Genomic DNA, 451644 nt, shown 5'->3' on the forward strand with positions numbered 1-451644 from the left:
CGCTGGACGTCGCTCTCCTCCTCGGCCGCATCGGGTGCCCGCGGAAGCCTGTGTCGGCAGCGGGACGGACGGCACGAGACGCGGGACGCGGCCCTTTGAGGCAGCGACACGAAGCACGTCACGGACCTGCTCCGGCCCACACGGCCGTAGCCGACCTCCTGCCCGACCGCACCGCCGACGCCGAGGAGGTTCCGGCGCCGGAGCTGCCGGTTACCCTCGACATGCCGGGCAAGGTCGCCGACTCCCTCCGCTCCACCGAGCTGGACCCCGTCGAGCGGGCCGCGCTCAACCAGGGGGTGACCGTACGGCGCGGCCAGCGCCACACCCTGCGCGTCACCGCCGTCCCCTCCGTGCACCGCCAGATCCTCGCCCGCTGCCAGCCGCTCGACGGCGGCCACGGCTGCCGCTGCCCCGCGACCCCGGCTCAGCGCAAGGCCCGCCGCGAGTACGAGAACAGGGTCAGCGCACTCGCGCCCTGACCATGATCGTTCTCACTGATAGCCGCTGTACCGACGTTCCCCGAGGCCGGTCATCCCGCCACGAACGACCCCGCCCGTCAACACCCGGCAACGGCGGTGCCATCCGCTCCCACGCCGCATCCGTCAGCTACCACGACCCACCACAAGATCAAATATCGGACAGGAGCTGATACTCCAGTCAGGCTTCTTGTCCTGAGCTGGTTCTTCTCCGGTAGTGACATCGTCGGGCGGTGGCTTCGTGGCGTCGTCGCCACCAGGACAGGGTCGCCGGGGCCACTGAGCCCTGGCCCATTGCCCATCGCCCCGTCACATCTGCACTGCCATATGCCGGTGCCCGGGCAAGCTTCCCCTTCTCTTCTCCTGCATGAAGCCGGCCGGTCGCGCGCCGCCGCCACTGCGGCGGGCAATCGGCCGGCACGCTCAGGGCGCCGGCGGTGGCCGGTGCGGACTACAGGATGTTGGTGAACACCTCGGCACCGATGCTTTGTGCCTGCTTCAGGCCGCCGGGGCTCAGGCAGGCGGTGGGGGTGGCGAGGAGGCTGGTGGCCAGGACGTTGAGGAAGGCGACCGTGTTGCCCTGGAAGAGGCCGGACTGGACCGTGCCGACCACGGGGCGTGGCCCCGTTCCACGTAGAGGCGCCCAGGCAGAGACCGGCTCGACCGCCCGCCGGTGGATGGTGTCCCGTGAAGTGGCGCAGCCGATCGTTGCGGGGGCCACTGCTGTTCAGGATCGGTTCTCTTCGGCGAGCCGCACCAGGACATCCAGGTCCGGGACGTCGAGCGCTGGTATCCGCAGCCAGGCGAACGGGAATCCGTGCGCGCTGCCGTCGACCTCGTACTCCATGCGGAGCATCGCGCCCAGTTCCTTCTCGTCCTCGGAGAAGATGACGACGCTGTAGCGGCATGAGGTGATGGTGTGCCAGGGGATCTTCTTGCCGTCATGGTGCAGCCCGTCCGCCGTGGCGGTCAGTGGGCCGAAATTCACCTGGCCTCCGGCCGCGAGTGTCGCCCTGGCCCTGGCGAGATGCAGTTCGGTCACCGGAGCGTTGACGCGCTGCATCAGCGGCGCGATGCTGGAGGGCGGCGAGGACGACAACCGGCCGGTGCGGAAGGCGGGCTCCGGCGTGACGACGGGCGGGTCGGCCAGCAGTGAGCCCACGACCGTGCCGTCGGTGAACTCAAGCAGCAGTTCATGCAGCCACTTCGTGATCACCACACCGTCGGCCGCTTCGCCGTCCATGTCGTTGGCGTGCCACACGTGGGCGACCTCCGACCACTGGTAGGCGCGGCGCTCATCGCCGTCGGTCAGCACCACGCCGTCATCGTGCACGGCGAGCGTCACCGCCCGCCGCCCGCCAGGTCCGTCGATATGCGCAGGCAGCGTCCCGCGCGCCGACCCGGCCGAGAACTCCGGCTCGCCCGTCACCGGCACGTCCTTCTCCGGCGGGGACTTCTTTCGCCACCAACCAGCCATGAGCTCTCCCCGGCGTCGCCATGCAACACCGGTGCTGTTCACCGGAGTCAGCCAACTTCGCTCCGGCGAGCACACTATCCGGCGGACAGGATCCGGGGCCAGAGCATCACAACAGGGGCCTCAGTCCGAGTGGACCGGGAGGACCTGACATCTCCCTGCATCGCGCCGAGCGTCCAACTGCCGACTTGGGAGACCGGCGCGGCAGACGTGGTTCCTTCCTCGGCTGCTGCTTCGAGGTGCTCGATCGGTCCAGCGAAGGTCAGATGCATGCAGCCCACGCACCCAACGGCTCACAAGAGGCGCACATCCCCGCGAAGATCGCCTACACCACCCACAGGGAGATGACCTACCGACGGCCGCGATGGTGGAACGGCGGTGCGGCCAGGTGCTCGGACGGGCCACAACAGGCGGCGGGGTTACCCCGAAACCTCCGGCGGCGCGGGAGCCATGCCATTCGGACGTGTCCGGTTCTGGCCGTTGCGAAATGTACGGCTGGCCGGATGCTGTCTTGGCCCCGTCGGTCACTTTCCACCACACTGGCCCTCCCCCCACAGTGCACCCCGCCCGTCGGTGTGCCGCGTCTTGAAGGTGCAGGATGCCGCCAGAGACGATGCCGGAGGACGACGGCTCCCGTTCTCCGTCCGGCCGAGGTGCCGGAGAGCAGCCCGCACCCGCAGGAAGCGGAGTGAGCGCCGAAGCGGCCGTGGTGGCCGGCGCCGCCGCCGGGAGTTGGGCCACCGTCGCGGCGCCGGACACCGGCTGGAACCGGCGGAGCCGGACCCGGAAGCTGTCTCCACATGTCCGGCAGACCGGGTAGCGGCCTTCGGCGGCCCGTCGGAGGGCTGCTCCACGCCGGTGCGTCGCTCCTGTTCGGCGCGGCGGGGCACGCTGCGGCCGGGGGAGTACTGCCCGGCGCGGGCGTGATGGCGGCCGCGCTCGTCGTGTCGACGGCAGTGAGCTGTCTGTTCACGCTTCGGGTCCGGGACCGGTTCAGGTCCGCGGTGGTCGGCTCGGGGGTGCAGCAGGTGTTGCTGCACCTGGCGTTCCAGTCGGTTGCCGGGTACTCCGGTCACCCGTCCTCCCACTCCGGTAGCGGGTCGGCCCGGCACCTGACCCACGCCCCGGCAGGTGCGCACGAACACGCCGGGCCCGACGTCGTGACCGTGATGGGCGCCGCCCATCTGCTGGCCACGGTCGGCGGCGTCCTGGTCCTGTTGCACGGCGAGCAGCTGTTGGGGCGCCTGGTGCGGCTGCTGGCCAGGAGACTGCCGCCACCGGCGTTCAGGTCCGCGCCGCATGTGGCGGTCGCCCGGATTCCGGTGCCCTCCGGTCCTCCGCCCCTGTCCTTCGGCATCCGCCTGGCCCGCGCCCGTTCCAGGCGCGGGCCCCCTGTGGTGATCCCGGCCGCCCGCACCGCGCGGGTCCGGCCGACACGTCCCCGTCCGGACCGGGTCCGGACGGGAGTTCGTCCTGTCCACCCACAGCAGCACGCCGTGCCACGGCGTGCCGGACGAGGGATCACCCATGACCACAACGGAAACCGGCCCGGTCGCGGAACCGGGCCCGGCGGGCACGCCCGACGAGGGCCGCCCGTCCCGCTCCCGCCAGGGCTTACGCGGACTGATCGTGCGCCTGCACTTCTACGCCGGCGTGTTCGTCGCGCCGTTCCTGTTCGTCGCCGCCCTCACCGGGCTGCTCTACGCCTTCACCCCCCAGCTGGACCAGGTCGTCTACGGTGACTGGCTCACTGTCGAGCAGGTCGGGGACGCGCCGCGTCCCCTGGCTGAGCAGGTCGAGGCCGCCCGTGTCTCCCACCCCGAGGGCGCGCTCGCGTCGGTGGTCACCCTGCCGGGTCCGGAGGACACCACCCGTGTCGTGTTCTCGTCGCCGGAGTGGGGGGAGAACCAGCACACGGTGTTCGTCAACCCCTACACGGCCGAGGTGAAGGGTGAGCTGACCACCTGGTGGGGAGCCACACCGGTCACCGCCTGGCTGGACGAGTTCCACCGGAGTCTGCACCTCGGGGAGTACGGCACGCTGTACTCCGAACTCGCGGCGAGCTGGCTGTGGGTCGTCGTGGCCGGGGGCCTGGTGCTGTGGGTCGGGCGGAGCCGGGGACAACGCGCCGCGTCGGCCCGCGGTGTTCTGCTGCCGGACCGCTCGGCGGGAGGCGTCCGCCGGACGCGGAGCCTGCACGCCGCCACCGGCGTCTGGCTGGCGCTCGGCCTGTTCTTCCTCAGTGCCACCGGCTTGACGTGGTCCGACCACGCGGGTGCCCGGTTCGACCAGGCCGTCGACGCCGTCCGGGGCCAGGCCCCGGTGCTCGACACCAGCCTCCCCGGCTCCACGGGGGCCGGCGGCGACGTCGGCGGGCACTCGGGTCACGGCGGCGGTGGCGGTGAGGCACTCGAGGCCGATCCGGCGGACTTCGGCACGGCGTTGCGGGCGGCCCGGGACGCGGGCCTGGGCGGCACCGTCGTCCTCACTCCGCCCGCCGAGGCGGGCGCCGCCTGGACGGTGGCCCAGAGCGACAACGTCTGGCCGGTCCACTACGACAGCGTCGCCGTCGACGTGATGGAGGGTGAGGTCACCGACCGCACCCGCTGGGCCGACTACCCCCTCGTGTCGAAGCTCAGCAAGCTCGGTGTCCAGGGGCACATGGGTGTGCTCTTCGGGATCGTCAACCAGCTCGTGCTGGCGGCGGTCGCGGTCGGCCTGATGTGCGTGATGGTCTGGGGCTACCGCATGTGGTGGCAGCGGCGGCCCACCCGGGACGGCCGGCGGGCCGCCTTCGGGAAGCCGCCGGCCCGGGGCGCCTGGCGGAGTCTGCCGCTGCCGGTCCTCCTCGTCGGTGTCCCGGTCGTGGCGGCCGTCGGCTGGGCGATGCCGCTGCTCGGCATCACCCTGCTGGCGTTCCTTCTCGTGGACGTCACGGTCGGCGCGTTCCGGAAGCAGCGTTCCTGACGGGGTGAGGGGCACGGAGGCCATGGCCTCCGTGCCCCTCACGGGGACGGGGTCAGAAGTCCCAGTCGTCGTCCGCGGTGTCCTCGGCCTTGCCCATCACGTAGGAGGAACCCGACCCGGAGAAGAAGTCGTGGTTCTCGTCCGCACCGGGCGACAGGGCGGCCAGGATCTCCGGGTTGACCGCGGTCTCCTCCGCACCGAAACGGGCAGGGTATCCCAGGTTCATCAGTGCCTTGTCGGCGTTGTACCGGACGAAGACGGCGACGTCGTCCATCAGGCCGAGCGGTTCGTACAGCTCGCCGGAGTACTGGAGTTCCAGCTCGTACAGCTCCTCGAGCAGCTCGTGCGTGAACACGCGCATCTCGTCCTGCCGGGCCGCGTCCAGCTTCTCGAGGCCGCGCTGGTACTTGTAGCCGGAGTAGTAGCCGTGCACCGCCTTGTCGCGCAGGATCAGGCGGATCATGTCGGCGGTGTTGGTGAGCATGGCGTGCGTGGAGAAGTGCAGCGGGAGGTAGAAGCCCGCGTACAGGAGCAGGGACGACAGGAGCGTGGAGGCGACCTTGCGCTTGAGCGGGTCGTCCCCGTAGTAGTGCTGGAGCACCGTCTTGCAGCGCTGCTGGAGAACGTCGTTGGCGACGGCCCACTGGTAGGCGTCGTCGATCTCCGGGGTGCCGGCGAGGGTGGAGAACACCGAGGAGTAGCTGCGGGCGTGCACCGCCTGCATGAAGGCGATGTTGGTGTACACGGCCTCCTCGTGCTCGGTGCGCGCGTCCTGGATCTGCACGATCTCGCCGACCGTGGCCTGCACGGTGTCCAGCATGGTCAGGCCGGTGAACACCCTCATGGTGAGGGTGCGTTCCTCGTCGGTGAGCCGCTGCCGCCAGACGTTGATGTCGTTGGACAGCGGCACCTTCTCGGGCAGCCAGAAGTTGGCGGTGAGCCGGTTCCAGACCTCCAGGTCCTTCTCGTCGGTGACCCGGTTCCAGTTGACCGGGCGGAGCCGGGCGGCCGGGTCGTGACGGTAGGAGGGAGGGGTGACCGAGATCTCGGTCAGCGGGGCGGGGGTGGTGGTCATCGTGCGTGCCTCGGGAGTTCGGGGGAGGACGGGAAGGGTCACAGGGTGCAGGACAGGCAGTTCTCGATCTCGGTGCCTTCCAGGGCCTCCTGGCGCAGCCGGATGTAGTACAGCGTCTTGATGCCCTTGCGCCAGGCGTGGATCTGCGCCTTGTTGAGGTCGCGGGTGGTGGCCGTGTCGCGGAAGAAGAGGGTGCAGCTCAGACCCTGGTCGACGTGCTGGGTGGCGGCCGCGTAGGTGTCGATGATCTTCTCGTAGCCGATCTCGTACGCGTCCTGGAAGTACTCCAGGTTGTCGTTGTCCATGTGCGGCGCCGGGTAGTAGACCCGGCCGAGCTTCCCCTCCTTGCGGATCTCCACCTTGGAGGCGATCGGGTGGATGGACGCGGTGGAGTCGTTGATGTAACTGATGGAGCCGGTGGGCGGGACGGCCTGGAGGTACTGGTTGTAGATGCCGTGCTCGCGTACTGAGTTCTTCAGCTCGCGCCAGTCGGCCTGGGTGGGCAGGACGATCCCCGCGTCGGCGAACAGGGCGCGCACCCGCTCGGTGGCCGGCTCCCAGACCCGCTCGGTGTACTTGTCGAAGTACGAGCCGTCGGCGTACGCGCTCTCTTCGAAGCCGTCGAAGGCGCGGGCGCGTTCGATCGCGATGCGGTTCGAGGCGCGAAGCGCGTGGAAGGCGACCGCGTAGAAGTACATGTTCGTGAAGTCGACGCCCTCCTCGCTGCCGTAGTGGATCCGCTGCGAGGCGAGGTAACCGTGCAGGTTCATCTGGCCGAGGCCGATGGAGTGCGACAGCCCGTTGCCGTGTGCCACGGACGGCACGGCGTCGATGTCCGACTGGTCGGAGACGGACGTCAGACCGCGCACCGCCGTCTCCACCGTCGCACCGAGGTCCGGCGAGGCCATCGCGGCCGCAATGTTCAGCGAGCCGAGGTTGCAGGAGATGTCCTTGCCGACCGTCTCGTAGCCGAGCGAGGCGTCGTAGGTGCTGGGCGTGTTGACCTGGAGGATCTCCGAGCACAGGTTGGACATGTTGATCCAGCCGGGAATCGGGTTGGCCCGGTTCACGGTGTCCTCGAAGAGCAGGTACGGGTAGCCGGATTCGAACTGCAGCTCCGCGACGGTCTTGAAGAACTCGCGCGCGCTCAGCGCCGTCTTGCGGATGCGCGGGTTGGCGACCATCTCGTCGTAGTGCTCGCTGACCGACAGGTCCGACAGCGGCCTGCCGTACTCGCGCTCCACGTCGTACGGCGAGAACAGGTGCATGTCCTCGTTGCGCTTGGCCAGTTCGAAGGTGATGTCCGGCACGACCACGCCGAGCGAGAGGGTCTTGATGCGGATCTTCTCGTCGGCGTTCTCCCGCTTGGTGTCCAGGAAGCGCATGATGTCCGGGTGGTGGGCGTGCAGGTAGACCGCACCCGCGCCCTGCCGGGCGCCCAGCTGGTTGGCGTAGGAGAACGAGTCCTCCAGCAGCTTCATCACCGGCACCACACCGGACGACTGGTTCTCGATCTTCTTGATCGGTGCGCCCTGCTCCCGCAGGTTCGTCAGCAGCAGCGCCACCCCGCCGCCCCGCTTGGACAGCTGCAGGGCGGAGTTGATGCCACGGCCGATGGACTCGAGGTTGTCCTCCACCCGGAGCAGGAAGCAGGAGACCAGTTCGCCGCGCTGCGCCTTGCCGGCGTTGAGGAAGGTGGGGGTGGCAGGCTGGAAGCGGCCGGTCATCATCTCGTCGACCAGGCGGGAGGCCAGAGCCTCGTCACCGGCACCGAGGTAAAGGGCGGTGGCGACGACGCGGTCCTCGTACCGCTCCAGGTACCGGGAGCCGTCGAAGGTCTTCAGCGTGTACGACGTGTAGTACTTGAACGCGCCGAGGAAGGTGCGGAAACGGTGCTCGTGGGCGTACGCCTGCTGGTACAGCCCTTCGACGAACCCCCAGTCGTAGGCCCGGATCGGGGCTTCTTCGTAGTAGTCCTGCTCGATCAGGTAGTCGATCTTTTCGCGCAGGCTCGCGAACTCCACCGTGTTCGGGTTCACATGCTGGAGGAAGTACTGCCGGACGGCTTCCCGGTCCTGGCCGAACTGGATGTTGCCGTAGCAGTCGTACATGTTCAGCATCGCGTTCAGCGCGTGGTAGTCCTTGCGCGTGCCGATGCCGTCGCGGCCCTCCGGCGCGGTCGTGGTGCTCATGCCGCCGGTGCCTCCGTCGAGGAGTGTCGTGTCCAAAACCGGTGAAGCCCTTCTCTCACGGTACGGACGTCGTGGTCCGTGCCCAGCAGTTCGAAGCGGTACAGCTCAGGGACCCCGCACTTCGCGGAGATCACCCGGCCCGCCATGCAGTAGTCGGCGCCGAAATTGGTGTTGCCGGACGAGATGACCCCGCGCAGCAGCGCGCGGTTGGCCGGGTCGTTGAGGAAGCGGACCACCTGCTTCGGGACCGCGTTGCGGGGGTCGCCGCCCCCGTACGTCGGCACGACCAGCACATACGGTTCGGTGGCCCGCGGCACGCCCTCGCGGCGCGGGTGCAGGGGAATGCGTGTGGCCGGCAGACCCAGCCGTTCGACGAAGCGCCTGGTGTTCTCCGAGACGCTGGAGAAGTACACGAGTCCGCTCAACAGCCCGCCGCCTTCGTTCACTCGTTCCCGTCCGTGCCTCGAGGGCGGGGGAAGGAGGAGCGGCGTGTGGGCCGGTGCCGGGGAACGGCGGCGCGAAGGGCACGCCGGACCCGGGTCCGTACGACAGCCACGCGGCCCTCCCTCGGGGCCCTCGAAGCGCATACGCCGCCGATCGGCGTACGCACCAGTGGCAGGTCTTCGGACTTGCGGGCGCGTCCCTCCTCGTTCGCACAAGGAGGACACCTACTGGCCGTCGCTTCCCGGGCCGTTCGATCAGGCCCAGTGCTTGGATGACGGCGGTCGTTCCCACTCACCGCTGCGGGGCAGTCCCGGAATTCCACCAGGTTCCCTCTTGCCTCGCCGGGCACCGAGGTGCCTGGCGAACCACCAGCGGACGTAAGACTACATGTTGGTGGGGATGCTCACGTCCATCCCACATCTTGTGTCCAAGGTCGCCGCGTGCGCCCTTCCGGAACTCGTGGGGGCGCCTTCGGCAGGCGCTGAAGGGTGGTGCGGGAGAGGGCGACGGTGCCGGGTGAGCGATGATGGCGGTGACAGGGCGACGGCGGTACGAGGAAGCCGGTGCGAATCCGGCGCGGTCCCGCCACTGTGATCGGCGAGCGGATCCCATGAAGGCCACTGCCCCCGAAGGGCGGGAAGGCCGGGACGAGCGACGACCCGAGAGCCAGGAGACTCACGCGGTCGCCTCCTCGACGGAACCCCGGGGCGGATCTCCCCGGAGAGAGGAAGGCTCGGCCATGCCCGAGAAGCCCCGCGGAGACGACCGGCACTGCTCGTCGCCGGATCCGGTGCCCTGCCGGGTGGTCGTGTGCCGCGACTGCTGCTGCGGCACCACCAAGGTGACCGGTGTCGACCACGCGGCGCAGACCGAACGACTGCGCACGGCTGCGCCGGTGCGAATATCGGACTGCCTCGACGTGTGCGACCAGGCCAACGTGGTGGTCGTGCAGCCTTCGGCGGCCGGCCGCGCGGCCGGTGCTCGGCCGGTGTGGCTGGGCCTGGTGAACGATCCGGACGCCACCGAGGACATCGCCGCCTGGGTGCGCGCCGGAGGACCCGGCGTGGCCCCCCTCCCGGACATCCTCGACCTGTACGTCCTCACGCCGCCGCGTAGCCGACTGCGCGGCACGACGCAGTCACCGCCGTATCCGGCCCCCGGCACCCGGTAGGACAGGCGACGCCCGTCACAGGGGACGAGGAGCGAGGGCCCGGGCGGGGTGACGAGGGCCGAGGAAGGCCACGTGCCCGCTTCCGGAGGGCGCGGGATGGGTGGCGGCGGTCCAGCCGGCCCGTTGGTAGAAGGTGACGGCGGACCGGGCGCGCACCGCTGTCAGCAGCCAGCAGCGGCCGTCCGCCCGGCCCGCCGTGACGGCGTCGAGCAGCATGCCGCCCAGGCCGAGGCCACGGGCTGCTGTTCTGACGGCCAGTTCGTCGAGCTCCCGGGCCCCGCACAGCCACTCGTCCGTGCGCCTCGCTCCCAGCGCGGCGGATATCTGGGGGTAGCACCGCGTCCTCGGGAACGGGCGCGGGGTGGTCCATGCGGTCGCCCAGCCGAGGACCGTACGGCCGTCGAGGGCGAGGGCGGCGACGAAGCCCGGCCTCGCGACGTCGGAGGCCAGTCGGTTCAGGTAGGCGTCGGCCTGCTCGGGCCCCTCACCCCAGGGCGGGGCGCCGAAGGCGTCGGCGTACACCGCGCGCACCCCCTCCCCGTAGGTCAACAGGCCGGGCCCGTCGACGAGTCGCACCTGGGGCGGCATTACGCGACCCGTGCGGCGGAGGTGGGCAGCGGCGTCAGGGACGCGTACTCCAGCGGCGCCGACGGGTCGACCGACACGTCCAGCGGTGCGGGCTCCGTCCCGGCGCGGACCAGGAGGTCGCCGACGGCGGCGATCACCGCAGCCCGGCCTCGGCGAGGGCCTGTCGCACGACCGGAGTAAACGCCTGCAGATGGGCCCGGGAGGCGATCTCGGGCACCACGCCGCCGAAGCGGGCGTGCTCGTCCATGCTCGACGCCACCACGTGGGCCAGCAGTTTTCCGTCCCGCACGACGCCCGCGCCGGTCTCGTCGCACGACGACTCGATCCCCAGCACCACCGGTCCGCCCACCACGGCCTCCTTCTGCATACAACTTCTACTTGCATATATGTGCAATAAGCCCGCCGATGCGGATCGACTGCTCGGCCCACCAGGAAAGCGAGGGACCCGCCCATGCCCGCCACCACCGCAGCCATCGACAGCGACCGGACCGTGGCGACGTTGATCAACGTGTTCACCGTCGCCCCCGAACGCCAGCAGGAGCTCGTCGCCCTGCTGAGGCACGCCACCGAGGAGACGATGAAGCACCTGCCGGGCTTCATCTGCGCCAACTTCCACGCCAGTCACGACGGGCAGCGCGTCGTCAACTACGCCCAGTGGGAGAGCGAGAGCCACTACTGGGCCATGCGCGAGAACCCCGACGCGCAGATCCACATGGACCTGGCCGCCTCCATCGCCACCGACGTGCAGCCGCGCCTGTTCCGCGTGGAATCCCACCACTCGACAGGGTGATCCACGGCCCCGGCCCGTGTGCGGAGGTCAGTCGGGCCGGTCTGCGCAGGCGCCGCAGAATCCGTGGAAGAGCAGGGACCCGGACGCGTCGGGGCACGGTGCAGGGGGAACGCGAGGCTGAGCGGCGCGCCCCCGTAGACGGCGAGGCCCGCCAGGGCGGTACGGCCGGGGGAGCGCGAGCGCCACCGGGCGACGAGCACTGTCCCGTGGGCACGGTCCGCTCCCGGGTGTTCCGCTCCCGTCCGACCCTGGAACGGCTGCTCCGGGAGGCCGACACGGAAGGCGCCCTCGCGGCGACCTGACGTCCGGCGCTTCTCGGTGAGGAGCGCGGATGTCCGCCTGGTGGCACAGACCTGGCCGAGAGCCGTGCCACCAGGAACCGGACGGCGGGGGCGTACGGGGTCTGCGCCTTGGCGTCCCGCGCAGCGGACAGGTCGCCTTCGCCAGCTCCGACATTACTGTCGGTTACTACGCGCTCTTCATGCCTGAGGCCGGGAGCAAGGGTCGCGCCGTTTCCGATGGGCTGCTGGGAGTCGGCCCGTAGCCGATTCTCCCCAGAGCCTCCCCAGGAGTGACTCTGTTGCTCTCCGGGGCCGATTCGGCGGCCGGCTGGGGGAGGGCGAGGCCAGGGGGCAACGGATGGCAGGGCGCCGGGACGGGTTGTTAGCCTCCCCGGATGAACATTCCGTCGCCCGAAGAGATCCGCGCCCTGCACGAGAAGTGGGCGCCCACGCCGGAGGCGTTCCGGTCGGTCCACACCCACTGCGAGATCGTGTGGCGGATCGCCGAGCATCTGATCGGGTCGTCGGGGCTCGACGTGGACTTTGAGCTGGTCAGGGCGGGTTGCCTGCTCCACGACATCGGTGTCTACCGGCTCTACTCGGACGACGGGGGGCTGGACCACAAGAACTACATCCGGCACGGCGTGCTCGGGCACGAGCTGCTCGAGCAGGCCGGTCTGCCGGAGACACTGCGGCGGTTCTGCTCCCACCACACCGGGGTCGGCGTCACCCGGGAAGACATCGAGCGGCAGGGGCTGCCGCTGCCGCCCGGGGACTACGTGGCGGTGTCGCTGGAGGAACAATTGGTGATGTACGCGGACAAATTCCACAGCAAGTCCCGGCCCACGTCCCTGCTGACGCCCGACGAGTACGCCGCCCATGTCCGCCGGTTCGGCAAGGAGAAGGTCGCCGCGTTCCAGGGGCTCCGCGAGGCCTTCGGCGACCCGGACCTCGGCCTGCTGACCGCTTCCATGGACGCGCTGGAGGGCCGGGCGGCGTGACGTACGAGCCCCCGGCCACCGCGACGGACCCGTTGGGCGCCCTGCCCTGGCCGCTCGCCACCGAGCGGCTCAGCCTGCGCCGGGTCACCCCGCCGGACGCGGAGGCCATGTGGAGCTACCGGCGGCTGCCGGAAGTCACCCACTGGCTGACCTTCCTGCCTCGGGATCTCGACGACTGGCGGGAGCTGCTGGCGGCCCCGCAGCGGCTGGCCACCACGCTGGTGGCGGAGCACGACGGCCGGATCGTCGGTGACTTCTACCTGCGGGTGGAGGACTCCTGGGCGCAGCGGGAGGTCACCGACCAGGCCCGCGGCGTCCAGGCAGAGCTGGGGTGGGTGCTCGACCCGGCCTTCGGCGGCCGCGGATACGCCACCGAGGGCTGCCGCGCACTGCTGAGGGTGTGCTTCGAGGAGCTGAAGCTGCGGCGGGTGTGCGCCAACGCCTTCGCCGGCAACGAGGCCTCCTGGCGGCTGATGGAACGGCTGGGCATGCGCCGCGAGCAGTACACGGTACGGGAGTCCCTGCACCGGGAACTGGGCTGGGTCGACGGGGTCGGGTACGCGCTGCTGGCGGACGAGTGGGCGCGAGGGACGGACCCGGCCTGAGACGAGGCGGCGACGTCGAGCGGCGCAACGAACCGGCTCGCACGGGTGAATACCGGGTCCGGGACGGCCATGAGGCTCCGGCCCGTGGAATTCGTCCGACGCGGCCGGAATTCGACCGGTCGCTCTCTCGTCTGTCCATCTGGAGGAATCGATGCGCGTACGCCGCGTCACCGCCACCGTCCTGGCCACCTTCGTCCTCACCGCCGCGCTCGGTGCGGGCTCGGCCTCGGCGGTGGACAACCCGCCGCACGAGCAGAACCACACCCACGAATACAGCCGTGACCACCAGGGCCATGAGGACCAGGGCCGCGAGCACAAGGACGACCAGGACAAGGGCCGCGAGCACAAGAGCGACCAGGACAAGGGCCGCGAGCACAAGGGTCAGAAGGATCAGGAGCACAAGGACAAGGCCCAGAAGGACCAGAAGGACAAGGGCCACGAGCACAAGGACCACAAGGACAAGGGCCAGAAGGACCAGAAGCACAAGGACAAGGCCCAGAAGGACCAGAAGCACAAGGACCACAAGGACAAGGCTCAGAAGGACCAGGGCTACGAGCACAAGGACCACAAGGACAAGGGCCAGCAGAACCAGAAGGAGCAGGAGCACAAGGACAAGGGCCAGAAGGATCACAAGGACCAGGGCCGCGAGCACAAGGACCACAAGGACCAGGGTCGCGAGCACGAGGGCCAGAAGGACCAGAAGGACCAGGGCCACGAGCACGAGGGCCAGAAGGACCAGGGTCGCGAGCACAATGACGACGGCAAGGCGCGTGACAATGACCGTCACTACAACGGCCGTGACAACGACCGCGACCACGGCCGTGACCACAACGGCCGTGACCACCACGGCCGTGGCAACGACAGGCACGACTGCCACGGTGGTGTGATCGCCGCCGGCACGCACTGGAACTCCTGGCACGGCAACTACTCCACCTACGCCGTGGTGTGCTCGTCGGTGGACTTCGACGACTGACGGCACCGGTAGACGCCGCTTCCGCCCTCGGCGGGTTCCTCAGAGGTTGCGCAGGCCGTCCAGTACGGCCTCCAGCAGCGAGGGGTCGCTGCCGTCGGCGGAGCGGTCCGGCATGGCGTGGATCAGGAATCCGCCGGCGAGCAGGTCGGCGACCACCACCTTCGCCACCTGGAGCGGCAGCTGGAGGAGGGCCGCGAGCTCGGCCACGGAGAGGGCCTGGCCGGCACAGAGCCGGACCGCGGCCAGCCCCTCCGGGGAGACCGCGTCGTACGGCGGCCGGGCGGCTGCCCGGACCAGTGAGGCCGGCTCCACCGGCACGGCGGGACGGGTCCGGCCCAGCGTCACGGCGTAGGCGCGCACCGTCGCCGTCTCCTCGGTCACCCAGGCACGGTCGTATCCCTGCCCGGCAGCGGCAGCGGCAGCGGCAGCGGCAGCGGCGGCGGAGGCACGGGGCGGCCGGGCCACCTCAGCGCCCGCCCGCGCGGCCGTCGTCGGCGCGCCAGGCGACGCCGGGATACGGGCCGAACAACTCGTCCTCGGCCTCTGCCACCGGCTCCGGTGCGGGCACGGACCCCACGGCCCGGCCGGTGTGGACCGCGCGCCGCCCCCAGCGGGACCGGTCGACGGCGGCCGACGACAGGCCGGTGGGCGGGGCGGGAGTGAACTCCCGGCGGCCGACGCGCACCTGGGCCAGCGGAAGGGTGTCCGCCGGATACGCCGCGGGAGACGGGGCACGCTGGTGGTCCGGCTGCTCGTGGGCGGCCGGCCCGTCCTCCTCGGCCAGGTGGAGCAGCGTGGAGGGAAGGCGGACCAGCGCCTGCACCCCGCCGTAGAGATTGGTCTGGAAGCGCACCGCCAGCCGCAGCCGCTGGGCGACCCGGGCCACCACCGCCAGACCGGTCCGGCCGTCCTCGCCGTCCGGCTCGCGGGTCAGGGAGACCAACTGGTTCATCACCTCCAGCTGATCGCCGGTGAGGCCGGGGCCCTGGTCGTCGATCTCCACCACCAGTCCCTCGCGGGCCAGCGCGGCGCGCACCGTCACCTTCGTGTCGGCGGGGGAGAACCGGGCGCCGTTCTCGGCGAGTTCGGCGATCAGATGGATCACCTCGGCGGCCGCGGGGCCGGCGACCGCGTAACCGGCGGGCGGCGGGGCGACCTGGATGCGGGTGTACTCCTCGGTCTCCGCGGCGGCCTGCCGCAGCACCGTGGTCAACGGCACCGGGCGGCGGACGGCGCGGGGCAGCCGGCCGTCGAGGACGGCGACGCTCTCCACGGCGCGCTGGGTGCGGGTCACCAGGTGGTCGATCCGGAACAGCACGTCCAGCAGTTCGGGGTCCTCGGTGCGGTCGTGGGCGTCGTCGAGCAACTCCAGCGCGCGCAGGACCAGTGCCTGGATCTTCCGCACCATGGCCAGGGAGGCATCGGTCTGCCGGCCGGACCCGGCCGTCAGCACCGCCGTGTGCGCCTCGGTCAGCGTCCGGCGGACCGCTTCCGTCAGGTCGCCGGCGGGACCGGACGGCGCCCCGGCGACGACTCCGTCGCCGGGCTGCCGGGCGGCGGGGAACTCCAGCGGCTCGGCCGTCTCCCCGCGCCGGACCCGGCGGGCTGCCGCGGTGATCTGCCGCATGCCCTCGTCGAGGAGTTCCGGCAGCAGGCGGAGTTCCTGCGCGACGGCTCGCTCGCGGACGGCGGTGCGGGCGGCGGCGCGGCGGGACGCGACGGTGGCCGCGGTGGTCACGGCCGCGCAGCCGATCGCCGCGCAGATCCCCGCGCCCACCGCGGCCGAGGTCGGCAGCGGGGAGAGGGCGGCGGCGTAGGCGGCACCCGCCAGCAGGGTGGCCGAGGCGGCGGGCAGGGCGCCGAGCGCGGTCGCCGAACGCCGTGCCGTCCGGTTCCGGTCCTCCGCCGGGGGATCCGACGGGGGCGCGGCGGACGTCGACCGGTGCCGCTGCGGGCGCGTTGTCATGCGGAGCCCTCCTCCCCGCTGCCGGGTCGCACGGGTTGCGTGCGAGCAGGCGTGCGGGCGGCGTCAAGCTGGAGTGGTGGAACGATGGGACCAGACCAAGCCGGATTATGCCCATGGAATGTCGGTGATGACCCGGTAACCCGCAAGGTGCGCGGTTCGGGTGGGCGGTGTTGGCCGACTTCCGCCGGGTCGGTGACGGACGCCGGGGGAGGGGACCCGGAGGGGTTTGCCCACCTCGGGGCCGGGAGGCGTGTCCGCCCCCGTCGCGCGGTCGCGGCGGCGGGCACGCGTCCCCGTTCGCACACATTGGCCGAATCGTTCCTGCTGATCTGGCCCCCGCGCCGCACGTCGCCCGAAGGCCCGCGTCGCCCGCGCGCCCGCGCCGTCCACGGGGTCCAAGCCGTCCGCCCCGCCCCCCGAGCCCCCCGCCGTCCGAGCGCCCGTGCCGCGGCGGGGCCCGCGGTCAGTCGGGGAGCCGCCGCAGGGCGAACCAGAGCTCCATCCGGACGTCCGGGTCGTCGAGGTCGGCCTCCAGCAGCGCGGCGCACCGGGCGATCCGCTGCCGCACGGTGTTGCGGTGGACCGAGAGCGCCACGGCGGTGCGGTCCCAGCTGCCGTGCAGGGACAGCCAGGCACGCAGGGTCCGCGGCAGCGCGGGCGTGCCCGCGATGGGCGCCAGCAGCGCGCGGGCGTGCTCCTCCGCCTCGCGGCGGGGGACCAGATCGGTGATCCGCCCGCCCGAGCCGTGCCGGACCAGGGCGGCGCGGGTGGCGCGGGCGCGGCCGAGGGCACGGGCGGCCTGGGCGTCGGCGGCGGGCCAGCCCTCCGGTCCGACGACGGCACTGACCCCCAGGGTCCAGCCGGCCAGCCGCTCCACCGGCCGGTCCGCGGGCACCAGTACCCGCACCAGCCCCTCCGCCCCTCCGGCGGGGTCCACCAGCTCGGACCCCAGCGCCGCGCCCAGCGCCGCCGCGGCCGCCGCGTCCGGGAGTCCGCCGTCCGGGCAGCCGTGGACCAGCGTCCACCGGTCACCGCCGACTAGCTCGGCCACGTCGCGAGGCGCGGCGCCCAGCAGCAGCCGCACCAGGGCGGCGGACCGTGCCGTGTCGTCCGGCCCGCCGCCCCGCTCCGCGGTGAGCAGGGCGAGCAGCACCGAGGCCGCCGAGGCGATGGTGTGGTCGCCCGGCTCCCGGCGGGCGGTGGCGAGCCCCAGCGCGTACCCCGTCCCGCTTCCCAGCGCGTACACGGTCAGGTGAGTGCCGTCCACGGTGTCGGTGGCTGACGATGGCCCCGGCGCCGCCGCACAGGCGCCGGGCGGCGCCCCGCCCGGACCGGCGGACCGCACCACGCGTGCCAGCTCGGCCAGCGCCGCCCGGGCCCGGAGGCCCGGTTCCCTCCCCGCGGCGGCGCCCACCGTGCCGTCCGGCCCGAGCAGCACGGCCAGTCCCCCCAGCGCCCCGGCCAGCTGCCGCAGCACGGAAGGCACCGGGTCCGGCCGGGAGGCGGCCGACGCCAGGCTGCGCTGTGCCTCCGCCACCCGCCGGAGCTCGGCCAGCCGGGCACGGGCCACCAGCTCCCCGACCGCGCGGGCCACCGCGGAGAACGTGGTCCGCCGCGGCACCTCCAGCAGCGGCAGCCCCCGCGCCTCGCAGGCCGCGACGAGGGCCGCGGGCACCGTGTCGTGCACCGGCGCCACCCCGAAGCCCAGTGCCGCGCCGCCCGCCGCCACGATCCGCTCCACATAGGCGTCGAAGTACCCGGCGCCCGCCTCGGGCGGGACATGGACGCCCGCCGTCAGCAGCAGCTCACCGCCCAGCAGATACGGAAGGGGATCGGCCAGCTCCGAGGCATGCGCCCAGTGCACGTCGCCGTCGGTCGGCCCGGCGAGACGGGTCAGCCCCAGATCGGTCCGTGCCAGCAGCGCGGAGAGCGGCACCGAGGGAGTGGGCGGCACCGGGGGAGTGGGCGGCATGGGGGGAGTGGGCGGCGGCGCCGGTTCGGACGGCCCGGGCGGGGGCGAGGCGGACGCCATGGTGGATGATTCCTCCCTTTCTCACCACTGGATTGGAGGAAACGTACACTTCGCAGCCGCCCGGGGGCCATCTAGTGTCGGTCCCCGGTGCGCTCCGCGCGGTGACCCCGGCGCCACGTACCCTCGGAACCGGAGAAAGAAGGGCATCACCTCCATGACCTCCATGAACAACGGCGCGACGCCCCGCGGCCCCGTCGACTCCTCGCGGATCCCGCGGTACGCGGGCCCGGCGACCTTCGCCCGGCTGCCGCGCCTGGACGAGGTGGGAACGGCCGACGTGGCGGTGATCGGCGTCCCCTTCGACTCGGGCGTCTCCTACCGGCCCGGCGCCCGCTTCGGCGGCAACGCCATCCGGGAGGCGTCCCGGCTGCTGCGCCCCTACAACCCGGCCCAGGACGCGTCGCCCTTCGCGCTGGCGCAAGTCGCGGACGGCGGGGACATCGCGGTCAACCCGTTCAACATCGACGAGGCGGTCGAGACGGTCGAGGCCGCGGCGGACGACCTGCTGAGCACCGGGGCCCGCCTGATGACGCTCGGCGGCGACCACACCATCGCGCTGCCGCTGCTGCGGTCGGTGGCGAGGAAGCACGGCCCCGTCGCGCTGCTGCACTTCGACGCCCACCTGGACACCTGGGACACCTACTTCGGCGCCGAGTACACGCACGGCACGCCGTTCCGCCGGGCGGTGGAGGAGGGCATCCTCGACACCTCGGCCCTCTCCCACGTCGGCACCCGCGGCCCGCTGTACGGCAAGCAGGACCTGAAGGACGACGAGAAGATGGGCTTCGGCATCGTCACCTCGGCGGACGTCTACCGCCGGGGGGCCGACGAGGTGGCCGACCAGCTGCGGCAGCGCATCGGGGACCGGCCGCTGTACATCTCCATCGACATCGACTGCCTGGACCCGGCCCACGCCCCCGGCACCGGCACCCCCGAGGCGGGCGGGATGACCTCCAGGGAACTGCTGGAGATCCTGCGCGGCCTGGCCGACTGCAACCTGGTCTCCGCGGACGTGGTCGAGGTCGCCCCGGCGTACGACCACGCGGAGATCACCTCCGTCGCCGCCTCCCACACCGCCTACGAACTCACCACCCTCATGTCCCGTCAGATCGCGAAGGCCCGAACGCAGTGACCCACGACCACGACCTGGTGCTCCGCCCGACCGCCGCGCAGACGGAGGCGGCGCTCAACCCCCCTGCCGGCCGCCACGGCGGAGACCTGGTCGTGGAGACGCTCGCGGGGCTCGGCGCCACCACCGTCTTCGGCGTGCCCGGACAGCACGTCCTGCCCGTCCTCGACGCGCTGCGCCGCTCCGGCCTGCGGTACGTCGGCCTGCGCGTGGAGAACAACGCGGGGTTCGCGGCGGACGCCTACGGGCGGATCACCGGCGAGGCGGCCACCCTGCTGCTGTCTACCGGACCCGGCGCGCTGACCTCGCTGGCCGCGCTCCAGGAGGCGGCCGCCGCCTCCGCGCCGGTGCTGGCCATCAGCGGCCAGATCGCGTCCACCGGGCTCGGCGGCCGCCGCCGCGGCCATCTCCACGAGCTGGAGGACCAGGCCGCCTCGTTCCGAGGGGTCGTCAAGTCGGTGCACACCGCGCGCACCCCGTCGCAGATCCCGTCGGCGATCGCGGAGGCGTGGCGTTCGGCGCTGACCGTCCCATTCGGGCCGGTGTGGGTGGAGATCCCGCAGGACGTGCTGGCGGCACCGGCACGCCTTCCCCAGGTCACCGCCGTGGACGCCACGCCGGAGGAACTGCCGCCGCGGCCGGAACTGACCGCCGTCGCCGCGGACCTGCTGGCGCGCGCCGAACGCCCGGTGATCGTCGCGGGCGGCGGGGTGATCCGTTCGGACGCCTCGGGCAAACTGCGCAAGCTCGCGGAGAAGCTGGCGGTCCCGGTCGTCACCACCTTCGGAGGCAAGGGCGCGTTCCCCTGGAACCACCCGCTGTCGCTGCGGTCGTGGCTGGAGGACCGGCACACCACCGACTTCCTGGAGGACGCCGACGTCCTCCTGGTCGTCGGCTCCGGGCTGGGTGAACTCTCCTCCAACTACCACACCTTCCGTCCCCGCGGCACCATCGTGCAGATCGACGCGGACGCCGGGAAGCTGGAGGCCAACCACCCCGCGCTCGGCATCCACGCGGACGCGCGGCTCGCCCTCCAAGCGCTGCTGGAGACGCTGGAGCCGGTCCCGGCCGCGGCACCGGAGAGGACCGAGAACGCGGCCGGGCGGGCGCGTGCGCTCCTCGACCGGGTCGGCGCGCGGATCGCGGAGCAGGGACTCGAGCTGGAGCAGGAGCTGCTGGCGTCGGTACGGGCGGCGCTGCCGGCCGCTTCACCGTCGTTCTGGGACATGACCGTCCTGTCCTACTGGGCGTGGTCGGCCTTCGATGCCCGGCGCCCCAACACCCTGCACTCGGCGCAGGGCGCCGGGGGCCTCGGATACGCCCTGCCCGCCGCGCTGGGCGCCGCGGTCGCCGAGCCCGGGCAGCCGGTGCTGGCGGTCTCCGGCGACGGGGGCGCGCTCTACTCCGTCGCCGAACTGGCGACGGCGCGTCAGCACGGGCTCGACGTCACCTGGCTGATCGTCGACGACGGCGGGTACGGGATCCTCAACGAGTACATGACCGGCGCGTACGGGCAGGCGCACGGGACGGAACTGGCGGGGCCGGACTTCGTGGCGCTGGCCGAGTCCTTCGGCGTCCCCGGCGTCCGCACGTCCCCCAAGGGCCTGCGGGCCGACCTGGCCGAGGCGCTGTCCACGCCGGGGCCGTCGGTGGTCGTCCTCCCCGTCACGCTCCGGATGTTCGCCCCCACCCACCTGGGCGACACCGCCGCGGGCTGACCCCTCGTCGCGGGAGTCCGTGCGCAGGCCCCGGGCCCGCTCGCACGCGCGCCTGGGCCGCCGACAGGCGCCGCGCCTCTCACAGCAGTGCCGCCGCGTCCACGGCCTCCGGTGCGGGAGGCGGCGGCGGTGCGGGCAGCGCGACGCCCGTGACGACCGCCAGTTCACCGGCGTCCATCCCCAGCAGGGCGGCGAAGTCGGTCACCAGGCGAGGCGTCAGCTCCGCGCGGCCCCTGCCGATCAGCCCGTAGGTGGCCGGCGAGAGGTAGGTGGGCGTCACGACCGCGAGGGTCCTGGCCAGGCCCGACCGGTCCAGGTTGCGGTGGCGGAACAGACCGACGACCCGGCCGCCCGGGACGTCCGCGTGGGGCGCCGGCTCCCGCGGGGCGAAGCCGGGACGGCGGTCCCGCCGCGGCGGCGAGCGGACGTGTGCGAGGAACTCCTGCCGCCGCGCCGCGGGGAGGTGGACCGCGTGCACGACGAGGTACGGCACCCACTCCGCCGCCGCGGTGTCTGCCGGCGCCAGGTCGTCCGGGACCGGCAGCCCCGCGAGGGCGAACAGGTCGGCGGCGTGCATGCCGAGGACGTCCGCGAGGCGCCGGAGCAGCCGCTCGTCGGTGTGCCGTCCCGCGAGAACGGCCCGGACCTCCCCGGCGGTCGACCCGGCCCGGCGGGCCACCTCCCGGGCGCCGAGTCCCCGGTGGTCCAGCAGCCGTTCCGGCGTCGCGCCCGCGCCCGGATCGTCCGCGCCCGTGCCCGGATCCCTCGCGCCCGTGCCCGGATCGCCCGCAGCCTACGGTGGCCCGCCCGGTGGCCGTAGGGTCACCGAGGGTTATCCCTCGACGGCGCGCGTGGGGGGCTCCAGGCATGACATGGCCGGGTCAAGCTGTCATCGTCGCCCCTGACCCGCATCCCGCAGGCCACCACCCGTGGCCGCGAACGGACAGGACACCGCGTGAGACAGAGAACCCTCCGCCGACGCGCCGCCGCCACAGGCCTGGTGGCCGCCGCCGCGCTGATCGCCGTCGGCATGCCCGCGCTGCCCGCCGCCGCCCAGCCGGACGCCGCACCCAAGGCCGCCCCGCTGCGCGCCGGCGCGCTCGCCGCCGACATCACGGCCACCGAGCGCACCACGCTGATCGAGAACGCCGAGTCGAAGGCGGGCGGCCACGCCAAGAAGCTCAAGCTCGGCGGCAAGGAGAAGCTCTTGGTCAAGGACGTCGTCCGGGACAACGACGGGACGGTGCACACCCGTTACGAGCGGACCTACGCCGGTCTGCCGGTCCTCGGCGGCGACCTGGTCGTCCACACCGCGCCGGACACCGGCAAGGGCGAAGGGCTGAGCGCCACCTTCAACACCCGGCGCACCATAGCCGTGGATTCCACCACCGGGAAGCTGGCGAAGGCCGACGCCGAGGCGAAGGCGGTCAAGGCCGCCGTGGCGCACGTGGCCGGGGCCGACGAGGCCGCGGCGGCCCCGCGGGCGGACAGCACCCGCAAGGTCGTCTGGGCGGGCCAGGGAACGCCCCGCCTCGCCTGGGAGACCCTCGTCGAGGGCGTCCAGCACGACGGCACCCCCAGCCGCCTGCGCGTCGTCACCGACGCCCTGACGGGCGAGAAGCTGCACGAGTCCGAGGACATCAAGACCGGCACCGGCAAGAGCCTCTACAGCGGCACGGTCACCCTCGGGACCACCCTGTCCGGGTCCACGTACCAGCTGACGGACACCACCCGCGGCAGCCACAAGACGTACAACCTGGCCCGCTCCACCTCCGGCACCGGCACCCTCTTCACCGACGCCGACGACACCTGGGGCACCGGCACCGCCTCCAGTTCGTCGACCGACCAGACCGCCGCCGTGGACGCCGCCTACGGAGCCCAGGTCACCTGGGACTTCTACAAGAACACCTTCAACCGCAGCGGCATCGAGAACAACGGCCAGGGTGCCTACTCCCGGGTCCACTACGGCAACGCGTACGTCAACGCGTTCTGGGACGACAGCTGCTTCTGCATGACCTACGGCGACGGCTCGGGCAACACCCACCCGCTGACCTCGCTGGACGTGGCCGCCCACGAGATGAGCCACGGCGTCACCTCGGTCACCGCCAACCTCACCTACAGCGGCGAGTCCGGCGGCCTCAACGAGGCCACCTCCGACATCTTCGCGGCCGGCGCGGAGTTCGCCGCGGGCAACGCCGCCGACGTGGGCGACTACCTGGTCGGCGAGAAGATCGACATCAACGGCGACGGCACCCCGCTGCGCTACATGGACAAGCCGAGCAAGGACGGCGGCTCCAAGGACTACTGGTACTCGGGCATCGGAGGCATCGACGTCCACTACTCGTCCGGCCCCGCCAACCACATGTTCTACCTGCTCGCCGAGGGCAGTGGCACCAAGACGATCAACGGCGTCACCTACAACAGCCCCACCACGGACGGCATCGCCGTCCAGGGCATCGGCCGCGCGGCCGCCCTGCAGATCTGGTACAAGGCGCTGACGACCTACATGACGTCCAGCACCAACTACGCGGGCGCCCGTACCGCCGCGCTCAACGCCGCCTCCGCGCTCTACGGCGCGAGCTCCGCCCAGTACGCGGGCGTCGGCAACGCCTTCGCGGCCATCGGGGTCGGCGCGCACCTCCCCGTGCCCGGCACCGGCGTCACCGTCACCAACCCGGGCAACCGCACCGCCACCGTCGGCACCGCCGTCAGCCTCCAGATCAGCGCGTCCAGCGGCAACGCGGGCGCCCTGACCTACAGCGCGACCGGACTGCCGGCCGGGCTGGGCATCAACTCCTCCACCGGCCTGATCTCCGGCACGCCGACCACGGCGGGGACCTCCAGCACCACCGTCACCGTCCAGGACAGCGCCGGCCAGACCGGCACGGCCTCCTTCACCTGGACCGTCTCCGCGCCCGGCAGCGGCTGCACCGCCCAGCAGCTGCTCGGCAACGCGGGCTTCGAGTCGGGCAGCTCCTCCTGGACCGCCACCAGCGGTGTGATCACCACCGACAGCGGCCAGGCGGCGCGCACCGGCTCGTACAAGGCATGGCTCGACGGCTACGGCAGCAGCCACACGGACACGCTGTCGCAGTCGGTGACCATTCCCAGCGGCTGCAAGGCGACCTTCTCCTTCTGGCTGCACATCGACACCGACGAGACGACCTCCAGCACCCAGTACGACAAGCTGACGGTCACCGCCGGGTCGACCACGCTGGCCACCTACAGCAACCTCAACGCGGCCACCGGATACGTCCAGAAGTCCTTCGACCTGTCCGCGCTGGCCGGACAGACGGTCACCCTGAAGTTCAACGGGGTGGAGGACTCCTCCCTGCAGACCAGCTTCGTGATCGACGACACCGCCGTGTCGGTGAGCTAGTCCGGTCCTGACCGCGGGCCGTCCCTCCCGAGGGGCGGTCCGCGGTTCCCCGACCGGCCGTGACGGAGCCGTGCGGCGATCCCGTGCTCCCGTCCGGCCGGCTCAGGTGCGCCCGGCCCGTGACCGGCCCGGGCGCACGGGATCCCCCGCGGCCTTCGCGGCACCGCCGGGGCGCTCCCCGCGGGTGCCCCGGTCCCGCCGCCAGTCGGCCACGGCCAGACAGAACGCCGCGGTCATACCGACGAGCGCCGCGCCCAGCGAGATCGCCAGCGCGTTGCGGAAGTTGTCGTCGTCCCCGGCCAGGATCAGGTAGAAGAGGCCCGGCAGCGCGGCCGTGCCCACCGCCGCGCCGAGCCGCTGCCCTGTCTGCAGCGCTCCGCCCGCCGCTCCGGCCATCCGTACCGGGACGTCGCGCAGGGTCATGGTGATGTTGGGGGAGATGACGGAGCCGCTGCCGACCCCCGCCACGAACAGGGCCGGCGCGGCGAGCCAGGTCGCCGCGGACTCCGGCGCGAAGCGCAGCACCAGCGCGGTGGCGCTCATGCCGATGATCACCCCGCTCAGCCCGCACACCGTCAGCAGCCGCCCCAGCCGGTCCACCAGCCGCCCCGACACCACGGCCGCGGCCGCCGAACCGACGGCGAACGGGGTGACGGCCAGGCCGGAACGGAGCGGGGAGTAGCCCAGCCCGTGCTGGAAGAAGAGGGCGAAGACCAGCCAGACGCCGCTGAAGCCGACGAAATAGAGGGTGCCGACGCCCGCGCCGACGGCGTAGCCGCGGGTCTGCGTGAACAGCCGCAGGTCCAGCAGCGGCTGCCGCCCGCGGGCCAGGACCCGGCGCTGCCAGAGGGTGAACACGCCGAGCAGCACGGCGCCGACCAGGAAAAGCCACCACAGCCGGCCCAGGCCGCCGGCCTCCGCCTGCACCAGCGGCAGCATCAGCGCCAGCACGCCCGCGCCGAGCAGCAGCACGCCGGGGACGTCGACCTCGCCCTTGCCGCTGGGCCGGGTGCGGGGGAGCAGCCGGCGGCCCAGCAGCACGGCGAGCACACCGATGGGGACGTTGACGTAGAAGACCCAGCGCCAGCCCTCGTCCCCCGACGCCAGCGCCAGGATCAGACCGCCGGTGATCGGGCCGACCGCGCTGGAGATGCCGACGGTCGCGCCGAAGAAGCCGAAGGCGCGGCCGCGCTCCGGCCCACGGAACATCTGCTGGATCAGCGCCGAGTTCTGCGGCGCCATGCAGCCCGCCGCGAGGCCCTGGGCGAGTCGCGCCACCACCAGCCAGGTGCTGCTCGGGGCGGCCCCGGCGAGGGCGCTGCAGAGCACGAAGGCGCTCAGCGCCAGCAGGAAGATCCGCCGCCGATTGAGCGCGTCGCCCAGCCGGCCGGCCGTCACCAGCGCGAGGGCGAAGGTGAGGGCGTAGCCGGAGACCACCCACTGCACCTCGGCCGGACTCGCGCCGAGGTCGCGCTGGATGGTGGGCAGAGCCACGGCGACGATCGTCACGTCGAGCAGGCTCATGAACCCGGCGACCAGTGTCACCCACAGCGCGCGCCACCGGTTGGGGTCCCGCCCGTCCCCGGCCGTGTCCCCGGGGTTCCCGGGGCTCCCGGCCGGGGGCCGTCCACCGGACGCCGACGTCGACGATGTCACGTGAAGCTCCTCTCACCGGTGGTGCGGGCGCCGGGTGCGGGCGCCGGGGCGGGACCGGGGGACCGGCGGGGCGCCCGGCCGCCCGGGGCGCGGCGCCGCCCGCCCGGACAGCCTTCCCCGCGACGCCGTGCGGATCACCGCACGGCGCCGAACCCCACGCCCGGCTCCCCGCCGCGGGTCGCGGGCCGTCACCCGGGCCGGCCGCCGGAGCCCACCGCGGCGACCGCCGCGTCGATGCGGTCGGCCAGCTCCAGGTCGGTGGAGGTCACGGCGTCCACCGACCGGGTGCGCACGGTGAAGGTGATCCCGTCGTCCGACACCGAGTGGCCTACCCCGCGGTGCAGTTCCCGTGCGTCGTTCTCCACCTGATGGAGCAGCGGCGGAACGCGGTCCCGGGGCAGTCCGACGGTGCGGGTGAGCCGGTGCGTGTCGCCGCTCCACTGCGGACGCCGGCCCAGGGCGGCGCGCACCTCCTCCTCGGTGAGCGGGGCGTCCTCGCCCGGCAGGCGCTCCGGGTGGGCGTCGGGCGCGGTGAACGCCTCCGCGAAGTCGGGGGGCAGGTCCTCGGTGAGACGGAGCGCCAGGCCGGGGTCGTCGCGGGCGACCAGCGACAGCACCGTGCGGGCCACGTGCCGGCCCCGTTCCGGCGGGGCGGGCAGGCGGGCCGCGACCGCGCCGTAGAAGTCGGTCACCGTGCCGGTGGACCGCGGCACGGTGGAATGGACGGCGTCACGGTCGGGGCCCGGCACTGCCTGCCGCAGCAGCCGCCGTGCCGGCACGTCCAGGTGGAGCGCGAGGACCGCCAGTGTCACCTTGACGGCGCGGGCCGCCCACTGCGAGGGCAGGCGGGTGCGCGCGGCGGCGTCCTCGACCAGGCGTCGATGGGTGATCATGTTCGTCTCCCGCTGCGGATCCGGTGGGGCGGGTCGGCGGCCGAGTACCCAGCGGTGACCCGGGGGATGCGCGTCGCCCGGGCGCGGGGAGAGGCGGTGTAGGGAGCCCCTCGGCGGGTACCTCGGGCTGGGTCCGGCACGGCTCCGGACACGATGGCCGGCCGGGCCGGACGCACCGCACGCACGAGCACCGCAGAGGGAGAGTCACCGACGTGAGCCAGCCCCAGCACCCGGGTGAGAAGCACCCGACCCCGGAGTTCTCCTCCCAGGACCAGCCGCACCCCGGCCGGACCGCCGCCATGGACCCGCGGCCCGACCACGGTGAGGGGTCCTACCGGGGCAGCGGGAAACTGGAGGGCCGCAAGGCGGTGATCACCGGCGGTGACTCGGGCATCGGCCGGGCCGTGGCGCTGGCCTTCGCCCGCGAGGGGGCCGACGTGGTCTTCACCCACCTCGAGGAGGAGAAGGAGGACGCCCGGGAGACCGCCCGCCTGGTCGAGGAGGCCGGACGCCGGGCGGTCGCCGTCTCCTGCGACATCCGGGAGGAGGCCAACTGCCGGGCGCTGATCGACCGTGCGGTGGAGGAGTTCGGCCGGATCGACGTGCTGGTCAACAACGCCGCCTACCAGATGTCCCAGCCGGACGGCATCGAGGCGATCCCCACCGAGCAGTTCGACCGGGTGATGCGCACCAACCTCTACGGCATGTTCTGGCTGTCGAAGTTCGCCCTCCCGCACATCCCGGCGGGCGGCTCGATCGTCAACACCACCTCCGTGCAGGGCTACCAGCCCAGCCCGCACCTGCTCGACTACGCGATGAGCAAGGCGGCCATCGTCAACTTCACCCACGGCATGGCGCAGATGCTGGCCGAGCGGGGAGTGCGCGTCAACGCGGTCGCGCCCGGCCCCGTGTGGACCCCGCTGATCCCGGCGACCATGCCGGACACCAGCGAGTTCGGCAAGCAGTCGCCGCTCGGGCGTCCCGCCCAGCCCGCCGAGATGGCGCCCGCCTACGTCTTCCTCGCCTCCGAGCAGGCGTCGTTCATCACCGGCGAGATCGTCAACGCCACCGGCGGCACCCCGCTGCCGTGACCCGCGCCGCCCGCGCCGCCCGCGCCGCCCGCTCCGCAGGCGTGCCGGCGGGGCGGGCGGGCACAGGTACCGGCGAGGCGGACGCCCGGTCGGGCGGACGCCGGGACGGTGGACGACGGCACGGACCGCCTTCCGGCTCAGCCGGCTGCTCACAAGGCCTCCGTGACCAGCCCGCCGCGCGCCCCGTTCACCCGGTACGTCGGCCCGGAAGGCCACGCCGAACTCCACGAGGAGGCCCGCCCGGAGAGCGGCCGGGAAACCATGGGCGAGCTGATGACCTGCCCCTTCCGCACCGGCGTCCGGGTGACCTCCACCCTGACCGCCGGTCTCCTCCTGGCCCCCCGCGCCACCCGCACCGCCATGGGGGCCCTGACCGCGCCGGCCGGGGGCCGACGCGCTCCAGCTGGGCTACGCGGCCCTGGTCCGCAAGGCCACCGGCGACGAGTGACGCGCCGGGCCCCGCGTCCGGCCGCGTCACTCCGCCGGCGTCACCAGGCCCGTCTCGTAAGCGATGATCACCAGCTGCACCCGGTCACGGGCGTCGAGCTTGGAGAGCAGGCGGGTCAGGTAGGTCTTGGCGGTGGCCACGCTGATGTGCAGCCGGTCGGCGATCTCCGTGTTGGTCAGCCCCCGGCCGACCAGCGTCAGCACCTCCGTCTCCCGGCCGGTGATGCGGTCCGGCGCCACACGGGGCCTCGGCGCACGGGCACCGGGCCGCGCGGCGAACTCCTTGATCAGCCGGCCGGTGACGGTGGGCGCGATCAGCGCGTCCCCCGCCGCGACCACCCGGACCGCGGCGAGGATGTCGTCGAGGTCCATGTCCTTGACGAGGAACCCCGACGCCCCGGCCCGCAGAGCCCCGTACACGGACTCGTCGTCGTCGAACGTGGTCAGGACCAGGACGCGTGACGTACCGGACCCGCCGGTGATCCGGCGGGTGGCCTCGATCCCGTCCGTGCCGGGCATCCGCAGATCCATCACCACGACGTCCGGGGCGAGTTCGGCGGCCAGCCGGACCGCCTCCGCGCCGTCCGCCGCCTCTCCGACCACCTCGAGGTCCGGCGCCCCGGCGGCAACCATGCGCAGCGCGGCACGGATCAGCGGCTGGTCGTCGGCCAGCAGGACACGGACGGTCACCGGTGTTCCCCCGCCCTCTCGCCCAGGGCGCGTCCGGCCGCTCCCGTGCCCAGGGGCACCCGGGCGGCGACCCGGAAGCCGCCGCCGGGACACGGTCCGGCGTCCAGGTCCCCGCCGAGCAGCGTGGCTCTCTCCCGCAGGCCGGTCAGACCGAAGCCCGGGCCCGGACGGGGTACGCCACCACGGCCCCGGTCACGCACCTCCACCCTGAGCTCGTCCTCGCGGTGGTCGACGCGGACCTGGCAGGAGCGCGTACCCGAGTGGCGGAGCACGTTGGTCACCGCCTCCTGGACGATGCGGAAGGCAGCGGCGCCCACCTCCTGGGGCAGGCCGTCGCGGGCGCCCCGCCAGTCGACCTCCACCCGCACCCCGGCCGCGGTGGTGACCTCGGCGAGCCTCTCCAGCTCGACGGCCCAGTCACCCGACGCCGAGGCGGACGGGGAGGACGTCGAGGAGGCAGACGCCGAGGACGCCGGGGAGGCAGACGCCGAGGACGCCGAGGAGGCAGACGGGAAGGACGCCGGGGAGGACGCACCGCCCGAGGCCGCCGGCCCCGCGGCGCCGTCCGGCGCGTCGTCGGCCGCGCGCAGCGCGCCCAGGATCCGGCGCAGCCCGCCCAGGGTCTCGCGGCCCGCGCGTTCCACCGCCACCATCGCCTCCCGTGCCAGCTCGGGCCGGGTGTCCATGACCCGGGCCGCCGCGCCCGCCTGGAGCGCGATGATGCCGAGACTGTGCGCCACGGTGTCGTGCATCTCCCGCGCGATCCGCAGCCGTTCGGCGGTCACCGCCTCCGCCGCGGACCTCTCGCGCAACTCGGCCGCGTGGGCCCGTGACTGGTGCGCCGCGTGGCCGGCCAGCCAGGCGACGGCCACCGTCAGCGCGACGAAGGGCTCGCCCGCCGTGCCGGACTCCCCGCCGGTGAGCATCCGCACCGACCAGAACCCGCCCAGCACACCCAGCGCCGCCCCGGCCGCGTACAGCGAGTCCCGGCGCGGCCGCACGGCCGCCACCCCGGCCAGCGCGACGTCCACGCCGAGGAACTGCAGCGGCGGGATCTCGCTCTGCCGCCAGGCCGCCGCCAGCACCACCGTCCCGAGGAGAACCAGGCCGTAGGCGGCGACCGGCCGCCGGCGGAAGAACGCGCAGCCCGCCAGGACCGACGCGAAGGCGAGGACCATCAGGACCCGCGCCGCGGGCCCGGACAGACCGTCACGGGGGTAACTGGCCGAGTGGCCCGGCCCCGTCGGCAGCAGGACGAACACCACGACGGGATGCAGCGCGGCCGCACACCACGTCAGCGCGGGCCACACACCGGGCGGAACACGTTCGAGCGGCGCGGGCGTGGAGGAGGCGGACATGCCCCCGATGGTGGCACGGCTCCGTCCGCCCAGCCATCGGCCGGTGGCTGTACGACCGGGGTCGACACGACGCGCGCGGGAATGCCGACCCGGGCCGGACGACCGGCGCCCCCGCCGGACGCCATCGTGGTCCCATGATCGAAGTCGCGAACCTGACCAAACGCTACGGCGGCGTCACGGCCGTCAAGGACCTGACCTTCACCGTCCGCCCAGGACGGGTCACCGGATTCCTCGGACCCAACGGCGCCGGCAAGAGCACCACCCTGCGCGTCCTCCTCGGCCTCCACCGGCCCTCGGCCGGCACGGCCACCGTCGACGGCCGCCCCTTCGGCGGGCGGCCCCGGGGGCTGCGGCAGGTGGGCGCGCTCCTCGACGCCCAGGACGTGCACGGCGGACGGACCGCCCGGGCCCACCTGACCGCCCTCGCCCGCAGCAACCGGATACCGCCGACCCGGGTCGAGGAGGTGCTGGAGGACGCCGGACTGACCGGCGCCGCCCGCCGCCGGATCGCCGGCTTTTCGCTCGGCATGAAACAACGCCTCGGCATCGCCGCCGCACTGCTGGGCGGGGCGCCGGTGCTGGTCTTCGACGAACCGCTCAACGGACTCGACCCGGAAGGGGTGCGCTGGGTGCGCGGGCTGTTCCGGCGCCTGGCCGCCGAGGGCCGCACCGTCCTGGTCTCCAGCCATCTCATGTCCGAGATGGAGCACACCGCCGACGACCTCGTCGTCGTCGGCCGTGGCGAACTGATCGCGGCGGAGAGCCTCGCCGAGTTCACGGCCCGCGGCTGCCGGCAGCGGGTCACCGTGGCCACACCGGCCGCCGACGCGCTCCTCAGTCTGCTCACCGCCGAGGGCGCGAGCGTGCGGACGGAGGGCGGTCTGCTCGTCGCGACCGGCATGGACGCGGGACGCGTCGGCGCGATCGCCCAGCGGCACGGCATCCCGCTCTCCCGGCTCCAGGAGGAACGGCCCTCGCTGGAGGAGGCGTTCATGCGCCTGACCGCCGACGCCGTCCAGTACCCGACGGGAGACGCCCGATGACCACCGCACCGCACGCCTCGCCCCGGACCGCACAGCCCGCCGTGCCGCAGGAGGAGCCCCGGCCCCGCTTCGCGGACCTGGTGGCAGCCGAGTGGATCAAGCTGCGGTCCCTGCGCTCCACCTGGATCGCCCACGGTGCCGCGGCCCTGGCGGTGACCGGCCTCAACGCCGGTACCGCCTACGACACCTACGCGCACTGGGAGGAGCGGACACCCGCGGACCGGGCCGCGTTCGTGCGGGCCGGCCTTCCGCTCCAGGAGGCGTTCACCGTCAACGCCGCCGTCGTGACGACGGTGGCCCTGTGCGTCCTCGGAGCGCTGCCGCTCCTCGGCGAGTTCGCCACCGGCGCCCTGCGCACCACGTTCACGGCCGTCCCGGCCCGGTCCGCGGTGACGGGGGCGAAGGCCGTGGTGGTCGCGGGCTTCGCCACCGCGTGGGGCGCGCTGGTGACGGTGGTCTCCTTCCTCCTCACCCAGGCGATCCTCGACGGCCGTGGCGTGGGCATCGCCCTGGACGGTCCTGGCGTCCCGCGGGTGCTCCTGGCGTCCACGCTGCTCGCTCCCGTCTGCGCGCTGACCGGACTCGCCCTGGCCGCCGCGCTCCGCCGTACGGCCGCCACCGTCCTCGCCTCGGTGACCGCGGTGATGGTGCTGCCGCTGCTGCTCGGCGAGGACCGGTACTGGACGGCGCTCGCGCGGCACGCGCTGCTCCTCGCGGCCTGGCTCCGGCTGACCGCCCCCGGAGGGTCGGCGCCGCCCCCCTACCCCTGGACGGAGGCCGGAGCCTGGACCGTCTACGCGGTGTGGGCGACCGCGGCGGTCTCGGTCACGGTGCTCGCCGTTCGCCGGCGGGACGTGTGAGCGGCTTTGCGCCACCCTCCCCGGCGGCGCGGAAGAGCCGCAGTTCGGGGTCGGTCACGGCGTCGGAGCGGAGCAGTTTCACGTCGGAGTGGTAGCTCATCGACGTCAGCCACGGCATCCGGTCGCCCTGGCGCGGGAGCTGGTCCACCGCTCTGCGGATGTAGCCGGCGGCGAAGTCCAGGAAGGGACGCGTCGGCATGTCCGCGTCGCTCACCTCAGGGCAGGCCGCGTCGTACCCGTGGGCGTCCAGGTGGGACAGCAGACGGCAGAAGTGCTCGCACAGCAGGCCGATCTTCAGCGTCCACGAGGAGTTGGTGTAACCGATGGCGATCACGAAGTTCGGCACCCCGGAGAGCATCATGCCCTTGTAGGCGACGGTGTCCGCGAGCCGTACGGGCTCGCCATCGACGGTGAGAGCGATGCCGCCGACCGCCTGCACGGTCAGACCGGTGGCGGTGACCACGAGGTCCGCCTCCAGCTCCCGGCCCGACTCCAGCAGGATTCCCCGCTCGGTGAACCGGGCGACGCGGTCGGTGACCACCTCGGCCGTACCCCTGCGGATCGCTTCGAACAGGTCGCCGTCCGGGACCGCGCACAGCCGCTGGTCCCAGGGGTCGTACGGCGGGTTGAAGTGCTCGTCGACCGGATAACCCTCCGGCAGATGACGGGTGTTGACCCAGCGGATCAGCTTCCGCGCGGTCTTCGGGAACCGTTGGGCGAACGACCAGAGGGCACGCTGCTGGAGGATGTTCTTGTGCCGCGTCAGGGTGTAACCGCGTTCCTCGCCGAACCACTTGCGCAGGGCGACGGCCACCGCGTCCTCACGGGGCACCGGCATGATGTACGTGGGCGTGCGCTGGAGCATGGTGACGTGCGACGCCGTCCCGGCCAGCGCGGGGACCAGGGTGACGGCGGTGGCCCCGCTGCCGATCACCACCACCTGCTTCCCGGCGTGGTCCAGGTCCTCGGGCCACTGCTGGGGGTGGACGACGGTGCCGCGGAAGTCCTCCCGGCCCTCGAAGTGCGGGGTGTGGCCCTGGTCGTAGCGGTAGTAGCCGCCGGCGCAGAACACCCAGCGCGCGCCGATCCGCAGCCGCTCGCCGGTGTCGGTGCGCTCCACCTCGGCCAGCCAGCGGGCCTCCCCGCTCGACCAGGAGAGGGCGACGACACGGTGGTGGTACCGGATGTGGGCGTCGAGCCCGTTCTCCTCCACCGTCTCGCGCAGGTACGCCAGGATCCGGGGCGCGTCGGCGATGGCCTGCCGGTCCCGCCACGGCTTGAACTCGTACCCGAAGGTGTGCAGGTCGGAGTCGGAGCGGATGCCCGGGTAGCGGAAGAGGTCCCAGGTGCCGCCCGAGGCGCCACGTCCCTCGAGGACGGCGAAGGACTTCGCCGGATGCTCGGTCTTCAGATACCGTCCGGCGCCGATCCCGGACACGCCGGCTCCGACGACAAGGACGTCCAACTGCTCGACAGGCGTCTCGGTGGGGCTCACTGCGTCACTCCCGCTTCGTCACTCCCGCTTCGTCACTCCCGCTGGCCGGGGGTCATCCGACTATGCGCCATGCGCGCCGTCACAACCAGCCGTTGCGCTTGAAACCCCGGTGGATGAAGAAGCAGGCGACCACGATCAGGCCGAGGGCATAGGCGTACCCGTACCGCCAGCCCAGCTCGGGCATGTGCTCGAAGTTCATCCCGTAGACGCCGCACACCATGGTGGGGACGGCGATGATCGCCGCCCATGCGGTGATCTTCCGCATGTCCTCGTTCTGAGCGACCGTCACCTGGGCCAGATGCGCCTGCAGCACGGAGTCCAGCAGGGCGTCGAAGGCGGTGATCTGCTCGGTGACCCGCGCCAGATGGTCGGCCACGTCGCGGAAGTAGGCCCGTATCTCCTCGGTGACCGGCGCCGCCGGATCGGCCGCCAGCCGGGCCAGCGGCTGCGCGAGCGGAACGGCCGCCCGCTTGAACTCCAGGAGTTCGCGTTTGAGCTGGTAGATCCGGCCGGGGTCGGCGGTGCGGTTGTCGGGGGAGAAGACCTGGGTCTCGACGGCCTCCATGTCGTCCTGGAGGGCCGCCGCCACCGTGAGGTACTCGTCGACGACATGGTCGGCGACCGCGTGCAGCACCGCCGAGGGGCCCTCGGCCAACTGCCTCGGGACCGACTCGAGTTCCTCACGCAGCGGGCCCAGGGAGCCGTGGCTGCCGTGGCGGACGGTGACCACGAAGCGGGGGCCGGTGAAGACCATGATCTCGCCGGTGTCCACGACCTCGCTGGTGGCGGTCAGTTCGGCGTGCTCGACGAAGGTGACGGTCTTGAACACCGAGAACAGGACGTCGCCGTACTGCTCCACCTTGGGCCGCTGATGGGCGTTGACCGCGTCCTCCACCGCCAGCGGGTGGAGCCCGAACAACTCGGCGACGTCGGCGAACTGCTCGGCGGTGGGCTCGTGCAGGCCCAGCCAGACGAAGCCGTCGCGGTGCCTGCGCGCGAGGCGGACCGCCTCGTCGACGCTGCCGGGACCGTCCTGCCGGACGCCGTCGCGGTAGACGACGCAGTTCACCACCGTGGAACCGAGGGGCGAACGCGCGGGGTGGTTGAGGTCCACCCGCCGGCTGCGCCGCGCCAGCCGCGCCACCTTGCGCAGGTTGCCGACCATGGACATGTGGGGGCACGCTCCTTCGCCCGACTCGGCCTGTACGGCTGCCCATTGTGCCTGCTGACGCGGCCGGCGCGGCGTCTCGCATGGCGGCCACGCGTTGACGTCCGTGAAACCGCCGTGTTTGCATCGATGCATGCCGCGACCGATGCTCACCTGCCGCCGCTGCGTCGACCTGGTCCGTGTCGCCGCAGCGCTCTGTCGCGTGGCCTGACACCGGTTTCCCCACCGGTCGCTCCTTCCTCTCCGCCGCTCCGGCGGGCCCCGGCACCGCCGCCGAGCGGTGACCCCACGGCCACCGGAGGGTAGCCGGGCCGCCGCCGGCCCGGTCGAGGCACGCGGGTCCCGATCCCGCCCGCCGCCCTGCCGCCCTGCCGCGCGTCACGGTGAGGACAGGTCCCTTCTTCTCCCCGTCCCGGGGCTCTGCCGACCCACGTCCGGTCCGAGCCGTCCCGTCCGGTCCCTGCCGGTCCGTCCGGTCCGTGCCGCCGCTGCGCCCGCCCGGCGAGCAGTGCGCGGGACCACGCGGCGGAGCCGTGCTCGCCGACCCGTCCTGAAGACCACCGCCCCACTCCCAGGAGGCACACCTCATGGCCACCATCCTCTCCCTCTCCGGCAGCCCGTCCCCGACCTCCCGCACCGCGCGCCTGCTGCGCCACCTCGACGCCCGGCTCGCCGGCCAGGGCCACCGGGTGGTCCCCCTGGACGTCCGCACCCTGCCCGCCGAGGCTCTGCTGGGCGCCGACTTCACGCATCCCGCGATCGTCTCCGCCACCTCCCTGGTGGCCGAGGCGGACGGCGTGGTGATCGGCACCCCCGTCTACAAGGCGGCCTACTCGGGTCTGCTGAAGTCGTTCCTGGACCTGCTTCCGCAGTACGCGCTGACGGACAAGACGGTGCTGCCCCTGGCCACCGGCGGGTCTACCGCACACGTGCTCGCCATCGACTACGCGCTCCGTCCGGTGCTGAGCTCCATGGGCGCCGGCCACATCGTGCAGGGCTGGTTCACCCTCGACAAGGACATCACCGTGGCCGAGGACGGCACGGTGACCGTCGCCGAGCACACCGCCAGGGCGCTGGAGGGAGTGGTCGACCAGTTCTCCGCCGCCCTCGAGGACCGCACCCGCCGCACGGTCGTGCGCGCGGTCGCCGCATGAGCGAAGGGCGTCCCGTCCGCCGCACGGGCGCGGGGCGTCCCGGCCCGGAGGCGGCCTTCACCGGGGCGCCCGTCACGGGCGCGCACGTCACCCTCCCCGTGTCCGCCGCCCGTTCCGTGTCCACCGCACCCACCGAAAGGCGAACCCTCCGGTGAACCTCACCTTCCACTGGTTCCTGCCCACCAGCGGCGACAGCCGCCATGTCGTCGGCGGCGGCCACGGTGTCCGCCCCGGCGCGGCCGGAGGCGACCGGCCGCCCACCGTCGGCTACCTCTCCCAGATCGCCCGCGCGGCCGAGGACCTCGGCTTCACCGGCGCGCTCACCCCCACCGGCGCCTGGTGCGAGGACGCCTGGCTGACCACCGCCATGGTGAGTCAGCGCACCGAGCGGCTGAAGTTCCTGGTCGCCTTCCGGCCCGACGCGGTCTCACCCACCCTCGCCGCCCAGATGGCCTCCACCTATCAGCGGCACACCGGCGGACGGCTGCTGATCAACGTGGTGACCGGCGGTGAGAGCCGGGAACAGCGCGCCTACGGCGACTTCCTGGACAAGGACGGGCGCTACGAACGCACCGACGAGTTCCTGGACATCGTCCGCGGGCTCTGGGCGGGGGAGCGGGTCACCCGGACCGGGAAGCACCTGCGGGTGGAGGAGGCCGAGCTGAACCGGCTGCCCGGGACGGTGCCGCCCGTCTACTTCGGCGGATCCTCGCCGCTCGCCCTGGAGGTCGCCGCACGGCACGTCGACGTCTACCTCACCTGGGGCGAACCGCCCGCCGCGGTCGCCGACAAGATCGCCCGGGTCCGCGCGCTCGCCGAGGCGCGGGGCCGCCGGGTCCGGTTCGGCATCCGGCTGCACGTCATCACCCGCGACACCTCGGAACTGGCCTGGGCCGAGGCGCGCAGGCTGCTGGAGGGGTTCGCCCCGGAGACGGTCCGGGCGGTGCAGGAGGGGCTCGCCCGCAGCGAGTCGGAAGGGCAGCGCCGCATGCTGGAACTGCACGGCGGCGGCACCGACGGCCTGGAGATCCACCCGAACCTCTGGGCCGGCATCGGCCTGGTCCGCGGCGGCGCCGGCACCGCGCTGGTGGGCAGCCACGAGGAGGTCGCCGACCGGATCGAGGAGTACCACGCCCTCGGCGTCGAGGAGTTCGTCCTCTCCGGATACCCGCACCTGGAGGAGGCCTACTGGTTCGGCGAGGGCGTCCTGCCCCGTCTCGCCTCCCGCGGACTGTGGACGCACCCGGCCGGCGACGTGACCGCCGGGCGGCCGGCCCTGGAGATCCCCTTCGCGGGGGCCGCCCGCTGACCCCACGGCGGCCCGCCCGCCGAACATCCCGGCGGCCCGCCGGACCGACACCCCGGCGGCCGCCACCGGACGCGCCGGTGCGCCGGGCGGGGACCTCCTCCCGCCCGGCGCACCGGGAACCGTGGTGCCGTCCGGCGACTACCCCTGGTCCGCCGCGAACGACGCCATCCAGGCGAGGGCCGCGTTCCAGTTGATCGTCAGCTCGTTGGTGGACCACGACTGGATGTCGTCCACGTAGCAGAACTGACCCGTGCAGCCCCGCAGCAGGCTCTGCGCCACCGGGTCCTGGATGCTGGAGTTCGGGCCACCGGAGAGCGTGCCCGCCGGCGGGTTGGGCAGGCTCGGCTCCAGCTGGTGGGCGTACCACCGGCTGTGCTGGTTCACCGAGGTGACGTCGCCGTAGCCGGTCACGTACGAGATGTTCAGCGCGTTGCGGCCCAGGATGTAGTCCAGGCTCTGCAGCGCCCCGTCCCGGTACCGCCGGTCACCGGTCAGGTCGTAGGCGGTGGCGATCACATGGGCGTTGTTGAGGATCTGGGCGTTGGAGCCCCAGTCGTAGACGTTGTCCTTCGGGGCGTACGGCATGCCGTAGGGGTGCTCGCGCAGGGTGGTCAGGTACTTCTCGGCGCCCTTGACCACGGACGCGCGCACGGACCGCAGGCCGGGGAGCCGGTTCGGCACGGTGGCCAGGTCCAGCCGGCCGGCCGCCGCGGTGCGCTGCCAGTCGAAACCGAGCGGGTTCCAGATGTCCGCCGTGTGGACGGGGGACTTGAGGATGAACCGCTCGAACTCGGCGTCACCCGTGGTCAGGTAGAGCTGCGCGGCCGCCCAGTAGAACTCGTCGGAGGCGTCGGTGTCCGGGTAGGCGCCGCCGCCGATGCCGTCGTCGGGGTCCGGCAGGACGTCCGGGTGGGCGAGGGCGGCCCGCCAGGCGGTGCGGGCGGAGTCCAGGGCCTTCTGCGCGAACGCCCGGTCGTACGGCTTGTAGAGGCGGGCCGCCTGCGCCGCGGTGGCCGCCAGGTTCAGGGTGGCCGTGGTGGTCGGCGGGTGCAGCTCACGCTTCTTCGGGTCGAGGTGCGGCAGCAGCGGCAGCCCGGTCCACTCCGAGTCGTGGATCTTGTGGTGCGCCATGCCGGCCAGCGGCTGCCCGTCCGGCACCTGCATCTTCAGCAGGAAATCCAGCTCCCAGCGCGCCTCGTCCAGGACGTCCGGCACCCTGTTGCCGGACTCGGGGACGCGCAGGGTCCCGTCGCGCAGGGCGCCCGGGCTGCCGGTCGGCGCGTACAGCGAGCGCTCGTAGGTGCGCAGCAGCTCCCAGGTGGAGATGCCGCCGTTGACGACGTACTTGCCGTGGTCGCCGGCGTCGTACCAGCCGCCGGTGACGTCCAGGGAGTAGTCGCACACGTCCGGCTGGCAGGGCACGGCGGTGTCGCCCTGGTTGGGCGCCTCGCCGACGTGGCCCGCCGGGCGTCCGTAGCCCGGGCGCAGGTCGTCGCGGATCTCCTGGCCGCTGCGCTGGGTGTAGTAGAACTTGAGGGAGTCCAGCCGGAGCCGCTCGTAGGCCTCGGCGGAGATGTCGAAGGGGCGGCTGGTCTCGCCGTCGGCGACCAGTACGAAGCCCTTGCCGGCGCCGCGGTAGGAGCCGAAGTCCACCGAGTGGACGTTCTGCCCCGAGGAGGTGTCGGTGCCGCGCGGCACGGTCCTGCCGCGGGCCACCGTGGTGCCGTCGGCCTTCCGCAGCTCCCACGGCAGAGCGCCGGCCGCCTCGGTGACCAGCGTCGCGTTCTTCGGCCCCCTGGGCAGGTAGGCGACCTGGTTCACCCGGACCCGCGGCCCGGTGTCCGGCTCGTACTGCTCGGGCGGCACGCCTCCGACGAGCGAGATGTCGTCCAGGCACATCCGCCACGCGTCGGCGCTGCCGCCGGCCTGGAAGGCGACCTGGGCCTGCGACGTGTCGGCCGGGGCGGTGAAGGTGTACGTGTAGGCGTTGCCCGAGACGCTCAGCTGCGGGCTGACCTCGAAGTAGGTGTCGTACGGATCCACGGCCAGTCCCACCACGGCCCGTACCACGTGGTCGGCCGGGGTGCCGGTGGCCGAGAAGGACAGCCGGTAGGTCTGGCCCGCCTGGAGGGTCAGGTCGTTGTGGCCGACGATGGCGTCCCAGCGGTTGGCGGTGCCGCCGGGTATCGCGGCACACAGCTCACCGTCCTCGAGGGCGGTGGTGACCCCCGCGCTGCTCCACCAGGGATCGGTGGAGGAGTCGAAGGTGCCGTTCCTGATCAGCTCGACCTCGTCGGCGCCCGCCGGGCCGGCGGGCAGGGCCAGGGCGGCCGCCAACAGGGCCGTCACACCGAGCAAGGTGGTTCTGCGTCGTTTCACGTCCGGGGCTCCTCGGTCGCGGTGCGGGTGGTCACGGGTGTGCCCAACCGGAGTGGGAGCGCTCCCAACGCCGGTAGCCGGTCATGGTCATGCACGATCTGACCCAGCGTCAATGGGGCGGACGTGACGGATGTTCGCCGCGGTCCGAAACGCGTCGTGAGGGCCCTGGAAGTTAACGGCGGGAACGGGGAGGCCGGCGGCCCGGGGCCCGCCCGCGCGGGTGGCGCGCGGGCAGGCCCGGCCCCGACGACGGCCCGCGCGGGCCGCGGAGGGCGCGGCCCGGACTCAGGCGATCGACGCGGAGACGATCGCGGCCACCGCCAGGTTGCAGGAGGCGGTCACCCACACGGCGGGGTGCGGCTCGGGCTCCACCAGGGTGGCGCCCAGCTTGCCCGGGGTGACCAGGTCCACCACCAGGAAGGCCACGGCCATCATCACCAGCCCCAGCAGGCCGAAGACCGCGGTCGACACCAGGCCCTTGCCGAAGTCGTCGTAGGTGGTCCAGATCGACGTGAAGACGATTCCGCCTATGCCCAGGAGGGCCGAGCTGAGCAGCACGGCGGCGTTGCGGTTGCGCTGCTGCCAGATCTGCTGTCCCAGCTTGCCCGGCGTCAGCGCGTCGATCAGGAAGATGCCGAGGATCAGCAGGACCACGCCCAGGGCGCCGTAGGCGGTGGCCCGGCCGAGGCCGTCGAGGATGTCGTTCATGGAGGTCGGCTCCAGGGGTGAATGATCAGCGGTCAAGGAGAGGCAAAATCTAGCGCAGATGTTCGGCCATGGGTCCGGGAAGAGTGCGGTCCGGTCTGGTCATCCGATGTTCGCCGGGTCTTTGCCGTGGCGTCCGCCGCCGTGCACCCGCCCCCTTGTACGGTCCGGCCATGCCGACCGACCCCTCGGTGATCCGGCTCATGGCCGTGCTCGCCGTCCTCGTGACCGCGCCGCTCTCGCTGGCGCTGGGCCTGCGCGCCCTGGAGCTGGCCGGGCTGCTGCGCGGCGCCCGGGCGCAGGTCGCGCCGGTCGTCCGGCTCGCCCCCGGCCGGGGCCGGGGCCGGGAGCGGCTCCGCGGGGACGGCCTTCGCGGGATCGCCGGCTGCGTCCTCGGGGCACTCGCCCTGGCGGCCTGCGCCGCGCTGGCCGCGGTGGCGGCGGTACGCGGGCAGGCGTGAGCGGAGGGCGCGTCAGCGGGTCGCGCCCTCGGGCCACAGGACGGTGACGGGGACTCGGACGCCCAGCGCGTAGGCGACCGTGTCGGCGGTGCCGCCGTGGCCGCGGGCGGGGAGTCCGTCCCAGACGGCGAGCAGTTCGTCGCTCAGCCCGACCAGGATCTCGCCCGCCGCCTGCCGGGCCTGGGGCGTCATCGAGGGCATCCCCGTCGTGTGCACGGCACGCGCCTGCTTGAGCAGGTCGTCGTAGTCGCCCAGGTGCTCCGAGGGCAGGGTGCCGCGGAAGTCGGCGGCGGGGACGACGATCTCCAGGGCCGCACCCGCGTCGAGGGCGAGCCTGGCCAGCGCGCTCTCCGGCCCGTCGCCGGCGCAGGTGACCACCGTCAGGGTTCGCGGGTCGTGACGCCGCAGTCGTCCGGTGAGCGCCTCCTGGGCCTGGGAGACGATCTGGTGGCTCAGGCCGCGGTGCCCGGTGATACCCACGCGCATGGTGCGATTCCTCTACACGAACGAAAGGGGAACGTGATGTCGAACGCCCGCACCATAGCGCCGAGTCGGCCGGCGGGAACCCCGCTGTCCGGGAATCGCCGGGGGACACCGCGCGGTACCGGACCGGCTCCGCCGCCCGCTCGCCCCCGCCGGAGGACCTCACCCCCCGGTGCCCCACGCCGCCTTCCGCGGTCCGCGGGGCGGCTCCCCGCCCTCCGCCGCGGTGGCCGGACGCCTGTCGACGGGCCCCGGACGCCTGTCGAGGAGTCCGCCGGACGCCTGTCGACGGCCGCCGGACGCCGGTTCCGGGCCCCGGGATTGACACCGAACGCCAGGCGGTCGAGTCTGCCGGTCGGCAACGGAGCCACCGGACAGAGGGGTTGGGGAACGATGGGGAAGAGCCGCCGAAGAGCACTCTCCGGGCTGGCCGCGCTGGGCGCGGCGGCGCTGATGGTCGGCGGGGGAGCGGCGCCCAGCCCGGCGACGCCCGCCGAACGCTACGTCGCGCTGGGGGACTCGTACACCTCGGCCCCCGGCGTCCCCCGGCAGGTCGACGCCGACTGCGCGCGCTCCGACCGCAACTACCCGTCGCTCACGGCGCGGTCGATCGGCGCCGCCTCGTTCCGGGACGTGAGCTGCGGTGGCGCGACCACCGTCGAGATGTGGCGGTCGCAGCGCGGCAATCCGCCGCAGCTGACCGCGGTGACCAAGGACACGACGATGGTCACCGTGCAGATCGGCGGCAACGACATCGGCTTCGGCGAGATCATGTCCACCTGCGGCAGCCTCGGCGCCACCGACCCGGGCGGCGCGCCCTGCACGGCGCATTACACCGGCGGCGGCACCGACGTGCTGGCGGACCGCATAGCCGGGGCCGCGCCGCTGGTCGAGAAGGTCCTGGACGCCGTCCACGCCCGCTCGCCGCGGGCCCGGGTGTACGTGCTGGGATACCCGCCGATCCTGCCGGAGAGCGGCCCCGGCTGCTGGCCGGCGGTGGCGGCCGCCGCCGGTGACCTGCCGTACATGCGGGCCACGGCGAAGCGGCTCAACGCGATGCTGCGCGAGGTCGCCGGGAGTTCGCGCGCCCGCTACGTCGACACCTACACCCCGGCCATCGGTCACGACGCGTGCCGGCCGCCGGCCGAGCGCTGGATGGAGCCGCTGGTCCCGGCCTCCCCGGCCGCGCCCTACCACCCCAACGCGGAGGGCGAACAGGCCATGGCCGACGCGCTGCTGGCCCGCCTGGCGGAGCCGGGCCGCGGCCGCTGACCCCCGCCCCCGCGGGCCGGCGGCGCCCCTCCGCGCCCCGCGCCCGCACAGCCGCGGCACCGGTTCGCCGCCCGCGCCGCCGAGGGTGGCGGGCCGCTGCGGGTGACCGGCCGCCGCCCGCGCCCGTGGGGCTGGCTCGGCGTGTCGTCGGGCTTGCGCGCGCGGCTGCGGTGGCGGTGCGCCGACCGCGCCGCTGCGGATGACGGGCAGCGGCCCGCGCGCGGGGTTGCCTCGGCGTGTCGTCGGCCCGTTCGCGGGGTTGCGGCGGCGTGCCGGCCGTGTGGGCGGGGTTGACGGTGCCCGGGCATCGACCGCCGGGCGGTGCCGCGCCGGTGGGGGACGATCGCGCGGGTGGCGGTCATGTCGCGTCGTCGTCCCGGCCCGCGGGCCGCTGAACCCGCCCGCGCCGCGGCGAGGGCCCGGGGCGCGGACGCCGTCGTCCCGGCGACCGCACCGCCCGCCGGGCCGCCGTGCGGGCGGGGCCGCGGGATCAGCGGCCGTCCACCTCGGTCATGAAGGACAGCATTCGCGCGTTGGTCTCCTCGGCCCGGTCGATCCAGGGACCGTGTCCGGTGCCGTCGAGGACCACCGTCCGGGCGCCGGGGACCAGGCGCGGGACCCGCTCCGCCTGCACCCGGGAGTGCAGCAGCGGACTGCGCCTGCCGAGCACCACGTGCAGGGGAACCCGGACGGAGGCCAGCTCGCCGTCGGTGAGCGGCAGCGGTGCGGGCCTGCGGTTGCGCCAGGCGCGGGCGCCGGTCCGCGCCATGGCGCGCAGCTCGGGGACGACGAGCACCGGCTGGTCCAGCCACGTCGCCAGTCGCGGACGGAGCCGGCGGGGCGCGAAGCTCGCGAAGAGACCGGCGAAGATCCACACGAAGAAGCGCGCCCCCACCTTCTCCAGGCCGCCCGGATCGAGCGCGGTCACCGAGGCAAGACGCCCCGGCCGCAGACGGGCGTGGTTCAGGGCCAGCCAGCCGCCGTAGGAGGCGCCGACCAGGTGCACACGGTCCAGCCCCAGACCGGCCAGGGTCTCGTCCAGCCACCGGGCCGAGCGCTCCGGCTGGTGGATGTGCTCGCGCTGCACGCTGCGGCCGGCGTCCCCCGGGGTGTCGACGGCGTACACCGGGCGCTCCGCGCTCAGCGCCGGGGTGACCGTGTACCACATGGCGGAACACGAGCCCGCGCCGTGCAGCAGGACCACCGGGGTCCGCCGAGCCGCCTCCCCGTCGGCGGGACCGTGGCGGTGGACGCGGGTCGTCGCGAACGAGGTCTCGACGTCCAGCTCCTCCAGAACCGGAGCGCCGAGCGCGAAGGCGGCGTCGCAGGCGGCGAAGTAGCGCTCCCGCAGACGCTCGTCGACGTAGTGACCCAGCTCGGGGCGGGTGCGGACGGTGCTCTCGGGCACGACGGCCTCCGGAGGTTGTGCGGAGTTTCGTGATACGAACGTATCACGAACATGGTACGGCTGTACCATCACGTCGACCGGCAGACCGAGGAGCGGGAGCAGCCGATGCCCAGGCGCGTGGATCACGACCGGAGGCGCACCGAGATCACCGAGGCGCTGCTGCGCGCCGCGCACCGGCGGGGTCTGCACGCCGTCGGGATGCGTGACGTGGCGGCCGAGGCCGGCGTCTCCCTGCGGCTGGTCCAGTACTACTTCGACACCAAGGAGAAGCTGCTGCTGCACGGGCTGCGGCTGCTCACCGAACGGTTCACCGCCCGCACGGCGGCCCGCCTCGCCGCCCTGCCGGGAGAGCCCGGGCCGCGGGAGACCGTCGAGGCGCTGCTGCTGGCCGCCCTTCCCTCGGACGAGGAGGGCCGCGTCTTCCATCACGTCTACACCGCGTACGCGGTCCTGGCGATGGCCGACGAGACGCTGGCCGAACAGCCGTTCCTCGGTGACCCGGACGCCGCGGAGGAGGCGGTCGCCCGGCTCCTGGCCCGGGGGCAGGCGGACGGCCGGATCCCCGCGGAGGTGGACGCGCGGCTGGAGGCGGTGAGCCTGCTGGCCATGTCGGCCGGACTGGGCACGAGCGTGCTGGCGGGTCAGCGGGACGTGGCCTCCGCGGAGGCGGCCGTCCGGTACCGCCTGGACCGCGTGTTCACCGGCCGGACCGGGTAGCGCGACCGCCGCGTGCGCTCCGGGCGGCGCGACCGCCGCGCCGCGCACCGCTCCGGCGGAAACGGCCGGGACGGACCTCTCCCCGACAGGCGTACCGGTCGGTATGCTCGCCGGGTCGTCGTCGCTACGGGAGGAACGTCATGTCCGAGGCCGTCAACTCCCGTACCGCATTGCGGATATGCCCGCTCTGCGAGGCCACCTGCGGACTGGTGCTCACCGTGGAGGGGACCCGGGTCACCGGCGCCCGGGGCGACCGGGACGACGTGTTCAGCCAGGGCTTCGTCTGTCCCAAGGGCGCCGCCTTCGGACAGCTCGACGCCGATCCCGACCGGCTGCGGGCACCCCTGGTCCGCACGGGGGGCGTACTGCGCGAGGCCACCTGGGAGGAGGCGTTCGCCGCCGTCGCCGAGGGTCTGGCGCCGGTGCTCGGGCGGCACGGCGGCGACGGTGTCGGCGTGGTCCTCGGCAACCCCAACGTGCACACCGTGGCCGGCGCCCTCCACCCGCGCCTGCTGATCGGCGCGCTCGGCACCGGGAACCTGTTCACCGCCTCCACCCTCGACCAGATGCCCAAGCACGTCTCCTGCGGCCTGCTCTACGGAGACCCCAACGCCATCCCGGTGCCCGACCTCGACCGCACCGACCACCTGCTGATCGTCGGCGCCAACCCGATGGAGTCCAACGGCAGCCTCTGCACCGCCCCCGACTTCCCCGGCCGCCTCAAGGCGCTGCGCCGCCGGGGCGGCACCCTCACCGTGATCGACCCGCGCCGCACCCGCACCGCCGCGCTCGCCGACCGCCACGTGGCCGTCCGCCCCGGCACCGACGCCCTGCTGCTCGCCGCGATGGCACACGTCCTGCTCGAGGAGGACCTGGTCGGCCTCGGCGACCTCGCCCCGCGCGTGGAGGGCCTCGACCGGCTCCCCGGCGCCCTGCGCGAGTTCACCCCCGAGGCGGTCGCCCCCGCCTGCGACGTGGAGCCCGAGGTGGTGCGCGCCCTCGCCCGCGAACTGGCCGCCGCGCCGACCGCCGCCGTGTACGGGCGCATCGGCAGCTGCACCGTGCCGCACGGCACGCTGGCCAGCTGGCTGGTGGACGTGCTCACCGTCCTCACCGGCAACCTCGACCGCCCCGGCGGCGCCCTCTTCCCGCAGGCCGCCACCGCCCGGGCGCCGCGACCCGCCGGACCGGGCCGCGGCTTCACCCTGGGCCGCCGCCACTCCCGGGTCTCTCGCCACCCCGAGGTCAAGGGCGAACTGCCCCTGGCCGCGCTCGCCGAGGAGATCGACACCGGGACCGACGAGGGCGAGCCGATCCGCGCCCTGGTCGTCCTGGGCGCCAACCCGGTCCTCTCCGCGCCCGACGGTGACCGCCTGGACCGCGCGCTCGCCTCACTCGACTTCATGGTGAGCGTCGACCCCTACCTCAACGAGACCTCCCGCCACGCCCACGTCGTGCTGCCACCGCCCCCTCCCGCGCAGAGCCCGCACCACGACTTCGCCCTCAACTCCCTCGCGGTGCGCAACCAGGCCCGCTACACCCGCCCCGCCGTACCGCTCGAGCCCGGCCGCATGGCGGAGACCGAGATCCTCGCCCGGCTGATCCTCGCCGCGAGCGGCGCGCCGGACGCCGACCCGGGAACCGTCGACGCCACCGTGATCTCCCGGACCCTCGGCCAGGCCGTCCAGGACCCGCACTCCCCGGTGCACGGCCGCGACCCCGGAGAACTCGCCGCCGCGCTCACCGGCGCGGACGGTCCCGAACGCCGCCTCGACCTCATGCTCCGCCTCGGCCCCTACGGCGACGGCTTCGGCGCCCGCCCCGGCGGGCTCTCCCTGCGCGAGCTGCTCGACCACCCGCACGGCATCGACCTCGGCCCGCTGCGGCCGAGGCTCGACGAGGTGCTGCGGACCCGCAGCGGGCTGATCGAACTGCTGCCCGATCCCATCGCTGACGACCTGCCGCGCCTGCGCCGGGCGCTGCGCGACCGCCCCGACGGCATGCTGCTCGTCGGACGCCGGCACCTGCGCTCCAACAACAGCTGGATGCACAACCTCCCCGCCCTCACCGGCGGCTCCAACCGCTGCACCCTGCACCTGCACCCCGAGGACGCCGCCCTGCACGGCATCGCCGACGGCGACCCGGTCCGCGTCAAGGGAGCCGGCGGAGAGGTCACCGCCCCCGCCGAGATCACCGAGGCCGTGCGCCGCGGAGTGGTCAGCCTGCCGCACGGCTGGGGCCACGACCGGCCCGGAACCCGCACCGGGCACGCCTCCGCCGACCCCGGGGCCAACGTCAACCAGCTCCTCGACGGCACCCTCCTCGACCCGCTCTCCGGCACCGCCGTGCTCAACGGCGTCCCGGTCACCCTCACCCCCGCCGGCTGAGCCGCCCCGCACCGCCCGGCCGCGTTCGGCGCAACCGGCCGCGCCGTCCGCGGCGCCCCGTGCCAGGGTGGAGGCGACGCGACCACGGTCGGGACGGGAGGCGGGGTGCACCGCGCGAGGCAGAGGCAGCTCCTGCGGGCACACCGGCCGGCCGCGTCCGCCGGAAGGCGGGCACGATGAGCGAGCAGCCGTCCGCCGAGGCGGAGCCCTTCGGGGACCTGCGCAAGCGGCTGGACTCCGAGATGGACCAGATCGCCCAGCAGCTGCGGGCCCTCGCCTCCACCAAGGACCGCCTCCAGGGCCTCCTCGACGCGGTGCTCACCATCACCGCCGAACTCGAGCTCCACGAGGTGCTGCGACGCATCGTCGCCACCGCCATGCAGCTCTGCGACGCCCGCTACGGGGCGCTCGGAGTGCTGGACGAGGAGGGCGAGGCCCTCGAGGAGTTCATCACCGTGGGGCTGAGCGAGGAGGAGTACCGGGCGCTGGCCGGCATCGAGTTCCCGCACGGCGACGGCGTCCTCGGACTCCTCATCAAGAACCCCGAGCCGCTGCGGCTGGAAGACATCTCCGGGCATCCCGCCTCCGTCGGCTATCCGCCCGGCCACCCCCACATGCGGTCCCTGCTCGGCGTCGCCATCAGCGTCCGCGGCGAGATCTACGGAGACCTCTACCTCTCCGAACGACGCGACGGCCGGCCCTTCGACCGGGGCGACCAGGAGGTCCTGGTCGCCCTGGCCAGCGCCGCCGGCATCGCCATCGAGAGCGCCCGCCTCTTCGAGCAGGTCCGCGACAGCGCCGAGACCTTCCAGCGCCTGCTGCTCCCCACCCTGCCCGACCTCAGCCCCTACGCCGCCGCCACCGTCTACCGGCCGGCCGCCGAGCCCAACCACCTCGGCGGCGACTGGTACGACGCGCTGCGGCTGCCCGACGGCGCGCTGGGCATCGTCATCGGCGACGTCTACGGTCACGACCTGCCCGCGGCCGCCGTCATGTCGCAGGTGCGCAACATGCTGCTGGCGCTGTTCTACGACCGCCGCACCCCGCCCAGCGACGTCCTGCGGCAGCTCGACGTCACCGTGGCCGCCGGCCCCGGCTCCGCGGTGACCACCGTGCTGGTGGCCCGGGTGGAGCCCCGCGAGGACGACTGGATCCTGCACTGGTCCTCCGCCGGCCACTTCCCGCCGCTGGTGATCATGCCGGACGGGCAGGCCGAGTACCTGCTGCACGAGCCCGGCGTGCCGCTGGGCGTCGACCCGGAGCTGCCCCGCCCGGACCACCGCAGGCGACTGCCGCCGCAGGCCACGGTGGTCTTCTTCACCGACGGCGTCGTCGAGCACCCCGACCACGCCATCGACGAGGGCATGGACGCCCTGCTCGAACTGGCACTGACGCACGCCGATCTGCCGGTGGAGGACCTGGTGCACGCACTGGCCGACCACCACCCCAGCGACGGCCGCGACGACATGGCCATCCTCGCGCTGCGCCTTCCGGACGAGACCTGAGCCACCTGGGGCGCACGGCGCGCCGGACCCGGTGTGCCGCGCGTCCGTCCGCGCCCCGCCGCGGCGGCGGACGCCGCCCCGAGCCGCGCCGCCGCGACGCGTTTTCCCGCTGGACCCCGCGGCCCGGTCGGCGCGATGCTGGGCCCGCCCGGTCAGGATGGCCGGCGTGCCGGGAGGGGCGGGTTCCATGGACGTGTTCAGGACGACGAGCGGGGCGGTCCGAGGGTTCCGGGCCCGTGCCGACATCGTCGCGGCCCTCGGCATCCCCTACGCCGCACCGCCCTTCGGCGCCGCCCGCTTCCGGGAACCGCTCCCGCCGGTGTGGACCGGGGTGCGCGACGGCACGGAGTTCGGCCCGGTGGCCCCGCAGTCGGCGCGGCTGCCCGGCGCCCCCGTGTGGTCGCCCGGCGACGAGGACATCCTCACCGTCAACGTCTGGACACCCGCACCGGACGGAGGCCGCCTCCCCGTCCTGGTGTGGATCCACGGCGGCGCCTACACCTTCGGGTCGTCGGCCCAGCCCGACTTCGACGGAACCGCCTTGGCCCGCGCCGGACTCGTCGTGGTCACCCTCAACCACCGCATCGGGTTCGAGGGCTTCGGCCACGTGCCGGGCGGGAACGCGACGGGGCATCCGGACAATCGAGGTCTGCTCGACCAGGTCGCGGCCCTGCGCTGGGTGCGCGAGAACATCGCCGCGTTCGGCGGCGACCCCCGCAACGTCACCGTCGCCGGCCAGTCCTCCGGGGCCGCGTCGGTGGCCTGCCTGATGGTGATGGACCGCGCCCGCGGCCTGTTCCGCCGCGCCATCGCCCACAGCCCCGCCAGCCCCTGCTACCCGCCGGGCGTCGCCGCGGCGACCACGCGCGAAGTGGCCGCGGCGGCGGGCTGCCCCGCCACACGGGAAGGCCTGGCGGCCACGGCTCCCCAGGAGCTGGTCACCGCCTCCGACCGGGTGGTCGAGCGCTACCGGCGGGACCCCGCCTCCGGGTCACGTCACTACGACCCCTCGCTCTACGCGCCGGTCCTCGACGGCGACGTCCTGACGACCGACCCCCTCACGGGCATCGGCGCCGGTGCCGCCCGGGACGTGGACCTGCTGGTGTGCCACACCACCGAGGAGTACCGGCTGCTCGACGCCGTCGGCAGCAGCGCCAAGGTCACCACCGAGGAGCGACTGGCGCTCTTCGCGGAGGACTTCGGCCTGCCCGGCGGACTGGTGGACGGCTATCGCGCCGCGATGCCCCACGCCCCGGTGCTCGACGTCTACCTCGCCGTCTTCGGTGACCTGCTGTTCGGCGAGTACGCCAACCGCCTCGCCGAACTCCACAGCCGGGCCGGGGGCCGGACCCACCTGTCGCGCTTCGACCGCCGGCGCGCCGGAGCGGACGGGGGCGTACGGGCCTGGCACTGCGCGGACATCCCCTTCGCCTTCGGCAACCTCGGCGACGACCGTCTGGCGTTCCTCGTCGGAGGCCCGCCCACCCCCGCGGACCACCGACTGGCACGCCGCATGGTGCGCGCGTGGGCCGATTTCGCCGCGACCGGCGACCCTGGCTGGCCGGCGGTCGACGGCGGCTCCGCCCACGCGCGGGTGTGGACCACCGACGACCACACGGGCGCCGGCCTGCCCGCCGTGCCGCGCGCCCTGTGGGCCGGGGTCGGCTTCCCGGTCCTGAGGGCGTGAGCGGGGCGCCGTCGGCCCGGCACGCACACCGGCCGGCCGCCGGGGAGCTCTCCCGGGAGCCGCGTGGAGAAGCCGCCCGGGGAAGCCGCCGGTGCGTCCGCCCGGTCGGGGAAGTCCGCCCCGGCCGCGGCGGGATCAGCTCTCCCCGACCAGCTGTACGGCCCCCGTGGGACAGGTCGCCGCCGCCTCCCGGACCGCGGCGGCGTGCCGTGCGCCGGGCTCCGGGTCGAGGAGGACGACCAGCCCGTCCTCGTCCTGCTGGTCGAACACCTCCGGCGCCAGCAGCACGCACTGACCGGCGCCGCAGCACAGGCCCTGGTCGACCGCCACCTTCACGCCCGGCGCGTCCTCCTTCCCCGGCGTCACCAGCGCACCGGCAGTTCGGTCAGGGCGGTGACGATCAGGCCGTCGTCGAGCTTCAGATCGCTCACCGGCACGGCCAGTTCGAGCCCGGGGAGGCGGCGCAGCATCACCTCGAGCACCACCTGCATCTCGGTGCGGGCGAGCGCCTGGCCGACGCAGGAGTGCGGCCCGACGCCGAAGGCGATGTGCGGGTTCGGGCTGCGGTCCAGCACCATCTCGTCGGCCCGTTCGAAGACCGTGGTGTCCCGGTTGGCGGCCGCCATGCTCAGCATCACCGTGGTCCCGGCGGGCAGCACGCCGTCGCCGACCGCCACGTCCTCGCTGATGAACCGCGGCAGTCCGAGGCCCAGCTGGGCGTCGAACCGCAGCGCCTCCTCGACCGTCGTGCGGATCAGCGAGGGGTCGGCGAGCAGGGCCTCCCAGCGGGAGCGGTCGGCGAGCAGGGACGCCGTCATCTTGCCGATGCTGTTCGCGGTGGTCTCGTGGCCGGCGGCGAGCAGCGCCTTGGCGGTCTCCAGCAGTTCGGCGCCTCCCATGCGGTAGCCGGCGCCGCTGGTCTGCACGATCAGGTTGCTGATGATGTCGTCCTGGGGATCGCGCCGCTTGGCCTCGATGTGGCCGAGCATGTAGGCGTCGAACTCCCCGGTCGAGACGGCGGTCTCCTCCCTGGAGAACCGGCTGTAGTTCATCATCACGTGGGACCAGTGGGCGAACCTCTCCCGGTCCTGGTCCGGGACGCCGAGCATGGAGCAGATCACCCGCACCGGCAGCGGGAACGCCAGCTGTGCGCCGAGGTCGGCCGGCGGCCCGTGCTCGACCATCGCGTCGATGAGTTCCTCGGCCATCCGCTCGATCGCGGGCCGCAGCGCCGTCATCCGCTTGGCCGTGAACCAGCGGCTCACCATGCGCCGCCACTGCTCGTGGGCCTCACCGGCCGCCGCCATGCTCTTGGCGTCGCTCTGGCTGTACAGGTCGGTGCCGTCCGCGCTGAGGCTCACCGCCCCCTCGGCCGACAGGTCCCGGGAGAAGCGCGGATCACCCGTGACCGCCCGGACGTCCGCGTAGCGGGTCAGCAGCGTCATCTCGCCGCCGCCCACCGCGATCCGTGCGTGCGGGCACTTCTCCCGCAATTCCGCGAACTCGGCCGGCGGTTCCAGCGCGGACTGCCAGGCGAACGGGTAACTCAGCGGTGCGGCGGCGGCGTCGTCGACCGACATGGCTGGCCTCCGGAGGCGGTCGGGGAGTGGGATGTCGCGTCACCCTAGGAACGCCTCCGCGCCGCCACCAGAGCGCCCTTCCGGCCGCGCGGCCGGTTCCCGGCGGCCGACCGGCCCCGCGCCGCACGGCGGAACCGCCCGGTCCGCAGGCGTCCGGCGGCCCTGACCGGCCGGTGCCGCGGGCGTGGCGGGCTACGCCCCGCCGGTGCCCACCCGGCGCCACAATGGCGGGAACCGGCGCTCCGGGCTTCCGGGCTCCCGGGCTCCCGGGGCTCAGCCCTTGTCCGCCCCGCCGGCCAGGCCCTCCGTGAGCAGGCGCTCGGCGGCGAAGAAGAGGATCACCACCGGGATCGTCAGCACCACCGAGCCGGCCATCAGCACCGTCTTGGGCACCTCCACCCCGTTGGCGAGCTGCGCCAGGCCGAGCGAGACGGTCCACCGCTCCGGATCCGCCGCGAGGAAGAGCAGGGCGAACAGGAACTCGTTCCAGGCGATCATGAAGACGTACAGGCCGGTGGCCATCAGTGAGGGGACCGCCAGCGGCAGCACGACCTTGCGCACCGCCTGCAGCCGGGTGCAGCCGTCCAGCGCCGCGGCCTCCTCCACCGACACCGGCACCGTCACCAGGTAGTTCTTCAGCATGTAGACCGAGACCGGCACCGTCTGCGCCACGTAGACCACGGCCAGCCCCACCAGGCTGGACGACAGCCCCAGCCGCGCGAAGATCACGAACAGCGGCACCGCCAGCAGGGTGGCCGGAAACAGGTACACCGCCAGGAACAGCGCGCTCACCTGGCGCCGTCCGAAGAACCGCAGCCGGCTCACCGCGTACGCGCCCGGGACCGACGCCAGCAGCGTCAGCGCCACCGTCCCCAGCGACACCAGCGCCGAGTTGAGCAGGAACCGCAGGAAGCCCTGTCCGCCCGCGTCGGAGGAGCGCAGCACGTCGCGGTAGGTGGACACCGTGAAGTCCTTCGCCGAGATCCACAGTGCCCCGGGCTCCAGGAGCAGCGCGTCGATCGGCTTCACCGACAGCAGCACCATGTAGAGGAACGGCACCAGGGTGATCAGCGCCAGCAGCAGGATCACCAGCGGCCGCACCACAGCGAACAGCCGCTCCTCGAACCGGGCCCGGGACACGCTCACGACCGCTCCTCCTGAGCCCTGTCGCCGAAGAACCGGAAGTAGAGCCCCAGCAGCACCATCAGCGAGGCCGCCAGCACCAGCGCCTGCGCCGCCGCGGCGCCCACGTCGTACCGCGCGGTCAGGAAGTCGTAGACCCGCACGGCGGCCACGTCGGTGCCCGCTCCGCCGCCCGTCAGCAGGTAGACGTCGTCGAACTTGTTGAACGTCATGATGAACCGCAGCACGCACAGCAGCGCGAGCACCGGCGCCAGCTGGGGGAGCAGGACGTACCGGAACCGCTGGGTGGGGGTCGCCCCGTCGACCGTGGCCGCCTCCTCCAGGGTGGCCGGGACGGCCTGGAGCCGGGCCAGGACGAAGAGGAACGCGAACGGGAAGTACCGCCAGCACTCGAAGGCGATCACCGTCAGCAGTGCCAGCGGGAGGTCGACATGGACGCCGGACAGGCCGACCTCGTACCGGCGGGAGGAGAGGAAGGCCACCGGGTCGTCCCAGCCGAGCAGACGCCGCCCCCAGTCGTTGACGATGCCGTACTGCGGGGAGAGGGCCACCTGCCAGACGAACGCCACCGCGACCACCGGGGCGACGTACGGCAGCAGCATCGCCGCACGCAGCAGCCCTCTTCCACGGAAGCGCCGCCGCAGGGCCAGCGCGGCGACCAGACCCAGCAGGAGGGAACCGGCCGTGCCGCCCACCGTGTAGACCAGGGTGACCAGCAGGCTCTCCCAGAAGCCGCCGGAGCCGAACACCTCCGAGAAGTTCTCCAGCGTCCAGTCGCCCAGCAGGCCCATGCCCTGGATGTCGACCAGCCGGGCGTCCTGGAAGGCGAGCAGCACCGTCCACAGGATCGGCAGCGCGACGACCACCAGCACCACGAGGAAGGTGGGGGAGACGAAGGCGAGGCCGGCCCGGTTGGCGCGGCGGCTCGCGGTCATCGGCCGGCCGCGCCGCGGTGCGCGCGGTCGCCGCGGCGGTCCGGGCGGCGGCTCCGGCGGTGGCGCGGTGGTCGCTGTGCTCATGGCGACCTCGTGGTCCCGGAGGAGCGGCCGAGCGACCTCTGGAGCGAGGCGACCTCCTCGTCCGCCTGGGCGGCCGCGCCGGCGGGGGAGAGCTGACCGCCCGTCATCGCGCCGATGGCCTTGGACACGGGCAGCTCGCCCCCCGCGGCCCCGACCAGCGCGCCGTGGCCCTGCGCGATGCCCCAGCGGCGCATCCGGTGCACCCCGTCCACCAGGCGGTCCAGCAGTTCCGGCGGGTACACCTCGTCGATCGGCCGGCGCGTGTCCACCCCGAGGTCGCTGCTCCGCCAGGCCCGCAGGTAGCGGTCAGGCTCCCCGGCGGTGCCCCGGCGGACGGGGATCTTGCCCTCCGGCGCCATCCCGAACCAGCCCTCGTAGCCCGGCCCCATCATGTACTCCACGAACCGGCGGGAGGCCTCCTCCTCGGCGGTCCGGGTGACCGCCCAGGACGTCACCTCCCCGAACTGGGCCGGTCCCCTCGCGTCCGGGCCCTCGAGCGAGGTGACCACCCCGCTGTTCGCCGCCAGGAACCGCGGGTCGTCCTCGCACTCCGGGCAGCTGGGCAGGGCGTCCGAACGCAGCCCGGCCATCTCGTCCAGGACGAAGGACGACCAGATCACCATGGAGCTGCGGCCCGCGAAGTAGGTGGCGCGGGTGGAGTCCACGGTCTGGGTGCCGGGAGCCCCGTAGTCCCGGGCGAGACGGTCGTAGACGGCGAACGCGCGTTCGCAGGGCGGCGACTCCAGGGCGACCCGTCCGGCCTCGACCAGCCGGCAGTCGTTGGCCAGGGCCAGGTTCTCGAAGCTCTGGGAGGTGAAGACGTCGGCGGGGTCGGTGGCCACGGACGCGCCGTCCAGGCCGCCCCCGGTCAGCCGCTTCGCGGCGTCCAGCATCCGGGCGTAGGTGTCGGGCGGCGGCAGGCGCCGCTCCTCGAAACGGTCCTTGCGGTACACCAGCAGCTGCAGCCAGGCGTCGGAGGGGACCGCGAGCCGGGTGGATCCCTCGGAGGCAAGCGCGAGGGCGTTAGCGTCGAAGGTCCGGGACCCCAGTGCCTCCACGACGCGGCCCGGGACCCGGGTGTTCAGGAGCTCGTTGCCGTACATCTGCCAGATCTGGCCCAGGGTGGCCGCGCCGATGACGTCCGGCAGGGTCCCGGAGGCGGCCGCGGACATGATCAGCTGCGGCATCTGCGCCTCGGTCACGCCCACCAGTTCGACCTGGACGCCGGTGTCGCGCCGGAACCGGTCGATCACCTTCTCGGTGGCGGCGATCCGGTCCGGCAGGCTCTCCTGGGACCACACGGTGATCCTGCCGTCCGCGGGGCCCGGCCCCGTCTCCCCCGAGCAGCCGGAGACCGTCCCGAGCAGCAGGGCCGCCGTGGCGCCGAGCGCGGCCTTCCTGGACCGCCGGGCCTCACGCATGGGGGACCTCATCGCCTTCCGCCACACCGGGCCGGGTCGCCCGGCGTCACCTTCCGGTCCCTCAGGAGTAGGCGGAACCGGCCGCTCCCGTCAACCGGAGGGCGGTGAACGGGCGGTGGCGCCGGGCACGGCGGCCGTTCGGCCCCGCACCGGTTGCGGGTGGCCCGGCGCCCGGTTCGGATGGGCGGACGGACGGATGCGGTACACCGGCGGCGGGAGGCGGAATGCGAGGCAGGCGGCAGGGTCGCGCGGCCGTGCGGGGCGTGGTGCTCCTCCTGGCGGTGGCCGGAGCCGGCGCCTGCGGCGCGGTGCAGGAGCGGCGCGACGCGGCGGAGGCCGAGGCCACCCGGTTCGTCCTCGACCGGGAGGCGGGACGGCACGCCCTGCTGTGCGCCGCGCTCGCTCCGGGCACCCGCGACGAGCTGGAGGAGACCGCGAAGAGCGGATGCCGTGAGGCGATCCGGCAGGCCATCGAGGAGGACGACCTCCCACCCGCCGGCGCGGTGCGCGCCGTGGACGTCTGGGGCGACCGGGCGCGGGTGGTGCTGGAGGGCGACACTCTCTTCCTGTCGCAGTTCCCCGGCGGCTGGAAGGTGACCGCCGCCGGCTGCGAGCCACGCCGGGACCAGCCCTACCGCTGCGGCATCAAGGGCGGGTGAGGGACGTGCGGCTGATGTTCACCGCGACCCTCCTCATCATCTTCGCGGGGCTGGCCTACTTCACGGCGCTGGGGCTGACGCACCGATGAGACGCCGGTGAGAGACGCCGGTGAGACGCCGATGACGTCGGCCGGCCGCGCGGGGCGCTTCCTGCGTGAGAACAGCCTCGGTCTGGCGTTCCTGGCCGGCTTCCTGCTGACCCTGGCCGGCCAGCTGCTGGCCGGCCGCGCCGAGATGAACAACGACCTGGTCGCCGCCGGGCTGCCCGCGGTGGGCCTCCTCGCCTACGCCTCGTCCTCGGACTTCGCGGTGGACGTCACGGAGAACTGGCAGTCGGAGTACCTGCAGTTCTTCTTGTACATCTTCGGCACGGTGTGGCTGCTGCAGCGGGGCTCGCCCGAGTCCAAGGAACTCGGGCGGGCCGGCACCGAGTCGGACCACGACCAGCGGACCGGTGCGCATGCCCGCGAGGACTCCCCCCGCTGGGCGTCCGCCCGGGGCTGGCGGGGGCTGGTGTTCTCGCGCTCGCTGGGGCTGGTGATGGGCGGCATCTTCGTGCTCTCCTGGCTGGCACAGTCGATCACCGGCACGGCCGCCTACAACGAGGAACGGCTGCGTGACCTGGACGGACCGGTCGGCTGGAGCGGCTACGTCACCTCCGCCGACTTCTGGAGCCGCACCCTGCAGAACTGGCAGTCCGAACTCCTCGCCGTCGCGTCGATGGCGGTCCTCTCCATCTACCTCCGCCAGCGCGGCAGCCCGGAGTCCAAGCCCGTGGGCGCCCCGCACACGGCGACCGGCGTCGAGGGCTGAGCGGGGCCGCGAGGTGAGTTCCGCCGCGGGGGTTTCGCCGCCGCGGAGCGCCGCCCGCTCGCGGGGACGGACCCCCGTTTTTCCCTGTTAAAACTGGTTCTGACCAGGTGTTGTGCTGACTTGGTGCTGGCAGTCGCGGAAGCCAGCGGCGGGGTGAACGAGAAGGTCCGAATCGTTCGCATCCGAGAATCCCCGCAGGTCAGATGTCGCGGAAGAGACCAGCCAGCGTGGTGACCTGCCACGATGAGGGTGCCTTGCTGGCTGACCTGGGCAAATAGCCTTTCGGTTGTTTCACGCTCATGCCCGTTGATGGGGTTGGAAGTCCCAGAGAAGTCCCAGAGGACTCCCATGACTGACGGTGCCCTTTCGGTTCTACTCGACGTAGGACGGAGCGTGGACGCCGAGACCTGAGCGCCGGCGGTCGCCTTGACCGAACGACAGCGCGGCCTCCCTGGATCGCCTGCCCGTCGGCTACGTCGGCGTGATGGGTTCCCGCGAGGAACGCCTACTCCTACTGCGAGAGGCCGTTGTACGAGATGCCGGCGGCGGCTCATCTCCCCTCGCGCGGAGAGGACAACGCCCCGCGAAAGTTCCACCACCCTGGCTACTTCCTGCGCGCCCCGGGCGACATCAAGGTCACCAAGCTGGGAAACGATCCCATAGCGGGATCCTCGCGGTCCCACGCTGCTCTGTGCTCGTCGCCCTCGACGCGCCAGGCGGCGCGGGCGCGGGTACCGGTCGGCGGGGAGCTGTGTTCGAAGTGAGCGGCATTCGCTGGCCGCCGCAGGTTCGGATCATGGCCGGGTTCCGGCGACGAGCGTCATCACAGATGGCCCAGCCAGAACAGGTGGTCGTCCAAAAGTTCGGGCAGGTGGCTGAATGGTCCGCCGTCGTAGCCGGGTGTCCGAGCCGGGTGGGTCTCCGGGATGTTCGTCACGGAGACCATCATCCGCCAGCGGTCACAACAGCGCCGGGGCGGGCGGCGCCGGAGCTCCTTTGCGGGACAGCCCTGCAGTCGCGCCGACGAATTTATAAGACTTCTTTTGAAATGCCCCGAGTGCTTGTTTCACGGCTTGATTCAAGCCGAAGTATCAGCGGGGCAAATATCAGCCATGGGCTTTATGTCGCGAAACGCGTCTCGCTCCGGGCAGGGTGCGCGCCGCGCCCCATCGTGAACTGACGTCCGAAAAAGCCCAGTTCAAAGGCGGTGTCGACGAATGGCGAGGGGTAGCGTCGCACCAGAGCGTGACCGGTGGCCGAATTCGCACGCCATTGACACGCGAATATACACGCGCTTGAATCCGGCTCGGCCCAGGAATGCAAGATTTCCCGGTGCGTAGCCGCGTTGCCGAACAGAAAGGCTGGTCGCCCCGTAATGAGGAGAGTTCTCGCGCTGAACGCCGGACTGCGCAGGTTCGTCGTAGCCCGCGCGCTCTCCAGGGCCGGCGACGCGGTGTTTCCTATCGGCCTGGCCGCTGCCATGGTCGAGCGGTCGTTCGGGGTCGCCGACGTCGGCTTCGTCATGGGGGCCTCCTTGGCGCCCGTGGTCCTGCTGATGCCCATCGGCGGAGTGGTCCTGGACCACTTCAACGCCCGGATCCCGATGGTCGCCGCTGACACCGTCCGCACGGTCCTCCAAGGATTGCTGGCGTTCTCGCTGCTAGCTGGCCGCCCGCCCCTCTGGTTCATCCTGATGCTTTCCCTGGCCTCCGGGGCGGCGCAGGCGTTCTACCAGCCTGGAGTGGCCGGCATTTTGCGGCAGCTGGCACCGGAACGGCTCCGTGAGGCGAACGCGACCATCCGCACGCTGGAGTCGGTCATCTCGCTCACCGCGCCCGCTCTCGCCGGGGTTGTCATCGCCGTGTCGGACGCGGCGCTCGTCATCGCGCTGGACGCCTGTACCTTTGCCGCGAGTGCCTGGCTGCTGGCCGGCATCCGCCTCGGCGACGTGGCCCCCGTTAAGTCCCCGCCCAAGATCTGGCGCGAGCTGCGGGAAGGCTGGCAAGAGTTCACGGCCCAGCCGTGGTTGTGGTCCGTGGTTTCGGTATTCTCGCTGTTCGGCTTGGTGGTCTTCGGCCCCTTCGACGTGCTGAAGGCCGTCCTGCTCATCGACCGGTTCGGAGCCTCGTCCTACGCGTGGCTGATGTCGGCCTTCAGTCTGGGGGCCGTACTCGGCGGACTCATCGCCCTGTGGACCACACCCGTTCGGCCGCTACGCGCGGGCCTGCTGGCGCTGTTCGGCTTCGCACCGCTGCCCGTCGTCATCAGTTTCGATCTGCCCGTGCTGCTGGTTGCGGTGGCCATGGTGGCGGGCGGTGCCGCCAACGCCTACTGGGCGGTGGCCTGGGCGACCTCCGTGCAGTCCCACGCGCCGCCGCACGCTCTGAGCCGCATCCACGCCTACGACGTCATCGGCTCCATTGGCCTCATGCCGGCGGGACGAGCCCTGACCGGCGTGGCGACGGCGTGGACAAGTGCGACCGCCGTCCTGTTCACCTCCTCCGCGGCCCTCCTCGTGGGCTGTGCGGCGCTGCTGCTCGTGCCCGCGGTACGCAGACTTCCGGCCGCCCGGCCGGCCCAGGAACCGAAAACCCCGGCCGGCCAGGCCTCCGACACACGCCATGCCCGAGATCACTAGGAGCGGAATGCGACACCCCCGGACAAGCCGTACCCTGACCGCCAAGGAGTTCGCCGACATCAAGCACACGGTGTCGATCCGCTCCCAGTCGCGAGCACGGCTGCGGCAGGACACCGGCTATGCCTCGGACGTCCCCCGCGAGGTCAGTCTGCAACTCACCTACAAGTGCAATCTGCGCTGCACCCACTGCTACCAGTGGAATGAGCAGGGCTTCTTCCGCGACTGGGGAATCGAAAAGCAGCGCACCGAACTCGACCTGTCCGTCGTCGAGGACGTGCTGCAGGCCACCGCGCCGGTGCGCGGGAAGCTGTTCCTATGGGGTGGCGAACCGCTTATGCACAGAGGGTTCGCCGAGGTGGCACGCCTGATCGAGCGCTATCCCCGCACTGTGAACATGTGCACCAACGGCCTGCTGTTCCAGCGCCGGATGGACGACCTGCTGCGGATCGGTCGGGACCTCAACCTGCTGGTCAGCCTGGATGGTCTAGGCGCGGACCACGAGGAGCTGCGCGGCAAGGGCACCTTCGCACGCACCACACGGAACATCGAGACGATGCTCGACCTGAAGCGCAAGGGTGAGTTCCAGGGCGAGCTGTCGCTGTCCTGCATGGTCTCGCACGTGACGGTCCACCGCATGTACGAGTTCATGGAGTGGGCGGAGCAACTGGACGTCAACACGGTCTACTTTCAGTTTCCTTGGTACATCAGCCCCGAGGTCGCGCAGGCGATGGACTCCGTCTACAGCGAGCACTTCGCATGGCTGTCACCGGAGACCGGCACCGCGCGTCCCACCTGGCACTCCTATACCTACCAGTTGCCTCCCGACCTGCTGCCGGTGCTGCGTGACTCCATGGCGCGGCTGGCCGGCCGCGTCTGGCGCCCCCGGGTCCGCTACCAGCCCCAACTGGAACCGGACGAGGTCGAGTCGTTCATTCTCGGCACGTCCCGCCCGGCGCAGCGGCGCACCCGCTGCCTCGCGGTCACCAACCGGATGGAGGTGCACGCGGACGGCAACGTCAGCTCGTGCAAGTTCTTTCCGGAGTTCGTCGTGGGCAACCTCTACGAATCCTCGACGACGCAGCTATGGCAGAGCGAGCGGTTCCGTCGTGTCCGCTCCATCCTCGCCGAGACCGGCATGATGCCGGTCTGCTCCAAGTGCATCCTTCTCTATCTGAACGGAGTGTGACACCTCATGAGCAACGCGACCGAGATCACCGAGACGGAGACCCGCGTACGGAACGTGCTCGCGGAGGTGCTGGAGGGCAGGATTCCAGTGGAGGAGATCACCGTGGACGCCGACATGGTCCAAGATCTCGGCCTGGACTCGCTGCAGGCCATCCAGTTCCTGCTGCGCGTCGAAGACGAGTTCGACGTGGAGCTCGACTACGAGAGCCTCAGCCTGGACCATCTCCGCTCGGTGCGGTTCTTCACCACCGAGGTCCTCAGGCGGTCGGCGCGCGAACAGTGAGCGAACCGCGTCAGGCCCGCACCGGGGCCGTCCTTTTCGGATCCTTCGACGCCGAACGACGTTGGCGTCCGGAGGGCCTCGCCTCGCTGCCACAGCTCGCCGACCCAGGCGCCGACCGGCTGGTGGCGTGCATGGACGAGGCCCTGTTCGCCGCCGCCGAACCGGGCGACCTGCTGATCACCAGGGAACCGGTCGCCCCGGCGCTCGTCGCCGCACGGGAAGCCGCAGGCTACACGTGCGAGCACCACCACACGGGCGAGCCGCACCCCGGCCCCGATGCGGACGCCGATGTGGAGCACCGGCTGCTCGCGAATGCCGGACTCCTGTGTCGGATCGGCGGGTCCGCCCGGCTGCACCCGTATGCCGTCCTCCCCGCGACCGGCGTACTGGCCGACCTCACCGGCCACGCCGCCGACGTACCCGGTGGCGAGCAGGTGGCCCGGGTCAACGGCAAGGCTTGGTCCAGCCTGCTGGCCGCGCGACACGGCTTGCCCGGTGCCGGCCGTGTCGTCAGGTCGGCGGCCGAACTCGCCGACGCGGTACGGTCCTACGTCGAGCCAGGACATCCGGTGGTCCTCGTCAAGGACAGCTACGGAGTGGCCGGACGGGGAACCTTCGAGGTGACCTCGGAACGGCGGCTCACCAGGCTGGTAGCCCATCTACGCCGCCAGGAGGACCGCGGTCTCGCCGTCGAGTTCGTGATACAGCCGCGCTACGACCGCGTCGCGGACTTCTCCAGCCACCTGCGGATCAACCCCGACGGCTCCTGGCTCCTCCTCGGTATTCAGCACCTGGCCAACTCCGGCTACCGCCACGAGATGTCCGGGCCTGTCCCCCAGGCTCTCGTCGGCGACCTGCGCCGTCCCGCCCACCCGGAGGCCATGGAACTGGTGGCCCGCTCACTCGCCGAGGAGGGCTACCACGGACCCGTCTGCGTTGACTCCATGGTGCTCCGGGACGGCACCTGGATCCCGGTCCTGGAGGTGAACGCCCGCATGTCGATGGGAGGGCTGAACCTCCGGCTCGACGACCGGGCGCGCGAGCACGGCCTGCGCAGTCATCTCTGGCAGGAAGACGTGACCATTCCAGACGGCTTCGATGTGGACCACCTCCTGAAGCTGCTGCACGAGGAAGGGTTGCTCTACGAGGGCGGGACCGGCGCGGGTGTGCTCCTCCTCGTGGGCGGCGCCCTCGTTGCGCCGCGAGGGCGCCTGATCTGCGCGGCGCTCTGCCCGCCGGACGAGTTCCCGCGCCTGCGAGCGGCCACTCGCGCTGTCGCCGCCTCGGCCGGCATTGTCCTGGCGAGGGCGGCATGAACTGGCGCATCGGACTGATCGGCGCCACTGGTATCGCTGCGCGCGCCATGATCGCACCGAGCCGCGACAGGCACGACTTGGTTGTGCACGCGGTGGCGGCGTCCGACAGGGACCGGGCGGCCGCGTTCGGCCGACGGCACGGCGTCACGGTGCTGCCGAGCTACGAGGACGTGGTCACGGCACCGGACGTCGACGTCGTCTATATCTCGCTCCATAACTCGGCGCACCTCCAGTGGGCTCGGCGGGCGTGCGCGGAGGGCAGGACGGTACTCGTGGAGAAGCCGCTGTGCCTGTCCCTCACCGAGCACGACCTGCTGCGGGAGGCCGAGCAGCGGGGGGGCGGGCAGGTCCTCGAAGCACTTCCCACCCTCGGCCACCCCTGGCACGACGTCGTGCGGCGCGTGCTGCGCCAGGGCAGGTTCGGCCGCCTGCGGGACGTGCAAAGCCGATTTGCCTTCCGGACGCCCGAGCCCGGGGGCTACCGGCTCCGGCCCGACCTGGGCGGCGGCATTTTCTACGACGTGGCGAGTTACTGGCTCCAGGCCCTGCAGGAGACGGTCGGGCTGCCGTCATACGGCGGTGCCGGCACCGCGTGGTGTGCGGAGCCGCACGGCGTCGACCACGCCTTCGAGGCCGTTCTGCCCCTGCCGGATGGGGCGACCGCCACCCTGACCTGCTCGTTTGCCGCACAGCACACCGCCGAGCACCTCTTCCACCTCGACGAGGCGCGTGTGCGGGTTCGAGGAGTCTTGCTGCCCGCTGCGGGCGCCGTCGCGCTGAACGTGGCGATCCGCACCACGACCGGCCACACGGAGATCACACGTACCGAGCCGGTGTCCTACTACCCACGTCAACTCGAGCGTCTCGCGCAGCTGTTGAGCGGCCGGGCCGGGCACTGGGGCGCCGAGTCGGCGGCGGCGCGCGACCGGATCCGGATCATGGAGCACATTCACCGTACGGCGCGGCGGGAGATCCGCGCCGCCGCCCTCGACGAGGAGCACAGATGAGCCCTGAGGACTTCGACCCGGCGGTCACCGCCTTGCTCGCGGCGGTCCAGGTCACGCCGGCGGAGGTAGCAGCATGCACGCCGATGACCGGCGGTACATACAACTCCCTGCTGCGGCTGGTACTGCGGGACGGGCGGCGCTGGGTGGTCAAACAGCCACCGGCCGCAGGAAGCGGGTCGGCGCTGCGGTACGAGCACGATCTCCTGCGAGGCGAGGCGGAGTTCTTCCGGGCGGCGCGGGACGTATCGGGTGTACCGGTACCGCAGCTGGTGCATGTGGAGGATGGTGGCAGCCCGCCCGTGGTGTCAGGCATCGTGATGACCGAATGTCCCGGCGTGGCCTGGAGTGAGGTCGACGCCTCCCTCACGGCAGGAGAACGGACGACCCTGCGGCAGGAGTTGGGCCGCGTCGTCGCACGGCTGCACTCCCTCACTGGTCCGGAGTACGGCTATCCCGCCCGCCCCTTCGGACCGCCCGCGGCCGACTGGCGGAGCGCCTTCACCGCCATGACCGGTGCCGTCCTGGACGACGCCGAGCACCACGGCATCGAACTTCCCCGCCCCACGGCACAGGTGCGGGAGCTGCTTGCGGAAGCGGGAGAGGTGCTGACCGCTGTCACCCGGCCCGCCCTGGTCCACTTCGATCTCTGGCAGGGCAACCTGCTTCTTGACGGCGACGTGGGCGCCAGGACCCTCTCCGGAGTGATCGACGCGGAGCGGATGTTCTGGGGCGACCCTGTAGCCGAGTTCGTCTCCCTCGCGCTCTTCGACGACATCGAACGCGACGACGCTTTCCTGACCGGCTACGCCGAGGCTGGCGGCGAGGTGGCGTTCACGGACACCGTGCGCCTGCGGCTCGACCTGTACCGTTGCTACCTGTACCTCATCATGCTCGTCGAGGCGGTACCCCGCCGCTACTCTCCCGAGCAGCTCGCCTGGACCCGCCGCACCGTGGGGAAGCACCTGACGGCGAGCCTCGACGCGGTGGCCTCAGCCCTGGCCGGCCAACCGTGATCGCCGTCCTCACTTCAGGCGTGGCGCTCGGCGTCCATGTGCCCGGCCTGCTGCTCGCCTCACGACTGCGTGAGCGCGGAGCCGAAGTCGTCGTGGAGGTGGTCGAGAGGCTCCTCCCCGCCGACCGGCTGCGCAGCATCGAGGCATCCCGGACCATGTTCCACCGGGACTTCCGCGTGGCCCGGGCCGGCCAGCAGCTCGCCGCCGACCCTTCCTCCGCAGTCGACGACGCCGCGCTGGAGGAGCTGCACCGGCGCTGGACGACCCTCGGGGTCCAGCGTGCGGTGGTGTTCTCCGGCTTCTGGACGGGCCCGCTCGCACGGCTGTCCGGCATGGGCCTGCCGCTGCCGCGGGTGACCGTCTGCCATGTCGACTCCGTGGAGTCGCCGTCGTTCCGCCGCACCGGTCCCGTGACCGCCGACGCGCAGGTGGTGAGGCTCGCCTCGTGGGCCACGGGCAATCTGCCCTGCACCATCCCGGTCACCCGCCGGGCACCCGTGCCGTGGGCGGAACGCAGCGGGCGGCTCCTCGTCCACGGCGGAGGCTGGGGCATGGGCACCTACCGGGAACGCGCCGCCGACCTCGCCGCCGCCGGTCACACCCTCGACCTCGTCGTCCACGAGCCGGATGAGGCACTGACCGCGCCACAGGACAGCCACGCGTACCTGATGGACCCGTCCTGGCACCCGTGGCACGACGACGGCTACCCGCCCCTCGGCCGCCTCCACCCAGGTGAAGACCCCGGCTCAGTACAGTACCGGCGGGGCACCGCGCACCACGCCTCCTTCGACATGGCCCGCCAAGCGGCAGCCATGGTCAGCAAACCAGGCGGCGGCACCCTCCTGGACTCCCTCTGGTCCGCCACCCCCCTCGTCCTGCTCGAACCCGCCGGCCAGCACGAGGAGCACAACGCCCGGCTGTGGTGTCAACTCGGCTTCGGGGTCCGCTACGAGCAGTGGCAGGCAGCGGGCTTCGACCCCGAGTTTCTACGGCCGTCCCACGAGGCCCTGCTCGCCGCCGGGCGAGGACCGACATGCCCACCCGACCTGGCCGACATGCTCGCCACGCAGGAAGGACTGTCGTGTACGCGATGAAGATGGTCGAGGCCGACCGGGATGCCGCCCTGCACGCCTCCTTCACCCAGGAAGAACGACTGGCCACCGGGCGACACGTGCATCTCCAGAACAACGTGCTGACGTTCGGCTGCCTCGTGGAGGGCGCGCTGGACCCGGGACGGCTGCGGCATGCCTTCCTGATCCTGCAGCAGCGGCACGAGAGCCTCCGCCTCGTCTTTCCGGAGCAACCCAATGGCACCGGCGGCACAGCGGCGCTGCGCCCACCTCAGGACACCAGCTTTCACGTCGAGCAGGTCACGTCCGCCACTCCAGAGGCAGGGCTGCGGCAGGCCCAAGCTCTGGTCGCCGAGGCCGCCGCAGCGCCGTTCGACCTGGCGACCGGGCCGCTGGTGCGGCTGTTGTGCGTGCGGATCACCCCGGTGTTGCACCTCGTCGGATGCGTGGTCGACCACATCGTCGTCGACGGCGAGTCCTGCACCGTCATGGCCGAGGAACTGTTCAGGCTGTACTCGGCGGACGGCCCCGACGCCACAAACCTGCCCGCCGTCCGCACTCAGTTCCCCGACTTCGCCCATTCAGAACGACTCCACCTCCAGGGGCGGACGCTCGACACACTCCTCGCGTACTGGCGCCGCAAACTCGACGGCGTCGGAGCGATCCCGCCGTCCCACCTGCGCGACCTCGCGACCGATGACGGGCACAGGCCCGCAACAGAGCGTCGGCTCCTGGTGCGCAGGGCCGTGATCGAGGAGCCCCGGACCACCCGCCTGCGGGATGCGACACGCCTCCGGCGCGCCACGCTGACAGCCGTCTTTGCCGCGGCGCTCAAGGACGTCGTCCGCCAACGCCGACTGAGCCTCGGCATGACCGCAGAGCAGGCCGGAGACGTGGCCGTGATGGGCTCCATCAGCAACCGCCACCGCCGCGACATCCGGCACTGCGTGGGCTACTTCGCCACACCGTGTGTGCTGCGCACCGATCTCCGGGACGCACCGCCCTTCACCGAAGCCGTCCGTAGGGAGACCGGAACACTCCTCGGCACACTGCGCCACCAGGAGGTGCCGCACGCACTGATGACGAGGGAGCTCGACCCGGAGCGCTACGGCGTGCGTCACCGGGACGATCCGGCGGCGGTGCCGGGCTACGTGAACTTCGACGTCTCGGAGGCCGGAGCCGCCTGGGCGTTCACCGACGGTGCCCTGCAGGTGACCATGATCCGCATCCCCCGCGACGAAGTGCCGCGCGGGGGAGTACGGCTGCTCGTACGTGACGAGGGGGCGCGCGTCGTGGTCGAGCTGCGCACCGACGCCTCACGGTTCGGACCGCGATGGGCTGAGGCGTTTCTGGCCGACTACATGTCCCTGGTCGAAACGTTCACGGAGCAGTCCGTGCCGTAGGCCTTCGGCCGCCCATGCGACCTATCCAGCCCATGCCCCCGGCGGGCCTCCGCCGCCACGTGCGCGGCAAGGGACAGCGCCGCCGGCGCATGTTGCTTCGAGCGCCCTGCCACGCCGGGGAGACGGGACCGCCCTCTCGCCGGTGCGAGGTAGGAAGTGGCGGAGAGCGAAGACGTCCCTGAATGCGTTGTCGCGTCAGGTGTACTGATTGGTGACAGTTGATGACACGCCTGGAGATCTTTAGCCTCACGCTTTCACGAGGTGGGCTGCCCGAGGCTTGATCAAATAAGCGGAGAGCGCCCCTGACCTGCAACGATGGGTGTCTAGGGTCCATGTCGCAGCAACGAAAGAAGCACTCTCCAGGTGAAGAAGCGTATCGGGTCCTACCCGCGTGTCCGCACCGAGGGCGGCGGCCAGGCGGTGGTCTCGCAGGCCGGGAGCGTGCTGCTGGTCGAGACCGTCCGCAAGTCCGGCCTTGACCAGGCGATATCCGCGGCGCTGACGCCGTGGCGGAAGGCCCGGGCGGTGCACGACCCGGGCAAGATCCTGCTGGACATCGCGTTGGCGGTCGCGTCGGGTGGGGACTGCCTAGCTGTATTGACCCACAGCGTTGTTGACACGGCTGATGGGCGGGTGTCCGCCGAGTGCGGTGTGGCAGCGGTGGTGGTTGTAGGTGTGGAGGAAGTCTGCCAGCGCGTCGGTCCGTTCCCTGTTCGAGGTGTAGGGCTTCAGGTAGGCCCATTCGTCGAGCAGGGTGCGGTTGAAGCGTTCGACCTTGCCGTTGGTCTGCGGCCGGTAGGCCGGATCTTCTTGTGGGCGATGCCGGCCGTGGTCAGCTTCTGGGTGAACAGCCTGGATTTGTAGCAGGAGCCGTTGTCGGTGAGGGCCCGTTCGACGGTGATGCCGTGGGCGGCGAAGAAGGAGTTCGCCCGTTGCCAGAAGCCGGCCGCGGTTTCCTGGCGTTCGTCGGTGAGGACTTCGCTGTAGGCCAGGAGGGAGTGGTCGTCGACGGCTGAGTGGATGTAGCTGTAGCCGATCACCGGCTTGCAGCTCTTGCGCTCGGTGGTGGTGGCCTGGCGGTTGCCCTCACCGGCCTGCCTGCCGACGATCCGCCAGCCGCCGCCGTCGGGGATGTTGCCGAGTTTCTTGATGTCGACGTGGACCAGCTCGCCCGGTCGGTCGCGTTTCTCGCGGGACGTCGATCTCCACCGGTCCGACCTCGGTCGTCACCGTCTTCGACCGGTGTCCGTTGCGGTAGTTCCCGCTGCGGCCGTCGTCCGTCCGCTCACCGTTCTCCCGGCCCAGATGGTCGGTGAGCTCGCCTTCCAACGCTCCCTCCAGCACCAGCTTCGTCAGCTGGCCGAGAAGTCCTCCTTCTCCGGTCAGGCTGACGCCGTCAGCCTTCGCCTGAGCCATCAGCTGGGCCACCAAGGTCCTGTCCACAGACGGCGCAGCCGTCTTCTGGTCCACCTCAGTGGTCGAACGCGTACTCTGCTTCACGGTCTTGCTCCCATCAGTCACAGCAGCCCTAACTGCCGCGACGTATGGGGGAGTTACACCGTTCACGCTATAGACCCGTTCTAGGTCGACGATGCCGTTCACGAGACGTTGCTGCGCGGAGCCTGCGAGGGTGCCGCAGCTGGACAAGAGTGCCTGATAGCGGCGGGTGAGGACGAGGTGCTCAATGTCCCTGTTGCTGATCTGGCGGCGCAGACGGTCGGCTTAGTCCGTCGCCCACTCCAGGTATCGCAGGAGCCTGTCGTAGGCACTGTTGTAGCCAGAGCCGCGGAGGTTCTGAGCGTTGAGCTGGACGCCCCTGAGCTGCTGTTGGATGGTGTCCCGGTCGGCTCCCGGGCGAGGTGTTATCAGCATCCTCGGATCATGCAGTGCGGGTCTGGTCTGACAACGGCGCTTCACAGAATCGGTGAGGTCGCAGAGTCGCCCGATGGGCGACGGGCCGAGCTGCGTCCCGTGCCGCTCTTGACTGCGCTCTGTCATCGATTGCCGACCAGTCTCGAGCCCTCGACTCGGAAGGTGACAGGGCACTCGTCAACGAAGGTGATGGTGACCCCGAACGCTCTGGTGAAGGGCTTTGCGTCGGCAGTGTCAGGGAGGCGGAAATGAGAGGTGAATCATGACGCTCGTTTGACGCTGCGATCTTGGAAGCGGTCTTCTGACGCTCGCGAAATAGCCTCTGACCTGCGCTTTCTATGCGAGTGGGAAGTTTCGACGTGACCCCGATGACGAATCACGTGGGTGTTCGCCATGGCCAACACCCGGAAGGTCCACCGTGCACCAGCCAGTCTTGCTGAGGAGGTACCGAGGCGGTTGGAAGTACTGTGGGAAGACGAACGGGCGCCCCGGTGGAACGTCCGTTGACGGGGCGTCTGGCCTGCGGCACCAGGAGGTCGACACGTGTTAACAGTAAGAAGCGCGGACCGTTCTCGCGAGTGGCCCTGGTAGCCGTGGAACGAGCTCCTGCAGCGCGAAAACTGCGGGCGGTTCGCGCTATTGCTTGGCAGGTGGGCCGTACTCCACGGCCGGGGATGAGAGCCGGTCAGCGGTTGATGCGAGCCAGGCGGCGGGAGTGTAGGGGGCGGGTGGGTCGACCTCCATCCCGAGCTCTGCGAGACCCAGAGCCATGTCGGTGTCATCGAGGTTCAGTGCAAGTAGTTCGGTGATCTCGCCCACGAGCCTGGCGACCAGCTGGCTGTCGGTGGTGCGCTGGTAGTCATCTGTCGCCTCGTCATGACTGCCGAACTCGTCGGGCATGTCCTGCGAGTACCAACCGCCCAGGAACTGGCCGAGTTCGGGGAAGCGGGCATGCCATTCCCAGTGAGTTGTCGGGTTGCTCGGAGGGGGGACCTTGCCTTCCTTGAGGCTTCGCTTGAGGTGGTCGGCGAGGTGGTACAGCCACTGCTGGAGGTCCGTCTCGGGCAGTCCCACGTCGGGTACGGCGTAGAACTCGCCGAGACGCATGCGGAGGCGGCCGGGCGGGTTGTCGGCGTATTCGCGCAGTTGTCGCTCGGCGGCGGCGATGGCCCACGGGCGGTTGTGCCACGTGTGCCTGAGGTAGGCGGTGAGCGCATGGCTGGGTTCGTCCGTGGTGTCGTCAGCGGGTTGGCCGAGGTAGGCGCGTATCACCTGGTCCAGTTCACCGTAGCGTCGATCGTGGTCGAAAGGATCGAGGGGCATGGGAGGTACAGCTTTCAGGTCGGTGTGGTTACAGGTAGAACGGGAAAGTCGAGTGCACGGTGAAACCGTGCGGCCGGCTCTCGTCCCGCTTGAGGATGACGCGTGCCGCCCGGACCTCGATGGGTTCGCGGCCCGCCAGCATCATTGCTTGGAGCAGGACCCTGCCTACCGGCTCGGGCCGCGACGGCCAGGATGCCTCGATCGTCAGGCGTGAGCGCGCGGATTGTGCGAGCCAGCGGTGGATGACCTGTTCGTTGGCGGTCACGACCTGCTGCGTGGCCCACTGGGCGGTTTCGCGATCGGGGTAGGTGGCGGAGCGGGTGCGCACGGCGTGCCTTTCTGAAGCGGCTGTCGACTGGGGCCTGTGGGGGTCAGTCTTCCTCGAACCGCCATAGGACGAGGAGCCTTTGGTCCGTCACACCGATGAGGCAGATGTCCATGGTCGGCCCGGCGATGGCATCGGCGAAGAACGCCGTTGCCAGGAAGTCGGCGTCCTTCCCCTCTTCAGCCCCGCCGTGGTTGGTGAAGTACCGAGCTCCCTCTCCCAGGCATTCGAAAACCTGCCGCAGGCACTGTTCTCGACTGGGATCCGGCGTTCGAAGGGAGACGGTGCCGGCGCGAGGGGAGAGGAGAGATCCTGCCGAGATGAGGGTTGCCAGCTCGAGGGCTCCGGACGGCGACAGTACTTCCTGGGTGTGGTCGGCCAGGACTTCCGGTTCGACATTCTGAAGGAGGGGGTGCCCCCGGACGATTTCCGTCACCGCGTGGGGCCAGTCGCCGCCGCTCCAGGACGCCAACGCGGCGAAGCAATGGCGGGCATCGAAGCGTTCGTCGGCGCAGGGTGGCAGGGGCAGCGTCTTCGGCCTCAGCGGCATAGGGGTCTCCGTGAGTGTCAGGGCATTTCCGGCATGGAGGTGTAGACGACGTAGGGAGGCTCGAGGCCGTTCTTGTACTTGAGGACGACCCGTACGTGGTGTGTGTCCTGAGCGGCGCCCGCACGAGGGTCGCCGGCGTCAACAGTACGTCCCGTCGCACCGGTGAACTCGACAGCGTCCAGCCGCAGGATTGAGGAGTCGGAACGAGGCCGGGACAGCCATTGCTCGATTTTCGCCTGGTTGTCCACGCCTGCGTTCATCTGGCCGGAGCCCGCAGGGGGCCCCTTGAACTCCATGGCCTCCTGCGTCAGTTTCTGTGCGGAGGCCAGGTCCGTGAATGTGGAGGCGGCGTTGATGCCTGGTTGGTCGCGGAGCCGCTGCGCCAGCTGTTCGTCCGTCTTGCCCACGTGCTTGTCGATGACGTGGCTGTTGTGTATCCCTTCTTGGTTGGCCAGGTCGATCGGAAAGCGGTGGTTGTCCTCGCTGTCCCCGGGCACGGTGTACAGGGGGTTGCCCTTGAACTCGGTCAGGGCGCGTGCCCCGAAGGCTTCGGCCCGGGCCTCCTCGGCGTTGTAGGAGGGGGCACTCAGGTATGCCTCGTCCAGCGGGTCCAGAAGGGCCTGCACGCGTACGGCCTGTCGGCGTACGCGGTTCTCGTACTCGTCGACCGCCTGGTTCATGGCCTCTTCGTCCAAGTGGAGAACGATGCCGACAGACAGGTCCCTGAAGAACCCTGCCGAGGTCCCACATGCCCTTACCCATGTTCTTGAAGTCTTTGAGGTCCACTCCGTCCTTGAGGTCGATCGCCTTGAGGGCGTCCGGGATGCTGTCCAGGACCGCCTTCCGGTAAATGCGGTGGAGGTCGGAACGGACGTCCTGTGCGGCGAGCGCGAAATGGTACACCGCGTCGACCATCACTTCGCATGTGTCGAAGAGGACGGCGAACACTGGATGGTTGGCACCCTGCGGCGACCTCGCGGAGTCGTTCTCCCAGTTGTAGCCATGGTGGTTCTGCCCCCAAGCGCTGGTACCCCACAGCGTGCTGCAGTAGGTACGCATGGCGTGGTACCACTCGCCGTTCTGCTGGTCCGTGATGCTGCTCAGAAGCCCGGTCAGACCATCGCCAGCCATGGTGAGGGTGAACTGGGGCATCCGCCACGTCTCGGAGACCGAGTTGAGACGATGATGGTTCGGGAGCGGCAGAATCTCCGCGGCCCTGCCGTAACGGCATGCGTGTTCCAGGAGTGGACGTAAGACGTCGAGGACCACGTCCTCGACGTCCTCGAGCGCCTTCTGGATGAAGCTCTGGGCGTCGTCGTTGTCGCCCCACTTGAAATCGGTGATGGGCCCGTAGTCCGGTGGATTGTCGATGACGACCGGCGGGGGCTGGGTCGCCGGCTGGTGGGACGGGTCCGGATGGGTCGCGGCGTCCGCCTTGGAATAATTGTTCGCCGTGACGGTGAAACCCACAGCGGCGCCGCCCACGCTGACCACGGACTTGGCCCACACATCGTGGAATCGCTCGCCAACCCGTTTGTAGGTTCTGGTGAATTCAGCTACGGCGGTTCCGTTGCCGCCGCCGTCCGGGTAACGCCCCAGTTCGTCGAGGAAGTCCTTGATCCCCCGGTGCATGACGTCCTGCTGGCCGGCGGTTCCGGAGGACACACTCCAGAGCATGGCAGGGGTCACGTCGATGGTGCCGTCCTGCGTTGGGGACGGGGGTGTGGACATCAGCCCGCCCCCCAGCCTCGCAGCACTGCCTGATGCGCGAGCGTGTAGTTGGTCCGCCCGGTCACGACGAGGTCGTGCAACCACTTCTGGGCAGCCTCGAGGTCCTGGGCGGAACGGTCCCAGTCATCGAGCTTGTCGACGAAGACCTCTCGCGCCTCACCCTCCCAGGAGAGGACGACGGGCGCGACGCGTTCGTACAGTTCTCCGAGCTTGCTGTTGAGCTGGCGGAGGATGTCGTCCAACTCCCCAGCCAGTTCCTCGAGCGACGAAAAGGCAACGGATATCCGGTCCCCGGACTCGGCTCCGGTCGGCACAATAACCTCCACACGGTGGCGAGAGGGCGGGCGCTTCCTGCGGTTGGCTGTTCAGTACGAGTCGAGGGAGCTGCGAGGGACCGAGGACGGACTCTCCACCACAGCGGGGGTGGACAACTTGCCTACCTCGCTGCCGACATCCACCTGGATCTGCCGCATCTGCTCCAACACGTCGAGGTCCCGCTGGGAGAACCCGTCGCGACTCATGCGCACCGCCTGCTCCAGATGCCTGAGTACCTCACGGATCCGGACGGCATCCTCGGCAGCGGCCCGATGGAATCTCCGGTATGCCGTTGCCGCCGGCCCTTGCCAGCGCCTCTCGATCCGATCGACCACGGCGTCCATGCGCCTCACCTGCTTGTCCAGGTGATCCTGCATGTCGTCCAGATCGCCCGCCAGCTTGGTTAAGTGCTCAGCGGACACGCGGACATCGGCACCTCCTGAGGACCTTGCCCCGGCCGCAGTCGCCTCGCTCGCTTCCATGCTGATTCCCCCAGTTGCAGGCATCGAGTGAGCCTGTCACGCAACGTTTCGATCATATGTAGGCAAGATGTGGGCTTGCGTAAGCCGTTGACGGAGTTGGCCGAATGGCAACCCTGAGAACATCGATGCGCGGCGGAGGTCTTGAGATCTGCAGGTGTCGGCGTAGGGCGAGTCCACGGACTTCCGGTCGATGATGGCCGGAACCGAGGGGTCCAGGCGATGGCGACGTCGCGGGTGGATGCCGAGCTCGAAAACTTGAAACTGCGTGGTAGCGCCCTGACGGTGCCGATGAGCGCTTGTCCCGTGAGCTGCTCGGCCAGGCAGTCCGGCAGCGGCGTGTCCTCCCGGATCAGGGTGCACAGGGCCCTCGCCGCAAGCCGTCGACCGCAACCGCACGGCGCCGGGGCTGCTCCGTGTAATTCAGGCAGCCCATTGGGGCCCATCGAGATGTCCCACGCTGGCATTGGGAGGGTCTCCGAATTCCACATTCACCAGTTCGGGAGGTGAAACCAGCACTCGGCTGCCGGGTGGGTGGGCGAAGGGTCATTCCACGACCAGCTCGCAGGTGTGCCATTGAGGTCAAGCCTCGGCTTCGATATGTCGCCCAAGCGCCTCCGCGGTAATCGCCGACGGCAGAAGAGAAGATGCGCGAAATGACTGGAACTAGCTTCCCGGGCATGTCAACGTAGATCGTTCCGAACTTGAGTCGCTCGGGGGTTCGTTGAGGGTGCGTGAAGCTCTGGCCGGTGTCCTGCGGGTGCGAGGAAATGTGCAACATAGTCGATGATCGCCATGCACCCAAAGAGGGGATCGCCTAGACCATGAGCGGCAGCGGCCTCAGGTGGGCGGTGAGCGTGATCTGGCGGAGCTGTCCAGAGGGCAGGGCTGGCAGTGTGCTCTGCGTGACCTTCGAGTGCTACGTGGACTGCTCGAAGATGATTGCCGAGTTGGCGCTAACGCGATCCGTCTGGCCTTGGGATTCTGGATTGAGGGAGTGACATGTCGGCGGGTGGAAGCAACCGTCTCCTGACCCCGGAGGAGACGGCTAGATACCTGAGCGTCTCGAAGCGAGTCCTCATGGACTCGTACAAGCGCTGGGGAATCCCCTGTGACAGTTGGGAAACATATCCGCTTTCGAGTTCGAGCTCTCGAGGCATGGATTGAGTCGCAAAGTCGGGTCATTTAAGGTTATTTGGATCAGGTTGGCTGGTCAAGCCAACCCCTGACTGTCGGTGTAAAAATTTAACGAAGGGAAACTATCTTTGGCCAAGATATGGAAGGTCGATTGCGCTTGTCCGAAGGCGAAAAAATCAATCTGCCGGCACAAGCCCTGGAAGGTCCGATACAGGGATCCGGGTGGCCGGGTCGGTAAGCAGCTCGAAGTTTCATTCAAGCTGAAGAATCAGGCGGAGGATTTCGCCGGGAAGGTCGAGCGGGAAAAAGCGGTCGGCACCTACATCGACCCGAAGCAGTCGGGCCGACTGATGGAGGATGTCTGGAACGAATGGCTTTCCATCGGCAACCGAGAGCCGTCGACCCTGGCCTCCTACAGGGGCGTGTACCGCAAGCACATCGAGCCCGTCTTCGGCGGTCGGACCATCGGCTCCATCACGTCGCAGGACATCGCCGAGTGGCGGGCCGGCCAGGAAGCCGCAGGATTGGCCCCCGCCACGGTCCATCGCCACTACGTGGTCCTGAAGGCCGCCTTCATCTAAGCCCACGAGATGGAGATCATTCCGCGCAACCCGACCCTGGCGACGAAGCGCCGGGGCCGTGCCCCCTCCCTGATCAAGCCTGTCCGCGGCCGGGACATCCCCTCCACGAAGGAGGTGCAGGACATCTTCGAGGCCATGTGGGGTCCGCTGAAGGCATCCGTGTGGCTGATGGCCGGCACCGGTGCCAGGCCGGGCGAGTCCCTGGCCGTCAGCCGCTCCAGCCTCGAAGCCCCCGATGGGCTGCTGAAGCTGTGGCAGCAGGTGACCAGCTTCTCCGACAACGAGACCAAGGGCCGCGCAACGGGTTTCAAGAACGAGCTCAAGTGGTCTCGAGAGCCGAGGTCCGTCCCCTACTCGTACACCGTCCAGCAGGCCGTGGAGCGGCACATGGCGGAGTTCGGGACCTGGGGAGAGCACGGGTGGTTCTTCGAGAGCCCGAAGTACAAGGACCAGCCCTTCAGCCCGAAGGGGTACGACACCCGCTGGAAGCGGGCGCTGAGGGATGCCGGCCTGGAGCACACGGGGTACACCCCGAAGTCCCTGCGGCACTACTTCGCCTCGGTCTGCATCGCGGGCGGCGTCCCCGTCTTCGAGGTGGCCAAGTGGCTGGGCCACAAGGGGACTCGGGTCACCGAAGCGACCTACGTGCATCTGCTTGCAGACGCACACTCGCGGTCCATGGACGCCATCGAGCTGGCCATCGTGGAGAACGCCCAGCACGCCCAGGAAGCACGCTGGTCGTGATGACGGTCGGGACCGGTTCTGGCTTGGTGCTGAGAGCCGACGTGTAGCGATCGCATCAGCCCAGGTCAGAGCAGGTGTGGGGGAGTACCTCCAGTTCTTTTTGTACATCTTCGGCACGGTGTGGCTGCTGCAGCGGGGCTCGCCGGAGTCGAAGGAGATCGGCCGGGCGGGCACCGAGTCCGACCGCGAGCAGCGGATCGGCGAGCACGCCGGTGAGGGATCGCCGCGCTGGGCGTCCGCCCCGGGCTGGCGGGGGCTGGTGTTCTCCCGCTTGCTGGGGCTGGTGATGGGCGGCATCTTCGCGCTCTCCTGGCTGGCCCGGTCGATCACCGGCACCGCCGCGTACAACGAGGAGCGGCTGCGTTCCCTGGAGGGGCCGGTCGGCTGGGGCGGCTACGTCACGTCAGCCGACTTCTGGGGCCGCACGCTGCAGAACTGGCAGTCCGAACTGCTGGCGGTGGCGTCGATGGCGGTGCTCTCCATCCACCTGCGCCAGCGCGTCAGCCCGGAGTCCAAGCCGGTGGGCGCCCCGCACTCGGCCACGGGGGGCGAGGGCTGAGGCGCCCACCGAGGGCGACAGCGGGCGGGGTTCGGAACCGTCAGTCCACGTACCGCAGGCCGGCGGCCTTCAGGGTACGCACGACATCGAACTCGTTGCCCTCGGGGTCCGCCATGACGACCCAGCTCCGGGCAGGTCCCTGGCCCACGTCCACCTTCGTGGCGCCGAGGCCGATCAGCCTGGCGGCCTCCTCCTCGGTGTCGGCGTCGACGGGGCTCACGTCGAGGTGGAGTCGGTTCTTCACGGTCTTCGCTTCGGGCACCTGGATGAACATCACCGTCGGTGGCATCTGGCCGGCCCGGACCGCCTCGACGGTCGGCTCCCAGGAGCCGATCTCGACCTTTCCCTCGCTTCGGTCGATCACTGTGAAATCCAGGACCTCGCACCAGAAGGCTGCGAGCCTTTCCGGATCGCGGCAATCGACGACCAACTCGGTGAACCTACTGGTCATGACTTCTCCAGGTCGGTGATGGTGGAGATGGGAGTGCTGAGGATTCCGTCGAACGCGTCGAGGACACGGGTGTGAAGGTGGACGCTCTGCATCCGCATGCGATCGGGGCTGCTGAGGCCGCCGGCCCGGGCCGGACGCAGATCGGCGAAGGCGAGTCCGAGGCCGGCGGCGGCGAAGGCCGCCTCGATGCTCCCGGGCGGCGGTGGCTCCAGCGGGGTCTCGTGGACGCCGAATCCGAACGGTGCCTTCTCGTCGCGGCGCATCTCGGCCGTGTGCCCCGTGACGCTGGTCAGACCGAGGGCGAAGTAGGAGTCACCGAGGGCGTGATGCAGGTGCTGTCCCATGGGAAGCCCTGTGAGTCGGCCGTCGAAGGAGATCGGTGTTCGCTGGATGTGGGCGTTGTGCGCCACCAGGACGACGCGGGCCGTGGTCTCGAGTCGGTCCAGGTGCCACAGAAGTGACTCGGCCATGTAGAGATCGCGGGCCGAGGTGTCGGCGGTGAGGCCGCCTCCTGCGAAGAGGGCGGCCATGGCGCGGAACGTGTAGTCGGCGTGGCAGGCAGCTTCCAGGCAGCGCAGGGCGGTGTCGTAGTCGTGCTGGTCCCCACGGGCGAGGTACAGCGGTTTCAGGGCACGGAAGCGGACGTGCAGTCGAGCCAGGAGAGCGCTGAGGGTGTCCTGGTCCGTGGTGGCCAGGCGTGCCCACGCGGGTGCGGCCACGGCCGCGGAGTCACCGGCGAAGGACGCCGCGATCGTGATCGCGGCCAGCGCCATCGGCAGCGTTTCCGGGTCGGTCAGGCGGAGGTAGTCGGCGACGGGGGTCAGGGCGGGGATCAGCGATCCACCGGCGGCCGGGATGTCGATTCCTGCGAAACGGACCGGTGTTGTGGCTGTGCGATTGTGCCGGCGGACGAAGCGCACCGGCTCCTGGAGTCCGATGGGAACCGCTGTTGCCAGGAGCGCGGAGAGGTCGTCGTCCGCTCCCTGGCCCTGGGCCCAGGCGTTGAGGGGGATGGCTTCGCAGAAGCCGTACTCGAAGGCCAGGACGGTGAATCCGCAGCGTTCGACGAGAAACCGCAGGATGCGCTGACGCATCGCGGCGAACTCGGCGATGAAGTGCGAGTGTTCGCCCAGGGCCACCACGCGGACACCGTCGAGGATGCCGCGCAGTGGTTCCAGGTCGTCCAGGGGTGCCGCCGGGTCGAGCGGGCCGAACGGGGTGGCGTGGCCGTGGAGCCAGTCGGCGAAGGGCGTTTGGTCCTTTGCGGTGGGCATGCCGGGTCTTCCGTGAGAGGGAACGGTGAGGGCGCGGACTCCCGGTTGCATCACGGGTGCGGGAGGGTCGGTGAAGCCTGCTGCAACTGGTCGAGGTTGCCGGACATGATGGTCCGTACGTGGTCGGTGATGTGCTGCACGGGCCAGTCCCACCAGGCCACCGCGAGCAGCCGGGCGACGTCCTCCTCGCTGTACCGGGTGCGGATGAGTCGCGCCGGGTTGCCGCCGACGATCCCGTAGTCGGGAACGTCGGCGGTGACCACGGCGCCGGCGGCGATGATCGCGCCGTGCCCGATCCGCACACCCGGCATCACGGTGGTGCCGTGGCCGAACCAGACGTCGTTGCCGACGACGGTGTCCCCGCGGGCGGGCAGACCGGTGAGCAGGTCGAAGTGGTCCGACCACGAACCTCCCATGGTGGGGAAGGGGAACGTCGAGGGGCCGTCCATACGGTGGTTGGCGCCGTTCATGATGAACCGCGTCCCCGTCCCCAGCGCGCAGAACCTGCCGATGACCAGCTTCTCCGGGCCGTAGTGGTAGAGCACGTTGCGGGTCTCGAAGGCGGTCGGGTCGTCCGGGTCGTCGTAGTAGGAGTACTCCCCGACCTCGATCAGCGGGGACTTCACCAGCGGCTTCAGCAGCACCACCCGGGGCTGCCCGGGCATCGGGTGGAGGACGGTGGGATCGGCGGGTACGGGCATGGTCGGAATTCCTCATCAAGAGCGAGTGGTCGGCACGTCCGCGCTTTGATCGGGGACGCGTCGAGAACGCTATGGAACGGCACGTGCCGTGCCGTTCTGTGCTCGGAAGCGTGCCGGGATCCCGGGCTCCTGTCAAGAACGGCACGTGCCGTGCCGCTACTGTGGAGGCATGACCACTGCCCGCCGTAGCGGATCCGCTCTGACCGAAGCCATCAAGCGCGCCGCGCTTGAACTGGGTCAGGAGTCCGGCTATGCCAAGCTCAGCATCGAAGCGATCGCCGCCAGGGCCGGTGTCGGCAAGCACACCGTCTATCGCCGGTGGTCCTCCAAGGGCGCCCTGATGCTCGACTCGTTGCTCTCGCTCGACGAGTCGGCTCTGGACTATTCCGAAACGGGCGACGTGGTCGAGGACTTGCGCAGGCAGATCTACGAGGCGGTCGACCTCCTGGCGGGAGAACCGTTCCGTCCTCTTTTCCAGTCCCTGGTCGGCGAGGCCCAGCACGACCCCGTCGTGGCTGCCGCGCTCACCGAGCGTTTCATCACGCCGCAGGCGGACAAGACCGTCGCACGTCTGAAGGCGGCACGAGAACAGGGTCAACTGTCGCCGGATTTCGACCTGGATCTGGCGATGGCGATCCTCTCCGGGCCGCTGTACTTCCGTCTGCTGATCACCCAGGAACCACTGACCCACGAGTACGTCGACCGGATTCTCGAAGCGCTCTTCGCGGGGATGAGGCCGCGGAGGTGAGGTAACAGGTCACCATCCCTGCGTGGGGCCGTATCCTCAAGGCCGTTCTCCGCAGCCCGGTGGCCTCCAGGGCGCCGCGCATCCCGTACATGACCAGCCTCAGCTACCCGAAGTCGAGGGCCTCGGATGGATGCAAGTCCGGTGCAGAGGCCCTCTCGGTGAATCCGGAGCCAGGCCACGTCGCCGATGAGTTCGACATGTTTCGATATTTGGAGGTGTCGAACCGGCTGCGCGATGGGCCCAGGTTCAGCCGGTGCCGCCGGAGGTGAGGAGGCGGCCGATCTCCGCCAGAGCGCCGGGCTCGAGGCGGTAGTAGACCCAGGTGCCGCGCCGCTCCGAGGCGAGGAGCCCCGCCTCCTTGAGGCGCTTCAGGTGGTGCGAGACGGTCGGCTGGGAGACGCCGACGTCGGAGATGTCGCACACGCAGGCTTCGCCCCCCGGGTGCGAGGCGACCGCCGAGAACAGGCGCAGCCGCACCGGGTCGCCGAGTGCCTTGAACATGCGAGCGGCTGTCTCCGCCTCCTGTGCGCTCAGCGGGCGCTCGGTGAGCGGTGGGCAGCACAGCGTCTCGGCCTCGGCAGGGGGGCCGGCGGGTGAGGGCATTTCGAGATTCGACACATGTCTATGTTGGCACATTTCGAAACAACCTGACCAGGATTCGGTCCAGCCGGCGCCCGTTCGGCGATTGTTCGATAGGTGTCTATGTTGACGTCTGTCGAAGTAAGCTGGCATGGTGGGTGGCGCAAGAGCCCGGTGCGCCGCGGAGGCCGTCAGGGGCCATTGGCTGCTTTGCCTGTCATTTGCCTCTCCGTTAACAGGAGTTAACCGTCATGAGTGAGCAGCAGCTTCCCGTCGTCGTCATCGGAGCAGGGCCCGTCGGACTGGCCGCCGCCGCCCAGTTGGCGGACCGCGGCCTGGATGCGGTGGTGTTCGAGGCCGGACCCGCGGCGGGCAAGGCGGTGCGGGAATGGGCGCATGTGCGCCTGTTCTCGACCTGGAGCGAGCTGGTGGATCCGGTCGCGGAGAAGCTGCTCGCCCCGACCGGCTGGCTGCGACCCGACCCCAAGGCGTATCCGACCGGTGCAGACTGGGTGGCGGAGTACCTCCAGCCGCTCGCGGACGCCCTCGGCGACCGGGTCCGGTGGGCCGCCCGGGTCACCGGCGTGTCCCGGGCGGGGCGGGACCGCGTGGTCGACACCGACCGCGAAGCGCAGCCGTTCACGGTGCAGGTCGCGCACCCGGACGGCCGGGAGGAACGGGTGCTGGCGCGGGCCGTGATCGATGCCTCGGGCAGCTGGTCGCTTCCGGGACCGGCGGGCGGCAACGGTCTGCGGGCACTCGGGGAACACGCCGTCGCCGATCGCGTCACCTACCGTGTGCCCGACCTGCGCGACCCGGCCGTCCGCGCTCGCCACGCCGGGCGGCGCACGGCGGTGATCGGCTCCGGCGCCTCGGCGTTCACGGCCCTCGCGGAACTCGCGGAGCTCGCCCGGGCGGCCGACGGCGCCGGCACGCACGCGGCGTGGATCCTGCGCCGGGGGATCTCCGGCTCCACGTTCGGCGGCGGAACCGCCGACCAGCTCCCGGCCCGCGGCGCGCTCGGCCTCGCGGCCAAGGCCGCGGTGGACCAGGGGCACGCCGACGCCGTGACCGGCTTCCGTACCGGAGCGATGGAACGCGACGCCGACGGCCGGATCGTCCTGATCGCCGACGACGGCCGCCGACTCGACCCGGTCGACGAGGTCGTCGTCCTCACCGGCCTGCGCCCCGACCTGTCCTTCCTTTCCGAGGTCCGCCTCCGACTCGACGAGCGACTCCAGGCTCCCCTCGAGCTGGCACCGCTGATCGACCCCAACCAGCACTCCTGCGGCACGGTCTATCCGCACGGCCACCGTGAACTCGCGCACCCCGAGCAGGACTTCTACCTTGCCGGAGCCAAGTCCTACGGTCGCGCGCCCACCTTCCTCGCCCTCACCGGCTACGAGCAGGCTCGGTCGGTTGTCGCAGCGCTGGCAGGAGACACTGCCGCGGCCGACCGTGTCGAACTCGTCCTGCCGGAGGCGGGGGTCTGCGGTGGCGCGGGAGTCTTCGAGGACCCCGCAGGCCCGTCGGACGACTCCGGCTGCTGCGCTGCGCCGGCTCCCCAGCTGGTGCAGTTCGGTGTCCGCCCGGACCCTGACGGGGATGCGGCGGGCTTGCAGGGCAACTGCTGACAGGCCGATGTGAGGGTAGCTCGCCATCGCCGGGAGTCGACACGGCCCCACGAGTGGGGCAAGGGGGCGATTTCCGGGGTCGATCGCGGTCGTGCCGTGGCGTCCACATACCGCCAGGCGGTCGCGGTGGAGACCCCGAACCCCGCCGCGGGCTGAGGCAGCGTCTCGTTCTCGGGACATCGAGCGTGGCCCGGTACGGGACCGAGCGAGGCTCCTCCGACCAAGCGTGGTGCGTAGAGAACACCACCGCAACGACCAGGAGCCTCGCCTCGTCACACCACCTCGCCGGCCTGCACCATCACCCCTGCAGTACGGGATGAAAACGGTTCGGTGAGTGGGTGCCGATTCCTCTGGCCGGCCGTTGTCGACCTCGTCCGTTCTGCCTGGTGTCGTTGAGCACGACATTGTCGCCGCTTCTGCGGAGGGGCATCGCGGCCCCGGTGACCGTCCGGGGGGTGCCTTGGACAGCGAGCGTCAGTTGCTGTCGAGGAGCTGCAGATGGTTGCCTCTGGGACTGGGTTGGAGTGGGAGCGATCGAGGGACGAGGAGAAGTCATGCGGTGTGCGTACTGCCGGCGTGAGGTCGTGTGCCGGCCGCCGGCGTTCGGCGGCCCGCCCTGCCTGGGGCAGATCCACGTGCACAGCAACGAGGAGGCATGCTTCCCCGAGCAGGGGGCGGCGAGTTCACGCGCCTGGCCGCCCGGCGGGTGCGGCTGTAAGGCCAGGGAACTGAAGGGATCCATCTCTGACTTGACTCCCCCGCCCCCACCCCCGTCGCACAGAGCCGGTACGGAACAACTGGCCGGGGCCGGCAAGGCGTTTCTCGGCCTGGCGCCGGGCGCGGGGGTGAACGTCGTCGAGCTGGTGGACGGCGCGGGCGTGTGCGTCATACAGGCCGGGCGTGGTGGCGGCAAGGTGTACGTCGCACCGGACCGGTCCCTCCTGTTCGTCCCGTCCGCCGTGGACTTCGACACCGGGCTTGCGGCCTTCCTCGGCGGCGCGCGCACCCCCGCCAGGTGACGTGGGGTGGGCCGGTTGTTCTTACGGGCTGCCGGCAGCCGGGCGGGACGAAGCTGGGTGCAGGCGGTGAGGACGGGCCAGGTCCAGCGGTCCGCCGCCGTCCGCGTCCGCCCCTGGCAGGAGATGTGCGAGCACCCCGGAACGGTAACCCGTCCCGGAGTGCTGCGGTGAGCCCGGTTTGCATCGCGCTCGCCCAATTTGCGGCGGATCAGGGGTGGGCCTGATCCGCGCGCCTGGCGACGCGCCGCCCGGCCCTGTGGCAGGACGAGGACCCGCCCGGGCGACAAGGCCGGGCGGAGGCGGTCCTCGTCTCACCGCGTACTGTCACCGCCCGTCGCGGAACGCCACGGCGCGCAACACGCCATCACGGGTGAACTCGGCCTTCGCCGGGCATCGTTGCGCGGCGTCGTTGTTGCTCGGCGACGTTGCCCGTCCCGGTGTCCGCTTCGAGCCGTACGACGGGAGGGCGCGCGAACAGGTGGTCGCCGGGGAGGCGCTGCGCGGCGGTGCCGGGCGTGCCGCCGCTGAACATGCCGGCCGGTACCTCAGAAGATCTGAATGGATGTGATGTTCGGCGGCTGGTTGGGGTAGGTCACGATGTTCCAGCGACTGATCCTGACGGTGGAGCCGTTGGCGTCGTTCATCTGGATGTCGTTGTTCCCGGTGGAGATCTTGTCCACCCAGGCGCCGGCTCCGAGTCCCATGGTTCCGGCGTTGGCGGCGCAGAATTCGAAGGGCCCGGAAGGGCCGACAATGGGCGGACGACTGTAATGTCCCCAAATGTGCAGCAGGTCGCCAGTGCTGCAAGGTGTCTGATTCATGGCGTGCGCGGCATTCACCGGAGTTGCAACGCTGAAGCCCGCGGCCAGTAACGCTACGGCGAACAGGCTCCGGGCGGTCTTCCTGATGGTGGGCACGATGTGATGTCTCCGTGAGGGTTGGGGCCACGCTGCGTGGGCCAGGGGTTGCTGACGAACGATGAGGCGACTGCCCGGTCGGGCGGGGCAGCCGGCCCTTCTGCGGTTCGATCCTGGCGCAGCGCTCTGGCGGCCAGGAACGGCGCACGGGGTTTGTTGCCTTCCCGTTACACGGACTTTTGTCCAGGGCGCGCGGAGGGCGCCGCCCGGACGCCTCAGTCCACGTACCGCAGGCCGGCGGCCTCCAGCGGGCCGCGCATCGCGTACATGTCCAGTCCCAGCTCCCCGGAGGCCAGCCGCTCCCGCTTGCGGGCCTCGTTCTCCTCGCGCCCGCGCGCCGCCTCGGCGGTGCTCCCCACCCGGTCCACCGGGACCACGACCACGCCGTCGGCGTCGGCGACCACCACGTCGCCCGGCCGCACCTGGGCGTTGGCGCAGACCACCGGCACGTTGACGGAGCCCAGGGTGGCCTTGACCGTGCCCCTGGCGTTGACCGCCCGGCTGAAGACGGGGAAGTCCATCTCCCGGAGGTCCGCCACGTCGCGGACGCCGCCGTCGATCACCAGCCCGGCGCACCCGCGGGCCCGTGCCGAGGTGGCCAGCAGGTCGCCGAAGAAGCCGTCCTCGCACTCGGTGGTGCAGGCCGCCACCAGCACGTCGCCGGGGCGCAGCTGCTCGATCGCCACGTGCATCATCCAGTTGTCGCCGGGCTGGAGCAGCACGGTCACCGCGGGACCGATCAGCCGGGCGCCCGGGTACACCGGCCGCATGTACGGCCGCATCAGGCCGGTGCGGCCCATCGCCTCGTGGACGGTGGCCACCCCGTACGGCGCCAGGGCCTCGAGCTCCTCGGGCGCGGGGCGCGGCACGGAGCGGTGGACGACTCCGAGTTCGTGCATGACGGGCTTCCTCTCGATACGTGTGCGGCTCGATGCGTGTGCGCGTCGCTACGTGTCCGGGCGGGGACGGCGTCGCGCGGGTCAGCGCCCCTGGCGCTTCAGCAGGGCCTCCAGCCGCGGGTAGACGCGGCGGGCGTTGTGCTCCTGGACGGCGGCCAGGTCCTCGGCGGACAGCCGGGCCGCCTGCGCGTAGCGGCGGGTGTCGTCGAAGTGGTGACCGGTGCACGGGTCGATGTCGCGGACCGCGCCGATCATCTCCGAGGCGAACAGGATGTTCTTCGCCGGGATCACCTCGTACAGCAGGTCCGAGCCCGGCTGGTGGTAGACGCAGGTGTCGAAGTACACGTTGTTCAGGACGTGTTCCTCGAGCTCCGGCTTGCCGAGCGCCATGGCGAGCCCGCGGAAGCGGCCCCAGTGGTAGGGCACCGCGCCGCCGCCGTGCGGGATGATCAGGCGCAGCGTCGGGAAGTCCTTGAACAGGTCGCCCTGCACCAGCTGCATGAACGCCGTGGTGTCGGCGTTGAGGTAGTGCGCGCCGGTGGTGTGGAAGGCGGGGTTGACGCTGGTCGAGACGTGGATCATCGCCGGGACGTCGTACTCGGCCATCTTCTCGTAGACGGGGTACCAGGAGCGGTCCGTGAGCGGCGGGGCGGTCCAGTGGCCGCCCGACGGGTCCGGGTTGAGGTTGATCGCGACGGCGCCCAGTTCCTCGACGGCGCGCACCAGTTCCGGCACGCAGGTGGCGGGATCGACGCCCGGCGACTGGGGGAGCATGGCGGCCGGCGCGAAGCGGCCGGGGTGGAGCGCGGCGACCCGGTGCACCAGGTCGTTGCAGACCGCGGCCCAGGCGGCGGACGTCGCGAAGTCGCCTATGTGGTGGGCCATGAACGAGGCGCGGGGCGAGAAGACGGTGAGGTCGATGCCGCGCTCGTCCATCAGCCGCAGCTGGTGGGGCTCCACGGTGGCACGCAGGTCGTCGTCCCCGATCCGCAGCTCGTCGCGGGAGGGCGCGGCCGACGGATCGCCGGCGGCGGCGATCTGCCGCTTGCGCCACTCCTCGAGGGCGGGCGGCGCGGTGGTGTAGTGCCCATGGCAGTCGATGATCATCCGAGTCCTCTCCGGGTGCCTCACGCGACCACACAGTAACCGCTGACGAAATTGTTGACAATGTGTGCGAGCGGTCCGGCAGCGTTCGCGCGCGTGTCCGTGCGGGCGTTCGCGCGCGTGTCCGTGCGCGCGGGGAGGAACCACCGGCGCGGAGGGCGGGGACCGGTCACAAGGGCCGGTCGCCAGGAAACAGCCGGGGGAGAACAGGGGCGGACAGCCGGGACGGACAGCCGGGACGGACAGCCGGGGCGGACAGCCCGGAGGGTCAGTCGGTCAGGGTGCGGGACAGCACCTCGCGCTGCAGCGGTCGGACCAGGGCGTACAGCTCACGGCCGCGCACGGTGGGCGCCACCCACACACCGCGCCGGTCCTCGCGGCACACCGTCCGCTCCAGCAGACCCTCGCGCTCCAGCCGCCCCAGCAGCCGGGAGAGCGCGCTCTGACTGAGGTGGACCCGCTCCGCGATGTCCTGCACGCGACAGGGGACGCCCGGCCCGTCCGGTGTCCCGGACACCAGGACGTCCAGCACCTCGAAGTCGCTGGCGCACAGTCCGTGGGGATGCAGTACCCGGTCGATCTCACAGACCGTCCGGGAATGGACCGCGAGAATGCCGCGCCACCGTTGCTCCAGCCGCGCACCGGCCGTGTCCGCTGCCATGGCGCCCATGGTAGGGCGGCGCGGTCCGGCGGGGGAGACCCCGGGAGCGCCCTGTCGGACGGAGTGTCAGACCGGTGCAGGCCCCCTGCCCGGAGGGTCCTGGACCAGGCCGACGACATTGCCGTCCGCGTCCCGGACGGTCGCCACCAGCTTCCCGCCGCCGACGTCGCGCACGTCGCGCACCGCCTCCGCCCCCGCGGAGAGCAGCGCGGCCAGCGTCGCCGGCAGGTCGTCGACGTGCCAGTAGGGGACCGGGCCGCGGAGCCCGGCGTCGTGACCGTGCGGATCGAGCCCGACCTCCTGGCCGTCGGCCGTGCGGAACCCGGCCCAGTGCGCCTCGTCGACATGCGGCTCGACACCGAGCAGGGCGCGGAACAGCGCCTTGGCACCGTCGAGATCGCCGACCGGGTAGACGATGGTCCTCAGATGGGCCTCCATGGCCCCATGCTCGTCGCACCCGGTCCGCCCCGCATCCGGCGCCCGCATCCGCCCGCCCCCGCCCGTCCGTCGTCACCGCGGCGGAGCGACGGACCTCACCCCGGGACGACCGCCACCGCGGTCGCGCAGTGCCGCAGCACCGTCCGGGCGACGCCGCCGATGCGTCCCCGCTCGCCGCCGCGGCCCACGACCAGCAGGGATGCCTCGGCGGACTCGTCCACCAGCCGCGCCGCCGCGCCGCCGAACCCCGTCCGCACCGTGACCGGCACCGAGGGGTGACGCTCCCGCCACGGCTCCAGCGCGTCCCGCAACGCCTGACGCGCGTCCCGGTCCAGCGCGCGGTCCTGCCCCGGGTCCACGCCGGGCGGCCGCCGCCAGGCGCCGACGACCTTGAGCCGCGCCTGACGCCGCGCCGCCTCACCGAAGGCGAAGGCCAGGGCGCCGGCCGCCGGCCGCCCGGCGTCCAGCCCCAGCACCACGTCCTGGTACGGGGCGCCGCCCCACGACGGCCCGACCGTCCCCGTCGGCGGGTCCTCCTCCGGTGCCGGGGCGCCCGAGCGGACCAGCACCACCGGACCGGTCGCCTCCGCGACCACCGCGAGCGCGACCGGGCCCACCATCCAGAGGCCCTCGTGGCCGTTGACGCTCGCGACGGTCCGCGACCCGAGCACCAGCGGACAGCCGTGCGACGCGGCGTCCAGCAGGGCGGGCGCCGGCGCCTCACGGACCTGCTCGAAGGTGACGCTCAGCCGGGGACGTGCCGTGGTCAGCCGCTCGGCGGTCTCCCGCAGCACCTTCTGCGCCCACTGCCGCCGCGCCGCCTCGGCCTCGCCGCTCCCGCGCCGCCCTCCGGGCGCCGACGAGAACGGCTGCCACGACCCCGCGTGCACCAGCCGTACCGGACGGCCCCACAACTCGGCCTCCCGCGCGGCCCAGTCGGCGGCCGCGAGGCTTTCGGACGAACCGTCCACGCCGACGGTGACGGTAGCGGGCATGATGCGTGCTCCTGGGCTCCTCGCGGGGACATGGGCGTCCTGGTCCGACAGGGGACGGTGCGATCACGTTGTCAGGGCGGACACCGCCGGCGTAGGGCCGACCGGCCCCTTTCCCGTCCCCGGCGACGGCTACGCTGGCCGACCGACATGAGTGACACACCCGCACCCGGCCCGGCCGTCCCCCAGGACCCCGTCCCGGACACCCGGGCCCCCGGCCCTCCCCGCTTTCCCCGGGCCTGGCGCGCCGACGCCCCCGTCGTCGCCGCGGTCGCGCTGGGCGGGGCGCTCGGCGCGAGCGCCCGGTACGCGGCCGTCCTGCTCCGGCCCGCCGCCGCGGACGCCTTCCCGTGGACGGTGTTCTGGGTCAACGTGGCCGGCTGCGCCGTGATCGGCGCCTTCACCGTCCTGGTGACCGAGGGGGCCCGGACGCCGCATCCGCTGCTGCGCCCGTTCTTCGGCACCGGGGTGCTCGGAGGGTTCACCACCTTCTCCGCCTACGCGCTGGACATCCACCGGCTGCACGAGTCCGGCGAGCCGCTGCTCGCGCTCCTGTACCTCGCCGGAACCCTGGCCGCCGCTCTGGCCGCCGTCCTGCTCGGCGCGGCGTCCGCCCGCCTCGCCCTGCGCGGCAGGAGGTCCCGGTGAACTGGCTGCTGGTGATCGCCGGAGCCCTGGTGGGCGCCCCGCTGCGCTACCTCACCGACCGGGCGGTGCGGCTGCGCCTGAGGCCGGGGTCCGTCCTCCCGTGGGGCACCTTCACCGTCAACGTCGCGGGATCGCTGGCCCTCGGACTGCTCACCGGCGCCGCGGTCGCCGGGCCGGCGGGGGAGCGGCTGGACCTGCTGCTCGGCACCGGTCTGTGCGGGGCGCTCACCACCTACTCGACCTTCTCCTGGGAGACGCTGCGCCTCGCCGAGGACGGCTCGCCCCTCCTCGCGGCGTGCAACGTCCTGGGCACCCTCCTGGCGGGCCTGGCGGCGATGTACGCGGGCGTGGCGCTGGGGGGAGCGCTCCAGGGCTGAGCGGCCCCGGAGCGCCCCGCCACGGCCGGAGTACCGTGGACAGGGGGCCGAGGAGGTGCGGCATGACCACGGCCACCACTGTCTCCGCCCGGGACATCCCCCGGACCCCGGGGATACGCGCGCGAACCGTGAACGACGCCGAGGTGCGCGCCTCGCTCGACGTACTGGGCTCACTGCCTGCCGACGCCTGGTCGCGGCCGACCGCGTGCACCGGCTGGGCCGTCCGGGACATGGCCGCGCACGAGATCGGCCAGTGCGAGGAACTCGCCAAGCCGTGGCTGATGTTCAGCCGGATCAGGCGGGCGCGGACCCGGCATCCGGAACTCGGCGCCCTGGACGGGCACAACGAGAGCCAGATCGAGGACCGCGCGGACCTGCCCCCGGAGCGCCTCGTCCACGAGCTGGCGAAGCACGGTCCGCGGGGGCTGCACAGCCTCGCCCGCGCGCCTCGGCCGCTGCGCCGCCGCCTGCGCACCAGCCTGGTCTTCCCGCAGGAGGGCCGGGCGCTGCCCGAGGACTCTATGGAGTACCTGAACAGCGTTCTCGTCGCCCGTGACCTGTGGATGCACCGGATCGACATCAGCGACGCGACGGGCGCCGAGCTGGTCCTCAACGGCCACGACCGGGAGATCCTGCACCAGGTCCTGCTCGACCTGGCCCTGGGCTGGAGCGGCCCGCCCTGCCTGCTGGAGCTCTCGGGGCCGATCGGCGGCCGGTACCGCATCGGCGGCGACGGCCCTCCGGCGGTCACGCTGCGGGCGGACGCCGTCGTCCTCGCCCGACACCTGTCCGGCCGGCCGGCGCGCGGCGAACTGCGCTTCGAGGGCGACGAGAAGACGGCGTCGGCCCTCGCGGACGCCCGGGTCGTCTTCTGAACCGGTCATGGGGACCAGGAGCGGCGGCGCGCCCGCGCCCGCCCCCACCGCGGTCGCCTCACTCCCGCGCACCGGACCCGCGCCGCCCGCGCCGGGTGGCGAACGCCGTGGCCGCCGCCGCGAGCGCCGCGGCTCCTCCGGCCAGGGTGAGTGTCCTCCAGGCCGTGCCGCCGTCCCCGCCGTGGCCGGTGACCTCCGCCGCCGCGTGCTCCGCGGACGGGCGAGGACGGGGCGAGGACGGGGGCCCCGCCGCGACGGGCGGTTCCAGCGAGCCGACCGGCCTGACTCTTCCCGCCGCCCGGAACCCCCAGTCCAGGAGCGACCTCGCCTCCTCGTAGACGGTGGAGGACCCGCCGTCCTGGGGGTTGAGCACCGTCACCACCAGGGTCCGTCCGCCCCGCCGGGCCGCCGCGACCAGCGTGTGGCCCGCCTTGCTGGTGTACCCGTTCTTCACGCCGATCGCCCCGGAGTAGCGCTCCACGCCCTGTGCCCCGGTCAGCAGCCGGTTGGTGTTGTGGATGTCGTAGGCGCCCTTGCGGCCCGGGAACTCGGCGAACGCCGTCCGGCAGTACTCGGCGAACCGGGGGTCGCGCAGCCCGGTCCGCCCGAACACCGCCAGGTCGTAGGCGGAGGAGACCTGGCCCGGGGCGTCGTATCCGTCCGGCGAGACCACCCGCGTGTCACGCGCGCCCAGCTTGCGGGCGGTGTCCTGCATCCGGGCCACCGCGGCCCGGGTGCCGCCCGCCATGGCGGACAGGACGTGCACCGCGTCGTTGCCGGAACTCAGGAAGACGCCCCGCCACAGGTCGTCCACCGAGTAGGCGCGGCCGGCCTCCACACCGACCAGGCTGCTGCCCTCACCGACGTCGGCCAGCTCCGCGTCCGTCGCCCGGTGACGCCCCTCGGGCACCCGGGGGAGGAGGGCGAGCGCGAACAGCGTCTTGAGGGTGCTGGCCGGGGGGAGCCTGCGGTGGGCGTCGTGCGCGGCGAGCACGTCACCGCTGCGGGCGTCCGCCACCACCCAGGAGAGCGCGGACACCTCCGGCACCTCCGGCGCGCCGCCGGCGAGCCGCACCTGCGTGCCCGAGGCCAGCAGCGGATCCGGCGCGTCGGCCGTGGGCGAGGGCGTCCCCGCCGCCCCCACCGCGAGGAGGGCGCACCCGGCGACGGCGAGGCGGACGGCCCGGCCGGAGCCGGGACCTCGTGAGAAAAGTGCGATTTTCATACGAGAAACGTAGGAATGGCGGACGGTGACACGCCGGACGCCACGACCGGACCGGCCCGAGCGGCACCCGGATGCCGTACGGCCGCCGTTATCCTCCGAGGATGTCCGGTCCCAAGACGCACGGCCCCGGAAGGCGCGACCTCAGCAGGTACGGCCCCAGGAGGTACGGTCCGCAGGGTCCCACCCTGGGCGGGCTCGCCGTGCAGGCGCTGTCGTCCGTCGAGCGCGGCTACGACCTGCTCGCCCCGGACTTCGACCACACCCCGTTCCGGACCCCCGACGGCTTCCTGCGCGCCACCCGCGACGGTCTGGCCCCGCTCGGACCCTTCGAGGACGGCCTCGACCTGTGCTGCGGCACCGGAGCCGGACTCGACGTGACTGCCGCACTGTGCCGACGGTCCGTCACCGGCGTCGACGTCAGCGCCGGAATGCTGGAGCGCGCCCGCCGCGCCGCCCCCCGGGCGGCCCTGGTCCGCGCGGACGCGCGCGCCCTGCCCTTCGCCCCGGCCTCCTTCGACCTGGCCGTCACCTTCGGCGCGCTGGGCCACTTCCTGCCCCGTGACCTGCCGGCCCTCTTCGGGCAGGCCCACCGGGTGCTGCGCCCGGGCGGACGCCTCGCCTTCCCCCTGCCCGGACCGCCCCGCCCGGGCTCCAGGGCCGCGCTGGGCCTGCTGGCCTTCGACACGGCGATGCGGGTCCGCAACGCGGTGTGGCGCCCGCCGTTCGTCATGTACTACCGCGTCCTGACCTTCGGTGTGCTCCGGTCGGTTCTCGTCCGCACCGGCTTCACGGTGGAGACCTACGCCATGGCGGAGTTCGGCCGGCGGGAGGACGGCAGCCCGCGCTGCCGCCTGGTCGTCGCGACCCGGCCCACCCGGGCCGCTCAGGCGTCGGGCGCGGCGGGGACGTCGCCGGGACCGCCGGCGTTGTAACGCCGCAGGTAGGAGGCGAACCGGGCCAGGTCCTCCTCGCTCCAGCCGGAGAGCCGCTCGCCCACGGCCGCGCGGCGCCGGTCGGTCACCCGGCCGAGTATCCGGCGGCCCGCGTCGGTGAGCTGGAGCACCTGCACCCGCTGGTCCGCCGTGTCCTGACGGCGCTCCACCAGCCCCTCGCGCTCCAGCACCGCCACCTGGCGGCTGACCGTGGACTTGTCGAGTGCGTAGTGGTCCGCCAGGTCCGTGGCCCGGCAGCCGCCGCTCTCCTCCAGGTGACCCAGCAGCGTGTACGAGACCAGGGACAGTTCCGGATGGAGCCGTCCGGCCAGAGCCCGCGCCCGGCGCGCGAACGACGTCATCTCGCGCTGGATCGTCTCGATCGCCTGGTCGGCGGCTGAGTTCACGGGGAACCTCCTCACGTTCTGGTTGCAGAATACAACCACGAGCGCGAATGGCGGTAACCCGGGTGCGCCCGCCGCCTGTTATTCACGTGCCTCGCCCGGGGGCCCTGGGTAGGGTGGCCGCCGGTCGAGCAGGGTACCGGCCGTCCGACCGCGACAGCGACAACCAGCACGCAGCACGCAGCACGCAGCACGCACAGCGCAGCAGGCGGGCGCAGCACGCGGAACGCCGCCCTCACCGACGCCGACCCCGGACAGCGAGGCCGATGACGACTCCCCGGACCCGACCCACCGTCCCGCCCGAGGCGCCGGCCGCCGTCGTCGCGGCGCTGCGCGCGGCGGGCTGCGTGTTCGCCGAGGAGGAGGCCGCGCTCCTCGCCCGAGCCGCCGGCGGCGCGCCGGAACGGCTCGCGGCCCTGGTGGCCCGGCGGGTGGCCGGAGAGCCGCTGGAGCACGTGGTCGGCTGGGCCGAGTTCCGCGGCCTGCGCATCCGTGTCGCCCCGGGCGTCTTCGTGCCGCGCCGCCGCACCGAGTTCCTGGTCGAACGCGCCCTCGCCCTGGCCCCGAGGGCGCGCACGGTCGTCGACCTGTGCTGCGGTTCGGGCGCCCTGGGCGCGGCCCTCGCCCGCGCGCTGCCCGGCGCCGAGCTGCACGCCGCCGACATCGACCCCGCCGCCGTGGAGTGCGCCGCGCGCAACCTCGGGCCCTACGGGGGCCGCGTCCATCACGGCGACCTGTTCGCGGCGCTCCCGGCGGCCCTGCGCGGGAGGGTCGAGATCCTCGCGGCCAACGTTCCCTACGTGCCCACCGCCGACATCCGGCTGCTGCCCGCCGAGGCCCGCGAGCACGAACCGCCGACCGCCCTGGACGGAGGGCCCGACGGCCTCGCCGTCCTGCGGCGGGTGGCCGAGGACGCCCCCGGATGGCTGGCGCCGGGCGGCTGTCTGCTCGCCGAGACGAGCGGGCGCCAGGCCCCCGCCGCCGAGCGCGCGTTCGCCGGGGCGGGACTGGTGGCCGAGGTGGCGGTCTGCGAGGAGAGCGACGCCCATGTGATCACCGGCGTGCTCCGCCCCTGACGGGCCGTCCGGCGCCGTCCGGCGACACGCCGTGGGTGCCGTCCGGTGACATGCCTCGGCCGCCGCCTGGCGTCATGGCCGGGCGGCGGCCGAGTGACCGCGCGGGTGGTGCTCAGAACCGGTGCGGCCTGGCCTTGCGCCGCAGGTACCAGGCGGCGCCGCCCACACCGGCCGCGACCAGGGTGCCACCCGCGACCAGGGTGAGGGTGGTGTGGTCCTTCACCGCGCCGCCGAGGCCACCCATCACTCCGCGCGAGGGCGAGGTGGTGGGCGACGCCGTCGCAGTGGCGGTCGCGGTCGCGGTGGCGGTCGAGGTGGGTGATGCCGTGGCGGTCGGTGTCGCGCCGGACACGATGACGGACTGGGTGCCCGCCGTGCTGTTGTCCGAGCACCGCACGATCACCGTGTAGGTGCCGGGCGTGACGCTCGACCAGGCCGCCGACTGGCTGGTGGCCGAGCCCGACAGGGCGACCTGACGGCCCTCTGCGAAGGTGTTCTGTGTGCTGTTGAGCAGCGAGGCGGAGCCCCAACTGCCGTTCGCCTGCGAGCAGGCGCTGGTGGTGACCGCGACGGTGGTGCCGCTGGTGCTCACGGAGATGCCCGGGCCGGCGGCGGCCGACCCCGCGAAGGCGAGCGGCAGGGCGGCGGCAGCCACGGTCAGGCCTGATCTGACGATGACACGAGGTGTACGCATGGGTCTGACCTCCGGCGGCACGGCTGGCGGACATCCCTAGCGCCGCCGAGGATCGGGAGTGCCCGTACCGCCCTCGGGGACAGCCAATGTCCACGGCGCGCCCGGCGCACCCGGAGAGCACCCGGACAGGTGACGCCGGCCGCCGCGGCCCCGTCCCCCGCGGCCTCACCGACCGCGGCTCACCGACCGCAGCTCACGGCCCGTGGCCCCGTGGCCCGCGGCCTCACCGGCCGGTGGTCACCGTCCGCTCCGGGGAGAAGCCGCCCCAGGTGCCGTCCGGCAGCTTGGCGCGGATCCGGACCCGGTACGTCTCGCCGGTCCCGCCGCCGACGAAGAAGCGGTGGACCGACCGGCCGCCGGGCGCCTTCCCGCCCCACACCAGCGTGGTGGCCGGACGGCCGCCGAGGTGGATCTGGTACTCGGTGACCATCCCGTCGACGCCGGGCGGCTCCCAGGAGATCTCCAGGTGCCAGGCCCCCTCCGCCTTCACCGCCGCCGCCCGGAAGTCCCCGGGCGCCGTCCCGCGCCCGTCGTCCTCCCCGGCGCCGGCGGTGGTGACGCGGACCGGGTCGCCGGCGGGGGAGAGGTTGTCGGCGGCGTCCCTGGCACGCACCGTGAAGGAGTAACGGGCCCCGGGCCGCAGGCCGGTGACCACCGCCTCGGTCAGGTCGCCCCCCACACCGTGGATCTTCGTCGAGCCCTGGTAGATGTCGTAGGAGACCACCTTCCGGTCGTCGGTGGAGGCCTTCCAGGTGAGCTTCGCCGCCCGGCTCCCGACGGCGCGGGCCTCGAGGCCCTCCGGGCGCGACGGCGGACGGGTGTCGGCGGCGGCCGCGGCCGGGGTGGTGGCCCGCACCTCGGCGCTCTCCGGGCCCAGCCGTCCGTCGGTCGAACGGGCCCGCACACGGAACGTGTAGGCGGTGCCCGGCTTCAGCCTGGTGACGTCCACCATGTGCTCCGACGCCGGGACCTCCTTCACCTTGGTGGGGCCCCGGTACACCTCGTAGGCCTCCACCCGGGAGCCGTTCTCGGTGACCCGGTTCCACATGACGTGCACGCTGGTCGCGCTGCCCGCCACCGCCGTGACCCCGGCGGGTGCCGCGGGGAGCCGCCCGCCGTCCTCGTCCCCGGCCGACGCGTCCGTGCCGCAGGAGGCCAGGAGCGCCGCGGCCAGCAGCGCGCCGCAGCACCGGGCCGTCGCCCGGGAAGCACGTGTCGCACGAGCCATGGCCCAACCTCCGCGGAGCGGCACCGGAATGGTCCGTACCAATATGCCTGTGCTGGCGCGTGCACATCAAGTGGTGGTCGTTGACCGGGCGGGGACCGCTGTACGTATGCTGAACCCCCTCGCGGCCGGGCGGACCTGACGACGGGTCGGCCCACGGCCGTCGGCGCGGAACCGCTGTCGTCGCTGCTCACGCGCCGGACGGGCGGCGGGGGCCGGACCGGGGCGCGGGTCCGTCCGGCCCCCGCTCGCGTCGCCCGCGGACGCCCGCGTCCCCTCGGCGGCCCTCGCCCCGTCTCCTTCCCCGTACGGTCTCCGCTCCGCCGCGCCGGGCGCCGGAGGGTTCACCTCCGGCTGCCGGGGTGATGGGATGTCGGAACCATCGCCGATCCGGCCGGCCCGACCGGCCGCCGGTCCACCGTACGGAGGAGCGAGAACGATGCGGGTGCCAATGACCATCGCGGACTTCCTCGACCGGGCGGAGGCCGGCTTCGCCGGCGGCCCCGGAGTGGTGGACGAGCCGGATCAGCCCGCCCTGCCCGTCCCGGAGAGCACCTACGGCCGCTTCGCCGAGCGGGTCCGCGCCTGGCAGGCGGGGTTCGACGCCCTCGGCGTGGCGGAGGGTGAGCGGATCGCCGTGGTCAGCCACAACTCGGCCCGGCTGCTGGAACTGCTCTTCGCCGTGCCGATGAGCGGGCGGATCTGCGTTCCGGTCAACTTCCGCCTGAGGCCGGAGGAGGTCGACTACATCGTCGGCCAGAGCGGAGCCTCGGTGCTCCTCGTCGACCCCGAACTGGACGCCGCCCTCAGCGGGGTGACCGCACGCCACCGCTTCGTCCTCGGTGAGGAGACCGACCGTGCGCTGATGCGGTTCGGGGTCGAACCGCGGCCCTGGTCCCGGCCCGACGAGGACGCCACCGCCACCGTCAACTACACCTCCGGCACCACCGCGCGCCCCAAGGGCGTCCAGCTCACCCATCGCAACATCTGGGTGGACGCGGTCACCTTCGGCCTGCACACACGGGCCTGGGAACGCGACGTCTACCTCCACGTGCTCCCCATGTTCCACTGCAACGGCTGGGGAATGCCGTTCCTCATGGCGGGCCTCGGCGTGCCGCAGATCGTCCTCCGCAAGGTCGACGGCGCGGAGATCCTGCGCCGCGTCGAGCGGCACGGCGTCACCCTGATGTGCGGAGCCCCGGCCGTCTGGAACGCGGTGCTGGACGCCGCCGCCGACCGGGAGGGCGAGATCCCCGGCCGTGGCCGGGTGCGCATCGTCTGCGCGGGCGCGCCGCCGCCCAGCCGCACCATCCAGCGGGTGGGCGAGGAACTCGGCTGGGAGTTCCTGCAGATCTACGGCCTCACCGAGACCGCTCCGCTGCTCACCTTCAACCGCTCCCTGCCCCGCGACGACGCCCTGCCCGCGGAGCGGCGCGCCCACCGGCTGTCCCGCGCGGGCCTGCCCACCCTGGGCACCCGGCTGAAGATCTCCGAGTCCGGCGAGGTGCTGGCCCGCTCCAACACCGTGATGGAGGGCTACTGGGAGAAGCCGGAGGCCACCGCGGACGCGCTCGGCGACGGCTGGTTCCGCACCGGTGACGGCGGCACCCTCGACCCCGACGACGGCCACCTCACCATCTCCGACCGCAAGAAGGACGTCATCATCACCGGCGGCGAGAACGTCTCGTCGATCGAGGTCGAGGACGTGATCTTCAGCCATCCCGCGGTCGCCGAGGTGGCGGTGATCGGCGTGCCGCACGAGCGGTGGGGCGAGACGGTCAAGGCGCTGGTGGTGCCGGCCGAGGGCGCCGAGCCCGGCGAGGACGAGATCATCGCGCACTGCAAGGAGCGGATGGCCGGCTACAAGGCGCCGACCAGTGTGGAGTTCCGCGACTCCATCCCGCGCACCGCCACCGGGAAGATCCAGAAGTTCAAGCTGCGGCAGCCCTACTGGCGCGAATCCGACCGCGGCGTCAACTGACCCGGTAGCCTGCGGGACATGAGTACTCTCGACGCCCTGGCCACCGCCCCGTACGTATCGGTGACGACGTTCCGCAAGGACGGCCGGGCGGTCGCCACCCCCGTCTGGGTGGTGCCGGACGGTGAGGGCACGCTGGCCGTCTGGACCCGCGTGGACAGCGGCAAGGTCAAGCGGATACGCCGCGACGGGCGGGTGACGGTGGCCCCCTGCGACTTCCGGGGCAACCTCAAGGGCGAGGCCGTGGAGGCCCGCGCACGGCTCGGCACGCCCGAGGACGTGGCGCGCGTCCGCCGGGGCATCATCCGCAAGTACGGTCTGTCCGGCCGCCTGACCCTGCTCGGCAGCCGGCTGCGCGGCGGCCACACCTCCACGGTGGCGGTTCTGATCACCCCGGCCGACTGAGACCGCTCCGGCGGCGGCGGAGCCGTCCGGCCCCGCTGCCGCCGGCCCCGCCGTGTCGGTGCCGTGCGGCAGGATCGTCGCCATGAGCCCCTTGCTGCTGACCGACATCGAGCAGGCGATCCGCGCCGGCTGGAGCGCCGAGACCTGCACCCCCGAGTACCGGCCGCGCTGGCGCCCCGACAACCCGGCCCGCGACCAGTGCGGCGTCACGGCGCTGGTCCTGCACGACCTCCTCGGCGGCGACCTGGTCCGCGGGGAGGTCCATGTCGACGGCAGGTGGACCGACTACCACTGGTGGAACCGTCTCGGCGCCGGGGTCGAGATCGACCTCACCCGGGAGCAGTTCGGCCCCGAGGAGACCGTCACCGGAGGCCAGGTGATCGTCCGCCCCGCCGAGATCCGCCGCTGCCGGGAGGAGTACGAACTCCTGCGCGCCCGCGTGCTGCGCAAGCTCGGCGTCGCCGGCCCGGCCTGACGCCGCCGCCCGTGGAGCTGGCGGGCCCGTGCCCGGTGCCTGCCGGACCGCTCCACCGCCCTCCCGCCGTCCCCGCGGGCCCCCGGCCGGCCGCTCCGGTCCCACGGGGCGCTCTTCGCGCACGACCGCGCCGTTCGGGAGCCGGGGGACGGCGGGGCGGCTACCGTGTGAGACCAGGACCGCGTGGAGCGGAGGGAGCCGGGATGCGGAGGCAGTCGGAGATGCCGTACCGGAAACGAGGGGGCGGCCCGGCTCTGCTGGCCGCCGCGTGCCTGCTGCTCGCCGCCTGCGGATCGGTGGAGGCGTCCCAGCCGGACGGTCCGGCCCGCTCGCCGGGGCAGGGCCGGCCGTCGACGGAGGGCTCCGGGCCGCCGCAGGGGCCCGGGGAGCATGGCGGGGCGAGCGCGACGCCGACGGACCAGCCCGAGAGCGTCCGCCTCACCGTCACCGGCGGCATCGCCGGCGTCCACCGCTCCATCCTCGCGTCCACCGACGGCACGGTCGAGGTCAGCGAACGGAAGAAGGGCTACTGGGAGGCCGACCCCCTCTCCGGTGCCGACCGCGACCGGCTGAAGACCCTGCTGAAGAAGATCGACTTCGCCGCGCTCCCGCCCCGCAGCGTCGACGAGGACGCCCGCGACATGTTCGTCTACGCACTGGAGCACGACGGCCACGCCGTCGTCACCGACCGCAGCGTTTCCCTGGGCGCGGCCGACGATCTGATCGGCCAGCTCGAACGCCACCTCGAGGAGCGGCTCTGAGCGTCCTGGACCTCTGGCGCCGGCACCTCGGCGCCGTCCCGGAGTCCGTCTGGGACCGGCGTGAACTGCGCGTGCTGATCCTCGCCGACAACGACCTGACCGCCCTGTCGCCCGCGGTCGGCCGGCTCCGGCGGCTCACCACCCTCGACCTCGGCCACAACGCGCTCACCGGACTGCCGCCCGAGATCGGCGCCCTGACCGGCCTCACCGGCTGCCTCTACCTCCACGACAACCGGCTGACCCGGCTGCCGGACGAACTCGGCTCGCTCACGCGACTGCGGCTCCTCAACGTCGGCGACAACCGCCTCACCGCGCTCCCCGACACCCTCACCCGGCTGGCCTCCCTGGTCGAACTGCGCTCCCAGCACAACGAGTTGACGAATCTCCCCGAGCGGATCGGAGACCTCGGCCGCCTCCGGGAACTGTGGCTCAAGGGCAATCGCCTCACCCGCCTCCCGGACTCCTTCTCCCACCTCCGCGCACTGCGCCACCTCGAACTCCGCGACAACCTGCTCCCCGAGGTCCCCGGCCAACTCGCCGGACTGCCCCTGCTGCGCGTCCTCGACCTGCGGGGCAACCGGATCCGCGGGCTGCCGCCGTGGCTTTCGGACATGCCCTCCCTGGAGAAGCTCGACCTGCGGTGGAACGACCTCGCCGTCGACCCCGCGGACGACCCGGTGGCCCTCGCCCTCGAGCGGCGCGGATGCGTGGTGGTGGCGTGAACACGCTCCGGGGCCCCCACCCCCGTTGACTTCCGGCGGACTCCAGGCGTGAAGCTGTCCCGGTGACCGCACCCAGAACCGGCCGGACCAGGCTCCCCAAGCTCCCCCCGGCCTACCGTCCCCTGTTCGCGCACCGCCCGTTCCGGCGCCTGCTGCCCGCGTTCGTCGCCTCCGACTTCGGCGACGGGACGGCCGTCGTGACCGTGCCGTGGCTCGCCGTGCTGCTGGCCCCGCAGGAGAGCCCCGGCCTGTACGTCGGGGCCGCGGTCGCCGCGTACGCGCTGCCGGGCGCCGTCGGGGCGCTGCTGCTGGGGCGGTGGATGCGGCGCTTCCCCGCCCGCCGGCTGCTGCTCACCGACGCCGCGCTGCGGGCCGTCATGCTCGCCTGCGTGCCGCTGGCCTGGGCCCTCGGCGTGCTGACCCCCTGGCTGTACGTGATCCTGCTGGCCGCCTCCTCACTGCTGCACGCGTGGGGCAGTGCCGGCAAGTACGCGCTGCTCGCCTCCCTCCTGCCGCCCGAGCGCCGGCTCGCCGCCAACGCCCTGGTCAGCTCGAGCGCCTCGGCGGCGATGGTGTTCGGGCCCGCCCTCGCCGGGGCGCTGATCACCGTGGTGAGCCCCGCCTGGATCGTCGGCCTCGACGCCCTCACCTTCGCCGTCCTCGCCGTCGGCGCCGCCCGCGTCCGCCCCGGCGCCGCCGAGCGGCCGGATGCCGCCGCCGACCCGGCGGGCGGCACGGCCGGCACCTCCTCCGCCGCCCTCGCCCTCTTCCGGCAGCGGCCCGAACTGCTGGGCATCCTGGCCCTCACCTGGTTCTTCTTCTTCCTCTACGGCCCGGTCGAGGTGGCCCTGCCGCTGCACGTCACCGAGGACCTGCGCCAGGGCTCCGCGCTGCTAGGCCTCTACTGGACGCTGTTCAGCGTGGGAGCCGTCCTCGGCGGGCTCGCCGCCGGGATGCTGCGGCGACTGCCGCTGTGGCCGGCGGCGCTCGGCATCGTCGCCGGCTGGGGAGCCGTCCTGCTCCCCTTCGGTTTCGGCGCGCCGCCCTCCGTCACCGTCGCCTGTTTCGCCCTCGGCGGCCTGATCTACGGCCCGTTCACCGCGCTGTCCTTCACCCTGTTCCAGGACCGCACCCCCGAGGAATGGCTGACCACCGTGCTCGCGGTGCGCGGTGCCGCGCTGCTCGCCTCCTCCCCGCTGGGCACCGCCCTCGGCGGCCCCCTCACCGCCGCCTTCGGCCCCCGCGCCGTGCTCGCCTCGTCCGGCGCGGCCACCCTCGCCCTGGTCGCCGCCGCCGCGGCCCTCGGTCTCGTGGCCCGGGCCCGAGACCGCGGCAAGGCGGTCCCGGCCCCCGACGACGGGCGTGACCTGGCGGAACCCGCCTGAAGGGGCCAGGCACGGACATGCCGAAGGGCCCCGGGCGGCACCCGCCCGGGGCCCTTCGTGAGGGGGTACGAGCCGATCAGAACCGGTCGCCCTTCGGCTTGCCCCGCTGGTCGGGGGTGCCGTGCGGCGGCGGGTTGTGCGGCTGAGCGGACGTCCTCGGCGACACCGGGGACCCACCCGCCGCGTGACCCTGTTCCGGGCGGAGCCCCGACGGATCGCCCGCGGTCGGCTCGGCGCCGTTGCGCAGCTGGTCCAGGCGGGCGGAGAGGACCTGGGTGGCCGGCACCCGGCGCCCGTGGTCCTTCTCGTGCTCCAGGAGCGTCTCCACCTGGTCGGAGGTCAGCGAGCGGACCCGGCTCTCCAGCGAGCCGAGCGGCAACTGGTCGTAGTCCGGGAGCGGCAGGTCGTCGCGGCGGGGATGGGACATGGTCACTCACTTCCTGCGAGATGCGTCGGATCGTGCGGCGGCCGCGGCCCACCGGTCAGCGGTGGCCGCCGCCTCCGCTGCCGAAGCCTCCGCTGCTGCCCTCGTTCCATCGCGGGCGCGGCGGCTCCTCCTCGGTCGGCAGGGTTCCCTGGGGGTCGAGCTGGTACGGCGTGAGGCGGTCGTGGTCCTGCTTCGGCACGTCGTCGGTGTCCCGGGTCGTCCGGTCCTCACGCACCGGACCGCCCGGCGGCATCTTGGGCTGCTCCTGCGGCGTCGGCCTGCGCGGCTCCCGCTGACGCACCCGCCAGCCGAAGAACACCGCGCCGATCAGCGCGGCCGCCACGATCGCACCGAGGATGAACGGAGCGAGCCCGCCGATCTGTCCTTCTTCCAGGGCGAAATCCACCCATTCATAGCTCATGGTATGCATCTACCCCTAACCGGTTGATATGAACCGATGATCAGTTCATGCCCTGGTCGTCCTCACGGGCGGCTCGGGTCCGCGAGCGGTTGGCCTTGCGGATCGCGTCCAGCAGCTGCGATCTGGACATCCGCGACCGGCCGGTGACGTCCAGCCGCCGGGCCAGCTCGTACAGGTGCTGCCGGGAGGCGTCCTCGTCCACGCCCTCCCCGCTGCGGCCGCCCTGCTGCCGGGGCCGGGCCGACCGCGGGTCGGACGGCCCCTTGCGGCCGCCCTCCTTGCGCTCCCAGTGGTCGCCGACCTTCTCGTGCGTGTGCTTCAGCGCGCCGTACGCCACCCGATGGGCTCGCTCGCCCTCGCCGTACTGGTCGACAGCCGAGTCGTGCGCCTTGATCCAGGTGCGGCGCGCCTCCTCGGAGGAGCGCTCCAGGGTGGACGGCAGTTCCTCGCGGCCGGGCAATCGGATCACCCCTTCCGTCCGTCGGCCTCCCGACGCCGGGTGCCCGGGAGCAGGCGTTTGACACCGCCGGACGGGGCAACTCGGCCCCCGTGACGAGCGCATCCCAGGATGAGCTGTACCGGTTCCTGGAGGACCGGTTCGCCTGCGCGCAGGCCTGCACCGAATGTGCGAGAGCCTGCGCCCTGCGCGCCGGATTCATGGACCCGGACGGCACCGAGGCGCAGGACCGGGCCCGGCGCAAGGGCATCATGTGCGCCGAGGTGTGCGACGCGACCTGCCGGGTGCTGTCCGAACAGACCGGACTGGACGAAGCCGGGCTGCGGATGCAGGTGGAATGGTGCCGCACCGTGTGCCTGGAGTGTGCGGAGGTCTTCGACGCCTGCCCCGGAGCGGAGGAGGCGGCCAAGTCGTGCCGCCGCTGCGCCGAGGCCTGCACCGAGTTCCTCGCGACGCTCGCCGCGTAGCGCAGCCCCCGTCCCCCCGCACCGCCCCCGAGGAGGCACGACCATGGCCGGCCCGAACCCGATCGAACTGCAGAAGGCGCTCAGCGGCATGGACTACCCCACGGACAAGAAGTCCCTGGTCGAGCGCGCCCGCAGCAACCACGCCGACGGCAAGCTCGTCGAGAAGCTCGAGAACCTCCGCCAGGACAGCTTCGACGGCCCCAACGAGGTGCAGAAGGCGGTGTTCAAGGGCTGACCCACACGCACGGTTCACGGGCCGCACCGCCGGCCCCACCTCGCCGGTGCGGTTCCCTCCCGCGACGGAACCGCACCGGCAGACGTCTTGACCTGCGCCGCGAGGCGGACGCAGGATCGGCGCCATGAGACCGACCGCCGCCGGCAACGGCAACGCCAGTACCGTCGACGCCGTGCTGCGCCGCAGCGCGCGCCGCACCCCCGGCCGGGTCGCGGTCGACTACGCGGACCGGTCGTGGACCTACGCCGAACTCGACGACGCCGTCTCACGCGCCGCCGCCGTGCTGCGCTCCGAGGGCCTGGAACCCGGCGACCGGGTGGCCTCCTACGGCCACAACTCCGACGCCTACCTGATCGGTTACCTCGCCTGCGCCCGTGCCGGCCTGGTCCACGTGCCGGTCAACCAGAACCTCACCGGCGACGACCTGACGTACCTGATCGGCCAGTCCGGCAGCACACTGGTGCTCGCCGACCCCGCCGTCGCCGGCCGCCTCCCGCAGGGCGTGCGCACCCTCGCCCTGCGCGACGCCGAGGACTCCCTGCTCGCCCGCCTCGCCTCCGCCGTCCCCTTCGACGGACCGGGACCGGACGCCGAGGACCTGGCGCAACTGCTCTACACCTCGGGCACCACCGCGCTCCCCAAGGGCGCCATGATGACGCACCGTGCCCTGGTCCACGAGTACGTGAGCGCCGTCACCGCGCTCGGCCTGAGCGCCGACGACCGGCCGGTGCACGCGCTGCCGCTCTACCACTCGGCGCAGATGCACGTCTTCCTGCTGCCCTACCTCGCGGTGGGCGCGCGGAACACCATCCTCGACGCACCCGACGGCGACCGCCTCCTCGACCTCGTCGAAACCGGCCGCGCCGACAGCGTGTTCGCGCCGCCCACCGTGTGGATCGCCCTCGCCAACCGCCCCGACTTCGCGACGCGCGACCTGAGTTCGCTGCGCAAGGCCTTCTACGGCGCCTCCATCATGCCCGTGCCCGTCCTGGACAGGCTGCGCGAACACCTGCCGGACCTCGCCTTCCACAACTGCTTCGGCCAGAGCGAGATCGGGCCGCTCGCCATGGTGCTCGGACCCGACGAGCACGAGGGCCGGATGGACTCCTGCGGCCGCCCGGTCCTCTTCGTCGAGGCCCGGGTCGTCGACGAGAACGGCAAGGACGTCCCCGACGGCACCCCCGGCGAGATCGTCTACCGCTCCCCGCAGCTGTGCGAGGGCTACTGGGAGAAGCCCGAGGAGACCCAGGAGGCCTTCCGCGACGGCTGGTTCCACTCCGGCGACCTCGCCGTCCGCGACGCCGACGGCTACCACACCATCGTCGACCGGGTGAAGGACGTGATCAACTCCGGTGGTGTGCTGGTCGCCTCGCGCCAGGTCGAGGACGCGCTCTACACCCACCCCGAGGTCGCCGAGACCGCCGTGGTCGGCCTGCCCGACGAACGCTGGATCGAGGCGGTCACCGCGTTCGTGGTGCGGCGGGGGGAGGTCACCGAGGAGGAACTCGTCGCCCACGCCAAGGAGCGGCTGGCCTCCTTCAAGGCACCCAAGCGCGTCGTCTTCGTCGACGGGCTGCCGCGCAACGCCAGCGGGAAGATCCTCAAGCGCGAACTGCGCGACCGGTTCGGCACCACCGCCGGGGCGTGAAGCACGGGGCCTGTCGGCGGGCCCGACCGGTCGGTAGGCTGGCCGCCGACCGTCAACGGGAGGAGCACGTCCGTGGCCGAGAGCACCACCCAGCAGCAGCGGCGCACCGGCTGGGACAAGCCGGACCACCTGGACCTCAGCGGCGCCGAGTGGCGCTCCAGCAGCCGCGGCCGCGGCGACGTCCAGATCGCCTTCGTCGAGGGGTTCGTCGCGATGCGCAACAGCCACAGCCCGGAAAGCCCGTCCCTGATCTTCACCCCGGACGAGTGGGGCGCCTTCGTCTCCGACGCCCGCAAGGGCGAGTTCGACCTCACCTGAGCCACCTCGCCTGAGCCACCTCACTGAGCCGGCCGCGCCCCGCGGCGACGCCCCGACGGGGCCGCGCGAGGGTTTCCTCCCCGATTTGGGGACACTCGGCCACCGCTTCCCGCACCGGCCCGCCCCCTGGGCGAGGCTGGGCGGGAACAAGCGGAATGCCGAACTCCGGAGGTGAGGAACCCCATGACCCTGCCGGTCATCGCGGCGGTCGACGGATCGGAAGACAGCCTGCGCTCCCTGGACTGGGCGGTGCGGACGGCGTTGATGCGGGGCGCGCCCGTGCGCGTGGTGCACGTGCGCCAGTACCCGGCCTGGGCGCCTCCCGAGTTCGTCGCGGTCGGCACCGCCGACGACCCCGTGCTCGACCAGGTGCGCGCCCGGATCGAGGCGGGCGGAGGCGCCCGGCCGGACGTCGAGTACCTGAGCAGGGTCGGCGCGCCCGGCACCGTGCTGGCCGAGCTCAGCACCGAGGGCTCCCTCCTGGTGGTCGGCTCCCGCGGCCGCGGCGGCTTCGCCAGCCTGCTGCTCGGATCCACCAGCATCGCCGTCGCCCGCGACTCCCACTGCCCCGTGGTGGTCGTCCCCCGGAGCGCCCGCCAGGTCCCGGACGACCTCGCCGGCGCCTCCACCGGCCCCCGCGTCGTCGTCGGCCTCGGCGTCGACCACGCCGGCGACGCCGCCCTGGAGTTCGCCTTCGCCGAGGCCGAGATGCGCCGGGTGCGGGTCCAGGCCGTGTGCGCCTACCCGTGGCCCCCGCAGATCTGGGCCGTGCCCGGGGAGTTCACGCTGCCGATGATCGACGAGGCCGACGTCGCCGCCGAGACCCGGGAGCTCGCCGGGGAAAGGCTCGCCCCCCTGCGGGAACGCCACCCCCGCGTCGCCGTCGAGATCGCGGTGGAGGGCGGCGACGCGGCCGGCCGGCTCGTCGCCCACTCCAAGGACGCCGAGCTGGTCGTCGTCGGCCGCCATCAGCGGCGGCTGCTGGTGCCGACCCGGATGGTCGGCTCCGTCACCCAGGCGGTGCTGCTGCACGCCGCCGCCCCGGTGGCCGTGGTCGCCCCGCACCCGCACGGCGACGCCGGCGACACCGACGGCACCGGGCCCGCCGGGGAGTGAACGCCCGCACACCGTGAAGCCCGGCGGGCCACGTACCATGGCGGCATGTCGTTCCTCCGCCGCCGCAGCGCCACGCCCGCCGGGCCCGACTTCGACGTCCTGGCCATGGACCCGGGCGACTGGCCCGGCAACCTCGGCGCCGGCCTGCTCCCCGCCCCCGACGGCAGCTGCCAGGGTGTCTTCCTCCGCTACGACCTGTTCGGCAACCGCGGCCCCGCGATGATCATCGGCAACCTCCCCGAGGGCTCGCCGGCCCGCGACGTCCCCGAGGGTGAGGTGCCGTTCGAGGTCGCACAGCTGCTGCTGGCGCTGGAGAACGACGAGGAGGTCACCGTCACCGGCGCCGAGGACGTGCCGGTGCTCCAGGGCGACAACCTGCTGGTGGTCCGCCGCCTCAAGCTCTCCGAGAACCGGATCTCCTGCGTCCAGTTCGACCGCAGCGACAACGTGCTGGTCACCATCGCCTCCTGGGACCGCCCGATCACCGAGGACCTCTACGCGCTCCTCAAGCCGCTGCCCGCCGAACTCTTCCGCCAGGGCTGAATCGGCGCGACCCGGCACACGCGACGGGGCCGGACCACCTCGGTGGTCCGGCCCCATCGCGTGTCCTCCCGCGGATCAGGACCTGACGACGTCCACGTCGGAGGCCTTCACGAAGGCCACCCGGTGACCCAGCTGGATCTGGTAGTAGTCCTCCTGACCGCGCACCACGGTGCCCCTGCCGCCGAACGTCGTGTTCCAGAAGTACTCCGGGTGGAACCGGTCGCCGGCCACGTACCGCTGCCCGGCCTCGAACCGGTACGGCAGCGGAGCCAGCGACTGCACCGGGACCCCCGGCGGATAGGCCGACGCCTCCGGGTACGCCCGCCCGTACACCGGCACGGACTCACGCCCCGCCTTCGGCGTCACCACCAGGCCCTTCGTCGGCACCGCGGCCGGCCGGTCCGCGGGGTTGCGGAACCAGGCCTTCTGCCCCAGGTACCAGATCGCCGTCCAGTCCCCGGCCCGTTCCGCGACCACGAACTGCTGGCCGGTCGAGGCACGGGCGCCGACGTCGTTGACCCCGATCGTGGTCCGGCCCTCGTTCTTCGGGTACAGGCCGAGGTCCTTCACCAGCGCGGCGTCCTCGGACGGCGCCGCGTACAGCCGCACCTCGCTGGAGCCGTGCGGCGCGCAGGCCACCCCGGCGCTCACGCAGCCGGTGTAGACGGGCTGGTGGGACGCGTAGTCCGGGCGGACGGTCACCACGTCGCCGTGCGGGTTGGCGTTCCGGTGGAACGGCGCCCCCATCAGCTGGAAGTAGTGCGCCCAGTCCCAGTAGGGCCCGGGGTCGGTGTGCATGCCGGGAATGTTGGCCGGGGTCACGCCGGGGATCGCGTCATGGCTGAGGATGTGCTGCCGGTCCAGCGGCACGTCGTGCCGCTTCGCCAGGTACTTCACCAGGCGGGCCGACGAGCGGTACAGCGACTCCGTGAACCAGGCGTCCGGCTGGGCCAGGAACGCCTCCTGCTCGACGCCGATCGAGTGCGCGTTCACGTACCAGTTGCCGGCGTGCCAGCCGACGTCACGGGCCTTGACGTGCTGGGCGACGTGGCCGTCGGAGGAACGGATGGAGTAGTGCCACGCCAGGTAGCTCGGGCGCTGCACCAGCATCAGGGTGGTGTCCCAGGTCGCCTCGGTGGAGTGCACCACGATGTAGTCCACCGACTGGTCCGCGGGGCGGTCCGCCAGGTCGTGGTTGCCGTAGTTGCCCGGATCGTCGCCGCCCAGGTGCTCGTACGGCGCCGGGATCCACTCGCAGGCCAGGGTCGGCGGGCACTCGGTGCCGTCCTGGTCGAGCTCGCGCAGCCCGGCCCGCTCCAGCTGCGCCGGGTCCGCCTCCGCCCGCGGATCCGCCGCCAGCACGATCCGCTCGCCGGTGTCGGTCACCCGCTCCTGGCCGGCCGCGATCACCGAGAACACGTCCTGGGCGAACATCGCGGCCGTGGCGCTGTCGTCCGCACCGGAGTAGCGGGCGATCGCCGCGTACCAGTCGGCCGGATTCTCGCTCAGCGGCTGCCCCAGCTCGCGCTGGGTCCGTGCCAGCAGGGCCGCACCGCCCTCCACATTGGCCGCCGGGTCGGTGCGCAGCTCCTCGGCGGGCAGACCGGTCAGCGCGGACGCCGCCCCCAGGGTGCGCAGGTGCGCCGGGAGCTCCGACGCCTCGGGAACCTCCGGCGCCCCGGCCGGCCCCGCCTCCGGGACCGCCATCGGCCGGGCCTCGTCGCCCCGCGGATCCTCCTCGCCGTGGCTGTGGTGCGGAGCCTCGGCCAGGGCGGAGGACAGATCGGTCAGGTGCATTGGGCCGTAACCGCCGGCGACGCTGGGCAGACCGGCGTGCGCGTCCCACCGGGACTCCAGGTACGACACGCCGAGCAGCACGCTCCGCGGCACGTCGTACTCGGCGGCGGCCCGGGTGAACGCCTCACCCAGCGGACCGCCGCCCGCCGGGTCACCGGGCGCGGCGCCCAGCAGGGGAAGCATCAGGGCGGCCGCGGCGACGGCGCCCGCGGCGCGTCTGCGCAACGGGCGCCCGGCCCCCGGCGGGGGAGTGGGGGCGGTGACGGTTCCTCGCAATGCATCCTCCCGGGGACGGCTGGGCGCGCGTGGGGCAGATGGGGCGTGCGTCAGGGATATCGGTATCCCGCCGCCCCGTCAATGACGCGTGCATGCAAGTAAGTTGGGCCGTCCGGAAACGCCTCAGGGCCCGGGAGGACCGGGCCCTGAGGCGAGGGGGTGATGGGGCGGGGCCGGGGGAACGGTCAGCGCGTGCCGACCGCCGCCCGCACCGCCCGACGCGCCATCTGCGCGTCGTCGTGCAACCGCCGCAGCAGCAGCCGCTGCTCCTCTCCCGTCGGGATCGCCCCGGCCGGAGCGGCCACCGGTGCCGGCGCGACGTCCTGCATCGTGCGCTGCACCGCTGTCTCGTAGGTGCGGATCTCCCGGGTCAGGATCAGCATCAGGTTGACCAGGAAGGCGTCCCGGGCGGCCGGCCCCTGGGACTGGGCGAGCTGACTGATCTGCCGCCGCACGTCCGGTGCGTCTCCCAGCACCGACCAGAGCGTCGCCAGGTCGTACCCCGGCAGGTACCAGCCCGCGTGCTCCCAGTCCACCAGCACCGGACCGGTCGGTGTGACGAGGATGTTGGAGAGCAGCGCGTCACCGTGACAGAACTGCCCCATCCCCTGCCTGCCCGACGAGTGCGCGATGCCGTGCAGCAGCTTCTGCAGGTCCCCCAGGTCCCTGTCGGTGAGCAGCCCCAGCGCGTGGTACCGGTTGATCCGCGCCGCGTAGTCCAGGGGCGCGGAGAAGGTGCCCGCCGGAGGGCGCCAGGCGTTGAGCCGGCAGATCGCGCCCAGCGCCGCCCGGATGTCGGCCCGCGGCGGAGCCTCCACGGGGTGCCGGTGGAGCGCCGCGGCCCGCCCCGGCACGCGCTCGATGACCAGCGTGCAGTTGTCCGGGTCCGCCGCGATCAGCCGCGGCACCCTGACGGGGGGCCGATGCCGGACGAAGGACCGGTAGGCAGCTATTTCGTGCCGGATGCGCTCGGCCCAGGCCGGCGAGTCGTCCAGTAAAACCTTGGCCACGGCGTTGTTCCGTCCCATCGCCCCCACCAGCAGCACGGACCGGCCGGTGCGCCGCAGGACCTGCACGGGCGCGAACTCGGGGCAGATCCGGTGGACGGAGGCGATGGCGGTCCGCAGCTGCGCTCCCTGCGGACCGGACAGGTCGAGCCGTCCGCTGAGCGTCCCGGCCCCTTGAGGGGGCATCCGCCGCAGCCTCGGGCCCGGTGGCTGCACCGCGGGGCGGGTCGGATCGAGGAAGGGACCGACGCCCGGGCGGGTCTGCGGCCGGAGCGGGGCGGACACGGAGGACGACACTGCGTACATGGGAGACGGATCCCTTCGTGTGCCGGAAGAGTTACCGCGCCATCCGCCCCGGCCCCGGAGGGCACCCTGGGGAGAGCCCCCGTGACCGGGGCGGGATGGCGCACTTCTACTCCACATCACGCGGGGGCGTGGCTGACAACTGGCGACCCCTGGCGAACCCTGGCGAATAGTCGCTTGGCACTTTGGCCCGCGTTAGTGTCAAGTCAGCCGAGAACCTGGGGGCTTGACGTGAGCGGACAACCCAACACCCGCCTATCGGACCTGTTCGGCCTGGCCGGCTGGACCAAGGGCGAACTCGCGAGGCTGGTCAACCGGCAGGCGGCGGCCATGGGCCATCCGCAGCTGGCGACCGACACCTCCCGGGTGCGGCGTTGGATCGACATGGGGGAGATCCCGCGCGATCCGGTGCCCAGGGTGCTGGCGGAGCTGTTCACCGAGCGTCTCGGCCGTGTCGTGACCATCGAGGATCTCGGACTGGTCCGGCAAGGGCGAACGGGGAAACGGCAGCGCGGCGAGGAGAACCCCGACGGACTGCCGTGGGCGCCCGAGCGGACGGCTGCGGTCCTCACCGAATTCACGGGAATGGACCTCATGCTCAACCGACGCGGCTTGGTGGGCGCGGGCGTCGCGCTCACCGCAGGATCGGCGCTGCACAGCGCCATGCATCAGTGGCTGAACGCGGACCCGGCCCTCGCGGCCGACGCCACGCGTACCGACGAACTCCCGCACGCGGACCCGGCAGGGTTCGACCGATACGAGGCGGCCCCGGTGGGCTCCGAGGAGGTCGAGGAGCTGGAGCGCTCCGTCGAGGTGTTCCGGGCCTGGGACGCCTCCCGCGGCGGAGGCCTCCAACGCAAGGCGGTGGTCGGCCAGTTGAACGAGGTGGGCGGCATGCTCGCCTACCGTCACCCCGACCACCTCCAGCGGCGTCTGTGGGGCGTGGCCGCCAACCTGGCGGTGCTGGCCGGGTGGATGTCGCACGACGTGGGCCTGGAGCCCACGGCCCAGAAGTACTTCGTCATCGCGGCACACGCCGCGCGTGAGGGCGGGGACCGGCCCCGGGCCGGCGAGGCGCTCTCCCGGGCCGCGCGGCAGATGGTCCATCTGGGCCGTCCCGACGACGCCCTGGACCTGATGAAGCTCGCCAAGTCCGGCGCCGGGGAGGAGGTACTGCCGCGGACCAGGGCGATGCTCCACACCATCGAGGCGTGGGCGCAGGCGGCCATGGGCAAGAGCCAGGCCATGCGCCGCACGCTGGGGCAGGCGGAGGACCTCTTCGTCTCCGACAAGGGGGACGTCTCCCCGCCCAGCTGGATGCAGCTGTTCGACGAGGCCGACCTGCACGGCATGGAGGCGCTCGCCTACCGCACCCTCGCCGAGCACGATCCGTCGGCGGCGGCCCTGGCGCAGAACCACGCCAAGCAGGCGCTCCACCTCCGGGAGAACGGCCGGGAGCGGTCCAAGATCTTCGACTGGCTTTCCATGGCGTCGGCCTGCTTCATCGCCGACGACCCCGAGCAGGCCGACCGCTACGCCCGCCTGGCGCTGCTGTCGATGGGCAGCAACTCCTCGCACCGTACCTGGGACCGGCTCCGGCAGATGTACCGCCTGACGGGCCAGTACGCGAGTTACCCGAAGATCGAGGAACTGCGCGAGGAGATCCAGCTCGCCCTGCCCAAGCCCAAGCGGCCGGGGAGCGGCGCGGCGGTGTGAAAGGGGTGGGGCTCCGCCGTCGAGGCGGATCGCTCGCATCCCTGTGCGCGGCGGTGGCGGACGGCCGCCCTGACGTCGTGGTGAGGTGTGCCCGGCCTGACGGCCGACGGGCGCCCCCTCGGGGGCGGCGGCGGGCCCGGACCGTTCAGCCGTGTCAGCGCTGTGTCAGTCGTGCACGCGGGCGACCAGGAAGGAGCCGGTGCCGCGGCCCCGGTCGTCGCCGAACTCGTCCGCCAGCACCTGTGCCGCGCCCTGCGCGGACGGTTCGCCCTGGAGGCTTCCGGCCAGGGCGGTCAGCCGGTGCTCGCCCTCCGCGCCGATGACCAGCCCCGCGGTGTGGAGGACCAGAAGGTCGCCGGCCTCCAGCCGTTGCTCCGCCTCGGCCTGTCCGCCGGGGGAGTGGAGCGTCCGGCCCGTCCCGTCCCGGAACAGCACCGGGGCGGGACAGCCGGACCACCGCAACGTCATGGTCCCGGTCCGGTACCGGCAGCACAGCGCCGGGCCGGAGACCGGCAGGGCGCTGCCGCGCAGCAGATCGTCCAGCCAGACCGCCGCCCGCCCCGGCGGGGCGCCGGCCATGGCCATACCGCGCAGGGCCCCGATCAGCATCGTCGTGCCCGAGGCCACAGCGGACGGCTCGCCGGCCAGGGTGCCGAACGCGATCAGCGTCTCCCCGTCGGGGAGTTCGCAGGCGTCGTACCAGTCGCCGCCCGCGGGCCCACCGGGCTCGGAGGACGGCAGCCGGCGCGCCGCCAGCTCCAGTGACCCGGGCCCGCCCTGCCGCGGGAGCCGCAGGGAGCCGTGCCACGGGGGGAGCACGGCTTCCTGCGGCTCGACCACGAGCCCCTGCCCGGACCGGGCCGGCCGGCCGCGACGGAGCGAGTCACGGGTCTCGCTCACCGCCCGCCGGTGACGGCGCAGTTCGCTGACGTCACGCAGCACCGCCCACATGGAGGCGGTGTTGCCGTCGGCGTCGAGCACGGGCTCGCCCTTCATGTGCACAGTCCGCACCCTGCCGTCGTCCGGACGCGTGATCCGGAACTCGCCGTCGATCGGCCGGCCGTCGACCAGGCAGTCCGTCACCATGACGGTGAGCCGGGGCCGGTCCTCGTCGAGCACCAGGGAGGGCAGCTCGTCGAGGGTGAGGGCGTGGGCGGTGGGATCCATGCCGAGGATCTCGTAGAACTCGGCGGACCAGCGGACCTCGTCGGTCAGCAGTTCCCACTCCGCGCTGCCGATCCGGCCGGGGGCCGGAGCCGGTCCGGCGCCGGGCGCGGCCGGCGAGGCGGGCAGCGCCTCGGGGGAACCGGCCGCGGGGGGAGGGCCTTCGCGGAGCTGCGCCAGGTGTTCGTCGAGGTCCTCCAGGTGGTGCAGCGCGAGGTCGTACAGAGCACGCTGCCACCGGTCCTGGGGGTCCGTGCCGTTGCTCTCCGTGTCGCGGCGGACCGCGTCCATGTCCGTCCTCAGCTGCCGCGTCCGCGCGATGAGGGCCTCGACCGGGCTGTCGCCGGAGGGCGAGCGGCCGGCGGGGCGATCCGCGGACAGGTGGGACGGCATGACGAACTCCGGTGTCGAAGAGACGGTACGGCCGGGGCCGGTCGGTGAACCGGATACGACTCTCGCACAGCTCGCCACCGCCTGTAAGGGATTCGGCAACACTCGATCCGGTGGTGCTTCTGGCATATGCCAGAGTCTTTCGGGACCTACGGCCCCGGAGATCCGGGACCAACGTCACTTGCACGCAGGGAAGTTGGCAGCTAGCCCATGACCTGACGGCGGAGGGTCACGCGCCGGGACCGGGCTCCTCGGCGGGGCAGGAACCGCCCTTCAGTTCGCCCAGAAGCAGGAACGCCTCCACGGTCCGTTGTACGCAGCGTGACGAACCATAGCCCGTGTGCCCCTCGCCCTTGTTGTCCAGGACCACCGCCGAGGAGCCCAGCCGCCGGGCCGTCTCCACCGTCCAGCGGTACGGAGTGGCGGGGTCGCCCCGGGTGCCGACCAGCAGCATCCTGGGCGACCTGAGGTCGTGGACCTCCTCGCGCACGAAGTCGGTTCCGCGGGGCCGCCCGTAGCACATCAGCGCCTCGGCCAGCCGGTACCGGCCGAAGACCGGGGACGCCTTCTCGTAGGAGGCCCGCATCGCCCCCAGTTCCGCCGCGATGCGCCGCGCGGAGGGACGTTCGGGCGAGTCGGCGCAGTTGACGGCCAGCAGCGCGGCCGGGGCGTTGTCCAGCGGGACGGGCTGCCGGGACCGGCGCGGCCCGTCCCGGCGCGGCCCGTCCCGGCGGAACACCGGCGGGGAGAAGGCGCCCGGGGTGAGGCCCTGCAGGCCGCGCGGGTCGCCGTACTCCACCAGATCGGCCACCGCCCGCTCCATCTGCGGCCACAGCGCCCGGCTGTACAGCGCCTGACCGAGGGCGGCCACCAGGTCCTGGCCGGTGAAACCGCGGCCGGCCCCCGTGGGCGCCGGGTGGGCGTCCAGCATGTCGACCAGGCGTTCCACATGCCGCGGCGCGGTGCGGGCGTCGCGGCCGAAGGGGCAGCCGATGTCCTGGACGCACCAGGCCAGGAAACGCTCCAGCGCGGCCTGCTGGCCCGCGGCGCCGGCCCGGGCCTGTTCGACGGGGGAGGCGGTGAGGGTGTCCACGCCGTCCAGGACGAACCGGCCGACCCGGTGCGGGAACCGGGCGGCGTAGACGGCGCCGAGGCGGGTGCCGTAGGAGAACCCGAGGTAGTTCAGCCGGCGGTCGCCGAGGGCGTGACGGATGACGTCCATGTCGCGAGCCGCGTCCACGGTGCCCATGTGCTCCAGCACCGGGCCGGAGGCGGCGGCGCAGGCCTCGGCGATCTCCCGCAGTCTGCGCAGGTAGGGCTGCGGATCACCGTCGGCCACCCGGTCCGGGGAGGCGCTCTCGCGTCGGCCGTCGTCCGGATCGTCGGGCGCGTCGTCCCGGCCCTGCCCGGGGGAGCCGGAGTACGCGGCCTCGCCGCAGGTCACGGGGGAGGAGAGGCCGACGCCGCGGGGGTCGAAGCTGACCACGTCGTAGCCTTCGGCGAGGGGCATGAAGGCCTTGCCGGCCATGGCCAGCCGGCCGACGCCCTCACCGCCGGGGCCGCCGAAGTTGAGGACGAGCGAGCCGCGGGGCCGGTCTCCGGTGGACCGCAGGCGGGCCAGCGCCAGCCTCAGGGAGCCGCGCTTGGGGTGCGCGTAGTCCAGCGGGACGGTCACGACACCGCACTGGAGGTCGCGCGGGGCGGCCTCGGAGTCGCAGGGGTGCCAGGTGACCCGCTGGTCGTAGAAGCGCCTCAGGCGGGGCGGCGGCTCCGCCGGGCCGCCCTCCGCCACCGACGGGACGGCGGGCAGCGCCGCGCAGAGCGCGGCCAGTGCGGCCGTGCCGGCCGCGACGCGTAGGGAACACGGACCCTGCATGCGAGCCTCCGGGGGTGGACGGCCGCAGCCCACGTTAGGCGTGTGCCGCCCGCCGCGCCCGCCCACGCGGTCCGCCCGGGGGACCGGGGCCCGGGGCCCGGAGGGCCGGGCATGCCGGCGGGGGCGGGGAGGAACCCGTCCTCCCCGCCCCCGCCGGCGTGTGTCCCGCCGTGGGCGCCGTCCGCGCCTTCCGCCTCGCAGGCCGTGTCAGCGCGTCGACCGGCTGCGGTCCAGCGCCGCGACGCCCAGGGCGGCCAGCGCGATCTGGATCAGCCACTCCAGCCAGTCGGGCCCGTTGGTGTCCGAGATGCCGAACGCCCCGGCGAGCGCCGAACCGATCAGCGCCGCCGCGATGCCGACCACGATTGTCCACAGCACTCCGATGTGCTGGCGTCCGGGCACGACGAGGCGTCCCAGCACGCCGATCACGATGCCGATGACAATCGCGCTGATGATGCCCGAGATCTCCATCTTTCCGCCCGTCCCTTCGCATGCGTCCTGCGGTCCTTCTGCCCCCGGCGGGCGGTCGCACGCTCCCCGGCCGCCGGGACCGTGGGTGTCGTGCGCGGTTCGGCAGGACCGGCGCGACGACGTGACGCGCGTGAAGGCCCGGGGCGCCGGAACGCGCGGAAGCGGGGCCGGACCGGGGTGACCCGGTCCGGCCCCGCCCTTGTGCGCAGGGGTACGGGCGCCGTCAGAACCTCGATGACGCCTTACCGGCCTTGGCCTTCCTCATTCCCAGGGCCGCGCATGCCGCTCCGAGGCAGATCGCCAGGGCGCCGACGCAGATGCTGCTGATGATCACGCCGGCGTCGGGGTTGGTGCCCACCACCCAGGGGGCGATGATCATCCACACGCCGAGACCGGCGGCGGCCCAGCCGAGCCCGCTCATCCGTGTCGGGTTGGCGGCCGCGCAGATCGCCAGGGCGGCTATCGCCGCGCCGACGATCACGTTGTGCGCGACCATCGGGGGCTGGCTTCCGGTGAAGTGCAGGATCCACGGCGAGGCGGCACAGTACACGCCGACCAGACACAGCGGCGCGGCGAGCATTCCCAGATTCGGACCCTGCTGGGAGCGGGCGTACTGCTCCCTCATTTCGAGCACGTCGGGGTGACTCGCCATGTCACCACGCGGGTGCGAGACATTGGCCATGACTCGTCTCCTTCGAGATCTCAGGCCTGACCGCGAGTGCGGCGGAAGGAATCGAATGCGGGGCGGTTGACCCGCACCTGTTCCATTCTGCCCCGATTCACCCGTTATGTGTAATGCAGGTCACGGAAACATTCCGCCACGGCTCATCCGGCGCGCTCGAGCAACCCCCGGACGTAGGCCGCCTGCCCCACGTGCTGGAGATCGTCGGAAAGCACGCTGACCAGCCGGACGCCCAGGGTCACCGGGGGGTCCCACCGCTCGTCGACGATCCGCTCCAGCTCGGCGGCGGTCAGCGCGCGCAGGAAGCGCAGCGTCTGCTCGTGCACCGCGTCGTAGTAGCCGGTCAGCAGATCGGGGGAGCCGACCCGCACCGCCGCCACCTTCGCCGGGTCGTGCCCGAAACCGGTGTCGGAGGCCGGCAGGGACAGCCCGAAGCGGCCGTGCCAGTCCTGTGCCGTCCAGACCTGCTCCAGGCCCGCGACGTCCGAGACGTGGTCGTCCTGCACCCGCGTCAGGTGCCACACCAGCCAGGCCACCGGGTTCGCCCCCGGGGCGGGGGGCGTGGCGAGCCGCTCCGCGTCCAGGCCGTGGACCGCCGCGTGCACCTCCTCGCGGATCCTGCCGTATCCCTCGATCAGAATGTCCTTTGCGTGCATGTCTCCAGCCTCCGCCGGATCGCGTCACCCCGCTCGGCGGTTGGACCGGGAGAGGGTCGGTGAGGAAGAGTGATCGCGCACCACCGGACACGCCGAACCCCAGGAGTCGCGTTGTACACCGCCCATCCCGGCCGCTACGAGCAGATGCCCTACCGGCGCACCGGACGCAGCGGCCTGAAGCTTCCCGCGCTGTCGCTCGGCCTGTGGCACAACTTCGGTCCCGACCGCCCCGTCGAGACCCAGCGGGCCATCCTGCGGCGCGCCTTCGACCTCGGGATCACCCACTTCGACCTCGCCAACAACTACGGCCCGCCCCCGGGCGCCGCCGAGGCCGCCTTCGGCGAGGCGCTCAAGGCCGAACTGCGGCCCTACCGTGACGAGATGGTCATCTCCACCAAGGCCGGCTACCTGATGTGGGACGGGCCGTACGGCGAGTGGGGCTCGCGCAAGTACCTGCTCTCCTCGCTGGACCGGAGCCTGTCCCGGATGGGGCTCGAGTACGTGGACGTCTTCTACTCGCACCGCCCCGATCCGGACACCCCGCTCGAGGAGACCATGGGGGCGCTGCACTCCGCCGTGCAGCAGGGCAAGGCGCTCTACGTGGGCGTCTCCAACTACTCGCCGGAGCAGACCCGCGAGGCGGCCCGCATCCTCGCCGGCCTCGGCACGCCCCTGCTGATCCACCAGCCCCGGTACTCGATGCTCGACCGCCGTCCCGAGGAGACCGGCCTGCTCGACACGCTGGACGAACTCCAGGTCGGCTCCATCGTCTACTCGCCGCTCGAGCAGGGCCTGCTCACCTCCCGCTACCTCGACGGCATCCCGGAGGGCTCCCGCGCCGCGAGCGACAGCCCCTTCCTGACCGCCGAGAAGGTGACCACGGAGCTCGTCGGGCACCTGCGCGCGCTGAACGGCATCGCCGCCGCGCGCGGCCAGTCGCTGGCCCAGATGGCACTCGCCTGGGTGCTGCGGGGCGGCCGCGTCACCTCCGCACTGGTCGGCGCCAGCAGCCCGCAGCAGCTGGAGGACTCGGTCGCCGCCATCGGCAACCTGGACTTCTCCGACGACGAGCTGTCCCGGATCGACGCGATCGTCCGCGCCGCCGGCTGACGCACGGCCGACCCGGTGTACGGGCCCCGCGGGGGTGTTCCCCTCCCCGCGGGGCCCACGCACCGTGAACGGGGGGTCACAGGTCATCCGAATCGGGGGGAGTGACAGGGCCGCACCCGGGTAGAAGGAGAGGCGCATCAGTATCCGGCCGGGCCGGCAGCCGAGAGAGACACGCATGATCGAGCACCTGGACGGGGCCGTGGCGACAACGGGTTTCGACGTGCCCGTGGAGCCCCTGCGGCGTGCGACGCACTTCACCGGTGAGCCGGGATGCATCGCCGAGGCGCGGGAGTTCGCGGGGCAGTTCCTCGAGCAGCTGAGGAACGAGTGGTGCGCCACCGCCGACGAGCGCTACGGCGGCGAACTGCTCCTGGTCGTCAGCGAGCTGGTCACCAACGCGGACCGGCACAGCCACGGTCCGTACATCCTCGAACTCGAGGGCTCGGACAACTCCGTGACCGTGACGGTCTACGACAGCAGCGTCGCCCTGCCGCAGATCTTCCCCCGCGACCCCGAGCGCGTCGGCCGGCACGGCCTGGAGATCGTCCACGCGGTCGCCGACGAGGTCGTGGTGGAGCGCGTCCCGGTCGGCAAGCGGATACGCGCCACCCTTCGTCTGGGTGGCTGAGCCGCCCCGCCGCGGTCCCCCGGCCGCGGCCGGCCCCGGCTTGCCGCCGGGGGATTCACCTCTGAGCGGAACCTCGACCGGCCGTCTTGCCGGGGCCGGGGAGCGGCCTAGGGTGAGAGGGGTGAGCGACCACGCGACCTCCCCGGCCCCCGTCCCCCTCCGCCGCCCGGCCCGTGCCAGGGAGCCGCTGTGGCGCGACCTCGTCGGCGAGGTGCTGCGCCGCGAGCGGCTCGCCCAGGGGCGCACCCTCAAGGAGGTCGCCGAGGCCGCGCGGATCTCCATGCCCTATCTGTCGGAGCTGGAACGGGGCCGCAAGGAGGCCTCCTCGGAGGTGCTCGCGGCCGCCGCCCGGGCGCTGGGGCTCGGTCTGGGGGACCTCCTCATCCGTGTCCACAGCCTCCTCGCGGCCCGCTCGGGCGCCGTGCCCGGCGCCCTGTCGGCCGCGGTGCCGCACCGCGGCGGCCTCTGCCTGGCCGCCTGACGCGCGCCCGGTGACGCGGGCGCGCCCCGGCGGCGCCGGCCGAAGCCCGCGGGCCGTGGGCCCCGGCCCAGGGCCCGGAGGCCGGGCCCCACGGTCGGGGCACCACGGTCGGGGTCCCAAGGCGGGGCCCGTGGTCGGGGCCCGAGGCCCGGCCTCAAGACCGAGGCCCGCGGCCCCTGGGCCGGGGCCCGTGGTCAGGGTCCCGACGCCGGTCCCGAAGCCCGCGGCCGGGCCCTCGGGCCGGGGTTCTCGGTCGGGGTCCCATGGCGGGGCCCGTGGTCGGGGCCCGAGGCCCGGCCTCAGGACCGAGGCCCGCGGCCCCTGGGCCGGGGCCCGTGGTTCCGTGTTCCGGGGTCCCAACGCCGGGCCCGATGGCCGGAGCCCGCGGTCGGGGCCCCCGGGTCGGGCCTCAAGGCGCCGAAGCCCTCTGCCTGGCCCCGAGACCGAAGCCCCTGGCCGGGGCCCGCGGTCGGGGGCCCCGGGGCCGGGCCCGCCGACGGGGCCTTGGGGGTCGCGGCCCGGGTCGGGGTCAGCGACGCTCGGTCAGCACCTCGTCCGCCAGGCCGTAGGCCACCGCCTCCTCGGCGGTGAACACCTTGTCCCGGTCCATGTCCGCCCGCAGCGCCGCCGTGTCGTGACCGGTGTGCCGGGCGAGCACCTCCTCCACCTGGGCCCGGATCCGGCCGATCTCCCGCGCCCGCAGGGCGAGGTCGGCCACCGTCCCCTGGCTGCCCGCGCTGGCCGGTTGACCCAGCAGCACCCGCGAGTGCTCGAGCACGAACCGCCGTCCCGGGTCGCCGCCCGCCAGCAGCACCGCCGCCGTCGACGCCGCCTGCCCCACGCAGAAGGTGGCGATCGGCGCGCGTACGAAGCGCAGCGTGTCGTAGATCGCCATCAGCGAAGTGACGGAGCCACCGGGGGAGTTGAGGTACAGCGCGATCTCGTGGTCGGGGGCCTCGGACTCCAGGTGGAGCAACTGGGCGATGACCACGTTCGCCACCCCGTCGTCGATCTCGGTGCCCAGGAAGACGATCCGCTCCGACAGCAGGCGGCTGAACACGTCGGAGGACCGCTCGCCCCGAGCCGTGCGCTCGGTCACGTACGGAACCGTGTAGCTTCCCATGATCACAGCCCCGTCCGGCGTCGGGAGGCGCTGGGACGCACCTCGTCGAAGGAGTCCACCAGGCGGTCGACCATCCCGTACTCCCGGGCCTGTCCGGCGGTGAACCAGCGGTCCCGGTCGGAGTCCCGGGCGATGGTGTCCTCGCTCTGCCCGGTGTGCTCGGAGAGGATCCGCTCGATCTGCCGCCGGGTGTACTGGAGGTTCTCCGCCTGGATCTCCACGTCGGCCGCCGTGCCGCCGATGCCGGCCGACGGCTGGTGCATCATGATCCGCGCGTTGGGCAGCGCGTACCGCTTGCCCGGCGCGCCCACGGTCAGCAGGAACTGGCCCATGCTGGCCGCGAACCCCATCACCAGGGTCGAGACGTCGTTCGGGATCGCCCGCATCGTGTCGTAGACGGCGAGACCGGCGGTCACCGAGCCGCCCGGGCTGTTGATGTAGAGGCCGATGTCGGTCCGCGGGTCCTCCGCGGAGAGCACGAGCAGCTGGGCGCAGACCCGGTTGGCGGACACCTCGTCCACCTGGGTGCCGAGCACCACGATCCGCTGCGCCAGGAGCGCCGACGCCAGGTGGTCGTCGAAGCGCGTGTACGGGGTGTCGCCGTCCTGCGCCCGGGGGGCGTACTGCGGTGGAAGCATCCGAGGTCCTCCTGAAGACTCGTTCCCGAAGCGGTGTGCTGCCTCGAATGTGCCCCGCCGCGCCCCTCACCAGGGCGTTTCTCTGCCTGCGGCAGATCTGCCGAGGGCAGAGGAGCACGTCGCCCGGCCACGTCCGATGAGTTTTCACCGCCCCGCCGGTCGACAGTGATGAACGACGGACAATCGGGAGGAACCGATGGACAGCAACGGATTCATCACCTGCCTCTGGTTCGACAACCAGGCGGAGGAAGCGGCCAACTACTACGTCTCGGTCTTCCCGGACTCCCGCATCGAGCGGGTGGACCGGTTCTCCGAGAACGGCCCGGAGAAGATCGTCCCGGACGACTCCGGGTCGTCCGCCGAGGTCCAGTTCACCATGAACGGCCAGCGGTTCTCCGCCCTCGACGGCGGGCCGCTCTTCCACTTCGACGAGGCGATCTCGTTCCAGATCATGTGCGACAGCCAGGAGGAGGCCGACCACTACTGGAACACCCTGATCGGCGACGGCGGCCAGGAGAGCCAGTGCGGCTGGCTCAAGGACAAGTACGGGCTGTCCTGGCAGGTGATCCCCAAGGAGGCCCTGGAGATCATGCGCGACCCCGACCGCGAGAAGGCCGCCCGGGCCATGGCCGCGATGCTCACGATGCGGCGGCTCGACGTCGAGGAACTGCGCGCGGCCCGCGACGCCGCCTGAGCGTCCCGCCACCCGTCCGCCCCGCTGCCCGGCGCCCGCCGGCGACGCTTCCGGCGACGCGCGGCGTGGCCGCGACCCGGGCAGCATGGAAACCGAACCATCCACGAACGGAGGCCGCACCATGGCCGCACAACCCGAGGGCACCCCGATCTGGGCGGACGCGATGTTCGCCGACCTGGAAGGGGCCAAGAAGTTCTACGGAGAGGTCCTCGGCTGGACCTTCGGCGAGTCCAGCACCGAGTTCGGCAACTACACGGAGGCCTACGCGGACGGCAAGGCGGTCGCCGCCGTCGTCCCGCCGATGCCCGGGGCGGAGGAGCAATCCGCCTGGTGTCTCTACCTCGCCACCCCCGACGCCGCGGCCACCGCCGCGCGGATCCGGGAGAGCGGCGGGGAGATCGTCCTCGAGCCGATGCAGGTCGCCGACTTCGGCACCATGTGCATCGCACGCGACCCCGGCGGCGTGGTCTTCGGCCTCTGGCAGCCGGGCAAGCACACGGGCTTCGACGCCGTCGGCACGCCGGGCGCCTTCTGCTGGGCCGAGATCTACACCCGCGACGCCGAGAAGTCGGACGGGTTCTTCCCCGCCGTCTTCTCCTACAGCCAGAAGAGCATGCCCGACGACAAGATCGACTTCAGGGTGTACGAGCTGAACGGCGCCCCGCTGCTCGGCCGGATGAGGATGACGGAGGACTTCCCGCCGGAGGTGCCCCCGCACATCAACGTCTACTTCGCCGTCGCCGACTGCGACGAGGCCGTCGCCAAGGCGAAGAAGCTCGGCGCTCAGGTCCGGTTCGGGCCGGAGACCAGTCCCTTCGGCCGGTTCGCCACCCTCACCGACCCGCACGGCGCGCCCTTCTCGGTCCTCGACCCCGACACGACGGAGGGCGAGATGCCGCCGCTCGACGAGGTCGGCTGACGCCTCCCGGTTCCACGCGGTCCCGTTCCCCTCGGGGCGGGGCCGCGTGGCGTGCGTGGGATGATCGTGTCCATGCGTGCTGAACGACTGGTCGCCGCCTGCGACGGCGCCTGCAAGGGAAACCCCGGTCCCGCCGCCTGGGCCTGGGTCCTGGCCGGGAGCGCGACCGCTCCGGAGACCCCCACCCGCTGGGAGGCCGGCCCCCTCGGCACCGCGACCAACAACATCGCCGAGCTGACGGCCCTGGAGCGGCTGCTCGCCGCCACCGACCCCGAGGTGCCGCTCGAGGTCCGGATGGACTCCCAGTACGCCATGAAGGCCGTCACCACCTGGCTGCCCGGCTGGAAGCGCAACGGCTGGAGGACGGCCGCCGGCAAGCCCGTCGCCAACCGCGACCTGGTCGTCCGGATCGACGAGCTGCTGGCCGGCCGCACCGTGGAGTTCCGGTACGTCGCCGCGCACCAGGTCGACGGCGACCCGCTCAACGACTTCGCGGACCGGGCCGCCAGCCAGGCCGCGACCGCCCAGGAACCCGCGGGCAGCGGCCTCGGTTCCCCCGAGCCCCCGCCGTCGCCGACGCCCGCCGCGAAGAAGACGCCCGCCCGTACGCGTGCGTCGCGTACGGGCGGGCGGGCCGCCTCGGCCGGGGCGTCGGCACGGACCATCAAGGCCAAGTTCCCGGGCAGGTGCGGGGTCTGCGGTCGCGGCTACCCGGCGGGCGAGCCCATCGCCAAGAACGGGCAGGGCTGGGGGCACCCGGAGTGCCGCGCGGCCGGCTGAGGCCGGCCTCACCGGCGCGGCGGCGTCAGAGCACGGTGCCGCGCCACTCACCGGTCTCGGTGCCGCGCTCCTCGATGAACTTCTTGAAGCGCTGCAGATCGGCCTTGGCGTTGCGCTCCACGAAGCCCAGCTTGTCGCCGATCTTCTCGGCCGCGCCCTCCGGCCGGAGCCGCATGCGGAGGTTCACCTTGGTGGCGCCCGGGGCGACCGGCTGGAAGGTCACCCGGCCCTCCTGCGAGGTTTCCCCGCCGACGGTGGTCCAGCTGACGCACTCGTCGGGGATCTGCTCGGTGATCTCCGCGTCGAACTCGCGCTTGACGCCGTCGACCTTGGTCACCCAGTGCGTGAGGGTGTCGGTGCGCTGCTCGATCCGCTCGACCCCGCTCATGAACTCGGGGAAGGTCTCGAACTGCGTCCACTGGTTGTACGCGGTGTGCACAGGAACGCGGACCTCGATGGATTCCTCGATCACGGACACGTGATGTCCTCCTTCGCGTAGGTTGCGTGCCGTGCGTCTTGCCGCCCGCCCGGGAGGCAAACGGGGTTCGGCGAAGAAGCGGAAGGACTCTTTCCGTAAAGCTCCGGGGGGCGCGGCCCGGCGACGGGGACGGTGACCGGGCGTGACAGACTGATCCGCATGGAACAGCGAGTAATCGGCAGGTCGGGCCGGAGTCTCTCGGCCATCGGACTCGGCACCTGGCAGCTGGGCGCCGACTGGGGCGACGTCGAGGAGAAGGACGCGCTGGCCGTCCTCGAGGCGGCGGCGGAGGCCGGCGTCACCTTCTTCGACACCGCGGACGTCTACGGGGACGGACGCAGCGAACAGACCATCGCCGCGTTCCTGCGCGGCCGCCCGGACCTGGACATCACCGTCGCCACGAAGATGGGGCGCCGCGTCGACCAGATCCCGGAGAACTACGTCCTGGAGAACTTCCGGGCGTGGAACGACCGCTCCCGCCGCAACCTCGGAGTGGAGCGGCTGGACCTGGTCCAGCTGCACTGCCCGCCCACGGCCGTCTACTCCTCCGACGAGGTGTTCGACGCCCTGGACACCATGGTCGAGGAGGGCCGCACGGCCGCCTACGGCGTCAGCGTCGAGACCTGCGCCGAGGCCCTCACCGCGATCGCCCGGCCGCACGTGGCCAGCGTGCAGATCATCCTCAACCCGTTCCGGATGAAGCCCCTGCTCGAGGTGCTGCCGGCCGCGGCGGAGGCCGGCGTCGGCATCATCGCCCGCGTCCCGCTCGCCTCCGGGCTGCTGTCCGGCAAGTACACCAAGGACACCGTCTTCGCCGCCAACGACCACCGGACCTTCAACCGGCACGGCGAGGCCTTCGACCAGGGCGAGACCTTCTCCGGGGTGGACTATGGGAGCGGCGTCGAGGCCGCCGCGGAGTTCTCCGGGCTGGTGCCCGTGGGCTTCACCCCGGCCCAGGCCGCACTGCGCTGGATCATGCAGCAGCCCGGAGTCACCACCGTGATCCCCGGCGCCCGCAACCCCGAGCAGGCCCGCACCAACGCCGCCGCGGCCGGCCTGCCGCCGCTCTCCGAGGAGACGCTGGCGTCCATCCGCGACCTCTACGACCGCCGGATCAAGGAGCAGGTCGAGAACCGCTGGTAGTCCGCCTGTCGGCCTCCGGCGCGCCGAAGACGGAGGGCGGGGCCGTTCCCAGGGGAACGGCCCCGCCCTCCGTGCGTCCGCCTGTCCGGGTCACGCCTCGATGAGCAGTTCCCGCTCCTGTTCCTGGTCCCCGGAGACGGTCCCCCGGTCGCGTACCGTGAACGTCGCCGCCAGCGTCTCGCCGGCCTTGTGGACCGCCTCGGGAGTGCCCTGCAGGGTCACCGTCATCGGGTCGGCGACCCCGGTGCGGCCGGAGGTGTCGGGCGGGGTGGGAGCGGAACTCTCCGTCTCTCCGAAGATCGCGGTGTGCACCGTGGCGTGCTCGTCCTTGGGCTGCGAGTCCGGAGGCCCGAAGACGGGCTCCAGGGTGCGCAGGACCGCCTGGGCGTCGGAGCAGTGCCCTCCGGTGAGGGTGATGGTGAGCTGTGTGCCGGTCATGTTCCGCGGGTCCCCTCGGCCGAGATCGCCTGGCTTCTTGCAGCCTGACGGGTAACCGTGCGGGCGGTCCCCGAAACCGCCGCCACCGCCTCCGTGCTCCCTGCGGTCCCCGCGGTCCTTCCGGTCCTTCCGGTCCTTCCGGTCCTTCCGGTTCTTCCGGTTCTTCCGGTCAGGTGGACGACAACCCGCCGGTCCTCCCATATGCCGGTTGACCCGGGGAACTCCGGGCAGAAGGGGCTGTCGTACAAGGCCCCCGCGGACAGGAGGAAGGGTGACCGGTAACCGACCCGGCGACACGGCCGGAGACGACGACGGCCTCGGCGACGGCATAGGCCGGCGGCTCAACAAGGGCCGCAACGAGACCGAGGAGGAGGCGGCCGACCGGAAGTGGGGCGAGCTGATCCAGGAGGTCAGGGTCGCCCAGACCGGCGTGCAGATCCTCTTCGGCTTCCTGCTCACCGTCGTCTTCCAGCCCGGGTACCAGGAACTGGGCGAGACCGACCGGGGGATCTACCTCGTCACCGTGGTGCTCGGCGCGATGACGACCGGCGCGCTGATCGCGCCCGTCGCCCTGCACCGCATCGTCTCCGGCCGCCGGGTCAAGCCGCAGGCCGTCCAGTGGGCGGCCCGGGTGACCTTCACCGGACTGGTGCTCCTGCTGGCGACCATGACCTCGGCGCTGCTGCTCATCCTCCGCGTCGCCACCCACGACGGTTTCGTGCCGTACCTGGTCGCCGGGGTGCTGGCCTGGTACGTCCTGTGCTGGTTCGTGCTGCCCCTGTGGACCCGCTACCGCTACACCTCGAAGTAGCCGCGCCGACCGCCGTCGCGGCACGACGAAGGCCCGGCCCGCTTCCGCGGGACCGGGCCTTCGTCCGCTCGTCCGGCATCCCCGTGCGCGCCGAGGGCGCCTCACCCGTTGGCCAGCAGCTCCGAGAGGAAGCCGTCCACCTCGACGTGCTCGTCGCCGGGAGCCACCACCCGGTAGCTCTCCTCCAGGAACCGCTCCACGGCCGGAGCCCAGGCGTGGACGACGGCGTGGTGGCGCTCGCCGTCGCCCTTGTGCTCCCCGTAGAAGTCCATGCGCAGCTCGTGCCAGCCGCGGGCGTAGCGGGGGGAGAACCGCACGTCGCCCTCGCCGACCGGACGGCGCAGGCCCTCCGCGAGCATCTCGCGGGCCAGTCGCCAGCGGGCCAGCACCCGGCCGTCGTGGCTGAAGGTCGCGGTGACCGCGAACGGGTCCTCCATGTCGTAGCTCAGGTGCGCGAGCACCGCGAAACGGTTGGCGTCGCTGCCGCTCCCGCCCGACTGGAGCTGCATCACAACGGCCCTGTGCACGAACGCGCTCGACTTCATCGAGACCTCCGGGGGAGTGGACGAGATGTACTACCGTGCACACCCTGTTACCCCCGCTCCCCGCACCCATGACCACCGACTTCCGGCATGGGGGAGGTCATCCGAAGGCGTTGCGCAACTCCGGCAGCAGGATGCGCTCGGACCACTCCAGGAACGTGTGCTGGGACTCCCCGCCGATCTGCACCAGGGCGACCTCGGTGAACCCGGCCTCGGCGTAGGGCCGCACCGCCTCGACGAAGGCCTCCGGATCGTCACCGCAGGGGATCGAGGCGGCCACGTCGTCCGGCCGCACGAACTGCGTGGCGGAGGAGAACGAGTCCGGGTGGGGGAGCTCGGCGTTGACCTTCCAGCCCAGCCCGAACCACCGGAACTGCTCGTGCGCACGCCGGACCGCGGTCTCCCGGTCGGGGTCGAAGGAGACCGGGAGCTGCCCGACGCGCGGCTTGCCCTCACCGCCGTGCTGGTCGAACAGGTCCAGCAGCTCCTTCTTCGGCTCGGTGGCGATCACCAGGTCGGCGTAATGCCCGGCCAGCGCGCAGGACTGCTCGCCGGAGACCGCGATCCCGATCTGCGGCGGTCGCTCGGGCAGGTCCCACAGCTTGGCGGAGTCCACCTGGAAGTGCTCCCCGTGGTAGGTCAGGTGTCCGCCCTCCAGGAGCGCCGTGATGATCTCCACGGCCTCCTCGAACCGTTCGTGCCGCACGTCCACCGTGGGCCAGCCCTCGCCGGTGACGTGCTCGTTGAGGCTCTCGCCGGACCCCAGCCCCAGCCGGAAGCGGCCCTGCGACAGCAGCTGCAGGGTCGCCGCCTTCTGCGCCACCACGGCGGGGTGGTAGCGGAACGTCGGGCAGGTCACGTACGTCATCAGCGGGATCCGCGTGGTCGCCTGCGCCGCCGCGCCCAGCACCGCCCAGGCGTACGGGGCGTGCCCCTGTTCGCGCAGCCACGGGAAGTAGTGGTCGGAGGTCACCGAGAAGTCGAAACCGGCCTCCTCGGCCCGCACCACATGCTCGACCAGTTCCCGCGGACCGGCCTGCTCGGTCATCATCGTGTATCCGATTTGCACCATGACCGCCGCGTTCCCGGCACAACGGACGAAAAACTGGACCGTCGGTGCGCTGTGGGAGGCTGGACGGGTGATGCTCGAGGATCTGGTCCGGCTGCGCCGGGCGCGCGACACGATGGACCGCGACTACGCACAGCCGCTCGACGTACCCGCACTCGCCGGCGTCGCCCTGATGTCACCGGGGCACTTCTCGCGCAGCTTCCGCGCCGCCTTCGGCGAGACGCCGTACAGCTATCTGATGACGCGCCGCGTCGAGCGGGCCAAGGCCCTGCTGCGCCGGGGCGACATGTCGGTCACCGAGGTCTGCTTCGCGGTCGGGTGCACCTCCCTCGGGTCGTTCAGCTCGCGCTTCACCGAACTGGTCGGCGAGACCCCGAGCGCCTACCGGGCCCGCGACCACTCGGCGGACGCAGCCGTCCCGCCCTGCGTCGCCAAGCTCTACACGCGACCGGTCAGGAACGGAGAAGCGCGCACCGGGCCCGGCGCCTAGCGTGGTGCCCATGGACATCACGCTCTCGCAGTGCTTCATCGCCGTCGACGACCACGACAAGGCGCTCGCCTTCTACCGCGACGCCCTCGGGCTGGAGGTGCGCAACGACGTCGGGTTCGAGAACATGCGCTGGGTGACCCTGGGCGCCCCGTCCCAGCCGGACGTCTCCGTGGTGCTGGAGCCGCCGCTCGCCGACCCGAACGCCTCGCCCGCCGACCAGCGGGCCATGGCCGAGCTGCTCGCCAAGGGGCTGCTCCGCGCCGTCATCTTCGCCACCGAGGACGTTGACGCCACCTTCGAGCGCATCCGCTCCAGCGGCACCGGCGAGGTCCTGCAGGAGCCGACCGACCAGCACTACGGCGTGCGCGACTGCGCCTTCCGTGACCCCGCCGGGAACATGGTCCGCTTCCAGCAGCAGCGGAAGGGCTGACCCGGCCCGCCGGGTGAGGCGGCCGGCGGCCGGCGGGCCCACGCCCTCCTCGGCCGCCGGACGGCCCGGCGCGCCCGGCGTGCCCGGCGTGCCCGAAACCTTGTGCCCTGGTCGACTGGTCGCACGATCGTCGTGCGAGGGAGGCACAGGTGAGGGACCGGCTGGGGCACGCCGTGTGGGCGGTGGGGGTCGCGCAGTTCTTCGCGGTCCACTCGATCGTCGAGTCCGCGTGGAACCGCCCGTACAGCTGGGCGGCGCACAACATCAGCGACCTGGGCAACGTCACCTGCGGCCCGCAGGGCCGCGAGCCGGCGCCACGCTACGTCTGCTCGCCCGAACACGCCCTGATGAACGCCTCGTTCGTCGCCCTGGGCGTGCTGTTCCTGGCCGGGGTGGTGCTGGCCGGTGGTCTCTGGCGGGGCGGGCCCGCCGGCACCGCGGCCCGGGTGGCACTCGGGACGGCGGCCGCCGGCTTCGCGCTGGTCGGCCTCGCCCCCGCCGACGTCGACGAACGCCTGCACGTGCTGGGCGCCCTGCTGGGGATAGGGGTCGGGAACGTGGGGCTGCTCCTGTCGGCGGCAGGTCTGTCGGACCGGGTCGCCGGGGTGTGGCGGTGGGGTGCGGCGGCGCTGGGCGTCGTCGCGTCCACCGCCTGCGTGCTGCTGCTGCTCCATCAGGACCTCGGTCTGGGCATGGGCGGGATGGAGCGCGTCGCCGCCTACCCGATCCTGCTGTGGGCCTTCGCGCTCGGGGTGGCCGGCCTGTTCGGACGGACCGGTAGGGTGGCGCGGTCCACGCCGGAGCGCCGGCCGCAGGAGGGGGAGCGCCGTGTCTGAGCCGGAAACGTCAGGGCTGTACCCGCAGGTGGAGCCCTACGCGAGCGGGCTGCTCGACGTGGGCGACGGCAACCGGGTGTACTGGGAGGTCTGCGGCAACCCCGAAGGCAGACCCGCCGTGGTGGTGCACGGCGGCCCGGGCTCGGGGTGCTCGCCCAGGGCCCGGCGGGTCTTCGACCCCGAGCGGTACCGGGTCGTCCTGTTCGACCAGCGCAACTGCGGCCGCAGCACCCCGCACGCGAGCGACCCGTCGGCCCCCATGGAGCACAACACCACCGGCCACCTGATCGCGGACATGGAGCTGCTGCGCGAGACGCTGGGGATCGACCGCTGGCTGCTGTACGGCGGTTCCTGGGGCTCCACGCTGCTCCTGGCCTACGCCGAGACGCATCCCGAACGGGTCTTGGAGATCGTCGTCGCGGGGGTCACCACCACCCGGCGCTCGGAGATCGACTGGCTCTACCGCGGGGTGGGGCGCTTCTTCCCGCGGGACTGGGAACGCTTCCTCGCCGGAGTGCCGGGCACCGCGCCGGACGGCGACGTCGTCGGGGCGTACGCGCGGCTGATGGCAGACCCCGACCCCGAGGTGCGGTCCCGGGCCGCCGCCGACTGGTGCGCGTGGGAGGACGCCGTGCTCTCCGCGGAGGGCGGCAAGGAGGCCAAGCCGTACAGCGGGCGGCCGTCGGAGGCGATGCTGGCGATGGTGCGCATCTGCTCGCACTACTTCGCCCACGGCGCCTGGCTGGAGGAGGGGCAGCTCATCCGCGACGCCCACCGGCTGGCCGGCATCCCCGGCGTCCTGGTGCACGGCGCGATCGACCTGAGCTCCCCGCTGGACACCGCGTGGCAGCTGTGCCGCAACTGGCCGGACGCCGAGCTGATCACCGTGGGGCGGGAGGGACACCTCGGCGGAGGGACCACGCGCCGCCACGTCCTGGCCGCGCTGGACCGGTTCGCGGGGCACTGACGTCAGGCGCGGCGAAGAGCGGCGAAACGTGCCCTCGGGTTCCCGCGGAACCGGGCCGTCACGACCCACGCGGGCACCGCCCGCCGCACGGCGCGACCCCCTCGGCGAGGGGTCCCGGCATGACGCGCGCGGTCCGCCGACGGGCCGTACGCGGGCTCCGCGTCATCGCTGTGACCTGGGCCGACTCCCTTGTGGAGCCTAGGATCCGGGCATGGACCACACCTCACGGAGCATGCGCAGCGTACGCACGGCCGACGACGTCTTCCGGCTGCTGGACGGGCTCTTCGGGCCCGCCGCCGACCGGTGGACGGACGGTGCCGCCGACTGGTGGGACCGCTTCTACTCCGACCGCACACGGGGCGTTCCCTTCTTCGCGTCCCGGCCCGACGAGAGCCTGGCGTCCTGGCTCGACCGCGGCCTCGTCACCCCCGGCCTGCGCGGCCGCGCCCTGGACCTGGGGTGCGGGCCCGGCCGCAACACCGTTCACCTGGCGCGTCACGGATTCGCCGTCGACGCGGTGGACCTCTCCCCGACGGCGTTGAGGTGGGCCCGGGAGCGGGCCGAGGAGGCCGGCGTCGAGGCGGCCTTCCACCGCGCCGACGCCTTCACCCTGACCGAGTCGGACCTCGACGGGCCGTACGACCTGATCTACGACTCGGGCTGCTTCCACCACCTGCCGCCCCACCGCCGCGTCGGCTACCTGGCCTTCCTCGACCGCTTCCTCGCCCCCGGCGGCACCTTCGGCCTCAGCTGCTTCGCCACGGGAGCGGAGAACTCCGGGACCGAGCTCTCCGACCTCGACCTCTACCGGGACGCCCGCGCGCACGGGGGAGTGGCGTACGGCGACGACGACCTGCGGTGGATCTTCTCCGACCTGACCGAGGTGGAGCTCCGCCGGATGCGGCGGCCGGACCCCGACGATGAGACGTTCGGCGAAGCGTTTCTCTGGGCCGGTCTCTTCCGCAGGCCGCTGCAGCGGGCCTGAGGCGCGCCGCGCGGATGCCGTGATGCCGCCCGCGGTGCCTGGTGTCGGAGTGGCCTGGCACCATGCCGACCATGGAAATCGCACACGCTCTCGACGGCCTGGACGACCGTCCCTGGTCCGCCGTCTCCCACGCCTACGGAGCCGCCGACGGCCTCCCCGACCTGCTGCGCGCCCTGGCGGGGCCGGACGACGACGCGGCCGACGAGGCGCTGTCCGAGCTGTACGGGTGCGTGCTGCACCAGGGCACGGTGTACGCCGCGACCGTCGAGACCGTGCCCTTCCTGGCCCGCATCGCGGCGGCCGGACACCGGACCGCCGACGTGCTGGCGCTCCTCGGCGGCATGGCCGAGAGCGAGGACGACCACGCGGTGGCGCCGGGCGCGGTCCGGGAGGCCGTGGCACGCCAGGTCCCGCTGCTGCTGCCCCTGCTGGACGCCGACGAGCGGGACGTCCGGCGGTGGGCTGCCTGGGCCGTCGCGCACAGCCGGGCGTCCGCGCTCGTGCTGCCCGCCCTCCGCGCCCGGTGGGAGAGGGAGCACGACCCGGCCGTGCGGGCCGAGGTGCTGACCGCGATCGCCCGCCTCGACCCCGCGCTCGGCGCGGAGACGGCCGCCGGTGTCCTGGACGTCGGCCGGCCCGCCGAGCTGCGCCTGGCCGCCGTCTTCGCCGCCCTGGACGCGGGAGTGCCGTGGAGCGGCGCGCACCACACCGTCATGCTGTCCGTCCTGCCGGCCGACCCGCTGATGTCGGCCGGCACCCAGCCGGAACGCGGCGAGCCGCTGTGCGCGGTCGTCGAGGCACTGCTCGGCCGGGGTGGTGAGGCCGAGCGTGAGGCGGCGTTCGCGCTGCTCGACGAGGCCCTGCGCGACGTGCGGGAGGAGGTGCGCTCGGAGGCGCGGTGGGCGGCGGACCGCGCCTGCATGCTCTCCCGCAGCGCACCGCGGCGGCTGCTTCCCGGGCTGCTGGCCTCGGTCGGCGCCGGTGCGGGGGGCACCCCCGACGAGCGGGGTCTGCTCGGTCTCGCCTCGCTGTTCGAACGCCTGGGCCCCGCCGCCGCGCAGGCCGCGCCGGCGCTGGCCCCGCTCGCCGGCCGGAACCCGGACCGGAAGGACGACCACGCGGACCGTGTGCTCGCCGCCCTCGTGCTGGTCGCTCCCGCCGACGCCGTGCCGCTGCTGGCGCGCGCGCTCGGGCGACGGCCGCGCGCCCTGAACGCCGCGGCTGGACTCCACGCTCCGGGCGACGGCGTCGTCCTCCCGTACGACGACGGCCTCCTCGACGCCGTGCGGCGCCGCCTGCGGTGCCCGGACGACCTGGTGGGCAACGAACCCTGGCAGCTCACCCGCCTGCTGACGGCATGGGGCGTCCGGTCCGCCGCGGCGCTCCCGGAACTCCGGGCGGTCCTGACGCGCTTCCCCACCCAGGTGGCTCCGGCCGTCGCCGCGATCGCCGCGGTCCGCCCGCCCGGCGAGCGCGCCGCGGCGGCCGAGGCGCTGCGCCCCGTCGCCGAGGCCGAACCCGGAGGCGACGGCGCGCTGATCGCCGCAAAGGCGCTGCACGCCCTCACCGGTGACGACGGGCCCCTGCTGCGCTGCCTGGCCCGGCGGCTCTCGGAGGGGCCCAGGGAGGTGGCGGAGGCCGCCTCGGCGGCGGCGGAACTGGGGCCCCGGGCCGTGCCGCTCGCCCCCGCGCTGCGAGCCGCCCTCAGCGGCCCGGACGACCCGCTCATCCACCCCGTCCTCGACGCCGACACGGCGATCGCGGGGGCGCTGTGCGCCGTCGAGGGCGACACCGCCACGGCCGTCGCGGTCCTGGACTCCGTCCTGGCCCGGACCGCGGACGACCCCTGGGCGTGCTGGACGGCGGGACGCGCGGCCCGCGCGGCGGCCCGGACAGGGCCGGCCGGACGCCCGCTGACGGCCCGTCTGGAAGCCCTTCTCACCGACCCGGGCCGGACACCGGCCGCGGTCCTCGCCCTCTGCGCCGTCGCCGACCCGGCGACCCTCGACCGCCCCGCCCTCGCCTCCGCCGTGCTGGAGGCGGCCGAGCAGGACGCCGACCCGACGGGCGCGCTCGACGTCCTGGAGGTCATGGGCATCGGCGCCCTCCCCGCCGACTGCCTGCGCCGCCTCGAGCGCCTCGCCGAGGGCGACGCGCGGATCGTCCGCTCCGGGCTGGAGAACCGGATCATCCGCCAGGACGAGGCATTCCGGCTCCGCGCCCGCGCGCTGCTCGCCTCCGCGGGGGCGGGCCAGGGCTGACACGGGACGGCACGAGGCGGGGCGCCTCCGGGGCGGTGCCCCCGGCCGGACCGCCCCGGCGCCGGGGCGGACCTGCCCGGCACCGGGCGGTCCGGCCCGCGACGCGGCGGAGCGCTACGGGCCGCCCGGGGGCGCCCCGTGCTCCAGCCGCTCCCGCTGGCCGGACGTCAGACGCAGGGCGCCCGCCGCGACGTTCTCCTCCAGGTGCGCCGCCGACGCCGTGCCCGGGATCGGCAGCATCACCGGTGAACGGGCCAGCAGCCAGGCCAGCAGCACCTGTTGCGGCGTGGCGCCGGTCTCCGCGGCCACGGCCGCCACCTCGGCGGAGTCGCCCGCCGCGACCGGACGCCACGGCAGGAAGGCGATGTCCGCGGCCTCACAGGCGTCCAGCACCCGTTCGTGGTCACGGCTGAACAGGCTGTACCGGTTCTGCACGCTCGCGACCGGGGCCGTCCGTCGTGCCTCGGTGAGCTGCTCCGCCGTGACCTCGGAGAGCCCGATGCGGTGCACCAGGCCCGCGGCGCGCAGCTCCCCGAGGGCCCCGACCTGTTCGGCGACCGGCACGGCGGGGTCGAGCCGGTGGAGCTGGAGCAGTTCGATCCGGTCCAGGCGCAGTCTCCGCAGGGCCTGTTCGGCCTGGCGGCGCAGACTTCCGGGGCGGCCGTCGTGGGCCCATCCCTCGGGGCCGTCGGACCGCGCGATGCCGACCTTGGTGGCGATCAGCAGGCCCTCGGGATAGGGATGGAGGGCGTCGGCCAGCAACTCCTCGTTGGCGCCCCAGCCGTACATGAAGGCCGTGTCGACGAGCGTCACCCCGAGTTCGGCGGCCCGGCGCGCGACGCCGAGGGCCCGTTCCCGCTCCGGTCCCGGGGCCGTGGGCAGTCGCATGGCGCCGAAGCCCACCCGGCCCACCGGAAGCCCGCTCGCGCGGTCCGCCCTGTCCGCGGCGGTCACCAGGGGATCACCGCGTACGCCTCGACCTCCAGCAGGAGTTCGGGACGGATCAGCGCCGACACCTCCACCGCCGTGCTCGCCGGCGGGCGGGCGACGTCGATGTAGGTGTCGCGGACCACCCGTACCTGGGGGAGGTCGGCGATCCGGGTGACGTAGAAGCCGAGCTTGACCACGTCGGCGAAGGAGGCGCCGGCCGCCTTGAGGCACCGCTCGAGGTTGCCGAAGACCTGATGCGCCTGCGCGGTGACGTCCCCCTCGCCGACCACACGTCCCGCGGCGTCCAGGGCGACCTGACCGGAGATCACCACCAGGCGGCCCTCCGCCACGACCAGCGGGCTGTATCCGCTGCCGGGCGCCAGGCCGTCGACCGCCGGGTGCTCGAGCATCGTGTCCTTCTCAGACATGCGTTCCCCTCCCCGGTCACCTCCGTGACCAGGCGTCACACCCTACAAAGGCGGGTGGCGCCGCGCGCCCGGTTTCCGCCGCCCGCCGCGCGCCCGGCTTCACCTGCCCTCCTCGTCGTCGGGGCGGCCGCCGATCCAGTCCTGCGCCGCGCGGAGCCGGCCCGACCACCGCCGGTCGTGCCGCAGCGCCCGCCGCTCGGCGCGGGCCAGGGCCCGCGGACGGCCGCGGTAGAGGCGGCGCGCCCAGGGGGACCCGGGGCGGGCGAGACGCACGGCGCCGACCAGGGCGACGAAAGGGACCACCAGCCCGAACACGGCCAGCCGCGCCTTGCCCTTGGCCAGGGCGGTCAGGACGATGAGGAAATGGACGACGACGGTGACCGCCACGGTCCCGCGGCCCTCCCGGGCGTCCTCGTTCAGGCCGTCCACCCCGAAGGGCAGGAAGCCGGCGAGCAGCAGCCCGGCCAGCGCGGCGGTGATCACCACCACCTCCACGCTCTTGCGGCCCGCCTCCGACCAGTAGACGTCGGCCAGGTGGAGGATCAGCGCGAACTCGTCCAGCACCAGCCCCGCGCCCACGCCGAAGACGACCGCGGCGGCCCAGGAGCCGAAGCCGTGCGTGCCGCTCGCCACCGCGCCGAAGCCGCCCGCCACGGTGAGTACCACTCCCGGCACCACGTGGTGGACGTGCACGCCGCCGCTCTCCACGTTGCGGAACGGCCCCCGCCCGGCACGGATCGCCCGGGTCACCAGCCGGGTGACCGCGAAGGTGACGAGGAAGGACGCGAGGGCGAGGAGCAGGGGGAGCTTGCCGGGCTCGACGATGTTCCGGTACAGCCAGTGACCCATGGCGGGACTCTATGCGGGACTCCATGCCGATATATCTGTTACCTCCCGGTTCGCCGGGCGCGTCGGCCTTGCTCCAGCACGCCGTATGATGATCGCGCCGACGACTTCCGGAGGAACCCATGGCCGGCCGACCACTGAGCATCGCCGTCGCGCAGCCCCGCTGCGCCGCCCACGACGTGGCGGGCAACGCCCTGGCCCACGCCGAGGCGGTACGGGCCGCCGACGCCCGGGTGGTGGTGTTCCCCGAGATGTCCCTCACCGGCTACGAACTGGACGCCGCCCCGGTCGCCCCCGACGACGAGCGGCTGGCCCCGATCGTCGCCGCCTGCGCCGAGACGGGATCGCTCGCCCTGGTGGGCGCGCCCGTCCCCGGACCGCACATCGGGGTGCTCGCCGTGGACGGTGACGGCGCCCGCGTGGTCTACGGCAAGACGCACCTTTACGGCGCCGAGGCGGACCACTTCCGTCCCGGCGAGCCGACGGTGATCGAGGTGGACGGAGTGCGCCTGGGGCTCGCGGTCTGCCGGGACACCGGTCTGCCCGAGCACGCGGCCGCCACCGCCGCCCTCGGCATGGACGGCTACGTGGCCGGCGTGGTGCACTCCGACACCGAGGCCGAGGTGCACGGCGAGCGGGCCCGCAGGGCCGCCGCCGACCACGGTGTCTGGGTCGCCACCGCCGCCTTCGCCGGCCCCACCGGCGGCGGTTTCGACCGCACCTCGGGACGCTCGGGCATCTGGGCGGCCGACGGCTCCCTCGTCGCCGAGGCGAGCGATCTCCCCGGCGACTTCGCCCGGGCGGTCATGCCCGCGCCCGGCAACGGCTAAAGTCCGCCGGAGCGCCCGGCCGTCCGGCGGGCAGGACGGGGGAGGACCGTGGCCAAGGTCGGCATCAGCCTGGACGCCGAGCTCGTCGTGGAGGTGATGGTCCTCTCCGGGACCAACTCGCCGCAGGACGCCGTCGAACTCGTGATCCGCGACTACATCGCCCGCGGCCACCGCACCGAGGCGCGCACGGAGCTCACGGACCAGCGGCTGCGGGAGATCGACGCCAAGCCGCAGGACCCGCAGGGCGGCTGACCGCCGCGGGCCCCGGTCACCCCTCAGCCCGGCGCGACGAACCCGGACTCGTAGGCGGCGATCACCGCCTGCGTGCGGTCCCGCACCCCCAGCTTGGCGAGCACCGAGCTGACGTGGGACTTCACCGTCTCGGTGCCCACGACCAGCCGCTCGGCGATCTCCGCGTTGGACAGACCGCGGGACACCAGCCGCAGCACCTCCGCCTCCCGGTCGGTCAGCTCCGCGCGCTCCAGCCGGGCCCGGGCCCCGGCGTTGCCGCGCGTCTCACCGTAGGAGGCGGCCAGCTGCCGCACCGCGGCGGGGAACAGCAGCGAGTCGCCCTCCGCCACCAGCCGCACCGCGTTCACGATCTCGGCGGGCCGGGCCCGCTTGAGCAGGAACCCGTCGGCGCCGGCCCGCAGCGCGCCGTACACGTACTCGTCGTTCTCGAAGGTGGTGACCACCAGGATCTTCGGCGGGTCCGCGACGGTCCGCAGCACCGCACGGGTGGCCTCGATGCCGTCCATCAGCGGCATCCGCACGTCCATCATCACGACGTCCGGACGCAGCTGTCGCACCAGCGGGACGACGGCCGCCCCGTCGGCGGCCTCCCCGGCCACCGAGATGCCGGGCTGCGCCTCCAGCACGGCGCGAAGACCGACGCGCACCAGCGGTTCGTCGTCGACCAGGAGAACGGTGAGGGGCATCGGCACAGCCTAGACCAGGGGTGAACGGGGCGGGTCAGCCGAGCGGCAGGTCCACGCGCAGCCGCCAGATCCCCTCCTCCGGACCGGCGGAGGCCTCTCCGCCGAGCAGGGCGGCCCGCTCGCGGATCCCCCGCACACCGGTCCCCCCGCCGCGCAGCCCGGTCTCCCTCCCCGCCTCGGGGAGCGGGTTGCGCACCTCGATCCGCAGCCGGGCGTCCTCCACGCCGATCCGCACGCCCACCGGCAGCGGACCGGCGTGACGCACCGCGTTGGTGAGCGCCTCCTGGAGCATGCGGTAGCCCTCCCGGGAGATTGGACCCGGCACCTTCTCCAGCGGCCCCGACAGCTCGGCGTCGACCCGGGCGCCGGAGGACCGCGCCGACTCCAGCAGCCGGTCGGCCTCCCTCAGGTCCGGCCGGGCCCCGGCGGGCCGGGCGGGGTCGCGCAGCACCACCAGTACCCTTTCCAGGTCCTCGAGCGCGGCCCGTCCGGTGTCCTCGATGGCTTCGAGCGCCTGCTCGGTGAAGCGCGGGTCGCCCGCCGCCCGCGCCGCGCCCGCCTGCACCACCGCGAGGGTCAGGGCGTGCCCGATGGAGTCGTGCAGCTCCCGGGCCATCCGGTTGCGTTCCAGCAGCCGCTCGGTCCGCTCCTCCAGACGGGCGAGGCGCTCCTTGGCCGACGGCCCCAGCAGCGCCGAGGCGGCCCGCGCCATCAGCACGCCGACGACCGTGACGAAGGCGAGCAGCACCGCCAGGTCCGCCACCGCCAGCAGCCCGTACCACCAGCCGGTGCCGGGCAGCGGGTAGGCGGCGGAGACGCCCGGGTCGCCGAAGGCCGCGCCGATCAGGGCCAGACAGAGACCGGCCATCAGATTGGAGACCGCCGCGACGGCGCAGCCCACCTCCAGCCGCAGCACCAGCCAGACCCCGGTGCGCAGCCGGTCGTTCCACGAGGCGGACGGGGCGGCGGAGACGCCGTGGTCGTCGCCCGGCGCGCCCGCCCCGTCCCTGGCGTGCGCGCCCGGGAAGAGCATCAGCCGGGCCTGCAGCCCCTCGGCCGTGCGCGCGGCCGGGACCAGGACGGCGAGCAGCACCAGCAGCGGCACGGGCTGGACGGCGATCAGCAGCCACTCGGCGGGGGAGGCGTCCGTCAGCCCCGGGAAGACCATGGCCATGACGAGCGGCAGGATCACCGTGACCACCAGGTGCAGCCATCTGGTGTAGGTGACGGCGCGGGTCAGCGGCGTGAGGAGGCGAGGCACCCGGTCATGCTGCCAGAGCCGCCGGGGGCGGCCCTCCCCCGCGCGGGGGAGACGAACCCCTCGGCCAAGGGATGTCCCGGCCGCCCGGCTCCGACAGGCTGTGGACATGACGAAGATCGAGCTCACGGCACTCACCAAGGAGTACGGCGGAACCCGCGCGGTGGACCACCTCACCTGCACCGTCGAGCCCGGCCGGGTCACCGGCTTCCTCGGCCCCAACGGCGCCGGCAAGTCCACCACCATGCGGCTGGTCCTCGGCCTCGACCGGCCCACCTCCGGCACCGCCACCGTCGGCGGCCGGGACTGCACCACCCTGGACACCCCGCTGCGCACCGTCGGCGCCCTGCTGGACGCCCACGCGGCCCATCCCTCCCGCACCGCCCGCGACCACCTGCGCTTCCTGGCGGCGAGCAACAGGATCCCGGCCGCCCGGGTCGACGAGGTGCTGGAGGAGGCGGGGCTCGCCCCGGTGGCCCGGCGCCGGGTGAGGACCTTCTCGCTCGGCATGCGCCAGCGCCTCGGCGTCGCCGCCGCGCTGCTCGGCGACCCGCCGGTGCTGATGCTGGACGAGCCGGCCAACGGACTCGACCCCGAGGGCTTCGTGTGGATGCGGCAGCTGCTGCGCAGGCTCGCCGGGGAAGGGCGCACGGTGCTGATGTCCAGCCACCTGATGAACGAGACCTCCGCGGTCGCCGACCACCTGGTGGTGCTGGGCCGCGGACGGCTGCTCGCCGACGTCGGGACGGCCGAGTTCATCGACGCCAACTCCACCCCGTGCGTCCAGGTCCGCACCAGCGATCCGGTGCGCCTGCGGGCGAGCATGGCCCTCAAGGGCCACCGGATGCGGGAGGGCGAGGGCGGCCGGTGGCTGGTCGACGGCGCCACGGCCGAGGAGGTGGGCGCGGTGAGCGCCCGGGAGGGCATCCCCGTCCTCGAGCTCACCGACCTCCGCGTGTCGCTGGAGGACGCCTACCTCTCGCTCACCGCCGAGGCCGCCGAGTTCACCGCCGCGTCCCCGCGCACCGTCACCACGTCCCAGGAGGTCTGACCATGTCCCCCGCAACTGCCGCGGCCGCCGCGGCCGTAGTACCCGCCGCGCCCTTCGTACCCGTGCTCCGCTCCGAGTGGATCAAGATCCGGTCGGTGCGGGCGAGCTGGGGCTCGCTGCTGGCGATCCTGCTCGTCACCACGGCCCTCACCGTCCTGGCCTACGCCACCATCGGCGAGTCGGAGGCGGCGAACGGGGGGAACCGGGTGAAGGAGGCCTTCTACACGATGAACTTCGCCCAGGTGGCGGCCCTCGCCTACGGGGCCACCGCGGTGTCCTCGGAGTACCGCGAGGGCGCCCTGCGCGTCTCCCTGGCGGCCGTGCCGCGCCGCGGACTGCTCTACTGCTGCAAGACCGCGGTGATCGCGGTCACCGCCCTGCTGGTGTCCGTCCCGACCACCTTCGCGGCCTTCCTGGTCGGCCAGGCCTTCCTCGGCGAGTACGCCATCGGGCTCGGCCACCCGGGAGTGCTGCAGGCCTGCGTCGGCGGAGCGGTCTACCTGGTGCTGATGACGCTGTTCGCCGCCGGCCTCACCTTCCTGCTGCGCAGCGCCGTCGGCGCGCTGAGCGTCCTGGTCCCGTTCGTCCTGGTGGGGTCGTTCGTGCTCGGCGACGGGGCCGGAGGGATCGGCGCCTACCTGCCCGACCGGGCCGGCAGCCACTTCTTCCGGGAGACCTCGCCGGGACCGCTCGGGCCCTGGGAAGGGCTCGCCGTGACCGCCCTGTGGGCGGCCGCCGCGCTGGCCGTCGGCTGGTGGGCGATGCGCCGCCGGGACGCCTGACCGGCCGTCCCGGCGGCGGCCGCCGGACCTCAGTGCAGGAACTTCAGCCCGACCACCCCGCCCACGATCAGGGCCAGGCAGATCAGACGGGCGGCGGTGGCGGGCTCGTGCAGGAAGAGCATCCCGTAGAGAGCCGTGCCGACGGCCCCGATGCCGACCCAGACCGCGTAACCGGTGCCGATCGGGATCGAGCGCATCGCGTAGGCCAGCCCGCCCATGCTGAGCACGAGGGCGGCGGCGAAGAGCAGGGTGGGAACCAGGCGGGTGAAACCCCGCGAGGCGTTCAGGGCGACGGCCCAGACGGTTTCGAGCAGTCCGGACACGATCAGTACGAGCCAGGCCGACATGGCGGCGGAACCCCTTCGGAAGAGACGGCAGTCGGTACGCCGTCTTGTCCTCACCGGGTACGACGCGCTCGTCCGGGGCCGCGCCGGGCGACCACGTCCGAGGCTAACACGCCCGGACCGGCCGGTGCCGGGGCCCGCTTCCGGGGGTGAGGGGCGGCACCCGGCGAGGGCCCGAAGCGCCGGCGGGCCGCTCCCGCACGCCCTCGGGGAACCGGGCCCGACCTGCGCCGCAGCCCGCCGGGCCGGGCGCCCGACGGGCGGGAACGGCCGGGGAACCGGCTCCCGGCGGTGATGCGGGCGTGGTTCCCGAGCGCCCGTGTGACGTGGTACACACGGCTGATCACACTCCTGTCCGCCAGCAGGAAGGTCGCCCATGTCCGCAACACGACGTCAGATGATCGCCCGCTCCGGTGCACTCGGAGCGGGCGTCGTGGTCTCCGGGGCCGTCGCGGAGCTCTTCTCCGTGTCCGCCGCCTCCGCGCTGCCGCTCACCGAGGCGGGATACGGTCCGCTGACGCCCGACCCCCACGGCCTGCTCGACCTGCCGAAAGGTTTCAGCTACCGGGTGCTCTCCCGCGAGGGCGAGGCCCTCCGCTCCGGCGAGGGACAGGTGCCCTCCCACTGCGACGGCATGACCGCGCTGCCCGGCAGGAAGGGCCGCGTCCACCTCGTCCGCAACCACGAGAACCGCACGACCGCCGCGCTCGGCGTCCCCACCGTCGAGGGGCTCACCTATGACCCCGCGGCCAAGGGCGGCTGCACCCTGATCACCCTGGACGGCCCCGACGGCGCGGTCGTCGACGAACGCGTGGCCGTCGCGGGCACCGCGGTCAACTGCAGCGGAGGACCCACCCCTTGGGGCACCTGGCTGACCTGCGAGGAGACCGAGGACAAGGCCGGAGTCGCCGGCTACGCCAAGGACCACGGCTTCATCTTCGAGGTCGACCCCGCCGACCCCCGGCGCAGCGGCGCGGTGCCGCTCACCGCGATGGGCCGGTTCCAGCACGAGGCGGTCGCCGTCGACCCCGTCCACGGCCTCGTCTACGAGACCGAGGACGCCTTCGTCGCCCCCTTCGGCCTGTTCTACCGCTTCCTGCCCGACCGGCCGGAGGGCCGCCTGGGTTCGCTCCGCGCGGGCGGACGGCTCCAGGCGATGCGGGTGCCGGACCTGCCCGACCTGTCCGTCGTCGACGAACCCGGCGCGAGCTTCGGCGGCGTGCGGTGGGTGGACGTTCCCGACCCGCTGGCCGCCCGGACTCCGACCCGTCTCCAGGACTACGGCCCGGGCGGCGTCACCCGGGGGCAGAAACTCGAGGGCTGCTACTGGGGCGGGCGCTCCGTCTACTTCGTCTCCTCCTACGCCCGCACCGGCGAGGGATCCGGTGCCGACCACCACGGCCAGGTCTGGCGCTACGACCCCGGTGCCCGCCGCCTCACCCTGGTGATCGTCTTCGGCCCCGGCTCGGACGTCCAGCTGCCGGGCGAGTCCCCGGACAACATCTGCCTGGCACCCGGGGGCTCGCTGATGGTCTGCGAGGACGGCAGCGGCGCCCAGCACGTCCACGGGGTCACCCGCCGCGGCGAGGTCTACACCCTGGCCCGCAACGCCCAGAACATCGGCACCGAAGAGGCCCCGGAATGGGGCGAGTTCGCCGGCGTCGCCTTCTCGCCCGACGGCGGGACCATGTACGTCAACTGCTACGACCCGGGCACCACCTTCGCCGTCACGGGTCCCTGGCGGAGGTAGCGCGTGGGGGCGGCCCGCCCGCCGCGGGCCGCCCCGTGCGCCGGAGGCCGGGGACGCCGGTCCTCAGAACCGGAAGCCGACGACCCCGAAGCCGGGCCGCGCCGCCGCGCGCCGCATCCACCCGACGCACTGCATGACGGCGTCCGCCACCTCCGGCTCCAGCGGCGGCGCCTCGCCGGAGGCGTCCACCTCACGCCGGGTGGCCTCGAACTGCTCCAGCGCCTCCGCGATCGCCCCGGGCGTCCATTCGCCGTAGTCCGGGGTGTCCGCCCGGGGCAGCGGCGCGGGGAGCCCGCCGAAACCGAACTCCTCGACCGAGACGGCGGTGACGCCCAGGGTCTTCAGCCCGTTGTCGACCACCGTGAGCCAGTCGCCCCGGTGCGGGGTGAAGCAGCCGTTGTCCAGGGGGACCCCCGTGAGTCCGCACAGCCGCTCGTAGGCGTAGCCGTACCGGAACCCGTGGTCCTCGTTCCGGCTGAACGGGCCGCCGTGCACCACCGCGCGCAGCGCCTCGAAGGCCGTGGGCGCGCCCTCCTCGATGGCGTGCGCGAACCACCGGTCGTCGCGGTCGAGGGCGTCCCCGAACCGGTCGCGGACGACTTCCAGCAACTGCTCGTCCTTCGATCCCACCAGCGCGCGGGTGGCGGCCACTTCGAGCAGGTACACGTTCAGGGAGGAACTCATGGCCGAAGGCTACCGAGCCCCACCGACACCGGGACGCGCCGCGGTACCCGCAACCGCGTGGTCCAGACTGGTCCCGTGCGACTGAGTCATGACACGACCGCGGCCACCGGCCGTGAGCAGGGAGGCAGCTGATGACCCGTCCGATCGCCGTAGGAGTGGACGGAACCCCGGAGAGCCTGGCGGCGCTGGAATGGGCGGCCCTCGAGGCCGGCCGGCGCGGGGCCGGGCTGCGGGTGGCCCACGTCTGGGAGCCGCGCCGGGTGAGCGGCGCGGAGGAGCGCAGCGGCACCACACAGGAGCAGGAGCGCTGGGTCCGGCAGGGCGTGGAGGACTCCGTCCGCGGCCTGACCGAGCGCCACCCGGGGCTGGACGTGCGCACCCACATCCTGCGGGGCGAGGCGGCGGAAGGCCTCGCGCAGTGCGCCGACGGCGCCGGCATGCTGGTCCTCGGCTCCCGCGGACGGGGCATCCTGCTCGGCTTCCTGCTCGGCTCCGTCGGCCGGCAGGTGATCGGCGGGGCGAGCCTCCCGGTGGTCCTGGTCCGCGCGGACGTCAAGGACGGGCCCGAGGCGGCCGGTGAGGTCGTCGTCGGACAGCACGGCGAGCCGGAGGACAGCGCCGAGACGCTGCGCTTCGCCTTCGAGACGGCCGCCGCGGCCGGCGCCCCGCTGCGCGCGGTGCGCGCCTGGTCGCTGCCCCCGGTCTTCGCCTACAGCCCCGGCTCGCTCCAGCTGCTGGACGAGGCCGGCGGCCCGGTGCCGTTCGAGCGCAAGGCACTGGCCGCCGCCCTGGCGCCCTGGCGGGAGCGGTTCCCCGGCGTCCGGGTGACGGAGCAGGTGGAGATGGGCAGCGCCGGGGAGGTGCTGCTGTCGCTGTCCGGCGGGGCCCGCCTGATGGTCGTCGGGCGCCGCGCCCACCGCTCCGCGATCGGCAGCCGGCTCGGCTCGGTGGCCGACGCGATGGTCCACCACGCCGCCTGCCCGGTGGCCGTCGTCCCCCCGGCGCCCGCCGCATAGGTTCCCCGCGGCGCAGGTCACGGGTTAGATTGCCGCGCGCCCACCGCACCGCTCGGCGGGCGCGCGGCCGGCCCCGCGGATCTGGCGCGGGGGCCGCAGAACCGAGCAAGAGCTGATCAGAGGGGACACCGTCATGGACGCGGACGTCATCGTCGTCGGAGCCGGCCTGGCGGGCCTGGTCGCCGCCCATGAGATCACCCGCCAGGGGCGGCGGGTCCTGCTGCTGGACCAGGAGAACCCCGCCAACCTCGGCGGCCAGGCGTTCTGGTCCTTCGGCGGTCTCTTCCTGGTCGACTCCCCGGAGCAGCGGCGGCTGCGCGTCAAGGACTCCTTCGAACTGGCGTGGAGCGACTGGCAGGGCAGCGCCGCCTTCGACCGCACCGACGACGAGGACGCCTGGGCCGTCCGCTGGGCCCGCGCCTACGTCGAATGGGCGGCGGGGGAGAAGCGTTCCTGGCTCGACGGCCACGGCATCACCTTCCTGCCGACCGTCGGCTGGGCCGAGCGCGGCGACCTGACGGCGGGCGGCCACGGGAACTCGGTCCCGCGCTTCCACGTCGCCTGGGGCACCGGCACCGGCGTCGTCGCGCCCTTCGTCCGGTACGCCCAGCAGGCCTTCCAGGACGGGCTGCTGTCCTTCCGCCACCGGCACCGGGTCGACGAGCTCGTCGTGGAGCGGGGCGCCGTCCGCGGGGTGCGCGGCACGCTGCTCGCCGACGACGACTCCCCGCGCGGCGTCGCCTCCAACCGCGACGCGGTCGGCGAGTTCGAACTCACCGCCCAGGCCGTGGTGGTGACCAGCGGCGGCATCGGCGCCGACCACGACATCGTCCGCCGGTACTGGCCCGAGCGGCTCGGCACCGCACCGTCGAGCATGGTCACCGGGGTCCCCGCGTACGTGGACGGCAGGATGCTGGGCATCACCGAGAGCGCCGGGGCGCGGCTGGTCAACCGCGACCGCATGTGGCACTACACCGAGGGCGTGCGCAACTGGGACCCGATATGGGCGGGCCACGGCATCCGCATCCTGCCCGGCCCGTCGTCGGTCTGGCTGGACGCGCTCGGCCGCCGCCTGCCCGCGCCCTGCCTCCCCGGCTACGACACCCTGGGCACGCTGCGCCACCTGCGCACCACCGAGGACATCGCCGCGTACGACCACTCGTGGTTCGTCCTCACCCAGAAGATGATCGAGAAGGAGTTCGCGCTCTCCGGCTCCGAGCAGAACCCCGACATCACCGCCAAGGACCGCAAGGCCTTCCTCCGGGAGCGCATCCTCGGCAAGGGCGCCCCCGCGCCGGTCGAGGCGTTCAAGCGGCACGGAGCCGACTTCGTGGTCGCGGACACCGTCGAGGAACTCGTCGGGAAGATGAACGCCCTCACCGACAAGCCGCTGCTCGACGCGGCCGAGGTCCGCCGGCAGATCGAGGAGCGCGACCGCCAGCTGGCCAACCCGTACAGCAAGGACGCCCAGATCCAGGGCATCCACAACGCCCGGCGCTACCTCGGCGACCGGCTCGGCCGGGTGGCCACCCCGCACCGTGTCCTCGACCCCGGGGCCGGACCGCTGATCGGCGTCAAGCTGCACGTCCTCACCCGCAAGACGCTCGGCGGCATCCAGACGGACCTGGACTCGCGCGCCCTCGGCCCGGACGGCACCCCCGTCGAGGGCCTCTACGCGGCCGGCGAGGTAGCCGGCTTCGGCGGAGGCGGCGTCCACGGGTACAACGCCCTGGAGGGGACCTTCCTCGGCGGCTGCCTGTTCTCCGGCCGCGCCGCCGGCCGCGCGGCCGCCCGCGCCGTGGCCTGACCCGCGCCGTGGCCTGACCCGCGGCACGGCCTGGCCCCAGTCACGGCTGCCTGCCCCCGGTACGGCCCGACCAGCCGGAAGGAGGGATTCCACGCGCGGCCGCCGGGTACCCCGGAGTTCGACCGGGAGGTGATCACGCGTGGAATCCGCCGAACGGGACGGCCTGCCCGTCCTGCACACGCTCGACGCGCTCGCGGCACTCCTCGAGCGGCACGACGGGCTCTACCTGCGCTGGTCGAAGGGGCCGGACGTCGATGCGGCGAGGTCGTCCAGCAAGGACGACCTCACAGGCATCCCCATGCCCGGGCTCTCCGCCAACCCGCTGGACGTGGAGAGGTGGTGGGAGGACCGCCCGCTCCTCCTCTGGGCGGCACGGAGGGTCTACGACTACGAGCACCTCCCCCGGGAGAAGGGCCCGCAGGTCCGCCCCTGGGTCCTCAAGGGCACCGAGGCGGGCCGCGGCCCGGACAACGAACCGCTGGTCGTGGACGTCGAACCGCTGTGCTGGGTGGGCGACGAGGTGATCGAGGCGTCCCGCGCCGAGGTGGCCCGCCACCGCGAGGAGTGGGGCCCGCTGAAACGCGGCCGGTGAGTCCACGGCGCCACCCGGACCGGTCCCGAGTGGCGAAAGATCCCGGAACGCGGTGGGATCAAAGGGTCCTTCGGGGGCATCCGGACCGTGTCGTTCCGACGATGCCGTGACGTACGGGCACGGCCGATCAGCCGACCAGGAGCCGCAGAAAGGTGGCCATCGTGACACGACCCAGGATCCTGGTGGTGGGCGCGGGCTTCGCGGGAGTGGAGTGCGTCCGCCGCCTCGAGAGGAAACTCGGGCCCGACGAGGCGGACGTGACCCTGGTGGCGCCCTTCTCCTACCAGCTCTACCTGCCGCTGCTTCCCCAGGTGGCCTCCGGAGTGCTGACCCCCCAGTCGATCGCGGTGTCGCTGCGGCGCAGCAGCCGCTACCGCACCCGCATCATCCCCGGCGGCGCCATCGGAGTCGACAGCAAGGCGAAGGTCTGCGTCATCCGTACGGTCACCGACGAGCTGATCGACGAGCCGTACGACATCCTGGTGCTCACCCCCGGCAGCGTCACCCGCACCTTCGACATCCCCGGGCTGACCGACAACGCCCGGGGCATGAAGACGCTCGCCGAGGCCGCCTACGTCCGCGACCACGTCATCCAGCAGCTCGATCTCGCCGACGCCAGCCAGGACCCGGCGGAGCGGGCCGCCCGGCTCCAGTTCGTCGTCGTGGGCGGCGGATACGCGGGCACCGAGACCGCCGCCTGCCTGCAGCGGCTCACCCACAACGCGGTCAAGCGCTACCCGCGGCTGGACCCCGGCCTGATCAAGTGGCACCTGATCGACATCGCTCCGAGGCTGATGCCCGAGCTGGGCGAGAAGCTCGGCGAGACCGCGCTGGGCATCCTGCGCAGGCGCGGCATCGAGGTCTCCCTCGGCGTATCGGTGGCCAAGGCGGCGCCCACCGAGGTCACGTTCACCGACGGTCGCGTGGTCCCCAGCCACACCCTGATCTGGACCGCCGGCGTGGCCGCCAGCCCGCTGATGGCCACCCTCGGCTGCGAGACCTCCCGGGGACGGATGGTCGTCGACGCGGAGATGAAGGCGCCCGGCTGCCCGGAGGTCTTCGCCCTGGGCGACGCCGCCGCCGTGCCGGACCTCGCCAAGGGCGACGAGGGCGCGGTCTGCCCGCCCACCGCCCAGCACGCCATGCGGCAGGGCAAGGTCGTCGCCGACAACGTCATCGCCAGGATCCGCAACCAGCCGCTGCGGCCCTACGTCCACAAGGACCTCGGCCTGGTCGTCGACCTGGGCGGCCTCGACGCGGTCTCCAAGCCGCTCGGCGTCGAGCTGAAGGGCCTGCCCGCCCTGGCCGTCGCCCGCGGCTACCACTGGATGGCGCTGCGCACCGGCGTCGCCAAGGCCCGGGTGGCGACCAACTGGGCGCTCAACGCGGTGGCCGGCGACGACTTCGTGCGCACCGGCTTCCAGGCGCGCAAGCCCGCCACCCTGAAGGACTTCGAGTACACCGACGCCTACCTGTCGCCGGAGCAGATCCGGGAGCGCGTCGAGCGTCACAAGCTGCGCGAGGCGTGACGGGGGCGGCACGGGCGCGAGCGGGCTGGGCGGCCTTCCGCGACCGGGTCGCCGCGTCCGACCCGGGACTGCTGCGGCTGACGGCGGGGCTGCGCACGGTCAGCTCGCTCGCCCTCACCCTGGGCGTGGTCGGCGTGTTCGGCGCCCAGGTGGAGCAACTGGTCGCCGGCGCGATGGCCGCCATGGTGGCCACCTTCGCGGTCCGCGAGAAGGAGTGGCGGGGGCAGGCCCTGAGCCTGACGGCGGGCCTGCCCGTCGCCTGGCTGGCGCTGACCCTGGGGACCCTGCTCAGCGGGACCTTCGTCGGTGTGGCCGTCTTCGTCGTGCTGATCTTCGGCGCGGTCTACTGCCGCCGCTTCGGCGACCGGGGCTTCGCCCTCGGCATGATCGCCTTCCAGTCGTACTTCCTCTCCCAGTTCCTGGGCGTCGGCACCGACGGCCTGGTCGGCCTGTACTGGCCCGTCGGCGCCGGCTTCGCCTGCAGCGCGCTGATCCGGTTCGGCGTCGTCCAGGCCGGTCCGGAACAGGTCCTCGGACGGCTCCGTGCCGCGTTCCGGGCCCGCTTCGCCCAGCTGGTGAGCGCCCAGATCGACCTGCTGGACGCCGGACCCGACCAGATCGAGAAGGCCCTCGACCACGTCCGCGGCCGCACCGCCCGGCTCCACGAGACGGCCATGATGATCCAGGGCCGGCTCACCGAGGGAACCCCCGACGACCGGGCCGCCTCCCTCGTGCAGCGCCGCATCGCGGACGCCGAGATCGCCGCCGAACGGCTCGGCCTGCTCATCCTCACCGCGCGCAGCGCCGAACGCGCCGACACCCTCACCCTGCACCTGCCGGGCGCCGTCCTGCCGGAGAGCGGCCTGCAGCCCGTCCGCGACCGCGCGGTCGAAGCCCTCCACCGCGACCTGCGGGCCCTGCGCACCCTGGTGCTGCGCTCCACCGGAGAGCACCGGAGCACCGGGCTCAACCAGGTGCGCAACCGCCTCCTCGGCTACCGCGACGACGACAAACTCCCCGCCCAGGCGTCCGCCGCCGTCCGCGACGTCTTCCGGGGCGTCGGCGAGGCGGCCCGCGCCGTGATGGGACTGCGGATCGCGCTGGGCGGGAGTCCCGCCGACGAGACCGACGACAGCCCGGAGACCGCCCGCTCCCGTGAGGAGATCGAGGCTGAGGACGCCGCCATCGCCGGCGCCGAGACCGTGGAGGACGAGCGGGAAGCGGAACGGACCGGCCTCGACCGCCCCACCACCCGGACCGCCGTCCAGGTCACCGTCGGCTCGGTCCTCGCCATCGCCGGCGGCGACCTGCTCTCACAGGAACGCTGGTACTGGGCCGTCCTCGCCTGCTGGATCGTCTTCGTCAACACCAGCTCCACGGGCGAGATCCTGGTCAAGGCGTACCGCCGTCTGCTGGGCACCATGCTCGGCGTCGTGGCCGGCATCGTGCTGGCCGGCCTGGTGGGGCAGCGGGTGGAGCTCGCCTTCGCCCTGGTGCTGGTCCTGGTCTTCCTCACGCACTACCTGGCGCGCCTGTCCTACACGCTGATGTCGTTCTTCGTCACGGCGATGCTCGGGCTGCTGTACACGCTGCTCAACACCTACAGCTTCGACGTGCTGGTGCTGCGCCTGGGGGAGACCGCGCTGGGGGCCGCCTGCGGACTGGCCGCCGCGGTCCTGATCCTGCCGGTGCGCACCGCGCGCCGCACCGACGAACTCCTGGTGACGGTGCTGGAGCGGCTCGCCGACGTGACCCGGTCCGCCGTCCACCAGCTCAGCGGCGGGCCCCCGGCCGACCTGCTGGACCAGGCCCGCGAGCTCGACGAGGCGCTGGGCGACCTGCGCTCGTCGACCCAGCCGCTCACCCACCCGATCACCCCGATGCGGGGCCGGCGGAACACCGCCCGGTACGTGGTGGCCCAGCTGGAGACCTGCGCCTACCATGCGCGGTCGCTGGCGGCGACGGCCGAGCTGCTGCCGAGCCAGACGGCCATCGCGGCGGACCCGAGGCTGGCCGGGGCGGGGGAGCGGATCGTGCGCAACATCGAGACGATCGCCGCGCACGTCGAGGAACGCAAGGACGCGGGCGAGCTGGAGTCCGGCGCCAGCATCGCCTCGCTGCTCGAGCCGGGCTCCTACGCCTCCCCGCGCTACGGCCGCGTCACCGACCGGGTGCTGCGGCACCTCGGGCGGCTGGACGACGCCGTCACCGGCCTCGCGCGCCCGTTGCAGGTCCCCCTGCGGTCCCGGGCGAGGCAGGACCACAAGACGGCGTGAGGCACCGGGACCCGGTCCGCGGGGGCGGCACGCAACGGGGCCCCGGCGGTTGCACGCAACCGGGCCCCGGCGTGCGGCCGGGGCCCGGTGCGGTGGTCACGCCGCTCAGAAGTCGGTGGGCAGGTCGCTCACCTCGGCGATGCCGCGCAGCTCCTCGTCCTCGCGCCGACGGCGCAACAGGGAGTCCGCGATCTCGCGGCGGCGGTCCGGGTCGGCGGCGCTGGCCGCATCGGTGACGACCCGGATGGGACCGGTGTCCTCGTAGTCGAGTTCGATCAGGACGTTGTCGAGACGGCCGGTGACCGCTGCCGCGATCACCAGGGCGGCCTCGTCGCGGATCTCCTGCGGCACCGGGCCCTCGTCGGGGCAGTCGCCGTCCGGGCCGAGATCGGCCAGGTCGACGTCCTCACCGAGCGCCCGCAGCGCGGGCCGGACCAGACGGAGCAGGAGGTCGTATTCCTCGGGACTCAGGCGGAGACGCAGCAGGTCGAGGTAGAGCTCGACCGGTTCGCCGTCCGGCAGATGCGGTTCGCTCATCGGCCCCGGGTTCCCCGAGTGCGACGGCGATCACATCTCGGCGGCGGATTCGCCCGAAGGGGTCAAGGTGGTTTAAGCTTCATACATACGACGCGTACTCGTCGTACCCTGTGCGGCCCCGACCGGTCTCCCCCGTCCGGTCGGGGTCTTTTTCTCTTCCACGCCCCGCGCGGTCCTGCTCCACGACGCCCGCGGCTCGCCCGGCGTCGCCCCTTCCCCGGTTTCCCCGGGCCTTCACCAGCTTTGCCGACCCTTCACCCGTTCGAAGTGCTCTCCTCGGGGGGACCCGCTGACAATGGAGGGGTGGGGGAGGGGTGTCCGTGTCCGCCCGGCCGGCAGGAGCGCCGTGATGACCAAGCCGATCAAGTTGCTGACCGCGCTGACTCCGGAACGCAGGGAACGGCTGATGACCCTGGCGCGCGAGGTCTCGTTCCCCGAGGACGCCCCGATCTTCGAGGAGGGCGGGGTCGCCGACCGCTTCTGGGTGGTGCGTTCCGGGCGTGTCGACCTGTACCAGCAGGTCACGCAGTTGCGCCGGGTGACGGTGGCGAGCCTCGGGGCGGGGGACCTGCTGGGGTGGTCCTGGCTGTTCCCGCCCCACGAGTGGGACTTCGGGGCGGTGGCCTTCAGCCCGGTCCGCGCCTACGAGTTCGAGGCGGCCTCCGTGCTGGAGCTCTCCGAGGAGGACGTGGGCCTCGGTCTCTCCCTGATGCGGATCGTCGCCGAGATCCTCGCCTTCCGTCTCGAATCAACCCGTGGCCAGCTCCTCGAGTCCTTCCAGCACGCCCGCCACTGACCCCGTGACGCCGCCGCCGGAGGCCCGCCCGCGCGGGCGGCGGGTCCCGGCGGGCTCCGGGCCGCCCGGCGGCGTCAGACGCGGTAACGGCGCAGCGCAGGCGTGACCACGGCGAGTCCCAGCGTCAGAAGGACCACGAGCGCCCCGCCCCCCACGACGGCCCACCGGGTCCCGGCCCCGGCCGCCGCCGTGCCGTGCAGGACGTCCGCGAGCCGGGGCCCGCCGGCCACGACCACCGTGAAGACCCCCTGCATCCGCCCGCGCATCTCGTCCGTCGCGGCCGACAGCAGGATCGCCCCCCGGAAGACCATGGACACCATGTCCGCGACCCCGCCCGCCGCGAGGCAGGCGACGGCCACCCAGAGATTGGAGGTGAGCCCGAAACCGATCACGGCGAGGCCCCAGCCCACGACCGAGCCGATCACCATCCACCCGTGCCGCCGCGCGCGTGAGAACGTGCCGGAGAACAGGCCGCCGATCACCGCCCCGACCGGGATCGCGGCGAACAGCAGCCCCAGGGCGTAGTCCGGGCCGTAGGACCCGAAGGTCTCCTGCGCCATCTGCGGGAACAGTGCCCGCGGCATGCCGAAGACCATGGCGATGATGTCGGCGACGAAGGACAGCAGCAGCACCTGCTGCATGCCGATGTACCGGAAACCGTCCACGACCTCCCGCACCCCGGCCCGCCGGGGCGCCCGCCCGTTGGCCGGCGGAGGCAGGGCCGGAAGCCGCCACACCGCCCACACCGTCGCACACAGCGCCAGCGCGTCGATCAGGTACAGCTCGGGCAGGCCGACGACGGGTATCAGCGCCCCCGCCATCAGGGGCCCGGCGATGAGGCCCGTCTGCATCACCGTGGAGCCCAGCGCGTTGGCCGCCGGCAGTTCCGCGGCGGGCACCAGCCGGGCGATGGAGGCGGTCCGCGCCGGCGCGTTCAGCCCGAAGAAGGCCTGCTGGAGGGCGAGCAGCACCATCAGCACGGCGACCGAACCCAGCCCGGCCGCGGCCTGGGCCCAGAACAGCACAGAGGTGACAGCGATGCCGGCGTTGGTGACCAGCAGCAGCTTGCGCCGGTCCACGCTGTCGGCGACCGCGCCGCCCCACAGCGCGAAGACCACCATCGGCACCAGTCCGGCCAGGCTGGCGTACCCGACCCAGGCGGACGAGCCGGTGATGTCGTAGATCTGCTTGGGGACCGCCACGGCGGTGAGCTGACTGCCCACCGAGGTCACGATCGTGGACGACCACAGCCTTCGGTAGGCGGGCCGGCGCAGCGGGCGGGTGTCCATGGCGAACCGGCGCCACCCGCGGTCCGCGGCGGCCGGCGCCGGGTGCTCACCCGGTGGTTCGGCGGCCGCCCGCTTCGTCCCCTCCGCCGGCGGCGCCCCGTCCGCCAGGGTGCTGTCCGCTTCGTCGCGATCCTCGACGCCGCTTCGACTGCTCGTGTCCACGTACTACCGCGCACTCTCTCGATGCTTCGTACAACTATCGGTACGACGCAATCCTGCCTCATCCGCGGACCGCTGCGTACGCCGGTCCGCGGATGAGGCAGGTGAGGGGAGAGCCGTGCGGTGGGGGCTCAGGCCACCGAGGGGTCGAGCAGGCCCTTGCGGAGCTTCTTGATGATCCGGCTCAGCAGCCGGGAGACGTGCATCTGCGAGATGCCCAGCTCCTCGCCGATCTGCGCCTGGGTGCGCTCCTCGACGAAGCGCATGTGGATGATCTGGCGGTCGCGCTCGTCCAGCTCGGCGATGAGCGGGGCGAGCGAGTGGAAGTCCTCCACCAGCTCCAGCGAGGCGTCCTCGGCGCCGATGAAGTCGGCCAGCACCGCCTCGCCGTCGTTGCCGCCGTCGCGGGTGAGCGCGGCGTCCAGGGAGGAGGAGGTGTAGCAGTTGGACGCCTTCTGGGCCTCCACGACCTCGGACTCCGGGAGCGACATCAGCTCCGAGAGCTCCCGGGTGGTCGGGGTGCGGCCCAGCCGGCTGCGCAGTTCCTCGGTCGCCCGGGCCAGCTCCACACGCGCCTCCTGCAGGCGGCGCGGGACATGGACGGCCCAGCTCGTGTCGCGGAAGAAGCGCTTGATCTCCCCCACGATGTAGGGGACCGCGAAGGAGGTGAACTCGACCTCGCGGGTCAGCTCGAACCGGTCGATCGCCTTGATCAGGCCGATGGTGCCGACCTGGACGATGTCCTCCATCGAGTCGTCGCGGCCGCGGAAGCGGGACGCGGCGTACCGGACGAGCGACAGGTTCATCTCGATGAGCGTGTTCCTGGCGTACTGGTACTCCGGCGTGCCCTCCTCCAGCACGGCGAGGCGGTTCAGGAACTCACGCGACAGTTCCCGGGCGTCCCGGGGGGCCACGGCCGACGGGTCCTCGATGTACGGGAGTCCCGCGGTCGTCTCCTCGGTCCGGACCTCCCACTGCGCCGTGGTCGTTGCCTCTCCCGCGGTCACGGCTGCCATGCTGTTCCTCTCTGATCGTCTGCAGTCTTCGAACACGCCGTACAGGTCGTCGTCGAACAGATCCTGGTACACGCCGTATTCGTCCTCGTAGCTGCGTGCCACCCCTGTGCTCGGTGACAACGCTCGCCTGCCCCGAGCTTCGCTTCCTACTCCACCCGAAGGAAAACTTTTCTGTGAAGCGGATCTCATCAAGGGCTGACCAGCGCTTTCGCTCGAAGTGACCGCAAGTCGGCAGGGGGCCGACGCCGCGCGGGAGCCGCCCGCGTGCGCGGTGAGGTGGCGACAGTCACAATATTGGAGATCGAGGCGTTTGCCGTTCGACCCCTGGGGCAGGTGGGGTTTCGTGCTTCGGGCCGGATAAACGCGCCGCGGAACGGCGCCACCGCCCGGCATCCGAAACCTTCCCGGCGACCGTGGGCAGCGTTTCCGCGGCAGTTCCCTGACCCCCCACTGCTCAGGAGCTCAATCGCATGGTCATCGATATGTCGACAAGTCGCTCCGAAACTTCGCACACCACGGCACAGCGGGCCTCAGGCCGAAGGTCGCACGACGACGCGCCGGACACCGCGGCCGCCTTCGCCCGGCTCGCCGGACTCGGGGACGGGCCGGAGCGGGACGCCGTGCGGGAGGAGCTGACCGAGGCGTGGCTGCCGATGGCCCACCGCATCGCCAGCCGGTTCCGCGACCGCGGTGAATCCGTCGAGGACCTCAGGCAGGTCGCGGCGCTCGGACTCGTCAAGGCCATCGACCGGTTCGACCCCTCCCGCGGCGCGTTCGAGAGCTACGCCGTCCCCACCATCACGGGCGAGATCAAGCGCCACTTCCGCGACCGGATGTGGGCCCTGCGGGTCCCGCGGCGGGTGCAGGAACTGCGCAACAAGGTGCGGGTGGCGCGGCGCGAACTCACCCAGAGCCCCGGCAGCCCGGAACCGAGCACCGCGCGGATCGCCGAGTACGCCGGGCTCACCGAGGACGAGGTCGCGACCGGCATGGAGGCGCTGGAGAGCTTCAGCACCCTCTCCCTGGACGCCGAACTCTCCTCCGACGACGACGGCTACAGCCTCGCCGACACCCTCGGCTCCTCCGACTCCGCGTACGACGTGGTGGTCGACCGGGAGGCGGCGAAGGAAGGGCTGCGCCGGCTGCCGGAACGGGAGCGGGCCATCCTCTACATGCGGTTCTTCGAGGACATGACACAGAACCGGATCGCCGACCGGCTGGGCATCTCCCAGATGCACGTCTCGCGGCTGATCAGCCGCAGCTGTGCGCGGGTACGGGAGGAAGCCCTCGGCCAGGGCCTGCGAACCGCCTTCGCGAAGGAGTAGGCCGATGCTGACGCCCCACCCCGCGACCCTGCGCAAGCTCGTCGACGAGTATCACGCGCTGCTCGCCGAGGAGGCCGAGCGGGGCGGTCCGCGCACCGGCAGGCGGTCCGAGGACCTGGCCTACACCCTGTGTGTCTCCACCGGTACCCGTGACGTCCGCGCGGCGCTGGCCGCCGCGCGGCGCATGCTCGCCGGCCCGGGCCCCGGCCCGGCGGCCGGCGGGCTGCCCGCCGGCGCGGTGCCCAAGGCGGGACTGCCTGCCTCGGCACAACTGCCCGCCTCGGCACTGCCCGCCTCGGGACTGCCGTCGTCGGGGCTGCCGGCCTCAGGGATGCCCCAGAGCGGCGCCGGGCGGGTGGCCGCGGGCCGGATCCGGGGCGGAGGCCGCCGTCTCGTCGCCGAGGGCGGCGAGCCCGTGGCGTCATGAGCGGCGTGGTGAGGGCGCGGTGAACGGCCGCCGGAACGGCGCCCACCCCGTCCGCGAGCGGCCGCGGGCCGCCGTGGCCAGTGCCTCGGCGGCCCGCGCCTACGCCGTCGCGGTGGTCCGGGAGGAGTGGGAGACACCGTTCCGCAGGGCACCCGAGGGAGCCCTGGTCGATCTGCGCCTGGTCGTCTCCGAGCTGGTGTCCAACGCGGTCCGGCACGGCGGCGGCCTGACCGGTTTCGAGGCGCGGCCCGAGGCCGTGGGCGTGCGGGTGGTGGTCCGGGACGCCAGTGACCGGGTACCGGACGCCGTGACCTCCCCCGGACCCTTCCCCGAGGGGGAGGCGCATCTGGAGCGGGCCGCTCCGGGTGGCTACGGGTGGCCGCTGATCCACCGGCTGGCACGCGACATCCATGTCGAGCGGCTGCCGGAGGGCGGCAAGGCCGTCAGCGCGCTGATCCCGCTGACCTCGGCGCGCGAGGACTGACGCGACGCTTCCCACGGTCCTGCGGGACCGGCCCCGCCAGGTGCCTCCGGGTGCCTCGGGGTGAGGGTGCCTCGGGGTGTGTGGCTCCGGGGGTGTCGGGTGTCTCACCAGGGCAGGAACACGTGGATGTCCTTGCCGTCCTCCCGCCGCACCACGCTGACCTGGTCGGACAGCGTGTGCACCAGGTGCCAGCCGATCCCGCCTCCGCCCCGGCTGGGCTGGAAGGGCCGGGGGGCCGGCGGTTCCGGGTTGGTGTCGCTCAGGATGGCGTGGACACCGTCGAAGGTGCGGCGCATCCGCAGCTCGAACCGGCCGGGCGCGTACTGGATCGCGTTGGCGGCCAGCTCGGTCACCACCAGCAGGATGTCGTCCCAGTGCTCGGGCGCCGACGGAGGGGAGGACCGGGTCAGCACCCGGAGGAACTCCTCGGCGGCGAGCCTGGCGTCCGTCACGTCCGGCAGTTCGCCGGGGAAGGCGGCCGTCAGGCGGTGTACCTCTTCGTCGTGGTGGGCAAGCGCGTCGTCCCCGCGCGGCTCGGATGCCATGTCGCCTTCCCCAGCCCGTCGGGCGCGGTGCTGTCGCGCAGTCTTCCTCTTCCTTCGTTGCTTGTTCCCGGAGGGGAGGAGGCTACGCGCACCGGTGAGGTGTGGGATGCGTCCCGCGACGGGTGCGCGGGGGATGAACGCCGGACGGCGCGGGAGGCGGCGTGCGAGTGAAGCGGAGGGGACGGTTCCGGTACGATGGGCCGGGGAACCCGGCGCCCATGAGTTACTCGAATCCCGATCCGGACCCGTCCCGTACCACCGGCCTGGAGCCCGGCGGGGGAGTCCCGCCGGGCGAGACGCCGCCCGCGGAGAGCAGCATGCCCGAGGCCGGACCGCAGGAGACCACCCACAACCCGCCCAAGGGGTGGGCCAAGGGGCCCCTCGCGCTGATCCTGTTCGTCGTCCTGCTGGTGGCGGTCGGCCTGATCGGCTACGCCGTGGGCGTGTGGAACTGAGCGGCGAACCCGTCTCCCGAAGCGGGGCCGGGCGGCGGAGGGGCCGGGCGGCGTCCGACCGCCCGGCCCTTCCGGGCGAGGGTCAGACCGGCCGCAGCCAGACGGTGGCCAGCGGCGGCACCGTCATGCGCAGGAAGCCGTCCTGCTGCCGCTCCACCGTCCCCTCGTTGCGGACGTCACTGCCGCCGAAGCGCAGGTCGTCGGTATTGAGCGTCTCCCGCCAGGAGCCGCCGGCCTCCTCGGGCACCCACAGCGCGTAGTCGTGACGGACCACCGGGGAGAAGTTGCTGACCGACAGCAACGGCGCGCCGTCGTGGCCGTACCGGACGAAGGCCAGCAGGTTGTCGTCGGCGCTGTCGCAGGCCACCCACCGGAATCCGGCCGGGTCGGTGTCCCGCTGCCACAGCGCGGGCGTGCCCAGGTACCGGGCGTTGAGTTCGCGCACCAGGTCCCGTACGCCCTCGTGGTCGGCCCGGGCCCCGTACGCCGCGTCGAGCAGCCACCACTCGGGACCGTTCTCCAGCTTCCACTCGTCGCCCTGCGCGAACTCCTGCCCCATGAACAGCAGCTGCTTGCCCGGATGGGCCCACATGAATCCCAGGTAGGCGCGGTGGTTGGCGCGCCGCTGCCACCAGTCGCCCGGCATCTTGGAGACCAGCGAGCGCTTGCCGTGCACCACCTCGTCGTGGGAGATGGGGAGCACGTAGTTCTCGCTGTAGGCGTAGATCATCGAGAAGGTCATCTCATGGTGGTGGTACTTGCGGTGCACGGGCTCGTGGCCGATGTACTCCAGCGAATCGTGCATCCAGCCCATGTTCCATTTGAGGCCGAAGCCGAGGCCGCCGCTCTCGGTGGGCCGGGTGACGCCCTCCCACGCGGTGGACTCCTCGGCGATCGTCACCACGCCCGGGTTGCGGCGGTACACGGTGGCGTTCATCTCCTGCAGGAAGCGGACCGCCGCCCAGTCCTCCCGCCCGCCGTGCTCGTTGGCCTGCCACTGCCCGTCCTCGCGGGAGTAGTCCAGGTAGAGCATGGAGGCGACGGCGTCGACCCGCAGGCCGTCGATGTGGAACTCCTCGCACCAGTAGACCGCGTTGGCCACCAGGAAGTTGCGCACCTCGGTACGGCCGAAGTCGAACTCGAAGGTGCCCCAGTCCGGGTGCTCGGCCCGCATCTCGTTGCCGGGCTCGTACAGGGGGAAGCCGTCGAACCGGGCCAGCGCCCAGTCGTCCTTCGGGAAGTGCGCGGGCACCCAGTCCATGATCACGCCGATGCCGGCCCGGTGCAGGCTGTCGACCAGGTACTTGAAGTCGTCCGGCGTGCCCAGGCGGGCGGTCGGGGCGTAGAAGCCGGTGACCTGGTAGCCCCAGGACGGGGCGAACGGGTGCTCGGCGACCGGCATCAGCTCGACATGGGTGAATCCGAGTTCCTTGACATAGGCGGGCAGCTGCTCGGCGAGCTGCCGGTAGGTGAGCCCAGGCCGCCAGGAGGCCAGGTGCACCTCGTACACCGAGAACGGCGCCTCGTGCACCGGGACGTCGCCGCGGTGCGCCATCCACTCCCGGTCGCCCCACTCGTAGTGCGAGGCGGTCACCACCGAGGCGGTGGCGGGCGGGCACTCGGTGCGACGGGCCATCGGGTCGGCCTTCAGCAGCCGGGTGCCGTAGCTGGTGGCGATCTCGAACTTGTAGAGGGCGCCCTCGCCGACGCCGGGCAGGAACAGCTCCCACACACCGGACGCGCCCAGCGAACGCATCGGGAAGGCCGAGCCGTCCCAGAAGGTGGAGTCCATCGCGACCCGGACCCCGGAGGCGTTCGGCGCCCAGACCGAGAACCGGGTGCCGGTCACCCCCTGGTGGACCATGGGCTCCGCGCCCAGGGCCTTCCACAGCTGCTCGTGCCGGCCCTCGCGGATCAGGTGGAGGTCGAACTCGCCCAGCGCCGGCAGGAACCGGTACGGGTCCTCGGTCTCGACCTCGGTCTCCGGGTACACCAGGTGCAGCCGGTACCCGGGAATCGCCTCCAGCGCGAGCAGGCCGCCGAAGAGGCCGTCGCCCTCGTCGTTCAGCGGCACGTGCCGTCCGCCGTCGAGGACCAGACTGACCCCCCGCGCCCCGGGCCGCAGGGCACGGAAGCGCACGCCCTCCGCCACCGGATGGGCGCCGAGCAGGGCGTGCGGGTCGTGGTGGCAGCCGGAGAGCAGCCGGTGGCGGTCGCCCGGGTCCATCGGCGGCGCGGGCGGCGCCCCCGGGACGACGGGCCTGCGCACCACCGGGGCCGAGGCCCGTCGCCGCTTGGTCCGGGCGGCGGGGGCCCGGCCGGCGCCGGCCGGGCCCCCGCCACCGCCTGCCTCGGCGGGGGCGGCGGCCGCGGCGGTGGCGCCGGGCCGGGGGGCGGACGGCTCGGGGGGAGCGGTCTCACGCAGTGCCATGGTCGGGTTCAGCCTCCTAGAACGGCGAGACGCCGGATTGCTGCCATCGGAACGGGGAGCCAGTCGGGACGGTGCCGGGCCTCGTAGAGCACCTCGTACACCGCCCGGTCCGTCTCATAGGCGCGCAGTACGCCGGGCTCGTCGCGGGGGTCCCACCCCGAGCCGCGCGCGTACCCCGCGCAGTAGGCGTCACGGCAGTGCCGGGCCCACTCGGGGTGCCACGGCCGGCGGGTGCGGGCCGCGTAGTCGAAGGAGCGGAGCATGCCCGCCACGTCCCGCACCGGGGACTGGGCGCTGCGTCGCTCCGCCAGGGGCCGGGAGGGCTCGCCCTCGAAGTCGATCACGAACCAGTCGCTGCCGGCCCGCAGCACCTGGCCCAGGTGCAGGTCGCCGTGGACGCGCTGGGCCGGGCGGTCCGCCTCCAGAGAGGCGAACGCCGCCGACAGCCCCGGCACGTAGGGCCGCAGGTCGGGGACGGCACGCGCGGTGGCGTGCAGCCGCTCGGTCATCTCCTGCGCCAGCCGTCCCTTCTGCGGGGCCGCCTCCGGACCGAGCGGCCCGCGCGGGAAGGCGGCCGCCAGCGCCTGGTGCACCTCGGCGGTGGCCCGGCCCAGGGCGTAGGCGTCACGGGTGAAGTCGTTCTCGGCGGCCAGCGCGTTGAGACCGAGCGTCCAGCCGTCCGTCGCGGAGGGCAGGAACGGCTGGAGGACGCCGAGGGTCGCCTCGAAGGGCTGCGAGGTGCGGAACCAGGCGGTCGGCGCCGGAACCCGGGTGCAGCCCGTGCGCGCCAGCGCCCACGGCACCTCCCAGTCGGGGTTGATGCCGGGCTGGATGCGGCGGAACACCTTCAGGATGTACTGGTCGCCGTAGACCAGCGAGGTGTTGGACTGCTCGGCCGCGAGCAGCCGGGGGGCGAGACCGGCCGGCAGGCAGACGCTGGTGTCCCGCTCGAAGCTGAGCGGCCCGGTGGTGCCCGGGTGGCGCAGCCGGTCGAGCAGCAGGGCCGCGGAGCGCGGTTCGCGCAGCGCGTCGTAGACGGCCAGGCCGGCCAGCGGGCCGGAGCCGGCCCGGCCGATGAACGCCTCCGCCAGCCGGGGCGGCAGCTCCCGCCGGGCCCCCAGCAGCAGCTGGTAGCAGTCGCCGGGACGGGAGACGCCCGGGGTGGGAGGGCCGGTGTGCTCGGCGTGCACCAGCAGGTGCAGGCAGCCCGGGTGCAGCTCCGTCATGGACAGCAGCTTCAGATCCGTCACGGGCCGGTCCTTGCCCGCGAACCAGCGCTGCTGGGGCAGCCACTCGAGCAACAGCCCCTTGAGGGAGGCCATGGGCTCGGCGGCGACCGGGCGGGCGGTGCGGAGCGGTGCTGTCTTCGTCATGGCGTGTCCTTTCGCGGGCTCAGGCTCACAGTCGTCGGCTGGCGCGGGGTGCGACTCGGACGAGCCGGAACCAGTAGAAGCCGTGGCCTGCCAGGGTCAGCAGGTACGGCAGTTCGCCGATGGCCGGGAAGCGGACTCCGCCGAACAGCTCGACCGGATGGCGTCCTTCGAAGGCGCTCAGGTCGAGTTCGGTGGGCTGGGCGAAGCGGGAGAAGTTGTGCACGCACACGACGGTGTCGTCCTCGTACTCGCGGAGGAAGGCGAGCACCGCGGGGTTGGAGGAGGGGAGTTCGGTGTAGGTGCCGAGTCCGAAGGCGGGGTTCTGCTTGCGGATCTCGATCATCCGGCGGGTCCAGTGGAGCAGCGACGAGGGGGAGCTCATCGAGGCTTCCACGTTGGTGACCTGGTAGCCGAAGACCGGGTCCATGATGGTCGGCAGGTACAGGCGGCCCGGGTCGCAGGGCGAGAATCCGGCGTTGCGGTCCGGGGTCCACTGCATGGGGGTGCGCACGGCGTCGCGGTCGCCGAGCCAGATGTTGTCGCCCATGCCGATCTCGTCGCCGTAGTACAGGACGGGCGATCCGGGCAGGGAGAGCAGCAGCGCGGTGAAGAGCTCGATCTGGTTGCGGTCGTTGTCGAGGAGCGGCGCGAGACGGCGGCGGATGCCGATGTTGGCCCGCATCCGCGGGTCCTTGGCGTACTCCGCGTACATGTAGTCGCGTTCCTCGTCGGTGACCATCTCCAGGGTCAGCTCGTCGTGGTTGCGCAGGAAGATGCCCCACTGGCACTTCTCGGGGATCGCGGGGGTCTTGGCGAGGATCTCGGAGACCGGGTAGCGCGATTCCCGCCGGACGGCCATGAAGATGCGGGGCATGACCGGGAAGTGGAAGGCCATGTGGCATTCGTCGCCGCCGGCGGAGTAGTCGCCGAAGTAGTCGACGACGTCCTCCGGCCACTGGTTGGCCTCGGCGAGCAGCACGGTGTCCGGGTAGTGCGCGTCGATCTCCTTGCGCACCCGCTTGAGGAACTGGTGGGTGGCCGGCAGGTTCTCGCAGTTGGTGCCGTCCTGCGCGTAGAGATAGGGGACGGCGTCCAGGCGGTAGCCGTCCACGCCGAGGTCGAGCCAGAAGCGCAGGGCCGCCAGGATCTCCTCCTGCACGGCCGGGTTCTCGTAGTTGAGGTCCGGCTGGTGGGCGAAGAACCGGTGCCAGTAGTACTGGCCGCGGACCGGGTCGTAGGTCCAGTTGGAGGTCTCGGTGTCGACGAAGATGATGCGCGCGTCGGCGTAGCGGGTGTCGTCGTCGGCCCAGACGTAGTAGTCGCCGTAGGGGCCGTCGGGGTCCTTGCGGGACTCCTGGAACCACGGGTGCTGGTCGCTGGTGTGGTTCATGACGAAGTCGATGATCACGCGCATGCCCCGCTGGTGGGCGGCGTCGACGAACTCCACGAAGTCGGCGAGGTCGCCGAACTCCGGCAGTACGGAGGTGTAGTCGGAGACGTCGTAACCGCCGTCACGCAGCGGGGACTTGAAGAAGGGCGGGATCCACAGGCAGTCCACGCCGAGCCACTGGAGGTAGTCCAGCTTGGCGGTGATGCCCTTCAGGTCGCCGACGCCGTCGCCGTTGGAGTCCTGGAAGGAGCGGACCAGCACCTCGTAGAAGACGGCGCGTTTGAACCAGTCCGGGTCCCGGTCGCGGGCGGGGGTGTCCTCGAACGTGTCCGGTACGGGGTCGTTGACGGTCATGGCGCTGCGGTCCCTCCGGCCTGGACGTGGAGGCCTTCCACGTGGAAGACATGGGCCGGCCGGACGCCGGGCTCCAGACGGACGTAGTTCGCGCCGCCCCACCGGAACGTCTCGCCCGTCAGCTCGTCCCGGACGGACACCGACTCGTGCCACTCCCGTCCCAGCCGCGGCAGGTCCGGGCGCACCGTCGCCTCCTGCGCGTGATGCGGGTCGAGGTTGGCGACCACCAGGACCGTGTCGTCGCCCTCCCGCTTGCTGAACGCGATGACGGCGTCGTTGTCGGTCGGATGGAAATGGAGATTGCGCAGCCGGTGCAGCGCGGGATGGCGGCGCCGGATGGCGTTGAGCTCGGCGATCAGCGGGGCGATGGTGCGGCCCTCGCGCTCGGCGGCCTCCCAGTCGCGCGGCCGGAGCTGGTACTTCTCGGAGTCCAGGTACTCCTCGCTGCCCTCCCGCACGGGCGTGTCCTCGCAGAGTTCGAAGCCGGCGTAGACGCCCCAGGCGGGGGAGAGGGTGGCGGCCAGCACCGCGCGCACCTCGAAGGCGGGTCGGCCGCCGTGCTGGAGGTAGGCGTTCAGGATGTCCGGGGTGTTCACGAACAGGTTCGGCCGCAGGAAGGCCGCCGACTCACCCGACAACTGGCTCAGATAATCGGTAAGTTCCCGCTTGGAGTTGCGCCAGGTGAAATAGGTGTACGACTGCTGGAAGCCGATCTGGGCGAGCGTCTCCATCATCGCCGGGCGGGTGAAGGCCTCCGCCAGGAAGATCACGTCCGGGTCGGCGGCGTTGATCTCGCCGATCACCTTCTCCCAGAAGACCACGGGTTTGGTGTGCGGGTTGTCCACGCGGAAGATGCGGACGCCGTGCTCCATCCAGAACCGCAGGACGCGGACCGTCTCGTCGACCAGGCCCGGCATGTCCTGGTCGAAGGCGACCGGGTAGATGTCCTGGTACTTCTTCGGCGGGTTCTCCGCGTACGCGATCGACCCGTCGGGACGGTGGTGGAACCATTCCGGGTGCTTCTCCACCCACGGATGGTCCGGCGAGCACTGGAGGGCGAAGTCCAGGGCGATCTCCAGACCGTGCTCCGAGGCCTTCGCCACGAACGCGTCGAAGTCCTCGATCGTCCCGAGGTCCGGGTGGACCGCGTCGTGACCGCCCTCCTGCGAACCGATCGCCCACGGAACGCCGACGTCCCACTCGCCGGCCGTCAGCGTGTTGTTCGGGCCCTTGCGATGCGTTCTCCCGATCGGGTGAATGGGCGGCAGGTAGACGACGTCGAAGCCCATCGCGGCGATCGCGGGCAGCCGCTCGGCCGCCGTCGCGAAGGTGCCGCTCACCGGCGGACCGTCCTGGTCCCGGGGCACGACCGCGCCCTCGGAGCGGGGGAAGAACTCGTACCAGGCCCCGTACAGGGCCCGCTCCCGCTCCACCAGCAGCGGCATCGGCCGCGAGGCCGACACCAGCTCGCGCAGCGGATGCCGCTCCAGCGCCTCCTCGGCCGCCGGGTCGAAGGCGGCCGCGAACCGCTCGTCCACCGGCAGCCGGTCGTCGCCCAGCGCCCGGGCCGCGGCCCGCACCGCGTCCCGGGCAGGCCCCTTGGGCACCCGGCGCGCGGCGCGCGCGTACAGCTCGGCGCCCTCCTCCAGCACCAGCCCCACGTCGATACGTGCCGGGATCTTGATACGGGCGTGCCGCCGCCAGGTCGTGACCGGGTCGCTCCACGCCTCCACGGCGTACGTCCACAGGCCCGTCCGGTCCGGAGTGACCAGGGCGCCCCACCGGTCGGTCCCCGGGGCCAGTTCCCGCATCGGGGTCCAGGCGCCCGGTCGTCCGTCGGGGTCCCTCAGCACGACATTGGCACCGACCGCGTCATGGCCCTCGCGGAACACCGTCGCCGTGACCTCGAAGGTCTCGCCGGCCACTGCCTTCGCCGGACGTCTGCCGCACTCGACCGCCGGACGGACGTCGCGGACGGGAATGCGGCCGATGGCCTGGGGTCGCTTCATGGTTCTGCCTTCGACGTGATCGGAATGCCGGAGAGGAATCGGGGCGGGGCCGGTGGTGCCTAGCGGCCCGCGGGCGAACGGCGCCCGCCCGGCGGGCCGCGCCGGCCCGTCCGGCCGGAGGCCCGCCGCCCGCGGAGCAGGGGTGGCGCCTCGCGCCGCTCCTCCCGCAGGTAGGAGACAAGACCGGAGCGCAGATACCGGTCGGCGGCGTCGGCCGCCTCGCGCGCACAGCGCTTGCCCATCAGGGCGCACAAGCTGTAGCCCGAGTCCTCGAAGCGGTGGCGCACCACCGGGTCGGCGGGAGATGCGAGCATCACCCGTTCCCAGGCCCGGTACCGGCTGAGATGCCGGACCACTTCGGCCTTGGCCGGGAGCAGCATGGGGCGGGCCCCCTCTCGATGCTTCGGACGATTCCTGGGCAGGCTTGTCACCCATGGTGCACATGGGACCACGCAGCGTCTTGTTGGGGCTTCAACGACCGCAGGAGTCGCCCCGGGTTGCACGAACGGCGTAAGACTCTCACTCTGAAGATGACTCTGAAGCGAACAACACTCACGCTTCGTGTTCGGGGGCTCGTGTCCGCCAAGTGGCACGAGGAGGCGAGGAGCTTCGCCCGTGAGGAGCCAACGACGATGAAGACAGCGGTGCCCTGCTACTACCACCTCGACGTGGAGGTCGGTCCGCAACGGGTCGACCAGGTCGGCCGCATCCTGGCCGCACACCTCCGGTTCTGGAGCCTCGACAACCTCGTCGATCCCGTCCGCCGCGGCGCCGAGGTGCTGCTGCGCGCCATCGACGAGCACGCCACCGACAAGCAGACCTCCATCGAGATGTGGTGGAACGGTCAGCACCTGATCACCGCGGTCGGCCAGAACGACCGCAATCTCCGTCCCGACCTGGAACTGCGCCCCTGCCTGACCCACATCGCCGCGCACAGCGACGGCTGGGGCTGGTGCGACACGGGCGCCGGCCGGATCATCTGGTTCACCCGGCGCGCCCGCTCCGGGGAACGGGTGCCGCTGGTGCCGGTCGGCCCCGACCCGCTGGTCACCGAGGCCCTCGACCTGCCGCGGGAGACCGAGCCGGTGCCGGCCCTCAGGGGCTGCGCGCCGCCCGAAGTGGCCGCCGCCGTGCACGAGAGCGTGGTGACGCGGTGACGGCGCGCGGGACCGAGAGCGCTGGGGCGCCCGTGTGGAGCGGGCGCCCCAGTCCGCTGGGCGCGACCTACGACGGCCAGGGCACCAACTTCGCGCTCTTCAGCGAGGTCGCCGAGCGCGTGGACCTGGTCCTGGTGGACGACGACGGCTCGCACCGCACGGTGACCCTCCACGAGGTCGACGGCTTCGTCTGGCACTGCTACCTGCCCGGTGTGGGACCGGGCCAGCGCTACGGCTACCGGGTGCACGGCCCCTGGGACCCCTCCCTCGGGCACCGCTGCAATCCGCGGAAGCTGCTCCTGGACCCCTACGCCCGGGCCGTCGACGGCATGCCCGACGACCACCCCTCGCTCTACGAGCGGGCCCCGCGCGGCCGGTCGTCGTCCGACAGCGGCGGTCACACCATGCTCGGCGTGGTCACCGACCCCTACTTCGACTGGGGCGACGACCGTTCACCCGGACGGCCGTACGCGGACTCCGTCATCTACGAGACCCACGTCCGCGGCCTCACCCGCACCCACCCCAAGGTGCCGCCCCGGCTGCGCGGCACCTACGCCGGCCTCGCCCACCCCGCGGTGATCGAACACCTCACCACCCTCGGGGTGACGGCGGTCGAACTGATGCCGGTGCACCAGTTCGTGCAGGACGGCGTCCTGCAGGGCAGGGGACTCACCAACTACTGGGGCTACAACACGATCGGCTTCTTCGCCCCGCACAACGAGTACGCCGCCCGCGGCACCCGCGGTGAACAGGTGAACGAGTTCAAGGCGATGGTGAAGGCGCTCCACGAGGCCGGACTCGAGGTCATCCTCGACGTGGTCTACAACCACACGGCGGAAGGCAACGAGAAGGGACCCACCCTGTCCTTCCGCGGCATCGACAACGCCTCCTACTACCGCCTGGTCGACGGTGACTGGGCGCATTACTACGACACCACCGGCACCGGCAACAGCCTGCTGATGCGTCACCCCTACGTGCTGCAGCTCATCATGGACTCGCTGCGGTACTGGGTGACCGAGATGCACGTCGACGGCTTCCGCTTCGACCTGGCGGCCACCCTGGCCCGGCAGTTCCACGAGGTGGACCGGCTGTCGGCGTTCTTCGACCTCATCCAGCAGGACCCGGTGATCAGCCGCGTCAAGCTGATCGCCGAACCGTGGGACCTCGGCGACGGCGGCTACCAGGTGGGCAACTTCCCGCCCCTGTGGTCGGAGTGGAACGGCCTCTACCGCGACGCGGTGCGCGACTTCTGGCGGGCCGAGGACGACAGCCTGGCCGACTTCGCCTCCCGGCTGACCGGCTCCTCCGACCTCTACGAGCGCGACCGCCGCCGGCCGCGCGCCAGCATCAACTTCGTCACCGCCCACGACGGTTTCACCCTGCGCGACCTGGTGTCGTACAACGACAAGCACAACGAGGCGAACGGCGAGGACAACCGCGACGGCGAGAGCCACAACCGCTCCTGGAACTGCGGCGTCGAGGGCGGGACCGACGACGAGGGCATCCTCGAACTCCGCGCCCGCCAGCAGCGCAACCTCCTGGCCACCCTGCTGCTCTCCCAGGGCATCCCGATGATCTGCCACGGCGACGAACTGGGCCGCACCCAGCGCGGCAACAACAACGCCTACTGTCAGGACAACGAGATCTCCTGGATCGACTGGCGCGGCCTCGGCCCGGAGCAGCGTGAGCTGACCGCCTACACCCGCCGCCTGATCTCGCTGCGCCGCGAACACCCCGTGCTGCGGCGGCGCCGCTTCTTCCGCGGCGAGACCCCGGTCCGCGAGGGACGGCCGCTGCCCGACCTGGTGTGGCTGCTGCCGGACGCCGCCGAGATGGCCGACGAGGACTGGCACCGCTGCGGCGCGCACGCGCTCGGGGTCTTCCTCAACGGCGACGCCATCGCCGAACGGGACTCCTACGGACAGCGGGTGGTGGACGACTCCTTCCTGCTGCTCTTCAACAGCCACTGGGAGCCGACGGCCTTCCGGCTGCCGTCGGCCGCCTACGGCGAGCGGTGGACGGCGCTGGTCGACACGGCGGACCCGCAGGGCATGCCGGACGAGTCCGAGCACAAGGCCGGCACCGAACTCGTCGTCGAGTCGCGCAGCCTGGTGGTGCTGTCGCGGCCCCCGGCGACGGATTCCGCGGCGGGCTGACGGGCCGGCGGGCCGGCGGGCCGGCGGATCCCGGACGGAAGCGGCGGCGGCGCCCCGGGTCGGGGGCGCCGCCGCGCCGAACGCCGCCGTCGCCCCGGTCAGGACCGGGCGCCGGGGGGCCGCATGCCGCCGAGCGGTCCGGTGGGCCGGTGGTAGACGGTGAACAGGGCGCCCTCCGGGTCGCGCAGCACTGCCTCGCGGTCCGTCGAGCGCAGCACCGAGCCGCCGTGCGCCTGGGTGGCGCGGGTGCAGCCGAGGACGTCCTCGACCGCGAAGTGGACCTGCCAGTGCGGCCGGATCGTCGGGTCGGGCGCGGCGCCGAGGGCACCGGACTCGATCCGGGCCACCTCCTCACCGCTGCTGACCACGACCACCTCCTCGCCGTCGTACTGGACCTCGCAGCCCCCGGGGCGGCCGGAGGCCCACTCCAGGACCTCGCCGTAGAAGATCGCGGAGTCGAAGGCGTCCCGGGTGTGCAGGCGGATGAGGACCGGTGAGGCCTTGCGCCAGGCCTCCCAGGCCCCGAAGATCTCGCCCTCCCAGATGCCGAAGGTGGCGCCGTCCCGGTCGGCGAGCAGGGCGGCGCGGCCGGGCGGCAGCGAGAGCGGGCCGACGGCCAGCGTGCCGCCGCGCTCCTGGACCCGGGAGGCCGTCTGGTCGGCGCTCTCCACCGCGAAGTACGCCGTCCAGCTGACCGCCATCTGCCACATGCCCGCCACGGCGGCGACCCCGGCGACGGGAACGCCGTCGACCTGGGCCACCCGGAAGGGGTCGCCCAGTCGCATCGAGCGCCACTCCCACCCCAGGACGGCGGTGTAGAACTTCTGGGTCGCGGCGAGATCGTGGCTGGTCAGGCTCACCCAGCCGGGAGCACCGGAGATGGTGCGGGTGGAGCGCGGCCGCCCGGCGAGGGTGCCGGGGGGCGTGCTGTCGTCGTTCATGGCAGTCATGGCAGTCCCACGTCCTGGAGTAAGGGGCGCCTGGGGCGAGGGGCCGGCGCGCGCACGTCCGACACCAGTGTCCGGCCGGACCTCGCGCCGGTGCCTGTCGAGTACCCGGGCCGTTCGGCCGAAACGGTGGCCGCCGTGGGAGCGCCCGCCGGCGGAGTGCCCGCCGGCGGTCAGAGGCCCTCCCGCCGACGGAGGCCCCTGCGGTGGCAGGCGGCGGGACGAATGGCGACGATGTAGAGGAGCCCGAGGATCCCGCGGGAGCCTACGACGGACGCCGGAGGTCACTATGCGTACGGAGGGCCGTCCGGGTGACAGCGAACGGGACGGGACGCGGGCGGTTCCCCCGCCGGCGAACGTACCCGGGGCCGAGACCGACCGCGTCTTCGCCCTCGAGGTGGAGGTCGCCCAGCTCAAGGAGGCGGTCACCTCCCACGCGGTGGTGGACCAGGCGATCGGCAGCGTGGTCGCCCTCGGACGGGTGACACCCGACCAGGGCTGGACGGTGCTCAGGGAGGTCTCCCAGCACACCAACGTCAAGCTGCGCCAGGTCGCCGAGATGATCCTGCTCTGGGCCCGGACCGGCGACCTCCCGGCGGAGGTGCGGGCCGCCCTCGAGGAGGCCCTGCGCCGCCACGCCCCGCCCGGCCGTCCCGCGGCCCGGCCGCGTTTCAACGCCGCCGGGCCCGGTCACTCCGGTCACTGAGCTCGCTTTCGAACGGCTCCCGGGACGGTTCGGCAGTGAGCCCGTCCCAGCCGCCCGGCCGCCAGGCCGGGCGGCTGCCGTTCGCCGGGACGCGCCCCGGCCGGTGGCCGGAGGCGTCCGCCGGACGGTGCTCACCACCCTTCCTCCCCGGTCGCGTCCAGCTCCTCGCGCAGCCGGTCGAAACAGCCGCTGAGCAGCCGTGACACGTGCATCTGGGAGATGCCCAGCTGCTGGGCGATCCGGCTCTGCGTCATTCCGCGGAAGAACCGCAGGTAGAGGATGACCCGGTCCCGCTCGGACAGCGCCTCCAGGCAGGGCCGCACCGCCACCCGGTCCACCACCAGGTCGTAACCGGTCTCCACGGTCCCCAGCGCGTCCTCCAGCGCGTACCCCTCGGTGCCGGGCAGCTCCGCCTCCAGCGAGAGGGCGTGGAAGCACTCCAGCGCCTCCATGCCGGTGCGCACCTCGTCCTCCGTCAGTCCGGTGTACGCGGCGATCTCGGGGACGGTGGGCGAGCGGCCCTGGGTGGTCTGGGACAGCTCCTTCGCCGCCCGCCGGACCCGGTTGCGCAGGTCCTGGACCCTTCGGGGCACGTGCAGCGTCCACAGATGGTCACGGAAGTGGCGTTTGATCTCACCGGTGACGGTGGGCACCGCGTACGACTCGAAGGCGCAGCCGCGGGCCGGGTCGTAGTGGTCGACGGCCTTGACGAGGCCGAGCGCCGCCACCTGGTAGAGGTCTTCCAGGGCCTCACCGCGTCCCCTGAAGTTGACGGCGATCCGCTCGGCCATGGGGAGCCAGGCGCGGACCAGGTCGTCACGCAGGGCGCGGTGCTCGGGACCCTCGGGGAGGGACGCCAGGCGGGCGAAGGCCGCCGCGGTGTCCGGGGCGTCGTCGTGCGGATGACCACGGGACCGGGTGGTCCTGGTGCGAGTGGTGCTGGTGGTGCTGGTGGCCGGCATACGGGCACCTCCCTCGGCTGGGCCGGCAGGGCGGTCACCGCGGGAGAGGCGCGCTCACGGACAGGTCCGGGACGCCGGGAGGGCCGTGCAGACCCGTCTCCCGCGGCCGTGCCTCCTGTCCGAAGCACTGGAGGAGGAATTCCCTCTAACGGAGGAACCCAAACAAATCAGACGCATCGTCCGTGACGTGAGGCGCGCGGGTGGCGCCGGGGCCGGGGCGTCGAGGCCGGGGCGCCCGGAGGCGGCCGTCGTCGGTCGACGACGGCCGGCCGAGGACGGTCGTCAGTGGTCGATCGAGTCGATCAGTTCCCGGGCGCCCTGGCGGAGCAGGGTGACGGCGACCGAGGTGCCCAGCGTCGCGGGGTCCAGCGGCCCGGCCCACTCGTGGGCGTTGAGCCGTGTCTTGCCGTCCGGGGTGAAGACGCACGCCCGCAGTGAGAGCTCGCCGGTGCGGTCGACCCGGGCGAAACCGGCGATCGGGCTGTTGCAGTGCCCCTGCAGGACGTGCAGGAACATCCGCTCCGCGGCGGCCTCCCGGTGGGTGTCCGGGTCGCCGAGCGGGGCGACCGCCTCGATCAGCCGGGTGTCCTCCTCACGGCACTGGAGGGCCAGGATGCCCGCGCCGATCGGCGGCATCATCGTCTCGGTGGAGAGCACCTCGCCGACCACGTCGGTCCGGCCGATCCGCTCCAGCCCCGACACCGCCAGGATCAGCGCGTCCGCCTCGCCCGCCGCCAGTTTCTCCAGCCGCCGGTTGGCGTTGCCCCGCATCGGCACACAGGTCAGGTGCGGGTGCGAGGCCGCCAGCTGGGCCACCCGGCGCACCGAGGAGGTGCCGATCCGGGTACCGGGCGGGAGCTCGTCGAGGGTGAGGCCGCCGGGGTGGACCAGCGCGTCGCGGACGTCGTCCCGGCGCAGGAAGGCGGCGAAGACGGTACCGGCGGGCAGCGGGCGGTCGGCGGGGATGTCCTTCACGCAGTGGACCGCGAGGTCCGCCTCGCCGGCCAGCAGCGCCGCGTCCACCTCCTTGGTGAACGCACCCTTGCCCTCCACCTGGGACAGCTCGCCCATCCACTTGTCACCGGTCGTCTTCACCGGGACCACCTCGGTGCGCGTCGACGGGTGGTGCAGGGCCAGTTCGGCGCGGACCCGTTCCACCTGGGCGAGGGCCATGGGGGAGTCGCGGGAGACGATGCGGACGATCTCAGGAGCCGACATGGGGCCACGATAGCCGTCAACAAGGGCCCCGTGGACCCCACGGACGCCCGTGGCGTGGGTGCGTGCTGCGGTGTCCCCGGGTGCACGGGGACACCGGGGACACCGGCGTATCCGGGACCACGGGGGACACCGGACGGCCCGAGCCGTCCGTGCCGTCCGCTCCGTCCGCGCCTCACGCGCCGGGAGGGGGCTCCGTGCCGGCGGGGAGGTCGGCCGAGGACTCCTCCGGGGCGAGGTCCGGCCGCAGGCGCAGCCAGGAGGGCTGGCGCAGCAGGCCCGCACGGGTCCGGGTGCTGTGGCGGACCTCGCCGACCAGCCTCGGGACCACCCAGTGGGCCCCCGGCGCCTTGGGGGCCGGGGTGAACGGGCAGACGCCGGTCGCCGCGGCGGCCAGCAGGCGGGCCAGGTCGGCGCGTTCCCCCTCGCTCCAGCCGGTGCCGACACTGCCCACGTACCGCAGCAGGCCCTCCTCGTCGCGCTGGCCCATCAGCACGGCGCCCGGCAGCCCGGTGAGCCGCCCCCTGCCGGGCAGCCAGCCGCCCACCACCACGTCCACCCCGGTCATGTGCCGGATCTTGATCCACGCACGGGAGCGCACCCCCGGCTCGTACCGCGAGTCCAGCCGCTTGCAGACCAGTCCCTCCAGCCCGTGCTCCCGGGTGAGGGCCAGCGCCTGCTCCCCGTGGCCGACGACCGCCGCGGGCGTCGACCAGTACGGCCCGGCCAGGTCCAGCGCCTCCAGCTCCCGGCGGCGGTGCGCGTAGGGGAGCCGCAGCAGGGAGCGGCCGTCCAGGTGCATCACGTCGAACAGCACCAGGTGCGCGGGAGCGGTCGCCGCGCGGCGGGCCGCCAGGGCGGGGGAGCGGGCCAGTCCCATGCGCGACTGGAGCCCCTGGAAGTCGGCGCGGCCCCGGTCGTCGAGGACCAGGATCTCGCCGTCGAGCACCGCCGCGGATCCGCCGAGGGCGGGGCCCAGCGGGGCCAGCTCCGGGTAGGCGGCGGTGATGTCCTCGCCGGAGCGGGCGCGCACGGTCAGGGTGCCGTCACCCTCGGTGTAGACCACGGCGCGCTGGCCGTCCTGCTTCGTCTCGTAGGCCCACCGGTCGTCCTGCGCCGCGGGGGGCAGCCGGCCGGGGGTGGCGAGCATGGGGGAGATCCGTGGCAGCGTCACGGCAGAGTTCTCCACCGCGGGCGGCGCGGCCAAGCGGAGGCCCGGCCCGCTTCCCCCGGCCGGCCCATGCCCCACCGGCCCGTGCTCCACCGGCCCGTGCGCGGCCGTACCGGTGCCGCGCGGGCCGCCGTCCCGCTCAGGCGAGCCGCTGCACCGCGTAGGCGGCCATGGCGTCGCACAGGAAGTCCGCCAGCCGCGGGTGCTTGGCGTCGTAGCGCGCCCGGAACTCCGGCGAGTCCGCGTACATCCGGCCCAGACCGGTGAACGACGCCCGGTTCGGCGTCCAGAAGGCCGACACCGCCCGGTACTGCCGGTCCATGAGCTCCACGGACCGCGGGTCGTCCGGGGCGACGCCCGCCCCGATCAGCTCCACCGCCGCGTCCTCCACCGCCTCGTACTCGGCGACGGCCTCGCCGGCCCGCGTCCGGTCCCAGCCGGCCGTGCGGCGGCGGCTCTCCTCGATGTGCCGCCGGGCGTCGTCGCCGAACCGGTCCACCAGCTCGGCCTCGTGGACCGCCTGCCGTGCCGGGTCGAACCCCTCGAACAGGTCCTCGAGTGCCATGTCCCTCTCCCCTTCCAGATGCGCGATGGTCGCCGCCACGGTCTCCACCAGCCGGTTCACCCTCCGGCGCTCGGCGAGCAGCCCGGTGAGGTGGGCGCGGAGGGCCTCGGCGGCGTCCTTCTCCTCGTCGACGACCGCGGCGATCCCGGACAGACCGAGTCCGAGACCACGCAGCAGCAGGATCCGCTGCAGCCGCAGGGCGGAGGCGGTCGTGTAGTGCCGGACCCCGCCCGCGCCGATGCGGTCCGCGGGCAGCAGGCCCACGGCGTCGTAGTGCCGCAGGGTCCGCACCGTCACCCCGGAGGCCTTCGCCAGCCGGGTGATCGACCACTCCTCGTCCATGGCCGCGGCGTCGCCTTTCGTCGTTCCCGTCGCCGCACGTCGCGGCGACGGGTACGACGCTAGGCGCTGACGCTGCGGCAGCGGCAAGCGGCGCCCGGGCGCCCGCGTCAGGCCGCGCCGTGCGGGCAGGGGCAGGGGCAGGAGCTGGGGGCAGTGGGCCCGGGTTAGGCCCGGGTGGGGACGGCGACGGCGTCGTGGGCACCGTCGAGGGGCGCGGGCATCAGCGGGACCGCCGCGGGTGCCGCCGGGCGGCGTGCCGCCCCGGCCGTAGCGGAGACCACGGCCGCGGAGACCACGGCCGCGGAGGCCACGGCCGCGCCGGCTTCGGCCGGGGAGACGGCCGCCGGGGAGGCCACGGCGGGGGAGGCGGCGGCCGGGGAGCGGCGGCCGTGCAGGGCCGCTCCCGCGCCGACCACGCCGGCGATGAGAACGCCGCCGATCACCAGTGCGCCGCGCGCCCCCGCCCACTCCATCAGCAGTCCCAGCAGCGGCGGGCCCACCAGCCCCCACCCGGTGCTCACGCTGCGCCACACCCCGAGGACCCGCCCCCGCATCCGCGGCGGCGGATCCGTCTGCAGCACGGTCGTCCCGGCGGTGTCCGAGACCGACTCCACGATCGCCATCGGCACGATCAGGGCCATCAGCACCGCCAGGCTCGGCGAGAGCCCCGCCGCGACCTGCAGCAGACCCCCGACCGCCGCCATCGTGCCGACCAGCCGCACCGTCGGGGCGGTGAGCCGCCCCGCCAGCACCGCGCCCACCACGCCGCCGACCGCCAGCACCGTGGAGACCGCGCCGAACTCGGCCGCACCGCCGGCCAGCGGCCCGGTCACCAGGACGGCCAGGGTCAGTGTGTAGTTGCGGCCGAAGACGCTGCTCATCGCCGTGATCACGGCGAGCGCCACCAGACGCGGCCGCCGGAAGAAGAAGACCAGCCCCTCGCGCGCCCCCGTCCCGCGCCGTCGCTCGGCGGCCGGCGTCTTACCGGGGGACGCCTTCCCGGCAGGGGCTTTTCCGGCCGGGGCGGCGACCGGTTCCACCGGCACGGCGCCCGGCGCCGGACGCAGGAAGGGGATCACGGTGGCGACGAACAGGAAGGAGAGGCCGTTCGCCGCGTAGGCAGCGCCCGCGCCCCACCAGCTGACCAGCACGCCCGCCGCCGCGGCACCGCCGAGCCGGCCGACACCGTGCACCAGCGAGCCGACGGCGATCGCCGAGGGGACGTCGCGCGGTGGCACCAGGTCGTTGCCCAGCAGGGCGCAGGCCGGGGCGTCGACGGTGGCGATCAGCCCGGTGACCACGGCGAGGGCCATCAGCACGCCCACGTTCAGCTGGCCGAGGGCGATGAGCACCGCGGTGACGACCGCGATCACGCCCAGGAGCGCCTGGCTGACCGCGGCGGTCAGCTTGCGCGGCCACGCGTCGACGGCGGCGCCTCCGGCCAGGCCCAGCAGCAGGCCGGGTGCGGCCTGCAGGGACACCGACAGCCCGGTGAGGGCCGCCGACCCGGTGAGCTCGAGCACCAGCAGGTTCTGCGCGGTGAGCTGCATCCAGGTGCCGACGTTGGAGACCAGGTTGGCCAGGGACCACCAGCGCATGGACCGGTGGCGCAGCGAGCGCCAGGGGCCCCGGCGGCCGTCCGGGCGGCCGGCGGGACGGGCGGAGCGGAGGCGGGCGGTCAGGGACCGGCCGGCCGGAGAGGAGGAGAGCAAGGGGAAGACGCCTTCAGGACGGGGCAGGGGAACGGCCCGAGCAGAGGCCCGACCGTCATGATGGCCCGGCGGACCCCACAGTGCTTTCCGAACGGGTGTCCAATAGTCACCCTTTCGGGGTAACTCCCCGTCGTGGAACGGGAGTCGGAGCCCGGGTGGGGTTTCTCACAAGGGTGCTCCCGGACCCGGATGAGGGCTCCGACCTCGGGCGGGGGACGATACTGGGGCACCCCCCGCACGCCGCAGCACAGCACGGAAGGTCTTCGCGCACCCATCCCATGAGCGAATCCGCCACCGCCCACCCCGCACCCCCGAGCAGCGGCCCGGCCCCCACCGCCGTCTGGTACGCCCGAGGCCGCTGCACGCTCCCGCTCGCCGACGCCGTCGTGCGGCGGCACCTGCGCCAGATGCAGGACGCCGCCGTCGTCGACGCCCACCTGGAACTGGACCCCGCGGAGATCCCGTACCTGACGCACCCGGCGGCCCCCTCGCCGGCGTCCGCCCCCGCGCAGCAGGCTCCCTCCCCGGACGGGGACGCCGGCGGGGCGGGCGGCGTGGACCACGGCGTGCAGTCGTTCGAGGCCCGCTGGCGCGCCCCGGACGGCACGACCGTCCGTGCCCGGCTCACCGTCGGCCCGGAGGGCGGCTTCCTGCCGGGGGCCGCCCCCGGACTCACCCTCGCCCCCGCCGGTCTGGCGCACGCCCTCGGACGTGCCCCCGAGGGCCGGGAGTGGCTGCTGGTCGCCGAGGCGGAGAGCGTGTGGGACCCGCGGTGGCCCTCGCCGGCCGATATGTTCTGGCCCCGGGAGGCCGCGGACGGCTGGGACTGCGTCCACGTGGGGGGCATGCGCGGCGCTGACCTGCGGACCCTGGAGATCAACCGGCTGCCCGACGACAAGGAGCTGCGCAAGCTCCTGAAGGACTGCGCCCGCGACGGCTGGAACATCCACGTGGTCGTGCACGAGGCGATGACCCCGGACGCCCGGGGCCTGCGCCCCCTGGTGCGCAGGCTCCCGGCCGGGCTGCGGCACCGGGTGATCGAGCACCGGGCCGCCCCCGACCAGTACCGCGCGGTGAACTGGGCGCTCAAGGACCACGGCATCGAGGTGCCCCGCGGCGGCGCCGTGGTCCTGCCCGGCGAGCCGGCCCGCCCCGGCTACGACCGCCCCGGCTTCACGGTGCGCTCCGTCTTCCTCGACGGCTCGGAGCCCACCGCGCTCATCGACGCGCTGCACCGGTTCGCGGGCCTGCCCGCCCCGCTCCCCGAGGGGGCCGCCGAGGGCGTGCGGGTGATGCGCGAGCAGTGGCACCTGGTGACCCTCCAGGAGCGGCTGGCGCACGCCGAGCGGCTGGTCGTGATGTACAAGGAGGCACTGGAGGCGATGACCCGCTCCCGGGACCTCTACCGGGAGGCGGCCGAGCAGGCCCACGAGGCGCTGACCGCGCTCCGCGCCTCGGCGGGGCCGGCCGCGCTGCCCGCCCCGCGCCCGGAGGACCCGGCGGAGGGGGAGAGGACCCCGTCGCAGGGCTCCGGCTTCTCGCTGCGCCAGTTGACACGGTCGCTGGAACGGATGAAGGACGCCGGGAAGGCGCGTCGCGAACGCCCGTAGACCCCCGAACCGGTCCCCCGCCCCGGGGGACCGGCCCTAAGCTCGTCGAATGGCCAAGTACTACGACGTTCACCCCGACAATCCCCAGCCGCGCACGATCGCCCAGGTGGCGCAGAGCCTCCGGGAGGACGCGCTGATCGTCTACCCCACCGACTCCTGCTTCGCGCTGGGATGCCGGACGGGCAGCAAGGACGGCGTCGACCGGATCCGGGCGATCCGCCAGCTGGACGACCGGCATCACTTCACGCTGGTCTGCCGCGACTTCGCGCAGCTCGGCCAGTACGCGCAGATCGACAACGACGTGTTCCGGACGGTGAAGGCGACGACACCGGGCCAGTACACCTTCATCCTCCCGGCCACCCGCGAGGTGCCCAGGAAGCTGGCCCACCCCAAGAAGCGGACCGTGGGCGTGCGGATCCCCGAACACCCGGTGGTCCGGGCGCTGCTGGAGGAGCTGGGCGAACCGCTGCTCTCCAGCACGCTGCTCCTGCCGGGGGACGAGGAGCCGATGACCATCGGCTGGGAGATCAAGGAGCGGCTCGACCACGTGGTCGACGCGGTCCTGGACTCCGGCGAGTGCGGGACGACGCCGACCACGGTGGTCGACTTCTCGGAGGGAGTGCCCGAGATCGTCCGCCGGGGCGCGGGCGACCCGACGCCGTTCGAGTAGGAGGGGGCCCGGCCGACCGCCGGGCTCCGGCGTGCCGCCTCCTTCGCAGGCGGCACGCCGGCGGCGCGAGACCTCTCACCACACGCCCGGCCGGCTCCCCGTCAGCGGTTCGGAGGCGCGGCCGTCGACGCCCACCGGGACCTCCCCGGCCAGCATCACCCGGTGCATGATCCGCGGCGCGCCCGACACCGTGTGGTCGCTCGGCGCGAGGTGGATCGTCGAGCGGTTGTCCCAGAAGGCCACGCTGCCCGGCTCCCAGCGGAACCGGACCGTGTACTCGGGGCGGACGGCCTGCTCCAGCAGCATCTCCAGGACGCGGGTGCTCTCCGCCCGGGACAGCTCCTGGATCCGCTCCAGGTAGTAGCCGTTGACGAACAGCGACCGCTCGCCGGACTCCGGATGGACCCGGACCAGCGGGTGCACCGTCGCCACCTGGCGGCCGAGAAGATGGCGGACGTAGGCGTCCTCACCGGGGCGGGGCTGGTAGCCCACGCCGAGCCGGTGCTCGGCGCGCAGCCCGTCGGCGAACGCCCGCACCGGCGCCGACAGGCCGGCGTAGGCGGCCGCCAGGTTCGACCAGGTGGTGTCACCGCCGTACGGGGGCACCTCCTCCGCCCGCAGGATCGTCGCGGCGGGCGGGTCGACGCGGGCCCCGTGGTCGCAGTGCCAGCCGCGGAGCAGGCTGTGACGGCGCCGCTCCAGCCACTCCTCGTGGTCCATGCCGAACCGGCCGCCCAGCTCCAGGCGGTCGGCGGTGGTCTCCACCTCCGGGAACCCGGACGGGGACGCCCCGCCGCGGCGGGGCAGCACCACCGGCTCGCCGAAACGCCGGGCGAGCGCGACGTGGGCGGCGTGATCGAGGCGCTGGCCGCGGAAGAACAGCACCTTCCAGCGCAGCAGCGCCGCGCGGATCGCGGTCACCGCGGCCTGCGGCAGATCGCCGGCGAGGTCGACGCCGCCGACCTCGGCGCCGATGTGACCGGCGACCGGGGTGATCTCCAGGGTCTGCCGGGGGCCGGCTGCCGTACGTGTCGTCACCATGCCCTCAGCCTCGGCCGTGGGGGAAAGCGGGCGCAAGAGGGCCTCGGGGCCAGGGCGTCCCCAGCCCGCCCGCCCCCTCGCCGCCTTGCCCTCTCGGCCCGGAGGAGCCGAAGAGCGGGTGGTACGACGGGTGATCGGACCTTCCGTCGTGCCGCCAGGTGCCGCCCCGGCAGCGTACGGTGCTGCCGAACGGCCGACGAAGGGTGAGGGTGTGGACGACGACGTCTTCGGCTCCGTCGTCGCGCTGGCGCGTGAGCTGGTCCGCACGCCCAGCAGGGGCGGGATCGACGACTACGGGCCGGTGCTCGGCGTCCTGGAACGGTGGCTGACGGGGCGTGGACTTCCCCACCGCCGGCTGCGGGGTCCCGACGGGACCACGGCCGGGCTGCTGGTGGAGATCGCCGGTGGCCGGCCGGGGCAGTGGTGGACGCTCGACGCCTGCGCGGACACCGCGCCCTTCGGGGACGAGAGCGCCTGGTCGTTCCCGCCCACCGCCGGGGACGTGGTGGACGGGTGGCTGCGGGGGCGCGGGGCGGCGGACTCCAAGACGGCGGCGGCGATGTTCTGCCACCTGGCCGCCGAGATCGCCCCGCGCGCCGACGAGTCGGCCGGAGGCCTGGCGGTCCTGCTCGACGTGGACGAACACACCGGGCGCTTCGGCGGCGCGCGGGCCTACCTCGCGGACCCGCGGGCCCGGCGGCCGGCGGGCGTCATGATCGGGTACCCGGGGATCGGTGACGTGGTGGTCGGCGGGCGGGGGTTGTGGCGCTGCGTGCTCACCGTGCACGCCCCGTCCGGACATTCGGGCGCGCGGCGGGAGGTGGTGGGCGCGGTCTCCCGGGCGGCACGACTGGTGCGGATGCTCGACGCGGCCGAACTGCCCCGCGACTCCTTCCCGTTGCCGCCACGGCTGACGGTCACCGCGATCGGCGGCGGCGAGGGCTTCTCCGTCGTGCCGGACCGGTGCGACGTCAACGTCGATGTGCGCACCACGGTGGAGTTCGGGCCGCGGGCCGCCGAGCGACTGGTGCGGGCGGTCGTCGCCGCGTTCGACGCCGAGGGGTTCGGGACCGGGGCGTTCGACGCCGAGGGGCTTGAGGCCGGGGCCCCGCGCCCGCGGCCCACCGACGTGGCACCGGTGGCCTCCTGGCCCGCCTACCGGCTGGCCGGGGACCGGCAGCCGGCCGCCGCCCTGCTGCAGGCCGCCGCCGAGGCCGGACTGGAGGTCGGGGCGAAGGTCGCGGGGCCCTCCAACATCGGCAACCTGCTGGCCGGGGAGGGAGTGCCGGCCACAGCCGGCTTCGGCCTCCCCCACCAGGGGCTGCACGGAACCGACGAGCGGGTCCACCTGGCCGAACTGCCCCGCGTGTACGGGGTGTACCGGCGCGCCGTCGGCCTGCTCCTGGGCGGGTCATGAGCTTCGCCGACGACTATCCACGGCTGACGGCCCTGCGGATCGCCTCACTCGTCCGGGCCGGGGAGGTGCGCGCCGCGGAGGTCGTGGAGGCGGCGCTCGCCCGGATCGAGCGGGAGGAACCACGCACCAGGGCCTTCACGGAGGTGTGGCCCGGGCTCGCCGCCGGGACCGCGGCCGAGGTGGACCGCAGACTCGCGGCGGGCGAGGCGCTGCCCCTGGCCGGGGTGCCGATCGGGGTGAAGGCCACCGAGGGGACGACGTCCTTCCAGACCCTCCGCCTGCTCGCCGCGGGCTGCGTGCCGGTCGGCGCCACGGCCACCCCGGGACCGGGCACGGCCTGGCAGACCTGGGGCGCCACACCGCACGGTCCCACCCTGAACCCGCACGACGCCGGACGCAGCCCCGGCGGCTCCTCCGCCGGGTCCGCGGCGGCCGTCGCCCGGGGCATGGTTCCGCTCGCCACCGGCAGCGACGGCGCCGGATCGGTCCGCATCCCCGCCGCCTGGTGCTCCGTGGTGGGGCTCAAACCCACCAACGGCCGGCTGCCCGCCCGGGACCGGGCGGGGCTCAACACCCCCGGCCCGCTGACACGTTGCGTGGCGGACGCCGCCGCCGCGCTGGACGTCCTCACGGGCACCACGACGGCGGCGCAAGCGGGCACACCCCGGGCTCCGCGGACCGTGCTGTGGTCGGCCACCCTCGGCCTCGCGGACACCGACCCCGCCGTGGCCGCCACCGCCCGGACGGCACTCGCGCGCCTCGCCGCGGCCGAAGCGGTGCGGGTGCGCGAGGACGCGGTGCGCCTGCCGGCCCCCGCGCCCTGCTGGAGCGCGCTGCGCGGCGGGGACACGGCGAGGGCCGAGCCGCTCCGCCGCGCGCTGACCCGCGCCGTGGACGCCCTCTTCGCCGGGCACGACCTGCTGGCCACACCCACCACCCCGAACCCGCCCCACGGGCACCAAGGTCCCGGCGAGGTGATGAGCGTCGCCCTGACCTGGGCGTTCAACATCACCGGCCATCCCGCCCTCAGCGTGCCGGCGGGGCTGACGGCGGCCGGCGATCCCGTGGGCCTCCAGCTGGTGGCCCGTCACGGCCGGGAGGTGGACCTGCTGTCCGTCGCCGCGGCGGCCCGGCCCGTCCGGGAGACGGCGGGCGTGACGGTGTGAAGAATGGGGCCCATGCTGAAGATCGGATCGCTCGTGCTGGGCGTCGACGACATGGAACGGGCCCTGCACTTCTGGACGGAGGCGCTGGGCTACGTGCCACGGGAGGAACCCGAGGACCGCTGGGCGGTGCTGGTGCCCGCCGAGGGCGCCGCCGCGCCCCAGCTCGCGCTGATGCTCAGCGGGACGCCTGTCCAGCGGCACCCCCGGGTCCACCTCGACCTCTACGCCGACGACGCCGCGGACCAGGCCGCCCAGATCGAGCGGCTGCTGGCCCTCGGCGCCCGGCGGACCGACTGGGACCTCTACCCCGAGGACGCCGACTTCGTGGTGCTGGAGGACCCGGACGGCAACAGGTTCTGCGTCATCGACACGTCATGGGGCGCCTGAGCGAACACACCTCGCCCCCGTCCAGCTCCAGCCGCGTGCCGGTGAACCGCTCCCGCATCCGCCGGTCGTGGGTCACCAGGACGACCGCTCCGGCGTAGTCCGCCAGAGCGGTCTCCAACTCCTCGACCAGGGCGGGGGAGAGGTGGTTGGTGGGCTCGTCCAGCAGCAGCAGGTCGAACGGTTCCACGACCAGCCGGGCCAGCTCGATCCGCCGCCGCTGCCCGTAGGACAGTTCCCCCACGCGCAGCCGCAGCGAGGCGGGCTCGAAGAGACCGAGCGACAGCAGCCGGTCGGCGTGCTCGTCCCGGGCGCCCTGCCGTCCGTCCGCGAAAGCCTCCAGGACGGTGGCGGAGCGGGGCCACGGAGTCTCCTCCTGCCGCAGGTGTCCGACCCTCCCGGGCGTCAGCACGGTGCCCGAGTCCGGCGTCAGCTCACCGGCGAGCACCCGCAGCAGGGTGCTCTTGCCCGCGCCGTTGGGCCCGGTGACCAGCAGCCGTTCACCCGGATCGAGCCGCAGCTCCGGGACGCGCAGGCGCGAGCCCACCGCCACCTCGGACAGTTCGGCGGCAGGCCGGGAACCTGCCTCCGCTCCGGCCGCCGTGACGAGGGCCGCACGGAAGGACAACGGGTCCGGGGGCGGCGCCACGGGCGAGGCGGTGAGCCGCTCCATCCGTTCCTTGGCGTTCCGGATCCGGCCCATCGCCCCGTGGGAGCGGCCCCGGGCGCGGAAGGCGGCCGCGCCGAAGATGGCCTTCTCCATCCGCCTGGGGATCGCCTCCAGCCGCGCCGCGCCCGCCTCGGCCAGCCGCCGCGAACGGGCCAGTTCCTCCCGCCACTCGTCGTGGCGCTGCCGCCGCCGCCGGCGCTCGGCCGCCTTGGCGGTCAGGTAACCGGCGTACCCGTGGCCGTGGCGGGTGACCCGGCCCTCCTCCACCTCCAGCACGGTCGAGGTCAGGCGTTCCAGGAAGACCCGGTCATGGGTGACCGCCACCACCGTGCCGCGATGGCGGCGCAGCCGCTCCTCCAGGCGGGCCACCGCCCGGTCGTCCAGGTCGTTGGTCGGCTCGTCGAGCAGCAGCAGCTCCGGCTGCGACGCCAGCGTCGCGGCCAGCGCCAGCCGCGACCGCTCGCCGCCGGACAGGGTGTCCAGCGGACGCGACCGGTCCAGTCCGGGCAGCCCGAGGTCGCTCAGCGCCATGTCCACCCGCACGTCGGCGCCGTAGCCCTCGCGCGCCTCGTACCGGGCCCGGAGCGCGGCGTAGGAGGCCAGCGCCGTGTCCAGGCCGGGGCCGGGTGAAAGTTCGGTCAGTGCGTTCTCCTTCTGCCGCAACAGGGCTTCCATGGACCGGAGTTCACCGAGCGCAAGGTCGACCGCGTCCTGGACGGTCGCCCCGGGCGGCAGCGCGAGGTGCTGCGGGAGGTACCCGACGCCGCCCGGGGCGACGACCGTGACCTCCCCGGAGACCGGGCGCTCCACCCCCGCCAGCAGGCGCAGCAGGGTGGACTTGCCGGCGCCGTTGTCGCCGACGACACCGGCCTTCTCGCCGGGGGCGAGGGAGAGCGAGACCTGTTCGAACACGGTGCGGTCGTCGTACCGCTGGGAGACACCGTGCAGGGAAAGCTGGGATGTGACTGACGCGCGCATGAGCAGCCCCTCGCCTCTCGGCATGCCGAGACGGGAAGTACGGAAAGTGGAGGCGGGCAGCACCGGTCAACGGCGGAGCCGTGCTCGACGCCGGAGCGGTGCGGGGGCTGTCACAGAGATCCCATGGGCGAGAAGGTACCCGGGTCCGGCAGGGCGTGCCATCGTTTTTCCGGCCGGGAGGCCCGGGAGGCCCGGGAGGCCCGGGAGGCCCGGGAGGCCCGGCAGGTCCGGCAGGCGCGGCGGGTCCGGCCGCCCGTCAGCCCAGGAGCCGGGCCAGGTGGTACTCCAGCACCGCACGGGCGTCGGCGAGGCGGCGGCGGCCGTGCAGCACGTCCATGCCGAGGCCGGTGGCGCCGGCCACCAGCAGATCGGCCTCGTGGGCCGGGTCCACGCCGGGCGCCAGGTGGCCGACGGACCGTGCCGCCTCCAGGAGGGACGCGACCAGTTCCTCCAACGGGTGCTGGTCCGGCAGGAAGACCGCGGCGAGGGCGGCATCGGTGAGGCTGCGCGCGTAATAGGCGTTCAACACCCGCAGCGACAGGACGCGTTGGCCGTCCACGGGAAGGAACTCGTGCAGCACGGCGGTCAGCAGGGACCGGGGATCCGTGGTGTCCGCCGGAATCCGCCGCCTGGCCTGCCGTTCGTTCTCCGCGTGCAGCCTGCGCAGCGCGTCCAGCAGCAGGTCCTGCTTGGAGGCGTACTGGTACTGCACCATCCGCAGCGACATCCCCGCCGTGCCGGCGATCCTGCGCATGGTCGCCGCCTCCAGCCCGTGCTCCGCCGCGATGCGCCACACCGCCTCGGCGACGCGCCGCCGCTTGGCGGACCGGTCGCCGGTCTCCCCCGCGGCCGCGGCCGCGGCCGGGGCCTGGGCCGCCTCCGCCGCCGTCCTGCGCCGCCGGTAGGCCCGCGCCTGACAACTGCGCGAGCAGTACAGCGGGGGCCGTCCGCGCCCGGTCGCCGCCACCGGTGCGCCGCACACCCGGCAGGAGCGCTGGATTTCGTCACGCACGCGGGCACTCTCCGGAGGCGGAAATGTGTGAGGAAAGGACTGTTCGACCGGGAGGGCGACGCGGTCCCATGGATACGTCCGTAACGCACGCGACGTATCAAGAGACCACCCGACCCGTAGGAGAAGCGGTCCGTGAAGTACGACCTTCTGCAAGTCGCCGGCATGATCCTGCTCGCCGTCGCCGGCCAGGGGCTGGTCCGGCTGCTGCTGGATCACCAGGACCTCGGCCTGCTGCGCAACCTCCCCGGTGGCTTCGCCGCCACGCTCACCGTCCACGCCGTGGTCACGGTGGCCGGAGCGCTCCTGGCCGGCTGGTCCCACGGACGCGCCAAGGCTCTCGGGCGCCGCCGCTGAGCCCCTGCCACCCGCGGGAGGAGGGGCGCGGGAGACCGGGTTCCTCACTCGTCGGGGGTGAAGACGCAGAACTCGTTGCCCTCCGGGTCGGCGAGGACGTGCCAGTGGACGTCCTCGTCCGGACGGCGCAGCAGCGTCGCGCCGAGGGCGATCAGGCGCACCGGGTCGCCGGAGACGTCGAGGTGCATGCGGTTCTTCACCGTCTTCGGCTCCGGGACCAGGTTGACCCAGATCAGCGGACCCGCACCGGCCGGGTCGACGATCGGGACCGGCCACTGCGGCTCGGGCTCCGCACCGTCCGGCGACTCGCGCCGGACGTAGCCGAGCGCCGCGCACCACCAGTCGGCGAGCGCCTGATGGTCCACGGCGTCCAGGCAGAGGTCCTTGAAACGGGCGGGGGCGTTCCGGACAGCGGTCATGCACACATCCAAGCAGGCCGGACGGCCCGGAGGGCTCACACCGTGGCGTCGAGGTCCCCGGCGTAGAACTCGATCGCCCGCCGGTACGCCCGCACGCCGGGGTCGTCACTGGTGGCGGCGAGGAGCCGGAGCAGCAGGGCCGTCGCCTCGTGGTGCTCCCCGGTGTTGTGGAGAGCCATGGCGAGGAACGCCCGCAGGCCGCCGTCGTCCGGGAACTCCTCGACCCCCGCGCGCAGGGTGCGGACGGCGTCGGCGTAGCGCCCCAGCACCCGGTAGGTGCTGCCCAGTCCGAGCAGCGCGCCGCGCCGGTCCTCCTCCGGGAGGCCGGGGAGGGCGACGGCCCGCTCGTAGAACGGCACGGCCTCCGCCTCCAGCCCGAGGACGTCGTGCGCCCAGGCGGTCTGGTAGGCGATCCGGGCGTCTCCCGGGAACTCGGCGGCCAGGGACAGCAGCAGCCGCCTGGCCCGCTCCGGCTCGCCCGCCTCCCGGAGCCGGACCGCCTCCGCGAGCCGCCCGTCGCCGGACGGCGTCGCGCCGGACGGTGCCGTGCCGGACGGCGTCGCGCCGGCCGTCACCGCCTTCCGCATGGCGACGCGTGGCCACGCGTCGAGGCCGTGCGCGGCCTCCTGGCGCCGGACCTCCCGCAGTCCCGGGCCCCAGGCCGCCGCGGGCAGCGGGACGAAACCGACGCGGGACCAGTAGGGCGCGTTCCAGGGCACCTCGGCGAACGTGGTGAGGGTCAGGGCCGGCACGCCCTCGGCCGCGGCGTGCCGTTCCAGGTGGTCGACGAGGGCGCGGCCGACACCGCGGCGCGCCTGGCCGGGGTGGACGGTCACCTGCTCGACGTGGAGGGCGTCGTCCACCGGTTCGGCCACCAGGTAGCCGACCGGCGTGTCCGCCGCGTCCACGGCCACCCAGGCGAGCCCGGCCTTCCGGTACCGCTCGAGCCGGTCGAGGGACAGCGGTTCGTCGTCGGCCACGGCCCGCATGCCGATCCCGGCGAACAGGCGGCCCGCGGCGCGCTCGATCTCCTGGAGCAGGGGCAGCTCGTGCGGATGTACGGATCGGATCGTCACGCCCCGGATTGTCGCCGACGAACGGTGCGGAGCCCAGCGGATTCCGGGCGCCGGTGATTCGGCCGATGCGGACCAGGAGTCGTCCGGTCATGCTGCGGAGCAAGGACGGGCGTCGGCGGGGGCGGCCGCCCGCCTCCCGATCCGCCCCGTGGGACGGGGGCCGAGGCTCACCTCCGCCCCACGGGGCTCCACCGCACCTCGGACCCCGCCGCGCCCCCGGCTACGCTGCCGCCATGGACCGGAGGGAGCGCGCCGTGGGCGCCGTGCTGGGGGCGGCGGTGGGGGACGCGTTGGGCGCCCGTTCGAGTTCGGACCGCCGGGGGCCTTCAGCGCCCGGTTCTCCGGGCCCGGCGTCGGCGGGGAGATGTGCGGCGGAGGCGGCTGGGACCCGGGCGAGGCCACCGACGACACGCAGATGGCCGTCCTGATCGGCCAGTCCCTGCTCGAACGCGGCGCACTCGACCTGCCGGACGTCTTCGGCCGCTTCCAGCGCTGGGCACGCGCCGACCCCAAGGACATCGGCCTGCAGACCGAGGACGTGCTCACCAACGGCCTGCCCTGGGACCAGGCCGCCGCCTTCCACTTCCAGGTCAACATCCGTGCCGCCGGGAACGGTGCACTGATGCGTGCCTCCGTGCCCGCCGTCGCCTTCGCCGCCCGGGGACGCCGGGCCACCATGGACGCCGCCCGCCGGATCGCCGCCCTCACGCACGGCGACCGCGCCGCCTGGGAGGGCACCGCCATCCTCCACGAGCTGGTGCGGGTGGCGCTCGAGGGCGACGACCCGCTCGACGCCGTCGACGGCGTTCTCGCCGAGGTGCCCCCACCCCACCGCGAGCGGTACGCCACCGTCCTCGCACCGGACTGGCACCCCGACCTGGCCACCGAGTTCAACGGTGCCGTCTGGCCCTGCCTCGGCTCCGCCGTGTGGGCGCTGCGCACCACCTCGGGCTACGAGGAAGCGGTACGGGCCGCCGTCGACCTGGGCGGCGACACGGAGACCGTCGCGGCGGTCACCGGAACGCTCGCCGGCGCGCGCCACGGCGCCGCCGCCGTCCCGGCCCGCTGGACCGAGCCGCTGCACGTGCCGTTGCCCGGTTCCGGCGGACGGGTGCTGCGGTCCGCCGAACTGACGGCCCTGGCCGAGGAACTGGCCGCCCGCGGAACGGCGTGACGGCGGCGCGGTGCCGCTAGGGCCCGGCGGGGCCGTCGGCGAGTTCCCGGACGATGTCCAGGTGCCCCGCGTGCCGGGCGTACTCCTGGAGCACGTGGAAGGCGATCCAGGACAGGGTCGGCGCGGGCGCCGTGGTGAACCGGCCGCCGACCGCCCCGCGGGCGTCCAGGGGATGTGCGGCCAGGATCGTGCGGGTGCGGTCCCCGCCGGCGTGCAGCCGCGCGATCAGGCCGTCGGCCGTGACGCCCTCCGGCACCGCCCAGCGACCGCCCTTCACGCCGCCCTCGTGGTCGCCCCAGGGCTCCTCGACGGGTTCGCCGAGAAACCCCCAGACGAACCAGCGCCGCTCCATGTGGACCAGATGCGAGAGCAGTTCCAGCGGTGACCAGCCGGAGGGCACCAGCGAGGTCCGCAGCCGCGCCTCGGTCAGACCCCCGGTCGTCCGCGCCACGGTGGCGCGGTAGTGGTCGAGGTACGCGACGAACTGCGCGGACGGGTCGGGCGTGTCGAGCCGGGGCTCGGTGTCGGAGTCGGGCACGCCGACACGCTACGGCAACGGCGCCACGCCGCCCCGGGCGGGCGTCCTCCGGCGGCCGCGCTTGACCTCAACCTCGCTCGAGGTCGCACGCTCGTCGCATGAACACCGACACCGCACAGGCGCACCCGCGCGGCCACGCCGAGCTGCCCCGGCTGATGGGCCTGATGACCGGCGACGAGAAGCACGGCCCCGCCGCCACCTCCACCCTCGACGTCCTGTGGGTCCTGTACGACCGGGTCCTGCGGATCTCGCCCGAACGGGCGGACGACCCGGAGCGGGACCGGTTCCTGCTGTCCAAGGGCCACGGCCCGATGGCCTACTACGCGGTCCTCGCCGCCAAGGGCTTCCTCCCCGCCGACCTGCTGCCCGGCTTCGGCTCGTGGGACTCGCCGCTCGGCCACCACCCCGACCGCACCCTGCTGCCGGGCGTCGAGATCGGCAGCGGATCGCTCGGACACGGCCTGCCGATCGCCGTCGGCGAGGCTCTCGGTCTGCGCGCCCAGGGCCGCACGGAACCCGCCGTCTGGGTACTGGCCGGCGACGCCGAACTCGACGAGGGGAGCAACCACGAGGCCCTCGACCTCGCGGGCCACGCGGCACTGGACCGGCTGCACCTCGTCGTGGTGGACAACGCCTCGGCGACCCACGCCCGCCCCGGCGGCCTCGCGGCACGCCTCGACGCGGCGGGCTGGTCCGTCCTCACGGTGGACGGCCACGACCACGAGGCGCTGCACGCCGCCTTCACCCACCCCCACCCCGGACGCCCGCACGCCGTCGTGGCGCGGACCCGGGCCAAGAACGCCTGAGTGACGAGACGCGGAGAGACAGGAACGGGAGAACCCTGATGGACACCATGCGCGACCGCTTCGCCCCGGTGATGACCAGGCTGCTCGACGAGGACCCGCGGGTCGCCGTCGTCCTCGCCGAGATCGGCCGGGACGGCTTCGCCGAGGCGGCCCGCCGCCACCCCGACCGGGTGGTCAACGTGGGCATCCGCGAGCAGCTGCTGATCGGCGCGGGAGCGGGTCTGGCCCTCACCGGCATGCGGCCCGTCCTGCACACCTTCGGCAGCTTCCTGGTGGAGCGCCCCTTCGAGCAGATCAAGCTGGACCTGGGCCACCAGGACGCCGGCGCCGTCCTGGTGAGCGGCCTGGGCTCGTACGACTGGCCCGCCGGCGGGTTCACCCACATGGCGCCCGGCGACGTGGCGCTCCTCGACACCCTCGACGGCTGGACCGTGCACGTCCCCGGGCACCCCGACGAGGCCGAGACGCTGCTGCGGCACGCGGTCGGGGCGGGCGACGACAAGGTGTACGTCCGGCTCTCCGCCCAGACCAACACCGAGGCCCGCCCGGTGGAGGGCCCGGGCTTCCGCACCGTCCGCCGCGGCGGCCCGGGTGTGGTCGTCGCCGTCGGACCGATGCTCACCCCGGTGCTCGACGCCACCGCGCAACTGGACGTCACCGTCCTGTACGCCACCACCGTGCGCCCCTTCGACGGCGAGGCACTGCGCCGGGCGGCCGGCGTGGCGGGCACCGACGTCGTCCTGGTCGAGCCCTACCTGGCCGGAACCTCCACGGCCGCCGCCAACGACGCCCTCGCCGGCGTCCCCCACCGGGTCCTCGGCCTCGGCGTCGCCCGTCGCGAACTGCGGCGCTACGGCACGATGGCGGAGCACATCGCCGCCCACGGACTCGACCCGCGCGGGCTGCGCGAGCGCATCACCCGGTTCCTCGGCGGGACCGGCACGGCCGAGGGCTGACGACGGCGCCCGGCCCCCGGCCCCGGTCTCCGGCCCCACCCCCGGTCTCCGGTCCGCGGCCGCGGCCCGGTGCCGACGTCCCGCCGAGCGCGCCGAACGCCGTGCATCGCGCGCCGGGCGCCCGGCGTCCCGCGCCCGGAGCCCGGCGCACGCGGCGTGTCAGCCGGCGGCGCCCAGCGCCGCCAGCAACTCCCGCTCGCGGGCCGCGCCGAGGCCTGCCCGCCGGGGGCGGTCCAGGCCCGCCCCGCGTTCCCAGGCGAGGGTGTCGGCCAGGGTCCCGGCGTAGGGCCGGTGGCGCAGTCCGGCCGCGCGGGCCGCCGAGCCGGTCCGCGCCATCCAGCCCTCCCAGCCCTCCTCGACCAGCCACAGCGGCAGCGAGTCCTCGCCCGCCCACTCGGCGACGCCCTGCTCCACAAGCCACTTCGACGGGGCGGTCACCACCGGCCCGGTATGGCCGCCCGCCCGCCGTGACAGGTCGATCCACTCGGCGAACGGGATCACCGGGCCCACCGTGTCGAACACCCCCGTGACGGCCCGCCCCGCGCACTCCACCAGCCAGGCCGCCAGATCCCGCACGTCGACGACCTGCACCGGGGCCCCGGGGACGTCCGGCACCAGCAGCGGCTCGCGCGGGGCCCGGGCGGCGCGTGCCACCCAGTAGCCGGCGCGGTCGCTGGGGTCGCCGGGGCCGCCGATCAGCCCCGCCCGCGCCACCAGCAGGCGGTCCCCGACGGCCTCCCGGCAGGCCGCCTCGGAGGCCGCCTTGGCCTCGCCGTACAGCTCACGGCCAACCTCGTCCAGCTCGGTGGGCGCCAGCAGTGCGGCCGACTCGTCCGCCCCCGGCGTCGCGTGCGAGGCGTACACGTTGCCCGACGAGACGTAACTCCAGTGGCGGGCGCGCCCGCCCAGCGCCGTCAGGGCCCCGCGCACGAAGCCGGGCTGCCAGGACACCTCGAACACCGCGTCCCACTCCCGGTCGAGCAGCGCGTCGTAGGCCGACGCCTCCCGCCGGTCGGCGGCCACCAGCCGTGCGCCCCCGGCGACCTCGCCGCTCTCGCCGCGGGCCAGGCAGGTCACCCGGTGGCCCCGTTCCAGGGCCCGCCGCGAGATCTCGCGGCCCAGCCACGCCGTACCGCCCAGAACCAGAATCTCCATGCCGCCGAGCCAACCAGCAAGCCGGCGGCGTGTCCCGGGAATCTGCCCAGGGCAGAGGGCGCCGGCGGCGCGGTCAGCCCGGCGACGTCCAGGTGGTGGCCTGGCGCACCAGACGCCGGACCGGACGGCGCAGCTGGGAGGGCAGACGCCGTACCAGCGCGCCCCCGCCGCGGCGGACCAGCGGATGGGTCGCCGCCTGCCACATCACCCTGCGGTGGGCCCCCGGTCCAGGCGGCCGGCCGACCAGCAGCCGGAGCTGCCCGCCGGGCCCCGTCCAGGCGGTGGTCGCGGCACGCGACGGGGAGCCCACGAGCGCCGGGGGCAGGGCCGGTGCGAAGCCGTCGGAGGCGGCGAACCGGGGTCGCCGTCCGACGCCCAGCAACTGCCCGTAGGCCCACACCTCGTAGGTCCCGTCCCGCAGGCAGGGCTCGGTGGACAGCGTCCGCGGGTCGACGGCGGTCTCCCCGGACACGAGCACCCGGTGCCGTCCGCCGCCGAGCGGCTCGGTGCGCGGGGCCATGTCGGCGTCGGGGAACCACCACTGGTCCCGGCCGGTGTCGTGCACCAGCAGCTCGCCGCGCGCGTAGGCCAGCGGGTGGGGGACCTCCCAGCCCTCGGCCCCCTCGATGCCGTCGAGCAGCACCGGGTCCAGCAGCAGCCGTCCGTGCCGCTCCACCAGGGTCAGCGGTCCGCCGTCCGGACGCACCATGCCGATGGTGGCGGAGATCAGCAGCCGGCCGTCCCGCCACCGCATGCCGTCCACCGTGACCTGCGGCCTCACCGCCCGCACCCGGCGGGCGAGTTCGACCAGCGATTCCAGCCGGCCGTCCTCCAGGAGTGTCGCCCGGAGCCGGGTGAGGGCCGGCAGGCCCTCGCGCACGCCCGGCGGGTAGCACTCGACGGCCATCTTGCGTACCACCTCGAAGTGACGCTCCAGATCCGCCCCGGTGCGCTGGAGGACCCGGGGCTCGGTCACCGGCCTGAGCAGTTCCACGCGGTAGGAGCGGCGCAGCAGGAAGTCCTGGAGCGGTCCCGGCTCGGTGCCCTCCCTGACGGCCTCGACCACCGACCGGAGATGGCCGTAGTACGCCTCCGGTGTGGTCGCGCCCCCGCTGTTGTTGCCGCCGTCCTCGCGCCGGTTCCACACGTAGCAGGGATGCGAGCCGAGGATGGAGACCGTTTTCGCCCGGACGTAGGCGCGCGCCATGAACAGCTGGTCCTCCAGACGGACCCGGCCCTCGGGGAACTCGATGCCGTGTTCCAGCAGGAAGGCGCGCCGGAACATCTTGTGCGGCGTCAGGCTCTCCATCAGCGGTGTGTCCTCGACGGAGCAGCGTTCGACGTCGCGCTTGTAGAGGCTGTGCGGACCCTGCATGGTGCCGACGGTCCGGCCCATCACGATGTCCGAGCCGTTGCGGACGGCCATGCGGTACAGCCGGTCCAGCGCGCCGGGCGTCAGCTCGTCGTCCTGGTCGACGAACTGGACGTACTCACCGCGCGCCGCGCGCACGCCGACGTTGCGCGGCTTGCCGGGCCAGCCGGAGTTCTCCTGGTGGATCACCCTGACGTGGGCGTACTTGGAGGCCAGCCGCTCCAGCCGCTCGGCCGACCCGTCGGTCGACCCGTCGTTCACGTAGACGACCTCGTACGCCTGCGGACCGAGGCTCTGGTGGAGGAGGCTGGGTGCGGAGCGTTCGAGGTACGGCCCCGCGTTGTAGACGGGGACCACGACGCTGACCTTGATCATGTGATGTACATCCGGGGTGCTGGGAGCCTTGGGCGGCGTCATCGTAGGGCCCTTCCGGGCGAGATGCCCGCTTCCTCCGGTGCGTCCGGGCGTGTCGGATGTGGTCCGGATCGTCCTCGGGCCGCCCTCGGGTGTCCTCGGTGGCCGCCGATTTCCGTTTGCCCGGGAGCGCCGGCCCGCCTACGGTGCGCGCCATGATCTACGAGGACGTTCCCGCCGCTCTGCTCGCCTACCGCAGCGTCAACGAGGAGGTGTTCCGCTGCTACGAACAGGGGCGCCTGGAGGACGGCATCCGTCTCCTGACCGCCCCGCGCCCCGAACTGCTGCCCTGGCGTGCGGAACTGGCCTACCTGCTCGCCTGCCTCCAGGGCGCCGCCGGGCGCCCCGGCGAGGCGCTCGGGACGCTGCGCGCAGCCCTCGCGGAGGGAGGCTGGTGGGATCCGGCGGTGCTGGAGGGGGAGGAGGACCTCGCGGAGGCGCACGGGCTTCCCGGATTCCCCCCGCTGCTCGAGGAGTCGGCGCGGCGCTGGGAGGACGGGCGGCGGACGACCCGTGAACACGACCTCCTGGTGCGGCCGTCGGTGCTGCCCGCGCGCGGTGTGCTGCTGGCGCTGCACGGGGCGGAGGAGTCGGAGCGGGACGCGGTGCGCGCGTGGCAGCCGGCGCTCCGGGCCGGGTTCGCGGTGCTCGCGGTGCGGTCGTCCTGGCGCACCTCGCCCCGGTACCGCACCTGGCCCCGCGGTGCGCACGCGTCGCAGGCCCTGGACGAGGTCGACGCCGCGGTGGCCGCGCACGCCGCCGAGACGGAGGGGCTTCCGCTGTACCTCGCCGGATTCTCGGCCGGCGGGCGGGTCGCCCTGCGGTGGGCCCTCTCCCGCGAGCCGGGCACGGTCGCGGGCGTCGTCGCGGTGGCCCCCGCGGTCTCCGTGGAGGAACTGCCGGAGATCTGGGACGTCCCGGCCCCGGTGCACCTGGTCGTCGGGACCGACGACGACCTCCTGGACGACGTGCGCGCGCTGGCCGGCCACCTCCAGGGCTGCCGGCTGGACGAGGTCGAGGGAGCGGGCCACGAGGTTCCCGCCGAGGCGGTCCGCCGCGTTCTCGACGGCTGGACGGACGCGACGGCAGCCGGTCCGGAGCGGGCGGCCGCGGCCCGCCCCTGACATCCCCTTGACCTCAAGCCGGCTCGAGGTCGCACGCTCTTCCTGCCGTCCGGGCCCCGCTCGCCCGGCGCCCGCCCACCGCCCCGCGCACAGACCGGCGCGGGGCCGCAGGAAGGACACGCACATGCCCGAGACACCGGTCCTCGACTCCGTCATGCACCACGAGGAGACGGGCGGCGGCGGCACGCCGTTCGTCTTCCTGCACGGCAACCCCGGCTCCTCGCACCTGTGGCGGAACGTCCTGCCGCGGACGGGCGACGGCAGGGCCCTGGCCCCCGACCTCATCGGCATGGGCCGCTCGGGCAAGCCCCGCATCGCCTACCGGTTCGACGACCACGCCCGCTACCTCGACGCCTGGTTCGACGCGCTGGGGCTGGACCGGGTGGTCCTGATCGGTCACGACTGGGGTGGCGCGCTCGCCTTCGACATGGCGGCCCGACGGCCGGAGCGCGTCGCCGGGATCGCCTTCCTGGAGACCTTCGTCAAGCCCCTCGCCCCCGAGGACCTGTCCCCGCAGGCGCGACGCCGCTCGGAGACGATCCGCACCCCCGGGCCGGGCGAGGAGATGGTCCTCGCGAAGGACCTCTTCGTCCGGTCGGCCTTCACCGGCGGCGTCCTCACGCCCGTCGCGGACGAGGACATGGAGGTCTACCTGGCGCCCTTCCCGACACCGGAGAGCCGGCGGCCGGTGCTGGCCTGGGCGCGTCAGGTGCCGTTGGGAGGCGAGCCGGCCGACCTGGTCGCCCGGATCGAGTCCTACGGCGCCTGGCTCGCGAAGAGCGCCGGAGTACCCAAACTGCTGATGACCTTCGAAGGATCGCCCACGCTGCTCATCGACTCCGCCATGGCCGCATGGTGCGCCGACAACATCGCGGACCTGGAGATCACGGCGTGCGGGCCCGCGGGCCACCACGCCCCCGAGGACCGCCCCGCCGAGGTGGCCGCCGCGCTGTCGGCCTGGGCCGGCCGGCACGGCCTCCGCGGCTGAGACGCGTACGACGGCCGGACGCGGACGGGCGTCCGGCCGCGCGGCGGGTCATCCGGCCACGGCCTCCGCGAAGGCGCCGGGCGCGTCGAACATGACGTTGTGCCCGGCCCCGGGCACCGTGACCACGCGCACCCCCGCCGCCTCCAGGGCGGCCCGGCCCTCGAGTTCGCCGCTGAGCGCGCCCTGGAGGTACACCCGGCCGACGGTCAGCCCCTCCAGCATCCGGCGCATCGTCGGACGCGATCCGCGCACCAGGCCCACCGCCGACCGGTGCAGCGCGCGCGGGTCCGCCAGCCGCATGGTCGCCGCCCACGTCGGGCCCACCCGCTCCAGCGTTCGCCGGTAGCCCTCGGTGACGAATTCCTCCTCGCCGTAGGAGGCGATCGAACTGCTGCCCGCCGTCGCCGGCGGGTGCGGGTCGAGGTTCGCCTCGGTGAGGACCAGCCGGGCCACCAGCTCCGGCCGCCGGTGGGCCAGCACGATCGCCACCGAACCGCCCATGCTGTGCGCGACCAGCTCCGCCCCGCGCACGCCGGCCGCGTCCAGCGCGGTCGCCAGGGCGTCCGCGTGGTCCTCCAGCGTGTAGCCGAAGTCCGCGGGCCGGTCGCTGATCCCGTGACCGGGCAGATCGACGAAGAGACTGCGCCGCCCGGCCAGTTCGCCGCGGGCCGCGACATGCGCGTGGTACACGGCCGACGCGGCGCCCAGCCCGTGGACGTACACCCGGGCCGGCTCCACGCCGGGCGTCTCCGTCCACCGGATCCGGCTGCCCCGGCCGTCGAAGTCCGTCTGGCGCATCGCCGTCACCCCTTCCGCGGCGTGCCCCCGCGGACCGCCGTCGACATCCTGACGCGGTGAGGATACCTCGATGTCGAGGTACTACGTTCACGATGTAGGCGAGAATGCCTTCATGCTCGAACTGGCCATCCTCGGATTCCTCCGCGACTCCCCGCTGCACGGTTACGGCCTGCGCAAGCGCCTGACCGCCCTGATCGGCCACGTGCGGCCGGTCCCCGAGAGCACGCTCTACCCGGCCCTCAAGCGGATGGAGAAGGCGGGGCTGCTGGTGCGGGCCACCGAACCGGGGGCAGCGGCGGCCCCGCGGCACGTCCTGACGCTCACCGGGGAAGGGGAGCGGGAACTGCGCCGCAGGCTCGCCACGCCCGAGCGGCTGGACGTCACCGACGAGAACCGCTGGTTCACCCTGCTCGCCTTCCTCCGCCACCTGGAGGAACCGGCCGCGCAGGCCGCCGTGCTGCGGCAGCGGCTGACGTTCCTGGAGGAACCCTCCAGCTTCTTCCTCGACGGCGACCGGCCGCTGCGCGCCGAGGAACTGGACGACCCGTTCCGCCGCGGCGTCCTCACCGTCGCACGGGCCACCGGACGCGCCGAGACGGCGTGGCTGCGGGAGACCGTCGCCGCGCTGGAGGCCGGGGGAGCGCGTCCGGGACGTGACGCCCCGCCCGGTGACGCACCGCCCGGTGACACCCGGGACGTGATCCCCGGGACGTGACGCCCGGGACGGCAGGGCCCGCCCAGGAGGCGCGGACCGTGTCGTGGGGGCCTACTCCGGTGCGGAGGGCGGGCTCCCCGGGGCGGCGGGGCCGAAGCGGCGCCGGTACTCGGACGGGGAGAGGCCGGTCTCGCGCCGCATCAGCGCGCGCAGATGGGTGGCGGTCCCCAGGCCGCTGCGCCGGGCCACCACCTCCAGTCGTGACTCGCCCCGCTCCAGCAGGCGGCACGCCAGGGCCAGCCGCTGCCGGGTGAGCCAGGCGAGCGGGGTGGTGCCGAGCTGCGCGCGGAAGCGGCGGTGCAGGGTGGCCGTGCTCACCGCGGCCCTCGCCGCGAGGTCCGCGACGCCCAGCGGCGCTTCCAGCCGTTCCTCGGCCCACACGAGCAGCGGGCCGAGCGACTCGTCCGGGATCGCGGGCATGGGGCGCCGGACGAACTGCCGCTGCCCGCCCGCGCGGTGGGCCGCGAAGACCAGCCTCCGGCTGACCGCGTCGGCCACCTCCGCGCCGTGGTCCCGGCGGACGATGTGCAGCCCCAGGTCCAGCGCGGCGGCACTGCCGGCGGCGGTGAGGATCTGACCGTCGTCGACGAAGAGCACGTCCTCCTGCAGCCGCACCGCGGGGAAACGCTCCCGGAACCGGTCGGCCCACTGCCAGTGCGCGGTGGCCCGCCGCCCGTCCAGCACCCCGGCCTCGGCCAGGGTGAACGCCCCGCTGCAGAAACCCACCAGCCGCGCCCCGCGCGCGTGCGCCCGCCGGACCGAGTCCAGCACCTCGGGACGGCGCGGCACCTCCACGTCGGGCCGGTTGGGGACGATCAGGGTGTCCGCGGACTCGGCGGCCTCCAGCCCCGCCACCTTGGCCAGGGTGAAGAACCCGTCCCGCATCAGGGTCTCCGGCCCCGGGGAGCAGAGCCCGAAGTCGTAGAGCTCGCGCCCCAGTTCCGGCCTGCGTAGGCCGAACACCTCGGTGGCGCAGCCCAGTTCGAAGGGATTGGAGTTCTCGTCGACGATCACCACGACCCGGTGCGAGGATCCTTGCGGCATGTGCGCATTCTGGCACTCACGCCGTGCCGCGGCGGGCGGACAGCATGACCGTCATGACCAACGACACATCGCACCGCCCCGTACCCGTCGACCTCTCCCGCGCCCTGGCCTCCTTCGACTCCCTGTGGAGCCCCCGCATCGTCACCCGCGTCAACGACTACGACGTGCGCGTCGCCAAGGTCCGCGGCGACCACGTCTGGCACGTCCACGAGGACACCGACGAGTTCTTCCTGGTCCTCGACGGCGAACTCTTCATCGCCCTGCGCGAACCGGACGGAGAGCGCACCGTCCGGCTGCCCCGGGGAACCGTGTTCACCGTCCCGCGCGGCGTCGAGCACCGGCCGTCCGCGCCCGACGGCGCCCGGCTGCTGCTCCTCGAGCCGTCGGGGACGTCGACCGTCGGCGACCGGCACGAGGAGATTCCCGCACACGTGGACGCGACGACCGGACACCCCCTCGCACTCTGAGGCTGCCGCGCGAGCCGCCGGGTCAGTCGGCGGCCGGCCCGTCGGGGAGCTCGATCCGCAGGGTGAGCTGTCGGAGCAGCGCCGCCAGACAGGCACGGTCCTCCGCGCGCAGGGAGTCGAACATCCGGCTCTCCGCCCGGCCGCGCAGGACCGTCGCCCGGCGCCAGATTTGCTCGCCGGCCTCGGTGATCACGACGTCCACCCGTCGGCGGTCGCCGGTGGCCGGGGTGCGCCGGACCCACCCGGCCCTCTCCAGCGCGTCGAGGCGACCCGTCATGCCGGCGCCGCTGACCCCCAGGTCGGCGGCGAGCGCGGAGGGCGTGGCCCGGCCGGGGGTGTCCCGGATCATCAGCAGGTGCAGCGTCTCGTAGGCGCAGTTCTGCAGGCCGACCTCGTCGAGGGCGTGGCGCACGGACTGCCGGAGGTGGCGGAGGACGCGTTCGAGCCGGACCGTGATCGCCTCCACCTCGTCGTCAAGGGGGAGGCATGCCGCGTGGTCCCGCCGCCGGGAGAGGTGCCGGTCGGCCCAGTCGCCGAGGTGGTCGTCGCTTTCCGTCTCCGCCGTGGCCATGGCGCGATCCTAGGCGCAGGTCCTCGGTTGGCCTGATAGTTGATTGACCAATAATTAGCTGGCGAACTAGCTTCCCGGCGTGAACAGCAGACAAGTCCTTCGGCACCGCGACTTCCGGCTCCTGGTGACCGGAGCCTCGGTGAGCTCCCTCGGCAACGCCATCACCCCCGTGGCGCTCGCCTTCGCCGTGCTCGACCTCGGTGGCTCGCTGACCGACCTCGGCCTGGTGGAGGCCGTCTTCGCGATATGCCAGGTCGTCACCATGCTCGCCGGCGGAGTCCTGGGTGACCGGTTCTCGCGCAAGCTGATGATGGAGGGCTCCTCCGCGGTCAGCGCCGTGGTGATGGCGCTCATGGCGACCGCGGTGGTGCTCGACGCGGCCACGATATGGCTGATCGCGGTGCTCGGCGGCATCGGGGGAGTGGTCACGGCCCTCAGCCGGCCCTCCTCCAAGGCGATGACCCGCGTGGTCGTCCCGGAGTCCGACCTCTCCGACGCGGTGGCGCTGCGCTCCCTGCTGGACAGTGTGTGCCGGACCCTCGGCTACGCGGTCGCGGGCCTCCTGGTCGCCGCGGTGGGCCCGGGATGGGCCGTCGCGGTCGACGCCGGGACCTTCGCCGTGGCGGCCGTCGCCTTCGGCCGCATGGGCGTGGCCGACGCCCGCGCGCCGCGCACGACGTCGCCCCTGACGGACCTCGGCGAAGGGTTCCGGGAGGTCGCGCGACGCACCTGGCTGTGGCTGCTGATCCTCCAGGCGCTGCTCTACCACCTCTTCTACGGGGGAGCGCAGGCCGTGCTCGGCCCGGTCGTCGTGGGGGAGGAGCTCGGGCGTTCCGCCTGGGGCTTCGCCCTCTCCGCCCTGATGGCGGGCTTCGTCGTCGGCGGCCTGCTCGCCCTGCGGGTCAGGCCCCGGCGGCCGCTGGGCCAGGGCGTCGTGCTGCTGGCCCTCACCGGGATCTTCCCCCTCGCCATGGCGCTGTCGGACACCCTGTGGCCGGTGATGCTGGGGGCCTTCGTGCACGGCGTCGGCCTGCAGATGTTCAGCGTGTACTGGGACCAGGCCATCCAGAGCCAGGTGCCGGACGACAAGCTGGCGCGGGTGTACGCCTTCGACTCGGTCGGCTCGTTCGTGGCCCGGCCCCTCGGCCTCGCCCTGACCGGTCCGGTCGCCGCGGCGGTGGGGGTCGACACCTGGCTGCTGGTGGTCGCCGCCGTGATCTCCGGCTCCTCGCTGGCGGTCCTGTCCTTCCGCGAGGTGCGGGCGCTCGAGCGGGTGGAAGCGGTACGGGTGGGCTGACGCGACCGGTGGGGAGGCCGCGCGCACGCCGCACGCCGCACGCATGCCGCGGCCTCCCGTCCGGTCGCCGGACCGGGCAGGAGGCCACGGGGTGGGAGCGGCTTAGCCCATCGGGTCGGTCGTGTCCCGCAGCAGTTCCAGGGCCGGGGCGTACATCCGCGACTTGATGGTGCCGAGCGTCTCGCTCGCCTTGCCGGCCAGCGACGCCGCCAGTTCCACCGCGGTCGTGCGGACAGCGTCCTCGGGGACCGCCCGGTCCACGACGCCCGCGGCCAGCGCCTCCCCGCCCCCGAAGCGGCGGGCGGTCACCATCGCCTCGTGCGCCGCCTGCGGCGTCAGCCGGGACTGGATCAGGGCCGACATGCCCGGGGTGAACGGGATGTGGATGTCCGCCTCCGGCAGGCACCAGAAGCCGCGGTCGGCGCGCATCACCCGGAAGTCGTGCGCCAGCGACAGCATGGCCCCCGCGGCGAAGGTGTGCCCCTGGAGCGCTGCCACCGTGATCACCGGGAGCGACAGCACGCGGGCGAACAGGGCGTGGACGGAGACCACGTACTCCTGGTGCTGGTCGGCGTGGGCGAAGAGCCAGTCCAGGTCGAGGCCGTTCGACCAGAACTTGCCCGTGGCGGCGGTCACCAGGGCGCGCGGGCCCTCCGCCTTCTCCACCTCGTCCAGGGCGCTGTTCACCGAGGCGATCCAGTCCGGGTGGAAGCGGTTCTCGCCGTCTCCGAGATCCAGAACGAAGACGTCGCCGTGACGGTCGAGAGTGGGCATGGCTGCTCCTTTGCACACGGGTCGAGGCGGTGACACCAACCTACTAGTCAGTAACTTATGGCGCGCCGGGCATGCCTGGCAAGCGGCGTGCGGATCCTCGCGGGTACGCGGAAGCCGCGCAGCGGAAGTCCGAGCAGCGGAAATCCGATGGTGCGACCGACGGGCGGCCTGATAGTCATACGCACGGCCCGTTTCGCACCGGGCCGCGTCCACTCCCGCCGCTGAGAGGAGGGGTAAGTCATGTCCACGCCCCGTATGCCCACCACGCTCGTCCTCCCCGGAACCCCGCACACGGCCTGACGCCGGGTCCGGACGGCCGAGCGCTCCTCACCAGAGAGTCCCGACCGTGAACACAGCTCTTCCGACCGTGCGTCCGCTCGCCGGACGCGACGAACTCGACCTCTTCCTCGGCCTGTCCTACGCACTCGACGCGGAACTCGCCGCCGACCTCGACGAAGGCCGCCGCCGTCCCGACCGGATGTGGATCGCCCACGACGGTGACAGGCTCCTCGCCAGGCTCGCCTGGTGGAACCGCCCCGGCGCCGACCGGCCGCTGCTGCTCGACGTCCTCGACGTCGACGACACCCTGCCCGCCGCGGACCGCCTGGACATCGGCGAGCACCTGCTGCGCACCGCCATGTCCACGGTGCTCGACCCAGCGGCGCCGGTCCCGGAGTACACGCGCTTCGTGCCGCCCGGCTGGCGGGACGTCCCCGCCGTCCGGCGCGCCGTCGAGGACCGCATGGCGATCGCCGAACGCACCGGAGCCCGCCTCTTCGTCGAACGGCTCCGTCTCAACCGCTCCCCGGGCCTGCCCGTTCCCCCTCCCACGGGCCGCCTGGTCTTCCGCACGCCCCGCGACGAGCGTGAGCTGACCGGCCTGATGGCGCGTGTGCTGGAGGGGACCCTGGACGCCCACAGCCTGCACGACCTGACCACCATGTCGCCCCAGGAGGCGGCCGAGGCGCAGTACGCCGACGAACTGGCCCTGTACCGCAGCCCGCGCGACTGGTGGCGGGTCGCCGAACTGCCCGACGGGGGGCCGGTGGGCTTCGTCGTCCCCGCCCACAACGGCTACAACCCGATCATCGCCTACCTCGCCGTGCTGCCCGAGCACCGCGGCAAGGGATACGTGGACGAGATCCTCGCCGAGGGCACCCGCGTCCTCACGGCCCAGGACGTGCCCCGCATCCGCGCGTCGACGGACCTGGGCAACGTCCCCATGGCCGAGGCGTTCGCCCGCGCCGGGTACGTGGACTTCGAGCGGGAGATCAACATGACCTGGAGCTGAGCCAGGTCAGGCTCCCGGTGCCGCCCGGTCCCGCGGGGCCGGGCGGCCGCCCTCCGGCGCCGCCCGGTGCCGGAAAACGTGGCGGTACGCCTGCGGGGAGACCGTGGTCGGCCGGCCGGGGTGACGCCGCGGATCGGCCGCGTCGCCGAAGCCGGTCCGGCGGGCCACCGACTTCAGCACGCTGGTCGAGGCCCGCCCCGCAAGTCACTTGCAAGGGACGCCTGTTGATCCATTTCGTCCCCTCAAATCGGTTGACATCCAGGGGCGGAATGTCGGACGTTCAGCCGTGACCGACCGATGCGCCGCAGGGACGGAGGGATGGCACACAGATGACTTCCGGAGGAGGGAACCCGAAGCAGGTGCGCAAGAGGCGCCCGGCGGTGCCCGCCGCGATGGACGCGGGCTCGCGGTACGAGCTGAGGCAACTGGTCCCCGTGAAGAGCGTCTCGGAGCAGGTGCACACCGCAGGGCGGGTCAAGGACCTGGGGAAGACGGTGCAGTTCAGCTGGCCCGGGGTGTACTTCGAGGGCCGCTTCCGCGGGACCGGCCTCGGGGTGGTACTCGACTGCGCGGCCGCGGACTACGACGTCCAGGTCGACGGGGCCACTGTCGCCACCCTCGTCACACCCGGCGACACCACGCACTGGATCAACGGCCTGCGGGACGGCGAGCACACGGTCCGGGTCGCCAAACGCAACGACACCCCGGGAGACATCAGCACGTTCGGAGGCTTCGTCGCCGCGCCCGGGGGCGCCGTACTGGGCAAGCCGGCGCCCCGGGACCGCCAGATCGAGTTCATCGGGGACTCCATCACGGTGGGCTACGGCAATGTCTCGGGCACCCGCGACTGCAATCCCGAGCAGCTCAAGCGGAACACCAACACCGACGTGAGCCACGGTGCCCTCACGGCCCGGCAGCTGGACGCCGATTACCAGATCAACGGCTTCTCCGGCCTCGGCATGGTGCGCAACGTCGCCGGTATCTGCCCGGACATCACCTACCGGACCTACTACGACCGTGCCCTGCTGAACGTGGACGGCGACGTCTGGCGGAACCCGGGAACCTGGCGCCCTCAGATCGTGGTGGTCAACCTCGGCTCCAACGACTTCACCGACCTCACCCCCGGTGAACCGTGGACGCTCGACAGCCTCGCGTCCGCCTTCCGCACCGCCTACGGCGAGTTCCTCGGAGAACTGCGGACACGCTACGGTGCCGGCTCCGCCCTCGTGGCCGTCGGCTTCGACAGAAACGCCGAGCATGTGCGGCAGGTGGTCGAGGCGCGCAACGACGCCGGCGACAGTGGGGTCCACTACTGGTTCCTCGATCAGACGGGCCTGGACTTCCTCGGATGCGACGGGCACACCTCCGCTCACGACGACCGGGTGATCGCCGACCGGCTTGCCCCGTTCCTCAGCAGCCTGCCGACGGGATGGTGAGGGAGGCTTGATCACCTGGGCCGAGGGCACCCTGGTCGAAGGCTACGGGGGTCCGCTGTGGGACAGGGCTCACCGCGGCAGCGGCCCCCCTGCCCCTGCCCCGGCCCCGTTGTCGGGTCTAACCACCGGGCCAGGAGATGATCTCGTAACCGACCTGGACGTCGCCTTACGCGGCGCACATGGCCGCTGTCTTTCCTCGATCCGCTGACCTGATCGAGGGAACGGCGTCAGTTGCTCGGGAGCGCCTTCCGCAGCGCCGTCACGCACGCGGCGATGCCCCGCGCGCCGAAGTCGTCGTGGACGACCACCCCGTGCGGGGACGGGCACTTCATGAACCGGCCGTGCAGGAAGCGGAAGCGGGACGTCGGCGGACGCACGTCCTCGCCGCCGTCCGGTGTGTGCCGTTCCGGCGTCACGTCGTCCGGCGTGGGAATGTGCGACACATGCTGCAAGCCTGTTTGAACGGAACACGCCGCCCCGACGAGAGCCGCTGGGTGGCCGTCACGGCCGCGGAGCTGGCGGCCGAGGCGCGCCGGGCCGTCGACGCGGGAGCCGAGGACATCCACCTGCATCCCCGGGACCACCACGGCCACGACACCCTGGACGCGGTGGTCGTCCACGACGTGCTCCAGGCCGTGCGCGAGGCCGTCGGCCCGGGCGTCCGCGTCGGCGTCACGACGGGGGAGTGGATCGAACGCGACCCGGCCCGCCGCGCGCGCCTCGTCGAGTCCTGGACGACCCTGCCCGACCACGCGTCGGTCAACTGGCACGAGGAGGGTGCAGACCGCATCGCCCGCGCCCTGACGGAACGCGGTATCGGTATCGAGGCCGGGCTGTTCTCCGGTACCGGCGGACCGGACGCCTACCTGTCCTCCCCGTTCGCCGACCGGGTCCTGCGGGTGCTCGTCGAGATCACCCGCACACCCGCCGCGCGGGCGGCCCGGGAGGCCCGCGGCATGGCCGGGCGGCTGTCGGCGGCGACGTCGGCCCCCGTCCTGCTGCACGGGGACGAGGACAGTGCCTGGACGGTGCTGGAGACGGCCGCGGAACTGGGCCTCGACACGCGCATCGGCCTCGAGGACGCGCTGACCCTGCCGGACGGCACCCCGGCCGAGGGCAACGCCGCACTGGTGACGGCCGCCCTGGAGATCCTGCGCCGGGACCGGAACCCGGCCGGCGGCTGACGGGGCCGTCGCCGCTGGTGCGCGGCCGGCCCCGTCGGCGGGGCACCGCGCACACGACCGCGGCCGGGCCGGCGCCCCGTGGACGCCCGCCCGGCCGCGTGCCTTCCGGTCGCATGCCTTCCGGCCGGCCGACACCGGTTGCCCGGCCGACACCGGCCGCACGGCCGCCCGGTCAGCCGGTGCGGCGCGTGAGCCTGCCGACGAACCGCTCGCGGTCGATGAGGGCACGCGTGTGCCGGCCGCGCAGCACCACCGCCTCCGCGTTCCGCGCCTCGACCTCGAAGACCGGCTTGCGGCCGTCGACGCCGGTCAGGGTGGCCGAGAGCGTGACATCCTCGCCGACGGGCGTGGGCGCGGGATGGCCTGAGCCGTGCGCAGGGCCAACGGTCCGGTCGAGCCGACGAGGGAGGACGGGTCCGTCGAGTTGCGGGTCGTGGGCGTCCGCGCGGTCGCCCGCGGCAGGATCGGCTGAGGGTCCGGGCTGCCAGGCACCGGGCCACCGGGGAAAACGGCCACCACCTCCACCGGGGCGCGGGCCGGTGCCCCGGCCGGAGCCGATGGAGCGCCGGTGGCACCGCGGCCGCCGACGGCATGCCGAAGGCCGCGTTCCACGGTTAGGCTTCGGCGCACCGGCCCCCCGCCGGGCCGACCGGAAGGAGAGCATGAGCCGGCCCCTGCTGTTCCTCGACGTCGACGGACTTCTGAACCCGTACGCGGCCCAGCCGGAGAGACGGCCGCACGGCTACACCACGCTCCGGGTGCCGAGGACCGGCGGATCCCCGGAGCCGGGGCGGGAACTCTCCCGCCACCGGCGCCCCCTCCGGGTCTGGCTCAACCCGGCGCACGGACCAGGTCTGCTGGGCCTCGGCTTCGAACTGTGCTGGGCCACCACATGGATGGCGGACGCCAACCGCTGGATCGCCCCCGTGCTCGGGCTGCCCCAGCTTCCCTTCGTCGATTTCGGCGACGCCCTGCTCCAGGAGCGCCCCGACGGAGTGCACTGGAAGACCGCCGCCCTGGTGGAGTACGCCGCGGGCCGGCCCTTCGCCTGGGTCGACGACGAACAGAGCGGCCCGGACGAGGCGTACGTGACCGCCCACCACCCGGCGCCCGCCCTGCTGCACCACGTCAACCCGCGCGTCGGCCTGGGCGACGGGGACCTCGGCGTCCTCGCCGCCTTCGCCCGCGAAGTGGCCTTGCCGGAACCTGAGCAACGTCAATTTCCGGCGCTCCAAGCGCCGTTGACGTAGACTCCGGGCCAAGGGCGGGGTCGTAGCACAGAGGTAATGCGCCGCGATGACATCTCGGAGGACGCCGGTTCGAATCCGGCCGCCCCGCCCCCTTTCCTTCCTCCGTCTCCGTCTCCGTCTCCCAGCCGTGCCCCGCATGCGTCACCGCCGCTCCGGCCTCGGCAGTTCGGCCCGCCGCACCGCGGTGGAGGCCAGCGTGATCACCACCCCGAGCGAGGAGAAGAGGCCGCAGCCGACGAACACCGGGCCGGTGCCCAGGCGCCGACGGCGGCGCCCACCAGGGGATAGCTCAGTGGGGCGAGGCCGACCATGGTGATCATGAGGACGGAGGTGACCCGGCCGAGGAAGGCGGGATCGGCGGTCGTCTGGACGAGCGTGCTGTTGAGACTGCCGAAGATCCCCGCGCAGAGCCCGACGGCGGCAGCCAGCACCACCGCGGCCCACAGCCGCGGCACCAGCGCGATGGCGGCCGCCCCCGCGCACCCCGCCATCAGCGTCCCTGACATGACGAGCCCCGCACGCGGCAGCCGGCCCACGACGGCGAGCAGCGCCGCGCTGACCGCCGCCCCCGCGCCGAAGCCGCTGACGATCAGCCCGTATCCGGAAGACCCCCAGCCGCGCTCGGCGTTGAGCAGGACCAGCCCGACGTTGAACGGTCCGCTCAGGCCCAGTTCGAAGAGGCCGGCACCCAGGATCAGGGGACCGATCAGCCGGTGCCGGCGGATGTAGTACAGGCCGCCCAGCAGCTCCGCCCGAGCGGTACGGGCGGGCTTCGGGCTCTCGCGTCCGTCCCCCTCGCTCCCGTCCCCCTCGCTCCCGTCCCCCTCTGTTGCTTCTCGCTCGGTGCCGGCCGCGGGCAGCGGCCGGAGCCGTATCGACAACAGCAGCGGCAGGGAAAGGGCGAAGAGCGCGCCAGCCACGGCGAAGGCGCCGGCCGGACCGCCGACGGCAAGGGCCAGTCCGCCGATCGGCGGTCCCGCGATCTGGCTGAGCCGCATCGCGAGGGAGCGCATGCCACTGACCCTGGCCAGCTGGTCGGGTGTGGTGATGCGAGGCGGCAGTGAGCCGACCGCCGGGACGAACATCGCGTCGACGGCGCCGAAGACGAGGGCGATCGTGACCAGGATCCACAGGCCGGGCGTGGCCAGGGCGATCACGGCGGCCACCGCGAGGATGAGGACACAGCGCAGCGCGTCGCTCGCCAGGACCACCCGGCGCGGGTCGAACCGGTCGGCCAGCACACCGCCGCCGAGCATCAGCAGGGCGCGCGGCAGCGCGCCGGCCGCCATGACCAGGCCCACCTCGGCCGGGCCGGCCGTCCGCTGGGCGGACCAGGCGAGGGCCAGGAAGTACACACCGTCCCCGACGAGCGAGAGGACGTAGGCGGCGAGCCACCGCAGTACCCGGCCGTCCCGGTGGGCGGGAACGGCGCCGGGCGCGGGCGGGGCGGATGGGAACGCGGGAGAGGTCTGTCCTTCGGCGGTCACGGCTGAACTCCCTGGCGGACGGGTGGCGGACCGGCGGGCTGATGGGCGGCGGACCGGTCCATGTCAGGGCCGGAACGGGAAGCCGTAGAGGTGCACGGCGACGTGCTCGCGGCCGTCCGTCTCCCCGGCGGCCCGCGCGGCCTTGCCGCGCTCGCGCCAGCGCCGACCCAGCGCCTGCAACTCCTCGTTCATCTCGGCGAGTTCGCCCGGGGTGAGGGTGAGCATCCACTCGGACGAGACCGAGGCGTCGACCCATTCCTTCCCCCAGGCCGCCCGCTGCTCGAGGAAGGCGCGGTACGCGGCGGCACGGGTCTCGACGATGCCCTGGATCACCGAGCCCACGGCCGCGGCACCCTCGGGAGTGTCCGCGAAGTCGGAGTCACGGAACCCCCAGCCCTCCTCGGACGCCACCTGCCACCACCGCTCCCGGCCGTCGGTGCCGCGGCCGCTCGCCTCCGTGACGAAGCCGTGCTCGGCCAGCTTGCGCAAGTGGTAACTGACCAGCGACGGCGCCTGGTCGACCTGCTCGGCGAGCTGGGAGGCGGTGGCCGCGCCCGTGGCGTAGAGCGCACGGTAGAGCCGCAGCCGCAAGGGGTTGGTGAACGCCTTCAGCCGGGACAGGTCGGTGATCCGCTCGGGTTCCTGACGATGCTTCATGGAACCGCAGCGTAGGTCCGCAACATAAATTGCGCAATAAAAGTTTCAGATTGGCCGAAGGGCGGCCAGCCGGCGGGTTGCCTTTCCGTCCGGATCCGGATGAGGATCCTCCGCATGACGCATGCCCTCGACGTGCCCGTCCTCGAGACCGGTGCGGGATTCCGGCTCCGGCCCTGGCGGTTGGACGACGCGGATCTCGCGCTGGTGCGGGAGGCCTCGGGTGACCCGTTGATCCCGTTGATCACCACGGTGCCGGCCCGGTACACCGAGGAGGAGGGCGAGGCGTTCGTGCGGCGGCAGTGGGACCGTGCCGCGCGGCGCACCGGCTACCCGCTGGTGATCGAACGCGCCCATGACGGACGGCCGGTGGGGAACGTCGGGCTGTGGCTCTTCGCCGGCGATCCCGATCGGGCGTCGCTCGGGTACTGGGTGGTGCCCTCCGCGCGCGGCCAGGGTGCCGCGGGCGCCGCCCTGGGCGCGCTGACGCGATGGGCGCTGACCACGTCGGGGTTCGCCCGGCTGGAGCTGTACGTCGAACCGTGGAACACCGCGTCGCTGCGCACCGCCGAACGCGCCGGCTTCACCCGGGAAGGGCTGCTCCGCTCCTGGCAGCGGGTGGGTGCCGTGCGGCGGGACATGTACATGTATGCGCGCCTGGGCCCGGGCGGGCGCGGGTTGTGAGCGCGGCGCCCGGCGGTGAGGCCGGACGGGTCGTGCGCGCGGCGGCGCCCGGCGGTGGGGTCGGGTGACCGGTCACCGCCGGGCGAGCGCCTACCGCCAGCCGTACCGTTCGCGCAGGCGGTGGACGACCAGGTTGAACCGCATCCGGTCCAGCGCGCACGCCTCGCGGCGCATGCCACCGTCGTGCACGCGCAGGACGCGGTCCACCGCCACCCACGAGGGGCGCCCGGAGCGGTCCCAGGGGCCGACGCCGATCGGGACCCAGTCCCGGTCGCCGTCGTGGTCCTTGCTGGACAGCTGAACGGCGAGCAGCGTGCCGCCCCGCTCACGGGCCACCACGAGCACCGGCCGGTCCTTGCCCCGGCCGTCGTTCTCCTCGTAGGGCACCCAGGTCCAGACGATCTCACCAGGATCGGGGTCGCCGTCGTGGGCGGGGGAGTACTCGGTGCGCACCGTGCCGACGGAACGCGCATCGGCCTCGGTCGTCGCCGACGGGCCGGTACGGCCCGGGACTTCGTCGATGGGAACGGTCATCGCCCCACCGTAGAAGGGGCGTTGACGTGCGCCCGAGCCGGGGTCGCCACTTGGGCCCGGCCGCCGGGAACGCAGCAGGTCACGAATGCGGCGAACGGTGCCGAACACGCCTCGTCGGTCCTTCCGGTCCGGCCGGAACGGCGCCCGGGTCAGGCCGGCTCACCGCCACGGGCCTCCGCCGTGCCGTTGCCGCCCTGCTCGGCCTGGGCCTGCTGCGCGGCGACGGAGCGGCGGACCTCCTCCATGTCGAGGCCGCGCGCCTGCCCGATCAGGTCCTCCAGCACCGGACCGGGCAGCGCGCCCGGCTGCGCGAAGACGGCGACCTGGTCCCGCACGATCATCAGCGTGGGGATCGACTGGATGCCGAACGCCTGGGCCAGCTCCGGCTGGGCCTCCGTGTCCACCTTGGCGAACAGCAGGTCGGGGTTGTCCTGTGCGGCCTTCTCGTACACCGGGGCGAACTGCTTGCACGGCCCGCACCAGTCGGCCCAGAAGTCGATGAGAACGAACGGGTTCTCGGTGACCGTCTCGTCGAAGTTCTCCTTGGTGAGCTCCACCGTGCTGCTCATGAGCTGATGTCCTCTTTCCGGGGGTTTCTGGGATGTCGGGTGTGCGACTGCCGGCCGCCCGGCCACCGACGACAACGACCCGACCGGACGCGGTATTCCACGCGCCCCATATGGTCGGCTCCGCGCCGCCGCCGCGACCGGGCGGACCCGTCCGGCCCAGCGGACGGGTCCCGGGCGCCTACCCGTGTGGCCGGTACGCACACCACCCGGAAGACTGAGGTCATGACCGAGACCGAGAGCTTCGCCTACGACGTCGTGGTGATCGGCGCCGGACCCGTCGGCGAGAACCTCGCCGACCGCACGCGCGCCGCCGGACTGTCCACCGCCGTGGTGGAGAGCGAACGGGTCGGCGGTGAGTGCTCCTACTGGGCCTGCATGCCCAGCAAGGCGCTGCTCCGACCTGTGATCACCCGGGCCGACGCCCGCCGCACGCCCGGCCTGCGCGCCGCCGCCCGGGGACCGCTCGACGTGCCCGAGGTGCTCGCGCGCCGGGACGACAAGGTGGCGCACTGGAAGGACGACGGGCAGGTGACGTGGCTGGAGGGCACCGGCGCCCGCCTGCACCGGGGGCACGGCCGCCTCGCCGGACCCCGCACCGTCACCGTCACCACGCCCGACGGCGGGACCGAGACCCTGACGGCCCGGCACGCGGTCGCCGTCTGCACCGGCAGCCGCGCCGCGCTGCCCGGCCTGCCGGGACTGCGCGACGGCACCGTCGCGCCCTGGACGAGCAGGGAGGCCACCAGCGCGCGGGAGGCGCCCGGCCGGCTGATCGTGGTCGGCGGGGGAGTGGTGGCGGCGGAGATGGCCACCGCCTGGCAGGCCCTCGGCAGCCGGGTCACGGTCCTGGTGCGAGGGGGCGGCCTGCTGGAGCGGATGGAACCGTTCGCCGGGGAACTCGTCGCGGAGGCGCTGCGCGAGGCGGGGGCGAAGGTGCGGACCGGGGTGTCGGTCACCGACGTGCGCAGGGAGAACGGCACGGTGGTCGCCACCACCGACGCGGGCGACCGGGTGGAGGCCGACGAGATCCTCTTCGCCACGGGGCGGGCGCCGCGCACCGACGACCTGGGTCTGGAGACCGTCGGGCTGGAACCCGGCTCCTGGCTGAGCGTGGACGACACCCTGCGGGTCGTCGGCAGCGACTGGCTCTACGCGGCCGGCGACGCCAACCACCGGGCGCTGCTGACCCATCAGGGGAAGTACCAGGCGCGGATCGCCGGGGACGCGATCGGCGCCCGGGCCAGGGGGGACGCACCGCCGGCCGCGGCGACCGCCGACGACGGCGCCGTGCCCCAGGTGGTCTTCACCGACCCCGAGGCCGCCTCGGTCGGAGTCACCCTCGCCGAGGCGGAACGGGCCGGGCACCGGGTCCGCGCGGTCGACGTCGACCTCGCCACCGTCGCGGGCGCGGGACTCTACGCCGACGGCTACCGGGGCCGGGCGCGGATGGTCGTCGACCTGGACAAGGAGATCCTCCGCGGGGTCACCTTCGTCGGCCCCGGGGTCGGCGAACTGCTGCACTCCGCGACCGTCGCGGTGGTGGCCCAGGTCCCGGTCGCCCGGCTCTGGCACGCCGTCCCCGCCTATCCGACGATCAGCGAGGTGTGGCTCAGGTTCCTCGAGGCCTACCGGGACTGAGCGGGGCCGCCCCGGACGCCCGGGACGGCCCCGCCCCTCCTGCGGGACCCACAGGTCCTCACCCGCTCAGTCCTCGAAGTCGCCCGCCATCGCCGCGGCCAGCCGGAGGTGCGGCCGCGCCTCCTCGTGGCGGCCCTGCCGCTCCAGCGTGCGCCCGAGCAGCAGCCGGGCGTACTGCTCCACCGGGTCGCGTTCCACCAGCAGACGGCACTGCGCCTCGGCCCGCCCCAGCTGCGCCGAGTGGTAGTAGGCACGCGCGAGCAGCAGCCGCGGACCGCTCTGCTCCGGCACCTCCTCGACGAGCGTGCTGAGCACCCGCGCCGCGTCCGCGTAGTTCTTGCGGCCGAAGTGCTTCTGCGCCCGCTCCCAGCGCTCGGCCGGCGTCCCGTAGTCGTGGTACGACCTGGTCGTGTTCACGTCGATCTCCCTTCGCCTGCCTGAACCGCGCGTGACGGCGGGCTATTCCGCACCGCGTCCGGCCCCTTCCCGGTGGCGCCGGTAACCCCCGGGAAGGGGCCCGGCGTGGTTTCTGGCACGACGAGACACGTCCAGATTGTTGACAAGTCCCTGTCATGGCCCGACATTACGAGCGAGTAACCGGCGCCTCACGGAGCCGGTCCGCCCCACCCCGCCGCCGTCACGCGCCCCGGCGCGCCCCGTCGTGCCGTCAACCAGGAGGACCCGATGCCGCACCCCGCCCGCCGCCTGCGCAGAACCCTCGCCGCCGCCCTCGCGGTGAGCGCCGCCGCCCTCGGCCTCGCCGTCCAGCCCGCCCAGGCGGCCGAGCCGCTCCGCTACGTCGCCCTCGGCGACAGTTACAGCGCGGGCTCCGGGGTCTCGCCCACCGACTTCAGCAGCCCGCTCTGTCTGCGCTCCAAGGTCAACTACCCGAAGGTGATCGCCGGCCGTACCGGCGCCGACCTCACCGACGTCACCTGCGGCGCCGCCCAGACCAAGCACTTCACCCAGGCCCAGTACCCGCTGGTCCCGCCGCAGGTGAACGCGGTGACCGCCGACACCGACCTCATCACCCTGACCATCGGCGGCAACGACAACAGCACCTTCATCGGCGCGCTCCTCGCCTGCGGCTCCGCGGGTCTGGTCACCGGGGGGTACGGCAACCCCTGCGAGACCCTGAACGGCAGCCGGTTCACCGACGCGATCGACGACAGCACCTACCCGGCGCTGAAGAGCGCGCTCGCCGCCGTCCGGGCGAAGGCGCCCGGCGCGCGGATCGCCGTCCTCGGCTACCCCTGGATCACCCCGGCCACCTTCGACTCCACCTGCTTCTCCAAGCTCCCCATCGCCCGCGGCGACATTCCCTACCTGCGCGGCCTCCAGAGCCACCTCAACGACACCATCGCCCGCGCCGCCCGCGAGTCCGGCGCCGTCTACGTCGACTTCTCCCAGGTCTCCGAGGGACACGACGCCTGCAAGGCCTCCGGGACCCGGTGGATCGAGCCGGTCCTGGGCGGCAACAGCATCGTGCCCGTCCACCCCAACGCCCTGGGGGAGAGCCGGATGGCCGACCACACCATGACGGTCCTCGGACTCGGCTGACCCGCCCGGCTGACACCCCCGACGGGCCTCGCCGACGGACACCGCCGACGGCGATGCCCGCCCCCTCCGGCAGGGAGGGGGCGGGCATCGTGCCGTCCGGCGTCGTCAGGGGCGCGAGTACACGCTCTCCACGAAGTCGGCGAGCTTGTCGTCCGTCAGGTGGTGCGCCAGGTCCGCCTCGCTGATCATGCCGACCAGCCGCTTGTTCTCGATCACCGGAAGCCGCTTGATCTGGTGCTCCCGCATCTCCTGGAGCACCTCGTCGACGTCCGCGGAGGCGTCCACCCAGCGCGGCGTGCCCTCCGTGAGGTCGGCGCAGGTGACCTTGGACGGGTCGTGGCCCGAGGCCACGCACTTCACCACGATGTCGCGGTCCGTGATGATGCCCTGCATCCGCTCGTCCTCGCCGGCGACCGGCAGCGCTCCGACGTCGAGCTCCCGCATCAACTGGGCCGCCCGGTCCAGCGTCTCGCCGGCGGGGATCCACTGGGCGCCGGGGTGCATGATGTCCTTGGCCGTCGTCATGTCGTCACTCCTCCTCGAAGGTCTGTGCGCGCTTTCTCCGTCTCCTCGGGTTTCCGTGGTGGGCAGAACAAACCGGACTTCGGCATTCCGGCACGAGGGGTCACCGGCCGTGCCCGGGCGTCACCCGGTGTACCCGCCGTCCTCCATGCGCCGCCGGTCCTCCTCGTCCCACGCGGTGGTGTCGCGGGGCTGGGTGTACGGCTCCTCCTCCGGCGGGTGGCCGCCGGAGATGGCGCGCTGGCGGACCGTCTCCGCGTCGAACTCCAGGCCCAGCAGGATGGCGAGATTGGTGATCCAGAGCCAGATCAGGAAGATCACCACACCGGCCATCGTCCCGTAGGTCTTGTTGTACGAGCCGAAGTTCGCCACGTAGAAGGCGAAACCGGCCGAGGCGAGCATCCAGAGGAACAGGGCCAGGAAACTGCCGGGGGTGATCCACCGGAACCCCTTGACCTTGGCGTTCGGCGCCGCCCAGTAGAGGATCGCGATCATCAGCGTGACCAGGAGGACCAGCACGGGCCACTTCGCGATCGACCACACGGTCAGGGCCGTGTCGCCGATGCCGAGGGTGGTGCCGACCTCGCGGGCCACGCCGCCGGTGAAGACCACGATGACCGCGCTCGCCGCCGTCATCACCATCAGCACCACGGTGATGCCGACCCGCACCGGCAGGACCTTCCACACCGGCCGCCCTTCCGGGATGTCGTACACGGCGTTGGCGGCGCGGATGAAGCCCGCGACATATCCGGACGCCGACCAGATCGCCAGCACCAGACCGACGACCGCCATGATCGAGCCGATCCCCGCGCCGCCCTGCAACTGCTCCACGGCCTGGGTGATGATGTCCCGGGCGGGGCCCGGGGCCAGCTTGGTGACGTTGTCCATCACCCGGTCGGTGGCGTCCTGGCCCATGATGCCCAGCAGCGAGACCAGCACCAGCAGCGCGGGGAAGAGCGAGAGCACCGCGTAGTAGGTCAGCGCCGCCGCGCGGTCGGTGAGTTCGTCGTCCTTGAACTCCTTGAGGGCTCCCTTGAGGACCTTGCCCCAGCGGGGCTTGGGAAGGTCGGTCGGACTGTCCGGGGCGTTGCGCTCCACCGAGGGGGAGGGACCGAACGTCTGCGCGCCGGTGTCCTCGTCGCCGCGGTGATGCCCGCGGGACCCGGACGGTCCGACGGGGCGCTCACCGCGGTCGGCGTCGCCGTCGCCGTGGTCGCCGCTACCTGGAAGATGCATTTTCGCCATGAACGCCGGGTATCCTCGGCGCCCGCGGATACGCACTCGGGTCCGCCCGGTCCGCCGTACGGGGGACTCCTGATGCCGGGTCCGTCCGCAGCCCGGCCGCCACGCGCCGCCCGGCCCTCACGCGCCGCCCGTGTCCGCCCCGCCGTTCTGCCTCCGACGGCGGCCGAAAAAAACGCTTGGACGGGGCGAACCGCGCCACGCGAGACTTCCCCTCCCGGGTTCACCCCAAATGTCCGGCCCGGGCGCACCACGACCCCTAGGCGCACACACATGGAATCGCCTGAGAAACGCGAGGGTCCGCGCAAGGGACCCGTACTCCTCGCACTCCGCCACTACGGCCGGGAACTGGCCCGGCTCCGACGCTTCACCGTGCCCGCCCTGCTGCTGCCGGCACTGGGCAACATCGGCCTCTACTACGTCGCCCCCCTGATCGTCGCCAAGCTGATCGGCCAGGTCGCCGGTGACGAGAACCCCGGCGGCGAGGGAGCGTTCGAGTCCGCGCTCCCCTACGTCCTCGGCTTCGCCGGCGTGCTGCTGTTCGCCGAAGCCCTGTGGCGCCTCGGCCTGCACTGCCTCAACCGCCTCGACGCCTACGGCATCGAGCACCTCTACGTCGTCGGCATGGACGAGCTCTACGCCAAGGACGCGGCGTTCTTCCACGACAACTTCGCCGGATCGCTCACCAAGCGGGTCCTCAGCTTCGCCACCCGCTTCGAGGAGTTCGCCGACACCCTCACCTTCAACATCATGGGCAACTTCGTGCCGCTCGCCTTCGGCTCCGTGGTCCTGTGGAACTACGACCCGCTGCTCGTCGTCGGCCTGCTCACCATGCTCGCGGTGACGGCCGTCTGCGTGGTGCCGCTGATCCGGCGGCGGCAGAAGCTCGTCGCACGGCGCGAGGAGGCCATTGCCCGGGTCTCCGGGCACGTGGCCGACAGCCTGATGAACATGGAGACCGTCCGCGCGTTCGCCGCCGAGCGGCGCGAGGCCGCCGAACACCGTTCACGCGTCGCCGAGTCACGCCGCCTCAGCCTGCGGTCCTGGGACTTCGGGAACCTGCGCATCGACACGCTGATCGCGCCCATGTCCGTCGCCACCAACCTGCTCGGCCTGCTGCTCGCCGTGTCGCTCGGCGGCGGCACGCACAGCGTGGAGGCGGTCGTCGTCGCCTTCACCTACTACACCAACGCGACCCGGATCATGTTCGAGTTCAACCAGATCTACCGTCGCCTGGAGAGCTCGATGACGGAGGCCGCCCAGTTCACCGAGCTGCTGCTGGCGCCGCCGACCGTGCTCGACCCGCCGGAGCCCGAGCCGCTGCGGGCCGACGGGGCCGACGTCCGCTTCGAGCGGGTGACCTTCTCCCACGGAGGCGGCAAGCCGCTCTTCGAGGACCTGGAACTGGCGGTACCGGGCGGGGCCAAGATCGGTCTGGTCGGCCGCTCCGGCGGCGGCAAGACCACCCTGACCCGGCTGCTGCTGCGCATGACGGACATCGACGGCGGTCGCATCCTGATCGGCGGTCAGGACATCAGCAGGCTCCGCCAGGCCGATCTGCGCAGCATGATCGCCTACGTCCCGCAGGAGCCGGCGATGTTCCACCGCACCCTCAAGGAGAACATCGCCTTCGCCAGGCCCGGGGCCACCGACGCCGAGATCCGCCGCGCTGCGGAGGCCGCGCACGTCACCGAGTTCGCCGACGCGCTGCCCGAGGGGTTCGAGACCATGGTCGGCGAACGGGGCGTCAAACTCTCCGGAGGGCAGCGCCAGCGGGTCGCCCTCGCCCGGGCCATCCTGCGCGACGCACCGGTCCTGCTGCTCGACGAGGCCACCAGCGCCCTCGACTCGGAGAGCGAGATCCTCATCCAGGAGGCGCTCTGGCGGCTCATGGAGGGCCGGACCGCCCTGGTGGTGGCCCACCGGCTCAGCACCGTCGCCGGCATGGACCGCCTGGTGGTCCTCGACCGCGGACGGATCATCGAGCAGGGCGCCCACCACGAACTCCTCGCCACCGGTGGCGTCTACGCCAAGCTGTGGGAGCACCAGTCGGGCGGCTTCCTCGAGGACGACGACCCGGCCTGGGCCGACAACCCGGCCTGACGCGGCGCCCGCCGCTCCTCCACGGTGGTGGGGGCGCGGCGGGGGCCCTCCGGGGGCTGGCCCGCCGTGGACCGCGTGTTCTACGTTTCGCCCATGTCAGTGTCTGATCAGCCTGCCCGCACCCCGGCCCGCACCCCGGCCGGCATCCTCGCCCGCCTCGACGCCCTGCGCACCGCCGATCTCCCGGTCCGCGGCGGACGCACCATGGCCTACGTCTACGACTCCGGACTGGACGGGCCGGAGGCACTGGCCGCTGCCGCCCAGGCCAGGGTGGCCGGGGTCAACGGCCTGGACATGACCGTCTTCCCCAGCGTCGTCACCCTGGAGAACGAGGTGGTCGGGCGGGCCGCCCGGCTGCTCGGCGGCGACGGGCGCACCGCCGGCGTGTTCACCAGCGGGGGAACCGAGAGCTGCATGCTCGCCGTGCTGACGGCGCGGGAGCACGCCCGCCGGACCCGGGGGCTGCGGGAGGGCGCCGAACTGGTGCTGCCGGCCACCGCCCACGCCGCCTTCCACAAGGCCGCGCACCTCTTCGGACTGCGGGTGGTGGAGGTTCCGGTCGACCCGCTGACCTTCGAGGTCCGCACCGAGGACATGGCCGCGGCGATCACCGATCGCACCGCCCTGGTGGTCGTCTCCGCGCCGTCCTATCCGCACGGGGTGATCGACCCGGTCGCCGGCGTCGCCGCCGCGGCCGCGGCGCGCGGGGTGCTCTGCCACGTCGACGCCTGCATCGGCGGCTGGTACCTCGGCCACCTCCGGCTCGCCCCGGACGCCCCGGAACTCCCCGCGTTCGACCTGTCGGTCCCCGGCGTCACCTCGGTCTCGGCGGACCTGCACAAGTACGGGTACACCCCCAAGGGCGCCTCGGTGCTGCTGTTCCGCGACGCGGAGCTGCGGCGCCACGGCTGGTTCGCGCAGGCCGGATGGCCCGGCTATCCGGTGGTCAACCCCACGCTGCAGGGCACCCGTTCGGCGGCGCCGCTGGCCGGCGCCTGGGCGGTGCTGGAGCACATCGGCACCGACGGCTACACCGAACTCGCGCGGCGCGTCCACGCGGCGACGGCCCGGCTCGCGGAGGGCGTCGCGGCGATCGACGGCCTGCGGGTGCTGGGGCGGCCCCGGGCCTCCCTGCTCGCCGTCGCCTCCGACGACCCCGCCCTGGACCCGTTCGTGCTGGCCGACGAGATGAGGACGGCCGGCTGGTACCTCCAGCCGCAGCCGGCCCGGGGCAGCTCCCCGGCCAACCTGCACCTCACCGTGACGGCGGCCGCCGCCGACGAGCACACGACGCGGGAACTGCTCGCCGAACTCGAGAAGGCCGCCGGCCGGGCGCGCGCGGTGGGCCCCGCGGTCGTGGACCCGGACATCGCCGCCCTCGCGGCCACGCTGGACCCGGAGGCACTGGGGGAGGAGGAGGTCGCCCTCGCGCTGGCGGTGGCCGGGGTCGGCGACGACGGCACCCTGCCGGAGCGGACCGCGCCGGTCCTCGCCGTGCTCCAGGCGATGCCGCCGGCCCTGGCGGAACGGCTGCTGCCGGAGGTCATCGGCAGGCTCTACCGGCACTGACACCGCGGCGCGCCGACACCGCGGCGCGCTGTCGCCGTGGGGCACGGACGCCGTGGCGCGTTGTCGCCGTGGGGCACGGACGCCACAGGGCATCGACGGACCGCCGGGGCGAACGCGGCACCAGCCGCCCGGCTCGCCGTGGCGCACGGACGGCGTCGGCGGCCCACGCCGCCGGGGAGCAGGCCACCGACGGCCCTGCCGTCGGGGTTCGCTCACCTCCGGGTGCCCGCGGTCCGGTGTTCCCGGCGGACCTGCCCGGACGGCCGGTCACCGGCCGGTCACCGGCCGGTGACCGACGGGGCCGCCGCCCGGCACGCCGGCAGACGCAGCCGTCACCCGCCGCCGAGGCCCGCGGGACCCCGGCGGCGGGGCCGGGCCGTGCTCAGCGGCGTCGGCGCCGTGGGCGGAGGTCCCGGGGAGCGGTGCCGCCACGTTCCGCCGCACGGGCGATGTTGCGGGCCATGCCGCCGAAGACCACCGCGTGGAACGGCGACACACCCCACCAGTACGCGTGGCCCAGCAGCCCGTGCGGGTGGAACAGGGCCCGCTGCCGGTAACGGGTCCGGCCGTCCGGCCCGGTGTCCACGGACAGCTCCAGCCAGGCGAGGCCCGGCAGCCGCATCTCGGCGCGCAGCCGCAGCAGCCGGCCCCGGTCGATCTCCTCGACCCGCCAGAAGTCCAGCGAGTCCCCGGCCCGCAGCCGCGCCGCGTCCCGTCTGCCGCGGCGCAGGCCGACTCCGCCCGCCAGCCGGTCCAGCAGCCCGCGCACCGACCAGGCCAGCGGGAACGAGTACCAGCCGTTCTCGCCCCCGATGCCCTCCACCACCCGCCACAGCGCCTCGGGCGTGGCGTCCACGCTCCGCTCCCGCCGGTCGGTGTACAGGCTGCCGCCCGCCCACTCCGGGTCGGTCGGCAGCGGGTCGCTGGCCGCGCCCGGCACCGCCGCGCTCGACCAGCGGGTGGCGACCCGCGCCTCCCGGACGTTGCGCAGCGCCAGACGCACCGCGTCCTCGAAACTGACCGGGCCGCCCGGCGGGTCCGGAACGTACCGCCGGATGTCGTGCTCGCGGCACACCACTTCATGGCGCAGCGACTCGGTCAGCGGTTTGGCGATCGACGCGGGCACCGGCGTCACCAGGCCGACCCAGTAGCTGGACAGCCGGGGCGTGAGCACCGGCACCGGCACGATCAGACGGTGCGGCAGGCCCGCCACCCGGGCGTAGCCCCGCATCATGTCCCGGTACGTCAGGACGTCCGGCCCGCCGATGTCGAAGGTGCGGGCGACGTCCCCGGGAAGCCGGGCGCACCCCACCAGCAGCCGCAGCACGTCGCGGACGGCGACGGGCTGGATCCGGGTCCGCACCCAGCTCGGGGTGACCATGACAGGAAGGCGTTCGGTCAGATAGCGCAGCATCTCGAAGGAGGCCGATCCGGAGCCGATGATCACGGCCGCCCGCAGCACGGCGGTCGGCACGCCCGACGCCAGCAGGATGCGGCCCACCTCGGCACGGGAGCGCAGATGGGGCGACAGTTGCTCCTCGGGCACGCCGGCCGGGGTGAGACCGCCCAGGTAGACGATGCGCCGGACACCGGCGGCGCGTGCCTGCTCGCCGAAGACGCGCGCGGCCCGGCGGTCGGTGTCCTCGAAGTCGCGGCCGGTCCCCAGGGCGTGCACCAGGTAGTACGCCACGTCGACGCCCCGCATGGCCCGGCCGGTCGAGTCCGCGTCGGTGACGTCCCCCTCGACCACCTCGACGTCACCCGCCCAGGGGTGGTCGCGGAGCTTGCCGGGGGAGCGGGCCAGGCAGCGCACCCGGTGTCCGGCGGCGAGCAGTTCGGGCACCAGGCGCCCGCCGATGTACCCCGTCGCCCCGGTCACCAGGCAGTGCAGCGGCGCGGCGTTCCCGCCGCCGTCCTCACCCATCTCCCACGCTCCGTCCTCCTCACGCCGCGGTCCCGAGCCCGCCCGCCACCAGAATCCCGCGCCCCGGCCCGGCCCGCATCGCGAGCGGGGCGGCCGGGTCGGCCACCTGCCCCCGGCCGGCACGGCCCGCGCGAACCGGCGGCCCGCGTGAAGGGGGACCGGACACGCCGGAGGCGGGCCCGACCGCGCTCTGGCGCCGGCCGGCCCGCCCCGTCGTGCGCCGATCACGCCGCCAGGCGTTCCCCCAGCCGTTCCGTCGGCACCTTGGCCGTCTCCCGGGCGGTGAGTCCCGCCACCAGCGGACCCAGGCAGAGCACGGCGGTGAAGAGGGCCACCGCGGACCAGTCGTCGCCCTCCGGCCCGGCGAACTCCGCCGCGAAGGTGACCGCGAAGCCCGCCACGGCGAAGCCGATCTGCGTGCCGATCGCCATGCCGGAGAGCCGCACCCGGGTGGAGAACATCTCGCCGTAGAAGGCCGGCCAGATGCCGTTGGCCGCGCTGTAGACCACACCGAAGAGCAGGATGCCCAGCACCAGGACCAGCGGGAACGAGCCGGTGGAGATGGCCCACAGGTAGGCGAACATCAGGACCGGGCTGCCCACCGCGCCGATCAGGTACACCGGCCGCCGCCCGATCCGGTCCGACAGCGAGGCCCACAGCGGGATCGCGCCCAGCGCCACCGCGTTGGCGAGCGCCGCCACCCACAGCATGCCGGTACGGGACATCCCCACCGCGTCGCTGGTCGCGTAGGACAGCGCCCACACGGTGAAGATGGTGGACACCGAGGCCACCAGCGCACCCGCCACCACCCGCAGCACGTCCTGCCAGTGGTCGCGCATCAGCACGGCGAGCGGCATCTTCGCCACACCCCCGGACGCGGCCTGCTCGGCGAACGCGGGCGTCTCGTCCAGGCGGCGCCGGATGACGTGACCCACCGCCATCACCGCCACGCTGAGCCAGAACGGCACCCGCCAGCCCCAGCTCATCAGCTGCTCCTCCGGCAGCGCGGCGACCGGGATGAAGACCAGGGTCGCGATCAGCTGACCGCCCTGCGTCCCGCTGAGGGTGAAGCTGGTGAAGAAGCCGCGCCGCTCCGACGGCGCGTGTTCGAGCGTCATGGAACTCGCGCTGGCCTGCTCCCCGGCCGCGGATATGCCCTGCAGCACCCGGCAGAGCACCAGCAGCGTCGGGGCGAGGACGCCCACCTGCCCGTAGGTGGGCAGACAGCCGATCAGGAAGGTGGAGACGCCCATCAGGAACAGGGTGAACACCATGATCTTCTTGCGGCCCAGCCGGTCGCCGTAGTGCCCGAGGAAGAGGGCGCCGATCGGCCGCGCCGCGTAGGCGACACCGAACGAGGCCAGCGAGAGCAGCGTCGCGGTCGCCGGATCGGACTCGTCGAAGAAGACCTTCGGGAAGATCAGGGCGGCCGCGCTGCCGTAGATGAAGAAGTCGTAGTACTCCAGCGCGCTGCCGATCCAGGCGGCGGCGGCCGCCTTCCTCGGCTGTGCCGTGGGTGTCTCGGGCGGGGCGGCGGGGACGGACACGGGCGTGCTCCTTCGGCGAACGGCGACAGCAGGCGGACAGCGGTCGGACAGCGGGCAAAAGCAGGAGAAAGCAGGCGGAAACGGGGACGTCGCTAATTAACCCACTGGGTAGTTAGTAGCGATGGGCAGTGATGTTGCGCCGAGGTGACTCGGGTGTCAAGAGACCGCGTCCCGGGCTTCGGCGGCGACCGCCCGCCGGGTCAGCCGGCCGTCAGATAGGCGACGACCATGTCGCACAGCATCGCCCGGTGGTGCTCGCGCCGCTCCGGAGCCACCAGGTCATGACCGAACAGGGCGCCGAACGTATACCGGTTGGAGACCCGGAAGAAGCAGAAGGAACTGATCATGGCGTGCAGGTCCACCGCGTCCACGTCGCCGCGGAAGACGCCGGCCGAGCGGCCGGCGGCGAGGATGCGGCCGATCACGTCCAGCGCCGGCGAGCCCATGCGGGAGAGCCGCTCGGAGGAGATGATGTGCTCGGCCTCGTGGATGTTCTCGATGCTCACCAGGCGGATGAAGTCCGGGTGCTGCTCGTGGTGGTCGAAGGTCACCTCGCACAGCCGCCGGATCGCCGCGACCGGGTCGAGGCCGTCGACGTCCAGGTCCTGTTCGGCCTCCCGGATCACCGCGTAGGCGCGTTCCAGCACGGCGGTGAACAGCTGCTCCTTGCCGCCGAAGTAGTAATAGATCATCCGCTTGGTGGTGCGGGTGCGGGCGGCGATCTCGTCCACCCGGGCCCCCGCGTAGCCCGCCCGGGCGAACTCCTCGGTCGCCACGTCGAGGATCTCGGCCTGGGTGCGGGCGGCGTCCCGTACCCGGCCGTTGTTCCGTGCGGGCTTGTCGACGCTGGTCAATGCGGGTCCTCGGAGTGCTCGTCGCGGCCGGCCCGACTGCGGCCGGAGAGGTCAGCGCGATTCTAGAAGCCGCCTCCGCAAGCCGGTTCGAGGGCTTCCGTCGCGCCCGGCCTTGCTGATATGAGTAACGTACTAGTTCGTACATTAGGGAGCCGTGACGTGGCCAAGGACGCCAAGGACTCGTATCTGGTGGGACTGATCGGATCGGGGATCGGTCCGTCGCTGAGTCCCGCGCTCCACCAGGGGGAGGCCGACCGCCAAGGGCTGCGCTACCTCTACCGTCTCCTCGACATCGACGTCCTCGGGATCGCGCCCGCGGAGGTGGGCCGCCTGACCCGCGCCGCACGGGACCTCGGCTTCGACGGGCTGAACATCACCCACCCCTGCAAACAACTGGTCGTCGAGCACCTCGACGCGCTCTCGCCGCAGGCCGAGGCGCTCGGGGCGGTCAACACCGTGGTCTTCGAGGACGGCCGCGCCGTCGGCCACAACACCGACGTCACCGGTTTCGCCGCCTCCTTCGCCAGAGGCTTGCCGGACGCGCCCCTGGAGCACGTGGTCCAGGTCGGCGCCGGAGGAGCGGGAGCCGCCGTGGCCCACGCCCTGCTCACCCTCGGGGCCGGCCGGATCACCGTGGTGGACGCGTTCGCGGAGCGTGCCGAGGCGCTCGCCGCCGCGCTGGCCGGGCACTTCGGGCCGGACCGCGCCGCCGCCGCGCCCCACGGCGCGGAATCCCTGGCGCGCCTGCTCGCCCGGGCCGACGGCGTCGTGCACGCCACCCCCACCGGCATGGCCCACCACCCCGGCCTGCCGTTCCCCGCCGCGCTCCTCCACCCCGGCCTGTGGGTGGCCGAGGTGGTCTACCGCCCGCTGCGGACGGAACTGCTGCGGGCCGCCGAGGCGGCCGGCTGCGCCACCCTGGACGGCGGCGGCATGGCCGTCTTCCAGGCCGTGGACGCCTTCCGGCTCTTCACCGGGCGGGAGCCGGACGCCGGGCGCATGCTGGCGGACTTCGCCGGCCTCGCGGGCACGGCCGGCGCCCGGGGCTGAGCGGCGGCGCGGCCTCGACGGCGGTGCGCCCGTTCCCCCGCCGAGCGACCGTGCCCCTCGAGCGGCCGTGATCCCCGACCAGCCGTGACCCCCGACCAGCCTTGTTCCTGACCAGCCGTGTTCCTGACCAGCCGTGTTCCTCGAACAGCAAGGAGCCCCCACGCCGTGCGCACCTCCATCGCCACCGTCTCCCTCAGCGGCTCGCTCACCGAAAAGCTCACCGCCGCCTCCCGCGCCGGATTCGACGGTGTGGAGATCTTCGAGAACGACCTGCTGGCCAGTCCGCTCACCCCGGAGGAGATCAGGGACCGGTGCGCCGACCTCGGGCTGCGCATCGAGCTGTACCAGCCGATGCGGGACATCGAGGCGGTGCCGCCCGAGGAGTTCGCCCGCAACCTCCGCCGCGCCCGCCACAAGTTCGACCTGATGCGCCGTCTGGGCGCCGACACCGTGCTGGTCTGCTCCAGCGTGTCCCCGCTCGCCCGGGACGACGACGCGCTGGCCGCCGCCCAGCTGAGTGAACTCGCGGACAACGCGCAGGAGTTCGGTGTCCGCGTCGCCTACGAGGCGCTGGCCTGGGGACGGCACGTCAACACCTACGACCACGCCTGGCGGATCGTCGAGGCCGCCGCCCACCCCGCGCTCGGCACCTGCCTGGACAGCTTCCACATCCTCTCCCGGGGCTCCGACCCCCGGGGCATCGAGGACATCCCGGGAGAGAAGATCTTCTTCCTCCAGCTCGCCGACGCCCCGCTGCTCGCGATGGACGTCCTCCAGTGGAGCCGCCACTACCGCTGCTTCCCGGGCCAGGGCGGGTTCGACGTCGCCGGGCTGGTGCGCCACGTGATGCGGACGGGCTACCGGGGGCCGCTCTCCCTGGAGGTCTTCAACGACGTGTTCCGGCAGGCCGAGGCCGGGCCCACCGCCGTGGACGCCCGACGGTCGCTGCTGGTCCTCCAGGAGCAGGCGGGCATCGACGAACTCCCGCCCCGCGTGGTGCCCACCGGTGTGGCCTTCGCCGAACTGGTCACCCCGGACGCCGAACCGCTCGGCGCCACCCTGACCGCGCTCGGCTTCGCCCGCACGGCCAGGCACCGCTCCAAGCCGGTGGACCTGTGGGAGCAGGGCGAGGCGCGGATCCTGGTCAACACCGGGCCCGCGGTGCCGCGCGGCGGGACCCGGATCGCCGCCGTCGGGCTGGAGTCGCCGGACCCGGCCGGGGCCGCCCGCCGCGCCGAGGCCCTGCTGGCACCGGTGCTGCCCCGCCGTCGTGCCGCCCACGACGCCGAACTGGACGCGGTGGCCGCGCCGGACGGCACCGAGCTGTTCTTCTGCGCCACCGGACGGCCCGGATCGCGCGACTGGCGGAGCGACTTCGCCCCGGGACCGCGGGCGGAGGATCCGGCCGCGGTCCCGGCCGGCGGCCCGCGGCGCGTCGACCACCTCGCGCTCACCCAGCCCTGGCACCAGTTCGACGAAGCCGCCCTGTTCCACCGCAGCGTGCTGGGTCTGGGCGCCCAGGAGAGCGTGGACGTGGCGGAGCCGTACGGGCTGTTCCGCAGCCGCGCGGTCACCGACGCCGACGGCCGCGTGCGCATCGCCCTGGGCGTCGGCCCCGCCCCCACCGACGACGGCGACCGTCTCCAGCACATCGCGCTCGCCACCGACGACGTCGTCCTGGCCGCCCGCCGCTTCCGGGAGGCCGGCGGGGAACTGCTCGCCGTCCCCGGCAACTACCACGACGACCTCGCCGCCCTGTACGACCTGCCGGACGAGGAGCTGGAGACCTTCCGCGAGCTCGGCATCCTCTACGACCGGGACGAGCGGGGCGGGTTCCGGCACTGCTACACGCGCACCGTGGGCCGGGTCTTCTTCGAGCTGGTCCAGCGGGACGGCGGCTACCGGGGGTACGGGGCGCGGAACGCCCCGGTGCGGATGGCGGCCCAGCGCGGCGGACGCGGCTGACCGGAAGCGGGGGTCGGCGCGGGCGACCCGGCGCGGGCGACCGGGCGCCGGAGACGGGTGTGCCCCGGGTGACATGACGTCACCCGGGGCACACCCGTCGCGGCCCTTGCCGCGGCGGATCAGACCGCCGGGGCCGGGAACGTCGGGTACTCGACGCCCGAGACCTGCTGCACGACCCGGACCACCTGGCAGGAGTAGCCGAACTCGTTGTCGTACCAGAGGTACAGGATCGCGTTGTCGCCCTCGACCTTGGTGGCGCCGGCGTCGACGATCGAGGCGTGACGCGAGCCGATGAAGTCGCTGGAGACCGCGTCGGGGGCGCTGATGAAGTCGATCTGGCGCTTCAGCGGCGAGGTCAGCGACACCTCGCGCAGGTACTCCAGGACCTCGGCGCGGCTCGTCTCCCGCTTCAGCTGCAGGTTGAGGATGGCGATCGAGACGTCCGGGGTGGGGACGCGGATCGAGCTGCCGGTGATGGTCGCCTCGAGGTCGGGCAGCGCTTTCGCCACGGCGGAGGCGGCGCCGGTCTCGGTGATGACCATGTTCAGCGGCGCGGAGCGGCCACGACGGTCGCCCTTGTGGTAGTTGTCCAGCAGGTTCTGGTCGTTGGTGAACGAGTGGATGGTCTCCACGTGCCCGCGCAGGACGCCGTACTCGTCCTCCATCGCCTTCAGCGGCGGCACGATCGCGTTGGTCGTGCAGGAGGCGCAGGAGATGATGTTCTCGTCCGGCTTGATCATGTCGTGGTTGACGCCGTGGACGATGTTGGGGACGTCGCCCTTGCCCGGAGCGGTCAGCACGACCTTGTCGACGCCGGGGCGCAGGTGCTGGGAGAGGCCCTCGCGGTCGCGCCACTTGCCGGTGTTGTCGATGAGGATGGCGTTCCGGATGCCGTACTCGGTGTAGTCCACCGACTCGGGCGAGTCGGAGTAGATCACCTGGATCGTGTGGCCGTTGGCGATGATCCGGTTGTTGGCCTCGTCCACGGTGATGGTGCCCTGGAACTGACCGTGGATCGAGTCGCGGCGCAGCAGCGAGGCGCGCTTGACCAGGTCACCGCCACCGCCGTTGCGGACCACGATCGCCTTCAGGCGCAGGCCGTTGCCGGAACCGGCCTTCTCGATGAGCAGGCGGGCCAGCAGGCGGCCGATCCGGCCGAAGCCGTAGAGGACCACGTCGCGGCCCTCGCGACGCTCGATCTTGTGGGCGCCGGTGGCGCCGGCGACGGCCTCGGCGGTGAACTCCTCGACCGACAGACCGCGGTCGTCGGCCTTGTGGGCCACCGCCAGCATGCCGATGTCGATCTGAGAGGGCCCGAGGTCCAGCGTGGTCAGGGCCTGAAGGAACGGCATCGTCTCGACGACCGACAGCTCCCCGCCGACGATCTGCCGGGCGAAGCGGTGGGTCTTGAGGATGCTGATGACCGACTTGTTCACCAGGGAGCGACTGTGGACCAGGACCGTGACGTCCCGCTCCCGGTGCAGCTTCCCGATGATCGGGATCATCGACTCCGCGATCTCCTCGCGGTTCTTCCAGTTGGTGAACGAGTCCTCGGTGACAGTCACAGGTCCATCTTTCGAGCTAGGCGGCGCTCACATGTTAACCATCTCGAAGTATGGTCGATCAAGCCGGGGCCGCCGCCGGGGGGTGCGGTGGGCGCGCGGGGGCCGAAGTCGCCCCGGTTCGCGGCGATCCATCCCTTTTCGGATGCCGGTCAGGTGACCGCTGCGTGTGCGCACGATCACGCGCTCGCCCACCCCGTGCTCCAGCGGCCCCGCGCCCCCGCGCCCCCGCGCCCCCGTGCCCCCGCGCCTCACTCCGCGAGGCGGCCCGACTCCAGCCGCACCCGGCGGCCGGTGAACCGGCGGGTGAACATGCGGTCGTGGGAGACGACCACCAGCGCGCCGGGCCACGCGGCCAGCGCCTCCTCCAGGTCCTCCACCAGGCCGGGGGAGAGGTGGTTGGTGGGCTCGTCCAGCAGCAGCAGGTCGGCCGGTTCCCGCAGCACCCGGGCCAGGCCCAGTCGCCGCGCCTGGCCCACCGAGAGATCACCGACCGCGGTGGCGAGGGCCGACGGCTCGAAGAGCCCCAGGGCGAGCAGTGCCTCGCGGTGCTCCTCCGGCGTCCCGGGCAGCCCCTCGGCGTAGGCGGCCAGCAGGCTCCGTCCCGGGTGCGCGAGCACCGTCTCCTGCGGCAGCCAGGCGGTCCGCGGCGTCCGCCGGCAGGCTCCCCGGCCGGGCGTCAGGCCCCCGGCCAGCACGGCCAGCAGGGTGCTCTTGCCCGCGCCGTTCGGCCCGGTGACCAGGACCCGTTCCCCCGGCGCGACCGAGAAGGCCTCGACGTCCAGGCGCTCGCCGACCGCCACGTCCGACAGGACGGCCACGGCCTCCTCGTCTCCTTGCGGGCCTGCCGCACCTGCCGCACCTGCCGGGCCTGGCGATCCTGCTGAGCCTTGCGATCCTTGCGGCCCATGTGGCTGTTGCAGCCCGGGCACGTGTGCCCCTTGCGGTCCGGTCGCGCCGGCCGCGCCGGGGCCGGCCGGGCCGGTCGCGCCGGGGGTGCCGTCGGCGGCCGACCCACGCGCGGCCGGGGCCGCCGTCGCCGGCGTGCGGAAACGCAGCGGCTCCGGCGGGCGGGGAACCGGGTTCTCCTCCAGCCGCCGCAGCCGCTCCTTGGCGTTGCGGATCCGCGCGGAGATCTGCCGTTCGACGCTGCGCTGATGGCGCTGGTTCGAGCGCTCCGCCGTGGCCCCCCGCCGCGCCCCCGAGGCCATCCGGTCCGCCGCGCGCCCGGCCAGTTCCCGCTGTTCGGCCAGTTCCGACAGCCAGTCCCGGTGGTCCCGCTCCCACCGCCGCCGCGCCGCCGTCCTGGCCCGCAGGTACCCGGCGTAGCCGCCGCCGTGGCGGTGGAGCGTGCGCCGCTCGGCGTCCACCTCCCACAGCGCGGACGCCACCCGTTCCAGGAACAGCCGGTCGTGCGAGATCACCACCACCGCACCCCGGTGGGACCGCAGCCGCTCCTCGAGCCACTCCAGGGCAGAGGCGTCGAGGTGGTTGGTCGGTTCGTCCAGCAGCAGCAACTGCGGCGACGCCGCCAGCACGCAGGCCAGGCCGAGGCGCGCCTGTTCGCCGCCGGAGAGGCTGCCCAGGCGGCGGCCGGGGGTGATCCGGGCCAGCCCCAGGCCGTGCATCGCCGCCGCCACGCGGGCGTCGGCGGCATAGCCATCCCGCGCCTCGAACGCCTCCATGAGGTCGCCGTAGGCGGCCAGCAGTGGACCGGTCTCCTCCGGACCGGCGGCCGACAGCGCCCGCTCGGTCTCCCGCAGGGAGTGCTCCAGCGCCCGCAGGCCGGCCAGCGCGTGATCCACGGCGTCCTGGACGGTGTCCTCGGGCGGCAGGTCCGGGACCTGCGGCAGGTGGCCGACGCCTCCGGGCGCCCGGAGGCGGACCTCGCCCTCGGCGGGCGGCTCCAGTCCGGCCACCACCCGCAGCAGGGTGGACTTTCCCGAACCGTTCTCGCCGACGACGCCGACGCGCTCGCCGGGCGCGACCGACTGCCGCACGCCGTCGAGCAGGACGCGGCCGCCCGGGGAGAGGGTCAGATCGTCCAGCACCAGCTGGAAGGCCGCGGTCCCGGGAGTGCCACCGGGGCCGGATCCGTCGGAGGGCATCACGATGCCCGAGTGCGTGGAAATGCGCATGAGTTCCGCCGTATCGGAAGAAGGAAGGTGTGATCGGACGGCGGGGGAGCGCGACGGCCGGCACGGCGCCGCGACGGGCCGCCGGCCGGGACTCCCCGGGCGGAACTCAGATGTAGTGGTAGTAGACCTTGATCACCCGTTCAGTCTACCGCCGGCGTCTTGACGCGTCTTGTGAAACACATCGATAGTTTTTGTATCTCCGACTCGCGGGGGTGTACACACACGGTGGCGGGGAGTGATGGCGCATGGGCGGCGGACGTCGGCTGCGGCGGATCCGGCAGATGGACCCCCGGCGGGACTTCGAGCAGATCTACCACTGGATCACCCACTACGAGTTCCCCGACGACTACCTCCACGGGACGTCGTTCGCCTTCCTGCGCGACTACGGCGTCCCCCGCATCTCCCGGCTCCTCGACCGCACCCAGGAGTTCGAACGGGCCGGGCAGAAGCGGTACGACGACACCGTCCTGGTCGCCTACGAGATGGTCCGCGACGGTCTGGACTCGGAACACGGCCGGGCCGCGGCCCGCCACCTGAACCGCATCCACGGCCGCTACCGCATCCCCAACGAGGACTTCCTCTACGTCCTGGCGACCACCGTGGTCGGGCCGAAACGCTGGATCGACCGGTACGGGAAGCGGCCGCTGTGCGAGCAGGAGGCCGAGAGCCTGGCGCTGGTGGGACACCGGATGGGCTCGATGATGGGCATCACCGGCGTGCCCGACACCTACGCCGGCTTCGAGCGCCTCCACGACGACTACGAGCGGGAGATGTTCGCCTACGACCCCGCCAACCGCAGGGTGGCGGCCGCCACCCTGCGGATCTTCGCCTCCTGGTACCCCGCCCCCTTACGCCGGACCGCCACCCGGGTGGCGATCGCCGTGATGGACGAGCCCCTGCTGGAGGCGCTCGGCCTGCCCGCGGAACCGCGCCTGCTGCGGGGCGCGACCCACCGCGCCCTGCGGACACGGGCCGCGCTGCTGCGGCTGCTGCCCGCCCGGCCGGAACGGTTCCCGAAGAAGCCCAGGGCGCGCACCTACCCCTTCGGGTGGACCCTCGACGACCTCGGCCCGCACTGGGCTCACTCCCGGCCGCTCGAGCCGCTGAACGACGAGACGCCGGAGCGGCGGGCCGTCGTCCCGGAGCAGTCGTCCACCCCGGCGTCCGCGCCGCACGTACCCCCGCGGAACCCCCGGTGACCCGCGGAGCCCCCGACGACGGCAGCACCGCGGACACACCGGAGCCCGCTCCGGGGCCCCCGTCGGCTCCGGGGCCCGTCGTCCGCCGCGGTCAGGCGGTGAGAGCCATGAAGCCGCCCCGGGTGGGCGCTCCGTTCATCAGCGCCGGGACGTCGACGACCTCCGGAAGCCGCTCCACGGAGAGGACGACCGCGCCGCCCGCCCGCGCCGCGTCACCGCACCAGGCGTTCATGTCGGCCTCGCCCAGCACCAGCGCGGCGATGGAGGGGATGACCGCGCCGTGTTCGCCGGGGCCGTCCACCACGCACAGGGTGTGCTTGGGGAAGATGCTCCACCCCTCGCAGGTGGGCAGCGACCGGTCCTCGGTCGCGAGCGGCGGCAGGGCCTCGTGGAACGGCGCACCGCTGAGCAGCAGCAGCGGCGTTGCGCCGGGCACGAACATCGCTTTCTCCGGATCCAGAAGCATCCGCCAACTCTCCCAGGTCGGGACCGTCCTTGACCAGCCGCCCCGGGCAGTCGGCGCCATTCAGCCCTCCACCGGGTGCCCGGCCGTCAGCTCGACGGCCCCGGTGCCCCGCTCACGGGCGGCCAGACAGGCCCTGACGCGCGCCGCGGCGGCAGCGCCGCGGGCGAGTCCGCCGAGGTCCCGGGCCGGCACCGCCCGCCACGGACCGGGCCCGGCGCCGAGGCGCGCCTCCGCGTCGTCGAGGACCCCGCCGTCGTAGACGTACAGCGCCTCCGCGGGGAAGCGGGCTCCGGCACCTCCGGCGGGCCTGGACGGGCACCAGTCGACGGCGAGCAGCCGCCCCACCGGATCCTGGGACTCCAGCCCCAGCCGCTCCCGCACCGCGCGACGGGCGGCCTCGCGCGGGCTCTCCCCGACGTCGCTGTCCACCGCGACGCCGGGCAGCACCCAGTCCGAGTCCCCGTCCGAGTCCCTCTCCGCGGCGCGGTCCTGGTCCCGCGCCGCCCGGACCAGCACCACCCGGCCCGCGGCATCGGTCAGCAGCACGGCCGCGGCCGTGAACGCCTTGGCCCGCACCGCGCGGCCGTCCACGTGCGCAGCGGTGTCCGGCTCCTCGGCGGAGGCGGAGCCGGGCGGCGGCCGCCGGGACACGGGGACGCCCACCGGGGAACCGGGCTGGGGGAGACCGCCCTCGAGATGCGCGACCGTCCCCGCGGCCAGCGCCCGCAGCCCGTACCGGAGACGGTTGCCGATCTGGACCGGGAGCAGGGCGAGCGCCTCGTCCGGAGGGAGCCAGTGCACGGCGACGATCTCGCCGTCCGGGAACCCGATCGACGCCGCCTGTTCGTCGCTCAGCGGTCCCACCGTGAAGACGTGGACGTCCAGGGCCCGCCCGTAGCTGCGGGCCGGGGTGCTGTCCACGGCGACCAGCCGGCCCACCGGCACCCCGGTCAGCCCCAGCTCCTCCGCCAGTTCCCGGGCCGCGCCCCGGCGCGGCGACTCCTGCGCGTGGACCATCCCGCCGGGCAGGCCGTAGGGGGAGCCGCCGCCGTGGTCGTAGGAGTGCTCGGCCACCAGCACCCGGCCCCGCCCGTCGGTGATCAGGGCGGCCGCCGCCATCATCGGTGACGGCAGCAGCGCGAAGTGGTCCCGCAGGTCCACCGGTACGGCCCGGCCCTGGCGCAACTGCGCGGTGTGCGAGCCCAGCGACGCCCGCAACGCGGCCGCCACCCGGGGGCGCAACGGCTCCGGCAGCCTGCTCAGCGCCTCCCGCTCGGGGACGTACTCGGCAGCGCGCAACTCCTCGCGCTGCAGGGACAGTTCCTCCAGCGGCAGCGGGCCGCGCGGGTGCACCGCGTAGACACAGGCGACCTGGGAGCGGCCGTACACCTCCTTGGGCATGCTGTCGACCGCCAGCAGCCGCCCGACGCGCGCGCCCCGGACGCCGAGCTCCTCGTGCAGCTCGCGCTCCAGGGCCGCCACCGGTTCCTCGTCGTCGACCATGCCGCCGGGCAGGTCCCAGCCCTCCTTGTAGGAGGGGTCGACGAGCAGGATGCGACCGGCCTCGTCGCGGATCAGCGCGTCCGCCGCCATCACCGGCGCGGGGTGTACGGCCAGATATGCCGAGAGGTCGGCCGGATCGGCCGCGGGCTGGGTCACCGTCACGGAGAATCCTCCACCGGACGCCGCATACCGCCTCCTCGCTTCGAACGAATGTGTGCTCACACAGAGCAACGACGCGAGTGACCGTGCGTAACGGCTGGTTTCGGACGTTCTCATCCGTCGAGCGCCGAGAGGATCCAGGACCGCGAGTCGGCCGGGTCGATCACTGCGTCGATCTCCAGCGCGGCCGCCGCGTTCACCGCCTTTCCCTGCTCGTGGAGTTCGGCCACCCGCGCCTCGAAGGCCCGCGCCCGCTCGGCCGGGTCCGCGATCGCCTCCAGCTCCCGCCGGAAGCCCAGCCGGACCGCTCCCTCCAGGCCCATCCCGCCGAACTCCCCGCTCGGCCAGGCGGCGGTCGCCACCGGAGCCCGGGTGGAGCCGCTCAGCATCGCCATCGCGCCCAGCCCGTACGCCTTGCGCAGCACCAGACCCACCAACGGCACCCGCAGCCGGGCGCCGACGACGAACAGCCGGGAGAAGTGCCGCACGGTGGCGGTGCGTTCGGCGTCGGGACCGACCATGAACCCCGGGGTGTCGCAGAGCGACACGACGGGCAGCCCGAAGGCGTCGCACAACTGGAGGAAACCGGCCGCCTTGTCCGCCGCGTCGCGGTCGATCGCGCCGCCCAGGTGGCCCGGGTTGCTCGCCAGGAGCCCCAGCGGCCGTCCTTCCACCCGCACCAGGCAGGTCAGGATGCCCACCCCGTACTCGGGGCGCAGCTCCAGCACCGAACCGGTGTCCGCCAGACCGCGCACCGCCGCGCGGACGTCGTAGGCCCGGCGCCGGTTCTCCGGCACCACCCGTCGCAGCCCCCGGGCCTCCGGGGCCGCCCAGTCGTCGGCCGGCCCCCGGAAGTAGGACAGGTAGCGGCGGGCGGTCCGGACCGCCTCCGCCTCGTCGGCGACGGCGACGGCGACCACCCCGTTCGGCACCTGGACCGAGAGCGGACCGACCTCCTCAGGGCGGTACCTCCCGAGTCCGCCGCCCTCGATCATCGCCGGGCCGCCCATGCCGATGGTGGCCTCCGGCGTCGCGATCACGACGTCGCAGCAGCCCAGCAGGGCCGCGTTCCCGGCGAAGCAGCGGCCCGAGGCGATGCCCACCAGGGGCACCCGGCCGCTGAGCCGGCCCATGCTGTGGAAGGTGGTCACGTTCAGGCCCGCCACCGCCGTCGAGTCGGTGTCCCCCGGCCGCCCGCCGCCGCCCTCGGCGAACAGGACGACGGGCAGCCGCCGCCGGCCGGCCAGCTCCAGCATGCGGTCCGTCTTGCGGTGGTTGTTCATGCCCTGCGTCCCGGCCAGCACCGTGTAGTCGTACGACATCACCACGCACGTCCGGCCGTCGATCCGCCCGGTGCCGGTCACCATGCCGTCCGCCGGGGTGGAGCGGACCAGGTCGTCCAGGGTGCGCCGCCGCCGCTGCGCGGCCAGGGCCAGCGCGCCGGACTCGGCGAAGGTGCCCTCGTCGCACAGGTCGGCGATGTTCTCGCGGGCCGTCCTGCGACCCTGCGCGTGCCGTCCCGCCACCGCCTCGGGCCGGTTCTCGTCCAGGCCGAAGGCGTGGAGGCGGATCGCCTCCGCGAGGTCGGGGCGCACCTCGTCCAGGGCGGCCGGCTCCTGCTCCCGCGCGGCGTCGGTCTCCGTTCCGGTGGGCTCCAGCAGCGCCAGCACGGCACCCTCGGCCACCGTGTCGCCGGGCCTCACCCGCAGGTCCAGCAGCCGGCCGGCGCACGGGGCGGCGACCACGTGCTCCATCTTCATCGCCTCCAGCACCAGCAACCGCCGCCCCGCCCGCACCTCCTCACCCGGCACGGCGTCCACCTGCACCACCGTCGCGCTCATCGGCGCGGTCACCGCGCCGTCCGCGCCGTGTCTGCCGTCCGCGCCGGGTACCACCTCCGCAGACCCTTCCGGCACCGCCGCGCCGAGAGCCCGCGCGCAACGTTCCACCACGTCCGGGCCGGTCCAGAACGCGGGTTCCGCGAGGACGGCCCGCAGCAGCGGGACGCCCGTGCGCACCCCCTCGACGGTGAACTCGCCCAGTGCCCGGCGGGCCCGCGCGCAGGCCCCCTCCACCGACCCCGACGGGACGTGCGCCACCACCTTGGCGAGCAGCGGGTCGTGCCGCACCCCGACCTCTACGCCGGCCCGCAGCGCCGTGTCGACCCGGACCCCGGGGCCGGAGGGCAGGTCGAAGCGCGTGAGGCGGCCCGCGGACGGGCGGGCCGTGCCGTCCGGGCCCGTCGCCTCCGCGTAGACCCGCGCCTGCACCGCGAACCCGCGCGGCTCGGGCGGCGGTCCGGACAGCCCCAGACCGGCCAGCGTCTCCCCGGCCGCCAGCCGCAGTTGCGCGGCCACCAGGTCCACCCCGGTCACCTCCTCGGTGACCGTGTGCTCCACCTGCAGACGCGGGTTGGCCTCGATGAAGTAGAACTCCTTGCCGCGCACCAGGAACTCGAAGGTGACCAGCCCCGCACACCGGGTCGTGCGGGCCAGCCGCAGCGCTGCGTCGCGGACCGACTTCCGCAGGGCCGGGGGGAGTCCGGGCGCGGGCGCCGTCTCGATGAGCTTCTGGCGGCGCCGCTGGGTGGTGCAGTCCCGGTCCCAGAGGTGGGTCACCGCACCGGTGGTGTCCCCCAACACCTGCACCTCGACGTGCCGGGAGCCCTCCAACAGCCGTTCCGCGTACACCTCCTCGCGGCCGAAGCCCTGCCGTGCCTCCGAACGGCACCGCTCCCACGCCTCGTCCAGTTCCTCGGCGCGCCGCACCACCCGCATGCCCCGCCCACCGCCGCCACCGACCGCCTTGACCATCACCGGGCCGCCCGCCAGCAGGGCCCGCGCCTCCCCGACGCCCGCCGCGCCGTCCGCGCCGTCGGTGCCGGGCAGCACCGGCACCCCCTCCTCCGCGGCCAGCCGCCGCGCCCGCACCTTGTCGCCGAACACGTCCAGCACCTTGGGCGACGGCCCCACGAACACCAGGTCCGCCGCCAGGCACCGGCGCGCGAAGCCCGCGTCCTCGCTGAGGAACCCGTACCCCGGATGCACGAAACCGCAGCCGCTGCGCAGCGCCGCCGCCACCAGCCCGGCCGCGTCGAGATAGCCCCCGGGCACCGGCACCGCCTCGTCGGCCGCCACCAGATGCGCCTCGTCACCCTCGGCGTACGCGGCGACGGTCCGCCACCCCAGTTCGGACGCCGCGCGCAGCACCCGCACCGCGATCTCCCCACGGTTGGCGACCAGTACGGCGGCAGAACCCATGAACGCTCCCACTCCCAGGAGACCGCGCGCCCGGCAGCGCGCGACGAACGACGTCATCGACCGGCTCCGTCATGCTCGCCGGGCCCCGGTGACGGGTCAATGTGCGGCCGTACAACGTCCCGGCGGGTCCGACGTCAATTGTCACACCGGCCTTCAGGACAGAAACCGTCCGCTCGGCCCGGCAGGCTGACCGGCATGAAGCAACGCCTGACCCGTCGACGTCTCAACCGGGCCACACTCACCCGCCAGTTGCTCACCGGGCGGGCCGAACTCTCCGCGGAGGCCGTGATCGAGCAGGTGGGCGGAGTGCAGGCCCAGGACCCCGAACCGCCCTACATCGGGCTGTGGAACAGGATCGACGGCTTCCGCAGGGACGACCTCGCCACCCTCCTGGACGTCCGGGCCGTGGTACGCGCCACCCTCCACCGGGGGACGCAGCACCTGGTCACCGCCGAGGACTACCTGTGGCTGCGGCCCACCCTGGAACCGATGCTGCGGGTGCGGCGCAAGGGCGCCTTCGGACGGCTCACCGCGGGCGTCGACCCCGAGGAACTGGCGGCGGCCGCCCGGTCCGAGCTGTCCGGGCGGACGACGACCCGGCCGGAGCTGGGACGGGCGCTGGCCGGCCGGTGGCCGGGGCGTGACCCCGTCGCCCTGGCGAGCTCGGCACAGATGCTGCTGCCGGTCCTCCATCCGCCGCCGGCCGGCCTGTGGGGACGGCGCGGGCCCGTCCCGTTCGCCCTCGCGGAGGACTGGCTGGGCCGCGCCCTCACGGCGGAGGCCGACCCCGCCCGGCTGGTGCTGCGCCATCTCGCCGCCTTCGGGCCGGCCACCGTCGGGGACGTCCAGGCCTGGAGCGGGACGACCCGGCTGCGCGAGGTCGTCGACGGACTCCGGCCCCGGCTCCGGCAGTTCGGGGGAGAGGACGGCGAGGAACTGCTCGACCTTCCCGACGCGCCGCTGCCGGAGGAGGAGCTGCCCGTCCCGGTGCGCTTCCTGGCCCTGCTGGACGACGTCGTCCTCGGGCACGCCGACCGCGCCCGGCTGATGACGGCCGAACGCCGGCGGCACCTGGTGGTGGAGCCGGCGGTCCTGGTCGACGGATTCGTCCGCGGACTGTGGTCCCTCGCCCGCGAGGCGGACGGCAGGGCGGTGCTCACCGTACGGCTGTTCTCACCCCTCACCCCCCGCGAGCGGCAGGAGACGGCCGAGGAGGGCGCCGCCCTCCTGCGGTTCGCCGTGCCCGACGCGGACCGTCACGACATCCGATTCGCCTCCGTGGAGTGACCCGGGCGACCCGGCCGGGGCGTTCTGGTCGTTCCCGGGGCCTGCTAGCCTCCCCGCGTGGCCACCATTCCTCCACTGCTGGATCACCTCGTCTACGCCACCCCGGACCTGGCGGCGACCGTCGCCGACTTCGCCCGGCGCACGGGTGTCACGCCCGCCCCCGGCGGGGCGCACGTCGGCCTGGGCACCCGCAACTACCTGGTCGGCCTGGGCGGTCCGCGCTACCTGGAGATCATCGGCCCGGACCCGCAGCAGCCGGAACCGTCCGGCCCGCGGCCCTTCGGTGTCGGCGACCTGTCCGCGCCGCGCATGGTGACCTGGGCGATCTGCCCCCGTGACCTGGACGCGACGGTGGACGCGGCCCGCGCCGCGGGGCACTCCACCGGCCCGGTCCGCGCCATGAGCCGCCGGCGGCCGGACGGCACGCTGCTGCAATGGCGGCTGACCACGGGCGAGAGCGTGGTGGTCCCCTTCCTGATCGACTGGGGTGCCACCGGACATCCCTCGTCCGGACTTCCCGGCGTCACCCTCCTCGGCATGTCGGCCGGCGCTCCGGACCCCGCCGACGTCCACCGCCGGCTGACCGCCCTCGGCACCGAACTCGCCCTCACCGAGGGCCCCGACAGGCTCGTGGCCCGCATCGGCACACCCGCCGGAGTGCTGGAACTGTCGTAGGACCGCTGCCGCGGCGGCGCGGGGAAAGCCCGGACGGCCAGGGCCCCTTGAGGAGCGGACCCCTCCGCGGAGAGCATGGACCCCATGCGGAACATCGTGGTCGTCGACGCCCCGTCCAACCTCGGCCTGCGCCCCCCGGCCCCCGGCACGGTCCCCGGCTGCCACAAACTGGCCGGAGCACTGCGGGACAACGGGATCGTGCGCCGGACCGGAGCCCTCGAGGGCGGCGTCGTCGTGCCGCCGCGCTACGACCGGGGAGACTGGCAGGAAGGCGACGGAGTCTTCAACGCGGCGGCGATCGCCACCTACACCCGCAGGCTCGCCGACCGGATCGAACACCACGTCGGCGAGGGACGGTTCACCCTCGTCCTTGGCGGGGACTGCTCCGTCCAGCTCGGCGCCGCGCTCGCCCTGCGCCGCCTCGGCCGCTATGGCCTGGTCTCGGTCGACGCCTCTCCCGACTTCCGCCACGCGGGCAACTCCGACCGGATCGGCGCGGCCGGCGGCGAGGAGCTCGCCCTCGCGACCGGACGCGGCCAGGACGACCTGACCGACCTCGAAGGACTCCGGCCCTACCTCCGGGACGAGGACGTCGTCGTCCTCGGCACCCGGGACGCGTACGCCGAGGACGAGGAGGTCGTCGAACTGCGTGAGCTGAAGGTCCCCGTCACGACCGTCTCCGGCCTGCGACGCCAGGATCCCGCCGGCCTCGGGACCGCCGTCGCCGCCGAACTGGGGCGCACCGGGCTCGACGGGTTCTGGGTGCACCTGGACGCCGACGTCCTCGACCCCACGGTCATGCCCGCGGTCGACAGCCCTGACCCCGACGGCCTCCTCCCCCACGAGGTCACCGCGCTGCTGCGCCCCCTCGTGAGGTCCCCGCACTGCGTCGGACTCAACGTCACCATCTACGACCCCGACCTCGACCCGGACGGCACCGCCGGAGCGCTGCTGACCGACCTGGTGGTGTCGGCCCTCGCCGACGGCTGACCCTATAGCGTGCGGGCATGACGACGACGAAGCAGCCGGTCCTGTACCGGCAGGGCACAGGGTTCTGGTCGATGACGGCGAAGTGGGTGCTGGTCTTCGGAGCCGTGTCCCTGCTGGACGGGCTGATCCGGTCGTGGGGCCACGCCCTGGTCTGGCCGGTGATCGGGATCCTGCTCTGGGTGCCGTTCGGGATCGGCGTCGTCTGGTACGCGAAGAAGGACCAGCTCGTCACGCTGACGACGGGCGAGTTGCGCATACGGCGCAAGCGGCTGCCGATGGAGCAGGTGAACCTGCTGCACGTGGCGCGGCTGTGGCTGGAGGGGCGGTCGACCGCGGACGAGCAGCCGGTGCCCGAGTGGGCCCGGTCCCTCCGGGTGGTGTGGGTGCCGCTCCTGGACGGCCGGGCGTACGGGGTGGAGTTCCGTGACCCGGCCGCCTTCGCGAAGGTCTTCGGCGCCTTCGCGGTCGCGACGTGCGGCGGGCCGGAGACCGTCCGCACGAGGGCGGCGGCGGCAACCTACCCGGAGCCGCGCCCGATGCGGGCCCGCTCCGGTGACGCCGGCTCCGGACCGGACCTCATGGACGTCTTCGGCTGAGAGCCGCGAGGAACGGTACGGGGGCGACCGGTGCGACGGCGAGCACCTGGCCGTCCGGGGCCCGTCGCGGCTCCGGGGCCCTGCCGCCGGGCCACCCCGGCCGACGCCCTTGCCGCACCTGGTGAGCGGCACGTCGCCGCTCACCGGGGGCCGTCGGCAGGACCGGCGGAACGTCACGGACCCCTGCCGGGTGGCCTCGCGCAGGAGCGAAGGGCGACGCCGCCGCCCGGCCGGACCGGGCGGCGGCGTCGGCAGGACGCCGTGTCAGGCGGGCAGCACCCGCAGGAACGCCCCGCGCCGCGGCTCGCCCCCGCCGGTCCAGCCGGCGATGACCCCCGCCGTCACCGCGGCACTCCCCTCGACCTCCGGCGTCTCCTCCAGGACGCGCAGCACCCGCAGGGTGACGCCGTCCAGCGCGACGTCCGTCCATCTCTCCCCGTCCACGGCCGACACCCAGCCGGCCACGCCGCCCGGCAGCGGGCCGCCGTAGGAGGCCACCACCGACGGGTCCGGGGTGTCGCTCAGGCTCTGCGCCTGAGGCACCGAGCGCCCGCCCAGCAGCGCCACGATCTGCCGCACGGCCACCGGGTCACGGGTGGCGTCGTAGATCCAGCGCGTGCCCAGCACGCCGTGCTCACTGGTCCCGATCAGGGCCTCCTCGGCCCCCTCCAGCGGCGCGCCCCGGTAGGACATCGGCTGGTGGTACGCGGTGCCGTCGGCGTCCTCGAAGACCGCGAACTCGATCCCCACCTCCCCGGCCGGGTCGTCGAGCCGGAATCCGCCCGCGCGTTCCAGCCGGGGCGTGTCCGCACCGCGGAACCAGGGGCGGCCGGGCAGCCACGCGGTCACCAGCTCCACCTTCGTGGGAGCCATGGTCGTTCGGTGAATAACTGACATGCCTTCATCATTCCAGTTCGGTCGTGAGGTGGAACGGCAGGAGCTGTGGACGTTTGGCGGTGCGGCCGTCCCGCCGGGCAGCTCCAGCGCGTGCGCCGGCGCGTCGGCGATCCTCCCGTGACCCAGCGGGGCCGACCGGGGCCCGCACCCCCGCCGCTGCCCTCCGGCGGCACGGGTGCGGGACGTGCGCGCCACGTGACGCGACGCCACCCGGGCCGCGTCCCGCCGCCCCGGCTCAGCCCAGCTTCCGCATCACCCGCGCCGCCGCCTCGCTCTCCGCCGCGGGGACGGAGAGCTCGCTCAGCGTGTCGAGATCGTGGTCCTCGACGAGTTCCGCCTCCCAGGCGTCGGCGAGCCGCTGCTGCTCCTCACGCGGACGGAGCTCGACGTCCTCACGGTGCTCGGGGCTCAGGGCGTGCAGGAACCGTCCGACGGTGTCCGTCGTCATGCGTCCTCCTCGGTCACTCGGCTCCGGGCCCCGCACCCGTCCACGGCGGCGGCCCGTGAGGCGATCGTGCCCCGCGGCGGCACCGCCCGCCGCGGCGGCGCGCCGACGCCGCCCGGCACCCGGCGCGGGACCGGGCCCCGGCGGAAACCCGGCCGGCCCGCCGGACGGCCTCCCGGCGCGAGAACATGAGGGGGTGACCATCGTCGAAGACATCGATCCCCGCGGTACGCGGCACTGCGAGACGTCGGCCCTGGGCGTGCTGCTGCGGCACCGGGGAGCGGACCTGTCGGAGCCCATGCTGTTCGGCCTGGGCTCCGGGCTGTCCTTCGTCTACTGGGACAGCAGGAACCTGGACTTCCCGTTCCTTGGCGGACGGGTCAAACCCTTCGAACTCACCAGGAACCTGGCCGCCAACCTCGGTCTGGACCTCCAGGTCCGGGAGACGGCCTCCCCGCGCAAGGCGTGGGAGAACGTGACCGGCGCGGTCGACGCCGGTCACCCGGTCGGCCTGCAACTGGACAGCTACCACCTCGACCACTTCACGACCAAGGTCCACTTCGGCGGCCACGTCGTGGCCCTGTACGGCTACGACGACCGAAGCGCCCTGCTGGTCGACACCGACCAGCAGGGCGGCGCGGTCTCCACGGGCCTGGCCGCCCTCGCCAGGGCCCGCGCCGCGCGCGGTCCGATGACGGCCAGGCACCGGTCGTTCACCCTCACCGTCCCCCGGGACGCGCCCGAGCCGCAGAGCCGGATCGTCCCCGCCGTCACCGCCTGCGCGGACGCCTTCCTCCACCCGCCCATCGCCAACCTCGGCCACCGGGGCATCGCGAAGGCCGGGAAGCTGGTGCGCACCTGGCTCCGCCGCACCGACGACCCCGGACGGGACCTGCCCCGGGCCGCCCTCCTGATGGAGGAGGGCGGCACCGGCGGCGCCCTGTTCCGCAACCTCTACCGCGACTTCCTCGCCGAGAGCGCCGAGTCGGTCGGCGGCCCCCGGCTGCGCACCGGCCACCGGCTCTACACCGAGGCGGCGGCAGGGTGGACGCAGGCCGCCGAACTGATCTCCAGGGCCGGCGCGACGGGGGAGGAGCGGTACCTGACGGAGGCGGGCGACCTGCTCCTCGGGCTCTCCCGGCTGGAGCGGGAGGCCATGGAGGAGCTGAGCGGCCTCACCTGACGGTCAGTCCCTCTCGCGTGTCCAGCCGTCCGCCGTCACCCGGGCCAGGTCGGCCGGACGGGCGTCCGCGTACAGCAGGGCGCCCCGGGAGGCGACCTTCTGCGCGCCGACGTACACCCCGCGGCCGACGTACCGTGCGTCGGTGGTGTACCGCCAGCGCACCGACGTCGCCGCGGAGACCGGCAGCTGGGCGGCGAAGCGGTGCCAGACACGGCCGTTGAAGCCGGACACCCTGCCGTCGGCGCGGGCGACGTCCTGCTTCCCTCGCGGGGCCCGGGTGGTGAACGGCAGGGGCAGCCAGGTGGCGCCGCCGTCCGTGGAGACCTCGGCGCACAGCACGTCGTACGTGGCCTCGGTGTCCCACCACAGGTCGCCGGTGAGCCGGGCTCCCGCCGAGGTGTCGAGCGCGGGCAGGGTCAGCACGGCGGTCGCGGCGGTGGTCATGCCGCCGAACCAGGCCGCGGCCCCGTGCGCGGGCCGCACCGCGACCGCCCGTGCCATCCGCTCGCCCGCCGCCTGCCGCGGCGCCGAACCGGACCGCCAGGTGCGCACCGGGTGCACCGAGTTGCCGAGCAGGACGAGGAACGAGTCGGTGGTGGGGTCCAGCACGATGCAGGTGCCGGTGAAACCGGTGTGGCCGGCGGTGCGCGGGGTGGCCATGGCACCCATGTACCAGTGCTGGTTCAGCTCGAAGCCCAGCCCGTGGCTGTCGCCGGGGAAATCGGTGTTGAAGTCGGAGAACAGCAGCTCCACCGAGCGCTCGGACAGGATGCGGACCCCGCCGTACTCGCCGCCGTTGAGCAGGGTGCGGGCCAGCACCGCCAGGTCCCAGGCGCAGGAGAAGACCCCGGCGTGACCGGCCACACCACCCATGGCGTAGGCGTTCTCGTCGTGCACCTCGCCCCACACCAGGCCCCGGTCCAGGCCCGCCCACGGCGGCCGGGACACCTCCGTGGCGGCGATCCGCGGCCGCCAGTCGGCCGGCGGGTTGTAGCGGGTGCGGGTCAGCTCCAGCGGGCCGGTGAGTTCCTCGGCGAGCAGCGCGTCCAGCGGCTTGCCGGTCACCCGCTCGAGCACCAGCTGGAGAGTGATCAGACTGAGGTCCGAGTACCGGTAGACGGTGCCGGGCGGGTCGGTGGGCTCCACCGCCCACAGCGCGCGGAGCATCGCCTCGCGGTCGGGCTGCCGGTACAGGGCGATCCAGGCGGGCATCCCCGAGGTGTGCGTCAGCAGGTGACGGATCGTGACGTCCTGCTTGCCGCCGCCGGCGAACTCCGGGACGTAACGCGCGGCCGGGGCCTCCAGCTCGATCCGGCCGCGCTCCAGCTGCTGCACCACCAGCAGCGAGGTGAACAGCTTGGACAGGGACGCCAGGTCGTACACGGTGTCCGGGGTGGCGTCGATCTGCTCCTCGGGCGGGAACTCCACGGCCCGGCCGGTGGCCGCGTCGTAGTCGGAGTACCGGACCGCCCTGCCGACCGCGGTCTCGAGCGCCACGGTCCCGCCGCGCCCGGCGAGCACCACCGCGCCCGCCCAGTACGGGTGGGCGGGGGAGGGGCCCAGATACTTCTCGGCCACCGCCGTGATCTCCGCGAGCCGTTCCCCGAGGAGCCCGGCACGCGCGGCCGACCCGCGCCGCAGCACCGGCCGCGGCCCGGCGCCCGCCGCGTCACCGGGCGGCCGCCCGGCCGCCGACGCGGTGCCGCCGCCGAGGGGTGCCACCACCACCGCACCTCCCAGGGCCAGGGCCCCTGCTCCGAACCGGCGTCTGCTGATCCCTCTGCGCTGCACAGGACCTCCGAAAGAATCTTTCACCATGACCCGCGGGCGCTGAAACCTTCCTTCTGTGACCGTGTTCTGTCAATAGGGCCCGCCGCGGCCGCCCCCGTGCCCCCCCGGGCACGGCCGCGGCCCGCCCGGAAGGTTCCCGGACGGGCCGCGGCGCGTGGAGCGGGGGCCGTCACGTGCGGCCCTTCCTGACGTTACTTGCGGCCCTTCTTGACGTCGATCCGCACGACCTGCGGGTCGTGGTCGCTCGCCTGGTCGGCGAACTCGGCGTTCAGGTGCACGATGTCGTAGTCGTAGGCGACCACCGACGGGCTGACCAGCGTCTGGTCCAGCGTCTGCGAGTTGCCCTCGAAGACGTAGGTGTAACGCTCCTTCTCGGGCAGCGTGTTCACGAGAGGCGTCAGCAGGGAGCCGTCGCCGGTCATGATCCCGGTGGTCCTCGAGAACTGGAAGTCGTTGATGTCGCCGAGGACGATCACCTTCGCCTTCGGGTCGGCCGCCAGCAGCTCCGCGACGAAGTCCCGGACCTCCTGCGCCTGCTGGTGACGCTGCTCCTCGGAGGAACGCGAGGGCTCCTGGTAGCGGCCGTGCATCGGGGCGTCGCCACCCTTGGAGGCGAAGTGGTTGGCGATCACGAAGACCCGCTCGCCGCGGAACTTGAACTCGCCCACCAGCGGCTTGCGGCTGTTCGCCCAGGCGTCGCTCGCCGGGTCGATCCGGCCCGGGGAGACGCTCAGCTCGGCGCCCTTGCGGGTGGCGACGACCTCGGTGGCGGTGTCCGCGTCCCCGCCCGGACGGTCGGTGAACGCGACGCGCTCCTCGTTGTAGAGGAACACCTGGCGGATGTTGCCGCCCGGCTCGCCGCCGTCCGCCTTGTCCCGCGGGGCGACGTAGCGCCAGCTGTAGCGGGGGCCGCCGGCCGCGGTGATCGCGTCGGTGAAGCGCGTCAGGGTCTGCTCGGAGGTGACCGTGCCGTCGTCGGTGGCGCCGTTGTCGTCCTGGATCTCCTCCAGCGCGACGACGTCCGGCGCGGCCAGGTTGACCGCGATGCCCTCCGCCAGGCGGTCGAACTTCTCCTGCGGGTCCAGGGCGTCCAGGTTCTCCACGTTGTACGTGGCGATCGCCAGCTCCTTGCCGAGCTGCCGGCGCGTCACCTCGCGCTCCAGGCCGCCCGGGACGTGCGAGCCCATCTCGGTGGCCATCAGGGTGTAGCCGCCGTAGGAGTCGTAGTCGAGCGGGCCGGTGGTGGCGCCGGCCAGCGTGTCGCCGACGTTCGCCTCGGGGACCGCGGGGCCGAGCGACTCGATCTTGACGCGGCCGGAGTTCTGGCCGTCGTAGCCCAGGTACACGGTGCCGCCGCGGACCGAGGGGTTCTGCTCGGGCCTGGCGGTGACGTACACCTCGTCGTACTCGGTGGTCGCGCCGACCACCCGGGCGTCGCCGACCTGGACCCGCATGCCCTCGGCGGACTCCAGGAAGTCCAGGGCGTACACGGCCGGCTGGAGCGGCAGGTCCTCGATGGAGCCGCCGCCCGCCTCGGGGGTGTAGTCGTCCGCCAGGTTCGCCGGACCGAGCACGACGGGAGCCGGGAGCGGGTTGCCGGAGGAGAGGACCGAGGTCTTCGGGCCCGAGATCTGGGTGATCGACTGGGTCGTGCTGGTCGGCGCGTACTCCGCGACCTTGCCGCTGACCAGGACGCTGTCGCCGGTCCGCACGGCCGGGGCGGCGGAGCCGGTGTAGACGAAGACCGCCTCGCTGGTGCGGGCGTCGGCGTCGGCCTGCGGGTCCTGGATCCAGAAGCCCCGGGAGCCGCTGTCGCGCACGCCGATCACGATGCCGGGCACGTTGGTGACCGTCTGGCCGGTCAGCGGGGAACGGCGGGTGGTGCCCTGGATGTCGTGGACGCGGACCGCTCCGGGCTCGCCGGGTTCGCCGGGCTCCTCGCCGCCGCCCTCGCCCGCCCCCGGGGTCTCGCCCTTGGCGTTGACCGGGGTGGGGACGCCCGCGGTGAGGTCGGCGGCGTTGTCGTCGGTGTCGGCGAGCGAGGCGCCGCGGGCCACCGAGGCGGTGTTGGAGGCACCCGCGACCGGGCTGCCCTCACGGACGGCGGCGGTGCCGAAGCCGACCAGGTCCACGATCCGCTCGTCCGCCGCGCAGTCGGCCGCGGTCCGGCAGCTGAGCTCGTCGGTGCCGGCCACCAGGGCGACGGTGCCGGTGGTGCCGCTCATCGCGATCGAGCCGGAGGCGTCGGGGGTGGGCAGTGCCGTGGTGCCACCGGCGCCCTGGGCCTCGGCGATCAGGTAACGGCCGCCCGGGGCTATGGACCCGGTGATCCGGGTGATGCTCCAGCGGGAGGTCGCCGAGGGGGAGCCCGGCAGGTACTGCACGCTGTAGCCGGACAGGTCCACGGCAGTCGCCCCGGCGTTGCCCAGCTCGATGAAGTCACGGGTGAGCGTGGCCCCGGAGTTGCCGCCGCCCCCGTACACCTCGGCGACCACCGCGCCGCCGGAGGGGGCGGCGAAGGCCTGGGGCAGCGGAGTCAGCACGAAGGCGCCGGCCGCCCCCGTCGCCGTGAGGGCCTGTGCGGCATGGCGCCAACGCGCTCTTCTGTCACCCGACTTGGGCACGATTCGTACTCCTCGGAAGGAACCCGCCGCGTAGGGCCGCGGAGCGGGCGAAATGACACAACGGGAAAGTCGACTCAAGTTACGCGCGTAGAAACAGAGCTGCCAAGAGGTCGCGCGTTAAATCTCTGGAATCGCCGGATGAACTGTAGCCGGAACGGGTGAACGCGGGCCCCCTGGACCGCCCCTGGAGTGAACGATCGTTCGCGCCCTGTTCGCGCCGGGGAGCGTGTCGTACCGTACGGCTCCCGGGACGCCCGACAGCGTGGAGGTGGCGCGGATGCGCGACAAGGAACCGGTGGCCGGGGCGCGGAAGGCCTCGCGCCCGGCGGGGGACACGGACCCGTCCGGCGCGGGAGGCTGTCCGGTGCGCCTGGGCGCGGACGGCGTGTGGCGGGTCGCCGGGGTCGAGGAGGCGCGCGCGGTGCTGCGCTCCCACGACACCGTGCAGGCCGGACTCGGCGTCGAGAGCACGGAGAAACTGCCCTCCTTCTACCGCCGCCCGGTCCTCTACCGGGACGGACCGGAGCACCGCGAGGACCGCCGTCAGACCGCACGGTTCTTCACCCCGCGGCGGGTGGACCGGCACTACCGGCCCGTCATGGAACGCGTCGCCGAGGCCCAGTTGACCCGGCTGCGCGCGGTGGGCGAGGCCGACCTCACCCAGCTCGCCTTCCACCTCGCCATCGCGGTCGCCGCCGAGGTGATCGGCCTGACCGAGTCCCGGCCCGGTACGGACCGGCGGCTGGAGGCATTCTTCCCCGACGAGAAGTTCGACCGGCCCGGGTTCACCAGCCTCAAGGGTCTGCGCGTCATCGCCCGGCAGAACCGCAACTGGCTGCGGTTCTACACCGGCGACGTCCGCCCCGCGGTCCGGGCCCGGCGCACCCGGCGGCGCGACGACCTGATCTCCCACCTGATCGACGAGGGCTGCTCGGCGGGCGAGATCCTCGGCGAGTGCATCACCTTCGCCGCGGCCGGCATGGTCACCACCCGCGAGTTCGTCTCCCTCGCGGCCTGGCACCTCTTCACCGGCGAGGAACTGCTGGCCGCCTACCGGGCCGCGGACGAGCCCGAACGCCTCGCGCTGCTGCGGGAGATACTCCGTCTCGAACCGGTCATCCCGACCCTGCGCCGCAGGACCACCGCCGCACTGGAGATCGCCGACGGCGCCTTCCGCATCCCGGCCGGAGCGGTCGTCGAGATCGACGTCGGGACGGCCAACCTGGACCCCCGGGCGGTCGGCCCCGACCCCGGGAGCCTCTGCCCCGCCCGCGCCGGGCAGGTGGCCCGCGGCGCGGACGCTCCGCCGGTGCTCTCCTTCGGCGACGGCCCGCACCGCTGCCCGGGGGCGGACATCGCCCTGCTGGAGACCGACGTCTTCCTCACCCGTCTCTTCGCCGAGCCGGGCCTGCGGATGCGGACCGCGCCCCGGGTCTCGTCGCAGCGCGCCCTGGGGAGCTACGAACTCCGGGAGTTCCACGTGGAGATCGCCGGCTGAGACGGCTGAGACGAGGAGCACCGGGCGCGCCACCCGCTTCGGGCCGCGGGGCGAAGGGCTGACAGCTCAGCGAGGATCGGGGGCGGGCCCGGTTCCCTCGGCGCCCCGGTCCCGGACCCGCGCCGACTCCCCGAGGGCGGTGTCCGTCGTCCGCGTCCCGGCACCGCCGCTGAGAAGGAGGCCGACCGCGGCGGCGGCCGCAGCGGTGCCGGCCGCGAGGAGCAGCACGCGGTGGTCCACGAGCGCGAGCAGGCCGGCTCCGGCGGCCAGTGCGACGGCGTTGGGGGCGAAGAGGAGGGTGTTGGCGGTGGCCGCGACCCGGCCCAGGAGATCGTCCGGGGTCTCGCGCTGAACGGCTGTCATGGCCGCGATCAGCACGCACGGCAACCCCGCGCCGATCAGCACGCCGGCGAACAGGACGACCGGGAGCGAGGGGACGACGCGCAGTGCGACGCCGGCCGCGAACAGCATGATCCCGGCCGCGGCGAAGACCCGTTCGGGCATCCGCCGCAGCAGAGCGCCGGCGAACAGCCCGACGACCACGGAGCCGATGCCCTGCACGGCGTAGAGGACACCCGCGTAGGCGGGCGGACGGTCGAGACCGGCGTCGACCACGGGGTAGACCGACGCCCCGTTCACCCCGGCCATGCCCATGGTCGCGGCCCCGGCCAGCACCAGGCGCCACAGAACCGGGTGATGTCGCAGGAAGCGGATTCCCTCGGCGGTCCGGGCGCTCCGTCGTCGGGTTTCCGCCGGGCGGTGCGAGGGTTCCGACACGCGAATGAGGGCGAAGGCCAGGGCGGCGAGCACGAAGGTGACCGCGTCCAGCAGGACCACCGCCGTGCCGCCGAACCGGACGAACAGAAGCGCGCCCAGGAGCGGGGCGACCAGTTTCATGCCCTCGTTCGCCGTCATGCGCAGGCCGTTGAAGTCGCCGCGCAGCTGCTCCGGTACGGCGGTGGCCACCAGTGCGGCTTCCGCCGCGTCCAGCAACACCGTGCTGACGCCGTACACGGTCAGTACGGCGAACAGGATCCAGATCCGGTCGGCGGAACGGACGGCGAGGAGCGGCAGCAGCACCGCGGCCATGCCGAGATTGGTCCCGATCAGCAACGGCCGCCGACGCCCGCGGTCGGCCAGTGTGCCGATCAGCGGGCCGAGCAGCATGGGCGCCCATACGCAGAAGGTCGTCAGTGCGGCCAGACTGTCCGACCCGGTGAGCGACTTCGCCCACACGCCGGCCGCCAGGGCCATGACGGAGCTCCCGAAGCCCGAGACCACCACACCGCTCAGGTACAGAACCACGTTGCGATGGCGTAGGACCCGCCCTCCGCCCCATCCCATCTCCCCACCCCTTCCACCGACAGGAATCGGCCTGCGGGCCGCAGCGGCCGGGAGGATCAGCAGGCGCCGTTGACGGCCCCGTTGTAACCGGTCCACAGGTAGGCGTCGGAGATCCAGGTTCCGTCGCTCAGCCGGTTCCACAGCGAGGTGGTGCCGAAACGGCCCTGGTGCGTCGTGCCGTTGCGGGAGCAGGAGACGGTCACGGTCGTCCCGTCGGCCACCGAGCCGACCGCCGCGTACCCGGTGCCCGGCCCGGACCGCTTGTTCACCGAGCCGCCGCCGTTGGCGTCCACGATGCCCTGGGTCAGGCCCAGCGCGCCGTGGTTGTGGAGGGCGCCGCCGTTGTACCGGGTGGTGGAGCCGTGCATCGCGTACCCCTCGTACCAGCCGGTGGAGTAGAAGACCCAGCCGCCGATGCCGTGGTCGGCGATCGGTACGTAGGCGTTGTTCTGCCGCAGGCCGAAGTGGACGTGGCGGCCGGTGGCGGAGCCGCCGCAGGCCACGTTGGTGCCGGTGTTGCCGAGGAACGTGCCCTGGGAGACGCTGGTCCCGTTGGCGTTGACGTGCCCGGTGAGGTGGTAGTAGTCCGAGGCGTAACCCCGGTCGTGGATGACGCGGACGAAGCCCGAGCACATGGTGTAGGCGGCGCCCGCCCGGGTCGCCCGGACCGCCTGGTCGCCGCCCGCGAAGTCCACCGAGCTGTAGGGACCGCTGGCACCGTCCCACTGGTGGGGGCCGCCGGTCATCGTCCAGGAGGCGCCGGTGGACCAGGGCAGGGCCATGCCGGTGCGGTAGTCCCCGCCCGTGAGGGGCCGGACGAAGTCGCCGGGGGAGAGGGGCTCGGCGGCGGCGGTGGGGCCGGCGGAGGCGAAGATCCTCTTCTCCTCGGCCGTCACCACGGGCGAGTCGGCGGCGAGGTCCGCGAAGGCCGGTTCGCCGTCGAAGGCGACCGTCCAGCCGTCGCCCTCCGCCCTGGCCACGAAGACGGCGCCGGTGGGAGCGGCGCCTTCCGTCCTCGGCGCGACGACGACGGCGGTCCCGAAGGCCCACCTGCCGCCCTTCTCCCGGGTGACCTCGACCCGGGTCTCGTCCGGGCCGGCGCTGCGGCCGGTGAGCGCGGTCTGTCCGAGGAGCTTGTCGGTCACGGCCGTGGTGACCGAGGTGCGGGGCGCGGCCTGGGCGGTCGCGGGTAAGGCGAGAACGGCCGGGGCGAGCGCGAGGACGGCGGTCAGGATCGCTGCCACACGTCTGCGGTGGGACACGACATCTCTCCCTGCGTCAGGGGTGGGGGTGGTGCGCCCGGAGGGCTTACCGAGGGTAAGGATGCGGAGCCCGGCCGTCCAGAGGCCCCGTGCCACCCGCGCCCGGACGACGCGAAGGCCCGCCGCACCGAAGTGCGGCGGGCCTTCCCGCGTCGCGGAGGCGGTCAGCAGCAGCCGCCGCCCTCACGGGGATCGGCGTCACGCCGGTCCACGCGCCGGTTCTCGAACTCCCGCCGGGTGAGCACCCGCACCCCCGGGTCGTGCGAGCGGGCGTGGGCCACGTAGCGGTCGTACGCGTGCTCACCGTTCAGCTCGCGCAGCAGCCACCACGCCCGGGCGCCCGCCTCCCGCAACCGGGTCAGCGCGGGGGTCATCACTCGGCTCCGGCGCCGACCAGCTCCTTCTCCTCCGTCTGCGGCTTGCGCAGGGAGAAGGCGGGAACCTCGAGCTCGGACTTCACGTACGGGTCCTCCTGGAGCGGCAGCTTGCTCTTCCCGCGCAGGTGGGCCACCGACACGCACAGGCAGGAGAAGAAGACCACCAGGGTCAGGCCCGCGAAGACCGCCATCAGGGTGCCGGTCACCGTCGAGTTGGTGATGACCGTCGACATGTCGTCGAGGGTCTTCGCCGGGGCGAGGACCTTGCCGGCCTCCAGGGCGTCCGCGTAGGTGGAGCGCTGGGCCCAGAAGCCGATCTTCGGGTTGTCGGAGAACAGCTTCTGGTAGCTGGCGGTCATGGTCACGGCCAGCGCCCAGGCGAGCGGCAGGGCGGTGACCCATGCCCACTTGAGCCGGCCCGACTTGATCAGCAGCGTCGTGGAGATGGTCAGCGCGATCGAGGCGAGCAGCTGGTTGGCGATGCCGAACAGGGGGTAGAGCTGGTTGATGCCGCCCAGCGGGTCACTGACGCCGACCCACAGGAAGTAGCCCCAGCACAGGACGACCACCGCGGAGCAGATCCAGATGGCGGGCTTCCAGTCCTTGTCGCGGAAGCGCGGGACCACGTTGCCGATGGTGTCCTGGAGCATGAAGCGGCCCACCCGGGTCGCGGCGTCCACCGCGGTGAGGATGAAGAGCGCCTCGAACATCAGGGCGAAGTGGTACCAGAACGACATCATGCCGGTGGAGCCGAAGGCCTTGGCGAGGATCATCGACATGCCGACGGCCAGCGTCGGCGCGCCACCGGTACGGGCGATCAGGCTCTCCTCGCCGACCTGGTCGGCGGCGTGCTGCAGCGCCTCGGGGCTGATGGTGAAGCCGAAGCCGGCCACCGCCTGGGAGGCGGACTGCACGGTGTCGCCCAGCACGCCGGCCGGAGCGTTCATCGCGTAGTACAGGCCCGGGTCCAGGACGCAGGCGCAGATCAGAGCCATGATCGCGACGAAGGACTCCATCAGCATCGAGCCGTAGCCGATGCCCGGGATCTGGCTCTCCTTCTGGATCATCTTCGGCGTGGTGCCGGCCGAGATCAGGGAGTGGAAGCCGGACAGGGCGCCACAGGCGATGGTGATGAAGGCGAACGGGAACAGCGAGCCGGCGAAGACCGGGCCGGTGCCGCTGCTCGCGAACTCGGAGACCGCCGGGACGTTGACGTCCGGGTTGGCGACCAGCACACCCACGGCGAGCAGCACGATGGTGCCGATCTTCATGAAGGTGGACAGGTAGTCGCGGGGCGCCAGCAGCATCCACACGGGCAACACGGCGGCCACGAAGCCGTAGACGACCAGGCAGATGACCAGGGTCTTCGGGCTCAGGACGAAGGCGTCCGCGAAGGAGGACTCGGAGACCCAGCGACCGCCCATGATGGCGGCCAGCAGCAGCACCACACCGATCAGGCTGACCTCGGTGACCTTGCCGGGGCGCAGGAACCGCAGGTAGCCGCCCATGAAGAGGGCGATCGGGATGGTCATGCCGATGGAGAAGGTGCCCCACGCGGAGTGGGCGAGCGCCTGCACGACGACCAGCGCCAGCACGGCCAGGATGATGATCATGATCGCGAAGACCGCGATCAGCGCGGCGATGCCGCCGATCCGCCCGATCTCGTCACGGGCCATCTGGCCGAGCGACTTGCCGTTGCGGCGGGTCGAGAAGAAGAGCACGACCATGTCCTGGACGGCGCCCGCGAAGATCACGCCGACGATGATCCAGATGGTGCCGGGGAGGTAGCCCATCTGGGCCGCCAGTACCGGTCCCACCAGCGGGCCGGCGCCCGCGATCGCGGCGAAGTGGTGGCCGAAGAGCACCCGCTTGTCGGTCGGGTGGTAGTCCACGCCGTCGTTGTGCCGCTCCGCCGGGGTCGCGCGCGTGTCGTCGACGCGGAGGACCCTGCGGGCGATGAACCGGGCGTAGAAACGCTGGGCGATCAGATAGGAACCGACCGCCGCGGCGACGATCCAGGTGGCCGATATCTTCTCACCGCGAGCGAGTGCGATGGCTACCCAACCGGCGGCGCCGATGGCTGCCACCAGCAGCCAAACGGCGATGCTGCGGGGACTGGTGCGGGACACGTCGTCGTGCCTTTCGTTGCAGTGAATCGATGGCGCTTCGCTGATGCTAACGGCAGTAACGCGCCTCTCATCAGCGGTGTTGCGTATCTCACTTCCTTGATCGGAACCAATTACGGGTGGCCGGTCGCGTCAGCGATATCCGGCCACCCGTCAGGAAGGGGCGGTTTCGGTGCTCTCGAGTTCTCCGGCGCGACCGCCGAAGGTCCGCGAGGTCAGCGCCCCCGGCGCAGGGCGAGGTCCGCGACGACCGGACGGTGGTCCGAGGCGAGCGTCTCGGGCACCGTGACCCCCTTCACCTCGACCGCGCCCCGGGAGACGGCGACGTAGTCGATCCGGGTCCTCGGGTCGAGCGCCGGGTACGTCGGAACGTCCGCGCCCGCCGCCGCCGACGCGTCGGTCAGGTGCTCCCACAGGGGAGCCAGCTCGGGCGCCGCGGCGACGGCGTTGAAGTCGCCGGTGAGGACCTGCCGCGGGCAGCGGCCGTGCCTGTCGCAGTCCTCGCCCATGACGCGCAGCGTGTCGGCGACCTGCGCCGCCCGTATCGAGGGGTCCGCCCGGTAGTCCAGGTGCGTGGTGTAGACGTGCACCGGCACGCCCTTCACGCGGATCCTCACCTCCGGGAACCCGGGGGCGAGGGCGGGCACCGGTTCGGCGTCTTGGGTCGAGAGCCGGGTGATGTCGTGGTTCTCGGCCGCCAGGACGGGATACCGCGAAAGGATCGCCACCCCGTACTCACGGCGCGGGGCGTCCGCCGTGACCGGGTCCAGGCTGTATATCGGGGCGAAGAAGACCTCCATGCCGAGTCTCTCGCCCAGCTCCGTCGCCAGGTCCCGCCAGGCGCTCCGGGCACCCCAGTGGACATCGACCTCCTGGAGGCCGATCACGTCCGCGTCCATGGCCCGCAGCTCCTCGACCTGCCGGTCGAGGTCGAAGACGTTGTCCGTCCCCGCGCCCGCGTGGATGTTGTACGAGGCGACCCGCAGCGGCACGGTCGCCGCCCCGGCCGGCGGGGCCGCGTACGCGCCCGCCGGAGCGGTGCCGGGCAGCGTGAGCGCCCCCAGCAGTCCCGCAGTGACCAACAGTTGTGCCGTACGACGACGCCGCATCACGCAGCCCCCTCAAGTCCGTTGCGGATCTTGGCACTTGCGCGCAGTACGGTACCGGCGCCGGGGGCCCGGCGGAACGCCACCGCGCCCGGGGTCCGGGAGAGGCCGAAAGTCGTCCTCAGGGGGCGGTGTCCTGCCCCGCCGCCGGAGCACCGTCCAGCCGCAGCACGATCCGGCAGTGTTCCTCCGCCTCGACGGTCACCCGCCGCCCCCAGTGGGCGGTCAGGCGTTCCGCCACGCGCACCGGGCTCAGGCGTCCGGGGGGCCGATCAGCCGGAGTGCCTGCTCCACGGCGACCAGGCACTCCCCGTTCCCCGAGCGGGCCGCGACGTCGAGCGCGGTGTCGGCCAGCTTGATGACGTGCTCGTCGCCGTGCTCGACCGCGCGGGCGAACAGTTCCTCGCCCGTCCCCGACACCCGGGGAACCTCGGCCGCGGGCGTCGCGTAGACGGCGGTCACCGCCGCGGAGGCGGCCCAGGCCGCCCGAAGACTCGGCTCCCACAGCTCGCGCGGCAGCGCCGGCAGGGTCCGCAGCACGGCGTTGGGCGCCGTCGCCGCGTGCACCAGCATCACCGGGTCACCGTGGGCATGGACGGCGAACCGGCCCGTCGCCGCGGTGACCAACTCCGCCAGCGTCTCCTGGGCCTCCCGCGGTCCGGCGGGGGCACGCAGCGAGGCGGTGGCGCCGGTCCACCCCGGGGCCGACCCGAGCAGCGCCAGCCGCTCCCTGATACCGCCCCGGTTCGGCCCCACCCGCGGTACCGCGGCCAGCGCCTCGCCCGGGGAGGCCGCGCCGGACGGCCGGGCGACGCCGGCCAGCGGCTGGTGACGGCCCGCCCAGTACGCCAGCCCATGGGCGAGCTCGGTGACCCTGGCCGCGTTCTCCCCGTACTCCAGCAGCGCCCGCACGGCGTGCCCCACCCGGATCACCGGATGCGTCGCCCCGGCGACGATCCCCGGCAGCAGCCGCGGCCACCAGCGCACCAGGACCGGCCGCCAGCCCTCCTCGACGACGGCCCGGCCGAAGTACACGGTCCAGTCGCCGAGCCTGCGCGGATCGCCCAGCGCCTCGCGCCACTCCGCCTCCGGCACCGGAGCCGACGAGCGGGGCATGTCCTCCAGCTTGGTGAGCGCGTACCGCTCCAGCCAGCGGTGCGCGCTCGCCCCGTGACCGTGCCGGACCAGCGCCTCCACCGCCATGGGGGCGTGGTTGGAGAGCCAGCCGTCACGCTCGGGCCCCGCCCGGTGCAGCCGTTCCAGCGCCTCGTCCAGTACTCCGGTGTCCGTGCCGCTCATCCTCGTCAGCTCCCTCGGGCCGGTGTCGGGGGCCGGCCCCTCGGATCGATGCCCGGTACCGGCCTGGTGCAGTCACCGCAGTCAACCTAGGGGAGCGCGGCGGCCCGGTACACCGGCCCGGGACCCAGGTCCCGGGTCCCGGCCGCCCCTCCTCCCCGGGACTGTGCTGAACTGGGGCGACCCCCCTCCGACCGCCCCGGGAGCATGCCTTGACCCTCCGCTACCGCCAGCCCGGCGTCGTCCTCACCGACCACCGCTTCACCGTGCCGCTCGACCACGCCGACCCGGGCGGCGAGACCATCGAGCTGTACGCACGCGAGGTGGTGGCGAGCGACAAGGCGGACCGGGACCTGCCCTGGCTGCTGTACCTGCAGGGCGGCCCCGGCATGCCCGCCCACCGCTTCGTCGGACGGCAGGCCTGGCTGGAGCGGGCCCTGAGCGAGTTCCGGGTGCTCCTGCTGGACCAGCGGGGCACCGGCGCCTCGACCCCGGCCAACCCGCAGACGCTCCCGCTGCGCGGCGGCCCGGCCGAACAGGCGGACTACCTCACGCGCTTCCGGGCCGACTCGATCGTCCGCGACTGCGAGGCGATCCGCCCCCTGCTCACCGGCGGCGCGCCCTGGACGGTGCTCGGCCAGAGCTTCGGCGGCTTCTGCACCGTCGCCTACCTCTCGCTCGCCCCCGAGGGCCTGGCCGCCGCCCTGATCACCGGCGGCCTGCCCTCCCTGCACGCCCACGCCGACGACGTCTACCGCGCCGCCTATCCGCGCATGGAGCGCAAGGTCGCCGCCCACTACGCCCGCTACCCCCAGGACGTCGAGCGGGTCCGCCGCATCGCCGAGCACCTGCTGCGGCACGACGTCGAACTGCCGGGCGGCCACCGGCTCACCGCCGAGGCGTTCCAGTCACTGGGCGCCATGCTCGGCTCCGGCGACGGCAGCCACCGGCTGCACTTCCTGCTGGAGGACGCCTTCGTGCTCCCCACCCCGGACGGGCTCCAGCTCTCCGACGCCTTCCTCGAGCAGGTCCGGCAGACCCTCACCTACGTGAGCCACCCGCTCTACGCGGTGCTCCACGAGGCCATCTACGCCCAGGACGACCGGCCGACCGCCTGGTCCGCCGAACGGGTGCGCGCCGAGTTCCCGCAGTTCGACGCCGGCCGGGCGCTCGAGGAGGGCGAGGCCGTGCTCCTCACCGGCGAGACCGTGCACCCCTGGCTGTTCGACTGCGACCCCGCGCTGCGACCGCTCCGGGAGGCCGCCGAGGTCCTCGCCGCACGCACCGAATGGACCCCGCTCTACGACCCGCGGCGGCTCGCCGCCAACGAGGTCCCGGTGGCGGCCGCCGTCTACCACGACGACCTCTACGTCGACACCGGCCACGCGCTGGAGACCGCCCGCGCGATCCGCGGCCTGCGGACCTGGGTCACCGACGAGTTCGAGCACGACGGCGTCCGCGCGGGCGGAACGCGGGTCCTGGACCGTCTCCTGGCCCTGGTACGCGACGAGGCCTGACGCCGGGTCCGGGCAGGGGCGCGCCCCGGGCACGCCACGTGCGCCGGGGCGGCGGCCGGACACACCCGGCCGCCGCCCCGTGTCACCGGACCGCCGTGGCCACCCGCGTCACCGACCCGCGGTGACCGCCTCGTCCGGCGCCGGCCTGGGCGCCCTGCGCTCCAGGCCCAGCCGCAGCCCCTCCGGCATCAGGGTGAGCCGCTCCGAGACGCTCAGCCGGTACTCCGGGCGGGGCCGGAACTCGTAGCGGCGCAGCAGCAGCCCCAGCACCAGCGTCGCCTCGTGCAACGCGAACTGGCGGCCGATGCAGGCCCGGGCGCCGGTGCCGAAGGGCTTGAAGACGTGCGCGGGCCGCCCCCGCACCGCCGCGGCCTCGAAGCGGTCCGGGTCGAACCGTTCCGGCTCCGGCCCCCAGACCGCCGGATCCCGGTGCAGCAGCGGCAGCACCACCAGCGCCCACGCGCCGCGCCGCATCGGGTGCGTGCCGCCCAGCACCGTGTCCTCCAGGGCCACCCGGGCGAAGGCCGGGGCGGTCGGCCACAGCCGCAGCGACTCGTCCAGCACGCGCCGGACGTACCGCAGCTTGGCCACCTGCTCGTACCCCGGGGAGACGACGTCGCCCCAGACCCGGTCCACCTCCTCGCGCGCCCGCGCCGCGATCTCCGGGTGCAGCGAGAGGTAGTGCAGGGCGAACGAGAGCGCGCCCGAGGTCGTCTCGTGACCGGCGACCAGGAAGGTGATCACCTGACGGCGGACGTTGTCCAGCGACAGCCGCTCCCCGGTGTCGGGATGGGCGGTCTCCAGCATCCGGTCCAGCAGGTCGCCGTCGCCCGGCCGTCCGTCCGCCACCCGGGCCCGGACCACCTCGTCCACCGTGTCGTTGAGCAGCGCCAGGTCCCGCTCGCCGCGCCGGTCCGCGGCCCGGCCGCCCAGCAGCCCGGCCAGCGGACCCGGCAGGGCGGTGCGCCGCTGGGCGTAGCTCAGGTAGCCCACCATCGCGTCGACGAAGGGGTGGGGCCGGGCCCGTTCGAACGAACCGAAGTCATGGCCGAACCCGGTGCGGGCGATGGTCTCCAGGGTCAGCTTGGTCATGTCGCCGGGCACGTCCACCGGGCGCCCGGCCGCCAGCTCGGTGTCCCAGTGGCCGGTCAGCCGGTCCGCCACGTCCAGCATGGCCCGGTGGTACCCGGCCATCGCCTCCCGGCTGAACCCGGGCGCCAGCACGTCGTGCGCCAGCTGCCAGTTGGGCTCGTGGTTGTGCGCCGTGAACAGGCCGTCCTTGGCGAGGGGGCGCAGCGCCGCGATGCCGGGGGCGACGAACTTGGCGAAGCGGGACTCGTCCGACAGATCCGCCACCAGCTCCGCGCCGCCGACGAACACCAGCTCGAAGGAGAGCACCTTCCGACGGAAGATCGGCCCCAGTTCGCTTCCCCGGCGCACGGTGTCCTGCAGCGGCCGGGACCGGTCGGTCCCCAGGACGTCGCCCAGCAACGGCACCCGGCGGGGCGGGTGCGGGATCAGGTCGAGCCGCGGCCAGGCCTCCCGGACGCCGGGCACCGGAGCAACCGCCCGGACCGTGTTGCTGCTCGCCATGGACCCTCCCGATCGAACCGCCGTGTCACCGGGCCGCCGTCCCGCGCTGTGCCGGAGGCGGCCCGGTGACCATCGTGCCTTCCGGGAACCGTCCGTCACCAGTCCCCGTCCGCCACCGGGCTGCCCGGCGCGTCACCCAGCTGGACCACCTGGTGCGGGCCCGGCGCGACCCACGGCGTGTGGTCGTCGCCGAGCCAGTCGCCCACCGGCTTGACACCGGACAGGGTCTCCGAGGGGTCCAGGTCCTGCGCGTTCTCGTCGTAGTGCTCGAACCAGGGCAGGCCCGCCCGGGTGTAGGCGGCGCGGTCGACGGGGGAGGGCGGGGGCGCCTCGCCGGTGATCCGGCGCCACTCGGGCGGCGTCACCAGATGCACGAAGACCCGTCCGGAGGCCTTGTCCGACCAGTTGGAAAGCGGCCGCGTGTCGCGGTGCACCTGCTGGCGCATGGAACCTCCCGCGCCCAGACCCATCGCCGGAGCCGACCGCTGCGGAGCCGCACCGGCCGGAGCCGGAGGCGGCACCGCCCCGGGGGCCGGTGCCCCGGGGGCCGCGCCGGGGGCGGGCGGCGGCGCCCCGAACACCATGTTGTCCGGGGGCGCCGGCATGGGCATCGCGGCGTACGGCGCGGGCGCGGGCGGCATCCCGGAGTACGGCGGGGGCGTCGGGACGGGACCCGGAGGCGGGGGCCAGGCCGCCGACCCCGCCCGCAGACGGGTCCACTCGGCCAGCTTCCCGTCGGTCAGCCCGAACACCTGGAGCTGGATCCCGCCCCAGGTCTCCTCACCGGTCACCTGGCCCTCCACGGTCGCGCCCATGCCCAGCGGGACCGCCACGAACTGACGGACCGTGCCGTGCCCGGAGTTGATGCCGTCAAGCCAGGGCTGGTCCGGCAGCGGCAGGTAGTTCTGCGGCTTCGAGGAGAGCCGGCCGCTCCACGGCTTCCCGGAGACCGCGCACACCTTGCCCACCCCGACCTGGAGCGCCGCCGGGCGCGAGGTGCCCCCGAAGTGCAGCCACATCGCCTCACGGAGGTACACCGGCAGCATCACCCCGCCACGCGCCAGCCATTCGGCCGGCACAGTGCCGGGGAAGTCCTCCACCCGGCGCAGCGGGAACGAGCCGAGCCCGGGGGGCAGCGCGTGGGTGCCCGTCTCGGGCAGGCGCAGGGTCCGGATGAACCGCACCCGCACCCCGCCCGGCAGCACCAGGCCGTCCCCGTCGATCCGTACCGTGTCCGTCCCGCCCATGCCACGCTCCCCTCGTCCGGGCCCGCAGGCCGGGCCCGTCCGTCAGGAAGTACGCCTCAGGACCGCGCCCGGTTCCGCCGGCGCCTGGGGATGCGCAGTTTGCGGCGCAGCTCCTCCAGCCGCCGCTTGCGCTCCCGCTGGAGGCGGGTGTTGCGGTCCAGCTCCTCCAGCAGACGGCGGGAGCGGTGGTCGGTGTCCAGTTCGTCGAGGATGCGGGTGATCTCGGTGAGGAAGGCGCCCACCAGCTGCCAGTCCTTGGGATCGTCCCGCACGCGCTCCAGCAGGATGTGGGCCAGCCGGTCCCGGGTGGCCGACGCCTGCGCCAGCTCGGCCGCCAGCCGCTCCTCCGCCTCTTCGGCACTGGCGCTGACGTCGGAGATCACCATCACCCCGAAGCTCACCACCGCGTCCCCGACCTCGGCGAGCAGCTCCTCGACCACCGGGCCCGCCTGGGGGACGAACAGCGGGTCCGGGTCACGCCGCTTGGCCAGGTCGGTGAAGCTGCGGGCGATGACCCGCAGCACCACCGTGCAGATCTCCAGGGTGTCCAGCCCGGTCCGCAGCACGACCCGGTGCAGCAGACCCTCCCGGACCCTCGGATTGAGGCGCAGACTGTCCTCGGCCTGCCGCAGTGCCGCGTCGACGCCGGCGATGTGCTGGTCCAGGGCGCGCGCCTCGTGGAGCCGGGCCGTGGCGTGCGGCACCGGCGTGTGCCCCGACGCCTCCTCGCCCATCCGCAGCATCAGCTGCCGCATCCGCCGGGACAGGTCCGTCAGTGACTCCGCGGCCACGTCCACCCAGACCGGGGGGACGAAGAGGAAGTTGAAGGAGAGTCCGACGACCGCGCCGATCAGCGTCTCGACGATCCGCGCCCACGCCGTGTCGCCCACCGTGGTCACGCCCAGCACCAGCATGGCGCTGATCGCCACCTCGGGCAGGAAGTCCCCGGTTCGTGCCAGCCGTCCGATGACCAGCGACGCCAGGATGATCAGCGCCAGACTCCACCAGGACAGGCCGACCACCCGGGTGAAGACGATGGCGATGAGCACGCCCGCCACGACCGCGTTCACCCGCTCGATGCCGGTGGTCAGCGTCGAGTAGAGGGTCACCTGCACGACCAGCAGCGCGGTCAGCGGAGCCGTCAGCGGCACCGCCTCGGGGCTCAGGTGGAGCGCGATGACGTAGGAGATCGTCGCGGCCGCCGTCGCCCGCAAGGTGTGGACGACGTCCGGATCCCTCTTCCACCTCCGGTACTTCGTGACCAGCGCTGCCTTCACACCTCGTACGTCCCGCATGCCCCGCGCCTTCCCGCTCCCGGGCACCCCCAACACGTGTGTTCCGCCAGGTGGCGCCCTGTGCGGTCCATCGTCGCGGCCCGGGCCGTGGATCCGTTCCACGACACGGGCCGCGAGGGCGCCGGTCCGGGCCGCCCGGGTGAGGGGACGTCAGCCGGCGGGCTCCTCGGGGACCGGATGCTCGGGGTTGGGGCTGCCGCCGTGCGGGGCTCCGGGGCGGCCGGTGCCCGCCTCGTCGGTGTCGGGCAACTCCTCGTCGCCGCCCTCGCCCGGCCGGTCGTCCGGTCCGGTGCCGGCGGGCCGGGGTTCCGCGTCCCAGCGGTCGTCGTCCTCGGTCGCCTGCTGGTCCTGCGGATCACGGGGCACGGGTTTGGCGGCGGCCGCGGGGCGCTCCGGGTCCTCCCGGCCTCCCGGCTCCTGCCGTGCCGCGTCGGCCTCGGACCTCCCGGGCGCCGTCGACGGATCGCGGTCCGGGGAGGCCGCCGCGCCCGGGCCCGCCTCCGGGGCACGCGCCGCGTCACGGCGCTCCGCCTCCTGCGAACCGGCCTGCTGGTCCGGCATGTCACGGGGGACCGGCTGCGTGCCTGCCCCGGCTGTCACGTCACTCACGAGTTCCACTCCCTTTCTCCGGGCCACCGGTCGGCGTCCCGGGCCTCACCCGTCGGACATGGCCCGGCCCTGCGGGTACCTCCGCACCCGGGAGCGAAACGCCATGATCGTCTCCCGAGGGGGCGAGGGCGGACCACGGCGAGGGCCGTGGCGGCCGCGCCCGGGTCTCAGCCCGCGAGCCGCCCGCGCAGCGGGGCCGTCGCCTGCCCCGCGCCCTCGCGCATGCCCGCCAGGAACTCCTCGACCACCGACTCGGCGTCCCGCGTCGGCCGCCAGCCCAGCACCTCCCGGGCCCGCCCGCTGTCCAGCAGCGGAACCCGCAGCACCGCGTCGAACAGGTGCGGGGACGCGGGCAGCACCCGCAGGCGCCACGCCGCGGCGATCGCCGCCCGCGCCGCGCCCGCCGGCACCCGCACCGGCCGGGCGCCGAACATCCGCCCGAGCACCTGGGCGTCCAGCGGCGGGCCGGCCGCCAGGTTGAACGGGCCGCGCGCGTCGGGGGAGAGGGCCGCGATCCGGTAGGCCTCGGCCGCGTCGTCGGTGTGCAGGGCCTGCACCCGCAGCCCCGGGATGTCCGGCAGGACCGGCAGCACGCCCGGCCGGGCGACGGCGCCCGGCAGGAACCTGCCGCCGAAGATGCGCCGCTGCTCGCTCGCCGACTCCCTCTTGAACAGGAACGCCGGCCGCATGCGCACCACGCGGACCCCCGGGTGCTCCCGCTCGAAGGTGTCCAGCGCCCGTTCCAGGTAGGACTTCTCGCGCGTGTAGGCGGCGTCCGGCCAGCCGTGCGTCGGCCACGACTCGTCCACCTCGCGGTCCTTCGGGCCCGGCGAGTACGCCCCGACCGACGAGGCGTGCACCAGCGCCGGAACCCCGGCGGCGGCCACCGCCTCGAACACCCGCAGACTGCCCAGGACGTTGGTGCGCCAGGTCAGCACCGGGTCGTGCGTGGGCTGGAACGCCCACGCGAGGTGCACCACGGCGTCCGCGCCCCGGAACACCTCCACCAGGCGGGCCCCGGACTCCTCCCGCGCCAGGTCCAGCGCCTGCCACTCGGTCCGCTCCGGCCGCCACTCGGGCACCCGCCGGGCGATCCCCGTCACCGAGGCCACCGCCGGGTCCCCGGTGAGGGCGCGCACCACGCTGGTGCCCACGTTGCCGGTCGCCCCCGTCACCACGATTCTGCCGCTCACGCCGTGCTCCTCACGTCGGTACCGGCGGCCGGGTACCCGGCCGGGCCCGGCGCTCACCCGCCGCGTACCGCCGGACGGCCACCCACCGCGTACCGCCTGGGCGGCCACCCGCCGCGTACCGCCTGCGCGGTCACCCGTCGCGTACCGCCTGGGCGGTCACTCCCGCCGGGCGCCCAGCGAGGTGTCCGCCCACACGTTCTCGGCGTGCAGCAGCAGCGCGCCCAGCACCGCGGCCCGCGACGGGTCCTGGGCGGCGTGCTCGCGCAGGTTCTCCCGCAGCGCCGAGTGGAGCTCCGACAGCCGCTCCTCCGACGGCTCCGACGGCTCGGGCGGCGCCTCCGGGGCCTCGCCGGCGGGCTCCGCCGGGCGTCCCCCGTCCCGGGGACCGCCCTCGCGCAGATCGCTGCGGGTCGCTCCGGCCGGACCCGAGGCCAGCCGCCGGCTCTCCGCCTCGCAGGCCAGCCCCAGCACCTCCAGCATCCCGGCGTACCGGTGCAGCGCCGCGCGGTCCGGAGGCAGGGGCGACCGGCCCGCGTCCGCCGCCACCGACAGCGCCCGGGTGAGCGCGACGACCTGACCGGTCACCCGTGCCCAGCGTTCGTCCTCCTCGGCGGACGGCACGTCCATCGGGACCCGCCGCAGCCGGCGCAGCCGGTTCGCGGTCAGCCGCAGACTCTCGTCCGACCAGCCGCGCGCCGACCGCAGGCCCTCCAGCCGTCGCTCCAGACGATCGGTGGCCCGCGACCAGCGGGACGCCGCGGCGTCGTCCCACTCGGCGTCGGGCAGTTCCTCGGCCACCTGCCGCAGCACCGCCCCCGCCTCCCGGGCCAGACCCGCCAGGTTGTCCCGCACGTCACGCAGATGGACCGGCGGCAGCACCAGCGCGTTGACGGCCACCCCGATCGCCGCCCCCAGCACCGCCTGGCCCACCCGGTGGCCCACCGCCTCCGCCCCCACCGTGCCGGTGGCCAGCGTGAACACCGCCGTGGTCGCCGCGTAGCCGCCCTGGTCGCCGAAGCGCGACCACTGGGCCAGCAGCATCAACGGCGGCAGGCACACCGCCATGGCCGCCAGCTCGTCCCCGGTCAGTGCCTGCGCGCCACTGGCCAGCAGCGTCCCCGCACAGATGGCCACGCACTGCTGCGCCGCCCTCAGCAGCGAGCCGTACACGGTGGCCTGCACCAGCACCAGGGCCGCCCAGGGCGCCATCAGCGCCATCGGGTCGTCCAGCCACAGCCGGGCCACCGCCCAGGCCAGCAGCGCCGCCGCGGACGCCTTGAAGGACTGGACCAGCAGGTCGCGTTCCCGCCCCGACCCGCTCACCGCGTTGCGGACCGTCGCGCCGACGGCGCGCAGCTCCCGGCCGATCGCCTCCGTCGCACGGTTCATCCGCCACGGGTTGCCGGAGACCGTCCCGGTAACCGCACCGCACGTGGCCGCCCCGTCTCAGGCCAGCGGGCTCTCCTCCAGCGCCCGCAGCAGATGCGCCGGGTCGGCGTAGACGGCGCTCGCCCCCGCCTCCTCCAGATCGGCGCGCGGAATCCCGCCGCACAGCACCGCCACCGCGGTGACGCCCGCACGGGTCGCCGCCTTCATGTCCCAGACCGTGTCCCCGACGAACACCGCCCGCTCGGCGGGCACCCCCGCCAGCTCCAGCGCCTGCTCCACCGGTTCGGGGGCGGGCTTGCCCCGGTCCACGTCGTCCGCGCTCGCCGTCGCGGTGATCGCCTCGTCGGCGTCCAGAGCCCGGCGCAGCGCCGTCAGTTCCGCGCCGCCCGCGGAGGTGGCCAGCACCACCCGGCGCCCGGCGCCGTGCAGCCGCTTCAGCAGGTCGCCCGCGCCGGGCAGCGGGTCCAGCCGGTCGAAGTACTGGCCGTACAGGGTCTTGTGCGCCGAGCTGAGGACGCCGTCCTGCTCCTCGTCCCGGTCCTCGCCCAGCACCCGCGCGATCAGGTCCATGCCGGGCAGGCCCACCGCGCGGTGCACGCTGTGCATCGGCACCCGGTGCCCTGCCTGGCGGAACGCCTCCCACCAGGTGACGGCGTGCAGATGATTGGTGTCCACCAGGGTTCCGTCGACGTCGAACACCACCGCGCGCTCCATGCCCGTCCCGCCTCTCGCTCACTTCCCGCCGGCCTCCGGCGGACTTCCGTCGGGTACCACCGCCACCGCGCCTTCAGACGCCCGCCGGGACCACTCCGTCCCTGCTCCACGCGAGCAGCCGCTCGAGCGGCCAGGTGGTCACCACCCGCTCCGGAGGCACCCCGCACTCCTCGGCCCGGGCACAGCCGTGGATCTGCCACTCCAGCTGGCCCGGCGCGTGGGCGTCCGTGTCGACCGAGAACAGCACGCCCGCCCCGACGGCCCGGCGCAGCAGCCGGCGCGGCGGGTCCAGCCGCTCGGGACGGCTGTTGATCTCCAGGGCGGTGCCCGACTCCGCGCACGCCGCGAACACGGCGTCGGCGTCGAACTCCGACTCGGGACGGCCCCGACCGGTCACCAGCCGTCCCGTGCAGTGGCCCAGCACGTCGGCGTGCGGGTCGCGGACGGCGGCCACCATCCGGCGGGTCATCGACCGGCTGTCCATCCGGAGCTTGGAGTGGACCGAGACGACCACCACGTCCAGCCGCTCCAGCAGCTCCGGCTCCTGGTCCAGTGAGCCGTCCTCGAGGATGTCGCACTCGATCCCGGTCAGCAGCCGGAACGGCGCCCACGTCCCATTGAGCCGGTCCACCACCTCCAGCTGCTCCCGCAGCCGCTCCGGGGAGAGCCCGCGGGCGACCGTCAGACGCGGCGAGTGGTCGGTCAGCACGGCCCACTCGTGGCCGAGCCCCGCGGCGGCGCGGCCCATCTCCTCGATCGGACTGCCCCCGTCGGACCAGTCCGAGTGCAGGTGGCAGTCGCCCCGCAGCTGCGACCGCAGGTGCTCCCCGCCGGCGGCGAGCGGTTCGCCGCCCTTGTCCTCGAGCTTCGCCAGATACCCCGGGACCTCACCGGCCAGGGCCTCCACGGCCACCTGGGCGGTCCTGGGGCCGATGCCCTTCAGGGACTCCAGGGACCCGTTGTCCGCCCGCTCGCGCAGCTCCGCGGCGTCCAGTCCTGCCAGCACCCGGGCGGCCGTCCGGAAGGCGCGCACCCGGTAGGCCGGTTCCTGGGACCGCTCCAGCAGGTAGGCGATCCGCTCCAGCGCGACGACGGGATCCATCCCGAGCCTCCGATCCGTGGACGGCGTCCCCGGCGCGACGGGCGCCGGTCCGCGCCCGGTTTGCCCGCCGGGCGCCCGGGTACTGCGACGGACCGGGTACCCATCCGGTCCACCGCTCGCGCAGGAGGCGCCGCATGCCCGAGACCGCACCGCCCGTCGCCGTCGTCACCGGCTCGGACTCCGGCATCGGCCGGGCCGTGGCGGTCCGGCTGGCCGAGCAGGGAATGGACGTGGGCGTCACCTGGCACACCGACCGCGAGGGAGCCGAACGCACCGCGCGTGAAGTGCGCTCCAAGGGCTGCCGCGCCGAGATCGCCCAGGTCGACCTCACCCGGCTGCCGGAGGCCGCCGACGCGGTGGACGCACTCTGCGAGCGGCTCGGCCGTGTCGACGTCCTGGTCAACAATGCGGGCACCGGCACCTCGACCCTGTTCCTGGAGCTGGGCCTCGAGGACCTGCGGCACGTCCTGGACGTGAACCTGGCGGGCCCCTTCCTCTGCTCGCAGCGCGCCGCCCGGCGCATGGTCGGACAGGGCGGGGGCGGGCGCATCGTGAACATCACCTCGGTGCACGAGCACCAGCCGAAGGTGGGCGCCGCCCCGTACTGCGCGGCCAAGGGCGGACTGGGGCTGCTGACCCAGGTGATGGCGCTGGAACTCGCCGAACACGGCATCACGGTGAACTCGGTCGCGCCCGGCGAGATCTCCACCCCGATGACCGGCCAGGAGGACACCGACCCGCACACCCGGCGACGCCCGGGCGTTCCCCTGGGCCGCCCGGGCGACGCCCGGGAGGTCGCCGCAGTCGTCGCCTTCCTGGCCGGGCCCGAGTCCTCCTACGTCACCGGAGCCTCCTGGGTCGTCGACGGCGGGATGACGCGGATGGGACCGATGGCCGGGGCGTCCCTGGAACGGGACGACTGGCGGCGTCCCTGAGCCGAACTACTCTCGGAGCCATGACGGAAATCTCGAGCCCTCGCGTCGCCCGGTCCCGGATCACCGTGCTCGGGGTCCAGCCGGACAGCCGGCCCTTCCGGATCGTGGAGATCGACGGCGACTACGTCGGAACGGCGAGGTCCGTCACCGACGTCCTGCAGATCGCCGCCGCCTACGGCATCGTGGTGCACGACCTCGACGACCCGGACGTCGTGCGCTGGGTGGGCGGCGACAAGTTCACCTGGGGCCCGGGCCCGCACTAGGACCGGTCCGGCGCCCCGTCCCGCCATCCGTCCGGTGACCTGCCCGGTGACCCGTCCCGCGCCCCGTCCGGTGGCCCGTCCGATGACCCGTCCCGCGCCCCGTCGGGCGGTCCCGGAGTTCCGCGCCCCGGCGGGGCGGCCGGGGACCGCCGGACGGGCCCCGCCGCCGGGGGCGGGCCCGGGAACCTACGCCCCGGCCGGGCGCGCCCGGCGGGCGTGCACCGCTCGGCCGAGCCTGCGGCCGATCAGCAGATGGCCCAGCAGCGCACCGGTGGTGTTCATGATGACGTCGTCGATGTCGAACGCCCGCCCGGTCACCAGGGACCCCTGCACCAGCTCCACGCAGAGCATGACCACCGCGGTGAGCGCGAGCACCCGCAGCATGCCGCGCGCCGCCGGGGCCACCACCGGCACCAGCACCCCGAAGGGCACCCCGAGCAGGACGTTGCCGCCGACCTGCTTGACCGCCTGGAGGGGCTCGTAGGCGGTGAAGTACGTCCGCAGGGAGTCCCCGGGGCGGAGGTTGCTGTGCGTCAGCTCCGCCGAGGCGGGCGACGGATTGAGTGTCAGCCGGGCCAGCAGGACCGAGAATCCGACCAGCAGGGCGAACCCCGCCAGTACGGCCAGGGCCCGGAGCGGCCACGGCAGGGGCCGCCGCGCGGGGGGTCCGGACGCCGCGCCGTCGCCCGTGCGGATCGCGCGTTCAGTCGCCATAGGTGACCGTCACCTTCTCGAAGCCCAGCGAGTGCAGCAGGCCCTCCAGCATTCCCGTCGTGTTCTTCTCGGCCGTCCTGGTCAGTTCGCTCTCCTTCGCCGCGTCCCCGATGTGCTTCACCGCGAGCTTCTGCACCGCCTGCTCGCTGTTGGGGTTGTCCGAGAAGAGGTCGCCGAGACGGTCCAGCACCCCGCGCTGCTTGGAGACGGCGTACGAGCGCTCGGGGTCCAGCGCCGGCCGGCCCAGTTCGGCGTGCGGCAGGCGGAGCGTCGCCTCGGTGCGGTCCTCGTTCACCGAGATGTCCTCCTCGCCGACCTTGCCCAGGTCGACGTAGGCGTCCACGGTGCCCGCGCCCACGTAGAGCGTGCGGGTGCCGCGGACCGCGTCGGGCAGGAACTTGGTGTCCTTCTCCAGGTCCACCACCACCTGGAAGTTGCCGGTGGCCGCGTCGTGGCGGCTGATGTCCTGCACCGACTTCAGCAGCGCGGGACCGGACCGGTCGTGGGTGTCGGTGCCGAACCAGTCGCCGGGACCGGAGATCCCGCTCAGCTTGATCCCGGCGGCGAGCGCCAGCAGCACGAGCAGCAGGGCTCCCACCCATGTCCACACCCGCGACCGGCGCGCGGAACCTGAGGTCTTCGTCGTCATCCGGGCCTCCCCTTCCTGCTCACCCTTTCCCGCCATCCGGCGTGTCAGACAAGGGAATTGGCCCCAGGGGCCGGCCCGCGACCGTCCGTCGCGGACGGCCGGGACGGACGGTGCGGACGGGGAGCGGGGGAGGACCGGGAGGCGGTCCGGGTGGCGCGCCGGAGGCGGTCTAGGTGGCGCCGGAGGCGGCCCTGGGGGCCGGGGCGCGCAGCGCCTCCTCCATACTGGGCGCGACCGGCAGCACCGCGGCCAGACCGGTGACCCGCAGGATCCTCAGCACCAGCCGGTCCGCGCACACCACCCGTAACTCGCCGCCGCGGGCCAGCACCCGCCGCCGTGCGCGCAGCAGCAGCCGCAGACCGGAGCAGTCGAAGAACTCCACGGGCGTCAGGTCGACGACCACGTCGGGCCGGGTGCGCCCCGTCACGGCGTCCAGGTGCGGGCCGACCTCCTGCGCGGTGAGGATGTCGATCTCGCCGCGGAGCTCCAGAACCGTGTGGCCCTGGTGCTCGCGTACCCGCAGGTGCCGGGTCAGGGGCGCGGGTTCCTGCCGCACGACGAGATCGCCTCCATCCGGCCGCAGCCTGGCTCGGTCCGCCCAAGTCCCTTGCCTGGCACGGTAGTTACCCCTACAGGGTGAATTCCAGCATGTTCGATTGACATATGTCTGGCCTTTGGCTGTGAGGCTTGTGTGAGGACCGTCGCAGCGGCGGCCCCGCACCGGCCCGCGCCGGGCGCCGCGCTCAGTCGACGGTCAGCACCAGTTTGCCCATGGTGCGCCCCGTCTCGCCCGCGGTGTGCGCGCGGGCCGCCTCGGCCAGCGGGAAGGTCTCCGCGACCGCCGCCCGCAGCCTTCCGGTCGCCGCCAGGTCCGCGACGGCGCGCATGCCGGCCTGGTCGTCCTCGACCAGCATCACCGCCGTCCGCACGCCGCGCCGCTCGGCCTCGGCGTACAGCTCCCGCGGAAGGGGCAGCAGCGAGACCAGCGTGCCGCCCGGGCGGAGCACCCGCAGCGAACGCAGGGCGTGCTCGCCGCCGATCGTCTCCAGCACCACGTCCATCCCGGAGACCGCCTCGGCGAAGTCGGTCTCCCGGTAGTCGATCTGCTCGTCCGCGCCCAGGCCCCGCAGGAAGCCGTGCTTCGCGGAACTGGCGGTGCCCACCACGTACGCGCCCCGGGACTTCGCGATCTGCACCGCCACATGGCCGACGCCGCCGGCCGCCGCGTGCACCAGGAGCCGCTGCCCCGGCCCCAGGACCGCCGTGTCCACCAGTGCCTGCCAGGCCGTCAGGGACACCAGCGGCAGCGCGCCGGCCTGCACCACGTCCACGCCCTCCGGCCGCGCGACGAACGCACGGGCCGGCCCCACGGCGTATTCCGCGTGCGAGCCGTGACCGAAGGGGTAGGGCAACATCCCGAACACCTCATCACCCGTTCGGTGGATCGTCACTCCGTACCCGGTCTCCACCACCGTGCCGCACACGTCCCATCCGAGGACGAACGGCGGCTCGCCGAGGAGCCCGCCGCCGGCCCGGTGCTTCCAGTCCGTGGGGTTGACGCCGGCCGTCCGGACCCGGATCAGCACCTCCCCGGGCCGGGGCGACGGGCGCTCCGTCTCCGCCTCCCGCAGCACGTCAGGGCCACCGAGGCTGTCCTGCCGGATCACGCGCATGGTCTTCGAGCCGCTCATGCGGACCAGCCTGCCACCGGTACCCGCCGGGCGCACGGCGTGCCCGGGGGGCGGGCGCCGACGGAGGGTAGCGCCCGGGGTCTTTCCCGGTGGAATATTCCCGGCCGAATCCCGGGGAGTTGATCCGGCGGACGGAATTCCGGCTAAGCTCCCCCGGAGCGCTGCGAGTTGGGACCTTTACGCACCGCAATCGCCTCACCGTCCGCACATGCGTGCCCATTTGCCCGCGGTGCCGGAGAGGCTGCCGGTGGTCCGGTCCGCCGGCGTGTCCCCGGGGTGTCCACGGACGCCCCGCCGTGTCTTCGTCCACCTGTCCGCCTCCCGACTCCCCACCCGTCCGCCTGTCGCTCCGACGTGTCGCCCCGAAGGATGCAGATGGATTTCGCCACACCACCGGTGCGGACCTCAGCCGCCTGGTACGGCTGGTGGCTCATGCCGCTGGCCCTGGGCTCCGGAACGGTCGCCTCCGCCTTCCTGAGTCCGGAACCCGTCGTCACCACCACCGCGGGGGCCGCAGCCACCGCCGCCGGCGCCGTGTGCGTCCGGCTCCTCCTCAAGTCCCAGGACCGGCTGCGGCGGTCCCGGGAGGAACACCGGGCCGAGAGCCAGGAGACCGAGCGCCGCTGGCGGCAGCGGGCGGTGGGACTGGAGAACGACCTGGCCGTGGCCCGCGCCCAGGCGGAGAGCCGCCTCGCCGGCGAGCGGGAGGCCCTCGACCAGCGCCTCGCCGAGCGGGACCAGGCGTGGATGGCCACCCGGGAGCGCGACCTGGCCGTCGTCTCCCGGTTCGCCGGCCAGTACCTCCCCGAGGCGCTCAAGCGCCTGCGTGACGGCGACGCGGTGGAGGACCTCCTCCCGCTGGTCGAGCAGGAGCGGGACGTCACCCCCGAGGTGCGGGCCGAACTGCGCAAGGTGCTGCGCACCGCCCTGATCGGCGTGGAGGAGGAGCTCGACCGCTCCACCTCCGCCGAGCAGGCCGTCATCAGCCTCGGCAACCGCATCCACGTCCTGACCAGCAAGCTCCGTGTCCGCCTGCACGAGATGCAGGGCGAGCACGGCCGCCACCCCGTGGTCGCGCAGGGCCTGATGGAACTCGACCAGCAGATCGGTCCCGCCGACTGTCTCGCCGCCTCCATCGGCGTGCTGGGCGGCTCGGCCCGCCCCGGCCGGCAGTGGCAGGAACCCCAGCGGCTGCTGGGCGTGGTCCGCGGCGGCATCGGCCGGATCAAGGACTTCCACCGGGTGGAGATCCGTCAGCTGCCCGAACTGGGTGTCGACGGCGGCCTGGTGGACCACCTCACGCTGATCTTCGCGCACCTGCTGGACAACGCCGCCCGTTACTCCCCGCCCAGCGAGCCCGTCATCGTCTCCGGCAAGGAGGTCCCCAACGGCGTCGGCATCGAGATCCAGGACGCCGGCAAGGGCCTGAGCGAGGAGAAGAAGCGCGAGGCCGAGCGGTCCCTCGCGGGCGTCCCCGCGGGCTCCGGGCTCGGCGGCCTGTCCGAGGACGCGCACCTCGGCCTGCGGGTCGTGGGCACCCTGGCCCGCCGGTACGGGATCCGCGTCACCTTCGCCGACTCGCCCTGGCTGGGCACCTCCGTCGTCGTGGTGGTACCGCACAAGTACTTCAGCCCGCTGGCCGCCGCCCCGGCCGCCACGGCGCCCGAGCGGCCCGCCGGCGTCCCCGCGGTGCCGGCGCAGTCCGAGGCCGAACACGACATGGACGACGCCGGACACACCGGTGACTCCACCCCCGGAGGACTTCCCCGCCGCCGCAGCCTCCGGCGGAGCGCCGCCGAGCCGCGGGAGACCGTGCGTGCCCAGGCCGCCGGACAGCGGTCCGCCGGCGTGCCCGACGTCCCGCCCGACGCCTCGTTCGCCGGCCTGGCCGCCTTCGCCACCGCCGGTCGTGACATCGGCGCCCCGGCCCCCAGGGCGGCAGCCGACGACCGCGAGTCCACCGAGCCCCGTACGGAAGAAAGCGACTGGTCCGCATGACGACGCAGCAGGGAACCGATGTCAGCTGGGCTCTCCGCGACCTCGCGGAGAGCATCCCGGAGATCCGCTTCACCCTGGTGGCCTCCAGCGACGGCAAGGCGATCACCTCCTACGGCGCCGACGACCCCGACGACGTGGACCGCTTCGCCGCGGTGGTCGCCGGACTGCAGGCGCTCGCACAGCCGGTGGCCGAGCAGTTCCCGGCGGCCGCCGGGCAGCTCAGGCTGGCCATGATCGAGGTCGACGGCGGCCACCTGTTCGTGGTCCGGGCCGGCCAGGAGACCTACCTCGGCGTCCTCGCCAAGGAAGGCCTCGACCAAGGCCTGCTGGGCCATCAGATGCGGGATCTGGCGCGGAGGATGGGCGAGCTGCTCGGCACCACTCCGCGGCTGGAGGAGCACTCTGGATGAGTGCTCCCCGCCGGCCCACCGACCCGACCGGGCTCGAGCGCTACTACGTGCTCACCGGAGGCCGCAGCAAACCGGCCGGCCCCGCGGCGACCCTGGACGTGGCGACCCTCGTGGTCTCCCGGACGGGGCCGCAGCCGTCGCCCCAGCCCGGCCTGCAGCACGAGCACGAGGAGATCCTCCGCCGCTGCCGCGAACCGCTGTCGGTGGCGGAGCTCGGCGCCCACCTGGGCCTGCCCTTCAACATCATCGCGGTACTCCTGGCCGATCTGCTCGAAGCAGGACGCGTGGAAACCCGTGACCCCGTCCCGGCGAACTCCGCCGGACTCGGGCCCGACCTCGCGCTCCTTGAGGAGGTACTCAGTGGACTTCAAAGGCTTTGACCCCACCGGCCGGACCACGGCGGCGGACGGCACCCGCTCGGTGAAGGTCATGATCGCCGGTGGCTTCGGCACCGGGAAGACCACCATGGTCCGCTCGGTCAGCGACATCCGGCCGCTCACCACGGAGGAGACCCTCACCCAGGCCAGCGCCGGTGTGGACCACCTGATCGGTGTGACGGACAAGCAGCAGACCACCGTCAGCCTGGACTTCGGCAAGATCGGCATCAACGACGAGCTGGTGCTCTACCTGTTCGGCACGCCGGGCCAGGAGCGCTTCTGGTTCCTGTGGAACGGGCTCTTCAAGGGGGCGCTGGGCGCGGTGGTCCTGGTCGACACCCGCCGGCTCGCCTCCAGCTTCCGCGCCATAGAGGAGATGGAGCGCCAGAACGTCCCCTTCGTGATAGCCCTCAACGTCTTCCCCGACAGCCGGGACCATCCGGTCGAGGAGATCCGCGACGCGCTGGACATCCCGGAGGACATCCCCGTCGTCGCCTTCGACGCCCGTGACCGGGCCGCGAGCCGTGACGTCCTCGTCGCGCTCATACGACATCTGCAGGAACGCGCCGTCGCCCTGGAGCCCCGATGACCGAACGGACCTCCCACGGTCCCGCCACCGCAACCGGCTGCCCCGTCGCCCACGGGGGAGCCACCCGGCTGTACGGGCCCGAGACGACCCATGACATGGAGAGCGTCTACGCGCGGCTGCGCCGCGAGCACGGCGCGGTGGCGCCGGTCCTGATCGAGGGCGACGTCCCGGCCTGGCTGGTGCTGGGCTACCGGGAGAACCGGCGGGTGCTCGACAACCCGCTCCAGTTCAGCCGGGACGCCCGGATCTGGCGGGACTGGAAGGAAGGACGCGTCGACGACGACCTGCCGGTGATGCAGATGGTCGGCTGGCGCCCCGACTGCGTCTCCCAGGACGGCGAGCCGCACCGCCGGCTGCGCGGAGCGGTCACCGAAAGCCTCCAGGCGGTCGCCGGCCGCGGCATCCGGCGTCACGTCGCGCACTTCGCGGACAAGCAGATCGACGCCTTCGCCAAGGCCGGCCGGGCCGACCTGGTGGCCGACTTCGCCGAGTACCTGCCCATGCTGGTGCTCACCCGCCTGTTCGGCCTCGCGGCGAGCGAGGGGCGCAGCCTCGCCGAGTCCAGCAACCATGTCATCAAGGGAGGCGCGGACGCCCTCGTCCACAACGCCCGGATCATGACGATCCTCGGGGAGCTCGCCGAGCGCAAGCGCCACGAGCCGGGTGCCGACTTCACCACCGGGCTGCTCGGACACCCGGCCCGGCTCGACGACGAGGAGATCCTCCACCACCTGCGGCTGGTGCTGATCACCGCGCACACCACCACCAGCAACCTGCTGGCCCGGGTGCTCCAGGCGATCCTCACCGACGACGCCCGGCTCGCCGCCCTGGTGGGCGGCGAACTCGCCCTGTCCTCCGTGGTGGAGGAGGTCATGTGGAACACCCCGCCGCTCGCCGTGCTGCCCGGCCGGTTCGCCACGGCCGACCTCCAGCTCGGCGACGCCGCGGTCAAGGAGGGCGACATGCTCCTGCTCGGGCTGGCGGCGGGCAACCTCGACCCGGAGATCCGCGCCGCCGGCGACGTGTCGCTCCAGGGCAACCACTCGCACCTGGCGTTCAGCTCCGGCCCCCACGAATGCCCGGGGCAGGGCATCGGGCACGCCATCATCGAGATCGCGGTCGACGTCCTGCTGCACCGGCTGCCGGGACTGCGGCCGGCCGTGGCGCCGAACTCGCTGACCTCCACCGCCTCGACGTGGATGACCGGCCTGGACAGCCTGCCGGTGGAGTTCCCCGTCCGCTGACCCGGGCGAACACCACACGGTGGCCGCGTCCCCTTCCCGCCGAGGGGGCGCGGCCGCCGTGTCGTGCACGCTCCTTCGCGCCGGACGTCAGTTCACCGACAGCAGGTCGTCCACCGACCCCCGGCCCGCCCGCTCCGCCGCGGCGGCGGGCGTGTCCTTGTCCGCCGCGTAGCGCCCGGTCACCAGCGCCCATTCGTAGTTGCCGTTGATCCAGTGCTGCACGGCCTCCACCCCCATCGAGGTGCGCAGGCGCTCGTCCTCCGACAGACCCAGCTCGTCGCACATCTGCGGCACGCGGGCCTCGAGTTCCAGGTACTCCACCAGGCAGGCGGCGGTCATCCGGTACGCCTCGGCCGCCGCCTCCTCCCAGGAACAGCCCAGTTCACGGCGGAGGACGGCTATCAGGTTGTGGCCGTCGCCCCGGCGCCGCTCCCGCTCGAAGGAGTGGATGTCGTTCATGAAGCCGATGACGTCCGCGGCCAGGTCCCTCATCCGTTCCATCACGGGATGGGCCTGGACCTGCGCCGGCACCTCGAAACCGCGGCTGCGTTCACCCGCGTCGATGCTGTGGTGTATGCCCACCGTCCGGCGGCGGAACCGCGCGTACTCCTTCACGGTGAGCGTGCCCTCGAGGCCGGCCGCCGCGAGGTCCACCTCCTCGCAGTGCGCGGTGAGGAACCGGCCCCAGGAGGCGGCGAACCGGGTCTGCCAGGTGAGTGACATGCCACGCGACAACTGGGCCCAGACCTCCGCCCAGGCCTGGGTGATCGGGCACACCACCCGGGGCGGGCTGTCCGCCGGACGCAGCGGGGTGACGATCAGTTCACGGGCCACCTCGGTGACCCGGTCGGCCCGGTCCGGCCGGCCGGAGTCGAACTGGTCGTCGAACAGGAAGGCGAGGGAGAACCAGTTCATCAGCACCGTCATGTCCTCGGCGGAGGCGTACGGGTAGGTGCGCGCCGCAGCCTGGGGCAGGTCCCACGAGCAGTACTCCTCGAACCCCGCGTCGCTCCGTACCAGCCCCCGGTCACGCACCCAGCGCAGGTGCCGCTCCCGCGCGTACTCCAGATGAGGGCTGACCGGTGTGGAGAAGGGCAGGTCGAAGGTGACGTCCTGAGGCATGGGGGTTCCTTTCGGGACGGGCGGTGGGCTCCAGAAGTGTCCTGAACAAGCCACGTGGACGCACAGAGCCGTTCCGAAGCTGCCCTTCCGGTCATGAACACATACCCTTTAAACATGTGACCTGTAGCACTTTCGGCGTCACATGCCGGGAGAACGTGCCCCGGCGCGCACCCTGCCCCCGCCCGCACGCCTGGGGCGCACGCGAAACCGGGGCCCCGGATGTCCCGGAGCCCCGGCCTCGGCACGGTGACCGGTGGTCAGTCCCGGCCCTTGCCCTTCGTGTGGTCGGGCCACACGCCGGTCCTTCGCTCGACCGCCTGGGCGCTGGTCCGGTCGATGACCGCCCGCACCACGGCGAAGATGGCCCCCTGGATCGCCGCGGCCAGCAGGATCTCGCCCCACCGGCGGTCCCGGTCCAGGGCGTCGGGCGCGTCGTCCTCGTGCCTGATCGCCTTCCAGGTCTTCTGGAAGGCCGTGGTGGCCAGCCGTCCGCCGCCCCAGCTGAGCGCGAACCCGAGGGGCTTGTAGGCGGTGGGCAGGTTCTGCTTCTTCTGCGTGAATGTGGCCAAGGGGTTTCTCCTTCGTTCCTCGGTCGGTCAGGCCGGACCTGCCCGCGCCGTCGGTCAGGACGGTCGCGGACGCCCCGCTCCGGGCACCTCCTCGCCCGGCGGAACCGGGCCGGGCGGCGTCCCGTCACCGAACGGCCGGCCGCCGAGCTGCTCCCGGTGATGCGGGGACAGCCAGGCCGGCAGGTCCGGTCCCAGCGGCACCACCCGCGTGGGGTTGATGCCGGTGTGCACCATGTAGTAGTGCCGTTTGATGTGGTCGAAATCGACCGTGTCCCCGAAACCGGGGGTCTGGAAGAGGTCGCGGGCGTACGCCCAGAGCACCGGGTTCTCCGTCAGCTTCCACCGGTTGCACTTGAAGTGGCCGTGGTAGACCGGATCGAAACGCACCAAGGTGGTGAACAGCCGGACGTCCGCCTCGGTGACGGTGTCGCCCATCAGGTAGCGCCGCCGCTCCAGCCGCCGGGCCAGCCGCTCCAGCCGGTCGAACACCGCGGCGCAGGCCTCCTCGTAGTCGGCCTGGTTGGTCGCGAAACCGGCCCGGTACACCCCGTTGTTGACGTCCCGGTGGACGTCCTCCATCACCTCGTCCATCTCCGCCCGGAGCGCCTCGGGGTACAGGTCCGGGGCGCCCGCACGGTGGTGGGCGGTCCACTCGGTGGCGAGGTCCAGGGTGATCCGCCGGTAGTCGTTGGTGACCAGCGCGCCGCTCGGGACGTCGACGACCGCGGGCACGCTGACGCCGCCGGGGTGGTCCGTCTCCCGCCTGTCGTAGGCCTCGTGCAGGAACCTGATGCCGAGCACCGGGTCGCGGCCGCCGGGGTCGAGGGTGAAACGCCAGCTGCGGTCGTCCTGGACGGGGTCCGCGATCGCCAGGGAGATCGCGTCCTCCAGGCCCAGCAGCCGACGGGAGATCACCGCCCGGCTCGCCCACGGACAGGCCCGGCTGACCACCAGCCGGTACCGTCCCTCCTCCACCGGCCAGCCGTCCCGGCCGTCGGCGGTGATCCGGTCCGTGAAGTGGCTCGGCGACCGCGTGAACTTCTTGCGGCCGTACTCGGTGTTGCCCTCGCCGCCGCTCATCGCCGCCCTCTCGCCTGCCGTCCGCGGACCGGGTCGTTGTCCGTTCCCAGGGACGCGTTCCCTCTTTTCGGCGATCGGCACCGCCGAAGATCCCGTGCGGTGGGCGTGGAGCGGGATCGCGCGGTGCCGGCGGGACCCGCGGGAGGAGGGCGAGCCCGGGAGGCGGTGGGGGAGCGCTCGCGGCACACGGCGCGGGGAGGGGCGGGACGCTGGTGGGCCCCGCCACGACGGGGGAGCGCGGCGGGACCCGACAAGCGTCTGCCCCGCCTTCACGGCTTCATGCGCACCGGCCCGGCGGAATTCCGGGCCGGCCCCCGCATCACCCCCGCGGGCGACGCCCGGCCGGGCTCCGGGTCACTCGTCGCAGGCGACGGCGGGACCGGCCACCATGCCGCCGGTGCGGAACGTCTGGCCCTTGGGCATCCAGTACCCCAGCTTCGACACCACGCTCGAGCACGCGTCGGTGGTGGTGGCCCGGACGACCACCGTGGCGGGGTTGCCCGGCTGGAGGTCGGTGAGCGCGCAGTCCAGCGAGTGGGTCAGACGCTGCTCGGACGGGTGCCGGCCGATCAGCGGGTTGACGCAGCGCGCGTCGTCCGTGGTGAGCCGGATCCCGGAGTCCTCCTCGCCGATCAGCCCGAACCGCCCGCTGCCGTCGCCCTCCGCGCTGTCCCGGTGCACTGTGTACGTCAGCACGGTGGTCCGGCCCGCGCGCAACCGCTCCTGGTCCACCTCGATGCGGTGGGTGGGCTCCCGCAGCGGCTGGGTGAGGGTGAGCGGGGCGGTCGCCTTCCCCCGCACGTCCACCCCGGCGGGCGTGGAGCGGACCCGGACCTCGGCGGTGATCTCGTACGTCCCCGGACCGGCGTAGTCGGCGGAACCGGGCAGCGCGCCCCGGGCGACGACCTCGCCGTCCCTGCGGGCCGTCCAGGTGCCGGAGGTGTGGCAGGCGTACGTCCGCCCGCCGGGCGCCGAGCACGAGGCGGGGGCGGACAGGGCGAGGGACGGACCGCCGGTGGAGGTGCAGAGGCTCAGCGACGCCTTGCCGCCGCCGCTCCCGCGCAGGACACCGGCCGGGGCGCAGAGGGTCTCCGCGGCCGGATCAGCGGGGGCGGCCGCCACCGCGACGGGGGCGGATCCGCGGCTGTCGGACGGTTCCGCCTCCGACAGCCGCTGTTCGACGAGCGGGGAGAGGGCGGTCAGCGCCACGATCACCGCTCCCGCGGTCAGGGCGGCACGGGTCCGCCGGGTCAGCGTGGCACGGGGCGGCGGGGTCGGGGATGCCGTCACCGGTTCCTCCGGGGGTAGGCAGCGTCGGGTCCGCCGCCGAGCATGGAGGACCCGCACCCGCCGTCCCCGCCACGCCCCCCTGACACGCCGCCCCCTCACCTGCCCGCACCAACCGCCACCACGGCCCACCCGCCCCGCCCCCGACAGCACCGGTCCCGCCCACCTCGGCCCACCCGCCCCGCCCCCGACGGCACCGGTCCCGCCCACCTCGGCACACCCGGCCCGCCCACGTGGGGCACGGGGGCCAGACCTGCTCACCCGGGGCGCCGGGGCCGGCCCCGCGGGGCGCTAGCTCTTGCCGAAGGCGGTGACGGAGACCGCGGCGTTCGCGGACACCGGGACCTTGCCGGACTCCCACCGCACGCTCAGCGGCTCCCGCTCGTCCGGGGGCGTGACCAGCAAGGTGGCCGGGGTCTTCGCCTTGGACCCGGTGAGCCTCGCGTCGCTGTAGGACAGCGTCGCCCACGCGCTCTCCCCGGGGGAGAGCCTGACCGTGGTGACCGGTGTCCCCTCGATCCGCCGCGGGTCGGGCCCCAGCTGCGCCCCGGAGGCGTCCGTGAAGGCCGCGCCCGGATAGCCGCGCAGCGTGCAGGAGCGCTGCGACTGGTTGGTGAGGGCCACCGCGAAGCTCCGCTGTCCCGCACCCGCCTCGCCCGTTCCCACCGAGGCCGCCAGCCCGGAGGTGCGGCAGCGGTCGGAGGAAGCGCCCGGGGACCGCGGCGGGGCGGAGGAGGCCGGCGGATCGGCCGGGGCCGACGTGGCGGCGGAGGCGGAGGCCGGGGCGGACGGGTCGGGGGCGGCCGAGGACGGCCCCGCGTCCGTCGCCTCACCGCCCGCGCGGGCGGAGGAACCGCCGTCGGTCCCCGAACAGCCGGTCAGCAGGAACGGCACGGGCAGCAGCGCGGTCGCAAGCCACAGAACGCCGCGGTGCCGCGTCGCACGCGAGAGGCCCATCGTCGTCCACACTCCCGGGAGATCGTCGTGCCGGATGCTCCCGTCATGCTCCTCCGGCCGTCCGGTTCCGGAAAGACCGGATCCGGACTCCTCAGACGGCGTCGAGAAGTGGCAGTTCCGCCCAGATCGTCTTGCCGTCGGGAGTGTGCCGGGTGCCCCAGCGCTGGGTCAGCTGCGCAACCAGCAGCAGACCCCGCCCGCCCTCGTCGAAGGTCCGCGCCCGCCGCAGGTGCGGCGCGGTGTGGCTGGTGTCCGACACCTCGCAGATCAGCGTGGAGGCGCCGTGGATCAGCCGCAGGCGGATGGGGCGCGCCCCGTACCGGATGGCGTTGGTGACCAGCTCGCTGACCACCAGCTCCGCGGTGAAGGTGGCCTCCTCCAGGCCCCAGTGCTCGACCTGCTTCACCGCCTGCTTGCGGATCGCCGCCACCAGCGCCGGGTCCGCGGGGATGTCCCAGGTCGCCACCCTGGAGGAGGGCAGCCCGCGCGTCCGCGCCAGCAGCAGCGCGACGTCGTCGGCCACGTCGCCCTGGGGGAGCAGCCTCGCCAGGACCTGCTCGCAGCTGTCGTCCAGCGAATCGGCCGGCTCCGCCAGCGCCTCCTGCAGGAGTATGCGGCCGGCGTCCACGTCCAGGCCGCGGTTCATCACCAGGCCGTCGGTGTAGAAGGCGAGGACCGTCCCCTCGGCCAGCTCCAGCTCGGCCGCCTCGAACGGCAGCCCGCCCACGCCCAGCGGGGGACCGGCCGGCATCTCCACCGGCTCGGGAAGACCGCCCGGGCGGACGATGAGCGGCGGCTGGTGCCCGGCGCGCGCCAGGGAGCAGCGCCGGGACACCGGGTCGTAGACCGCGTAGAGACACGTCGCGCCGACCTCGCCCGGGCTGCCGTCGTTGCCCGCCTCGTCGGAGAGGCGGACCACCAGGTCGTCGAGGTGGGTGAGGAGTTCGTCGGGCGCCAGGTCGATGTCGGCGAGGGTACGCACCGCGGTGCGCAGGCGGCCCATGGTGGCCGAGGCCTGCACGCCGTGGCCCACCACGTCGCCGACCACCATCGCCACCCGCATCCCGGAGAGCGGGATGATGTCGAACCAGTCCCCGCCCACACCGCCCGCCCGGGCCGCCGGCAGGTAGCGCGAGGCGGCCTGCAGCGCCGCCGTGACCGGCAGGGAACGCGGCAGCAGGCTCCGCTGCAGGGCCAGCGCGACCTCCCGTTCCCGCGAGTAGCGCCGGGCGTTGTCGATGCAGACGGCGGCCGTCGCCGCGACCTCCTCCGCCAGCAGCACGTCGTCGCGGGAGAAGGGCTCGGGCTGCCGGTGACGGGTGAACAGGGCGACACCGAGGATCATGCCGCGGGCCCGCAACGGCACCGCCATCGCCGAGTGCATGCCGACCTCGACCGCGCGGCTGTCGAGGCCCACCCGGTACGAGAAGCGCCGCGCCAGGTCCTCCGGCGCCTCGGTGACGACCAGCGTCCGCGCGCGGCTGAGCGCTTCCGCCTGCAGCGTCGACGAGGGGTAGGCGGCCAGCTCGCCGACGCCCGGCAGGCCCTTCGCCCGCTCGGCCACCGAGCGGTCGGCGACCCGGCGCAGCCGCACCGGCACGGCCGGCGACGGCGGCTCCGAGGGCGGGTCGCCGCCGTGCTCGGGATCCAGCAGGTCGACGGACACGTGGTCGGCGATCGCCGGCACCAGCACGTCGGCGAACTCCTGGGCGGTGCGCCGGACGTCGAGCGTGGTGCCGACCCGGGAGCTCGCCTCGTTTACCAGCTGCAGACGCTCACGGGCGCGCAGCTGCTCGGTGAAGTCGTGGGAGGCCAGGGACACCCCGCAGATCTCCCCGCGGTCGTCACGGACCGGCGCCATGCTGGTGAGCCAGGCGCGGACCGTGTTGCCGCTGCCCATCTGCGGAAGGAAGACGCGCACCGAGTCGTGCTCGCCGGTCGCCAGGACGTTGCGCATGGCCCGCTCGACCTCGGCGAGTTCCGGGCGGGCGCCGATGTCGGTCACCCGCAGCCCGCGCAGCCGGTCGGCCGGGGCGCCGAGCACCCTCGCCATGTCGGCGTTCATGGCGCGCAGCCGCAGGCGGGTGTCGAAGACGGCCATCGCGCAGGGGGACTGCACCAGCTCCACCATCGCCAGCGGGTCGTCGGGCCTCAGCGGGCCGGAGCTCCCGCCGACCGGCGCCACCAGCAGCCAGTGACCGGGACGGTCCTCCGCCGGGGGTCTGCGGTGACCGATCAGAGGCACCCGCACCGCCCGCCCGTCCCGGTGACGCAGCGCCACCGTCGCCGTCGTCCGGCGCTCGACGGGCACGGGGGTGAGCAGGTTCTCGCAGCCGTCCTCGGCGACGCACAGCACGGAGACGGGGCGGCCCACCACCTCGTCCGGGGAGTACCCGAGGAGCCGGACGGCGCCGTCGTTCCACTCGAGCACCACGCCGTCGTCGTCGACGACAGCCCGTGCCGTCGCGGCATCGTCGAGCGGGTTGACCGGGCTCATGGTCGGCACTCCATCGCGGACACTGTCCGTGACCGTCGGGTCACGTCGGTCCCAGCGTAGTACCTCCGCGCGGGGCGTGTGCCGCGGCCTTGGGCCGTGCGGGCGGCGGGCCCCGCCCCGGGCGCCCCGGCACAGGGTCCGGCGGCCGGTGCGCGAACCGTTCCGGGTACCGGCCCGAACGGGTGTACCCAGTGGTGTGACCTGGACGTTTTTACGCTCCGCCGGACGAGCGGTACCTTGGCGCCATGCCAGCTCTCAATGTGGAGTTCAGCGACCGCGAGCTCGAGGACCTGCGGCAGATCGCCAAGGAGCGCGGTACCTCCATGAAGGCCCTGGTACGCGAGGCCGCGGCGGCGGACATAGCGCGGCACCGGGCGCTCCAGGAGGGCGCCGAGGCCTTCCGCCGCTTCTTCACCACGCACGCCGACGAGTTCGCCGCCGCCTTCCCGGACGACGAGCCGCCGCTGCGGGGCGCGGGCCGGGCCGCCTGACCCATGGCCTCCCTCCTGCACATCGACGTGCCCTGGCTGCTCCAGCGTCATGAGGAGGTCCTTCCGGACCAGCCGACCATCACCGACTTCTCGGCGCTGGTCGCCGCCGTCGCCCGCCACCGGGTGGACCCGCCCCGGCTCGGCGTGGACTCCGATCCGGCCTGGCGCGCCGCGGCCCTGCTGCACACCATCGCCGTGCTCAGGCCGCTGCCGTCCTCCAACGCCCGTTTCGCCTGTGCCACGGCGGTGGCCTACATGTACGCCAGCGGGGCGGGCATCGACCCGCCCTACGGCGCGCTCGTCGACCTCGCCCGCGACCTGATCGCGGGCAAGACCGACGTCTACGGGGCCGCCGACCGCCTCAGGGAGTGGCAGCTGTGATCCGAAGGCGGCCCGGCCCACGGTCAGCGCCGCCTTCGGTGGCTGGTGTCGCACCACGGATAGCGCTCGCTCAGCCGGCAGGTGCACAGCGCCACCCGGAAACGGTCCGAGGACACCACCGTGCCGTCCTCGAGCTCCACCTCCACCGGGCCGTCCACCAGCATCGGCCCGCGGCGCGGCACCACGACGCGGTGCGCCCGCTCACCACGCCCGGGCGGCACCGGACCGCGGTTCTGCTCAGACGGGTCGTTCGGCACGGACCACCACCAGCTCTTCCCTCTCGGTGCGCGCCTGCTCCGGGGAGATCAGCCCCCGCTGCCGCAGCCAGTGCACCCGGTCGCGCAGCACCGGCCCGAAGGCCACCTGGCGCCGCAGGGTCACGGAGGCCTTGAGCCCGGCCGCCCGCAGCTGCTCCACGGTGGCCGAGGGCCCGGAGAGCTCGGAGTGCACCATCAGCAGCACCCCGCCCGGGCGCAGCAGCCCCGGCGCTTCCCGGCAGATCCGGTCGACCACCAGCCGTCCGTCGTCCCCGGCGTCCCAGGCCCGCGCCTGCCTCGGACGGCCGCGCAGACCGCCCGGCGGCGTCGGCACGTACGGGGGATTGGCGGTGATCACGTCGAACGCCTCGCCCCGTACCGGCGCGAACAGGTCGCCGCGCATCACGCGCACCTTCACCCGGTGCAGCAGGGCGTTGAGCCGGACGCCGGCCACCGCGCGGCGGGAGACGTCCACGGCCGTCACCTCCGCCCCCCGGCGGGCGGCCGCCAGGGCCAGTGCGCCCGAGCCGGTCCCCACGTCGAGGACGCGGGCGCCGGCGGCCAGGGATTCGGCGGCCAGGGCTTCGGTCAGGAGGACGGTGTCGTCCTGCGGGGCGTACACCCCGGGAACTACCAAGGGAGGATTCACACCGGCCGAATACCCCGGTGCGACGGCACCATGGCCCACCTGCCCGTTCCCGTCACCCGTCCAGGGCCACCACCCCCGGGCGCGCCGCCCGCCGCCGGTCACCGCCCCGCTCACGCGGCCGCCGCCACGGTGTCCGGCAGCGGGGCGCGCAGGGCCGTGCCGTTCGCCCGCCAGCAGGCCATCACGTGGTCGGCCAGCCGGTCCTCCAGGAACACCGTGGCGTCCATGCCGAAGACCACGTCGCCCTCCAGATACGGCTCCTCCTCCAGCAGGCCGCCGATCACCTCGTGCCGGACCACCTGCTCGTGCACCGCGTCCGCCTCGACGTGCTCGTCGTAGAAGAACTCGGCCGCCGGTCCCGCGCCGGTGCGGCGCATCGCCTCCGCGAGGCGGCGGGAGCCGGGTGAGGAGGTGATCTCGACGGCGGCGAAATGGCCCACCAGCGCGCCGCGCAGCGCGCGGTGCAGGCCCAGCAGGGACATCAGGTTGACCACGGCCAGGGCCGGCGCGGGGGAGGGGCCGAGATAGCGGCCGTAGGAGGTGTCCAGACCGAGGTCGGCCATGAGGTCGGCGAACAGCTTGGCGTGCACCCGCTCGGCGCGGCCGCCGCCGAACTCGTCGAACTCCACGGACACCATGGCGGCCTTCGCCCGGCCCCACAGCCGGGGCAGCACCCAGGCGTGCGGGTCCGCCTCCTTGAGGTGGTAGACCGAACGCAACGCGGCGTACTCGCGCAGATGGCGCAGCTCGCCCTCGTCGCGCAGGAACCAGGTGACGCTCGTGCCCTCGGCCGGCTCGGTCAGCAGCTCCTTGACGGCGGAGCGCAGGTCGTCGTGGACGGGCACGTCGCGGCGCAGCGCCGCGAGGAACCGGCGCTCCATGGCCCGGCGCACCGTGAGCAGGCCAGGGTCCCACTCCATGGCCGGGTCGACGCCCGCGAAGCCGCGGTAGTGCAGTTCGTAGCAGCAGTACAGGGCGAGCTGCAGGTCGTCGCCGTACGGGTCGGCGGCGTCGGCGCCCTCCGGCCCGGGCGGCGGGACCTCGCCGCGCAGCAGCGCGAGGACCCCCGCGGACAGCGGGCCGCGGGGGGCGGGGAGCTCGGGGGCGTGGCGGTCGGGGAGATCGTCGCGGTCGTGACTCATGCGGCCCGGGTACCCGCCGCGACGCCGGGTACCCGGGCGGACCTCCAGGTCAGCGCTGCCGTCGGGCCTGTTCCTGGGCCGCGGGGTCGGGCGAGGTGGCGTCGCCCGCCTCGCCGGGGCGCCCCGGGCCGTCCTTGGCCCGGTCCCGGTCGGTGACGCGGGCCGCGGCCTCCTCGGCCTCCCGGAACGCCTCGGCCAGCGCGGTGCGCGGCGGTTCCTCCCGGTGGTCGCCCCTGCTTCGGTCGCCGTGGCTGTGGTGGTGGTTCACCGTTCGTCTCCTCGGTTGTCACGAGTGCTGTCATGTCGCCCCGGAGGGCGGACTGCGGGTACCCGGCACGGCCCCGGGCAGACCCGCCGGCTCCGCTCAGGCCATCTGGCGCCGGACCAGCTCGTGCAGCCGTCCTCCCCGGTCGGCCAGCAGCGCGGCGGGCGTGCCGGTCTCCGCCACGCGCCCGTCCTCCATCACGATCACCCGGTCGGCGTCCATCACCGTGGACAGCCGGTGTGCGATCACCACGCGGGTCGCCTCCAGCGCGCGGGTGCTCTCGATGACCCGTCGCTGCGTCTCGTTGTCCAGCGCGCTGGTCGCCTCGTCGAGGAAGAGGATCCGCGGCCTGCGGATCAGCGCCTGCGCGATCATCAGCCGCTGCCGCTGCCCGCCGGAGAGCGAGCCGCTGCCGGCCACCAGGGTGTGCAGCCCCATCGGCATCCGCCGGATGTCGTCGCCCAGCCCGGCCAGCTCCGCCGCCGCCATCACCTCCTCGGGTGAGTACGGCTCGTGCCCGCGGACGATGTCCAGCACCGACCCGGTGAACGGCTGGGCGTGCTGCAGCACCACACCGCACTGCCGCCGCACCGCCGCGTGGTCCAGCGCGGCCAGGTCCTGGCCGTCGTAGAGGACGCTGCCGGAGGCGGGCCGGTCGAAGCCGATCAGCAGCCGCAGCAGCGTCGACTTCCCGCAGCCGCTCGGGCCGACGATCGCCAGGAACTCACCCGGACGGACCTCGAAGGAGACGTCGTCGAGAACCGGCGGCCCGTCGTCGGAGTAGCGGAACGACAGCCGCCGCGCCTCGATCGCCCCGGAGAGCCGGCCCGGCGGGGTGCTCGCGCTCCGCACCTCCGGCACCGCGTCCAGCACCGGCCTGAGCTCCTCGAACAGCGGCAGCGCGGCGACCACCGAGACCGCGGCGCCGGTGAGCTGGGTGACCGAGCCCAGCAGCATCGTGACGGCCGTGTTGAAGGCGAGGAAGTCGGCGGCCGGCATCGCGCCCCGCGCCGGCCCCGCCAGCAGCACGAACATCAGCAGCGAGCACACCGGCAGGGCCACCGAGCCGAGCACCGCGTTCAGGTTCTTGATGCCGCCGAGCCGGCGGTGCATCTCACGGCTGCGGGCGAACCCGCCCGCCCAGGCGGCGTAGGCGTAGTTCTCGGCCGCCGCCACCCGCAGCTTGGGCAGCCCCCGCAGGGTCTGGAACGCCTGGTTGTTCAGCTGGTGGGTGAGCCGGACCAGCCGGCGCTGCCACCGCACCTGCCACAGGCCCAGCAGCAGGAACACCCCGGCCAGCACCGCCAGCAGAGCCATGGCGGCCAGCGCCATGCTCACGTCGTACCAGAGCAGCAGCCCCAGGTTGACCGTCCCGACCGTCAGTGACTGGGCCGCCACCGGGCCGACCCCGGCCAGCAACTGCCGGATCCGGCTGATGCCCATCGCCGCCCCGGCCAGCTCGCCGGTGGACCGGCCGGCGAAGAAGGCCGCCGGCAGCCGCAGCAGCCTGTCCCACACGGCCGGCTGCAGCACGGCCTCGATCCGGCCCTCCAGCCGGAGCATCGTCATGTTCTGGAGCAGCAGGAACACCGCGGACACCACGGCCGCCACCAGCACGGCGGTGCAGGCCAGCGCGATCAGGTCGGTGCGCGCCTGCGGCACGTACCGGCCCAGCACCTTGCCGGTGACCACCGGCACGGTCACCCCCACGGCGACCGTCACCAGTCCGCCGAGCAGCAGCGACACCACGTCCCGACGGGCGCCGGACAGCACGAACCGGGCCAGCCGCAGCGGGGTGGTGCGCCGCTCGGGGAGGGGACGGAAGAACATGACCGCCCGGGCGCCGTAGTCGTCGGCGTTCTCCGCGCCGATCCGGGTCTCCCGGCCGGTGGTCGGGTGCACCGCCACGTAGCCGCCGCGCCGCCACAGCAGCGCCACCGGGGCGCCGGACAGGGCCCGGAAGCCCAGGAGCGGGCCGACGTCCTCCTTCCACCACCGGCCGCCGCCCAGCCGCACGGTGCGCGTGCGCACCCGCGAGACGGCGGCGATGCGCTCCACCGGGTCCAGCCGTTCGGCCCCCGCGGCGCCGCGTGCCGGGTCGGTGAGCGTCACGCCCGCGGCCCGGGCCACCAGGCGGCAGGCCGCCCAGGTGGCGTCCTCGTCCACCTCGGTGATGCGGCGGCGCGACGGGCCGCCCAGCGACGCCAGCAGGGTGCGGTCCGCACGGTCGCGGGCCTCCCGGCCCGCCCGGACGCCCGCCGCGGCGCGGCTCTCGTGCGACCGCTCCTGTTGCTCGATCCAGCGGTCCAGGGTGGAGAGCAGCCGGAACTGCCGGTCCACCATGCCCTGCCAGAGCGCCGGGTCCACGAGCAGGTCGGCGGCGGCCTCCGCGCCGTACACCGCACCGTGGGCGACGCTGCCGGGCGGCACGTGCATCCAGAAGACGTCCTCGTCGGCCTTCCTGGCGAGGTGCTCGGCGGCCTGCTGGAAGCCGGGCTCGGTGGAGAACCCCTCGGTGAACTCGGCGGTGAACACCGCCGCCATCGGTGCCTGGAACAGCACCGACAGGCCCCGCCCCACGCCGAGCGCCAGCGCGTGCTCCAGCGGGCCCGACTCCGACGCGCTGTAGCGCGGGCTCAGGTGCCGCGGATTGCCGTACCCGTCGTGGACCCAGGTCTGCTCGGTCACCGGCTGGTACAGCTCGCGCAGCTGGATCCGGCGGACCGCGCAGTCCCGCAGCGGCCGGGCCACCAGGGTGTGCTGCGGCCCGGCGACCGGGCCGAGCAGGAGCGAGCCCGCCTCCAGCCGGCCCAGGTGGTACCAGTGGCCCTGCCCCATCGCGTCCACGGCGAACAGGTCCAGCGCCCCCTCGGCCACCAGCCACAGCACCTGCGGGCCCTCCAGGTCCAGCCGCGGGCCGGAGCAGTCCACCAGGGTGCCAAGCGCGCCGAGCGCCTGGAGGCCGTCTTCCCGCGAGGGCCGGTCGCCCTCGTGCCCGGACGTCATCTACCGCTCCCTGACGAGTCGTGCGTAGGCCCCGCCCGCGGCCACCAGCTGATGGTGGGTGCCGCGTTCGACGATCCCGCCGTGCCGGAGCACCACGATCTCGTCGCTGTCGCGGACCGTGCTCAGCCGGTGCGCGACGACGACGCACGCGCAACCGCGGCGGCGCAGGTTGTCCATCACCACCAGCTCGGTCTCGGCGTCCAGCGCGCTGGTCACCTCGTCGAGGACCAGGACGCTGGGACGGCGGGCCAGGGCGCGGGCGATCTCCAGCCGCTGCCGCTGCCCGCCGGAGAAGTTCCGGCCGTCCTGCTCGACCGGACTGTGGATGCCGCCCGGGCGGCGCATCACCACGTCGTACAGGGCCGCGTCCCGCAGGGCGTCGGCCACCGCCTCGTCGGGGACGGACGGGTCCCAGAGCGCTACGTTGTCGCGGACCGTGCCCTCGAAGAGGAAGACGTCCTGGTCGACGAAGGCGACCGAGGCGGCCAGCGTGCCGCGCGCGATGTCCTCCAGCCGCTGCCCGTCGATCCGGATCACGCCCTCCCAGGGCGTGTACAGGCCGGACAGCAGCCGCGCCACCGTCGACTTGCCGCTGCCGGAACCGCCGACCAGCGCCACCTGCCGGCCCGGGCCCACCGTCAGGTCGAAGCCGCTGATCAGCGGCTCGTCCAGCGGGCTGTAGCCGAAGGCGATGTCCCGCAGCTCGACGTGCCCGCGCAGCCGGCGGGTGGAGTCCTCGCCGCCGCGCGCGTGCAGCGGGTCGGGGCCGAAGTTCTCCACGTCCTTCAGCCGCGCCACGTCGGCCGCGAAGTCCTGGATCCGCCCGGCCACCCCGTTGAGCCGGGTCAGCGGCGCGGTGAAGCGGGTGACCAGCGCCTGGAAGGCGACCAGCAGACCCACCGTGATGTGGCCCTCCACCGCGCGCAGGCCGCCGATCCACAGGATCAGCGCGCTGTTGAGGGTGGCCAGGGTGGGCGCCACCACGCCCAGCCAGGCGGTGGGCACCCCCAGGCGCTGCTGCTCCTCCAGGGTGACGGCGTGCTGCCCGGCCCACTTGCGGAAGTAGCCGTCCTCGCCGCCGGTGGCCTTCATGGTCTCGATCAGCTGGAGGCCGGTGTAGGCGGTGTTGGTGAGCCGTGCGGAGTCCGCGCGCAGCTTGGCGGTGCGGGTGGCGCGCAGCCGCACCACCACCCGCATGGCGACCACGTTGAGCAGCGCGACACCGATCCCGACCGCGGTGAGCTGCGGGTCGTAGGTGTACAGCAGCACCGCGTACAGCACCACCACGACCGCGTCCACGCCCGCGGAGGCCAGGTCCCGGGAGAGGGTCTCGGCGACCGAGTCGTTGGACTCGAGCCGCTGCACCAGGTCGGCCGGGCCCCGCTGGGAGAAGAAGGTGACCGGCAGCCGCAGCAGATGGCGCAGGAACCGGGCGCTGGAGAGGGTGGACGAGATGATCCGCCCGCGCAGCAGATTGCCCTGCTGGAGCCAGGTCAGCACCGCGGTGAGCAGCACGCAGGCGCCCATCGAGGTGAACAGGACCCCCAGCAAGGAGGTCTGGCCGCCGATCAGGAAGGTGTCGATGTAGGTGCGGCTGAGCGCGGGCACGGCCGCGCCGACCAGCACCAGCAGCAGGCTCGCCAGCACGGCTGCGGGCAGGGCACCGGCGGTGCCGCGCAGCCGGGCGGGGAGGGCGCCGAGCGCGCCCGGGCGGCGTCCGCCGCGCCGGAAGTCCGGGCCCGGTTCCATCACCAGGACCACACCGGTGAAGCTGGTGTCGAAGTCCTCCATCGGAACGAACCGGCGGCCCTTGGCGGGGTCGTTGACGTACGCGCCGCGCCGGCCGAACCGCCGTCCCATGCCGTCGAGGACGACGTAGTGGTTGAACTCCCAGAACAGGACGGCGGGGGCCGCCACCCGGGCCAGGGCGGCGGTGTCCATCTGCATGCCCTTGGCGGTCATGCCGTAGCCGCGCGCCGCCTTCAGCAGGTTGCCGGCCCGCGAGCCGTCGCGGGAGACGCCGCAGGCGATCCGCAGCTCCTCCAGGGGGACGTGGCGTCCGTGGTGGCCCAGCACCATGGCGAGCGCGGCGGCGCCGCACTCCACGGCCTCCATCTGGAGCACCGTCGGGGTGCGCACGGTACGGCGGAGCGTCCGGCGGACCGGGGGTCGCCTCGGAGGTACGGCCCGGCGCCGGCCGCGGACGGGCGGCGGCAGGTCCTTCCGGGAGGTCACGCCCTGTGGGGTCACGGCAGGAGCCAATCGACGGGGTGCTGGTCGGCCACGCGGACGGAGGCGGTGGCCTGTGTCATGGAGTCCAGCCGGAAGGGCGGCCCGTCCTCGGTGGACCACGCGTAGCCGCTCCTCGTCGACGACGAGCGGAGCAGCCCGACGGTGACGGCGACCGGCGCGCCGTCCTCGGTGAGACGCGCGGCCAGCCCGGAGTCGCCCAGGAAGGAGGCGATGCGCCGGGGCGACTGCGCCCGCCGCTCCACCGACCGCACCTCGCCGCGCAGCACCCCGTAACGGGAGGCCGGCGCGGTCTGCACGGTGAGGTCCACCCGGTCGCCCTCGCGGACCTCGGCCGCCTCGCCCGCCGGGACGTACACGGTGGCGTACAGCGGCGCGTCGCCGGCCACCACCTTCTCGACCGCCGCCACGTCGGCTCCGGTCTGCAGCACCGCCCCGACGTTCACGGCGAGCGCGGTGACGCGTCCGGCCTCGACCGTCCGCACCAGGACGTCGCCCTCGGCGGTGCGCACCCTCAGGACGGGCGCCTCGGCGCCGAGGCGGTCGCCCTCCTCGGCCACCACCTCGGTCACCTGTCCGGTGACGGGGCTCTGCAGGACGTAACTGCCCCGCCCGTGGGTGAGCACGGCCGGCGCGCTCACCGTGGTGACGACCGAACCGGTCACCGCCCAGAGGGACGCGGCGGCCGTCACGGCCAGGGTCACCGAGAGCACCAGCCAGCCCTGCGGCCGGGCGAGCCGGGCGGGCAGCTCGAGGTCCTCCGGCGACCGCAGCTTGTCGAGCGCCTGCTGGCGGAACTGCACGGGTCTTCCTTCGACTGTGCGGAATACCGGCCGCCTGTGCGGGAACCGGTGCGGAACGCCGGGAATCCCGGAGCCGTGCGACGGCTCCGGGATCCGGCGACGCGGTGTCCGACCGGAGATGTGGGGGACCGGTCGGCAAACGCGTGCGGTCAGAGGCTGTTGACCAGGCCGGTGACCGGAGCGGTGTTCAGGCCGGTGGTGCCCTCGACCGTGGAGATCGCGGTGTTGAGGATGCCGGAGACCGGGACGATGCCGTCGACGACGCCGGTCACGGCACCGAGGGTCTCGCCGAGCAGACCGCCGGAGACGTTGTCCAGCTCGGCGTCGGAGATCTCGGCGGTCTCGACCTGGGGGACGAAGTTCATGGGAACTTCCCTTCGTAAGGGCCTTCTTATGGGGACTCGCGCCGTGGGCCGACCAGGCTCCGGAGGGGGCCTGCGAAGCCCTGCGGCGCGGTTGGATCAAAGCACGGGCGCGTCGCCGTCTTCCACTCAACAACCGCTGCGAGCTGGGCTTTTGCCGCCAGGTCGGCGGGAAGCGTGAATGCCTCGTCACTGCTTGGGGATCTCTTCCACACAAGCGGCACGCGGCGCTCGCAGGCCCTTCTCGCCACGCCCGGCCGGATCGGGCATTGCGGACCGCGGCCGTGCGCCGGCGGACCGCGGCGGGCCGGGACGGTGCCTGCTTCGGGCAGCAGGTGTGCAGATTTCCCGCACGCGGGTCCCGTGGGGCGGGACGGTGAAGGTGACAGTGACGGTCACGGGGGAGGGCGGGCGGCCCGGCCGGCCGTCCCTTGACTTTCCCTCGGCGAGGAACGGAGCATGCCCGCACCGGTGAACATGTGTTCACCCGGCGCATCCGTGGACCTCCGGAACGACGGGAATCGCACCATGACCCTCACCCGTGACCTGCTCATCGGCGGCAAGGACGTGCCCGCCGCCTCCGGACGGACGGAGGAGGACGTCAATCCGTTCACCGGCGAGGTGTACGCGAGGGTCGCCGCCGCCGGACCCGAGGACGTGCGGCGCGCCGTGGACGCGGCGGACGCCGCCTTCGAGGGGTGGGCCGCGCTCTCCCCGTTCGCCCGCCGCGCCATCCTGCTCAAGGCCGCCGACATCCTGGACGGCAAGGCGGAGCAGGTCGCCGAGATGATGGCGAACGAGGCCGGCGGCACCCGCCCCTGGGCCATGTTCAACGCCGGCCTCGGCGCCAACATGCTGCGCGAGGCGGCCGCCGCGGTCACCGCGCCCCGCGGCGAGGTGCTCACCTCCCAGCAGGAGGGGGTGCTCGGCATGGCGGTCCGCGAGCCGCTGGGCGTGGTGGCCGCCTTCGCCCCGTGGAACGCTCCCGTGATCCTGGGCGTCCGCGCCGTCGCCGCGCCGCTCGCCGCGGGCAACACGGTGGTGGTGAAGGCCAGTGAGGACGCGCCGGTGGCCTGCGCCCTCTTCGTCGCCGACGTGCTGCGCGAGGCCGGCCTGCCGGACGGTGTGCTCAACGTCGTCACCAACGCGCGCGAGGACGCGGCCGAGATCGCCGAGACGCTGATCGCCGACCCGCGGGTGCGGGCGGTGAACTTCACCGGCTCCACCGGGGTCGGCCGGATCATCGGCACCCACGCCGCCCGTCACCTGAAGCCGGCGGTCCTGGAACTCGGCGGCAAGAACGCCGTCATCGTGCTCGAGGACGCGGACCTCGACTACGCCGTGGACGCGGCCACCTTCGGCGTCTTCATGAACGCCGGCCAGATATGCATGTCGGGCGACCGCGTCCTGGTCCACGCCTCGCTCGCCGACGAGTTCTGCCGGCGGTTCGCCGCCAAGGCCGCCTCGCTGCCCGCCGGAGACCCGACCCGCCCCGAGACGGTGATCGGCCCCCTGGTCACCGCCGACGCCGCCCGCCGGGTCGCCGCCCTGGTCCGGGACGCCGTCGGCAAGGGCGCCACCGTCCTGACCGGAGGCGGCGACCCGGACGGCGCCGTGCACCCCGCGACCGTGCTCACCGACGTGCCCGAGGACGCCGACCTCCACCACGCGGAGGCCTTCGGCCCGGTCTGCGTGGTGCGCACCTTCACGACCGACGACGAGGCCGTCGCGCTCGCCAACGACACCGAGAACGGGCTCACCTGCGGCATCATCACCGAGAACGCCACCCACGGACTCAGCCTGGCCCGGCGCGTACGCACCGGCATCGTCCACGTCAACGACCAGTCGGTGGGCGACGAGCCGCAGGCCCCGTTCGGCGGCGTCAAGGCCTCCGGCTACGGCCGCTTCGGAGGGCGCTGGGGCATCGAGGCGTTCTCCGCCACCCGTTGGGTGACCGTCGCCACCGAGCACGCCCACTACCCCTTCTAGTGACGCCCTCCCGCGGGACCGGACCCGCCCCCGCCGGGGCGGGTCCACGCCGCTGACCTGCGCGACGTCGCCACGTCTGCGGTACGCGCCGACGCCGGTGACGTACGGTGGGGACGCCGGATCACGGTCCACGTCCCCGACGAAAGGTCACCCATGGCGCAGGAAGTACGCGGCGTAGTCGCCCCAGGCAGGAACCAGCCGGTGCGGGTCGAGACGATCCTGGTGCCGGACCCGGGACCGGGCGAGGCCGTGGTGAAGATCCAGGCCTGCGGCGTCTGCCACACCGACCTGCACTACAAGCAGGGCGGCATCAGCGACGACTACCCCTTCCTGCTCGGTCACGAGGCGGCCGGTGTGGTGGAGTCCGTCGGCGAGGGCGTCACCGACGTCGCTCCCGGCGACTTCGTCGTCCTCAACTGGCGTGCCGTGTGCGGTCAGTGCCGCGCCTGTCTGCGGGGCCGCCCCTGGTACTGCTTCGACACCCACAACGCCCGGCAGCGGATGACGCTCGCCGACGGGACCGAGCTGAGCCCCGCGCTGGGCATCGGGGCCTTCGCCGAGAAGACCCTGGTCGCGGCCGGCCAGTGCACCAAGGTCGACCCGTCGGTCTCGCCGGCCGTCGCCGGGCTCCTCGGCTGCGGCGTGATGGCCGGCATCGGCGCCGCCATCAACACCGGTGGGGTCGGCCGCGGCGACAGCGTCGCGGTCATCGGCTGCGGCGGTGTCGGCGACGCGGCGATCGCGGGGGCGAACCTGGCGGGCGCCGCGAGGATCATCGCCGTGGACATCGACGACCGGAAGCTGGAGACCGCCCTCACCATGGGCGCCACCCACACCGTCAACTCGAAGAACGCGGACGCCGTCGAGGCGATCCGCGAACTCACCGGCGGCTTCGGCGCCGACGTGGTGATCGAGGCGGTCGGCCACCCGGAGACCTACCGGCAGGCCTTCTACGCGCGTGACCTGGCCGGCACCGTCGTCCTGGTCGGCGTGCCCACGCCGGAGATGAAGCTGGAGCTCCCGCTGCTCGACGTCTTCGGCCGCGGCGGCTCCCTGAAGTCCTCCTGGTACGGCGACTGCCTGCCCTCCCGGGACTTCCCCATGCTGATCGACCTGCACCTCCAAGGCCGCCTCCCGCTGGACAAGTTCGTCACCGAGACGATCGAACTGACCGACGTGGAGGCGGCGTTCGAGCGCATGCACCACGGCGACGTGCTGCGTTCGGTGGTGGTCCTGCCGTGACCGCGCGGATCGAACGCCTCGTCACCTCAGGGCAGTTCAGCCTGGACGGCGGCACCTGGGACGTGGAGAACAACGTCTGGATCGTCGGCGACGACCACGAGGCCGTGGTGATCGACGCCGCGCACGACGCGGAGGCGATCCTGCGGGCCGTCGGCGACCGCCGGCTGACCGGCGTCATCTGCACCCACGCGCACAACGACCACATCGGCGCCGCCCCCGAGCTCGCCGAGCGCACGGGTGCGACGATCTGGCTGCACCCGGACGACCTGCACCTGTGGAAGCAGACCCACCCGGACCGGCTGCCCGACGCCTGGCTCGAGGACGGCCTGCGGATCGAGGTGGCCGGCACCGACCTGGAGGTGATCCACACCCCCGGGCACGCCCCCGGCGCCGTCTGCCTGCGGACCGTCGCGCTGGGAGTCGTGTTCAGCGGCGACACCCTCTTCCAGGGCGGACCGGGAGCCACCGGCAGGTCCTGGTCGAGCTTCCCGGACATCATCGAATCGATTCGCGAGAAATTGCTCACGCTGCCGCCGGAGACCAAGGTCCTCACCGGTCACGGAGACGGCACCACCATCGGTGAAGAGGCCCCCCACCTGGAGGAATGGATCGCGCGGGGGCACTGACCGGGCGGTCCGTACCGGTGCGCCGCTCGACCGGGACGGTGAACCGGACCGCCCGCGCGGCGTGCCGGTTCCCGTCCCGTTCACGGCGCACCCGTCCGGTGATGTCATCATTTGTTCGCCGACGTGGCTGACCCGGGACCGCCTCCCAGGGCGCGGACCCGTGCCGGCGGACCCGTGCCGGCGGAACCGGCACGTCGAGAGCGACAGAGAAAGGCCCTGGGTCATGGGGGACATCCGCAGACGGGGCGCCGCCCTGCTGGCCGCGGTGCTCGCGGCTCCGCTCGCAGTCGCCTTCGGCGCCGCCCCGGCCGCCGCGGACGGGACCGCGCCCGTCGCCGCCGCCTGCACGGCGGGCGCGGGACCCCACCAGAAGGAGGCCGAGCGCTTCCTCGGCCGTCCGGTGGACGGCCGCCAGTCGCGCGCCGACTGCGAGGCGATCCGCGCCTTCCAGAGGAAGCACCTGATCACCCCCAGCGCCGGCTTCGCCGGTCCGGTCACCCGGCGTGTGATGGACCTCATGGACCGGCAGCGGGCCGCGGGCGCCACCCCGAACGCGGACGGCCGCTGCCCCGTCGACAAGGGCCGCATCGCCTGCGTCGACCTCACGCGCCAGCTGAGCTGGGTCCAGGACGGGAGGAAGCTCGTGTACGGGCCGGTCCCGGTCCGTACCGGGCGCGACGGCTACGAGACCCGTACCGGGCTCAAGAAGATCTCGTGGCGGAACATCGACCACGTCTCGACCATCTACCACGTGGCCATGCCCTACAGCCAGTTCTTCGACGGCGGCCAGGCGTTCCACTCGGTCGGCATGAGCGTGTGGAGCCCGCCGGGCTCGCACGGCTGCGTCAACATGACGCCCCGGGACGCCAAGAAGTACTGGGAGCTGCTCCGGACCGGCGACGAGGTGTACGTGTGGGGCCGCAAGCCCGGCACGTGATCAGTAACACGTCCGCATTGCGTGCTTTCACCGGATTGCTCACATCGTCCCCACGGCTTCCGCCGTATGCTTCACAGCATGTCCACCACTCCTGAGACCGTCCGCCTCCGTACGGCGGCCGAGGTGAACGAGGAGATCCGGGACCTGTTGATGAAGTCCGGCGGCCGGCTCGACCACGAGCAGCGCCGGATGTATCAGCGCCTGGTGGGGGAGTGGGCCGCTGCCACTCCGCGGCCCAAGTCCCGCCGCCGCCCGGCCCGCGCCTCCTGAGACCTCGCCCGTCGCCCGTGTCCCCGCCCCGCGGGGACACGGAACCGCGCCGCCCCGGCCGCCGGTTCCGACGGCGCCGTCAGTGCCAGGACCGGTGCGTGTCGTCGCTGAGCTGGAAGACCGGCTCGCCCCGGACCGGATCCTTCGCCGTGATCAGCCGCACCCGGTCACCCGTGTGCACGCCCGCCGGCGGTCCGGTCACCCGGCCGCGGACCACGAACCCCTCGGCCATCTCTATCAGCGAGACGTTCCGCGCCGACGGGGTGTTCCGGTGGACCACCGTCGACCGCAACACCGTTCCGGCGCCCGAGCTGCGCTCCGAGCGCAGCTCGCTGCCGGCGCAGACCGGGCACAGAAGCTTGTGGTACATGGAGGTGCCGCACCAGGTGCAGCACTGGTAACCGAGGCCCTCGGTCTCCTGGGTGCCGTGGTCGAGCACACCCGTCGCGGAGGAGCCGGCGGCCGGGTGCGAGGTGAATCCTGACTGGAACACGACTGTCATCTCCCTGCGCGCGGACGAGACCCGAAGCGCGCGGCGCCCCCGCGCGCGAGCACAGAGTATGGCACCCAGTGCCACAGGTAAAGGTACTGCGTACCTCCTCTTTCGGAGCTTCTTTCGGAGCCTCCTCCGCGGTTTCTCCCGCGGCTTCTCCCGCGATGCCCGCCGCGGCCCCTGCCGCGGCTTCCCTCACGGCCGGGCGGGGTTCTCCCCGGCGGGATCCAGGGCGGACTCGATCTCCCGCACCACCCGCCACATCGGCGCCCCGCGCCGCGACACCACCACGACCACGTCGTCGTCCTGCTCGCGCCCCCGGCCCGCGCCGTCCCCGAACGCCTCGCGCACATAGGCCAGAGCCCGGTCCACCGCCGCCCCGGCGTCCCCCTCCCCTTCCGAACGCAGCCAGGAACGGAGCACGTTGTTGTGCGCGGCCACCACGGCCGCCGCGATCACGTCGGCCCGCAGGGTGCCGTCCGGCCGGTCCGCCAGCCGCTCCCGCAGATGACCCGCGAAGGTCCGCTCGTAGCGCCACACCACCGACAGCTCGTACGCCCGCAGGCCCGGAACCTCCTTGGTGAGCCGGTAACGCTGCACCGAGAAGGTGGGGTTGTCGGTGTAGAGGCGCAGCACCAGGCCCACCGCCTCGCAGACGCGCGCCACCGGGTCCTCGCCCCTGCCGCTCGCGGCCAGGAAGCCGGTCACCTCGGCCAGCCGGCGTTCGTGGTCGGGGAAGACCACGCCCTCCTTCGACGGGAAGTACCGGAAGAAGGAACGGCGGCCCACGCCGGCCAGGGTGACGATGTCCTCGACCGTCGTCTGCTCGTACCCACGCTCCAGGAAGAGCCGGAAGGCGGCCTCGACCAGCGCGTCACGCATCGGCGGCTTCGACGGGAAACTCATGCCGCGAAACGTAGCACCGAACCAGCCGCGCGGCACTAGGTCCCCTTCTCGGGGAACGGAGTGCACCAGCTAGGTTGACCTGCGTAGACGCCCGTCCGAGGAGTAGCCATGCCGTCCGCCCGCCCCAGGCTCCTGCACGTCACCGACCTCGCCTACCCGGCCGCGGGACGCCGCTACTGCGACGAGGACATCCACCTCTCCGCCCGGCTGGGCGAGGACTTCGACACCGCCCTGTGCCACCCCCGGCAGGCCGCGGCGCTGATGGACTCCTTCGACGCCGTGCTGGTCCGCAACAGCGGCCCCGTACTGGGCCACCTCGCCGCCCACCGGGAGTTCCGGGACCGCGCCCTGGCCGCCGGGACCCGCGTCTACAACGAGCTCACCGGCCAGGGGGACATGGCGGGCAAGCAGTACCTGCTCGACCTCACCGCCGCGGGGCACCCCGTCATCCCCACCGTCGACCGGCCCGAGGACCTGGGCCTGCTGCCCCGCGCGGACGCCTACGTCGTCAAGCCGCGGCTCGGAGCCGACTCCGTCGGACTGCGCGTCCTCGCCCCGGACGAGCTCGGCGGCGTCGAGTACGGCGACGTCCTGGTGCAGCCCCGGATCGACTTCGTCCACGAGGTCTCCTTCTACTTCGTCGACGACGCGTTCCAGTACGCGCTGTACGCCCCCGACCCGCGGCGCCGCTGGGAACTCGTCCCCTACGAACCCACCGGCGAGGACCTGGAGTTCGCCCGCCGCTTCGTCGCGTGGAACACCATCTCCCACGGCATCCAGCGCGTCGACGCCTGCCGGGCCCCCGACGGCCGGCTGCTGCTGGTGGAGCTGGAGGACCTCAACCCCTACCTTTCCCTGGACGCCCTCCCGGCCGAGCGCCGCGACGCGTTCGTCGACGCCCTCAAGGCCGCACTGCACCGCCTGCTCGACCGCGGCTGAGTGGTTGGCCGCCCCGTTCCGGGGCAGCATGGCACGCATGCGATCCAGCGACGCGTTCATGAAGCGTCTCAACCCCGACATGTGCGTGGTGACCGCGGTCGCCGACGGGGAGCGGTCCGGCTGTCTCGTCGGGTTCTGGACCCAGTGCTCCATCGATCCGCCCCGGCTCACCGTCTGGATCTCCAAGACCAACCACACCCACCGCGTCGCGCTGCGGGCCGAGCGGCTGACGGTCCACCTGCTCACCCCGGAGCAGCACGGCCTGGCCGCGCTGTTCGGCGGGCGGACGGGCGACGACACCGACAAGTTCGCCGACGTCGACTGGCACGAAGGGCCGGGCGGCAGCGCGGTCCTCACCGAAGCGGCGGCCTGGACGGTCGGCCTCGTCCAGGAGCGCTTCGACACCGGCGACCACGTCGCCCACGTCCTCGCGCCCGAGCGGAGTGGCGAGCACCCGCGGCAGGGCGGGCCCCTGCTCAGACTGGAGGACGTCCTGGACATCGAGCCCGGGCACCCAGCCTGAGACGCGGACGCCCCCGGGACGACGACGCCCGGGAGGCGGACGACCTCGCGGTCGACCTCGGGCGCGTCCTCAGGCTCCCGGCTCCTCCTGCGGCGTCACCCGGATGTCCAGCACGCAGACGTCGTCGCGCCGCTCGCCCTCCAGCATCTCGGCGAGCAGCGGCCCCAGCGACGCCGATCCCGGCCGGTCGTCATGGCCGGTGGCCGCGCGGGCCAGCCGCTGGAGGCCGGCGTCGATGCCCTCCGAGGGCCGCTCGATCAGGCCGTCGGTGTACAGCAGGATCCGGTCGCCGGGCTCCAGCAGGCACTCGCCCTCCTGGAACGGCGGGTTCTCCACCGCGCCCAGCAGCATGCCCATCGGGCGCTTCAGGAACCGCGCCTCGCCGTCGCGCAGCAGCAGCGGCGGCGGATGGCCCGCCTGCGCCCACACCAGCTTGCGCTCACGCGGGTTGTAGCGGGCCAGCACCATGGTGGCCGTGGCGCGCGGCTCCCCGGTGTGCAGCAGCAGGGCGTTGAGCCGCGCCAGCGCTCCGGTCAGCGAGGAGCCGGTGATCACCATGCCCTTGGCGGTGAACCGCAGCTGCGCCATGGTGGCCACCGCGTCGATGCCGTGCCCGGCCACGTCGCCCACCACGCACAGGGCGTCCCCGTCAGGCAGTTCGATGGCGCTGAACCAGTCACCACCCACCTGTATGCCGGACTGAGCGGGCAGGTAGGCGACGTCCACCCGCAGCCCGCCCGGACGCACCGGCTGGTGCGGCAGGGGCAGCAGCGCCTGCTGGAGCCGGCTGGCCAGACTCCGCTCGGCCCGCAGCATGCCGTGCTGGGTGAGCATCATCCGCTCGCTCTCCACCAGCGCCAGCTCGGCGCTGCGCTGCGCCGTCAGGTCCTGGACGAACCCGTGCGCCTCCACCGGCGCGCCCCGGGGATCGGTCACCGCCTCGGCGACGGCCCGCAGATGGCGCACGCCGCCCGCGGCGCGGATCCGGAACGGCACGTCGAAGGGCCGCCCCTCCGAGGCCAGGGCGTCCACGGCACGGCGGAGCGCCGGCCGGTCCTCGGCCACCACCAGGTCCGGCAGGTCGTCGTAGGGGACGGGACCGTCCGCCGGGGAACGGTCGAAGATCCTGAAGACCTGCGGCGACCAGTTCACCTCGTGGGTCAGCAGATTCCAGTTGGTCCAGCCCAGGTTGCCCAGACGCTGCACGTCGGAGAGGCGCTGCTCCTGGCGCTCGGCGATCTCGTAGCGCGACCAGGTCAGCATCAGGCCGTCACCCAGACGCCGGGCGCGCACCGAGAAGGTGGGCAGCTCCGCCGCGTCGGCGTCCGGCGAGGGATAGGCCATCGGCTCGCCCTCGTACGCCTCCCCGGTGGCCAGCGTGTGCAGCAGGCCCTCCCAGGTGTGCCCGTCGGCCAGCGCCGGGAACGACTCGAGCAGCCGGACGCCCACCAGCGACCGGCCGCTGAGGCCGGTCAGCCCGACCACGGCGGGGCCGGCCGCCTCGATGCGGTAGTCCTCCACCAGGCCGGAGGCCGACCGCAGCGGGGCCAGCGCCAGCGCCGCCTCGGGCAGCGCGTCCAGCACCGCCTGAACGGTCGGCAGCGAGACGTCCTCGGAGGGCGGCGGCCACGTGTCGAAGGAGCCGAGCGAGCCGGAGCAGAGCCGGGCGACCGACCTCAGCAGCTCCCGCGTCCGGGGGCCGAACGGCGCCACCGGGCGGCACAGCACACCGAGCGCGGCGGCGGGCCCGCTGCCCGTGCCGACCGGCAGCCACGCCTGGGCGCCCCACGGACCCGGCGGACCACCGGCGCGGGCCGGCCCGCCCGCGCCGACGCCGGCGTTTTCCAGCCAAAGCGGTGCATGGGTCCGGACCACCTCGGCCACCGGGCTGCCGTCCGCCGGGGGTTCACGGCGCCAGCGGGCGGCCTGGTGCCGGGTGAAGCCCGCGTGACCGGTCAGCCCGAGGCCGCCGTCCGGCAGTGTGGAGAACACGGCCACGGCGTCCGCGCCGACGCTGCCGGCCAGCTCCTCGCGCAGCCGGCGGGCCAGCTCCATCGGGGTGCGGACCCGGACCAGGGCGCGGCCCACCTGCCGCAGCACCGCGGCGTTGGCGTCCTCGGCCGGGGCGGGCGCGGACCCCCAGGCCGTGGGAGCGGACCCGGAGGAGGGCGGGGAGGCGGGAGCGGGCACGGCGGGCGCCCTGCGGACCGCCGCGCCGCCGGCGGAGGACCGGTCCGTCGCCGTCCCGCCCACGGTGAGCCGGCACTCGTCCAGCAGCGTGCGCCCCCCGGCGCGGGCCCTGCGGAGCAGCTCCGCCTGCGCCTCGTCGGCGGTTCTGCCGGTCAGGGCCATGATCACGCCCTTCGCCCGCTCCAGCACGGCCTCGGACGCCACCACATCGGGCATGGCACCGGCTTCGGCGGCGGGAGCAGGATCGGTCGTCACGTGACGAGCATGGCACATCGCGTGCGAGGAGATCACGCGGACGCCCACGTCAGGGCATCTGTCAGGGACCTTCGGCCCTGCTCCTCCGCGCGGTGCCCGGGCAGCATGGAACCCTTCCCTCCGCATCCCGCGGAAGGGCGTGGCCGAAAACCCGCCGCTGCTCCGCGCGCACCCACTTCGGGTGGAGCCGACAGGCAAGGATCCGCGCCCGGTGGGAAGGTGGTCGGCATGACCGACCTCGGCCTTCCCCCGCAGATCCGGGCCTGCCTGTTCGACCTCGACGGCGTCGTCACGCGGACCGCCGTGGTGCACGCGGCGGCCTGGAAGGAGACCTTCGACAGCTTCCTCGAGGAACGGGACGGGGCCGGTTACCGGCCCTTCGACGCGGCGCACGACTACGACGAGTACGTCGACGGCCTGCCGCGCACCGACGGGGTGCGCACCTTCCTCGCCTCGCGCGGCATCACGCTCCCCGAGGGAGCCCCGGACGACCCCCCGGACGCCGTGACCGTGCAGGGCCTCGGCAACCGGAAGAACGAGCTGGTTCTGGCCAAGATCCGTGAAGGCGGGGTCGAGGCGTACGACAGCACCCTCGCCTACATCCGGGCCGTGCGCGCCCGCGGGCTCGCCACCGCGATCGTGTCCTCCAGCAAGAACTGTCTCGACGTGCTCCGCGCCGTGGACGCCGTCGGCCTCTTCGACGTCCGGATCGACGGCGTGGTCGCCGCCGAGCGCGGCCTGCCGGGCAAGCCGAACCCGGACACCTTCCTCGCCGCCGCCCGCGACCTCGGCGTGCGGCCCTCCGAGGCCGCCGTGTTCGAGGACGCCCTGGCCGGCATGGACGCCGGCCGCGCCGGACGCTTCGGACAGGTCGTCGGCGTGGACCGGGTGGGTCAGGCGGAAGCCCTGCGCGCGCACGGCGCGGACATCGTGGTCCAGGACCTCGGCGAGCTCGGCGGAGACGGCGGGTCCAGCAGGCCCGCCGAACCCGCCGAGCCGACGCGGACCCCGGGAGGTGGCGGGTGATCACCCAGCGGTCGTACGCCGTCGAACCCTGGACCGTCCGCGAGACCGAACTCAGCCTGGACGTCCTCGCCCAGAGCGAGTCGGTCTTCGCGCTCTCCAACGGCCACGTCGGCTGGCGCGGCAACTTCGACGAGGGCGAGCCGCACGGCCTGCCCGGCAGCTACCTCAACGGCGTCTTCGAACTCCACCCCCTGCCGTACGCCGAGGCCGGCTACGGCTACCCCGAGTCCGGTCAGACGGTGATCAACATCACCAACGGGAAGGTGCTGCGGCTGCTCGTCGACGACGAGCCGTTCGACCTGCGCCACGGCCGGCTGGTCGCCCACGAACGCACCCTGGACATGCGCCGCGGCGTGCTCGAGCGCAGCTGCGACTGGGTCTCCCCGGCAGGCTCCCGGGTACGGGTCCGCTCCACCCGCCTGGTCTCCCTCACCCAGCGGGCCATCGCCGCCGTCTCCTACGAGGTCGAGCCGGTCGACGCCCGGGTGCGCGTCGTCCTCCAGTCCGAACTGGTCGCCAACGAGCAGCTGCCCGACGGCACCGGAAGCGACCCCCGGGCGGCCAAGGCGCTCCAGTCCCCGCTGGAGCCGGAGCAGAACTTCTCCTCGGGCAACAGGCTGCGTCTGGTGCACCGCACCAAGCGCAGCGGTATCCGGGTGGCCGTCGCCGCCGACCACGTGATCACCGGACACCAGCCGATCGTCACCGACAGCGAGAGCGAGGACGACCTCGCCCGGCTCACCGTCACCTCGGTCCTGGAGCCCGGTCAGCGTCTGGTGGTGCACAAGGTGGTCGCCCACGGCTGGTCCCGCACCCGCTCCCTGCCCGCCATGAGCGACCAGGTCGACGCGGCCCTCGCCGCCGCGCGCCACAGCGGGTGGGACGGGCTGCTCAAGGAGCAGGAGGAGTTCCTCGCGGACTTCTGGGGCCGCGCCGACGTCGAGGTCGACGGCGACGAGGAGATCCAGCAGGCCGTCCGCTTCGCCCTCTTCCACGTCCTCCAGGCCGGCGTCCGGGCGGAGGAGCGCGCCATCCCCGCCAAGGGCCTCACCGGGTCCGGCTACGACGGTCACGCCTTCTGGGACACCGAGACGTTCGTGCTCACACCGCTCACCTACACCTCGCCCAAAGCGGTGGCCGAGGCCCTGCGCTGGCGGCACAACACCCTCGAGGTCGCCAAGGAGCGCGCGGCCACGCTCGGGCTGTCGGGCGCGGCCTTCCCCTGGCGGACCATCGACGGCTCCGAGTGCTCCGGCTACTGGCCGGCCGGCACCGCCGCCTTCCACGTCAACGCCGACATCGCGGCGGCCGTAGTGCGCTACGTCGCGGCCACCGGGGACAGCCGCTTCGAGCGGGAGGTCGGTCTGGAACTGCTGGTGGAGACGGCGCGGCTGTGGCGCTCGCTCGGCCACCACGACCACCACGGCAACTTCCACATCGACGGAGTCACCGGACCCGACGAGTACAGCGCCGTCGTCGACGACAACGCCTACACCAACCTGATGGCCCGGGCCAATCTGCTCGCCGCCGCCGACGCGGTGGAACGCCACGCCGACCAGGCCGCCCGGCTCGGCGTCGACGACGAGGAGGGCGCCGGCTGGCGGGACGCCGCGGCGGCCATGCACATCCCCTACAACGAGGAACTGCGCGTCCACGAGCAGTCGGCCGGGTTCACCGGCCACCAGCGCTGGAACTTCGACAAGACCGGCCCCGACCAGTACCCGCTGCTGCTCCACTTCCCCTACTTCGACCTCTACCGCAAGCAGGTCATCAAGCAGGCCGACCTGGTCCTGGCCATGTACACCTGCGACGACATGTTCGACGAGGAGCAGATCGCCCGGAACTTCGCCTACTACGAACCGCTCACCGTCCGCGACTCCTCCCTCTCGGCCTGCTGCCAGGCCGTCATCGCCGCCCGCGCCGGACACCTGCGGCTCGCCTACGACTACACGGCCGAGGCGGCGCTGATGGACCTCGACGACCTGGAGCACAACGCCCGCGACGGCCTGCACATCGCCTCCCTGGCCGGGGCGTGGCTGGCCCTGGTCGGCGGGTTCGGCGGGCTGCGCCAGCGCGGCGACCAGCTGGAGTTCGCGCCCCGGCTGCCGGAGAAGTTCAGCCGGCTCGCGTTCACCCTGCAGGTGCTCGGGCGCTGCCTGCGGGTGGAGATCACCCAGGAGACGGCCGCCTACCGGCTGGTCAGCGGCCGTCCGCTGACCATCCGCCATCACGGCACGCCGGTGCGGGTGACCGCCAACGGCGGCGGCCCCGTCGTCCGCCCGGTGCCCAACCCCGTCCACCGTCCCACCCCCGAACAGCCCCCCCACCGCCCGCCGAACGGAGGCCGCTGACCGGAGCGCGGTCCGGCCACTCGGCGGCGGCCCCGCTGCCCCGAACGGATGAACGACCCCCTCGGCGCTGGCGTGGACCCGTCCTCCGGTGGCACCCGGACCACAGCATGACGGACACGGGCCTCTCACTCCTCAGGACGAGGCCGCGAACGAGTGCGACGGGCCAGGGGTGACAGCCGAACCGGTGCGCGGCGGCGCGGGCGTCCGGTCCCGTCACCGGGCCTCGTGCCCGGCGACGTTCCCGGAGGACTGGCCGGGGTACAGGAACCGGCGCGCCGCGGCCGCGGTCCACGGCCGCGGCACGGGTGCCGGCCGACCGGGAGAGGGGTGCGAGATGACAGGGGTGTTCGGCGGCACGGTGCGCACGGTCGCCCGTCAGGTGGCCCGGCTGCGGAGAGCGCCCGCCCTGCACCCCGCCGGGGTGACGTGCGTCGGGACGCTGGAGGTCCCCGGCGACCCGGAGGGCGGGTGGGGGGTCGAATGGCTGGACCGGCCCGGCGTCCACCCGGTCACCGCGCGCTGGTCGCTTGCGGCCGGCCTGCCCGGTGTCCTGCCCGACGGCGTGGGACTCGCGCTGCGGGTCGACGACGCCGACGGGCGGGGTTCCACCCTCGACCTGCTCCTCACCTCCAGCGGCCGCGGTCGCCTGGGCCGCCGCCTGCCCCTCCCGCGCCGGGACGCGCTCGGCGGCCCGTACTCCACCCTCACCGCCTACCGGGTGGGCCGGCGCGACCGGCTGCTGATGGCCTTCCCGGTGAAACCCCCGGCAGGCCGGTCCCGGGTTCCCGTCAGCGTGCCGGGACTCCGCCAGGCGCTGGGCCGAGGGCCCGTCACGTTCCGGCTCTGCACCGTGGCGGCGGGCGAACCCCGCCGGATGTTCGCCTCCCTGACCCTCGGCTCCGCCGGACCGGAGCCGCCCGCCCGGACGGTCTCGTACGAGCCCTACACCCACTGTCTGCCGGGGCTGCACCCCACCCGCTCGCTGCGCGCGCTCCGCGTCGCCGCCTACGCCGGTTCCCGGGGCGGGCGGCGCGAGCGAGGCGGGTGACGGACGGCGGGTGCGCCGCCCGGGGCACCGGACAACGGATGCAAGACCGACGCAGAATCGCGAAGGACGTCGATGACAGAGACAGAACCGGTCGCCCCCGTACGGCGCAAGAGGCGCGGCAAGGGCAGGGCGGTCATCACCTGGGCCTCGACCACGGACCACAAGAAAATCGGGCACCTCTACCTGGTCACGTCGTTCGCCTTCTTCCTGCTGGCCGGCGTGCTCGCGCTGCTGATGCGCGCCGAACTCGCCCGGCCGGGCATCCAGTTCATCTCCAACGAGCAGTACAACCAGGCGTTCACCATGCACGGGGCGGTGATGCTCCTGCTGTTCGCCACCCCGACCTTCGCCGGCTTCGCCAACGCGGTGATGCCGCTGCAGATCGGCTCGCCCGACGTCGCCTTCCCGCGGCTGAACATGTTCGCCTACTGGCTGTTCCTCTTCGGAGGGCTGATCGCCGTCAGCGGCTTCCTCACCCCGCAGGGCGCCCCCGACTTCGGCTGGACCGCCTACACGCCGCTCAGCCTCGAGCAGCGCTCGCCGGGCCCGGGCGCCGACCTGTGGATCATGGGGCTGGCGCTCTCCGGCTTCGGCACCATCCTCGGTGCCGTCAACTTCATCACCACGATCATCTGCATGCGCGCGCCGGGCATGACCATGTTCCGGATGCCGTTGTTCACCTGGAACGTGCTGCTCACCTCGGTGCTCGTGCTGCTTGCCTTCCCGGTGCTCGCCGCGGCGCTCTTCGTCCTGGAGTCGGACCGGCAGTTCGGTTCGCGGGTCTTCGCCCCCGAGAACGGCGGGGCCCTGCTGTGGCAGCACCTGTTCTGGTTCTTCGGCCACCCCGAGGTCTACATCCTGGCGCTGCCCTTCTTCGGCGTGGTGACCGAGATCATCCCGGTGTTCAGCCGCAAGCCGATCTTCGGCTACATGGGGCTGGTCGGCGCCACCGTCACCATCACCGCCCTCTCCGCGATGGTGTGGGCGCACCACATGTTCGCCACCGGCGGCGTACTGCTGCCGTTCTTCTCCTTTCTGACCTTCCTGATCGCGGTGCCGACCGGGGTGAAGTTCTTCAACTGGATCGGCACCATGTGGAAGGGCTCGCTCTCCTTCGAGACACCGATGCTGTGGGCGGTCGGATTTCTGGTGACCTTCCTCTTCGGCGGCCTCACCGGCGTCGTCCTCGGCTCCCCGGTCCTCGACTGGCACGTGACGGACAGCTACTTCGTGGTCGCCCATTTCCACTACGTGCTGTTCGGCACCATCGTCTTCGCCATGTTCGGCGGATTCCACTTCTGGTGGCCGAAGTTCACCGGGAAGATGCTGGACGAGCGGCTCGGCAAGATCCATTTCTGGACGCTGTTCGTCGGCTTCCACACGACGTTCCTGGTACAGCACTGGCTGGGCGCCGAGGGCATGCCCCGCCGGTACGCCGACTACCTCGCCGCCGACGGGTTCACCGTCCTCAACACGATCTCCAGCGTGGGCTCGTTCCTGCTGGGGGCGTCCACGCTGGTCTTCCTGTACAACGTCTGGAAGACCCGCAGGGACGCCCCGATGATCGAGGCCGACGACCCCTGGGGCTACGGCCGGTCGCTGGAGTGGGCGACCTCCTGCCCGCCGCCCCGGCACAACTTCCACTCGCTGCCGCGGGTGCGGTCCGACTCGCCCGCCTTCGACCTCCACCACCCCGGGCACGCGTCACTGAGCGACCGGGAGAACGAGGGCCGGCGGGACGTCGTCGACAGGACCGGCGACGACCGCGAAGGGGTCCGGTGACTCCTCCGCGGCCGTCGCCGGTCCCGGCCGACCCCCACCAGGGTCACTGGCGGGGGTACAGGGGCCGGATGCGGTCCCAGTAGCGCCGCAGTTCCGTCTCCATCTCCTCCAGCGTCCGTGGCTCCCGGGCAGCCGGCCGGTGCGCCGCCGACGGCGTGTCGCCGGTCCCGGCGGCCGCCGGCCGCGCGCCGGCGGGGTCGCGGGGGCCGGTGGAGTCTCCGGCGTGACCTGTGGGACCCGTGGGACGCCGTGCCCGTAGCGGGCTCCGGCCGGTCGTGTGTCCCGCGGGCCCGGCCGGAGCGGTGCGGCGCCACGGTGCACGGGCGGCGCTCGCGTCGTACCGGGCCCGGCGCGCGGCGGACAGCCGGGCGCCCAGTGCTGCGCCGGCTGCCGCCAGCAGCGCGGCCGCGGCGGGCCGGACCGTCATGGTCGCCTCCCTGCGGTACGTCGGGTCGGGCCGGTCACGTCCGGTCAGTGCCGGTGGCCGGTCGGGCCGTGGCGGTGACCGTGGTGACGGGCATGGTGATGGGCGTGGCCCATGGCGTGCTGGAGCCGGTGTGCCACGCCCTGGTCCGCGGTGACGTAGTGCGCCACGGTGTGCGTCAGGCCCGTGCCGGGGGTACGGCCGCCGCTCGGAACGCCGGCGTGCATCAGGGCACCGCCCTTGCGGACCCCCTGGCTCATGACCTTCGCGCCCAGCACCGGAGCGCCGCCGACCATGGCGGCGCCCTTCTCGAGAGCCATGCCGCGCATCACGGAGCCGCCGGGCGCCCCGCGGTGACCGCCGTGCAGGTGCGGCAGGCCGCCGCCGGTGGCCGAGTGACCGCCGAGCAGCGACCCGCCCTTCGGGGAACCCATGGGGTGCGTGAGGTGCACGGACCGCACGGACTCCAGGGACTTCACCGCGCCCGCGCCCATGCGGTGTCCGGCCATGCCGTGTCCACCCATGCGGTGTCCGGCCATGTGGTGTCCGGCGATGCGGTGTCCGACCATGTGATGGTCACCCATGCGGTGTCCGCCCATGGTGCGGCGACCCATGGTGTGTCCGCCCTTGTGGAGCCCGCCCATGGCCCGGCCGGCCATGGAGGGTCCGCCCATGGAGTGGCCGCCCATGGGGGAGCGGCCGCTCCGGTGCATCAGCACACCGACCGCGCAGGCGGCCACCGCCGCGCCGCCCGCGACCATCAGCGGCTTGCGGCGGCTCGTCCCCTCCTTCATGTCCGCGCGGTAGGCGCCGGAGCCCGCGTCGGCCGGCCCGGGCTCCGCACGGCCGTCACCGGCGGACGTCCTGCCGTGCGCCCGGTGCTTCGCCCCGAGCGCGCGCCCCCGCAGCTCGGCCCGCCGGGCCTCCGCCTGATGCCTGGTCTCCCGCAGCCGGGCACGGGCGCGGGCCTTCACATCGGCGCGCGAGGCCAGCTCCTCCACCGTGTGCCCCAGCTCCTCACGCATCTCCTCGACGTCCCGGCGGAGTTCGTCCTCGCAGTGGGGGCCGTGCGGGCCCTCATGGGTGTGGGAGTGGTGGTGGGTGTGGGTGTCGCTCATCGCCGGGTCCTCTCCTTGATCTCGGCCACGTCGGTGCGCACGCTCGCCATCGTGCGGCGTGGCGCCGCCGGGGTCGCCTTACGGATCATCGACCTGCCCACCAGCGCCATCACCGCGGTGACCAGCAGCAGGGCGCCCGCGATGATCAGCGCCGACGCCCAGAGCGGCAGCTCCATGGCGATCGCCGCCACGGCCGCCGTCACCAGCGTCGCCAGGGCAAGGAACCCGAACACCCCGGCTGCCGCGAGCATGCCGCCGCCGGTGCCGAACCGCTTGCCCTTCTGGGTCATCTCGGTCTGCGCCAGCCGCATCTCGGCCCGCACCAGATCGGTGAGCTGCCGCGATGCCTGCTGCACCAGCTGGCCCACCGAGGCGTGGGCGTCGGCGCCCTTGTGCGCGGCATGGGTATCGGTGCGGTGCCCGTTGGAGCGATGGCGGTGGAAGTCGAGTGTGGTCATGATCGCTACTCCTCCCGACGGTTCCGGGCGGTCCCGTGCGACGCCCCGAGTACCCGCGAGGCGACCGGATCGCACACCTGTCCGTGCGTGTTTGGTGTATTACGTACCGTTTCTGCTGCGGGAAGGTTTCCGCACGGTGTGTCGACTTGCCGATTGTCGGGTGGGTGCACCGTAGTAAGGCTCCCCCGGGGTGGTGATCCTCGCGGGGCCCCGCGCGCCGGGAGCCCGCCGGCCTCTCCCTGACCGGTTGACTGAGGCGTCCCCCCATGATCCCCGGCCTCGGCCGGCCGCCGTCGACACCGGCCGGCCGAGGGACAAGGAGCGCAACGATGTCCGCAAGCGTCACCGGCCCGGCGACGGTGTCCGGATTCCCCCGGCTCGACTGGGTCGAGGAGCTTGTGCTCCCCGCCCTGCGTGAGGCCGTCTCCGCACTGCCCGCCGCCGAGAGCCGGGTGGCCGGTTACCACCGCGGCTGGTGCGACGCCTACGGGGTGCCGGTGCCCGACCGGGCGGCGGGCAAGCTGGTGCGTCCGGCACTGACCCTGCTCTGCGCCGCGGCGGTGGGTGCCGACCCCGGTGCCGCCGTCCCCGGTGCCGTCGCGGTCGAGATGGTGCACGACTTCACGCTCCTGCACGACGACGTCATGGACGGTGACGCCCTGCGCAGGCACCGTCCCGCGTCCTGGTCGGTGTTCGGCACCTCCGCGGCCGTCCTGACCGGGGACGCCCTGCTGGCCGCGGCGCTCCAGGCGCTGGCAGCCACCCCGCAGGCCCGGGCGGCGGCCGCCGTGCGGGAACTGGTGGGCGCCCTGCTCGACCTGGTCCGCGGGCAGAGCGTGGACGTGGCCAACGAGAAGGCCCTCGAGGTGCCGGTGGACGAGTACCTGGCCATGGCGGAGGGCAAGACGGGAGCGCTGCTCGGCTGCGCCTGCGCCCTGGGCGGCATCCTCGGCGGCGTCGACGGCGAACGTGTCGACGGGCTCAGGGAGTTCGGGCGCAGGCTCGGGGTCGCCTTCCAGTGCGTGGACGACGTCCTGGGCATCTGGGGCAGCACCCGGCGCAGCGGCAAACCGGTCGGCTCGGACCTGGCCGCGCGCAAGAAGTCCTTCCCCGTGGTGGCCGCGCTGGCCGAGGGCGGGCCCGCCTCCCGGCGGCTGCGGTCGTTCTACGCGGCACCCGACGCCGAGGGCGGCCCCGCCACCGAGGTCCTGCGCCGCCTCGTGGAGGAGGCGGGCGGGCGGGAGGCCGCGGAGCGGGAGGCCGCGCGGCAACTCTCCCAGGCGTTGCGGGCGTTGTCCTGCGCGCGACCCACCGCCGAGGCCTACCGGCTGCTCCAGGAGGTCGCGGACGCCGTCACCCGGCGCGACTGCTGACCGCTCCGACGGCCGAACCGCCGTTACCTGGACGGAGCAAGGCCGTTGGGAAGGCGGCGGCCGAACGCCCGTCGCGCTCGGCCCGGGCCCGACATCGCTGACGACGGAACACAGGGGACGTGCACTACAACGACCACAGCGCAGCGCCGGGTGACCTCCCGGCCGTGGCTGCCTACGGACTGGGCGTGGAACGCGGCGCCCACACTCTGCTGAGGAACGTCAGCTTCACCATCCCGCGGGGATCCATCGTCGGCCTCCTCGGTCCCAGCGGCTGCGGAAAGACGACCCTGCTGCGCTCGGTCGTCGGAGTCCAGGAGGCGACCCACGGCCATGTACAGGTGCTGGGGCACCCCGCCGGCTCGCCGAGACTGCGTACCCGCGTCGGGTACGTCACCCAGGCCCCGTCGGTGTACGGAGACCTCACCGTCCTGGAGAACCTCCGTTACTTCTCCGCCGCGCTGGGACTGCGCGGCTGGCGCCGGGAGGACGCCGTGGTCCGCGTGGTGAAGGAAGTCGCGCTCACCTCCTACGCCGACAAGATGGTCTGCCGGCTCTCCGGTGGTCAGTACTCCCGGGTGTCGCTCGCCGTGGCGCTGCTCAACCGGCCGGACCTGCTCGTCATGGACGAGCCGACCGTGGGCCTGGATCCCATGGTGCGGCGGGAGCTGTGGCAGGTGTTCCAGCGCCTCGCGGCCGAGGGCGCCACGCTGCTGGTGTCCAGCCATGTGATGGACGAGGCCGACCGCTGCGACTGGCTGCTGCTGATGCGGGCCGGGCGCCTCCTGGCCGGCGCCGACCGGCAGTCGCTGCTGCGGCACACCGGGTGCACGGACGTCGAGGAGGCGTTCATGCACCTGGTGAGGTCGGCGGCGGCCGCGGAGGAGCGGGCGAGGCAGCGTGCCGCGGAGCCCTTCCTGCCCCCGCTGCTCGCCCGGCCGGGCGAACCGGAGGGTGCCCGCACCCCGTTGCCCGCGGACGTCCTGTCGTGAGCCACGGACGACGCAGGGCCGGCCGCCTGCCGTTCTCGCCGACCATCACCGGCGCCACGGCGGTCCGGGTGCTGCAGCAGATCTCCCGCGACCGGGGCAGCACGGCGCTGCTGCTGGGCATCCCCTGCATGCTGATGGTGCTGCTGAAGCTGATGTTCCACGACGCGGAGGACGCCTTCGAGCGGGTGGGGCCGCAGGTGTTCGGGATCTTCCCGGTGATCGTGATGTACCTGGTGGCCTCCGTCTCCACGCTCCGCGAGCGCACCACCGGGACCGCCGAGCGGCTGCTGACCATGCCGGTGCAGCGGCTGGACATCGTGCTGGGCTACAGCCTCGCCTTCTCCTTCCTCGCGCTCCTCCAGGCGGTGCTCTCCACCCTGCTGGCGGTGGGGCCGCTCGGTCTGGACATCAAGGGGCCGCCCTACCTGCTGATGATCATCGCCATGTTCGGCGCGCTGCTCGGGCTGGCACTGGGTCTTCTGGTGAGCGCCTTCGCCCGCAACGAGTTCCAGGCGGTGCAGTTCCTCCCGGCCGGCGTGCTGCCGCAGTTCCTGGTCTGCGGTCTGTTCGTGCCGCGGGACGAGATGCAGGGTGTGCTGTCCGCCGTCGCCAAGGTCATGCCGATGACCTACGCGGTCCAGGCCGCCACCGAGGCGGCCACGCACACCGGGGTCACCGGTATTTTCGTCCGGGACGCATTGCTCGTCCTCGGATGCGTGATTCTCGTTCTCGTCGCCAGTGCGGCGACCCTCGAGCGCTGAATGGCTCCGGAGTCCTGAAAAAAGAAAAGGCGGTGGAGCTCCGAGGAGACTCCACCGCCTTTTCCGGGCGTCCTGGGATCAGTTCTCCAGATCCCAGGCGAAACCACCCGAGACATTGCCGCTCTCCGGGAACTCGAAGGGGCCGAACCGGAACGGGCGGTCGTGGCGGCCCTGGCCCTGCTGGCCCTCGTGGCCTTCGGGGCCGTCCGCGGCCCAGGCCGCGGCGGAGCCGGCCGAGAGCACGGACAGGGTGAAGAGTGCCAGGAAGAGCGCCGCGAGACGGCGCGTGACGGACATCGCGAAATCCTCCGGAAAATGGAGAGGGAAGGGAAGATGCATCAGGGAGTCTAGTGAAATTCATTCCGTCCGGGTTCCCCGGACGGCCTCCCGGTGAATTTTTCCCTCGAATGGGCGCGGGCCGATTTGAATTGTGCCGTACGGGGCGTGCCAGAATGCGCGGGAAAACCGATGGCCTGTGAAAGGAAACGAGATGCCCGGGGTACGGAGAGCGGGAGCGGCCGCGCGGATCGCCCTCGCGATGGTCGCTCTCACCGCGACGCCGTCGTGGGCGGGGCAGCCGATGCCCGAGCCGCCGCCTCCCTACCACGTGCAGCCCTGGACGCCCCGTCCTTCGGCGCCCTGGCTGTCCGCGGGCGGGTACGGGCGGCCCCATGGCCCGGCCGAGGGCGCCGCTCCCTCGCGTCCCCGCCCCCAGGGGCCGGTGCGGGCGTCGGCGCGCTCCCGTGTCATCACCGCCGTCAACCAGTACCGACGGCAGGCGGGATGCCATTCCGTCAGCGGGCGGCGGGCGCTTCACCGGGCGGCCGCCGGGCACAGTGCCCATCTGTCCCGGCTCGGCCGGCTCAGCCACCGCGGCCGGGGCGGCACATCTCCCGGGGACCGGGTCAGGGCCGCCGGATACCGGCCGGGCATGGTGGGGGAGAACCTCGTCGCGGGTCCGGCGGGACCGTTCGAGGCGGTCCGCTCCTGGATGCGCAGTGCCCCGCACCGGGCCATCATCCTCGGCTGCCGGTACTCCCACGCCGGTGTGGGAGTGGCGCGGGGGCGCGGCGGACCGTGGTGGACGCTGGTGATGGCCTCGCGGCGCTGAGCCCCCGGACGCGGCCACGGACGCGGCCCCGGCCCGGACCCGCCGGGTCCGGGCCGGGGCCGCGTCCGGGCGAGGCGTGTTCCGGGCGGCGCCGGGTTCAGGCGAGGTCCGGGTCCCACCACCAGGCCACCGACGGCGCCCCGGCGACCGGACCGGGCCGGCTGTCGGACGGCCGGTCCGCCCACGTCACCGTGAGGTCCTCCCACTCGTCCGGCCAGTGGCCGCGGCTGAGGTACCGGGGCACCCGCAGCCCCCATTCGTTGTTGCCCCGGATCCCGTACCGCAGCCCCTGCAGGTAGCGGGCCAGGTCCTCCCCGGCGGCCGGGCGCACCTGGTCGTGGAGCCGCAGGAAACGCAGCAGGACGCGGTCCCGGAGCGCGTTCGCCTCCTCCACCGCCTGCGGCAGGGTGAGGGCGCGGTGCCTCATCAGGACCGTGTAGATGTTCTGGTCCGCCTGGTCGCGGGCGGACTCCTTGACCAGCGAATGCCGGTCGTTGTCGAGGGCGGCCACCATGATCGCCATCTCGGTGAGGGCGCGCACCGCCGGGCGGTGCATCTCGCCGCCGGGCACCTCGATCCCGGTGGCCAGCTCCAGCAGGGCGAACGTCGGCTCGCCGCCGGAGGAGAGCAGGCGCATGGCGAGGAAGTCGTCCAGGTCCGGCATGCGGTCCGCGGCGTGGTTGCCTACCTGCCAGGCCACCCCGGACAACCAGGCCCGGTGGGCGTGTGCGAAGCGGCGGACCTGGGGCGCCGGGCACAGGGCCCGGAACCGGCCCACGATGTCCTGCAGCGCCCCGACGAAGCGGTCCTCGCCGGTCGCCGTGACCGCCTCGCAGGCCCGCTGGACCTGCCCCGCCAGGACGTTGAACTCGGCCGGCCGGCTGCTGAGCGGGCCGCGGTCGCAGCGGGCGTCGTCGAAGGCGAAGCCCCAGTACACCCACAGCGCGGCGGCCAGCAGGCGGTCCTGGTCCTGCGCGTCGGGCGCGAAGCGGGAGAAGAAGTCGGCGCTGTGGCTCGCGACCGCCCACGCCCGCTCCTCCTCCGTCGCGCACATGCCGCTCTCGGCGATCCAGCGGGTGGCGCGTTCCTCGACGACGGCGACCCGGGGGTGGACGGCGGACTCCAGGGGACAGAACAGGGGTGGGAGATCCATCCGTGCGACGGCGGACGACATGGGGGCAGGCCTTTCGTCGGGAGGAGGAGGCCCGACGATCATCGGCAGCGGGGCCTGCCGGGAGAGAACGGACATGCCGGGCACAGTGGCAGTCAGCCGAAGGTGTTGCTCCGCTTCCGCCCGCGTTGACCTGCATGAACGTTCACTCGGCCGTCGTCCGCCGCGGTGCGGCCCGCGGGGTGCGGAGGGGTCGCGGGCGCCTGTGCCGCCGCACGTGCCCGGGTCCGTGCCGTGGCATGCGCCGTGGGAGGGGTGTTGTCGGTGGCGGCCAGTAGCGTGGTCCGGGTCACAGTCGGATGTGGAAGCGAGATGGGGGAGCCGTCATGAGCACTCTGGAGAACCGGCTGAAGAGCGCACTGCTGGTCATCGACGTGCAGAACGACGTGGTGGCGCGGGCGTACGAGCGGGACGCGGTCGTGGGGGTCATAGGGGAGCTGGTGGAGAAGGCGCGCGCCGAGCGGGTCCCCGTGGTGTGGGTGCGCCACCAGGACGAGGAGATGCCGGCGGGCGGCGACGGCTGGCAGATCGTGCCGGAGCTCCGGCGGGCCGAGGGCGAGCCGGTGGTGGAGAAGGAGTACGGGGACTCGTTCGAGGCCACCAGGCTGGAGACGGTGCTGGCCGAGCGAGGTGTCGGGCGGGTCTTCGTGACGGGGGCACAGACGGACATGTGCATCCGGTCGACCCTGCACGGGGCGCTGACCCGCGGATACGACACGGTGCTCGTCTCCGACGCCCACACCACCGAGGACCTCACACGATGGGGCGCGCCCGAGCCCGCCCAGGTGATCGCCCACACCAACCTCTACTGGTCCTTCCAGAAGGCGCCGGGGCGCGCCGCGGGGACCGTGGAGAGCAAGGAGATCGACTTCTGGGCGGCCGGGGCGGCGGGTGCGGCCGGGGCGGCGGGGTGAAAGATTCGCGTGTTCGAATTTTAGTTCGATAACGTGGAGGGGGAGGTGGGAACGATGACCAGCAGTGGCGGGGCCGGAACCGGCACGGGGTGTGTGATGCATGTGCGCTGTCCGGAGCGGTTGCCCGAGGCGGTCTACCGGCAGGTCCTGGAGCTGCTGGGGGATCTCTCCCCCGTCGTGCAGGCCTCGCCCCCCTCCGCCGCGCTGGTGGATCTGCGGGGAGCCCTGCGGTGCCACGGGGTGGACGGCGGACGGATCGAGGAGGTGCGACGGCTCGGAGAGGTGCTGCGCATCCGTTCGATATCGCGGCTGGGTGTCGATCTGCGGATCGGGATAGGCCCGACGATCGCGGTCGCGGCCACCGCCTCCGGGCAGGCGGCGGGGGAGCGGGGCGGCCCCGTGGGGGGCGTGGTGGCGGTGGAGGCCGACCGCGTCGCCGCATGGCTGGCGCCCCTGCCGGTGGAGGCACTGCACGGCGTCGGCCGCCGGCAGGCGACGGCGCTGCGGGACTACGGCGTCGACCGGGTGGGTCTGCTGGCCGAACTGCCGTCGGCCACCGTGCAGCGGCTGCTGGGCGGGACGGCCGGGCGGGCCGCGTCGGAGCGGGCCCGGGGCATCGATCCCCGCCCCGTGGTGCCGCGCGAACTTCCCGCCTCGGCGGCGGTGAGCCACAGCTTCCCGCGGCAGACGCTGGACGGCGCCGAGGTCCGGGCGGCCCTGCTCGACCTGGTGGTCCGCCTCGGGCTGCTGCTGAGACGGCGCGGACAGGCGGCGCGCGGCCTGCGGCTGACGCTGCGGTTCGCCGCCGGCGGCTCCTGGGAGAAGACCCGGCGTCTGCCGGAGCCGTCGGGGCACGACGACGACCTGCGCACCCTCGCCTACCAGTTGATGGACGCGGCGGGACTGCAGCGGGGGCGGTTGACGGGGATCGGGCTCCGGGCGGAGGACCTGATGGACGCGGAACAGGTCGCACGCCAGATCAGCCTGGACGAGGCGCGGGAGGCCCGCCTGGCGGCGGAGGAGGCCGCCGACGGCATCCGGGACCGGTTCGGCCCGGCGGTCATCGGCCCCGCCGCCGTCTACCGCCGGGCCTCCTGACGGCACGCTCCGCCCCGCCGTCCGCGGGCGCCCGCTGTCCCTCGGCGTGCGGGCGCCGGCCCCCGCCGACGTCGAGGAGGCTCAGCCGCAGCGCGCCACCGTGAGTCCCACCGCAGCGCGCCACCGCAGCACCCCGTCGAGGCGCGCCACCGAGGCGTCCGGCCGACCGTCGTTCAGCCGGGGCGGCTCATGCGGCCGCCAGCGCCGCCCGGGCGGCCGTCAGCGTCTGCTCGGCGTAACCGCGGCCGAAGAGCACGGTGTGCACCAGCAGCGGGAACAACTGGTGCAGGGGAACCCGCCGCCGCCAGCCGTCGGCGAGCGGCGCGGCCTCGTCGTAGCCGGCCAGCACGCGGTCCAGGTGCGGGCAGCCGAAGAGCTGGAGCATGGCCAGGTCGGTCTCCCGATGGCCGCCGTGCGCGGCCGGGTCGATCAGCCAGACCTCGCCGTCGGCGCCCCACAGCACGTTGCCGTTCCACAGGTCGCCGTGCAGCCGTGCGGGCGGCTCCGGCGGCCCGGACAGCTCCGGCAGCCGGGCGCACACCCGCTCCACCACGACGGCCTCGGCCGCCCGGAGGGTGCCCTCGTCCACCGCCCGGCGCAGGTAGGGCAGCACCCGGTACTCGGCGTACCAGGCCGGCCAGTCCTCGCCGCGGACGTTGCGCATGGGAGCGGCCCCGATGTACGCCTCCACCGGCCCGTCGGGCGGCGCGGCGCCGAAGGCCGGCGCGCCGGAGGCGTGCAGCGCTGCCAGGTCCCGGCCGAACCGCGGAGCGGCCGCCGGGTCCGGGGGGCCCTCCGCCACCCGGTCGCTGACCAGCCACCGGTCGTCCCAGCCGTGCACCACCGGCACCCGGACCGTGCCCGCCGCCGAGAGCCAGCGCAGTCCGGCCGCCTCGGCGAGCACCGCCCCGGCGCCGTCGCCGTGCTTGACCATCACCCGGCGTCCGTCGTCGAGTTCCACCTCGGTCGGCCCGCCCGCCGCCCGGCGCTCCCCGGCCACCCGACGGCCGGTCAGACGCGCCGCGGCGGCCGCGGGCCCGTCGGCGGCGGTCATCCGGCCAGGTGCCCGCGGACCCAGGCGAGCAGACCGGGTACGCAGGCCTCGATCATGTCCAGGACGTCCTCGAAGCCCTGGCCCCCTCCGTAGTACGGGTCGGGCACCTCGAGGTCGCCGGACGCCACCGCCTCCGGGTCGAAGGAGCGCAGCAGCCGGACCCGGGACGGGTCCTCGACCAGTCCGCGCAGTGCCTTCTCGTGGGTGCGGTCCATCGCGAGGAACAGGTCGGCGTCGAGGTGCTCGGCACCGACCTGGGCGGCCGCGTGGCCGGTCGGATAACCGCGGCCGGCCAGCGCGCCGCCGGAGCGCGGGTCGATCGGCTCCCCGACGTGCCAGTCGCCGATCCCGGCGCTGGTCACCCGGACCCGGTCGTCGAGGCCGGCCCGGCGCAGACGCTCCGCCACCACCAGGGCGGCCGAGGGGGACCGGCAGATGTTTCCGCTGCAGACGAACGTCAGGTGCACCCGCACAGCCTACGGCGGTCCGGCCGTCAGCGGACCCGTCGGTACGTGACGTCGAAGTCGCGCCGCCAGAGGGCACCGTCCTCGGAGAACTCCCACGCGCCGGTCAGCGTTCGACCCGCCGGGTCCACGTCGGCGGCGAAGCGCTGGTGGAAACCGGGGACGGCCCGCCACTGCCGCCACACGCCGTCCACCAGATCGGCCCGGTAGACCCGGGCCACGCCCCGCCCGTCGGCGTAGAGCACCGTGAACTCGTCGGCGGTGTCGTCGTACCCGGTGACACAGGAGGTCGGGAAGGGCGCGTGCCCCTGCCAGTCCTCCGGCAGCACGGTGTCCGGGCCCAGGTCGGCGCGCTGGACGAGGAAGGCACCGCCCTCCAGCCAGGCGAACTCGGTGCGCACGGGGCCGACCTGCGTGCCCCGCGCGTACATGTCCCAGACCCCGGCCAGGGGGTCCAGCCGCCGCAGGGCGGGGTGCGGTACGGGATCGCGCATGCTGCCCTCCGCGGGAGAGAGACGTCCTGCACCGGCACGCTACCGCGCCCCGGCCCCACCCGCCGTCCGGCCCGGCCCCTCCCCGGCCGTGCCACGGCGCATGAACCCCGCATCCCGCACCCCATATCCCCGCACCCCATATCCCCGCACCCCATATCCCCGCATCCCGCATCCGGCGTGCCGCGTCCCCGCGTGCCGCACCGCTCCGCCTCCGGCCGTTGCGGCACGATGGCCCGGTCCGTTTCGCGCAGGGGGGCGAGAAGGAGCCGTCATGAGCAACACCTTCGTCAGTCCGTATCTGAACTTCGACGGAAACGCCCGCGAGGCGATGGAGTTCTACCGCACCGTCTTCGGCGGCAAGCTGGAACTCATGCGCTACGACGCCCTCGACATGGGCGCCGAGCTGAGCCCCGCCGACGCCGCCAAGATCATGCACGGCAGCCTGGAGTCGGAGTCCGGGCCCACCCTCATGGGCGCCGACGTCCCGCCGGGAACCGACTACCGGCCCGGCAGCGCCGTGACCGTCGCGCTCACCGGGGACGACGCCGGGACGCTCCGCGGCTGGTGGGAGAAGCTGTCGAGCGGCGGCACGGTCACCGTGCCGATGGACCGCCAGCCCTGGGGTGACGAGTTCGGGGCCTGCACGGACGCCTACGGCATCGACTGGCTGGTCGACATCTCCACCGACTGAGCCCGCCCGGCGACGCCACGAGCCCGGCCACGGGACCGGCGGCGCCCTTCACCCCTCCCGGGCGGCGGTCACAGACTCGTGAGCACATGGGGCGCCAGATTCTTGACCATCGTGTTGGTCCAGCGCATCTGCCGCAGCGTCCGCGGATGGCAGGAGGACACGAGCGCCACCAGCTCCCGCTCCCTGGCCGCCTGCGCCGCCCGGGCCAGCATCTCCCAGTGCAACGAGTTCTCCGCGGCCGCCAGGTGCAGTTCCCGCAGGTCGCGCAGGAGCAGCAGACCTGGTTCCGGGTGGTGCCCGACGGCCGCGGTGGCCTTCGACCGGAGCGTGGCGAGCAGGCCGCCGTCCCCGGAGCCGGCCGGCTCGTCCGGACGCAGTCCCCGAGCCGCTCCCGCGTCGGCCAGCCGGCGCACGTGGTCGCGGGACCAGCCGGCCAGGTCCAGGGCGACGTGGCGCACCTCGTGCTCGCAGCGGTGACGCTCCGCCACGGCCGTCAGCTGCCGGGCCAGGTCCTCCTCGCCCCGGTGCAGCACCCGCATCGCGATCCCGATCCCCTTCACCGTCCGCCTCCCCGCGCGTCCCGGCGGCCCTCGCTCGTCTGCCGCACATGCGCCGCCGGACCTCCGGCGGTCTCCGGCACGGCGTCCCGGTCCACCGGGGCCGAGGCCGCGGTGGTGGGCGCCGGGGAAGGACTCCCGTCACCCCGTTCGACCAGGGTCAGCGAGGCCGCGGCCATCTTGAACAGCGGCTGCTTGGACGCGGGATCCCAGTCGGTGACGGTGGCCTCGTTGGCCGCACGCGGTGGGGTCCGCCCGTCCGGGCCGTCCGGGGAGGCGGTGTCCCAGTAGCCGTAGTGGAACGGCACGAAGACGACCCCGGGCCGCATCCCGGTGATCCGCAGCCGCCCCCGCGTCGCGCCGCGGGGCGTGCGCACCTCGACCATGTCCCCCTCCCGCAGGTCCATCCGCTCCGCGTCGACGGCCGCCACCTCGACCCAGACGTCGGGGGCGGCCGCGTCCAGCTGAGGAGCCCGCGCGGTCTTGGTGCGGGTGTGGAAGTGGTAGACGGTGCGGCCGGTGGTGAGGTGGAACGGGTACGCGTCGTCCGGCTCCTCGTGCGTCGGAAGGTCCTTCGGCGCCCGAGCCGCCCCCGGTTCACCCGGTCCACCGCCCGGCCACGGACGCCGACCATCCGGCCGTCGCGGACCGCGATGTCCATGGCGTCCCCGTCGGAGTGCAGGATCGAGGCCGCCTGCACCCACCGGTCCACCGAGGCGGGCTCCACCCCGTCCTCCAGGCGGATGTCCACCCGTTCCGGCCACACGCCGTGCCGGTCGTAGGGAGTACGCCCTCCCCACGGAAGGGCGATCCGGTCCACCGTCTCGTCCACGCGGCTGTCTCCCGCCTCTCGACGACCGGTCACCGGTACCCCTCAGCACCGCCGCCAACCAGCCGGCGGCCGCCGTCACGAGGCCGCCGTCCCGAGGCCGCCGGTTGAAGCCAACGGGCCGAGGCCACCGGGCCGATGCCGCCGGTGCGGCCGCCCCGAACACCGCGTCGGATTTCCGCCGGACCCGGACCGCCTCCCGGCCGCACCCTGTCCGTATGACCGCGAGAACGACGCCCTCCTTCCGGGTCCACGCCCTCCCCGCCTCCGTGCTCGACCGCGCCCGCGACGGCGGTCCCGACGCGTGGGGGGCACCGCCCGAACGCCTCACCGCCGAGGGCGGCGAACCCCTGCGCTGCTGCCTCACCGACGCACGGCCCGGCGAGCCGCTGCTGCTCTTCGGCCACCGCCCGCCGCTGCCGCCCAGCCCCTACCGGGAGGCGGGCGCCGTCCTGGCCCACGCCGCGCCGTGCGCCGGACCGGCGCACGGCGACGGCTGTCCGCCCGCCTGGCGCGGCCGCCCCCAGGTGCTGCGCGCCTACGACGCCCGCGGCCGCATCCACGACGCCACCACCGTCCACGACGGCACGGACCCCGAAGCCGTGATCGCCGCACAGTTCGCCCACCCCGAGGTCGTCCAGATCCACAGCCGCAACATCGCCTGGGGCTGCTTCATGTTCCGCGTCACCCGCGAGTGACCGGCCGAGTTCGGGGAGAATGCGCCCCATGCCGCCCTCGACACCCATGCATGCCGGTCAACTCATGGTCAGCGAAGAGCAGATGGCCGCCCTGGTGGCGGCCCAGTTCCCCCGGTGGAGGGAACTGCCGGTCCGCGCCTGCCCCTCGGACGGCACCGAGAACGCCCTCTTCCGCATCGGCGACGACCTGGTCGCCAGGCTCCCCCTCCTCGGCGACGACCCGGACACCGCGCGCCGGGACGTCCGGCGGCAGATCGAGGCCGCGGCCAGGGTCGCCGAAGCCGCCCGCGTTCCCACCCCGAGGTTCGCCGCCCTCGGCGAACCCGGCCTCGGCTACCCGCTCCCGTGGAGCGTCCACCACTGGATCCCCGGCACCACCGCCACCGCCGCCGACGTCCGGGACTCCACGGTCTTCGCGAAGGACCTCGCCGCCTTCGTCCTGGACGTCCGCGCCCTCGACACCGAGGGCCGGGTCTTCCGGGGCAAGGGCCGCGGCGGACTCCTCGCCGGCCACGACGACGACGTCGCCTCGTGCCTGGAGCGGAGCCGGGACCTGATCGACACACAGGCCCTGGCCGACCTGTGGGCGCGCCTGCGCCGGACGCCCCGGACCGAGCCGGACCTCTGGACGCACGGAGACCTGATGCCCGGCAACCTCCTCACCGAGCGGGGCCGCCTCGCCGGTGTGATCGACGTCGGCCAGGCGGGCGTGGCCGACCCCGCCCAGGATCTCCAGCCCGCCTGGAACCTCTTCGGACCCGCCGCCCGGGAGGCGTTCCGCCTCGCCCTCGACGCCGACGACGACGCCTGGGACCGGGGGAAGGGCTGGGCCCTCGCCCAGGCCGTCGGCTGCCTCTGGTACTACCGGGAGACCAACCCGGTCATGTCGGACCTCGCCCGCTCGACCCTCCTCGCCCTCCTGGAGGACGAAGCGGCCCGAACGCCCGAACGTCAAGCCGCCCGGCCCGACCCTCACGCCGCCGGCCTGACGTTCCGCATCCGCCCGTAGGCGTACACACAGCCGGCCAGCGCCAGGTCGGAGAGGAGCATGAAGCCGATCGAGTACGAGTCCTTCGCGCTGTAGATGGCGCCCATCAGCAGCGGCGGCACGAACCCGCCGAGTCCGCCCATCGCGCCGACCACGCCGGTCACCGAGCCGACCTGCTGCTGCGGCGTCACCTGGGAGACCAGCGCGAAGACGCTGCCGCTGGTGGTGCCCAGTCCCGCGGCCATCACCAGGAGGCAGATCGTGCCCATGGGATAGAGGCGCGGGTCGAACGCCTGGAACACGGCGAACAGCGCCACCACGGCCAGCGCCCCGGCCGTCACCATCGCCGGGTGGATCCGGTCCGAGAGCCAGCCGCCGAACGGCCGGAAGATCACCGTCACCAGGGCGAATCCGGCCGCCTTGGTGCCCGCGTCCGTCGGGTCCAGCTCGTACCAGGTCTTCAGGTACGACGGCAGATAGACACCGAACGCCACCACGCCGCCGAACCCGATCGCGTACAGCGCCGACAGCTCCCAGGTGACCCGCAGCCGGGAGGCCTGGCCGAGCCGCGAGGCCAGCGAGGCCGTCGGCACCGTCCGGTCGGGCCGGTCGCGGATCAGGAAGAACGCCGCCACCGCGAAGACGGCGAGCGCCAGCGCCACCACCAGGAACGGCAGCGTCTCACCGTGCTTGGCGATCCGCGGCGTGAAGTACCCGGAGAGCGCCACACCGCCCATGCCCATGCCGAAGACGCCCAGCGCGAGCCCGCGCCGCGCCGGCGGGAACCACGAGTTGACCAGCGGAATGCCGATGGCGAACGTGGTACCGCCCAGGCCCAGCAGGAAACCCACCGCGATCATCGCGCCGAACGAGTTCCGTGCCGGGATCACCAGCAGCACCGGCAGAATCGTCAGGGCCGAGATCAGCGGGAACATCACCCTGGCCCCGTACCGGTCGGTCAGCGCGCCCACCGGGATCCGGCCCAGCGACCCGACGAGGACCGGAACGGCCACCAGGAACGACTGCTGGAAGGAGCTCAGCGACAACCGCTGCCCGAAATCCCCGGCCAGCGGCGAGATCAGGTTCCAGGCCCAGAAGGTGAGCGCGAAGCCGACCGTGGCCGTGACCAGGTTCCGGTACGCCGCGCCGGGAACCCGGTCGGCCTCCGCCGTCGTCGCCGCTCCCCGAGCGGATTCCTTCGATCGATTCACGTGTTCCACGCTAGGAACACACCCTGGGCCGCGCCCGGCGGACTACTCCGGACGGCGGCCGGACCCGTCTCTCAGCGGTCCTCGGGGTCGAGCCACCACAGTCCGAGTACCACCAGGAACGACAGCACCAGGAAGGCGGCGCACCACCAGGCGGTCGCCACCTGCCCGGACATCCAGGTGTCGACCACCACCGTCAGCGCCCACAGCTGACCGGCCAGCACGGTGAAGGCGAGCACCAGACGCGCCGACAGCTTCGACGCCCGCTCCGGCTCCTGCTCGGTGCCCGCACCCGGCCCGGGCCCGGTGTGCCGGATCCGCCCGTCGCCGTACCCACTGGTCGGCCGGATCTGCGGGTACCGTTCGTCCACCGGGCGGTTCAGCCACGGCCGGGAGCTGCCCGGCCGGTACCCCGCCCGGCCGAAACCGATCGACCGGCGCCTGGAAGCGTCCTCGCTCACCCGTCCCCACCTTCCTCCGGGCACCCCAACTGCCTCCGCAGATCGGGCTGCTGGAACTGCCGGCACAGCGCGTCGGTCACGTTCTCGCCCGACCGGGCCGTCGCGAACGCCCACACGCTGCCGTCCTCCTCCTCGGTCAGGTAGACCTTGGGGAGCGGCCGGGGCGGCGGCCCAGCCGTCACCTCGCCGGTACGGACGTCGAACACGCCCTCGTGACACGGGCAGTACAGCTCGCCCTCGTCGCCCCGGTCGGCCCGCCACATCACGCCGCAGGCGAGATGGGTGCACACCGCCGAGTAGCCCACCAGCGTGCCGTCGCCCAGCCGGACCGCCACCGCCCGGTCCTCGTCCTCCGGGTAGCGGAACGCCACCGACCGCCCGGGCTCGAGCCGGTCCGCGATGCGCACCCGGGGAGGCTGCGCGTTCCCGCTGTCCCCGTGCCGGTGCAGCACCCCCGCCGCCACCGCCACCCCGCCGGCCGCCAGACCGCCCGAGACCGTCGCCACCAGGCGCAGGCAGTCCCGACGGGTGGTCAGCGAGTGCGCCGTGATCCTGTCCCGCATCGACTCCTGCGCCGCGTCGTGCTCCCGCTCCGCGTACGCCCGCGAACCGGCGTCCGCGCCGGGGCTCCCGCCGGAGCCCCCGCCCGGCTCGGGGCCGGGCTCCCGCTGGGTCACGCTCATCGCACGTCCACCCCGTTCACCTCGACCACCGGAAGCCCGCCGGGCACCGGCCAGCGGGCCCGCTCGGCGGGAACCACCATGGCGACCCCGGTGCGCACGGTGCTCCGCCCGAAGGTGAACTCGTCCACCACCTGCACGCCCGGCCGCTCCTCCCGCAGTTCCTCCACCGTCCCGTAGAACAGGGCGCCCGTCGGGCAGACCGTCGCGCACATCGGCGCCAGACCGTACGAGGTGCGGTCGTAGCAGAGGTTGCACTTGAACTGCAGCTTCGCCGTCACATCGATCTTGGGCACGCCGAACGGGCAGGCGTTGACACAGTTCGCGCAGCCGATGCACCGGGTGGTGTCGGCCTCCTGGACCACACCGTCGGCCGTCACCAGGATCGCGTCGGCCGGACAGACCTCCGCGCACGGCGCCACCGGGTCCTCGCAGTGCATGCAGACCGTGGGCAGCGCGGCCACCGACTGCCCCTCCTGCGGGTAGTCCAGATGGATCAGGGACTTGCCGCGGTGCGAGTCGCACTCGCGGCAGGCCGAGACGCAGGCCTGACAGCCGATGCAGCGCCCCGGATCGATGAAGATGGTGCGGCCCATCATGACGGACGTCAGCTCCTCTCTGCGGTTCCGCGACCCTGAGACGCGGACGGCGGCAACGGGTCGGACAGTGCGGCCTGGACCTCCTCGTAGTGGGCCCGGCCGGGCGGGACCGGCGGAGCCGGCACCTCGTCGACGTGCTCCGCGAGCTCCAGCCTGGCCGCGGCCACCTTGTACTCGGGGATCCGCGACCGGGGATCGAGCGCGTCCACGGTGAGCACGTTGGCCGCCGTGGGCGCGGGCCAGTGGTAGGGAACGAACACCGTGTCCGGCCGGATCGCCTCGGTCACCAGCGCCGGGAGGACCACGCTGCCGCGCCGGGTCACCACCCGCACCGGATCGCCGTTGCGGAAGCCCTGAGAGGGATGGATCTCCACCCACGGCCGCGGTGTCTGCTCCACCAGGCCGCCCAGCCGGCGTGTCTGGGTGCCCGACAGGAAGTGCGCCACCGTGCGGCCGGTTGTCAGCGTCAGCGGGTAGTCGGCGGTGTAGACATCGGCGGGGGGATGCCACTCCACGGTCTGGAGGTGCATCTTGCCGTCGGGGTGGTAGGTGCGCAGGTCCTCGAAGAGCCGGGGCGTGCCGGGATGGTCGGTCGACGGGCACGGCCAGCAGATGCCGCCGGTCTCCTCCAGCCGCTCGTAGGTGATGCCCGAGTAGTCGACCAGCGCCCCCGCCGTCGCCACCCGCAGCTCCTCGAAGACGTCCCGCGACCCGCCGAAGGCGAACTTGTCCCCGGCGCCCAGCCGCCGTGCCAGCTCGCACAGCACCCAGGTGTCGGTGCGCACCCCCGGCGGCGGGTCCTGCGCCTTGTTGTGCTTGACGACCCGGGCCTCGGCGTTCGCCGTCACCCCCTCGTCCTCGGCCCAGACGGTCACCGGCAGCACCACATGGGCGTTGGCGGCCGTCTCGGAGAGGAAGAAGTCCAGCTGGACGTGGAACTCCAGCCGGTTGTAACCGTCCTTGACCGCACGGTGGTTGGGGAGCGAGACGAGCGGGTTGTTGCACACGCCCAGCAGCCCGCGGATCTCCCCGCGCTGCATCTGCCAGACCATCTCCATCATCGACGTGCCCACACCCGGCAGTTCGGCCTCGTCGATGCCCCAGATCTCGCAGATCTGCCGGCGGTGCTCCGGGTTCTTCAGGTCCCGGCCGCCCGGCAGCATGTCGGACTTCTGGCCGTGCTCCCGGCCGCCCTGGCCGTTGCCCTGCCCGGTCAGCGTGCCGTATCCGGCGCCCGGCCGGCCCACGTTGCCGGTGGCCACGATCAGGTTGACCACGCTCAGGCAGTTCTCCACGCCCTGCGTCTGGTGCTCGATGCCCCGGGCGTGGCAGGCCATAGCGTTCCCGGCGCCGGCGAACATGCGCGCCACCTCGTACACCTGGGACTCGGGGATCCCGCAGATCTCCGCCGCCCGCGACGGCGGGTACTCGCGCACGCACCGCACCACGTCGTCCCAGCCGGTGGCGTGCGCGGCGACGAACTCCTCGTCGACCAGCCCCTCCTCGATCACCACGTGGAGCACCGCGTTGAAGAACGCGGAATCGGTGCCCGGACGCAGCGCCACGTGGATGTCCGCCGTCCGGGCGATGGCCGTCTCCCGCGGATCCACGATGATCAGCTTCGCCCCGCGGTCCCGTCCGCCCCACACGTACTGGGTCAGGACCGGGAAGCACTCGCCGATGTTGCCGCCCGCCACCAGCAGGCAGTCCGTCACCAGCATGTCCGAGAACGGGTTGCCGGCCCGGTCGACGCCGAAGACCGCCTTGTTGGCGGCGGCCGCCGACACCATGCAGAGCCGGCCGTTGTAGTCCAGGTGCCGGGTCCTCAGCGCCACCCGGGCGAACTTCCCGACCAGGTACGTCTTCTCCGTGAACAGACTCGCCCCGCCCAGCATCCCGAAGGCGTCCCGGCCGTGGCTCTCCTGGATCCGCCGCATCTCGGCCGCGGTGAAGTCCAGGGCCTCGTCCCAGCTCACCTCGCGGAACGGCTCGTCGCGGGAGCCGCGGATCAGCGGCGCGGTCAGCCGCTCCGGATGGTTGATCTGCTGGTAGGCGTTGACGCCCTTCGGGCACAGCCGCATCCGGTTGATGTCGTGGTTGCGGGGCTCCATGCCGAACACCTTGCCCGCCTCGTTGACGCGCAGGTACATGCCGCACTGCACCCCGCAGAAACAGCAGTGGGTGGGGACCAGCGTCTCGCCCCGCTGGTCCGCGTGCCAGCGGTCGGCGGGGATGCCGCCCGCGTCGCGGAACGACTGCGCCCCCGGCGGCGCCTGCGTGGGGTCGAGCGGAATGGTCGGCCGGTTCACTTGTAGCCCTTCTTGACGTTCTCGAGATAGGCGGACCCCCGCAGCACCCGCTTGCACCGGGGGCAGTACTCGGCCCACTCGTCGAAGTCGAGCCGCAGGTCGCGCATGGTGCCGCGGAGGTTCTCCACATAGGCGTCGGTGTCCACCGTGACGCCGCACCGGCGGCAGGCGAAGACCTTCTCGTCCTGCCGGGCCGTGTACTTGAACAACTGCATCCCCACGGCCGCGGGGCGCTGGGCGATGTGGAAGAACTTGCCGAACGGCAGGTAGATCAGGGTGAACACCACCGAGATCATGTGCAGCACCATCAGGAACTCGTAGCCCTGGCCGTGCAGGAAGATCGCGGAGAAGGTGAGCAGCAGTCCCGTCACCGAGATCACCACCAGGGCGATCAGGGGGAGCAGGTCGTACGCGAACCGCTGTCCCGTCATCGCCCCCCGGTCGCGCATCCGCCGCCACAGGAAGTACGAGGCCCCCGCGATCACCAGGACGGCGGCGATGTCCAGGCCGTGGAAGAGCAGCCAGCCGAAGAAGCTCAGCGAGTCGAAGGTCAGCAGCTTCACGCCCCACATCCGCCACTCGTACTGCGGACCGGGGCCGGTGGGGGAGGTGAAGGTGAACCAGCCCCAGGTCAGCGGGAAGGTGATCACCGCGGCCAGCAGGCAGCCCCAGAAGATCAGCTGGTGGGCGGCCCACCGGCCGTGCGAGCGCGCGCCCAGGAACTTCTGGAAGCCCAGATAGGTGGCGATCATGCGGGGCACCGCGGTGGGCGCGCGGCGGAAGTTCTCCGCCGAGAAGAAGGACCGCCAGCCCTGCTTGAACAGGCGGCGCGCGGCGGGTGCGGACACCCACACCGTGTACCGGTGGACCAGCCCGAAGACGAGGAAGACCGAGGCGGCCGCGTAGGGCAGCAGCGCCGAGTCGAAGTCGCGCAGCAGTCTGCTGCCGAACACGATGGCGAGGATCAGCACGACGGCGGCCACGGCGCCCGCCAGGGTCGCCCGGCCTGTCACCGAGAGGCGGTCGAGCCGTCGCGCGGGTCCGGGCTCGACGGGCGGAGTGTGGGGGTTGGACTCGCTCACACGGGCACACTAGGAGAGAGCGGGTCACAACTGCCCCTTTTGTTCCCTCGGGCGGGCATGTCTCACTCCACCGGTCCCCCGGCCGGCGTCCCATTGCCGGCCCCCACGACAGAACAGGCAGCCGAACCCACGTGACCACCGACAGCCGGCACCAGAACAACCGGACGGACCGCACGGACCGGATGGATCTCCGGTACACCCCGACCGCACGCGACTTCCGCGAGGCGCACCGCGCCCACGCCCGCTCCACCCGGGCGGGCCGCCGCCGGCTCGCCGTCACCCTCGTGCTGACCGTCGCGGTGATGGCGGTGGGCATCCGCGGCGGTTCGGTCACCGTGCTGTCCCTGCTGATGGGCGCCGCCTACCTGTTCTTCGCCCTGGTCTTCCTGCCCCGTGCGCAGGCCGGCCGGGCCGCCGCCAGGGCCGCGGAGGGCGGGGGACAGCGGGTCCGCATCGACGAGGCCGGTGTGCGCGTCACCGCGGGCGGCGAGCAGCGCCGGTTCGCGTGGCCGGAGATCGCCCGCCATCTCGAGACGCCCCGGCTGTTCCTCCTGATCGGCGCGGACCGGGACCAGCCGTGCCTGGCGGTGCTGCCCAAGGAGGGCTCGGGGGACCGGCTGCGGGCCCTGCTGGAGACCCGGGCGAACCCCACCCGGCCGAACTGACCGGAACTCCGGCGGTGGTCGCTAGGCCCGTGTGAGGCTTCGGGCATGGACGCAATCGATCAGGCCCCGGACGGCGGCATACCCGACGCCGGCAAGCCGCACTCCGCACGCGTATGGAACTACCTGCTCGGCGGAGAGGACAACACCCCCGCCGACCGGGCCGCCGGCCGGGCCGTCCTCGAGCACTTCCCCGACTTCGCGGCCGTGGCCCGGCACCAGCGCCTCTTCCTGCGCCGCGCCGTACGGTTCCTCGCCGAGGAGGCCGGCCTCCGCCAGTTCCTCGACATCGGCACCGGGCTGCCCACCGCCGACAACACCCACCAGGTCGCCCAGCGCGTCGCCCCCGACAGCCGGATCGTCTACGTCGACCACGACCCGCTGGTCCTGCTGCACGCCGAAAGGCTCCTCACCTCGACGCCCGAGGGGAGCTGCGCCTATCTCGACGCGGACGTCCGCGACCCCGAGGACATCCTCGCCCGGGCCGCCGAGACCCTGGACCTCACCCGCCCGGTGGGCCTGATGCTCTTCGGTGTCATGGGGCAGATCCCCGACGAGGACGACCCCTGGTCGCTCGTCCGCACCCTGGCCGGGGCGCTGCCCGCGGGCAGCCACCTCGCCCTCACCGACGGCACCGACACCGGCGACGCCCTCAACGAGGCCGTCGCCGCCTACAACGGCCGGTCCGTCCACACCTACCACCTGCGGTCCCCGGAACGGATCGCCGCCTTCTTCGACGGGTTCGACCTCGTCCCCCCGGGCCTGGTCCGCTCCGCCGAATGGCGCCCCGACGACGCGGTGCCGGCGGCGCCCGCCCACGCCCTCGCCGCGGTGGCACGGCTGCGGTGACCCACGCCCGACCGTTTCCGGACACCGCTTCCGGACTCGTCCTGCGGCCCTGGCGGACCACGGACGCCGCAGCCCTGGCAGCGGCGCACCGGGACGACGCCATGCGCCGGTGGCTGACCGAGCCGCTCGACGACGAGGCCGGGGCGCGCCGGTGGATCGGAGAACAGCGGACGGCGGCCCGGCGCGGTGAGCGCTTCTCCTTCGCCGTCCTGGAGGAGACGGGCCTGCTCGCCGGACAGGTGGTCCTGCGGCTGCCGCGGCCGGGCGCGTCCGTCGCCGAGGTCGGCTACTGGACGGCCGCCCCCGCGCGCGGGCGCCAGATCGCCCCCCGGGCCCTGGAGGCCCTCACCGGCTGGGCGTTCACCGCCTTCGCCGGCCTGACCGCCCTGGAACTCACTCATCAGGAGTCCAACCAGGCCTCCTGCCGGGTCGCCGAGCGATGCCGTTACCCTCTCGACCGCGTCCTGGCGCCGTGGCCCCCGCGGTACCCCGGGCCCGGCCACGTCCACGTCCGCCACCGCGACGGCCGACCCGCGCGGCCCGTGCCGCGCAGCCCCCGCCATCAGGAAGGGATCCCCGCCATGCCGTACTTCAAGACCTCCGACGACGTCGAGATCCACTACCAGCTCTGGGAGCAGGACTCCCCGCAGCCGCTGGTCCTCCTGCAGCACGGCTTCATCGCCGACGCCGACAGCAACTGGGTGGCTCCCGGCGTCGTCCGGCTCCTCACCGAGACCGGCCGCCGGGTGCTCGCCCTCGACGCCCGCGGACACGGCCGCAGCGGGAAGCCGCACGACCCCGCGCGCTACGGCGAGGCCCGCATGGCCGAGGACCTGCGGGAACTGATGGACCTCCTCGGCGAGGACGCCTACGACCTCGTCGGCTACTCCATGGGCGCCGTGGTCAGCCTGCTCACGGCCGCCCGGGACACCCGCATCCGCCGGCTCGCGGTCGGCGGCGTCGGAGCCGCCGTCGTCGAACTCGGGGGCGTCGACAGCCGCGTCATCGGCGGACCCGCCCTGGTGCACGCCCTGACCGCCGACGACCCGTCCACCGTCACCGACCCCGCCGCGGCCGGCTTCCGCGCCTACGCCGACGCCGTCGGCGCCGACCGCCTCGCCCTCGCGGCCCACGCCCGGGTCGTCCACCAGGAGCCGATCCCGCTCGCGGAGATCACCGCGCCCACGCTGCTCCTCGCCGGGGAGGACGACCCGCTCGCCGCCCGGCCCGAGGTACTCGCCGGAGCACTCCCCGCGGCCACGCTGAGGACCGTGCCCGGGGACCATTCCAGCGCGGTAGCCGCCCCCGCCTTCGCGAGGGAGCTGGCCGGGTTCCTCGACGCCCGCTGACCCGCGGCGCGTGGCGCGGACCGGGCGGGGCGCGCCACGCGCGGAGCGGACCGCGTCACGCCGCCCCGGCGTCCCCCGCCGCCCGCAACTGCTCCAGGACCAGCGGGTCGATCGCCCCGGTCACCAGCCGCTCCTCGAGGTTGGCGATGCCGGCCCACTCGGCCAGCGCCACGTCGAGTTCCACCCCGCGGTGCCCCAGCGCGGCCAGCCGGCCGGCCACCTCCTCGGCCAGCCCGCCCGCCAAGGGCAGCAGGGTCCGCGGGTCGGGCCTGCCGAAGTACAGGTCGTGCAGGTCCAGCAGCCGGCCCAGCTCCACCGAGGGGTCGGGGTGGTCGTCCACCCGCAGGTCCACCAGCACGTCGCTGCCCCCGCCGTATCCGCCGCCCGGCGACACCACCAGCAGCGCCGCGCTCTGCCGGCCCCGGCTGTCGCCGCCCGCGCGGTCGCCGGCCAGCAGCGCCGCGTGCAGCCGCCGGGCCAGCGGAAGGTCCCGGTCGCTCCCCAGCCAGGCCCCCTCCATCGCCCGCACCACCTCGGGTCCGGTCAGGATGTTGCCCTGGATCGCGTAGCCCGGCCCGGAGACACCACCCGCCCACGTCATGCAGGCGCGGCCGGTCCAGGTCGCCGAGCCGCCGTCCCGGTCGACGATCCCGGCCTGCCGGTCGTCGGGCCGCTCGTCGCCCGCGAGCAGCGCGTCCAGGGTCTGGCGGGCGGAGCGCCCCTCGCCCAACAGGCGTATGCCGTCCGCCCGGTAGGCGAGGTTGGCCAGGGCCTGGGTGGCCAGCGCGCCCACCCCGGCCCCGGCCGCCGGGACGGCCGCTCCCACGGCGAGGAACTTCGACGCGACGGCGACCCCGAAGCAGGTCCCGTCCGCACTGCGGGCGGCGATCGAGAAAGTCATGGCCGGACCCTAGCGCTCGCTCCGACGCCCCCGTCCGCGGCCCTCGCGCGGCAAGGTACCCTCGTCCAGCCAGTCGAACTCCACGTGGTGGGGTCAGGGAACCCGGTGAGAGTCCGGGACTGACGCGCAGCGGTGAGGGTGACGGTCGGGCAGGCGCACGCGCGACGAGCGCAGCGCAGCCACTGGAGCGACGCTCCGGGAAGGCGCCCGTACCGGAGGAACCCGAGTCCGAAGACCTGCTGGCGCTGGCGGTGACGGGCCGCCAGGTCGACCGCGGGCCCCGCGAACGGGTCCCTGACCTCGAAGGACTCGTATGTCCCGGATGGACAACGCCATCGTCTGCGCACGCCGTGCCCGCCGTGACCGCTGCCCCGGCGTGCTCCGCCCCTGGCCCGCCGAGGACGGCCTCCTGATCCGCCTCCGCCTCGTCGGCGGCCGTCTCCCCACGAAGTCGCTCATCGCCCTCGCCGCCGTCGCCGAACGCCACGGCGACGGCCGGGTCCACGTCACCGGCCGGGCCAACCTCCAGATCCGCGCCCTGCCCGGCCACCTCGGCCGCCTCGGCAGCGCCGTCCTCGACGCCGTGGAGGCCACCGGCCTGCTGCCCTCCCGCACCCACGAGCTCGTGCGGAACGTGATGGTCTCGCCCCGCACGGGAACGGCCGGAGGCCGTGCCGACCTGCGCCCGGTGGCCGCCGCACTCGACCGGCTGCTGTGCGCCGACCCGCGCCTGGCCGGCCTGCCCGCCCGGTTCCTGTTCGTCCTGGACGACGGCCGCGGCGACCTGCTCACCCGCCCCGCCGACCTCGGGCTGGTGGCCCTCGACGCGGACACCGCGCAACTGCGGATCGGGGACTCCTGGGGGCCCGTCGTGCCGCTCCCGGAGGCCGCCCCGGCGCTGACCGGCCTGGCCCGGAGCTTCCTGGACGCCCGGGGCATCGGCCCCACGGCACCCTGGCACGTCGTCGAACTGTCCGCCCCGATCGCACCGGCCGCGGCCCCGGACCCCCGGCTGCCGAGTCCCGAGCCACCCCTGCCACCCGGACCCCTGCCCGGGGGCGGCCGGCACGTGGCGGTCCCCGACGACGGCATGACCGCCGGCCTCGCCGCCCGGCTGGTGGACGAGGCCCACGCCGCGGGCGCCACCGAACTCACCGTCACGCCCTGGCGCGGCGTCATCGTCCCGGGAGCCGCCGCGTGAACAGCACCCCCACCGGCGGCCCCGGGCCCCGCAGGCCGCACACGCACTACGACTACCTCGCCGACGGCCCGGCCATCTACGTCGACTCCTTCGCCACCATCCGCCGCGAAGCGCGGCTGGACCACGTCCCCGCCGAGGCGGAACGCCTCGCCGTGCGGATGATCCACGGGGCGGGGCAGGTCGACCTCGCCGACGACCTGGTGATCCACCCGCGACTGGTCCCCGCCGCCCGCGCCGCCCTGCGCTCGGGCGCGCCGATCCTCTGCGACGTCACCATGGTCGCCACCGGGGTCACCCGCAGCCGCCTGCCACGCGACAACGATGTCGTCTGCCTCCTCGGCGACGAACGCGTGCCCGCCCTCGCCCGCCGCTGGGGCACCACCCGTACCGCGGCGGCCGTCTCCCTCTGGGAGCCGCTGATGGAGGGCGCCGTGGTCGCCGTCGGCAACGCGCCGACCGCCCTGTTCCACCTGCTGGAGATGCTGATCGACGGGGCGCCCCGCCCCGCCGCCATCGTGGGCTGCCCGGTCGGCTTCATCGGCGCCGCCGAGTCCAAGCAGGCCCTCACCGAACTCGCCGACGACCACGGGATCGACATCCCGTACGTCACCGTCCACGGCCGCCGCGGCGGATCCGCCATGACGTCGTCGGCCCTGAACGCACTCGCCAAGGAGGAGGAGTGACCGGACGTTTCCACGGAGTCGGCGTCGGCCCCGGCGACCCCGAACTGATCACCCTCAAGGCCGCCCGGCTGATCGCCTCCGCCGACGTCGTCGCCTACCACGCGGGCGTCGGCAAGGAGTCCAACGCCCGCCGGATCGCCGCCTCGCTCATACCGGGCACCGCGGCCGAGGAAGTGCTGACCTACCCCGTCACCACCGGCGCCACCGACCACCCCGGCGGCTACGCGGGCGCCCTGGCCGACTTCTACGAGGAGTCCGCCGCCCGCCTCGCCGCCCACCTCGAGGCGGGGCGCGACGTCGTGCTGCTCTCCGAGGGCGACCCGCTCTTCTACGGATCGTTCATGTACATGCACGACCGGCTCTCCGAGCGGTACGAGACGCAGATCGTGCCCGGCGTCCCCGCGTTCGCCGCCGCCGCGGCGGCCGCCGCGGCGCCACTGGTCCGGCAGACCGACGTGCTCACGGTCCTCCCCGGCACCCTGCCCGAACCGGAACTGGCCCGCCGCCTCGCCGACACCGACGCCGCCGTCGTGATGAAGCTCGGCCGCACCTTCCCGGCCGTCCGCCGCGCCCTGGAGGCGGCCGGACGGCTCGACCACGCCGTGTACGTCGAACGCGCCTCCATGGAGGGCGAACGACGCCTGCCCGTCGCCGAGGTGGACCCGGCCGACGTGCCGTACTTCTCGCTGATCCTCGTCACCGGCGACAGCCGCAACGGGACCCGCTCCCGGCGGCCCGGCGACCGGACCGCGACCGACCGGACCGCGACCGGCGGGGAGCAGCCGGCCGTCCCTGCGGCCGAGGGAGGGCAGGTTGTCCCCGCGGCCGAGCTGCTGGTCGTCGGCCTGGGCCCCGGCCCCGGCGCCTGGCTGACCCCGGAGGCCACCGAGGCGCTGGCCGAGGTCGACCACGTCATCGGCTACGGCCCCTACGTCGACCGGGTGCCGCAGCGCGCCGGCCTGACCCGGCACGCCTCCGGCAACACCGTCGAACTGGAACGCGCCCGGCACGCACTGGAGTTGGCCAAGCGCGGCGAGCGGGTCGCGGTGGTCTCCGGCGGCGACGCCGGCGTCTTCGGCATGGCCACCGCCGTCCTCGAGGCCGCCGAGGACCCCGCCTTCCGGCAGGTTCCGGTGCGCGTGCTGCCCGGCGTGAGCGCCGTGCAGGCCGTCGCCGCCCGGGCGGGCGCCCCGATCGGCGGCGACTTCGCGGTCGTCAGCCTCTCCGACCGGCTCAAGCCCTGGGAGGTGGTCGAGCGGCGCCTGCGCGCGATCGCCGAGGCCGACCTGGTGCTGGCCGTGTACAACCCGGCCTCCCGGTCCCGCACCGAACAGATCGCCACCGCCCGCCGTGTCCTGCTGGAGCACCGCGAACCCCGGACCGTGGTCGTCGTCGGCCGGGACGTCGGACGCCCCGGCGAGTCGCTGACCGTCACCACCCTCGGCGAACTCGACCCGGCCACCGTCGACATGCGCTGCCTGCTGATCGTCGGCGCGTCCGGCACCCGGGTCTCGGCGTCCGGCCGGGTGTGGACGCCGAGGTGGGTGAAGCCGTGACCGTCCACTTCGTCGGCGCGGGTCCCGGCGCCGCCGACCTGCTCACCGTGCGCGCCGTACGGCTGCTCGCCACGGCCGGCACCGTGCTCTACCCCGGCACCTACCTGGACCGGGCGGTCCTCGACCACTGCCCCCCCGGCGCCGAACTGGTCGACACCCAGCGGCTCGACCTGGACCGCATCACCGAGCACCTGGTCACCGCCCACCGGGCCGGACGCGAGGTCGTCCGGCTGACCTCCGGGGACCCGTCCCTCTACTCGGCTCTCGCCGAGCAGACCCGCCGCCTGGACGCGCACGGCGTGCCCTGGGACGTCACGCCCGGGGTCCCCGCCTACGCGGCCGCGGCCGCGCTGGCGGGGCGGGAGCTGACCGTGCCGCTGCTCGCCCAGTCGGTGGTCCTCACCCGCACCCGGGCCCGGTCCACCGCCATGCCCGGCACCGAGTCGCTCGCCGCGTTCGCCGCCACCCGGGCCACCCTGGTCCTCCACCTCGCCATCACCCGCGTCCGCGAACTGATGGCGGAACTCGTGCCCGAGTACGGTCCCGACTGCCCCGTGGTCGTGGTCCACCGGGCGAGCCAGCCGCGGGAGCTGGTGCTGCGCGGCACCGTCGCCGACATCGCCGACGCGGTGGAGGAGGCCGGGCTGCGGCAGGCCGCGGTGATCCTGGTGGGCCGGGCGCTCGACCCGGCCCCCGGCGGCGAGTCGTTCCTCTACGACCCGGCCCGCCCCCGCGTCAGCCCACCCTCAGACTCCACTGGGTGACCGTCCGCGCCGGCGTCCAACCGGTGAACGAGCCGATGGGCGCCGTCGTCTCCACCGCCAGGCGGGTCAGCTCCCCGCCATGGCGGCGGTAGGCCTCCGCCAGCAGCCCCTCGGTCTCCAGCGTCACCCCGTGCACCACCAGCCGGCCGCCCGGCCGCAGCGCCCCGAGGCACCCCTCCAGGACGCCCGGCCGGGTGGCCCCGCCACCCACGAACACCGCGTCCGGCGACGGCAGTCCGGCCAGCGCGTCCGGCGCACGACCGGTCACCACCCGCAGCCCCGGCACCCCCAGTCGCCCCGCGTTGCGGGCGATGCGGCCGGCACGCACCTCGTCGGCCTCCACGGCCGTCGTCGTGCAGGCCGGGTGCGCCCGCATCCACTCGATGCCCACCGAACCGGCCCCGGCGCCCACGTCCCACAGATGCTGCCCCGGACCGGGCGCCAGCCGGGCCAGCGCCGAGGCCCGCAGGTCACGCCTGGTCAGCTGACCGTCGTTCTCGAACGCGTCGTCGGGCAGCCCGGCCACCAGCCCGTAACCGGGCGGCCCCGCCAGTTCCAGCGCCAGCACGTGCAGCGCGGGCACCTGGGCGGGCGGCGACGCCAGCCAGCCGTCCGCGGTGTCCTCCAGCCTGGACTCCGAGGCCGACCCCAGGTCGCCGAGCACCGTCAACGCGCTCCCCCCGTAACCGGCGCCGACCAGCAGCGCCGCCACGGCGGCCGGCGTCGCCGCGTCCGAGGAGAGCACCAGCACCCGGTGACCGGGCGTCAACTCCCGCAGCAGCAACCGCGGATCACGGCCCACCAGCGTCACCACGGCGCACCGCTCGGACGGCCATCCCATCCGGGCCCGCGCCAACGCCACCGACGACACCGCCGGTTCGACGCGGACCGCGTCAACTCCCAGGGCTTCGATGAGCGTTGTGCCGATCCCCGACACCAGCGGGTCGCCCGAGGCCAGCGCCACGGTCCGGGCCCCGCCGAGGGAGGCCAGCAGGCCCGGCAGCCCCTGCCGAAGCGGCGAGGGCCACACCTCACGGCGCTGCCCGGGCGCCTCCGGCAGCATCGCCAGGTGCCGCCGCCCGCCCAGCACCACCTCCGCCTCCAGCACCGTCCGCCGCAGCCGCCCGGGCAGCGAGGGCCAGCCGTCGGCGGTGACGCCGACGACGGTGATCCGGTGATCCGGGCGGAGGGGAACGGGGGGAGGGGGCGTGCCGATCGTCATACCCATGACGCTATCGTGGTCGATCACAGGCACGAGGTGCCCCCACGGCCCAGCCATCGGAAACGGTGAGGACGGCCCGCGGGGAGAATCTGGGAAGCCCGGTGAGATTCCGGCACAGGCCCGCTGCGGTGAACCGAGCCTCGCTCACGAGGACTCGGCAAGTCCGAAGACCGGCCTCGCGCCCGCCCCTTACGGATGGCGATACGAGCGGGAGCCTCACATGCCATTGGTGCGTTCGCACTACCCCTTTTCCGCGATCGTCGGCTGCGACGCCGGCGACCTTGACGACCTCGGCCTCTCCCTGGTCCTGACCGGCATCTCGCCGGAGATCGGCGGCGTCCTCGTCCGCGGCGAGAAGGGCACCGCCAAGTCCACCGCCGCCCGCGCGCTGGCCGCCCTGCTGCCGCCTGTGGACGTCCACCCCGCGGACCGCTTCTCCGCCGACCCCGCCGACCCCGACGACCCGTCCCCGGACGGGCCGTTCGGGCCCGGGACGCCCGTGGAAAGCCGCCCGGTCCGCCTCATCGAGCTCCCCGTCGGCGCCACCGAGGACCGCGTCCTCGGCTCCCTCCACCTCGAACAGGCCCTCACCCACGGCAAGGTGGCCTACGAGCCCGGACTGCTGGCCCGCGCCCACCGCGGCATCCTCTACGCCGACGAGGTCAACCTCCTCCCCGACCACCTCGTCGACCTGCTCCTCGACGCCGCGGCCACCGGCCGGGTCACCGTGGAACGCGACGGGTTCTCCATGGAGCACGCCGCCCGGTTCCTGCTGGTCGGCACCATGAACCCCGAGGAGGGCGAACTCCGCCCGCAGCTCCTCGACCGGTTCGGCCTCACCGTCGAGGTCGCCGCGCCCCGGGACCCCGCCCCGCGCGCCGAGGTGGTACGCCGCCGCATGGCCTACGACGCCGACCCGGCCGGCTTCGCCGCCCGCCACCGCCCGGCGGAGGAGGCCCTCGCCGCCCGCATCGCCGCCGCCCGCTCGCGCCTGGGCGAGGTTTGGCTCCCGGACGCCGCCCTGCACAAGATCGCCGAGATATGCGCCGCGTTCGACGTGGACGGGCTGCGCGCCGACATCGTCACCGCGCGCACCGCCGTCGCCCACGCCGCCTGGGCCGGCCGCACCACCGTCACCCGCGACGACGTCCGCCGCGCCGCCAGGCTCTCCCTGCCGCACCGCCGGCGGCGCAACCCCTTCGACGCGCCGGGGCTCGACGAGGACCTGCTCGACCGGGTGCTCGGCGACGACGAATTCCCGCCGGACCCGCCGGACCCGCCGGACGGGGCGCCGCCGAGCCAGCCGGACGACGACGACCCGGACGGGCCGGGCGACGGCCCCGACGGCCCCGACGGCGGTTCCGGCGAAGGCGGTCCCGGCCGCGGACCGGACGACGGCGGTCCGGAAGGCGGCGGTCCGGAGGGCGGAGGCCGGGAAGGCGACGGACGGGAGGGCGGCGACGGACTGGGGAGCGGCGGGAGCACCGAGGCGTCCGGCGCGGCCGGTCCCCGGCCGTGGGCCGGGAACCCGGCGGCCGCCGCACCCGAACCGGGCGCCACCGACGCCGACCCGGCCGACGAGCCGTACCGTGCCGGGCCCGCCCCCGGCACGACCGTCAAGGCCTCCGCCCCCTACCGCCCCCGCCTCCTCACCGTCCGCGGCACCGGGGAGGGCGCCGACGGCCGCCGCAGCCGCGCCCTCGGAACCCGCGGCCGCCGGATCGGCGCCGCCCTGCCCGGCCGGGGCGCCCGCGGCTCCCTGCACCTGGCCGAGACGGTCCGCGCCGCGGCCGCCCGCCCCCGAGCCGCCCGCGACGGCGGCCCGCTGCGGCTGCGCCCGGAGGACCTGCGCACCTCCGTCCGTGAGGGCCGCGAGGCCAACCTGATCCTGTTCTGCGTCGACGCCTCCGGCTCCATGGCGGCGCGCAAACGCATGACCCAGGTCAAGACGGCCGTCCTCTCCCTCCTCCTCGACGCCTACCGCCGCCGCGACAAGGTCGGCATGATCACCTTCTGCGGCCAGGACGCCGAACTGGTCCTGCCGCCCACCCACTCCGTCGACATCGCCGCCGCCCGCCTCGACGGCCTTCCGGCCGGCGGCCGCACACCCCTCGCCGAGGGGCTGCTGGAGGCCGCCCGCGTCGTCGCCCGCGAACGCCGCCGCGACCCGCGGCTGCGGCCCCTGCTCGTGGTGGTCACCGACGGCCGCGCCACCGGCGGCAAGGACGCCGTCGCCCGCTCGCTGGCCGCCGCCGACCAGGTCGCCTCGCTGGGCGTCAGCACCGTCGTCGTGGACAGCGAGTCCGGACCCCTGCGCCTCGGCCTGGCCGCGCACCTGGCCGCCCGCCTGCACGCCGACCACCTGCCCGTCCGCGAGGTCAGCGCCGACGCGCTGAGCACCGCCGTCCGAGAGAGGGCCGCCTGATGCCCCAGGGACAGCCCGCCGTCGTGCCGAACGACGGCCTCACCACCCGCCAGCGCCGCAACAAGCCCCTCCTCGTCGTCCACACCGGCGACGGCAAGGGCAAGTCGACCGCCGCCTTCGGCCTCGCCCTGCGCGGCTGGAACCAGGGCTGGCGGATCGGGGTCTTCCAGTTCGTCAAGTCCGCCAAGTGGCGCATCGGCGAGCAGACCGTCCTCGAACGCCTCGGCCGGCTCCACGAGGAGACCGGCGAGGGCGGTCCCGTCGACTGGCACAAGATGGGCTCCGGCTGGTCCTGGACCCGCAAGCAGGGCGACGGCGAGGACCACGCCGCGGCCGCCGTCGAAGGCTGGGCCGAGATCAAGCGCCGCCTGGCCGACGAGACGTACGACCTGCTGGTCCTCGACGAGTTCACCTACCCCCTCGCCTGGGGCTGGATCGACGTCGACGACGTCGTCACCACCCTGCGCGAGCGGCCCGGCCGCCAGCACGTCGTGATCACCGGCCGCCGCGCCGCCCCCGCACTGCTGGAGGCCGCCGACCTCGTCACCGAGATGACCAAGATCAAGCACCCCATGGACGCGGGGCAGAAGGGCCAGCGAGGCATCGAATGGTGACACGCCACCACCCGCACCGGTCCCGGCCCGCCCCGACGCCGGCGAACCTGCCCCGGATCATGATCGCGGCCCCGATGACCGGGCAGGGCAAGACCACCGTCGCCACCGGCCTGATGGCCGCCCTCCGCGACGCCGGCCACACCGTCAGCGGCCACAAGACCGGCCCCGACTACATCGACCCCGGCTACCACGCCCTCGCCACCGGCCGCCCCGGCCGCAACCTCGACCCCCACCTGGTCGGCGAGAAGCGGGTGGAGCCGCTCCTGCTGCACGGGGCGCACGGCGCCGACGTCGCGGTGCTCGAGGGCGTGATGGGCCTGCACGACGGACGGATCGGGGGCGACGGGTTCGCCTCCTCCGCCCACGTCGCCGCCCTCACCCGGACCCCCGTGGTGCTCGTCGTCGACGTCTCCCGCATGTCCCGATCCGTCGGCGCGCTGGTGGAGGGCATGGCCGTCTACGACCCGGCCGTCGAGGTCGTCGGCGTCATCCTCAACAAGGCCGGCTCCGAACGGAACGTCGCCGAGATACGCCGGTCCCTGCGGCTGCCCGTGCTCGGCGTCGTCCCCCGTGACGACGAGATCGCGGCCCCCTCCCGCCACCTCGGCCTGGTGCCCGCCTCCGAACGCGCGGACTCCGCCCTCGCCGTCCGGCGGCTCGGCGCACGCATCGCGCAGCAGGTCGACCTGGACGCCGTCCTCGCCCTGGCGCGCAGCGCGCCCCCGCTCGGCGCCCGGCCCTGGGACCCGGCGGAGGAGATCGGCGCACCGCACGGCGGCGGACGGCCCGTCGTCGCCGTCGCGGGCGGCCGCGCCTTCACCTTCCGCTACACCGAGACCGAGGAACTCCTCACCGCCGCCGGCTGCGAGGTCGTCCCGTTCGACCCGCTGACCGACCCCGCCCTGCCCTCCGGCACCCGCGGCCTCTACCTGGGTGGCGGCTTCCCCGAGGTGTTCGCCGCCGAACTGGCCGCCAACAGGCCGCTGCTGGCGGAGATCCGGGAATCCGTCCGGGACGGCATGCCCACGGTCGCCGAGTGCGCCGGCCTCCTCTACCTCGCGCGGACCCTCGACGACGCCCCCATGGCCGGCGCCCTCCCCGTCCACGCCCGGATGACCGAACGCCTCACCCTGCGCTACCCGCAGGCCGTCTCACCCGGCGACACCCTCCTCACCCGGGCGGGGGAGCGGGTCACCGGGCACGAGTTCCACCGCACCCGCACCACCCCCGGGGCCTCGGAGGCCACCCCCGCCTGGGAGATCGACGGCCGTCCCGAGGGCTTCGCCTCCGCGACCCTGCACGCCTCCTACCTGCACGTCCACTGGGCCGGACACCCCCGCATCGCCGCCCGGTTCGCCGACGCCACGCGCCGCCGGGACGCCGCGCCCTCCGGGGCGGCCACCACGGCGGCCGCCGCCGCGCCCACCACCGTGCCCACGACCGCGTCCACCATCGCCCCCGCCCCCGCGTCCACCATCGCCCCCGCCCCCGCGCCCGCCGACCCGCTGCGCCACCACGGCGACGTCGAGGCCCGCAGCGGACTCCTCGACCTCGCCGTCAACGTCTACTCCGGCGACCGGCCCGACTGGCTCGACCGCGCCCTGCACGGCAGCATCGCCGACGCGGCGGCCTACCCCGACCCCGGGCCCGCCCGCCACGCGGCCGCCCGCCGCCACCGCCGGCCGGATGACGAGGCCCTGCCCACCGCCGGCGCCGCCGAGGCCTTCACCCTGATCGCCCGCCTGCGCCCCTGGCGGCGACCGGTCGTGGTCCACCCGCAGTTCACCGAACCCCACGCCGCCCTGGAACAGGCCGGACACACCGTCACCTGCGTACTGTGCCGGCCCGAGGACGGCTTCGCCCTCGACCCGGCCGCCGTCCCCGAGGACGCCGACCTGGTGGTCATCGGCAACCCCACCAACCCCACCGGCGTCCTCCACCCGGCCGCCACCCTGCGCGCGCTGCGCCGCCCGGGCCGGCTGGTGGTCGTCGACGAGGCGTTCATGGACGCCGTCCCCGGCGAACCGCAGTCCCTGGCCGGCGACCGGGCCGAAGGGATCCTGGTGATCCGCAGCCTCACCAAGCACTGGTCGATCCCCGGCATCCGGGCCGGATACGTCGTCGGCGACCCGGCCGTCGTGCGGGAACTGGCCCGGGAGCAGACCCCGTGGTCGCTGTCGTCCCCGGCCGTCGCCGCCACCGTCGCCTGCACCGCCGCTCAGGCGCTTCCCGAGGCCCTGTCGCGAGCCCGGCGGCTCACCTCCTGGCGGCAGTGCCTCCAGGAGGGACTGGCACGTCAGGGCGTGGCGTTCGTCCCGTCCGGCGCGCCCTTCGTTCTGGCCCGGCCGGGGAAGGGGGTGCACGGTCTGCTCCGGGAACGCGGCGTCGCCGTCCGGCGCGCCGACACCTTCCCCGGCCTCGACGGCTCCTGGATCCGCCTGGCGGTCCGCCCCCCGGAGACCACCCGCCGCTTCCTCGACGCCCTGACGGAGGTGCGGGCATGCGCCACCGCATGAGCACCCGCGCGGCCGGCCTCCTCCTCGGCCACGCCGCCGACCGGCTCCTCGGCGACCCGCGCCGCTACCACCCGGTGGCCGGCTTCGGAACCGTCGCCGCCACCCTGGAGCGACGGCTGCACGCCGACTCCCGCGCCCGCGGCGTGGCCCACACGCTCCTGCTGGTCGGCGGCACGGCGGCCCTCGGGACGGTGGCCGAGCGGGCCGCCGCCCGCCACCCGGCCGCACACCTCGCCGCCACCGCACTGGCCACCTGGGCGGTCCTCGGCGGCCGCTCCCTGGAACGCGAGGCCGCCGCGGTCCACCGCCGTCTCTCCGTTCCCGACCTGCCGGCCGCCCGCACCCGGCTCCGTTCCCTGGTGGGCCGGGACACCACCACCCTGGACGCGGGACAGGTCGCCCGCGCCGTGGTCGAGTCCGTCGCCGAGAACACCTCCGACGCCGTGGTCGCGCCGCTGGTCTGGGGAGCCGCGGCCGGTGTCCCGGGGCTGCTCGCCTACCGGGCGGCCAACACCCTGGACGCCATGGTCGGCCACCGCACCCCGCGCCACGAGCGCTTCGGCTGGGCCTCCGCCCGCCTCGACGACCTCCTCAACCTGCCCGGCTCCCGCCTCGCCGGCCTGCTCACCGCCGCCACCTCGCCGGCCGGGCCCGCCGCGCCGCTGCGTGCCTGGAGGCGTGACGCCGCCGCCCACCCCAGCCCCAACGCGGGCGTCGTCGAAGCCTCCTTCGCGGGCGCCCTCGGCATCCGCCTCGGCGGCACCAACCGGTACGCCTCCGGAGTCGAACACCGGGCCGTCATGGGTGACGGCCCGCCACCCGGCCCCGCCGACATCCCCCGGGCGACCGCCCTGGCCCGCCGCGTCGGCCTGGCCGCCGCCGTCACCGCCGCGGTGGCCGCGACGGTCTTGCGCGGCAGGCCGGGGGAGCGGGGCTGTTAGTGTCCGCAGCCATGGACGACAGCGTGTACGTGGGCAACGCCGGGCAGGACGCGGCCCTGGACCGGGGCTGGCTGCTCGGGCACTTCAAGGACGCGGGCGACCCGCGGCACAGCGAAGCCGTGGAGATCAAGTGGGGCGTCCACCCGCGGGGCGACACCCGCGCCCAGTGGGTGCGCGGCGAGCAGCGCACCGCGCTGCAGGTCCTGGTCAGCGGACGCTTCCGGGTGGAGTTCCCCGGCCGCAGCGTCGTGCTGGAGCGGCAGGGCGACTACGTCGTCTGGGGCGAGGGCGTCGACCACTCCTGGGTCGCCGAGGAGGAGTCGGTGGTGCTGACCGTGCGATGGCCCTCCGTCCCCGGCTACGCCGTGCCGCCCACGCGCAACCAGTGACGGCAGGGGCCCCTCGGCCCGCCGCCCTCAGCCCGCCGCCCTCCGCACCCAGGCGAACGCCTCGGCCACGTCGTGCACCACCGGCACGCCGTCCGTCGCCCCGGGCCGCCGGACCACCACCACCGGAACGCCGAGCAGCCGCGCCGCCTCCATCTTCGGCCAGGTGTACGTCCCACCGGAGTCCTTGGTCACCAGCACGTCGGCGCCGTGCTCCCGGAACACCTCCAGCTCCCCGTCCAGCAGGTACGGCCCCCGGCTGGTCAGCAGCCGCCAGGCGGGCGGGATCGGGAGGTCCGGCACGTCGACCACCCGCGCCAGCACGGCACGTGTCCCCAGCGCCGGCACGAACCGGGCCAGTTCCTGCCGTCCCACCGTCACGAACGGCCGCCCGCCCAGCCCGGCGGCGTGCCCGGCGGCCTCCTCGTGCGAGGAGGCGTAGGTCCACGCCGGATCCGGATCCCAGCCCGGCCGCTCCAGCCGCAGCAGCGGCATCCCCGAACTCCCGCAGGCGGCTACGGCGTTGGCGCTCATGCCGCGGGCGAACGGATGCGTCGCGTCCACCACCGCGTCGTAGCCGGCCAGCGCCGCCCGCAGCCCGGGCACGCCACCGAAACCGCCGATCCGCACCTGCCCCACCGGCAGCCGGGGCCGGGCCACCCGCCCCGCCAGCGAGGTCGTCACCTCCACCCCGGCGTCCACCAGCAGAGCGGCCAGCTCCCGGGCCTCGGCGGTCCCGCCCAGCAGCAGCAGCCTCACCGCACACCTCCGGGCGGCAGCAGCGGCAGCGCGCCCGGCGCCCCGTCCCGCGCCAGCGCGGCCAGCGCGTCGACGTCGAGGTACTTCTCCGCCAGATCGGCGAGCCCCTCGATCCGGCCCTCCCGCGCGGCGGAGAACCGGACCCCCGACGGCGCGCACCCCAGCGTCTCGGCGAGGAACGCCTCCCGGAACGCGTCGCCCTCCAGGCTTCCGTGCCACATCGTGCCGTACACGTGGCCCGCCCGCGCCCCGCCCAGGAACTCCTCGGCCCCGCCGCCCACGGTGATCCGCCCGTGGTGGATCTCGTAACCGGACGCCGGCGCCCCGAGCGCCGTCCCCTCCGGCAACCGCAGCGTCTTCGCCGCCGCGAAGTCCGTGCGTACGTCGAGCAGCCCCAGCCCTTCCGCCGACGCCCCCGGCTCCGCCTCGACCCCCTCCGGATCGGCGACGACCCGCCCCAGCATCTGGAACCCCCCGCAGATCCCCAGCACCGGCCGGCCCCGCCGGGCGTGCTCCACCACGGCCCGGTCCAGCCCCCGCGCCCTCAGCCACGCCAGGTCGGCCAGGGTCGACCGGGTCCCCGGCAGCACCACCAGGTCCGCGTCCGACAGGTCCCGGGGCCCCGACGCGAACACCACGTCCAAATCCGGTTCCAGTCCGAGCGCGTCCACGTCCGTGAAGTTGCTGACGCGCGGCAGCCGGATCACCGCCACCCGCCGCACCGCGTCACCGCGCGCCCGCCGCCCCTCCAGGTCCAGGGCGTCCTCCGAGTCGAGCCACAGGCCCGGATCCCAGGGCAGCACACCGAACACCCGGCGTCCCGTGAGCCGCTCCAGGTCCTCCAGCCCGGGCCGCAGCAGCCCCACGTCACCGCGGAACTTGTTGACCACGAACCCGGCCACCAGCGCCTGGTCGGCCGGCTCCAGCAGCCCCACCGTGCCGTACATCGAGGCGAACACCCCGCCCCGGTCGATGTCGCCGACCACCACCACCGGCAGCCCGGCGTGCCGGGCCAGCCCCATGTTGACGTAGTCGCCCGCCCGCAGATTGATCTCGGCGGGGCTGCCCGCCCCCTCGGCCACCACCACGTCGTACCGGGCGGCCAGGTCGTCGAAGGCGGCGTGCGCCGCCTCGGCCAGATGCCTGCGGCCCGACTCCCAGTTCGCCGACGACACCTCACCGGCCGGCTGTCCCATCAGCACCACATGGCTGCGCCGGTCGGTGCCCGGCTTCAGCAGCACCGGATTCATCTCCGGCTCCGGCACCGCACGCGCCGCCACCGCCTGCACCCACTGGGCTCGCCCGATCTCGGCCATCACGCCGTCGCGGCCGCGGCAGACCATCGAGTTGTTCGACATGTTCTGCGCCTTGTACGGCGCCACCCGCACCCCGCGCCGCGCGAACGCCCGGCACAGCGCCGTCGTCACCACGCTCTTCCCGGCGTCCGACGTGGTCCCCGCCACCAGCAGCCCGCTCATCGTGCCGCGTCCTTCCTCAGCAGACAGACGTCCATCACCCAGCCGGCCGCCCGCCGGGCCCGGTCCCTGGCCCGCACGATGCCGGGCAGCACCTCACCGACCCTCCCGGCCACCAGCTCCTCGGCGTCCGTGCCGAGATTGGCGCCCCACCATACGGACCAGTCCTCCAGGCCGTCGAACCGCGGCTCGGAGCCCAGCATCACCACGATGTTCTCCTGACCCTCCGCCACCGCGGCGGCCAGCCGGCGGGCCGTGGTCACGTGCACCGGCCGCCCCACCTCGTGCAGCACCATCCGGTGCCGCGCCGCCAGCAGCTGCGGGGCGCTCACCCCCGGCAGCACGTCGTACTCCACCGGCACCACGCCCCGTGCCGCGACCCGCTCCACGATCCGTACCGTGGAGTCGTACAGCGACGGATCGCCCCACACCAGGAACGCCGCGGTGCCGCCACGGGCGGCCAGCACCCGCTCGTAGGCCGCGACCCGCGCCTCGTGCCAGGCCGCCACCGCCCCCGGGTAGTCCTTCGGGTCGCGGCGGTCACGCTCCGGGTCCGGGACCTCCACCAGCTCCACGCCGTGCGCCTCGCACACCGCGCGCCGCGCCTCCAGCAGCCCGTCGTCCTCGGCCTTGCGGGCCGCGACCGCGTAGTCGCAGCCCCGCAGCGCCTCCACGACCTCGGCCGTCAGGTGGCGCGGCCCCATGCCGATGCCGAGCACGCGCACCCTCACCGCGCCGTTCACCGGGCCGTTCACCGCGCCGTTCACTGGGACCGATCCTCCAGGTCGCCCTCGACCTCCAGGTACACCTCGGCCATGGCCCGCAGGGTCTCCGGATCCGGCTCGGCCCACAGGCCCCGCTCCGCCGCCTCGTGCAGCCGCTCCACGATGCCGTGCAGCGCCCACGGGTTGGAGCGCCGCAGGAACTCCTGGGTCTGCTCGTCCAGGACGTACTCGGCGGCCAGCTTCTCGTACATCCAGTCGTGCACCACACCGGCCGTGGCGTCGAAGCCGAAGAGGTAGTCGACGGTCGCCGCCAGTTCGAAGGCGCCCTTGTACCCGTGGCGGCGCATCGCGGCGATCCAGCGGGGGTTGACCACCCGGGCCCGGAACACCCGGGCCGTCTCCTCCGCCAGCGTCCGGGTACGGACCGCGTCCGGCGTCGTCGAGTCGCCCACGTACGCCTTCGGGTCCACGCCGGTCAGCGCGCGCACCGTGGCGATCATGCCGCCGTGGTACTGGAAGTAGTCGTCGGAGTCCGCGATGTCGTGTTCGGCGCTGTCGATGTTCTTCGCCGCCACCTTGATCCGGCGGTAGTTGGCGCGCATGTCCTCCGCCGCCGGGACACCGTCCAGTCCGCGGCCGTAGGCGAAGCCGCCCCACGCCGTGTACACCTCGGCGAGGTCGCGGTCGTCACGCCAGCTGCCCGACTCCACCAGCTGGAGGATGCCCGCCCCGTAGGAGCCGGGCTTCGACCCGAAGATCCGCGTGGTCGCGCGGCGTTCGTCGCCGTGCACCGCCAGGTCCGCCCGGGCGTGCGCCCGCACGTGGTTGCCCTCCTCCGGCTCGTCGAGCGCGGCGACCATCCGCACCGCGTCGTCCAGCATCGCCACCACGTGCGGGAAGGCGTCGCGGAAGAAGCCCGAGATCCGCACCGTCACGTCGATCCGGGGGCGCCCCAGCTCCTCCAGGGGCACCACCTCCAGGCGCGACACCCGCCGGGACGCCTCGTCCCACTCGGGCCGCACGCCCAGCAGCGCCAGCACCTCGGCGACGTCGTCGCCGGAGGTGCGCATCGCCGACGTCCCCCACACCGACAGGCCGACCGACTCCGGGTAGCTCCCGGTCTCCGCCAGATGCCGCTCCACCAGGGACCGGGCCATGGCCTGGCCGGTCTGCCAGGCCAGCCGCGAGGGCACCGCCCGCGGGTCCACCGTGTAGAAGTTCCGGCCGGTCGGCAGCACGTTCACCAGACCGCGCAGCGGAGACCCCGAGGGGCCGGCCGGCACGAAACCGCCCGCCAGCGCGTGGACCACGTGGTCCAGCTCCTCCGTCGTCCGGGCGAGCCGCGGCACCACCTGCCCGGCGGCGAACTCCAGTACCCGGCGCACCTCCGCGTCGTCGTGCAGCGCGGCGGCCGCGGCGGGATCCCAGTCCGCCGCCTCCATCCGCTCCACCAGCTCCCGGGCCCGCGCCTCGACGCCGTCGACCGTGTCCAGCCGCTCGTCGTCCTTCAGCCCCAGCGCCTTCCGCAGGCCCGGCACGGCACCCCCGACACCGCCCCACACCTGGGCCGCCCGCAGGATCGCCAGCACCAGGTTCACCCGCGCCTCGCCCGCCGGCGCCTCGCCCAGCACGTGCAGACCGTCGCGGATCTGCGCGTCCTTGATCTCGCAGAGCCAGCCGTCGACATGGAGCAGGAAGTCGTCGAACTCCTCGTCCTCCGGCCGCTGTTCGAGACCGAGGTCGCGGTGGAGCTCCGCCGCCCGCAGCAGCGACCAGATCTCGCCCCGGACCGCGGGCAGCTTGGCCGGGTCCATCGAGGCGATGTTGGCGTGCTCGTCCAGCAACTGTTCCAGACGGGCGATGTCGCCGTAGGACTCCGCGCGGGCCATCGGCGGGATCAGGTGGTCGACCACCGTGGCGTGCGCCCGGCGCTTGGCCTGGGCTCCCTCGCCGGGGTCGTTCACCAGGAACGGGTACACCAGCGGCATCGAGCCCAGCGCCGCGTCGGTGGCACAGGCCGCGGACAGCGCGGCGTTCTTGCCCGGCAGCCACTCCAGCGAGCCGTGCTTGCCCAGGTGGACGACGGCGTCCGCGCCGAAGCCGTTCTCCAGCCAGCGGTAGGCGGCCAGGTAGTGGTGGCTCGGCGGCAGCGACGGGTCGTGGTAGATCGCCACCGGGTTCTCCCCGAAGCCCCGCGGCGGCTGCACCAGCACCACCACGTTGCCCGCGCGCAGCGCGGCCAGCACGATCTCCCCGGCGTCGTTCACGAAGAGCCGGCCCGGGGCCGGACCCCACGCCTCGCTCATCGCGTCCCGCAGGCCGGCCGGCACGTCCGCCGTCCACGCCGCGTACTCCTCGGCCGTGATCCGCACATGGGCGTCGGTGAGCTGGCCGGAGGTCAGCCACTCCTCGTCCTGCCCGCCCGCCGCGATCACCGCGTGGATCAGCGCGTCGCCCGCCTCCTGGTCGTCGGGCAGATCCAGCCCGGGCAGGTCGCCGGGCGCCCCCAGGTCGTAACCCTCCGCGCGCAGCCGCCGCAGCAGCCGCACCGCCGAGCGCGGGGTGTCCAGCCCGACCGCGTTGCCGATGCGGGAGTGCTTGGTCGGGTACGCCGACAGCACCACCGCGATCCGCTTCCGCGCGGGGGGAACGTGCCGCAGCCGGGCGTGGTTGACCGCGATGCCCGCCAGCCGGGCGCACCGCTCGGCGTCGGCCATGTAGCGCGGCAGACCGTCGCGGTCGATCTCCTTGAAGGAGAACGGCACCGTGATGATCCGCCCGTCGAACTCCGGGATGGCGATCTGGCTCGCGGAGTCCAGCGGCGTGACGCCGTCCTCCGACTCCTCCCACTCGGCCCGCGAACTGGTCAGGCACAGTCCCTGAAGGACCGGCACGTCCAGGGCGGCCATCCGCTCGACGTCCCACGCCTCGTCGTCGCCGCCGGCGCTCGCGGAGGCCGGCACGCTCCCGCCGGCCGCCAGGACCGTCACCACCAGCGCGTCGAAGGCGCCCAGCGCCTCGTACAGGTCGTCCGGCGCCGACCGCAGCGAGCCCGCGAACACCGGCACGCCCACGCCCCGGCCGGTGGCGTCCACCGCGTCGGCCAGCGCGTGCGCGAACGCCGCGTTGCCGCCCGCCTCGTGCGCCCGGTAGTAGAGGATCCCCACCCGGGGCAGGCCCTCGTCCGCCGGTACCTCCCGCTCGGCGAACCCCCACAGCGGCACCGCCTCCGGCGGCTCGAAGCCCTCGCCGGTGAGCAGCACGGTGTCGGAGAGGAAGGCGTGCAGCCGCCGCAGGTTCGCCGGGCCGCCCTCCGCGAGATACCGGTGCGCGTCGGCGGCCACCCCGACGGGCACCGTCGAGTGCTCCATCAGCTCGGCGCTCGGCTGGAGCTCGCCGCCCAGCACGACCAGCGGCGTCCCCCGCTCGCGGACGGCATCGAGTCCCGGCCACAGGTCCTGCGGAGAACCGAGCAGCCTCACCACCACCAGGGCGGCGCCCTCCACGGCGGCGGAGAGTTCCTCGTCGGAGGCCCGGGACGGATTCGCCCACGCATAGGCGGCGCCACTGGCCCGCGCGGAGAGCAGATCGGTGTCGGACGTGGACAGCAGCGCTACAGGCACGGTCAAGGCCGTGTTCCTCCCTCGGGGTTCTCGCCCCGTACGACGGTCGGACGACCCGTGGTCAGTGTCTGGCTGCGTCCCCGAACGGGGGAACGACACAGTGGCGGAACCGCCCCGGACTCGCACCGGGTTCCTGCACCACGAGCAGTGGGCCCTCACCCTAACCGGGCGACGCCCCCGCTCACACCGGGGCCCCCGTCCCGGGCACCGCGCCCGCGGCCGCGGCCACCTCCGAGACGATCTCCCGGAGCCGCCGCAGGTACGCCTCCATGTTCCGCAGCGCGGGCCCGGTGTCCGGGTACCGCGCGGCGAACTGCAGTCCCTCGTGCACCCGGCTGACCCACACGCACACCTGGTCCCCGTAGGAGACCCGCAGGAGCCCGTAGGCGTGCAGCTCGTCCCACCGCCCGGAGCCGGGCACCGGACGGCCGTCGACGAACGACACGATCGAGTACAGGTCGGGCGAGCGCGGACGGAACTCCGAGCCCAGCAGGTGCAGCACCCGGGCGATCGGCATCCGCGCCAGCCGCCGGTTCTCCCGCAGCGCCGCGCGCACCCGCCGCAGCGCCTCCTCGAAGCCGGCCCCGTCCGACAGGTCGACCTCGATCGGCACCCCGCCCACGTACCAGCCCACCGAGTCCTGCCACTGCGACTTCGCCCGGGTGTGGAACGGCACCACCGTCCGGTACACCGGCGTGCCCGAGATCTCCCGCACGATCACCGCGGTGGCCGCCAGTACGCCCACCAGGCTGCCCCCGAACGGACGGCAGAACGCCTCGAAGCCCGCCGCCTCCCCGGCGTCCGACAGCATGTCCTGCATCAGCTTCTGCGTCGGCAGCTTGCCCTCCGCGTCCAGCCCGAGGTCGACCGGGAAGTTGGGCAACCGCCCGTCGCACCGGGCCACGAACTCCCGCCAGCGCGCCACGATCCCGTGGCCGTCGTCCACCCGGTCCGCGTCCGCCCGCTCCGCCTCGCAGAAGTCGACGTAGCTGCCCGCGGGCGGCTGCGCCACCGTCCGCCCGTCGACGGCGGCCGCGTAGAACTCCCACACCTCGGCCGGGATCCGGTGCAGCGAGTACGCGTCCACGTTGCTGTGGTCGAAGGCCATGTACACACTGGTGCAGTCCTCGCGGACCACCGCCGCGTAGATGAAGTTCGGCCAGTCCAACGCGTCCGCGGCGACGTCGAACCGGTCCTGGAGGTGGTCGACCAGCTCCCGCGCCCCGGTGAACTCGCCCACCACCTCACGGCGTAGCCGCACCGCACCGGCGTCCAGCGTGAACCGCCGCATCGTCCCCCGGTCCCAGCGGAACCCGCTGCGCAGCGTCTCGTGCCGCAACGTCCAGCGGTGCAGCGCCTGTTGCAGCGCATCGAGGTCGACGCTCCCGGGGACGTCGAAGGCCGCGCCGACCCACGTGGGCACGAACAGGCCGTCCTCCCGCACCGACCGGGCCGTCCTGATGTGCGACTCCTGCACGTACGCCGGCGGCCGGGAGTCCTCCGGCAGGCCCGCGGCCGCCTCGACGGTCTCCGGACTGAGCGTCCACTCGACGAGCAGTCCGGGACGCACGTCGCATCGCTGGATGTCGGTCACTCGCACCGGGGCGTATCCCTTCGTAGGGGGCGGAGAGGAAGGAACCATTCGCCGGTCCCTGCACCGGCCCGGCCCCCGACGGCGAACACGAGCCCTCGTTCCCGCCGACCGCCCACAAAGCCTCATCCGCCCGGGCTTGTTCAACGCATGTCCAACGAGACGGCTCAGAGCGAGGAAACGGGTCCGGCGAGGGCCGGAACCACGGCGACGGCGGGCGCGTCGCTCACCCTTGCCGCCAAGACCGGCGGACGGCACGGAAGTTCGAGGCGGGCCCGCCTCCCGAGAACCGCAGGAGCCACCGCTTGTCCACCCTCTCCGACCGCTTCCTCTACGTCACGCGCCACGGCGAGGCCGACGCGGAGGAGACCTCGCTAACCGAGCGCGGCCGCCGCCAGGCCACCCTCCTCGGCGAACGTCTGCGCGGCGTCCCGTTCACCGCGGTCCATCACGGCCCGCTGCCCCGCACCGCCGAGACCGCGGCCCTCGTCACCGCCCGGCTCGGTGAGGTGAGCGCCCACCCGTGCGATCCGGCGGGGGACTACATCCCCCACCTCCCCGCCCGTGCGGAGCTCCATCCGGCCTCGGCGGACAGGACCCTCGACGTGCTGGCCTCCTTCCCCGCCCCCGAGCGCGAGCGGGGCCCGGGACTCGCCCGAGAGGCACTGGTCCGCTTCACCGGCCCGGCACACCAGGACACCGTCCGCCACGACCTGGTGATCACCCACAACTTCCTGATCGGCTGGCTGGTCCGCGCCGCCCTGGACGCCCCGCCCAGCCGCTGGATCGGTCTGAACCACGCCAACGCGGGCCTCACCGTCATCCGCTACACGCCGGACCGGCCCCCGGCCCTCCTCACCTACAACGACACCCGCCACCTGCCCGAATCGCTGCGCTGGACGGGCCTGCCGCCCGAACTCCATGTCTGACGGCCGCCCGGGCCGGGAAGGACCCGGTCGCGCGGCGCCGGAGAGGCTCCGGCCGTCCGATGCGCGATCGTGGAGGTGACCGTGTCCGACGTACGGTTCGACATCGAAGGCGCCGTCGCCACCATCTGGCTCGACCGGCCCGAACGCCGGAACGCCGTCGACCGGGCCATGGCCGGACAACTCGTCGCCGCCTTCGAGCGGTTCGAAGCCGATCCGCAGCTGCGGGTGGCGGTCCTGGCCGGCGCGGGCGGCACCTTCTGCGCGGGGGCCGACCTCACCGCCGTCGGCGATCCGGGCCGCCGCAACGAGCTCACCCCGGACGGCGCGGCGCCGGGCCCCATGGGCCCCACGCGCGGGCACCTGACCAAGCCGCTGGTCGCCGCCGTGGCCGGACACGCGGTGGCGGGCGGCCTCGAACTGGCCCTGCTGGCCGACCTCCGGGTCGTCGAGCGTGACGCCGTCATGGGCGTCTTCTGCCGGCGCTGGGGCGTGCCGCTGATCGACGGCGGGACCGTCCGCCTGCCGAGGATCGTCGGCCTCGGCCGCGCCCTGGACCTGATCCTCACCGGACGCCCCGTCGGCGCCGCCGAGGCCCTGGACATGGGCCTGGCCAACCGCCTGGCGGAACCGGGCCGGGCCGTCGCGGTGGCGCGTGAACTCGCCCGAGCCATCGCCGGGTTCCCGTCCCTGTGCGTGCTGACCGACCGGGCCTCCGTCTACGCGGGCCTGGACCTGCCCCTCGCGGAGGCACTGCGGGCGGAAGGCGCGGCCGGGGCGCCCGTCGTGGAGCGCGAGGGGGTGGCCGGGGCCGCCCGCTTCGCCGCGGGAGCCGGCCGGCACGGCCGTTTCCCGGGGGAGGGGCCCCACCCCGGGTGACCGGCCCACCACCCGCGCGCCCGGTGCCTCAGGGCGTGCGCGGCACTGCGAGGGCCAGGGCGAGGAGTGCGGCGCACACCTCGCGGACGACCTGTCCGGCCTCCTCGACGGCCGGCTGGAAGGTCGTGCCGCACTCGATGGTCCAGCCGAACACCTTGGAGGCGCCGGGACGGGAGAGGTGGCGGCTGTAGGCGTAGTCGTCACTGGTGCCCGAGGTCGGGTACAGGCCGTAGGACGGCTCGACGCCGTACTCGCCGCCGCGTACCGCGCGCACGGCCCCGCTCATGCGGCCGGCGAGGTCCACGGCGGTGCGCAGGTCGTCCGGGGCGATGTACTCGCCCGTGCCGTCGTCGGGACGTCCGCGGACGGCGTCGAGGCCGGGGTTGCGGAAGTTCTGGTCGGGGTCGGTGGTCTGGTTCCGGTCGCTGCCCCAGTGGTGGAGGATGACGGGGACGGCGCTGTGCACGTCCACCAGCCACCGGATGCCCGGACGGCCGTCGAGCACCTCGACCACCGACCGGGTCTCCGGCTCGGAGGCGGCCGCCGGCCCGCGGTAGACCTGCGGGTCGCACGGCCGGTCGGAGGTGTGGACGTCGGCGTCGGGCGCGAATTTCGCCGTGTGGTCCCACAGGAAGTCGAAGTTGCGGTTCAGGTCGACGCCCGCGCAGGACGGATCGGTCGCTCCGGGCGGAGCCGGGCGGCGGTTCTTGCGCCACATGGCGGAGGCGGTCTGGCTGTGGGCCCGGCCGTCGGGATTGACGCAGGGGAAGACGAACAGGTCCACGCCCTCCACCACGCTCCTCACCTGGGCGGCGGTGAAGACCGCCGAGCCGTAGCCCAGCCCGGTGCCCCTGTGCCACGCCTCGAGCAGGTCGGCGGCGAGGGAGACCAGCGCGTCCGGCGGCACCCACTCGCGGGCGTGCACCCCGCCCAGCAGCAGGATGCCGGGGCTCGCGCCGTCGTGCGGCGTTCCGACGCGCAGCAGTCGCAGCGGGCGGCCCTCATGGGTGGGGCGGGACGCGGTGAGGAGCTCCGTCACCTCCGGATAGGCGTCGTGCAGGCGCCCGACGGCGGAGTCGATCTCCGTGGCGTTGAGATACACGGTTCATTCCTTGCGGCCGAGTCCGTGCGGGACGGCGTCGCGGGTGGCGAAGCGGTCACCCGTGCCGACCTCCTCGACACGTGCCCGCCAGTTCTCGGTGACGTTCTCGACGGCGGTGACGGTCACCCGGTCGGCGGACCGGGCCGCCATGGCGGCGTCCAGCCGGTCCTGCCGGAAGTAGACCTCGGTGGCCACCCCGTCGCGCCCGGGACGCGCGACGGGGCGGCACCCGAGGTCGGGACGGGTCTCGCGGACGAACCGCCGGAGCGCCTCGGCGTCCTCGGCCACCACGTGGCACCGGATGACGTCGGGGACCGGAGGTTCCCCGGTGGCCGTCATGAGGGGATCGCCTGCGCTGCGCGGAGGGCGTCGGCGGTGTTGATGCGGCCGAAGCCGTAGTCGTCGTTGTGACCGTGGGCGTCGTAACGGACTGTGGGCGGTCCGATCTTGTCGGCGGTGGTGTGCAGGATGCCGCGGAGCTGGTCGCGGGTGAGACCGGGCTTCGAGGCGAGCGCGAGGGCCGCGCAGCCGGCCGCGCAGGGAGCGGCGAAACTCGTCCCGGTGCTGGTGCCGTAGCCCCCGCCGGAGGTGGTGCTGAGAACGTTGACGCCGGGGGCGATCAGTTCGACCTCCGGGCCGCGCGCGGCGTGGTCCTCGCGGTCCTGGTTGGTGGAGCGCACCACGGCGATGACGTCGGGGTGCGAGACGATCTCGTCCTTGCCGATGTCGACGTTGCGGCCGTTGCTGGCGGCCCAGAAGACGGGCAGCCCCTTGCCCCGGCGGCCGTTCGCCGCGGCGAACTCGAGGGCGAGTTCCATGGTCGTGGTGATGTCCCAGTCCGCTCCGTTGGGGCCCAGGCTGCACACGAGGATGTCCGCGCCGTCGCCGGACTGCGCCGGGCCGGTCTCCGCCGACGGATCGGCCGCGTAGGCGATCGCGCGGGCGAGGGTCGTCTGGGTGCCGACCTGGTCGGGCAGGCAGGCGAGCAGCATGAGGTCGCACTCGGGGGCGGCGCCCGTCCCTCCGGAGGGGTTGCTGAGACGACCGCCCACCATGCCGGCGCAGAAGGTGCCGTGGTCGCTGTCCGGCATGCCCGCCGTGTCCTGGGCGAAGACGGTGCCGTCGGCGCCTTCGGTCCAGAAGCCCGACAAGGGGTCGACACCGTCGGCGAGGTCCGGGTGGGAGGCGTCGAAGCCGTTGTCGATGACGGCGACACGGATCCCGCCCCCCAGGGTGTGGTCCCACGCGGGCTCGATGTGGACGTCGGCGTCGGGTACGCCGCCGTTGGCGCCGGTGTTGTGCCACTGCCACTGCTCGGCGTAGCGGGCGCCGGTGGGCCGCAGCCGGGTGGGGACGTGTTCCACGAAGGCCGGTTCGGCGAAGAGGAAGCGGTCGTTCTCGTGCAGCGCGACCGAGGCGCCGAGGGAGTCCAGACCGGACGGGGCGCGCACCTGGTAGAGGTTCTTGGCGAAGGCGAGCTTGTGCAGCGTGGTCAGACGGGCGGCCGCCAGTTCGCGTTCCGCCTCCTCCTCGGACAGGGCGGGGTCCAGGCGGACGGTGAGTTCGTCGGTGGCGATGCCGATCCTGCCGTTGGGCCGCCGCACCACCGTCCCGGTCGTCTCCGCGCCGGGCAGGGGCTCACCGGTGGCGAACGCCTCGTGGGCGTGGGGCGCGGGCCGCACCAGCACCCAGTTGGCGCGGGCGAAGGCGTCGGAGACGTCCTCCTCCACACCGGTCTCGCGGATCTCCTCCGTTGCGACCGTACCGAGTTCCGCGCCGATCCCGGCGGGCCCACCGGGGGCGTCCGCGCTCACCTTCACCGCGACGACCCCGTCGATCTCCTCGGCCTCCAGGAGTTGGCCGCGCTGGTAGTACTGGCGTGTCATCTCACTCGCCCCTCGGTACCGGCATAAAGGCTGGAAACCCCTTCACCTCCAGCCTCCTCCTGACCGGGGAAACCCGCAATTCCGGGGACCGGGCCGGCGCGGTACGGGAATCCCGGAAAGTATTCCTTTGCGCCTTCAAATTTCCTCGCGTCAACAAAATGCGGACACCCGGTCGCGATATCGGCCGGGCGTCCTCCTGTCGCTTTTTCCTCAGCCCCCTTCCACGGGGACGGGAACGCGGAGCTTGTCCCAGGACGTGCGTCCCGGCACACCGTTCGCGTCCGCGCCGGTGAAGCCCAGCTTGCGCTGCCACATGGCGTAGGAGTCCCGGTGGTGTTCGTCCCAGCGCGGTCCGATGCCCTCCACGTCGTCGGGGTAGCAGTTGCACCCCTCGTCGACCAGCCGGTAGCCCATCATCACGATGACGGGGCTGTTGGGCACACTCGCGAACCATTCCTTGCCGGGGAACGGGACGTAGTTCTCGGGGGAGTGGCCCTTCGCGACGACGAGCCGCTGTCCGACCTTGATGATGTTCGGGTTGGGGATGCCGTTCCAGACCTGGAGCTGCTTCACGGTCGTGTGATAGTGCTTCGCGATGTCCGTGAGAGTGTCTCCGGGCCGCACCGTGTAATACGTGTCGTGTCGCGTCAGATGCTGTGTCGTCATACTCCCAGAGTAGTTCTCCACCCGCATTCCCGGAATTCCACCGGCGGGCGGCGGAGAAGGGAGACGTGATTGCCCGGTCAACCTTTCAGCTCGGCGGGACCTGCGGTTCCTTGGGCTGTTTCGCCGGTGTCGCGCTCGGTCCTCCGACGGAATTCAGCACGGTCTGCGCCTGGGTGTCGACGAATCGCGTGAACAATTGCTGCGCATACCCGAAGATCACCGCCCAGGCGATGATCTGGGCGGACGAGTCCAGGGACTGCAGCCCGGGCACGAACTCGCCGCGCATGAGGAGGAGACCCAGTACGGCCGTCAGCGCTCCCGTCGGCAGCTTCAGCATCGCCAGCGCCACCGGCACGTTGTACGGCGTGGAGCTGCCCCTGATCCGCCGCAACGACGCCGCCGCGGCGATGGCCGCCGCCACCATGCCCACGAACAGCACGACGGCGTAGTCCCAGCGGGACGCCACCTCGGCGAACACGTCGTCGACGTCCTGCCCGGGCAGCCTGCTCTCCGCGGGAGCGCTCCCCGTCGCGCACACGACCCCCACGCCCTGCGGCTCGAAACACAGCGGAACCATCCTCGGCGCCAGCGCCCCGACCACGCCGACCAGGACCACCACCACGGCGAGAACGCCGGAGATCCCGTAGACGATCTGGGTGAAGCTCCGCACCCGCAGGTTCTCCTTCAGATGCGCCTGCCGCGCGACGCTCGTGGCGTCGACGAGGATCTGCCGCTGGGCGTCGTCGAGGGCGCCCCCCGCCAGCACGGACAGCGCGATCTGTTCGGTCTGGACCCTGCGTTCGTCGCTCACCGTGAGGTGCTCACGCACGAACGCCAGCAGCCCGGGGAGCATGGCCCCGATCCGCTCCAGCGGAACCAGGCGCAGCATCAGGGAGTGGGCTGTGTCGTAGTGGGCCTGCGCCACCGCCAGGTGTGCCGCCGGCTGCCTGCGCCGATGGGAGTGGCGCAGCGTCTCCCTCGCCTTCTCCAGTTCCTCGAAGGCCCGGGCCACCAGCGCCTCGCGTTCCGGGTCGGGTTGCGCGCCGCCCCTGTCCCGCTCGGCCCGCAGCAGCGCGTCGAGTTCGCCGATGCGCGAGGAAAGGCCCTCCCTGAGCTCCCACAGCCCCTTCTCCCGCCTGAAGATCTCCCGGACTTCCCGCCTTCCCCAGATGTTCGACATGTGCCGACTATCACCGAGGTGCGCCGCCCGGTTCCGTCACCGCGCCCTACGCCTCTGCCGTCCGGACCAGTTCCCGCACGGGCCGGACCAGTTCCCGCACGGGTCAGGGCTGCTCGCGGGCGAAGCGGACGCGGTCCGCCCAGTCGGGGTGGTCGACGAGCGGGTTGCGGTTGCCCTGGACCTCGGCGATCGCACCGTTGCGGTGGCGTTCGTACACGGTGGGGGGTTCCGCGCGGTGCCACGCGAGCAGCACGGGTATCCGCTCCGGCGTGAACTCCTTCTCGGCGTCACCGACGAGGCCGGGATACCGCAGGAGGAAGTAGAGCGTCGCCCGGGCCGCGGTGCCCTTGCCGTGCGCGGGTTCGAAGCCCTCGTCCTCGCGCCTGCCGCAGTCGTGGCGGACGGCCTCGCGGAAGTCGGCGAAGTCGTGGTACCGGAAGTTGCCGCGGAAGCTGTTGCAGCCGGGCTCGCAGGCGAACAGGTGGTGGAGGTCGCCGCGCATGGGTTCCTTCTCGTCGAACCACGACTGGGGCACGACGTGCTCGCAGTTGTAGGGCAGGGAGGCCTCCAGGGCCTCCAGCTCCGCCGTCAGCTCGGCGGGACCGGCCGTGGTCTCACGGGCGAGGAAGCCCTGCAGCCGGCTCAGGCGGGCCGCCTCGACGGCGGTGTCCGCCCGGATGAGCTCCTCGGGGGTGAAGGTCTTGCCGGAGTAGATGCCGCGCAGCAGCCGGTCGGGGTGGAGGTCGACCCACGGGTAGAGCAGTCGGGAGGGGCGGTAGGAGGGGCGCCGCTCGTGGGTGGCCTCCAGCAGCCGGGTCAGTTCCTCGCGCAGCGCGTCGCCGTCCGCGCCGGGGGACACGCCGGCGTAGTAGGAGTCGCGGGCCGCCAGGTCGGACGGCTCGTCGTAGTAGACCCGGTCGCGGCCGAGGCGCAGGTTCAGCAGGGCCGCGTCCAGGTCCCGTGCGGCGGCCGACGCCCCCGGCCCGCCGGGCCGCCCGGTCCCGGTGGGCACGTCCGGCGCCGTGACCAGGGGGAAGGCTTCGGCGTCCGGTCCCCGGCCGGAGACCGCCGCGGTGCCGTCCGCCGACCGCCAGGCGTGCGGGAGGGCCCCCACGTCGACGGTGACGCGCAGGGGGACGGTGACCTCCGGAGAGCTCCCCGCCCGAGCCGTCGCGGCGGCTCCGGCCGTCGCCCCGCCGGTCTCCGCGACGGGGCCCGCACCCGGCACCGGCGCGTCGCCGGTCCCCGGCCGGGCGGCGCCGGCCGCGACGCCCGGCGCGGTGCGGGGGACCACGGGCGGCGGTCCGCCGTCGGAGGGCCGCAGCATCTCGTCCCGGAGCCGGGCCGGCGTTCCGCTCAGCGTGACGCGGGTCAGGGCCTGGAGGATGCGGCTGACGCGCACCCCCTCGTTGCCCTTCCAGGCCAGCTCGTGCTCACCCATCCAGGGCTGCCAGAGCGTGCCGTCGAGGGTGAGCGGGCGTCCCTCGCTGTCGGTCCTCGGCACGGCCGAGTGGTGCAGGGCGACCACCTCCCACTGGTCGTTGAGGACCGGCGAGCCGGACGAACCGCGCGCGGTGTCGGTGACGTAGTGGACGTAACCGTCGAGCAGGTCGACGATCTGGTTCTCCCGCAGGGCCAGCTGCTTCGGTTCGCCGTCGGGGTGCTGGACGATGTTCACGAACTCCCCGATGATCGCCTTCCCCTGCGCACCGTCCAGCGGGAGCCAGTGGAACCGCTCGAGCGGCGCGGACCGGTCGCCGTCGTCCCTCACGGCCACCACGCTGAAGTCCAGCTCGGCGTCCGTGACGAAGAAACCCTGCGGATCGAGGGGGAAGACCGCCGGGACCAGCGGCGTGCCGTCGAGACCGGCCTGGAGATTGAACTCGACGACGGCCCGCCCCGCCTCCTCCTGACCGCGCAGCACGTGGTTGTTGGTGATCAGCAGCGAGGGGGAGACCATGAAACCGGTGCCGTGGTGCCTGCGGCCCGAGGTCCCGGTCACGGTGATCCTGCCGACGGACCGGGCGGCCAGCTGTCCCCCTTCCAGGTACGCCACCTCCGTGAGGTCGTTGCGCCCCATCAGACGCTCCAGACCGAGCACGTCCGTCCCGAACTCCTCGGGCTCCAGCGGCAGCGTGCCGCCCGCCGAGCTCGGGGGATCGGTGCGGGCGCGCTCGACGGACCCGGCGAGCGACCAGTCCGCGTTGAGCCGGGCCAGCCTTTTCTGCACCCGCCCGGGATCGTCCGCGTACAGCACACCCCGGTCGGCGACGGTGCGGCGGTTCGCCTCCCGCCGCGCGGTGCGCTCCGCGAACCGCTGCCCCGCCTGTTCCAGCTGGAGCGCGTACGCGGCCGTGGCCGGGGAGACGTGTTCCTTGGTGACCATGGACTTACCTTCGTCCTGTGGGTTCCCCTCCCTCCATTGTGGTCCGCGAGCGGGACGGACGCCTCTCCGCGGCCGCAGACCGGCCGCGCGGGAGCCGCAGCACCGGCCGGACGGCCACCGCCTCCCCGGCCGCGACAAGATCACGCGCGGGCGAACCCGGGACGTTGTCGGTGGCGGCGTCTACTGTTGCCGGTGGTCGGCATGGGAGTGAGCACGCGGCCGGCGCCGCCCTGCCGGCAGCCACCGCGTGCGCGCCCCAGGCCGCCCCGGACACCCGGACCGACCCGCCCCTCTCCCGCACTGGAGCCTGTCGTGAGCAAAGCCGCACCCCCGGCCCCGAACGGACCGCAGACACCGGTCCCCGCCCCTCATGACGTGATCCGCGTACACGGCGCCCGGGTCAACAACCTCCGTGACGTCAGCGTCGACATCCCCAAACGCAGCCTCACGGTCTTCACCGGCGTCTCCGGCTCCGGCAAGAGCTCCCTGGTCTTCGAGACCATCGCCGCGGAATCCCAGCGGCTGATCAACGAGACGTACAGCGCGTTCGTCCAGGGCTTCATGCCCACCCTCGCCCGCCCCGACGTCGACGTCCTCGAAGGGCTGACGACCGCGATCGTCGTCGACCAGGAGCGCATCGCCGCGGACCCCCGCTCCACCGTCGGCACGGTCACCGACGTCAACGCCCTGCTGCGCATCCTCTTCAGCCGGCTCGGCGATCCCCACATCGGTCCTCCGAGTGCCTTCTCCTTCAACACCCCCTCGGTGCGCGCCGCCGGCGCGATCACCGTCGAGCGGGGAGCCGGCAAGACCGTGAAGCAGACCTTCTCCCGCAGCGGCGGCATGTGCCCCCGCTGCGAGGGCCGCGGCACCGTCTCCGACATCGACCTCACCCAGCTCTACGACGACTCCAAGTCGATCGCCGAGGGAGCCTTCACCATCCCGGGCTGGAAGTCCGACAGCTGGTGGACGGTCAGGATCTACGCGGCCTCGGGCTTCCTCGACCCGGACAAGCCCATCCGCGAGTTCACCGAGAAGGAGATGGAGGACTTCCTCCACCACGAACCCGTCAAGATCAAGGTCGAAGGCGCCAACCTCACCTACGAGGGCCTGATCCCCAAGCTCCGCAAGTCGATCCTCTCCAAGGACCGCGACGCGATGCAGCCGCACATCCGCGAGTTCGTGGACCGCGCGGTCACCTTCGTGAGCTGCCCCGAATGCGACGGCACCCGTCTGAACGAGACCGCGCGCTCCTCCCGCATCCGCGGCCGGAACATCGCCGAACTCTGCGCCATGGAGATCAGCGAGCTCGCCGCGTGGGCCGCCGGGCTCGACGAGCCTGCCGTGGCCCCCCTGCTCACCTCACTCCGCGGGGTCCTCGACTCCTTCGTCGGGATCGGCCTCGGCTACCTCTCCCTGGAGCGCCCCACCGGCAGCCTGTCGGGCGGCGAGGCCCAGCGCGTGAAGATGATCCGCCACCTCGGCTCCAGCCTCACCGACGTCACCTACGTCTTCGACGAGCCCACCGTCGGCCTGCACCCCCACGACATCCAGCGGGTCAACAACCTCCTGCTGCGCCTGCGCGACAAGGGCAACACCGTCCTGGTCGTCGAGCACAAGCCGCAGACGATCGCGATCGCCGACCACGTCGTCGACCTGGGCCCGGGCGCGGGCACGGGTGGCGGCACCGTCTGCTTCGAGGGCACGGTGGAAGGGCTGCGCGCGGCCGGCACCGTCACCGGACGCCACCTCGAGGACCGCACCCCGGTCAAGGACGAGGTGCGCACCCCCACGGGCCGGCTGGAGATCCGCGGGGCCGGGACGCACAACCTGCGGGACGTCGACGTCGACATCCCGCTCGGTGTCCTGGTCGTCGTCACGGGCGTCGCCGGCTCCGGCAAGAGTTCCCTCGTCCACGGCTCGCTGGTCGGTACCCCTCTCGGTGCCGACGTGGGGGTGGTCTCCGTCGGCCAGGGCGCGATCCGAGGTTCACGGCGCAGCAACCCCGCCACCTACACGGGTCTCCTGGAGCCGATCCGCAAGGCGTTCGCCAAGGCCAACGGCGTCAAGCCCGCACTGTTCAGCGCCAACTCCGAGGGCGCCTGCCCCGGCTGCAACGGGGCCGGCGTGGTCTACACCGACCTGGCGATGATGGCGGGCGTCGCCACGCCGTGCGAGGACTGCGAGGGCAAGCGGTTCCAGCCAGCCGTCCTCGAGTACCGCCTGGGCGGCCGGGACATCAGCGAGGTCCTCGCCATGCCGGTGTCCGAGGCGCTGGAGTTCTTCGCCGACGGCGAGGCCCGCACGCCCGCCGCCCACCGGGTCCTCACCCGGCTCGACGACGTCGGTCTGGGCTACCTCACCCTCGGCCAGCCCTTGACGACCCTCTCCGGCGGAGAGCGGCAGCGCCTCAAACTGGCCACGCACATGGGCGAGCCGGGAGGCGTCTACGTCCTCGACGAACCCACCACCGGCCTCCACCTCGCCGACGTGGAGCAGCTGCTGACCCTTCTCGACCGGCTCGTGGACTCGGGCAAGTCGGTCGTCGTCGTGGAGCACCATCTCGCGGTCATGGCACACGCCGACTGGATCATCGACCTCGGCCCGGGCGCGGGCCGGGAGGGCGGCGGCGTCGTCTTCGAGGGGACCCCCGCCGACCTGGTCGGCAAGGCCTCCACCCTCACCGCCGAGCACCTGGCCGCCTACGCCGCGCCCTGATCCGCGCCCGGCGGTTCCGCACCGTCCTTGACGGGTGCGGAACCGCCGGGGGACGCGGTGCTTGCCGCTGCCGGGCCCGGGGGCGCCATCGAGGCGCAGGGCGACCGCGGCCGTCCTCCGGTCCCGTCCGGACGCCGCCTCAGCCGACCTGGCCGTTGACGAACTCGTCGAGCGCCTTGCCCGGCCGCAGCCCCGTCTCGCCGCCCCGGTGGTGGAAACTGCCGAAGGCGTCCAGGGTCACGGTCTCGCCCTCCTTGAGGGCCTCCGCGATCGCCCCCGCCCCGTCGACGGTGCCGAACACCGCGTCGACGACGCGGCCGACCTGCTCGGACGTCAGTCCACCGTCCTCGGCGGCCTTCCGCGTGACGGCTTCGACCAGCCCGGACCTGTCCATGCGAGCACCCGTTCCTCGAGATCGCTGCCCGGAGCGCGGCGACGGGCCTCACCGGCCGCTCACCGCTCCGGCCCGACCATCGTGGCACCGCACCGCCGCTCCCGCACCAGGAAGGCGTCCCCCGCGCCCGGGGGTCCCCCGGGTGCGGCCGGACGTCACTCGACGACCAGGTCCACCGGGATGTTGCCGCGCGTCGCGTTGGAGTACGGGCAGACCTGGTGCGCCTGGTCCACCAGCTTGCGTCCCGTCTCGGCGTCCACGGACTCCGGCAGCTCGATCCGGAGCGTCACGGCCAGGGCGAACCCCGGACCGTCCTTGCCTATCGACACCTCGCCGGTCACGGCCGCGTCGGAGACGTCGATCTTCGCCTGCCGCCCGACGGCGCCGAGGGCACTGGCGAAGCAGGCGGCGTAACCGGCGGCGAAGAGCTGTTCCGGGTTGGTTCCCTCACCGTTGCCGCCCAGTTCGCGCGGGGGTGCGAGCTGGACGTCCAGCTTCCCGTCGGAGGCCACGGCGCGGCCTTCGCGGCCGTGGGTGGCGGTGGCGACAGCGGTGTAGAGCGCGTCCATGCGAATCCTCTTCTCCCTGCGTGGAGGCGGACCCGGACCGGCCCCGCCGGGCTCTAGTTAAGCACGCAATTTAATTGTGCACAATCAAAATGTGGGCGGGCTACCCTGACCCCATGGACACCCCGCACCCCGGCCGCGTGGACGAGCAGGGGGAGACGGGCCTGGACGAGGCCCTTCTCCTGGACAGCCAGATCTGCTTCTCCCTCAACGCGGCCTCCCGCGCCTTCGCGGCCCTGTACCGCGTCGTCCTCAAGGACCTCGGGCTCACCTATCCCCAGTACCTGGTCATGCTCGTCCTGTGGGAGGACGGCACCACCCCCGTCAAACACCTCGGTGAGCGCCTGCGCCTGGACTCCGGGACCCTGTCGCCCCTCCTGAAGCGACTCGAGGCGGCCGGACTCATCCACCGCCGCCGCTCCGCCGCCGACGAGCGCTCCGTCCACATCCACCTCACCGCCGAGGGACTCGCCCTGCGCGAACAGGCGTGCCACGTCCCCCGCCACATCGCCGCCGCCACCGGTTTCGACCGCCAGGACGCGCGCACCCTGCGCGTCCTGCTGACCCGGCTCACCGGCGCCCTCGACGACGCCGCCCGGCACGACGAGGCCCCGCCCGCTCCCGCGGGCCCCGCACGCAGCGGAGGAACCGAGGAGGAGCGGTGACCCGGACGCGACGGACCCGCCCCCGCCGGCAGCCGGCGGGGGCGGGTCCGTCGCGATCCTCCGTCCCGTCCCTCCGGGCACGCGCCTACTGGCTGTAGACACCGATCTCGTTGAGCGAGTACCGGTTGTCGGTACCGCGCACGAGGAGGCTGACGCGGACGTAGCGGGCGTCGACCGGGGTGAAGGACCGGTTCTCGGAGCCTCCGCTGCCGGCCGTCGTGGTGTGGACGGTGGACCAGGTGGCGTTGTCCGAGGAGACCTGGACCTGGTACTTCACGGCGTACTGGTCGGACCAGTCCAGGAAGACCCGGCCGACCCTGCGCACCGCCTTCAGGTCGACCGTGATCCACGCGGTGGAGACGGTCCTGCTCGCCCAGCGGGAGCCCAGGTCGCCGTCGATCGCCTTGCCCGGCGGGTAGGACACGATGACGGCGTCCTGGTGGTCGGAGGCCGTGGCGGTGCCGCCGCGCGCCAGGTTGGTCAGGGTGTCCGCCCGGGTGGCGGGGAACTCCACCACCTGCTGGTAGGTGGGGCGGTTCTGCCAGGCGATGCGCGGCGCGGTGATGCCGCCCATCGCCCGGTGCACGATGGCGTCCGCGCACACCTGGTCACCGGGGTCGCAGGAGTCGTCACCCGGGTAGACCCCGGCGGCCGGCTGGGCGGCGGCGGTGGTCAGGGTGTCCAGCAGCACGGCGCGGCAGGAGGAGACGGTGCCGCTGCCGCAGTAGGTGCGGTCCAGGGGAGAGGCAACGCCGCGGCCGAGGACGGACCGCAGGTCCTTGTCGAGGTAACTCCACCAGCCGTGCTGGAAGGCGGAACCCTTGTGCGCCTGACCGGCGGCGATGCCCGTCCCGGTGGCGCCGGAGCCGTTCTGACCGCCCGACGGGGACTCGTTGATCGGCGCCACGGCGGTGAGCGCCCGGTAGGCCTCGGTGCCGAGGTCCGCCTCGAAGACGCCCTCGATCAGCAGCGGCCACCAGGCGTCCAGGATGCGGATGGCGTCCGCGTGCGTGTACGTGCCGTCGCCCTTCGACCCCTCACGCCGCTCCGAGCCGGCCGCCGCCCAGGCGCGCAGCTTGGACACGGCGGCGGACGCCGCCGGGTCGGTCACCTGCGCCGAGTCGAGAACCTCGAGGAGTTCGGGCAGCAACTGTTCGGCCCGCAGGTCGGTGACCGCCGCGTCCTCCATCGCCTGGACCAGCTTGGCCCGGGTGACGCCGCCGGTGTCCACCAGCGCGGAGACCCGCCGGTCCAGCAGGTCGGCCCGGTGCACCGCGCCGTTGCTCCAGCCCGCCGCGTAGTCGTCGGCCTGCTTGTTGTTCCAGCTGATGTAGTAGTCCTCGTCCTCGGACTGCGGGTGCGCCGAGGGAGCGGTGACGTCCGAGGTGTTGTCGGCCGGGTCCCAGTTGCGCCACTCGTAGGAGGACCGCGCCCAGAGGGGCTGGTCCGGGTCGGTGCCCGCGGCCCGCACCGGGTTGTGGCCCGAGTTGTAGTACGTGGTGTGCCGGGAGTCGGCGTAGAACCAGTTGAACGTGTACCCGATGTCCTGGGCCGCGGTCCGGAACGCCGCGGCCGAGGTGATCACCGAGGGGTCGTTGAACTTCTGGAAGCCGATCACCGAGTCCAGCTCGTGGTGGTACGTCGAACGCAGCGCCGTGTAGGCCACGGGGGTGCCTCCGCTGGTGCCGGTGTGCGTCACCAGCCCGTACGCCGAACGCAGCGTGGTCAGGTCGTAGGAGCCCGCCGCGGTGCCGTCCGCGGTCGTCGGTGACCAGGAGTTGTGCACGGTCAGCTTCTCGAACGGCGTGCAGGTCCCGTCCAGCAGATAGGACTGCGACGCGGTGGTCGGCGTGGCGCCGGACGGCTCGCACAGCTCGACGGCGAACGTGTCGGTGATGTCCTGGTTGGCCGACGTGGCGCTCCAGGCGTAGTCCAGGCCCCGTCCGATCTCCACGTAGAAGCTGATGCCGGGGAAGGAGGCTCCGCGGGAGCGCAGACCGGGACCGTCCAGCTCCTGCACCATCAGCAACTGCGGTGCGTAGTAACCGGTCTGGGGCCCGAACACGGCGATCGGGTGACCGGAGGCGGTGTGCTCCCCGGACACCACCAGGGCGTTGGACATGCCCCGCCTCGCACTGATCAGGTCCCCCGGGAGGACACCCTCCGACGAGGAGGAGGAGAGGGACGACGCCGCCGCCGGCGTCCCCGCGGTGGCCGTCGCCCCCGTACCGGTGCCGTTGCTCACGTGCTGGTAGGCCTTGACCGAGCCGCGGTCCGGTGCGGCGACGCCGACCGGGGAGTCGGGACTGGTCGCGTACGGGAAGGAGCCGCCGGTCGTGGTGGTGGCCTCGGTGTCGTTCTGGGCACGCCAGGCCTTGTAGGCGGCCGCGCCCGCCGCGGCGCCGTACTGCTTCTGCAGCGCCAGCTTCGCGAGCGCGTTCTCCACCTCGCCGCCGCCTCCGCTGCCGAAGATGGCGCCGATGACGGAGGCGATCGCCACCACGTCGGTGGCGGTGAAGTCCTTGATGTCGTTGCCCTGCCCGGTGAGCTCGTACTCGCCGGGATAGGTGTTGTCGCCCACCGTGTCGTCGATGAAGGCGTTGATGCCGGCGACGTAGTCGGTGATGTCCTGCACGGCCTGGGCACCGCGCGCGCCGGAGCCCTTGATGCGGTTCAGCTGGTCCTGCAGGTCCGACTCCTTGTAGGCGGCGACCGCCCACAGGCTCTGCTCCAGTTCCCGGTTGCCGCCCGCTCCGCCGGCGAACGACGAAAGCTGGGCGCGGCCCACGTGGCGCAGGATGTCCATCAGCCACAGCCGGTCCTCGCCGGCCGCGTAACCGGCGCCGAACTCGGTGGCGGAGCGGGTCGTGCCCTTGATGTGCGGGGTGCCGGTGGCCTTGTCCCGGGTGATCGTCACGCCGGAACGCGGGCTGTAGGAGGACTCCACCTGGTCGGCGGCGACACCGAGGGAGGCGTCCGAGAAGTAGTCGGCGAGCTGGTCGTCGGTCAGCCCGGAGTAGTTGTGCAGAAGGTCGTCGTACTTCTCGATCTGGTCGGCCGAGTGCGCGGGCCGGGTGCCGATGCTGCGGTGCAGCAGGATTCCGGCCAGCGTCGCGTGGCCGTTCTCGCCGGGGGTGAGGATGTCACCGCACTGGCCCACGCAGGGGTCCGAGGCGCCGGGCCAGGGGTCGGAGGTGGCCGCGGCACCGGTCGCTCCGGTGAGCGTGCCGGCCAGCAGCGCGCCGGCGGTCAGCAGGACGGCCACGGAGCGGGATCTGCCCCGGCGGCCGTGCCCGAGGAGGCGGGTGAAGGGATTCAAGAGGGGGTTCTCCGGGTCTCGTACCGACGCGACGTGGGGGGTGCGCCCGCACGCTAAGCCCCGGCCGCCCACCGGCGTAAGCCCCGGGAAGCGTTGACAAGAACATGCAACATCTCCTTCACGGGCCCGGGAGGCCGCCGCGCCGTCCCCTCGCCGGCGTCGAGCGGCGACTTCTGGGCCGGGGCCCCCGTGAACCGGGGGCCCCGGCCGTCACTCACTGCCCGATGGTGCTCTGCGGGCCGGTGTACTGGCGCAGCAGCGCCGGGACGTCCTTCGCGGCGTCCAGGGAGTAGCTGTAGTGGCTGCGCGGGTCGAAGGTGGTGCCGCCGGTCTGCTGCTTGCCGGTGGAGTTGACGACCACGGAGCCCGTCTGCGACAGGGACGCGGCCGAGGTGTCGGGGTAGTACGGGTTGGCGACGTTCTCGTAGTAGCTGTTCTCGATGACGGTCTTGGACCGGCCGCGCGAGAGGTTGCCGTACGAGGTGATGTTCTGCAGGTAGTTGTTGTAGAGGTGGGCCAGCGCCACGTTGTCGATGCTGGGGTTGCGCTGGTTGGTGTCGTGGATCCAGTTGTGGTGGATCGTCATGCGGGCCGTGGTGTTCTCGGTCCAGCCGATGCCGAAGGCCTTGTTGACCTCACCCAGGTCGTTCCAGGAGACGGTCAGGTAGCTGGTGTCCTTGCGACTGTCGATCAGGCCGTCGTTCATCCGCTCGATGCGGTTGTGGTCGATCCAGATGTGGTCGGCGGTGTCCATCTGGATGCCGTCGTAGTCGAAGTCCTTGTCGTCCGGGTCGTCCTCGGCCATGCGGGTGTCGCGGATGGTGAGGTTGCGGATGATGACGTTGCGGGTGCCGGCGCCGAGGAAGAAGCCGCCGTTGACGATCTCCCCGGAGGTGCCGACGCCGATCAGCGTCTTGTTCGACTTCACGGGGATCTCGTGGCCGTACGGGGCGACGGTGATCGCCCCGGCGATCTTGATCGTGTACGGCTCGGCCGCCGTCGCGTACTTGACCAGGTCGGCGAAGGTCCTCACGGTGACCGTCGCTCCGGCCGCGCCGCCCGTGGTGCCGCCGCCGGTGGAGGCGAAGCCGTCCGCGGTGTTCGACCAGGTCCGGCCGCTGCCGCCCCCCACCGGCTTGAACGCCCACTGCTTGTTGGTGTTGGCCGTGCAGGTCTCCTGGATGATGGGAGTCCCGTTGGTGGTCGAGGCGAGTTCGTCGGAGAGGCACAGCCCGGAGTTCACGTTGACGATCTGCCAGGTGTTGGTCCCCGAGGCCACGAGTCGCCACTGCTGGTTGGTCTTGCCCGCGCCGCACTCGTACTGCTGCACCTGGACGCCGCTGACGGTGGAGCGGGAGGGCACGTCGACGCACAGGCCACTGTCGACGCCGACGAGGGTGTGGACGCCGCTGCCGGCGGACTTCAGGGTGAACTGCTGCCAGGGGGAGTTGTCCGTGCAGCCCCACTGCTGGAGCTTGGTCTGGTTCGCCCTGGACGCTCCGGGAACGTCGATGCACTTGCCCGACTTGGTGACGACGAGCTGGTACTTGACGTCGACGGCGGGGAGCTCCGCGGCCTGGGCGCTGTCCGTCGCGGTGACGGCGCCGACCACTGCGCCGGCCACCACCGCCATGGCGGAGACCGTCGCGGCGGCCTTGCCGGGACGGCGGCGGTGGCGGTGGCGGGCGGGCGGGGTGTCAGGGGTACTGCGTCGGCTCATGTCCTTCTTCCTTCTCGTGGGTGTGGAGCGGGTGCGTGGGGGTGGGGCTCGGCCCGGTCCCGGGTCAGCCGACCGGGTTCCAGCCGTCGGTGCCCGCCAGGTACTTCTGCGGGGTGTAGGAGGCGGCCTGGGCGGCCGTCAGCTGAGGGCGGTTGCTGTTGACGGTGGCGCCGGGACCGGTGTTGGCGTATTCGAAGAACCGCGCGTTCTGCCAGGTGGCGTCGGACATGTCGGTCCACGGCTGCGCGGTGGCGACCGTGTCCGACAGGTTGGACTCGCGGAACACGACCTGCGCGTTCTGCCGCCAGGGCCGGCCGAGCTGGGTCCTGCCGGTGTTGGCCCCGGTGATCGTGGAGCGGTGGAAGAGGAAACCGTAGGCGCGGTCGGCGGGGGTGCTGGCGGCGGTGATCGGGCCGCCCGTGCTGCGCTTCTCGTGGATGCGGCAGCGGTCGAAGACGGCGATGCCCCCTCCGTAGACGAAGTCGACGGTGCCCTCGACGTAGGAGTCGCTCACGTAGGCGCGGGCGTTGTTGTTGACCAGGAAGGTGTCCTGGTCGCCGAGGAGCCGGACGTCGTCCAGGAGGGCCCGGTCCGCGTCCAGGTAGAGGGCCAGTGCCTGGTCGCCGGTGTCGGAGGAGTTCTCGTCGAAGTCGTTGGCCATCGTCAGCCGGTCGGCGGTGAAGTCGTGGCCCAGGGCGACGACGGTGGCGCTGCCGGACGTTCCGTAGCTCCCGGCGTTGCGGTTGCCGATGATCACGACGTCGTCCGGGGAGTCGCCGTTGCCCCGCAGGGTGACGAACGGCTTGTCGGCCGGGACGGTGACCTTCTCCCGGTAGGTGCCGGGCTTGATGGTGATCGTCACCGGCTTGGTGTTGCCCTTGGGCACCGCGTCGATCGCGGCCTGGACGGTCCGGTAGGTGCCGGTGCCGTCGGCCGCCACCGTGTTCGGCGTGCCGGAGCCGCCGCCGGAGCCGGCCACCGGTTTGAAGGCCCACTGCTTGTTGGTGTTGTGGGTGCAGGTCTCCTGGATGACGGGCGTGCCGTTGGTGGTGGAGGCGAGGGCGTCGGAGAGGCACAGGCCGGATGCCACACTGATGATCTGGTAGGTGCCGGTCCCGCTGGGGGTGAGGCGCCACTGCTGGTTGGTCCGGCCGGCTCCGCAGCCCCACTGCTGGACCTGGGTTCCGCTGACGGTGCTGCCGGAGGGGACGTCGACGCACTGGCCGCTGTTGACGCCGACGAGTGTGTAGACACCCGTCCCGGCGGACCTGAGAGTGAACTGCTGCCAGGGGGAGTCGTCGGTGCAGCCCCACTGCTGGAGCTTGGCGCCACTGGCGGTGGAGGCGCCGGGGACGTCGACGCACTTGCCGGACCTGGTGACGACGAGCTGGTACTTCGTGTCCACCGCGGGCAGTGTCGCGGCGCCGGCCGGCGCTGCGAGCTGGACCGCGGCGGTCACTCCGCCCGCGGTCATCACCAGGGCGGACGTCAGCGCCGCGAGGCGCCCGCGGCGGCGCGCGTGCCGACGGCGTGCCGGTCGGCGGCCCGCGGGCCGGGAGGGGTGCGGCGCACCGGGTCCGGACATGAGCGGAGCGGATCTGTCGGTGGTCATGGGCGGGGACCTCTCTCGCCGTTCGGCGTGCGGGTGCCGCGGCCGGAGGGCACCGCGGTGAAGAGGTAGATGCGGTGGGGGAGGAGGGGATAACGGAAAAAGAGAAACGTGGCGTGTTCCCGTCACCTCGTGGGTGCCACGGCTTTACAGCTCCCGGGCTCCGTGCCACGATCCGGGGCCTGTCGCACGCCAGGTGTCCGAGCAGGCCCCGAGCATGTCCGCCCCGGGGCCACCGACCGCCCGCGCCGCCCGGGACGGCGGCGCGCGGCGAAGGAGAACCGCGCCATGGACCATCCCCCCTCGCCGCGGGCCGCGGGCGGCCGGACCGCCACGGGCGCCACGGACCGGACCGCCACGCCCGGGGCGGCGGCCACGCCGCCCGGCAGCTGGGCGCCCGGGATGTCGTCGCGGGACCTCGAGCTCGTCCGGGCGGCCCGGGGCGGGGACCGCGCGGCGCTGGAGCAACTGCTCGCCGCCTGCCTGCCGTTGCTCCACCGGGTCGTGGGGCGGGCCCTGGACGGGCATGCCGACACCGACGACGTGGTGCAGGAGGTGCTGCTGCGGATCGTGGCGGGGCTGCCCGGGCTGCGGGAGCCCGAGAGGTTCCGGTCCTGGGCGGTGGCCATCGCCTTCCGGCAGGTCCAGCAGCACGGACGGAGCCGTCGCCCCGACCTCCCGTACCGGCCCGTGGACGAGGAACTGCCCGATCCGTCGGGTGACTTCACCGAACGGACCGTCGCCGAAGTGGTCATGGCCGAGCAGCGCGGGGAGATCCTGCGCGCCACCGGCTGGCTGGAGCCCGCGGACCGCCGCCTTCTCGCCCTGTGGTGGGAGGAGACGGCCGGGGTCCTCGGACGCGGCGAGCTGAGCGCGGCCATGAACATGCCCCGCGCGCACGTCGCGGTGCGGGTGCAGCGGATGAAGGAGCAGCTGCACACGGCCCGCACCGTCGTGCGGGCGCTCTCCCGTTCGCCGCGGTGCCCGGAGCTGACGGCCGCCGTCCGCGGCTGGGACGGCACGCCGAGCGCACTGTGGCGCAAACGGCTGGGCCGACACGTCCGCGACTGTCCGGCCTGTCTGCGGCAGGGAGAGGGCCTGGTGCCGCCCGAGTTGCTGCTGCCGGGCATCGTGCTGCCGGTTCCGGCGGGCCTGCTGGCCGGCCTCCCGGGGCTGCTCGACTCCGCCTCCGCCGCGGCGGCCTCGTCCAAGGCGGGGATCGGCGTGCTGTTCGACCGCGTCACCGACCTCTTCCACGGCGTCAGGCCCCGTACCGCCGCCGCGCTCGCGGTGGGGGCCGCGGTACTGATCGGCGCGGTCGTCCTCCCGGTGTGGCAGTCCCCGGCGCCCGACCGCACTCCGCGCTCCGCGCCGACCGCCGCCCCCGGCGCACCGGGAGGTCCGGCAGCCCCGCCGACCGCCACGGCCCCCGACGGCGGTACCGCGGCGGCCGACATCGTCGTCGCCCCCGACGGTTCCGACGAGCGGGGCGACGGAAGCCTCACCCGGCCCTACGCCACGCTCGGCAAGGCCGTCGGGATGGTGCGCCCCGGCCAGACCATCGCCCTGCGCGGCGGCACCTACCGGCCGAGCGAACCCGTCACCATCGACACCGACGGCACCGCCGCACGCCCCGTGCTGCTCACCGCCTACCGCGGGGAGCGCCCGGTGCTCGACGTGTCCGCCGTCCCCGAGGGCCGGTGGGCCGTCACCCAGCGCGCCGACCACTGGACGGTGCGCGGACTGGAGGTGCGCGGGTCCAGCAGCCACGCATGGGTGTGCAGCGGATGCGCGCACGACGTCTTCGACGGCCTGACGATGCACCACAACGCGGAGTCCGGGCTGGTGCTGCGGGACGCGGGCACCGTCGGCAACACCGTGGTGGACAGCGACTTCCACCACAACCGCCAGGGCGACGGCGGCGGCACGGGCCTGGCGATCGTCTTCGGCGCGGGCGAGGGCAACACCGTCCGCGACTGCCGTGCCTGGGACAACGGCGGCGACGGCGTCGACCTGGGAGGCTTCACCGATCCCGTCGTGCTCGACGGCAACTGGGCCTACCGCAACGGCGACGGCTTCACCCTCGGCGGCGGCCGGACCAGGGCCCCGGTGGCGCACGTCGTGACGAACAACGCCGCCTGGGACAACGGGGGCCATGGGTTCACCGACGACGGCAACACCGGCTCGCCGGTCCTGGAGCGCAACAGCGCCTACCGCAACGGCATCGCGGGCTTCCGCATCGCCGACGCCACCGCCTCGCTCGTCCGCAACGCCGCGTGGAGCAACCCGCGAGAGGCGGAACTCGGCCCGTCCGCGCGTTCCAAGGGCAACACCTGGGACGAGGGCGGACCGTCCGTGCCCCTGACCGGCCTGCGCTCGGAGGATCCGCGCGGCGCCGAGGGAGCCCGTTCGCCGGACGGTGCGCTGCCCCGTACCGCCTTCCTCCGCCTCCGCGACCCGGCCGTCGGCGTGGGCGCGCCGATGACGGCCGACCGACGCGCACCACGCCCGAGGGTCACTTCTTGAGGAACTCCAGCAGGTCCTTGTTGAAGCGCTCCTTGTCACCCGGCACCAGGGCGATGCCGTGCGAGCCGCCCTCGTAGACCTTGAGCTCGGCGTCCGCGATGAGCTGGGCGGACTTGCGGCCGGTGGCGTCGATCGGCACGACCTGGTCGTCGTCGCCGTGCACGACGAGCGTCGGGACGTCGAACTTCTTGAGGTCCTCGTGGAAGTCCGTGGTGCCGAAGGCGTCGACACAGTCGACGCCGCCCTCGATCGTCTGCGCCATGGCCATGTACCAGAACGCGTCCTTGTTGCCCTGGGTGACCTTGTTGCCGTCGCGGTTGGCGGAGAAGAAACCGACCGCGGTGTCCTTCCAGAACTGCGACCGCTCCGCGATGATGCCCGCCTTGATGTCGTCGAAGACGGACTGCGGGACGCCCTCGGGGTTGTCCGGGCCCTGGAGCATCAGCGGCGGGATCGCGGACAGCAGGACGGCGGAGCGGATGCGCCCGGTGCCGTGGCGGCCGATGTAGCGGGCGAGCTCCCCACCACCCATCGAGTGCGCCACCAGAGTGACGTCCCGCAGGTCGAGGTGGGTGATCAGGTCGTTCAGGTCGTCGGCGAAGGTGTCGAAGTCGTAGCCGTCGTAGACCGGCGTCGAGCGGCCGTGCCCACGCCGGTCGTGCGCGATGCCGCGGTAGCCGGCGTCGGCGACGGCCTTGAGCTGGTCCTGCCACGCGTCGCCGCTGAGCGGCCAGCCGTGGATGAACACCACCGGGCGGCCCCGGCCCCAGTCCTTGTAGAAGATCTCGACACCGTCTCGCGTCGTGCAGAAGGGCATGGTTTGTCCTTTCATCGCGGCGAACCGGATCCCCGGACCTGAGCATCGCCCGGACCGCCGTCGGCCGCCATCCGGGTGCACCCGGTGCCGACCCGCCCGTCGGCCGTGACGGCCGAGCAGGGCGGGCGCGGAAGGAGCCGCGCCCCTTGCTCCGGCCGGGCACGCTCTTCGCCCGGGTGGGGGCACCGGGGGGTCGGCGGCCCGCAGCGGGGTACCGCCGCGTCATGAAGGCACTGGTGATCAACTGCACGCTCAAGAAGTCCCCCGAGCCGTCCAACACCGAGGCGCTGGCGCGGGTGGTCGGTGACTGGCTGGCGGAGAACGCCGGCGTGGAGGTGGAGCACGTCCGAGCCGTCGACCTCGACATCCACCCCGGCGTGGTCAGCGAGGCGGTCGCCGCAGGCGACGACTGGCCCGCCGTGCACGCCAAGCTGCTGCAGGCGCAGATCCTCGTCGTCGCCTCCCCGACATGGCTCGGCCGGCCGTCGTCGGTGGCCCAGCGTGTCCTGGAACGCATGGACGCCATGCTCTCCGAGACCGACGACGACGGCCGCCCCGTCGCCTACGACCGCGTCGCGGGAGTCGTGGTCACCGGCAACGAGGACGGCGCGCACCATGTGATCAGCGAGATCAACGGCGCCCTGTGCGACATCGGTTACACCATTCCCGGCCAGTCGTGGACCTACTGGCACCTCGGCCCCGGCCCGGGCCCGGACTACCTCGACGACCGGCGCGGCCACGACTGGGCCCACCGAACCGGCCGCGCGATGGCCGCCAACCTCCACGGCGCCGCACGCGCCCTGGCCGCGAACCCGCTGGGCGCTCCGCCCGGGTGACCCGCCCTACGCCTCGCCGGCCGTGCGGGAGCGGCGAGCGGCACGGCGGCGCAGGCGCAGTGGCAGCACGTACCAGCACAGGCCGAACCAGAGCATGACCGCGCCCACGAGCACTTCGGCGAGGACTCCGGGGAGGACGAAGCGCAGGAGCAGCAGGAGGGTGCAGCCGATGGTCAGGGCCAGGAGGACCATGCCGCACACCATCAGGCGGCCGGCGGCCTCCACCATCTCGTCCTTCATCCGCTGACCCGCCAGGAACCGGTGCATGGCGACGGGCGCGATGAGCGACGCGGTGGCCGCCGCGCCGAGCACCACGGTGATGACGTAGATGCCGCGGTCCAGCGTCTCCAGCTGCCTGAACGTGGGGGTGAACGCGACGCTGAGCAGGAACCCGAAGAGGATCTGCACGCCGGTCTGGGTGACCCGGGTCTCCTGAAGGATCTCGTTCCAGCGGCGGTTGACCCGCTCGCGCGGCGTCTCCGGTTCTTCGGCACCGTGCTTCGTGCCGTGGCCGGCGCCGTGTTCGCAGCAGGCGGCGTGTTCGCGGCAGGCGGCGTGTTCGCGGCAGGCGGCGTCCTCGATCGCCGAACCGGCCGGCTGCTCCGTCATCGTCATGCTTCCCTCCAAGTCCCGGGTCGGCCCATATGCCCGGATCGGAGGCTTCCATGCAGGTCACACGGCACGGGAGGCGGCCCGACCGACGAGGAACGCAGGCCGGGCCGCCGCCCGGCCTCCGTGGCGCTTTCGGTGCTTTCCTCCCCGTATGTGGAAATGTGCTGGTCATGGCCGACATCTTCCGTGGTGCGGACGCCCAGCCGCCGACGCCCGGCCGGCGGTGGTCCGAGTTCCGGCAGTCACCGCTGCGCCCCGCCGTCGTGCTGACGCTCATTCTGGCTGCGGCGGCCGGTCTCTTCGCCGGTTCGTACACCTTCGCCATGGCCGATCCGACGCCGCGCTCCATCCCCGCGGCCGTGGTCGGCTCGTACGAGCAGGCCCGGGGGCAGGCCTTTCTGGACGGCCTGGAGAAGGCGTTGAACGCGTCCGTGAAGGTGCGCCGGTGCGGCAGTCTCGCCGGGGCCCGTCAGGCCATGGACGACCAGAGGGTCTTCGCGATCTTCGACATCCGCGACGACGGGCGGACCGCGGTCCTCGACCTGTCGGGCGCGTCCGGGGCCTCGGTCGCCGAGGTGCTGGCCGACACGGCACCGGCCGTGGGGAGGAGGACAGGCGTCGTGGTCACCGTCCGGGACCTCAATCCGCTCCAGGAGGGCGACCCGCGCGGGCTGGCCATCTTCTACATCTCGCTGGCCGCCGTCATCATCGGCTTCCTCGGGGCGATCCAGCTCAGCGTGCACGCACGGGACCTGACCCCCCTCGAACGCATGGCGTTCACCCTCGCCTACGCGCTGCTCAGCGGATTCGCCATCGCGGCGACCGTGGACTGGCTGCTCGGTGCTCTCGACCTGCCGTTCGTGCAGTCGTGGCTGATCCTGGCGCTCACCCTCTTCGCGAGCGGCATGGTCTTCAGCATGTTCAACACCCTGGTCGGCCGCTGGGCGATGCTTCCGACGTGGGGGCTGATGGTCCTGCTGGGCAACCCCTCGTCCGGCGGCGCGGTGTCCTGGCCGCTGCTGCCGTCGCCGCTGGGCGAGATCGGCAAGTGGCTGCCGCCCGGCGCCTCGGTCAACGCGCAGCACACGGCGGTGTACTTCCGCGGGCACCAACACGCGTTCCCGTTCCTGGTACTCGGGGGCTGGACCCTGCTGTCGTGCGCGGTGTTCTGGACCTGGCGGCACCGGCATCCCGGTGGTCGCGAGCGTCGCCCGGCGTCCGCCGGCCCGTGAGGCCCCCGGACGTCCGGCCGTCGGCCACCGCGCGCGCGGCGGGCGTACGGCTCGGCCCACCAGGACCACGGAACGTGCCGGCGAGGACCGGCACGACCGGTTGCCGGTCACCCTGCCCAGGGGAACGTTGCTCCATCTGCGGCGGGGACGGTGGGGCGGACGGACGAACGGTGTGAGAGTGGGTGGACGGAGTGGAGGTGACGTCGTGACGGACGAGCACGAACGGGTGGCAGCCCTCGGCCTGGAAGAGCAGTTGCTGGAACGGATGCTCGCCGAGGTCCACGCGATCGTCCCCTACCAGCTGCCCGGGCTGGTGGACCGCTGTGCCCGGGCGATGGGGCTGGACGGCGCGACCATCTACCTGGTCGACCTTCAGCAAAGGATCCTGGTTCCGCTCGACGAGCAGGACGCCCGGCTGCCGGTGGACGACAGCAGGGCGGGATGGGCCTACCGCACGGTCTCCATGCGCATCGAGGAGGAACAGAACGAGCTGGTCGTCTGGGTGCCCCTGGTCGACGGCGCGGAACGCCTCGGCGTGCTGGGCGTGCGGTCAGCCACGATGGACGCCGTGCGGTTGCGCCGATGCCGTCTGCTGGCCCACACGCTCTCGATGGTGGTCACCTCCAAGCGCACCTACAGCGACTGGTTCGTGGCCCGCACCCGTACCCGCAGCATGCACGCGCACACCGAGATGCTGCGCGCCTTCCTGCCGCCCCGCAGCGTGGGGACCTCCTCGGTGATCTCGACCGGCGTGCTGGAGCCGGCCTACGACCTCGGTGGGGACGCCTTCGACCACTCCTTGACCCGGAACGTCCTGCACGCCGCGATCTTCGACTCCATGGGGCACAACCTCGCCTCCGGCCTGACCACGGCGGTGGCGCTGGCGTGCTGCCGCAATGCCCGCCGTTCCCGCGCCGACCTGGCCGAAATGGTCGAGTCCGTCGACCAGGCCCTCGCCGAGTGGCTCCCCGACCAGTTCTGCACCGGCGTCGTGTGCTGGCTGGACGCCGACACCGGTGTACTGCGCTGGAGCAACTGCGGCCATCCCGCCCCCCTGCTGATCCGCGGCCAGCGCGTGCTCGACAAGGCACTGGACAGCCCGCCGCAGCCGCCCATGGGTCTGGGTGGCCTGCTCGGCGCCGGGGCCGGCCGCCAGGTGCACGAGACGACCCTGGAACCCGGCGACCGTGTCCTGCTGTACACGGACGGCGTCACCGAGGCCCGCCGGGGCGGCGACGAGTTCGGCCTCGGCCGGTTCGCCGACTTCATCATCCGCTCCGCCGCCGCCGGACAGCGCCCCGCCGAGATCCTGCGGCTGCTCATCCACGACATCCTCGACCACCACCACGACAAGCTGACCGACGACGCCACCATCATGCTGATCGAATGGCAACCCCAGGGGCGCACGTCCGGCTGAGCGGGGTGCCGTGGCGCGGTGATTCACTTTGTCCCGCCACGGGAGAAAGTTTCGAGATCCTGTGCGCTTCGGGTTCCGGGGACGGGCAAAGCTCGCTAGCTTCCTTGTAATGAACCGGTCACGCATCGAGCGGGCCGGCCAAGGCGCGACGGCGCGCGCCTGTGCTCCTCGAGGCAGTCCTCTTCGGGTCTGCCGTCATCCCACCTTCCTGGGGAGAACTCTGTGCGCACACGACCGCTCTTACCTGGACGGGCCCGCCTGCTGCTGACCGCGGCGGCCGGCGTCCTCGCACATCTGCTGGCCATGTCACCGGCAGCCGCCCAGCCCGACGGCCCGGGCGGCCAGGACCGCCCGCCGGCCGCGGCCGAAGCCGTGGCCGACTTCGCGGCCGAAGCCGCGGCGGAGGAATTCCAGCAGGTCACGCTCGCCAAGGGCGTGGCCGAGACCGGCGAGCCCATGACGCTGGCGGTGCTGCCGGACCGCTCGGTCCTGCACACCTCGCGCGACGGCACGCTCCGGCTGACGAACGCCGCAGGCACCACCTCCGTCGCGGGCAAGCTGGACGTCTACAGCCACGACGAGGAGGGCCTGCAGGGCGTCGCGGCCGACCCCGGCTTCGCGTCCAACCGGCACGTCTACCTCTACTACGCCCCCCGGCTCACCACACCGGCCGGTGACGCCCCGTCCGACGGTACGGCGGCGGACTTCGCCCCCTTCGACGGCGTCAACCGACTGTCCCGGTTCGTCCTCAAGGCCGACGGGACCCTCGATCTCGCCAGCGAGAGGAAGATCCTCGATGTGCCCGCCTCCCGCGGCACCTGCTGCCACGTCGGCGGCGACATCGACTTCGACGCGCAGGGCAACCTCTACCTGTCGACCGGTGACGACACCAACCCCTTCGCCTCGGACGGCTTCACCCCGATCGACGAGCGGCCCTCCCGCAATCCGGCCTACGACGCGCAGCGTTCCTCGGGCAACACCAACGACCTGCGCGGCAAGGTCCTGCGCATCAAGGTCAACGCGGACGGCACGTACGCGATCCCCGGCGGCAACCTCTTCCCGCCCGGCACCGCCAGGACCCGGCCGGAGATCTACGCGATGGGCTTCCGCAACCCGTTCCGGATGAGCGTCGACAAGGCGACGGGCATCGTCCACCTCGGGGACTACGGTCCCGACTCCGGCACCGCGAACCCCGCGAGAGGGCCGGAAGGCCAGGTCGAGTTCAACCGCATCACCGAAGCCGGCAACTACGGCTGGCCGTACTGCACGGGCAGGAACGACGCCTACACGGACCACAACTTCGCAACAGGCGCCTCGGGTGCCGCGTTCGACTGCGCGGCACCGAAGAACAACTCGCCCAGGAACACCGGCCTGACCGACCTGCCGCCTGCCAAGCCCGCGTGGATCCCGTACAACGGCGACTCCGTCCCGGAGTTCGGCGGCGGCTCGGAGTCACCCATGGGCGGTCCGGTGTACCGGTACGACGCCGGCTCCACCTCCGCGGTCAAGTTCCCCCAGGAGTGGGACGGCGACTTCTTCGCCGGAGAGTTCGGCCGCCGGTGGATCAAGCGCATCGAGACCGGCACCGGCGGCACCGTGCAGTCGGTCAACTCCTTCCCCTGGACCGGCACCCAGGTGATGGACATGGCCTTCGGACCCGACGGCGCCCTGTACGTGCTCGACTACGGCACCGGCTACTTCAACGGCGATGCCAACTCCGCCCTGTACCGCATCGAGCACGTCACCGGCGGCCGCGCGCCGACGGCCCAGGCTACGGCGGACGTCACCTCCGGGAAGGCGCCCCTGTCCGTCTCGTTCTCCTCCGCCGGCACCTCCGACCCCGACGGTGACGCCCTGAGCCACGCCTGGACCTTCGGCGACGGCACCACCTCCACGGCGGCCGACCCGTCCCACACCTACGGGAGCAACGGCCAGTACACGGCGACGCTGAAGGTGACGGACGCGACCGGGAAGTCCGGCACGGCGTCCGTCCGGATCACGGTGGGCAACACCGCGCCGACGGTCAGGCTCGACCTGCCCGCGGACGGCAGCGTCCACGACTTCGGTGACGCCATCCCCTACAAGGTGACGGTGACCGATCCCGAGGACGGCACGGTCGACTGCTCCAGGGTGAAGGTCACCTTCGTCGTCGGACACGACAGCCACGGCCATCCGCAGACCTCGACCACGGGATGCGAGGGGCGGCTCCAGACCCTCGCCGACGGCGAGCACGACCCCAACGCCAACATCTTCGGCGTCGTCGACGCCGAGTACACCGACAAGGGCGCCGGGGGGCAGCCCGCGCTGACCACCCACGACCAGCACATCACCCAGCCCTCCCACCGGCAGGCCGAGCACTACTCCGACTCCGCGGGAGTCCAGGTCGTCGACCACACGCCCGCCCACGGCGGCCGGACCGTCGGCCACATCGAGAACGGCGACTGGATCTCGTTCAAGCCCTACGCCCTCGGCAACACCACCCGGTTCACCGCACGCGTCTCCTCCGCGGGCGCCGGCGGCACCATCGAGGTGCGGGCGGGATCCCCGACGGGCACCCTGCTCGGCACCGCCACCGTGCCGGTGACGGGAGGCTGGGAGACCTTCCAGGACGTCACGGCCGGCCTGAGTGGCCAGCCCTCCGGCACGACCTCCCTCCACCTCGTGTTCAAGGGCGGCAGCGGCTCCCTGTTCGACGTGGACGAGTTCTCCTTCACCACCTCCGGCGACCCGTCCCGCTCGGGTGAGGTGAAGGGGGTCAACGGCAAGTGCCTGGACGTCGACGGCGGGCAGACGGCGGACGGCACGAAGGTGCAGATCTGGACGTGCAACGGCACCGCCGCGCAGCGGTGGACGCTTCCCGGTGACGGCACGGTGCGGGCGCTGGGCAAGTGCCTGGACGTGTCGGGCGGCGGGAGCGCGGACGGGACGCGGATCCAGTTGTGGACGTGCAACGGCACGGGTGCGCAGGCGTGGTCCGCCCAGGCCGACGGGACGGTCCGCAACCCGGCCTCGGGCAAGTGCCTGGACGCCTCCGGCGGCACCTGGAACGACGGCACCGCGGTCCACCTGTGGACCTGCCACGCCAACAGCAACCAGAAGTGGACCCTGCCCTAGCCCCGTTCCGGAAAGGAGGAACCGATCATGCGCACCCTTCGCAGGACGGCCCTCGGCCTGTTCACGTCCACCGTGCTCTGCCTGACACCCCAGGCCGTCGCACTGCCGGCAGAGGCGGGCCACCCCGTCGCAGCGCCCAGTTCCAACACCGCGGACACACGCGCGGCCGCCGACCCGGCGACGGCACACGCGGCCGCCGACCCGGCGACGGCACACGCGGCCGCCGACCCGGCGTACAAGGTCCTGGTCTTCTCCAGGACGGCGGGCTTCCGCCACTCCTCGATCGACGACGGCATCGCGGCCCTGCGGGACCTCGGTACCGCCAACAGCTTCACCGTGGACGCCACCGAGGACGCCCAGGCCTTCACCACCGGCAACCTCGCCCAGTACAAGGCGGTCGTCTTCCTCTCCACGACGGGCGACGTGCTGAACGCCGCCCAGCAGACGGCCTTCGAGCAGTACATCCAGGGCGGCGGCGGATACGCCGGCATCCACGCCGCGGCCGACACCGAGTACGACTGGCCCTTCTACGAGGGCCTGGCCGGCGCGCTCTTCCGCTCCCACCCGGCCGTCCAGTCCGCCACCGTCGAGGTGGAGGACCGCGCCCACGACGCCACGGCCCATCTGGGCAGCACCTGGCAGCGCACCGACGAGTGGTACGACTACCGCTCGAACCCGCGCACCACCGCCCGTGTCCTGGCCTCCCTCGACGAGTCCAGCTACTCGGGCGGAAGCATGTCCGGCGACCACCCGATCGCCTGGTGCAAGGACTACCAGGGGGGCCGCGCCTTCTACACCGGTGGCGGCCACACCGACGAGTCCTACTCCGAGACCGCCTTCCGACGGCACCTGCTCGGCGGCATCCGCTGGGCGGCCGGTATGACGGACGCCGACTGCCGGCCGGAAACGGGCTACACCACCCTGTTCGACGGCTCCTCCACCGCTGGCTGGAGCCAGGCCGGTCCCGGCTCCTTCACCCTCGCGGACGGCACCCTCACCTCCACCGGGGGGATGGGGCTGTACTGGTACTCGGGCAGGGAGTTCAGCGGCGACTACTCCCTCAAGCTCGACTGGAGGATGGCCGGGGACGACAACTCCGGCGTCTTCCTCGGTTTCCCCGCCTCCGGCGACCCCTGGACGGCGGTGAACAACGGTTACGAGATCCAGATCGACGCCACCGACGCGGCCGACCGCACCACCGGCGCCGTCTACGGCTTCCGCTCCGCCGACATCGCCGCACGGGACGCCGCGCTGAATCCGCCGGGGGAGTGGAACACCTACGAACTCCGGGTGACCGGCGAGCGCCTGGAGATCTTCCTCAACGGCCGGAAGATCAACGACTTCACCAACACGGACCCGGCGCGGAGCCTGCGGCAGGGACACATCGGCATCCAGAACCACGGGGACGGCGACGAGGTGTCCTTCCGCAACATCCGCGTCAAACAGGGCGGCGGGGGGCAGGAGCCCGGCCCCCGCTCGGGTGAGGTGAAGGGGGTCAACGGCAAGTGCCTGGACGTCGACGGCGGGCAGACGGCGGACGGCACGAAGGTGCAGATCTGGACGTGCAACGGCACCGCCGCGCAGCGGTGGACGCTTCCCGGTGACGGCACGGTGCGGGCGCTGGGCAAGTGCCTGGACGTGTCGGGCGGCGGGAGCACCGACGGGACGCGGATCCAGTTGTGGACGTGCAACGGCACGGGTGCGCAGGTGTGGTCCGCCCAGGCCGACGGGACGGTCCGCAACCCGGCCTCGGGCAAGTGCCTGGACGCCTCCGGCGGCACCTGGAACGACGGCACCGCGGTCCACCTGTGGACCTGCCACGCCAACAGCAACCAGAAGTGGACCCTGCCCTGACCTGACGGCGGGGCCGACCTGCCCGCGGGGCCCCTCGGCCCCGCGGGTACGCTGCGCAGGTGCGCACGGTCGAGCTCCTGTTGGACGAGGCGGCGGACCTGGCGGTCCGGGAGGCATGGCGGCGGCTCGCGGACGCGGGGCTGCCCAGTCAGGCACGCCATCGCTCACCGACCAACAGCCCGCACCTCACCCTGGCCGCCTGCCCGGAGCTGACCGCCCCGATCCGCTGGGGGCTCGCCGAGGTGGCCGCGGCCCTGCCGCTGCCGGTGCGGTTCACCGGCGTGGTCCGGTTCGAGCGGCCCACCTCGGTGCTGGCCTGGGCGCTGGACCGCGACGCCGCGCTGGCCGGCCTGCACCGCCGGGCGTGGGAGGCGGTGACCGCGGACAGCCCCCACCAGTCCCTCAACCCCCTCCACGAGCCCGGGCGGTGGAGTCCGCACGTCACTCTCGGACGGAGCCGGCGACCCGGTGCCTTCGCCGACCGGCGCGTCCAGGAACTGCTGCCGGTGCCGCCGCTGTCGGCCCGGCTCACCACTCTGCGCAGCTACGACACCGAGACCGGAGCCCTGGAGGTGCTCCGGCCCCGCCGCTGACCTTTATTGGTCTATACCTGACCGGTCTCCCTCCTTGACTGGTACAGACCAACGCGGTTGAGTGTGGCTCCACACCCCCACCACGGCCGCCCCCACGCCGTGTCCGGTCCACCGGTGCGCGTCGTGCGAGCTGTTGCGTCCCGCCCCAGGACGCGGCCGTGCCGCGCATAGGAGTTGATCTCGTGCCACGACGTTCTGTCTCCGCGGTCCTGACCGTCCTCGCGCTCGCCGGCGCCGCCCCGGTGATGCTCCCGGCCACGAACGCCGCCGCCGCGGCGTGCTCCAGCTACCCGAACTGGGTGGCCGGCAAGTCCTACAACGCCGGTGACATCGTCCGCTACACCGACGGGAAGGCGTACATCGCCGAGCACGCCAACCCGGGCTACGACCCGATCATCAGCACCTGGTACTGGGAGCCGTACGCCTGCGACAACGGGCCGGGCACCCCCAGCACGCGCTTCGTCGTGACGGAGGCGCAGTTCAACCAGATGTTCCCCAACCGGAACTCCTTCTACAGCTACAGCGGCCTCACCGCTGCCCTGAGCGCCTACCCCGGCTTCGCCAACACCGGCAGCGACACGGTGAAGAAGCAGGAGGCCGCGGCCTTCCTCGCCAACGTCAGCCACGAGACCGGCGGGCTGGTGCACGTGGTGGAGCAGAACACCGCCAACTACTCGCACTACTGCGACTGGGGCCAGCCCTACGGCTGTCCGGCCGGGCAGTCCGCCTACTACGGACGCGGCCCGATCCAGCTGAGCTGGAACTTCAACTACAAGGCGGCGGGCGACGCGCTCGGCATCGATCTCCTCAACAACCCCTGGCTGGTGCAGAACGACTCGGCCGTCGCATGGAAGACGGCCCTGTGGTACTGGAACACCCAGACCGGCCCCGGCAGCATGACCCCGCACAACGCCATGGTGAACGGCGCGGGATTCGGCCAGACCATACGCAGCATCAACGGCTCCCTGGAGTGCGACGGCAGGAACCCGGCGCAGGTGCAGAGCCGTGTGAACAACTACCAGCGGTTCACGCAGATCCTCGGGACGCCGACCGGCAGCAACCTCTACTGCTGACGGCCGCCCGCCGGGACGGACGGACCGCTGCCGCCGACACCGTCGGCGGCAGCGGCCGCCGCCGTCCTGACGCGCCGGCAGATCCGCCCTCGCACCGTCAGCAGGGGCGGCGACCCGTCGGACGGGACGGCGGTATGGTCCCGCGCATGATCGGAATCATCCGGAACCTGCGTCTTTGGTTCGCGCCACAGCACCTCGGCGAGGAAGGCGACACGCCGGACTACCGCTTCTCGCTGGCGAACGAGCGGACGTTCCTGGCCTGGCTGCGCACCGCTCTGGCCCTGGTCGGCGGAGGGTTCGCGGTGGACCAGTTCCTGCCCGGTCTCCGCTGGGGCTGGCGGGTCGGGCTTGCCTGCGCGCTGCTCGCGGTGGGCGCGGTGTGCGCGTTGCGCGCGGTCGACCGCTGGGTGCGGTGCGAGCGCGCGATGCGACGCGGCGAGGACCTGCCGCCGACGCGCTTCCCCGCGCTGCTCGGCCTGGTGGTGGCGCTGGTCGCACTGGTCATGGTGGTCGTCGTGGTTCTCGGACCGGCCGGATGATCGGCGGGACCGGGGAGCCGCCGGCGGCGCCGGGGCGGGACCCTGGGCTCCAGGCCGAGCGGACGCGGCTGGCGTGGCGGCGTACGACCCTCTCGGCGGCGGTCGTCGCCGTACTGGCCGTCAGGACGGCGCTGCGGGAGGCGCCTTCGAGCGGGGCGATGGCCGTGGGCGCGGCCTGCTGCGCGCTGTGGCTGGCGTTCACGGCCCTGGCGCACGCACGGGTCCGGGAGATCCAGGACGCGAGTGCGCGCGGATCCCGCATCCGGTCCCTCGCCCTCCCCGTGGCCGCGGCGGTGTCACTGTGCACCGTGGCCACGGCCGCGTGCGGGATGTGGCTCGCCGTGTGAAGGGCCTGTGGGCTCACACCGGGCGGGCGTGGTCACGTTCCGGACGGGGCGCCCTGGGCCGGCGGATCCTCCGCTCGCCGTTCGGCGCGCGCATCGGCCCCTCGCAGTGGGGCCGAACGGCCTCGGGCAGGGACCGGCCGGCCCGTGGAGGACGCCCCGGCCGAGGCGCAGGCTGGAGTCATCCGCAGCCCCCGCACCGCCGGGCGTCGAGAGGGGAACCAGGACGATGACGAGCGCCACGACCACCACGGCCCTGCCTGTCCGCCACCGCGACAGGCTGATGCACCTGGCACACGAAGTCTCCTTCGCGGCGGGCACCCGCCTGTTCGAGGAGGACCGGTGCGCCGACCGGTTCTGGGTCGTCCGCAGCGGCACCGTGCTCCTCGACTCCCGCGTGCCGGGGTGCCGTCCCGCCGCCGTCGAGTCGCTGGGCCGCGGGGAACTCGTCGGCTGCTCCTGGCACTTCCCGCCCTACACGTGGCAGCTCGGTGCCGAGGCACTGAGCCCGGTGCGCGCCTGGGAGTTCGACGCGGAGGCCGTGCGGGCCTCGTGCGCCGAGGACCCGGCGTTCGGCCGGGCGATCGCCGGGTGGGTCGGCGCGGCGGTCGTCCACCGGCTGCACACCTCCCGGATCCGGCTGCTCGACCTGTACGCCCCCCACGGCAGCGGCAGCCTGGTCTGAGCGCACCCGCTCCGACGGTGGGCAGGTCGCGGGCCGCCGTCAGCTCCGCCGCACACGCGAAAGCCTTTCCTCGAATTCACCTTGTTCTCGAAACGCATGGCCGACTTCTCGAAACGCGTGGCCGAGGAATAAAGCACATATGTGTGGCCGGGGGAATTCCGGCGGCTTCGGAATTCGGCTCCCGCACGGGAGTCGGTGGGCCGGAAATACACACCGAGTGGCGCGGCTCCGCGCCGGACGAACACGTCGCCGCGCCACGTGGCCCCTCAGCCGTTGACGTGGCGCGCGGCCCGGGGGCGGCCGGTGAGCAGGTGGTCGACGCTGAAGCGGCCGCCGCCGACGGCGGCGAGCGCGAGAGCGGCCGCCCCGAGCACCAGCACGAGCTCGTAGCCACCCGCGTCCACGAAGAGGCCGCTGCCGGCGTGGACGAAGGCGAACGCGCCGATCATGTCGACCAGCAGCAGCAACCCCGCGGCCGGCACGGCGATTCCGGCGATCAGGGCTGCGCCACCGGCGAGCTCCACGACGGCCGCGAACCACGCCGAGGCGGTCGCGGCGGGTACACCGGCCTGGTCGAAGAAGGCGGCGGTGCCGTCGATGCCGTTGGTGAACAGCTTCTGCCAGCCGTGGGCGAGGAAGACGGCGCCGACTGCGACACGGGCCAGGAAAAGTGCGAGGTCGCGGGCGGCGGAGGGGAAGGTCATGACGGTTCCTGTCGTTGCTGTGGGGGTGCCGGGGCCGCTGCAGGGCCGCCCCCGGTGGGGGTGAGGGGTCGGTGTCGACGGCGAGGGTCTCGGGCGACCGCGGCCGACCCGCCGGTCCGGGTGCGTGCCACGGCGTCCTCCCTGTGGAAAGGTTGTAGGGACAACGGACGAACACCGTCCCCAGCAAACTTGTAGCTACAACCATTCCGGGTGGCGATGTGACGGCGAACACACCTTGGCTCGACCGGCGGCAGCTGCGCGCCTGGATCCGCCTGCGCGCGGTACTGGAGCTGCTGCCCGGCACCCTCGACACCCAACTGCGCAACGACGCCCATCTGACGGAGTTCGAGTACACCGCCCTGGCGATGCTCTCGGAGGCGCCCGGTCGGACGCTGCGCATGACCGGGCTGGCCCAGCGGACCAACGCCACCCTGCCCCGGCTCTCCCACGTGGTGTCGCGACTGGAGAAGCGGGGCCTGGTGGAACGCTTCCCGTGCCCGGAGAACCGCCGGGCCACGAACGCCCGGCTCACCGAGGAGGGCTGGGCGAAGCTGCTGCAGGCGGCCCCCGGCCACGTCGCCGCCGTCCGCCGCTACGTCATCGACGCGCTCACCGACGAGCAGGTGGATCAGCTCGCGGCCATCGGTGACGCCGTCCTCGCCGCGCTCGACCCGTCCGGGCAGGGGGCCGTGCTCTACACCCACTACGACGAGGAGCCGGATCCCGAGCAGGATTCCGCCTGAGGCCGGTGCCCGCCCCGTCGGGAACAGAAACAGAAACAGAAAGAGAAAGAGAAAGAGAAAAAGCGGAGGCTCTTTCAAATTTTTCCCGTTCAACGAAATGCGGCGGGTTGTCGGAGATGCTGCCGCCGGAGAAGCGGTCGTAGAATGGAAGCCCGGCCGAAGTGCGGCCCGAGCCCGCCGCCGGCGGATCGCCGGCCGCACCGCAGAGACCCGTAAGCACGCGGAGGCGCTGGGATGCCTGTGCTCTTCTTCGACATCGGGGCGACCTTGGCGGACGCCCATGTTCAGCCCGACGGTTCTCTGGAGCTGCGGCCCAGACCACGCGTCGAGAACGTCCTAGACGCGTTCGGCACGGAGTGGCGCAAGGGCATCATCTCGGACCCGGGCCCCAGCGTGGGCGCCGCCGAGCGCGCGGAGGCCGCACTGCGGCGTGCCTTCGCCACCCGGTTCCCCGACGACCGGCTCATCCACTGGGGACGGAAGAACAGCAGGACCCTCTTCGACACGGCCGCCGCCTCGGCCGTCGCGGTGGGGGAGGAGGACGGCGCCTCCGTCTTCGTGGGGGAGGACGCCCACGAGCGGGCGTTCGCGCGGGAGGCGGGGATGCGGACGGCGCCCCACCCCGTCTTCACCCGTGCCGCCGTGGAGGACCGTCCGGTCCTCTGGGCCCGGATCACGCTGCCCGACGGAACGGGCCTGCCCGAGCTGGAGGCAGCGGCGAACGCGGCCGAGGTGGTGCCGGTGCACGTCGCCTCCGAGCGGCTGGTGCTGGCGATGACCACCACGCGCGGCGCGGAAGCGCTGGCCGACGCCGGATTCCTGCCCGACCTGCGCGGAGCGGTGGAGGACACCACGGCCTTCCTGGTCCGCGACGACCGCCCGACGCCGTCCGCGAGCGCCCTGACCGGCGCCTCGGCGGACGAGGTGACGGCGGCGGCGCGGGCCGCGACGGCGTTCGACTTCGTCGCCGGGCAGATGGAGGCCGCGCCGGGCGCGGACGGGAAACCGGTGCCGCTGGGGCCGGCCCCCGGCGGGGTCTACGTGGCCGTGCCGGCCGGTGTTCCGGTGGAGGACTTCCACCTCCCGGGGGCCAGGCCCGGCCACACCGAACGGCTGCTTCCCGACCCGGCCCTGCTGTCCCGTCCCGGCGCCGCGTTCGCGGCCGGCCTCTCCTCCCTGACCGGCCTGCGGCCTCCACCCGGGCCGGAGTCCGGTGAGGGGTCGCGTGAGGGATTCGAGGACGGCCTCCCCTCCGCCGAGGCCCTCGCGGCGGTCCGCGCGGCCGTGACTCCGGAGGTGCTGCGCGAGCACACCGCCCGCTTCTCCGGCCGCGAACCGCTGGTGGAGGGCGACCCGCTCACGGTCCGCAGCCGCCACGCGGCCACCCACGACAACACGCTGGTGGTCCGCGTACTGGCCAACCGCCTCCAGAACCTCGGACTGACCGTGCGACTGCATCCGTTCACCTGGCGCGACCACCACCTGTTCAACGTGGAGGCCGAGCACACCGTCGCCGGCTCCGACGCCACCGTGCTGGTCACCGCGCACATGGACTCCACCGCGACCAGCGAGGACTTCGTCGACGTGCACGGCCTGCCGCGCCCCTACGACCCGTCCCGGGACCCGGCGCCGGGCGCCGACGACGACGGCAGCGGCACCGCGGCCGTCCTGGCCGCCGCCGCATGCCTGCGCGACCTGGTCGCCGGCGGCAGGGAGCCCGCCCGGAGCATCCGCTTCGTGCTCTTCAACGCCGAGGAACAAGGCCTGGTGGGCAGCAAGTTCTACGCCCGTGCCGCGGCCGCGGCCGGGGACCCGATCGCCGGCGTGCTCCAGATGGACATGATCGCCGGACACCAGCCCGGGACCCGGCCCGTCGTGGAGGTGCACACCGGATCCGCCGTGCCGGGCCCGGTGGTGGAGGCATCCGACGCGCTGGGCAGCCGGGTGGAGCAGGCCCTGCTCGCGCTCGCCGCCGAGGACCCAGGAGGTCTCGGACCGAAGACCCAGCAGCTGACCGGTGACGCCGACCCGGCAGTGGGGCGCAGCGACCACGCCAGCTTCCACGAGCGCGGCTACGCGGCCGTCGCCGTGTCCGAGGACCTGTTCGCCACTCCGGGCGGTGCCGAGGGCACGGGCACCCGGAAGTACCACACGACCGGCGACACCGTCACCGACGTCGACCACGACCCCGACTTCGCGACCACCGTCGCGCGCGCCGTGACCGCGACCGCCCTGACACTCGCGGGCATCTGACGCGCCCCACCCGACATCCCACTCCGGCGGACGCCCCCTGCGGGCTGTCCGTGGCGGGAGGAGGAACCACCATGACGCAGCTCATCGACAGGCGTGACCTGGACTACGACCGGCTGACCGAGATCGACGGCGCGGAGGCCTTCCTCGCGGAGACCGGCCGGATCGCGGAGTCCCTGAACCACACCCTGGAGGCCGACGACCGGAAGGTGAACCGATTTACCGGGCATCTGACCGAGCTGCGGGTGAGCGGCGCCCCCGGCCTCCCGCCCGGCCTGGAGCGCGTCGACGGCGGGGTCACCGCCGAGGACTACATCACGCGCGCCAAGGAGTACCTGGCATCGGTCACGGAGGCCATCGGCTTCGCGAGTGACGAACCCGCCGAGTTCGACGCCGACCCGAACGTGCCGGTCACCCACGGCGGCATGCGGGTGGTCAGCCTCCAGCAGACCCTCAACGGCATCGAGGTGTGGGGCATGGCCCCCAAGGTGTGGCTGCGGGAGGACGGCTCGGTCGACCGGGTCGTCGGCGACACCGCGAGCCTGTCCGCCCGGGTGTCCGCCACCCCCGCGGTGACCGCGGAGGCGGCTCTGGCCGTGGCCGTGGCGAAGGCGGCCGAGCCGGTGACGCTCGAGACACCGTTCGGTTCCGACGAGCTGCCCGCCCTCGAGGTACCGGCCTCCTTGCCCCGGCTGACGTTCCAGCCGCGCAACGACCGGCCCATGACCTTCGCGAAGGGCCCCTTCGACGAGGAGATCCCGTGCCGGCTGGTCTACCTCTACATGGGTGACGAGGTCCGGCTCACGTGGTCGTTCACCCTGTCGAGGAACGACATGGCCGCGCAGTACAGCGCCCTCGTCGAGGCCGACGAGAAGACCGCGGACACGTCCGCGCCGCAGATCCTCTACCTTCAGGACCTGACCCAGCACGCCGTGGCGGGAAAGGTGTTCCGGCGCAATCCGGCCGAGAGCACGTTCGACAAGGTCCCCTTCCCGCTGCCCGTGGACGACTACCCGGTCCGGCCGAGGAAGGCCCTGGCCGGCTTCCCCGGCCCCTGGGCGGAGCGGCACGACGGGCACGTGGCCACCGTGGGCAACAATGTGATCGCCCTCGACGGCGACAGCGAGCTGCAGGTCGAGATCGAGGTCGACGCGGCGGGCGACGCGGTGTTCGAGCCCTCGCCCGACAGCCCCGAGCAGTTCGTCACCAACATCTTCTTCTTCTGCAACTACATGCACGACTTCTTCCAGATGCTCGGGTTCGACGAGAAGCACGGCAACTTCCAGGTCACCAACCCCTCCGGGGAGGGCAAGGGAGCCGACCCGGTACGGGCCCTGGCCCACCCCCGGCCGGTCCTCGGCACGGCCAACATGTCCACCCCGCCCGACGGCGGGGCCGCGCTGATGAACATGGGGCTGGTCCGCAGCACGGGCCGGCACACCGCCAACGACGGTGACGTCGTCTTCCACGAGTTCACCCACGGCGTGAGCAACCGGCTCGTCGGCGGCCTCCTCGACGCCCAGGGCCTGAGGGAGCTCCAGTCGCGGTCGATGGGCGAGGGCTGGTCCGACTTCTTCGCGCTCACCACCCGCAACAGCGTCCGCGGCGAGGACCGCGCTGTCGTCGGCGACTGGGTGGTCGCGAACCCCGGTGGCATCCGCCAGCGGCCCTACGACGCGCAGTACCCGGGCGGCTTCGGCGACATCGGCAAGGGCCCGGACGAGCTGGGCGGCCTCGACTACACGAAGATCCACAACGTGGGCGAAATCTGGTGCGCCGCCCTCATGGACATGGTCCGCCGGAGCACCGCCGCGCTCGGTGACAAGCAGCGGGCCCACCAGATCGCGTGGATGGCCGTCGTCGACGGACTGAAGCTCACCCCGAAGAACCCGTCGCTGCTCACGGCCCGGGACGCGATCCTGCGCGCGCTGCGGGACCTCGGGGAGGGCGAGGCCGCGGAGATCGCCGGGAGCGAGTACACCGCTGTGCGCCGCGCCGCCTGGGAGGCCTTCGCGCGCTTCGGCATGGGCTTCGACGCCTTCTGCCCGAACGCCTCCTTCAACGGCTGCAGGGCGGGCGGGGCGATGCCGCCGCAGGGCCACGAGGACTGAGGGGGCGCCAGGACACGACCTCGGCCGGTGACGACCGCGCTCGGCCGGTGACGGCCGAGCCCGGGCGGCACCGGCCGCACCCTCATGGGCCGGGGCGTCGGAGTCCTTGTCTAGACCAAGTTTGTCTAGACCTCTTGTCCTGCCCGAGGCGTCCGGGCTAGGTTTCGCGCTGTTCGGAGTACTGCACGTTTCCTTCAACTCCCTTGTCTACAAGGCCGGAAGGAGCATGTCCGCATGCAGGACCGGAGTCTGTCCAGACGCACCGTTCTCGCCTCCGCGACCGTGGTCGCCGCGAGCGCGGCAGGTGTCGTGGGCGTGGCGGCCACCCCCGCGGCCGCGCACCAGCGCGACCACGGCCTCAAGAAGATCATCTCCAGGATGAGTGTCGAGGCCAAGATCGGCCAGCTCTTCGTGCCGTACTTCTACGGCACCTCGGCGACCTCTCCCAGCCGGTCGGACCAGGACCGCAACCTCAGGGAACTCGGCGTCCGCACCGTGGCCGAGCTCATCGCCAAGTACCACATCGGCGGTGTCATCTACTTCTCCGGCTGGGCGAACAACATCCAGGACCCCGCCCAGGTCGCGGAGCTGTCGGACGGCGTGCAGCGGGCCTCGCTCGCCCTGCCCACCCCCATCCCGTCGCTGATCTCCATCGACCAGGAACACGGCGTCAACGTCCGCATCGGCAGCGGCGTCACCCAGCTCCCGGGCGCGATGGCGCTCGGCGCGGGCCGTTCGCTCTCCGACGCCCGCACCGCCGCCCGGATCTCGGGCACCGAACTCGCCGCCCTCGGCATCCACCAGAACTTCGCCCCGGTCGCCGACGTCAACGTCAACCCGGCCAACCCCATCATCAACGTCCGCTCCTTCGGCGCCGACGCCGGCGAGGTCGGCCGCATGGTGGCGGCCCAGGTGACGGGCTACCGGCAGGCCGGCGTCGTGGCGTGCGCCAAGCACTTCCCGGGGCACGGGGACACCGGGCAGGACAGCCACACGGGGCTGCCCGTGATCACCCACACCCGTGAGGAGTGGGACCGTACCGACGCCCCGCCCTTCAAGGCCGCGATCGCCGCCGGCGTCGACTCGATCATGACCGCGCACCTCCAGGTCCCCGCGCTCGACCCCAGCAACGAACCGGCCACCCTGTCGCCCGCGATCCTCCAGGGCGTGCTGCGCGGCGAACTCGGCTACGACGGCGTGATCGTCACCGACGCCCTCAACATGCAGGGAGTGCGCACCAAGTACGGCGACGACCGCGTGCCCGTCCTCGCCCTCAAGGCCGGCGCCGACCAACTGCTGTTCCCGCCGGACATCGACGTCGCCTACCACGGCGTCCTGGCCGCCGTCCGCAGCGGCGAGATCACCGAGGACCGGCTCGACGAGTCGGTCCTGCGCATCCTGCGGCTCAAGGACAAGGCCGGACTGCTCAGCGGCAGCCCGTACACCTCTCCCCGGGAGATCGACCGGGTCGTCGGCGCCCGCAGGCACCGGCTCGCCGCCGCCCGGATCGCCGAACGCACCACCACCCTGCTGGTCAACGAGGACGAGGCGCTCCCGCTGGGCCGCGGGCAGCGCAAGCTGCTCGTGGTCGGCGCCAGTCCGGCCTTCCCGACCGACGCGACCCGCACCACGGTGCCCGAGCTGGCCGCGGCGTTCGACGAACTGGGTTACGCCACCACCCAGCTCGCCACCGGCCGGACACCCGACACGGCGAAGATCGACGAGGCCGTGGCCGCCGCACAGGGACGGGACGCGGTGATCGTCACCACCGACAACGTCAACGCCACCAGCGCCCAGCGGACCCTGGTGTCGCGGCTGCTCGCGACGGGCGTCCGCGTCGTCCACCTCGCGGTGCGCAACCCCTACGACATCGCCCACCTCGCCGGCGTGCCGGCCTCCCTGGCGTCCTACTGCTGGACCGAGGTCGAACTGCGCGCCGCCGCACGGGTGATCGCCGGCCGGGTCGAACCGCGTGGCAAGCTGCCCGTGCCCGTCCAGCGGGCCGACGACCCGGCCCAGGTCCTCTTCCGTTCCGGGCACGGCCTGTCGTACGGCCACTGACACCCGCGCCCGCACGACTCCCGGCCCCGACTCCCGGCCCCGGTGCCCCTTCAGGGCACCGGGGCCGAAGTACGCCCCAAGTGGCGTCCGGTAGGGTGCGGGTCATGTCGAGTCCTGAGTCGGACACGGTGGGGGCTTTCGGTCACGCCGTCAGCCCCCGGAACCACTGAGCACGTAGCCCCGCCGTCGCGCCGCGTTCCGCGGCCGCACGAGCGCGCCCCCGGGGGCCGGCCGCGGTGACGAGATGACCCTCTCGTGCTTCTCCTCACCTCGGAGCCACTCGATGCCTCTTCCGCTGTACCTGCTCGCCGTGGCGGTCTTCGCCATGGGCACCTCGGAGTTCATGCTCGCCGGCCTCCTGCCGGACATCGCCTCGGACCTCGGCGTCACCGTCGGGTCCGCGGGCGCCCTCACCTCCGCCTACGCGATCGGCATGGCCGTCGGAGCTCCCCTGACGGCCGCGATCGCCCGCCACTGGCCCCGGCGCGCCGGCCTTTTCGGGTTCGTCCTCGCCTTCGCGGCGGCTCACGCCCTGGGAGCCGCCACCACGAGCTTCCCGGTCCTGCTCGCCACCCGGGTGGTGGCCGCGCTCGCCAACGCAGGCTTCCTCGCGGTCGCCCTGACGGCCGCCGCCGCGTCGGTCCCGCCCGACAGGAAGGGACGCGCGCTGGCCGTCCTGCTGTCGGGCACCACGGTGGCCACGATCGCCGGTGTCCCCGGCGGATCGCTGCTCGGCACCCTGCTCGGCTGGCGGGCCACCTTCTGGGCCGTCGCCGCTCTCTGCCTGCCCGCGGCCCTCGGCGTCCTGAAGGGCATCCCGGCGGGACGCGCAGGGGAAGGCACGGCCGACGGGCCGGCCTTGCGGGCGGAGCTGGCCCAGCTCAAACGGCCCCGGCTGGCGCTGGTCATGCTCCTCGGAGCGCTGGTGAACGCCGCGACCTTCGCGAGCCTCACCTTCCTCGCCCCGGTGGTGACCGGCGCCGCCGGCATGGGAGAGCTGTGGGTCTCCGTCGCGCTGATGCTCTTCGGCGCCGGTTCCTTCGTCGGAGTGACCGTCGCCGGGCGGCTGTCCGACCGGCGCCCCGCACTGGTCCTCGCCGTGGCTGGTCCGCCGCTGCTCGCCGGCTGGCCGGCCCTGGCGCTGCTGGCCGGCGAACCGGCCGCGCTGCTCACCCTCGTGTTCGTGCAGGGGGTGCTGTCGTTCGCGGTGGGCAGCACGCTGATCGCGCGGGTCCTCCACGAGGCGGCGGGAGCCCCCACCATGGCCGGCTCGTACGCGACCGCGGCGCTCAACGCGGGTGCCGTCGCGGGACCGCTCGTCGCCGCGGCCACTCTCAATACCACGGCCGGGAACCTCGGGCCCTTGTGGGCGAGCGGACTCCTGACCGCCGTCGCGCTGCTCGTCGCGTTCCCCCTCCGCGCGGTGATCGCGACCGGGTCACCACGGGACGCCGGCTCGTGGAGCGCTGCCCCGGCGGACCCGTCGCGCACATGACGGCACAGGCCGACGCCGGACGGCCCCGCACGAGGCGCGGTGCGCACCGCGCCCCGTGCGGGGACCGGCGTCATTCCACCGGCCGCTGGAGATCCGCGGGCAGGCCGAGGTGGCGGTGCAGCTCCGCCCGGCCGAGCGGGGTGACGGCCACGGCGCGCGTGCTGCCGATGCGTCCGATCCAGTCCGCGTCGAACGCGTGGCGGCACAGGGCGGCGCCCACGGCCCCCGCCAGATGAGGCGTGCGTTCGGTCCAGTCCAGGCACGACCGCACCGACGGCCGTCGCGATCCGGCCGGGACGGTGATGCCGAGTTCCTTCAGCCAGGCCGCCCCGGCGGCGGTGAGTTCCAGCCCGTGCTCGAGGCCCAGCAGCTTCCGCCCGACCATGGCGTCCGTGATGGCGACTCCGAGGCTTCCCGCGAGATGGTCGTAGCAGGTGCGGGCGTAGGCGAGGGCGTTGCGGCGGCCCGCGGCCGAGAGGGAGCGGGAGGACGTGTCCCGGTCGGGCGCCATCGACGCGAGGCTCTCGACCAGCTCGGCGACGTGCGGGCCGGCCAGACGCAGATAACGGTGGCGGCCCTGCCGGACCTCGACCAGGAGATCGCCGCGCACGAGCGCGTGCAGGTGCTCGGTCGCCGTCGAGGGGGCCACCCCCATGTGGCGCGCCAGCTCCGTCGCCGTCCACGCCCGGCCGTCGAGCAGGGCCAGGCAGAAACCGGCCCGTGTGCCGTTGCCCAGGAGCCTGGCGACCGCGGCCAGGTCGGGGCCTGCGTCAGGTGCGCGCCGCATGTCCATGCAGGCCATTGTCACCCCCGGACCCTTCGGCCGGTCCTGCAACCTCTGCCCTGACACACGGATCGCCGGGAGGCACCCTCGCGGGCCCGCCGCGCGGACGCCGGTCAGGCGGCTGCCGGTCAGTGGGTGCGCCCGAGGCCGGCGTGGGCCGCGGCGAGCCGGTCGACCGCGGAATCGAGTGCCTCGGGCGGGAGGGTGAAGGGGATGCGCAGGTAGCGGTCCAGTGCGCCGTCGGGGGAGAAGCGGAACCCCGGGGTGAGGACGAGGCCGCGGGCGGCCGCCAGGTCGGTCAGCCGCCGGGAGTCGGCGTCGAGGAGTTCGAGCCACAGGGACAGGCCGCCCTGCGGCACCTGGAAGCGGCACCACGGCAGAGCCGCCAGACGCGCCGCCAAGTGGTCCCGCTGGAGGGCGAGTTGGGCGCGTCGGCGGACGAGGATCGCATCCCGGTGCTCCAGGAGACGGGCGGCGACGATGCGGTCGACCGGCGAGGGGGCGAGCGCGGCGGCGAGGGGGAGCGCCGCCAGTCGCCGGACGACGTCGGGATGGGCGCGGATCCAGCCCACGCGCAGGCCCGGCCACAGCGACTTGCTCAGCGAACCCACGTACACGACGTTCCGGTCCCCGGCGCGTACCGGGACCCGGGGCGGCGGTGCCGCGTCCTCGCGCAGGTCGAGGTCCCGCATGGTCTCGTCGAAGACGACCAGGGTGTCGTGGTGGCGGAGCCGACGGCGCAGTTCGGCGCGCTCCTCCTCGCCCATCAGCAGGCCCGTCGGGTTGTGGAAGTCCGTGATCAGGTACGTCAGCGACGGCCGGGCTGCCGCCAGGGTGCGGTCCAGGGCGGGGACGTCCCAGCCGGTGGGCGTGAGGGGCTGGGAGACCGGCCGGGCGCCCGCGGCGCGGAACAGGGCGAGCGCGCCCGGATAGGTGGGGGAGTCCAGGACGACCCTGGCGCCTGGCCGCAGGTACGCCGCGCCGAGCAGGCTCAACGCGGCATCGGCGCCGCTGGTCAGCAGCAGGTGGCTGTCGTCGGTCGCGAGGCCCTGGGCCCGATAGGCGTCGGCGACGGCCGTGGCCGGCGACAGGGGACCGCCGCCGTCGGCGGGGGCGTGCAGCAACGTGGCGGACAGGGTGTCGGCCGCCGCCCGCACCGCCTGGAGCAGTTCGTCGAAGGGGGCCGCGGGCTCCGCGATGGTGAGATCCAGCGGCGCCCCGTTCCGGCCCGCCTCGCCCCGGTCGCTGGCCCAGGGAGAGAGGCGGTCGAGCAGCCGGGGCGGCAGCGTGACCGTGCTGCCGGAGCCGGTCCGGGTGACGATCAGCTGCTCGGCGCGCAGGATCTCGTAGCTCGCCGCCACGGTGCCCCGCGCGAGGCCGAGCTCACCGGCGAGCAGGCGTTCGGCGGGCAGCTGCACCCCGAGCGGAAGCCGGCCGTCGCGCACGGCCTTCTCCACGGCACCGGCGAGCCGCCGCGCCAGCGACCCGTCGCCCGCTCGCCAGTCGCCGAGCAGCCGGCCGAGCCGCGACGCCGGGACACGCCGCACAGCGCCATTCACCTGGGCCACCTCACTTGGGCCGCTCTCCTGGGCCACCTCGCATGGGCCACCTCGCATGGGCCACTTTACCGGGATTGGCCCATGACCGGGCCGCCCGGTCCCGCCTAGCGTCGAGCCGTGACCAGCCACCACCGCAGCGCCCCCGGGAATCCCATGCCCCCGCACTACCGCCATGTCGACGTGTTCGCCGGAACGGCGTTCACCGGCAACAGCCTCGCCGTCTTCCCCGACGCCCCCGACCTCTCCACCGGGCAGATGCTCGCGATCACCCAGGAGCTCCGGCACTTCGAGACGATCTTCCTGAGCGGCACGGACGGAGGCCGGGATGTCACCGCCCGGGTGTTCGACCTCTTCGAGGAACTCGACTTCGCCGGGCATCCGGTCCTCGGCGCGGCCGCCGTCCTGCACGAGCGCCACGGGGGCCCTGACCCGCAGCGCCGGACGTTCCGCCTGGCCGCCAGGACCGTGGAGGTGACCACCCGGCGCACCGCCACCGGGTACCACGCGGAACTCGACCAGGGAGCCCCGGAGTTCCTCGCCACCGTGCTGGCGCACGACAGGGCGGAGGTCGCCGCGGCCCTGAATCTGCCCCTCACGGCACTCGCCGATCTCCCCCTGCGCGTCGTCTCCACCGGCCTGCGCTATCTCGTCGTGCCGGTGGTGTCGGGTCTCGCCGGGGCGAGGATCGTCCGCAGCGACTTCGCCGAGCTGGTCGGGCGGTACGGCGCGCAGTTCGCGTACGTGCTCGACGTCCGGGCCCTGGAAGGCCGGCACTGGAACAACGACGGCGTCCTGGAGGACGTCGCCACCGGCAGCGCGGCCGGCTGCGTCGGCGCGTACCTGGCCCGGCACCGCGTCGTACCCACGGGGGAGGAGTTCGCGCTGCGGCAGGGGCGCTTCACCGGGCGTCCGAGCCGGCTCGCCGTCCGGCCGCAGGGAAGCCCCGACGCCCTGTACAACATCCGCGTCGGCGGCGACGTGACCATGGTGGCCAGGGGAACCCTGGACACCCTGCCCGAGTGAGGACCACCCCCATGCGCAGCTTCCCCCTCCACACGGCCGACCGCATCCGCGCCGCCGTCGGCCTCGCCGACCTCGTCGAGCCGGTCGCCGACGCCTTCGTCGCGTTCAGCACCCACGCGGAAGCCCGGGCCCCGGTCATGGTGCTGCCCGTCGCCGACGGCGGGGACTCCCACGTCAAGGCCGCCCACCTGCCCGGTGGTCGCCACTTCCTCGTCAAGATCGCCAACTGGTTCCCCGGCAACCGGAGGCGCGGCCTGCCCGAGGGCGGCGGGTTCGTCGCGCTCTTCGACGCGGAGACCGGGGCCGTCACCGCGGTGCTGGAGGACGAGCATCACCTCTCCGACCTCCGCACGGCCGCCGCGGGAGCCGTCTGCGCGCGTGCCCTGTCCCGCCCGGACGCGACCCGCGCGACCGTCCTCGGCACCGGCAGACAGGCCGAGCTCCAGGCCCGCGCCCTCACCCTGGTACGTCCGGTCCGGCAGCTGAGCGTCTGGGGCCGCGACCACCGCCGGGCGGCCGCCCTCGCCGACCGCCTCGGCCGGGACCTGCCGCACGTCGACGTCACCGCCGCCGTCGACCCGGAGCGCGCCGTGCGCCGCTGCGACATCGTCGTCACCGCGACGGCCGGCCCCGTCCCCGTCCTGTTCGGCTCCTGGCTCCGCCCCGGCCGGCACATCACCGCCCTCGGGGCCGACGACCCGGCCAAGCGCGAGCTCGGCGGGGCCTGCCTGCGCCGCGCCACCCAGGTCTTCGTCGACAGCCGGGAACTCGCCCTCCGTCACGGCGACATCCACGCCGCCGTCGCCCGCGGCGAGGTGACGGCGGACCGCATCGACGGTGAGATCGGCGACGTCCTGGCCGGCCGGATCCCCGGACGCCGCACGCCGGACGACGTGACGGTCGCCAAACTCATCGGCATCGGTCCCCAGGACCTCGCCGCCGCCGAGACGGCCCTCGCCCTGCTGGCAGGTTCCGGCGGGTGACCTCCACGCGCGGCCGCCACGGGGCCGAGGCCCGGTGGCGGCCGCGCCCCGTCCGCCGGGTCGCCACGGCTCACCGCCGCGCCGCCACCGGACAGGGCCCGGGCCGCGTGGGCGACGCCCGCCGGCGGACGGTGGACCTGAGATCCGTGAGCCGCAGCGCCTGCCGGCGGACGGTGGGCCTAGTCCGTGAGCCGCAGCGCCTGCCGGAACGTCAGCTTCCCCGACGTCTGCATCAGCGCCCGCCGGTAGATCCGCTCGGCGAGCCGGATCACCACGGCCGCGGCCACCAGCGAGATCAGCAGGGCGGCAGCCGCCTCCCACCACGCGGCGTCCCCCGACACCAGCCGCGACGGCATGACCATCACCGAGCCCAGCGGCAGGAACGACAGCACCGTCTTCAGCGTCCCGCCGGCCAGCAGGCTCGCGAACATCATGACCATCAGCACCGTCGAGACCGGCGTGGTGGTCGACGCGATGTCCTCGTGCCGTGTCGACACCGCGCCGGCCGCCGCGAACACGCACGCCAGCACGGCCACTCCCACCGTGTAGAAGACCAGGTACCAGCCCAGTCCCCCGCTGATCTGCTCCAGCAGCTGATGCCGTCCGGTGACCAGCAGCGCGACCACCGCCACCCCCGCGAGCAGGGCGATCTGCGCCAGCGCCATCAGTGTCGCGCCGAGCGTCTTGCCGATCAGCAGGTCCCGCACGCGGATCGAGGAGGCGACGATCTCCACGATCCGGTTCTGCTTCTCCTCCACCACGCTCGTCGCCAGTCCGCTGCCGAGCAGCACCGATGAGAAGTAGAAGAGGAAGGTGAAGACGAAGGTCGTGAAGTACAGCGTCATCCCGGACGGCTTGCCGGGCTCCAGCAGCTCGTAGGACACCTCCCCGCCCGCGGCCAGCTCCGCCATGCTGGTGCCCGCCGCCGCGGCGTTCTGCTCCATCACCATCTGGCGGACGGCCGCCCCGATCCATATCTCCGCGTCGGAGTCCCGCTCGGAGGCGCCCACCAGCTCCCAGCCGCGCTCCCCGGCCGCCAGCAGGCCCACCTCCGCCTCGTCGTCCAGGACCAGGGCCCGGACCTCGGCGGCCGAGCCGACGGGCCGCGGCTCGAAGCTGACGTCCTCTCCCGACGCCCCGGCGAGCGCGGTGGACACCTCCAGCACCTGCTGCGGCTCGTCACCGACGGTCGCGACGGTCACCTCGCGCGCCGAGGTCCCCATGAAGACCTGGAAACCCAGCACGCCCAGGATCAGCAGCAGCGTGATCCCGGTCGAGACCAGGAACCCCCGGTCGCGGACCTTCACCGACATCTCGCGGGTGGCGACGATCCACCACGTACGGTCACGCAGGGCGGTCATGCGGTCATCTCCCGGTAGACGTCGGCAACACTCGGCACCAGCTCGGCGAACTGCCGTACCGATCCTCGGCGCAGGGCCTCCGCCAGCAGGGCGTCGGCCGTCTCCTGGCCGTCGGCGAGCTCCAGCACGGCCCGGCCCCCGCCGTCCTCGACGACCTCGACCCCGGCGAAGCCGCGCAGCCAGCCGGTCTCCTGCCCGGTGACCAGCACATGCCGGCGCGGACCACGGCGCCGCAGCTCCTCGGAGGTGCCGTGGGCGACGACCTTGCCGCCGGAGAGGATCACCAGCCGGTCGGACAGCGCCTCCACCAGCTCGAGCTGGTGCGAGGAGAACAGCACCGGCACCCCGCGCCCCGCGAACTCGCGCAGCACCTCCGTCATGCTGTCCACGGCGCTGGGGTCCAGCCCGGAGAACGGCTCGTCCAGCACCAGCAGCTGCGGCTCACCGAGCAGCGCGGCGGCGATCTGCACCCGCTGCTGGTTCCCCAGCGACAGCGACTCCAGGCGGGAGCCGAGCCGGTCGGCCAGTCCGAACCGGTCCAGCAGGGCGGTGGCGGAGGCACGCGCCGCCGAGGCGCTCAGTCCGCGCAGCCGCCCCAGGTAGACCAGCTGCGAGAGCACCGGCTGCTTCGGGTACAGCCCGCGTTCCTCCGGCATGTAGCCGAACGTCCGCCGGTCGGCGGCGGTGGGCGCGGAACCGTTCCACCGGACCTCGCCGCCGGTGGGCGCCAGCACGCCCATGATCATGCGCATGGTGGTGGTCTTCCCGGCGCCGTTGCCCCCGACGAAGCCGGTGACCTTTCCACGCTCCACGTGGAACGACGCGGCGTCCACTGCCACACGTTCGCCGAAGCGTCGTGTCAGGCGATCCAGTTCCAGCACGGTGCTCTCTTCCTCATGAGGGGTGGGAGCCTCGATCATGATTCACCGTGCGGGAGGGACGCAACGTCTGTCGTGGGCACGGCGAACGCTCTCCGTACCGGCCACCTCGCCTCAGTCGGCCGCCAGGACCTCGACCCCCAGCGTCGTGAGCTGCTCGATCACCGGGTCGTGCGGCGCCCTGTCCGTGATCAGTCCGCTGATCTCCTCCCAGGGCAGCACGCGGAAGCGGGAAGCGGTGCCGATCTTCTCGGAGGAGGCGAGGACGTAGGTGTCCGCGGCCCGTGCGGCGAGGGCGCGTTTCATCGCGGCGTCCTCGGCGTCGCCGGTGGTGAGTCCCGCCTCGGGATGCACGCCGGTGACGCCGAGGAGGAAGAGGTCGGCGGAGACGTTCTGCGCGGCCTCGACCGCGGCCGCGCCGCAGGCGACCGCCGAGTGCTTGAAGAGACGGCCGCCCAGCATGAAGACCTCGGCCCGCGGATGGTCGAGCAGGGCGGCGGCGATCGTCGGGCTGTGGGTGATCACTGTGCAGTCCAGATCCCGCGGCAGCGCGTGCACGACGGCCAGGGCGGTGGTACCGCCGTCGAGGATCACCACGCCCCCCGGCCGCACCAGGCCGGCGGCCACCGAGGCGACCTTCCGTTTGCCCTCCGGGGCGACGGACTGCCGGGCGCCGTAGTCCGCCACGGCGGGGGAAACGGGAAGTGCCCCGCCGTAGACCCGCTGGCACAGCCCCTCACTCGCCATGTCGCGAAGGTCGCGCCGCACGGTGTCCTCGGAAATCCGCAGCTCGGCGGCGACGTCCTTGGCGACGATCTTGCCGCGACTGGCCAGCAGGTCCAGCAGGTGGTCGCGCCGTTCGGCAGCCAGCATCCGTGTTCTCTCCTGTTCTTGCACGTTTCTGCATGTATCGTAGCGTCCCATGACCGACAAACCCATGCTCATCCTCATCGCCGGGCCCTACCGATCCGGGACCGACGGCGATCCGCAGGCCATGGAGGCCAACCTCGCGCGCCTCGAAGCAGCCGCGTGGCCCGTCTTCGCCGCCGGCCACCTTCCCGTCATCGGGGAATGGATCGCCCTGCCCGTCCTCCGCTCCGCCGGCGCGGGACCCACCGACCCCCTCGCCGACCAGGTGCTGTACCCGACCGCCGAGCGCCTTCTGGCCCGCTGCGACGCCGTGCTGCGTCTGCCCGGCGAATCCACCGGAGCCGACCAGGACGTCGCCACCGCCCGCCGCCGGGGCCTGCCCGTCTACCACGACATCGCGGAGATCCCGCCGCTCGCCCGGCAGGAGGCGGTGTGAGCTCCCGCCCCGGCGTGGACGTCCCGGACCACCGTGGCCGGACCGGTCTCGACCGGGCGGGACGCGACCTCGGCCGCAACCCGGACGTGGTGGTCCGCGACGTCCGGCTGACCTCCGAGGGGTGGCACGTCCTGCGACGCACCACCTTCGACTACCGCCGCCGCGACGGACGCTGGGAGACACAGGCGCGCGAGACCTACGACCGCGGCAACGGCGCCGTCGTCCTGCCCTACGACACCGACCGCGGCCGCGTCCTGTTGACCCGGCAGTTCCGCTACCCGGCGTACGTCAACGACCACCCCGACGGAATGCTCGTCGAGGCGGCCGCAGGGCTGCTCGACGCGGACGACGCGCCCGCCGCCGTCCGCCGCGAGGCGGCCGAGGAACTCGGCGTCACCCTCGGCCCGCTCACCCACGTCCTCGACGCCTACATGAGTCCCGGTTCCGTCACCGAACGCCTCCACTTCTTCGCCGCCCCCTACACCCCCGCCGACCGGACCGGGGCCGGCGGCGGGGTCGAGGAGGAGGGCGAAGACATCGAGGTCCTCGAACTGCCCTTCGCCGAAGCCCTGGCCATGACCCGGGACGGGCGCATCGCCGACGGCAAGACCGTCCTGCTCCTCCAATGGGCGGCCCTGGACGGCCCCTTCGCCCCTCGCCCGGCAGGTGCGCACGACGCCACCTCACCTCACCGGTAAGGCCCCGACAGAGTCCGTGGGACCGGAGCGTGTCCGTCCGTGGGACCGGAGCGCCTCCGGTCCCACGGGAAGAGGCGGTGACCGGACCGGGTTGACGCTCACGCCACTTCATTCGACAAGAAGGAGCGACCATGGCCGGAGCGTTGATCATCGGGGCGGGCCAGGGGATCGGGCAGGCGGTGGCCCGGCGGTTCGCCAGGGAGGGGCTGCCCGTCGCGCTGATCGCGCGGACGAAGGAGACGGTGGCGGCGGGCGCCGAGGCCATCGGCCCGCTGGGCGTGCGGGCTCTGCCGCTCACCGCCGACACCGCCGACGAGGCCTCCCTGCGCGCCGCCCTCGACGCCGCCACCGGGGAACTCGGCGAACCCGACGTCGTGGTCTACAACGCCGCGGTCATCCGGTCCGACGCCGTCGGTGAACTTCCGCACCGCGACCACCTGGAGACCTACGCGGTCAACGTGCTCGGCGCCCTGACCGCCGCCGCGCACACCCTTCCGGCGATGGCGCGGAGAGGAGGAGGAACCTTCGTCGTCACCGGCGGGATGCCCGAGATGAAGCCGCAGTACGTGAGTCTGTCGCTGGGCAAGGCCGGCGTGCGGGCGCTGGTCGAGTTGCTCGACACGCAGTACGGGCCGTCCGGCGTGCACGTCGCCACCGTCACCGTCGGCGGGGCGGTCGCGCCCGGGACGGCGTGGGACCCCGACGACATCGCCGAGCACTACTGGCGTCTGCACACCCAGCCGCCCGGACAGTGGGAGCGTGAAGTCCTCCACTGAGAGGGCGCCGCGCCGGCTTCCTCGCCGACGCCGCGCCCTTTCGGCCCGGCTGCCGGAAGTGCCGCACCCCGAGGCGGAGTTCACCGTCCACACCCCCGGCGGACGCCGACGGCCGCATCACCGGGACGACCGCAGTCGTCGACCCGGCCGCACCCGCGCGCGTGAGCCTGCCGGACACCGTGCGACCGGCCGCCGGGCGACGGCCGGTCGCCCCGCTCCCGCGCGCGGCCTCCGCGTCAGCTCACGACGCCGAAGCCTCCGGCCCAGGAGATCTCCTCCCGCGCCGCGAGGGTGAGCTGGAGGAACCCGAGCGCCTCCAGCTCGCGGGCCCGCTTGAGCGAGCCGGCGTCCACGGCGCGCACACCGCCGGCCGTGAGCACGCCGGCGAGCAGCGCCTTGGCATCGGCGTCGTCCCCCGCGACGAGGACGGTGGTGGGGAGCTCGCCGACGGTGCCGGAGGTCAGTGTGGCGGCGAAGGTGGTGTTGAAGGCCTTCAGCACCCGCGACCGCGGCAGTGCGGCGGCGATCCCGGCGGCGGCGGAGCTGTCGGCGGGGACGACGAGGGAATCGAAGGTCTCGAAGTCCAGTGGGTTGGTGATGTCGACGACGATCCTGCCGGCCAGCTGTTCGGCGCGCTCGGCGAGGATGTGGCCGAAGGCCGGATAGGGCACGGCGAGTACGACGATGTCGCCGGTGACAGGTGTGCCGGCGTCGGCCCTGCCGAGCAGTTCGACGGTGCTGCCGCCCCTCTCGACGACGCCGGAGATCGCCCGGCCCATGGTGCCGGTGCCGATGATGCTGAGGTGAGGCATGAGGCGCTCCTGGGGAGAAGGCGAAAGCCGGGCCGACCGCCGGTCACAGGATTTCGATCGCGTTGACCTTCGGGGGCCGGTTCGGGTAGCTGACCACCCGGTGCCGCGGGATGGTCACCACGGAGCCGTTGGCGTCGTGCAGCCTCACGTCGTTGTTCCCCGTGGAGATCTTGTCGATCCACCACCCGCCGAAGTCGGCCTTCCCCGCGTTCGCGTAGCAGTCCTCGCTCTTCAGGCCGGTGCTGTGGTGCGACTGGATTCTCAGGAAGTCGCCCTGCTCGGCACAGCTGACCTCGTTGATGGCGAAAGCGGTGCCGGTCGGCACGATCATGGTGAACGCGGCCGCCGCGGCGAGCGCCGTCACCATGGTCCGCGCGGTCCTCTTCGTCTCCAGGAGCATGATCTTTCCTCACGTCGATCCGGGTGGAATGCCTGCATTCGCCATGATCGTGGGGTTCGGGCGCACATCGTGTATTCGCCACGCACTACTGGCGGAGAAAACGTCCGCCGGCGGGCCGCCGCCGGTCGTCGCCCCGGGCGGCGGCCCGTAACATCGACGGCGCGTCGCCATGGGCGCGGGTCAACTACCTTTAGGAGAGAGTGAGTTGGCGACTCCGTTGACGGCATCGGATCCCGAGCGGCTTGGCGGGTACTGGCTGGCCGCGAGGCTCGGTGCCGGCGGCCAAGGCGTTGTGTACGAGGCGTACGACGCGGCCGGCGCCCGGGTCGCGCTCAAGACACTGCATCAGGGGGCCGAGCCGGCCGAGCGAGCCCGCTTCCGGCGGGAGGCGGAGGCGGCTCGCCGCGTGGCCTCCTTCTGCACGGCCCGCATCCTGGACGTCTCCGCGTCCGTGTCCGGTGCCGGGGCGGGCGCCGGTCCCGGGGCGGCCGGGGCCGGGGACGGGCGGAGTCCTGGGCAGGGGAACGACCCGCGGGAGGGCCGGATACCGGACGCCGGCCAGGACGGGCCCGCGGACGCGCCGGGCGCTTCCCACGGCGTTCCGTTCATCGTCAGCGAGTACGTCCCGGGCCCCACGCTCGCCGCCGAGGTGCGGCAGCACGGCCCGCTCGCCCCCGACGCGCTGCTGCGCCTCGCGACGGGGGTCGCCACCGCCCTCGCGGCGATCCACAGTGCCGACGTCGTCCACCGGGACCTCAAGCCCGGCAACGTCCTTCTCGGCCCCGACGGGCCGCGCATCATCGATTTCGGCATCGCCCGCGCCGCCGACATGTCCCTCACCGCGTCCGGCGCCATCATGGGCACCCTCGGCTACATCGCCCCCGAGGTGCTCGCCGGGAAACGCGCCACCGAGGCGTCCGACATCTTCGCCTGGGCCGCGGTGACGGTCTACGCGGCCAGCGCCGTCGAGCCCTTCCGCGGCGACCACATAGGTGAGGTCGTGCACCGCACGGCCTCCCTCGACCCGGACCTGAGCGCGATCCCCGCCCGGATCCGCCCGCTGGTCGCCGCCGCCCTCGCCAAGAACCCCGAAATCCGGCCGAGCGCCAACGACCTGCTCCTCGGTCTCGTCGGCAGTCTGCCCGCGTCCGCGGACCCGCGCAGGGCTCTGCTGGAGGCCGGGGCCCGCCGCGCCGCCGACCCGGACCCGGACCCGGACCGGCGGGCGACCGGGCCCGCCACCGAGGCCGTACCGCCGCTCGGCGACCTCGCCGAGGCCGCCTTCAGCGCGCTGCCCGGCGCCGCCCAGCTCGCCGCTCAGGAGATGGTGCTGCGCCTGGTGGTTCCCGGCGACGCCGCCGACGGGTCGCAGGACTCCGTGCGGACGGCCGGTCCCGGTGAACTCCACGCCGACCGCCCGGAGAGCGAACGCCGGACCGTCCGGCAGGCTCTGGACGCGTTCCGCGAGGCCGGCGTGCTCGTCCGCGCGGAGGACGGGTCGGTGCGACCGGTCAGCGCGGCCCTGGTTCCCGCATGGCAGCGACTGCGCGAGTGGGTCGCCACCGAGCGCGCGGGCCTCACCGTGCACCGACGGCTCGGCCGGGCCGCCCTCGCCTGGCAGGCGCACGGCGAACGCCCCGACGACCTGCTGCACGGCACCACCCTCCGCACCAGCCTGGACTGGCTGGCCACGGCGCCCTTCCCGCTCCGCCCCAGCCCACTGGAACTGCGCTTCCTCACCACCTCCCGAACCGCGGCCACCCGCGCCGCCCGCCGCCGACGCCAACTCCTCTCCGGCCTGGCCGTGCTGACGGTGCTGGCACTGCTCGCCGGAACCTTCGCCTGGTTCCAACGGGAGGAGAGCCGCCGCCGGGGCGAGGAGGCGGACCTGCGCCGCGCCCAGGCCACGGCCCGCTCCGTCGCCCAGGCCGCCGACAGCCTGCGCGGCACCGCTCCGGACACGGCGCTGCTCCTCGGCCTCGCCTCCTGGCGCCTCGCGCACACCGCCGAATCCCGGGCGGCGCTCAACACGGCGGCGACACAGCGCGAGACGTCGGTCATCACCCTGCCCGTACCCGCCCCCGCCCCCGAGAACGGGACCGTGTTGCTCGACCGTGGCCGAACGATGATGATCTACACGACGGAAAGGGCCACGTTCTGGGACCTGACGAAGGGCCAGACAGGCGCGGACAAGCCCCGCCTCACCCTCCCCGGGCTCGCCTCGGTGACGCCGTACGCGCCGCCCGTCGTCAGCCAGGACGGGCGGCTGCTGGTCCTGCCCGGCAGGACCAAGGGCGCTCCCTACCGACTGGTCTCCACCCGGGACGGCTCGCCCGTTGGCAAGCCCGTTCCGCTCCAGCCCGGTTTCGTACCCGCCCAGGTGTCGAACGAGGGGCACGTACTGTTCAGCGACGCCGTCAACAGCCTCGGAAGCCAGCGCTACCGGCTGCTCTCACCCTCGCGCACCACGACCGCGCAGTGGACCGACGGCGTGGCCACGCTCTCCCCGCTCGGCACCCACTACGCGTCCTGCGGCGAGAGCGCCGAAGGCCCGCTCGAGGTGTGGTCGATCCACCCCGGTGAGACACGGCGCGAGTTCGTCACCGACGCAGCCGCCTCCGGTGTGACCTGCGGCAGCGTGTTCCTGGACTTCAGCGCGGATGGCCGGCGGATCGGCATGCAGACCGAGTACGGCACGGCCCACGCCTGGTCGCTCGACGGCCGGCCGGCGGGCGACGCCCCGGGCGGCGGCGCGGAGAGCCGGACGGCGCTGACCGAGGACGGCGCGTACTTCCTCACCGTCACCGACGAGAACGCCCTCGAGGTCAGGCGCGTCGACAGCACGGCGGAACCCCTCTTCCGCTTCTCCGGCCGCAGCAGGAAGGAGGCGTACGAGCACGTCGTACTCGACACGCGCACGAACACCCTCACCTACGCGACCGAGGCCCCTCATCAGGTCCACCGCCTCGATCTGACAGCCGTCCTGTCCGGCCACCAGCAGGACCACGACGTCACAGGCGGTGCGGTGTCCCCGGACGGGCGCGTCGGAGTGTTCCGCAAGGGCGAGGAGCAGCCCGTGCAGCACCTCGTGGACCTGCGTACCGGCAAGGAGACCGCCGCTCCCGTCCCGCAGCGGATGGCCGGCGACGCCCCCTCGGTCAACCGGTTCAGCGCCCTGTCCACCGGTGGCCGCGTCCTGGCCTTCACCGATCACCGGCCGCGCGGCGACAAGCTCGGCCTCGCCGTCAGCGTCTGGGACACCCGTGCCCACAAGGAGCTCTTCCGCGCCTCCGTGCCGGAGGGCAAGGAGGTCTTCCACCTCGCCCTGTCCCCCGACGGGCGCCACGTCGCCGTCAGCTACGACCAACGCGCCGAACCCTCCGGCGAGGGCGGAACCACCGACGTCTGGGACGTCCGCACCCGACGGCGCGTCCACACCTTCGAGAAGGCGACCGGCGGGAGCGTGTTCAGCTCCGACAGCCGCCGCCTGGTCACCACCGACGGCAACGTCCTGGAACTGTCCGACGGCGCGGTACGCCGCGCCGGCTTCAGCGCCGACACCGGCGTGGGGCTGGCCTTCTCCGCCGACGGCAGGACCCTCGCCGTGGTGACGGACACCGGCTGGACCGAACTGTGGGACAGCTCCGCCCGCCGTCGCCTGGTCCGCATGCCGAGCCCCACGGTGCGCGGCGGCACCCACGCCGGCGAATTCCTGGAAGCCCCCGTCTTCTCCGACGACGGGGCACTCCTCGCCGCGGTCGTCGACGACGACTCCGTCCAGCTGTGGGACGTCGAGGCCCACCTGGCCCTGGGCGACCCGCTGGACCTCACCGGCCGAGAGATCGACGGCATGGCCTTCGACGACGGCGACGTGCTCCGCGTCCTGACCGGCTCGCAGCGCCAGACCCTCGACCTCACCCCCGGCCGTCTGGCCGCCACCGTCTGCCGGAAGGCCGGCCGGGACATCACACCGGACGAATGGGACACCTACGTCCCGGACGCCCCGTACCGGCCCCTGTGCTGAGCCAGGGCATCACGCCCCGTGCCCTTCCTCGCCGATGTGGCCGATGTGGCCGAGGTGCTCGTGCGGTCCTGTACACGGACGGTGCCGTTCACGTCGCGCTGCGCAGGCGGCGGGACGTGAACGGCATCGGAGGCCGGGAGCCGCCTATGCGCGGTTCGTCCCGCAGGCCGCGCTGCACGTAAGGTCGAGAGAGGTCCCGACGGAGCCGTGGGGCCGCCACAGGGACAGGGACAGGGACAGGGACAGGAGCAGCGCAGTGCACCGGACCCCGCCCGGGTCCTCCCCGGAAGATCTTGGACAGCAGGCGCTCTTCGACTGGGAGGACGCCGCGCCCGCCACGCCCCCCGCGCCGCCCGGCGGCGCCTTCCGGGACAGCTCCCGGGCCAGGCGGATGCTGGACGTGCGCCAGGTGTACGCCGAACCCGCCGCGCTCGCCTCTCCCCGCGGCCGCCAGATCCTGGCGAGGCTGCCGGAGGTCCCGGTCACCGAGGTGGCCGGCCACTGGCGCATCCCCTCACTGCACGGCAACGACGGCAACGTCACCCGATGGGCGCGCATCAAGACCGAGACCCTCGTCCTGGGCGTCAAGCAGACCCTCACGACGCGCCCCAACGGCAGGTCCGCCGACTGGATCGCACCGGGCGCCTCCAACGGCTGCGCCATGGCCTGCGCCTACTGCTACGTCCCCCGCCGGAAGGGGTACGCCAACCCGATCACCCTGTTCACCAACATCGAGGCGATCATCGCCCACGTCCGTCGCCACGTACACGCGCAGGGCCCCAAACGGGAGCCCAACCAGTGCGATCCCCAGTCCTGGGTGTACGACATCGGCGAGAACGGCGACTGCTCGGTCGACGCCCTGGTGTGCGACAACACCGCCGACCTCGTCGCCGCGTTCCGTCGGCTGCCCACCGCCAAGGCGTCGTTCGCGACCAAGTTCGTCAACCCCGACCTGCTCGCACTGGACCCGCAGGGCCGGACCCGGGTGCGCTTCTCGGTCATGCCGGAGGCGGACTCACGCCTGCTGGACATCCGCACCAGCCCGGTCACGGACCGCATCGCCGCCGGCGCCGACTTCCTCGACGCGGGCTACGAGGTCCACTTCAACCTCTCACCGGTGGTGCTGCGCCCCGGCTGGCAGCGCGACTGGGCCGACCTGCTCGTCCACATGGACGACGTCCTTCCCGGCCGGGTCAAGGAACAAGCGGCCGCCGAGATCATCATGCTGACCCACAACCAGCAGCTCCACGAGGTCAACCTCGGCTGGCACCCCACAGCGGAGGACCTTCTGTGGCAGCCCGCCGCCCAGGAGGCCAAACGCTCCGAGAACGGCGCCCTCAACGTCCGCTACGCCCGCCGGATCAAGCACGACGCCCTCGTCCGCCTGCGAGGACTGATCGCGGCCCATGCCCCGTGGCTGCGCATCCGGTACGCCTTCTGACCCCTGCGACCGGTTCGGACGGAGCCTGCCCCCGTCAGCGCAGGGCCGCGTCGAAGGCGGCGCGGTGGGCCGAGGTGTAGGCGTGCTCCCGCTCGGACCACCGAACGCGCTCGATGATCTCCCGGCCGTCGGCGACACGCGGAGACGGACACGCGAGCCGGCTGCGCCACCACCGGGCGTTGCGCAGCTGGCGGTCGAGCGTGGCATCGACAAGGCGTGAGCGGGAAGCGGGACCGAGGCCGTACGCGTCGGCGAGGACGCGTACCTGCGCCGCCTGGACGGCCGCGGCGGGAGCACCGGGCTTGGAGGAGATGCACCAGGTCCACGCCATGTAACCGAGGTCCTCCAGCGGATCCCCGGGGGCGGCGGTGTCGAAGTCGATGAAGGCGACCGGGACGTCGTCCACGAAAACCGCGTTGTTCGGCCCCGGGTCGTGGTGGCAGACCACGGGAGACCGGCCGGCCAGGCGGCTCGCGCGCGTGGCGTCGTGAAAACCGCGGAGCAGCGAACCGGCGGCGGCCACCTGGCGGTCCGTCCAGCGCCGGAAGCGGGCGGGCACCCGGCCGGGCACCCAGCTGAGCACCTCGCGGCCGGCCCCGTCGAACCCGAGATGACGCGGAGCGCCGGTGAAGCCCTGCCGCCGAAGGCCGACGAGCAGTTCGGCGACGAAGGGGGACGACGCGGTGGCCGGCCGACGGACGGTGTCACCGGCCCTCACCACACCCACGGTGACGCGCCCGCCGGACAACGGCACTTCCTCTTCCATCATGACTTCATCCTGCACGCGAGGGCCGCCGGCCGGCCTCCCCTGGCCGGCGGCCCGGTCGGACCCCGGCACGGGCTCGGGGCCGGCCTGCTGCGAAGATGGGCCGCACCCCGACAGGAGTCGTCACCCATGGTCCCGCAAGGCCTTCCGCCCCGTCGCCGCGCGCTGACAGCCGCGGTGCTGTGCGTCACGCTCCTCACGGCAACGGCCGGCTGTACGACCGCGGACGCCGAGCGGACCGCGAAGCCGGAGAACACGGAGAGCACGGAGAGCACCGAAAACGCCGAGAACGCCGCGAAGGCGGCTTCGCCGGAGCCCGGGACGGACTTCGACTACCAGCTCGGCGGCCCCTACCCGCCGCCGGACGGAGCGGGCGCGGTCGTCCGCGACCGCACCGCGCAGCCCGCGCCCGGCGTCTACAACGTCTGCTACGTCAACGCCTTCCAGGCCCAGCCGGACGCCACCGACTGGTGGCGCGAACACCACCCCACCCTGCTGCTCCGCGACACCGACGGCGCATGGGTCGTCGACCGTGACTGGGACGAGGTCCTCTTCGACACCTCGGCACCGGACAAGCGCCGACGGCTCGCCGAGATCGTCGGAGAGTGGATCGACGGCTGCGCCGCGGCCGGGTACCAGGCCGTCGAGCCCGACAACCTCGACTCCTACGAGCGGTCCGAAGGGCGGCTGACGGCCGCCGACAACCTGGCGTTCGGCAAGGTCCTCGCGGACCGCGCCCACGCCGCGGGCCTGGCCATCGGCCAGAAGAACACGGCCGCACTGGCCGAACAGGGCCGCGACCTCGGCTTCGACTTCGCCGTCGCCGAGGAGTGCGGCCAGTACGACGAGTGCGACGCGTACGCGGACGCGTACGACGACCGGGTGTTCGTCGTCGAGTACCGGTCCGACGGCTTCACCGCCGCCTGCGAGGCGTGGGGCGACCGCTTGTCCGTGGTGCTGCGGGACGTGGACCTGGTACCGGCCGGCGAGCACGGCTACCGCCGCCGCACCTGCTGAAGGCACCCGTGGCCGTAGCTGCCGTAGCCGCCGGAGGCCCCGGCGCCTGTGTCGGACCGCCGGGATAGATTCCGGGCGTGACACTCACCGCGCGTCAACTCGCCCTGGCCACACTGGACCGGCAGATGCTTCTGCGGCGGGAGCGCCTCGACGTCACCGAAGCGGTCCGCCGGCTCTGCGCCCTGCAGGCCCAGGAGCCGGCGTCCCCGTACCTGGCGCTGTGGAACCGCCTGGAGGACTTCGCCTTCGAGGACCTCGACGCGGCGTTCACCCAGGGCTCCGTCGTCAAGGCATCGCTCATGCGGATCACCCTGCACGCGGTGCACACCGACGACCACGCCCCCTTCCGCGCCGCGATGCTCCAGACCCTGCGCGGCGCGCGGTTGGCCGACGCCCGCTTCCGCGCGACCGGGCTCGCCCCGACCGACGCCGACGCCCTGGTCCCCGGCATGGCCGGGTACCTGACCCGCCCGCGTACCGGCGTCGAGATGGAGCGGGAACTGGCGGAGACGGTGGGGGAACACGCCCACCGCGTGTGGTGGGCGCTGCGCACCTACGCCCCCGTCCGCCACGCACCGACCGGCGGCCCGTGGTCGTTCGGGCACCGCAACGCCTACCTCGCCGCCACGCCCGCGGTGGCGGCCGCTCCCTCGCCGGAGGAGGTGGCCGACGGCGCCGGGCGGCTGCTGCTCGCGTACCTGCGGGCGTTCGGACCCGCGTCGGCCGCGGACTTCGCCCGGTTCACCCTGCTCACACGGCCCGTGATCACCCGCGCGGTGAACCAGCTGGGGGACCGGCTGGTGCGGCAGGCGGGACCCGGTCCGACCGCGCTGCTGGACCTGCCGGAAGCCTCCGTACCGGCCGGGGACACGCCCGCTCCGCCACGGCTGCTGCCGATGTGGGACAGCAGCCTGCTGGCGCACGCCGCTCCGGGCCGGCTGATCCCTCCCGGCTACCGGCCGCTGGTCGTCCGCCGCAACGGCGACATCCTGCCCTGCGTGCTCGTCGACGGACAGGTCGCCGGGGTATGGCGGACCGGCGCCGACGGCGGGGTGGAGCTGACCGCCTTCCATCCGCTGACCCGCACCGGCCGGCGCGGGCTGACCGAGGAGGCGCAGCGACTCGTATCGGTCCTCGCCGGCCGCGATCCGGCCGTCTACCGGCGCTACCGGCACTGGTGGGACAAGGGCCTGCCCGTCGGCGAACGCATCACCGTCGGCCCCTGACCCCACATGCACGCCGCCACGCGCCGGGTCGCTCACCGGGCCGCTCGCCGGTCATGTCGCGGTGTCCTGACCGTCCGCGGGAGCCGGGTCCTGGGTGTTCTCCCGGACGGCGAGCAGGGCGACGTCGTCGGTGAACCGGCCGTCGGTGTGATCGCGGACGGACGCGAGGACCGCACGCAGCAGGTGGACGGGAGCGATCCCCTCGGGCCGGCCGGCGGCCAACTCCTCCAGCCGGTGCCGCAACGGGAAGAACGCGCCCGCCTTGCTCCGCGCTTCCGTCACGCCGTCGGTCACCAGCAGCACCGTCTCCCGCGGCTCGACGCGCACCTTGCGCACGGGGGGTGTCCCTCCGACGAGTTCGGCCATGCCGATCGGGGCGCCCGCGCCGTGCGGCAGCTGCCACACCCCTCGCGGGCCGACCACGAACGGGCCGTCGTGCCCGAAGTTGACCACCTCGACCGTGTGCGGCTGCTCCTTGGGGAAGGCGAGGACGACCGCCGTCGCGAAGCGTTCCGTCTTCTCGCCGTAGGCCTGCCGCAGCTGGTTGTGCCGCCACAGCGCGTGCTCCAGACGCCGGGCCACGACGTCGAGATCCGCCTCGTGGTACCCGGCTTCGCGGAAGGCCCCCGTCACCGCGCCGGCGCTCGACACGGCGGGCAGACCCTTGCCCTGCACGTCGCCCAGGATCACCCGGGCTCCGTGCGGAGTCGCCAGCACGTCGTAGAAGTCCCCGCCGACCCGCGCCTCGACGTCCGCCGCCTGGTAGTGGGCCGCGGACTCGATCCCGCCCCATCCCGGCGGCAGCGGCGGCAGGATGACCTGGCGGGTGGTCTCCGCGGCGTTCTGCAGATGGCGCACGTAGGCGTGAGCCTGCGCCCGGAGCACGGCGATGAGCAACGCGAGGAGCGCCGCGGTGACCTGCAGCAGGAAGTCCTCGGTGTGGATGTCCGCCGAGGGGTGGGCGATGTCGACCCATCGGTTGAGCCCCACCACGAGCACGCCGAACATGAGGGTGACCACCGGCGAGCAGACCCCGGACGCCAGCAGGGGGACCATCAGCAGCCAGTTCGCGACCCGGATGGACGAGCCCAGCTCACCCACGAGGAAGATGACGAGCAGGCAGCCCATGGGGAGCACCCACGCCGCCCTGCCGTGGCGGGTCAGCAACGGCACCCGCTCCCGCGACGCGTAGACCTGCTGCTGGGACAAGGCCCTGCCGACCCGGCGGCGGAGAGTGTTCATGGTCACCGCCCCAGTCTCTATCCGTGACCGCCCGGTCGCGGCACCACGCGCCCGTGCCGCACACCTTTCCCGCCCCGGCGGTCCGGCACGGGGTGCTGGCGTTCGGGCCCTCCCGGAACGCGCTCGGTACGCGGTCGGTACGGTGAGCGTGCGCCATCCGTACGGTTGACGCGGTTAGGGTCTGGGCCAGGAGGTGTTCCATGTCCGAGTTGTTCGACGCGGTCGACGCGCTCGTCGCGTCCCGCTCGCCGCTCCCGCCGGTGGAGGAACGTAAGCGGCTGCGGCTGGCCCACGGCCTGACGCTGGACGAAGTCGCCACCGCGTTGAAGGTGCGCCGGGCCACGGTGTCCGGCTGGGAGTCGGTGAAGAAACCGACCGAGCCGCGCGGCCCGGAGCGCCAGGCGTACGCGCGGCTGCTGGAGAAGCTCGCCGAGCTCTACCCCGTCCCCGCGGCGCCGCCGGAGCCGGCCGCACCGCCGGTGCCCGCCCCGTCCACCGCCGTCCCCTCCCGGGCGAAGGCGGAGACCGCGCCCACCGGCCAGGTCCTTGACACCGCGGCCATGACGACGACCGGGAACACCCGGACCCCCGCCCCCGCCTCTGCCCCCGTTCCCGCCCAAGAACCCGCCCCCACCCCCGCTCCCGTCCCGGACCCTGCCGCCGTCCCCGCCCAGGACCCCGTCCCCGCCCAGGACCCCGCCCCCGCCCCGGACACCGTGACCCGTCCGGCGCGCGCCGCCGGAGCGTCGTCGGCGTCGCGCCGCCCTGGCGCGAGGAAGGCGGCACCGGCCGCCACACCCGCGGACGGCGGCACCGACCCGCGGTTCGCGAACGGTCCACTGGCCGTCGTGGACGCCGAGGACGGGCAGGTGCTCGCGTACTGCACCGGCGGCCTGGTCCTGGACGTGCCCGCCAGGAGCCTTCCGGCCCTGGTGGAGTGGTCGCTCACCGAGGCGCGGCTCGGGCAGCCGAAGCTGTCCGGGCCGGGCAAGGACGCCGACCCGCTGCTCGTGCTCACCGAGGCCGCGCTGGAGCGCTACGGCCTGCCGACGGCCCTCACCGACGAGGAACGGCTCGCCGGGCGCATCCCGGAGGGCCACACGGTGGTCAAGCAGCTCGCACGCGCGCAGTGGAAGCTGACGAAGCGCGGGTTCGGGCCGTGGGCCCGGATCTACCGCCCCGCGACCGGTTCGGAGCGGGCCTGCGTGCAGCTGTGCATCCCCTCGTGGCACGCCCTCGACCCCCGGCACTGGGGCCACGCCGCACAGCTCCCGCCCGCCGAACTCGCCCGCGTGCTGGGCGTGTACGCCTCCCGGGTCATGACGCCGCGCGGCTCCACCGCCGTGACCGGACTGGAACTCATGACCGCCCTGCACCCGCCGACCCGGGCCTCCGGACCCGATGGGACGGGCAAGCGGCACTCCGAGCACAACCCCGGCTCCCTGGGCAAGGACCCGGTCGACCCGGCACCCTGCGAGGCCCCCGACGGGCACCCCGTACTCAGGGACCTCCCGCGATTCCACGTCCGCGGTCCTGCGGAGAAGCTCTTCGAGGAGGCGTACGACTGGGCGCGCCCGATGACCGACGAGGAGTGCACGCTGCGGCACCTGGTCGGCATCGACGTGAACATGGCTTTCGCCGCAGGCGCCAACGGCCTGAACGTCGGCCTCGGCGCACCCGCCCACGTCAAGAACCCCCTTTTCGACCCGAAGCTGCCCGGCTCGTGGCTGGTGGACCTGTCCCACGTCGACCTGTCCCGGGTGAGGAGCGGCAAGGAGTGGGTGCGTCTGGACGGCGGCCTGCTGCCCAGCCCGTTCACGCCGAAGGGCGAGCGCCCCGAAGGACCGGCCTGGTACGCGACGCCGACCGTGGCGTACGCGGTGGAACTCGGCTACGAGGTCCGGCCGCTGGAGGCATGGGTGCGCCACGACAACGGCCGTTACCTGGACGGCTGGTACCAGCGCCTGCGGGACGCCTACCTGGCCACGATGGCCGACCTCGGCGTCCACGCGGACATGCCCCCGGCCGACTTCCTCGCAGCGATGGACGGCTGCAAGGAGCGCGACCCGGAGCTGGCGATCGTCGTCTCGGCGGTCAAGGCGACCGTGAAGGGCGGCCTGGGCAAGCTGCGCGAGCGGCCGCGGGGCGAGGGTTGGCGGCCCGGTGAGCCGTGGCGCGCCCTGGCCCGGCCGACGTGGCGGCCCGACATCCGCGCGGCGGTCATCTCCCGCACGCGGATCAACCTGCACCGAAAGATCGTCAGGCACGCCGCGTTCACCGGGCAGTACCCGGTCGCGATCCTCTCCGACTGCGTCGTCTACGCGGCCGGCGGCACCGGCCCGCTGGACTTCCTGCCGTACCGGGAGGGCAAGCCGCTGCCCGGCGGGTTCAAGCTCGGCGTCAACCCCGGCCTGGTCAAGCACGAAGGCACCCAGCCCCTGCTGTGGGGCGAGGAGGTCCGCGAACGGTTCGACGCGCCGGAACTCAACCTCGCCCGGTACATCAAGGACGGCACCGTCAGCGACGCCGACAACGGCGAGTAGAGGAGAGGGCAGGCGATGAGCATGTTCGGGGAGGGCCTGGAGGCCGCGGTGCAGAAGGCGTTCACCCGCCCGGCGCCCAGGACCGCGGGCGCGCAGATGCGCTACCTGGTCCGGCAGATGAAAGGGACGAGAGCGGTCGCCCAGACACTGCGGGTCTCCCAGCGCACCGTCGAACGGTACGTGAAGGACCAGATCAGAAAACCCCGCCCGGACCTCGCGGCGCGCCTCGAGCGCGAGGTGAGGAAGCGGTGGCAGCCGCGGATCAGGGCCATGGCCCGGCAGCGGGCGGCCACCACCGACGGCATCGTCATCGACACCCGGGCCCGCATGGGCTACACCGCACCGATCGGGTCGACGGACCAGGACCGCGTCCGGCACCTGACCGTCGCCCTGCCCCCGCGGTACGCCGCCCGCCTCTTCGACGCCCAGGAGGCCGGCGCGGCCGACCAGCAGCTCCAGCAGATCGCCGCCGAGGCGCTCAAGGAGGTCTACTTCCAGGACGGCGGCCGCCGCGCCGGCAGCCTGGAGGAGGTCAGGTTCACGGACATCGAGCACCTGGAGTTCGAGCTGTAGCAGCCGCGCCCGGGACCGGCCGCCTCTCCAGCCGGGACACCAGGTCCGACATCGTGGCGAGCGGCAACGACGGGTTGGAGGCCGCCGCTGCCACCACCTGTCCGTCGGTGTCGGTGAGCAGCTCCACGACGACCGATGGCGGCAGGGCAGGATGGCGGGCGGCCATGGGCCGCGCCCGTCTGTCGGCCAGACAGGCGAGCAGGGCCGGGGCCGTCGCGCGGGGATGCCGGGCGACCTCGCGGAGCGCTTTGCGTACCGACGGTCCGTGCCGGGTCAGGTCCTCCAGCAGCGCCGGCGTCGCGTCCGGGTTGGCTGCGATCTTGGCGACGACCCGGACTCCGTGCCGGTCGGCCATGGCGCGCAGCTGGGCTTCGGACAGGCCCGGGTGCGGCGCGACGGACTTGACCACTTTCGCGTCGGGGTCGGCGGCCAGTGCGTCGCGTGTCGCGGGCGGCAGATCGCGTCGTCGGGCCACGAGCATCCGCACGGCCGGGTCCGGAGACTGGGCCAGCTCCTCGACCTCGTCGGGGGAGGCGGCGGCGATCCGCGGCACAAGGGTGTCGCCCATCCTGGCGGACCCGGCCAGGCGGGTGAGCACGTCGAGCGGCACCTGTGGGTTGTGGGCGAGCCTGCGCCGCACGTCGTGGCCGGGGTCGCCGGCCAGGACGCGCATCAGGTCGTCGTCGATCGCCGGATTCCCCGCGAGATCGGCCCGGACCCCGGGGGAGGGGTCCGCGGCGAGCTGTTCGCACACCCGCGACGGCAGGCCGGGGCGGGCGGCGAGTGCCCAGCGCAGCAGCAGCGAAGGATGGTCCACGAAACCGACGACGGCTTCGGTGGGTGTCGCCGGGTTCCGCAGTGCCGCCTGCCGCGTGTCGTGCACGGTGGACTCGTGGGAGCCGTCGCAGGAGGCGCCCGGCTCCAGATCGCAGTCGAGCCGCGAGCAGTGCGGATCGTGGACGAACGGTGTCTCTTCCCGGTCGCAGACCAGGCACCGTCGCGCGGGAGGCAGCCCTTGGCCGGTGAGCAGCGCCGCCAGCACGGCCGGGGGCGTCGCCTCGTTGGCCGCGACCGCCCGGCGGACCTCGGCGTGCGGATGCCCCGCAAGCCTGGCGGCCACTTCCGGCGTCGTCCACAGGGCGAGCTCCGCCACGACCCGTACGTCCGGGTCCGCGGCGAGCGTCTCCACCACATCGGGCGGAAGGGCGGGGCAGGCGGCCAGCTTCTCCCGGCGCTCGACGACCGGATCGGCCGCGAGGAGACGCGCCCACTCCGGGCTGCCGGCGCCCCCGTCGAGCAGGGCGAGCGCGGCGTGCGGCTGTGCCACGGGATCGACGTCGGCGACCGTCAGCCGCCCCGCGTACGCCAACCACACGGCGCTCTCCTCGACGCGTGAGGCCAGCCGGAGCGCCTGCGCGTGAGCGAGGTCCGGGCGAGCAGCCAGCTCCGCGGCGATGTCGGCGTCCGCGATCGCCGTCAGCCGGTCGACCAGCTCGGACGGCAGGGCCGCATTGGCGGCGAGCCCGTACAGGACATGGTTCACAGGGGGCATCATTCCCGGTCCGTGACGGAACGGCCGCTGGATTTCGGCCCTGACGAGTCGCCGGCCGCACCTGCGCACGTTCTGGGCGCGGTACTCGGCGGAACCCGCCGACCGAAGCGCCCGGTCACCGATGCCGAAGGCCGGTGCACGCCGGCGGGCCGGCGCGCCCGTCGCGGCCCGCCGGCCTTCCCTCACGGGTGGCCGGCGGCGCCGACCGCGACCCCGTCCTCCAGCCCGCCCTGCCCCGCCCGGCGCCGGGCGCGGTGCAGCAGGTACGCGGTGGCCAGCCCTCCCGCCATGACCGCCGCCGACCCCAGGGCCTGCCCGGTGCGCGCCGCCGCCGCGAAGGCGTCCAGCACGGCCGGGCCGTTCTCCGGCCCCGCGGCCTCCAGCACCGCGGTCAGCGACGCGGAACCGACGGTCCACGACTCCTGTGCGGCGAGGTGGCTGCTGACGACCGCTCCGAGCACCGCCACGCCCAGGCTGCCCCCGACCTCGCCCATGGTGCCGTCGACAGCCGCGCCCGACCCCGCCCGGTCCGCGGGGATCGAGCCCATCACCGCCGCGACGATGGCCGGATTGGCGAGGGCGCAGCCGACGCCCATCAGCAGCAGACCGGCCAGCAGCACCGGGTAGCCGCCCCGGTCCAGCACCCCGGCCACCGCGAACCCGCCGGCCAGCAGGCCCATGCCGAGAGCGACGGCACGGACCTCGCCCAGCCGGGCGATCATCCTCGGCGCCAGACCGCGGATGTTGAGCGCCACGACGCTCAGCGGGAAGGGCGCCATGTACAACCCGGCCTCCAGGGCGGTGAAGCCCCGGACGTACTGGAGCTGCTGCGCCAGCAGGAACAGCGCTCCCGCGCTGCCGAAACTGATCAGCAGCACCCCGGTGACCGCGCCCGTGAACCGGGGGTTGCGGAAGAGCTGGGGCGCCAGCACGGGGTCGGCGCAGTGCCGCTCCCACACCACGAGCCCGGTCAGCGCCACCGCCGCGGTCGCGGTCGCGGCGAGCACCGGAAGGGAACCGGCGCCGTGCTCCGGCCAGGAGGTCACCGCGTGCACCAGTGCCACCACGCCGACGGCGGACAGCACCGCTCCGGGCACGTCGGGCCGCCCCGCCCCCGCACGTCGCGACTCGGGAATCAGCCACCGGGCGGCGGCCAGCCCCAGCAGGGCCACCGGCACGTTGATCAGGAAGATCGCGCCCCACGGGAAGTGGGAGAGGATCAGCCCGCCGAGCGGCGGCCCGGCCGCGAAGCCGAGACCGTTGACCGCCGCCCAGATGCCGATGGCCCGGACGCGCTCAGCCTCGGGGAAGACCTGGGCGACCACCGCGAGGGTGGTGCACGTGATCAGCGCGCCGCCCACGCCCATGCCGGCCCGGGCGGCGACGAGCTGGCCGACGTCCTGGCTCAGTCCGGCCGCCAGGGAGCACACGCCGAACAGGGCCAGCCCGATCAGCAGCAGTCGCCGCCGTCCGTAGCGGTCGGCGGCGGCGCCGGCGGCCAGCAGCAGCCCCGCCTGGGCCAGCGGATAGGCGTTCACCACCCACTGGATCGCCGACATCCCCGCGTCCAGTTCCCGGGAGAGCGTGGGAACCGCGACGGTCAGTACCGAGTTGTCCAGGACGACGACGAGCTGCACCAGGCAGACCACGCCGAGCACCACCGCCCGCCGGTCGGGGCGCATCACCGGGCCACCCGCTCGTCCCGAGGGGGCGCCGGGCGCGCGGGCGTCCCCCGTGGAAGTTCCTCCGGTCACCGGACCGGGGCGAACCGGGCTATGGGATTGGTCAGTTCGCCGACCAGCTGGAGCGCCGCGGAGGGGTCGGCGAGGTCCACCATCTGGCGGTTGTTCCGCAACTGCAGGCGGTTGAGGCAGGACAGCGCGAAGGTCTTCGCGAACGCGTCGTGGCGCCGGAACCGCTCGGCGAGGTGGGGGACGGCGTCCTGGTAGTCGGCGACGCACCGGGCCACCGTCTCCCAGAAGCGGTCCTCGGCGAGCGTGCCCGCCTCGTCGAGAAGCGCGGCCAGGTACCGCAGGAAGCCGTCGAAGACGTCGGTGAAGATGGACAGCAGCTGCATGTCCTCCGGGACGTCGGCGCGGACACGTCGCACGGCCGGCGGCAGGTCCGCCTCCGGGTTCATGACCACGATCTCCTCGGCGATGTCCTTGAACACGGCGCGCACCACCGCGCCCTCGCCGTCGAGCACCAGGATGACGTTCTCCCCGTGCGGCATGAAGGCGAGGTCGTGGGCGTAGAAACTCTGCAGCAGCGGCACGAGGTAGGCGTCGAGGTAGCGCCGCAGCCACTCCTGCGCGGGCAGACCGCTGCCGGCGATCAGGGCCGCCGCGAACGACCCGCCGTCGCGGTCGGCGTGCAGGAGCGCGGCCATGGTGCACACCCGCTCGCCCGGCGCCAGCGAGGGCACCGGGCTCTCCCGCCACAGCGCGGCCAGCATCTTGCGGTACGGCGAGTAGCGGTCGGTTGCCGCCTCGTACCGCGGGTCGCGGTACCCGATGGCGGCGTGCTCGCGGATGATCGTCAGCCCGGTCCCGCTCAGCACCGGGTCGGTGGCGATCAGTTCGGCCAGCCAGTCGTTGATGGCCGGCGTCGCCTCCATGTACGCGGCCGAGAGACCCCGCATGAAACCCATGTTGAGGACGGACATGGCCGTCTTCACGTAATGCCGGTCGGGACGGCTGGTGTTGAAGAACGTACGGATGGACTGCTGCGCCTGGTAGAGGTCCTCGCTCTCGCCGAGCGGCACCAGGTGGCGGGTGGCGATCTCTCCGGCGAAGGTGACCGCCAGTTTGTTGGTCCACTGCCAGGGGTGCGCGGGGAAGAGCAGGTAGTCCGCGGGGTCGAGTCCGAGGCCGGTGAGCACCCCTTCGAGCCGTGCCCGCTCCTCGGTGCCCAGCTCCTGCGCGATCAGGGTGTCGTAGTCGATGTCCGCGCAGGAGGTGAAGGTGGCGCGGTCGCGGTGCGCGGCGAGCCACATCAGGCGGATCGGGGCCGCGGCCTCAGGGGCGTAGGAGTGGAACTCCGCGATGTCGAAGCCGATCCGGCCGTTGTTGGCGACGAAGCCGGGGTGCCCCTCGGTCATGCTCGCCTCGACGGTCTGGAAGCCGGCCGTCACCAGTTCGGCCGCGGTCGGCGCCGGCCGGGAGAGCTTGTAGGCACTCGACGAGAGAGTGGAGCTGAGTTCCTCGAGGTAGACGGGCAGCACCTCGTCGCTCAGACCCAGCGTGGCGCGCAGTTCGAGGACCAGTTCCAGGGCGTCCAGCGGTGCTTCGGAGCCGGAGCGCCACCGGGTGACGGAGCCGGCGTCGATCTGCCAGTGGTCCAGGGACATCGTCCGGGCGGCGAAGCGGTACTCCGTGGCGCCGTCGTCGGACCGCACGGTGTACCACCCGTCGCCGGCGGGCTCCGGGGTCAGCAGCCGTTCGTGGGCGAACTCCGCGAGCGCCTTGCGGACCAGCGCCCGGTTGGCGGCCGCCCACAGCTCGGGGCGCAGGTGGGCCACCTGGTCCAGGGCGGCGGTGGCGGCCCGGTGGGGCTGGGCGGCGGTCATGCGTCGGCTCCTTCGGTGGCGGCCGTGAACTGTTCCCTGGTGCAGAAGCTGAGCAGGGCGGTCTTCTCGGGCTTGACGAGCGGGCCCTCGGGGACGAATCCGACGAAGGCGTTGAGGGAGTGGACGGCGGTGTTGCGGACGTCCGGCTCGACGACGACGCGGTGCGCCGAGGGGTCGTCGAAGAGGAAGGCCATCACGGTGGTGATGACTGCGCGGGTGAACCCGTGGCGGGGAGAGCCGGCCGGAGCGCACAGGAAGTGCATGCCGACGTCCCCCGGGCGCGCCTCGTACAGTCCGGCCAGCTCCACCCGTGCCGGGTCGTAACGCTCCACCAGGAAGCAGGACTCGCCGTCCAGGGCGCCGAGGAAGGCGTCGTGGTGAGGATGGCGGACGATCGCCTCGTAGGCCTCGACGACCTCGGCGGTGCTGAGATTCCCCATCATCCAGTACGCGGCCTTCGGGTCGGTGACCCAGGCGTGCAGCAGGGCGGACTCCCGGGCCGGGTCCAGCGGATGCAGCGACATCGTGCCCAGGGGCGTGGGCCGGGAGTAGAGAGCGGGGGTCACGGGACGGGTCACGACACCACGCCCTCGGGCGCGCCGAACTCCTGGAACGCGATGGACTTCTCGATCGGGTAGGCCTCGCGGCCCGTGATCTCGCGGATGATCCAGCTGTTGCGGTAGGGGCCCATGCCGAGGTCGGGCGAGGTCACGCTGTGCGCGTGGGTGGCGCCGTTCTGCAGGAAGACGCCACGGCCGGTGACGTCGACGCTGTAGTTGCGGGCCACCTCCAGACGCCCGCGGCCGTCCCACAGCAGCCGGTCGCGAACCGGTTCCAGGAAGGCGGGCGGCTGGTAGGCGTAGCCGGTGGCCAGCACCAGCCCGTGGGTGAGGAGGGTGAAGTCCCGGTCCTGCTCGTCGTGGTGCAGCCCGAGCTCGTACCGGTCCGCGGCCTCGTCGTGACGGGCGGTACGCAGCGCGGTGTTGGTGAACAGCCGGGTGGGCACCGGGCCGTGCACGCTCTTCTGGTAGAGCAGGTCGAAGATGTTGTTGATCAGCTCGGCGTCGATGCCCTTGCTGAGACCCTTCTGCTCCGACTCCAGCCGGTAGCGGGTCGCCTCGGGAAGCGCGTGGAAGTAGTCCACGTACTCGGGCGAGGTCATCTCGAGCGTGAGCTTGGTGTACTCCAGCGGGAAGAACCGCGGGGAGCGGGTCACCCAGTTGAGCCGGTAGCCGTAGGTGTCGATGTCGCCGAGCAGGTCGTAGTAGATCTCGGCGGCGCTCTGGCCGGAGCCGACCACGGTCACCGACTCCTTGGCCTGCAGCACGCTCTTGTGCTGGAGGTAGAGGGAGTTGTGGACGGCGTCACCCGGCAGGTCGCGGCAGGCGGGCGGCAGGTGCGGAGGCGTTCCCGTGCCGAGCACCAAGTGCCGGCCCCGGTGCTGGACCTGGCCCCCGGCACCCTGCCGCGTGGAGGTGACGACGTAGACGCCTTCCACCTCGTCGAACTCCACCTTCTCCACCCGGTGGCCGAACCGCACGGACGGGAGCTGCGCGGCCGCCCATCGGCAGTAGTCGTTGTACTCGGCGCGCACCGGATAGAAGTTCTCGCGTATGTAGAACGGGTAGAGCCGTCCCTTCTCCTTGAGGTACTGGAGGAAGGAGAAGGGCGACGTCGGGTCGGCGAGACTGACCAGGTCGGCCATGAACGGTGTCTGCAGCGTCGCGAAGTCGAGCAGCATCCCGGGGTGCCAGTCGAACTGCTCCCGGCTCTCCAGGAAGACGCCGTCGAGGTCGTCCAACGGCGCGGTGAGGCAGGCCAGGCCCAGGTTGTACGGGCCCAGGCCGACCGCGACGAAGTCGTGGACGGGCTCGGTTGCGGGCTGGGTCATGCGTGTCTCCAGAAGCACAGTGGTGGGGGCGGTGGCGGCGCGCGGCGCGCGGGTCCCTGCCGCCCGGGCCGTGGCCGGGCCGGACGGAACGGGTGCGGTCAGGCCACGCCGTCCGCGGCCCTGACGCGGGGAGCGGCCTCGACGAACTCGGCGGCGTGCGCCGCCAGCAGGTCGAGGACGTGGGCGACGTCGCCCGGGGTGGTGCTGGGGTTGAGGAACGTGCACTTCAGGAAGTGCCGCCCGTCCACCCTGGTGCCCGCGACCATGCCCTCGCCCGAGGCGGCGAGCGCCTCCCGGGCGTGCAGGTTGGCGTCGTCGGCGAGATGCGCGTCCTGCGCGGCGGGAAGGTAGCGGAAGACGACGGTGGAGAGCTGGGAGCGGCCGACCACCTCGAACCGGGGGTCGCCGGCGAGCATGTCGTGCACGGCGCCGGCCAGGTCCACCACCTCGTCGAAGAGGACTCCCACCCCGTCGGCGCCCATGACGCGCAGTGTCATCCACAGCTTCAGCGCGTCGAAGCGGCGCGTGGTCTGCAGCGACTTGTCCACCTGGTTGGGGATCCGGCGCTCGGCCATCCGGGCGGGGTTCAGGTAGTCGGCGTAGTAGGTCGCGTGCGACATCATCCGGCTGTCACGGACCACCACCGCGCTCGAACTCACCGGCTGGAAGAAGGACTTGTGGAAGTCCACGGTCACCGAGTCGGCGCGTTCGACGCCCTCGAGCAGGTGCCGCCGGGTCGGGGACACCAGCAGGCCGCAGCCGTAGGCGGCGTCCACGTGGAGCCACGTGGCCTGCGCCTCGCAGACGTCCGCCACCTCCGCGAGCGGATCGATGCTGCCGAAGTCGGTGGTGCCCGCGGTGGCGACCACGGCCATCACCGTCAGCCCCTCGGCGCGCAGGCGGTCGCACTCCCGGCGCAGCGCCGCCACGTCCATCCGCCGGTCGGCGGTGGTGGCCACGCCCACCACCGCCTCCATCGGCAGGCCGAGCATCTTGGCGGACTTGCTGACACTGAAGTGGGCCGCGTCGGAGGCGAGCACCCGCATCCGCGGCAGCAGGGCCTGACGGGCCTCGGACGTGCGTGCCCCCGCGCGGGCGAACGCCTCCTCGCGCGCCAGCACCAGCGCGTGCAGGTTCGACTGCGTGCCGCCGCTGGTGAAGATCCCGTCCGCGTCCAGGCCGAAGCCGATCCGCCCCGCGGTCCAGTCGATCAGGCGGCGCTCGATCAGGGTGGCGCCGGCGCTCTGGTCCCAGGTGTCCATCGAGGAGTTGACCGCGCTGAGCACCGCTTCGCCCAGCAGGGCCGGGATCACGACGGGGCAGTTGAGGTGGGCGAGATAGCGAGGGTGGTGGAAGTAGACGGCGTCACGGAGGTAGAGCCGCTCCAACTCGGCGAGCGCCGCCGCCGAGTCGCCGAGCGGCCGGTCCAGATCGACCTGCTCGACCTCGGGCCCGAGCGCGTCCGGGCTGATGCCGGTGAACGGTCCCTTGACGCCGGTCACGCGGGATGCCACCGCGTCCGCGCCCAGGAGCAGCGCCTCACGGTAGGCGCCCGCGGTCGGCTCACCGAAGAGGTGCCGCCGGGCCTCGGCGCTCGGCGAGGCGACGGAGCGCTGCGCCGGGACAGTCTTGCCGTCGATGGTCATGTCAGCCTTCTGGTGGGGGACAGCGGAGACGCTTTTTAGGCAAGGCTTACCTAAGCATGCCCGGCTTCGCTTGTCGACATCGCCTCGGCTCGTCGCCTCGTCGGTGTCGCGTCACCATGACCACATGGTTAAGGTTAGGCTCACCTAATCCCTTGTCAACCGTGCGTCCACCATCGGCTCAAGTCCCTGATCCACCTCAAGCCACGTTCGTGCAAAGCCACTTGACGTATCGCCAGCAGCCGCAGACCGAGGAGCCCGGCTTGCCCAGAGCCCGCCACCGCATCCACCGCGACCCGTACGGCATACCTCACGTGTGGGCCCCCGACGCACTCGCCCTCGCCCGCGCCCAGGGCGTGGTGACCGCACGTGACCGCGGCTGGCAGATCGAGGTCGAGCGGCACCGGGCACTGGGCAGCTCGGCCTCCTTCCTCGGCCCCGAGCACCTGTCGTGGGACGTCCTCGCCCGTCGCGCCCGACTGGCCGACACCGCCCGGCGTTGCTACGAGGCACTGGACGAGGGCACCGCGGCCTGGGTCCGGGCGTATGCCGAGGGTGTGGATTCCGCGTTGCCCGAGGCGGCCCGCCGCGCGCCCGAGTTCGACCACGCCGGTCTGCGCCCGGGCGCCTGGGAGCCCTGGGTGCCGCTGGCGGTGTGGCTCTCCCACCACCTCCTCTTCGCCGGCTTCCCCGCGAAACTCTGGCGCGATCGTGTCGCTTCGGCGCTCGGGCCCGAAGCGGTGGCGTCCTTCTCGACCGACGGCCCGGGCACCGCGGGCAGCAACGGCTGGATCCTCACCCCGGAACGCACCACCACGGGCGCGCCCCTGCTCGCCGGCGACCCCCACCGCTTCATCGAGGCTCCCGGGGTGTACCAGCAGATCCGGCTGGCGTGCCCCGAGTTCGACGTGGTGGGTCTCGCGGTGCCGGGCGTCCCCGGCATCGCGCACTTCGGCCATGCGGGGCACGTCGCGTGGGCCATCACCAACGCCATGGCGGACTACCAGGACCTCTACCGGGAGCGGCTGCGGCGGATCCGGCGACCGGACGGGACGACGGCGGTGGAGGCGTGGGGACCGGACGGGTGGGAGCCCGCCGATGTCCGCACCGAGAGCTTCCAGGTCGCCGGGGGTGATCCGGTGGAGGTCGAGATGGTGGAGACCGCCCGGGGACCGGTCGTGCTCCAGGGGGCGATCCCGGCCGCGGCCGAGGAGGAAGTCACGGCCGCCGGTGCTTCCGGTGCCGTCCGTGCTGCCGGTTCCGGCACCGGCGTTGACGAGGCGGACGCGAGCGGCCGCGGGACGGCGCTCGCCCTGCGCCTGCCGGCGAGAGTGCTCGGCTCACTCGGCTTCGACGCCCTGCCCGCCCTGCTGCGGGCCAGGACCGTCGCGGACGTCGACGCGGCGTTGGACGGGTGGGTGGAGCCGGTCAACGTGGTGATGGCCGCGGACACGTCGGGTGGTCTGCTGCACCGGGTCGCCGGAGCGGTCCCGGTCCGCGCCGACGCCAACCGCCGCGGGCTCGTCGATGCCTGGGACCCGGCCACGGCCTGGTCGGGGGAGTGGGAGCCGATGCCGCGTGGTGAGGTGTCCGACGGCCGGGCGGTGATGGCCAACGCCCGGGGTGTCGCCACGCCACTGGGGTCGGAGTTCGCTGCCGCGCACCGGGCGCGCCGGATCGCCGAACTCCTGGACTCCCGGCCGCGTTGGTCTCCCGCCGACATCACCGCCGTGCACACCGACACCTTCTCGCCGGGTGCGGCGGTGCTGCTCGCGCGGCTGGTCGAGCCGTTGGCCGGGCTGTCGCCGGAGGCCGCGTCACTGCGGCGCGAACTGGACGCGTGGGACCGGCACATGGGCGCAGGCTCCCGGGGGGCCGCGGTCTTCGCCGCCTGGCGCGGCGCGCTCGCGCGCCGGCTGGCGGGGGATCCGGCGCTGGCGGCTCTGGCACCCCGCCCGGACGATCCCGAGATCTTCCTGCCCTGGCTGTCTCTCCTCGGCCGGGTCGGACACGCGCTGGAAGGTCTGACCGTGCCCGGCGCGCTGCCCGCGGCGGTGGACGTTCCCGCCCACGCGCGGGCGGCCCTCGAGGAGGTGGCCCGCGACGGCGCTCCCGCCGGCTGGGGCGAGACCCATCGTCTGGCCGCGTGGCAGGCGCTGCCCTCGGTGTCCCCTTCTCCCGGGACGCCCGCTCTGGAGGGGGACCACGACTGTGTGATGTCCTCCTCGAGCGTGCCCGGACTGACCGATCTGAGCGCCCGCGCCTCCGCCGCGCGCTTCGTGTGGGACCTGGCCCGCAGACAGGACAGCGCCTGGATCGTCCCCCTGGGCGCCTCGGGACTCCCCGACGACGCCCACGCCCGCGACCAGCTTCCGCTGTGGCTGCGCGGCGCCCTGGTCCCCGTCGTCACCGACTGGAACGTGCTCACCGAGGAGGAATCAGCATGACGGAGCCCACCGCACCCCCGACGCCCCGGGAGTCCCGGGCGGCCCAGGAATCCGCGGCGCCCGAGGAATCCGCGGCGCCCCACGGGCCCGCCCCCGCGCACGTCTGCCGGGTGCCCGGCTTCGGCACCGTCGGCTTCCGTGTCCTCGACCCGGAGCACGACGCCGCGACCGTCCACCGCTGGGTGGACGACGAGCGGGCCCGGTTCTGGGGCATGGTCGGACACACGGTCGAACGGGTGCGCGACATCTACGCGTTCGTGGACTCCCTGGAGACCCACCACGCCTACCTGATCGAGCACGACGGCCGCCCGGCGGGACTGCTGCAGACCTATGAGCCCGAGCACGATCCGCTGGGGGAGCACTACCCGGTACGCCCCGGCGACTTCGGCATCCATTTCCTCTTCGCGCCCCCCGGGACCGCTCCGCGCAGCGGCCACGGAGGCGCCCTGTTCGGGGCCGTTCTCGACTTCGTCTGGTCCGACCCCGCCCATCTGCGGGTGGTGGCCGAGCCCGACGTCCGCAACGACAGATCCCGCCGGCGGCTGCGCCTGGCAGGGTTCACGGAAGGCACCGAGGTCGCTCTGGACCACAAGCGGGCCTGCCTGTATTTCCTCGAACGCGACCACGACGTCGCCCGGGGGTGACGGCCAAGTTCCCCTTTGCCCTCATGCCGTGTCGGCGTCCGCCTCCGCGGCGGCGAGGACTTCCGAGGCGAGGTCGCGGAGCGTGACGTGAAGGGGATCGGGGTAGCGGATGGTGATGGTGAGGTTGCTGATCCGGACCAGGGCGTCATCGTCGTTGATCGCGGCCTCGTCTCCCAGCTCTTCCCGGTGGTATTCCGCGTCGAACTCGAACCGCTCGTACTGGCTTCGGAATGTTTTCACGGCTTGAGCGGTGTTGCCGTGCCGCACGATGTTCACGCTCAGCGAGTCGCCGGAGTAGTCGGTGTGCCATTCGCAGTGATTGACCGCTTCCGTGCTCACGGTCGCGCCCGGGACCGGGCCGACGAGCATTTCCTCGCCGATTCTGGCCTCGTTGAGCAGGTCCGACTCGCACACCTTGGGAGCACTGCCGAACCGGTTGGGTGTGGGGCTGTTGGTCGGCGCGGCCCGGTGGTCCGTCGGCTTGGTGGGGCTGTTGATGTACATCCCCAGCCCCACGCCTGCGGCCAGCAGCACCACCCCCGCGGCGATGCCGGCGGCCCGGGCCCGGCCCCGCGGGGCCGGCGGCGGAACCGCGCCCCGGGCCGCGGATCCGGTGGGCAGTGGGGTGGTCGCGGCAGCCGCGCGGTGCAGCAGACGGGTGGTGGCCTGCGAAGCCGGGCGCCCGGCGGCCATCGCCTCCAGATGACTCCGCGCGCTCCACACGTCCGGGCGCTCCGCGGGGTCACGGCTCATCAGACCCAGGATCAGAGGTGCCAGCTGACCCGCCCGTTCCGCCGGCTCCGGGTCACGGGAGAGGACGGCGGCGATGGTGCCGGCCACGTCCCCGGTGTCGTACGCGTGCCGTCCCTCCACCGCGTAGTACAGCGTCGCTCCCAGGGACCACAGGTCCGACTCCGGTCCGGAGACGCCCCCCGACAGGCGCTCCGGTGCCAGATAGCCGACTGTCCCGACCACCAGGCCCGCCTCGGTCACCGGCCGGGTGACGCCCGCGACGACCGCGATGCCGAAGTCCGTCAGCACCGGCCGGCCCTCCGCGTCGAGCAGGACGTTCTGCGGCTTCACATCCCGGTGCAGCACCCCTTGTGCGTGTGCCGTTGCCAGCGCCTCCAGCAGCCGCAGCCCGAGGGAAGCCGTCCGCTGCGGCGCCAACGGCCCGGCCCGCGTCACTTCCTCCGCCAGGGAACGTCCGGCCACCAGCCGCATCACGAGCCACGGCCGGCCGTCCTCCTCGACCACGTCGTACACCGACACGATCCCGGGATGCTCCAGCCGGGCCGCCGCCCGCGCCTCCGCGATCACCCGCTCCCGCTGCCGCTCCAACTCCACCGGACCCAGGTCCTCGGCCAGGCGAAGTTCCTTGATCGCCACCGCGCGCTTGAGTTTCCGGTCGTAACCGCGCCACACCGTGCCCATGCCGCCCGAAGCGATCGGCTCCGCGTCCAGCGCGTAACGGCCGTCGGCGAGTTCCCGGTTCCCGGTCATGATCGGGAGGATAGCGGGAACATCCGACCGGCGAACAAGGGAGTGGGCAAGCAACTGGCAGTCAGCCAATCGCAGTTGGACTCCCGGCGGCGGAAGGCCGACCGAGGAGCCGTGCCGTCCGATCGCGAGGCCTGCCCCTCTCGGACAAGGTGGGACCGATGTTCTTCCCGGGCTGCGATGACGTGGAGCCCGGAGCAAGCAGTCGTCGAGGTTCCTCCGGCCGGTCACCGCTCGGGTGGGCAGCCGGACATGGTGGTCGGCCCACGGGCCCGACACCGCAGGGACTGTCGGTTCACGCCTCGGTGGCGGATGCCGCTGATCCCCCGCGCGGTGGCGGCGAGGTGGCGGCCGGCAGCTCTCGCAGCGCGCGGACGGGGGAACAGAAGACGGGGAGGAACGCGCCCGCCATGCACAACGCACCCGCCCACACCGCCGCGCGCAGGCCTGCCGCCTGGCCGACAAGGCCACCGAGGGCGGCGCCGACGGCCAGGGCGCCGGTGAGCAGGAAGCGGAAGGTGGCGTTCATGCGGCCGAGCAGCGGGTCCTGGGTCAAGTGCTGGCGCAGGGAGACGCCGAGGACGTTGTCGATACCGGCCTTGGTCATGGCCGCGAGCCACCCGGCACCGGCCACCCACAGCCATGGCCCGTCGCCGATCAGCGCGATGGCGAGTGCGGCGGGTGCGCCCCAGAGCCCGGTCAACCCCAGGGCGCGGCCGTGGCCCAGGCGGGCGGCGAGGTAGCGGGCGAGGGCGGCGCCGAGCAGGATGCCCACGCCGCCGACCGCCCAGTACGCGCCCAACGCCCCGGCGGACAGGTGCAGTTCACGGACGAACAGCACCGGCAGCATGGCGTTGGTCATCTGCGCGCCGAGGTTGGTGAGGGTCGCCGTGAGTGCCAGCGCGCGCAGCTCGCGGCTGCCCAGCACGTGCCGCAGCCCTTCCGCCATCTCGGTCCGCAGCCGTCGCCCTCCTGCCGGTACCACGGCAGGAGGGCGAAGCCCGCCGATGCCCGTGAGGCCGGCCGCCGAGGCCAGGTAGGCGACGGCCCCGCCGAGGATCGCGAGGGGAGCGGTGAAGGCCTGGACCAGGAAGCCGCCGGCGCCGCGGCCGGCGATGTTGGCGCCGGCCATCAGGCCGACGAGAGCGGTGTTCGCCGGCACCAGGCGCTCGCGGCCCACCAGTTCGGGCAGGACGCTCTGCGAGCCGACGTCGAAGAACACCGTGGCGCAGCCGTTCAGCAGCACCACCGTGTAGAGCTGCGGCAGCGACAGCACATCCAGCCACCAGGCAACGGGAACTGAGGCGAACAGCGCGGCGCGGGCGGCGTCGGCGGCCACCAGTACCCGGCGAGCGGGCAGACGGTCCACCCAGGCACCCGCCGGCAGGCCGACGAGCAGGAAGGCGGCGGTGGACAGCGCGGCCAGCGCCCCGGCCTGGCCGGGTCCGGCACCGAGGGTGGTGACGGCGAGCAGCGGGATCGCGACGTAGCCGACATTGCTGCCGAGGTGGCTGAGGGCACCCGCGGCGAAGAGCACACGGAAGTCGCGCAGCCGCCACGGTGAGGAGGACGCTTCGGTCATGCCCGTACCGTGCGGGACCACCCGGCCCTCCCCCTACTGATTTACCCTCAGCTGAATGATCGATATAGAACTCGGCCTGGAGGACATGGCCCGTACCCGCTTCGCGATCTCCCCGCTGTGGGAGGTGGTGGCCAGCGTCCGGGTGCTCAAGGGCGCGGACGAACACGGCCTGCACCGCACCTGGGCCGAACAGGTCCGCCCACGGCTGGCGGCGGCGGACCTCGACCTGAGGCCGTTGTCCGACCTCGTTCCGGTGCCCGCGCGCTCCCCCTGGGGCGGCCGCGTTCCGGGCTTCATCTGCCCGCCGCCCACGACGCCGATGCCGTCACTGGACATGGAGCTGGCCACCCTCCGGGCCACGCCGCCGGCGCTCCTGCACACGGCGGCCGGGGTGCCGCCCGAGCGGATGGCCGCGCTGCGCGCGGACCCGGCAGCCGAGCTCGGGCGACTGGCCGACGTGCTGCAGGCGTACTGGGAGCTGTCTCTGGCGCCGTACTGGCCCCGGATCCTCACCCTGCTGGAGGACGACATCCGCTACCGGGCAGGCCGACTGGTCGACGGCGGCGCCCAGCATCTGTTCGCGGACCTCGACCCACAGGTCACCTGGGCCGGAGGCACTCTGCGCCTGGAGCATCGCACCGTCCGCGGGGCGCGCCGACTCGGCGGCCGGGGTCTGCTGCTGGTGCCGTCCGCCTTCGTGTGGCCGCGCGTGTTCTCCGTGCTCAACGAGCCATGGCAACCATCGCTGCGCTATCCGCCACGCGCCGTCGGCACGCTGTGGCAGACACGGCCCGTTACGGTGTCCGACGCCCTGGCAGGGGTGCTGGGCCGCTCCCGCGCAACCCTCCTGACCGAGCTGACCGCCCCCGCCTCGACCACGACCCTCGCCCGCCGGACCGGGCTGACTCCCGGCGGCGTCTCCCAGCACCTGACGGCCCTGCGCACCGCCGGTCTGGTCAGCGCCCACCGTGCGGGCAGAGAGGTGCTGTACGCACGCACCCGGCCCGGACAGATCCTCGTGGAAGCCGCCGGCGCAGGATCACCGCCGCCCACCGACCGAGCGTGAAGCCCTCTCCCGCACGAACGGGCCCCGTACGAACGGGCCCCGCACGATCGTGTCCCGTGCGCGCGGCGGCCGTTGCCGCGGAAGCACACCTCGCCCAGGCCTCGGCCGCGACCCCGCAGCCGGCCGGCCGGACCACTCACTCCACGAGACGGCGTCTCCACCAGGGATCCGTGCGTGGTGCGAACGGATCCGGCAGGGTCCCCGCGAGGAAGCGGTCGTCCAGAGGAGCGACGGCTCCGAGGAGTTCACGGCTCTCCTTGCGCCTCATGGCCGATGCCGCGCCCTGCAGGAGGGTTCTCGCGTGTCCGTCCCTCCAAAGGGTGGTTCCCCGCCCGTGGTTGGGCCCATGCTCCGGCCATGGGTGAAGCGCCAGGAACCATGCCCGGAAGGCGTGCGCGACGTGACCGGGAGGCAACCGGTACCGGATCTCGAACTGTGCGATCTGCCGGTTCGTCGCAGCGGACAGACCAGGGATGACCTGCCGGCTCCCGGCGTTCCCCCGACAGGGACGTCCGGTTCCGATCCCGCCCGGTGAGCGGCGGGGCATGAGCACTTCCAGCTGGGAGGACGAGTGAACGTCCCGACGGTAGACGGGGATCGGCCCGAACAGCAAGGCCGCCGCTCCCGTGGGGCGCCCGGGGTGGTGGCCGACGACCCCGCTCGGGGGCACCACACACACGGAGACGGCCCGACGTAGGATGACTACCCAAGGGGGCATGATCATGAGAACTTATCGGTGGTGCGTGGCGACCGCGGCGGCACTGCTGCTGACCGGTTGCTCCGACGGCGAGAGCAACAGCACAGTCGGCAAGGCCGCGCCGCTCACCCAGGAACAGGTCCGAAGGACGCTGCCGGACAACGAGGTCATGGCGGGCTGGAAGCAGTCCGTTCGGCCCATGGCAGTCGAGATGGACAAGCTCTACCGCTCGCAGGCCTGCCCCATCAAGGGCAACGCGGGCTGCGAGGACGCCCGCTTCTTCGGCGCCGCGACCTTCGAGCGCAAGGACCCCTTCGCCTCCGTCACCTTCCAGATCGTCGCCTACGACAGCGAACAGGCCGCCGAGGACGCCTACGCCGTGCTCTGGGACGGCTTCTACGGCAACCAGGCGGGCCAAAAGGCCAAGATGCTCGAGCTCGGCCCGATCGGTGACGAGCACGAAGCCCGGCTCGGGACCTCCGGCTTCAACGGCGAGCCCGGCGCCGTCACCCAGACCAGGGTCGGCACGACGCTGCTGTGGAGCATGGAGTCTGCCGCGCACAAGGGCGACATCGACGCCGACAGCGTCCGGGACCTGGCCACGATGCTCGCCCAGCGGTCCCAGCAGGCCCAGAACGGAGACGAACCCTCCGCCACGCTCGGCGACTGACCCCACGCCCGCACCGGAACCACACTGCGCGGCTCGTCCATCCCTCGTCGACCGGGCCGATCGGGCGGCGGGCGGAGCGAACCTCGGCAGGCAGAACGGCCGGCATGACGCTTTTTTACTGTTCGAAATGCGGTGCTGAGCTCACCCGTGATCTCCGGAAGCTTCCAGAGGTCCCCGACGCCCGCGTGGCCTGGCCGGACCGGGACGCCAGGACCCGGCTGGCGCCGTCGACCGTGCCCAAGGGGTACTACGCCGTCGACCCGGAGCCATGGGGCGCTCCCTTCTCGCGACCCCCGGCGCGCGACACCCGTCCCGGCGTGCGTGGGAACCGTGCTCTCCTCATGCCGTCCGAGCTGGACGGAACGGTCTCCGCCGGCCCGAAGAACTCGGTGATCGTGCACCCGACAGAAGTGCCGAGCCTCCGCCTGACCGGAGCCCTGGGCGTGCACCGCGGGTGCTGTGGGCCGCTGGGCACCGGGGGCCGCAATATGGCGTGCGCCTGCGGAACCCTCGTCGCCACCCTTGCCGCAGACTGTCTCGGCCCTCACGAACTGCACCTCGACCCGGTCCGCGTATACGCCTACGTCACCGAACCCACGGCGTGATCAGGGGACCCGGGGCCCGGTCCAGCCGTGAGGGTGGACTCCCTACGTGAACCCGCCCGTGCCGTTCGGCAGGGCGAAGCGGAACGCGCCGCCGCCACTGCCGAGCTGGATCCAGAGATGGCCGGGCTGGGCGACGGCCCGCAGGGCGATGTCGGCGCAGCCCGGGCAGCGGCCCGTGAGGCCCGGTTCGGGTCCGTAGACGTGCAACTGCCCCAAGGTGGAGGGCATCCGGCAGGTGGGGCACAGGCGCCAGGCTGTCGTGGGGTCGACGGCGAACACCTCGGAGAGCGGACCGGCAAGGGCGTTGCCGTCGAGGTAGGAGGGGCGGGGCTGGGTCACGTCGGTCTCCTGAGGTCGCGTTCGGGTCAGCGGGTGCGAGTGCGGGTGCGGGTGCGGTCGCGGGTGCGGGTGAGTCGGGTGGGCCGTGTGCGGGAGGTCGGGCGTACGGGCCGGTGGATCAGCCGTAGCGCTCGGTGCGGATCAGGTCGGCGGGATGCCCGGCGGCGAGCAGCAGGTCGCTGGTGTGCTCGACGAAGCCGGTGGGCCCGCAGACGTAGCAGCGGCTGCCCGGGGGCGCCGGCAGCGCGTCGAGGTCCGCGGACGTGATCCGCCCGGCGGTGCGTGCGGATCCCGGCGGCGCCTGACGGGTGTGGAGGATGCGCACCGACAGGAAAGGCGGTGCGGCGGCCAGTTCGTCGGCGTACCAGACATCGTCCGGGGTGCGGACGGAGTACAGCAGTGTGCAGGGGGCGTCGGAGCGCACCCGGCGGCGGGCTCGCAGGATGGCCATGAGGGGCACCACCCCGCTGCCGCCGGCGGCGAGCAGCAGCGGGCCGTCGAACGTGCCGTCCCACACGAACCAGCCGCCCAGCGGGCCCTTCATCTCGACCCGCGCGCCCACCGGCAACTCCTCGGCCAGGTACGGGGAGACTTCGCCGCCCGTGGTGGCCTGCACGCCCAGTTCGACCGTGTCACCGTCGGCGGGGGCCGCCAGGGAATAGCTGCGCACGGCCTGGTAGCCGTCGTCCGCGGTGAGCCGGACATCGACGTGCTGACCCGGCAGGTGCCCGGGCCAGCCGGGGACGCTGAAGCGCAGGGTACGTCCGGTCGTCGTCCGGCTCTCGCGCTGCTCCAGCCGGGCCGGCCGCCAGCCGCCCGAGGGAGCCGGTCCGGCCGTGGTGATCGGGGCCGGCGTGGCCATCAGTCGCTCCAGGTGCGCTGCTCGCGCCAGGGGTCGCCGTAGTCGTGATAGCCGGCCGCCTCCCAGAAACCGGGTTCGTTCCGGACGGTCAGACGCACGCCCTTGACCCACTTGGCGGACTTCCAGAAGTAGAGGTGCGGGACGAGCAGGCGGGCCGGCCCGCCGTGTTCGGGGGAGAGGGCGAAACCGTCGAAGGAGTGGGCCACCCAGGCCTTGCCGCCGGTGACGTCCGCCAGCGGCAGGTTCGTGGTGTAGCCGTCGTAGGACTCGGCGACGACGAAGCCGGCGGTGGTGTCCACACCGTCGAGGAGGACGTCCAGGGACACGCCCTGCCAGCGCGTGTCGAACTTCGACCAGCGGGTGACGCAGTGGATGTCGACGGTCGGGTGCTCCTGGGGCAGGGCCATCATCTCGTCCCAGTTCCAGGACCGGCTGCCGCCCGTCCCGTCGGTGACCGTGAAGGTCCACCGGTCCGTCGCCAGGTGCGGAGTGGGGCCCGCGGACAGGACGGGGAAGGACTCGGTCGGGTACTGACCGGGAGGCAGCCGCCCTTCGAACGCGTGGGTCCTGCCCCGGAACCCCGGTGAGAAGTCCGTCATGCGTCTGGTCCTTCCGGTGGAGGTGCGGCTTCAGGCGGCCACGGGCCCCTCCGGCGAAGAGGCCCGAGCCGCAGCCGGGCGACGAGCGGTGGCCGGGGCGGTGTCACCCTCCGCGCGGGGCCTTCTGCAAGGTCAGGGCATCGACGGCGGGGCGCGGGCGATGTCCGCGGCACGGGTGTTCCCGTGGTGCGCCCAGCGGGCGGTTCCCGCCGCGCAGGCATCGCCTCCCCGTCCCTCCGGTTCCTCCCACCATGTTCCCGGCGGACGCCAGGGCCGCAACCGGAGGCCGACGCCCCGTACCGGGCCCCGGACCGCCCGTACCGGGCCCGGACCGCTGACCCCGACGCCCCTACTGTGCCGGGGACCGCCGGCCCCGCCGTGCCGGGGACCGCCCGGCCGCCGCTCCTGGAGCCGGGCAGCCGTTCGTATGCTTTGACCATGCACGCCCGCCCCCACCCCGCCGCAGCTCCATGACGGACACCCCCGGACCGCTCACCCTGCGCCGTCTGCTCGACTACGACGAGGACGGCATCCTGCGCCTGGTCCTCGCCCCGCACGGCTTCGACGTCCCGGTCTCCGGCGTGGTCATCGGCGACGAAGGACCGGACGCGGCCCACCACGGCCGCGTCCTGCTGGCCACCGGCATGAACCCCGACGCCGCCGAGGCCCCGGAGACCGTACGCGAAGCGGCTCGGCGCGGGGCCGTCGCCCTGGTGCTGCGCGCGCCCGGCGAGCGGCCTCCGCCACCGGTCGTCGACGCGGCCCGCGACGGCGGCATCGCCCTGCTCACGCGTGCCGACTGGGCGGACTGGAACGACACCGTCGAACTGCTGCGCGCGGCCGCCGCGTTCGCCGAGGCGGGCACCGCCGACCCACTCGCGCAGCACGCGGCCGCCGGCGGGCTGCACCGGCTCGTCACCGTCGCCGCGGGCTACTGCGGCGGCTCCATCACCGTCGAGGACAACCAGTTCCGGGTCATCGCCCACTCGGCGACCAGCCCCGACGCCGACGGGCTGCGGCAGTCGACCATCCTCGGCGGCCGCGTCCCCGAATGGCGCGTGGCCGAGATGCGCCGCAGCGGACTGCTGCGTGCCCTGTGGACGTCCCGCGACGTGATCCACCGGCCCGCCCGGGACGAGGAACCGGAACGGCTGATCGTCGCCGTCCGGCGCGGCGGCGAACTGCTGGGCTCCCTGTGGGCCGCGGCCGACGGCGGGCAGCTCTCCGAGGACGCACCCGAGGTCCTGCGGCGCGCCGCCGAGATCGCGGTGCCCTATCTCGTGCGGCACCGGCTGCGCGCGGACACCGGCCGCCGCAGGGAGAACCACGCCCTGCGCGGACTGCTGCGCCAGGAGGGTGACGCACGCACCCACCTGTGGGCGCTCGGTCTCGAGCCCGACACCCCGTGCGCGGTCGTCGTCGCCGCCCACGACGCCCCGCCCGGCCCCGTACCGGACCGCACCCTGATGGCACTCGCCCTGCAGGCCGTGGCCCACCGGGCGAGCGCTCGCACCGTCCGCGAACGGCAACACCTGACCGTGCTGCTGCCCGTGCCCGACGGCGATCCCCAGGACGGCGTCACCCTCGCCAGGGAACTCGCCGCCCTGGCCGCCGCCATGCCGGACGCCCCCACCGTCCGGGCCGGCGCGGGCGACGTCGTCGACTCCCCCCTGGACGCCGCACGCTCGCAGGACGAGGCACTCCTCGTCGTACGGGTCCTGCGGGAGCGCGAGGAACGGGCCGCGCAGCCGGGCGGCCCGGCGCGGCACGAAGCCCCGGCCCCGGCCCCCGCCCCGGACGGACAGCCGCCGGTCCGGCACGCCGGACTCGCCGGGACGGCACAGGCCGTGACCGCGCTGCGCTTCCTCGACGCCGCGCGGCCCGTGTGGCGTGAACACGGGGGAGCGGTGCGCGAACTCCTGCGGGCCGACCTCGCCGCGGGCGGCGACCTGGTCCGCTCCCTCGCCGCCTTCCTCGACGCCTCCGGCGACATCCCGCGCGCCGCCGCACGGCTGACACTCCACCCCAACACACTGCGCTACCGCCTGCGCCGGGCCCGTGAACGTTTCGGCATCGACCTGGACGACCCGGACACCCGGCTCGTGGTCACCCTGGCCGTCCGCCTGGAGGCGACCGAAGACGGTTCCTCCGGCCGTCCGCCGATCTGACCCGATCCGTCCGGCAGTTGTCCTCCGGCACAACGGGCGTGATCTCCTTCGGATCCGCGGACAAAGACCAGGGCCCTCGCCCGGGTCCACCCTTTTGTCACCCCGCCGCCCCTCCCCGAAGGCCGTGACCGTGACCTTGCGTGCGAACTCCCTCCCCGGCCGCCCCGACGGCCCTCCGACCGCGACCACCGGCGACCGGGCCGGGGCCGTCCTGCGCCACGCCCTCGCCCAGGGACTGCTGTCCGCCGAGCAGCCCGTCGCAGGCTTCCTCGACGTGGACCACATCCGGCAGCAGGCCGCCTCCCTGCGAGCCGCGTTCGCCGAGGCACCCGACGTGCTGCACACCTTCGCCGCCAAGGCGGCCTCGCTGGTGCCGGTCCTGAGGCTCCTCGCCGAGGACGGCATGGGCTGCGAGGTCGCCAGCCCCGGCGAACTGCGCCTGGCCCTCGACGCCGGCTTCGAGCCCGCCAGGATCGTCCTCGACTCGCCCGCCAAGACCCGCACCGAGATCGCCGAGGCGCTCCGCCTGGGCGTCGCCCTCAACGCGGACAACCTCGACGAACTGGAACGGATCGACGCCCTGCGCGCACCCGGCTGCTCCTCGGTCATCGGCCTGCGCGTCAACCCGCAGGTCGGCGGCGGCGCCATCGGCGCGATGAGCACGGCCACCGCCACCTCCAAGTTCGGCGTCGCCCTGCGCGACGAGGGAGCCCGCGAGCGGGTCGTCGACGCCTTCGCCCGCCGGCCCTGGCTGACCCGGCTGCACGCCCACGTCGGCTCCCAGGGCTGCCCGCTGGAGCTCATCGCCGAGGGGATCTCCGCGACCCACCGGCTCGCCGAGGAGATCAACACGGTCCTCGGCCGCCGCCAGGTCACCAGCCTCGACATCGGCGGCGGTCTCCCCGTCAACTTCACCGACGACACCGTCCGCCCCACCTACCAGGACCACACGGCGGCACTGCGCACCGCCGTGCCCGAGCTGTTCGACGGCCGCTACGCGCTCGTCACCGAGTTCGGCCGCTCACTGCTCGCCAAGAGCGGCTTCATCGCCGCCCGCGTCGAGTACGTCAAGGAGGCCGGCGGCCGCCGGATCGCCGTCACCCACGCCGGCGCCCAGACCGCCACCCGCACCACCCTGATGCCCGACGCCTGGCCGCTGCGCGTCGGCGCCTTCGACGCCGACGGGCACCCCAAGCAGACCCCGCACCGCGTCCAGGACGTCGCCGGTCCCTGCTGCTTCGCCGGTGACGTCGTCGCCACCGGCCGCGAGCTGCCCCTGCTGGAGGAGGGCGACCACGTCGTCCTGTACGACACCGGCGCCTACTACTTCTCCACCCCCTGGGCCTACAACAGCCTGCCCCGCGTGGGCGTCCACGGATACCGCACCGACGGCACCCGGGTGCACAGCGCCCCCGTCCGCGATCCGCAGACCCTCGACGAGATCGCCGCGGAGAGCGGCGCCCGCCACGCGGCAGGCCTCGTCACCCTCGCCGCCCGCCCCGCCACGGCGACCACCCCCGAGGAGCGGGCGTGAGCGCCACGGACGCGGGCGCGCGCACCTCGCAGGCCAAGCCCGCCCGCCCCCTGCACCGCACCCCGGCCGCCTACCTCGCCGTGCCCGCACTCGCCGTCAGCGTCACCGTCGGCCTGTCGACCGACGCACCGACGCTGTGGGGCCTGCTGCCCATCGTCCTGTACGCCGTCCTCGCCCTCACCGGCGCCGACCTCGCCCTCGCCACCGGCGTCGCGCTCCTCAGCGCCGTCCTCCTCGCCCTGCCCGCCCCCGGCACCGCCGCGGACGTGCTCGGCGGCACCCTGACCGACCCGGTCACCCTCATCGGCCTCATCATCGTGTTCGGCGCGGCCGTCGGCGAGGTGCTGCGGGTCACCGGCGTGGCCGACGCCCTCGTCCGCGGCATCCTGCGGGCCGTGGAGGGCCGCGGCACCACGGCCCTGATCTACGCCATGATGTGCGCCTGCGTGGTCCTGGTGGCCGGGCTCGGCACGCTCGCCGGCGCACTGGCCATCGCCGCGCCGCTGCTCATCCCGGTCGCCGCCCGCGCCGGACTCACCCGCTCCACCACCGCCGTCACCATGTTCCTCGGCGGCTGCGCGGGCCTCGCCCTCGCCCCCTTCGCCGGCTCCAACATCGCCATCATGCAGACCGCGGACACCGGCTACCCGACCTACCTCGCCGTCGGCGCCGGCCCGCTCGCGCTCCTCTCCCTCCTCCTCGCCGCCGTCGTCGTGCCCTGGGTGCAGCGCCACAGCGCGGCCCGCGGTGACTTCTACCGGCCCGAGGAGGTCACCAGGGACGAGCACACCGACCCCACCGACACCCCGCCCGACACCCGGACCCGGCGGGCCACCCGCGCCTTCCTCCTCACCCTCGCCGTCACCGTGGCCTACGCCGCCGTGACCCGGGCCGGCACCGTCTTCCCGCTGCTCGCCCTGCCCCTGCTCGCCCTCGTCACCGCCGCGGCCGCGGGGCTGTCCCCGGCGCGCACGGCACGGGCGGCCCTGACCGGAGCCCGCCGCATGCTGCCCATGCTGCTGCTCTTCTGGATGCTGGCCGCCCTGTTCGGGTTCGTCGACCTCCTGCGGCCCTACGACGTCGTCCTCGACGCCCTCGGGCCCGACCTGCGCGCGATGTCCGCGCTGCCGTTCGCCCTCGCCGTCGCCGCCCTCGGCTGGGTCGGCGTACCGGGGGCCACCGCCGCACAGGTCATCCTCATCGGCGAGGTCTTCGGCCCGATCGGCGACGAACTCGGCATCGGCCCGGCGGCATGGGTGATCGTCCTCCTGTGGGCGTCCAAGGCCGACACCTACGGGCCCCTGCCGAACGCCAACATGGTCGGCGCCATGGGCCTGGCCCGCGCCGGCCGGCTGCCCTACCTGCTCGGTGCCGGATGGGCGCTGCTCATCCCGGCATGCGTGCTGTACACCGTCCTCCTCAACGTCATCCTCTGAACCTCCCGCACCCGCCCCACCCGCGTCACTCCCGCCCGGACCAGGCCTTCTGCGCCCGCGCCGTCCTCGCCCGGGCCCTCCCGCAACCGGGCGGACGCGCACCGGAACCATCCGCGAATCGAGCTGCCATGCCCGCAACCCCCCGCGCCCCCCGCCACGACGACCACGACGGCTTCGACCTGCTGATCACCGGCGGCACCGTCGTCGACGGGACCGGCTCCGCGCCCCGGCGCGCCGACGTCGCCGTGCGCGACGGCAGCATCGTCGAGGTCGGCGACCCGAACCCGGCGGCGCGCGCCGCCACGGTGATCGACGCCACCGGCCTGACGGTCACCCCCGGCTTCATCGACCTCCACTCCCACGCCGACTTCACCCTCCTCGAGACCCCCGACGCCGAGGCGTGCCTGCGCCAGGGCGTCACCACCGTCGTCACCGGCAACTGCGGCCTGTCCCCGTTCCCGCACGCGCCCGTCCCGGATCCTGCCCCGGGCGTCACCGCCGACAGCCTCGGTGCGGGCCAGTGGCACGACGCTGCCGCGTTCGCCGCCGCCGTCCACGAGGCCCGGCCCGCCCTCAACGTCGCCCTCCTCGTCGGCCACGGAGCACTGCGGACCGCCGTCATGGGCGCCGCCCGAGCCCAGGCCGACCCGGCCCAGCTCGACGCCATGCGGGCCCTGCTGGCGACCGCCGCCGAGCAGGGCGCCTTCGGCCTGTCCACCGGGCTGATCTACGCGCCCGGATCGTTCGCCGACAACGACGAGGTCGTCGCGCTGGCCGCCGAGGCGGCCCGGCACGACCTGCTGTACGCGACCCACATGCGCGACGAGGGCGACCACCTGATCGAAGCCCTCACCGAGGCACTCGACACCGCGCGCGCCGCCGGCGTCCGGCTCCAGGTCTCGCACCTGAAGGCCATGGGACCCGCCAACCACGGCAAGGTCCGCCAGGCCCTCGCCCTGATCGAAGCCGCGGCGTCCGACGGACTCGACGTGGCCTGCGACGTCTACCCCTACACGGCCTCCTCCACCCGGCTCACCTCCCGCCTGCCCGGCTGGGCGATGGACGGCGGCCCCTCCGCCCTCCTGCGGCACCTCGCCGACCCCGCCACCCGCGCACGCGTCCTGGCCGACCTGCGGCCCGCCGTCGGCCGCACCTTCCTTCCCGAAGGAGTCATCCTGGCCCAGCTCACGCCGGGCCCCTACAGCGACCGCATCGGCGACAGCATCGCCGCCATCGCCCGGGACGAGCAGGTCGAGCCGGCCGAGGCCGTCCTCAACGTGCTCGCCGCCCACCACGGCGAGGCCATGATCGTCAACCACGCCATGGCCGAGGATGACGTCGACACCGTCCTGCGCCACCCCTCCGCCGCCGTGGCCAGCGACGGCTGGGTGCTGCACGCCGCCGGCGACGGCCATCCCCACCCCCGCAACTTCGGCACCTTCGCGCGCGTCCTGGGGCGCTACACCCGGAACCGGGGCGTCCTCGAACTCAGCGACGCCGTGCGCAAGATGACCTCCCTGCCCGCGTCCCGGCTCCCCCTGCCCGACCGCGGCACCGTGGCACCCGGCCAGGTCGCCGACCTCGTCGTCCTCGACCCCGCCCGGATCACCGACCGGTCCACCTACGCCGAACCCTGGCAGTACGCGACGGGCGTACGGGACGTGCTGGTGGCCGGTGAACCGGTGCTCCGTGACGGCGAGCCGACCCAGGCCCGCCCGGGCCGCGTCCTGCGCAGGACGGCGCCCACGGCGCGGCGGCCGGGCCCGGAACGCCGGTGACGGGACGGCACCACCCGGCGCCGCCGCACCACCCGGCGCCGCCGCGCCGCCCGGCCCTCCGCACGCGGCCCACTCACCTCCTCAGGCGGGCCCACCGGCACGCCGGCCGCCCGTCGTCGGGTCAGGGTCGGGAGGCCCGTGACCTGCGGCCGGCGCGCCGGTGGGCCAGCACGGAGAGGGGCACTGAGGCGGTCCAGCTGTAGACGGCCGCCATGGGTGCGTACTGGGCGATTCCGACGGAGAGAAGGAAGACGCACGCCTGTGCGGGAAAGGGCGGGGAGGGCCTCCGGGGCCCCGATCCCCGGGCGACGAGCACGGCCATCAGGTACAGCACCAGGGCGGCCGTGCCGATGACCGCACCGTACAGGCCCGGTCCGAGCGGCTGCTGGCCGTAGTCGGCCAGCACTCTCGTGGGAAAGGGGATCAAGGAGACCAGAGCCAGGAAGGCGACGTTGCACCAGAAGAGGGAGCCGTTGATCCACTCCGCGTCGCGCAGCACCAAGTGGTGGGCCCGCCAGAACAGAGCGATCACGACAGCGCTCAACAGGAACGTCCCCACCTGGCCCTGCACGTCGTCGAGTGCGTCCACCAAGGCCTGCCCCCGGAGCCCCTCGGGCACGTCGATATCGAGCACCAGCAGCGTCATGGCGATGGCCACCACGCCGTCGGTCAACGCGAGAATCCTGTGCTTCGGCAGATGTGTCCGCTCCGAGGAGGAGGCTGCGTGCCTGTCGCCCGTGTCCATCGTCCTGTGGTAGCACCACCCGAGCGCGACACCCCGGCACCCGTCCACCGGACCACGCGTGTCGTGAACCGGACTCCCGACCAGATCAACGCCGCATGGGTTTCCGCGCCGTGGCCACTCGCTTCGACGAACGGGTGTACCTCTTCCGTGGCACGGTGACCGTCACGGCGATCCAGCTGTGGCTCCGCTCCTGAGTTCGGCTCGCCCATCTGCGCTTCACCGTGCCTACCACCGGGGCGATTGGCGGAGGTGTACTCGTCCGCGATGCTGAACACGCCGGCGCAGCGCGGGCATTCGGCCTGGCCGTCAGGACGGCTGTCCGACCGGGTCCGACAGCAGCACGCAACCGGAGCTGCCCACGCACTCCGACACCCATCCTGACCGTGGCACAAGGCCGGAAGCAGGAGGAAGCACGACCCCGGACGACGCGACCAGTGGCCGCTGCCTTCGGTCCACGAGAAGCTGGACGGGCCCCGGTC

Annotated in this window: 410 protein-coding genes, 1 tRNA gene, 10 pseudogenes and 6 riboswitches; of the genes and pseudogenes, 205 read left to right on the forward strand and 216 right to left on the reverse strand. The window is 73.4% G+C overall.

Annotation, left to right across the window (positions count from 1 at the left end):
- Positions 1-95: 95 nt before the first annotated feature.
- On the forward strand, positions 96-479 hold the full coding sequence (locus GBN72_RS23055; RefSeq protein WP_246212802.1) for a resolvase: 384 nt from the start codon (positions 96-98) through the stop codon (positions 477-479).
- 448 nt (positions 480-927) lie between these two features.
- On the opposite strand, the gene GBN72_RS34260 is transcribed toward GBN72_RS23055, so the two are convergent.
- Positions 928-1089: a hypothetical protein gene (locus GBN72_RS34260; protein ID WP_164540825.1), complete on the reverse strand. Its 162-nt coding sequence runs from the start codon at positions 1087-1089 to the stop codon at positions 928-930.
- Positions 1090-1203: 114 nt separating this feature from the next.
- Positions 1204-1953 carry a hypothetical protein gene (locus GBN72_RS23060; RefSeq protein ID WP_151773813.1) on the reverse strand — a complete coding sequence of 250 codons (750 nt, stop codon included), beginning with the start codon at positions 1951-1953 and terminating at the stop codon, positions 1204-1206.
- A gap of 1524 nt (positions 1954-3477) precedes the next feature.
- Here GBN72_RS23060 and GBN72_RS23065 point away from each other — a divergent pair.
- The gene (locus tag GBN72_RS23065; protein ID WP_151773814.1) at positions 3478-4917 is read left to right on the forward strand and encodes a PepSY-associated TM helix domain-containing protein; all 1440 of its coding nucleotides are present in this window, start codon (positions 3478-3480) and stop codon (positions 4915-4917) included.
- A gap of 52 nt (positions 4918-4969) precedes the next feature.
- On the opposite strand, the gene nrdF is transcribed toward GBN72_RS23065, so the two are convergent.
- The 3 genes from nrdF to nrdI are packed head-to-tail and all read right to left on the reverse strand — an operon-like array spanning position 4970 to position 8609.
- A complete protein-coding gene (gene nrdF, locus GBN72_RS23070) occupies positions 4970-5992 on the reverse strand; it encodes a class 1b ribonucleoside-diphosphate reductase subunit beta (RefSeq protein WP_151773815.1) in 1023 nt (340 codons plus the stop codon).
- Between the two features lie 38 nt (positions 5993-6030).
- Complete coding sequence (nrdE, locus tag GBN72_RS23075; protein WP_151773816.1) at positions 6031-8184, reverse strand: class 1b ribonucleoside-diphosphate reductase subunit alpha; 2154 nt, start codon at positions 8182-8184, stop codon at positions 6031-6033.
- Entirely contained in the window at positions 8181-8609 is a 429-nt protein-coding gene (gene nrdI, locus GBN72_RS23080) for a class Ib ribonucleoside-diphosphate reductase assembly flavoprotein NrdI (protein WP_218042067.1), read from the reverse strand. Before nrdI ends, nrdE begins: the two co-directional genes overlap by 4 nt.
- 172 nt (positions 8610-8781) lie before the next feature.
- A riboswitch (cobalamin riboswitch) is annotated at positions 8782-9013 on the reverse strand.
- 168 nt (positions 9014-9181) lie between these two features.
- Positions 9182-9305: riboswitch (cobalamin riboswitch) on the forward strand.
- Positions 9306-9367: 62 nt separating this feature from the next.
- Between nrdI and GBN72_RS23085 the strand changes: the two genes are divergently transcribed.
- A complete protein-coding gene (locus GBN72_RS23085) occupies positions 9368-9799 on the forward strand; it encodes a (2Fe-2S) ferredoxin domain-containing protein (RefSeq protein ID WP_151773818.1) in 432 nt (143 codons plus the stop codon).
- A 15-nt stretch (positions 9800-9814) separates the two neighbouring features.
- Here the strand turns inward: GBN72_RS23085 and GBN72_RS23090 are convergent, their stop codons facing one another.
- The 3 genes and pseudogenes from GBN72_RS23090 to GBN72_RS23095 form a co-directional block, all read right to left on the reverse strand.
- The gene (locus GBN72_RS23090; protein WP_439959800.1) at positions 9815-10375 is read right to left on the reverse strand and encodes a GNAT family N-acetyltransferase; all 561 of its coding nucleotides are present in this window, start codon (positions 10373-10375) and stop codon (positions 9815-9817) included.
- An 11-nt stretch (positions 10376-10386) separates the two neighbouring features.
- Positions 10387-10524 carry a hypothetical protein gene (locus GBN72_RS34265; RefSeq protein ID WP_164540827.1) on the reverse strand — a complete coding sequence of 46 codons (138 nt, stop codon included), beginning with the start codon at positions 10522-10524 and terminating at the stop codon, positions 10387-10389.
- Positions 10524-10736 (reverse strand): annotated as a pseudogene (locus tag GBN72_RS23095) (tRNA (adenosine(37)-N6)-threonylcarbamoyltransferase complex transferase subunit TsaD); the annotation flags it as partial. The gene GBN72_RS34265 and the pseudogene GBN72_RS23095, both read right to left, overlap by 1 nt.
- A 102-nt stretch (positions 10737-10838) precedes the next feature.
- On the opposite strand from GBN72_RS23095, the gene GBN72_RS23100 reads away from it, so the two are divergent.
- The 4 genes from GBN72_RS23100 (at position 10839) to GBN72_RS35920 (ending at position 14037) form a co-directional block, all read left to right on the forward strand.
- Positions 10839-11177: an antibiotic biosynthesis monooxygenase family protein gene (locus GBN72_RS23100; protein ID WP_151773820.1), complete on the forward strand. Its 339-nt coding sequence runs from the start codon at positions 10839-10841 to the stop codon at positions 11175-11177.
- A 676-nt stretch (positions 11178-11853) separates the two neighbouring features.
- A complete protein-coding gene (locus tag GBN72_RS23115) occupies positions 11854-12459 on the forward strand; it encodes an HD domain-containing protein (RefSeq protein WP_151773821.1) in 606 nt (201 codons plus the stop codon).
- Positions 12456-13064: a GNAT family N-acetyltransferase gene (locus GBN72_RS23120; protein ID WP_218042068.1), complete on the forward strand. Its 609-nt coding sequence runs from the start codon at positions 12456-12458 to the stop codon at positions 13062-13064. Before GBN72_RS23115 ends, GBN72_RS23120 begins: the two co-directional genes overlap by 4 nt.
- Positions 13065-13215: 151 nt before the next feature.
- Complete coding sequence (locus tag GBN72_RS35920) at positions 13216-14037, forward strand: hypothetical protein (protein ID WP_164540829.1); 822 nt, start codon at positions 13216-13218, stop codon at positions 14035-14037.
- 39 nt (positions 14038-14076) lie between these two features.
- On the opposite strand, the gene GBN72_RS34275 is transcribed toward GBN72_RS35920, so the two are convergent.
- From GBN72_RS34275 to GBN72_RS23140, 3 genes are all read right to left on the reverse strand, one after another.
- Positions 14077-14418 (reverse strand): DUF742 domain-containing protein, encoded by a 342-nt coding sequence (locus GBN72_RS34275; RefSeq protein ID WP_164540831.1) that lies wholly within the window; start codon positions 14416-14418, stop codon positions 14077-14079.
- 85 nt (positions 14419-14503) lie between these two features.
- Entirely contained in the window at positions 14504-16003 is a 1500-nt protein-coding gene (locus tag GBN72_RS23135; protein ID WP_151773823.1) for a sensor histidine kinase, read from the reverse strand.
- Between the two features lie 463 nt (positions 16004-16466).
- Positions 16467-17975, reverse strand: a complete 1509-nt coding sequence (locus tag GBN72_RS23140; protein ID WP_151773824.1) for a PucR family transcriptional regulator — start codon at positions 17973-17975, stop codon at positions 16467-16469.
- Between the two features lie 223 nt (positions 17976-18198).
- Between GBN72_RS23140 and speB the strand changes: the two genes are divergently transcribed.
- Both speB and GBN72_RS23150 read left to right on the forward strand, forming a co-directional pair.
- A complete protein-coding gene (gene speB / locus GBN72_RS23145; RefSeq protein ID WP_151774171.1) occupies positions 18199-19167 on the forward strand; it encodes an agmatinase in 969 nt (322 codons plus the stop codon).
- A complete protein-coding gene (locus tag GBN72_RS23150; protein WP_151773825.1) occupies positions 19164-20882 on the forward strand; it encodes a thiamine pyrophosphate-binding protein in 1719 nt (572 codons plus the stop codon). Before speB ends, GBN72_RS23150 begins: the two co-directional genes overlap by 4 nt.
- Before the next feature lie 79 nt (positions 20883-20961).
- On the opposite strand, the gene GBN72_RS23155 is transcribed toward GBN72_RS23150, so the two are convergent.
- Complete coding sequence (locus GBN72_RS23155; RefSeq protein WP_151773826.1) at positions 20962-21561, reverse strand: hypothetical protein; 600 nt, start codon at positions 21559-21561, stop codon at positions 20962-20964.
- 351 nt (positions 21562-21912) lie between these two features.
- On the opposite strand from GBN72_RS23155, the gene GBN72_RS23160 reads away from it, so the two are divergent.
- The gene (locus GBN72_RS23160; RefSeq protein ID WP_151774172.1) at positions 21913-24261 is read left to right on the forward strand and encodes a M4 family metallopeptidase; all 2349 of its coding nucleotides are present in this window, start codon (positions 21913-21915) and stop codon (positions 24259-24261) included.
- 102 nt (positions 24262-24363) lie between these two features.
- On the opposite strand, the gene GBN72_RS23165 is transcribed toward GBN72_RS23160, so the two are convergent.
- Complete coding sequence (locus tag GBN72_RS23165) at positions 24364-25917, reverse strand: MFS transporter (protein ID WP_151773827.1); 1554 nt, start codon at positions 25915-25917, stop codon at positions 24364-24366.
- 188 nt (positions 25918-26105) lie between these two features.
- Positions 26106-26810: a DUF2267 domain-containing protein gene (locus tag GBN72_RS23170; RefSeq protein WP_151773828.1), complete on the reverse strand. Its 705-nt coding sequence runs from the start codon at positions 26808-26810 to the stop codon at positions 26106-26108.
- A 212-nt stretch (positions 26811-27022) separates the two neighbouring features.
- Between GBN72_RS23170 and GBN72_RS23175 the strand changes: the two genes are divergently transcribed.
- Both GBN72_RS23175 and GBN72_RS35460 read left to right on the forward strand, forming a co-directional pair.
- A complete protein-coding gene (locus tag GBN72_RS23175; RefSeq protein WP_151773829.1) occupies positions 27023-27901 on the forward strand; it encodes an SDR family oxidoreductase in 879 nt (292 codons plus the stop codon).
- A 162-nt stretch (positions 27902-28063) separates the two neighbouring features.
- A pseudogene (locus GBN72_RS35460) lies at positions 28064-28225 on the forward strand (DUF1360 domain-containing protein); the annotation flags it as partial.
- A 150-nt stretch (positions 28226-28375) separates the two neighbouring features.
- Here the strand turns inward: GBN72_RS35460 and GBN72_RS23185 are convergent.
- Entirely contained in the window at positions 28376-29038 is a 663-nt protein-coding gene (locus GBN72_RS23185) for a response regulator (protein WP_151773830.1), read from the reverse strand.
- Entirely contained in the window at positions 29035-30396 is a 1362-nt protein-coding gene (locus GBN72_RS23190) for a sensor histidine kinase (protein ID WP_151773831.1), read from the reverse strand. The genes GBN72_RS23185 and GBN72_RS23190 overlap by 4 nt, the downstream gene beginning before the upstream one ends.
- Positions 30397-30530: 134 nt before the next feature.
- Between GBN72_RS23190 and GBN72_RS23195 the strand changes: the two genes are divergently transcribed.
- The gene (locus GBN72_RS23195; protein WP_151773832.1) at positions 30531-31439 is read left to right on the forward strand and encodes an ABC transporter ATP-binding protein; all 909 of its coding nucleotides are present in this window, start codon (positions 30531-30533) and stop codon (positions 31437-31439) included.
- Positions 31436-32299, forward strand: a complete 864-nt coding sequence (locus GBN72_RS23200) for an ABC transporter permease (RefSeq protein ID WP_151773833.1) — start codon at positions 31436-31438, stop codon at positions 32297-32299. Before GBN72_RS23195 ends, GBN72_RS23200 begins: the two co-directional genes overlap by 4 nt.
- Here the strand turns inward: GBN72_RS23200 and GBN72_RS23205 are convergent.
- Positions 32265-33794, reverse strand: a complete 1530-nt coding sequence (locus GBN72_RS23205) for a flavin-containing monooxygenase (protein WP_151773834.1) — start codon at positions 33792-33794, stop codon at positions 32265-32267. The genes GBN72_RS23200 and GBN72_RS23205 overlap by 35 nt on opposite strands.
- A gap of 79 nt (positions 33795-33873) precedes the next feature.
- Positions 33874-34965 (reverse strand): magnesium and cobalt transport protein CorA, encoded by a 1092-nt coding sequence (locus tag GBN72_RS23210; protein WP_151773835.1) that lies wholly within the window; start codon positions 34963-34965, stop codon positions 33874-33876.
- 584 nt (positions 34966-35549) lie between these two features.
- On the opposite strand from GBN72_RS23210, the gene ssuE reads away from it, so the two are divergent.
- The gene (gene ssuE, locus GBN72_RS23215; RefSeq protein WP_151773836.1) at positions 35550-36116 is read left to right on the forward strand and encodes an NADPH-dependent FMN reductase; all 567 of its coding nucleotides are present in this window, start codon (positions 35550-35552) and stop codon (positions 36114-36116) included.
- A gap of 151 nt (positions 36117-36267) precedes the next feature.
- Positions 36268-37425: an LLM class flavin-dependent oxidoreductase gene (locus GBN72_RS23220; RefSeq protein WP_151773837.1), complete on the forward strand. Its 1158-nt coding sequence runs from the start codon at positions 36268-36270 to the stop codon at positions 37423-37425.
- Positions 37426-37563: 138 nt separating this feature from the next.
- Here the strand turns inward: GBN72_RS23220 and GBN72_RS23225 are convergent, their stop codons facing one another.
- Positions 37564-39804 (reverse strand): glycoside hydrolase family 9 protein, encoded by a 2241-nt coding sequence (locus tag GBN72_RS23225; RefSeq protein WP_151773838.1) that lies wholly within the window; start codon positions 39802-39804, stop codon positions 37564-37566.
- 285 nt (positions 39805-40089) lie between these two features.
- Complete coding sequence (locus tag GBN72_RS23230; protein WP_151773839.1) at positions 40090-40512, reverse strand: DUF350 domain-containing protein; 423 nt, start codon at positions 40510-40512, stop codon at positions 40090-40092.
- 170 nt (positions 40513-40682) lie between these two features.
- Here GBN72_RS23230 and GBN72_RS23235 point away from each other — a divergent pair, with 170 nt between their 5' ends.
- Positions 40683-40970, forward strand: a complete 288-nt coding sequence (locus GBN72_RS23235) for a hypothetical protein (RefSeq protein ID WP_151773840.1) — start codon at positions 40683-40685, stop codon at positions 40968-40970.
- Positions 40971-40982: 12 nt separating this feature from the next.
- Here GBN72_RS23235 and GBN72_RS23240 read toward each other — a convergent pair whose 3' ends face one another.
- The gene (locus tag GBN72_RS23240; RefSeq protein ID WP_164540833.1) at positions 40983-41456 is read right to left on the reverse strand and encodes a hypothetical protein; all 474 of its coding nucleotides are present in this window, start codon (positions 41454-41456) and stop codon (positions 40983-40985) included.
- 390 nt (positions 41457-41846) lie between these two features.
- On the opposite strand from GBN72_RS23240, the gene GBN72_RS23245 reads away from it, so the two are divergent.
- On the forward strand, positions 41847-42725 hold the full coding sequence (locus tag GBN72_RS23245; protein WP_151773841.1) for an SGNH/GDSL hydrolase family protein: 879 nt from the start codon (positions 41847-41849) through the stop codon (positions 42723-42725).
- A 490-nt stretch (positions 42726-43215) separates the two neighbouring features.
- On the opposite strand, the gene GBN72_RS23250 is transcribed toward GBN72_RS23245, so the two are convergent.
- Positions 43216-44133 carry an alpha/beta fold hydrolase gene (locus GBN72_RS23250; RefSeq protein ID WP_151773842.1) on the reverse strand — a complete coding sequence of 306 codons (918 nt, stop codon included), beginning with the start codon at positions 44131-44133 and terminating at the stop codon, positions 43216-43218.
- A gap of 105 nt (positions 44134-44238) precedes the next feature.
- Between GBN72_RS23250 and GBN72_RS23255 the strand changes: the two genes are divergently transcribed.
- The 5 genes and pseudogenes from GBN72_RS23255 to GBN72_RS23270 all read left to right on the forward strand — a co-directional run bounded on the left by GBN72_RS23255 (position 44239) and on the right by GBN72_RS23270 (position 50429).
- Positions 44239-44850 (forward strand): TetR/AcrR family transcriptional regulator, encoded by a 612-nt coding sequence (locus tag GBN72_RS23255; RefSeq protein WP_151774174.1) that lies wholly within the window; start codon positions 44239-44241, stop codon positions 44848-44850.
- 140 nt (positions 44851-44990) lie between these two features.
- A pseudogene (locus GBN72_RS36200) lies at positions 44991-45092 on the forward strand (hypothetical protein); the annotation flags it as partial.
- A gap of 21 nt (positions 45093-45113) precedes the next feature.
- Entirely contained in the window at positions 45114-47237 is a 2124-nt protein-coding gene (locus tag GBN72_RS23260) for a molybdopterin oxidoreductase family protein (RefSeq protein ID WP_501207496.1), read from the forward strand.
- A 176-nt stretch (positions 47238-47413) separates the two neighbouring features.
- Positions 47414-48742 (forward strand): PP2C family protein-serine/threonine phosphatase, encoded by a 1329-nt coding sequence (locus GBN72_RS23265; protein WP_151773844.1) that lies wholly within the window; start codon positions 47414-47416, stop codon positions 48740-48742.
- A 187-nt stretch (positions 48743-48929) separates the two neighbouring features.
- On the forward strand, positions 48930-50429 hold the full coding sequence (locus GBN72_RS23270) for a carboxylesterase/lipase family protein (protein ID WP_151773845.1): 1500 nt from the start codon (positions 48930-48932) through the stop codon (positions 50427-50429).
- 135 nt (positions 50430-50564) lie between these two features.
- Here the strand turns inward: GBN72_RS23270 and GBN72_RS23275 are convergent, their stop codons facing one another.
- The 5 genes from GBN72_RS23275 to GBN72_RS23295 all read right to left on the reverse strand — a co-directional run bounded on the left by GBN72_RS23275 (position 50565) and on the right by GBN72_RS23295 (position 55592).
- Positions 50565-50765 carry a ferredoxin gene (locus GBN72_RS23275; RefSeq protein ID WP_151773846.1) on the reverse strand — a complete coding sequence of 67 codons (201 nt, stop codon included), beginning with the start codon at positions 50763-50765 and terminating at the stop codon, positions 50565-50567.
- 26 nt (positions 50766-50791) lie between these two features.
- Entirely contained in the window at positions 50792-52009 is a 1218-nt protein-coding gene (locus tag GBN72_RS23280) for a cytochrome P450 (RefSeq protein ID WP_151773847.1), read from the reverse strand.
- Between the two features lie 273 nt (positions 52010-52282).
- Complete coding sequence (locus GBN72_RS23285; protein WP_151774175.1) at positions 52283-53149, reverse strand: carbohydrate ABC transporter permease; 867 nt, start codon at positions 53147-53149, stop codon at positions 52283-52285.
- A gap of 2 nt (positions 53150-53151) precedes the next feature.
- A complete protein-coding gene (locus GBN72_RS23290) occupies positions 53152-54171 on the reverse strand; it encodes a carbohydrate ABC transporter permease (protein WP_151773848.1) in 1020 nt (339 codons plus the stop codon).
- Positions 54168-55592 carry an ABC transporter substrate-binding protein gene (locus GBN72_RS23295; protein WP_151773849.1) on the reverse strand — a complete coding sequence of 475 codons (1425 nt, stop codon included), beginning with the start codon at positions 55590-55592 and terminating at the stop codon, positions 54168-54170. Before GBN72_RS23295 ends, GBN72_RS23290 begins: the two co-directional genes overlap by 4 nt.
- 224 nt (positions 55593-55816) lie before the next feature.
- Here GBN72_RS23295 and GBN72_RS23300 point away from each other — a divergent pair, with 224 nt between their 5' ends.
- The 11 genes and pseudogenes from GBN72_RS23300 to GBN72_RS23350 all read left to right on the forward strand — a co-directional run.
- Positions 55817-56251 (forward strand): hypothetical protein, encoded by a 435-nt coding sequence (locus GBN72_RS23300; RefSeq protein ID WP_151773850.1) that lies wholly within the window; start codon positions 55817-55819, stop codon positions 56249-56251.
- 120 nt (positions 56252-56371) lie between these two features.
- Positions 56372-57064 carry a DUF6766 family protein gene (locus GBN72_RS23305; RefSeq protein WP_151774176.1) on the forward strand — a complete coding sequence of 231 codons (693 nt, stop codon included), beginning with the start codon at positions 56372-56374 and terminating at the stop codon, positions 57062-57064.
- Between the two features lie 1375 nt (positions 57065-58439).
- The gene (locus tag GBN72_RS23310; protein WP_151773851.1) at positions 58440-59702 is read left to right on the forward strand and encodes an MFS transporter; all 1263 of its coding nucleotides are present in this window, start codon (positions 58440-58442) and stop codon (positions 59700-59702) included.
- On the forward strand, positions 59686-60888 hold the full coding sequence (locus tag GBN72_RS23315) for a radical SAM protein (protein ID WP_246212806.1): 1203 nt from the start codon (positions 59686-59688) through the stop codon (positions 60886-60888). The genes GBN72_RS23310 and GBN72_RS23315 overlap by 17 nt, the downstream gene beginning before the upstream one ends.
- Positions 60889-60894: 6 nt before the next feature.
- Complete coding sequence (locus tag GBN72_RS23320) at positions 60895-61170, forward strand: acyl carrier protein (protein ID WP_151773852.1); 276 nt, start codon at positions 60895-60897, stop codon at positions 61168-61170.
- Entirely contained in the window at positions 61167-62486 is a 1320-nt protein-coding gene (locus tag GBN72_RS23325; protein ID WP_151773853.1) for an ATP-grasp domain-containing protein, read from the forward strand. Before GBN72_RS23320 ends, GBN72_RS23325 begins: the two co-directional genes overlap by 4 nt.
- Complete coding sequence (locus GBN72_RS23330; protein WP_151773854.1) at positions 62483-63493, forward strand: Gfo/Idh/MocA family protein; 1011 nt, start codon at positions 62483-62485, stop codon at positions 63491-63493. The genes GBN72_RS23325 and GBN72_RS23330 overlap by 4 nt, the downstream gene beginning before the upstream one ends.
- On the forward strand, positions 63490-64506 hold the full coding sequence (locus GBN72_RS23335) for a phosphotransferase family protein (protein ID WP_151773855.1): 1017 nt from the start codon (positions 63490-63492) through the stop codon (positions 64504-64506). Before GBN72_RS23330 ends, GBN72_RS23335 begins: the two co-directional genes overlap by 4 nt.
- A 20-nt stretch (positions 64507-64526) precedes the next feature.
- Positions 64527-65600: a hypothetical protein gene (locus GBN72_RS23340; RefSeq protein ID WP_246212807.1), complete on the forward strand. Its 1074-nt coding sequence runs from the start codon at positions 64527-64529 to the stop codon at positions 65598-65600.
- Between the two features lie 2 nt (positions 65601-65602).
- Entirely contained in the window at positions 65603-66979 is a 1377-nt protein-coding gene (locus GBN72_RS23345) for a condensation domain-containing protein (RefSeq protein WP_246212808.1), read from the forward strand.
- Positions 66980-67342: 363 nt separating this feature from the next.
- Positions 67343-67573, forward strand: a pseudogene (locus GBN72_RS23350) (transposase); the annotation flags it as partial.
- Here GBN72_RS23350 and GBN72_RS23355 read toward each other — a convergent pair.
- The 9 genes and pseudogenes from GBN72_RS23355 to GBN72_RS23390 form a co-directional block, all read right to left on the reverse strand.
- Positions 67568-68172 (reverse strand): annotated as a pseudogene (locus GBN72_RS23355) (integrase core domain-containing protein); the annotation flags it as partial. The pseudogenes GBN72_RS23350 and GBN72_RS23355 sit on opposite strands and share 6 nt — an antisense overlap.
- Entirely contained in the window at positions 68066-68395 is a 330-nt protein-coding gene (locus tag GBN72_RS35465) for a transposase (protein ID WP_439959807.1), read from the reverse strand. The gene GBN72_RS35465 and the pseudogene GBN72_RS23355, both read right to left, overlap by 107 nt.
- 306 nt (positions 68396-68701) lie before the next feature.
- On the reverse strand, positions 68702-68851 hold the full coding sequence (locus tag GBN72_RS34280; protein WP_164540836.1) for a hypothetical protein: 150 nt from the start codon (positions 68849-68851) through the stop codon (positions 68702-68704).
- A 636-nt stretch (positions 68852-69487) separates the two neighbouring features.
- Positions 69488-70174: a contact-dependent growth inhibition system immunity protein gene (locus GBN72_RS23365; RefSeq protein WP_151773859.1), complete on the reverse strand. Its 687-nt coding sequence runs from the start codon at positions 70172-70174 to the stop codon at positions 69488-69490.
- A 28-nt stretch (positions 70175-70202) separates the two neighbouring features.
- Entirely contained in the window at positions 70203-70502 is a 300-nt protein-coding gene (locus tag GBN72_RS23370) for an RNase A-like domain-containing protein (protein WP_151773860.1), read from the reverse strand.
- A 43-nt stretch (positions 70503-70545) separates the two neighbouring features.
- A complete protein-coding gene (locus tag GBN72_RS23375) occupies positions 70546-71049 on the reverse strand; it encodes a hypothetical protein (protein ID WP_151773861.1) in 504 nt (167 codons plus the stop codon).
- A 17-nt stretch (positions 71050-71066) separates the two neighbouring features.
- The gene (locus tag GBN72_RS23380) at positions 71067-71744 is read right to left on the reverse strand and encodes an RNase A-like domain-containing protein (RefSeq protein WP_151773862.1); all 678 of its coding nucleotides are present in this window, start codon (positions 71742-71744) and stop codon (positions 71067-71069) included.
- A 1035-nt stretch (positions 71745-72779) separates the two neighbouring features.
- On the reverse strand, positions 72780-73094 hold the full coding sequence (locus tag GBN72_RS23385; protein ID WP_151773863.1) for a WXG100 family type VII secretion target: 315 nt from the start codon (positions 73092-73094) through the stop codon (positions 72780-72782).
- Positions 73095-73145: 51 nt separating this feature from the next.
- Positions 73146-73577, reverse strand: a complete 432-nt coding sequence (locus GBN72_RS23390; protein ID WP_151773864.1) for a WXG100 family type VII secretion target — start codon at positions 73575-73577, stop codon at positions 73146-73148.
- 1262 nt (positions 73578-74839) lie between these two features.
- Between GBN72_RS23390 and GBN72_RS23395 the strand changes: the two genes are divergently transcribed.
- The 3 genes and pseudogenes from GBN72_RS23395 to GBN72_RS23405 all read left to right on the forward strand — a co-directional run.
- Positions 74840-75292 (forward strand): tyrosine-type recombinase/integrase, encoded by a 453-nt coding sequence (locus tag GBN72_RS23395; protein WP_151773865.1) that lies wholly within the window; start codon positions 74840-74842, stop codon positions 75290-75292.
- A gap of 9 nt (positions 75293-75301) precedes the next feature.
- Positions 75302-76036, forward strand: a complete 735-nt coding sequence (locus GBN72_RS23400; protein WP_151773866.1) for a tyrosine-type recombinase/integrase — start codon at positions 75302-75304, stop codon at positions 76034-76036.
- Between the two features lie 82 nt (positions 76037-76118).
- Positions 76119-76595: pseudogene (locus GBN72_RS23405) on the forward strand (DUF6766 family protein); the annotation flags it as partial.
- A 40-nt stretch (positions 76596-76635) separates the two neighbouring features.
- Here the strand turns inward: GBN72_RS23405 and GBN72_RS23410 are convergent.
- From GBN72_RS23410 to GBN72_RS35925, 3 genes are read right to left on the reverse strand one after another with little or no spacing between them, the layout of a single operon-like run.
- Positions 76636-77046: a VOC family protein gene (locus tag GBN72_RS23410; RefSeq protein WP_151773867.1), complete on the reverse strand. Its 411-nt coding sequence runs from the start codon at positions 77044-77046 to the stop codon at positions 76636-76638.
- Entirely contained in the window at positions 77043-78320 is a 1278-nt protein-coding gene (locus GBN72_RS23415; RefSeq protein WP_151773868.1) for an erythromycin esterase family protein, read from the reverse strand. The genes GBN72_RS23410 and GBN72_RS23415 overlap by 4 nt, the downstream gene beginning before the upstream one ends.
- A 50-nt stretch (positions 78321-78370) precedes the next feature.
- Positions 78371-79021: a CatB-related O-acetyltransferase gene (locus GBN72_RS35925; RefSeq protein WP_151773869.1), complete on the reverse strand. Its 651-nt coding sequence runs from the start codon at positions 79019-79021 to the stop codon at positions 78371-78373.
- 169 nt (positions 79022-79190) lie between these two features.
- Between GBN72_RS35925 and GBN72_RS23425 the strand changes: the two genes are divergently transcribed.
- Positions 79191-79769 carry a TetR/AcrR family transcriptional regulator gene (locus GBN72_RS23425; protein ID WP_151773870.1) on the forward strand — a complete coding sequence of 193 codons (579 nt, stop codon included), beginning with the start codon at positions 79191-79193 and terminating at the stop codon, positions 79767-79769.
- A gap of 246 nt (positions 79770-80015) precedes the next feature.
- Here GBN72_RS23425 and GBN72_RS23430 read toward each other — a convergent pair whose 3' ends face one another.
- A complete protein-coding gene (locus GBN72_RS23430) occupies positions 80016-80372 on the reverse strand; it encodes an ArsR/SmtB family transcription factor (protein ID WP_151774178.1) in 357 nt (118 codons plus the stop codon).
- Positions 80373-80599: 227 nt separating this feature from the next.
- Here GBN72_RS23430 and GBN72_RS23435 point away from each other — a divergent pair, with 227 nt between their 5' ends.
- Both GBN72_RS23435 and GBN72_RS23440 read left to right on the forward strand, forming a co-directional pair.
- Positions 80600-81982 (forward strand): FAD-dependent oxidoreductase, encoded by a 1383-nt coding sequence (locus GBN72_RS23435; RefSeq protein ID WP_151773871.1) that lies wholly within the window; start codon positions 80600-80602, stop codon positions 81980-81982.
- Between the two features lie 749 nt (positions 81983-82731).
- A complete protein-coding gene (locus tag GBN72_RS23440) occupies positions 82732-83001 on the forward strand; it encodes a hypothetical protein (protein ID WP_151773872.1) in 270 nt (89 codons plus the stop codon).
- A gap of 364 nt (positions 83002-83365) precedes the next feature.
- Here GBN72_RS23440 and GBN72_RS34285 read toward each other — a convergent pair whose 3' ends face one another.
- The 7 genes from GBN72_RS34285 to GBN72_RS23470 form a co-directional block, all read right to left on the reverse strand.
- Positions 83366-83533: a hypothetical protein gene (locus GBN72_RS34285; protein ID WP_164540838.1), complete on the reverse strand. Its 168-nt coding sequence runs from the start codon at positions 83531-83533 to the stop codon at positions 83366-83368.
- Positions 83534-83546: 13 nt separating this feature from the next.
- Positions 83547-83918, reverse strand: a complete 372-nt coding sequence (locus GBN72_RS23445) for a beta/gamma crystallin domain-containing protein (protein WP_246212809.1) — start codon at positions 83916-83918, stop codon at positions 83547-83549.
- 215 nt (positions 83919-84133) lie between these two features.
- On the reverse strand, positions 84134-84817 hold the full coding sequence (gene ligK / locus GBN72_RS23450; protein WP_151773873.1) for a 4-carboxy-4-hydroxy-2-oxoadipate aldolase/oxaloacetate decarboxylase: 684 nt from the start codon (positions 84815-84817) through the stop codon (positions 84134-84136).
- Positions 84818-84898: 81 nt separating this feature from the next.
- Positions 84899-85924, reverse strand: coding sequence for an amidohydrolase family protein (locus GBN72_RS23455; protein WP_151773874.1), 1026 nt, complete (start codon positions 85922-85924; stop codon positions 84899-84901).
- 265 nt (positions 85925-86189) lie between these two features.
- A complete protein-coding gene (locus tag GBN72_RS23460) occupies positions 86190-86582 on the reverse strand; it encodes a MarR family winged helix-turn-helix transcriptional regulator (RefSeq protein WP_151773875.1) in 393 nt (130 codons plus the stop codon).
- Between the two features lie 66 nt (positions 86583-86648).
- The gene (locus GBN72_RS23465; protein ID WP_151773876.1) at positions 86649-87020 is read right to left on the reverse strand and encodes a VOC family protein; all 372 of its coding nucleotides are present in this window, start codon (positions 87018-87020) and stop codon (positions 86649-86651) included.
- A gap of 95 nt (positions 87021-87115) precedes the next feature.
- Positions 87116-88015 carry a universal stress protein gene (locus GBN72_RS23470; RefSeq protein ID WP_151773877.1) on the reverse strand — a complete coding sequence of 300 codons (900 nt, stop codon included), beginning with the start codon at positions 88013-88015 and terminating at the stop codon, positions 87116-87118.
- Between the two features lie 147 nt (positions 88016-88162).
- Here GBN72_RS23470 and GBN72_RS23475 point away from each other — a divergent pair, with 147 nt between their 5' ends.
- The 3 genes from GBN72_RS23475 (at position 88163) to GBN72_RS23485 (ending at position 89912) form a co-directional block, all read left to right on the forward strand.
- Positions 88163-88660 carry a FluC/FEX family fluoride channel gene (locus GBN72_RS23475; RefSeq protein ID WP_151773878.1) on the forward strand — a complete coding sequence of 166 codons (498 nt, stop codon included), beginning with the start codon at positions 88163-88165 and terminating at the stop codon, positions 88658-88660.
- Positions 88657-89037: a fluoride efflux transporter CrcB gene (gene crcB / locus GBN72_RS23480; protein WP_151773879.1), complete on the forward strand. Its 381-nt coding sequence runs from the start codon at positions 88657-88659 to the stop codon at positions 89035-89037. Before GBN72_RS23475 ends, crcB begins: the two co-directional genes overlap by 4 nt.
- A 62-nt stretch (positions 89038-89099) precedes the next feature.
- Positions 89100-89912, forward strand: a complete 813-nt coding sequence (locus tag GBN72_RS23485) for a maleylpyruvate isomerase family mycothiol-dependent enzyme (RefSeq protein WP_151773880.1) — start codon at positions 89100-89102, stop codon at positions 89910-89912.
- A gap of 58 nt (positions 89913-89970) precedes the next feature.
- Here the strand turns inward: GBN72_RS23485 and GBN72_RS23490 are convergent, their stop codons facing one another.
- Entirely contained in the window at positions 89971-91137 is a 1167-nt protein-coding gene (locus tag GBN72_RS23490) for a D-alanyl-D-alanine carboxypeptidase family protein (RefSeq protein WP_151773881.1), read from the reverse strand.
- 101 nt (positions 91138-91238) lie between these two features.
- Between GBN72_RS23490 and GBN72_RS23495 the strand changes: the two genes are divergently transcribed.
- Positions 91239-92069: a class I SAM-dependent methyltransferase gene (locus tag GBN72_RS23495; RefSeq protein WP_151773882.1), complete on the forward strand. Its 831-nt coding sequence runs from the start codon at positions 91239-91241 to the stop codon at positions 92067-92069.
- Here GBN72_RS23495 and GBN72_RS23500 read toward each other — a convergent pair.
- Entirely contained in the window at positions 92021-92431 is a 411-nt protein-coding gene (locus GBN72_RS23500) for a MarR family winged helix-turn-helix transcriptional regulator (RefSeq protein WP_151774180.1), read from the reverse strand. The two genes, GBN72_RS23495 and GBN72_RS23500, sit on opposite strands and share 49 nt — an antisense overlap.
- A 308-nt stretch (positions 92432-92739) precedes the next feature.
- Here GBN72_RS23500 and GBN72_RS23505 point away from each other — a divergent pair, with 308 nt between their 5' ends.
- Positions 92740-93549 carry a putative protein N(5)-glutamine methyltransferase gene (locus GBN72_RS23505; RefSeq protein ID WP_151773883.1) on the forward strand — a complete coding sequence of 270 codons (810 nt, stop codon included), beginning with the start codon at positions 92740-92742 and terminating at the stop codon, positions 93547-93549.
- Between the two features lie 112 nt (positions 93550-93661).
- Here GBN72_RS23505 and GBN72_RS23510 read toward each other — a convergent pair whose 3' ends face one another.
- Together GBN72_RS23510 and GBN72_RS23515 are read right to left on the reverse strand one after the other, a co-directional pair.
- Positions 93662-94243: a hypothetical protein gene (locus GBN72_RS23510; RefSeq protein ID WP_151773884.1), complete on the reverse strand. Its 582-nt coding sequence runs from the start codon at positions 94241-94243 to the stop codon at positions 93662-93664.
- A gap of 223 nt (positions 94244-94466) precedes the next feature.
- On the reverse strand, positions 94467-95471 hold the full coding sequence (locus GBN72_RS23515) for a fibronectin type III domain-containing protein (RefSeq protein ID WP_151773885.1): 1005 nt from the start codon (positions 95469-95471) through the stop codon (positions 94467-94469).
- Between the two features lie 436 nt (positions 95472-95907).
- Here GBN72_RS23515 and GBN72_RS23520 point away from each other — a divergent pair, with 436 nt between their 5' ends.
- The 6 genes from GBN72_RS23520 (at position 95908) to GBN72_RS23540 (ending at position 101194) form a co-directional block, all read left to right on the forward strand.
- Positions 95908-97449, forward strand: coding sequence for an AMP-binding protein (locus tag GBN72_RS23520; protein WP_151773886.1), 1542 nt, complete (start codon positions 95908-95910; stop codon positions 97447-97449).
- A gap of 18 nt (positions 97450-97467) precedes the next feature.
- Positions 97468-97851, forward strand: coding sequence for a PPOX class F420-dependent oxidoreductase (locus GBN72_RS23525; protein ID WP_151773887.1), 384 nt, complete (start codon positions 97468-97470; stop codon positions 97849-97851).
- Between the two features lie 82 nt (positions 97852-97933).
- Complete coding sequence (locus GBN72_RS23530; protein ID WP_151773888.1) at positions 97934-98326, forward strand: YunG family protein; 393 nt, start codon at positions 97934-97936, stop codon at positions 98324-98326.
- Positions 98327-98529: 203 nt separating this feature from the next.
- Positions 98530-99087 (forward strand): hypothetical protein, encoded by a 558-nt coding sequence (locus GBN72_RS34290; protein WP_164540821.1) that lies wholly within the window; start codon positions 98530-98532, stop codon positions 99085-99087.
- A gap of 5 nt (positions 99088-99092) precedes the next feature.
- A complete protein-coding gene (locus GBN72_RS23535; protein WP_151774181.1) occupies positions 99093-99809 on the forward strand; it encodes a leucine-rich repeat domain-containing protein in 717 nt (238 codons plus the stop codon).
- Between the two features lie 62 nt (positions 99810-99871).
- Entirely contained in the window at positions 99872-101194 is a 1323-nt protein-coding gene (locus tag GBN72_RS23540; RefSeq protein ID WP_151773889.1) for an MFS transporter, read from the forward strand.
- Positions 101195-101270: 76 nt separating this feature from the next.
- On the opposite strand, the gene GBN72_RS23545 is transcribed toward GBN72_RS23540, so the two are convergent.
- From GBN72_RS23545 to GBN72_RS23555, 3 genes are read right to left on the reverse strand one after another with little or no spacing between them, the layout of a single operon-like run.
- Positions 101271-101621: a DUF8129 domain-containing protein gene (locus tag GBN72_RS23545; protein ID WP_151773890.1), complete on the reverse strand. Its 351-nt coding sequence runs from the start codon at positions 101619-101621 to the stop codon at positions 101271-101273.
- 55 nt (positions 101622-101676) lie between these two features.
- Positions 101677-102042 (reverse strand): DUF6479 family protein, encoded by a 366-nt coding sequence (locus tag GBN72_RS23550; RefSeq protein ID WP_151773891.1) that lies wholly within the window; start codon positions 102040-102042, stop codon positions 101677-101679.
- A 40-nt stretch (positions 102043-102082) separates the two neighbouring features.
- Positions 102083-102502: a ChaB family protein gene (locus tag GBN72_RS23555; RefSeq protein WP_151774182.1), complete on the reverse strand. Its 420-nt coding sequence runs from the start codon at positions 102500-102502 to the stop codon at positions 102083-102085.
- Between the two features lie 89 nt (positions 102503-102591).
- On the opposite strand from GBN72_RS23555, the gene GBN72_RS23560 reads away from it, so the two are divergent.
- From GBN72_RS23560 to GBN72_RS23585, 6 genes are all read left to right on the forward strand, one after another.
- Positions 102592-102966, forward strand: coding sequence for a four-helix bundle copper-binding protein (locus tag GBN72_RS23560; protein ID WP_151773892.1), 375 nt, complete (start codon positions 102592-102594; stop codon positions 102964-102966).
- Between the two features lie 43 nt (positions 102967-103009).
- Positions 103010-103201, forward strand: a complete 192-nt coding sequence (locus GBN72_RS23565) for a DUF2795 domain-containing protein (RefSeq protein WP_151773893.1) — start codon at positions 103010-103012, stop codon at positions 103199-103201.
- Between the two features lie 124 nt (positions 103202-103325).
- Entirely contained in the window at positions 103326-104849 is a 1524-nt protein-coding gene (locus tag GBN72_RS23570) for an acyl-CoA synthetase (protein WP_151773894.1), read from the forward strand.
- Between the two features lie 72 nt (positions 104850-104921).
- Entirely contained in the window at positions 104922-105167 is a 246-nt protein-coding gene (locus GBN72_RS23575; RefSeq protein WP_151773895.1) for a DUF397 domain-containing protein, read from the forward strand.
- Positions 105168-105350: 183 nt separating this feature from the next.
- On the forward strand, positions 105351-106283 hold the full coding sequence (locus GBN72_RS23580) for a universal stress protein (protein WP_151773896.1): 933 nt from the start codon (positions 105351-105353) through the stop codon (positions 106281-106283).
- A 45-nt stretch (positions 106284-106328) separates the two neighbouring features.
- Positions 106329-106826 (forward strand): hypothetical protein, encoded by a 498-nt coding sequence (locus tag GBN72_RS23585; protein ID WP_151773897.1) that lies wholly within the window; start codon positions 106329-106331, stop codon positions 106824-106826.
- A gap of 75 nt (positions 106827-106901) precedes the next feature.
- On the opposite strand, the gene GBN72_RS23590 is transcribed toward GBN72_RS23585, so the two are convergent.
- Both GBN72_RS23590 and GBN72_RS23595 read right to left on the reverse strand, forming a co-directional pair.
- Entirely contained in the window at positions 106902-108899 is a 1998-nt protein-coding gene (locus GBN72_RS23590) for an N-acetylmuramoyl-L-alanine amidase (protein ID WP_151773898.1), read from the reverse strand.
- A 185-nt stretch (positions 108900-109084) separates the two neighbouring features.
- Positions 109085-110212 carry an aminoglycoside phosphotransferase family protein gene (locus GBN72_RS23595; RefSeq protein WP_151773899.1) on the reverse strand — a complete coding sequence of 376 codons (1128 nt, stop codon included), beginning with the start codon at positions 110210-110212 and terminating at the stop codon, positions 109085-109087.
- Positions 110213-110440: 228 nt separating this feature from the next.
- Between GBN72_RS23595 and GBN72_RS23600 the strand changes: the two genes are divergently transcribed.
- Positions 110441-111925, forward strand: coding sequence for a DNA-binding protein NsdB (locus GBN72_RS23600; RefSeq protein WP_151773900.1), 1485 nt, complete (start codon positions 110441-110443; stop codon positions 111923-111925).
- A gap of 165 nt (positions 111926-112090) precedes the next feature.
- On the opposite strand, the gene GBN72_RS23605 is transcribed toward GBN72_RS23600, so the two are convergent.
- The 5 genes from GBN72_RS23605 to GBN72_RS23625 all read right to left on the reverse strand — a co-directional run bounded on the left by GBN72_RS23605 (position 112091) and on the right by GBN72_RS23625 (position 117164).
- Positions 112091-113482, reverse strand: coding sequence for a PP2C family protein-serine/threonine phosphatase (locus GBN72_RS23605; protein WP_151773901.1), 1392 nt, complete (start codon positions 113480-113482; stop codon positions 112091-112093).
- Positions 113483-113708: 226 nt separating this feature from the next.
- Positions 113709-115355: an alpha/beta hydrolase gene (locus GBN72_RS23610; RefSeq protein WP_151773902.1), complete on the reverse strand. Its 1647-nt coding sequence runs from the start codon at positions 115353-115355 to the stop codon at positions 113709-113711.
- A gap of 207 nt (positions 115356-115562) precedes the next feature.
- Positions 115563-115826: a GlsB/YeaQ/YmgE family stress response membrane protein gene (locus tag GBN72_RS23615; RefSeq protein WP_151773903.1), complete on the reverse strand. Its 264-nt coding sequence runs from the start codon at positions 115824-115826 to the stop codon at positions 115563-115565.
- A gap of 223 nt (positions 115827-116049) precedes the next feature.
- On the reverse strand, positions 116050-116508 hold the full coding sequence (locus GBN72_RS23620) for an SPW repeat protein (protein WP_151773904.1): 459 nt from the start codon (positions 116506-116508) through the stop codon (positions 116050-116052).
- Between the two features lie 143 nt (positions 116509-116651).
- The gene (locus GBN72_RS23625; protein ID WP_151773905.1) at positions 116652-117164 is read right to left on the reverse strand and encodes a mycothiol transferase; all 513 of its coding nucleotides are present in this window, start codon (positions 117162-117164) and stop codon (positions 116652-116654) included.
- Positions 117165-117275: 111 nt separating this feature from the next.
- Here GBN72_RS23625 and mgrA point away from each other — a divergent pair, with 111 nt between their 5' ends.
- From mgrA to GBN72_RS23640, 3 genes are all read left to right on the forward strand, one after another.
- Positions 117276-118274: an L-glyceraldehyde 3-phosphate reductase gene (mgrA, locus tag GBN72_RS23630; RefSeq protein ID WP_151773906.1), complete on the forward strand. Its 999-nt coding sequence runs from the start codon at positions 117276-117278 to the stop codon at positions 118272-118274.
- A 175-nt stretch (positions 118275-118449) separates the two neighbouring features.
- Entirely contained in the window at positions 118450-118902 is a 453-nt protein-coding gene (locus tag GBN72_RS23635) for an ATP-binding protein (RefSeq protein ID WP_151773907.1), read from the forward strand.
- A 121-nt stretch (positions 118903-119023) separates the two neighbouring features.
- Complete coding sequence (locus GBN72_RS23640; protein WP_246212811.1) at positions 119024-119383, forward strand: helix-turn-helix domain-containing protein; 360 nt, start codon at positions 119024-119026, stop codon at positions 119381-119383.
- Between the two features lie 529 nt (positions 119384-119912).
- Here GBN72_RS23640 and GBN72_RS23645 read toward each other — a convergent pair.
- Positions 119913-120506 (reverse strand): ClpP family protease, encoded by a 594-nt coding sequence (locus tag GBN72_RS23645; protein WP_151773908.1) that lies wholly within the window; start codon positions 120504-120506, stop codon positions 119913-119915.
- 2 nt (positions 120507-120508) lie between these two features.
- A complete protein-coding gene (locus GBN72_RS23650; RefSeq protein ID WP_151773909.1) occupies positions 120509-121144 on the reverse strand; it encodes a ClpP family protease in 636 nt (211 codons plus the stop codon).
- Positions 121145-121340: 196 nt separating this feature from the next.
- Here GBN72_RS23650 and GBN72_RS23655 point away from each other — a divergent pair, with 196 nt between their 5' ends.
- The 3 genes from GBN72_RS23655 (at position 121341) to GBN72_RS23665 (ending at position 123537) form a co-directional block, all read left to right on the forward strand.
- Positions 121341-121838 carry a VOC family protein gene (locus GBN72_RS23655; RefSeq protein WP_151773910.1) on the forward strand — a complete coding sequence of 166 codons (498 nt, stop codon included), beginning with the start codon at positions 121341-121343 and terminating at the stop codon, positions 121836-121838.
- 121 nt (positions 121839-121959) lie between these two features.
- Positions 121960-122757: a VOC family protein gene (locus tag GBN72_RS23660; RefSeq protein ID WP_151773911.1), complete on the forward strand. Its 798-nt coding sequence runs from the start codon at positions 121960-121962 to the stop codon at positions 122755-122757.
- Between the two features lie 60 nt (positions 122758-122817).
- Positions 122818-123537, forward strand: coding sequence for a ribonuclease H family protein (locus GBN72_RS23665; RefSeq protein WP_151773912.1), 720 nt, complete (start codon positions 122818-122820; stop codon positions 123535-123537).
- A 25-nt stretch (positions 123538-123562) separates the two neighbouring features.
- Here GBN72_RS23665 and GBN72_RS23670 read toward each other — a convergent pair whose 3' ends face one another.
- A complete protein-coding gene (locus GBN72_RS23670) occupies positions 123563-124015 on the reverse strand; it encodes an SRPBCC family protein (protein WP_151773913.1) in 453 nt (150 codons plus the stop codon).
- Positions 124016-124174: 159 nt separating this feature from the next.
- Here GBN72_RS23670 and GBN72_RS23675 point away from each other — a divergent pair, with 159 nt between their 5' ends.
- On the forward strand, positions 124175-125158 hold the full coding sequence (locus tag GBN72_RS23675) for an aldo/keto reductase (protein ID WP_151773914.1): 984 nt from the start codon (positions 124175-124177) through the stop codon (positions 125156-125158).
- Positions 125159-125248: 90 nt separating this feature from the next.
- On the opposite strand, the gene GBN72_RS23680 is transcribed toward GBN72_RS23675, so the two are convergent.
- Entirely contained in the window at positions 125249-125596 is a 348-nt protein-coding gene (locus GBN72_RS23680) for a hypothetical protein (protein ID WP_151773915.1), read from the reverse strand.
- A 328-nt stretch (positions 125597-125924) separates the two neighbouring features.
- Here GBN72_RS23680 and GBN72_RS23690 point away from each other — a divergent pair, with 328 nt between their 5' ends.
- Positions 125925-126407 (forward strand): DUF6328 family protein, encoded by a 483-nt coding sequence (locus GBN72_RS23690; protein ID WP_164540861.1) that lies wholly within the window; start codon positions 125925-125927, stop codon positions 126405-126407.
- A 101-nt stretch (positions 126408-126508) separates the two neighbouring features.
- Here the strand turns inward: GBN72_RS23690 and GBN72_RS23695 are convergent, their stop codons facing one another.
- A complete protein-coding gene (locus tag GBN72_RS23695) occupies positions 126509-126952 on the reverse strand; it encodes an SsgA family sporulation/cell division regulator (protein WP_151773918.1) in 444 nt (147 codons plus the stop codon).
- Between the two features lie 97 nt (positions 126953-127049).
- A complete protein-coding gene (locus GBN72_RS23700; RefSeq protein WP_151773919.1) occupies positions 127050-128021 on the reverse strand; it encodes an LLM class F420-dependent oxidoreductase in 972 nt (323 codons plus the stop codon).
- A 67-nt stretch (positions 128022-128088) separates the two neighbouring features.
- Here GBN72_RS23700 and GBN72_RS23705 point away from each other — a divergent pair, with 67 nt between their 5' ends.
- From GBN72_RS23705 to GBN72_RS23730, 6 genes are all read left to right on the forward strand, one after another.
- Positions 128089-128508: a helix-turn-helix transcriptional regulator gene (locus tag GBN72_RS23705; protein ID WP_151774183.1), complete on the forward strand. Its 420-nt coding sequence runs from the start codon at positions 128089-128091 to the stop codon at positions 128506-128508.
- Positions 128509-128518: 10 nt separating this feature from the next.
- Positions 128519-128938 carry a VOC family protein gene (locus GBN72_RS23710; protein ID WP_151773920.1) on the forward strand — a complete coding sequence of 140 codons (420 nt, stop codon included), beginning with the start codon at positions 128519-128521 and terminating at the stop codon, positions 128936-128938.
- Positions 128939-129087: 149 nt separating this feature from the next.
- Positions 129088-129774: a DUF998 domain-containing protein gene (locus GBN72_RS23715; protein WP_164540840.1), complete on the forward strand. Its 687-nt coding sequence runs from the start codon at positions 129088-129090 to the stop codon at positions 129772-129774.
- Positions 129767-130741, forward strand: a complete 975-nt coding sequence (gene pip, locus GBN72_RS23720; RefSeq protein ID WP_246212812.1) for a prolyl aminopeptidase — start codon at positions 129767-129769, stop codon at positions 130739-130741. The genes GBN72_RS23715 and pip overlap by 8 nt, the downstream gene beginning before the upstream one ends.
- 211 nt (positions 130742-130952) lie before the next feature.
- Positions 130953-131726, forward strand: a complete 774-nt coding sequence (locus GBN72_RS23725; protein ID WP_151773922.1) for a class I SAM-dependent methyltransferase — start codon at positions 130953-130955, stop codon at positions 131724-131726.
- A 71-nt stretch (positions 131727-131797) separates the two neighbouring features.
- Complete coding sequence (locus GBN72_RS23730) at positions 131798-133987, forward strand: hypothetical protein (RefSeq protein WP_246212814.1); 2190 nt, start codon at positions 131798-131800, stop codon at positions 133985-133987.
- A gap of 114 nt (positions 133988-134101) precedes the next feature.
- Here the strand turns inward: GBN72_RS23730 and GBN72_RS23735 are convergent, their stop codons facing one another.
- The 3 genes from GBN72_RS23735 to GBN72_RS23745 all read right to left on the reverse strand — a co-directional run bounded on the left by GBN72_RS23735 (position 134102) and on the right by GBN72_RS23745 (position 136194).
- Positions 134102-134941 carry an aldo/keto reductase gene (locus GBN72_RS23735; protein ID WP_281371859.1) on the reverse strand — a complete coding sequence of 280 codons (840 nt, stop codon included), beginning with the start codon at positions 134939-134941 and terminating at the stop codon, positions 134102-134104.
- Positions 134938-135345 carry a RidA family protein gene (locus GBN72_RS23740; RefSeq protein ID WP_246212816.1) on the reverse strand — a complete coding sequence of 136 codons (408 nt, stop codon included), beginning with the start codon at positions 135343-135345 and terminating at the stop codon, positions 134938-134940. The genes GBN72_RS23735 and GBN72_RS23740 overlap by 4 nt, the downstream gene beginning before the upstream one ends.
- A gap of 99 nt (positions 135346-135444) precedes the next feature.
- Entirely contained in the window at positions 135445-136194 is a 750-nt protein-coding gene (locus tag GBN72_RS23745) for a hypothetical protein (RefSeq protein ID WP_151773924.1), read from the reverse strand.
- A 119-nt stretch (positions 136195-136313) separates the two neighbouring features.
- On the opposite strand from GBN72_RS23745, the gene GBN72_RS23750 reads away from it, so the two are divergent.
- Together GBN72_RS23750 and GBN72_RS23755 are read left to right on the forward strand one after the other, a co-directional pair.
- Positions 136314-137021: a carbon-nitrogen hydrolase family protein gene (locus tag GBN72_RS23750; protein WP_151773925.1), complete on the forward strand. Its 708-nt coding sequence runs from the start codon at positions 136314-136316 to the stop codon at positions 137019-137021.
- Between the two features lie 48 nt (positions 137022-137069).
- On the forward strand, positions 137070-137273 hold the full coding sequence (locus GBN72_RS23755; RefSeq protein ID WP_151773926.1) for a type II toxin-antitoxin system VapB family antitoxin: 204 nt from the start codon (positions 137070-137072) through the stop codon (positions 137271-137273).
- A 23-nt stretch (positions 137274-137296) separates the two neighbouring features.
- Here GBN72_RS23755 and GBN72_RS23760 read toward each other — a convergent pair whose 3' ends face one another.
- Complete coding sequence (locus tag GBN72_RS23760; RefSeq protein ID WP_151773927.1) at positions 137297-137959, reverse strand: response regulator; 663 nt, start codon at positions 137957-137959, stop codon at positions 137297-137299.
- A 34-nt stretch (positions 137960-137993) separates the two neighbouring features.
- Complete coding sequence (locus GBN72_RS23765; protein ID WP_151773928.1) at positions 137994-139220, reverse strand: sensor histidine kinase; 1227 nt, start codon at positions 139218-139220, stop codon at positions 137994-137996.
- Between the two features lie 106 nt (positions 139221-139326).
- On the opposite strand from GBN72_RS23765, the gene GBN72_RS23770 reads away from it, so the two are divergent.
- Together GBN72_RS23770 and GBN72_RS23775 are read left to right on the forward strand one after the other, a co-directional pair.
- Positions 139327-140268, forward strand: coding sequence for an ATP-binding cassette domain-containing protein (locus tag GBN72_RS23770; RefSeq protein ID WP_151773929.1), 942 nt, complete (start codon positions 139327-139329; stop codon positions 140266-140268).
- Positions 140269-140270: 2 nt separating this feature from the next.
- The gene (locus GBN72_RS23775; RefSeq protein ID WP_151773930.1) at positions 140271-141050 is read left to right on the forward strand and encodes an ABC transporter permease; all 780 of its coding nucleotides are present in this window, start codon (positions 140271-140273) and stop codon (positions 141048-141050) included.
- 29 nt (positions 141051-141079) lie between these two features.
- On the opposite strand, the gene GBN72_RS23780 is transcribed toward GBN72_RS23775, so the two are convergent.
- A complete protein-coding gene (locus tag GBN72_RS23780) occupies positions 141080-141397 on the reverse strand; it encodes a DMT family transporter (protein ID WP_151773931.1) in 318 nt (105 codons plus the stop codon).
- Between the two features lie 33 nt (positions 141398-141430).
- Positions 141431-141494, reverse strand: a riboswitch (guanidine-III (ykkC-III) riboswitch).
- A 276-nt stretch (positions 141495-141770) separates the two neighbouring features.
- Between GBN72_RS23780 and GBN72_RS23785 the strand changes: the two genes are divergently transcribed.
- A complete protein-coding gene (locus GBN72_RS23785; RefSeq protein WP_151773932.1) occupies positions 141771-143144 on the forward strand; it encodes an alkaline phosphatase PhoX in 1374 nt (457 codons plus the stop codon).
- Between the two features lie 63 nt (positions 143145-143207).
- Here GBN72_RS23785 and GBN72_RS23790 read toward each other — a convergent pair whose 3' ends face one another.
- Positions 143208-143828, reverse strand: coding sequence for a DUF7691 family protein (locus tag GBN72_RS23790; protein ID WP_151773933.1), 621 nt, complete (start codon positions 143826-143828; stop codon positions 143208-143210).
- Between the two features lie 131 nt (positions 143829-143959).
- On the opposite strand from GBN72_RS23790, the gene GBN72_RS23795 reads away from it, so the two are divergent.
- The 5 genes from GBN72_RS23795 to GBN72_RS23815 all read left to right on the forward strand — a co-directional run bounded on the left by GBN72_RS23795 (position 143960) and on the right by GBN72_RS23815 (position 151048).
- Positions 143960-144844 (forward strand): universal stress protein, encoded by an 885-nt coding sequence (locus GBN72_RS23795; protein WP_151773934.1) that lies wholly within the window; start codon positions 143960-143962, stop codon positions 144842-144844.
- A 133-nt stretch (positions 144845-144977) separates the two neighbouring features.
- A complete protein-coding gene (locus GBN72_RS23800; RefSeq protein WP_151773935.1) occupies positions 144978-146651 on the forward strand; it encodes an FAD-binding dehydrogenase in 1674 nt (557 codons plus the stop codon).
- Between the two features lie 139 nt (positions 146652-146790).
- A complete protein-coding gene (locus GBN72_RS23805; RefSeq protein WP_151773936.1) occupies positions 146791-147243 on the forward strand; it encodes a DUF6098 family protein in 453 nt (150 codons plus the stop codon).
- Positions 147244-147395: 152 nt separating this feature from the next.
- The gene (locus tag GBN72_RS23810; RefSeq protein ID WP_151773937.1) at positions 147396-148772 is read left to right on the forward strand and encodes an NAD(P)/FAD-dependent oxidoreductase; all 1377 of its coding nucleotides are present in this window, start codon (positions 147396-147398) and stop codon (positions 148770-148772) included.
- The gene (locus GBN72_RS23815) at positions 148769-151048 is read left to right on the forward strand and encodes an FUSC family protein (RefSeq protein ID WP_151773938.1); all 2280 of its coding nucleotides are present in this window, start codon (positions 148769-148771) and stop codon (positions 151046-151048) included. Before GBN72_RS23810 ends, GBN72_RS23815 begins: the two co-directional genes overlap by 4 nt.
- Before the next feature lie 105 nt (positions 151049-151153).
- On the opposite strand, the gene GBN72_RS23820 is transcribed toward GBN72_RS23815, so the two are convergent.
- On the reverse strand, positions 151154-151585 hold the full coding sequence (locus GBN72_RS23820) for a hypothetical protein (RefSeq protein ID WP_151773939.1): 432 nt from the start codon (positions 151583-151585) through the stop codon (positions 151154-151156).
- Positions 151586-151934: 349 nt separating this feature from the next.
- On the opposite strand from GBN72_RS23820, the gene GBN72_RS23825 reads away from it, so the two are divergent.
- Positions 151935-152381 (forward strand): cyclic nucleotide-binding domain-containing protein, encoded by a 447-nt coding sequence (locus GBN72_RS23825; RefSeq protein WP_151773940.1) that lies wholly within the window; start codon positions 151935-151937, stop codon positions 152379-152381.
- A gap of 74 nt (positions 152382-152455) precedes the next feature.
- On the opposite strand, the gene GBN72_RS23830 is transcribed toward GBN72_RS23825, so the two are convergent.
- Together GBN72_RS23830 and GBN72_RS23835 are read right to left on the reverse strand one after the other, a co-directional pair.
- Positions 152456-153778 (reverse strand): MFS transporter, encoded by a 1323-nt coding sequence (locus tag GBN72_RS23830; protein ID WP_439959808.1) that lies wholly within the window; start codon positions 153776-153778, stop codon positions 152456-152458.
- 182 nt (positions 153779-153960) lie between these two features.
- Positions 153961-154845: an RNA polymerase sigma factor SigF gene (locus GBN72_RS23835; RefSeq protein ID WP_151774188.1), complete on the reverse strand. Its 885-nt coding sequence runs from the start codon at positions 154843-154845 to the stop codon at positions 153961-153963.
- A 470-nt stretch (positions 154846-155315) separates the two neighbouring features.
- Here GBN72_RS23835 and GBN72_RS23840 point away from each other — a divergent pair, with 470 nt between their 5' ends.
- The 3 genes from GBN72_RS23840 to GBN72_RS23850 are packed head-to-tail and all read left to right on the forward strand — an operon-like array spanning position 155316 to position 157081.
- Entirely contained in the window at positions 155316-156170 is an 855-nt protein-coding gene (locus tag GBN72_RS23840) for a SigB/SigF/SigG family RNA polymerase sigma factor (protein ID WP_151773941.1), read from the forward strand.
- 4 nt (positions 156171-156174) lie between these two features.
- Positions 156175-156597 (forward strand): DUF5133 domain-containing protein, encoded by a 423-nt coding sequence (locus GBN72_RS36080; RefSeq protein ID WP_151773942.1) that lies wholly within the window; start codon positions 156175-156177, stop codon positions 156595-156597.
- Positions 156598-156616: 19 nt separating this feature from the next.
- Positions 156617-157081 carry an ATP-binding protein gene (locus GBN72_RS23850; RefSeq protein WP_151773943.1) on the forward strand — a complete coding sequence of 155 codons (465 nt, stop codon included), beginning with the start codon at positions 156617-156619 and terminating at the stop codon, positions 157079-157081.
- A 104-nt stretch (positions 157082-157185) separates the two neighbouring features.
- Here GBN72_RS23850 and GBN72_RS23855 read toward each other — a convergent pair whose 3' ends face one another.
- Positions 157186-157626, reverse strand: a complete 441-nt coding sequence (locus GBN72_RS23855; RefSeq protein WP_151773944.1) for an ATP-binding protein — start codon at positions 157624-157626, stop codon at positions 157186-157188.
- A gap of 218 nt (positions 157627-157844) precedes the next feature.
- Here GBN72_RS23855 and GBN72_RS23860 point away from each other — a divergent pair, with 218 nt between their 5' ends.
- Positions 157845-158081, forward strand: a complete 237-nt coding sequence (locus GBN72_RS23860) for a DUF6480 family protein (RefSeq protein WP_151773945.1) — start codon at positions 157845-157847, stop codon at positions 158079-158081.
- An 82-nt stretch (positions 158082-158163) separates the two neighbouring features.
- Here the strand turns inward: GBN72_RS23860 and glgB are convergent, their stop codons facing one another.
- The 5 genes from glgB to GBN72_RS23885 are packed head-to-tail and all read right to left on the reverse strand — an operon-like array spanning position 158164 to position 166018.
- A complete protein-coding gene (gene glgB / locus GBN72_RS23865; protein WP_151773946.1) occupies positions 158164-160512 on the reverse strand; it encodes a 1,4-alpha-glucan branching enzyme in 2349 nt (782 codons plus the stop codon).
- Positions 160513-160520: 8 nt separating this feature from the next.
- Positions 160521-161885 (reverse strand): maltokinase N-terminal cap-like domain-containing protein, encoded by a 1365-nt coding sequence (locus GBN72_RS23870; RefSeq protein ID WP_151773947.1) that lies wholly within the window; start codon positions 161883-161885, stop codon positions 160521-160523.
- A 25-nt stretch (positions 161886-161910) separates the two neighbouring features.
- Entirely contained in the window at positions 161911-163629 is a 1719-nt protein-coding gene (treS, locus tag GBN72_RS23875; protein WP_151773948.1) for a maltose alpha-D-glucosyltransferase, read from the reverse strand.
- Positions 163626-165638 (reverse strand): alpha-1,4-glucan--maltose-1-phosphate maltosyltransferase, encoded by a 2013-nt coding sequence (locus GBN72_RS23880; RefSeq protein WP_151773949.1) that lies wholly within the window; start codon positions 165636-165638, stop codon positions 163626-163628. Before GBN72_RS23880 ends, treS begins: the two co-directional genes overlap by 4 nt.
- Before the next feature lie 59 nt (positions 165639-165697).
- On the reverse strand, positions 165698-166018 hold the full coding sequence (locus GBN72_RS23885) for a DUF5133 domain-containing protein (RefSeq protein WP_151773950.1): 321 nt from the start codon (positions 166016-166018) through the stop codon (positions 165698-165700).
- A gap of 252 nt (positions 166019-166270) precedes the next feature.
- On the opposite strand from GBN72_RS23885, the gene GBN72_RS23890 reads away from it, so the two are divergent.
- Both GBN72_RS23890 and glgX read left to right on the forward strand, forming a co-directional pair.
- On the forward strand, positions 166271-166795 hold the full coding sequence (locus GBN72_RS23890) for a pep a2 (protein ID WP_151773951.1): 525 nt from the start codon (positions 166271-166273) through the stop codon (positions 166793-166795).
- Positions 166792-168951 (forward strand): glycogen debranching protein GlgX, encoded by a 2160-nt coding sequence (gene glgX / locus GBN72_RS23895; protein WP_151773952.1) that lies wholly within the window; start codon positions 166792-166794, stop codon positions 168949-168951. The genes GBN72_RS23890 and glgX overlap by 4 nt, the downstream gene beginning before the upstream one ends.
- A gap of 98 nt (positions 168952-169049) precedes the next feature.
- Here the strand turns inward: glgX and GBN72_RS23900 are convergent, their stop codons facing one another.
- Entirely contained in the window at positions 169050-169892 is an 843-nt protein-coding gene (locus GBN72_RS23900) for a VOC family protein (protein ID WP_151773953.1), read from the reverse strand.
- Between the two features lie 295 nt (positions 169893-170187).
- On the opposite strand from GBN72_RS23900, the gene GBN72_RS23905 reads away from it, so the two are divergent.
- Positions 170188-170604, forward strand: coding sequence for an ANTAR domain-containing protein (locus tag GBN72_RS23905; RefSeq protein WP_151773954.1), 417 nt, complete (start codon positions 170188-170190; stop codon positions 170602-170604).
- Between the two features lie 131 nt (positions 170605-170735).
- On the opposite strand, the gene GBN72_RS23910 is transcribed toward GBN72_RS23905, so the two are convergent.
- From GBN72_RS23910 to GBN72_RS23930, 5 genes are all read right to left on the reverse strand, one after another.
- Positions 170736-171566, reverse strand: coding sequence for a SigB/SigF/SigG family RNA polymerase sigma factor (locus GBN72_RS23910; RefSeq protein WP_151773955.1), 831 nt, complete (start codon positions 171564-171566; stop codon positions 170736-170738).
- 282 nt (positions 171567-171848) lie between these two features.
- Entirely contained in the window at positions 171849-172784 is a 936-nt protein-coding gene (hemC, locus tag GBN72_RS23915; RefSeq protein WP_151773956.1) for a hydroxymethylbilane synthase, read from the reverse strand.
- 172 nt (positions 172785-172956) lie between these two features.
- Positions 172957-173955 carry an ATP-dependent DNA ligase gene (locus tag GBN72_RS23920; RefSeq protein ID WP_151773957.1) on the reverse strand — a complete coding sequence of 333 codons (999 nt, stop codon included), beginning with the start codon at positions 173953-173955 and terminating at the stop codon, positions 172957-172959.
- Between the two features lie 136 nt (positions 173956-174091).
- A complete protein-coding gene (locus GBN72_RS23925; protein WP_151773958.1) occupies positions 174092-174859 on the reverse strand; it encodes a MerR family transcriptional regulator in 768 nt (255 codons plus the stop codon).
- Between the two features lie 164 nt (positions 174860-175023).
- Positions 175024-176457: an MFS transporter gene (locus GBN72_RS23930; protein ID WP_439959809.1), complete on the reverse strand. Its 1434-nt coding sequence runs from the start codon at positions 176455-176457 to the stop codon at positions 175024-175026.
- A 392-nt stretch (positions 176458-176849) separates the two neighbouring features.
- Between GBN72_RS23930 and GBN72_RS23935 the strand changes: the two genes are divergently transcribed.
- Positions 176850-178181: a hypothetical protein gene (locus GBN72_RS23935; protein WP_151773960.1), complete on the forward strand. Its 1332-nt coding sequence runs from the start codon at positions 176850-176852 to the stop codon at positions 178179-178181.
- Positions 178182-178230: 49 nt separating this feature from the next.
- Positions 178231-178851: an L-threonylcarbamoyladenylate synthase gene (locus GBN72_RS23940; RefSeq protein WP_151773961.1), complete on the forward strand. Its 621-nt coding sequence runs from the start codon at positions 178231-178233 to the stop codon at positions 178849-178851.
- Between the two features lie 75 nt (positions 178852-178926).
- Here GBN72_RS23940 and GBN72_RS23945 read toward each other — a convergent pair whose 3' ends face one another.
- On the reverse strand, positions 178927-179892 hold the full coding sequence (locus GBN72_RS23945; RefSeq protein WP_151773962.1) for a TauD/TfdA dioxygenase family protein: 966 nt from the start codon (positions 179890-179892) through the stop codon (positions 178927-178929).
- Positions 179893-180103: 211 nt separating this feature from the next.
- Between GBN72_RS23945 and GBN72_RS23950 the strand changes: the two genes are divergently transcribed.
- From GBN72_RS23950 to GBN72_RS23960, 3 genes are read left to right on the forward strand one after another with little or no spacing between them, the layout of a single operon-like run.
- On the forward strand, positions 180104-181309 hold the full coding sequence (locus GBN72_RS23950; RefSeq protein WP_246212820.1) for a M20 family metallopeptidase: 1206 nt from the start codon (positions 180104-180106) through the stop codon (positions 181307-181309).
- Positions 181306-182475, forward strand: a complete 1170-nt coding sequence (locus GBN72_RS23955) for an amidase family protein (RefSeq protein ID WP_151773964.1) — start codon at positions 181306-181308, stop codon at positions 182473-182475. Before GBN72_RS23950 ends, GBN72_RS23955 begins: the two co-directional genes overlap by 4 nt.
- Positions 182476-182487: 12 nt before the next feature.
- On the forward strand, positions 182488-182862 hold the full coding sequence (locus GBN72_RS23960) for a VOC family protein (protein ID WP_151773965.1): 375 nt from the start codon (positions 182488-182490) through the stop codon (positions 182860-182862).
- Here GBN72_RS23960 and GBN72_RS23965 read toward each other — a convergent pair.
- The gene (locus GBN72_RS23965) at positions 182837-184507 is read right to left on the reverse strand and encodes a TlrC/CarA/OleB/SrmB family ABC-F type ribosomal protection protein (protein ID WP_151773966.1); all 1671 of its coding nucleotides are present in this window, start codon (positions 184505-184507) and stop codon (positions 182837-182839) included. The genes GBN72_RS23960 and GBN72_RS23965 overlap by 26 nt on opposite strands.
- A 256-nt stretch (positions 184508-184763) precedes the next feature.
- Positions 184764-185519 (reverse strand): TetR/AcrR family transcriptional regulator, encoded by a 756-nt coding sequence (locus GBN72_RS23970; protein ID WP_246212822.1) that lies wholly within the window; start codon positions 185517-185519, stop codon positions 184764-184766.
- 132 nt (positions 185520-185651) lie between these two features.
- On the opposite strand from GBN72_RS23970, the gene GBN72_RS23975 reads away from it, so the two are divergent.
- Entirely contained in the window at positions 185652-185873 is a 222-nt protein-coding gene (locus tag GBN72_RS23975) for a hypothetical protein (RefSeq protein ID WP_151773967.1), read from the forward strand.
- A gap of 44 nt (positions 185874-185917) precedes the next feature.
- On the opposite strand, the gene GBN72_RS23980 is transcribed toward GBN72_RS23975, so the two are convergent.
- The 3 genes and pseudogenes from GBN72_RS23980 to GBN72_RS36085 all read right to left on the reverse strand — a co-directional run.
- The gene (locus GBN72_RS23980; protein WP_151773968.1) at positions 185918-186292 is read right to left on the reverse strand and encodes a VOC family protein; all 375 of its coding nucleotides are present in this window, start codon (positions 186290-186292) and stop codon (positions 185918-185920) included.
- 35 nt (positions 186293-186327) lie between these two features.
- Entirely contained in the window at positions 186328-186879 is a 552-nt protein-coding gene (locus tag GBN72_RS34655; RefSeq protein WP_151774190.1) for a tetratricopeptide repeat protein, read from the reverse strand.
- A 99-nt stretch (positions 186880-186978) separates the two neighbouring features.
- A pseudogene (locus GBN72_RS36085) lies at positions 186979-187281 on the reverse strand (GNAT family N-acetyltransferase); the annotation flags it as partial.
- Positions 187282-187601: 320 nt separating this feature from the next.
- Between GBN72_RS36085 and GBN72_RS23990 the strand changes: the two are divergent.
- Positions 187602-188542: pseudogene (locus GBN72_RS23990) on the forward strand (ADP-ribosylglycohydrolase family protein).
- Between the two features lie 16 nt (positions 188543-188558).
- On the opposite strand, the gene GBN72_RS23995 reads toward GBN72_RS23990, so the two are convergent.
- Entirely contained in the window at positions 188559-189080 is a 522-nt protein-coding gene (locus GBN72_RS23995) for a DinB family protein (RefSeq protein WP_151773969.1), read from the reverse strand.
- Positions 189081-189178: 98 nt separating this feature from the next.
- On the opposite strand from GBN72_RS23995, the gene GBN72_RS24000 reads away from it, so the two are divergent.
- Positions 189179-189886 (forward strand): thiamine pyrophosphate-binding protein, encoded by a 708-nt coding sequence (locus GBN72_RS24000; protein ID WP_151773970.1) that lies wholly within the window; start codon positions 189179-189181, stop codon positions 189884-189886.
- A 38-nt stretch (positions 189887-189924) separates the two neighbouring features.
- The gene (locus tag GBN72_RS24005) at positions 189925-190842 is read left to right on the forward strand and encodes a transketolase family protein (RefSeq protein ID WP_151773971.1); all 918 of its coding nucleotides are present in this window, start codon (positions 189925-189927) and stop codon (positions 190840-190842) included.
- Positions 190843-191001: 159 nt separating this feature from the next.
- Here GBN72_RS24005 and GBN72_RS24010 read toward each other — a convergent pair whose 3' ends face one another.
- Both GBN72_RS24010 and GBN72_RS24015 read right to left on the reverse strand, forming a co-directional pair.
- Positions 191002-191997: an NAD-dependent epimerase/dehydratase family protein gene (locus GBN72_RS24010; protein ID WP_151773972.1), complete on the reverse strand. Its 996-nt coding sequence runs from the start codon at positions 191995-191997 to the stop codon at positions 191002-191004.
- Positions 191998-192070: 73 nt separating this feature from the next.
- Positions 192071-193744: a glycosyltransferase gene (locus GBN72_RS24015; protein WP_151773973.1), complete on the reverse strand. Its 1674-nt coding sequence runs from the start codon at positions 193742-193744 to the stop codon at positions 192071-192073.
- A 194-nt stretch (positions 193745-193938) separates the two neighbouring features.
- Here GBN72_RS24015 and GBN72_RS24020 point away from each other — a divergent pair, with 194 nt between their 5' ends.
- Together GBN72_RS24020 and GBN72_RS24025 are read left to right on the forward strand one after the other, a co-directional pair.
- Positions 193939-194907, forward strand: coding sequence for a serine aminopeptidase domain-containing protein (locus tag GBN72_RS24020; RefSeq protein ID WP_164540842.1), 969 nt, complete (start codon positions 193939-193941; stop codon positions 194905-194907).
- Positions 194908-195031: 124 nt separating this feature from the next.
- On the forward strand, positions 195032-195895 hold the full coding sequence (locus GBN72_RS24025) for a haloalkane dehalogenase (protein ID WP_151773975.1): 864 nt from the start codon (positions 195032-195034) through the stop codon (positions 195893-195895).
- A gap of 48 nt (positions 195896-195943) precedes the next feature.
- Here the strand turns inward: GBN72_RS24025 and GBN72_RS24030 are convergent, their stop codons facing one another.
- Entirely contained in the window at positions 195944-196693 is a 750-nt protein-coding gene (locus tag GBN72_RS24030) for an alpha/beta fold hydrolase (RefSeq protein ID WP_151773976.1), read from the reverse strand.
- Positions 196694-196805: 112 nt separating this feature from the next.
- Between GBN72_RS24030 and GBN72_RS24035 the strand changes: the two genes are divergently transcribed.
- Positions 196806-197408, forward strand: a complete 603-nt coding sequence (locus GBN72_RS24035) for a PadR family transcriptional regulator (RefSeq protein ID WP_151773977.1) — start codon at positions 196806-196808, stop codon at positions 197406-197408.
- Positions 197409-197459: 51 nt separating this feature from the next.
- Here the strand turns inward: GBN72_RS24035 and GBN72_RS24040 are convergent, their stop codons facing one another.
- Positions 197460-198452: a GlxA family transcriptional regulator gene (locus GBN72_RS24040; RefSeq protein WP_151773978.1), complete on the reverse strand. Its 993-nt coding sequence runs from the start codon at positions 198450-198452 to the stop codon at positions 197460-197462.
- Between the two features lie 53 nt (positions 198453-198505).
- Between GBN72_RS24040 and GBN72_RS24045 the strand changes: the two genes are divergently transcribed.
- Positions 198506-198919 carry a cupin domain-containing protein gene (locus GBN72_RS24045; RefSeq protein WP_151773979.1) on the forward strand — a complete coding sequence of 138 codons (414 nt, stop codon included), beginning with the start codon at positions 198506-198508 and terminating at the stop codon, positions 198917-198919.
- A 22-nt stretch (positions 198920-198941) separates the two neighbouring features.
- On the opposite strand, the gene GBN72_RS24050 is transcribed toward GBN72_RS24045, so the two are convergent.
- Complete coding sequence (locus GBN72_RS24050; protein ID WP_151773980.1) at positions 198942-199490, reverse strand: MarR family winged helix-turn-helix transcriptional regulator; 549 nt, start codon at positions 199488-199490, stop codon at positions 198942-198944.
- 79 nt (positions 199491-199569) lie between these two features.
- Between GBN72_RS24050 and GBN72_RS24055 the strand changes: the two genes are divergently transcribed.
- Complete coding sequence (locus GBN72_RS24055; protein ID WP_151773981.1) at positions 199570-200787, forward strand: MFS transporter; 1218 nt, start codon at positions 199570-199572, stop codon at positions 200785-200787.
- Positions 200788-200889: 102 nt separating this feature from the next.
- Here the strand turns inward: GBN72_RS24055 and GBN72_RS24060 are convergent, their stop codons facing one another.
- The gene (locus GBN72_RS24060) at positions 200890-201561 is read right to left on the reverse strand and encodes an enoyl-CoA hydratase-related protein (RefSeq protein ID WP_151773982.1); all 672 of its coding nucleotides are present in this window, start codon (positions 201559-201561) and stop codon (positions 200890-200892) included.
- A gap of 346 nt (positions 201562-201907) precedes the next feature.
- Between GBN72_RS24060 and GBN72_RS24065 the strand changes: the two genes are divergently transcribed.
- Together GBN72_RS24065 and GBN72_RS24075 are read left to right on the forward strand one after the other, a co-directional pair.
- Entirely contained in the window at positions 201908-202852 is a 945-nt protein-coding gene (locus GBN72_RS24065; RefSeq protein WP_151773983.1) for a GNAT family N-acetyltransferase, read from the forward strand.
- A 329-nt stretch (positions 202853-203181) separates the two neighbouring features.
- Positions 203182-204288: an SGNH/GDSL hydrolase family protein gene (locus GBN72_RS24075; protein WP_164540844.1), complete on the forward strand. Its 1107-nt coding sequence runs from the start codon at positions 203182-203184 to the stop codon at positions 204286-204288.
- A gap of 227 nt (positions 204289-204515) precedes the next feature.
- On the opposite strand, the gene GBN72_RS24080 is transcribed toward GBN72_RS24075, so the two are convergent.
- Positions 204516-204731: a hypothetical protein gene (locus GBN72_RS24080; protein WP_151773984.1), complete on the reverse strand. Its 216-nt coding sequence runs from the start codon at positions 204729-204731 to the stop codon at positions 204516-204518.
- Between GBN72_RS24080 and GBN72_RS24085 the strand changes: the two genes are divergently transcribed.
- A complete protein-coding gene (locus GBN72_RS24085) occupies positions 204732-205472 on the forward strand; it encodes a 3-keto-5-aminohexanoate cleavage protein (protein ID WP_151773985.1) in 741 nt (246 codons plus the stop codon).
- Positions 205473-205644: 172 nt separating this feature from the next.
- Here GBN72_RS24085 and GBN72_RS36205 read toward each other — a convergent pair whose 3' ends face one another.
- Positions 205645-206136: a thioesterase family protein gene (locus GBN72_RS36205; protein WP_439959801.1), complete on the reverse strand. Its 492-nt coding sequence runs from the start codon at positions 206134-206136 to the stop codon at positions 205645-205647.
- On the opposite strand from GBN72_RS36205, the gene GBN72_RS24090 reads away from it, so the two are divergent.
- Both GBN72_RS24090 and GBN72_RS24095 read left to right on the forward strand, forming a co-directional pair.
- On the forward strand, positions 206135-206722 hold the full coding sequence (locus tag GBN72_RS24090) for a hypothetical protein (protein ID WP_151773986.1): 588 nt from the start codon (positions 206135-206137) through the stop codon (positions 206720-206722). The genes GBN72_RS36205 and GBN72_RS24090 overlap by 2 nt on opposite strands.
- A gap of 14 nt (positions 206723-206736) precedes the next feature.
- Positions 206737-206811: transfer RNA gene (locus GBN72_RS24095), tRNA-Val, on the forward strand.
- A 52-nt stretch (positions 206812-206863) separates the two neighbouring features.
- On the opposite strand, the pseudogene GBN72_RS24100 reads toward GBN72_RS24095, so the two are convergent.
- A pseudogene (locus tag GBN72_RS24100) lies at positions 206864-208209 on the reverse strand (MFS transporter).
- 63 nt (positions 208210-208272) lie between these two features.
- Entirely contained in the window at positions 208273-208866 is a 594-nt protein-coding gene (locus tag GBN72_RS24105; protein WP_151773987.1) for an ArsR/SmtB family transcription factor, read from the reverse strand.
- Positions 208867-208980: 114 nt separating this feature from the next.
- Here GBN72_RS24105 and GBN72_RS24110 point away from each other — a divergent pair, with 114 nt between their 5' ends.
- Positions 208981-209547, forward strand: a complete 567-nt coding sequence (locus tag GBN72_RS24110; protein WP_151773988.1) for a GNAT family N-acetyltransferase — start codon at positions 208981-208983, stop codon at positions 209545-209547.
- Positions 209548-209637: 90 nt separating this feature from the next.
- On the opposite strand, the gene GBN72_RS24115 is transcribed toward GBN72_RS24110, so the two are convergent.
- Positions 209638-210081, reverse strand: coding sequence for a type II toxin-antitoxin system PemK/MazF family toxin (locus GBN72_RS24115; protein ID WP_151773989.1), 444 nt, complete (start codon positions 210079-210081; stop codon positions 209638-209640).
- A 149-nt stretch (positions 210082-210230) separates the two neighbouring features.
- Positions 210231-210650 (reverse strand): thioredoxin, encoded by a 420-nt coding sequence (gene trxA / locus GBN72_RS24120; RefSeq protein WP_151773990.1) that lies wholly within the window; start codon positions 210648-210650, stop codon positions 210231-210233.
- Between the two features lie 222 nt (positions 210651-210872).
- Between trxA and GBN72_RS24125 the strand changes: the two genes are divergently transcribed.
- On the forward strand, positions 210873-212288 hold the full coding sequence (locus GBN72_RS24125) for a dihydrolipoyl dehydrogenase family protein (protein WP_151773991.1): 1416 nt from the start codon (positions 210873-210875) through the stop codon (positions 212286-212288).
- Positions 212289-212354: 66 nt separating this feature from the next.
- Here GBN72_RS24125 and GBN72_RS24130 read toward each other — a convergent pair whose 3' ends face one another.
- Positions 212355-212705 (reverse strand): tetratricopeptide repeat protein, encoded by a 351-nt coding sequence (locus GBN72_RS24130; RefSeq protein ID WP_151773992.1) that lies wholly within the window; start codon positions 212703-212705, stop codon positions 212355-212357.
- 267 nt (positions 212706-212972) lie between these two features.
- Between GBN72_RS24130 and GBN72_RS24135 the strand changes: the two genes are divergently transcribed.
- Entirely contained in the window at positions 212973-213848 is an 876-nt protein-coding gene (locus GBN72_RS24135) for an SGNH/GDSL hydrolase family protein (protein WP_151773993.1), read from the forward strand.
- 105 nt (positions 213849-213953) lie between these two features.
- Here GBN72_RS24135 and GBN72_RS24140 read toward each other — a convergent pair whose 3' ends face one another.
- Both GBN72_RS24140 and GBN72_RS24145 read right to left on the reverse strand, forming a co-directional pair.
- Entirely contained in the window at positions 213954-214373 is a 420-nt protein-coding gene (locus GBN72_RS24140; RefSeq protein WP_151773994.1) for a CBS domain-containing protein, read from the reverse strand.
- Between the two features lie 120 nt (positions 214374-214493).
- On the reverse strand, positions 214494-215615 hold the full coding sequence (locus GBN72_RS24145) for a YihY/virulence factor BrkB family protein (protein ID WP_174887189.1): 1122 nt from the start codon (positions 215613-215615) through the stop codon (positions 214494-214496).
- A 270-nt stretch (positions 215616-215885) separates the two neighbouring features.
- Here GBN72_RS24145 and GBN72_RS24150 point away from each other — a divergent pair, with 270 nt between their 5' ends.
- Positions 215886-217715, forward strand: a complete 1830-nt coding sequence (locus GBN72_RS24150) for an ABC transporter ATP-binding protein (protein WP_151773996.1) — start codon at positions 215886-215888, stop codon at positions 217713-217715.
- A gap of 93 nt (positions 217716-217808) precedes the next feature.
- Positions 217809-219284: a pyridoxal phosphate-dependent decarboxylase family protein gene (locus tag GBN72_RS24155; RefSeq protein ID WP_151773997.1), complete on the forward strand. Its 1476-nt coding sequence runs from the start codon at positions 217809-217811 to the stop codon at positions 219282-219284.
- 382 nt (positions 219285-219666) lie between these two features.
- Here the strand turns inward: GBN72_RS24155 and GBN72_RS24160 are convergent, their stop codons facing one another.
- The 3 genes from GBN72_RS24160 to GBN72_RS24170 form a co-directional block, all read right to left on the reverse strand.
- Positions 219667-221208: an SDR family oxidoreductase gene (locus tag GBN72_RS24160; RefSeq protein ID WP_151773998.1), complete on the reverse strand. Its 1542-nt coding sequence runs from the start codon at positions 221206-221208 to the stop codon at positions 219667-219669.
- Between the two features lie 224 nt (positions 221209-221432).
- Positions 221433-222755 carry an MFS transporter gene (locus tag GBN72_RS24165; RefSeq protein ID WP_151773999.1) on the reverse strand — a complete coding sequence of 441 codons (1323 nt, stop codon included), beginning with the start codon at positions 222753-222755 and terminating at the stop codon, positions 221433-221435.
- A 200-nt stretch (positions 222756-222955) separates the two neighbouring features.
- Complete coding sequence (locus GBN72_RS24170) at positions 222956-223609, reverse strand: TetR/AcrR family transcriptional regulator (protein WP_151774000.1); 654 nt, start codon at positions 223607-223609, stop codon at positions 222956-222958.
- Between the two features lie 120 nt (positions 223610-223729).
- Between GBN72_RS24170 and GBN72_RS24175 the strand changes: the two genes are divergently transcribed.
- The gene (locus tag GBN72_RS24175; RefSeq protein WP_151774001.1) at positions 223730-224659 is read left to right on the forward strand and encodes a shikimate dehydrogenase; all 930 of its coding nucleotides are present in this window, start codon (positions 223730-223732) and stop codon (positions 224657-224659) included.
- 165 nt (positions 224660-224824) lie between these two features.
- On the forward strand, positions 224825-226624 hold the full coding sequence (locus GBN72_RS24180) for a bifunctional sugar phosphate isomerase/epimerase/4-hydroxyphenylpyruvate dioxygenase family protein (protein WP_151774002.1): 1800 nt from the start codon (positions 224825-224827) through the stop codon (positions 226622-226624).
- A gap of 119 nt (positions 226625-226743) precedes the next feature.
- Here the strand turns inward: GBN72_RS24180 and GBN72_RS24185 are convergent, their stop codons facing one another.
- Positions 226744-228189, reverse strand: a complete 1446-nt coding sequence (locus tag GBN72_RS24185; protein ID WP_151774003.1) for a glyceraldehyde-3-phosphate dehydrogenase — start codon at positions 228187-228189, stop codon at positions 226744-226746.
- A 248-nt stretch (positions 228190-228437) separates the two neighbouring features.
- Positions 228438-230324, reverse strand: coding sequence for an ABC-F family ATP-binding cassette domain-containing protein (locus GBN72_RS24190; RefSeq protein ID WP_151774004.1), 1887 nt, complete (start codon positions 230322-230324; stop codon positions 228438-228440).
- Positions 230325-230569: 245 nt separating this feature from the next.
- Between GBN72_RS24190 and GBN72_RS24195 the strand changes: the two genes are divergently transcribed.
- Complete coding sequence (locus GBN72_RS24195; RefSeq protein WP_151774005.1) at positions 230570-231523, forward strand: oxygenase MpaB family protein; 954 nt, start codon at positions 230570-230572, stop codon at positions 231521-231523.
- A gap of 91 nt (positions 231524-231614) precedes the next feature.
- Here the strand turns inward: GBN72_RS24195 and GBN72_RS24200 are convergent, their stop codons facing one another.
- The 3 genes from GBN72_RS24200 to GBN72_RS24220 form a co-directional block, all read right to left on the reverse strand.
- Positions 231615-231989, reverse strand: coding sequence for a PIN domain-containing protein (locus GBN72_RS24200; protein ID WP_151774006.1), 375 nt, complete (start codon positions 231987-231989; stop codon positions 231615-231617).
- Between the two features lie 60 nt (positions 231990-232049).
- Positions 232050-233654 carry an NUDIX hydrolase gene (locus GBN72_RS35485; protein ID WP_246212825.1) on the reverse strand — a complete coding sequence of 535 codons (1605 nt, stop codon included), beginning with the start codon at positions 233652-233654 and terminating at the stop codon, positions 232050-232052.
- Positions 233655-233764: 110 nt separating this feature from the next.
- Entirely contained in the window at positions 233765-236968 is a 3204-nt protein-coding gene (locus tag GBN72_RS24220; protein ID WP_246212827.1) for an acetyl-CoA carboxylase family protein, read from the reverse strand.
- Positions 236969-237106: 138 nt separating this feature from the next.
- On the opposite strand from GBN72_RS24220, the gene GBN72_RS24225 reads away from it, so the two are divergent.
- The 4 genes from GBN72_RS24225 to GBN72_RS24240 all read left to right on the forward strand — a co-directional run bounded on the left by GBN72_RS24225 (position 237107) and on the right by GBN72_RS24240 (position 240459).
- Positions 237107-238198: a winged helix DNA-binding domain-containing protein gene (locus tag GBN72_RS24225; protein ID WP_151774007.1), complete on the forward strand. Its 1092-nt coding sequence runs from the start codon at positions 237107-237109 to the stop codon at positions 238196-238198.
- A gap of 57 nt (positions 238199-238255) precedes the next feature.
- A complete protein-coding gene (locus GBN72_RS24230; RefSeq protein WP_151774008.1) occupies positions 238256-238873 on the forward strand; it encodes a VOC family protein in 618 nt (205 codons plus the stop codon).
- A gap of 84 nt (positions 238874-238957) precedes the next feature.
- Complete coding sequence (locus GBN72_RS24235) at positions 238958-239863, forward strand: arginase family protein (RefSeq protein WP_151774009.1); 906 nt, start codon at positions 238958-238960, stop codon at positions 239861-239863.
- A 17-nt stretch (positions 239864-239880) separates the two neighbouring features.
- The gene (locus GBN72_RS24240; RefSeq protein WP_151774010.1) at positions 239881-240459 is read left to right on the forward strand and encodes a DUF3784 domain-containing protein; all 579 of its coding nucleotides are present in this window, start codon (positions 239881-239883) and stop codon (positions 240457-240459) included.
- A gap of 264 nt (positions 240460-240723) precedes the next feature.
- Here GBN72_RS24240 and GBN72_RS24245 read toward each other — a convergent pair whose 3' ends face one another.
- A complete protein-coding gene (locus tag GBN72_RS24245; protein ID WP_439959802.1) occupies positions 240724-241332 on the reverse strand; it encodes a maltokinase N-terminal cap-like domain-containing protein in 609 nt (202 codons plus the stop codon).
- A 259-nt stretch (positions 241333-241591) separates the two neighbouring features.
- Positions 241592-241804 carry a hypothetical protein gene (locus tag GBN72_RS24250; RefSeq protein ID WP_151774012.1) on the reverse strand — a complete coding sequence of 71 codons (213 nt, stop codon included), beginning with the start codon at positions 241802-241804 and terminating at the stop codon, positions 241592-241594.
- A gap of 193 nt (positions 241805-241997) precedes the next feature.
- On the opposite strand from GBN72_RS24250, the gene GBN72_RS24255 reads away from it, so the two are divergent.
- Positions 241998-242984 (forward strand): BtrH N-terminal domain-containing protein, encoded by a 987-nt coding sequence (locus GBN72_RS24255; RefSeq protein ID WP_151774013.1) that lies wholly within the window; start codon positions 241998-242000, stop codon positions 242982-242984.
- Between the two features lie 3 nt (positions 242985-242987).
- Here GBN72_RS24255 and GBN72_RS24260 read toward each other — a convergent pair whose 3' ends face one another.
- Positions 242988-244802 carry a serine hydrolase domain-containing protein gene (locus tag GBN72_RS24260; protein WP_151774014.1) on the reverse strand — a complete coding sequence of 605 codons (1815 nt, stop codon included), beginning with the start codon at positions 244800-244802 and terminating at the stop codon, positions 242988-242990.
- A gap of 164 nt (positions 244803-244966) precedes the next feature.
- Positions 244967-247399 (reverse strand): DUF8508 domain-containing protein, encoded by a 2433-nt coding sequence (locus tag GBN72_RS24265; RefSeq protein ID WP_174887190.1) that lies wholly within the window; start codon positions 247397-247399, stop codon positions 244967-244969.
- 277 nt (positions 247400-247676) lie between these two features.
- Here GBN72_RS24265 and GBN72_RS24270 point away from each other — a divergent pair, with 277 nt between their 5' ends.
- Positions 247677-248897 (forward strand): cytochrome P450, encoded by a 1221-nt coding sequence (locus GBN72_RS24270; RefSeq protein WP_151774015.1) that lies wholly within the window; start codon positions 247677-247679, stop codon positions 248895-248897.
- A 66-nt stretch (positions 248898-248963) separates the two neighbouring features.
- On the opposite strand, the gene GBN72_RS24275 is transcribed toward GBN72_RS24270, so the two are convergent.
- The 6 genes from GBN72_RS24275 to GBN72_RS24300 all read right to left on the reverse strand — a co-directional run bounded on the left by GBN72_RS24275 (position 248964) and on the right by GBN72_RS24300 (position 256411).
- Positions 248964-250241 (reverse strand): MFS transporter, encoded by a 1278-nt coding sequence (locus GBN72_RS24275; protein ID WP_151774016.1) that lies wholly within the window; start codon positions 250239-250241, stop codon positions 248964-248966.
- A 56-nt stretch (positions 250242-250297) separates the two neighbouring features.
- Positions 250298-251503 (reverse strand): M23 family metallopeptidase, encoded by a 1206-nt coding sequence (locus GBN72_RS24280; RefSeq protein WP_218042069.1) that lies wholly within the window; start codon positions 251501-251503, stop codon positions 250298-250300.
- Positions 251504-251667: 164 nt separating this feature from the next.
- Positions 251668-251877, reverse strand: a complete 210-nt coding sequence (locus GBN72_RS24285) for a CstA-like transporter-associated (seleno)protein (RefSeq protein WP_174887191.1) — start codon at positions 251875-251877, stop codon at positions 251668-251670.
- Entirely contained in the window at positions 251877-254009 is a 2133-nt protein-coding gene (locus tag GBN72_RS24290; protein ID WP_170315367.1) for a carbon starvation CstA family protein, read from the reverse strand. Before GBN72_RS24290 ends, GBN72_RS24285 begins: the two co-directional genes overlap by 1 nt.
- Before the next feature lie 212 nt (positions 254010-254221).
- The gene (locus tag GBN72_RS24295; protein ID WP_439959803.1) at positions 254222-255118 is read right to left on the reverse strand and encodes an endonuclease/exonuclease/phosphatase family protein; all 897 of its coding nucleotides are present in this window, start codon (positions 255116-255118) and stop codon (positions 254222-254224) included.
- 246 nt (positions 255119-255364) lie between these two features.
- Complete coding sequence (locus GBN72_RS24300) at positions 255365-256411, reverse strand: questin oxidase family protein (protein WP_151774018.1); 1047 nt, start codon at positions 256409-256411, stop codon at positions 255365-255367.
- A gap of 209 nt (positions 256412-256620) precedes the next feature.
- Here GBN72_RS24300 and GBN72_RS24305 point away from each other — a divergent pair, with 209 nt between their 5' ends.
- Complete coding sequence (locus GBN72_RS24305; protein WP_151774019.1) at positions 256621-257925, forward strand: alpha/beta fold hydrolase; 1305 nt, start codon at positions 256621-256623, stop codon at positions 257923-257925.
- 108 nt (positions 257926-258033) lie between these two features.
- Here the strand turns inward: GBN72_RS24305 and GBN72_RS24310 are convergent, their stop codons facing one another.
- The 8 genes from GBN72_RS24310 to GBN72_RS24345 all read right to left on the reverse strand — a co-directional run bounded on the left by GBN72_RS24310 (position 258034) and on the right by GBN72_RS24345 (position 267067).
- Entirely contained in the window at positions 258034-259518 is a 1485-nt protein-coding gene (locus GBN72_RS24310) for a cytochrome P450 (RefSeq protein ID WP_151774020.1), read from the reverse strand.
- A 95-nt stretch (positions 259519-259613) separates the two neighbouring features.
- The gene (locus GBN72_RS24315) at positions 259614-260765 is read right to left on the reverse strand and encodes a hypothetical protein (protein ID WP_151774021.1); all 1152 of its coding nucleotides are present in this window, start codon (positions 260763-260765) and stop codon (positions 259614-259616) included.
- Positions 260766-260821: 56 nt separating this feature from the next.
- Complete coding sequence (locus GBN72_RS24320; RefSeq protein ID WP_151774022.1) at positions 260822-262060, reverse strand: FUSC family protein; 1239 nt, start codon at positions 262058-262060, stop codon at positions 260822-260824.
- 150 nt (positions 262061-262210) lie between these two features.
- Positions 262211-262669, reverse strand: a complete 459-nt coding sequence (locus tag GBN72_RS36210) for a hypothetical protein (protein WP_439959804.1) — start codon at positions 262667-262669, stop codon at positions 262211-262213.
- Positions 262670-262836: 167 nt separating this feature from the next.
- Positions 262837-263862 carry an NAD-dependent epimerase/dehydratase family protein gene (locus tag GBN72_RS24330; protein ID WP_246212829.1) on the reverse strand — a complete coding sequence of 342 codons (1026 nt, stop codon included), beginning with the start codon at positions 263860-263862 and terminating at the stop codon, positions 262837-262839.
- Between the two features lie 156 nt (positions 263863-264018).
- Positions 264019-265251, reverse strand: coding sequence for an FUSC family protein (locus GBN72_RS24335; RefSeq protein ID WP_151774023.1), 1233 nt, complete (start codon positions 265249-265251; stop codon positions 264019-264021).
- A 57-nt stretch (positions 265252-265308) separates the two neighbouring features.
- Positions 265309-265965 (reverse strand): HAD family hydrolase, encoded by a 657-nt coding sequence (locus tag GBN72_RS24340; RefSeq protein WP_151774024.1) that lies wholly within the window; start codon positions 265963-265965, stop codon positions 265309-265311.
- 73 nt (positions 265966-266038) lie between these two features.
- Entirely contained in the window at positions 266039-267067 is a 1029-nt protein-coding gene (locus GBN72_RS24345; RefSeq protein ID WP_151774025.1) for a PHP domain-containing protein, read from the reverse strand.
- Positions 267068-267201: 134 nt separating this feature from the next.
- Between GBN72_RS24345 and GBN72_RS24350 the strand changes: the two genes are divergently transcribed.
- Positions 267202-268002, forward strand: a complete 801-nt coding sequence (locus GBN72_RS24350) for an SDR family oxidoreductase (protein ID WP_151774026.1) — start codon at positions 267202-267204, stop codon at positions 268000-268002.
- A gap of 20 nt (positions 268003-268022) precedes the next feature.
- Positions 268023-268265, forward strand: coding sequence for a cupredoxin domain-containing protein (locus tag GBN72_RS24355; protein WP_151774027.1), 243 nt, complete (start codon positions 268023-268025; stop codon positions 268263-268265).
- A 186-nt stretch (positions 268266-268451) separates the two neighbouring features.
- Here GBN72_RS24355 and GBN72_RS24360 read toward each other — a convergent pair whose 3' ends face one another.
- The 4 genes from GBN72_RS24360 to GBN72_RS24375 form a co-directional block, all read right to left on the reverse strand.
- Positions 268452-268979, reverse strand: coding sequence for a VanZ family protein (locus GBN72_RS24360; protein ID WP_151774028.1), 528 nt, complete (start codon positions 268977-268979; stop codon positions 268452-268454).
- Positions 268969-269628: a DUF4230 domain-containing protein gene (locus GBN72_RS24365; RefSeq protein ID WP_151774029.1), complete on the reverse strand. Its 660-nt coding sequence runs from the start codon at positions 269626-269628 to the stop codon at positions 268969-268971. The genes GBN72_RS24360 and GBN72_RS24365 overlap by 11 nt, the downstream gene beginning before the upstream one ends.
- 169 nt (positions 269629-269797) lie before the next feature.
- Positions 269798-270184 carry an anti-sigma factor antagonist gene (locus tag GBN72_RS24370; protein ID WP_151774030.1) on the reverse strand — a complete coding sequence of 129 codons (387 nt, stop codon included), beginning with the start codon at positions 270182-270184 and terminating at the stop codon, positions 269798-269800.
- 187 nt (positions 270185-270371) lie between these two features.
- Positions 270372-271319, reverse strand: a complete 948-nt coding sequence (locus tag GBN72_RS24375) for an NADP-dependent oxidoreductase (protein ID WP_151774031.1) — start codon at positions 271317-271319, stop codon at positions 270372-270374.
- A 375-nt stretch (positions 271320-271694) separates the two neighbouring features.
- Between GBN72_RS24375 and GBN72_RS24380 the strand changes: the two genes are divergently transcribed.
- The 5 genes from GBN72_RS24380 to GBN72_RS24400 are packed head-to-tail and all read left to right on the forward strand — an operon-like array spanning position 271695 to position 275937.
- The gene (locus GBN72_RS24380; protein ID WP_151774032.1) at positions 271695-273317 is read left to right on the forward strand and encodes a sensor histidine kinase; all 1623 of its coding nucleotides are present in this window, start codon (positions 271695-271697) and stop codon (positions 273315-273317) included.
- Entirely contained in the window at positions 273314-273727 is a 414-nt protein-coding gene (locus GBN72_RS24385) for a roadblock/LC7 domain-containing protein (RefSeq protein WP_151774033.1), read from the forward strand. Before GBN72_RS24380 ends, GBN72_RS24385 begins: the two co-directional genes overlap by 4 nt.
- On the forward strand, positions 273724-274107 hold the full coding sequence (locus GBN72_RS24390) for a DUF742 domain-containing protein (RefSeq protein WP_151774034.1): 384 nt from the start codon (positions 273724-273726) through the stop codon (positions 274105-274107). Before GBN72_RS24385 ends, GBN72_RS24390 begins: the two co-directional genes overlap by 4 nt.
- Complete coding sequence (locus GBN72_RS24395; protein WP_151774035.1) at positions 274088-274693, forward strand: GTP-binding protein; 606 nt, start codon at positions 274088-274090, stop codon at positions 274691-274693. Before GBN72_RS24390 ends, GBN72_RS24395 begins: the two co-directional genes overlap by 20 nt.
- A complete protein-coding gene (locus GBN72_RS24400; RefSeq protein ID WP_151774036.1) occupies positions 274690-275937 on the forward strand; it encodes a cytochrome P450 in 1248 nt (415 codons plus the stop codon). The genes GBN72_RS24395 and GBN72_RS24400 overlap by 4 nt, the downstream gene beginning before the upstream one ends.
- 87 nt (positions 275938-276024) lie before the next feature.
- Here the strand turns inward: GBN72_RS24400 and GBN72_RS24405 are convergent, their stop codons facing one another.
- From GBN72_RS24405 to GBN72_RS24430, 6 genes are all read right to left on the reverse strand, one after another.
- Positions 276025-277059 (reverse strand): 7-epi-alpha-eudesmol synthase, encoded by a 1035-nt coding sequence (locus GBN72_RS24405; RefSeq protein WP_151774037.1) that lies wholly within the window; start codon positions 277057-277059, stop codon positions 276025-276027.
- 257 nt (positions 277060-277316) lie between these two features.
- A complete protein-coding gene (locus GBN72_RS24410) occupies positions 277317-277628 on the reverse strand; it encodes a DUF4235 domain-containing protein (RefSeq protein ID WP_151774038.1) in 312 nt (103 codons plus the stop codon).
- Positions 277629-277682: 54 nt separating this feature from the next.
- Positions 277683-278708, reverse strand: coding sequence for a glutathione S-transferase family protein (locus tag GBN72_RS24415; RefSeq protein ID WP_151774039.1), 1026 nt, complete (start codon positions 278706-278708; stop codon positions 277683-277685).
- 354 nt (positions 278709-279062) lie between these two features.
- On the reverse strand, positions 279063-279998 hold the full coding sequence (locus GBN72_RS24420) for a hypothetical protein (protein WP_246212831.1): 936 nt from the start codon (positions 279996-279998) through the stop codon (positions 279063-279065).
- Between the two features lie 288 nt (positions 279999-280286).
- Positions 280287-280952, reverse strand: a complete 666-nt coding sequence (locus tag GBN72_RS24425; RefSeq protein ID WP_151774040.1) for a DUF4232 domain-containing protein — start codon at positions 280950-280952, stop codon at positions 280287-280289.
- A gap of 91 nt (positions 280953-281043) precedes the next feature.
- On the reverse strand, positions 281044-283449 hold the full coding sequence (locus tag GBN72_RS24430) for a SpoIIE family protein phosphatase (protein WP_151774041.1): 2406 nt from the start codon (positions 283447-283449) through the stop codon (positions 281044-281046).
- A 245-nt stretch (positions 283450-283694) separates the two neighbouring features.
- On the opposite strand from GBN72_RS24430, the gene GBN72_RS24435 reads away from it, so the two are divergent.
- Complete coding sequence (locus GBN72_RS24435) at positions 283695-283940, forward strand: hypothetical protein (RefSeq protein ID WP_151774042.1); 246 nt, start codon at positions 283695-283697, stop codon at positions 283938-283940.
- A 3-nt stretch (positions 283941-283943) separates the two neighbouring features.
- Positions 283944-284321: a toxin Doc gene (locus GBN72_RS24440; RefSeq protein ID WP_151774043.1), complete on the forward strand. Its 378-nt coding sequence runs from the start codon at positions 283944-283946 to the stop codon at positions 284319-284321.
- Between the two features lie 23 nt (positions 284322-284344).
- On the opposite strand, the gene GBN72_RS24445 is transcribed toward GBN72_RS24440, so the two are convergent.
- The 8 genes from GBN72_RS24445 to GBN72_RS24480 all read right to left on the reverse strand — a co-directional run bounded on the left by GBN72_RS24445 (position 284345) and on the right by GBN72_RS24480 (position 293058).
- Positions 284345-284578 carry a CDGSH iron-sulfur domain-containing protein gene (locus tag GBN72_RS24445; protein ID WP_439959805.1) on the reverse strand — a complete coding sequence of 78 codons (234 nt, stop codon included), beginning with the start codon at positions 284576-284578 and terminating at the stop codon, positions 284345-284347.
- Positions 284559-285215 (reverse strand): HemK2/MTQ2 family protein methyltransferase, encoded by a 657-nt coding sequence (locus GBN72_RS24450; protein ID WP_246212832.1) that lies wholly within the window; start codon positions 285213-285215, stop codon positions 284559-284561. Before GBN72_RS24450 ends, GBN72_RS24445 begins: the two co-directional genes overlap by 20 nt.
- 122 nt (positions 285216-285337) lie before the next feature.
- A complete protein-coding gene (locus GBN72_RS24455) occupies positions 285338-286369 on the reverse strand; it encodes an iron-containing redox enzyme family protein (RefSeq protein ID WP_151774045.1) in 1032 nt (343 codons plus the stop codon).
- A 49-nt stretch (positions 286370-286418) separates the two neighbouring features.
- A complete protein-coding gene (locus GBN72_RS24460) occupies positions 286419-286637 on the reverse strand; it encodes a hypothetical protein (protein ID WP_151774046.1) in 219 nt (72 codons plus the stop codon).
- A 96-nt stretch (positions 286638-286733) separates the two neighbouring features.
- Entirely contained in the window at positions 286734-289640 is a 2907-nt protein-coding gene (locus tag GBN72_RS24465) for an NHLP bacteriocin export ABC transporter permease/ATPase subunit (RefSeq protein ID WP_151774047.1), read from the reverse strand.
- Positions 289641-291857: an NHLP family bacteriocin export ABC transporter peptidase/permease/ATPase subunit gene (locus GBN72_RS24470; protein ID WP_151774202.1), complete on the reverse strand. Its 2217-nt coding sequence runs from the start codon at positions 291855-291857 to the stop codon at positions 289641-289643.
- A gap of 29 nt (positions 291858-291886) precedes the next feature.
- Positions 291887-292693 (reverse strand): HlyD family efflux transporter periplasmic adaptor subunit, encoded by an 807-nt coding sequence (locus tag GBN72_RS24475; protein ID WP_151774048.1) that lies wholly within the window; start codon positions 292691-292693, stop codon positions 291887-291889.
- 149 nt (positions 292694-292842) lie between these two features.
- Entirely contained in the window at positions 292843-293058 is a 216-nt protein-coding gene (locus tag GBN72_RS24480; RefSeq protein ID WP_151774049.1) for a type A2 lantipeptide, read from the reverse strand.
- Between the two features lie 525 nt (positions 293059-293583).
- On the opposite strand from GBN72_RS24480, the gene GBN72_RS24485 reads away from it, so the two are divergent.
- The 5 genes from GBN72_RS24485 (at position 293584) to GBN72_RS24505 (ending at position 298119) form a co-directional block, all read left to right on the forward strand.
- Complete coding sequence (locus tag GBN72_RS24485; protein WP_151774050.1) at positions 293584-295044, forward strand: aldehyde dehydrogenase family protein; 1461 nt, start codon at positions 293584-293586, stop codon at positions 295042-295044.
- A gap of 153 nt (positions 295045-295197) precedes the next feature.
- A complete protein-coding gene (locus GBN72_RS24490) occupies positions 295198-296286 on the forward strand; it encodes an S-(hydroxymethyl)mycothiol dehydrogenase (protein WP_151774051.1) in 1089 nt (362 codons plus the stop codon).
- Complete coding sequence (locus tag GBN72_RS24495; protein ID WP_151774052.1) at positions 296283-296912, forward strand: MBL fold metallo-hydrolase; 630 nt, start codon at positions 296283-296285, stop codon at positions 296910-296912. The genes GBN72_RS24490 and GBN72_RS24495 overlap by 4 nt, the downstream gene beginning before the upstream one ends.
- 223 nt (positions 296913-297135) lie before the next feature.
- Entirely contained in the window at positions 297136-297849 is a 714-nt protein-coding gene (locus GBN72_RS24500; RefSeq protein ID WP_151774053.1) for a L,D-transpeptidase, read from the forward strand.
- Between the two features lie 66 nt (positions 297850-297915).
- Positions 297916-298119 (forward strand): hypothetical protein, encoded by a 204-nt coding sequence (locus GBN72_RS24505; protein ID WP_151774054.1) that lies wholly within the window; start codon positions 297916-297918, stop codon positions 298117-298119.
- A 79-nt stretch (positions 298120-298198) separates the two neighbouring features.
- On the opposite strand, the gene GBN72_RS24510 is transcribed toward GBN72_RS24505, so the two are convergent.
- Positions 298199-298621, reverse strand: coding sequence for a Zn-ribbon domain-containing OB-fold protein (locus GBN72_RS24510; RefSeq protein ID WP_151774055.1), 423 nt, complete (start codon positions 298619-298621; stop codon positions 298199-298201).
- Between the two features lie 186 nt (positions 298622-298807).
- Positions 298808-299494 (reverse strand): TetR/AcrR family transcriptional regulator, encoded by a 687-nt coding sequence (locus GBN72_RS24515; RefSeq protein WP_151774203.1) that lies wholly within the window; start codon positions 299492-299494, stop codon positions 298808-298810.
- Positions 299495-299626: 132 nt separating this feature from the next.
- Between GBN72_RS24515 and GBN72_RS24520 the strand changes: the two genes are divergently transcribed.
- Together GBN72_RS24520 and GBN72_RS24525 are read left to right on the forward strand one after the other, a co-directional pair.
- Complete coding sequence (locus GBN72_RS24520; RefSeq protein WP_151774056.1) at positions 299627-300457, forward strand: ATP-grasp domain-containing protein; 831 nt, start codon at positions 299627-299629, stop codon at positions 300455-300457.
- 37 nt (positions 300458-300494) lie between these two features.
- Positions 300495-300980, forward strand: coding sequence for a flavin reductase family protein (locus tag GBN72_RS24525; RefSeq protein ID WP_151774057.1), 486 nt, complete (start codon positions 300495-300497; stop codon positions 300978-300980).
- A 69-nt stretch (positions 300981-301049) separates the two neighbouring features.
- Here GBN72_RS24525 and GBN72_RS24530 read toward each other — a convergent pair whose 3' ends face one another.
- Complete coding sequence (locus GBN72_RS24530; RefSeq protein ID WP_246212837.1) at positions 301050-303425, reverse strand: SpoIIE family protein phosphatase; 2376 nt, start codon at positions 303423-303425, stop codon at positions 301050-301052.
- A gap of 228 nt (positions 303426-303653) precedes the next feature.
- On the opposite strand from GBN72_RS24530, the gene GBN72_RS24535 reads away from it, so the two are divergent.
- From GBN72_RS24535 to ctaD, 4 genes are all read left to right on the forward strand, one after another.
- Positions 303654-304451 (forward strand): beta-phosphoglucomutase family hydrolase, encoded by a 798-nt coding sequence (locus tag GBN72_RS24535; protein ID WP_151774058.1) that lies wholly within the window; start codon positions 303654-303656, stop codon positions 304449-304451.
- Positions 304448-306802, forward strand: a complete 2355-nt coding sequence (locus tag GBN72_RS24540) for a glycoside hydrolase family 65 protein (protein ID WP_151774059.1) — start codon at positions 304448-304450, stop codon at positions 306800-306802. The genes GBN72_RS24535 and GBN72_RS24540 overlap by 4 nt, the downstream gene beginning before the upstream one ends.
- A 334-nt stretch (positions 306803-307136) precedes the next feature.
- The gene (locus tag GBN72_RS24545; protein WP_151774060.1) at positions 307137-307850 is read left to right on the forward strand and encodes a phosphodiesterase; all 714 of its coding nucleotides are present in this window, start codon (positions 307137-307139) and stop codon (positions 307848-307850) included.
- Positions 307851-307922: 72 nt separating this feature from the next.
- Entirely contained in the window at positions 307923-309632 is a 1710-nt protein-coding gene (ctaD, locus tag GBN72_RS24550; protein WP_151774061.1) for an aa3-type cytochrome oxidase subunit I, read from the forward strand.
- A 43-nt stretch (positions 309633-309675) separates the two neighbouring features.
- Here ctaD and GBN72_RS24555 read toward each other — a convergent pair whose 3' ends face one another.
- From GBN72_RS24555 to GBN72_RS24565, 3 genes are read right to left on the reverse strand one after another with little or no spacing between them, the layout of a single operon-like run.
- Positions 309676-310059 carry a hypothetical protein gene (locus GBN72_RS24555; RefSeq protein WP_151774062.1) on the reverse strand — a complete coding sequence of 128 codons (384 nt, stop codon included), beginning with the start codon at positions 310057-310059 and terminating at the stop codon, positions 309676-309678.
- 44 nt (positions 310060-310103) lie between these two features.
- Positions 310104-311174, reverse strand: coding sequence for a DUF3618 domain-containing protein (locus GBN72_RS24560; protein WP_151774063.1), 1071 nt, complete (start codon positions 311172-311174; stop codon positions 310104-310106).
- Entirely contained in the window at positions 311171-311632 is a 462-nt protein-coding gene (locus tag GBN72_RS24565; protein ID WP_151774064.1) for a phage holin family protein, read from the reverse strand. The genes GBN72_RS24560 and GBN72_RS24565 overlap by 4 nt, the downstream gene beginning before the upstream one ends.
- A 329-nt stretch (positions 311633-311961) precedes the next feature.
- On the opposite strand from GBN72_RS24565, the gene GBN72_RS24570 reads away from it, so the two are divergent.
- The 3 genes from GBN72_RS24570 to GBN72_RS24580 all read left to right on the forward strand — a co-directional run bounded on the left by GBN72_RS24570 (position 311962) and on the right by GBN72_RS24580 (position 314755).
- Complete coding sequence (locus GBN72_RS24570; protein ID WP_151774065.1) at positions 311962-313005, forward strand: polyprenyl synthetase family protein; 1044 nt, start codon at positions 311962-311964, stop codon at positions 313003-313005.
- Positions 313006-313169: 164 nt separating this feature from the next.
- Positions 313170-313994 (forward strand): ABC transporter ATP-binding protein, encoded by an 825-nt coding sequence (locus GBN72_RS24575; RefSeq protein WP_151774066.1) that lies wholly within the window; start codon positions 313170-313172, stop codon positions 313992-313994.
- Complete coding sequence (locus tag GBN72_RS24580; RefSeq protein WP_151774067.1) at positions 313991-314755, forward strand: ABC transporter permease; 765 nt, start codon at positions 313991-313993, stop codon at positions 314753-314755. The genes GBN72_RS24575 and GBN72_RS24580 overlap by 4 nt, the downstream gene beginning before the upstream one ends.
- A 78-nt stretch (positions 314756-314833) precedes the next feature.
- Here the strand turns inward: GBN72_RS24580 and GBN72_RS24585 are convergent, their stop codons facing one another.
- Complete coding sequence (locus GBN72_RS24585; RefSeq protein WP_151774068.1) at positions 314834-315052, reverse strand: hypothetical protein; 219 nt, start codon at positions 315050-315052, stop codon at positions 314834-314836.
- A gap of 193 nt (positions 315053-315245) precedes the next feature.
- Here GBN72_RS24585 and GBN72_RS24590 point away from each other — a divergent pair, with 193 nt between their 5' ends.
- Positions 315246-315866, forward strand: coding sequence for a CAP domain-containing protein (locus GBN72_RS24590; protein WP_151774069.1), 621 nt, complete (start codon positions 315246-315248; stop codon positions 315864-315866).
- A 97-nt stretch (positions 315867-315963) separates the two neighbouring features.
- Here the strand turns inward: GBN72_RS24590 and GBN72_RS24595 are convergent, their stop codons facing one another.
- Complete coding sequence (locus tag GBN72_RS24595; protein ID WP_218042070.1) at positions 315964-317019, reverse strand: terpene synthase family protein; 1056 nt, start codon at positions 317017-317019, stop codon at positions 315964-315966.
- A gap of 344 nt (positions 317020-317363) precedes the next feature.
- Between GBN72_RS24595 and GBN72_RS24600 the strand changes: the two genes are divergently transcribed.
- Together GBN72_RS24600 and GBN72_RS24605 are read left to right on the forward strand one after the other, a co-directional pair.
- Entirely contained in the window at positions 317364-317951 is a 588-nt protein-coding gene (locus GBN72_RS24600) for a cysteine hydrolase family protein (protein WP_151774070.1), read from the forward strand.
- A 54-nt stretch (positions 317952-318005) separates the two neighbouring features.
- Positions 318006-319049 carry a DNA polymerase Y family protein gene (locus GBN72_RS24605; protein ID WP_151774071.1) on the forward strand — a complete coding sequence of 348 codons (1044 nt, stop codon included), beginning with the start codon at positions 318006-318008 and terminating at the stop codon, positions 319047-319049.
- A 187-nt stretch (positions 319050-319236) separates the two neighbouring features.
- Here GBN72_RS24605 and GBN72_RS24610 read toward each other — a convergent pair whose 3' ends face one another.
- The 3 genes from GBN72_RS24610 to GBN72_RS24620 are packed head-to-tail and all read right to left on the reverse strand — an operon-like array spanning position 319237 to position 321061.
- Positions 319237-320103 carry a fructosamine kinase family protein gene (locus GBN72_RS24610; protein WP_151774072.1) on the reverse strand — a complete coding sequence of 289 codons (867 nt, stop codon included), beginning with the start codon at positions 320101-320103 and terminating at the stop codon, positions 319237-319239.
- Positions 320100-320570, reverse strand: coding sequence for a low molecular weight protein-tyrosine-phosphatase (locus tag GBN72_RS24615; RefSeq protein WP_151774073.1), 471 nt, complete (start codon positions 320568-320570; stop codon positions 320100-320102). The genes GBN72_RS24610 and GBN72_RS24615 overlap by 4 nt, the downstream gene beginning before the upstream one ends.
- A gap of 26 nt (positions 320571-320596) precedes the next feature.
- The gene (locus GBN72_RS24620) at positions 320597-321061 is read right to left on the reverse strand and encodes a hypothetical protein (protein ID WP_151774074.1); all 465 of its coding nucleotides are present in this window, start codon (positions 321059-321061) and stop codon (positions 320597-320599) included.
- A 271-nt stretch (positions 321062-321332) separates the two neighbouring features.
- Here GBN72_RS24620 and GBN72_RS24625 point away from each other — a divergent pair, with 271 nt between their 5' ends.
- Positions 321333-321752: a VOC family protein gene (locus tag GBN72_RS24625; protein WP_151774075.1), complete on the forward strand. Its 420-nt coding sequence runs from the start codon at positions 321333-321335 to the stop codon at positions 321750-321752.
- A 68-nt stretch (positions 321753-321820) separates the two neighbouring features.
- Here GBN72_RS24625 and GBN72_RS24630 read toward each other — a convergent pair whose 3' ends face one another.
- Both GBN72_RS24630 and GBN72_RS35495 read right to left on the reverse strand, forming a co-directional pair.
- On the reverse strand, positions 321821-322312 hold the full coding sequence (locus GBN72_RS24630; protein WP_151774076.1) for a hypothetical protein: 492 nt from the start codon (positions 322310-322312) through the stop codon (positions 321821-321823).
- Positions 322309-322893, reverse strand: a pseudogene (locus GBN72_RS35495) (molybdopterin dinucleotide binding domain-containing protein); the annotation flags it as partial. The gene GBN72_RS24630 and the pseudogene GBN72_RS35495, both read right to left, overlap by 4 nt.
- Before the next feature lie 463 nt (positions 322894-323356).
- Between GBN72_RS35495 and GBN72_RS24640 the strand changes: the two are divergent.
- Positions 323357-323836 carry a DUF1203 domain-containing protein gene (locus GBN72_RS24640; protein ID WP_151774078.1) on the forward strand — a complete coding sequence of 160 codons (480 nt, stop codon included), beginning with the start codon at positions 323357-323359 and terminating at the stop codon, positions 323834-323836.
- Between the two features lie 64 nt (positions 323837-323900).
- Positions 323901-324845 (forward strand): phosphotransferase, encoded by a 945-nt coding sequence (locus GBN72_RS24645; RefSeq protein ID WP_246212841.1) that lies wholly within the window; start codon positions 323901-323903, stop codon positions 324843-324845.
- Here the strand turns inward: GBN72_RS24645 and GBN72_RS24650 are convergent.
- The 6 genes from GBN72_RS24650 to GBN72_RS24675 form a co-directional block, all read right to left on the reverse strand.
- Complete coding sequence (locus tag GBN72_RS24650) at positions 324809-325954, reverse strand: MFS transporter (protein ID WP_246212884.1); 1146 nt, start codon at positions 325952-325954, stop codon at positions 324809-324811. The genes GBN72_RS24645 and GBN72_RS24650 overlap by 37 nt on opposite strands.
- A 152-nt stretch (positions 325955-326106) precedes the next feature.
- Positions 326107-326493 (reverse strand): hypothetical protein, encoded by a 387-nt coding sequence (locus GBN72_RS24655; protein WP_246212843.1) that lies wholly within the window; start codon positions 326491-326493, stop codon positions 326107-326109.
- Positions 326490-327176 carry a QcrA and Rieske domain-containing protein gene (locus tag GBN72_RS24660; RefSeq protein WP_151774080.1) on the reverse strand — a complete coding sequence of 229 codons (687 nt, stop codon included), beginning with the start codon at positions 327174-327176 and terminating at the stop codon, positions 326490-326492. Before GBN72_RS24660 ends, GBN72_RS24655 begins: the two co-directional genes overlap by 4 nt.
- Entirely contained in the window at positions 327173-327772 is a 600-nt protein-coding gene (locus tag GBN72_RS24665; RefSeq protein ID WP_151774081.1) for a 4Fe-4S dicluster domain-containing protein, read from the reverse strand. Before GBN72_RS24665 ends, GBN72_RS24660 begins: the two co-directional genes overlap by 4 nt.
- 8 nt (positions 327773-327780) lie before the next feature.
- Positions 327781-330081, reverse strand: a complete 2301-nt coding sequence (locus GBN72_RS24670; RefSeq protein WP_151774082.1) for a molybdopterin oxidoreductase family protein — start codon at positions 330079-330081, stop codon at positions 327781-327783.
- Positions 330078-331094 carry an MFS transporter gene (locus tag GBN72_RS24675; protein WP_151774207.1) on the reverse strand — a complete coding sequence of 339 codons (1017 nt, stop codon included), beginning with the start codon at positions 331092-331094 and terminating at the stop codon, positions 330078-330080. The genes GBN72_RS24670 and GBN72_RS24675 overlap by 4 nt, the downstream gene beginning before the upstream one ends.
- 200 nt (positions 331095-331294) lie before the next feature.
- Here GBN72_RS24675 and GBN72_RS24680 point away from each other — a divergent pair, with 200 nt between their 5' ends.
- Genes GBN72_RS24680 through GBN72_RS36090 form a run of 3 tightly spaced genes read left to right on the forward strand, consistent with a single transcriptional unit; the run spans position 331295 to position 334023 of the window.
- Entirely contained in the window at positions 331295-331828 is a 534-nt protein-coding gene (locus tag GBN72_RS24680) for a YcxB family protein (protein WP_151774083.1), read from the forward strand.
- A 45-nt stretch (positions 331829-331873) separates the two neighbouring features.
- Positions 331874-332674: an SAM-dependent methyltransferase gene (locus GBN72_RS24685; protein WP_151774084.1), complete on the forward strand. Its 801-nt coding sequence runs from the start codon at positions 331874-331876 to the stop codon at positions 332672-332674.
- Entirely contained in the window at positions 332671-334023 is a 1353-nt protein-coding gene (locus GBN72_RS36090) for a GNAT family N-acetyltransferase (protein WP_369695904.1), read from the forward strand. The genes GBN72_RS24685 and GBN72_RS36090 overlap by 4 nt, the downstream gene beginning before the upstream one ends.
- A 55-nt stretch (positions 334024-334078) precedes the next feature.
- On the opposite strand, the gene GBN72_RS24700 is transcribed toward GBN72_RS36090, so the two are convergent.
- On the reverse strand, positions 334079-334924 hold the full coding sequence (locus GBN72_RS24700) for a DUF1028 domain-containing protein (RefSeq protein WP_151774085.1): 846 nt from the start codon (positions 334922-334924) through the stop codon (positions 334079-334081).
- A 54-nt stretch (positions 334925-334978) separates the two neighbouring features.
- A riboswitch (cobalamin riboswitch) is annotated at positions 334979-335182 on the forward strand.
- 55 nt (positions 335183-335237) lie between these two features.
- Here GBN72_RS24700 and GBN72_RS24705 point away from each other — a divergent pair.
- Genes GBN72_RS24705 through GBN72_RS24720 form a run of 4 tightly spaced genes read left to right on the forward strand, consistent with a single transcriptional unit; the run spans position 335238 to position 339128 of the window.
- Entirely contained in the window at positions 335238-336125 is an 888-nt protein-coding gene (locus tag GBN72_RS24705; protein ID WP_218042071.1) for a ferredoxin-like domain-containing protein, read from the forward strand.
- Positions 336122-336808, forward strand: a complete 687-nt coding sequence (locus GBN72_RS24710; RefSeq protein WP_151774086.1) for a precorrin-8X methylmutase — start codon at positions 336122-336124, stop codon at positions 336806-336808. The genes GBN72_RS24705 and GBN72_RS24710 overlap by 4 nt, the downstream gene beginning before the upstream one ends.
- On the forward strand, positions 336805-338364 hold the full coding sequence (locus GBN72_RS24715; protein WP_151774087.1) for a precorrin-2 C(20)-methyltransferase: 1560 nt from the start codon (positions 336805-336807) through the stop codon (positions 338362-338364). Before GBN72_RS24710 ends, GBN72_RS24715 begins: the two co-directional genes overlap by 4 nt.
- On the forward strand, positions 338361-339128 hold the full coding sequence (locus GBN72_RS24720; RefSeq protein ID WP_218042072.1) for a cobalt-precorrin-4/precorrin-4 C(11)-methyltransferase: 768 nt from the start codon (positions 338361-338363) through the stop codon (positions 339126-339128). The genes GBN72_RS24715 and GBN72_RS24720 overlap by 4 nt, the downstream gene beginning before the upstream one ends.
- Here the strand turns inward: GBN72_RS24720 and cbiE are convergent.
- Positions 339100-340356, reverse strand: a complete 1257-nt coding sequence (gene cbiE / locus GBN72_RS24725) for a precorrin-6y C5,15-methyltransferase (decarboxylating) subunit CbiE (RefSeq protein ID WP_369695905.1) — start codon at positions 340354-340356, stop codon at positions 339100-339102. The two genes, GBN72_RS24720 and cbiE, sit on opposite strands and share 29 nt — an antisense overlap.
- A gap of 45 nt (positions 340357-340401) precedes the next feature.
- A riboswitch (cobalamin riboswitch) is annotated at positions 340402-340543 on the forward strand.
- Positions 340544-340570: 27 nt separating this feature from the next.
- Between cbiE and GBN72_RS24730 the strand changes: the two genes are divergently transcribed.
- The 5 genes from GBN72_RS24730 to GBN72_RS24750 are packed head-to-tail and all read left to right on the forward strand — an operon-like array spanning position 340571 to position 347235.
- Positions 340571-342775: a VWA domain-containing protein gene (locus GBN72_RS24730; protein ID WP_174887193.1), complete on the forward strand. Its 2205-nt coding sequence runs from the start codon at positions 340571-340573 to the stop codon at positions 342773-342775.
- Positions 342775-343389, forward strand: coding sequence for a cob(I)yrinic acid a,c-diamide adenosyltransferase (cobO, locus tag GBN72_RS24735; protein WP_151774089.1), 615 nt, complete (start codon positions 342775-342777; stop codon positions 343387-343389). Before GBN72_RS24730 ends, cobO begins: the two co-directional genes overlap by 1 nt.
- A complete protein-coding gene (gene cobBC, locus GBN72_RS36095) occupies positions 343383-345905 on the forward strand; it encodes a bifunctional hydrogenobyrinic acid a,c-diamide synthase/histidinol phosphate aminotransferase CobBC (protein ID WP_218042073.1) in 2523 nt (840 codons plus the stop codon). Before cobO ends, cobBC begins: the two co-directional genes overlap by 7 nt.
- A complete protein-coding gene (locus GBN72_RS24745) occupies positions 345890-346846 on the forward strand; it encodes a cobalamin biosynthesis protein (protein WP_151774090.1) in 957 nt (318 codons plus the stop codon). The genes cobBC and GBN72_RS24745 overlap by 16 nt, the downstream gene beginning before the upstream one ends.
- Positions 346847-346857: 11 nt before the next feature.
- Positions 346858-347235: a cupin domain-containing protein gene (locus GBN72_RS24750; protein WP_151774091.1), complete on the forward strand. Its 378-nt coding sequence runs from the start codon at positions 346858-346860 to the stop codon at positions 347233-347235.
- A gap of 27 nt (positions 347236-347262) precedes the next feature.
- Here the strand turns inward: GBN72_RS24750 and GBN72_RS24755 are convergent, their stop codons facing one another.
- The 5 genes from GBN72_RS24755 to GBN72_RS24775 form a co-directional block, all read right to left on the reverse strand.
- Entirely contained in the window at positions 347263-347991 is a 729-nt protein-coding gene (locus tag GBN72_RS24755; RefSeq protein WP_151774092.1) for a cobalt-precorrin-6A reductase, read from the reverse strand.
- Entirely contained in the window at positions 347988-349469 is a 1482-nt protein-coding gene (locus tag GBN72_RS24760; RefSeq protein ID WP_151774093.1) for a cobyric acid synthase, read from the reverse strand. The genes GBN72_RS24755 and GBN72_RS24760 overlap by 4 nt, the downstream gene beginning before the upstream one ends.
- Positions 349466-350233: a precorrin-6A synthase (deacetylating) gene (cobF, locus tag GBN72_RS24765; RefSeq protein ID WP_218042074.1), complete on the reverse strand. Its 768-nt coding sequence runs from the start codon at positions 350231-350233 to the stop codon at positions 349466-349468. The genes GBN72_RS24760 and cobF overlap by 4 nt, the downstream gene beginning before the upstream one ends.
- On the reverse strand, positions 350230-353814 hold the full coding sequence (gene cobN / locus GBN72_RS24770) for a cobaltochelatase subunit CobN (protein ID WP_218042083.1): 3585 nt from the start codon (positions 353812-353814) through the stop codon (positions 350230-350232). The genes cobF and cobN overlap by 4 nt, the downstream gene beginning before the upstream one ends.
- A 42-nt stretch (positions 353815-353856) precedes the next feature.
- Positions 353857-353972: riboswitch (cobalamin riboswitch) on the reverse strand.
- Positions 353973-353995: 23 nt separating this feature from the next.
- On the reverse strand, positions 353996-355414 hold the full coding sequence (locus GBN72_RS24775) for a condensation domain-containing protein (RefSeq protein WP_151774095.1): 1419 nt from the start codon (positions 355412-355414) through the stop codon (positions 353996-353998).
- Between the two features lie 296 nt (positions 355415-355710).
- Between GBN72_RS24775 and GBN72_RS24780 the strand changes: the two genes are divergently transcribed.
- Together GBN72_RS24780 and GBN72_RS24785 are read left to right on the forward strand one after the other, a co-directional pair.
- On the forward strand, positions 355711-356334 hold the full coding sequence (locus tag GBN72_RS24780) for a histidine phosphatase family protein (RefSeq protein ID WP_151774096.1): 624 nt from the start codon (positions 355711-355713) through the stop codon (positions 356332-356334).
- Between the two features lie 81 nt (positions 356335-356415).
- A complete protein-coding gene (locus GBN72_RS24785) occupies positions 356416-357210 on the forward strand; it encodes a crotonase/enoyl-CoA hydratase family protein (protein ID WP_151774097.1) in 795 nt (264 codons plus the stop codon).
- 28 nt (positions 357211-357238) lie between these two features.
- Here GBN72_RS24785 and GBN72_RS24790 read toward each other — a convergent pair whose 3' ends face one another.
- The 6 genes from GBN72_RS24790 to GBN72_RS24815 form a co-directional block, all read right to left on the reverse strand.
- A complete protein-coding gene (locus GBN72_RS24790; RefSeq protein WP_151774098.1) occupies positions 357239-358312 on the reverse strand; it encodes a M14 family metallopeptidase in 1074 nt (357 codons plus the stop codon).
- 3 nt (positions 358313-358315) lie between these two features.
- Positions 358316-358651 (reverse strand): hypothetical protein, encoded by a 336-nt coding sequence (locus GBN72_RS24795; RefSeq protein WP_151774099.1) that lies wholly within the window; start codon positions 358649-358651, stop codon positions 358316-358318.
- Positions 358648-360198, reverse strand: coding sequence for a S8 family serine peptidase (locus GBN72_RS24800; RefSeq protein ID WP_151774100.1), 1551 nt, complete (start codon positions 360196-360198; stop codon positions 358648-358650). The genes GBN72_RS24795 and GBN72_RS24800 overlap by 4 nt, the downstream gene beginning before the upstream one ends.
- 210 nt (positions 360199-360408) lie before the next feature.
- Entirely contained in the window at positions 360409-360864 is a 456-nt protein-coding gene (locus GBN72_RS36100) for a peptidoglycan-binding protein (protein ID WP_164540847.1), read from the reverse strand.
- A gap of 85 nt (positions 360865-360949) precedes the next feature.
- Entirely contained in the window at positions 360950-362044 is a 1095-nt protein-coding gene (locus tag GBN72_RS24810) for a hypothetical protein (protein ID WP_151774102.1), read from the reverse strand.
- Between the two features lie 103 nt (positions 362045-362147).
- Positions 362148-364430, reverse strand: coding sequence for an endonuclease (locus tag GBN72_RS24815; RefSeq protein ID WP_151774103.1), 2283 nt, complete (start codon positions 364428-364430; stop codon positions 362148-362150).
- A 312-nt stretch (positions 364431-364742) separates the two neighbouring features.
- On the opposite strand from GBN72_RS24815, the gene GBN72_RS24820 reads away from it, so the two are divergent.
- On the forward strand, positions 364743-367148 hold the full coding sequence (locus GBN72_RS24820; RefSeq protein WP_164540849.1) for an ATP-binding cassette domain-containing protein: 2406 nt from the start codon (positions 364743-364745) through the stop codon (positions 367146-367148).
- 139 nt (positions 367149-367287) lie between these two features.
- On the opposite strand, the gene GBN72_RS24825 is transcribed toward GBN72_RS24820, so the two are convergent.
- Both GBN72_RS24825 and GBN72_RS24830 read right to left on the reverse strand, forming a co-directional pair.
- Positions 367288-367542 carry an HU family DNA-binding protein gene (locus GBN72_RS24825; protein WP_151774105.1) on the reverse strand — a complete coding sequence of 85 codons (255 nt, stop codon included), beginning with the start codon at positions 367540-367542 and terminating at the stop codon, positions 367288-367290.
- A 155-nt stretch (positions 367543-367697) separates the two neighbouring features.
- The gene (locus GBN72_RS24830; RefSeq protein WP_151774106.1) at positions 367698-368111 is read right to left on the reverse strand and encodes an organic hydroperoxide resistance protein; all 414 of its coding nucleotides are present in this window, start codon (positions 368109-368111) and stop codon (positions 367698-367700) included.
- A gap of 113 nt (positions 368112-368224) precedes the next feature.
- Between GBN72_RS24830 and GBN72_RS24835 the strand changes: the two genes are divergently transcribed.
- Entirely contained in the window at positions 368225-368773 is a 549-nt protein-coding gene (locus GBN72_RS24835; RefSeq protein ID WP_151774107.1) for a MarR family winged helix-turn-helix transcriptional regulator, read from the forward strand.
- An 85-nt stretch (positions 368774-368858) separates the two neighbouring features.
- Here GBN72_RS24835 and GBN72_RS24840 read toward each other — a convergent pair whose 3' ends face one another.
- The 3 genes from GBN72_RS24840 to GBN72_RS24850 all read right to left on the reverse strand — a co-directional run bounded on the left by GBN72_RS24840 (position 368859) and on the right by GBN72_RS24850 (position 375424).
- Complete coding sequence (locus GBN72_RS24840) at positions 368859-372092, reverse strand: penicillin acylase family protein (RefSeq protein ID WP_151774108.1); 3234 nt, start codon at positions 372090-372092, stop codon at positions 368859-368861.
- Positions 372093-372306: 214 nt separating this feature from the next.
- Positions 372307-373812, reverse strand: a complete 1506-nt coding sequence (locus GBN72_RS24845; protein ID WP_218042075.1) for an RICIN domain-containing protein — start codon at positions 373810-373812, stop codon at positions 372307-372309.
- A gap of 64 nt (positions 373813-373876) precedes the next feature.
- On the reverse strand, positions 373877-375424 hold the full coding sequence (locus GBN72_RS24850; RefSeq protein ID WP_218042076.1) for a pectinesterase family protein: 1548 nt from the start codon (positions 375422-375424) through the stop codon (positions 373877-373879).
- Between the two features lie 285 nt (positions 375425-375709).
- Here GBN72_RS24850 and GBN72_RS24855 point away from each other — a divergent pair, with 285 nt between their 5' ends.
- Complete coding sequence (locus GBN72_RS24855; RefSeq protein ID WP_218042077.1) at positions 375710-377947, forward strand: sigma-70 family RNA polymerase sigma factor; 2238 nt, start codon at positions 375710-375712, stop codon at positions 377945-377947.
- On the opposite strand, the gene GBN72_RS24860 is transcribed toward GBN72_RS24855, so the two are convergent.
- A complete protein-coding gene (locus tag GBN72_RS24860) occupies positions 377937-378764 on the reverse strand; it encodes an alpha/beta fold hydrolase (RefSeq protein ID WP_151774109.1) in 828 nt (275 codons plus the stop codon). The two genes, GBN72_RS24855 and GBN72_RS24860, sit on opposite strands and share 11 nt — an antisense overlap.
- A gap of 224 nt (positions 378765-378988) precedes the next feature.
- Here GBN72_RS24860 and GBN72_RS24865 point away from each other — a divergent pair, with 224 nt between their 5' ends.
- Complete coding sequence (locus GBN72_RS24865) at positions 378989-379600, forward strand: flavodoxin family protein (RefSeq protein WP_151774110.1); 612 nt, start codon at positions 378989-378991, stop codon at positions 379598-379600.
- A 6-nt stretch (positions 379601-379606) separates the two neighbouring features.
- Here the strand turns inward: GBN72_RS24865 and GBN72_RS24870 are convergent, their stop codons facing one another.
- Entirely contained in the window at positions 379607-380215 is a 609-nt protein-coding gene (locus GBN72_RS24870; protein ID WP_151774111.1) for a DUF6328 family protein, read from the reverse strand.
- Positions 380216-380382: 167 nt separating this feature from the next.
- Between GBN72_RS24870 and GBN72_RS24875 the strand changes: the two genes are divergently transcribed.
- The 9 genes from GBN72_RS24875 to GBN72_RS24915 all read left to right on the forward strand — a co-directional run bounded on the left by GBN72_RS24875 (position 380383) and on the right by GBN72_RS24915 (position 391063).
- A complete protein-coding gene (locus GBN72_RS24875) occupies positions 380383-381444 on the forward strand; it encodes an ABC-2 transporter permease (protein ID WP_151774112.1) in 1062 nt (353 codons plus the stop codon).
- Between the two features lie 205 nt (positions 381445-381649).
- Complete coding sequence (locus GBN72_RS24880) at positions 381650-382861, forward strand: PP2C family protein-serine/threonine phosphatase (RefSeq protein ID WP_151774113.1); 1212 nt, start codon at positions 381650-381652, stop codon at positions 382859-382861.
- A 303-nt stretch (positions 382862-383164) separates the two neighbouring features.
- Positions 383165-385975 carry a lectin gene (locus GBN72_RS24885; protein ID WP_151774114.1) on the forward strand — a complete coding sequence of 937 codons (2811 nt, stop codon included), beginning with the start codon at positions 383165-383167 and terminating at the stop codon, positions 385973-385975.
- A 27-nt stretch (positions 385976-386002) separates the two neighbouring features.
- Positions 386003-387829, forward strand: coding sequence for a lectin (locus tag GBN72_RS24890; protein ID WP_246212846.1), 1827 nt, complete (start codon positions 386003-386005; stop codon positions 387827-387829).
- A 59-nt stretch (positions 387830-387888) separates the two neighbouring features.
- The gene (locus tag GBN72_RS24895) at positions 387889-388422 is read left to right on the forward strand and encodes a 2'-5' RNA ligase family protein (protein WP_151774115.1); all 534 of its coding nucleotides are present in this window, start codon (positions 387889-387891) and stop codon (positions 388420-388422) included.
- Between the two features lie 182 nt (positions 388423-388604).
- On the forward strand, positions 388605-389495 hold the full coding sequence (locus GBN72_RS24900; RefSeq protein ID WP_151774116.1) for a glycoside hydrolase family 19 protein: 891 nt from the start codon (positions 388605-388607) through the stop codon (positions 389493-389495).
- Positions 389496-389641: 146 nt separating this feature from the next.
- Entirely contained in the window at positions 389642-390034 is a 393-nt protein-coding gene (locus GBN72_RS24905) for a YidH family protein (protein ID WP_151774117.1), read from the forward strand.
- Positions 390031-390381: a DUF202 domain-containing protein gene (locus GBN72_RS24910; RefSeq protein ID WP_151774118.1), complete on the forward strand. Its 351-nt coding sequence runs from the start codon at positions 390031-390033 to the stop codon at positions 390379-390381. The genes GBN72_RS24905 and GBN72_RS24910 overlap by 4 nt, the downstream gene beginning before the upstream one ends.
- Positions 390382-390607: 226 nt before the next feature.
- Entirely contained in the window at positions 390608-391063 is a 456-nt protein-coding gene (locus GBN72_RS24915) for a Crp/Fnr family transcriptional regulator (protein WP_151774119.1), read from the forward strand.
- 266 nt (positions 391064-391329) lie between these two features.
- Here the strand turns inward: GBN72_RS24915 and GBN72_RS24920 are convergent, their stop codons facing one another.
- Positions 391330-391767: a DoxX family protein gene (locus GBN72_RS24920; protein ID WP_151774120.1), complete on the reverse strand. Its 438-nt coding sequence runs from the start codon at positions 391765-391767 to the stop codon at positions 391330-391332.
- A gap of 218 nt (positions 391768-391985) precedes the next feature.
- Between GBN72_RS24920 and GBN72_RS24925 the strand changes: the two genes are divergently transcribed.
- From GBN72_RS24925 to GBN72_RS24945, 5 genes are all read left to right on the forward strand, one after another.
- Positions 391986-392510 (forward strand): MarR family winged helix-turn-helix transcriptional regulator, encoded by a 525-nt coding sequence (locus tag GBN72_RS24925; protein ID WP_246212848.1) that lies wholly within the window; start codon positions 391986-391988, stop codon positions 392508-392510.
- Positions 392511-392744: 234 nt separating this feature from the next.
- Positions 392745-394763, forward strand: a complete 2019-nt coding sequence (locus tag GBN72_RS24930; protein ID WP_151774121.1) for a M20/M25/M40 family metallo-hydrolase — start codon at positions 392745-392747, stop codon at positions 394761-394763.
- A 71-nt stretch (positions 394764-394834) separates the two neighbouring features.
- A complete protein-coding gene (locus tag GBN72_RS24935) occupies positions 394835-396871 on the forward strand; it encodes a M36 family metallopeptidase (RefSeq protein WP_151774122.1) in 2037 nt (678 codons plus the stop codon).
- A gap of 234 nt (positions 396872-397105) precedes the next feature.
- On the forward strand, positions 397106-398932 hold the full coding sequence (locus GBN72_RS24940) for a glycoside hydrolase family 3 protein (protein ID WP_151774123.1): 1827 nt from the start codon (positions 397106-397108) through the stop codon (positions 398930-398932).
- A gap of 283 nt (positions 398933-399215) precedes the next feature.
- A complete protein-coding gene (locus tag GBN72_RS24945; RefSeq protein WP_151774124.1) occupies positions 399216-400427 on the forward strand; it encodes a Cmx/CmrA family chloramphenicol efflux MFS transporter in 1212 nt (403 codons plus the stop codon).
- A 70-nt stretch (positions 400428-400497) separates the two neighbouring features.
- On the opposite strand, the gene GBN72_RS24950 is transcribed toward GBN72_RS24945, so the two are convergent.
- Both GBN72_RS24950 and GBN72_RS24955 read right to left on the reverse strand, forming a co-directional pair.
- A complete protein-coding gene (locus GBN72_RS24950; RefSeq protein ID WP_151774219.1) occupies positions 400498-401229 on the reverse strand; it encodes an ArsR/SmtB family transcription factor in 732 nt (243 codons plus the stop codon).
- A 110-nt stretch (positions 401230-401339) separates the two neighbouring features.
- On the reverse strand, positions 401340-402758 hold the full coding sequence (locus tag GBN72_RS24955) for an aminotransferase-like domain-containing protein (protein WP_164540851.1): 1419 nt from the start codon (positions 402756-402758) through the stop codon (positions 401340-401342).
- Positions 402759-402887: 129 nt separating this feature from the next.
- Between GBN72_RS24955 and GBN72_RS24960 the strand changes: the two genes are divergently transcribed.
- A complete protein-coding gene (locus GBN72_RS24960; protein ID WP_246212850.1) occupies positions 402888-403793 on the forward strand; it encodes a PhzF family phenazine biosynthesis protein in 906 nt (301 codons plus the stop codon).
- Between the two features lie 11 nt (positions 403794-403804).
- Complete coding sequence (locus tag GBN72_RS24965) at positions 403805-404776, forward strand: ornithine cyclodeaminase family protein (RefSeq protein ID WP_151774127.1); 972 nt, start codon at positions 403805-403807, stop codon at positions 404774-404776.
- A gap of 179 nt (positions 404777-404955) precedes the next feature.
- Here the strand turns inward: GBN72_RS24965 and GBN72_RS24970 are convergent, their stop codons facing one another.
- The 3 genes from GBN72_RS24970 to GBN72_RS24980 form a co-directional block, all read right to left on the reverse strand.
- Complete coding sequence (locus GBN72_RS24970; protein ID WP_151774128.1) at positions 404956-406137, reverse strand: ABC transporter permease; 1182 nt, start codon at positions 406135-406137, stop codon at positions 404956-404958.
- Positions 406134-407057, reverse strand: coding sequence for an ABC transporter ATP-binding protein (locus tag GBN72_RS24975; RefSeq protein WP_218042078.1), 924 nt, complete (start codon positions 407055-407057; stop codon positions 406134-406136). The genes GBN72_RS24970 and GBN72_RS24975 overlap by 4 nt, the downstream gene beginning before the upstream one ends.
- A gap of 72 nt (positions 407058-407129) precedes the next feature.
- The gene (locus GBN72_RS24980) at positions 407130-407888 is read right to left on the reverse strand and encodes a DeoR/GlpR family DNA-binding transcription regulator (RefSeq protein WP_151774129.1); all 759 of its coding nucleotides are present in this window, start codon (positions 407886-407888) and stop codon (positions 407130-407132) included.
- Positions 407889-407937: 49 nt separating this feature from the next.
- On the opposite strand from GBN72_RS24980, the gene GBN72_RS24985 reads away from it, so the two are divergent.
- The 3 genes from GBN72_RS24985 to GBN72_RS24995 all read left to right on the forward strand — a co-directional run bounded on the left by GBN72_RS24985 (position 407938) and on the right by GBN72_RS24995 (position 409795).
- Positions 407938-408321, forward strand: coding sequence for a DUF4406 domain-containing protein (locus GBN72_RS24985; RefSeq protein WP_164540853.1), 384 nt, complete (start codon positions 407938-407940; stop codon positions 408319-408321).
- Positions 408318-409019: an NUDIX domain-containing protein gene (locus GBN72_RS24990; RefSeq protein ID WP_151774130.1), complete on the forward strand. Its 702-nt coding sequence runs from the start codon at positions 408318-408320 to the stop codon at positions 409017-409019. The genes GBN72_RS24985 and GBN72_RS24990 overlap by 4 nt, the downstream gene beginning before the upstream one ends.
- 131 nt (positions 409020-409150) lie before the next feature.
- On the forward strand, positions 409151-409795 hold the full coding sequence (locus tag GBN72_RS24995; RefSeq protein ID WP_151774131.1) for an SDR family NAD(P)-dependent oxidoreductase: 645 nt from the start codon (positions 409151-409153) through the stop codon (positions 409793-409795).
- A 236-nt stretch (positions 409796-410031) separates the two neighbouring features.
- On the opposite strand, the gene GBN72_RS35515 is transcribed toward GBN72_RS24995, so the two are convergent.
- Positions 410032-410607 carry an NADPH-dependent F420 reductase gene (locus GBN72_RS35515; protein ID WP_151774132.1) on the reverse strand — a complete coding sequence of 192 codons (576 nt, stop codon included), beginning with the start codon at positions 410605-410607 and terminating at the stop codon, positions 410032-410034.
- Positions 410608-410650: 43 nt separating this feature from the next.
- Positions 410651-411007, reverse strand: a complete 357-nt coding sequence (locus tag GBN72_RS25005; RefSeq protein WP_164540855.1) for a beta/gamma crystallin domain-containing protein — start codon at positions 411005-411007, stop codon at positions 410651-410653.
- A 205-nt stretch (positions 411008-411212) separates the two neighbouring features.
- On the opposite strand from GBN72_RS25005, the gene GBN72_RS34295 reads away from it, so the two are divergent.
- Positions 411213-415031, forward strand: a complete 3819-nt coding sequence (locus tag GBN72_RS34295) for a protein kinase domain-containing protein (RefSeq protein ID WP_218042079.1) — start codon at positions 411213-411215, stop codon at positions 415029-415031.
- 256 nt (positions 415032-415287) lie between these two features.
- On the forward strand, positions 415288-416472 hold the full coding sequence (locus tag GBN72_RS25015) for a spore photoproduct lyase family protein (RefSeq protein ID WP_151774133.1): 1185 nt from the start codon (positions 415288-415290) through the stop codon (positions 416470-416472).
- Between the two features lie 34 nt (positions 416473-416506).
- Here the strand turns inward: GBN72_RS25015 and GBN72_RS25020 are convergent, their stop codons facing one another.
- Positions 416507-417241, reverse strand: a complete 735-nt coding sequence (locus GBN72_RS25020) for a phosphotransferase family protein (protein WP_246212853.1) — start codon at positions 417239-417241, stop codon at positions 416507-416509.
- Between the two features lie 126 nt (positions 417242-417367).
- Between GBN72_RS25020 and GBN72_RS25025 the strand changes: the two genes are divergently transcribed.
- Complete coding sequence (locus GBN72_RS25025) at positions 417368-418255, forward strand: endo alpha-1,4 polygalactosaminidase (RefSeq protein ID WP_151774134.1); 888 nt, start codon at positions 417368-417370, stop codon at positions 418253-418255.
- Positions 418256-418332: 77 nt separating this feature from the next.
- Positions 418333-419481, forward strand: a complete 1149-nt coding sequence (locus GBN72_RS25030; RefSeq protein WP_151774135.1) for a winged helix DNA-binding domain-containing protein — start codon at positions 418333-418335, stop codon at positions 419479-419481.
- A 51-nt stretch (positions 419482-419532) separates the two neighbouring features.
- On the opposite strand, the gene GBN72_RS25035 is transcribed toward GBN72_RS25030, so the two are convergent.
- Positions 419533-420723: a PP2C family protein-serine/threonine phosphatase gene (locus GBN72_RS25035; RefSeq protein WP_246212889.1), complete on the reverse strand. Its 1191-nt coding sequence runs from the start codon at positions 420721-420723 to the stop codon at positions 419533-419535.
- Between the two features lie 200 nt (positions 420724-420923).
- Here GBN72_RS25035 and tap point away from each other — a divergent pair, with 200 nt between their 5' ends.
- Together tap and tpg are read left to right on the forward strand one after the other, a co-directional pair.
- On the forward strand, positions 420924-423266 hold the full coding sequence (gene tap / locus GBN72_RS25040; RefSeq protein WP_151774136.1) for a telomere-associated protein Tap: 2343 nt from the start codon (positions 420924-420926) through the stop codon (positions 423264-423266).
- A gap of 15 nt (positions 423267-423281) precedes the next feature.
- On the forward strand, positions 423282-423839 hold the full coding sequence (gene tpg / locus GBN72_RS25045; RefSeq protein WP_151774137.1) for a telomere-protecting terminal protein Tpg: 558 nt from the start codon (positions 423282-423284) through the stop codon (positions 423837-423839).
- Here tpg and GBN72_RS25050 read toward each other — a convergent pair.
- The 6 genes from GBN72_RS25050 to GBN72_RS25075 form a co-directional block, all read right to left on the reverse strand.
- On the reverse strand, positions 423805-425382 hold the full coding sequence (locus GBN72_RS25050; RefSeq protein WP_151774138.1) for a hypothetical protein: 1578 nt from the start codon (positions 425380-425382) through the stop codon (positions 423805-423807). The two genes, tpg and GBN72_RS25050, sit on opposite strands and share 35 nt — an antisense overlap.
- A gap of 191 nt (positions 425383-425573) precedes the next feature.
- Positions 425574-427073, reverse strand: coding sequence for an MFS transporter (locus GBN72_RS25055; RefSeq protein WP_151774139.1), 1500 nt, complete (start codon positions 427071-427073; stop codon positions 425574-425576).
- A gap of 68 nt (positions 427074-427141) precedes the next feature.
- Positions 427142-428959: an IucA/IucC family protein gene (locus tag GBN72_RS25060; RefSeq protein ID WP_151774140.1), complete on the reverse strand. Its 1818-nt coding sequence runs from the start codon at positions 428957-428959 to the stop codon at positions 427142-427144.
- The gene (locus GBN72_RS25065) at positions 428956-429483 is read right to left on the reverse strand and encodes a GNAT family N-acetyltransferase (RefSeq protein WP_151774225.1); all 528 of its coding nucleotides are present in this window, start codon (positions 429481-429483) and stop codon (positions 428956-428958) included. The genes GBN72_RS25060 and GBN72_RS25065 overlap by 4 nt, the downstream gene beginning before the upstream one ends.
- Before the next feature lie 50 nt (positions 429484-429533).
- Complete coding sequence (locus GBN72_RS25070) at positions 429534-430850, reverse strand: lysine N(6)-hydroxylase/L-ornithine N(5)-oxygenase family protein (RefSeq protein ID WP_151774141.1); 1317 nt, start codon at positions 430848-430850, stop codon at positions 429534-429536.
- A gap of 98 nt (positions 430851-430948) precedes the next feature.
- Positions 430949-432496 carry a pyridoxal phosphate-dependent decarboxylase family protein gene (locus GBN72_RS25075; protein WP_151774142.1) on the reverse strand — a complete coding sequence of 516 codons (1548 nt, stop codon included), beginning with the start codon at positions 432494-432496 and terminating at the stop codon, positions 430949-430951.
- Positions 432497-432756: 260 nt separating this feature from the next.
- Here GBN72_RS25075 and GBN72_RS25080 point away from each other — a divergent pair, with 260 nt between their 5' ends.
- The gene (locus tag GBN72_RS25080) at positions 432757-434940 is read left to right on the forward strand and encodes a penicillin acylase family protein (RefSeq protein ID WP_246212855.1); all 2184 of its coding nucleotides are present in this window, start codon (positions 432757-432759) and stop codon (positions 434938-434940) included.
- Positions 434937-435584 carry a GNAT family N-acetyltransferase gene (locus tag GBN72_RS25085; protein ID WP_151774144.1) on the forward strand — a complete coding sequence of 216 codons (648 nt, stop codon included), beginning with the start codon at positions 434937-434939 and terminating at the stop codon, positions 435582-435584. Before GBN72_RS25080 ends, GBN72_RS25085 begins: the two co-directional genes overlap by 4 nt.
- Before the next feature lie 21 nt (positions 435585-435605).
- Here GBN72_RS25085 and GBN72_RS25090 read toward each other — a convergent pair whose 3' ends face one another.
- Positions 435606-437087 carry a serine/threonine-protein kinase gene (locus GBN72_RS25090; RefSeq protein WP_151774145.1) on the reverse strand — a complete coding sequence of 494 codons (1482 nt, stop codon included), beginning with the start codon at positions 437085-437087 and terminating at the stop codon, positions 435606-435608.
- Between the two features lie 292 nt (positions 437088-437379).
- Positions 437380-438666, reverse strand: coding sequence for an MFS transporter (locus GBN72_RS25095; protein WP_151774146.1), 1287 nt, complete (start codon positions 438664-438666; stop codon positions 437380-437382).
- Between the two features lie 55 nt (positions 438667-438721).
- Between GBN72_RS25095 and GBN72_RS25100 the strand changes: the two genes are divergently transcribed.
- The 3 genes from GBN72_RS25100 (at position 438722) to GBN72_RS35520 (ending at position 441704) form a co-directional block, all read left to right on the forward strand.
- Positions 438722-439732 carry an ArsR/SmtB family transcription factor gene (locus GBN72_RS25100; protein WP_151774147.1) on the forward strand — a complete coding sequence of 337 codons (1011 nt, stop codon included), beginning with the start codon at positions 438722-438724 and terminating at the stop codon, positions 439730-439732.
- Between the two features lie 722 nt (positions 439733-440454).
- A complete protein-coding gene (locus tag GBN72_RS25105) occupies positions 440455-441099 on the forward strand; it encodes a hypothetical protein (RefSeq protein WP_246212857.1) in 645 nt (214 codons plus the stop codon).
- A 341-nt stretch (positions 441100-441440) separates the two neighbouring features.
- Positions 441441-441704 (forward strand): hypothetical protein, encoded by a 264-nt coding sequence (locus GBN72_RS35520; RefSeq protein WP_246212858.1) that lies wholly within the window; start codon positions 441441-441443, stop codon positions 441702-441704.
- Between the two features lie 42 nt (positions 441705-441746).
- Here the strand turns inward: GBN72_RS35520 and GBN72_RS25115 are convergent, their stop codons facing one another.
- The 3 genes from GBN72_RS25115 to GBN72_RS25125 all read right to left on the reverse strand — a co-directional run bounded on the left by GBN72_RS25115 (position 441747) and on the right by GBN72_RS25125 (position 443504).
- On the reverse strand, positions 441747-442043 hold the full coding sequence (locus tag GBN72_RS25115; RefSeq protein WP_151774150.1) for a DUF6510 family protein: 297 nt from the start codon (positions 442041-442043) through the stop codon (positions 441747-441749).
- Between the two features lie 118 nt (positions 442044-442161).
- Positions 442162-442905 carry a ferredoxin reductase gene (locus tag GBN72_RS25120; RefSeq protein WP_151774151.1) on the reverse strand — a complete coding sequence of 248 codons (744 nt, stop codon included), beginning with the start codon at positions 442903-442905 and terminating at the stop codon, positions 442162-442164.
- The gene (locus GBN72_RS25125; protein ID WP_151774152.1) at positions 442905-443504 is read right to left on the reverse strand and encodes a sulfite oxidase-like oxidoreductase; all 600 of its coding nucleotides are present in this window, start codon (positions 443502-443504) and stop codon (positions 442905-442907) included. Before GBN72_RS25125 ends, GBN72_RS25120 begins: the two co-directional genes overlap by 1 nt.
- A gap of 470 nt (positions 443505-443974) precedes the next feature.
- Here GBN72_RS25125 and GBN72_RS25130 point away from each other — a divergent pair, with 470 nt between their 5' ends.
- The 4 genes from GBN72_RS25130 (at position 443975) to GBN72_RS25145 (ending at position 450420) form a co-directional block, all read left to right on the forward strand.
- Positions 443975-445672, forward strand: a complete 1698-nt coding sequence (locus GBN72_RS25130; protein ID WP_151774153.1) for a PucR family transcriptional regulator — start codon at positions 443975-443977, stop codon at positions 445670-445672.
- A 130-nt stretch (positions 445673-445802) separates the two neighbouring features.
- Complete coding sequence (locus GBN72_RS25135) at positions 445803-447206, forward strand: type III PLP-dependent enzyme domain-containing protein (protein WP_246212859.1); 1404 nt, start codon at positions 445803-445805, stop codon at positions 447204-447206.
- Positions 447203-448642 carry a Na+/H+ antiporter NhaC family protein gene (locus tag GBN72_RS25140; RefSeq protein ID WP_218042080.1) on the forward strand — a complete coding sequence of 480 codons (1440 nt, stop codon included), beginning with the start codon at positions 447203-447205 and terminating at the stop codon, positions 448640-448642. The genes GBN72_RS25135 and GBN72_RS25140 overlap by 4 nt, the downstream gene beginning before the upstream one ends.
- Before the next feature lie 128 nt (positions 448643-448770).
- Positions 448771-450420: an N-acyl-D-amino-acid deacylase family protein gene (locus GBN72_RS25145; RefSeq protein ID WP_151774154.1), complete on the forward strand. Its 1650-nt coding sequence runs from the start codon at positions 448771-448773 to the stop codon at positions 450418-450420.
- A 121-nt stretch (positions 450421-450541) separates the two neighbouring features.
- Here GBN72_RS25145 and GBN72_RS25150 read toward each other — a convergent pair whose 3' ends face one another.
- Positions 450542-451093 (reverse strand): TMEM175 family protein, encoded by a 552-nt coding sequence (locus GBN72_RS25150; RefSeq protein ID WP_164540859.1) that lies wholly within the window; start codon positions 451091-451093, stop codon positions 450542-450544.
- Positions 451094-451644 lie beyond the last annotated feature (551 nt).

The sequence above is a fragment of the Streptomyces abyssomicinicus genome, from assembly GCF_008974245.1.
GTDB classification, from domain to species: Bacteria; Actinomycetota; Actinomycetes; order Streptomycetales; family Streptomycetaceae; genus Streptomyces; species Streptomyces abyssomicinicus.

Bases quoted from the DNA above. Each gene is read 5' to 3' on its own strand.
- GBN72_RS23060 (WP_151773813.1), bottom strand. From the start codon at position 1,953: ATGGCTGGTTGGTGGCGAAAGAAGTCCCCGCCGGAGAAGGACGTGCCG.
- GBN72_RS23065 (WP_151773814.1), top strand. From the start codon at position 3,478: ATGACCACAACGGAAACCGGCCCGGTCGCGGAACCGGGCCCGGCGGGC.
- nrdF (WP_151773815.1), bottom strand. From the start codon at position 5,992: ATGACCACCACCCCCGCCCCGCTGACCGAGATCTCGGTCACCCCTCCC.
- nrdE (WP_151773816.1), bottom strand. From the start codon at position 8,184: ATGAGCACCACGACCGCGCCGGAGGGCCGCGACGGCATCGGCACGCGC.
- GBN72_RS23085 (WP_151773818.1), top strand. From the start codon at position 9,368: ATGCCCGAGAAGCCCCGCGGAGACGACCGGCACTGCTCGTCGCCGGAT.
- GBN72_RS23100 (WP_151773820.1), top strand. From the start codon at position 10,839: ATGCCCGCCACCACCGCAGCCATCGACAGCGACCGGACCGTGGCGACG.
- GBN72_RS23115 (WP_151773821.1), top strand. From the start codon at position 11,854: ATGAACATTCCGTCGCCCGAAGAGATCCGCGCCCTGCACGAGAAGTGG.
- GBN72_RS35920 (WP_164540829.1), top strand. From the start codon at position 13,216: ATGCGCGTACGCCGCGTCACCGCCACCGTCCTGGCCACCTTCGTCCTC.
- GBN72_RS23135 (WP_151773823.1), bottom strand. From the start codon at position 16,003: ATGACAACGCGCCCGCAGCGGCACCGGTCGACGTCCGCCGCGCCCCCG.
- GBN72_RS23140 (WP_151773824.1), bottom strand. From the start codon at position 17,975: ATGCCGCCCACTCCCCCGGTGCCGCCCACTCCCTCGGTGCCGCTCTCC.
- speB (WP_151774171.1), top strand. From the start codon at position 18,199: ATGAACAACGGCGCGACGCCCCGCGGCCCCGTCGACTCCTCGCGGATC.
- GBN72_RS23160 (WP_151774172.1), top strand. From the start codon at position 21,913: ATGCCCGCGCTGCCCGCCGCCGCCCAGCCGGACGCCGCACCCAAGGCC.
- GBN72_RS23170 (WP_151773828.1), bottom strand. From the start codon at position 26,810: ATGATCACCCATCGACGCCTGGTCGAGGACGCCGCCGCGCGCACCCGC.
- GBN72_RS23190 (WP_151773831.1), bottom strand. From the start codon at position 30,396: ATGTCCGCCTCCTCCACGCCCGCGCCGCTCGAACGTGTTCCGCCCGGT.
- GBN72_RS23195 (WP_151773832.1), top strand. From the start codon at position 30,531: ATGATCGAAGTCGCGAACCTGACCAAACGCTACGGCGGCGTCACGGCC.
- GBN72_RS23200 (WP_151773833.1), top strand. From the start codon at position 31,436: ATGACCACCGCACCGCACGCCTCGCCCCGGACCGCACAGCCCGCCGTG.
- GBN72_RS23210 (WP_151773835.1), bottom strand. From the start codon at position 34,965: ATGTCCATGGTCGGCAACCTGCGCAAGGTGGCGCGGCTGGCGCGGCGC.
- ssuE (WP_151773836.1), top strand. From the start codon at position 35,550: ATGGCCACCATCCTCTCCCTCTCCGGCAGCCCGTCCCCGACCTCCCGC.
- GBN72_RS23230 (WP_151773839.1), bottom strand. From the start codon at position 40,512: ATGAACGACATCCTCGACGGCCTCGGCCGGGCCACCGCCTACGGCGCC.
- GBN72_RS23235 (WP_151773840.1), top strand. From the start codon at position 40,683: ATGCCGACCGACCCCTCGGTGATCCGGCTCATGGCCGTGCTCGCCGTC.
- GBN72_RS23240 (WP_164540833.1), bottom strand. From the start codon at position 41,456: ATGCGCGTGGGTATCACCGGGCACCGCGGCCTGAGCCACCAGATCGTC.
- GBN72_RS23245 (WP_151773841.1), top strand. From the start codon at position 41,847: ATGGGGAAGAGCCGCCGAAGAGCACTCTCCGGGCTGGCCGCGCTGGGC.
- GBN72_RS23255 (WP_151774174.1), top strand. From the start codon at position 44,239: ATGCCCAGGCGCGTGGATCACGACCGGAGGCGCACCGAGATCACCGAG.
- GBN72_RS23265 (WP_151773844.1), top strand. From the start codon at position 47,414: ATGAGCGAGCAGCCGTCCGCCGAGGCGGAGCCCTTCGGGGACCTGCGC.
- GBN72_RS23270 (WP_151773845.1), top strand. From the start codon at position 48,930: ATGGACGTGTTCAGGACGACGAGCGGGGCGGTCCGAGGGTTCCGGGCC.
- GBN72_RS23280 (WP_151773847.1), bottom strand. From the start codon at position 52,009: ATGTCGGTCGACGACGCCGCCGCCGCACCGCTGAGTTACCCGTTCGCC.
- GBN72_RS23290 (WP_151773848.1), bottom strand. From the start codon at position 54,171: ATGAGCACAGCGACCACCGCGCCACCGCCGGAGCCGCCGCCCGGACCG.
- GBN72_RS23295 (WP_151773849.1), bottom strand. From the start codon at position 55,592: ATGCGTGAGGCCCGGCGGTCCAGGAAGGCCGCGCTCGGCGCCACGGCG.
- GBN72_RS23300 (WP_151773850.1), top strand. From the start codon at position 55,817: ATGCGAGGCAGGCGGCAGGGTCGCGCGGCCGTGCGGGGCGTGGTGCTC.
- GBN72_RS23305 (WP_151774176.1), top strand. From the start codon at position 56,372: ATGACGTCGGCCGGCCGCGCGGGGCGCTTCCTGCGTGAGAACAGCCTC.
- GBN72_RS23310 (WP_151773851.1), top strand. From the start codon at position 58,440: ATGAGGAGAGTTCTCGCGCTGAACGCCGGACTGCGCAGGTTCGTCGTA.
- GBN72_RS23315 (WP_246212806.1), top strand. From the start codon at position 59,686: ATGCCCGAGATCACTAGGAGCGGAATGCGACACCCCCGGACAAGCCGT.
- GBN72_RS23320 (WP_151773852.1), top strand. From the start codon at position 60,895: ATGAGCAACGCGACCGAGATCACCGAGACGGAGACCCGCGTACGGAAC.
- GBN72_RS23330 (WP_151773854.1), top strand. From the start codon at position 62,483: ATGAACTGGCGCATCGGACTGATCGGCGCCACTGGTATCGCTGCGCGC.
- GBN72_RS23335 (WP_151773855.1), top strand. From the start codon at position 63,490: ATGAGCCCTGAGGACTTCGACCCGGCGGTCACCGCCTTGCTCGCGGCG.
- GBN72_RS23345 (WP_246212808.1), top strand. From the start codon at position 65,603: ATGGTCGAGGCCGACCGGGATGCCGCCCTGCACGCCTCCTTCACCCAG.
- GBN72_RS35465 (WP_439959807.1), bottom strand. From the start codon at position 68,395: ATGGCTCAGGCGAAGGCTGACGGCGTCAGCCTGACCGGAGAAGGAGGA.
- GBN72_RS34280 (WP_164540836.1), bottom strand. From the start codon at position 68,851: ATGCTGATAACACCTCGCCCGGGAGCCGACCGGGACACCATCCAACAG.
- GBN72_RS23365 (WP_151773859.1), bottom strand. From the start codon at position 70,174: ATGCCCCTCGATCCTTTCGACCACGATCGACGCTACGGTGAACTGGAC.
- GBN72_RS23375 (WP_151773861.1), bottom strand. From the start codon at position 71,049: ATGCCGCTGAGGCCGAAGACGCTGCCCCTGCCACCCTGCGCCGACGAA.
- GBN72_RS23390 (WP_151773864.1), bottom strand. From the start codon at position 73,577: ATGGAAGCGAGCGAGGCGACTGCGGCCGGGGCAAGGTCCTCAGGAGGT.
- GBN72_RS23400 (WP_151773866.1), top strand. From the start codon at position 75,302: ATGGAGATCATTCCGCGCAACCCGACCCTGGCGACGAAGCGCCGGGGC.
- GBN72_RS23410 (WP_151773867.1), bottom strand. From the start codon at position 77,046: ATGACCAGTAGGTTCACCGAGTTGGTCGTCGATTGCCGCGATCCGGAA.
- GBN72_RS23415 (WP_151773868.1), bottom strand. From the start codon at position 78,320: ATGCCCACCGCAAAGGACCAAACGCCCTTCGCCGACTGGCTCCACGGC.
- GBN72_RS35925 (WP_151773869.1), bottom strand. From the start codon at position 79,021: ATGCCCGTACCCGCCGATCCCACCGTCCTCCACCCGATGCCCGGGCAG.
- GBN72_RS23425 (WP_151773870.1), top strand. From the start codon at position 79,191: ATGACCACTGCCCGCCGTAGCGGATCCGCTCTGACCGAAGCCATCAAG.
- GBN72_RS23430 (WP_151774178.1), bottom strand. From the start codon at position 80,372: ATGCCCTCACCCGCCGGCCCCCCTGCCGAGGCCGAGACGCTGTGCTGC.
- GBN72_RS23435 (WP_151773871.1), top strand. From the start codon at position 80,600: ATGAGTGAGCAGCAGCTTCCCGTCGTCGTCATCGGAGCAGGGCCCGTC.
- GBN72_RS34285 (WP_164540838.1), bottom strand. From the start codon at position 83,533: ATGTTCAGCGGCGGCACGCCCGGCACCGCCGCGCAGCGCCTCCCCGGC.
- ligK (WP_151773873.1), bottom strand. From the start codon at position 84,817: ATGCACGAACTCGGAGTCGTCCACCGCTCCGTGCCGCGCCCCGCGCCC.
- GBN72_RS23455 (WP_151773874.1), bottom strand. From the start codon at position 85,924: ATGATCATCGACTGCCATGGGCACTACACCACCGCGCCGCCCGCCCTC.
- GBN72_RS23460 (WP_151773875.1), bottom strand. From the start codon at position 86,582: ATGGCAGCGGACACGGCCGGTGCGCGGCTGGAGCAACGGTGGCGCGGC.
- GBN72_RS23465 (WP_151773876.1), bottom strand. From the start codon at position 87,020: ATGGAGGCCCATCTGAGGACCATCGTCTACCCGGTCGGCGATCTCGAC.
- GBN72_RS23470 (WP_151773877.1), bottom strand. From the start codon at position 88,015: ATGCCCGCTACCGTCACCGTCGGCGTGGACGGTTCGTCCGAAAGCCTC.
- GBN72_RS23475 (WP_151773878.1), top strand. From the start codon at position 88,163: ATGAGTGACACACCCGCACCCGGCCCGGCCGTCCCCCAGGACCCCGTC.
- GBN72_RS23485 (WP_151773880.1), top strand. From the start codon at position 89,100: ATGACCACGGCCACCACTGTCTCCGCCCGGGACATCCCCCGGACCCCG.
- GBN72_RS23490 (WP_151773881.1), bottom strand. From the start codon at position 91,137: ATGAAAATCGCACTTTTCTCACGAGGTCCCGGCTCCGGCCGGGCCGTC.
- GBN72_RS23495 (WP_151773882.1), top strand. From the start codon at position 91,239: ATGTCCGGTCCCAAGACGCACGGCCCCGGAAGGCGCGACCTCAGCAGG.
- GBN72_RS23500 (WP_151774180.1), bottom strand. From the start codon at position 92,431: ATGACGTCGTTCGCGCGCCGGGCGCGGGCTCTGGCCGGACGGCTCCAT.
- GBN72_RS23505 (WP_151773883.1), top strand. From the start codon at position 92,740: ATGACGACTCCCCGGACCCGACCCACCGTCCCGCCCGAGGCGCCGGCC.
- GBN72_RS23510 (WP_151773884.1), bottom strand. From the start codon at position 94,243: ATGCGTACACCTCGTGTCATCGTCAGATCAGGCCTGACCGTGGCTGCC.
- GBN72_RS23515 (WP_151773885.1), bottom strand. From the start codon at position 95,471: ATGGCTCGTGCGACACGTGCTTCCCGGGCGACGGCCCGGTGCTGCGGC.
- GBN72_RS23520 (WP_151773886.1), top strand. From the start codon at position 95,908: ATGCGGGTGCCAATGACCATCGCGGACTTCCTCGACCGGGCGGAGGCC.
- GBN72_RS23525 (WP_151773887.1), top strand. From the start codon at position 97,468: ATGAGTACTCTCGACGCCCTGGCCACCGCCCCGTACGTATCGGTGACG.
- GBN72_RS23530 (WP_151773888.1), top strand. From the start codon at position 97,934: ATGAGCCCCTTGCTGCTGACCGACATCGAGCAGGCGATCCGCGCCGGC.
- GBN72_RS34290 (WP_164540821.1), top strand. From the start codon at position 98,530: ATGCGGAGGCAGTCGGAGATGCCGTACCGGAAACGAGGGGGCGGCCCG.
- GBN72_RS23545 (WP_151773890.1), bottom strand. From the start codon at position 101,621: ATGTCCCATCCCCGCCGCGACGACCTGCCGCTCCCGGACTACGACCAG.
- GBN72_RS23550 (WP_151773891.1), bottom strand. From the start codon at position 102,042: ATGAGCTATGAATGGGTGGATTTCGCCCTGGAAGAAGGACAGATCGGC.
- GBN72_RS23565 (WP_151773893.1), top strand. From the start codon at position 103,010: ATGGCCGGCCCGAACCCGATCGAACTGCAGAAGGCGCTCAGCGGCATG.
- GBN72_RS23570 (WP_151773894.1), top strand. From the start codon at position 103,326: ATGAGACCGACCGCCGCCGGCAACGGCAACGCCAGTACCGTCGACGCC.
- GBN72_RS23580 (WP_151773896.1), top strand. From the start codon at position 105,351: ATGACCCTGCCGGTCATCGCGGCGGTCGACGGATCGGAAGACAGCCTG.
- GBN72_RS23585 (WP_151773897.1), top strand. From the start codon at position 106,329: ATGTCGTTCCTCCGCCGCCGCAGCGCCACGCCCGCCGGGCCCGACTTC.
- GBN72_RS23595 (WP_151773899.1), bottom strand. From the start codon at position 110,212: ATGTACGCAGTGTCGTCCTCCGTGTCCGCCCCGCTCCGGCCGCAGACC.
- GBN72_RS23605 (WP_151773901.1), bottom strand. From the start codon at position 113,482: ATGCCGTCCCACCTGTCCGCGGATCGCCCCGCCGGCCGCTCGCCCTCC.
- GBN72_RS23610 (WP_151773902.1), bottom strand. From the start codon at position 115,355: ATGCAGGGTCCGTGTTCCCTACGCGTCGCGGCCGGCACGGCCGCACTG.
- GBN72_RS23615 (WP_151773903.1), bottom strand. From the start codon at position 115,826: ATGGAGATCTCGGGCATCATCAGCGCGATTGTCATCGGCATCGTGATC.
- GBN72_RS23620 (WP_151773904.1), bottom strand. From the start codon at position 116,508: ATGGCCAATGTCTCGCACCCGCGTGGTGACATGGCGAGTCACCCCGAC.
- GBN72_RS23625 (WP_151773905.1), bottom strand. From the start codon at position 117,164: ATGCACGCAAAGGACATTCTGATCGAGGGATACGGCAGGATCCGCGAG.
- GBN72_RS23635 (WP_151773907.1), top strand. From the start codon at position 118,450: ATGATCGAGCACCTGGACGGGGCCGTGGCGACAACGGGTTTCGACGTG.
- GBN72_RS23645 (WP_151773908.1), bottom strand. From the start codon at position 120,506: ATGGGAAGCTACACGGTTCCGTACGTGACCGAGCGCACGGCTCGGGGC.
- GBN72_RS23650 (WP_151773909.1), bottom strand. From the start codon at position 121,144: ATGCTTCCACCGCAGTACGCCCCCCGGGCGCAGGACGGCGACACCCCG.
- GBN72_RS23655 (WP_151773910.1), top strand. From the start codon at position 121,341: ATGGACAGCAACGGATTCATCACCTGCCTCTGGTTCGACAACCAGGCG.
- GBN72_RS23660 (WP_151773911.1), top strand. From the start codon at position 121,960: ATGGCCGCACAACCCGAGGGCACCCCGATCTGGGCGGACGCGATGTTC.
- GBN72_RS23665 (WP_151773912.1), top strand. From the start codon at position 122,818: ATGATCGTGTCCATGCGTGCTGAACGACTGGTCGCCGCCTGCGACGGC.
- GBN72_RS23675 (WP_151773914.1), top strand. From the start codon at position 124,175: ATGGAACAGCGAGTAATCGGCAGGTCGGGCCGGAGTCTCTCGGCCATC.
- GBN72_RS23680 (WP_151773915.1), bottom strand. From the start codon at position 125,596: ATGACCGGCACACAGCTCACCATCACCCTCACCGGAGGGCACTGCTCC.
- GBN72_RS23695 (WP_151773918.1), bottom strand. From the start codon at position 126,952: ATGAAGTCGAGCGCGTTCGTGCACAGGGCCGTTGTGATGCAGCTCCAG.
- GBN72_RS23700 (WP_151773919.1), bottom strand. From the start codon at position 128,021: ATGGTGCAAATCGGATACACGATGATGACCGAGCAGGCCGGTCCGCGG.
- GBN72_RS23710 (WP_151773920.1), top strand. From the start codon at position 128,519: ATGGACATCACGCTCTCGCAGTGCTTCATCGCCGTCGACGACCACGAC.
- GBN72_RS23725 (WP_151773922.1), top strand. From the start codon at position 130,953: ATGGACCACACCTCACGGAGCATGCGCAGCGTACGCACGGCCGACGAC.
- GBN72_RS23730 (WP_246212814.1), top strand. From the start codon at position 131,798: ATGGAAATCGCACACGCTCTCGACGGCCTGGACGACCGTCCCTGGTCC.
- GBN72_RS23740 (WP_246212816.1), bottom strand. From the start codon at position 135,345: ATGTCTGAGAAGGACACGATGCTCGAGCACCCGGCGGTCGACGGCCTG.
- GBN72_RS23745 (WP_151773924.1), bottom strand. From the start codon at position 136,194: ATGGGTCACTGGCTGTACCGGAACATCGTCGAGCCCGGCAAGCTCCCC.
- GBN72_RS23750 (WP_151773925.1), top strand. From the start codon at position 136,314: ATGGCCGGCCGACCACTGAGCATCGCCGTCGCGCAGCCCCGCTGCGCC.
- GBN72_RS23760 (WP_151773927.1), bottom strand. From the start codon at position 137,959: ATGCCCCTCACCGTTCTCCTGGTCGACGACGAACCGCTGGTGCGCGTC.
- GBN72_RS23770 (WP_151773929.1), top strand. From the start codon at position 139,327: ATGACGAAGATCGAGCTCACGGCACTCACCAAGGAGTACGGCGGAACC.
- GBN72_RS23775 (WP_151773930.1), top strand. From the start codon at position 140,271: ATGTCCCCCGCAACTGCCGCGGCCGCCGCGGCCGTAGTACCCGCCGCG.
- GBN72_RS23780 (WP_151773931.1), bottom strand. From the start codon at position 141,397: ATGTCGGCCTGGCTCGTACTGATCGTGTCCGGACTGCTCGAAACCGTC.
- GBN72_RS23785 (WP_151773932.1), top strand. From the start codon at position 141,771: ATGTCCGCAACACGACGTCAGATGATCGCCCGCTCCGGTGCACTCGGA.
- GBN72_RS23790 (WP_151773933.1), bottom strand. From the start codon at position 143,828: ATGAGTTCCTCCCTGAACGTGTACCTGCTCGAAGTGGCCGCCACCCGC.
- GBN72_RS23795 (WP_151773934.1), top strand. From the start codon at position 143,960: ATGACCCGTCCGATCGCCGTAGGAGTGGACGGAACCCCGGAGAGCCTG.
- GBN72_RS23800 (WP_151773935.1), top strand. From the start codon at position 144,978: ATGGACGCGGACGTCATCGTCGTCGGAGCCGGCCTGGCGGGCCTGGTC.
- GBN72_RS23820 (WP_151773939.1), bottom strand. From the start codon at position 151,585: ATGAGCGAACCGCATCTGCCGGACGGCGAACCGGTCGAGCTCTACCTC.
- GBN72_RS23825 (WP_151773940.1), top strand. From the start codon at position 151,935: ATGACCAAGCCGATCAAGTTGCTGACCGCGCTGACTCCGGAACGCAGG.
- GBN72_RS23835 (WP_151774188.1), bottom strand. From the start codon at position 154,845: ATGGCAGCCGTGACCGCGGGAGAGGCAACGACCACGGCGCAGTGGGAG.
- GBN72_RS23840 (WP_151773941.1), top strand. From the start codon at position 155,316: ATGGTCATCGATATGTCGACAAGTCGCTCCGAAACTTCGCACACCACG.
- GBN72_RS36080 (WP_151773942.1), top strand. From the start codon at position 156,175: ATGCTGACGCCCCACCCCGCGACCCTGCGCAAGCTCGTCGACGAGTAT.
- GBN72_RS23855 (WP_151773944.1), bottom strand. From the start codon at position 157,626: ATGGCATCCGAGCCGCGCGGGGACGACGCGCTTGCCCACCACGACGAA.
- GBN72_RS23860 (WP_151773945.1), top strand. From the start codon at position 157,845: ATGAGTTACTCGAATCCCGATCCGGACCCGTCCCGTACCACCGGCCTG.
- glgB (WP_151773946.1), bottom strand. From the start codon at position 160,512: ATGGCACTGCGTGAGACCGCTCCCCCCGAGCCGTCCGCCCCCCGGCCC.
- GBN72_RS23870 (WP_151773947.1), bottom strand. From the start codon at position 161,885: ATGACGAAGACAGCACCGCTCCGCACCGCCCGCCCGGTCGCCGCCGAG.
- treS (WP_151773948.1), bottom strand. From the start codon at position 163,629: ATGACCGTCAACGACCCCGTACCGGACACGTTCGAGGACACCCCCGCC.
- GBN72_RS23880 (WP_151773949.1), bottom strand. From the start codon at position 165,638: ATGAAGCGACCCCAGGCCATCGGCCGCATTCCCGTCCGCGACGTCCGT.
- GBN72_RS23885 (WP_151773950.1), bottom strand. From the start codon at position 166,018: ATGCTGCTCCCGGCCAAGGCCGAAGTGGTCCGGCATCTCAGCCGGTAC.
- GBN72_RS23890 (WP_151773951.1), top strand. From the start codon at position 166,271: ATGAAGACAGCGGTGCCCTGCTACTACCACCTCGACGTGGAGGTCGGT.
- GBN72_RS23900 (WP_151773953.1), bottom strand. From the start codon at position 169,892: ATGAACGACGACAGCACGCCCCCCGGCACCCTCGCCGGGCGGCCGCGC.
- GBN72_RS23905 (WP_151773954.1), top strand. From the start codon at position 170,188: ATGCGTACGGAGGGCCGTCCGGGTGACAGCGAACGGGACGGGACGCGG.
- GBN72_RS23910 (WP_151773955.1), bottom strand. From the start codon at position 171,566: ATGCCGGCCACCAGCACCACCAGCACCACTCGCACCAGGACCACCCGG.
- hemC (WP_151773956.1), bottom strand. From the start codon at position 172,784: ATGTCGGCTCCTGAGATCGTCCGCATCGTCTCCCGCGACTCCCCCATG.
- GBN72_RS23925 (WP_151773958.1), bottom strand. From the start codon at position 174,859: ATGGACGAGGAGTGGTCGATCACCCGGCTGGCGAAGGCCTCCGGGGTG.
- GBN72_RS23930 (WP_439959809.1), bottom strand. From the start codon at position 176,457: ATGCGCTGGTGGTCCCTGGCCAACCTGGTCTCCAACGTCGGCACCTGG.
- GBN72_RS23935 (WP_151773960.1), top strand. From the start codon at position 176,850: ATGAGCGAATCCGCCACCGCCCACCCCGCACCCCCGAGCAGCGGCCCG.
- GBN72_RS23940 (WP_151773961.1), top strand. From the start codon at position 178,231: ATGGCCAAGTACTACGACGTTCACCCCGACAATCCCCAGCCGCGCACG.
- GBN72_RS23945 (WP_151773962.1), bottom strand. From the start codon at position 179,892: ATGGTGACGACACGTACGGCAGCCGGCCCCCGGCAGACCCTGGAGATC.
- GBN72_RS23955 (WP_151773964.1), top strand. From the start codon at position 181,306: ATGAGCTTCGCCGACGACTATCCACGGCTGACGGCCCTGCGGATCGCC.
- GBN72_RS23960 (WP_151773965.1), top strand. From the start codon at position 182,488: ATGCTGAAGATCGGATCGCTCGTGCTGGGCGTCGACGACATGGAACGG.
- GBN72_RS23965 (WP_151773966.1), bottom strand. From the start codon at position 184,507: ATGCGCGCGTCAGTCACATCCCAGCTTTCCCTGCACGGTGTCTCCCAG.
- GBN72_RS23980 (WP_151773968.1), bottom strand. From the start codon at position 186,292: ATGACCGCTGTCCGGAACGCCCCCGCCCGTTTCAAGGACCTCTGCCTG.
- GBN72_RS34655 (WP_151774190.1), bottom strand. From the start codon at position 186,879: ATGCGGAAGGCGGTGACGGCCGGCGCGACGCCGTCCGGCACGGCACCG.
- GBN72_RS24000 (WP_151773970.1), top strand. From the start codon at position 189,179: ATGAACACCGACACCGCACAGGCGCACCCGCGCGGCCACGCCGAGCTG.
- GBN72_RS24005 (WP_151773971.1), top strand. From the start codon at position 189,925: ATGGACACCATGCGCGACCGCTTCGCCCCGGTGATGACCAGGCTGCTC.
- GBN72_RS24010 (WP_151773972.1), bottom strand. From the start codon at position 191,997: ATGGAGATTCTGGTTCTGGGCGGTACGGCGTGGCTGGGCCGCGAGATC.
- GBN72_RS24015 (WP_151773973.1), bottom strand. From the start codon at position 193,744: ATGATCAAGGTCAGCGTCGTGGTCCCCGTCTACAACGCGGGGCCGTAC.
- GBN72_RS24020 (WP_164540842.1), top strand. From the start codon at position 193,939: ATGATCTACGAGGACGTTCCCGCCGCTCTGCTCGCCTACCGCAGCGTC.
- GBN72_RS24025 (WP_151773975.1), top strand. From the start codon at position 195,032: ATGCCCGAGACACCGGTCCTCGACTCCGTCATGCACCACGAGGAGACG.
- GBN72_RS24030 (WP_151773976.1), bottom strand. From the start codon at position 196,693: ATGCGCCAGACGGACTTCGACGGCCGGGGCAGCCGGATCCGGTGGACG.
- GBN72_RS24035 (WP_151773977.1), top strand. From the start codon at position 196,806: ATGCTCGAACTGGCCATCCTCGGATTCCTCCGCGACTCCCCGCTGCAC.
- GBN72_RS24040 (WP_151773978.1), bottom strand. From the start codon at position 198,452: ATGCCGCAAGGATCCTCGCACCGGGTCGTGGTGATCGTCGACGAGAAC.
- GBN72_RS24045 (WP_151773979.1), top strand. From the start codon at position 198,506: ATGACCAACGACACATCGCACCGCCCCGTACCCGTCGACCTCTCCCGC.
- GBN72_RS24050 (WP_151773980.1), bottom strand. From the start codon at position 199,490: ATGGCCACGGCGGAGACGGAAAGCGACGACCACCTCGGCGACTGGGCC.
- GBN72_RS24060 (WP_151773982.1), bottom strand. From the start codon at position 201,561: ATGCCCACTCTCGACCGTCACGGCGACGTCTTCGTTCTGGATCTCGGA.
- GBN72_RS24075 (WP_164540844.1), top strand. From the start codon at position 203,182: ATGACTTCCGGAGGAGGGAACCCGAAGCAGGTGCGCAAGAGGCGCCCG.
- GBN72_RS24085 (WP_151773985.1), top strand. From the start codon at position 204,732: ATGCTGCAAGCCTGTTTGAACGGAACACGCCGCCCCGACGAGAGCCGC.
- GBN72_RS24090 (WP_151773986.1), top strand. From the start codon at position 206,135: ATGAGCCGGCCCCTGCTGTTCCTCGACGTCGACGGACTTCTGAACCCG.
- GBN72_RS36205 (WP_439959801.1), bottom strand. From the start codon at position 206,136: ATGCTCTCCTTCCGGTCGGCCCGGCGGGGGGCCGGTGCGCCGAAGCCT.
- GBN72_RS24105 (WP_151773987.1), bottom strand. From the start codon at position 208,866: ATGAAGCATCGTCAGGAACCCGAGCGGATCACCGACCTGTCCCGGCTG.
- GBN72_RS24110 (WP_151773988.1), top strand. From the start codon at position 208,981: ATGACGCATGCCCTCGACGTGCCCGTCCTCGAGACCGGTGCGGGATTC.
- GBN72_RS24115 (WP_151773989.1), bottom strand. From the start codon at position 210,081: ATGACCGTTCCCATCGACGAAGTCCCGGGCCGTACCGGCCCGTCGGCG.
- trxA (WP_151773990.1), bottom strand. From the start codon at position 210,650: ATGAGCAGCACGGTGGAGCTCACCAAGGAGAACTTCGACGAGACGGTC.
- GBN72_RS24125 (WP_151773991.1), top strand. From the start codon at position 210,873: ATGACCGAGACCGAGAGCTTCGCCTACGACGTCGTGGTGATCGGCGCC.
- GBN72_RS24135 (WP_151773993.1), top strand. From the start codon at position 212,973: ATGCCGCACCCCGCCCGCCGCCTGCGCAGAACCCTCGCCGCCGCCCTC.
- GBN72_RS24140 (WP_151773994.1), bottom strand. From the start codon at position 214,373: ATGACGACGGCCAAGGACATCATGCACCCCGGCGCCCAGTGGATCCCC.
- GBN72_RS24145 (WP_174887189.1), bottom strand. From the start codon at position 215,615: ATGGCGAAAATGCATCTTCCAGGTAGCGGCGACCACGGCGACGGCGAC.
- GBN72_RS24150 (WP_151773996.1), top strand. From the start codon at position 215,886: ATGGAATCGCCTGAGAAACGCGAGGGTCCGCGCAAGGGACCCGTACTC.
- GBN72_RS24155 (WP_151773997.1), top strand. From the start codon at position 217,809: ATGTCAGTGTCTGATCAGCCTGCCCGCACCCCGGCCCGCACCCCGGCC.
- GBN72_RS24160 (WP_151773998.1), bottom strand. From the start codon at position 221,208: ATGGGTGAGGACGGCGGCGGGAACGCCGCGCCGCTGCACTGCCTGGTG.
- GBN72_RS24175 (WP_151774001.1), top strand. From the start codon at position 223,730: ATGAGTAACGTACTAGTTCGTACATTAGGGAGCCGTGACGTGGCCAAG.
- GBN72_RS24190 (WP_151774004.1), bottom strand. From the start codon at position 230,324: ATGCGCATTTCCACGCACTCGGGCATCGTGATGCCCTCCGACGGATCC.
- GBN72_RS24195 (WP_151774005.1), top strand. From the start codon at position 230,570: ATGGGCGGCGGACGTCGGCTGCGGCGGATCCGGCAGATGGACCCCCGG.
- GBN72_RS24200 (WP_151774006.1), bottom strand. From the start codon at position 231,989: ATGCTTCTGGATCCGGAGAAAGCGATGTTCGTGCCCGGCGCAACGCCG.
- GBN72_RS24220 (WP_246212827.1), bottom strand. From the start codon at position 236,968: ATGACGTCGTTCGTCGCGCGCTGCCGGGCGCGCGGTCTCCTGGGAGTG.
- GBN72_RS24225 (WP_151774007.1), top strand. From the start codon at position 237,107: ATGAAGCAACGCCTGACCCGTCGACGTCTCAACCGGGCCACACTCACC.
- GBN72_RS24235 (WP_151774009.1), top strand. From the start codon at position 238,958: ATGCGGAACATCGTGGTCGTCGACGCCCCGTCCAACCTCGGCCTGCGC.
- GBN72_RS24240 (WP_151774010.1), top strand. From the start codon at position 239,881: ATGACGACGACGAAGCAGCCGGTCCTGTACCGGCAGGGCACAGGGTTC.
- GBN72_RS24245 (WP_439959802.1), bottom strand. From the start codon at position 241,332: ATGGCTCCCACGAAGGTGGAGCTGGTGACCGCGTGGCTGCCCGGCCGC.
- GBN72_RS24250 (WP_151774012.1), bottom strand. From the start codon at position 241,804: ATGACGACGGACACCGTCGGACGGTTCCTGCACGCCCTGAGCCCCGAG.
- GBN72_RS24260 (WP_151774014.1), bottom strand. From the start codon at position 244,802: ATGGTGAAAGATTCTTTCGGAGGTCCTGTGCAGCGCAGAGGGATCAGC.
- GBN72_RS24270 (WP_151774015.1), top strand. From the start codon at position 247,677: ATGCGCGACAAGGAACCGGTGGCCGGGGCGCGGAAGGCCTCGCGCCCG.
- GBN72_RS24275 (WP_151774016.1), bottom strand. From the start codon at position 250,241: ATGGGATGGGGCGGAGGGCGGGTCCTACGCCATCGCAACGTGGTTCTG.
- GBN72_RS24285 (WP_174887191.1), bottom strand. From the start codon at position 251,877: ATGACCCCCGCGCTGACCCGGTTGCGGGAGGCGGGCGCCCGGGCGTGG.
- GBN72_RS24300 (WP_151774018.1), bottom strand. From the start codon at position 256,411: ATGAGCGGCACGGACACCGGAGTACTGGACGAGGCGCTGGAACGGCTG.
- GBN72_RS24310 (WP_151774020.1), bottom strand. From the start codon at position 259,518: ATGGCGAGCAGCAACACGGTCCGGGCGGTTGCTCCGGTGCCCGGCGTC.
- GBN72_RS24315 (WP_151774021.1), bottom strand. From the start codon at position 260,765: ATGGGCGGGACGGACACGGTACGGATCGACGGGGACGGCCTGGTGCTG.
- GBN72_RS24320 (WP_151774022.1), bottom strand. From the start codon at position 262,060: ATGCGGGACGTACGAGGTGTGAAGGCAGCGCTGGTCACGAAGTACCGG.
- GBN72_RS24335 (WP_151774023.1), bottom strand. From the start codon at position 265,251: ATGAACCGTGCGACGGAGGCGATCGGCCGGGAGCTGCGCGCCGTCGGC.
- GBN72_RS24340 (WP_151774024.1), bottom strand. From the start codon at position 265,965: ATGGAGCGCGCGGTGGTGTTCGACGTCGACGGAACCCTGGTGGACACC.
- GBN72_RS24345 (WP_151774025.1), bottom strand. From the start codon at position 267,067: ATGGATCCCGTCGTCGCGCTGGAGCGGATCGCCTACCTGCTGGAGCGG.
- GBN72_RS24350 (WP_151774026.1), top strand. From the start codon at position 267,202: ATGCCCGAGACCGCACCGCCCGTCGCCGTCGTCACCGGCTCGGACTCC.
- GBN72_RS24355 (WP_151774027.1), top strand. From the start codon at position 268,023: ATGACGGAAATCTCGAGCCCTCGCGTCGCCCGGTCCCGGATCACCGTG.
- GBN72_RS24360 (WP_151774028.1), bottom strand. From the start codon at position 268,979: ATGGCGACTGAACGCGCGATCCGCACGGGCGACGGCGCGGCGTCCGGA.
- GBN72_RS24365 (WP_151774029.1), bottom strand. From the start codon at position 269,628: ATGACGACGAAGACCTCAGGTTCCGCGCGCCGGTCGCGGGTGTGGACA.
- GBN72_RS24375 (WP_151774031.1), bottom strand. From the start codon at position 271,319: ATGAGCGGCTCGAAGACCATGCGCGTGATCCGGCAGGACAGCCTCGGT.
- GBN72_RS24380 (WP_151774032.1), top strand. From the start codon at position 271,695: ATGGATTTCGCCACACCACCGGTGCGGACCTCAGCCGCCTGGTACGGC.
- GBN72_RS24385 (WP_151774033.1), top strand. From the start codon at position 273,314: ATGACGACGCAGCAGGGAACCGATGTCAGCTGGGCTCTCCGCGACCTC.
- GBN72_RS24390 (WP_151774034.1), top strand. From the start codon at position 273,724: ATGAGTGCTCCCCGCCGGCCCACCGACCCGACCGGGCTCGAGCGCTAC.
- GBN72_RS24400 (WP_151774036.1), top strand. From the start codon at position 274,690: ATGACCGAACGGACCTCCCACGGTCCCGCCACCGCAACCGGCTGCCCC.
- GBN72_RS24405 (WP_151774037.1), bottom strand. From the start codon at position 277,059: ATGCCTCAGGACGTCACCTTCGACCTGCCCTTCTCCACACCGGTCAGC.
- GBN72_RS24415 (WP_151774039.1), bottom strand. From the start codon at position 278,708: ATGAGCGGCGGCGAGGGCAACACCGAGTACGGCCGCAAGAAGTTCACG.
- GBN72_RS24425 (WP_151774040.1), bottom strand. From the start codon at position 280,952: ATGGGCCTCTCGCGTGCGACGCGGCACCGCGGCGTTCTGTGGCTTGCG.
- GBN72_RS24430 (WP_151774041.1), bottom strand. From the start codon at position 283,449: ATGAGCCCGGTCAACCCGCTCGACGATGCCGCGACGGCACGGGCTGTC.
- GBN72_RS24435 (WP_151774042.1), top strand. From the start codon at position 283,695: ATGCCAGCTCTCAATGTGGAGTTCAGCGACCGCGAGCTCGAGGACCTG.
- GBN72_RS24440 (WP_151774043.1), top strand. From the start codon at position 283,944: ATGGCCTCCCTCCTGCACATCGACGTGCCCTGGCTGCTCCAGCGTCAT.
- GBN72_RS24455 (WP_151774045.1), bottom strand. From the start codon at position 286,369: ATGAGTCACGACCGCGACGATCTCCCCGACCGCCACGCCCCCGAGCTC.
- GBN72_RS24465 (WP_151774047.1), bottom strand. From the start codon at position 289,640: ATGACGTCCGGGCACGAGGGCGACCGGCCCTCGCGGGAAGACGGCCTC.
- GBN72_RS24480 (WP_151774049.1), bottom strand. From the start codon at position 293,058: ATGAACTTCGTCCCCCAGGTCGAGACCGCCGAGATCTCCGACGCCGAG.
- GBN72_RS24485 (WP_151774050.1), top strand. From the start codon at position 293,584: ATGACCCTCACCCGTGACCTGCTCATCGGCGGCAAGGACGTGCCCGCC.
- GBN72_RS24490 (WP_151774051.1), top strand. From the start codon at position 295,198: ATGGCGCAGGAAGTACGCGGCGTAGTCGCCCCAGGCAGGAACCAGCCG.
- GBN72_RS24500 (WP_151774053.1), top strand. From the start codon at position 297,136: ATGGGGGACATCCGCAGACGGGGCGCCGCCCTGCTGGCCGCGGTGCTC.
- GBN72_RS24505 (WP_151774054.1), top strand. From the start codon at position 297,916: ATGCTTCACAGCATGTCCACCACTCCTGAGACCGTCCGCCTCCGTACG.
- GBN72_RS24510 (WP_151774055.1), bottom strand. From the start codon at position 298,621: ATGACAGTCGTGTTCCAGTCAGGATTCACCTCGCACCCGGCCGCCGGC.
- GBN72_RS24515 (WP_151774203.1), bottom strand. From the start codon at position 299,494: ATGCGTGACGCGCTGGTCGAGGCCGCCTTCCGGCTCTTCCTGGAGCGT.
- GBN72_RS24520 (WP_151774056.1), top strand. From the start codon at position 299,627: ATGCCGTCCGCCCGCCCCAGGCTCCTGCACGTCACCGACCTCGCCTAC.
- GBN72_RS24525 (WP_151774057.1), top strand. From the start codon at position 300,495: ATGCGATCCAGCGACGCGTTCATGAAGCGTCTCAACCCCGACATGTGC.
- GBN72_RS24535 (WP_151774058.1), top strand. From the start codon at position 303,654: ATGACCGACCTCGGCCTTCCCCCGCAGATCCGGGCCTGCCTGTTCGAC.
- GBN72_RS24545 (WP_151774060.1), top strand. From the start codon at position 307,137: ATGACAGGGGTGTTCGGCGGCACGGTGCGCACGGTCGCCCGTCAGGTG.
- ctaD (WP_151774061.1), top strand. From the start codon at position 307,923: ATGACAGAGACAGAACCGGTCGCCCCCGTACGGCGCAAGAGGCGCGGC.
- GBN72_RS24555 (WP_151774062.1), bottom strand. From the start codon at position 310,059: ATGACGGTCCGGCCCGCCGCGGCCGCGCTGCTGGCGGCAGCCGGCGCA.
- GBN72_RS24560 (WP_151774063.1), bottom strand. From the start codon at position 311,174: ATGAGCGACACCCACACCCACCACCACTCCCACACCCATGAGGGCCCG.
- GBN72_RS24565 (WP_151774064.1), bottom strand. From the start codon at position 311,632: ATGACCACACTCGACTTCCACCGCCATCGCTCCAACGGGCACCGCACC.
- GBN72_RS24570 (WP_151774065.1), top strand. From the start codon at position 311,962: ATGTCCGCAAGCGTCACCGGCCCGGCGACGGTGTCCGGATTCCCCCGG.
- GBN72_RS24585 (WP_151774068.1), bottom strand. From the start codon at position 315,052: ATGTCCGTCACGCGCCGTCTCGCGGCGCTCTTCCTGGCACTCTTCACC.
- GBN72_RS24590 (WP_151774069.1), top strand. From the start codon at position 315,246: ATGCCCGGGGTACGGAGAGCGGGAGCGGCCGCGCGGATCGCCCTCGCG.
- GBN72_RS24595 (WP_218042070.1), bottom strand. From the start codon at position 317,019: ATGGATCTCCCACCCCTGTTCTGTCCCCTGGAGTCCGCCGTCCACCCC.
- GBN72_RS24600 (WP_151774070.1), top strand. From the start codon at position 317,364: ATGAGCACTCTGGAGAACCGGCTGAAGAGCGCACTGCTGGTCATCGAC.
- GBN72_RS24605 (WP_151774071.1), top strand. From the start codon at position 318,006: ATGACCAGCAGTGGCGGGGCCGGAACCGGCACGGGGTGTGTGATGCAT.
- GBN72_RS24610 (WP_151774072.1), bottom strand. From the start codon at position 320,103: ATGACCGCCGCCGACGGGCCCGCGGCCGCCGCGGCGCGTCTGACCGGC.
- GBN72_RS24620 (WP_151774074.1), bottom strand. From the start codon at position 321,061: ATGCGCGATCCCGTACCGCACCCCGCCCTGCGGCGGCTGGACCCCCTG.
- GBN72_RS24625 (WP_151774075.1), top strand. From the start codon at position 321,333: ATGAGCAACACCTTCGTCAGTCCGTATCTGAACTTCGACGGAAACGCC.
- GBN72_RS24640 (WP_151774078.1), top strand. From the start codon at position 323,357: ATGACCGCGAGAACGACGCCCTCCTTCCGGGTCCACGCCCTCCCCGCC.
- GBN72_RS24645 (WP_246212841.1), top strand. From the start codon at position 323,901: ATGGTCAGCGAAGAGCAGATGGCCGCCCTGGTGGCGGCCCAGTTCCCC.
- GBN72_RS24660 (WP_151774080.1), bottom strand. From the start codon at position 327,176: ATGAGCGTGACCCAGCGGGAGCCCGGCCCCGAGCCGGGCGGGGGCTCC.
- GBN72_RS24665 (WP_151774081.1), bottom strand. From the start codon at position 327,772: ATGATGGGCCGCACCATCTTCATCGATCCGGGGCGCTGCATCGGCTGT.
- GBN72_RS24685 (WP_151774084.1), top strand. From the start codon at position 331,874: ATGGACGCAATCGATCAGGCCCCGGACGGCGGCATACCCGACGCCGGC.
- GBN72_RS24700 (WP_151774085.1), bottom strand. From the start codon at position 334,924: ATGACTTTCTCGATCGCCGCCCGCAGTGCGGACGGGACCTGCTTCGGG.
- GBN72_RS24705 (WP_218042071.1), top strand. From the start codon at position 335,238: ATGTCCCGGATGGACAACGCCATCGTCTGCGCACGCCGTGCCCGCCGT.
- cbiE (WP_369695905.1), bottom strand. From the start codon at position 340,356: ATGGGTATGACGATCGGCACGCCCCCTCCCCCCGTTCCCCTCCGCCCG.
- GBN72_RS24730 (WP_174887193.1), top strand. From the start codon at position 340,571: ATGCCATTGGTGCGTTCGCACTACCCCTTTTCCGCGATCGTCGGCTGC.
- cobO (WP_151774089.1), top strand. From the start codon at position 342,775: ATGCCCCAGGGACAGCCCGCCGTCGTGCCGAACGACGGCCTCACCACC.
- cobBC (WP_218042073.1), top strand. From the start codon at position 343,383: ATGGTGACACGCCACCACCCGCACCGGTCCCGGCCCGCCCCGACGCCG.
- GBN72_RS24745 (WP_151774090.1), top strand. From the start codon at position 345,890: ATGCGCCACCGCATGAGCACCCGCGCGGCCGGCCTCCTCCTCGGCCAC.
- GBN72_RS24750 (WP_151774091.1), top strand. From the start codon at position 346,858: ATGGACGACAGCGTGTACGTGGGCAACGCCGGGCAGGACGCGGCCCTG.
- GBN72_RS24760 (WP_151774093.1), bottom strand. From the start codon at position 349,469: ATGAGCGGGCTGCTGGTGGCGGGGACCACGTCGGACGCCGGGAAGAGC.
- GBN72_RS24795 (WP_151774099.1), bottom strand. From the start codon at position 358,651: ATGACGGCCACCGGGGAACCTCCGGTCCCCGACGTCATCCGGTGCCAC.
- GBN72_RS24800 (WP_151774100.1), bottom strand. From the start codon at position 360,198: ATGACACGCCAGTACTACCAGCGCGGCCAACTCCTGGAGGCCGAGGAG.
- GBN72_RS36100 (WP_164540847.1), bottom strand. From the start codon at position 360,864: ATGACGACACAGCATCTGACGCGACACGACACGTATTACACGGTGCGG.
- GBN72_RS24810 (WP_151774102.1), bottom strand. From the start codon at position 362,044: ATGTCGAACATCTGGGGAAGGCGGGAAGTCCGGGAGATCTTCAGGCGG.
- GBN72_RS24815 (WP_151774103.1), bottom strand. From the start codon at position 364,430: ATGGTCACCAAGGAACACGTCTCCCCGGCCACGGCCGCGTACGCGCTC.
- GBN72_RS24825 (WP_151774105.1), bottom strand. From the start codon at position 367,542: ATGGACAGGTCCGGGCTGGTCGAAGCCGTCACGCGGAAGGCCGCCGAG.
- GBN72_RS24830 (WP_151774106.1), bottom strand. From the start codon at position 368,111: ATGGACGCGCTCTACACCGCTGTCGCCACCGCCACCCACGGCCGCGAA.
- GBN72_RS24835 (WP_151774107.1), top strand. From the start codon at position 368,225: ATGGACACCCCGCACCCCGGCCGCGTGGACGAGCAGGGGGAGACGGGC.
- GBN72_RS24845 (WP_218042075.1), bottom strand. From the start codon at position 373,812: ATGAGCCGACGCAGTACCCCTGACACCCCGCCCGCCCGCCACCGCCAC.
- GBN72_RS24850 (WP_218042076.1), bottom strand. From the start codon at position 375,424: ATGACCACCGACAGATCCGCTCCGCTCATGTCCGGACCCGGTGCGCCG.
- GBN72_RS24855 (WP_218042077.1), top strand. From the start codon at position 375,710: ATGGACCATCCCCCCTCGCCGCGGGCCGCGGGCGGCCGGACCGCCACG.
- GBN72_RS24860 (WP_151774109.1), bottom strand. From the start codon at position 378,764: ATGCCCTTCTGCACGACGCGAGACGGTGTCGAGATCTTCTACAAGGAC.
- GBN72_RS24865 (WP_151774110.1), top strand. From the start codon at position 378,989: ATGAAGGCACTGGTGATCAACTGCACGCTCAAGAAGTCCCCCGAGCCG.
- GBN72_RS24870 (WP_151774111.1), bottom strand. From the start codon at position 380,215: ATGACGATGACGGAGCAGCCGGCCGGTTCGGCGATCGAGGACGCCGCC.
- GBN72_RS24875 (WP_151774112.1), top strand. From the start codon at position 380,383: ATGGCCGACATCTTCCGTGGTGCGGACGCCCAGCCGCCGACGCCCGGC.
- GBN72_RS24885 (WP_151774114.1), top strand. From the start codon at position 383,165: ATGTCACCGGCAGCCGCCCAGCCCGACGGCCCGGGCGGCCAGGACCGC.
- GBN72_RS24890 (WP_246212846.1), top strand. From the start codon at position 386,003: ATGCGCACCCTTCGCAGGACGGCCCTCGGCCTGTTCACGTCCACCGTG.
- GBN72_RS24905 (WP_151774117.1), top strand. From the start codon at position 389,642: ATGATCGGAATCATCCGGAACCTGCGTCTTTGGTTCGCGCCACAGCAC.
- GBN72_RS24910 (WP_151774118.1), top strand. From the start codon at position 390,031: ATGATCGGCGGGACCGGGGAGCCGCCGGCGGCGCCGGGGCGGGACCCT.
- GBN72_RS24915 (WP_151774119.1), top strand. From the start codon at position 390,608: ATGACGAGCGCCACGACCACCACGGCCCTGCCTGTCCGCCACCGCGAC.
- GBN72_RS24920 (WP_151774120.1), bottom strand. From the start codon at position 391,767: ATGACCTTCCCCTCCGCCGCCCGCGACCTCGCACTTTTCCTGGCCCGT.
- GBN72_RS24930 (WP_151774121.1), top strand. From the start codon at position 392,745: ATGCCTGTGCTCTTCTTCGACATCGGGGCGACCTTGGCGGACGCCCAT.
- GBN72_RS24935 (WP_151774122.1), top strand. From the start codon at position 394,835: ATGACGCAGCTCATCGACAGGCGTGACCTGGACTACGACCGGCTGACC.
- GBN72_RS24940 (WP_151774123.1), top strand. From the start codon at position 397,106: ATGCAGGACCGGAGTCTGTCCAGACGCACCGTTCTCGCCTCCGCGACC.
- GBN72_RS24945 (WP_151774124.1), top strand. From the start codon at position 399,216: ATGCCTCTTCCGCTGTACCTGCTCGCCGTGGCGGTCTTCGCCATGGGC.
- GBN72_RS24950 (WP_151774219.1), bottom strand. From the start codon at position 401,229: ATGGCCTGCATGGACATGCGGCGCGCACCTGACGCAGGCCCCGACCTG.
- GBN72_RS24965 (WP_151774127.1), top strand. From the start codon at position 403,805: ATGCGCAGCTTCCCCCTCCACACGGCCGACCGCATCCGCGCCGCCGTC.
- GBN72_RS24970 (WP_151774128.1), bottom strand. From the start codon at position 406,137: ATGACCGCCCTGCGTGACCGTACGTGGTGGATCGTCGCCACCCGCGAG.
- GBN72_RS24975 (WP_218042078.1), bottom strand. From the start codon at position 407,057: ATGATCGAGGCTCCCACCCCTCATGAGGAAGAGAGCACCGTGCTGGAA.
- GBN72_RS24980 (WP_151774129.1), bottom strand. From the start codon at position 407,888: ATGCTGGCTGCCGAACGGCGCGACCACCTGCTGGACCTGCTGGCCAGT.
- GBN72_RS24985 (WP_164540853.1), top strand. From the start codon at position 407,938: ATGACCGACAAACCCATGCTCATCCTCATCGCCGGGCCCTACCGATCC.
- GBN72_RS24995 (WP_151774131.1), top strand. From the start codon at position 409,151: ATGGCCGGAGCGTTGATCATCGGGGCGGGCCAGGGGATCGGGCAGGCG.
- GBN72_RS35515 (WP_151774132.1), bottom strand. From the start codon at position 410,607: ATGCCTCACCTCAGCATCATCGGCACCGGCACCATGGGCCGGGCGATC.
- GBN72_RS25005 (WP_164540855.1), bottom strand. From the start codon at position 411,007: ATGCTCCTGGAGACGAAGAGGACCGCGCGGACCATGGTGACGGCGCTC.
- GBN72_RS25020 (WP_246212853.1), bottom strand. From the start codon at position 417,241: ATGATGGAAGAGGAAGTGCCGTTGTCCGGCGGGCGCGTCACCGTGGGT.
- GBN72_RS25025 (WP_151774134.1), top strand. From the start codon at position 417,368: ATGGTCCCGCAAGGCCTTCCGCCCCGTCGCCGCGCGCTGACAGCCGCG.
- GBN72_RS25035 (WP_246212889.1), bottom strand. From the start codon at position 420,723: ATGAACACTCTCCGCCGCCGGGTCGGCAGGGCCTTGTCCCAGCAGCAG.
- tap (WP_151774136.1), top strand. From the start codon at position 420,924: ATGTCCGAGTTGTTCGACGCGGTCGACGCGCTCGTCGCGTCCCGCTCG.
- tpg (WP_151774137.1), top strand. From the start codon at position 423,282: ATGAGCATGTTCGGGGAGGGCCTGGAGGCCGCGGTGCAGAAGGCGTTC.
- GBN72_RS25055 (WP_151774139.1), bottom strand. From the start codon at position 427,073: ATGCGCCCCGACCGGCGGGCGGTGGTGCTCGGCGTGGTCTGCCTGGTG.
- GBN72_RS25060 (WP_151774140.1), bottom strand. From the start codon at position 428,959: ATGACCGCCGCCCAGCCCCACCGGGCCGCCACCGCCGCCCTGGACCAG.
- GBN72_RS25065 (WP_151774225.1), bottom strand. From the start codon at position 429,483: ATGTCGCTGCATCCGCTGGACCCGGCCCGGGAGTCCGCCCTGCTGCAC.
- GBN72_RS25070 (WP_151774141.1), bottom strand. From the start codon at position 430,850: ATGACCCAGCCCGCAACCGAGCCCGTCCACGACTTCGTCGCGGTCGGC.
- GBN72_RS25075 (WP_151774142.1), bottom strand. From the start codon at position 432,496: ATGACCATCGACGGCAAGACTGTCCCGGCGCAGCGCTCCGTCGCCTCG.
- GBN72_RS25085 (WP_151774144.1), top strand. From the start codon at position 434,937: ATGACGGAGCCCACCGCACCCCCGACGCCCCGGGAGTCCCGGGCGGCC.
- GBN72_RS25090 (WP_151774145.1), bottom strand. From the start codon at position 437,087: ATGACCGGGAACCGGGAACTCGCCGACGGCCGTTACGCGCTGGACGCG.
- GBN72_RS25095 (WP_151774146.1), bottom strand. From the start codon at position 438,666: ATGACCGAAGCGTCCTCCTCACCGTGGCGGCTGCGCGACTTCCGTGTG.
- GBN72_RS25100 (WP_151774147.1), top strand. From the start codon at position 438,722: ATGATCGATATAGAACTCGGCCTGGAGGACATGGCCCGTACCCGCTTC.
- GBN72_RS25105 (WP_246212857.1), top strand. From the start codon at position 440,455: ATGAGAACTTATCGGTGGTGCGTGGCGACCGCGGCGGCACTGCTGCTG.
- GBN72_RS35520 (WP_246212858.1), top strand. From the start codon at position 441,441: ATGCCGTCCGAGCTGGACGGAACGGTCTCCGCCGGCCCGAAGAACTCG.
- GBN72_RS25120 (WP_151774151.1), bottom strand. From the start codon at position 442,905: ATGGCCACGCCGGCCCCGATCACCACGGCCGGACCGGCTCCCTCGGGC.
- GBN72_RS25125 (WP_151774152.1), bottom strand. From the start codon at position 443,504: ATGACGGACTTCTCACCGGGGTTCCGGGGCAGGACCCACGCGTTCGAA.
- GBN72_RS25130 (WP_151774153.1), top strand. From the start codon at position 443,975: ATGACGGACACCCCCGGACCGCTCACCCTGCGCCGTCTGCTCGACTAC.
- GBN72_RS25145 (WP_151774154.1), top strand. From the start codon at position 448,771: ATGCCCGCAACCCCCCGCGCCCCCCGCCACGACGACCACGACGGCTTC.